333 protein-coding genes, 4 tRNA genes, 1 other RNA gene and 1 pseudogene (1 of these 339 running past the window's edge) are annotated in these 327,373 nt (G+C 56.8%); 197 read left to right on the plus strand and 142 right to left on the minus strand.

Going from position 1 to position 327,373, the window contains the following annotated elements:
• The 4 genes from Q1B46_RS01735 to trxB form a co-directional block, all read right to left on the minus strand.
• Nucleotides 1-1,558 carry the 5' portion of a bifunctional sulfate adenylyltransferase/adenylylsulfate kinase gene (locus tag Q1B46_RS01735; RefSeq protein ID WP_299944089.1) on the minus strand. 161 nt of this gene lie to the left of the window's left edge, so 1,558 of the gene's 1,719 nt are visible here — the first part of the coding sequence; the start codon lies at nucleotides 1,556-1,558; the stop codon falls past the left edge of the window.
• Between the two features lie 202 nt (nucleotides 1,559-1,760).
• Nucleotides 1,761-3,446, minus strand: coding sequence for an adenylate/guanylate cyclase domain-containing protein (locus Q1B46_RS01740; RefSeq protein WP_299944092.1), 1,686 nt, complete (start codon nucleotides 3,444-3,446; stop codon nucleotides 1,761-1,763).
• Between the two features lie 57 nt (nucleotides 3,447-3,503).
• Complete coding sequence (locus tag Q1B46_RS01745) at nucleotides 3,504-3,977, minus strand: RES family NAD+ phosphorylase (RefSeq protein ID WP_299944095.1); 474 nt, start codon at nucleotides 3,975-3,977, stop codon at nucleotides 3,504-3,506.
• Between the two features lies 1 nt (nucleotide 3,978).
• Nucleotides 3,979-4,920, minus strand: a complete 942-nt coding sequence (gene trxB / locus Q1B46_RS01750; protein WP_299944098.1) for a thioredoxin-disulfide reductase — start codon at nucleotides 4,918-4,920, stop codon at nucleotides 3,979-3,981.
• A 227-nt stretch (nucleotides 4,921-5,147) separates the two neighbouring features.
• Between trxB and Q1B46_RS01755 the strand changes: the two genes are divergently transcribed.
• Nucleotides 5,148-5,648 carry an Lrp/AsnC family transcriptional regulator gene (locus Q1B46_RS01755; RefSeq protein WP_299659220.1) on the plus strand — a complete coding sequence of 167 codons (501 nt, stop codon included), beginning with the start codon at nucleotides 5,148-5,150 and terminating at the stop codon, nucleotides 5,646-5,648.
• Nucleotides 5,649-5,769: 121 nt separating this feature from the next.
• On the opposite strand, the gene Q1B46_RS01760 is transcribed toward Q1B46_RS01755, so the two are convergent.
• The 4 genes from Q1B46_RS01760 to lgt form a co-directional block, all read right to left on the minus strand.
• On the minus strand, nucleotides 5,770-6,552 hold the full coding sequence (locus Q1B46_RS01760; protein ID WP_299944103.1) for a Hint domain-containing protein: 783 nt from the start codon (nucleotides 6,550-6,552) through the stop codon (nucleotides 5,770-5,772).
• A gap of 727 nt (nucleotides 6,553-7,279) precedes the next feature.
• Nucleotides 7,280-8,038, minus strand: coding sequence for a peptidoglycan editing factor PgeF (pgeF, locus tag Q1B46_RS01765; RefSeq protein WP_299944105.1), 759 nt, complete (start codon nucleotides 8,036-8,038; stop codon nucleotides 7,280-7,282).
• Nucleotides 8,035-9,102 carry an SAM-dependent methyltransferase gene (locus Q1B46_RS01770; RefSeq protein WP_299944108.1) on the minus strand — a complete coding sequence of 356 codons (1,068 nt, stop codon included), beginning with the start codon at nucleotides 9,100-9,102 and terminating at the stop codon, nucleotides 8,035-8,037. Before Q1B46_RS01770 ends, pgeF begins: the two co-directional genes overlap by 4 nt.
• Nucleotides 9,099-9,986 (minus strand): prolipoprotein diacylglyceryl transferase, encoded by an 888-nt coding sequence (gene lgt, locus Q1B46_RS01775; RefSeq protein WP_299944113.1) that lies wholly within the window; start codon nucleotides 9,984-9,986, stop codon nucleotides 9,099-9,101. Before lgt ends, Q1B46_RS01770 begins: the two co-directional genes overlap by 4 nt.
• Before the next feature lie 97 nt (nucleotides 9,987-10,083).
• Between lgt and Q1B46_RS01780 the strand changes: the two genes are divergently transcribed.
• The 5 genes from Q1B46_RS01780 (at nucleotide 10,084) to Q1B46_RS01800 (ending at nucleotide 13,279) form a co-directional block, all read left to right on the plus strand.
• Nucleotides 10,084-10,332, plus strand: coding sequence for an accessory factor UbiK family protein (locus Q1B46_RS01780; RefSeq protein WP_299944116.1), 249 nt, complete (start codon nucleotides 10,084-10,086; stop codon nucleotides 10,330-10,332).
• A gap of 315 nt (nucleotides 10,333-10,647) precedes the next feature.
• Nucleotides 10,648-11,148: a YbjN domain-containing protein gene (locus Q1B46_RS01785; protein WP_299944119.1), complete on the plus strand. Its 501-nt coding sequence runs from the start codon at nucleotides 10,648-10,650 to the stop codon at nucleotides 11,146-11,148.
• A gap of 34 nt (nucleotides 11,149-11,182) precedes the next feature.
• Nucleotides 11,183-11,998: a pyrroline-5-carboxylate reductase gene (gene proC / locus Q1B46_RS01790; RefSeq protein WP_299944121.1), complete on the plus strand. Its 816-nt coding sequence runs from the start codon at nucleotides 11,183-11,185 to the stop codon at nucleotides 11,996-11,998.
• The gene (locus Q1B46_RS01795) at nucleotides 11,991-12,329 is read left to right on the plus strand and encodes a tRNA-binding protein (RefSeq protein ID WP_299944124.1); all 339 of its coding nucleotides are present in this window, start codon (nucleotides 11,991-11,993) and stop codon (nucleotides 12,327-12,329) included. The genes proC and Q1B46_RS01795 overlap by 8 nt, the downstream gene beginning before the upstream one ends.
• Nucleotides 12,329-13,279 (plus strand): D-glycerate dehydrogenase, encoded by a 951-nt coding sequence (locus tag Q1B46_RS01800; RefSeq protein ID WP_299944127.1) that lies wholly within the window; start codon nucleotides 12,329-12,331, stop codon nucleotides 13,277-13,279. Before Q1B46_RS01795 ends, Q1B46_RS01800 begins: the two co-directional genes overlap by 1 nt.
• Here the strand turns inward: Q1B46_RS01800 and Q1B46_RS01805 are convergent.
• Nucleotides 13,276-13,854: a thymidine kinase gene (locus Q1B46_RS01805; RefSeq protein WP_299944129.1), complete on the minus strand. Its 579-nt coding sequence runs from the start codon at nucleotides 13,852-13,854 to the stop codon at nucleotides 13,276-13,278. The genes Q1B46_RS01800 and Q1B46_RS01805 overlap by 4 nt on opposite strands.
• Before the next feature lie 358 nt (nucleotides 13,855-14,212).
• Between Q1B46_RS01805 and Q1B46_RS01810 the strand changes: the two genes are divergently transcribed.
• On the plus strand, nucleotides 14,213-14,677 hold the full coding sequence (locus tag Q1B46_RS01810; protein ID WP_299659251.1) for a hypothetical protein: 465 nt from the start codon (nucleotides 14,213-14,215) through the stop codon (nucleotides 14,675-14,677).
• 112 nt (nucleotides 14,678-14,789) lie between these two features.
• On the opposite strand, the gene Q1B46_RS01815 is transcribed toward Q1B46_RS01810, so the two are convergent.
• Both Q1B46_RS01815 and Q1B46_RS01820 read right to left on the minus strand, forming a co-directional pair.
• Nucleotides 14,790-15,515, minus strand: coding sequence for a hypothetical protein (locus Q1B46_RS01815; protein WP_299944132.1), 726 nt, complete (start codon nucleotides 15,513-15,515; stop codon nucleotides 14,790-14,792).
• Nucleotides 15,516-15,690: 175 nt separating this feature from the next.
• Nucleotides 15,691-16,815, minus strand: coding sequence for a beta-ketoacyl-ACP synthase III (locus tag Q1B46_RS01820; RefSeq protein WP_299944135.1), 1,125 nt, complete (start codon nucleotides 16,813-16,815; stop codon nucleotides 15,691-15,693).
• A gap of 154 nt (nucleotides 16,816-16,969) precedes the next feature.
• On the opposite strand from Q1B46_RS01820, the gene Q1B46_RS01825 reads away from it, so the two are divergent.
• From Q1B46_RS01825 to Q1B46_RS01835, 3 genes are read left to right on the plus strand one after another with little or no spacing between them, the layout of a single operon-like run.
• Nucleotides 16,970-17,437: a MarR family transcriptional regulator gene (locus tag Q1B46_RS01825; RefSeq protein ID WP_299944138.1), complete on the plus strand. Its 468-nt coding sequence runs from the start codon at nucleotides 16,970-16,972 to the stop codon at nucleotides 17,435-17,437.
• Complete coding sequence (locus Q1B46_RS01830; RefSeq protein ID WP_299944141.1) at nucleotides 17,434-18,471, plus strand: efflux RND transporter periplasmic adaptor subunit; 1,038 nt, start codon at nucleotides 17,434-17,436, stop codon at nucleotides 18,469-18,471. Before Q1B46_RS01825 ends, Q1B46_RS01830 begins: the two co-directional genes overlap by 4 nt.
• A gap of 10 nt (nucleotides 18,472-18,481) precedes the next feature.
• Nucleotides 18,482-21,523 (plus strand): efflux RND transporter permease subunit, encoded by a 3,042-nt coding sequence (locus Q1B46_RS01835; RefSeq protein WP_299944144.1) that lies wholly within the window; start codon nucleotides 18,482-18,484, stop codon nucleotides 21,521-21,523.
• A 20-nt stretch (nucleotides 21,524-21,543) separates the two neighbouring features.
• Here the strand turns inward: Q1B46_RS01835 and Q1B46_RS01840 are convergent, their stop codons facing one another.
• Both Q1B46_RS01840 and carB read right to left on the minus strand, forming a co-directional pair.
• On the minus strand, nucleotides 21,544-21,954 hold the full coding sequence (locus Q1B46_RS01840; RefSeq protein ID WP_299944147.1) for a VOC family protein: 411 nt from the start codon (nucleotides 21,952-21,954) through the stop codon (nucleotides 21,544-21,546).
• A 100-nt stretch (nucleotides 21,955-22,054) separates the two neighbouring features.
• Nucleotides 22,055-25,399 (minus strand): carbamoyl-phosphate synthase large subunit, encoded by a 3,345-nt coding sequence (carB, locus tag Q1B46_RS01845; protein WP_299944150.1) that lies wholly within the window; start codon nucleotides 25,397-25,399, stop codon nucleotides 22,055-22,057.
• A gap of 177 nt (nucleotides 25,400-25,576) precedes the next feature.
• Between carB and Q1B46_RS01850 the strand changes: the two genes are divergently transcribed.
• The 4 genes from Q1B46_RS01850 (at nucleotide 25,577) to aspS (ending at nucleotide 29,827) form a co-directional block, all read left to right on the plus strand.
• Nucleotides 25,577-26,704: an aminodeoxychorismate synthase component I gene (locus Q1B46_RS01850; RefSeq protein WP_299944153.1), complete on the plus strand. Its 1,128-nt coding sequence runs from the start codon at nucleotides 25,577-25,579 to the stop codon at nucleotides 26,702-26,704.
• Complete coding sequence (locus Q1B46_RS01855) at nucleotides 26,659-27,306, plus strand: aminotransferase class IV family protein (protein WP_299944156.1); 648 nt, start codon at nucleotides 26,659-26,661, stop codon at nucleotides 27,304-27,306. The genes Q1B46_RS01850 and Q1B46_RS01855 overlap by 46 nt, the downstream gene beginning before the upstream one ends.
• Complete coding sequence (locus tag Q1B46_RS01860) at nucleotides 27,303-27,974, plus strand: CPBP family intramembrane glutamic endopeptidase (protein ID WP_299944159.1); 672 nt, start codon at nucleotides 27,303-27,305, stop codon at nucleotides 27,972-27,974. The genes Q1B46_RS01855 and Q1B46_RS01860 overlap by 4 nt, the downstream gene beginning before the upstream one ends.
• Before the next feature lie 77 nt (nucleotides 27,975-28,051).
• Entirely contained in the window at nucleotides 28,052-29,827 is a 1,776-nt protein-coding gene (gene aspS / locus Q1B46_RS01865) for an aspartate--tRNA ligase (protein WP_299944161.1), read from the plus strand.
• 231 nt (nucleotides 29,828-30,058) lie between these two features.
• On the opposite strand, the gene Q1B46_RS01870 is transcribed toward aspS, so the two are convergent.
• Entirely contained in the window at nucleotides 30,059-30,775 is a 717-nt protein-coding gene (locus Q1B46_RS01870) for a response regulator (protein ID WP_299944164.1), read from the minus strand.
• A gap of 135 nt (nucleotides 30,776-30,910) precedes the next feature.
• Here Q1B46_RS01870 and mce point away from each other — a divergent pair, with 135 nt between their 5' ends.
• Both mce and Q1B46_RS01880 read left to right on the plus strand, forming a co-directional pair.
• Nucleotides 30,911-31,315 (plus strand): methylmalonyl-CoA epimerase, encoded by a 405-nt coding sequence (mce, locus tag Q1B46_RS01875; RefSeq protein WP_299659284.1) that lies wholly within the window; start codon nucleotides 30,911-30,913, stop codon nucleotides 31,313-31,315.
• A gap of 5 nt (nucleotides 31,316-31,320) precedes the next feature.
• Nucleotides 31,321-31,596 (plus strand): DUF1467 family protein, encoded by a 276-nt coding sequence (locus tag Q1B46_RS01880; RefSeq protein ID WP_299659286.1) that lies wholly within the window; start codon nucleotides 31,321-31,323, stop codon nucleotides 31,594-31,596.
• 1 nt (nucleotide 31,597) lies between these two features.
• Here the strand turns inward: Q1B46_RS01880 and Q1B46_RS01885 are convergent, their stop codons facing one another.
• From Q1B46_RS01885 to Q1B46_RS01895, 3 genes are all read right to left on the minus strand, one after another.
• On the minus strand, nucleotides 31,598-32,296 hold the full coding sequence (locus tag Q1B46_RS01885) for an EI24 domain-containing protein (protein ID WP_299944169.1): 699 nt from the start codon (nucleotides 32,294-32,296) through the stop codon (nucleotides 31,598-31,600).
• Nucleotides 32,293-32,871: a nitroreductase family protein gene (locus Q1B46_RS01890; protein WP_299944172.1), complete on the minus strand. Its 579-nt coding sequence runs from the start codon at nucleotides 32,869-32,871 to the stop codon at nucleotides 32,293-32,295. The genes Q1B46_RS01885 and Q1B46_RS01890 overlap by 4 nt, the downstream gene beginning before the upstream one ends.
• Before the next feature lie 139 nt (nucleotides 32,872-33,010).
• Nucleotides 33,011-33,259, minus strand: coding sequence for a hypothetical protein (locus tag Q1B46_RS01895; RefSeq protein ID WP_299659295.1), 249 nt, complete (start codon nucleotides 33,257-33,259; stop codon nucleotides 33,011-33,013).
• 120 nt (nucleotides 33,260-33,379) lie between these two features.
• Between Q1B46_RS01895 and Q1B46_RS01900 the strand changes: the two genes are divergently transcribed.
• The 3 genes from Q1B46_RS01900 (at nucleotide 33,380) to Q1B46_RS01910 (ending at nucleotide 34,768) form a co-directional block, all read left to right on the plus strand.
• On the plus strand, nucleotides 33,380-34,081 hold the full coding sequence (locus Q1B46_RS01900; RefSeq protein ID WP_299944176.1) for a M48 family metallopeptidase: 702 nt from the start codon (nucleotides 33,380-33,382) through the stop codon (nucleotides 34,079-34,081).
• Nucleotides 34,081-34,449, plus strand: coding sequence for a YigZ family protein (locus tag Q1B46_RS01905; protein WP_299944179.1), 369 nt, complete (start codon nucleotides 34,081-34,083; stop codon nucleotides 34,447-34,449). The genes Q1B46_RS01900 and Q1B46_RS01905 overlap by 1 nt, the downstream gene beginning before the upstream one ends.
• 67 nt (nucleotides 34,450-34,516) lie before the next feature.
• Nucleotides 34,517-34,768 (plus strand): DUF6455 family protein, encoded by a 252-nt coding sequence (locus tag Q1B46_RS01910; RefSeq protein ID WP_299944182.1) that lies wholly within the window; start codon nucleotides 34,517-34,519, stop codon nucleotides 34,766-34,768.
• A gap of 146 nt (nucleotides 34,769-34,914) precedes the next feature.
• Here the strand turns inward: Q1B46_RS01910 and Q1B46_RS01915 are convergent, their stop codons facing one another.
• Nucleotides 34,915-35,157, minus strand: a complete 243-nt coding sequence (locus Q1B46_RS01915; RefSeq protein WP_299944184.1) for a CDGSH iron-sulfur domain-containing protein — start codon at nucleotides 35,155-35,157, stop codon at nucleotides 34,915-34,917.
• A gap of 214 nt (nucleotides 35,158-35,371) precedes the next feature.
• Here Q1B46_RS01915 and Q1B46_RS01920 point away from each other — a divergent pair, with 214 nt between their 5' ends.
• Together Q1B46_RS01920 and Q1B46_RS01925 are read left to right on the plus strand one after the other, a co-directional pair.
• Nucleotides 35,372-35,560 carry a hypothetical protein gene (locus Q1B46_RS01920; RefSeq protein ID WP_010441832.1) on the plus strand — a complete coding sequence of 63 codons (189 nt, stop codon included), beginning with the start codon at nucleotides 35,372-35,374 and terminating at the stop codon, nucleotides 35,558-35,560.
• Between the two features lie 135 nt (nucleotides 35,561-35,695).
• Nucleotides 35,696-36,052, plus strand: a complete 357-nt coding sequence (locus Q1B46_RS01925) for a diacylglycerol kinase (protein ID WP_299944187.1) — start codon at nucleotides 35,696-35,698, stop codon at nucleotides 36,050-36,052.
• An 18-nt stretch (nucleotides 36,053-36,070) separates the two neighbouring features.
• On the opposite strand, the gene rimO is transcribed toward Q1B46_RS01925, so the two are convergent.
• Nucleotides 36,071-37,462 carry a 30S ribosomal protein S12 methylthiotransferase RimO gene (gene rimO, locus Q1B46_RS01930; protein ID WP_299944190.1) on the minus strand — a complete coding sequence of 464 codons (1,392 nt, stop codon included), beginning with the start codon at nucleotides 37,460-37,462 and terminating at the stop codon, nucleotides 36,071-36,073.
• Between the two features lie 93 nt (nucleotides 37,463-37,555).
• Here rimO and Q1B46_RS01935 point away from each other — a divergent pair, with 93 nt between their 5' ends.
• Nucleotides 37,556-39,484, plus strand: a complete 1,929-nt coding sequence (locus Q1B46_RS01935; protein WP_299944192.1) for an AsmA family protein — start codon at nucleotides 37,556-37,558, stop codon at nucleotides 39,482-39,484.
• Nucleotides 39,485-39,533: 49 nt separating this feature from the next.
• Here the strand turns inward: Q1B46_RS01935 and Q1B46_RS01940 are convergent, their stop codons facing one another.
• The 4 genes from Q1B46_RS01940 to Q1B46_RS01955 are packed head-to-tail and all read right to left on the minus strand — an operon-like array spanning nucleotide 39,534 to nucleotide 44,109.
• Nucleotides 39,534-41,030, minus strand: coding sequence for a phosphomannomutase/phosphoglucomutase (locus Q1B46_RS01940; RefSeq protein ID WP_299944194.1), 1,497 nt, complete (start codon nucleotides 41,028-41,030; stop codon nucleotides 39,534-39,536).
• Between the two features lie 15 nt (nucleotides 41,031-41,045).
• The gene (gene kdsA, locus Q1B46_RS01945) at nucleotides 41,046-41,879 is read right to left on the minus strand and encodes a 3-deoxy-8-phosphooctulonate synthase (protein WP_299944197.1); all 834 of its coding nucleotides are present in this window, start codon (nucleotides 41,877-41,879) and stop codon (nucleotides 41,046-41,048) included.
• Nucleotides 41,880-41,885: 6 nt separating this feature from the next.
• Nucleotides 41,886-43,472, minus strand: coding sequence for a capsule biosynthesis protein (locus Q1B46_RS01950; protein ID WP_299944200.1), 1,587 nt, complete (start codon nucleotides 43,470-43,472; stop codon nucleotides 41,886-41,888).
• A complete protein-coding gene (locus Q1B46_RS01955; RefSeq protein ID WP_299659322.1) occupies nucleotides 43,450-44,109 on the minus strand; it encodes an ATP-binding cassette domain-containing protein in 660 nt (219 codons plus the stop codon). The genes Q1B46_RS01950 and Q1B46_RS01955 overlap by 23 nt, the downstream gene beginning before the upstream one ends.
• 207 nt (nucleotides 44,110-44,316) lie before the next feature.
• Between Q1B46_RS01955 and Q1B46_RS01960 the strand changes: the two genes are divergently transcribed.
• On the plus strand, nucleotides 44,317-44,904 hold the full coding sequence (locus tag Q1B46_RS01960; RefSeq protein WP_299944719.1) for a uracil-DNA glycosylase family protein: 588 nt from the start codon (nucleotides 44,317-44,319) through the stop codon (nucleotides 44,902-44,904).
• Nucleotides 44,897-45,685 (plus strand): SseB family protein, encoded by a 789-nt coding sequence (locus tag Q1B46_RS01965; protein WP_299944205.1) that lies wholly within the window; start codon nucleotides 44,897-44,899, stop codon nucleotides 45,683-45,685. Before Q1B46_RS01960 ends, Q1B46_RS01965 begins: the two co-directional genes overlap by 8 nt.
• Before the next feature lie 10 nt (nucleotides 45,686-45,695).
• On the opposite strand, the gene yghU is transcribed toward Q1B46_RS01965, so the two are convergent.
• Complete coding sequence (gene yghU, locus Q1B46_RS01970) at nucleotides 45,696-46,571, minus strand: glutathione-dependent disulfide-bond oxidoreductase (protein ID WP_299944208.1); 876 nt, start codon at nucleotides 46,569-46,571, stop codon at nucleotides 45,696-45,698.
• 243 nt (nucleotides 46,572-46,814) lie between these two features.
• On the opposite strand from yghU, the gene Q1B46_RS01975 reads away from it, so the two are divergent.
• Nucleotides 46,815-47,333, plus strand: coding sequence for a YHS domain-containing (seleno)protein (locus Q1B46_RS01975; protein ID WP_299944211.1), 519 nt, complete (start codon nucleotides 46,815-46,817; stop codon nucleotides 47,331-47,333).
• Nucleotides 47,334-47,393: 60 nt separating this feature from the next.
• Here Q1B46_RS01975 and Q1B46_RS01980 read toward each other — a convergent pair whose 3' ends face one another.
• Nucleotides 47,394-48,056, minus strand: a complete 663-nt coding sequence (locus Q1B46_RS01980) for a J domain-containing protein (RefSeq protein WP_299944214.1) — start codon at nucleotides 48,054-48,056, stop codon at nucleotides 47,394-47,396.
• 204 nt (nucleotides 48,057-48,260) lie between these two features.
• Nucleotides 48,261-49,127: a methylenetetrahydrofolate reductase [NAD(P)H] gene (metF, locus tag Q1B46_RS01985; RefSeq protein ID WP_299944217.1), complete on the minus strand. Its 867-nt coding sequence runs from the start codon at nucleotides 49,125-49,127 to the stop codon at nucleotides 48,261-48,263.
• Nucleotides 49,128-49,221: 94 nt separating this feature from the next.
• Here metF and Q1B46_RS01990 point away from each other — a divergent pair, with 94 nt between their 5' ends.
• On the plus strand, nucleotides 49,222-50,127 hold the full coding sequence (locus Q1B46_RS01990; RefSeq protein WP_299944220.1) for a LysR family transcriptional regulator: 906 nt from the start codon (nucleotides 49,222-49,224) through the stop codon (nucleotides 50,125-50,127).
• A gap of 95 nt (nucleotides 50,128-50,222) precedes the next feature.
• Nucleotides 50,223-51,008 (plus strand): inositol monophosphatase family protein, encoded by a 786-nt coding sequence (locus Q1B46_RS01995; RefSeq protein ID WP_299944223.1) that lies wholly within the window; start codon nucleotides 50,223-50,225, stop codon nucleotides 51,006-51,008.
• Between the two features lie 73 nt (nucleotides 51,009-51,081).
• Here Q1B46_RS01995 and bhcD read toward each other — a convergent pair whose 3' ends face one another.
• From bhcD to bhcA, 4 genes are all read right to left on the minus strand, one after another.
• Complete coding sequence (bhcD, locus tag Q1B46_RS02000) at nucleotides 51,082-52,047, minus strand: iminosuccinate reductase BhcD (protein ID WP_299944225.1); 966 nt, start codon at nucleotides 52,045-52,047, stop codon at nucleotides 51,082-51,084.
• Between the two features lie 75 nt (nucleotides 52,048-52,122).
• Entirely contained in the window at nucleotides 52,123-53,286 is a 1,164-nt protein-coding gene (gene bhcC / locus Q1B46_RS02005; protein WP_299944228.1) for a 3-hydroxy-D-aspartate aldolase BhcC, read from the minus strand.
• An 11-nt stretch (nucleotides 53,287-53,297) separates the two neighbouring features.
• Nucleotides 53,298-54,269 (minus strand): beta-hydroxyaspartate dehydratase BhcB, encoded by a 972-nt coding sequence (gene bhcB, locus Q1B46_RS02010; protein ID WP_299944231.1) that lies wholly within the window; start codon nucleotides 54,267-54,269, stop codon nucleotides 53,298-53,300.
• A gap of 11 nt (nucleotides 54,270-54,280) precedes the next feature.
• Nucleotides 54,281-55,471: an L-aspartate--glyoxylate aminotransferase BhcA gene (gene bhcA / locus Q1B46_RS02015; RefSeq protein ID WP_299944234.1), complete on the minus strand. Its 1,191-nt coding sequence runs from the start codon at nucleotides 55,469-55,471 to the stop codon at nucleotides 54,281-54,283.
• A gap of 204 nt (nucleotides 55,472-55,675) precedes the next feature.
• Between bhcA and Q1B46_RS02020 the strand changes: the two genes are divergently transcribed.
• Entirely contained in the window at nucleotides 55,676-56,497 is an 822-nt protein-coding gene (locus tag Q1B46_RS02020) for an IclR family transcriptional regulator (RefSeq protein WP_299944237.1), read from the plus strand.
• Between the two features lie 7 nt (nucleotides 56,498-56,504).
• Here Q1B46_RS02020 and Q1B46_RS02025 read toward each other — a convergent pair whose 3' ends face one another.
• Nucleotides 56,505-57,248 carry a rhomboid family intramembrane serine protease gene (locus Q1B46_RS02025; RefSeq protein ID WP_299944240.1) on the minus strand — a complete coding sequence of 248 codons (744 nt, stop codon included), beginning with the start codon at nucleotides 57,246-57,248 and terminating at the stop codon, nucleotides 56,505-56,507.
• Between the two features lie 273 nt (nucleotides 57,249-57,521).
• Nucleotides 57,522-57,908, minus strand: a complete 387-nt coding sequence (locus tag Q1B46_RS02030) for a hypothetical protein (protein WP_299944243.1) — start codon at nucleotides 57,906-57,908, stop codon at nucleotides 57,522-57,524.
• Nucleotides 57,909-58,228: 320 nt separating this feature from the next.
• On the opposite strand from Q1B46_RS02030, the gene Q1B46_RS02035 reads away from it, so the two are divergent.
• The gene (locus tag Q1B46_RS02035; RefSeq protein ID WP_299944245.1) at nucleotides 58,229-58,417 is read left to right on the plus strand and encodes a hypothetical protein; all 189 of its coding nucleotides are present in this window, start codon (nucleotides 58,229-58,231) and stop codon (nucleotides 58,415-58,417) included.
• A 270-nt stretch (nucleotides 58,418-58,687) separates the two neighbouring features.
• Here the strand turns inward: Q1B46_RS02035 and Q1B46_RS02040 are convergent, their stop codons facing one another.
• Nucleotides 58,688-59,704, minus strand: coding sequence for a hypothetical protein (locus Q1B46_RS02040; RefSeq protein WP_299944248.1), 1,017 nt, complete (start codon nucleotides 59,702-59,704; stop codon nucleotides 58,688-58,690).
• A 198-nt stretch (nucleotides 59,705-59,902) separates the two neighbouring features.
• Here Q1B46_RS02040 and Q1B46_RS02045 point away from each other — a divergent pair, with 198 nt between their 5' ends.
• Genes Q1B46_RS02045 through Q1B46_RS02055 form a run of 3 tightly spaced genes read left to right on the plus strand, consistent with a single transcriptional unit; the run spans nucleotide 59,903 to nucleotide 62,516 of the window.
• Complete coding sequence (locus Q1B46_RS02045) at nucleotides 59,903-60,490, plus strand: hypothetical protein (RefSeq protein WP_299944251.1); 588 nt, start codon at nucleotides 59,903-59,905, stop codon at nucleotides 60,488-60,490.
• 38 nt (nucleotides 60,491-60,528) lie between these two features.
• Nucleotides 60,529-61,188: a response regulator transcription factor gene (locus Q1B46_RS02050; protein WP_299944254.1), complete on the plus strand. Its 660-nt coding sequence runs from the start codon at nucleotides 60,529-60,531 to the stop codon at nucleotides 61,186-61,188.
• Nucleotides 61,188-62,516 carry a HAMP domain-containing sensor histidine kinase gene (locus Q1B46_RS02055; RefSeq protein WP_299944257.1) on the plus strand — a complete coding sequence of 443 codons (1,329 nt, stop codon included), beginning with the start codon at nucleotides 61,188-61,190 and terminating at the stop codon, nucleotides 62,514-62,516. Before Q1B46_RS02050 ends, Q1B46_RS02055 begins: the two co-directional genes overlap by 1 nt.
• Before the next feature lie 82 nt (nucleotides 62,517-62,598).
• On the opposite strand, the pseudogene Q1B46_RS02060 reads toward Q1B46_RS02055, so the two are convergent.
• A pseudogene (locus Q1B46_RS02060) lies at nucleotides 62,599-63,318 on the minus strand (IS5 family transposase).
• 358 nt (nucleotides 63,319-63,676) lie between these two features.
• Here Q1B46_RS02060 and Q1B46_RS02065 point away from each other — a divergent pair.
• From Q1B46_RS02065 to Q1B46_RS02085, 5 genes are all read left to right on the plus strand, one after another.
• A complete protein-coding gene (locus Q1B46_RS02065) occupies nucleotides 63,677-64,711 on the plus strand; it encodes a hypothetical protein (RefSeq protein WP_299944259.1) in 1,035 nt (344 codons plus the stop codon).
• Between the two features lie 812 nt (nucleotides 64,712-65,523).
• Nucleotides 65,524-65,597: transfer RNA gene (locus Q1B46_RS02070), tRNA-Gly, on the plus strand.
• Nucleotides 65,598-65,741: 144 nt separating this feature from the next.
• Nucleotides 65,742-67,562: an ABC transporter transmembrane domain-containing protein gene (locus Q1B46_RS02075; protein ID WP_299944261.1), complete on the plus strand. Its 1,821-nt coding sequence runs from the start codon at nucleotides 65,742-65,744 to the stop codon at nucleotides 67,560-67,562.
• A gap of 159 nt (nucleotides 67,563-67,721) precedes the next feature.
• Complete coding sequence (locus Q1B46_RS02080) at nucleotides 67,722-69,611, plus strand: acyl-CoA synthetase (RefSeq protein ID WP_299944263.1); 1,890 nt, start codon at nucleotides 67,722-67,724, stop codon at nucleotides 69,609-69,611.
• 12 nt (nucleotides 69,612-69,623) lie between these two features.
• Nucleotides 69,624-70,547, plus strand: a complete 924-nt coding sequence (locus tag Q1B46_RS02085; RefSeq protein ID WP_299944265.1) for an alpha/beta hydrolase — start codon at nucleotides 69,624-69,626, stop codon at nucleotides 70,545-70,547.
• On the opposite strand, the gene Q1B46_RS02090 is transcribed toward Q1B46_RS02085, so the two are convergent.
• The 14 genes from Q1B46_RS02090 to Q1B46_RS02155 all read right to left on the minus strand — a co-directional run bounded on the left by Q1B46_RS02090 (nucleotide 70,538) and on the right by Q1B46_RS02155 (nucleotide 85,509).
• Nucleotides 70,538-71,389, minus strand: a complete 852-nt coding sequence (locus tag Q1B46_RS02090; protein ID WP_299944267.1) for an alkaline phosphatase family protein — start codon at nucleotides 71,387-71,389, stop codon at nucleotides 70,538-70,540. The genes Q1B46_RS02085 and Q1B46_RS02090 overlap by 10 nt on opposite strands.
• 155 nt (nucleotides 71,390-71,544) lie before the next feature.
• Nucleotides 71,545-73,182, minus strand: coding sequence for an ABC transporter ATP-binding protein (locus Q1B46_RS02095; RefSeq protein ID WP_299944269.1), 1,638 nt, complete (start codon nucleotides 73,180-73,182; stop codon nucleotides 71,545-71,547).
• The gene (locus Q1B46_RS02100) at nucleotides 73,179-73,994 is read right to left on the minus strand and encodes an ABC transporter permease (protein ID WP_299944721.1); all 816 of its coding nucleotides are present in this window, start codon (nucleotides 73,992-73,994) and stop codon (nucleotides 73,179-73,181) included. Before Q1B46_RS02100 ends, Q1B46_RS02095 begins: the two co-directional genes overlap by 4 nt.
• Complete coding sequence (locus Q1B46_RS02105; RefSeq protein ID WP_299659393.1) at nucleotides 73,994-74,950, minus strand: ABC transporter permease; 957 nt, start codon at nucleotides 74,948-74,950, stop codon at nucleotides 73,994-73,996. Before Q1B46_RS02105 ends, Q1B46_RS02100 begins: the two co-directional genes overlap by 1 nt.
• Nucleotides 74,951-74,965: 15 nt before the next feature.
• Nucleotides 74,966-76,549 (minus strand): ABC transporter substrate-binding protein, encoded by a 1,584-nt coding sequence (locus Q1B46_RS02110; RefSeq protein ID WP_299944272.1) that lies wholly within the window; start codon nucleotides 76,547-76,549, stop codon nucleotides 74,966-74,968.
• Nucleotides 76,550-76,816: 267 nt separating this feature from the next.
• On the minus strand, nucleotides 76,817-77,920 hold the full coding sequence (locus tag Q1B46_RS02115) for a DUF4147 domain-containing protein (RefSeq protein WP_299944274.1): 1,104 nt from the start codon (nucleotides 77,918-77,920) through the stop codon (nucleotides 76,817-76,819).
• A complete protein-coding gene (dtd, locus tag Q1B46_RS02120; RefSeq protein WP_299944276.1) occupies nucleotides 77,920-78,357 on the minus strand; it encodes a D-aminoacyl-tRNA deacylase in 438 nt (145 codons plus the stop codon). The genes Q1B46_RS02115 and dtd overlap by 1 nt, the downstream gene beginning before the upstream one ends.
• A gap of 22 nt (nucleotides 78,358-78,379) precedes the next feature.
• Entirely contained in the window at nucleotides 78,380-79,054 is a 675-nt protein-coding gene (locus Q1B46_RS02125) for a nitroreductase (RefSeq protein ID WP_299944722.1), read from the minus strand.
• 60 nt (nucleotides 79,055-79,114) lie between these two features.
• Entirely contained in the window at nucleotides 79,115-80,206 is a 1,092-nt protein-coding gene (locus tag Q1B46_RS02130; protein WP_299944278.1) for a TFIIB-type zinc finger domain-containing protein, read from the minus strand.
• Between the two features lie 35 nt (nucleotides 80,207-80,241).
• On the minus strand, nucleotides 80,242-81,390 hold the full coding sequence (locus Q1B46_RS02135) for an SPFH domain-containing protein (RefSeq protein ID WP_299944280.1): 1,149 nt from the start codon (nucleotides 81,388-81,390) through the stop codon (nucleotides 80,242-80,244).
• Between the two features lie 22 nt (nucleotides 81,391-81,412).
• Nucleotides 81,413-82,342, minus strand: a complete 930-nt coding sequence (locus Q1B46_RS02140) for a DUF2927 domain-containing protein (protein ID WP_299944724.1) — start codon at nucleotides 82,340-82,342, stop codon at nucleotides 81,413-81,415.
• Nucleotides 82,343-82,383: 41 nt separating this feature from the next.
• The gene (locus Q1B46_RS02145) at nucleotides 82,384-83,574 is read right to left on the minus strand and encodes a toxic anion resistance protein (protein ID WP_299944282.1); all 1,191 of its coding nucleotides are present in this window, start codon (nucleotides 83,572-83,574) and stop codon (nucleotides 82,384-82,386) included.
• A gap of 29 nt (nucleotides 83,575-83,603) precedes the next feature.
• Nucleotides 83,604-84,518, minus strand: a complete 915-nt coding sequence (locus Q1B46_RS02150) for a 5-bromo-4-chloroindolyl phosphate hydrolysis family protein (RefSeq protein WP_299944283.1) — start codon at nucleotides 84,516-84,518, stop codon at nucleotides 83,604-83,606.
• 175 nt (nucleotides 84,519-84,693) lie between these two features.
• Nucleotides 84,694-85,509 (minus strand): pseudouridine synthase, encoded by an 816-nt coding sequence (locus Q1B46_RS02155; protein ID WP_299944285.1) that lies wholly within the window; start codon nucleotides 85,507-85,509, stop codon nucleotides 84,694-84,696.
• A 61-nt stretch (nucleotides 85,510-85,570) separates the two neighbouring features.
• On the opposite strand from Q1B46_RS02155, the gene Q1B46_RS02160 reads away from it, so the two are divergent.
• Nucleotides 85,571-86,020 (plus strand): nucleoside deaminase, encoded by a 450-nt coding sequence (locus Q1B46_RS02160; protein WP_299944287.1) that lies wholly within the window; start codon nucleotides 85,571-85,573, stop codon nucleotides 86,018-86,020.
• 4 nt (nucleotides 86,021-86,024) lie between these two features.
• Here the strand turns inward: Q1B46_RS02160 and Q1B46_RS02165 are convergent, their stop codons facing one another.
• The 3 genes from Q1B46_RS02165 to Q1B46_RS02175 are packed head-to-tail and all read right to left on the minus strand — an operon-like array spanning nucleotide 86,025 to nucleotide 88,857.
• Nucleotides 86,025-86,993: an adenylate/guanylate cyclase domain-containing protein gene (locus Q1B46_RS02165; RefSeq protein ID WP_299944289.1), complete on the minus strand. Its 969-nt coding sequence runs from the start codon at nucleotides 86,991-86,993 to the stop codon at nucleotides 86,025-86,027.
• Nucleotides 86,990-88,165: a M24 family metallopeptidase gene (locus Q1B46_RS02170; protein WP_299944291.1), complete on the minus strand. Its 1,176-nt coding sequence runs from the start codon at nucleotides 88,163-88,165 to the stop codon at nucleotides 86,990-86,992. Before Q1B46_RS02170 ends, Q1B46_RS02165 begins: the two co-directional genes overlap by 4 nt.
• Nucleotides 88,165-88,857 carry a metal-dependent hydrolase gene (locus tag Q1B46_RS02175; RefSeq protein WP_299944293.1) on the minus strand — a complete coding sequence of 231 codons (693 nt, stop codon included), beginning with the start codon at nucleotides 88,855-88,857 and terminating at the stop codon, nucleotides 88,165-88,167. Before Q1B46_RS02175 ends, Q1B46_RS02170 begins: the two co-directional genes overlap by 1 nt.
• Before the next feature lie 57 nt (nucleotides 88,858-88,914).
• Between Q1B46_RS02175 and Q1B46_RS02180 the strand changes: the two genes are divergently transcribed.
• On the plus strand, nucleotides 88,915-89,577 hold the full coding sequence (locus Q1B46_RS02180) for a ceramidase domain-containing protein (protein ID WP_299944295.1): 663 nt from the start codon (nucleotides 88,915-88,917) through the stop codon (nucleotides 89,575-89,577).
• Between the two features lie 67 nt (nucleotides 89,578-89,644).
• Here Q1B46_RS02180 and Q1B46_RS02185 read toward each other — a convergent pair whose 3' ends face one another.
• Nucleotides 89,645-90,208 carry a DUF4202 domain-containing protein gene (locus Q1B46_RS02185; RefSeq protein WP_299944297.1) on the minus strand — a complete coding sequence of 188 codons (564 nt, stop codon included), beginning with the start codon at nucleotides 90,206-90,208 and terminating at the stop codon, nucleotides 89,645-89,647.
• Nucleotides 90,209-90,359: 151 nt separating this feature from the next.
• Entirely contained in the window at nucleotides 90,360-90,518 is a 159-nt protein-coding gene (locus Q1B46_RS02190; RefSeq protein ID WP_299944299.1) for a hypothetical protein, read from the minus strand.
• A 207-nt stretch (nucleotides 90,519-90,725) separates the two neighbouring features.
• On the opposite strand from Q1B46_RS02190, the gene gatC reads away from it, so the two are divergent.
• From gatC to rnpB, 5 genes are all read left to right on the plus strand, one after another.
• Nucleotides 90,726-91,013, plus strand: a complete 288-nt coding sequence (gene gatC / locus Q1B46_RS02195; RefSeq protein WP_299659442.1) for an Asp-tRNA(Asn)/Glu-tRNA(Gln) amidotransferase subunit GatC — start codon at nucleotides 90,726-90,728, stop codon at nucleotides 91,011-91,013.
• Between the two features lie 3 nt (nucleotides 91,014-91,016).
• Entirely contained in the window at nucleotides 91,017-92,504 is a 1,488-nt protein-coding gene (gatA, locus tag Q1B46_RS02200; protein ID WP_299944301.1) for an Asp-tRNA(Asn)/Glu-tRNA(Gln) amidotransferase subunit GatA, read from the plus strand.
• A gap of 40 nt (nucleotides 92,505-92,544) precedes the next feature.
• On the plus strand, nucleotides 92,545-93,252 hold the full coding sequence (locus Q1B46_RS02205; protein ID WP_299944303.1) for a hypothetical protein: 708 nt from the start codon (nucleotides 92,545-92,547) through the stop codon (nucleotides 93,250-93,252).
• Nucleotides 93,191-93,907 (plus strand): N-acetylmuramoyl-L-alanine amidase, encoded by a 717-nt coding sequence (locus Q1B46_RS02210; RefSeq protein ID WP_299944305.1) that lies wholly within the window; start codon nucleotides 93,191-93,193, stop codon nucleotides 93,905-93,907. Before Q1B46_RS02205 ends, Q1B46_RS02210 begins: the two co-directional genes overlap by 62 nt.
• Nucleotides 93,908-94,033: 126 nt before the next feature.
• An RNA gene (gene rnpB, locus Q1B46_RS02215) (RNase P RNA component class A) lies at nucleotides 94,034-94,449 on the plus strand.
• Nucleotides 94,450-94,455: 6 nt separating this feature from the next.
• On the opposite strand, the gene Q1B46_RS02220 is transcribed toward rnpB, so the two are convergent.
• A complete protein-coding gene (locus tag Q1B46_RS02220) occupies nucleotides 94,456-94,788 on the minus strand; it encodes a GYD domain-containing protein (RefSeq protein ID WP_299944307.1) in 333 nt (110 codons plus the stop codon).
• A 371-nt stretch (nucleotides 94,789-95,159) separates the two neighbouring features.
• Between Q1B46_RS02220 and rpmG the strand changes: the two genes are divergently transcribed.
• Both rpmG and Q1B46_RS02230 read left to right on the plus strand, forming a co-directional pair.
• Nucleotides 95,160-95,327, plus strand: a complete 168-nt coding sequence (gene rpmG / locus Q1B46_RS02225) for a 50S ribosomal protein L33 (RefSeq protein WP_007799108.1) — start codon at nucleotides 95,160-95,162, stop codon at nucleotides 95,325-95,327.
• Between the two features lie 122 nt (nucleotides 95,328-95,449).
• Nucleotides 95,450-96,040 (plus strand): lipoprotein, encoded by a 591-nt coding sequence (locus Q1B46_RS02230; RefSeq protein WP_299659454.1) that lies wholly within the window; start codon nucleotides 95,450-95,452, stop codon nucleotides 96,038-96,040.
• A 64-nt stretch (nucleotides 96,041-96,104) separates the two neighbouring features.
• Here Q1B46_RS02230 and Q1B46_RS02235 read toward each other — a convergent pair whose 3' ends face one another.
• From Q1B46_RS02235 to Q1B46_RS02245, 3 genes are all read right to left on the minus strand, one after another.
• Entirely contained in the window at nucleotides 96,105-96,578 is a 474-nt protein-coding gene (locus Q1B46_RS02235; RefSeq protein WP_299944310.1) for a GNAT family N-acetyltransferase, read from the minus strand.
• A 79-nt stretch (nucleotides 96,579-96,657) separates the two neighbouring features.
• Entirely contained in the window at nucleotides 96,658-97,434 is a 777-nt protein-coding gene (locus Q1B46_RS02240; protein ID WP_299944312.1) for a Bax inhibitor-1/YccA family protein, read from the minus strand.
• Between the two features lie 195 nt (nucleotides 97,435-97,629).
• Nucleotides 97,630-97,848 carry a DUF1127 domain-containing protein gene (locus tag Q1B46_RS02245; RefSeq protein WP_299944314.1) on the minus strand — a complete coding sequence of 73 codons (219 nt, stop codon included), beginning with the start codon at nucleotides 97,846-97,848 and terminating at the stop codon, nucleotides 97,630-97,632.
• 127 nt (nucleotides 97,849-97,975) lie between these two features.
• Between Q1B46_RS02245 and Q1B46_RS02250 the strand changes: the two genes are divergently transcribed.
• The gene (locus tag Q1B46_RS02250; protein ID WP_299944316.1) at nucleotides 97,976-98,854 is read left to right on the plus strand and encodes a LysR family transcriptional regulator; all 879 of its coding nucleotides are present in this window, start codon (nucleotides 97,976-97,978) and stop codon (nucleotides 98,852-98,854) included.
• On the opposite strand, the gene Q1B46_RS02255 is transcribed toward Q1B46_RS02250, so the two are convergent.
• Nucleotides 98,838-99,806 carry an NADPH:quinone oxidoreductase family protein gene (locus Q1B46_RS02255; protein ID WP_299944318.1) on the minus strand — a complete coding sequence of 323 codons (969 nt, stop codon included), beginning with the start codon at nucleotides 99,804-99,806 and terminating at the stop codon, nucleotides 98,838-98,840. The two genes, Q1B46_RS02250 and Q1B46_RS02255, sit on opposite strands and share 17 nt — an antisense overlap.
• A 342-nt stretch (nucleotides 99,807-100,148) precedes the next feature.
• On the opposite strand from Q1B46_RS02255, the gene Q1B46_RS02260 reads away from it, so the two are divergent.
• From Q1B46_RS02260 to Q1B46_RS02270, 3 genes are all read left to right on the plus strand, one after another.
• Complete coding sequence (locus tag Q1B46_RS02260; protein WP_299659472.1) at nucleotides 100,149-100,520, plus strand: helix-turn-helix transcriptional regulator; 372 nt, start codon at nucleotides 100,149-100,151, stop codon at nucleotides 100,518-100,520.
• 44 nt (nucleotides 100,521-100,564) lie between these two features.
• On the plus strand, nucleotides 100,565-101,356 hold the full coding sequence (hisN, locus tag Q1B46_RS02265; RefSeq protein WP_299944320.1) for a histidinol-phosphatase: 792 nt from the start codon (nucleotides 100,565-100,567) through the stop codon (nucleotides 101,354-101,356).
• Nucleotides 101,357-101,470: 114 nt separating this feature from the next.
• Entirely contained in the window at nucleotides 101,471-102,805 is a 1,335-nt protein-coding gene (locus Q1B46_RS02270) for an 8-oxoguanine deaminase (RefSeq protein ID WP_299944322.1), read from the plus strand.
• 65 nt (nucleotides 102,806-102,870) lie between these two features.
• Here the strand turns inward: Q1B46_RS02270 and guaD are convergent, their stop codons facing one another.
• Nucleotides 102,871-104,160: a guanine deaminase gene (gene guaD, locus Q1B46_RS02275; RefSeq protein WP_299944324.1), complete on the minus strand. Its 1,290-nt coding sequence runs from the start codon at nucleotides 104,158-104,160 to the stop codon at nucleotides 102,871-102,873.
• 138 nt (nucleotides 104,161-104,298) lie between these two features.
• Between guaD and mgtE the strand changes: the two genes are divergently transcribed.
• Both mgtE and Q1B46_RS02285 read left to right on the plus strand, forming a co-directional pair.
• Nucleotides 104,299-105,693, plus strand: a complete 1,395-nt coding sequence (gene mgtE / locus Q1B46_RS02280; protein ID WP_299944326.1) for a magnesium transporter — start codon at nucleotides 104,299-104,301, stop codon at nucleotides 105,691-105,693.
• The gene (locus Q1B46_RS02285) at nucleotides 105,690-106,262 is read left to right on the plus strand and encodes a 5-formyltetrahydrofolate cyclo-ligase (protein WP_299944328.1); all 573 of its coding nucleotides are present in this window, start codon (nucleotides 105,690-105,692) and stop codon (nucleotides 106,260-106,262) included. Before mgtE ends, Q1B46_RS02285 begins: the two co-directional genes overlap by 4 nt.
• Here Q1B46_RS02285 and Q1B46_RS02290 read toward each other — a convergent pair.
• The gene (locus tag Q1B46_RS02290; RefSeq protein WP_299944330.1) at nucleotides 106,259-106,486 is read right to left on the minus strand and encodes a DUF333 domain-containing protein; all 228 of its coding nucleotides are present in this window, start codon (nucleotides 106,484-106,486) and stop codon (nucleotides 106,259-106,261) included. The genes Q1B46_RS02285 and Q1B46_RS02290 overlap by 4 nt on opposite strands.
• A gap of 87 nt (nucleotides 106,487-106,573) precedes the next feature.
• Here Q1B46_RS02290 and Q1B46_RS02295 point away from each other — a divergent pair, with 87 nt between their 5' ends.
• The 3 genes from Q1B46_RS02295 to Q1B46_RS02305 all read left to right on the plus strand — a co-directional run bounded on the left by Q1B46_RS02295 (nucleotide 106,574) and on the right by Q1B46_RS02305 (nucleotide 110,099).
• Nucleotides 106,574-107,386 carry a TIGR00282 family metallophosphoesterase gene (locus Q1B46_RS02295; RefSeq protein ID WP_299944332.1) on the plus strand — a complete coding sequence of 271 codons (813 nt, stop codon included), beginning with the start codon at nucleotides 106,574-106,576 and terminating at the stop codon, nucleotides 107,384-107,386.
• 91 nt (nucleotides 107,387-107,477) lie between these two features.
• Nucleotides 107,478-109,256 carry an SLC13 family permease gene (locus Q1B46_RS02300; protein ID WP_299944334.1) on the plus strand — a complete coding sequence of 593 codons (1,779 nt, stop codon included), beginning with the start codon at nucleotides 107,478-107,480 and terminating at the stop codon, nucleotides 109,254-109,256.
• Nucleotides 109,257-109,352: 96 nt separating this feature from the next.
• On the plus strand, nucleotides 109,353-110,099 hold the full coding sequence (locus Q1B46_RS02305) for a YbaY family lipoprotein (RefSeq protein WP_299944336.1): 747 nt from the start codon (nucleotides 109,353-109,355) through the stop codon (nucleotides 110,097-110,099).
• Here Q1B46_RS02305 and Q1B46_RS02310 read toward each other — a convergent pair whose 3' ends face one another.
• From Q1B46_RS02310 to Q1B46_RS02325, 4 genes are all read right to left on the minus strand, one after another.
• Nucleotides 110,100-111,761 carry an FAD-binding dehydrogenase gene (locus Q1B46_RS02310; protein WP_299944338.1) on the minus strand — a complete coding sequence of 554 codons (1,662 nt, stop codon included), beginning with the start codon at nucleotides 111,759-111,761 and terminating at the stop codon, nucleotides 110,100-110,102. It abuts the gene before it with no gap.
• Nucleotides 111,762-111,772: 11 nt separating this feature from the next.
• Nucleotides 111,773-112,630 carry a bile acid:sodium symporter family protein gene (locus tag Q1B46_RS02315; protein ID WP_299944340.1) on the minus strand — a complete coding sequence of 286 codons (858 nt, stop codon included), beginning with the start codon at nucleotides 112,628-112,630 and terminating at the stop codon, nucleotides 111,773-111,775.
• A gap of 72 nt (nucleotides 112,631-112,702) precedes the next feature.
• The gene (locus tag Q1B46_RS02320) at nucleotides 112,703-113,437 is read right to left on the minus strand and encodes a glutamine amidotransferase (RefSeq protein ID WP_299659498.1); all 735 of its coding nucleotides are present in this window, start codon (nucleotides 113,435-113,437) and stop codon (nucleotides 112,703-112,705) included.
• A 16-nt stretch (nucleotides 113,438-113,453) separates the two neighbouring features.
• Nucleotides 113,454-115,226 (minus strand): SLC13 family permease, encoded by a 1,773-nt coding sequence (locus tag Q1B46_RS02325; RefSeq protein WP_299944342.1) that lies wholly within the window; start codon nucleotides 115,224-115,226, stop codon nucleotides 113,454-113,456.
• A gap of 111 nt (nucleotides 115,227-115,337) precedes the next feature.
• Between Q1B46_RS02325 and Q1B46_RS02330 the strand changes: the two genes are divergently transcribed.
• Together Q1B46_RS02330 and Q1B46_RS02335 are read left to right on the plus strand one after the other, a co-directional pair.
• The gene (locus Q1B46_RS02330; RefSeq protein ID WP_299659503.1) at nucleotides 115,338-116,078 is read left to right on the plus strand and encodes a YebC/PmpR family DNA-binding transcriptional regulator; all 741 of its coding nucleotides are present in this window, start codon (nucleotides 115,338-115,340) and stop codon (nucleotides 116,076-116,078) included.
• Between the two features lie 173 nt (nucleotides 116,079-116,251).
• A complete protein-coding gene (locus Q1B46_RS02335) occupies nucleotides 116,252-117,526 on the plus strand; it encodes a permease (protein WP_299944345.1) in 1,275 nt (424 codons plus the stop codon).
• On the opposite strand, the gene Q1B46_RS02340 is transcribed toward Q1B46_RS02335, so the two are convergent.
• Nucleotides 117,523-118,419 carry a LysR family transcriptional regulator ArgP gene (locus Q1B46_RS02340; RefSeq protein WP_299944347.1) on the minus strand — a complete coding sequence of 299 codons (897 nt, stop codon included), beginning with the start codon at nucleotides 118,417-118,419 and terminating at the stop codon, nucleotides 117,523-117,525. The genes Q1B46_RS02335 and Q1B46_RS02340 overlap by 4 nt on opposite strands.
• 84 nt (nucleotides 118,420-118,503) lie before the next feature.
• Here Q1B46_RS02340 and Q1B46_RS02345 point away from each other — a divergent pair, with 84 nt between their 5' ends.
• The 6 genes from Q1B46_RS02345 to Q1B46_RS02370 all read left to right on the plus strand — a co-directional run bounded on the left by Q1B46_RS02345 (nucleotide 118,504) and on the right by Q1B46_RS02370 (nucleotide 124,323).
• Nucleotides 118,504-119,103, plus strand: a complete 600-nt coding sequence (locus Q1B46_RS02345; protein WP_299944349.1) for a LysE/ArgO family amino acid transporter — start codon at nucleotides 118,504-118,506, stop codon at nucleotides 119,101-119,103.
• Between the two features lie 40 nt (nucleotides 119,104-119,143).
• Nucleotides 119,144-120,076: a DMT family transporter gene (locus Q1B46_RS02350; protein WP_299944350.1), complete on the plus strand. Its 933-nt coding sequence runs from the start codon at nucleotides 119,144-119,146 to the stop codon at nucleotides 120,074-120,076.
• 61 nt (nucleotides 120,077-120,137) lie between these two features.
• Nucleotides 120,138-120,710 (plus strand): transcriptional regulator BetI, encoded by a 573-nt coding sequence (betI, locus tag Q1B46_RS02355; protein ID WP_299944352.1) that lies wholly within the window; start codon nucleotides 120,138-120,140, stop codon nucleotides 120,708-120,710.
• Nucleotides 120,707-122,215: a choline-sulfatase gene (betC, locus tag Q1B46_RS02360; RefSeq protein ID WP_299944354.1), complete on the plus strand. Its 1,509-nt coding sequence runs from the start codon at nucleotides 120,707-120,709 to the stop codon at nucleotides 122,213-122,215. The genes betI and betC overlap by 4 nt, the downstream gene beginning before the upstream one ends.
• Nucleotides 122,216-122,303: 88 nt before the next feature.
• Nucleotides 122,304-123,962 (plus strand): choline dehydrogenase, encoded by a 1,659-nt coding sequence (gene betA / locus Q1B46_RS02365; RefSeq protein ID WP_299944356.1) that lies wholly within the window; start codon nucleotides 122,304-122,306, stop codon nucleotides 123,960-123,962.
• A 121-nt stretch (nucleotides 123,963-124,083) separates the two neighbouring features.
• On the plus strand, nucleotides 124,084-124,323 hold the full coding sequence (locus Q1B46_RS02370) for a YdcH family protein (RefSeq protein WP_299944358.1): 240 nt from the start codon (nucleotides 124,084-124,086) through the stop codon (nucleotides 124,321-124,323).
• A 73-nt stretch (nucleotides 124,324-124,396) separates the two neighbouring features.
• Here the strand turns inward: Q1B46_RS02370 and Q1B46_RS02375 are convergent, their stop codons facing one another.
• Together Q1B46_RS02375 and Q1B46_RS02380 are read right to left on the minus strand one after the other, a co-directional pair.
• Nucleotides 124,397-125,797, minus strand: a complete 1,401-nt coding sequence (locus Q1B46_RS02375) for a short-chain fatty acyl-CoA regulator family protein (protein ID WP_299944359.1) — start codon at nucleotides 125,795-125,797, stop codon at nucleotides 124,397-124,399.
• Nucleotides 125,798-125,861: 64 nt separating this feature from the next.
• Complete coding sequence (locus tag Q1B46_RS02380) at nucleotides 125,862-127,067, minus strand: multidrug effflux MFS transporter (RefSeq protein ID WP_299944361.1); 1,206 nt, start codon at nucleotides 127,065-127,067, stop codon at nucleotides 125,862-125,864.
• 182 nt (nucleotides 127,068-127,249) lie between these two features.
• Here Q1B46_RS02380 and Q1B46_RS02385 point away from each other — a divergent pair, with 182 nt between their 5' ends.
• From Q1B46_RS02385 to Q1B46_RS02395, 3 genes are all read left to right on the plus strand, one after another.
• A complete protein-coding gene (locus Q1B46_RS02385) occupies nucleotides 127,250-128,782 on the plus strand; it encodes an acyl-CoA carboxylase subunit beta (protein ID WP_299944363.1) in 1,533 nt (510 codons plus the stop codon).
• Nucleotides 128,783-128,811: 29 nt separating this feature from the next.
• Nucleotides 128,812-129,279, plus strand: coding sequence for a DUF6497 family protein (locus tag Q1B46_RS02390; RefSeq protein ID WP_299944365.1), 468 nt, complete (start codon nucleotides 128,812-128,814; stop codon nucleotides 129,277-129,279).
• A 127-nt stretch (nucleotides 129,280-129,406) separates the two neighbouring features.
• A complete protein-coding gene (locus Q1B46_RS02395) occupies nucleotides 129,407-129,760 on the plus strand; it encodes a hypothetical protein (protein WP_299944368.1) in 354 nt (117 codons plus the stop codon).
• 77 nt (nucleotides 129,761-129,837) lie between these two features.
• Here Q1B46_RS02395 and Q1B46_RS02400 read toward each other — a convergent pair whose 3' ends face one another.
• The gene (locus tag Q1B46_RS02400) at nucleotides 129,838-130,989 is read right to left on the minus strand and encodes a DcaP family trimeric outer membrane transporter (protein ID WP_299944370.1); all 1,152 of its coding nucleotides are present in this window, start codon (nucleotides 130,987-130,989) and stop codon (nucleotides 129,838-129,840) included.
• A gap of 650 nt (nucleotides 130,990-131,639) precedes the next feature.
• Here Q1B46_RS02400 and Q1B46_RS02405 point away from each other — a divergent pair.
• Entirely contained in the window at nucleotides 131,640-131,843 is a 204-nt protein-coding gene (locus Q1B46_RS02405) for a hypothetical protein (RefSeq protein ID WP_299944372.1), read from the plus strand.
• Between the two features lie 117 nt (nucleotides 131,844-131,960).
• A complete protein-coding gene (locus Q1B46_RS02410; RefSeq protein WP_299944374.1) occupies nucleotides 131,961-134,006 on the plus strand; it encodes an acetyl/propionyl/methylcrotonyl-CoA carboxylase subunit alpha in 2,046 nt (681 codons plus the stop codon).
• Between the two features lie 76 nt (nucleotides 134,007-134,082).
• On the opposite strand, the gene Q1B46_RS02415 is transcribed toward Q1B46_RS02410, so the two are convergent.
• Nucleotides 134,083-134,529: a DUF4174 domain-containing protein gene (locus tag Q1B46_RS02415; RefSeq protein ID WP_299944376.1), complete on the minus strand. Its 447-nt coding sequence runs from the start codon at nucleotides 134,527-134,529 to the stop codon at nucleotides 134,083-134,085.
• Nucleotides 134,530-134,699: 170 nt separating this feature from the next.
• Between Q1B46_RS02415 and Q1B46_RS02420 the strand changes: the two genes are divergently transcribed.
• The 7 genes from Q1B46_RS02420 to Q1B46_RS02450 all read left to right on the plus strand — a co-directional run bounded on the left by Q1B46_RS02420 (nucleotide 134,700) and on the right by Q1B46_RS02450 (nucleotide 140,979).
• The gene (locus Q1B46_RS02420) at nucleotides 134,700-135,515 is read left to right on the plus strand and encodes a hypothetical protein (RefSeq protein WP_299944378.1); all 816 of its coding nucleotides are present in this window, start codon (nucleotides 134,700-134,702) and stop codon (nucleotides 135,513-135,515) included.
• Nucleotides 135,512-137,638, plus strand: coding sequence for a methylmalonyl-CoA mutase (gene scpA / locus Q1B46_RS02425; protein ID WP_299944380.1), 2,127 nt, complete (start codon nucleotides 135,512-135,514; stop codon nucleotides 137,636-137,638). Before Q1B46_RS02420 ends, scpA begins: the two co-directional genes overlap by 4 nt.
• 107 nt (nucleotides 137,639-137,745) lie before the next feature.
• Entirely contained in the window at nucleotides 137,746-138,348 is a 603-nt protein-coding gene (locus Q1B46_RS02430; protein ID WP_299944381.1) for a VOC family protein, read from the plus strand.
• Nucleotides 138,345-138,869: a GNAT family N-acetyltransferase gene (locus tag Q1B46_RS02435; protein ID WP_299944382.1), complete on the plus strand. Its 525-nt coding sequence runs from the start codon at nucleotides 138,345-138,347 to the stop codon at nucleotides 138,867-138,869. The genes Q1B46_RS02430 and Q1B46_RS02435 overlap by 4 nt, the downstream gene beginning before the upstream one ends.
• A 9-nt stretch (nucleotides 138,870-138,878) precedes the next feature.
• The gene (locus Q1B46_RS02440) at nucleotides 138,879-139,559 is read left to right on the plus strand and encodes a molecular chaperone DjiA (protein WP_299944383.1); all 681 of its coding nucleotides are present in this window, start codon (nucleotides 138,879-138,881) and stop codon (nucleotides 139,557-139,559) included.
• 3 nt (nucleotides 139,560-139,562) lie between these two features.
• Entirely contained in the window at nucleotides 139,563-140,564 is a 1,002-nt protein-coding gene (locus Q1B46_RS02445; protein WP_299944384.1) for an endonuclease/exonuclease/phosphatase family protein, read from the plus strand.
• A gap of 37 nt (nucleotides 140,565-140,601) precedes the next feature.
• The gene (locus Q1B46_RS02450) at nucleotides 140,602-140,979 is read left to right on the plus strand and encodes a hypothetical protein (protein ID WP_299944385.1); all 378 of its coding nucleotides are present in this window, start codon (nucleotides 140,602-140,604) and stop codon (nucleotides 140,977-140,979) included.
• Here Q1B46_RS02450 and Q1B46_RS02455 read toward each other — a convergent pair whose 3' ends face one another.
• The 5 genes from Q1B46_RS02455 to Q1B46_RS02475 all read right to left on the minus strand — a co-directional run bounded on the left by Q1B46_RS02455 (nucleotide 140,980) and on the right by Q1B46_RS02475 (nucleotide 146,795).
• Nucleotides 140,980-142,524, minus strand: coding sequence for a Ppx/GppA family phosphatase (locus tag Q1B46_RS02455; RefSeq protein WP_299944386.1), 1,545 nt, complete (start codon nucleotides 142,522-142,524; stop codon nucleotides 140,980-140,982).
• A 49-nt stretch (nucleotides 142,525-142,573) separates the two neighbouring features.
• On the minus strand, nucleotides 142,574-143,263 hold the full coding sequence (locus Q1B46_RS02460; RefSeq protein ID WP_299944387.1) for a DnaA/Hda family protein: 690 nt from the start codon (nucleotides 143,261-143,263) through the stop codon (nucleotides 142,574-142,576).
• Complete coding sequence (locus tag Q1B46_RS02465) at nucleotides 143,264-144,337, minus strand: AI-2E family transporter (RefSeq protein ID WP_299944388.1); 1,074 nt, start codon at nucleotides 144,335-144,337, stop codon at nucleotides 143,264-143,266. It lies immediately after the preceding gene.
• An 89-nt stretch (nucleotides 144,338-144,426) separates the two neighbouring features.
• Nucleotides 144,427-145,401 (minus strand): 2OG-Fe(II) oxygenase family protein, encoded by a 975-nt coding sequence (locus Q1B46_RS02470; RefSeq protein ID WP_299944389.1) that lies wholly within the window; start codon nucleotides 145,399-145,401, stop codon nucleotides 144,427-144,429.
• Nucleotides 145,401-146,795: an FAD-dependent oxidoreductase gene (locus Q1B46_RS02475; protein ID WP_366871358.1), complete on the minus strand. Its 1,395-nt coding sequence runs from the start codon at nucleotides 146,793-146,795 to the stop codon at nucleotides 145,401-145,403. The genes Q1B46_RS02470 and Q1B46_RS02475 overlap by 1 nt, the downstream gene beginning before the upstream one ends.
• Before the next feature lie 136 nt (nucleotides 146,796-146,931).
• Here Q1B46_RS02475 and proS point away from each other — a divergent pair, with 136 nt between their 5' ends.
• Nucleotides 146,932-148,272: a proline--tRNA ligase gene (proS, locus tag Q1B46_RS02480; RefSeq protein WP_299659578.1), complete on the plus strand. Its 1,341-nt coding sequence runs from the start codon at nucleotides 146,932-146,934 to the stop codon at nucleotides 148,270-148,272.
• A 31-nt stretch (nucleotides 148,273-148,303) separates the two neighbouring features.
• Here proS and Q1B46_RS02485 read toward each other — a convergent pair whose 3' ends face one another.
• Nucleotides 148,304-148,660 (minus strand): hypothetical protein, encoded by a 357-nt coding sequence (locus Q1B46_RS02485; protein ID WP_299944392.1) that lies wholly within the window; start codon nucleotides 148,658-148,660, stop codon nucleotides 148,304-148,306.
• 390 nt (nucleotides 148,661-149,050) lie between these two features.
• Between Q1B46_RS02485 and Q1B46_RS02490 the strand changes: the two genes are divergently transcribed.
• Complete coding sequence (locus Q1B46_RS02490; protein ID WP_299944393.1) at nucleotides 149,051-150,337, plus strand: lipoprotein-releasing ABC transporter permease subunit; 1,287 nt, start codon at nucleotides 149,051-149,053, stop codon at nucleotides 150,335-150,337.
• The gene (locus Q1B46_RS02495) at nucleotides 150,330-151,016 is read left to right on the plus strand and encodes an ABC transporter ATP-binding protein (protein WP_299944394.1); all 687 of its coding nucleotides are present in this window, start codon (nucleotides 150,330-150,332) and stop codon (nucleotides 151,014-151,016) included. The genes Q1B46_RS02490 and Q1B46_RS02495 overlap by 8 nt, the downstream gene beginning before the upstream one ends.
• Here the strand turns inward: Q1B46_RS02495 and Q1B46_RS02500 are convergent.
• Nucleotides 151,000-151,437 carry a DMT family transporter gene (locus tag Q1B46_RS02500; RefSeq protein WP_299944395.1) on the minus strand — a complete coding sequence of 146 codons (438 nt, stop codon included), beginning with the start codon at nucleotides 151,435-151,437 and terminating at the stop codon, nucleotides 151,000-151,002. The genes Q1B46_RS02495 and Q1B46_RS02500 overlap by 17 nt on opposite strands.
• Nucleotides 151,438-151,534: 97 nt before the next feature.
• Between Q1B46_RS02500 and Q1B46_RS02505 the strand changes: the two genes are divergently transcribed.
• Nucleotides 151,535-151,942, plus strand: coding sequence for a cytochrome c (locus Q1B46_RS02505; RefSeq protein WP_299944396.1), 408 nt, complete (start codon nucleotides 151,535-151,537; stop codon nucleotides 151,940-151,942).
• Nucleotides 151,943-151,944: 2 nt separating this feature from the next.
• Here Q1B46_RS02505 and Q1B46_RS02510 read toward each other — a convergent pair whose 3' ends face one another.
• Both Q1B46_RS02510 and Q1B46_RS02515 read right to left on the minus strand, forming a co-directional pair.
• A complete protein-coding gene (locus tag Q1B46_RS02510; RefSeq protein WP_299944397.1) occupies nucleotides 151,945-152,631 on the minus strand; it encodes a hypothetical protein in 687 nt (228 codons plus the stop codon).
• 42 nt (nucleotides 152,632-152,673) lie between these two features.
• Nucleotides 152,674-153,336 (minus strand): DNA-3-methyladenine glycosylase I, encoded by a 663-nt coding sequence (locus Q1B46_RS02515; protein WP_299944398.1) that lies wholly within the window; start codon nucleotides 153,334-153,336, stop codon nucleotides 152,674-152,676.
• Between the two features lie 338 nt (nucleotides 153,337-153,674).
• Between Q1B46_RS02515 and Q1B46_RS02520 the strand changes: the two genes are divergently transcribed.
• The 6 genes from Q1B46_RS02520 (at nucleotide 153,675) to Q1B46_RS02545 (ending at nucleotide 160,711) form a co-directional block, all read left to right on the plus strand.
• A complete protein-coding gene (locus tag Q1B46_RS02520) occupies nucleotides 153,675-154,625 on the plus strand; it encodes an ABC transporter substrate-binding protein (RefSeq protein WP_299944399.1) in 951 nt (316 codons plus the stop codon).
• 10 nt (nucleotides 154,626-154,635) lie between these two features.
• Nucleotides 154,636-155,685 carry a betaine/proline/choline family ABC transporter ATP-binding protein gene (locus tag Q1B46_RS02525; protein WP_299944400.1) on the plus strand — a complete coding sequence of 350 codons (1,050 nt, stop codon included), beginning with the start codon at nucleotides 154,636-154,638 and terminating at the stop codon, nucleotides 155,683-155,685.
• Nucleotides 155,682-157,745 carry an ABC transporter permease subunit gene (locus tag Q1B46_RS02530; protein ID WP_299944402.1) on the plus strand — a complete coding sequence of 688 codons (2,064 nt, stop codon included), beginning with the start codon at nucleotides 155,682-155,684 and terminating at the stop codon, nucleotides 157,743-157,745. Before Q1B46_RS02525 ends, Q1B46_RS02530 begins: the two co-directional genes overlap by 4 nt.
• A 103-nt stretch (nucleotides 157,746-157,848) precedes the next feature.
• Nucleotides 157,849-158,514: an NnrU family protein gene (locus Q1B46_RS02535; RefSeq protein ID WP_299944404.1), complete on the plus strand. Its 666-nt coding sequence runs from the start codon at nucleotides 157,849-157,851 to the stop codon at nucleotides 158,512-158,514.
• A 71-nt stretch (nucleotides 158,515-158,585) separates the two neighbouring features.
• On the plus strand, nucleotides 158,586-159,110 hold the full coding sequence (locus tag Q1B46_RS02540; protein WP_299944405.1) for a DUF2478 domain-containing protein: 525 nt from the start codon (nucleotides 158,586-158,588) through the stop codon (nucleotides 159,108-159,110).
• A gap of 158 nt (nucleotides 159,111-159,268) precedes the next feature.
• Complete coding sequence (locus Q1B46_RS02545; protein WP_299944406.1) at nucleotides 159,269-160,711, plus strand: glycosyltransferase family 39 protein; 1,443 nt, start codon at nucleotides 159,269-159,271, stop codon at nucleotides 160,709-160,711.
• A 207-nt stretch (nucleotides 160,712-160,918) separates the two neighbouring features.
• Here the strand turns inward: Q1B46_RS02545 and Q1B46_RS02550 are convergent, their stop codons facing one another.
• Nucleotides 160,919-161,947 (minus strand): LacI family DNA-binding transcriptional regulator, encoded by a 1,029-nt coding sequence (locus Q1B46_RS02550; RefSeq protein ID WP_299944407.1) that lies wholly within the window; start codon nucleotides 161,945-161,947, stop codon nucleotides 160,919-160,921.
• Between the two features lie 132 nt (nucleotides 161,948-162,079).
• On the opposite strand from Q1B46_RS02550, the gene Q1B46_RS02555 reads away from it, so the two are divergent.
• The 11 genes from Q1B46_RS02555 to Q1B46_RS02605 all read left to right on the plus strand — a co-directional run bounded on the left by Q1B46_RS02555 (nucleotide 162,080) and on the right by Q1B46_RS02605 (nucleotide 171,113).
• A complete protein-coding gene (locus tag Q1B46_RS02555) occupies nucleotides 162,080-162,265 on the plus strand; it encodes a hypothetical protein (protein ID WP_299944409.1) in 186 nt (61 codons plus the stop codon).
• A 22-nt stretch (nucleotides 162,266-162,287) separates the two neighbouring features.
• Entirely contained in the window at nucleotides 162,288-163,433 is a 1,146-nt protein-coding gene (locus Q1B46_RS02560) for a TRAP transporter substrate-binding protein (RefSeq protein WP_299944411.1), read from the plus strand.
• A gap of 111 nt (nucleotides 163,434-163,544) precedes the next feature.
• Complete coding sequence (locus Q1B46_RS02565; RefSeq protein WP_299944413.1) at nucleotides 163,545-164,057, plus strand: TRAP transporter small permease; 513 nt, start codon at nucleotides 163,545-163,547, stop codon at nucleotides 164,055-164,057.
• A gap of 11 nt (nucleotides 164,058-164,068) precedes the next feature.
• A complete protein-coding gene (locus Q1B46_RS02570; protein ID WP_299944415.1) occupies nucleotides 164,069-165,397 on the plus strand; it encodes a TRAP transporter large permease in 1,329 nt (442 codons plus the stop codon).
• A 12-nt stretch (nucleotides 165,398-165,409) separates the two neighbouring features.
• The gene (gene hisD / locus Q1B46_RS02575; protein WP_299944417.1) at nucleotides 165,410-166,717 is read left to right on the plus strand and encodes a histidinol dehydrogenase; all 1,308 of its coding nucleotides are present in this window, start codon (nucleotides 165,410-165,412) and stop codon (nucleotides 166,715-166,717) included.
• Nucleotides 166,710-167,471, plus strand: coding sequence for an SDR family oxidoreductase (locus Q1B46_RS02580; RefSeq protein ID WP_299944419.1), 762 nt, complete (start codon nucleotides 166,710-166,712; stop codon nucleotides 167,469-167,471). Before hisD ends, Q1B46_RS02580 begins: the two co-directional genes overlap by 8 nt.
• Nucleotides 167,468-168,448: an alcohol dehydrogenase catalytic domain-containing protein gene (locus Q1B46_RS02585; RefSeq protein ID WP_299944421.1), complete on the plus strand. Its 981-nt coding sequence runs from the start codon at nucleotides 167,468-167,470 to the stop codon at nucleotides 168,446-168,448. The genes Q1B46_RS02580 and Q1B46_RS02585 overlap by 4 nt, the downstream gene beginning before the upstream one ends.
• A 30-nt stretch (nucleotides 168,449-168,478) precedes the next feature.
• On the plus strand, nucleotides 168,479-168,889 hold the full coding sequence (locus tag Q1B46_RS02590; protein ID WP_299944423.1) for a universal stress protein: 411 nt from the start codon (nucleotides 168,479-168,481) through the stop codon (nucleotides 168,887-168,889).
• Between the two features lie 60 nt (nucleotides 168,890-168,949).
• Nucleotides 168,950-169,456 (plus strand): sulfopyruvate decarboxylase subunit alpha, encoded by a 507-nt coding sequence (gene comD / locus Q1B46_RS02595; protein WP_299659627.1) that lies wholly within the window; start codon nucleotides 168,950-168,952, stop codon nucleotides 169,454-169,456.
• A complete protein-coding gene (gene comE / locus Q1B46_RS02600) occupies nucleotides 169,453-170,007 on the plus strand; it encodes a sulfopyruvate decarboxylase subunit beta (protein ID WP_299944426.1) in 555 nt (184 codons plus the stop codon). Before comD ends, comE begins: the two co-directional genes overlap by 4 nt.
• On the plus strand, nucleotides 170,007-171,113 hold the full coding sequence (locus Q1B46_RS02605) for an alpha-hydroxy acid oxidase (RefSeq protein ID WP_299944428.1): 1,107 nt from the start codon (nucleotides 170,007-170,009) through the stop codon (nucleotides 171,111-171,113). Before comE ends, Q1B46_RS02605 begins: the two co-directional genes overlap by 1 nt.
• Nucleotides 171,114-171,248: 135 nt before the next feature.
• Here Q1B46_RS02605 and Q1B46_RS02610 read toward each other — a convergent pair.
• From Q1B46_RS02610 to Q1B46_RS02635, 6 genes are all read right to left on the minus strand, one after another.
• Nucleotides 171,249-171,323: transfer RNA gene (locus Q1B46_RS02610), tRNA-Glu, on the minus strand.
• 21 nt (nucleotides 171,324-171,344) lie between these two features.
• Nucleotides 171,345-171,419 (minus strand) — tRNA-Glu (locus Q1B46_RS02615).
• Between the two features lie 109 nt (nucleotides 171,420-171,528).
• Nucleotides 171,529-173,271 (minus strand): single-stranded-DNA-specific exonuclease RecJ, encoded by a 1,743-nt coding sequence (recJ, locus tag Q1B46_RS02620; RefSeq protein ID WP_299944429.1) that lies wholly within the window; start codon nucleotides 173,269-173,271, stop codon nucleotides 171,529-171,531.
• 96 nt (nucleotides 173,272-173,367) lie between these two features.
• Nucleotides 173,368-174,345 (minus strand): class II fructose-bisphosphatase, encoded by a 978-nt coding sequence (gene glpX, locus Q1B46_RS02625; protein WP_299944431.1) that lies wholly within the window; start codon nucleotides 174,343-174,345, stop codon nucleotides 173,368-173,370.
• Nucleotides 174,346-174,414: 69 nt separating this feature from the next.
• Entirely contained in the window at nucleotides 174,415-175,701 is a 1,287-nt protein-coding gene (locus Q1B46_RS02630) for a homoserine dehydrogenase (protein ID WP_299944433.1), read from the minus strand.
• A 128-nt stretch (nucleotides 175,702-175,829) separates the two neighbouring features.
• Nucleotides 175,830-176,078, minus strand: a complete 249-nt coding sequence (locus tag Q1B46_RS02635; protein ID WP_299944435.1) for a hypothetical protein — start codon at nucleotides 176,076-176,078, stop codon at nucleotides 175,830-175,832.
• 100 nt (nucleotides 176,079-176,178) lie between these two features.
• Between Q1B46_RS02635 and Q1B46_RS02640 the strand changes: the two genes are divergently transcribed.
• Nucleotides 176,179-176,766 (plus strand): TetR/AcrR family transcriptional regulator, encoded by a 588-nt coding sequence (locus Q1B46_RS02640; RefSeq protein WP_299944437.1) that lies wholly within the window; start codon nucleotides 176,179-176,181, stop codon nucleotides 176,764-176,766.
• A gap of 7 nt (nucleotides 176,767-176,773) precedes the next feature.
• Here Q1B46_RS02640 and Q1B46_RS02645 read toward each other — a convergent pair whose 3' ends face one another.
• Complete coding sequence (locus Q1B46_RS02645) at nucleotides 176,774-177,685, minus strand: pirin family protein (protein ID WP_299944439.1); 912 nt, start codon at nucleotides 177,683-177,685, stop codon at nucleotides 176,774-176,776.
• Nucleotides 177,686-177,843: 158 nt separating this feature from the next.
• Here Q1B46_RS02645 and Q1B46_RS02650 point away from each other — a divergent pair, with 158 nt between their 5' ends.
• Nucleotides 177,844-178,314: a hypothetical protein gene (locus tag Q1B46_RS02650; protein WP_299944441.1), complete on the plus strand. Its 471-nt coding sequence runs from the start codon at nucleotides 177,844-177,846 to the stop codon at nucleotides 178,312-178,314.
• On the opposite strand, the gene Q1B46_RS02655 is transcribed toward Q1B46_RS02650, so the two are convergent.
• The 3 genes from Q1B46_RS02655 to Q1B46_RS02665 are packed head-to-tail and all read right to left on the minus strand — an operon-like array spanning nucleotide 178,311 to nucleotide 181,244.
• Nucleotides 178,311-178,907, minus strand: a complete 597-nt coding sequence (locus Q1B46_RS02655; protein ID WP_299944443.1) for a hypothetical protein — start codon at nucleotides 178,905-178,907, stop codon at nucleotides 178,311-178,313. The two genes, Q1B46_RS02650 and Q1B46_RS02655, sit on opposite strands and share 4 nt — an antisense overlap.
• Nucleotides 178,894-179,520 (minus strand): hypothetical protein, encoded by a 627-nt coding sequence (locus Q1B46_RS02660; RefSeq protein ID WP_299944445.1) that lies wholly within the window; start codon nucleotides 179,518-179,520, stop codon nucleotides 178,894-178,896. Before Q1B46_RS02660 ends, Q1B46_RS02655 begins: the two co-directional genes overlap by 14 nt.
• Nucleotides 179,517-181,244 carry a pilus assembly protein TadG-related protein gene (locus Q1B46_RS02665; protein ID WP_299944447.1) on the minus strand — a complete coding sequence of 576 codons (1,728 nt, stop codon included), beginning with the start codon at nucleotides 181,242-181,244 and terminating at the stop codon, nucleotides 179,517-179,519. Before Q1B46_RS02665 ends, Q1B46_RS02660 begins: the two co-directional genes overlap by 4 nt.
• A gap of 425 nt (nucleotides 181,245-181,669) precedes the next feature.
• Here Q1B46_RS02665 and Q1B46_RS02670 point away from each other — a divergent pair, with 425 nt between their 5' ends.
• The 4 genes from Q1B46_RS02670 (at nucleotide 181,670) to rpoD (ending at nucleotide 187,653) form a co-directional block, all read left to right on the plus strand.
• A complete protein-coding gene (locus tag Q1B46_RS02670) occupies nucleotides 181,670-183,100 on the plus strand; it encodes a Glu/Leu/Phe/Val dehydrogenase (RefSeq protein ID WP_299944449.1) in 1,431 nt (476 codons plus the stop codon).
• A gap of 163 nt (nucleotides 183,101-183,263) precedes the next feature.
• On the plus strand, nucleotides 183,264-183,599 hold the full coding sequence (locus Q1B46_RS02675; RefSeq protein ID WP_299944451.1) for a hypothetical protein: 336 nt from the start codon (nucleotides 183,264-183,266) through the stop codon (nucleotides 183,597-183,599).
• A 1-nt stretch (nucleotide 183,600) separates the two neighbouring features.
• Entirely contained in the window at nucleotides 183,601-185,550 is a 1,950-nt protein-coding gene (dnaG, locus tag Q1B46_RS02680) for a DNA primase (RefSeq protein WP_299944453.1), read from the plus strand.
• Between the two features lie 114 nt (nucleotides 185,551-185,664).
• On the plus strand, nucleotides 185,665-187,653 hold the full coding sequence (gene rpoD / locus Q1B46_RS02685; protein WP_299659667.1) for an RNA polymerase sigma factor RpoD: 1,989 nt from the start codon (nucleotides 185,665-185,667) through the stop codon (nucleotides 187,651-187,653).
• A 169-nt stretch (nucleotides 187,654-187,822) separates the two neighbouring features.
• Here the strand turns inward: rpoD and Q1B46_RS02690 are convergent, their stop codons facing one another.
• Complete coding sequence (locus tag Q1B46_RS02690; RefSeq protein ID WP_299944455.1) at nucleotides 187,823-188,842, minus strand: AraC family transcriptional regulator; 1,020 nt, start codon at nucleotides 188,840-188,842, stop codon at nucleotides 187,823-187,825.
• Nucleotides 188,843-189,258: 416 nt separating this feature from the next.
• Between Q1B46_RS02690 and Q1B46_RS02695 the strand changes: the two genes are divergently transcribed.
• The 6 genes from Q1B46_RS02695 (at nucleotide 189,259) to ribD (ending at nucleotide 192,726) form a co-directional block, all read left to right on the plus strand.
• On the plus strand, nucleotides 189,259-189,603 hold the full coding sequence (locus Q1B46_RS02695) for a DCC1-like thiol-disulfide oxidoreductase family protein (protein ID WP_299944457.1): 345 nt from the start codon (nucleotides 189,259-189,261) through the stop codon (nucleotides 189,601-189,603).
• Entirely contained in the window at nucleotides 189,593-190,147 is a 555-nt protein-coding gene (locus tag Q1B46_RS02700; RefSeq protein WP_299944459.1) for a DUF4166 domain-containing protein, read from the plus strand. The genes Q1B46_RS02695 and Q1B46_RS02700 overlap by 11 nt, the downstream gene beginning before the upstream one ends.
• Before the next feature lie 78 nt (nucleotides 190,148-190,225).
• Nucleotides 190,226-190,621, plus strand: coding sequence for a hypothetical protein (locus Q1B46_RS02705; protein ID WP_299944461.1), 396 nt, complete (start codon nucleotides 190,226-190,228; stop codon nucleotides 190,619-190,621).
• A 6-nt stretch (nucleotides 190,622-190,627) separates the two neighbouring features.
• On the plus strand, nucleotides 190,628-191,038 hold the full coding sequence (locus Q1B46_RS02710) for a secondary thiamine-phosphate synthase enzyme YjbQ (RefSeq protein WP_299944463.1): 411 nt from the start codon (nucleotides 190,628-190,630) through the stop codon (nucleotides 191,036-191,038).
• A gap of 120 nt (nucleotides 191,039-191,158) precedes the next feature.
• The gene (gene nrdR, locus Q1B46_RS02715) at nucleotides 191,159-191,629 is read left to right on the plus strand and encodes a transcriptional regulator NrdR (protein WP_298381205.1); all 471 of its coding nucleotides are present in this window, start codon (nucleotides 191,159-191,161) and stop codon (nucleotides 191,627-191,629) included.
• Nucleotides 191,626-192,726: a bifunctional diaminohydroxyphosphoribosylaminopyrimidine deaminase/5-amino-6-(5-phosphoribosylamino)uracil reductase RibD gene (gene ribD, locus Q1B46_RS02720; RefSeq protein WP_299944466.1), complete on the plus strand. Its 1,101-nt coding sequence runs from the start codon at nucleotides 191,626-191,628 to the stop codon at nucleotides 192,724-192,726. Before nrdR ends, ribD begins: the two co-directional genes overlap by 4 nt.
• A gap of 3 nt (nucleotides 192,727-192,729) precedes the next feature.
• On the opposite strand, the gene Q1B46_RS02725 is transcribed toward ribD, so the two are convergent.
• The 3 genes from Q1B46_RS02725 to Q1B46_RS02735 form a co-directional block, all read right to left on the minus strand.
• Complete coding sequence (locus tag Q1B46_RS02725) at nucleotides 192,730-194,730, minus strand: capsular polysaccharide biosynthesis protein (protein ID WP_299944468.1); 2,001 nt, start codon at nucleotides 194,728-194,730, stop codon at nucleotides 192,730-192,732.
• Entirely contained in the window at nucleotides 194,730-195,821 is a 1,092-nt protein-coding gene (locus Q1B46_RS02730; RefSeq protein ID WP_299944470.1) for a polysaccharide biosynthesis/export family protein, read from the minus strand. The genes Q1B46_RS02725 and Q1B46_RS02730 overlap by 1 nt, the downstream gene beginning before the upstream one ends.
• Nucleotides 195,822-195,943: 122 nt before the next feature.
• Nucleotides 195,944-197,242, minus strand: a complete 1,299-nt coding sequence (locus Q1B46_RS02735; RefSeq protein WP_299944472.1) for a capsular biosynthesis protein — start codon at nucleotides 197,240-197,242, stop codon at nucleotides 195,944-195,946.
• A gap of 141 nt (nucleotides 197,243-197,383) precedes the next feature.
• On the opposite strand from Q1B46_RS02735, the gene Q1B46_RS02740 reads away from it, so the two are divergent.
• Nucleotides 197,384-197,971 carry a riboflavin synthase gene (locus tag Q1B46_RS02740; RefSeq protein ID WP_299944474.1) on the plus strand — a complete coding sequence of 196 codons (588 nt, stop codon included), beginning with the start codon at nucleotides 197,384-197,386 and terminating at the stop codon, nucleotides 197,969-197,971.
• A gap of 3 nt (nucleotides 197,972-197,974) precedes the next feature.
• On the opposite strand, the gene Q1B46_RS02745 is transcribed toward Q1B46_RS02740, so the two are convergent.
• On the minus strand, nucleotides 197,975-198,718 hold the full coding sequence (locus tag Q1B46_RS02745; protein WP_299944476.1) for a phosphatase PAP2 family protein: 744 nt from the start codon (nucleotides 198,716-198,718) through the stop codon (nucleotides 197,975-197,977).
• Between the two features lie 593 nt (nucleotides 198,719-199,311).
• Nucleotides 199,312-200,403 (minus strand): phosphatase PAP2 family protein, encoded by a 1,092-nt coding sequence (locus Q1B46_RS02750; protein WP_299944478.1) that lies wholly within the window; start codon nucleotides 200,401-200,403, stop codon nucleotides 199,312-199,314.
• 292 nt (nucleotides 200,404-200,695) lie between these two features.
• Between Q1B46_RS02750 and ribB the strand changes: the two genes are divergently transcribed.
• The 4 genes from ribB to Q1B46_RS02770 are packed head-to-tail and all read left to right on the plus strand — an operon-like array spanning nucleotide 200,696 to nucleotide 203,215.
• Nucleotides 200,696-201,817 carry a 3,4-dihydroxy-2-butanone-4-phosphate synthase gene (gene ribB / locus Q1B46_RS02755; protein WP_299944480.1) on the plus strand — a complete coding sequence of 374 codons (1,122 nt, stop codon included), beginning with the start codon at nucleotides 200,696-200,698 and terminating at the stop codon, nucleotides 201,815-201,817.
• Between the two features lie 2 nt (nucleotides 201,818-201,819).
• Nucleotides 201,820-202,371, plus strand: coding sequence for a 6,7-dimethyl-8-ribityllumazine synthase (locus Q1B46_RS02760; RefSeq protein ID WP_299944482.1), 552 nt, complete (start codon nucleotides 201,820-201,822; stop codon nucleotides 202,369-202,371).
• Nucleotides 202,368-202,850, plus strand: coding sequence for a transcription antitermination factor NusB (gene nusB, locus Q1B46_RS02765; RefSeq protein WP_299944484.1), 483 nt, complete (start codon nucleotides 202,368-202,370; stop codon nucleotides 202,848-202,850). Before Q1B46_RS02760 ends, nusB begins: the two co-directional genes overlap by 4 nt.
• A gap of 59 nt (nucleotides 202,851-202,909) precedes the next feature.
• Nucleotides 202,910-203,215, plus strand: coding sequence for a hypothetical protein (locus Q1B46_RS02770; RefSeq protein WP_299944486.1), 306 nt, complete (start codon nucleotides 202,910-202,912; stop codon nucleotides 203,213-203,215).
• A 214-nt stretch (nucleotides 203,216-203,429) separates the two neighbouring features.
• Here the strand turns inward: Q1B46_RS02770 and Q1B46_RS02775 are convergent, their stop codons facing one another.
• Nucleotides 203,430-203,855 carry an SRPBCC domain-containing protein gene (locus tag Q1B46_RS02775; RefSeq protein WP_299944487.1) on the minus strand — a complete coding sequence of 142 codons (426 nt, stop codon included), beginning with the start codon at nucleotides 203,853-203,855 and terminating at the stop codon, nucleotides 203,430-203,432.
• Nucleotides 203,852-204,172, minus strand: coding sequence for a metalloregulator ArsR/SmtB family transcription factor (locus Q1B46_RS02780; RefSeq protein ID WP_299944489.1), 321 nt, complete (start codon nucleotides 204,170-204,172; stop codon nucleotides 203,852-203,854). Before Q1B46_RS02780 ends, Q1B46_RS02775 begins: the two co-directional genes overlap by 4 nt.
• A gap of 113 nt (nucleotides 204,173-204,285) precedes the next feature.
• On the opposite strand from Q1B46_RS02780, the gene Q1B46_RS02785 reads away from it, so the two are divergent.
• Nucleotides 204,286-204,717, plus strand: a complete 432-nt coding sequence (locus Q1B46_RS02785; RefSeq protein WP_299944491.1) for an MmcB family DNA repair protein — start codon at nucleotides 204,286-204,288, stop codon at nucleotides 204,715-204,717.
• Here the strand turns inward: Q1B46_RS02785 and Q1B46_RS02790 are convergent.
• Nucleotides 204,714-204,902, minus strand: a complete 189-nt coding sequence (locus Q1B46_RS02790; RefSeq protein WP_299659720.1) for a DUF6324 family protein — start codon at nucleotides 204,900-204,902, stop codon at nucleotides 204,714-204,716. The genes Q1B46_RS02785 and Q1B46_RS02790 overlap by 4 nt on opposite strands.
• 78 nt (nucleotides 204,903-204,980) lie before the next feature.
• On the opposite strand from Q1B46_RS02790, the gene Q1B46_RS02795 reads away from it, so the two are divergent.
• The 6 genes from Q1B46_RS02795 to Q1B46_RS02820 all read left to right on the plus strand — a co-directional run bounded on the left by Q1B46_RS02795 (nucleotide 204,981) and on the right by Q1B46_RS02820 (nucleotide 209,095).
• Nucleotides 204,981-205,463 carry a GNAT family N-acetyltransferase gene (locus Q1B46_RS02795; protein ID WP_299944493.1) on the plus strand — a complete coding sequence of 161 codons (483 nt, stop codon included), beginning with the start codon at nucleotides 204,981-204,983 and terminating at the stop codon, nucleotides 205,461-205,463.
• 47 nt (nucleotides 205,464-205,510) lie between these two features.
• Nucleotides 205,511-205,587: transfer RNA gene (locus tag Q1B46_RS02800), tRNA-His, on the plus strand.
• Between the two features lie 90 nt (nucleotides 205,588-205,677).
• On the plus strand, nucleotides 205,678-206,697 hold the full coding sequence (gene dusA, locus Q1B46_RS02805) for a tRNA dihydrouridine(20/20a) synthase DusA (protein WP_299944495.1): 1,020 nt from the start codon (nucleotides 205,678-205,680) through the stop codon (nucleotides 206,695-206,697).
• A gap of 29 nt (nucleotides 206,698-206,726) precedes the next feature.
• Entirely contained in the window at nucleotides 206,727-207,551 is an 825-nt protein-coding gene (locus tag Q1B46_RS02810; protein ID WP_299944497.1) for a sulfite exporter TauE/SafE family protein, read from the plus strand.
• A complete protein-coding gene (locus Q1B46_RS02815) occupies nucleotides 207,545-208,330 on the plus strand; it encodes a hypothetical protein (RefSeq protein WP_299944499.1) in 786 nt (261 codons plus the stop codon). The genes Q1B46_RS02810 and Q1B46_RS02815 overlap by 7 nt, the downstream gene beginning before the upstream one ends.
• Nucleotides 208,331-208,366: 36 nt before the next feature.
• Nucleotides 208,367-209,095, plus strand: coding sequence for an STAS/SEC14 domain-containing protein (locus Q1B46_RS02820; protein WP_299944501.1), 729 nt, complete (start codon nucleotides 208,367-208,369; stop codon nucleotides 209,093-209,095).
• Nucleotides 209,096-209,239: 144 nt separating this feature from the next.
• On the opposite strand, the gene Q1B46_RS02825 is transcribed toward Q1B46_RS02820, so the two are convergent.
• Genes Q1B46_RS02825 through ccmI form a run of 3 tightly spaced genes read right to left on the minus strand, consistent with a single transcriptional unit; the run spans nucleotide 209,240 to nucleotide 211,181 of the window.
• On the minus strand, nucleotides 209,240-209,473 hold the full coding sequence (locus Q1B46_RS02825) for a DUF1289 domain-containing protein (RefSeq protein WP_299944503.1): 234 nt from the start codon (nucleotides 209,471-209,473) through the stop codon (nucleotides 209,240-209,242).
• Nucleotides 209,474-209,490: 17 nt separating this feature from the next.
• Nucleotides 209,491-209,955, minus strand: a complete 465-nt coding sequence (gene ruvX / locus Q1B46_RS02830) for a Holliday junction resolvase RuvX (protein WP_299659736.1) — start codon at nucleotides 209,953-209,955, stop codon at nucleotides 209,491-209,493.
• Nucleotides 209,952-211,181 carry a c-type cytochrome biogenesis protein CcmI gene (gene ccmI, locus Q1B46_RS02835; RefSeq protein ID WP_299944505.1) on the minus strand — a complete coding sequence of 410 codons (1,230 nt, stop codon included), beginning with the start codon at nucleotides 211,179-211,181 and terminating at the stop codon, nucleotides 209,952-209,954. Before ccmI ends, ruvX begins: the two co-directional genes overlap by 4 nt.
• Before the next feature lie 178 nt (nucleotides 211,182-211,359).
• Between ccmI and Q1B46_RS02840 the strand changes: the two genes are divergently transcribed.
• The 6 genes from Q1B46_RS02840 to Q1B46_RS02865 all read left to right on the plus strand — a co-directional run bounded on the left by Q1B46_RS02840 (nucleotide 211,360) and on the right by Q1B46_RS02865 (nucleotide 217,818).
• Complete coding sequence (locus Q1B46_RS02840) at nucleotides 211,360-212,604, plus strand: sarcosine oxidase subunit beta family protein (RefSeq protein WP_299659741.1); 1,245 nt, start codon at nucleotides 211,360-211,362, stop codon at nucleotides 212,602-212,604.
• Between the two features lie 87 nt (nucleotides 212,605-212,691).
• Nucleotides 212,692-213,021, plus strand: coding sequence for a sarcosine oxidase subunit delta (locus Q1B46_RS02845; protein WP_299659743.1), 330 nt, complete (start codon nucleotides 212,692-212,694; stop codon nucleotides 213,019-213,021).
• A gap of 43 nt (nucleotides 213,022-213,064) precedes the next feature.
• Nucleotides 213,065-216,079 (plus strand): sarcosine oxidase subunit alpha family protein, encoded by a 3,015-nt coding sequence (locus Q1B46_RS02850; protein ID WP_299944508.1) that lies wholly within the window; start codon nucleotides 213,065-213,067, stop codon nucleotides 216,077-216,079.
• Entirely contained in the window at nucleotides 216,072-216,638 is a 567-nt protein-coding gene (locus tag Q1B46_RS02855) for a sarcosine oxidase subunit gamma family protein (protein ID WP_299944510.1), read from the plus strand. Before Q1B46_RS02850 ends, Q1B46_RS02855 begins: the two co-directional genes overlap by 8 nt.
• 240 nt (nucleotides 216,639-216,878) lie before the next feature.
• A complete protein-coding gene (locus tag Q1B46_RS02860) occupies nucleotides 216,879-217,361 on the plus strand; it encodes a hypothetical protein (protein WP_299944512.1) in 483 nt (160 codons plus the stop codon).
• A gap of 13 nt (nucleotides 217,362-217,374) precedes the next feature.
• Nucleotides 217,375-217,818 (plus strand): hypothetical protein, encoded by a 444-nt coding sequence (locus Q1B46_RS02865; RefSeq protein WP_299944514.1) that lies wholly within the window; start codon nucleotides 217,375-217,377, stop codon nucleotides 217,816-217,818.
• A 61-nt stretch (nucleotides 217,819-217,879) separates the two neighbouring features.
• Here Q1B46_RS02865 and Q1B46_RS02870 read toward each other — a convergent pair whose 3' ends face one another.
• Nucleotides 217,880-218,641, minus strand: coding sequence for an FkbM family methyltransferase (locus Q1B46_RS02870; RefSeq protein ID WP_299944516.1), 762 nt, complete (start codon nucleotides 218,639-218,641; stop codon nucleotides 217,880-217,882).
• A 101-nt stretch (nucleotides 218,642-218,742) separates the two neighbouring features.
• Here Q1B46_RS02870 and Q1B46_RS02875 point away from each other — a divergent pair, with 101 nt between their 5' ends.
• The 3 genes from Q1B46_RS02875 to Q1B46_RS02885 all read left to right on the plus strand — a co-directional run bounded on the left by Q1B46_RS02875 (nucleotide 218,743) and on the right by Q1B46_RS02885 (nucleotide 220,777).
• Nucleotides 218,743-219,342: a superoxide dismutase gene (locus tag Q1B46_RS02875; RefSeq protein ID WP_299944518.1), complete on the plus strand. Its 600-nt coding sequence runs from the start codon at nucleotides 218,743-218,745 to the stop codon at nucleotides 219,340-219,342.
• Between the two features lie 227 nt (nucleotides 219,343-219,569).
• On the plus strand, nucleotides 219,570-219,989 hold the full coding sequence (locus tag Q1B46_RS02880) for a hypothetical protein (RefSeq protein WP_299944520.1): 420 nt from the start codon (nucleotides 219,570-219,572) through the stop codon (nucleotides 219,987-219,989).
• 335 nt (nucleotides 219,990-220,324) lie between these two features.
• Nucleotides 220,325-220,777, plus strand: coding sequence for a host attachment family protein (locus Q1B46_RS02885; protein ID WP_299944522.1), 453 nt, complete (start codon nucleotides 220,325-220,327; stop codon nucleotides 220,775-220,777).
• Between the two features lie 47 nt (nucleotides 220,778-220,824).
• Here the strand turns inward: Q1B46_RS02885 and Q1B46_RS02890 are convergent, their stop codons facing one another.
• Nucleotides 220,825-221,376: a TIGR00730 family Rossman fold protein gene (locus Q1B46_RS02890; protein ID WP_299944525.1), complete on the minus strand. Its 552-nt coding sequence runs from the start codon at nucleotides 221,374-221,376 to the stop codon at nucleotides 220,825-220,827.
• A 126-nt stretch (nucleotides 221,377-221,502) separates the two neighbouring features.
• Between Q1B46_RS02890 and Q1B46_RS02895 the strand changes: the two genes are divergently transcribed.
• The 3 genes from Q1B46_RS02895 to Q1B46_RS02905 all read left to right on the plus strand — a co-directional run bounded on the left by Q1B46_RS02895 (nucleotide 221,503) and on the right by Q1B46_RS02905 (nucleotide 225,242).
• A complete protein-coding gene (locus tag Q1B46_RS02895) occupies nucleotides 221,503-222,855 on the plus strand; it encodes a LysM peptidoglycan-binding domain-containing protein (RefSeq protein WP_299944527.1) in 1,353 nt (450 codons plus the stop codon).
• Nucleotides 222,856-222,914: 59 nt separating this feature from the next.
• The gene (locus Q1B46_RS02900) at nucleotides 222,915-224,726 is read left to right on the plus strand and encodes an ABC transporter ATP-binding protein/permease (RefSeq protein WP_299944529.1); all 1,812 of its coding nucleotides are present in this window, start codon (nucleotides 222,915-222,917) and stop codon (nucleotides 224,724-224,726) included.
• A 102-nt stretch (nucleotides 224,727-224,828) separates the two neighbouring features.
• Nucleotides 224,829-225,242 (plus strand): DUF2147 domain-containing protein, encoded by a 414-nt coding sequence (locus Q1B46_RS02905; RefSeq protein WP_299659773.1) that lies wholly within the window; start codon nucleotides 224,829-224,831, stop codon nucleotides 225,240-225,242.
• A 59-nt stretch (nucleotides 225,243-225,301) separates the two neighbouring features.
• On the opposite strand, the gene Q1B46_RS02910 is transcribed toward Q1B46_RS02905, so the two are convergent.
• Both Q1B46_RS02910 and Q1B46_RS02915 read right to left on the minus strand, forming a co-directional pair.
• Nucleotides 225,302-229,078, minus strand: a complete 3,777-nt coding sequence (locus tag Q1B46_RS02910; protein ID WP_299944532.1) for an efflux RND transporter permease subunit — start codon at nucleotides 229,076-229,078, stop codon at nucleotides 225,302-225,304.
• Entirely contained in the window at nucleotides 229,075-230,298 is a 1,224-nt protein-coding gene (locus tag Q1B46_RS02915) for an efflux RND transporter periplasmic adaptor subunit (protein ID WP_299944534.1), read from the minus strand. The genes Q1B46_RS02910 and Q1B46_RS02915 overlap by 4 nt, the downstream gene beginning before the upstream one ends.
• A 226-nt stretch (nucleotides 230,299-230,524) precedes the next feature.
• Here Q1B46_RS02915 and Q1B46_RS02920 point away from each other — a divergent pair, with 226 nt between their 5' ends.
• From Q1B46_RS02920 to Q1B46_RS02940, 5 genes are all read left to right on the plus strand, one after another.
• Nucleotides 230,525-231,196: a hypothetical protein gene (locus Q1B46_RS02920; RefSeq protein ID WP_299944536.1), complete on the plus strand. Its 672-nt coding sequence runs from the start codon at nucleotides 230,525-230,527 to the stop codon at nucleotides 231,194-231,196.
• 41 nt (nucleotides 231,197-231,237) lie between these two features.
• On the plus strand, nucleotides 231,238-232,560 hold the full coding sequence (locus tag Q1B46_RS02925; protein ID WP_299944537.1) for a PQQ-like beta-propeller repeat protein: 1,323 nt from the start codon (nucleotides 231,238-231,240) through the stop codon (nucleotides 232,558-232,560).
• Between the two features lie 49 nt (nucleotides 232,561-232,609).
• Nucleotides 232,610-234,073: a ribosome biogenesis GTPase Der gene (der, locus tag Q1B46_RS02930; RefSeq protein ID WP_299944539.1), complete on the plus strand. Its 1,464-nt coding sequence runs from the start codon at nucleotides 232,610-232,612 to the stop codon at nucleotides 234,071-234,073.
• Nucleotides 234,074-234,238: 165 nt separating this feature from the next.
• Entirely contained in the window at nucleotides 234,239-235,225 is a 987-nt protein-coding gene (locus tag Q1B46_RS02935) for a fatty acid desaturase (protein WP_299944541.1), read from the plus strand.
• A gap of 75 nt (nucleotides 235,226-235,300) precedes the next feature.
• The gene (locus tag Q1B46_RS02940) at nucleotides 235,301-235,891 is read left to right on the plus strand and encodes a helix-hairpin-helix domain-containing protein (RefSeq protein ID WP_299944543.1); all 591 of its coding nucleotides are present in this window, start codon (nucleotides 235,301-235,303) and stop codon (nucleotides 235,889-235,891) included.
• A gap of 48 nt (nucleotides 235,892-235,939) precedes the next feature.
• Here the strand turns inward: Q1B46_RS02940 and serS are convergent, their stop codons facing one another.
• Both serS and Q1B46_RS02950 read right to left on the minus strand, forming a co-directional pair.
• Nucleotides 235,940-237,235 carry a serine--tRNA ligase gene (gene serS / locus Q1B46_RS02945; protein WP_299944545.1) on the minus strand — a complete coding sequence of 432 codons (1,296 nt, stop codon included), beginning with the start codon at nucleotides 237,233-237,235 and terminating at the stop codon, nucleotides 235,940-235,942.
• 72 nt (nucleotides 237,236-237,307) lie between these two features.
• Nucleotides 237,308-238,972 carry a mechanosensitive ion channel domain-containing protein gene (locus tag Q1B46_RS02950; protein ID WP_299944547.1) on the minus strand — a complete coding sequence of 555 codons (1,665 nt, stop codon included), beginning with the start codon at nucleotides 238,970-238,972 and terminating at the stop codon, nucleotides 237,308-237,310.
• A 190-nt stretch (nucleotides 238,973-239,162) separates the two neighbouring features.
• On the opposite strand from Q1B46_RS02950, the gene yajC reads away from it, so the two are divergent.
• The 10 genes from yajC to Q1B46_RS03000 all read left to right on the plus strand — a co-directional run bounded on the left by yajC (nucleotide 239,163) and on the right by Q1B46_RS03000 (nucleotide 246,187).
• Nucleotides 239,163-239,450, plus strand: coding sequence for a preprotein translocase subunit YajC (gene yajC / locus Q1B46_RS02955; protein ID WP_299659796.1), 288 nt, complete (start codon nucleotides 239,163-239,165; stop codon nucleotides 239,448-239,450).
• Nucleotides 239,451-239,483: 33 nt separating this feature from the next.
• Entirely contained in the window at nucleotides 239,484-241,145 is a 1,662-nt protein-coding gene (secD, locus tag Q1B46_RS02960; protein WP_299944549.1) for a protein translocase subunit SecD, read from the plus strand.
• Between the two features lies 1 nt (nucleotide 241,146).
• On the plus strand, nucleotides 241,147-242,115 hold the full coding sequence (gene secF, locus Q1B46_RS02965) for a protein translocase subunit SecF (protein ID WP_299944551.1): 969 nt from the start codon (nucleotides 241,147-241,149) through the stop codon (nucleotides 242,113-242,115).
• Complete coding sequence (locus Q1B46_RS02970; protein WP_299944552.1) at nucleotides 242,108-242,854, plus strand: TSUP family transporter; 747 nt, start codon at nucleotides 242,108-242,110, stop codon at nucleotides 242,852-242,854. The genes secF and Q1B46_RS02970 overlap by 8 nt, the downstream gene beginning before the upstream one ends.
• A 9-nt stretch (nucleotides 242,855-242,863) precedes the next feature.
• Nucleotides 242,864-243,217 carry an Mth938-like domain-containing protein gene (locus tag Q1B46_RS02975; RefSeq protein ID WP_299944554.1) on the plus strand — a complete coding sequence of 118 codons (354 nt, stop codon included), beginning with the start codon at nucleotides 242,864-242,866 and terminating at the stop codon, nucleotides 243,215-243,217.
• Nucleotides 243,218-243,394: 177 nt separating this feature from the next.
• Nucleotides 243,395-244,009: a heme ABC exporter ATP-binding protein CcmA gene (gene ccmA, locus Q1B46_RS02980; RefSeq protein WP_299944556.1), complete on the plus strand. Its 615-nt coding sequence runs from the start codon at nucleotides 243,395-243,397 to the stop codon at nucleotides 244,007-244,009.
• A complete protein-coding gene (gene ccmB, locus Q1B46_RS02985; RefSeq protein WP_299944558.1) occupies nucleotides 244,006-244,662 on the plus strand; it encodes a heme exporter protein CcmB in 657 nt (218 codons plus the stop codon). Before ccmA ends, ccmB begins: the two co-directional genes overlap by 4 nt.
• Nucleotides 244,663-244,723: 61 nt before the next feature.
• A complete protein-coding gene (locus Q1B46_RS02990) occupies nucleotides 244,724-245,497 on the plus strand; it encodes a heme ABC transporter permease (protein WP_299944560.1) in 774 nt (257 codons plus the stop codon).
• Nucleotides 245,494-245,652, plus strand: a complete 159-nt coding sequence (gene ccmD / locus Q1B46_RS02995; protein WP_299659813.1) for a heme exporter protein CcmD — start codon at nucleotides 245,494-245,496, stop codon at nucleotides 245,650-245,652. The genes Q1B46_RS02990 and ccmD overlap by 4 nt, the downstream gene beginning before the upstream one ends.
• Nucleotides 245,645-246,187, plus strand: a complete 543-nt coding sequence (locus Q1B46_RS03000; RefSeq protein ID WP_299944563.1) for a DsbE family thiol:disulfide interchange protein — start codon at nucleotides 245,645-245,647, stop codon at nucleotides 246,185-246,187. Before ccmD ends, Q1B46_RS03000 begins: the two co-directional genes overlap by 8 nt.
• Here Q1B46_RS03000 and Q1B46_RS03005 read toward each other — a convergent pair.
• Together Q1B46_RS03005 and acnA are read right to left on the minus strand one after the other, a co-directional pair.
• Entirely contained in the window at nucleotides 246,182-246,883 is a 702-nt protein-coding gene (locus tag Q1B46_RS03005) for an SDR family oxidoreductase (RefSeq protein WP_299944565.1), read from the minus strand. The two genes, Q1B46_RS03000 and Q1B46_RS03005, sit on opposite strands and share 6 nt — an antisense overlap.
• 145 nt (nucleotides 246,884-247,028) lie before the next feature.
• A complete protein-coding gene (gene acnA, locus Q1B46_RS03010) occupies nucleotides 247,029-249,719 on the minus strand; it encodes an aconitate hydratase AcnA (protein WP_299944567.1) in 2,691 nt (896 codons plus the stop codon).
• A gap of 226 nt (nucleotides 249,720-249,945) precedes the next feature.
• On the opposite strand from acnA, the gene Q1B46_RS03015 reads away from it, so the two are divergent.
• Nucleotides 249,946-250,647 (plus strand): thioredoxin family protein, encoded by a 702-nt coding sequence (locus Q1B46_RS03015; protein ID WP_299944569.1) that lies wholly within the window; start codon nucleotides 249,946-249,948, stop codon nucleotides 250,645-250,647.
• Between the two features lie 95 nt (nucleotides 250,648-250,742).
• Here Q1B46_RS03015 and Q1B46_RS03020 read toward each other — a convergent pair whose 3' ends face one another.
• The 4 genes from Q1B46_RS03020 to purB form a co-directional block, all read right to left on the minus strand.
• Nucleotides 250,743-251,666 (minus strand): lysophospholipid acyltransferase family protein, encoded by a 924-nt coding sequence (locus Q1B46_RS03020; protein ID WP_299944571.1) that lies wholly within the window; start codon nucleotides 251,664-251,666, stop codon nucleotides 250,743-250,745.
• 90 nt (nucleotides 251,667-251,756) lie between these two features.
• A complete protein-coding gene (locus Q1B46_RS03025) occupies nucleotides 251,757-252,824 on the minus strand; it encodes a FliG C-terminal domain-containing protein (protein WP_299944726.1) in 1,068 nt (355 codons plus the stop codon).
• Between the two features lie 93 nt (nucleotides 252,825-252,917).
• On the minus strand, nucleotides 252,918-253,460 hold the full coding sequence (locus Q1B46_RS03030; protein WP_299944573.1) for a tetratricopeptide repeat protein: 543 nt from the start codon (nucleotides 253,458-253,460) through the stop codon (nucleotides 252,918-252,920).
• Between the two features lie 379 nt (nucleotides 253,461-253,839).
• On the minus strand, nucleotides 253,840-255,144 hold the full coding sequence (gene purB, locus Q1B46_RS03035; protein ID WP_299944575.1) for an adenylosuccinate lyase: 1,305 nt from the start codon (nucleotides 255,142-255,144) through the stop codon (nucleotides 253,840-253,842).
• A gap of 88 nt (nucleotides 255,145-255,232) precedes the next feature.
• On the opposite strand from purB, the gene Q1B46_RS03040 reads away from it, so the two are divergent.
• From Q1B46_RS03040 to Q1B46_RS03065, 6 genes are all read left to right on the plus strand, one after another.
• On the plus strand, nucleotides 255,233-255,565 hold the full coding sequence (locus Q1B46_RS03040) for a hypothetical protein (protein ID WP_299944577.1): 333 nt from the start codon (nucleotides 255,233-255,235) through the stop codon (nucleotides 255,563-255,565).
• The gene (locus Q1B46_RS03045) at nucleotides 255,562-255,984 is read left to right on the plus strand and encodes a DUF6314 family protein (protein WP_299944579.1); all 423 of its coding nucleotides are present in this window, start codon (nucleotides 255,562-255,564) and stop codon (nucleotides 255,982-255,984) included. Before Q1B46_RS03040 ends, Q1B46_RS03045 begins: the two co-directional genes overlap by 4 nt.
• A gap of 75 nt (nucleotides 255,985-256,059) precedes the next feature.
• Nucleotides 256,060-256,647 (plus strand): biotin transporter BioY, encoded by a 588-nt coding sequence (locus tag Q1B46_RS03050; RefSeq protein WP_299944581.1) that lies wholly within the window; start codon nucleotides 256,060-256,062, stop codon nucleotides 256,645-256,647.
• A gap of 139 nt (nucleotides 256,648-256,786) precedes the next feature.
• On the plus strand, nucleotides 256,787-257,344 hold the full coding sequence (locus tag Q1B46_RS03055; protein WP_299944582.1) for a hypothetical protein: 558 nt from the start codon (nucleotides 256,787-256,789) through the stop codon (nucleotides 257,342-257,344).
• A gap of 10 nt (nucleotides 257,345-257,354) precedes the next feature.
• A complete protein-coding gene (locus Q1B46_RS03060; protein WP_299944584.1) occupies nucleotides 257,355-257,705 on the plus strand; it encodes a hypothetical protein in 351 nt (116 codons plus the stop codon).
• Nucleotides 257,706-257,901: 196 nt separating this feature from the next.
• Entirely contained in the window at nucleotides 257,902-258,237 is a 336-nt protein-coding gene (locus tag Q1B46_RS03065; protein WP_299659850.1) for a hypothetical protein, read from the plus strand.
• 12 nt (nucleotides 258,238-258,249) lie between these two features.
• Here the strand turns inward: Q1B46_RS03065 and Q1B46_RS03070 are convergent, their stop codons facing one another.
• Nucleotides 258,250-259,464 carry a bifunctional alpha/beta hydrolase/OsmC family protein gene (locus Q1B46_RS03070; protein WP_299944586.1) on the minus strand — a complete coding sequence of 405 codons (1,215 nt, stop codon included), beginning with the start codon at nucleotides 259,462-259,464 and terminating at the stop codon, nucleotides 258,250-258,252.
• A 256-nt stretch (nucleotides 259,465-259,720) separates the two neighbouring features.
• On the opposite strand from Q1B46_RS03070, the gene Q1B46_RS03075 reads away from it, so the two are divergent.
• Nucleotides 259,721-259,915, plus strand: coding sequence for a hypothetical protein (locus tag Q1B46_RS03075; protein ID WP_299944588.1), 195 nt, complete (start codon nucleotides 259,721-259,723; stop codon nucleotides 259,913-259,915).
• A gap of 10 nt (nucleotides 259,916-259,925) precedes the next feature.
• On the opposite strand, the gene dddP is transcribed toward Q1B46_RS03075, so the two are convergent.
• Entirely contained in the window at nucleotides 259,926-261,269 is a 1,344-nt protein-coding gene (gene dddP, locus Q1B46_RS03080) for a dimethylsulfonioproprionate lyase DddP (protein ID WP_299944590.1), read from the minus strand.
• 85 nt (nucleotides 261,270-261,354) lie between these two features.
• Between dddP and Q1B46_RS03085 the strand changes: the two genes are divergently transcribed.
• Nucleotides 261,355-262,137 carry a DUF3445 domain-containing protein gene (locus tag Q1B46_RS03085; protein WP_366871381.1) on the plus strand — a complete coding sequence of 261 codons (783 nt, stop codon included), beginning with the start codon at nucleotides 261,355-261,357 and terminating at the stop codon, nucleotides 262,135-262,137.
• 36 nt (nucleotides 262,138-262,173) lie between these two features.
• On the opposite strand, the gene Q1B46_RS03090 is transcribed toward Q1B46_RS03085, so the two are convergent.
• The 5 genes from Q1B46_RS03090 to Q1B46_RS03110 form a co-directional block, all read right to left on the minus strand.
• On the minus strand, nucleotides 262,174-263,091 hold the full coding sequence (locus Q1B46_RS03090) for a hypothetical protein (RefSeq protein ID WP_299944592.1): 918 nt from the start codon (nucleotides 263,089-263,091) through the stop codon (nucleotides 262,174-262,176).
• Nucleotides 263,092-263,288: 197 nt separating this feature from the next.
• Nucleotides 263,289-264,083 carry a lytic transglycosylase domain-containing protein gene (locus tag Q1B46_RS03095; RefSeq protein WP_299944594.1) on the minus strand — a complete coding sequence of 265 codons (795 nt, stop codon included), beginning with the start codon at nucleotides 264,081-264,083 and terminating at the stop codon, nucleotides 263,289-263,291.
• 66 nt (nucleotides 264,084-264,149) lie between these two features.
• Nucleotides 264,150-264,797, minus strand: coding sequence for an MSMEG_1061 family FMN-dependent PPOX-type flavoprotein (locus tag Q1B46_RS03100; RefSeq protein ID WP_299944596.1), 648 nt, complete (start codon nucleotides 264,795-264,797; stop codon nucleotides 264,150-264,152).
• A 128-nt stretch (nucleotides 264,798-264,925) separates the two neighbouring features.
• Nucleotides 264,926-266,332 (minus strand): type I glutamate--ammonia ligase, encoded by a 1,407-nt coding sequence (glnA, locus tag Q1B46_RS03105; protein WP_299659864.1) that lies wholly within the window; start codon nucleotides 266,330-266,332, stop codon nucleotides 264,926-264,928.
• 42 nt (nucleotides 266,333-266,374) lie between these two features.
• Entirely contained in the window at nucleotides 266,375-266,713 is a 339-nt protein-coding gene (locus tag Q1B46_RS03110) for a P-II family nitrogen regulator (protein WP_299944598.1), read from the minus strand.
• Between the two features lie 169 nt (nucleotides 266,714-266,882).
• On the opposite strand from Q1B46_RS03110, the gene Q1B46_RS03115 reads away from it, so the two are divergent.
• The 3 genes from Q1B46_RS03115 to tig all read left to right on the plus strand — a co-directional run bounded on the left by Q1B46_RS03115 (nucleotide 266,883) and on the right by tig (nucleotide 271,409).
• The gene (locus Q1B46_RS03115; protein ID WP_299944600.1) at nucleotides 266,883-268,475 is read left to right on the plus strand and encodes an NAD(P)H-hydrate dehydratase; all 1,593 of its coding nucleotides are present in this window, start codon (nucleotides 266,883-266,885) and stop codon (nucleotides 268,473-268,475) included.
• Between the two features lie 292 nt (nucleotides 268,476-268,767).
• A complete protein-coding gene (locus tag Q1B46_RS03120; RefSeq protein WP_299944602.1) occupies nucleotides 268,768-269,892 on the plus strand; it encodes a porin in 1,125 nt (374 codons plus the stop codon).
• A 185-nt stretch (nucleotides 269,893-270,077) separates the two neighbouring features.
• On the plus strand, nucleotides 270,078-271,409 hold the full coding sequence (tig, locus tag Q1B46_RS03125; RefSeq protein ID WP_299944604.1) for a trigger factor: 1,332 nt from the start codon (nucleotides 270,078-270,080) through the stop codon (nucleotides 271,407-271,409).
• Nucleotides 271,410-271,506: 97 nt separating this feature from the next.
• Here tig and Q1B46_RS03130 read toward each other — a convergent pair whose 3' ends face one another.
• The 6 genes from Q1B46_RS03130 to rpsF form a co-directional block, all read right to left on the minus strand.
• Nucleotides 271,507-272,361, minus strand: a complete 855-nt coding sequence (locus Q1B46_RS03130; RefSeq protein WP_299944606.1) for an acyl-homoserine-lactone synthase — start codon at nucleotides 272,359-272,361, stop codon at nucleotides 271,507-271,509.
• 119 nt (nucleotides 272,362-272,480) lie between these two features.
• A complete protein-coding gene (locus Q1B46_RS03135) occupies nucleotides 272,481-273,182 on the minus strand; it encodes a LuxR family transcriptional regulator (protein ID WP_299944608.1) in 702 nt (233 codons plus the stop codon).
• Nucleotides 273,183-273,463: 281 nt separating this feature from the next.
• Complete coding sequence (locus Q1B46_RS03140; RefSeq protein ID WP_299944610.1) at nucleotides 273,464-273,949, minus strand: lytic transglycosylase domain-containing protein; 486 nt, start codon at nucleotides 273,947-273,949, stop codon at nucleotides 273,464-273,466.
• 156 nt (nucleotides 273,950-274,105) lie between these two features.
• The gene (gene rplI, locus Q1B46_RS03145; RefSeq protein WP_299659882.1) at nucleotides 274,106-274,726 is read right to left on the minus strand and encodes a 50S ribosomal protein L9; all 621 of its coding nucleotides are present in this window, start codon (nucleotides 274,724-274,726) and stop codon (nucleotides 274,106-274,108) included.
• A gap of 12 nt (nucleotides 274,727-274,738) precedes the next feature.
• A complete protein-coding gene (rpsR, locus tag Q1B46_RS03150) occupies nucleotides 274,739-274,966 on the minus strand; it encodes a 30S ribosomal protein S18 (RefSeq protein WP_005982441.1) in 228 nt (75 codons plus the stop codon).
• A 27-nt stretch (nucleotides 274,967-274,993) separates the two neighbouring features.
• Nucleotides 274,994-275,347 carry a 30S ribosomal protein S6 gene (gene rpsF, locus Q1B46_RS03155; protein ID WP_120632819.1) on the minus strand — a complete coding sequence of 118 codons (354 nt, stop codon included), beginning with the start codon at nucleotides 275,345-275,347 and terminating at the stop codon, nucleotides 274,994-274,996.
• A gap of 268 nt (nucleotides 275,348-275,615) precedes the next feature.
• Here rpsF and Q1B46_RS03160 point away from each other — a divergent pair, with 268 nt between their 5' ends.
• Nucleotides 275,616-276,134: a hypothetical protein gene (locus tag Q1B46_RS03160; protein ID WP_299944612.1), complete on the plus strand. Its 519-nt coding sequence runs from the start codon at nucleotides 275,616-275,618 to the stop codon at nucleotides 276,132-276,134.
• A gap of 127 nt (nucleotides 276,135-276,261) precedes the next feature.
• Entirely contained in the window at nucleotides 276,262-276,834 is a 573-nt protein-coding gene (locus tag Q1B46_RS03165; protein ID WP_299659892.1) for a YceI family protein, read from the plus strand.
• A gap of 54 nt (nucleotides 276,835-276,888) precedes the next feature.
• On the opposite strand, the gene Q1B46_RS03170 is transcribed toward Q1B46_RS03165, so the two are convergent.
• Nucleotides 276,889-278,118 (minus strand): cytochrome b/b6 domain-containing protein, encoded by a 1,230-nt coding sequence (locus tag Q1B46_RS03170; protein ID WP_299944614.1) that lies wholly within the window; start codon nucleotides 278,116-278,118, stop codon nucleotides 276,889-276,891.
• A 172-nt stretch (nucleotides 278,119-278,290) separates the two neighbouring features.
• Here Q1B46_RS03170 and fabD point away from each other — a divergent pair, with 172 nt between their 5' ends.
• The 7 genes from fabD (at nucleotide 278,291) to mltG (ending at nucleotide 284,635) form a co-directional block, all read left to right on the plus strand.
• Nucleotides 278,291-279,229, plus strand: a complete 939-nt coding sequence (fabD, locus tag Q1B46_RS03175) for an ACP S-malonyltransferase (RefSeq protein ID WP_299944616.1) — start codon at nucleotides 278,291-278,293, stop codon at nucleotides 279,227-279,229.
• 44 nt (nucleotides 279,230-279,273) lie between these two features.
• Nucleotides 279,274-280,011: a 3-oxoacyl-[acyl-carrier-protein] reductase gene (fabG, locus tag Q1B46_RS03180; protein ID WP_299944618.1), complete on the plus strand. Its 738-nt coding sequence runs from the start codon at nucleotides 279,274-279,276 to the stop codon at nucleotides 280,009-280,011.
• A gap of 209 nt (nucleotides 280,012-280,220) precedes the next feature.
• Nucleotides 280,221-280,454 (plus strand): acyl carrier protein, encoded by a 234-nt coding sequence (locus Q1B46_RS03185; protein WP_008756330.1) that lies wholly within the window; start codon nucleotides 280,221-280,223, stop codon nucleotides 280,452-280,454.
• Between the two features lie 142 nt (nucleotides 280,455-280,596).
• Nucleotides 280,597-281,136, plus strand: a complete 540-nt coding sequence (locus Q1B46_RS03190) for a GNAT family N-acetyltransferase (protein ID WP_299944620.1) — start codon at nucleotides 280,597-280,599, stop codon at nucleotides 281,134-281,136.
• A gap of 123 nt (nucleotides 281,137-281,259) precedes the next feature.
• Nucleotides 281,260-282,003 carry a 1-(5-phosphoribosyl)-5-[(5-phosphoribosylamino)methylideneamino] imidazole-4-carboxamide isomerase gene (locus Q1B46_RS03195; protein ID WP_299944622.1) on the plus strand — a complete coding sequence of 248 codons (744 nt, stop codon included), beginning with the start codon at nucleotides 281,260-281,262 and terminating at the stop codon, nucleotides 282,001-282,003.
• Between the two features lie 208 nt (nucleotides 282,004-282,211).
• Complete coding sequence (gene fabF / locus Q1B46_RS03200) at nucleotides 282,212-283,477, plus strand: beta-ketoacyl-ACP synthase II (protein ID WP_299944624.1); 1,266 nt, start codon at nucleotides 282,212-282,214, stop codon at nucleotides 283,475-283,477.
• Complete coding sequence (gene mltG, locus Q1B46_RS03205) at nucleotides 283,478-284,635, plus strand: endolytic transglycosylase MltG (protein WP_299944626.1); 1,158 nt, start codon at nucleotides 283,478-283,480, stop codon at nucleotides 284,633-284,635.
• Between the two features lie 109 nt (nucleotides 284,636-284,744).
• Here the strand turns inward: mltG and Q1B46_RS03210 are convergent, their stop codons facing one another.
• The gene (locus tag Q1B46_RS03210) at nucleotides 284,745-286,004 is read right to left on the minus strand and encodes a DEAD/DEAH box helicase (RefSeq protein WP_299659908.1); all 1,260 of its coding nucleotides are present in this window, start codon (nucleotides 286,002-286,004) and stop codon (nucleotides 284,745-284,747) included.
• 357 nt (nucleotides 286,005-286,361) lie between these two features.
• On the opposite strand from Q1B46_RS03210, the gene Q1B46_RS03215 reads away from it, so the two are divergent.
• The 21 genes from Q1B46_RS03215 (at nucleotide 286,362) to Q1B46_RS03315 (ending at nucleotide 303,040) form a co-directional block, all read left to right on the plus strand.
• Nucleotides 286,362-287,066, plus strand: coding sequence for a metalloregulator ArsR/SmtB family transcription factor (locus Q1B46_RS03215; RefSeq protein ID WP_299944628.1), 705 nt, complete (start codon nucleotides 286,362-286,364; stop codon nucleotides 287,064-287,066).
• A gap of 81 nt (nucleotides 287,067-287,147) precedes the next feature.
• Nucleotides 287,148-287,615 carry a hypothetical protein gene (locus Q1B46_RS03220; protein ID WP_299944630.1) on the plus strand — a complete coding sequence of 156 codons (468 nt, stop codon included), beginning with the start codon at nucleotides 287,148-287,150 and terminating at the stop codon, nucleotides 287,613-287,615.
• Nucleotides 287,616-287,895: 280 nt separating this feature from the next.
• Nucleotides 287,896-288,240, plus strand: coding sequence for a hypothetical protein (locus Q1B46_RS03225; protein ID WP_299944632.1), 345 nt, complete (start codon nucleotides 287,896-287,898; stop codon nucleotides 288,238-288,240).
• The gene (locus tag Q1B46_RS03230; protein ID WP_299944634.1) at nucleotides 288,149-289,519 is read left to right on the plus strand and encodes a terminase family protein; all 1,371 of its coding nucleotides are present in this window, start codon (nucleotides 288,149-288,151) and stop codon (nucleotides 289,517-289,519) included. Before Q1B46_RS03225 ends, Q1B46_RS03230 begins: the two co-directional genes overlap by 92 nt.
• Nucleotides 289,520-289,636: 117 nt before the next feature.
• Complete coding sequence (locus tag Q1B46_RS03235) at nucleotides 289,637-290,386, plus strand: DUF4274 domain-containing protein (RefSeq protein ID WP_299944636.1); 750 nt, start codon at nucleotides 289,637-289,639, stop codon at nucleotides 290,384-290,386.
• A gap of 125 nt (nucleotides 290,387-290,511) precedes the next feature.
• Nucleotides 290,512-291,675, plus strand: a complete 1,164-nt coding sequence (locus Q1B46_RS03240) for a phage portal protein (protein ID WP_299944638.1) — start codon at nucleotides 290,512-290,514, stop codon at nucleotides 291,673-291,675.
• The gene (locus Q1B46_RS03245; RefSeq protein WP_299659918.1) at nucleotides 291,668-291,886 is read left to right on the plus strand and encodes a hypothetical protein; all 219 of its coding nucleotides are present in this window, start codon (nucleotides 291,668-291,670) and stop codon (nucleotides 291,884-291,886) included. The genes Q1B46_RS03240 and Q1B46_RS03245 overlap by 8 nt, the downstream gene beginning before the upstream one ends.
• A gap of 26 nt (nucleotides 291,887-291,912) precedes the next feature.
• A complete protein-coding gene (locus Q1B46_RS03250) occupies nucleotides 291,913-292,458 on the plus strand; it encodes an HK97 family phage prohead protease (RefSeq protein ID WP_299944640.1) in 546 nt (181 codons plus the stop codon).
• 34 nt (nucleotides 292,459-292,492) lie between these two features.
• The gene (locus Q1B46_RS03255; RefSeq protein WP_299944642.1) at nucleotides 292,493-293,671 is read left to right on the plus strand and encodes a phage major capsid protein; all 1,179 of its coding nucleotides are present in this window, start codon (nucleotides 292,493-292,495) and stop codon (nucleotides 293,669-293,671) included.
• Between the two features lie 170 nt (nucleotides 293,672-293,841).
• Nucleotides 293,842-294,441 (plus strand): head-tail connector protein, encoded by a 600-nt coding sequence (locus Q1B46_RS03260; RefSeq protein ID WP_299944644.1) that lies wholly within the window; start codon nucleotides 293,842-293,844, stop codon nucleotides 294,439-294,441.
• The gene (locus tag Q1B46_RS03265) at nucleotides 294,438-294,776 is read left to right on the plus strand and encodes a phage head closure protein (protein WP_299944646.1); all 339 of its coding nucleotides are present in this window, start codon (nucleotides 294,438-294,440) and stop codon (nucleotides 294,774-294,776) included. The genes Q1B46_RS03260 and Q1B46_RS03265 overlap by 4 nt, the downstream gene beginning before the upstream one ends.
• Nucleotides 294,773-295,186 carry a DUF3168 domain-containing protein gene (locus Q1B46_RS03270; protein ID WP_299944648.1) on the plus strand — a complete coding sequence of 138 codons (414 nt, stop codon included), beginning with the start codon at nucleotides 294,773-294,775 and terminating at the stop codon, nucleotides 295,184-295,186. The genes Q1B46_RS03265 and Q1B46_RS03270 overlap by 4 nt, the downstream gene beginning before the upstream one ends.
• 20 nt (nucleotides 295,187-295,206) lie before the next feature.
• Nucleotides 295,207-295,620, plus strand: a complete 414-nt coding sequence (locus tag Q1B46_RS03275; RefSeq protein ID WP_170396490.1) for a phage major tail protein, TP901-1 family — start codon at nucleotides 295,207-295,209, stop codon at nucleotides 295,618-295,620.
• Nucleotides 295,620-295,937, plus strand: coding sequence for a gene transfer agent family protein (locus tag Q1B46_RS03280; RefSeq protein WP_299944652.1), 318 nt, complete (start codon nucleotides 295,620-295,622; stop codon nucleotides 295,935-295,937). The genes Q1B46_RS03275 and Q1B46_RS03280 overlap by 1 nt, the downstream gene beginning before the upstream one ends.
• Complete coding sequence (locus tag Q1B46_RS03285; RefSeq protein ID WP_299944654.1) at nucleotides 295,934-296,143, plus strand: rcc01693 family protein; 210 nt, start codon at nucleotides 295,934-295,936, stop codon at nucleotides 296,141-296,143. The genes Q1B46_RS03280 and Q1B46_RS03285 overlap by 4 nt, the downstream gene beginning before the upstream one ends.
• Entirely contained in the window at nucleotides 296,130-296,792 is a 663-nt protein-coding gene (locus Q1B46_RS03290; RefSeq protein WP_299944656.1) for a phage tail tape measure protein, read from the plus strand. The genes Q1B46_RS03285 and Q1B46_RS03290 overlap by 14 nt, the downstream gene beginning before the upstream one ends.
• 12 nt (nucleotides 296,793-296,804) lie before the next feature.
• Nucleotides 296,805-297,437, plus strand: coding sequence for a DUF2460 domain-containing protein (locus Q1B46_RS03295; RefSeq protein ID WP_299944658.1), 633 nt, complete (start codon nucleotides 296,805-296,807; stop codon nucleotides 297,435-297,437).
• The gene (locus Q1B46_RS03300; RefSeq protein ID WP_299944660.1) at nucleotides 297,437-298,321 is read left to right on the plus strand and encodes a DUF2163 domain-containing protein; all 885 of its coding nucleotides are present in this window, start codon (nucleotides 297,437-297,439) and stop codon (nucleotides 298,319-298,321) included. Before Q1B46_RS03295 ends, Q1B46_RS03300 begins: the two co-directional genes overlap by 1 nt.
• Nucleotides 298,321-298,761: an NlpC/P60 family protein gene (locus Q1B46_RS03305; protein ID WP_299944662.1), complete on the plus strand. Its 441-nt coding sequence runs from the start codon at nucleotides 298,321-298,323 to the stop codon at nucleotides 298,759-298,761. The genes Q1B46_RS03300 and Q1B46_RS03305 overlap by 1 nt, the downstream gene beginning before the upstream one ends.
• Nucleotides 298,761-302,741 (plus strand): glycoside hydrolase/phage tail family protein, encoded by a 3,981-nt coding sequence (locus Q1B46_RS03310; protein WP_299944664.1) that lies wholly within the window; start codon nucleotides 298,761-298,763, stop codon nucleotides 302,739-302,741. Before Q1B46_RS03305 ends, Q1B46_RS03310 begins: the two co-directional genes overlap by 1 nt.
• A gap of 2 nt (nucleotides 302,742-302,743) precedes the next feature.
• A complete protein-coding gene (locus Q1B46_RS03315) occupies nucleotides 302,744-303,040 on the plus strand; it encodes a hypothetical protein (RefSeq protein ID WP_299944666.1) in 297 nt (98 codons plus the stop codon).
• On the opposite strand, the gene Q1B46_RS03320 is transcribed toward Q1B46_RS03315, so the two are convergent.
• Nucleotides 303,021-303,359 carry a TraR/DksA C4-type zinc finger protein gene (locus Q1B46_RS03320; RefSeq protein ID WP_299944668.1) on the minus strand — a complete coding sequence of 113 codons (339 nt, stop codon included), beginning with the start codon at nucleotides 303,357-303,359 and terminating at the stop codon, nucleotides 303,021-303,023. The two genes, Q1B46_RS03315 and Q1B46_RS03320, sit on opposite strands and share 20 nt — an antisense overlap.
• 86 nt (nucleotides 303,360-303,445) lie before the next feature.
• On the opposite strand from Q1B46_RS03320, the gene cysE reads away from it, so the two are divergent.
• A complete protein-coding gene (cysE, locus tag Q1B46_RS03325; RefSeq protein ID WP_299659963.1) occupies nucleotides 303,446-304,255 on the plus strand; it encodes a serine O-acetyltransferase in 810 nt (269 codons plus the stop codon).
• A gap of 72 nt (nucleotides 304,256-304,327) precedes the next feature.
• Here the strand turns inward: cysE and Q1B46_RS03330 are convergent, their stop codons facing one another.
• From Q1B46_RS03330 to Q1B46_RS03350, 5 genes are all read right to left on the minus strand, one after another.
• A complete protein-coding gene (locus Q1B46_RS03330; RefSeq protein ID WP_299944670.1) occupies nucleotides 304,328-305,629 on the minus strand; it encodes a pyruvate dehydrogenase complex dihydrolipoamide acetyltransferase in 1,302 nt (433 codons plus the stop codon).
• Between the two features lie 14 nt (nucleotides 305,630-305,643).
• Nucleotides 305,644-307,014, minus strand: a complete 1,371-nt coding sequence (locus tag Q1B46_RS03335) for a pyruvate dehydrogenase complex E1 component subunit beta (protein ID WP_299944672.1) — start codon at nucleotides 307,012-307,014, stop codon at nucleotides 305,644-305,646.
• 15 nt (nucleotides 307,015-307,029) lie between these two features.
• Nucleotides 307,030-308,019, minus strand: coding sequence for a pyruvate dehydrogenase (acetyl-transferring) E1 component subunit alpha (gene pdhA, locus Q1B46_RS03340; RefSeq protein ID WP_299944674.1), 990 nt, complete (start codon nucleotides 308,017-308,019; stop codon nucleotides 307,030-307,032).
• A 184-nt stretch (nucleotides 308,020-308,203) separates the two neighbouring features.
• A complete protein-coding gene (locus Q1B46_RS03345; RefSeq protein WP_299944676.1) occupies nucleotides 308,204-308,503 on the minus strand; it encodes a septum formation initiator family protein in 300 nt (99 codons plus the stop codon).
• A gap of 132 nt (nucleotides 308,504-308,635) precedes the next feature.
• A complete protein-coding gene (locus Q1B46_RS03350; protein WP_299944678.1) occupies nucleotides 308,636-309,826 on the minus strand; it encodes a phosphoglycerate kinase in 1,191 nt (396 codons plus the stop codon).
• A 136-nt stretch (nucleotides 309,827-309,962) separates the two neighbouring features.
• Between Q1B46_RS03350 and Q1B46_RS03355 the strand changes: the two genes are divergently transcribed.
• Complete coding sequence (locus Q1B46_RS03355; protein WP_299944680.1) at nucleotides 309,963-310,469, plus strand: peptidylprolyl isomerase; 507 nt, start codon at nucleotides 309,963-309,965, stop codon at nucleotides 310,467-310,469.
• On the plus strand, nucleotides 310,462-311,010 hold the full coding sequence (locus Q1B46_RS03360; RefSeq protein WP_299944682.1) for a peptidylprolyl isomerase: 549 nt from the start codon (nucleotides 310,462-310,464) through the stop codon (nucleotides 311,008-311,010). Before Q1B46_RS03355 ends, Q1B46_RS03360 begins: the two co-directional genes overlap by 8 nt.
• 51 nt (nucleotides 311,011-311,061) lie before the next feature.
• Here the strand turns inward: Q1B46_RS03360 and aqpZ are convergent, their stop codons facing one another.
• The 6 genes from aqpZ to Q1B46_RS03390 all read right to left on the minus strand — a co-directional run bounded on the left by aqpZ (nucleotide 311,062) and on the right by Q1B46_RS03390 (nucleotide 316,804).
• A complete protein-coding gene (gene aqpZ / locus Q1B46_RS03365; RefSeq protein ID WP_299659986.1) occupies nucleotides 311,062-311,751 on the minus strand; it encodes an aquaporin Z in 690 nt (229 codons plus the stop codon).
• Nucleotides 311,752-311,945: 194 nt separating this feature from the next.
• Nucleotides 311,946-313,235 carry an MFS transporter gene (locus Q1B46_RS03370; RefSeq protein WP_299944684.1) on the minus strand — a complete coding sequence of 430 codons (1,290 nt, stop codon included), beginning with the start codon at nucleotides 313,233-313,235 and terminating at the stop codon, nucleotides 311,946-311,948.
• Nucleotides 313,236-313,441: 206 nt separating this feature from the next.
• Nucleotides 313,442-313,942 carry a polymer-forming cytoskeletal protein gene (locus Q1B46_RS03375; RefSeq protein WP_299669916.1) on the minus strand — a complete coding sequence of 167 codons (501 nt, stop codon included), beginning with the start codon at nucleotides 313,940-313,942 and terminating at the stop codon, nucleotides 313,442-313,444.
• Nucleotides 313,932-315,257 carry a M23 family metallopeptidase gene (locus Q1B46_RS03380; RefSeq protein WP_299944686.1) on the minus strand — a complete coding sequence of 442 codons (1,326 nt, stop codon included), beginning with the start codon at nucleotides 315,255-315,257 and terminating at the stop codon, nucleotides 313,932-313,934. Before Q1B46_RS03380 ends, Q1B46_RS03375 begins: the two co-directional genes overlap by 11 nt.
• A 178-nt stretch (nucleotides 315,258-315,435) precedes the next feature.
• Nucleotides 315,436-316,254 carry a ferritin-like domain-containing protein gene (locus tag Q1B46_RS03385; RefSeq protein ID WP_299944730.1) on the minus strand — a complete coding sequence of 273 codons (819 nt, stop codon included), beginning with the start codon at nucleotides 316,252-316,254 and terminating at the stop codon, nucleotides 315,436-315,438.
• Nucleotides 316,255-316,342: 88 nt separating this feature from the next.
• Nucleotides 316,343-316,804 carry a peroxiredoxin gene (locus Q1B46_RS03390; protein WP_299944688.1) on the minus strand — a complete coding sequence of 154 codons (462 nt, stop codon included), beginning with the start codon at nucleotides 316,802-316,804 and terminating at the stop codon, nucleotides 316,343-316,345.
• 69 nt (nucleotides 316,805-316,873) lie between these two features.
• On the opposite strand from Q1B46_RS03390, the gene Q1B46_RS03395 reads away from it, so the two are divergent.
• The 4 genes from Q1B46_RS03395 (at nucleotide 316,874) to Q1B46_RS03410 (ending at nucleotide 323,414) form a co-directional block, all read left to right on the plus strand.
• A complete protein-coding gene (locus Q1B46_RS03395) occupies nucleotides 316,874-320,260 on the plus strand; it encodes a DUF3971 domain-containing protein (RefSeq protein WP_299944690.1) in 3,387 nt (1,128 codons plus the stop codon).
• A gap of 44 nt (nucleotides 320,261-320,304) precedes the next feature.
• Entirely contained in the window at nucleotides 320,305-321,351 is a 1,047-nt protein-coding gene (gene queA, locus Q1B46_RS03400; RefSeq protein WP_299944692.1) for a tRNA preQ1(34) S-adenosylmethionine ribosyltransferase-isomerase QueA, read from the plus strand.
• 105 nt (nucleotides 321,352-321,456) lie between these two features.
• Nucleotides 321,457-322,728, plus strand: coding sequence for an MFS transporter (locus tag Q1B46_RS03405; RefSeq protein WP_299944694.1), 1,272 nt, complete (start codon nucleotides 321,457-321,459; stop codon nucleotides 322,726-322,728).
• Between the two features lie 107 nt (nucleotides 322,729-322,835).
• Nucleotides 322,836-323,414: a DUF924 family protein gene (locus Q1B46_RS03410; RefSeq protein WP_299944695.1), complete on the plus strand. Its 579-nt coding sequence runs from the start codon at nucleotides 322,836-322,838 to the stop codon at nucleotides 323,412-323,414.
• Here the strand turns inward: Q1B46_RS03410 and Q1B46_RS03415 are convergent.
• Nucleotides 323,411-323,845: a hypothetical protein gene (locus Q1B46_RS03415; protein ID WP_299944697.1), complete on the minus strand. Its 435-nt coding sequence runs from the start codon at nucleotides 323,843-323,845 to the stop codon at nucleotides 323,411-323,413. The genes Q1B46_RS03410 and Q1B46_RS03415 overlap by 4 nt on opposite strands.
• A 214-nt stretch (nucleotides 323,846-324,059) precedes the next feature.
• Here Q1B46_RS03415 and lpdA point away from each other — a divergent pair, with 214 nt between their 5' ends.
• Nucleotides 324,060-325,454 carry a dihydrolipoyl dehydrogenase gene (lpdA, locus tag Q1B46_RS03420; protein WP_299944699.1) on the plus strand — a complete coding sequence of 465 codons (1,395 nt, stop codon included), beginning with the start codon at nucleotides 324,060-324,062 and terminating at the stop codon, nucleotides 325,452-325,454.
• Nucleotides 325,455-325,591: 137 nt separating this feature from the next.
• Here lpdA and Q1B46_RS03425 read toward each other — a convergent pair whose 3' ends face one another.
• Complete coding sequence (locus Q1B46_RS03425) at nucleotides 325,592-326,980, minus strand: M20/M25/M40 family metallo-hydrolase (protein ID WP_299944701.1); 1,389 nt, start codon at nucleotides 326,978-326,980, stop codon at nucleotides 325,592-325,594.
• Nucleotides 326,981-327,373: the final 393 nt, after the last annotated feature.

The raw sequence follows: 327,373 nt of genomic DNA on the forward strand, positions 1-327,373 counted from the left end.
CCAGCTTGTACAGGCCCTTGCGGTCACGGCGCTCACATTCCTCGATGCTGGTTGCAACATGCACTTCGCAGAAGGCACCAAACTGTTCGATCTCTTCGCGCACTGCCCTCCGGGTGGTGGCATAGGGTGCAATCGGCGCGCAGATCGCAATGCCGCCGTTCTTGGTGATCTCGCTGGCCACATAGCCAATGCGGCGGATGTTCAAGTCGCGATGTTCTTTCGAGAAACCCAGCTCGGATGACAGGTTCTTACGCACGATATCACCATCCAGCAAGGTGACAGGACGATCTCCGGTTTCCATCAGTTTGACCATCAGGGCGTTGGCAATGGTGGACTTGCCGGACCCTGAAAAGCCAGTGAAGAAAACCGTGAACCCTTGTTGCGACCGCGGAGGGAAACGATTGCGAAGCTCCTGCACAACTTCGGGGAATGAGAACCATTCCGGAATCTCCAGCCCTTCGCGCAAACGACGGCGCAATTCGGTACCCGAGATGTTCAGGATCGTTACGTTGTCCTTATCCAGAATCTCGTCATTTGGCTCGTACTGGGCACGCTCCTGCACGTAGACCATATGTTTGAAGTCGACCATCTCGACGCCAATCTCGTCCTGATATTTTCGGAAAAGATCCTGAGCGTCATAAGGTCCATAAAAATCTTCGCCGGCCGAATTTTTGCCCGGCCCCGCGTGATCACGACCTACGATGAAATGGGTGCAGCCATGGTTTGCACGGATAAGCCCGTGCCAGACCGCCTCGCGCGGGCCAGCCATGCGCATCGCGAGGTTCAGGAGCGACATTGAGGTGGTCGATGCCGGGTATTTATCAAGCACGGCCTCATAGCAGCGCACGCGCGTGAAATGATCCACGTCGCCGGGTTTGGTCAGGCCCACGACCGGATGGATCAGCAGGTTGGCCTGCGCCTCCTTGGCAGCACGGAAAGTCAGTTCCTGATGTGCGCGGTGCAGCGGATTGCGGGTCTGGAACGCCACAATCCGTCGCCAACCCAGCTTGCGGAAATACGCACGCAACTCGTTCGGCGTGTCACGGCGCGCTTTGAAATCATAGTGCACAGGCTGCTGGATACCGACCACCGGCCCCCCCAGATAGACTTTGCCTGCCACGTTGTGCAGGTAATTCACGGCCGGATGCGCATCATCGTCAGCGCCGAACACCTTCTCGGCCTCACGCGCCTTGTCAGGCGTCCAGCGGTCGGTCACCGTCATTGTTCCCAGAATGACACCTTCCTGATCGCGCAGAGCAATGTCCTGACCCAGTTCGATCTTCTCGGCGAAGTCTTCATCGACATCCAGAGTGATCGGCATCGGCCACAGCGTTCCGTCGGCCAGGCGCATATTCTCGACCACGTTGTCGTAGTCAGCCTCGCTCAGGAAACCTTTGAGCGGGTTGAAGCCGCCATTCATCAGCAGATCCAGGTCACAGATCTGCCGTGGGCTCAGGTCCCAACTGGTCAGGTCCGCGGCTTCGACCTTCAGCTTCTGTGCGGATTCATAAGAAACAAAGAGTTCGGGGATCGGGGCCAGATTGCTTAGCATCGTCATTTGAATTCTCTTATCGCAGTGTGGTTTGCTTATTTGAGTCAGAGGTGTTTTCCGGGCATGTGCCCCGAGCTGCGGGTGAAGTCCATAGACAGGAAAGAACAAAGGACGATATGCATGGTTTTTTCCTGAGATGGAAAGAAATTCCGAATTTTATTGCTGAGTGCTGAGAAAATCCCACGAAATTCCGGCATAATGGGCTTTGTCAGGCAATCTGTTCCCATGGGCTGGCATGTGCCTCAAGGTCCGAAGCCTGCTCGACCGGCAAGGCAGAGACCGGACCGGATACACCGCGCAAGCTGAACGCGCGCAATTCATCAGGATTACAGTGCAATCCCGCCGCCTCCAGCAGGGTTTCCGAGACCAAAAGTTCGACGCCTAACGCCTTGGTCTCTGCCTCCAGTCGGCTGGCAACATTTACCGCGTCTCCGATGATGGTGCGGGGAGCGTGTTTTGCGGCACCGATCTCACCCAGAACGAGATCGCCGAGATGCAGTCCCATTCCTATGCGCACGGGTGAACTGCCCTCTGCTGCAAGCTGCTGATTGAATCGCTCCAATGCACGGCCAATATCGGCTGCTGCACGAAGCCCTGCGCGGGCCGAACCAGTTGTGTCAGCCGTTTCGAACATCGCCAACAGACCATCGCCCATATATTTGTCGACTGTCCCGCCCTGCGCAGTGATTGCGGGCACAATCGCGTCAAAAAAACGGTTCAAAAGGAACACGATATCATAAGGGAGTTGCCCGGTCGTGCGGGCGGTAAATCCACGCATGTCCAGAAATAGAACCGCCAATTGCCTTTCCTGACCCTGACTGGCATGGGCCCGATCGCGTGCGCCGTCAGGCCTGAACACACGAAACACGGTCACGGGGTCGGTTGGTCGTATCTGGCAGGCCAGACGTGTACCCTCGGGCGCGCCGACGGCATTCAGGCTACGGGCCTCGATCTCGGTGGGTGGATGCAGATGACCGACCCCATGTTCAACGACAACACGACAGGTTGTGCAGCGTCCCTTGCCGCCACATAAGGCCGTGTGTGGAATACCGTTGGCGTGCGACATCTCAAGCAATGTCATGCCTTTTTCGGAGACGATTTCAGGACCGTTCACATAGCGGACCCGGACCGAATGCCTCCGCCGCCATAGTTTACGAGCAACGTAGATCAGCCCGGTTAAAGCAAGCGCGCCCCAAAAGACCATCAAGGTGTTGTCCTTGACGGAAAACAGCGACTGGAACGTCTCGGCAGAAGGCCAGTTGTAATGTTCAATATATTGTTCACGCAGGTCTGGGTCGGCAAAATCCAACCAGATGCGGCGCCCCTCGGTCAAAAGCCCTGCCAGCGCAAAACTGGGTACAAATACGGCGAGCCCGATCAGATACGGCACCATGTTTCGCCACCAGCTCGTCAACCGCAGCCACATATGCAATCCGATGCAGCCGTGCGCCCACACCAGAAGCAACAGCAGGCTTTGCAACCAGATCGCACTGTTGGGCCACATCAGGATGATGATGTAACCCATCTCGTCGTTCACGCCGAATATTTCGTGCGCATATCGGGTCTGGACCAGATGTGAAATCAGTTGCAGTGGAATCAAAAGGCCCAGAACCACTTGCAGTGCAACGCTGAAAGGCATTCTTAATGTGCGCCGTTGCGCGATCGAGACCAGTGCGAGCCCCGCGTGAACCAGCAGCGCTGCGTATAACAGAACGCTGCCAATCCCGTGGCGGCTAACAGTTTTGCGCCCATCCTGCATCCCGTGCAGCATGTCGGTATGAAACAGTCCCAAACCGATATTGATGAAATGAAAGAACGCAAAGACAAACAGCACCAGACCGCTTGCGATTCTCAGGCGGCTTATCCATCCGCCGCGCCAAAGAGCGTTTTCCAAAAGCTCACCTGTTCTTCGCGTTTGTTAGTTCGATCCTGATACGGCGCAGTGCCTCGGTCAAGACGAGCCATAGCACCTTTCTGGGAACCAGTCCTCTGCCGCACTTGCTGGTTTTATCAGCTGGGGACCAACACTGAACAACACAAGATGGCTGAGTTCGGGCCGCGAACGCGAGCTGTATAGCAGCCCATCTGCTCCTGTGGCACGAGCATCATCCGAATATCTCCAAGTCGGAGAAAGGGCGCCGGTTTCCCGTAACTGCTGCCAGACGATAGAGGCGGAAGCCTGTCCGCGGATATCAAGCAACCGGGCCTTTGAGATTTGAAACCGTTGTATCACTCTCGGCAGATCGTTTTTGGATACATAGCGCTTGATGGCGATACCGGCGCCTTCCACACTAAACGAGGCATAAAGCGCAAACTGCCCGGAATGATGAAACCGACCTTCGGGCGCGCGGGCAGGTGCCAGCGGGTTGTCTGACTGAGAGTGGAACAGAATTCTCCAGACAGGGCCGGAGAATTCCGTGATCATCCTAGTCGTTCTCCGCCAGGAATCGTTCTGCATCCAGCGCGGCCATACAGCCCATTCCAGCGCTGGTGACAGCCTGGCGATACACATGATCGGTCAGATCACCTGCCGCAAACACGCCCGGAACCGAGGTCTCGGTGGTTCCGGGTTTGGTGATGACATAGCCCCCCATATGGGTTTCCAGCGTGTCCTTGACCAACTCATTTGCAGGCGCATGACCGATGGCGACAAAAACACCTTTACAAGGAACTTCTGTGACCTCGCCGGTTTTGACATTCTTGACGCGCACGCCCTCGACACCCAGCGGGGCATCGGTGCCGACCACCTCTTCCAACTGATGGAACCAGAGCGGTTCGATCTTGTCATTTTTCATCAGGCGGTCCTGCAGAATCTTCTCAGCCCGCAATTCATCGCGGCGGTGGATCAAAGTGACCTTGCTGGCGAAATTGGTCAGGAACAGCGCCTCTTCCACGGCGGTATTGCCGCCACCAATCACGACGATTTCCTGCCCGCGATAGAAGAAACCATCACAGGTAGCACAGGCCGAGACACCGAAGCCTTTGAACTTCTCTTCAGATGGCAGGCCCAGCCATTTGGCGCGCGCGCCTGTGGCCAGAATCACGGCGTCAGCGGTGTAGATCGTTCCACTATCGCCTTTGGCGGTGAAGGGGCGCTGGCTCAGGTCTAAATTGCTGATGATGTCGCCAATAACTTCGCATCCCATGGCCTTGGCGTGGTCTTGCATGCGCACCATCAGATCGGGGCCTTGTACCTCGGTGTCGCCCGGCCAGTTCTCAACCTCGGTGGTGGTGGTCAGCTGCCCTCCGGGCTCGATCCCCTGAACCAGAATCGGCTCCAACATGGCGCGGCTGGCATATACGCCCGCCGTATATCCGGCGGGTCCCGACCCGATGATCAAAACCTTGGTGTGTCGTGTTTCAGCCATGGTACCCCCACTCGATCGGCCTTGACGGACATGTTGTCCGGTTCGGATCGATATAGCGTCCAAGGGTCAGGGCTTAAAGCCCCTTCATGTTGCAAGTCTGTGATGCACCCAAAGGTTGACTAGACGGGCAATTCTATATCTGAGGTAACGAAAATTGCTCAGCTGTGAAATATTATTGCGCCCTTCGGGGCTGCTGATATAACAACTGAAAAAGTCAGGAGCACTCGATGGTCACGACCCGGTTGGATGAAATCGACCGCAAGATACTTGCGGAGCTACAAGCCGATGGTCGAATGACCAATGTTGAGCTTGCCAAACGCGTCGGAATATCGGCCCCACCTTGTTTGCGACGGGTGCGAACGCTCGAGGAATCGGGCTATATCCATGGCTATCATGCAGAGGTGAACGCCCGCGAACTGGGGTTCGAGGTACAGGTCTTTGCCATGGTCGGATTGGAAAGCCAGGCCGAATCCGAACTCAGCGCATTTGAAGATCGGTGCCGGGAATGGCCATTGGTTCGCGAATGCCACATGTTGAACGGTGAGGTAGATTTCATCCTGAAATGCGTCGCACCGGATCTCAGCGGTTTTCAGCAGTTTCTGACAGGCGAGTTGCTGACCACGCCGAACGTGGCCAGTGTAAAAACTTCGCTTGTTATCCGAGGCGCAAAAGACGAGCCAGGCGTACCATTTGACGTACTGGAAGACCGGATGAACCGGACGGCCTGATCCGGACACCAGACTGGTCCACTGCGCAAGGTGACAGTATGGCTGCCACACCCAGGGATAGAGCCCAAATTAGTAGTATCTGCATGTTGCCCCCGCACTTGCAGTAATCGTTAACAAAAAATCACGCTGTCAAAGCGTCAATTTCACCATCTCCGGCCCGTGGCAAGAGCAACGGTCCAAAATCATTCAGCGATTCGATATGTGAGAATAGATTCAAATAGATCGAACGCAAAGAGTGGCTGATCATACGCACAGCATTAACACCCGGGTGATACGTCTCGAATTGCAGACCATCGACGCGGATCACCGAATGACGCGCGACGCAAATGTGGAACAGTTCGACCGGTGTTGGCGGCAGCGTTTCAATCACGCTCATGCCGTCCTGAAACTCGTGAACAGGGGTCAGCATCGGTTGGCCCGCACGCAGATGACGCATATGCGCCGGCGTAGCGAGCAATCGCGCTGCAGGGCCAGCGATGACCCCTGACATCGGCTTTTGCATTCCGAACGTGTCGGCCATGATCCGGGTCAGCGGGCGGGTACGTCCACGCGAATCCTCACGCCCGGGGATCAGGGTCACAGAGCCCTTCCATAAGACCGTCTCGGATGATCCGTCCTGAGTGAGAACGTCATCTCCCGGCAGCAGGTCTTCGATGGCCATCGGGCCTTGCGATGTCTCGACCAGCGAACCACGCGTGAAGGCGCAGAACGCATCTTCGAACATCGGCAGCGCCGGAGCGATATGACGTGTCTGTGAAACATCCCCATTTTTCAACAGACTAGAGACTTCATATCGTCGAAGCTGCGCTTTTGGTGTTGTTGCCGGGCGAGGCGTTTCACGCAACAGCGCTGACGTCTCGGCCGCATTTCTGGCCGCGCGGGCCAGAGAATTTGGAATAGGCATAATATTCCGTCCCCTCTAAATTCCGTCCGGGCGTCTTGAACCCCCGTGCAATATCGCCAGACGGCTATGTTCTTTGTCTTTAATCAAAGGGATAAACACAGGCTGATCGCCGCAATAGCGTTGCGCCGCACAAAGAAAACACCAGTGTTTTGGTCAAGTTCATGACCCCCCAGACAAACTCGTAAACCGCAGGCTTCAATTGCCTGCACACACACGCTCCGAAACATGGTCGCAATCTTGTTCGCGACCGCACATACCGAACCGGAGCTTCCTCCGGCATGTGCTTTGCCCGTTGAGACCGGCAGCTAGTCTCGTGGGGTTGCTGTGTCAGCGTCTTGCCGCCAATCGGCGTGCAACTCTGACAGAGTGACTTGAAACCCGTTTCCAGGGCATTTCTGGTTCCTGATCTCTGACAGCCGCGAAAACGGCATTGAGAAAGCGCGATTTCATCTTCATGTTCATTATCCTGCTTCGATGGGGCGAATGGCCCGGTTCCCGTCTGTGAACCAAATGTGACGCTGCTTTGCGGCGCCTATATGGCTGATCCGGGATGAATTAAGGACAATATGAAGGTTTCAGTTACCTCTTGGCTGACGACACCGACACTCAGCTGCCCCTCGTTGGGGTAACCGTCTGAGCACTGGTGAAAATTTGAGACGATTCTGATTTAGATAAACACAATAAATGTGGCAGAATCTGGGCAATGCTGCCTTAATTCAGGCCAGATCTACAGTCTGATCGCAGAAATCAATCTGCCGTAATCGACCTCGTTGGCGTGGGTCGAGCGCCGGTAGGAATAAAACCTGCCGGGGTCGGAATACGTGCAGTATTTAATCCATTCAGCCGCGCCAATTCCGGCCTGACGCAAGCGATGCAGGCCAAACGCTGGTAGGTCAAAATGCAGGCGATCCCCTTCGCCATTTGCAAAGAAACGCGTGTTATTGGGCGAGTCAGCAACGAAGCTGTCCAGAAATTCGGGACCCACTTCATATGCGCGTTGCGAGATGGTCGGACCAATTGCCGCAGCGATGTTTTCTCTTGCAGCCCCCAGTGCTTCCATTGCGTCCAAAGTCGCTTCCAATACACCGTCCAGCGCACCGCGCCAACCGGCGTGGGCCGCACCGATCACTTTTGCGTCAGGATCGGCCAGCAGAACAGGCTGACAATCCGCAGTCAGTATCGTCAGGGCGAGGCCGGGCGTTGACGTGACAACTGCGTCAGCCTTGGGTTTATCACCCTTAATAGGTCCATCTACGGTGATAACAGTCGGAGAATGCACCTGATGCACGCCAATCATGGTTTCGGGCGTAACCTCCATCGCGTTGGCGACACGTCGACGGTTAAGGGCCACCACTTCAGCCAAATCTGTTGACCCGGTTCCACAATTGAGCCCCTCGTAGATACCCGAAGATGCGCCGCCGCGACGGCTGAAGAATCCGTGTCGAACCGGGGTCAACAGGTCAGAGGTGAGGATTTCCAAGGTCATGGTTCCAGTCCCGGTGGCGATGCGGCGTTTTGAGGATATAGGCCCAGTACTTTGAACAAGTTTCCCATTTCGTCGGGGTGCGTCAACCGTCGATGTGCCGCAATCAGTTCCTCAAGCTGCGTCCCGCCGAGCGAAGCCGTGAGCGATTGCGCGCGTGCCGTGATCCCGAGCCGTTCAAGGAACACGCCCTGTGGTGTCAACTTGGTGTGCGCGCAGCCCGAGGCGCGGGTAGCGATTGCCAGAGCCTCAAAATCGACATGTGCCGTCAGGTCCGCCTGACCCGGTTGATCAAGCGGATCGGTGGTCTCGTGCGCTTGTAAGGCCTGCAGGGTATCCCCGAGTGATCGCCAGTCACCGTAATCGATGATCAAAGCTGCCCCGCCGTTGCGTGCAATCTGTCCGGCTGCGGCACTGAGAATAGGAACGGCAGTCGCGCAAAGCTCTACAAGATCGCCATCCTGCGTGTCCTCCAGACGCTCGCTCAGGGCAGTTTGTGCCGCTTGTGGACCAAGACCAAACGCAAGTGAAGTGCCATCGGCTCCAACCAATCTTTCTCGCCAGCTTTCACCATCGCGCAGGAATTGCCGAATGGGGAGGGCATCGAAGAACTCGTTGGCCACCAAAAAAAGCGGGAGGTCTGCCAGATCAGCCATGACCTCGATCCACTGAGGTTTATACCCCTGCAGAGTTTTCAACTGTATGTCGCGCAGAACAGGAGAAGCTTCGAGAAGCGCGATCTCTGCCGCTTCGTGAAAGCCAGGGACGCTCTTTGTTGCCCGCAGGATGTCCGCCATCAATGTGCCGCGGCCCGGGCCAAGCTCGGCCAGAATGAACCGCTTGGGCTTTCCTTGTTCGAGCCAGGTTTGTGCCAGACACAGGCCGATGAGCTCTCCGAACATCTGGCTGATCTCTGGGGCGGTGATGAAGTCGCCCTGAACACCCAGCGGATCGCGGGTGGCGTAATACCCATGCACTGGATGCATCAGGCAATCGGTCATGTAATCGGCGATGGTCATGGGACCATCGTTTTGAATCCGGAGCAGCAGATGATCTTTCAGGTTCATGACCTGCGTCGTGCCCGCAACGCGAACCAAAGACCAAGCCCGATCATCGGCAGCGACAAGAGCTGTCCCATGGTCAGCCCATATCCTCCGATCTGCCACGCAAGACCCAGTGGGTTCCCGGGTGAGACAAACTGCGCGTCGGGTTGGCGGAAGAATTCTACAAAGAATCGCGATGCGCCATAACCTGCCAAAAAGACACCCATGATCAGCCCGGGTTTATGAAATGTCCCGCGCCGAAATGCCAGCCAAACCAGTACCGCGCCGAGGGCCAGACCCTCAAGCCCCGCTTCATACAGTTGCGACGGGTGGCGGGCGCACATTCCAGCGACAATGCCAGGGCAATCCTGTGCGGCAGCACCGGGAAATATCACCGCCCAGGGCACTTCGCTGGGCCGCCCCCAAAGCTCGGCATTGGTGAAATTGGCCAACCGACCCAGCAACAACCCCGGCGGCACAGTGCAGGCGACCAAATCAGCCAGCGACAGGATCGGAATACTGTGACGCCTGCCAAACACGTAGGTGGCTATGATTACGCCCAGCAAGCCGCCATGAAACGCCATGCCACCCTGCCAGACCATCAGTATTTCCAGCGGATGTGACAGGTAGTATGCAGGCTGATAGAACAGAACAAACCCCAGGCGCCCGCCCAGAATGACCCCCAGAATGATCCAGGTAACCAAATCCTCAAGCTGGTCGGGACGCATCGGTGGCGTTTCATCCGCCCAAAGCGCAGGGCGTCGAAGTGCCGTCAACGCCATACGCCATGCGATCAGGATACCGACGATATAGGCCAGCGCATACCAGCGCAGCGCAAACTCCATCCCGAACAGTGAGATCGAGAATATTTCGGGCGACAGATCGGGGAAATTTAAAACAGCCTGCATGTGCGTCTCATTGCCCGGGGTTTGCGGGGCAAGTCAACCTTGAGCCCGGGCCATTCTTTACCCATATAGAGAGCAATCGTGTAATCGGAGAAAGCCCATGCAAACCCGCAACAAGATTTTGGACGATATGTCTCAACTCATGACCAACGCCATGGGTGTCGCGCAAGGGGCGCGGGAAGAGGCCGAGAATGCGATGAAATCCATGATGGACCGCTGGTTGGCAGATCGCGACTTTGTCACCCGGGAAGAGTTCGACGCGGTGCGTGCCATGGCGCAGAAGGCGCGTGAAGAAAATGCTGCGCTCGAGCAACGCATTGCCGCACTTGAGGCGAAGCAAGGCAAGTAACGTCCGTGAAATTCCTGAGTATTGGGCAAAATGCATCCGCCGCGCAATCCGAGCTTGGGTTGTGCGGTGTTGGGTATTGTGCCGCTCTGTAGGACATAATCAAGACAAAGCTGCGTGAGAAGCCAATATTTTGATCGCCGTTGCCAACTGTCCACAACTTATTGCTGTTATCCCCAATAAATAGGGTTGCCAGAACCTGCCGCCCGTCGCACCATATTTAGTACAGGCAGACTGGGGAAGCCCGGCTTGTAGAGCAGGCAACTAGCGCTGGGGCGCTGTCAGCCCCAAAATGCTAGAGATTAGTGAGGTGGCATTATGGCCCTTTCCGAACAGTTTCTCGAAGAAGACCTTCATCCGATCGATATAGTTGAACATCTTGCCGAACATCACGATTGGGATTTTGACCGGATCGGGGATGATCAGATTGCGATGGCTGTCGAAGGGCAGTGGCGCACATACTCGATCACATTGGCCTGGTCGAATTACGACGAAACGCTTCGTATGGTGTGTTCGTTCGAAATGGAACCGCCGTCCGAGCGGGAGCCAGAGCTTTATGAGCTGTTGAACAAGATGAATGATCAGTGTTGGGCCGGGGCGTTTACCTACTGGGCCAATCAGAAACTGATGGTTTATCGTTATGGCCTGGTTTTGACCGGGGGGCAGTCGGCCAGCCCGGAACAGATTGACACCATGATCACCGCCGCCGTGCTGAGCGCCGAGCGCTATTACCCCGCGATTCAGCTGGTCACATGGGGAAACCGCGACCCCGAAAATGCAATGCAAGTGGCCATTGCAGAGGCTTACGGCCGCGCGTAAAGCTTTGCCCCAAACCAAATTGGGAGGGGCAAACATGGATATCTCGCGCGTTGCGGAACAGGGGCTGGTGCTTCTGGGGTGCGGCAAGATGGGGTCAGCGATGCTTGCGGGCTGGTTGGAACATGGCCTGCCAGCAGCCTCGGTCTGGGTGATAGACCCTTACCCCTCGGACTGGCTGAAGGCGCAGGGTGTCAACATCAACACACCTCTTCCCGAGGCCCCGGCTGTGGTTCTGGTGGCCGTTAAACCCCAAATGATGGGCAAAGCCCTGCCTGCCATTCAAGCGCTGGGCGGCGGTGAAAGTCTGTTCATTTCGGTCGCGGCAGGCACGTCACTGGCCACTTTTGAAGATGTTCTGGGGGCAGACACGCCAATCATCCGGGCAATGCCAAATACGCCTGCTGCGGTTCGGCAAGGGATCACGGCGTTGATCGGGAATTCCGCGACCTCGGATGCAGATAACGTGCTGGCCGAAGATCTGCTCTCGGCGATTGGTCAGACGGTGCGGCTGGATGATGAGGCGCAGATTGATGCAGTGACCGGCGTCAGCGGTTCGGGTCCAGCTTATGTATTCCATCTGATCGAAACGCTGGCGCAAGCGGGCGAAGCGCACGGCTTGCCACCAGAACTGTCGATGAAGCTGGCCAAATCCACAGTTGCCGGGGCAGGGGCCTTGGCGATGGCCGCGGATGATCATCCTTCGCAATTGCGGGTTAACGTCACCTCTCCCAACGGAACCACTCAGGCTGCACTTGAGGTTTTGATGCACGAAGAAGAGGGTTTCCCGGCCTTGCTGCACAGGGCGGTCAAAGCCGCAACCGACCGATCCAAGGAGCTGTCTCGTGAGTGAGATTTCATTCGACGATTTTCTCAAAGTCGACATCCGTGTGGGCCGGGTGATCCGTGCCGAACCCTTTCCAGAAGCCCGCAAGCCCGCAATCAAGATGTGGATCGATTTTGGCGATGAGATCGGCGAACGTAAAACTTCGGCTCAGGTCACCGCACATTACGAACCCGCGACGCTGGTGGATAAACAGGTGATGGCGGTGGTTAATTTCCCGCCACGCCAGATCGGCAGATTCATGTCCGAGGTTCTGGTGCTCGGCCTGCCCGATGAAAACGGTGAGATCGTGTTGATCGGGCCGGATGGCGAGGTTCCAACCGGCGGGCGGATGCACTGATGAAGCTGCTGATTGCCCGCCCGATGACCGAAGCCGTTGAGACACGCGCCCGTGCAGAATTCGACGCGGTAGTCCGCGAGATAACGACGCCCATGACGCAAGAGGAGATGGTACAGGCGCTGACAGAGTTCGACGTCGTGGTCCCGACGCTCGGTGATCAGTTCTCTGCACAGATTTTGGCCCAAGTGCCTCAGCCGCGTTGCAAATTGCTGGCAAATTTCGGGGTTGGTTACAATCATATCGACGTGGCCGCCGCTCGTGCTGCAAGCATTGCGGTCACCAACACGCCGGGTGCGGTCACCGATGCCACTGCCGATATTGCGATGACGCTATTGTTGACCACCGCGCGTCGCGCGGGCGAGGGGGAGCGTCTGGTCAGGTCAGGTCTGTGGGAAGGATGGCACCCGACGCAGATGCTGGGTCATCATGTGACTGGCAAAAAGGTCGGCATCGTCGGAATGGGCCGCATTGGGCAGGCCATTGCCCGGCGTTGCCACTTCGGGTTTGGCATGAGCGTCGCTTATCAATCACGCAGCCCAAAGCAACTGGATTTTCCTGCTGAATATATTCCCGACCTAAGTGTAATGGCCTCGGCAGCAGACTTTGTTGTCATAGCCGTCCCTGGCGGCGCCGAGACACGGCACTTGATCAACGCTGAGGTAATGGAGGCGATGAAGCCCACGGGTATTCTGGTCAACATCGCGCGCGGAGAAGTGGTGGACGAGGTTGCCTTGATCTCAGCGCTGCAAGCAGGTCAGATCGCTGGCGCAGGACTTGATGTTTACGAATTCGAACCGACGGTCCCGCACGCGTTGCGAGAGATGGAGAATGTGACCCTGCTGCCTCATCTGGGGACAGCCACCGAAGAAGTGCGTACCGACATGGGCCATATGGCACTGGATAACGTCGCGGCATTCGTGGCTGGGCGACCCTTGCCAAACCCAGTCTAAGATCCTACAGCCTCGCGCCAGTGCTTACGGCAGAGCGAGACATAGGTTTCGTTCCCGCCAATCTGCACCTGCGCCCCTTCGGTAATGGCGTTTCCGCCCTCATCCTGACGAATCACCATTGTCGCCTTTCGCCCGCATTCGCAGATAGTGCGCACTTCGCGCATCTCGTCGGCCAATGCCAGTAGCGCCGCTGATCCGGGGAAAAGCTTACCCCGAAAATCGACGCGCAACCCATAGGTCAGTACGGGAACCCCTAAATCATCCACTGCGCGCGCAAGCTGCCAAACCTGATCCTCGGATAGAAACTGTGCCTCGTCTATGAACACACAGGCAATCTGGCCGTTGTTCAGGCGGTTTTCGATCATTGCGTACACATCGTCATCGCGCCTGAACATGTCTGCCGGTTCCGAAATTCCGATTCGCGATGCGATCCGCCCTTCACCGGCGCGCCCATCGATGGCGGCGGTCATCAGATATGTATCCATCCCGCGTTCGCGGTAGTTATGCGATGCCTGAAGCAACACGGTCGACTTGCCCGCGTTCATCGTCGAATAGTTAAAATAGAGCTTTGCCATGCGGTGGGTCTAATTCGCCTGACCGGTCTGGGCAAGCCGTCTGACGGGTGGGGAAAGTGACGCCGCTACAACGGCAGCCGAGGTTGAGCAGAGGCTCATGGGGATGGATAACCTCGTATCCGCTACAGCGGCGTCGTCGGCCTAGGTTTGGCCAATTTACATTGCAAAGCGAATATATTGCTTCGCATTCACTCATTACCGGCACGAACGGCCGCCACTCACTCACAAAATCCCTGCATATCTGAGGGATAGTCAATTAATGGCATTTCAATTAAGACTCGAATATGGGAAATTTCCCTACCCTTTCCCCCGGCACGGACAGGCGGGGGGCGGGAGTGCATATAACAAGGGTAGCAAAATGGCAGATATCGGGGCCTATCTGAAGAAGCATACCGAGGCATTGGTAAAGGATGTCGGGATCGAAGCAGCATGTGAGATCACCGGGAAATCCAAGGCCACGCTGGGCCGATATTACTCTGACAATGCCGAACACGCCGACCGTTTCATGCCAGTGGACGCGGTGGCGCAGCTGGAAAATGCTGCGGCCTATCCACATGTTACTTCAGCACTGGCGGATTTGCAGGGTATTACCTTGTCATATAACAACGGGCGAAATTCTGACAGCCCGCGTACCGGTGGCGTGAATTCGGACGTGATCGCGCTGAGCCAGCGATTTGCAATGCTGATGACAGAATATCAGTCCGCTATCGAAGACGGCATCATCACCGTTAACGAGGCAAAGCGTCTGTTGAAAGAGACCAGCATGCTGCAGCAAGTCCTGATCGAGATGAAACTGCATCTTGAAGAAGAAAGCGTAAGCTAACGTGTCAGCCCCTACGCTGCTAGGCCCCTGCATCGATTTGCGATGAAACCTTGTTGAAAAAAAAGGCGGCCTATGTGCCGCCTTTTGGATTTCGCGAGGGGTGCCCCCTCATTCAGCCTTCGTCATTATTGGCATTCTTCCCGCGCCCGGGGCTAGCCCCTTCGGGTCCATTACCCCCACCGTTGTTGCCTTTGGCACCACCACCCTTGCCGGATTTGTCGCCTCCGTGGCCGCCATTGCCACCACCCTTGCCGGGTTTGTCACCCCCGTGGCCGCCATTGCCCCCGCCTTTGCCGGGTTTGTCGCTTCCGTGGCCACCTTTGCCACCGCCTTTGCCAGGTTTATCGCCCCCATCACCGGGTTTACCGCCGCCATCGCCCGGGTTGTCGCCCCCGTCACCAGGTGCGTCACCACCGTTACCGGGTGTGCCCCCGCCGCCACCGGGGCTGGAACCTCCACCAGAATTCGAGTCAGAGTTTTCTTCATCCCCTGCGGTCGCTGACCGAGCAGCAGGATCGCTGTTGCGCCCCTCTCCGGAACTTGCGTTAGAAATTGACGCGGTCGGCAGGTCGATGAGCAAATCAGTTAATCCAGGACATTGCGCCGCGGTTTTTTGCAGGATCGAAGACAAATCCGAGCGTCTTTGCAGATGGGTGACAAACCCCTGCGTGACGTGTGAGCAGCCGCAAAGCGTTCCATAGTCGCCTTCATTCGCGGCACTCCGCGCTGTGTTGACTGTGCAGGTCTGGGGCTCGGCGACGGCTGCGCTGATTGAAATGACCCCAATGAACGGCGCGGCAACCAGTGCGGCCATTCCAACTCTGATAGTTTTTCCCATACCTGAAGGCTCCCATCGTTACACCACTCGGATGCCCCTGGCACCCGTTCTCGATGTGTTGATCGAAGATGAAGGAATGGTGGGATTTGTCTGAAAAGGCTTTCAGAAAGCAAACCGACCTAAGGCGATACCAGCCGATAGTGGGACGAGGGAGAAGGGAACTGAAGCGTGATGATTATCGGTGCCGTTTCAATATAACCGAACCAACCGAATATCCGGCACCGAATGAGCAGATCAAGCCCACGTCACCCTCTTCCAAATCGCCGGAATGCTTTGAAAAGGCAATGATCGATCCGGCCGAAGATGTGTTGGCGTAATCCTGCAGAATGTTGGGCTGCTCGCTCGCCTCGGGTTCACGACCCAGAACCTTCTTGCCAATGAAGTCGTTCATCGTCTTGTTTGCCTGATGGAGCCATAGGCGTTTCAGATCGCCGCTGTTAAAACCTTCAGCCGTCATGTGGTCGCTGATGTGCTTGCTGACCATCGGCAGCACTTCCTTAAACACCTTGCGGCCGTTCTGCATGAACTGCATGTCGCGACGATCGGCGACCCCATCCGGACGAGAGCGTCGAAGGAAGCCGTTATTGTTGCGGATATTGTTAGAAAACGCCGTGGCGCACCGGGTCGAGATAATTTCGAAATGCGGGCCTTTGGCGTCTTCGATCCGTTCGATCAGCGTCGCGGTGGCCACATCACCAAAGATGAAGTGACAATCCCGATCGCGCCATTCCAGATGGCCCGAGCATATCTCGGGGTTGACCACCAGCGCTGCCCGGACCGAACCGGATCGCACCATGTCTGCTGCGGCCTGAATGCCGAAAGTGGCGGAAGAACAAGCCACGTTCATGTCAAATCCGAACCCGTCGATCCCTAGTGCCTGCTGAATTTCGATGGCAATCGCCGGGTAGGCGCGTTCATGGTTGGAAGCCGCGCAGATCACCAGATCGACATCCTTCGCGCTGCGCCCGGCCTGTTCCAGTGCCTTGCGGCACGCATCCACAGCCATCTCGGTCATGATACCGGGCTCTTCATCAGTGCGCTGCCGCAGCGAGGGATGCATGATTTCGGGGTCCAATACGCCGGTCTTATCCATCACATACCGGTTCTCGATCCCTGACGCCTTGAGGATGAATTCTTCCGAGGAATGCTGCATCGGTTCGACCTGACCCGCCGCAATCGCATCCGCATTCTCGGCATTCATACGGTCCGCATAGGCATTGAATGCAATGACAAGCTCGGCGTTGGTGATGACGTTTTCGGGCGTATAGACACCGGTACCGGTGATGGCAGGAGTGTGCATGGCGGGTCCTGATTTCATGATCTGCCCAAAATGCAGTCCTTGTAGGGTTTGATCAAGACGTCTTGACCCAAGGGAATGTCTGTGAAACCCGTTCAAAACTTGAATGGTTCAAAAATTGAAGTATATTCAACCGCGACTCGGACGAAAGAGACCCATGTCAGACGATATCAGCACCCGATTAGGACGCCTCAGCCCTGAGATTCAGGCGATGATGGGAGTCTATGCGCTCTATTGGAAACTGGAAGAAAGCTTTGATTGCATCGAAACAGACCTGAGCCATCAGGAATGTCATATGCTGATCAAGTTGGACGTGCCCAAACGCATGGGGGTGCTGGCTGCGGATATGTTGACTTTGCCGTCGACGATTACTGCAACCGCTGACGCGCTGGAACAATCGGGCCATCTGACCCGCCAACGCGACCCCGAAGACCGCCGCGCCTGGCTTCTGATTTTGACCGAACAGGGCGAAGAGGCACGCAACATGCTGGTTGCCGTGGCCGGAGAGCTGTTTCGCAGCGCCTCTGGCCTGAACAGTGAAGAAACCGCCGAATTTGCCCGTCTGGCCTGCAAAATACGCGAAAACATTCTGAAAACCGGAATTCCCGAGGGATTGAAGAAATGAAACTCCTGACCTCTCTGAGCCTCGCACTGGCCGTTTTGGTTGCGCCATCGTTTGCGCAAGAAACGGCAAAGCCTGTCAAATTGATGCAGGTCAGCGAAACCGCACCTGGCTTTTCACGCCAGTTTTTTGGCCGTGTCGCGGCACGCCAAACGGTTGATCTGGCGTTTCAAGTTGCGGGGCAAATCGTCGAAATGCCGGTGAGCGAAGGTTTTGTTATCCCCAAAGGCGAACTGATTGCCCGTCTCGATCAGGAACCGTTCGAGCTGCAGCGCGATCGCACCCGGTTACAGAGAGATCAGGCGGATCGAACGCTTGCCCGCCTGTCGCGCCTGCGCGGTACGGCAGCCAGCCAAGTGGCCGTTGACGACGCCGAAACTGCGGCGCAACTGGCCGCAATTGAAGAGCGCGACGCTGAATATGCACTGGAACATGCAACCCTGACCGCGCCTTTCGATGCGCTGGTTTCAAGCCGCGCGGTCGAGGCGTTTACCACGGTCTCGGCTGGCACCCCTATCGTTCGCATTCACGACATGTCCGAGCTACGGATCGAAGTCGATGTGCCCGAAATCCTGTTTCAGCGTTCAGGACAGCAGGATGATATCACGATCACGGCCAAGTTCCCGGTCAGCGATGAAATATTTCCGCTGGAGATACGAGAATTCGATGCCGAATCCTCTAGCGTAGGTCAGACCTTCCGCATCCAGTTCGGTTTGACACCACCGGAAGGGCTGCAGATCCTGCCTGGTTCATCCGCGACTGTCACGGTTCAGGTGCAGGACGAGCGTACTGGGATCATAATTCCACCGACGGCGATTGTCGCCGATGCAAGCGGAGCACTTGGTGTGCTGATCTATTCTCCGGTTGGGGCGGATGAAGGTACCGTCCGTCGCGTACCCGTAACCATTGAACCCACGCAGAGCGGTGATGTTCGGGTGCTTACTGGCCTGTCGGATGGCGATGAAATTGTCGTGGCCGGGGGTGGCGCGCTCGGCGACGGTCAGTCTGTCCGTCGCTTTGTCGGCTTCTCGAATTGAGGGCTGTTTGATGAGCATCGCACGCGCTTCGATCGACCGGCCACTGTATACGTGGCTGTTCATTCTGATCGCCCTGTTCGGAGGCATCTGGGGCTTCCTGTCGCTGGGCCGTCTTGAAGATCCGGCATTCACAATCAAACAAGCGGTTATCGCCACACAGTATCCCGGTGCGACTGCCGAGCAGGTGGCGTTGGAGGTTTCCGAGCCGTTGGAATCTGCCATTCAGCAGATGGGCGAGGTAGATGTCATCACCTCGGTCAACCAACCCGGCCAGTCGCTGATCGAGGTCGAGATCAAATCTACCTATGACGGCAGTGAGTTGCCCGATATATGGACCCGCCTGCGCGCCAAGGTGCGCGATGCGGCGCGCGGTCTACCGTCGGGTGTTGGTGCTCCGTATGTGAATGACGGGTTCGGGGATGTGTTCGGCCTGTTCTATGCGGTAACGGCAGACGGGTTTTCCGACGCAGAGAAGCATGAGTTGGCAACCTTCCTGCGTCGCGAATTGCTAACAGTCAGCGGTGTGGCTGATGTCGAGGTTCAAGGTCTGCCGGACGAGGCGATCTTTATCGAACCTGACCTGTCGATCTCGGTCAATCAGAACGTCCCGCTGCAGGCGATCAACGAAGCTATCGCAAATGCGGATTCGGTCAACGCCTCAGGCTCGCTGAGGTCCGAGAGTGACCGGACGACGATCCTGACGGCGGAGGGGTCGGACAGTGTGTCTGCGATCGCCGGGCTTTCGGTCGGGTCGCAAGGGCAGGTGATAAACCTGTTCGACATGTCTGACGTCTATCGGGGGAGGCAAAACGATCCCGATATCATGATCCGTTTCAATGGCACCGAAGCGTTCACGCTGGGCATTGCCGGACTGGCCACCGAAAACATCGTTGAAGTCGGTCAGCGTGCAGATGCAAAACTGGCCGAGCTGGATTCCGAGATCCCATATGGTGTCGAAATCCTGCCCATTTATCAGCAGCATGTTGTTGTCGATGAGGCCTCGAACGCCTTCCTGCTGAACCTTGCCATGTCAGTCAGCATCGTGGTCGCGGTTTTGGGTATCTTCATGGGATGGCGCGCAGCCATCGTCGTCGGCACAACCCTTTTGCTAACGGTGGTGGGTACGCTGCTTTTCATGTCGGTCTTCTCGATCGAGATGGAGCGGATTTCGCTTGGCGCCTTGATCATCGCCATGGGGATGCTGGTCGATAACGCCATCGTTGTGGCTGAGGGGATGCAGATCTCGATGTTGCGGGGCAAATCCTCGCGTGATGCGGCGGAAGAGGTCGCGTCGAAAACGCAAATCCCGCTGCTGGGCGCGACGGTGATCGGCATCATGGCCTTCGCCGGGATCGGGCTCAGCCCCGATGCGACTGGGGAGTTCTTGTTCTCATTATTCGCAGTGATCGGCATTTCACTGCTGCTGAGCTGGGTTCTGGCGATCACGGTCACTCCGATGCTGGGGCACTATTTCTTCAAGCAGGGCAAAGAAGGTGAGATTGACGCCTATAGCGGCGTTCTATTCCGTGTCTATGGCGCAATCCTGAATTGGGCACTGCGTTTCCGGTGGCTGGTGGTTGCCGGGTTGATTGGGTTCACGGTCGTCTGTTTTGCGGGTTTTGGGCTGATGAAACAGCAGTTTTTCCCTAACTCGAACACACCGTTGTTCTTTGTGCATTACAAACTGCCACAAGGCACACCGATTGCCCGTACCGCCGAAGACATGGCCGTGTTCGAAAACTGGCTGGCCGAGCGTGATGACGTCGTCTCAGTCACCACATTCGTGGGGCAGGGTGCCACGCGCTTTATGCTAACCTATGCCGCCGAGAAACCAAACCCAAGCTACGGTCATATGATCATCCGCACCGAAACGCTGGACGATATCCCCACCCTGCAGGCCGATCTTGAGGCGTTCGGCTCGGTCCAATTCCCCGAGGGTGAGTTCCGCACCAAGCGCCTGATCTTTGGCCCCGGAGGAGGCGACCCGATCCAGGCCAGATTCTCAGGCAGTGATCCGGTTGTTCTGCGGCAACTGGCCGAGGAAGCCGTACAGCGGATGTCAGACGCATCCCAGAACGCGCTGCATGTGCATCACGACTGGCGCGAACAAGAATTGGCTGTGCAGCCGATCTATGCCACAGAACGCGCCCAGACTGCGGGTGTAACGCGCGAAGATATCGCGGCCACGCTGCAGTTTTCGACCGACGGCATCACGGGCGGTGTCTTGCGCGAGCGCGATCGCCAGATTCCGATCATCCTGCGCCGTCCGGCCGATGGGGATTATTCAATCGTCGATCAGGTGGTCTATTCAGATCAATCCGAGCGCTTTGTCCCGGTCGAACAGATGGTGGACGGGTTCGAATACAAGGCGCTCAATACGCTGGTACACCGGCGCGACCGGGTGCTGACCATCACGGTCGGGGCAGATATTCCATCTGACTTGACCGCCGCACAGGTGCATTCCGAGGTGCGCAATGCGATTGAAGAGATGGAATTGCCCATCGGCTACAGCATGGAATGGGGCGGTGAATTCGAGGATTCGGGCGACGCGCAGGCCAGCCTAGGACGGCAATTACCCCTGAGCCTGCTGATTATGGTGTTGATCTCGGTGCTGCTGTTCAACGCAATACGGCAGCCCGTTATCATCTGGCTGTTGGTCCCTATGTCTGTGAATGGCGTCGTTATCGGTCTGCTTGGGACGGGTTTGCCGTTTACCTTCACAGCGCTGCTGGGATTGCTGAGCCTGTCAGGCATGTTGATCAAGAACGGCATTGTACTGGTCGAGGAAATCGATCTTGTCCGCGCCACTGGCAAAGCCTTGCGCCCAGCCATCGTCGAGGCGTCGGTCTCACGTTTGCGCCCGGTGATGCTGGCGGCGATCACGACCATTCTGGGGATGGCTCCGCTGCTGACGGACGCATTCTTTGTGTCGATGGCTGTCACCATCATGGGCGGTCTGGCGTTTGCGAGTATCCTGACGATGGTTGCCGCGCCGGTCTTCTACATGTTGTTTTTCAACCGGGATGAAAAACGAAACCTGGTCGCCAACTAAACCGCGCGCAGGAGGCAGACTTAGCCGCTCGCATCGTTCGCGGGATCATAGTGGTAATAAAAACATGACAGCTTGTTGCCATCTGGATCACGCAGATAGGCCACGTAGAAACCCGGCTCATAGTGGGGTCGAACGCCCGGCTTTCCTTCATCGGTGCCGCCGTTTTCCAGACCCGTGGCGTGAAACTGTCGGACCTGATCGGCGTTTTGTGCGGGAAAGGCGATCATCGTGCCGTTGCCGGTACTGGCGGGTGCCCCATCGAATGGCATGCAGACCCAAAAGCCGGTTCCATTGTCGGGATCGGTGCCCCATCCGGCCCAGCCGTCGATCCATCCGGGTAGGCGTGGCTGCTCTAGCACCGCAAAGATCGCATCGTAGAAGCGAATGGCCCGCGGCAGATCGTTGGTTCCGTAGGTGGTATAGAGATTCATAGAATGCCCTCCTGCCATAACAATGCGAGTGTCTGGCGTGGAGGAAAAGAAAAAACCCCAGCCGAGGCTGGGGTCTATTCATACGTGTCGTTGCCGGATTTTAGCCTTGCAGCGATTTCACCTCAATATCGCCTTCTGCTTGCGCCTTGATTGCAAGTGCGGCGGCGTTTGATCCTGCGGCTGTGGTGAAATACGGGATCTTGTCATAAAGCGCGATGGATCGGATGGCTTTGCTGTCTTCAACCGCCTGCGCGCCTTCGGTGGTGTTCATCACCAACTGCACCTGGCCGTCTTTCAACATGTCCACCACATCGGGGCGACCCTCATAGACTTTATTGACCACCTCACAGACGACACCCTGTTCTTCCAGCCAGCTTTGTGTGCCGCGCGTCGCAACCAGTGTAAAACCTTGTTCGAGCAGCACCTTTGCTGCCTCAAGCATGGCCTGACCTTTGTCGGCATCCTTGATCGAGATGAAGGCACGGCCAGAGGATGGCAGCACCATACCGGCCCCCATTTGCGCCTTAAGGAAGGCGCGCGGGAAATCGCGGTCCCAACCCATGACCTCACCGGTCGAGCGCATCTCGGGGCCAAGAATAGTGTCGACGCCGGGGAAACGGGCGAAAGGCATCACGGCCTCTTTCACCGAGAACCATGGCATGTCCGGGTCGGCCAATGTCATCTGATCGGCGATCTTGGTGTCGTCGACTGTTTTGTAGGCCGGGCGCAGCGGGAAGTTAGAAAGCTTCTCGCCCGCCATCACACGGGCGGCGATGGAGGCAATCGCGCTGTCGGTCGCTTTGGCGACAAACGGTACCGTGCGTGAGGCACGGGGGTTCACTTCGATCAGATAAATCTCATCGTCCTTGATCGCGAATTGCACGTTCATCAGGCCCACAACATTCAACGCCTTGGCCAGCTTGAAGGTCTGTTCCTTGATCTGACCAATGATTTCTTTTGACAGCGAGTAGGGCGGCAAAGAACAAGCCGAGTCGCCCGAGTGGACGCCAGCCTCTTCGATATGCTGCATGATCCCCGCGACGTGCACGTCGGTACCATCGCACAGTGCGTCGACGTCTAGTTCAACGGCGCCTGCCAAATAGCTGTCGAGTAGTACGGGGCTGTCGCCCGACACCACAACGGCCTCGGCGATATAGCGCTTCAGCTGATCCATATCGCGGACGATTTCCATCGCACGACCACCCAGAACATAGGACGGGCGGATCACCAGTGGGAACCCGATGTCTTCGGCAATCTCAAGCGCCTTTTCGTCGGTTGAGGCGATGCCGTTCGTGGGCTGTTTCAGGCCCAGTTCGTTGACCAGCGCCTGGAACCGCTCGCGATCTTCGGCCAGGTCGATGGCGTCCGGAGTAGTGCCGAGGATCGGGATGCCTTCCTCTTCCAGCGCATTTGCCAGTTTCAGCGGGGTCTGGCCGCCGAATTGCACGATTACACCGTGCAACGTGCCGTTTTCCAGTTCCTTCGTCAGAATTTCCATCACGTGTTCAAAGGTCAGCGGCTCGAAATACAACCGGTCCGAGGTGTCGTAGTCGGTCGACACTGTCTCGGGGTTGCAGTTGATCATGATGGTTTCATAGCCCGCTTCAGTCAGCGCGAAACAGGCGTGACAGCAGCAATAGTCAAACTCGATCCCCTGACCGATCCGGTTCGGGCCGCCGCCAAGGATGACGACTTTTTTGCGATCGCTCGGGCGTGCCTCGCATTCAACTTCGCCCATCATTGGGGCCTCATAGGTCGAATACATATAAGGCGTCTGCGCCTCGAATTCGGCGGCGCAGGTATCGATGCGTTTGAAGGCGGCATTCACACCCAGATTGCGGCGGGCGCGGCGGACGTTGTCTTCGTCGCGTCCAGTCAAGTTGCCCAGGCGCGCGTCCGTGAATCCCAGCATCTTCAGCTTGCGGATGCCGTCTTCGGTCACCGGCAGACCGTCTTTGCGAACCGCCCGCTCGGCTTCGATGATTTCTCGGATGCGAGCCAGGAACCATGGGTCGAACTTGGTGACGCCGAAGATTTCATCGTCCGTCAGGCCGTGACGCATGGCTTGCGCGATAGTGCGCAGACGGTCGGGGGTCTGCTGGCTGATTGCCTTGATCACCGCGGCCTTGTCGTCGGCTTCGTCCCAGACGCCGACGTTCAGACCGGGGATTTCAACCTCATCAAACCCGGTCAGACCCGATTCCATCGAGGCCAGCGCCTTTTGCATCGATTCGTGGATCGTGCGGCCGATAGACATTGCCTCACCCACCGATTTCATCGCGGTGGTCAGGTAGGGTTCCGAGCCCGGGAATTTCTCGAATGCGAATTTCGGGATCTTAGTGACAACATAGTCGATGGTCGGTTCAAACGACGCAGGCGTGACCTTGGTGATGTCGTTGTCGAGCTCATCCAGCGTATAACCGACGGCCAGTTTCGCAGCGATCTTGGCAATCGGGAAACCGGTTGCTTTCGACGCCAGCGCGGACGAGCGCGACACGCGCGGGTTCATCTCAATCACAACCATGCGGCCATCATCGGGGTTGATCGCCCATTGCACGTTCGACCCGCCGGTTTCGACACCGATCTCGCGCAGCACGGCAATCGAGCCGTTGCGCATGATCTGGTATTCCTTGTCGGTCAGCGTCAGGGCAGGGGCCACGGTGATCGAGTCACCGGTATGCACGCCCATCGGGTCTATGTTCTCGATTGAACAGACGATGATGGCATTGTCCGCCTTGTCGCGGACGACCTCCATTTCGAATTCTTTCCAGCCCAGCAGCGATTCATCGACCAGAATCTGGTTTACCGGTGAGGCGTCCATGCCGGTGCGGCAGAAGTGGATATAGTCCTCGCGATTGTAAGCCACACCACCGCCGGTGCCGCCCATGGTAAAGGCGGGGCGGATGATGGCGGGCAGGCCGATATTCTCCAGATCGCCCAATGCGATCTGAACGCCTGCATCCAGATCGGTGCTGCCGTCTTCGCGTTTGGGGGCGGTGACGATTGTGGCCTTTGGATTCTCGATGCCCAGCCGATCCATCGCCTCGCGGAACAATTTGCGGTCTTCGGCCATTTCGATGGCGTCGCGGGTCGCGCCAATCATTTCGACACCGAATTCCTCCAACACACCCATCTCTTCCAGCGCAAGTGAGGTGTTCAGGCCAGTTTGACCACCCATAGTGGGCAGTAGGGCGTCGGGGCGTTCTTTCTCGATGATCTTGGCGACAACCTCGGGCGTGATCGGTTCGATGTAGGTGGCGTCGGCCAGTCCGGGATCGGTCATGATCGTGGCGGGGTTGGAATTCACCAGAATGACCCGGTAACCTTCCTCGCGCAGTGCTTTGCAGGCCTGCGCACCGGAATAGTCGAACTCACACGCTTGGCCGATGACAATGGGGCCTGCCCCGATGATCATGATCGACTGGATGTCGGTTCTTCTCGGCATGGCCTTGGTCCTTCAATTGTCCGCGAGTCAGGGCACCGCCCCAGCGCCCAAATTGTCCTGCGTTATAGGGACCGCGCGAAAAGGTGCAAGAGCTATCGGAAACAAGGGCAAATTTGCCACTTTCCCCTCTTTCCCTCGCTGGCGTATCCTCTATATCGCGCAGCACGGTAAATGAGGATGCACTTGCGTATTCGTTTCGATCAAGGCCCAGCCGGGCGTGGAACCCGGTTCGAGCGCCCATCCCGGATTATCCGCGCGGATGAGGCTCAGGAGGTACCCCAGGCTCTGGCGGCGCTTGATCAGGCGCGCGCAGACGGGGCCTGGCTGGCGGGATATGCGAGTTATGAGCTGGGCTATGTGTTGGAACCACGTCTGGCCGATCGCTTGCCCGAGGGGCGTCGCCTGCCATTGCTGTGCTTTGGGGTGTTTGATGCACCCGATCGCACTGGTCTGTCGAAAGAGGTAGGCGGTATCACCACATTTCAGCCGCGCTGGGATGAGCCACGGTACACCCATGCTTTCCACACGGTACATGATGCCATCGGTGCTGGTGACATCTATCAGGCCAATTTGACCTTTCCGATAGACCTCGAAGTGACCGGTGACAGCGCCGCGCTTTATGCCACTCTTGCGGCTGGCCAGCCCGTAGGCCACGGCGCCTTGGTCGAGCAAGAGGGGCTGCCCGATCTGCTCAGCCGATCACCTGAACTGTTCTTCCGCACTGATGCCGAGGGTCGGATCGAAACCCGCCCGATGAAAGGTACCCAGCCCCGCAGCGAGGACCCGGTCGAAGACGAGCATCGGCGGGCTTTCCTGTCGACCGACGAAAAGAACCGGGCCGAGAACCTGATGATCGTTGACTTGCTGCGCAATGATATCAGTCGCGTGGCGCTGGCCGGATCCGTCAAAGTGCCCGAATTGTTCAGGGTGGAAACCTATGCGACCGTTCATCAAATGGTCTCGTTGGTGCAGGCGCAACTGCATGTGGGTGTGGGCTTGTCGGATATCCTGACGGCCCTTTTCCCCTGCGGCTCGATCACTGGGGCGCCGAAGATTCGCGCCATGGAGATTCTGTCTGAATTAGAACCGTGGCCGCGTGATGCCTATTGCGGCACCATCGGATGGGCTGCGCCGGATGGTCGGTCCGAGTTCAACGTGGCCATTCGAACTCTGATGGTCGAAGACGGCGAGGCAACCCTGAACGTCGGCGGAGGGCTTGTCTGGGATAGCACTGCGCCATCAGAATATGAGGAGGCGTTATGGAAAGCCCGCTTCGCCCACCAGCTGAGCCTGATTTCCGCCTGATCGAGACCCTGGGTTATCGGCCCGGGCACGGATTAATCCGACAGGACCGACACCTGAATCGAATGGCACAAACGGCTAAGGCGCTATCGCTGCCCTTCGACAAGAACGCTGCTTTGGCGGTATTGTCCAAGATTGTCAGCCAAGCCCCTTTGCGCTGTCGCTTGAGCATGAATATCAATGGCGGTTTTGATTTGACCACCGCCCCGCTTACCAACAATCCGCCAATCTGGCGGTTGGCAGTTTCGGAAACCCGCTTGACCTCTGACGACATATGGCTGCGCCACAAAACCACCCGACGCGCAACATATGACAAGGCCCGCGCGGAGATGCCTCAAGCGATTGACGAACTGCTGTTCCTGAACGAACGCGGCGAATTGTGTGAGGGTTCGATCACCAATCTGTTTATTGAAACATTGGATGGAAGGCGGTTCACTCCGCCTCTGTCCAGCGGGCTATTGCCTGGTATTCTGCGCGAACACCTGTTGGAACAAGAAGAGTTTACCGAGGCGGTTCTGACATTGCGCGATTTGAAAGATGCACAGACCGTGTATATGGGAAATTCTCTCCGAGGTCTGATCCCTGCGGAGCTGGTGGACCTATGAACAACGATGACGCCATATATGGCACCCCGGCTGCAATTTTGCGGTTGCGGTTCGAGTTTGTCGTGTTCTTCATTGCGGCCCCTTTGGGTATAGCAGTGTTTTTCCCGCCCAATTGGATGTTTCCAGCGCTGTTCGCCTTTGCAGGTCTGGGGATCGTTCTGCTGCACGCAACGCCCGGCTTTCGCTGGGCAGAGCTGCGCCAGGGATGGGCAAATTGGTCATTGAGGGAACTAGTGGTTTTCACGCTTGTGACAGGGGTATTCTGCACTGCGCTGATCTATCTCGCCCGCCCTGGTGCGGCTTTTTTCCTGCTGAAACACAGGCCCGAGATGCTGGCCTTCATCTGGGTTGGCTACCCGCTTTTGTCGGCCCTGCCACAAGAACTGCTGTTTCGTCCGCTCTTTTTTCGCCGGTACCACGCTATACTGCCCCAAGGGCGCAAGGCTGACATGTTGAACGCGGCCATCTTCTCGTTTGCTCATCTGATGTATTGGAGCTGGATTGTCGCCATCATGACCTTTGCCGGCGGACTGCTGTTCAGCTGGGCTTATCGCCAGCGCGGGTCGTTTTTTTATGCCGTTCTGCTGCACGCAATTGCAGGCAATATCATCTTTGCCGTTGGTCTGGGCGTGTATTTCTATTCGGGCAATGTGCAAAGGCCGTTTTGACGGCTTGACCTGCCTTGACTTTCCAAGCCTGACAGGGTGTATCGGCGCGATGAATTCTGCGCCCGAAGGGATATTCCATGCACGCCTATCGCAGCCACACCTGCGCCGCTCTGACCGCCGCCAATGTTGGTGAAACCGTCCGCCTGTCTGGCTGGGTGCACCGGGTTCGAGATCACGGCGGCGTGCTGTTCATCGATCTCCGCGATCACTTTGGCGTAACTCAGGTTTTGTGTGACGGCGACAGTGCGGCCTTTGCCGAGCTTGAGAAGGTTCGGTCTGAGTGGTGTATCCGCATCGACGGCACCGTCAAAGCACGCGACGCGGAACTGGTGAACGCAAAGCTGCCCACCGGCGAAATCGAAGTTTATGTGCGCGAGCTGGAAGTGCTGGGCGCGGCTGACGAGCTGCCGCTGATGGTCTTCGGCGATCAGGAATACCCTGAGGAAACGCGCCTGCGCTATCGCTATCTGGATCTGCGCCGTGAGGTGATGCAACAGAATATGGCTCTACGCTCGGACGTTGTCGCGTCAATGCGCCGCCGCATGTGGGATCAGGGATTCCGCGAATACCAGACGCCGATCATCACCGCATCCTCACCTGAGGGCGCGCGCGACTTCTTGGTGCCGTCGCGTCTGCATCCAGGCAAGTTCTATGCGCTGCCACAGGCCCCGCAGCAATTCAAACAGCTGATCATGGTGTCGGGCTTCGACAAATACTTTCAGATCGCGCCCTGTTTCCGCGACGAAGATCCGCGCGCGGACCGCTCACCCACCGATTTCTATCAGCTCGACCTCGAGATGTCGTTTGTTGAGCAGCAGGACGTGTTCGACACCATCCAGCCCGTGTTGACCGCTGTGTTTGAAGAGTTCGGTGGCGGCCGCAAGGTCGATCAGGACTGGCCGCAGATTTCCTATAAGGACGCTGCTCTGTGGTATGGTTCTGACAAGCCCGACCTGCGTAACCCAATTAAAATGCAAGTGGTCTCTGACCACTTTCGCGGGTCTGGCTTCGCGATCTTCGCGAAGCTGTTGGAGCAAGAGGGCACCGAAATCCGTGCGATCCCGGCACCAACGGGTGGCAGCCGCAAGTTCTGTGACCGCATGAACGCCTTTGCCCAGAAAGAAGGTCTGCCCGGCATGGGTTACATCTTCTGGCGCGATCAGGGCGAGGGGATGGAGGCCGCAGGTCCGCTGGCCAAAAACATCGGCCCCGAACGCACCGAGGCGATCCGTCAGCAATTGGGTCTGGGCGTTGGCGATGCGGCGTTCTTTCTGGGGGGTAAGCCGAAGGCCTTCGAGAAGGTTGCGGGCAAGGCGCGGGATGTGATCGGGGAAGAGCTTGGCCTGACCGAGAAAGACCGCTTTGCCTTTGCCTGGATCGTGGATTTCCCGATCTATGAGCAGGACGAGGAAACCGGCGCGATCGACTTTGAGCACAACCCGTTCTCGATGCCGCAGGGCGGTATGGAAGCACTGCAGGGGAACCCTCTGGACGTGCGTGGATACCAGTATGATCTGGCCTGCAACGGCTATGAGCTGGTTTCAGGTGCAATACGGAACCACAAGCCGGAAATCATGCTGAAGGCCTTTGAACTGGCTGGCTATGGTGAAGACGAGGTCAAATCCCGCTTTGGCGCTTTGTTCAATGCGTTCCACTACGGCGCGCCGCCACACGGTGGCTGTGCTGCAGGCATCGACCGGATTGTGATGCTGTTGGCGGATGAGGCCAACATTCGTGAGGTCATGATGTTCCCGATGAACCAGCGCGCCGAGGACCTTATGATGGACGCACCATCCGATCCGACCTCGGACCAGTTGATGGAGCTGGGCCTCAGGATCATCCCACAGGACTAATTCCAGCCGCCCGCTTCGAGCGGGCGGATTCCTATCCGGCGTGGCGACGCGCAATGGGCGCGCTTGTCAACGCTGGGATCGCCGCGTTGGATTGAAGCGGTTGTTTCAGTTCAATCCAATGGGTTCTTAACGTGTTGGCGGTTTCTGCGGATCGATTTGGCGGTAATGCGCGCCTGACGGTAGAACCAGATGCTCAGCAGTGAGGCCGTTATGAAATAGGCGGTCAGCACGTCAGATCGCCTCTTGCCGTTCCAGACGGTCTTGTACAAGCCCGGCAATCCGTGCCGTCTGTGCTGTCAACGGTGTACCTGTCGACTGCGAGACGGCAAGCTCACGCGCGGCTTCGGCAAGGGTCGTGTCATCCGCATCTCGCGCGACGCTTTGCAGAAACTGTGTCGCATAATTCAATGTGCGCTGGTCGGTTGGCCCGGTCAGCACATCGGCGATGTGAGCCATGTCATCGTGATAGGCCAGCGGGTCCGGGTGAACGATGTCATCCCTCAGGGTTGCGATGCTGCTGGGGCGGCGATCCTCTGGCAAGCGTTCAAGGATGGTTTTCTGGAAATAAGCAACCGAACTCAGGGGTTTGGTCAGAAAACCATCAGCCCCTGCGCGCAGGGCAAGCGATTGAGCGTTGTCATCCCCGGACAGTCCAAGAATGACCTCGATACGGGGAACGGCATGGGTCAGTTCGGAAATCAGATCAGCGCCGGAGCCATCTGGAAGGCCCATATCGACGATCAGGACCGAGGGGCGGTAGATCTGCAGATGCCGCCGTGCCGATTTCAGGCAATCCGCCCGACGGATGCGCGCGCCGCTGACCAGGCACATCAATCGTATTGCATCGCAGGCATAGCGACTGTCTTCGACCACAAGGATCGTCTGGCCCAGCAGCGGCCGTATCTTGGTGGGCAGCGCCGGAGAAGCGAAAGGTCCCGAATCGTCCATGGCAGAACTCCTGTATAGCAGATGCCTCACGCTAGGAACTTCTGGCTAATACAGGGTTAACGTGCGCTTTGGCGCACTTGTCCTTTATGCAAACTGCCCCCATAACCGCTGCAATGCAGAAGGAAGGAGAGTTCCATGATTGGTCGCCTGAACCACGTTGCCATCGCGGTGCCAGACCTTGAGGCCGCCTCGGCCCAGTATCGCAACGCGCTGGGTGCCAAGGTCGGCGAACCGCAAGACGAGCCCGATCATGGGGTCACCGTCGTGTTCATTGAACTGCCCAATACCAAGATCGAATTGCTGTACCCGCTGGGCGAGAACAGCCCGATCAACGGGTTTTTGGAGAAGAACCAGTCGGGTGGCATCCATCATGTCTGTTACGAGGTCGAGGATATCATAGCTGCCCGGGATCACCTGAAAGAGACCGGCGCGCGCGTTTTGGGTTCAGGCGAACCCAAGATCGGAGCACACGGTAAGCCGGTGTTGTTCTTGCATCCGAAAGATTTCAACGGCTGTCTGGTTGAGCTGGAGCAGGTCTGAAAACAATGACTATCACCGCTGCTCTGGTCCTGTTCGCTGTTATCTGGTTTTTGACCCTATTGACGGTCCTGCCTGTGCGCATCAAAACGCAAGGTGATCTGGGGAAAATTGTCCCGGGCACGCATGCGGGTGCCCCTGAAGTTCATCACATGAAGAAGAAGCTTTGGATCACCACCGGGATCTCAGTAATTCTGTGGGCGATCATCGCGGGCATCATAATATCCGGTGCCATCAGCGTTCGGGACTTTGATTGGCTGAACCAACTGGAGCCGCTCGAATAATTCAGGAGCGGTTTTCTGACAGGCCGTGGTAGATATGCGTGAAAGTCGCAGCCCCCAGAATCGGGATCAGCAGGTTAACCAGCGGAACCGAGAGCGGGATCGCCATGAGGATACCGGCAACCCAGATTGTTGTCGCATGTTTCGCCCTTAGTTTTCGCGCGCCCTCGCGTCCCAACCGACGCATGGCGGCAAGGGTGAAATACTCTCTCCCCAGAAGAAACCCGTTCATTCCCCAGAATATGAACAACGCAAATGGCGTGAAGAATGCATAAAGGATCAGCGCCAGCAGGTTGGCAACGATCAACACGCCCAGAAAACTGAGCGTATCCCGCAATGCGTCGCCAAATGGAACGCGTGTTGCTGGTGGAAGGTTCGGATAATGCGAGTCCTCGACAGCCTGAGCGACCTCATCCAGAAACATCGACGTGATGGCCGAGGCAACGGGGATCATCAAAAAGACCGACAATACCATCGTTAACAGGAACGAAGAAACGCTGAGCAGGTCATTCAGCCACGTCACCTCACCCAGTATCGGCAAGGTGGCCTGCTCGCCAACCAACATGTTGATCAGCCATAGAAAACCGGCATAGGTGGCAACCAACAGCGCGAAGGTCAGCCCAACGCCCAACAGCAGCACTTTGCGAAACCGGGGATCACCGATCTGGCCCAGTGCTTTCAGAAATGACTGGATGATGATCATTCCGATACCCATTGGGTCAGCGCCGCCACATCAGGGCGGGGCCGTTCGGGTGGGACCATGCCCTCGGTCGCTATGTGGATGAAGCCTGCGATTTTTTCATTCTCGGCTAACCCGAGGCCTTGCTGGCAAAAACTGCGATCATGGGATTGCCAACCAGACAGCCAGTTCGCACCCCAACCGGCCGCAAGTGCGGCGTTCAACAAGGCTAGGCAAACCGCACCCGCCGAATAGGTCTGTTCAATTGCTGGTATCTTTTCAGATCGTTTCTGCACCTCGATAACGGCAACAGCCAGATGGCCCATTTCGAACTGCGTGCGCGCTTTGGCGATATCTTCCGGGCTTTTGCCCATTGCCAAACCACTGGTTTCGGTGAGCTTTGCGAGGCGTTGCATTGCCCCTTGTTCGATAACAACAAAGCGCCAAGGTTCAAGCTTTCCGTGATCGGGGCTGCGCGCAGCGGCGGTGAGCAGCGGCATCAGCTCTTCCCGCGTCGGGGCTGGTGCCACAAGCGTTTTGGCAGGGCGTGATCGGCGCACGTTCAGAAAATCCAGCGCAGCTTGGTTCTTCAGGGACATATGTTAATTTCCTTCACATGGGCAGTTCGTATGTCGGAGAGATTGCGCCCCGTTTCAAGGGCAAACTGCCTATTGAATCACATCAATTTCGACCGGGCTTTGCGCACCGCTGGTCCAGGTCGAATTCTTCGGGCTTCGTTCAAGGGTCCGAGGGGTCGGTTTCGCGTATCTGATAAACGCCTTCGGGCAAATCCAGTGCTGCGGCCAGATCGCGTACCTGTTCAGGCGACAGAGTGATCTTCTGGATCTGGTCGGTACGTGGGTCGAACTGCTCAAGCGTTACGCATTCAGCAAAGTTGTTGATGACGACATCCTCTTGCAAAGGCTTGGCGCCTTCGTCCACCAGCGTAATGACCGTCGAGTCGAATTCATGTTCAATCGAAAACATATCGGCAGAGTGCCGGGGCAAAGATAGCAATGCAACCCGTTATGGCTGCATTCGGCAGTAGCCCGGCCAGATTTGCCGCGCTATGCTTGCCTGCCGACAGAGTGACCGAAAGGAATGTGAATGCGCCGTCTTGCCCTGTTGCTGGTGATGCTGTTGGCCGCATGCGATACCTCGACCGTAATCGCGATCCCAGCTGACCAATGGCAACCATCATCATCTGCCCAAAGACAGAAGGCGCGCGTGTTCGAACAAGTCAGCCGTAAAGTCGGAGCCGCAGCGGGGCAAGAGTGCCGTCGCCGCTCGCGTTCTGCAAATTGCGATTTTGCAATTTTAGTTGATCTCTCTCGCACTGCGCCAGCGAACGCGTTCCAGACGCTGGATGAGGACGGGCAACCGCTGATCATTTTCACTCAGCCAATGATCGCTTCAACACAGAATGCGGATGAGATGGCCTTTGTCATGGGGCATGAAGCCGCGCATCATATCTTAGGTCATATCGCCCGACAGTCGGAGAACGCGAAGGAAAGCGCGCGGATATTCGGAGAGCTAGCGCGCAAGCAAGGCGCAGATGATGCAGGGGTTGAGCGCGCGCAGGCACTGGGTGCTGAGGTTGGTGTGCAAAATTACACGCGTGAGTTTGAGCTGGAGGCGGATCAATTGGGCACAAAAATCACCCATGCAGCGGGGTATGACCCGCTGGTTGGGATGGTTTTCTTCCAACGTATCCCTGATCCTGGCGACCGTTTTCTGACGTCACATCCGCCCAATGCCAAACGGGTGGAGGCCGTGCTGAAAACGGCACGACAATTGGGTTTGCAGTGATGATCAGACTAACCCGAATGGGCGTCGTCCTAAGCGACCGCGGATCGAAATATGCTGTGACAGGCGCTCGGGTCACCAGTCGCGCTGATGTCGATGCGGTGCTGGCGGAACTGAAGTCCGACAAAGCCTATGCCAAGGCAACCCACAATACATGGGCAGCGATGCTGCCAACCGGCGCGCTTAAGGCTGACGACGGAGAGTCTGGCGCGGCGATGGTCATTTTGCGGATGATGGAGCGGGCCGGATTATCAGACCACGTTATCATCGTAACGCGTTGGTACGGTGGCAAGAAGTTGGGCGGTGATCGGTTCCGCCGGGTACAGGATGCCACGCGGACCTATCTGGATCAGCTGGACGCAGGACATTGACCTGAATCAAAGGCATCTGCAGATGCGTAGGATACCCTTTCCAAAGCGAACAAAGAAAGGGAAGCGCATGTCTGACCGAGCAAAGCTGCGACATCACGCAGGTCTGGTGGACAATATGGCTATGACACTGGGCGTTGATTTGCAGGAAGCTGCGATTGACGGTGCCCTGCGATTTGATGAAATCTCAGATGCTGTATTGCGCTGCACTGAATGCCCAAATCCGGGTCATTGCGAGGCTCTTCTATCCCAAAACGTCGACATAGGCAGGGCGCCAGAGTACTGCCGCAATCAGGAACTGTTGAACAGGCTGGCGCCGTAACGCCAGAGAGTTCATGCAGCGACTGGGGCTGCAATTGCTCGGTGACATGCCGTGTCAGTTTTGGCTGACTGTGCAACAGCAAAAAAAGCACCAACCGCCCCATGGTATTGCGCCAACGTCAGCTTGCTGAACGATCTGGCCTGATTTCAGAGTTTTGCGTGTGATCCATCACATAGTGGAGGATTTCCACTGTGCTTGCAGCCACAAAAGAACACTTTCTTGTCGGCATCAGCAGTGTATTTCACAGGTGTAAATGCGGTGCCTTTGTGCGAACCGTCACAAAATGGCTGTTTCTGTGACTTGCCACAGGCGCACCAGAAATAGGTTTTGCCTTCGGTCACTTCGACCGGAAATGGGGATTTCTGGGCGATGATCGGGGCATCTGACATGTGGCTACTCCGTATTTGGCTGATGTCACGGCAGAGTTTAGGGTGCTGCACCAAAAAGGACAGCGAATTACAGAGCACAGGTGCATCAGCGCGGATTCGCTTTTATTCACATATGCGTGATTGACACGGTTGCCAGATGAAAATCTTGGTCTTATTCTGACACCGGCCCCGAAAAATTGGGCAATATCAGAAAAGTAATAGAGGATTGATGGACATGAAACTGAAGTTTGCTGCTATCTGCGCCACCGCTGTTGTTCTGACTGCGTGCTCGCAGCAGGAGGAACCGACCCCGGTCTATATCCAGCCCGACTATGACAAGTATGGCACGCCCAGCTGTTCGGCAGGCTATGAGTTGGCCACGACCGAAGCCGGTCAGACCGTATGTAATCCGGTCACACAATAAGCATTTTGCAGGTGGTCCATTATTTTGGACCGCCTGCACAACCAGCGCCGAAATTGCCGCCGTTGGGCGGTTTTTTCTTGCCTTTCTGTCGCGGGTCGCGAACGTCATTTCCAACAAATTTGATTGGAAGGGTCCATGCGCAAATTCTTTGACCACCTAAAGGATCGCACCCGTTGGAGCTGGCAAGGCCTGTCCTCAACCTGGCGCGAGGAATACTCATTTCGGGCATGGGTTTGGGCAAATCTGGCCTCGGGCGTTTTGGTCTTTGCACTGCCGCTCGGAACAGCAGAAAGAGCAGTAATCCTTGCACTCGGCATTCTGGTATTGGTGGCCGAGCTGTTCAATACTGCCATCGAACGAGCGGTCGATCATACCTCGACGGATCAGCATGTCCTCGCCGGGCAGGCCAAGGACGCGGCGAGTGCTGCCGTGGCACTTACGGCCGTCGCCGCGGGTGTCGCATGGGTCGTGGTGTTGATCGGGCTATTGTGATCCCGGTCTCTGCCAGACCTACGCGCGCAAGCGCCCCCATAGATCGTACTCTCCGGCCTCATCGACTTCTACGGTGACGATGTCACCCGGTTTCAAACCTTCGAACCCGTCATCAATAAACAAATAGCCATCGATCTCGGGTGCATCGGACTTGGTGCGGCAGGTCGCTGCCTCGTCATCCACGTCATCCACGATGACCTCGACCGTCTGTCCAACCTTTGCCTCTAGCTTGGCTTCCGAAATGGCCTGTGCCTTTTCCATGAACCGCTCCCACCGATCCTGTTTCACTTCGGCGGGGACATGATCTGGCAAATCGTTTGAACGGGCGCCATCGACATTCTCGTATTGAAAACAACCGACGCGATCTAATTGGGCTTCGTCCATCCAGTCCAGCAAGGTCTGGAACTCATCTTCGGTTTCCCCTGGATAACCAACAATGAAAGTCGATCGAAGGGTGATATCGGGGCAGGTCGCGCGCCACGCTGCGATTTCATCCAGAGTTTTCGCGCCTGCAGCCGGACGGGCCATGCGTTTCAGAACATCCGGGTGCGCATGCTGGAATGGTATGTCGAGATATGGCAACACGTTGCACCCGGCATCCGCCATCAGCGGGATCAGATCACGCACATGGGGGTAGGGATAGACGTAGTGTAGCCGAACCCAAGCGTCGAACTGGCCCAGCTCGCGCGCCAGATCGGTAATATGGCTGCGCACCTCGCGGTCTTTCCACGGGTTCATGTCGTATTTGCGATCCAGCCCATAGGCCGAGGTGTCCTGCGAGATCACCAGCAATTCGCGTACGCCATTGTCGACCAACTTCTCGGCCTCGCGCAGCACCGCATGGGCTGGGCGGCTGGCCAGCCTTCCACGCATGTCCGGGATGATGCAGAACTTACACTTGTGGTTGCAACCCTCTGAAATCTTGAGGTAACTGTAATGTCGTGGTGTCAGTTTCACACCCGAAGCAGGCAGCAGGTCCACATATGGATTCGGGTCCGGCGGCACCGCGTTATGGACCGCATCCAGAACCTGTTCATATTGATGCGGCCCGGTGACTGCCAGAATGCGCGGGTGATGTTCACGGATATAATCCGGCTCTGCACCCAGACAGCCCGTTACGATAACCTTACCATTTTCGGCCAATGCCTCACCGATCGCGTCCAGAGATTCGGCCTTTGCGCTGTCCAGAAACCCGCATGTGTTCACAATCACGGCATCGGCCCCGGCATAGTCCGGTGAGATACCGTAGCCCTCAGCGCGCAATCGGGTCAGGATACGCTCGCTATCGACCAATGCTTTGGGACAGCCCAGCGACACCATGCCAAGGGTTGGCTGGCCGCGGCGGGGCGTCTCGGCGATCCGGGCCTCAGGGGCGAGATCAGGGCGGAGGTCTGGTGGGTTCGTGCTCATGGCGGCGCGTATAGAGGGGAAAGCTTCCCCTTGCAAATCCTGCCCGCACAAGGCTGACTCGGGGCAGAGCAGAAAAGCCGGAAAGACGGACCCATGAAGTGGCTCATACGCATTCTTTTTCTCGTAGTCGCGGCTTTCGGGCTGGTGATTGGTGCCTTGCTATTGATGCCGGGTGACAAACTGGCGACCATTTTGGCCGAGCAAGTCAAGGCGCAAACTGGTCGCGATTTGGAACTGACGGGCGAAGTCAGGCTATCTTTCTGGCCCGTTCTGGGTATGGAAACCGGCCCGGTTACATTTGCCAATGCGCCTTGGGCCGGGTCCGAGCCGATGCTCAGCGCCCAAAGTTTGGCCGTGGGCGTCGATGCGTCGGCGTTACTGTCGGGTGATATCCGGATCAAGAAGGTATTAGCCGATAGTCCGGTTCTGCGTCTTGAGCGCGCGAACGGGCGCGGAAACTGGGAATTGCACCAACCTGGCAGCTCTCCTGAATCAGGGGCATCGGCGCAAGCTGTCGAAAGCCGGCCTGTTACGTTGGAGCGATTGGAGCTGTCAAATGCACGGCTGATCTATCTTGAGAATGGCGCGGTCAGCATGGACTTCGCAAATGTTGATCTTTCAGCCCGTTGGCCGGACGTGACCGCCCCGATGGAGATGCAAGCCAGTATGTCGGTGCCCGGTGGTGCCGTTGAGGTGGATTTGACTATTCCCGACCTGCCTGCTTTTTCTACCGGAGTTGTAACGCCGCTGGAGCTCGGCCTTACCGCGCCCGGTGGAGATATTCAGTTTTCCGGTCGGGTAAATCTGGCTGGTGAGATGGATGGCAAGGCCACAGTTACCGCCAAGGACACCCACAAGATGCTGGCCGCCTTTGGGCAGGGTGGCGTTACCGTGCCCAAGGGGTTGGGACAGGTCGCAAACGTGTCTGGGCAGATGACCTATACGCAGGATGGCCGGATTTCCCTGCGGGACATGATCGCGGTGCTGGATCACAACCGGCTTGAAGGGGAGGCGGATATCCAGATTTCCGACCCTCCTCAAATCACCGCGCGTCTGGATGCAGGTGACCTCGACTTGTCCGACGTAGGCGGTAGCGACACTTCAAGCGGCGGCTCGCAGGCTGAAGGGTGGTCCAAGGCCCCCATCGATGCGTCGTTCCTTGCGCTGGCAAATGGTAGAATTCGTCTGCGGGCCAACTCGATTGCTGTACCGGGAATGGTTTTTGGCAAAAGTGACCTGACGCTGAGCCTTGATCGTTCGCGGGCCGTGTTGGAGATGCATCCCGCAACGCTCTTTTCCGGCCAGCTGAATGGTCAGGTGGTTGCAAACAATCGCAATGGGTTATCGGTTGGCGGGAACCTGACGGCCAACAACATTGATATCAATGAAGCTCTTGTAACACTTGGTGATATCAAGCGTCTTTCGGGGAAAGGGTCTGGCCATCTTGAGTTTCTGGGTGTTGGGTTGACCGAAGATCAGATCATGCAATCGCTTAGTGGCAAGGGCCACATAGAAGTCGGAAAGGGTGTTATTTCGGGGCTGGATCTTGATCGCCTCATGGGACAGGGCAAGGGATCAGGTGGCACGACAGTGTTCAACAGCCTTAGCGCCAGTTTCACGATGAAAGATGGTGATCTGACCAACAATGACCTGTTGATGAAGCTCGATAATTTCCGCGCGGATGGGGCAGGTCGGATTGGTCTTGGTGCCCGCGATATCGATTATCTGTTCACGCCGGTCGCCCTGCGCGCCAACTCGGGGCAGGGGATATCGGTGCCTGTCCGCATCAAGGGCCCATGGAGCAACCCGTCGATCAAACCGGATCTCACTAAGGTCATTGAGGCGGCGGCTGAAGGCAAAGTCAAAGAGCTGGAAGGCGACGCGAAGAAGAAGGTTCTAGAGAAGGTAGGGAAGGAACTGGATACCACGGTCACCGATACCGACCAGATCGAAGACGCATTGAAAGACAAACTTGAGGAAGAGGCCAAGAAAGGCTTACTCAAACTTTTGGGGGGGGATTGAGATGACGTAGAACAAAGGGCGCTTAAACCGGCGCCCTTTGTTACGTGACTTAAATCGTCTGATCGTAGTCACCAACGCCCGGTTCGGTACGGATAACGGCATCGATATCCGCGAAGATCGCGCGCATCTCATCTTCGCTTTCGCTGCTTTCACAGACCACAACCAGATTGGGCGTGTTGGATGATGCACGCACGAGGCCCCAACTGCCATTGTCCAATATGACCCGCGCGCCATTGACGGTTACGACCTCTTTGATGGCTCGGCCTGCAAAGCTGTCGCCTGCATCTGCCTTTGCCACCAACTTGTCGACCAACCGCTGCAGAATATCGTATTTTTCTGTATCAGCTGCATAGGGTGACATAGTGGGCGTTGACCACGTCTTTGGCAGCGCCTTGCGCAGATCGGACATGCTCTGATCTGAATTACGGTCCATCAGCTTACAGATTTCCACGGCCACGCGCATTCCGCAGTCATATCCACGCCCGACGGGCTCCGCCAGAAAGTAGTGGCCCGATTTCTCAAACCCGGCAAGCGCGCCGATTTCCTTGACCCGGCGCTTCATATGGCTGTGGCCGGTCTTCCAATAGTCGGCTTTGACACCCAGTGCCTGCAACTCAGGATCGCTGGCGAACAGCCCAGTCGATTTCACATCGGCCACAAAGGTCGAATTCGGATACAGCTTGGCCAGATCGCGCGCCATGATGACGCCAACCTTGTCGGCAAAAATCTCTTCACCTTCATCGTCCACGACACCACAACGATCCCCATCACCATCAAACCCCAGTGCCAGATCGGCACCGCTGGCTTTGACCGAAGCAGCCATATCGTGCAGCATTTCCATCGCTTCGGGGTTCGGATTGTAGTTGGGGAATGTGTAATCCAGACGTGTGTGGCTGGGCACGACCTCAACACCGATCCGTTCGAAAACCTCGGGTGCAAAGGCGGCGGCGGTTCCATTACCGGTAGCGCAGACCACTTTCAACGGACGGGACATTTTGAAGTCACCAACCAGATCGTCGAGATAGGCCTCTTTCACCCCATCAACGAATTCATACGAACCACCCGGGCGCGCGATGCCTTCGCCATTCAAAACAATATCGCGCAGTTCCGACATCTCGTCTGGACCATGGGTCAGGGGGCGGTCGAAGCCCATTTTTACGCCGGTCCAGCCGTTGGGGTTGTGGCTGGCGGTGACCATCGCAACCGCGGGCACATCTAGATGAAACTGCGCAAAATACGCCATCGGGCTAAGCGCCGGGCCGATATCCTTGACCTGAATACCGGCCTGCATAAGACCCACGATCAGGGCGTTTTTGATCGATAGCGAATAGTCTCGATAGTCATTGCCCACTGCAATCACCGGATCTATCCCGCGTTTATGCATTTGGGTACCCAGACCCAAACCTAGTGCCGTCATTCCGGGCAGGTTGATTTCGTCGGGATATTTCCAACGCGCGTCATACTCGCGAAAGCCCGTGGGCTTGATCATCGGGTCGCGCAGAAAACTCCAGGTGTTCGGGGTCACCTCGGCAAGGGGTTTGTTCATTACAAATCTCAATCGTTAAATCTGAATCGGGTTTTCTTTGGCGAGCGCATCGAAGCGCATCAAGGTGTCAATCAGATGGCCCATCTGATCCAGGTAAATCATGTTTGGCCCATCGCAGGGCGCATTATCCGGGTCTTGATGGGTTTCGGTGAAGACCGCGCCAATTCCGGTGGCAACCGCCGCACGGGCGAGGACCGGGGCAAATTCACGCTGGCCACCGGAGGAACCGCCCAGACCACCGGGTTGCGCCACTGCGTGGGTCGCGTCCATCACCACTGGATAGCCGGTGCGGGCCATTTCTGGCAGCGACTGCATATCAACTACCAGGCGATTGTACCCAAATGAAGCGCCACGTTCGGTCAGCAGGATACGCTTATTTCCGGTGCTTTCGATCTTGGATACGACGTTGGGCATGTCCCATGGGGCCAGAAACTGACCCTTTTTGACGTTAATCGCTGCTCCGGTTTGACCAGCGGCCAACAGCAGCGCTGTCTGACGGCACAAAAATGCGGGGATCTGCATGATGTCGCATACTTCTGCGACGGATTCACATTGTTCCGGCTCGTGAATATCGGTCAGCACTGGGACGCCAATACTGTCTTTAACCGACTGCAGAACCTGAAGCCCCTTCTCAAGACCCAAGGCAGGTTTGGCGTTCAGCGAAGTCCTGTTGGCTTTGTCGAAAGATCCCTTGAACACGTACTGGGCGCCTGCCTTGTCGCAGGCTTCCTTAAGCACCCCTGCGATCATTTGCGCGTGATCTGCGCTTTCCAGCTGGCAGGGACCAGCGATTAGAGTGAGGGGAAGATCGTTGCCAACTGTCAGGTCAGCGATTTTTATATGTTTCATGTGTCTTTACGAGGATACCTGTTCACGAAGGACCGACGCGGTAAGCGAGATCATCAGGTAGATACCAGCAAACAACAGGAAAGCCAAAATCGTATTTTCAAACTTGCGCGGATAGCTGGGTTCCTGACTGGGGACCGGGTTCACCGAGACGGTCAGATAACGCACCTTTCGGTTGGCCTCGGTCCGCGTGGCTTCCATTTGCTGCATTGCCGTTTGTAGCATCATGTCGCGGGCGGCCAGATCGGCTTGGGCCATCTGGATACGCACGCTCAAACGTGCAAGCGAGTTTTCGCCTGCCGAGGCGTCCAGCATTTCAGCATTCAACTCTGCCAGAACCGCCTCAAGCCGTTCGATATCTGCGCGTGTGCCATCTACCTTGGCTTTGTTGGGGCGGGTGTTGTCGAGAAGGGCGGCCAGTTGCAGTTCTTTGTCCTGTAGCTCAAATTCAAACTGATCGATCCGGGCGCGCAGGCTGGCAATCACGCTTTGTGGATCCAGAACAGCCCCCTGCAGTTGCAGTTCAATCAGATCTTCCTGTGCCTGTCTGCGCGCTTCTTGCGCGGTCTCAAAGCTTGTTAAGGCGTCGCGCATCTGATCTTCTCGTTTTAACTCGGTCAGCCCATTTATCGTCTCTTCGGCGTATGAAATAAGCCGCCTGGATAGGTCGACAGAGATATCGGCGCTTGGCGCCGCGACCTCCATGCGGATAACACCGTCGCTTGGGTCATACCCAATGGTGATCATACGCTTGTAAAGCTTATAAGTTTCTTCGAGCGTTGCATCAGCCGACAAGCGTTGGATAGGGTCGATCTCATCTTGTTGAAAAAACTCGGAAAACCCGACATCCCGCTCTAGTCTTTCCAGCGCATCCTTGGATTCCAGAAACTCCTGCGTGGCCACGGAATCCTGCGCCGTAGCGAACTGGGTTCCCGCCAGAAAACCGCCAAATGACGCCCCGCCGCCATCGGCCTGCAAAATTGAGAATACGGAGTCGCTGGCATACATCGGCGTTGCGACGCGATAGAAATAGAAACCCACAACGAAGGTGGGCAGGAAGACGAAAGCGGCCAACCGTGCGAACAACGCCGCAAGCTTGCGGCGACGGCGGCGGGCGATGTCTTTCTGGATTTGCCCGATCTCGTATTCGCGGCGCTGGGCCGGGCTAAGTTCCGGGCCGGGTAGATTCTGCTGCGAGGCTTTGGCCGTCTGAGGCAGATGTATCTTTATATTGTCTTGCGTCGGGTCATCGCCGGTTGATTTGCTTTGATCGAAAGTTGCCAGATCCAGCAGGTTCGCGCGCTGAAACGGATCGATCCCTTTCTTGCGCAACAGTCGGACCGCATCGTAATCCGAAGTCGCCGCCAGCCCGTTTTTATGCGCAAGCCGCCTTGCGACGCGCAATTGCCGCCCGGTCAGCCCTTCGCGTTTGATGGCGTCCAGTTCGGTGCCCGGTTGCTGGGATTCGCCACCAGCGTCAGAGGCTTGTGTTGCTTTGCGAATTCGGTCGATCGCATCCGAGCGTGCCTCGGCCGTACCGGCGCCTCGTGCGGTGCGATCGGGGTTGTACTTTCTAGCCTTGGGTTTGGTAGTCATAGAGTTGCTTTGCCTCTTCCAAGGTTTCAAACATGTAAAGCTGCCCATCCACCAGAACAGCAGCTTGCCGAGCAAATTTCTCTAGAATTGATGGGTTGTGCGATACGATCACCAGTGTCGTTGTCCGCAGCTTATCTTTCAGGATATCGCCCGCTTTCTTATTGAACTCAACATCCGTGGTCGAGGGCATCCCCTCGTCAATGAGGTACATGTCGAAATCCAGAGCCAGCATCAACGCAAAGGTAAACCGGCTCCGCATCCCCGAGGAATAGGTGCCCAGCGGTTGGTTAAAATACTCACCCAGATTGCAGAGCCAGCTGCAGTAGGCTTCTACATAGTCAGGGTCCATGCCATAAAGCTTGGCGATGTATCGCGCATTCTCCAGTGCTGACAACCGATTGGCGACCCCGCCCGTGAACCCCATGGGGAAAGAGACGCGGCAATCGCGCCGGATCACGCCTTCATCGGGTTTTTCCAATCCGGCCATCATGTTGATCAACGTGGTTTTCCCGGTTCCGTTCGGTGCCAGAACCCCAAGGGAAGTGCCCAGTTCAACGCGGAACGACACCTGATCCAGAATCACCTTGCGGCGGGTTCCGGTCCAGAATGACTTGCTGACATTGTCGAATTCCAGCATGCGGGGCCTGTAATCGTACGTTTATTATGGCTCGAAGGGGTGTTTGCTACCGATCCATACTGGCTACATTATGTCGAATTATGAAACAAATGATCAATGCGCATCCCGCGTCATGACATTGAAGTGTTGCCGCGATGGGTTCTGTTGGCTCAGCCGGCGTTCAGCCCTATCTTGATTGTCGATGAAGCGCAGGAGCATTACGACCTGATGGGTTCACTGCTAGAGGAAATTGAAGCGTGCCGATTATGCGCAGACAGGTTTGCGCAGACTGCCACAGCTCACCAGCCGCGCCCGGTTGTCTGGTTCCGGCCTGGCGCGCGTATTTTGATCGCGGGGCAGGCACCCGGTGCGCGTGTACATGAGACGGGAAAGCCCTTCACCGATCCCTCGGGTGATCGCCTGAGGGATTGGATGGGATTGGATGAAGCAGGCTTTTATGATCGTTCTCGGGTATCGATTGTTCCGATGGCGTTTTGTTTTCCCGGATATAACGAACGCAAGGCCGACCTGCCGCCGCCTCCGATATGTGGCCGCACCTGGCATGACCGGGTGATGACGGCGCTGGGCGATGTCCCACTAACGATCCTTGTCGGTGGTCATGCGCACAAATACCATCTGGGTGTAAAAACACCGGTCACCGAGACTGTCAGTAATTGGCGAGACCATGCGCCGCGGGTCTTTGCCTTGCCTCACCCGTCCTGGCGCAATACGGCTTGGCTGAGGAAAAATCCCTGGTTCGAGGCCGAGCTTTTGCCGGTGCTGCGGGAACGGGTGCAAGAGGTTCTGAATGACTGAAGCCACAGCTTTGGATGCTGCACACTCCGCTATGCAAGCGGCACCAGAAGATGATTCAGTACGGCTGAGGTTCTTCGAGCGGCTGGCTGATAGCGAGCTGTTTCTGATGCTCACCGAAGAAGCGAAGGACGAAAACATCTCGCCCGAGCTGTTCGATGTGGCCGATGGGCGTTTCGTTTTGGCCTTTGATCTTGAGGAACGTCTTGCAACATTCGCGGGGCGGCCAGTCCCCTATGTCGCCCTGTCGGGTCGCCTTCTGTCGGGGATGTTGGCAGGACAGGAGATCGGGTTGGGCCTGAACCTTGAAACCGCGCCGTCGTCCATGCTGATCCCAGCCGAAGCGCTGAGTTGGCTGTCCAGTACCTTGCAACATGCCCCTCAGGAGGTAGAGCAGCGACTGGCTGAATTTCATCCACCCGCAGGCTTGCCGGATGTTCTGTTGACCGCGCTCGATACGAAATTGGCGACTGCAGCAGGTTTGGCTGCAACCGCCTTTCTTGTTGGTACAAAAACCGAAGACGGCGGTCAGGGTCATCTTTTGGGATTTGTTTCAGCAATCGAAGGTGCGCAGCCTGCGTTAGCGCGCGCGGTTTCAGAAGCGTTGACCTTTTCTGGGATCGAGGCAGGCGCGTTGGATGTCGCATTCTTTGAAGCAGAGGCACCGGCAGCAGCTGCTTTGGCGAAGGTCGGCCTTCGGTTTGATCTGCCTCAGCCACAGGCCACCCAAATTGAAAGGGCCGCGCCGGGCAGTGATCCCGGGCGGCCCCCGATCCTAAGATAGCGCCGGTGGCTTAGTCCGCTGTTTCCAACTTATCCTGCGTGCGCGTTTCAAAATCGCTGGCATCGTGGCGTTCGTGCAATTGCGTATGCGGTTCGCCAAAGGCGCGGTTGACCATCCGGCCACGCTGAACCGCCGGGCGCGCGTCAATGGCTTTGGCCCATCGCATGACATTCTTGTAGCTCTCGACATCAAGGAATTCTGCCGCATCGTAAAGCCGGCCAAGAACCAGTTGCCCATACCACGGCCAGATCGCCATATCGGCAATCGAATAGTCTTCGCCAGCGATATGGGTCTTTTCGGCCAATTCCCGATCCAGCACGTCCAGTTGACGCTTTGCTTCCATCGCGAAACGGTCAATCGGATATTGCCACTTTTCAGGCGCATAGGCGTAGAAGTGACCGAACCCTCCACCCAGGTAAGGCGCACTGCCCATCTGCCAGAAAAGCCAGTTCATCACTTCGGTCCGTTCCGGACCGCTTTCAGGAAGGAACTCACCGAATTTCTCGGCCAGGTGCAGCAGGATTGAGGCACTTTCGAAAACGCGAACGGGGGTTTCATCCGAATGATCCCAGAGCGCGGGAATTTTTGAATTAGGGTTGGCACCGACAAAACCGGAACTGAATTGGTCGCCGTCGCCAATGTTGACCAGCCAGGCATTATATTCGGCACCGGTATGGCCAAGCGCCAGCAGCTCTTCGAGCATTACAGTGACTTTAACGCCGTTGGGTGTTGCCAATGAATAAAGTTGAAACGGATGCTTTCCAACTGGCAGGTCTTTGTCATGGGTGGCCCCGGCGATGGGCCGGTTGATATTGGCAAATTGCCCACCGCTTTCGCTGTCCCATGTCCAGACCTGAGGGGGGGTATAGGTTGGTTGATCGCTCATCTCGCGCCTTTCTTGCATTGTCGACCTGCGGGCCGTTGCTTCCACAGCTAATATTGCAGAACTTAAAGTCCAACCCCGAACGTCGCGAGAATTTTGTAACATTACGCCCGGATCGCCTCACAATTCATCTTTCGCTTTCACAGCGTCGCGAGTGGGTCTTCGCGCGGAGCAAAAAACAACTATTGTCTGATCAGACCCGCAGCCCGGGTGCTCTGAAACCGTTAGGACATGAGGACAATACACATGAAACGCTTTGCGCTTACCCTTGCCGCGACGATGGCCTTTGCCGTTCCCGCCTTTGCCGGAGACCAATATGTAGATGGCACCGGATTTGCCGCGTCAGGCTATGACGTTGTTGCCTACCGTGACCTCGATCAAGTCGCCGTGGGCCAATCACAGCCCGAGGCTGTTCGCGGCCAATCCGACATCACGGCAGAGTATAACGGTGCGACCTGGGCATTTTCGACCGAAGAAAACCGCGATAAGTTTTTGGAAAACCCGGCTTATTTCGCCCCGCAATATGACGGTCACTGTGCGTATGGCGTCTCGCGCGGTGGCAAAGTCCCGGCCAACCCAAACCTGTGGCGGATTGTGGATGACAAGCTGTATCTGAATATCACCGATGTTGTTGTCGGATTTTTTGAAGAGGACATCCCAGGCAACATCAATCTGGCGGAAGGCAACTGGCCTGGTATCGAACCTGACGCGGCATCCACCAGCGTGATCCCGAAGTTTACTTCGGAAGGTCCTGTTTCCAACTAAACGCTGGGAATGTAGGTCAGCCCGGCCATTACGGCCGGGCTTCTTTGTTGGCAGGTTCTCTCACCCCGCCAGCTCAAACATATCCCGCATCTGCTGGTCTGCTTCAAACCGAATTCTTACGCTTTTGGCGCCGGGAAACTTCCGCTCGCGTATCGGGTCGGGAATGACAATTTCACCTGATCCTGCACCTTTGGATTTAAAGGTCAGGATTTCAGTTTCTGCCTTTTTGCAGCTGTCCAGAACCGAGGTTGGCAATGCTACGCGGTTTTCACCTTTGCAAACCGATGATGCCACAAAATAAGTTAGATCACGTCCAAAACAGCCGATCGCATCTGGCACATGGTCTGATGACGTGTCAGTACCGTCGCAAGTTGCCGCCCGGTCGGATGCAGACATATCTGAGAGCATGCCTTCCGGACTTAGCAATTCACGACAAGCTTTGATCTCATCCGTGGCCAGTTCAATCACACGCTTTTTCAGACGCGGACGACGTGGCATCGAAGAGTTTGACACACCTTTGCGGGTCATGCCTTCACGACGCAGAAAATCGTAAGCTGTTTTAGCTTGCGAAAAGCCTGAATAGTCACCGTCGGTATGATCGGGGTGATCGTGAAAGGCGACGTTGCGCCAAGCTTCTCTAATCTCGTTGGCGTTTGCGTTTAAGGGCAGGCCAAGAACCTGCAGCGCTTCGGCCCGAGCCTTTACTTTGCTCACTGGCTCCATACTGAAATCACTCGTTAAAACTACACTGGGCTCAGATTGCCACTGGTCACAATTTTGTCAAATTTTTTCAAGTATTAGAGTTAAACACAGCAACAGTTTCTAAGTTCATGTTGAGATTGTCGCGGCAGCAGCAGTTGGCGCGTTAATACATGGTTAACAAGTGCCTTGCCCAGCGATTGAGGTTCCGCTGGGCAAGTTGTGAGTTCAGGCGACGTTCTGCAATTCAGCCTGAGGTGTGATGCCCAACGCGAAACAGACATCGCGGGTAAGCTCAGGCCGGTTGAGCGTATAGAAGTGCAGCTTGTCCACACCACCTTCGATCAGATCTGAGCAGAGTTCGGTGCAGAGCGCAGTGGCCAACAGGTCTTCGCGGTCGTCACGGATCGCCTTTTCGAATGCATTTTCGATCCAATCGGGAATGTGCGTGCCGCAGCGTTTTGCAAAGTTACGCGCGCCCTTCCAGTTTTCGATGGGCAGAATACCGGGCACGATAGGCTTATCGATCCCCGCTTTTTCGCAGGCGTCACGGAAGCGGAAGAAGGTTTCAGCCTCGAAGAAGAACTGGGTCAAAGCTTCATCTGCACCGGCATCGAGCTTGGCCTTTAGCCAATCTACATCAGCGCGGGCATTTTGCGCCTCGGGATGTTTGTCGGGATAAGCGCCGACGCGGATGCTGAACATCTCGGTTTCCGCCAGCGCAGATATCAACTCGACTGAATTGGAAAAGCCGTCCGGGTGGGGTTCGAACTGGTCCTGACCTTTTGGCGGATCACCCCGCAGGGCCACGATGTCCTGCACACCTGCGCGCGCGAACGTGTCGGCAATTTCAAGCGTTTCCTGGCGCGAAGCGTCGACACAGGTCAGATGCGCGGCGACCGGCAGCCCTGAGGATTTGTGCAGGGTTGAAACCGCATCGCGCGTCAACTCACGAGTTGTACCACCCGCGCCATAAGTGACGGACACAAAGCGTGGGTTCAGAGGTGCCAGCGTTTGCACCGTATCCCAAAGGCGAAACGAGGCCTCCAGTGTCTGGGGAGGAAAGAACTCGAAGGATATCTCAGGCTTGGTCATCAGGGCCTCGTAACTGTCATTTACGCTCTTGTGCCACTTGCAGCGTTGTGAGACAAACTCATATTGTTCAACAACAACATGAGCTGCGCAACATATGCATATCGAGTTCCGGCATCTACGGACAATTAAAGCCATCCACGAATGTGGCGGGCTTGCACGCGCCGCCGATCAGTTGAACATCACGCAATCTGCGTTAAGCCATCAAATCAAGGGTTTGGAGGATCAAGCCGGGGTCGAGCTGTTCTTGCGTCGGTCGAAACCGATGAAGTTGTCGGCGGCGGGGTTACGGCTATTGCGGCTGGCAGAACAGATTTTGCCGCAGATCGAAGCGATGCAGGAGGAATTTTCTTCCCTGCGCGACGGGCGTACGGGTCGCATGCATATTGCGATTGAATGCCATGCCTGCTTTGAGTGGCTGTTTCCCGTGCTCGAAGCGTTCCGTAAATCCTGGTCCGACGTCGACGTAGATATCCGACCCGGCCTTGCCTTCGACGCGCTACCAGCACTGCAGAAGGAAGAGGTTGATCTGGTGGTCTCTTCGGACCCCGAGGATTTGCCAGGTGTCGAGTTCATCGAACTCTTCGACTATCAGGCCGTGTTCGTTGCGGCGTCCTCGCACCCTTTGGCTGATAAGGCTTTTGTCGATGCCGAAGACTTCCGGGGCCAGACGCTGATTACCTACCCGGTCGAACGGACCCGGCTGGATGTTTTCAGCCAATTGCTGATCCCAGCTCGTGTGGAGCCTGCCACCATCCGTCAGGTCGAATTGACTGCCGTTATCCTTTTACTGGTCGCATCAAATCGCGGAATTTCGGTGCTGCCGGACTGGGTGGTGCGAGAGGTGAAATACAACTCGGATTATGTCACACGCCCACTTACGAAGGACGGGATCACACGCCGACTTTATGCAGCGGTGCGGTCTGAAGACCTTGAAAAACCCTTTGTGCAAGAGCTGGTGAACCTGGCCCGGACCGAGGCGCGCAAGCTTCAGACGCAATAGCGCTAAACGCAGATCAGCCATGCGCATCATTCCTCTTGGCAAGGGCGCATTGCACCAGTATACGCGCGGCTTGACCGGACAGGAGCCTTTGAAAAATGGTTGGCAGTGCAAATCTCAACATCATGATAAAAGCCGCGCGTAAAGCGGGCCGGTCTTTGGTCAAGGATTTTCGTGAAGTCGAGAACCTGCAGGTATCGATGAAGGGCGCAGGTGATTTCGTGTCCAAGGCCGATATCGCTGCCGAAGCTATCCTGAAAGAGGAACTGCTGGGCGCGCGCCCCACCTACGGCTGGCTGGCGGAAGAGGGCGGCGCAATCGACGGCGAAGACCCGACCCGCCGCTGGATCGTTGACCCGCTGGATGGCACTACCAACTTCCTGCATGGCCTGCCGCACTGGGCAGTTTCGATTGCGCTGGAACATAAGGGCAAGATTGTTGCGGGCGTGATTTATGACGCTGCCAAAGACGAAATGTTCCTTGCCGAGAAAGGCGAGGGCGCATGGATGAACGATATGCGCATCCGCGTTTCTGGCCGTCACCGCATGATCGAGTCGATATTTTCGACCGGCCTGCCGTTCGGAGGCCGCTCGGACCTGCCTGCTACCCTGCAGGATCTGGCCCGGCTGATGCCAGCCTGTGCAGGTGTGCGCCGCTGGGGTGCTGCTGCGCTGGACATGGCCTATGTGGCCGCTGGGCGGTACGAAGGATTTTGGGAGCGTCGCCTGAATGCATGGGACCTAGCCGCTGGCATCATCATCGTGAAAGAAGCGGGCGGCCTTATTCAACCCCTGAACCCAGAAGGCAGCGTGCTTGAGGACGGTGAAGTGATCTGTGCCAACGAGCCGATCTTTGACACCTTCGCCAAGGTGATCAGGGGCTAAAACGCGATCAGCCCCCCCGTTCAGGCCGAGTGATTACAGTATTCGCGCGCCCGATCCGGGCGCGCGTTTTCGTTCAGAAATCGACCTTGATCGCGATCCCTTGTTCGACCGCAAGATCGACCACAGCGCTTGCAACCGCCAAATCCTGCAGTCCGACGCCAGTTCCATCGAACAGGGTGACCTCTTGGTCCGATTGCCGTCCGGGATGCGTGCCGTTGATCACCTCTCCGATCTGTCGGATACCGGCTTCCGATATCGAACCTTCAGCGATGGCATGCTGACATTCGCCCAATGAGACGGACTGAGCGATTTCGTCGGTAAAGACAGTGGCGCGTGTAATAAGATCCACACCAACTTCTTGTTTGCCGATTGTGTCAGTCCCCATGCAGGCGACGTGCGTTCCGTCTGATACGTGATCCGACATCAGGGTTGGCGCAAATGAGGAGGTGATCGTGATGATCACATCGGCCTCAACCATGCCCGACAGTTCAACAGCTTCAAAAGGCAGGCCAGCCTCAGCCGCGACTTCCTCGAGGTTGGGCAGCATCTCGGGGTGCAGGTTCCAGCCGATGATCTTTTCAAAGTTGCGCTGCTCCAGCGCGGCGCGCAGTTGGAACTTGGCTTGATGACCTGCGCCAACCATGCCGATCACTTTCGCATCTTTGCGTGCCAGATAGTTGATGGAAACTGATGAGGCGGCCGCTGTGCGCAGCGCTGTCAGCAGGTTACCACCGACCACGGCTTTCACCCGACCTGTATCCGGATCAAACAGGAAGACCGTCGATTGATGATTGATCAACCCATGTGTTTCCAGATTGTTGGGCCAGTACCCACCGGCTTTGAGACCAAGCGTCATGCCTGCCTGATCGAACCCGCCCTTGAAACCATAGAGCGCATCCGCATGGCCAATGGCTTCGCGCACGACCGGAAAGTTATAGGCATTGCCAGAGGCCATCGCGGCAAACACCTGTTCGATCGCCTCATAGCTTTCCTTGCGGCCCAGCAGCGCGCCGATTTCCTTTTCAGGAACGATGATCATCGATTATGCCTTTCGTAAGTTCTGATGATCGAAAGTCAGAGAGACGGCCCGCCAGGGGCCGCCGTTCTGTGACGTTCAATAGGCTTTGCCGCGTGCAGAGACCGGCCATAACGCTTCGACCTTTCCGTTGCGGACGCCGACGTACCAGTCATGAACATTGCAGGTCGGGTCACAATGACCTGGCACCAGTCGCAATTTGTCGTTCACTTTCAATGCGCCTTCGGGATCGCCGATAACCCCGTGTTCATCTGAACACTTGAGGTACTCTACATCGTCGCGCCCGTATATGAAGGGCAGGCCGCTATCTACCGACTGCGCTTTGAGGCCTGCATCGCAGATGGCTTTGTCTGCCTTGGCGTGGCTCATAACGCTGGTCAGAATGAACAGTGCATTTTCCCATTCGCCCTGATCGATCCGGTTGCCATCTTTATCCAGAATGCGGCCATAGTCTGCGTCCATGAATGCGTAGGATCCGCATTGCAGCTCGTTATACACACCTGACTTGGCCTCAAAATAGTATGAGCCCGTTCCGCCCCCCGAGACCAGCGCGCAGTCGACGCCTGCGGTCTTAAGGCCGTCATACGCGTCTTCGACCATCGCGATGGCGACATCCAGCTTCTCTTTGCGGGCCTCATAGGTGTCCAGATGCTGCATTGCGCCCTGATAGGCCTGTATGCCGGTGAACTTCAAGTTCGGCGAAGCCTCGGCTGCTTTCGCAATCGCGACGACATCTTCTGTTGTCGTCACTCCGCAACGACCGGCGCCGCAGTCGATTTCAACGAATACTTCCAGCTCGGTGCCGTGGCGTTGGGCAGCGGCTGACAGATCGGCGATATTTGCGATATCATCAACACAGACGATCGTGCGGGCGCCCAACTGAGGCAGGCGCGCGAGTCGGTCGATCTTGGCCGGGTCGCGTACCTGATTGGACACCAGAATGTCTTTGATACCACCGCGGGCGAACACTTCGGCCTCGGACACTTTCTGACAGCAAACACCTACGGCGCCGCCCAGCTTTTCCTGCAACTTGGCCACGTCTACCGATTTGTGCATCTTGCCATGCACCCGGTGACGCATTCCGTGCGCCTTGGCATAATCACCCATTTTCTTGATATTGCGTTCCAGCGCGTCCAGATCGAGGATCAGGCAGGGCGTTTGAATTTCACTTTCATCCATACCGATGGCGGCAGGGATGTCATAGCCAACTTCGAATTGATCAATGTTCATCAGTTTGTTCATCCTGTTTTTCCTTACGCTTTCAGCCAGGGCAGCTTGTCCAGATCGACATTGCCACCAGTCACGATGACGCCGACGCGTTTTCCCCGGAATGTGTCGGGGTTCTTGAGAATGGTTGCGAGCGGTACAGCCGAAGACGGCTCCATCACCACCCGCAGATATTTCCAAGTAAGCTTCATCGCGTCGATGATCTCTTGCTCGGACGCGGTGAAGATGTCGGTCACATGGTTTGACACAAAGTGCCAAGTGTTTTCCTTTAGCGGCACCAACAGCCCATCTGCCACCGTTTTCGGGGCATCATCCGCGATGATGTGACCTGCCTTGAATGAACGATAGGCATCGTCCGCCTGTTCAGGTTCGGCAGCATAGATCGCGGTTTCTGGCGCTAGGTTCGAGACGGTCAGGCATGTGCCTGAGACCATCCCACCGCCGCCGATCGGCGCGATCAATGCATCCAGACCATCCGTCTGCTCTAGCAGTTCAGCGGAACAGGTTGCCTGTCCTGTGATGACGCGCGGGTCGTTGTAAGGGTGCACGAACTCGCCCCCTGTTCGGGCCTGAACCTCGGCAAAGGTCGCTTCGCGGGAAGTGGTTGAGGGATCGCACTCTGTGATCGTGCCACCATAGCGGCGCACCGCGTCTTTCTTGGCCTGCGGGGCCGTGCGCGGCATGACCACATTGCAGGGGATACCGCGTCGACCCGCCGCATAGGACAGCGACAGCGCGTGGTTTCCGCTGGAATGGGTGCAGACACCCTTGGTAGCCATTTCGTCGCTCAGACCGAAGACAGCATTGCTGGCTCCGCGCACTTTGAACGCGCCGGCTTCTTGAAAGTTCTCGCATTTGAAGTACAGCTGCGCACCGGTCAGGTCGTTCAGGTAGTCCGACGTCATGATCGGTGTGCGCCGGATATGCGGCCTAATCCTTTCATGCGCAGTCCGCACATCCTCGATGGTCAGGTCAGCGGCTGGGATATGATCCAACATTAGGGTCCTCCTCAGGCTGCGGCCATGGCGTGGCCGGATGAGCCAGTACGATAAAATTCCTGGGCGGCTGCTACTCCGCTGCCCAGTTCCACGGGATAGTTCAGGTCAGCCATTGCCATTTCGATCGTGGCCAAGCCCGACAGAACCATTACATCCGTCAGACTGCCCAGATGACCGATGCGGAAAGCTTTGCCATTCAGCTCTCCCAAACCGATGCCGAACGATACGCCATAAGCGTTGAAAGCGTGGTCGGTAAGTTCATTGCTGTCAAATCCTTCGGGCACAATGATCGCGCTGACAGTGTCAGAGTAGAGGTCTGGTGATTGCGCGACCAGTTTCAGGCCCCATGCCTCAACTGCGCGGCGTACGCCTTCAGCCAGTCGCGTATGCCGAGCATAAACCTTTTCCAGACCTTCCTCGAACAGCACCTTCAGGCTTTCGCGCATACCATAGATCAGCTGAAGCGGTGGTGTGTAGGGAAAGCCACCTGACGCGTTGGCCGCCATCATGTCGCGGAAATCAAAGAAGGTGCGGGGCAGTTTCGCGGTTTCCATTGCCGCCAACGCTTTGGGGCTGACGCACAGGATCGCCATGCCAGTTGCTAACATAAACCCTTTTTGAGAACCTGATACCGCGATATCGACACCCCAACGATCAAACTCGAACGGCATTGACGCCAGCGAGCTGACACAATCCACAAACATCATTGCGGGATGTCCTGCGGCATTCATGGCGTGACGTACCGCACTGATGTCTGAACGCACTCCGGTGGCGGTTTCGTTATGCGTAACCAGAACGGCTTTGATCTCGTGTGCATTGTCCGCTGAGAGGATCGCCTCGAACCTGTCTGCAGGCGCTCCGGTGCCCCAAGGGCATTCAACGACCTGCACATCCAGCCCATGCCGTTCGCACAGATCAATCCAGCGGTGACTGAATACGCCATAACGTGCGATCAGAACCTTATCACCGGGGCTAAGCGTGTTGGTAACCGCCGCCTCCCAGCCACCTGTTCCGCTGGCAGGAAAGGTGACGATCTGGCCTTCGGCTGTGCCAAAGACCTTCTTTGTGTCCTCCAGCACCGGTGCGAAGGTTTCAACGAAATCTGGCGCACGGTGATCTTGCGTCTGAACCTGCATGGCTAGGCGCAAGCGATCAGGAATGTTGGTTGGGCCTGGGATAAAGACCGGGTTTTGGTTCGACATAACTCAATCCTCTGCTTTCAGCCCAAGTGTCACCGGATTGGATGCGCAATGCAATTTTCTTGAAAAATATTTCCATTTCATCCATTAAATTGATAAGGTGCTGAAACAGAAAGAGATTCAGTTTCTCAAATTTGTTCACTGAAAACTGCGCGTCAAAAAACTTTGCCCGAAACCGCAGTCACAACCAAAAAGGCTAGGTACGATATGGATTCTCAGAAACGGCCGCGCGGCAGGCCGAAATCGGCATTCAAAGAAAGCTCAGCCGGAACCATGCAGTCACTGGACCGCGCGCTGGGCGTGCTGACGACTGTTGCGCGGCTGGAACGCGTCGCGCTGAGTGATCTGGCACGCGAGGTCGACATACCGACGGCCACCACACATCGCATCCTGATGACATTGCAGAAGCACGGTTTTGTAACCATTGATGAAGAACGGCAAGAGTGGATGGTTGGTATCGAAGCCTACCGGACCGGTGCGTCCTTCCTGCGTCGCAATAACATTCTTGAGATCGGCAGACCGATCCTGCGTCGTCTCATGCAGGATAGCGGTGAGACCGCAAATCTAGCGGTGCCAGATGGGTCAGAAGTTGTTTTTGTCGGACAGGTCGAAACCCAGAATCCCATTCGGGCCTTCTTTCCACCCGGCGCGCGGACGCCGATGTATGCCTCGGGGACAGGAAAAGCCATACTGGCGGCCCTGAGCACAGAGAGCCTAAGCAGGGCGCTTGGGGCAACCGACTTGATTGCGTTTACCGAAAACACACATTTGCCCGGCTCGGGTCTGCATGAGGATCTGGCTGAAACCCGTGCCCGTGGTTGGTCCTATGATCATCAGGAAAGATACGAAGGTATGTCTTGCATTGGAGCGGCCATCTTCAATGACCGTGCTGAGCCGTGTGCCGGTATCTCTGTATCAGGCCCGACCGTCAGGTTCAGCCGTGGCCGAGCACCTGAACTGGGCGCGTTGGTGTCGTGCGCGGCACAGGAAATTACGCAACTGAGTGGTGGAAGGCTGCCTATAGGTTGATCTCAATTCACTCGCGCGGAACTTTGGGAATACGCGATTGCGCAAGCTTATATTTGCGTTCCGGATGCGGCGGATGGCCTTGGGTGCGATTCCAGAACCCGGTGCCTCCGCGTTTGAGCCACAGGGGAATGCAAAGGATAAGGCCGACGAAGAAGCCCCCAGTATGGGCCCAGTACGCGACACCCCCCTCATCAGGATTGCTGGACAGGCTTCCAAAGAACTGAAGACCCAACCAGACCCCAAGCATGACAAAGGCAGGGATAGTAAATATCCGAATATAGATGATCAGGATCAAAAGGATATCGACGCGCGCTTTTGGAAAAAGCAGCAGGTAGCCGCCCATAACCCCGGCGATTGCCCCGGACGCACCGATTGTTGGCACTACTGAGCCCGGAGCCGATGCGACGTGAATCAGACCAGCGCCAACGCCCGACAGCAGATAGAACGCAAGAAACAGAACATGCCCCATCTCATCTTCGAGGTTATCGCCGAAAATCCAGAGAAACAGCATGTTCCCCGCCAGATGCATCCAGCCCCCATGCAGGAACATTGAGGTCACGAGTGTCTCAATCCCATACCCGTCGGTGATCCGGGCCGGAATGACGGCGTAATCGAAAAAGAACCGATTGATCAGCCGCGTATCCTCCATGATCCCGACATAACTCAGGAAGATCAGGATGTTCGCGGCCATCAGGGTATAAACGACAAACGGTGTGCGCCCCGAGGGGTTATGGTCACGGATCGGAAACATGGCGCGACGCTGGGCTTTTCGTTATCCCGCGTCAAGACCCGGTTATGCCGCATCTTGGACCGAAAATTTCCGATCCCTGCTGCCTTTGGCCGTCATTTCCACCTTAGTGGTTTTGGATGCGGTGAAAGAGGTCGGCGTCATAGTCCGAACGCCACAGCGAACCGGTCATCACGCAGAAACCTGAGATCGCAGAAGAGACCCCTTACTTTCGAATGCCGCAAGACGATCAAATGGCCACAATCTGAGTATTGAGACAATAATTGGCCAAAGCGCTTAATTTAGAATATCGGCGATTGCCCCTATCAGGTTCAGCACTTCATGCGTTTCACGGTTTACTTCGTAAACGTAATCTCCGGCGCGCACATAATATCCATTGCGTCGCAGCCCCCATCGGCTGGGATCGTCGATACGGGCATAGCCATCATAGATGTAGTCCCCTCTACGATATTTCTTGACCTGGCCAGGAGGTACACACGGTATCGCTTTTTTCGCCAAACCCGGCGGGCAATGCCCGGCTTTGGATTTCACACGTATTAGGCCAGTTGCAGAGGCTCCGCCATCTTGACCAATGTCATTGCTCCACAAACTGTTATTTGCCTTTGCATTTGGCGCGCCCTGCACGGCCAAGGTCACTGCCAAAATTCCAACAGTTATTTTCATTCCCGGCGCCTTCTTCAGCTTCATGATCTAGATATGCCCTTGAACGGGTATTGACGAGTTCATAGGCGAGGAGTCGCTCGCGGATGCGGTAAACTATCCGTGCAATTAAGGTCGTTCTTGTCGCAGAGCCCATATAAGTCATTATGACAGGAGGTTCCCGGTCCACCAAACCGTCCACTTGTTCATTGTCTTTATTTCGTGAACAACATTAACCGAACGTGAACAATGTATTCTCAGAGCGTTCAACCATGCTGAGGCATAGTGATCTGGTTGGATCGCAGCTGCTTTTTTTTCGCGCGATCGCAATCAAGGGGAAAAGCATGATCAAGCCTGCCTTTGTGACTGAAGAGTCCAGCACAACAGCTGTAATGCAAACCTCAGGCAAAATCGCCGTAGAGTGTTTGTCAGCCACGACCAAGTCGAGCAGTGGTCGCTTCCCTCCTATAGAAAATGCACTAACAGAGATCATAAAAAACAGGCGGCTTTCTGAGGCACAAAACAACGTCTGAAGGCAGTTCAGCGGACTCCCAAACAATTCCTGATATTCGTCCTGAAAATTGGAATTGAAGACTGAATCCCGCTCCATATTGGGGCGGGGTTTCTTTTTTGACCTTCAGGGAAGTGGATTGTACTTAAGCAAGCGCAATTCAACCACGATATGCTAAGGGTCGGCCATTTCGTGCTTTGTAAAGCATGTGGCCGACCCGGCTTTTGGTACTTCAGATCCGTGATAAGTCAGTACCGTATGAAAGTTGCTCTAGGGATTAAGTATCTTCAGGTTACAGACCCAGAAGTGACTTCACCTCTTCTTCTACAGCGTCGGTAACAGGTTTGTTGGCTGCAGCTTCCAAGGCTTCGCGTTCAGCCAAGTCCTGTTCTTCCACTAGTTCGGCCAGATCCCGGGCTTCTTCAGTCGCTTCTTCGTAGTCCAAAGCTGCCTGTCGTTCTTCATTCAGCTCCTGTGCTTCATCGACGGAATTATCCAAATCGGTGCGCGCTTCATCTAGCTGTTCTTCGATCACTGGATCCGTTCCACCGGCGTCTTCCAAAGCCTGTTCAAGTTCTTCAACACGCTCTTGATTGTCCTGAACATCACCCAGGGCGGCTTCCAGATCTTCCTCGATCTCAGAAATCAAACGTTCTGGCTGTTCGAGTCCGGAAAGTTCTTCCAGCTGTTCTGCAAGCTCCTCACGCAAGGGCTCTCCGGCCAGCACGGTGTCGCGATAGGTGGCTATTCGTCCGACGCGGGAATAGGGTGATGCATTGGCCAACGCCGTTTCACTTGCGTTAGCTGCGTTCAAAGCCCCTAATTCTGATGGGTGGGCGCCAAGAAGTGACGCAATTTTGTTGCCTTTGGTGCGTACCGCTGGGCGGATGGATTCTTCTACGATCACGGTTTTGGAAGGCTGCTTGTACGTCTTGGTCTTTTTCTTTTTGCCATTGAAGAGGTCCTTCAAGGAGAAGCGGCCACCGTTTCCAGAAGTGGAACGTGCAGAGTTACTCTTTGACTTGTTGACCTTGGACTTTCCCGCTTTCCAACCTCCGCGGCTTTTTTCGGAGCTCTTGTTGCTGCCTTTCTTATTGGCAGAGCTATGATCGCCGCTGTTTCCTTTCCCGCCACCGTTTCCTTTCCCGCCACTGTTGCCTTTGTCGCCACCTTTTCCACCACCGTTGCCTTTTCCTTCTTTCGCGATGGCGACATCCGGCGCAACAACAGTGGTGACGAGGGCTGCTGATCCCAGCAATGCAATCGCGACCGTAGATGCTTTTAACGATCCATAGATAGTGGCTCTCATGTCTGTCCCCTTACTGGAACGGTGGCCGCGATTATTTCTTCAACAAGCCTACCGTGCCTAAATGCCTCGATTCACATTCGAATCGTTTGTTGTCTTGGTCATTTAACCCGGGGGTGCTTGAACGCAGGGCTAACTGCTTGTTCATCATCAGTTCACGTCGAAAGGCGTAATCTTGCATCAGGAAGTACGAGGAATTTTATGCGCGTGAAGACGTTCTTGGTGGTTGCGAGTATGCTCGTTGCTTTGCCCAGCGGGGAAGCATCTGCCGACACACGCGAGCTCAAACAAGGTGAATTGCGCAAGGCAACCCTGTCGGGCGATACAATTCGACTTACCAGGGTCATCAAAGGCGTCGAGAAGATTTACGGCGGTACGCCGGTCGATGCGCGTGCCTTCCAAGCAGACGAGATATATTATCGTATTCTGGTCAAAAAGCCGGATGGGAAAATTGTTAGCGTGATAGTGAATGCGCAGACTGGCACGGTCATTTCCAATCGATCCAATGTGGGCCGCGAGATATCGAAAGCCGCGCGTTCCGACCCAACCAAAGCCAATAGCAATCGCAACAACTCTAACAACCGTGGTGGCAGTGCCAACCGTGGCAAAAGCGGCAACAACGGCAATGCTGGTAGCAATGGGAATGCTGGCGGAAACGGAGGCGGGAATGGTGGTGGAAACAGCGGTGGTAATAGCGGCGGTAACGGCGGCGGGAATGGTGGTGGAAATAGTGGCGGTAACGGTGGCGGCAATTCTGGCGGGAACGGGAACGGCAAAGGAAAAAAATAAGGCTTAAACCGATGCGGTTGTGCCTGTAGTTTCTGATTATGAGAGTACTTTTAGCCGAAGACGAACCACAGCTGTGCGAGCAGATTAAAAAGCTTCTAACCGCAGAAGGTCGCGTCGTGGATGTGGCTAGCAATGGAACCGACGCTCTGCATTTGGGCGCGACCGAGCCTTACGACATGATCATCCTCGACATTGGGTTGCCGGAACGCGATGGCATATCGGTCCTGCGCGAATGGCGCGGGGCGGGGGTCAAGACACCAGTGTTGATCCTTACGGCCCGCGATGGGTGGAGTGAACGCGTGGATGGTCTTGATGCAGGCGCGGATGATTACATGACCAAACCGTTTCACATGCCGGAATTGGCCGCGCGCGTTCGAGCTATTCTTCGTCGGCAAAGCGGTCAACTGAACCCGATCATTGAAATGGGAGAGGTTTCTTTGGACACGCGAAATGGGCGGGTCAGTGTCGATGGGATCCCTGTTGATCTTACCGCGCAGGAAATCGCTGTCCTGACGTATCTTGCGCATAATATTGGACGCATGGTATCGCGAACCGAGTTGTCAGAGCACATCTACGAATACGACGGGGATCGAGACTCCAACACCATTGCCGTTTTTGTTACTCGGCTGCGAAAAAAACTGGGCTCTGACCTTATTACTACGGTCAGGGGACGTGGCTACATGATCGATAACGCCTGATGTTATCGCTACGCCAACGCGCCTTGCTTGGCGGTCTCGCCACTGGTGCACTTTCTGTCGGCGTCGGCACGTTGGTTGTATTTTCCTACATCAACACCCGTGTCTTAGAGCAGTTCGACGAGACGCTGCGCGACAGGCACACCCAACTTGTTGTTGGGTTAAGCGCGACCACGAATAATCCTGAAACTTTGCGCGATTTAGTGTTCGACCCGGCCTATGGAACGCCGTACTCAGGCAGATACTGGCAGGTGACGGGCGGCAACGGAGCCACGTTTACATCTGCCTCTCTCTTTGACGAAACAATTTCCGAACCTGCACGTGTAAGGGAAGAGGCAGTTGTTTGGAACACTTCCGGCCCGGATAATGAGGCCCTACGTGGCGTCTATCAGAAAATCACGTTCGAAGACGGCACCGAATGGGGCGTGACCGTTGCAGAAAGCAGGCAGGAGCTGACCAGCGAACGGCGGGCCGCTCAGAACAACTTGCTTCCGGTTTTTGGCCTGGTCGGTTTGATTGGCGTTGCAGGCTCTTTGTTGTTGATGTCTGCAATTGTTGGCCCCCTCAGAAAGCTACGCGCTGACGTGGCGCATCGCTGGGACAAGGGAGACGACCTGAACCCGGAACACTATCCAGAAGAGGTTTCGCCGCTCGTAGAAGACCTTAATCAATTGTTGCATCGTAATCGTGAGATCGTTTCTGGCTCCCGACGGCAGGCGGCGGATCTGGCGCATGCCCTCAAAACTCCGACGGCAATACTCAGAAACGAATTGACAAGCTTGTCGGACGCGGGTGCAGATACCGCATCTGCAGATGACGCGTTAAACCGGATTGATGCTCAGCTAAAGCGTTCTCTTGCTCGCATGCGGGCGTCCAACACTGCAGAGCTTACCCACGCAAAAACCGACCTTACAAATTCAGTCGATAGGCTGTCTCGTTTGTTTTCGATTATGGCCGAGCGTGAAGGGAAGACACTCACAACCACCTGCGCGGCGGAGTTGTGGGTCAGAATGGATACCCAGGATATCGAGGAAATATTGGGGAACCTGCTGGACAATGCCCTCAAATGGAGCCGAACAACAATTCACGTCACGGCAAAACGCACTGAACGCGGCATTGAGATTTGTATCGAGGATGACGGGCAGGGAATTCCAAAAGACGCACGCGAAGGGGTGCTTCGTTCCGGAGGTCGATTGGATACCTCTGTCAGCGGCACGGGATTGGGCCTGGCCATTTCTGTTGATCTGTTGAACGCATACGGCGGCAAGCTAAAACTGGGGACATCCGCAAACCTTGGCGGTTTGGCCTGCCATATTCTGATACCAGGATAAATTTGATTGCAGTAGGTCGAAGCTGGTCCTTGACCTGGGGTGGGGACTTATTCCTATTTGATAGCACGAATATGACGATTGCTTAGTGAGCGATGGCGGAAAAGAAGGCTATTGGCGACCTTATCGAATCTGGGTGCAAAGCGTCTGCTGTCCTTGCACTTGGCGAACATGATCTCGATGCGGTTGCGGTGTTTGTCCTAGCTGAGGGTGACCTTGCATTTCTTCCGGGCAGGGGTGCATGCGCGTCTCTCCTTGTCTTTCGGGGCTTCTCTGAACCAATCTGCATATAACCTCGGTCTCCGAGTAGCCTCCCGATATTAGATAGACTGCTCAAAAGGGCCTTTGCCCCGTTGTAGTCATCAATTTGCTCAGCCGTTACACTGAGGTTCAAAGATTACCTCTTGCTGTCTCAGATTGTCTGCAACTTTGTATATACTCCGCTTCTGGCCCTGCCGATCAAGCGACTGCGCAATTTTTTTTGAACCCAAACTGGATGCTGTACGGTGGGCTTTCAGATTGATGCCGTTGATTTTGGCGGTCTTCTCTTGGCCGTGTTAAGCAGCCAGACCAGCCATCATCTGGCAAAGACGCCTTAGTCACTCCATCGCCGCCTGGGGTTTTACAGGGTCCATTGCGGCCCGTACTTCTTGGGTATACCCCGCCACCATGAGCCAATGCGGTTGATACAGATAGTCCCACTCAGGACACGCCGGTCATCGACACATAGCTTGCCGTGGAACTTGGGAAAATAGGGCTTCAGACGCACCATCTGCGCATCGCTCAGCCAGAAAAGATCAGAGATGACACCGCACGTTTTTCGAACGATTACGCATGCAGTCAGATGGAAATCAATACGGTTTGGGCTTAGTGGTTACGATCAGCCGGAATGGGCTTGTCGGTTGTTGGAGAACCACTCAAACCGTCAATTGACATTGTCCTAGCATACGTGGTTTTAACGAATTTGAGCTTGTCGTTTCGTCTAAAATTGAATTCAACGGATCTAGCATGAACCTGTTTTCTGGCGCGAGAGCGCTATTTCTTGCTCCGCGTACTGACGATGTAGAACTGGGTTATGGGGTGACTCTCGCGCGCTACAACGAAGAGTGCGAGACCGTTGATGTCGCAGTATTTTCAAGCGCAGTTCAAAACAGGCTGACAGCGTGAATTCCAAGCGTCCCAAAATCTATTGCCAGTTTCTTGATCGCCCTGTCATGGAGCCTTTGTCCGGGGATCGGATAAACGAAATTCGGTTCTACCGAAGTCTTTCTAGCTTTGCAGACGTTTACTACAATGACGTGCTTATTGACTGGGAATGCGGAACCATAGGTGATCCGAGTGGGTTGAAAACACCGACGCGCGACTATGATCTGTACTATGTTCGAGCGAATCCGGAGCTGTTCAAAAGTCTTCCCCACCCAAAGATAACGCTAGCTTATCCTTACGACCCGGAAGTCTTTGGCGTAGCTGATGCTTTGGTGGTTACGACAGAGGCGTGGCAGAACCTTTTGTACGAACACTCTGCCAGTACTTCAGTCCGAAGAAAGCTTGCCAAGTGGTATCCTGACAACATCGTGCTACCTGACACGATCGTAAACATCCAGCAAACCATCGATCCCCTTTTTCTTCAGCCGATCTCTTCGAAGACGGAGTTCTTTTGGCGCGCAAAGATGACCGGAGCACAGTCTTTTGGCTTCTTTGGACGTGTCACCGAAGAGACAATCCCAAGCGAGTTGATCGATAACCTCAGCGTGATCCGGGAGCGACTTGGTTCCTCGACCAATCCGTTGGCTGCATTTGCCGGAAGTATCCGCACCGCACTACCCGAGCCGGCATTATCTCTGGGTCAGATACCCTACGAAGAAGTACCCGGTGCGCTCGCTGCCTGTCGAGGAACTCTTGGTCAAATGTGTGCAGACAGCGACTACTTAGGCTCCGGGAAATTGCTGGACGCGATGGCAACCAAAACTCCCATTATCACCCGTCGAAATGCGGTTCGTGACGAACAATTAGGTTCTGCATATCCTGGAACGTACGATCACAGTGAAGAGGCATTGGACATTCTCTGGCGGCTTTGTACCGAGGATGCGTTTCATTGTGATTTACAGAAATATCTGGCAGATCGCGCGGAGCTTTTTTTGCCAATATCAACCGGACAGCGAATACGCCGGAAGCTTGTGAGCACAGGCTTTCTTTAGAGATATGCGTTAGAGCTGACATTAGTCTACATACTGTCTGGATCTGTCACGTTTTGATGTCGCTCCTTTGATAGCATTTATAGCAACAAAGGAGATGTGCTATGGGACAACGCGATGCTTGGCTTCCCTAATTTTAACACACTGGAGTTATCCTCATTCCATCAAGCGATCTGGATAACCAGTAGCTTCGATTTCGACCGTTCCACATGCAACCCGAGTTGTCCAACTTCACCTATCAGCGGACCGTCGCACTTGCAGTTCCAACCTTCACACTAATCTTCACCACAAATAGAAGTAGAGGCAGTCAACTCAAACTCGCCGCAAGTACAAACAGCTTATGATTGTTTGTGAATCACATTTTTAGTTTAATATAGCGAACTGTGAGCGCATCGCGATCCATCCTCAATCCTCCGGTCGCCTCGGAGTAATCCCTGCCGACGATCAAAGGCCTCAGCCAGTTCCTCATCAAAGGGAGATTTCGCTGGGCGACCGGCACAGGCCTAAGCCCACAAACATCGCCGAAGCGCCGGTAGTCATGATCCCCATACTTCCGAGCGATCTGAACTCCCACTACCACTCCACTTAAGCACATCCAGAAACTCCATTTGTTAAGCAGGAAAGGCCTCTTTAGGCGCGTGCAGAAATCAAGCTCACAGGTTCAGATAAAAACACTCGCAGAAGAACACTCAGTTGCTCCGGTTGCTTGGAAGAATCGATTGCACAAAAACGCACCAAATCGCAGTGCGAAGTGCATTCGGTAAAACACCCTCTTGACGCCAAATTTCGTATGAAATAGGTGGTGGCCTTGCTGAGCGGGCGTTGTGTAGTGGTAAGACCTTAGCCTTCCAAGCTAATGACGCGGGTTCGATTCCCGCCGCCCGCTCCAGCTGAATTTCCCCAATCAGTTGCGTCATATGGCCCTTATTTGGCCGCAAAGATGCGCCTTCAACTTGACCCCAACCAGCTCTGGGGCCAAGAAGCTAAGACTGACGCGTGATCGCGACGATGGATCAAGAAACAAGGGCCAGACATGGCAAGAACACGCTCCGCCAGTCCAGCGAATAAACCAGCACCGGGCACTCAGGAAGAACGCGCAGGTTCCAAGAAAATAGGTGTGTTGGCCTCGCTATGGCCATTCATGAAACCCTATCGGTTGCTGATGATCGGCGCGACACTAGCGTTGATTTTGACAGCGAGCATGACGCTGACCTTGCCGCTGGCGGTACGTCGCGTGGTCGACAATTTTCGCATCGAAGATGGCGAGTTGCTGGATTGGTATTTTCTGGCGGCTCTTGGAATTGCGGGCATTCTCGCGGTTGGTACCGGTATCCGCTATGCGCTTGTCACCCGATTGGGCGAACGTGTTGTTGCTGATATCCGCAAGGCCGTATTTGACCGGGTCATTGGCATGAGCCCCGAGTTTTACGAGCGGGTCATGACGGGTGAGGTACTCAGCCGAATCACGACCGATACAACGCTCATCCAATCGGTTCTTGGGTCATCAGTCTCGATCGCGCTGCGCAACTTGTTGATGTTCGTCGGTGGGCTGGTTCTGATGCTTCTGACATCGGCCAAACTGACTGGGTTGGTCTTGCTGCTTATCCCAGCAGTGATTGTTCCCATTCTGGTTCTTGGACGCAGGCTGCGGACCATCAGCCGTGAAAATCAAGATTGGATCGCGGCGTCTTCGGGAAACGCGGGTGAGGCATTGGGTGCGGTACAGACCGTGCAGGCCTTTACCCATGAGCAGGCCAGCAGGGCACAATTTGGTGAGATGACAGAAACCTCGTACGAAGTTTCTCTGCGCCGTATCCAGACCCGAGCGGTGTTGACGGTCATCGTTATTTTTCTGGTCTTCTCGGGCATCGTCGGCGTGTTGTGGATGGGTGCGAATGACGTACGTAACGGGGTGATGACAGAAGGAGTTCTGATTCAGTTCGTGATCTATTCGATCATCATGGCAGGTTCAGTCGCTGCGCTGTCGGAAATCTGGAGTGAGCTGCAGCGCGCGGCAGGCGCAACTGAGCGGTTGGTCGAGTTGCTGAACGCACAGGACACCGTCAATGATCCGTCGCAGGCCAAGGCATTGCCGGCGCCGGTGCGTGGCGAGATTCGCTTTGACGAAGTGACTTTCCACTATCCTGCGCGCCCGGATATCGTTGCGCTGGATCATTTTACGTTGCGGATCAACCCGGGAGAAACCGTAGCCTTTGTCGGTCCGTCTGGCGCAGGCAAGACCACGGTGATCCAGATGATCCAGCGATTTTACGATCCTGATGCGGGGCAGGTCAGCCTCGACGGGATTGATCTGCGTGACCTGAACAGGCACGACTTTCGCCAACACATCGCTCTGGTCCCGCAGGATCCGGTGATCTTTGCGGCCTCGGCGCGGGAAAACATCCGCTTTGGCCGTCTGGATGCATCGGATGCCGAGGTTGAGGCCGCCGCCCGTGCGGCTGCCTCGCACGAATTCATCACAGCACTGCCCGAAGGTTATGGCAGCTTCGTGGGTGAACGCGGCGTGATGCTGTCGGGCGGTCAGAAACAGCGTATCGCAATCGCGCGCGCCATCCTGCGCGACGCGCCGGTCCTGCTGCTGGACGAGGCGACCTCGGCGCTGGACGCCGAAAGCGAACGGGCTGTGCAGGGGGCCGTTGACACCATGCGGGCCGGGCGCACGACACTGATTGTTGCCCACCGGCTGGCGACCGTGAAAAAGGCAGACCGGATTGTCGTGCTGGAGGCCGGGCGCATTGTGGCGCAGGGCACGCATGATGATCTGGTGGCTCAGGATGGTTTGTATGCCCGTCTGGCACGTCTGCAGTTCACCGACGGGGTGGCCGCCGAATAAAGTGACGTTCCGGCACATCCAGAACCGTCGTAGCGTCATTCTACATTTTCCGAACCTGACAGCTAAGCCCTTGCTTGCGTGTGGTGTGTTTTGCTTCCATCTTGGAGGTCACAGACAAGCCCGCGCATGACACGGGAGAGAAATCAGGGGAGGAGCCACATGGCCTTTGTGGGATTGGAAGACAAGGCACGCATCGAACAGGAGATGGCGTGGGACGATCGGGATGTACCGACCACCTTCCATCAGCTGTTGTCGCGGACGGCGGGCAAGTTCCCGAACCACAAGGCGATCAGCTTTCAATTGTTGTCTGGCCCGACCGACAAGGCCGAGACGCTGACATGGTCGGACCTGCTGGGCAAGGTCAATCAGGCGGCTAACCTGTTCCGCTCATTGGGGATCGGCGAAACCGATGTGGTGGCCTATGTGCTGCCGAATTGTAACGAGACGCTGGTCACCATGATGGGGGGCGCGGTTGCAGGGATTGTGAACCCGATCAACCCTTTATTGGAACCGGAACAGATCGCTGCGATCCTGCGTGAGACCGAAGCGAAGGTTGTTGTCACACTAAAATCCTTCCCGAAAACGGATGTAGCCCAGAAGGTGGAAGAGGCGGTGCGCCACGCGCCCGGCGTTCACACGATCCTAGAGATTGACCTGAACCGTTACCTGACGCCGCCCAAATCCTGGCTGGTGCCGTTTTTGCGTCCCAAGATGGGCGACAAGGAAAAACTGGCCCATGCAGACTATAAGAATTTTAATGTCGAGCTGAACAAGCAACCGAAGACGCTGACGTTCGAGGACAGCAAAGAAGATCGGGTCGCGTGCTATTTCCACACCGGCGGCACAACTGGAATGCCGAAGGTGGCGCAGCACAAGTATTCCGGCCTGATCTACAACGGCTGGCTAGGCAATACGCTGCTGTTTGACGAAAACGACGTCATCATGTGCCCGCTGCCGATGTTCCATGTCTTCGCGGTGCATGTGATCGTAATGGCGGCCGTGTCGTCGGGTGCGCATGTGATTTTCCCCACACCTGCGGGCTATCGCGGCGATGGCGTGTTCGACAATTTCTGGAAGCTGATCGAACGCTGGAAGGTTTCGTTCATCATCACAGTGCCGACTGCGATTTCTGCCAAGATGCAGCGGCCAGTGGATGCGGATATTTCAAGCGTCAAGACGGCCTTCTCGGGTTCAGCCCCATTGCCGGTCGAATTGTTCCGCCGCTTCGAAGAAGCCACAGGTGTCACAATCGTTGAAGGCTACGGTCTGACCGAGGCTACCTGTCTGGTTTCGTGTAACCCGGTGGATGGCGAAAAGAAAATCGGTTCGATCGGAATTCCGTTTCCCTATACGGATGTCAAAATCCTGCAGGATGGGCCGGATGGCCCGACCGAATGCAGCAACGATCAGATCGGTGAGATTTGTATTTCAAACCCCGGTGTTTACGCGGGCAACACCTACACCGAGGCTGAAAAAAATGTCGATCTCTACCACTTTGACAAATATCTGCGCACGGGTGATTTGGGTCGTTTTGACGAGGATGGTTACCTCTGGATTACCGGTCGCGCCAAAGACCTGATCATTCGTGGTGGTCACAATATCGATCCGGCTGAAATCGAAGAGGCTCTGTTGGGCCACGAAGCCGTAGCCTTTTCCGGAGCGATTGGTCAGCCAGACGCGCATTCGGGTGAGGTTCCCTGCGCCTTTGTCGAACTGGTCGAGGGCGCTTCGGTCACCGAACAAGAGCTGCTGGATTATTGCAAGGTGCACGTCCATGAACGCGCGGCACAGCCCAAGCATATGACGATTTTGGACGAATTGCCGAAGACTGCCGTCGGCAAGGTGTTCAAACCCGATCTGCGCAAGCATGCGATCACGCGGATTTATAATGGCGCATTGGAAGCAGCTGGTGTGGCAGCCCGTGTCGTGTCGGTGATCGACGACAAGAAACGCGGGCTTGTCGCGCAGCTTGACGCGAACGGCTCCTCCGAAGACGATGTGGCCAAAGTGCTGGGTTCATTTACCCGGCCATGGGAGTGGTCTGAGTAATCCGGTGGAACAATGGACTATGAACGTCTAATCGACGAAGAGACATGGGGTTTTATCCGGCGCACGGCTGAGAGCTATCCTGATGATACGGTCGAAATGTCTGTAGCCGACCAACGCCGTGTCTATGACGCGATGTGTCAGGAATTTCGCCAGCCGCGCCCGCCCGGAACCGACGTGCAGGACAGGTCCGCCGATGGCGTTCCCGTCCGTGTCTATTCTGCCGGAGACCCGACCCGAAGTGTCATCTATTTTCACGGTGGCGGGTTTGTTGTCGGTGGATTGGACAGCCATGATGATGTCTGCGCAGAACTCTGTATCCAAACGGGTTATCGGATCGTTTCGGTCGACTATCGATTGTGCCCCGAACATGTGCATCCGGCACAGTTTCAAGACAGCTGGGCGGCGACGCGCTGGGTGGTTCAGGAATACGGAGATCCGATTGTGCTGGCAGGTGACAGTGCGGGCGGCAATCTGGCGGCAGCTGTCGCGCATCATGGGAGAGGGCGACTAGAGAACGTACTTGGGCAGGTTCTCATCTATCCCGGGTTGGGTGGGGACATGTCAAAGGGTTCGTATATCGAACATGCCAATGCCCCACTTCTGACATTGGACGATATCCGGTTCTATCAAACGGTGCGAAGTGAAGAGACCGCACCGGACAACGATCCCACATTCGCTCCATTGCAGGATGCTGATTTCTCTGGGCTTCCGCCGACGGTTGTTGTGACAGCTGATTGTGACCCGCTGCGCGATGACGGGCCCGCCTATTGCGACCGGATCACAGCCGCAGGTGGGTTGGCACATTGCATCAATGAGCCTGGGCTGGTCCATGGATATCTGCGCGCCCGAACTTCGGTCAGGCGTGCCGCAGACAGCTTTGAACGCATCTCGGTGGCGATCGAAGCGTTAGGTCAGGGGATCTGGTGCTACGACTGACCCTGTTGCGTCAGGAATGGCTTGCCCTTCATGGTTTCCGCCAGGGGCGCCCCCATGCGCTGCAATATGGTCGGTGCAAGCTGAAGCTGGTCGATAACGGTATCCGGCTCGGGTCCTTGGGCGTCACCAAAATAGTAAAGCGCGGTTTCCTGCTGCAATGGGCTGCGACCACCGTGGTGGCCGCGTTCGTCCTGGCCATGATCGGCAGTTACGATGACCTCATAGCCTAGTTGCCGCCATCGGGGGATGAATGGAGCCAGCATTTCATCCATGACGAAACAGGCGTGGTCCATCTCTTCGCAATCGTGGTGGAAACGATGCCCCATACTGTCCAGCGTACAGGTGTGCAGAATCCCGTAGTCCAACCCGAACCGCAGGCACAGATTGGTCAGCGAGGCAAACAAATCGACATCACTGGGTGTCATCTGGTTGGCCGAGCCATATCCCGTCATCGAGTGAAACCGGCCATGGTTGATGGTCTTGCTGTCGGGCTCATCATATTCCACGTCGCGGACGTAGTCGAAGGGATGACGGTTAAAGAACTGCGACCAATAGCTGTGGGTGACCGCGCCGGTCACACCACCTATCTCTCGCACCTGACTGAAGACGTCTTTGTGGGAAAGCCGGAACACGTTGCCATTGCCGGTACAGCCGTGTTCCTGCGGTGTGACACCAGTGTGAATGGACGCATAGCAGCTGGCAGAGGTCGAGGGCAGGACAGCGCGCAATTTCCACACGCGCGCTTCGCCACTGTCGACCCACCCTTCAAGATTGCCGAAGAGGCGGCGAAAGTTGCGCCAGGGGACACCGTCGAGGATAATTAAAAGCAGTTTGCGGTCCATGTTCCGACCCTAGTTATTGAGTGTTTGTTCGAGCGACCCTAAGAGATTCGTCCCGACAAGGCCGCCCAATTGCGCCCCAAATAGCAAAATCCCGACACCTATCATCAGACAATGTGCCGGGACTTCAAAACTTCACCGAAGTGTCACGTACCGGTTCAGTTCCCGGCGCTTTCCATCTTGCGATGCGCGACCACTTCTTCCAGCCAGCCTAGATGCATCTCAGGCACTGAGCTAAGCAGCAGGTCGGTGTAGTCGTCGAACGGCGGGCTCAGCACCTGCGATTTCGGACCATAGCGAACCACGCGGCCCTGATACATCACGGCGATACTATCGCTGATGGCGCGCACAGTCGCCAGATCGTGCGTGATGAACAGATAGGCCACATCCTCGATCTTCTGCAGGTCCAACAACAGTTTAAGGATGCCATCCGCCACAAGCGGGTCGAGCGCCGATGTCACCTCATCACAGATGATCATTTTGGGCTTAGCCGCCAGCGACCGCGCAATACAGACACGCTGTTTCTGACCTCCGGACAGCTCTGCCGGATAACGGTCGATGAACTTTTCGCCCAGTTCGATCTCATCCAGCAGTTCGACCACCCGTTTGTGTTTCTCTGCACCGCGCATGTTGAAGTAGAATTCCAACGGTCGGCCGATAATCGTTCCGACGGTCTGGCGCGGATTCATAGCGACATCGGCCATCTGGTAGATCATCTGCAGTTCACGCAAATCCTCTCGCGAGCGGCCAGCCAGATCAGACGAAAGCTTGCGTCCGGCAAAGGTGATCTCACCATCACGCGGAGGCAAGAGCCCTGTGATGACCCGCGCCAAGGTCGACTTGCCCGAGCCGGATTCGCCCACAACTGCCAGTGTCTGCCCGGGATGAAGCTCGACATTTACGTTGTGCAGCACATCGAAATTCAGCCCCTTGTAGCGCGCGGTGATGCCGTCGACGCTCAGCACTGGTTCAGATGTAGGCTGTTTCTCTTCGTGCTCGATTGAGCGCACCGAGACCAGGGCCTGCGTATACTCTTCCTGTGGGTTGTTGATGATCTGGTCGGTATTTCCGTACTCGACCGTATCCCCCATCCGCAGCACCATGATGTCATCGCTGACCTGCGCTACAACGGCCAGATCGTGCGTGATGTAAAGTGCGGCAACGCCGGTGTCGGCTATGGCCTCTTTGATCGCCATCAGAACGTCGATCTGAGTGGTCACATCCAGAGCCGTCGTAGGCTCGTCAAACACAACCAGATCAGGTTCAGGGCACAGCGCCAGCGCCGTCATGCAGCGTTGCAACTGGCCACCCGAAACCTGGTGCGGATAGCGGTTACCGATATTGTCCGGATCGGGCAGACCCAGCTTGGCGAACAATTCCCGCGCGCGGGCCTCGGCCTCTTTACGCGAGAATTTCTTGTGTTCGACTGCGGCTTCAACCACCTGATCCATGATTTTCTTGGCAGGATTGAAAGACGCCGCGGCGGATTGTGAGACATAAGTCACCTCACCACCGCGCAAATTCCGAACGTCACCCAACGAAGACTTCATGATATCGCGCCCGTTGACCCAAACCTCGCCGCCGGTGATCTCAACGCCACCCCGGCCATAGGCCATGGACGCCAAACCAATGGTTGACTTACCGGCACCGGATTCACCGATCAGGCCTAGCACCTTGCCGGGCGCGAGGTCAAAGCTGACCCCGTGCACGATTTCGATGTCATGGGGCTTTTCACCCGGCGGATATACGGTCGCGCCGATTTTGAGGTCGCGGACCTTGAGAAGGGTATCACTCATCCCCGGCCTCCTTTCAGCGATGTTGTACGGTTCAGAACCCAATCAGCCACCAGGTTGACCGAGATCGCCAGCGTCGCGATAGCTACTGCAGGATAAAGCGCGGCACCGATGCCATAGACGATACCGTCCTTGTTCTCTTTCACGATACCACCCCAGTCCGCCAATGGCGGTTGAACGCCAAGGCCCAGGAATGACAGGGTCGAGATGAACAGAACCATGAAGATGAAACGCAATCCGAATTCCGCAACCAGCGGAGACAGTGCGTTTGGCAGAATTTCGCGGAAAATGATCCAGGCGCGCCCTTCACCACGCAGTTTGGCGGCTTCGACGTAGTCCATCACATTGATATCGACTGCGACGGACCGTGACAGACGATATGGTCGCGTTGCGTCCAGCAAGCCCATCACAAGGATCAGTATCGGAACAGTCACCGGAACAATTGCCAAAATGACCAGAGCCAGGATCAGGCTCGGAATTGACATGATCAGGTCAACCGTTCTGCTGAGCGCCTGATCAGCCCATCCGCCCAGAACAGCCGCCAGCAGGCCCAGAGAGGTGCCGGTCAGGAAGCTGAGCAATGTTGCAGCAGCAGCGATGAAGATCGTTGTACGGCCACCGTAGATCATGCGGGTCAGCAGGTCTCGACCGATATTGTCGGTCCCTAGCAGATGCTTGGAACTGGCAGGCTCCCAGACATCGCCAACAACTTCTGCCATTCCATAAGGCGCGATCAATGGGGCAGCGATAGCCACAAAGAAATATGCGCCGGTGAAGATAAGGCCAATCAGTGCCGAAAGAGGAATATTCTTTATCATTTCGGATGCCTCAATCTTGGATTGGCAAGGATCGACACGATATCCGCGACCATGTTCAGCCCGATATAGACGGCTGCAAACACCACACCACAGGCTAGAACAACGGGTACGTCACGCTTTGTCACGGCATCCACAAGATACTGCCCCATCCCGGGATAGACGAACACCACCTCGACTACGACGACACCCACCACCAGATAGGCGAGGTTCAGCATGACGACGTTCACGATTGGTGAAATCGCGTTGGGGAAGGCATGCCGTGCAATAACCTGAAATGTGCTCAGGCCTTTTAGCTCGGCCGTTTCAATATAGGCTGATTGCATGAGGTTCAGAATGGCTGCGCGCGTCATGCGCATCATCTGTGCCAGCACGACCAGTGTCAGAACGAAGGCCGGCAGCGCGATTGCATTCAGTTTTTGCCCAAAGGACATGGAATCATTGATCATCGCCAGCGAGGAAAACCACCCCAGTTTGACTGATACGTAGTAGATCACCACATAGCCGATCAGGAATTCAGGGATCGAAACCGTGGTCAACGTGATGGCAGAAATCAGTTTGTCGGGCCAGCGATTGCGGTACCGGACGGCAAGCAGCCCCAGAAAAATCGCAAGCGGAACGGATACGATAGCAGCCACACAAGCCAGAAATAGCGTGTTTCCGAGACGCTTTCCAATGCTCTCGGCTATATCAAGCTTGTTGGTCAGGGATTGTCCAAGATCGCCCTGAACAATGCCACCCAGCCATTCGAAATAGCGGGTCAGGGCAGGGCGGTTCAGACCCATTTCTTCGCGAAGGTTAGCCAAGGCCTCTGGGGTTGCGGACTGCCCCAGGACGGCTTGCGCGGCGTCTCCGGGAAGGGCTTCGGTCAGGCCAAAAATCAAAGCCGAAGCGCCAAACAGCAAAAGGAGTCCCAGCGCAAGGCGCTGGGAAACCAGTTTGATGATGGGATGCATTATCCGGTGTCCGTTTTACACGAACCACAGCTTTCGCGAAACCTGACCATTCATCAGTTCGCCATTCGGGTCGGTTTCCCAACCGTCCAGCGCGTTGCTGGATGCATCGACGAAGTTGTTGAACATCGGGCAGATCAGGCCGCCTTCATCACGGACCATCCGGCCCATCTGGCTGTAAATACCCTTGCGCTTTTCTGCATCCAATTCCGCACGGGCTGAAAACAACAGGTCGTCGAAGGACTGAACCTTGAACCGTGTGTCGTTCCAGTCTGCACTCGACAGATAGGCTGTTGCATACATCTGATCTTGTACTGGTCGGCCACCCCAGTAAGACGCGCAGAAGGGTTGTACGTTCCAAACCTCGGACCAATAGCCATCATTGGGCTCACGTTTGATTTCCAGCGGGATACCGGCCTGTGCCGCAGTTTGCTGAAAAAGTGACGCTGCATCGACTGCGCCCGGGAATGCCCCGTCGGCGACACGCAGAATAATCGGCGAGCCATCATGACCGGATTTCTTGTAGTGTTCGGCCGCCTTCTCGACGCTGAATTCGCGCTGTTCGATGGTTTCGTCAAACAACGGATAGGCCGAGTTGATCGGCATGTCGTTACCGATCGAGCCATAGCCGCGTAGAACCTTGTCAACCAGATCTGCCCGGTTGATGGCGTATTTCAGTGCCGTGCGCAGTTCGTTGTTGTCGAAAGGCGCCGTGTCGCAATGCATGATAAACACATAGTGACCACGTCCGGGGGTCGATTGCACTGTGATGTTAGGCGCGCGCCCCAACAGGTCAGCCACTTTGGGCTCAATACGGTTTGCCAGCTGAACCTGGCCGGACTGCAACGCCGCCGTTCGGGCGGTTGCATCATTGATCACGACGTTTTCGACGGTGTCGAAATGGGCGTCATCATTCCAGTAATTGGCGAATTTGGTGAACACGTGCCGCACGCCGGGCTCGTCAACTTCAACCTGATAGGGGCCGGTGCTGATGCCCGCTGCGGGGTTTTCCATTCCACCATCTGGCTGAATCACAAGGTGATAGTCAGACATCAGATAAGGCAGGTCGGCGTTCGCTTCGGTCAAAGTGACTTGGAAGTTTTCACCGTCGGCCTTCATCGACTCGATGCCTCTCATGATGCCAAGTGCGCCAGACTGCGAGTCTTCGTTCGAGTGGCGTTCCATGGTCTTCAGCACATCTTCACTGGTCATGGTCTTGCCGTTGTGGAACTCGACCCCTTGACGCAGCTTGAAGGTCCAAACCTTTGCGTCTGCGCTGCCTTCGACGCTTTCTGCCAGACGAGACTCGATGGTGCCGTCCGGAGCTACTTCGACAAGCGTATCGCCGAAATGACGTCCGTTCATGTAAGGAACCGAACTTGCGTAGGTCGCCGGGTCGAGTGAGTTGGTAGATTCACCACCCTGAAGACCCAGTTTCAGATCACCGCCCTTTTTTGGTCCCGCAGCACGGGCCGCATCTGCGAACATGGTGCTCGCGACGACTGCTGAAACACCCAGCGCTGCTGCTTTTCCCATAAACTCGCGGCGAGTTAACTTCCCGGCTGTAACCTCTTTGGTCATGTGAGTGATTTGTTCGTTCATCCAGAGATCTCCCAATTGATTGGATGTTCAGCCCCTTGAGGGGCTTTTTTATTGACGCATTAGTCAAAGTAGGGGCAATTCAGGGTGGCGGGCAAGTCAAAATCGCCAGAAAAATTGGGGTATCCGACATTTGTTCATACGAAACAGCATCCACAACTGTCTTGACGAAACCCGTTTTCTGTTTTCCACCGCGACTTCCTCTGGACCGACCGAAAATTGTGACTGGAGTCAGGTTGCTGGCAAAACTGATCGAACCAAAGCGTCTGATCAGTCCCGTAGCGCGATCAACAGATCCATCACGTTGGTACCCGTGGGACCCGTAATCAGCAGCGCACGCGCCTTGTCGAGGAAACTGCCGCTATCTGCATTATCCAAATAAGCCAGCGCGTCTTCTGACCAAGTTTCGCCGGTAACGATTGCTCCAGCTGCATCCGTCGGGCCGTCGGTGCCATCTGTTCCGCCAACGATCACGGTCAATCCAGGTTGCCCAGCAATCTCACGCGCCAATGCCAGGGCAAGCGCCTGATTGCGCCCGCCGCGCCCCGGTCTCTCAGGAAGCACAACCGTTGGTTCTCCACCGAAAACCATGGCACCGCTTGGCATGTCGCGCAGACGCCTTCCAATTTCCGAAGCGACGGTGAGATAATCATCATGCAACGCCTCTTCATTCGCGAGGACTTGGTACCCAGCCTGAATTGCCGCCGAAGCTGCAGCGCTGCGGGCGTGCGCGTTCGATGCGATTATTGAGGTACTGGCCGCGAACTTTGACGTTTCGGGCAGCGAACCGATACCGGATCCGATCACGCCCAGATCATCCCCGGGGACGTCCGAGATCGCCAATACACTTACGGCCCGTCCGGGAAACCGTGACAATAAACCCCCGCCCTTGATCCGGGACAACTTGCGGCGCTCTGCATTCATTGCGCCGATATCAAGCCCGCTGCCGAGCAGCCTTTGATTGAGTATTGCAAGATCATCCAATGTTTTGCCGAGCACCAGATCCTCAGCCAACGCGGAAGCCCCCCCCGAAACCATCAGCAAAAGCCTCCCATCGGGCTCCATATTCTCAACCGCTTCGCGCAACGCTTGCCCGCCCGCAAGACTGCGGGTGTCCGGGACGGGATGAGAGGCTTCGATGACCGCAACATGCGAAGGCAGCCCATCGCCATGGCCATCTTTGGTAACAACCAAGGTGGGCACGGTTTCGAAATGTTCGGCCGCCGCGCGGGCCATGGCACCCGCCGCCTTGCCGACGGCGAGTATCTGATCTGGCTGTTCAATCGTTTGGACGGCCTCCATCGTCGCGCTATAGCCATCGACCGCCGTGACGCCCTTGCGCCAAATCTCCTGAACGCGTTGAGACGCCCTCATCAGCTTTCCATCCAAATTGTCACCGGCCCGTCATTAACCAGTTCAACCGCCATATCAGCGCCAAATGCACCAGTTTCGACAGGGATGCCCCGAGCCGCCAGTTTACGCACGAACGCAGTATAAAGCTGTTCGCCCTCTGCGGCAGGGGCCGCCCCAGAGAACCCAGGCCGATTGCCTCTCGATGTGTCGGCTGCCAAGGTGAATTGACTGACCACGAGTGCAGACCCCTGTATATCAAGGATCGAACGGTTCATCTTACCTGCGTCGTCCTTGAAGATGCGAAGCTTCGCGATTTTTGCCGCCAACTGGTCAACCTGCGCCTCATCATCGCCCTGCATTGCGCAGACCAGGATCATCAAACCCGGACCTGATTCGCCGATCACTGACCCATCAACAGTGACCGAGGCACTTGAAATTCTCTGAAGCAATGCGCGCATCTACAAGTCCTGTTTTTGGTGTCTATTCACGCCAGTCGACGATTTCAGCTAACGCGGCGCGTTCCGTTCTGAAAGAATTGGCCGGGTGATCTTTATCTGCGTACCCAAATGAGATCGCGCATAAAATCAATCGATCTTCTGGAATCTCGAAATACCGGTGCAGAAATGGGCCAAAGGCCGCCACCGCTGCCTGCGGGATACTAGCCACGCCCAAAGCTTGCGCCGCCAATGAAAATGCGGTCACGAACCCACCGCAATCCATGGCACCATAGGGGCCTAATTCAGCCGGGCTCGACAAAATGGCGCAGTGCGGCGCTCCGAACAGGGCGTAATTCTCTGTCATTTGCTGCGCCGAGGCGACGCGGTCACCTTTTTTGATGCCGATCGCGTTGTATAACGCCCAGCCACAGGCGCGACGACGATCCTGATAGACGCCGGAGTAACCAGTTGGAAAGGGCAGGTCAGGGGCCAGAGCTGCATGTGATGCTTCGCGCTGCAGTGCTTCTCGAAAGCGATCTGTTTCAGCGCCGCTGGTGATCGCAAGTTGCCAGGGTTGCGCGTTGCACCAGCTTGGAACGCGCGTTGCGCTCTCGACGATCCGCTCGATCTGCGCGCGGGGAACTGGGTCGGAACTAAAGGCCCGGCAGGAATGGCGCCCAGTCAACAGTTCGGTCAGAGCGTTTAAGTGCAACTCAATAACTCCCTTTGCACACAGCAGGTCCCCAGCCGCACACCGTCCATCCAAGGATATCCAGTGCTATTGCTGTCCGGTTGCAAGCAGGTATCCGACGCCGGCTGCAACAAGAAGACCTATTACCACAGCGATTGTGACTTTGATCGCTGACCAGGGTCGCTCACCCTGAACACGACCGGTTCGGCCATTGATCACAAAGCGGTAAGTTTTGCCGCGATATTTGTAGGCAGCCATCCAAACCGGCAGCAGGATATGCTTGAATGTAATGTCGCGCACTTCTGTGTCGACGGCGTGAATGCGTTGCCGATCACCGCCGATGTCAAATCGTACATCCCGCTCGATCACGCGCGCCATATGCGCGCGTGCCTCCTGATATCCCTCCTGCAGTTCGACCGTGTAGGCTTCGGCGCGGAAACCAGCCAGATACTCTGGCTGATACGGCTCAAGCGCAGGCAGGTCCCAGGGTTCCAACGCGTCCGTATAGGATTTGGGCAGCGATTGAGATGCCAACACCAGCACGTCATCAAAGAACCGGGCAACGCGACCGGATTTTGGTGTCCAGCGTACTTTGGGAACTTGCTGCTGTACCCGCTTTCCGTCGCGCATGACGGTGCGGGTTTCGTGATAGACCACTCCCCGCTCCCCCCGATAACTCGATTTGGTATCGGCGTCGAAGGTCCAGTACGGCACATAGATGCCCTGCATTTTGCGTCCTTTGCGGGCATATTCCTTTAGCCCGTTGGGTGCAAACCAAAGCCGACCCAACCAATCAGCCATCGCTTTGTGCGCGTTCCGCTCATCCAGCGCGAAAGGTAGAACGCCGCGCGGTTTGATATGGCGGTTTACGCCAGTATCAGTCACCACCGGAGTAGCGCAGAACGGGCACTCGGCGGCGTGGGTGTTTGGATCGAACTCGACCTGTGCCGCACAGTTGGGACAGGTGAGGACACGAGTCTCTTCGATTTCGCTGTCGGGGAGGCGATCCGCCATGGCTGCGTCGAAATCCAGTTCACGCAAACTGGCACCACCCCACGGGCCCGCGCCGATGGCTTCTGAATGACCGCAATGATCGCAGGTCAACGTGCTATCGCCCGGATTGAACCGATAATCGGCCCCGCATTGCTCGCAGGGAAAGCGGTGTTCGTCTTTCGCCATTACACGATCCTGATCATTGGTTGCTGCCGGCCAGTTCACGCACCGGGCGGCGGCGGTGGCAGGATCGTGAACAGCTGCGCCAGTTCCTGAACGTCGCCTGCTTTTTTCCAGCCGTCCTGACCGGCAGTCCAGACATGCGTATCGCGCGTAATCTCACCTTCAACCGCCATTCGACCCATCTTGGCTTTGGAAAACGGCCCACTGGTCTGGCCATCCACTGCAATGTGCCACACGTGCTCAACAGGTGGGGGAGGCGGAGGTGCAGTATGCGCTGATGGTTGCGGGGCAGCGGGCGCGGAACCGCCCCAGGGGCCGCTTGGCTGACCCGCTGCCATGTTTGACATCTGCTGCGCCATCGCCATTCCCATTCCCATACCAAGACCGGCACCCATGCCGCCGCCCTGACCGGGATTGTTGGCCGCCGCCGTCATCGCCTCGGCGGCTGAATACTGCGTGAACTTGCCCAGATCACCCGCCAACCCCATCGACGTGCGCTTGTCCAGAGCTGCTTCGACTGCAGGCGGCAGCGAGATGTTTTCGATATAGAATTCGGGCATAGTCAAGCCATACCCATCCAGCACAGGTGAAACCTCGGCTGCGATCAGCTTGCCCAGATCAGCGGTGTTAGCCGCCATATCCAGGACCGGAATGCCAGACCCTGCGATGACGCGGCTGAATTCCTGCACGATGATGTTGCGGATCTGAAAGCTGATCTCGTCCATGGTGAATTCACCGTCGGTGCCGACGATCTCGACCAAGAACTTGGCAGCATCTTTGACCCGAACAGTATAGGTGCCGAAAGCTCGGATGCGTGTCGGTCCAAACTCGGGGTCGCGCAGCATGATCGGGTTCTTGGTGCCCCATTTCAGGTTGTTGAACCGGGTCGTGTTGACGAAATAGATCTCGGACTTGAACGGCGACTGAAAGCCATGGTCCCAATGCTGCAAGGTCGTCATGATCGGCATGTTGTTGGTCTCAAGCATGTAGAGACCAGGCGTGAACACATCTGCCAGCTGACCCTCATGCACGAACACTGCAGCCTGACCTTCACGGACGGTCAGCTTGGCGCCGTACTTGATCTCATGCCCTTCGCGTTCAAATCGCCAGACCATGGTATCGCGGGTGTCATCGACCCAGTGGATGACGTCGATGAACTCGCCCGTCAGAAAATCAAAAATTCCCATTGGATTTCTCCTGTCTTGGGGGTCAGAGCGACTGCCCCATCAATTCGCGTGCAATGATACGGACCACCGGGCGCGCCTCGTCAGCGGTCATCCCCGCTTTCAGGCGCGGGTCGTACAAAATGGTCAGCAGTTTCTCGTCATGGCTTGTCAGCAAGGCAAACTCGTCGTCGTCATTAAAGATTGATGGCCGGGCCGAGGGGCTATCGTTCGGCAATCCCAGCCCTTGCGCAATCTCTTCATGAACGCAACTGAGCCGCGCCAGATCGGGATGCTCGGACCGGATCAGGGCGACTGCGCTGGTATAGGTTTGCGGCGATCCGCCTGAGGCAGAGGCGAAGACGAAGCAATAAAATGATTTCGGCAGCTTATCGAAAAGATCAAGCTGGGCCTGCCCGATGCCGGGGAGCAGTTGCCTGAGCCGTGTCTGAACATATTCGGTATCGTCTTCGCCTGCGACAAAGACGTGAAAATTGGCGTTGCGGCCCACGGTCGATACAGGGTGACCGGTCAAACGGGTCAAGCGCTTGGCATAGGCATCGATCTGGGCGGCATCCAGTTTCCGAACTTCAGGTGCGACCGAGGGGCCAAATTCCGGCTTTATACGAACCGCACCTGACCAACGGCTAAGCTGCGAGTTCGCGCGGCGCGCACCGGTCGAGATACCTTGCCCGGGGTATTCAGAAAAAAACGCGATCGTTTCGAAATTGCGCGCAAGGTCATCCGCGTCATATGGCGTGTCCGGGCCGCCCCCATCCGTGCGAAGCAAGCCGCGGGTCAGCAGATTGTTCTGCACCCTCTCGTAATACCGCGCCAAATCCAGGCTTGCAGCAGAGGGTGCGACGTAGGCGTTGCTTGGCCCTTGCGGCTGCGCTGGGCGGGGCTCGGGCACGGCGGAGGTGGTTAGAACCTCTTCACAGCTGGCCAGAACCAGAAGCGACAGGCCAAGCACCATAGTATTGATTTTGAAGAACGGCGGCACGCGCGTTGTTCCCTTTACCCGGGAACGGCCGTTCCGGCATTTTCACCGATCCCGTCCTGTCGCGCCTTGGCCGAGGCGAGTGTGTCGCGCAGTTCAGTTTCCATTTTCTTCAGCTCTTCCTCGGCAGCGGCGCGTTTGGCTTTACCCTCATCAGCAATCGCAAGGCTTTCGTTGATCGTGCCGATCAGGTCAGCATTGGCCTGCTTGACGGCCTCGATGTCGAAGACACCACGTTCCATTTCTTCGCGGATCATCTTGTTGGATTCGCGCAGGTTCGCGGCGTTCGAGGTCAGCAATTCATTGGTCAGATCATTGGCGTCACGCACGGCGGCTGCAGCCTCGGCGCTACGCTGGATGGTGACGGCCTGTGCCAGCTGCGTTTCCCAAAGCGGCACGGTGTTGACCAGTGTCGAGTTGATTTTGGTCACCAGCGACTTGTCGTTTTCTTGCACCAACCTGATTGAGGGCAGCGATTGCATCGTCACCTGACGCGTCAGTTTCAGGTCGTGTATACGGCGCTCCAGATCGTCCCTTGCAGCACGGAGATCGCGTAGTTCCTGCGCTTTCATCACTTGCTGGTCTTCTGGTGCGGCCTGAACTGCGGCCTCTTTTTCAGGAATATCGTGGCTGTCCAGTTCGGTCAGCTTTTCCTCACCTGCTGCGATGTAAAGTGCCAGTTCGTCGTAGAACTCCAGCGTCTTTTCGTACAGAAGATCGAGCGATTTGATGTCTTTCAGCAGCGTATGCTCGTGCCCCAGCAAGTCGTCAGTAATACGGTCGATCTGGCTTTGTACGTTCTCAAACTGGGCCGTGAACTTGGCAAATGGGGCGGCGCGGCCCAGCAGTTTTTCCCACCAGCTACGTTCGCGCCGGACGTCCAGTTCGCTGACCGAGAAGCCCCGGATCGTTGTCACGATATTGCGCAGGCTGTCACCCGCAGGACCCACGTCTTTATTGCGGACATCGGCCAGCATGGCCTGGCTGATTTCCTGCAGCTCCGCCTGTGCGGACGATCCGAAGGATACGATCGAATTGGTATCGTCCATATCGATTTCGCCCATCCGCTTGCGGATTTCGGCACCAACCGGTTCGTCAGCGTCTTCCAAGGGCACAATATCGGCCTGCGGTTCCGGCAAGGCCACGGCGGTGACTTCCTGTATCAGCGTTTCGGCCTCGACCGCTTTGTTCTTGATCTCTTCGGACATGGGGTAATCCTCGCTTACGTAAAAACCGGTCAGTCCAACCGGACGCCTTCGCGCTGCAACCGGTCGCGCAGCACATCAATTTCGACCGTCAAATCACTGCGGTCATCCAATAGCATTTTTCGCGTGCGTGCCGCGAAATTCTGTTCCAGATCGTCCAAAAGCGCCGAATAGTCCGTTAGCGCCTGAGCATCACGGGTGCGGGCATAAACGTCCGAGAATTTCACCGTCGCATCACGGGCGCCCTGCAAATAAACCGTCAGATACTTCCGGGCACCGGCCAGATCGCGGGGGTCTTCTTCGACCGTGCGAAACAGATCGCGGGCTGTGTCCTGAAAACGTTCGACCCGTGCTTCGATCTGACGGTCGCCCGCACGTTTGATGGCGTCAGTCATCTGGGCCAAATGGGTTTCGGCATCCTCAACCACGCGCGCGACGCGGTCCTGTTGAAAAGTATCGACCCCCTCCATGCCCTTATCCTTCATCGGGTCGAGGCCGAACGAGACCGAGTGCAAAACCATCGCAGCAACGCCAAATAGTATCGGAGCCAGCAGGCTGACGTGTAATGCCGTATCTGCACCCAGAAATTCGGTCCGGTAAGAGGCAAGGGCGACGCCCAACCCCGTAAGAGCACTGGAAAATATCTTGCGCGGAAAGGCGGGTCTGCGCGCAGTTCGGCGCGAATTATAGGCGGCTTCAGCCCGCAATCCTTCGCGCAACAGAAAGGCGGCGGCGGTCAGCAACCCTGCTGCGACCAACCCAATCGTCATGCCGATTGCACCATCGTTCAGGGACAAAAACACCAACGGAATCGCAGGAACAAACAACAGATTTGCGCGCGCGCCTGCCGGTTCGACGCGGGCTCCGTCGAACTGGCCGCGCGATGGCTGAGCCTGTTCGGAATCGTTGCCATCGGGGCTGAATTTGCCGCCATAGCGTTTGGCCATTTCCTTAAAGCCCCCCCAAAAGGCCGGTACAGACGCCGAACAACAGCACTAGCAGCGCCGCATAGGCGAATTTTTGTACTCCGGACCCGGACATAGTGCCCCCTATCTGTGGCTATCACAGAAAATTTAGGCGATGCGAGGGCTTGGCGCTAGGGGGAAGGTTTATTAACCCGCGTCACTTGCGAGGTTTCTTGCCGATTGCCGGTCTTTTACGCTGTGGTCGGGCAGGGCGCTTGGCCGGTACTTTTTCACCATCATCAGCGTCAAGCCCCAGCTGGTCACGCATCACCCGGCGGCGGATTTCCTCAACCGCGCCCGGTTTCAGATCGCCCAGCTGGAACGGGCCGTATGAGACCCGTAATAGCCGGTTCACCGCATAGCCAATATCTTCGATTGCGCGGCGAATCTCGCGATTCTTGCCTTCGCGCAATCCGATGGTCAGCCAGGCATTGGCACCTTGCTGACGATCCAGTGAGACGGTCATCGGTAGAAACCGCTCTCCGTCAATCACCAATCCTTTGCGGAGTGGCTCAAAATCCGTGTCTTTGGGCCGCCCATTTACCCGCACCCTGTATTTGCGCAACCACCCGGTCGAAGGCAGTTCAAGTTTGCGCTTGATGCCGCCATCATTGGTCAGCAGCAGCAACCCTTCAGAATTCAGGTCAAGCCGTCCGACACTCATGACCCGAGGCATGTCTTCGGGCAGTTCGTCAAAGATTGTCTTGCGGCCTTTTTCGTCGCGGGTCGTGGTCACCAGACCCGATGGCTTATGATACAGCCACAGGCGGGAAGGTTCCGGCTCGGACACCGGTTTGCCGTCGACGGTGATCTTGTCCTTTGCGGTCACGTTCAATGCCGGGCTGCTGATCGCCTTGCCATTCACACTTACACGACCGGCTTCGATCATACGTTCAGCTTCACGGCGCGAGGCGACACCGGCGCGGGCCAGCACTTTGGCGATCCGGTCGCCGGGAGGAGGGGTATTGGTCATCCCCCGGCCATAGCCTATCCCGGCGACTTGCGAAAGGCAGGTTTCTAGGGCAGTCTGAGGGATGGAGTTCAGATCGCACATGAAGCTGGCGCTGGAACAGGCGCGATTGGCTGCGGACCGGGGCGAAGTGCCGGTCGGCGCGGTCATTGTCGGGCCGGACGGACAAGTTGTTGCGGCTGATGGCAACCGGACGCGCGAACTGAACGATCCCACTGCCCATGCTGAAATTCTGACACTGCGGGAAGCCTGCAAAGCGGCCCGTTCCGAGCGTCTGCCGGATCACGATCTTTACGTGACGCTTGAACCCTGCGCCATGTGCGCTGCAGCGCTTGCTGCCGCTCGCATTCGGCGTGTGTACTACGGTGCCTCAGATCCCAAATCGGGTGGCGTGGCGCATGGTGCGCGCGTTTTCACGCACCCGCAGGCGCATCACATGCCGGAAGTCTATGACGGGATTGGGGCCAGCGAGTCTGAGCAACTGCTCAAGCAGTTTTTTGCGAAAAGGCGTTAAAGCGCTACCATTTCAAACTATAGACAGTGTGATCGCCGGGCAGCCCCTTCAGTTCCATCGAAACGGGCGGGCCAAAGTTCAGCGTATCCTGACCGCCGACCAGAAGCTGCGTTGCATCGGAAACGTAGACCTCGTCGGGTGCGGCAGCGGCGGCAACGCGGGCTGCCTTGTTTACAACTGTGCCAAAGAAATCGTCATCGGTTTGGATTACGTCCCCGGTGTGTATTCCGATGCGGATCTGCACAGATGGCTCATCGGGGTTGGCGGCATTGCGTCGTTGTAGTTCAGCAGCGGCCATCAACGCTGCCCGGGCTGAAGAAAAACTGGACATGGTTCCATCCCCCAGCGATTTCACCAGCGTTCCGCCTTGAGCTTCGATAGTCTCGCGTGCCAATTCAAAGTGCTTTTGGATCGCTTCGGTCCAAACCCGGTCCCCCAGCTTTTCTGCGATGGCCGACGAGTTGACGATGTCGGTGAACATGACTGATGCCATGCCTTCGCGTTGATCTTGACGAAACCCGTCGCGCGCGGCTGCAATCAGCGCGTCCAACGCTTTGTGCTCGATCCCAATTTTTTCCATGTTTGCGATCGGGTTGGACACATGGCAGTGCACCATCTTCCACACACCGTCTTCCAGGTGCAGGATAAAGGAAAACCTGTGCGCCATGGCTTTCTGGTTGCTGGAAAAACGCAGCGTGGCGACGCAATGGGCCCAGCCGACTGGGCCGCATTCAAACGCCTCCAAACTGTGCTCTTGCCAATCGTAGTTCGGGATTTCGGCCACATGATCGGGAAAACCCTTGCGAAACAGAGAACCAGACCAGAATTCTCCGTCAGCCGAGCCCTGATACCGAACATGTTCCGACGTCGACAACATGTTGGAAAGCGCAGCGCCATCTCGCTTGCGAACCGCATCGTTCCAGCGTCGCACCACGGCGATCAACTCTGGTGATGGGTGAATCGGTTGATTCATGCAGGCTTCACCACAAGTTCGCGGGGGATGTCCGCCAACGGCACGCCGCCATTGGGCGTAACCACGAAGCTTTCGGTGATCGCCAGCCCCCAATCGGATGTCCAGAGGCCCGGCATCAAATGGAAGGTCATGTTTCCCTGCAGTTCCGTGGTGTCTCCGGGCCGCAGGCTCATGGTGCGTTCGCCCCAATCAGGGGGGTAGCTTATGCCGATCGGATATCCGGTGCGGTTGCCTTTGACATATCCGGCACGGGCAAAGCTTTCGTAGACACAGGTTGCAACCTCTTCGCAGGTCGCGCCCGGACGGGCAGCATTCAGGGCATCATCTATAGCCCTGAGCACCGCTTCCTCTGCGCGGCGAATGTCGTCCGGAGGATCGCCCAGAAACAGGCTACGGCTGGCCGGGCAATGATAGCGGCGATAGCAGCCCGATATTTCGAAATAGGTTGCCTCATCAGGGGTGAGCGGCCGGTCGTTCCACGTGATGTGCGAGGCCGAGGCCTCGGTTCCCGAGGGTGCGATTGGAACGATGGCGGGATAATCCCCAGCCAGTCCCGGCAATCCAGCGATGCCCGCGGCCTGAACCTCAGCCACCAGCTGGTTCTTGGGCATTCCTGCGCGATACGCCCCTCGCAGCACTTCGTGCATGTGTGCTGTCAGCCGCCCCGCTTTGCGCATCATCTCGACCTCGGCGTCGCTTTTAACTGCGCGTTGCCAGTTTACCAGGCCCGTGGCGTCTGACAGCGCGGCCTCTCCGAAGGCACTTTGCAAAATGTGGTGACTGGCGGCCGAGTAATAATAGTTGTCCATCTCGACACCCAGACCCGATGTCCATCCGCGTTCCCGCAACAACGTAACCAGCGAGTCGACGGGATGGTGGTCGGGGTGCTGAACATGTTCTTCAGGCCAATCCAGCAGATTGGTTGGGTCCAGCCAAGTGGTTTGCGCCGCTCCGGCCTTATCCTGTGTCCGCCCCCACCAGAGAGGCGAGCCAGTGGCAGGAAGGATGACCATCTGCGGCACGTAAAAGCTCCATCCGTCGTAGCCGGTGAGCCATGCCATGTTCGAGGGGTCAGTAATCAGCAGGGTTTCAATTTCCCGCTTTTCCATCGCCGCGCGGGTTTTTGCGATACGGTCGGCATATTCCTGCGCGCTGAAATCCGAGGCGGGCATCAGAAAGAAATCGCTTTCATTACTTCCGGCTCGATCACATCGACGCCGGGCAGGCCTTCGATCAGGGTTTGGGCTGATTGTTCGAGGATCGGAAAGGTCTGATAATGGCAGGGAATCACGGCCTTGAAATCAAAGTACCGTTTGGCGGCGTACGCAGCGCCATTCATATCCATGGTGAAGTGACCACCGGCGGACAGAATGCCGATATCGGGTTTGTAATAATCTCCCATCCATTCCATATCCGCCATGATGTCAGTGTCGCCCGAGACGTAAACCATGCGCCCTTCTGCGGCGATCATGAACCCAACCTCGGTGCCGCCGGTGCGCAGACCATCGGGCGTAGTAAAGGTGGAGCTATGCGAAGCGGGCACCATCGAAACCTTAATGCCATTCAAGTCCACTGTACCGCCCTTGTTAAACCCGACCGTTTCGATCCCCTCGGACTCGGCCCAGTATCCCATCAGGTCGTTTTGCCCCACCACGGGCGCGTTCAGGTGTTTGGCCAACGGCAGTATGTCGACAACATGGTCGAAATGGGTGTGAGTCAGTAGGATATGCGTCGCACCCGCAACAGCCGCGTCATGCTGATCTTCGGTCAAAGAGGGGTTTCCCGTCAGCCAGGGATCGATCAGCAGAACCTGCCCTTCGGTTTCGATGCGAAAGCTGCCGTGGCCCAGCCAGATGATATCCATAAAGAATCCTCCCAATTTCTGCTTGGAGTCAGCCTAGCATCAGCTATGTAAAAATCCATGGATTGGACGCAGCATATTGATGGCTATTGTGAACGGCTCTCGCCCGCATATTGGGCCGAGCCGATTAACGCGGTGACCAATGCTGCATTCCTGATCGCGGCATTCGTCATGTGGCACAGGGCTCGTGGGCAGGGTGCGCCGCTCGCGATGGTTCTGATCGCGATACTGGCAATGATTGGTATTGGCAGCTATCTGTTTCACACTCATGCGCAAGTCTGGGCGGCGATTGCGGACACGACGCCGATCCTGCTGTATATTCTCGTTTACATATTTGCCGTGAATCGGGATGTCTGGAAGCTTAGGCCACTATATGCGTTTGGCCTGACCGTGCTGTTCGTACCTTACGCCGCGCTTACCATTCCGATATTCCAATGGGTACCGGGGCTGGGTGGATCAGCGGCCTATGCGCCAGTTCCGCTGTTGATCCTGATTTATGCGTTCTTGTTGCGCAACAAAATCCCAGACACCGCGCGCGGGCTGGCGGTTGGCGCGGTAATCTTGATCTTCTCGATCACGTTTCGCGCGTTGGATGTACCCTTATGCGGTCAATTGCCCATGGGAACGCATTTCATGTGGCACATTCTGAATGCCATCATGCTGGGCTGGATGATCGAGGTTTACCTGAGGGCCGTCAGGCAGAGACCGGCTCGCGCAGGATAAACAAGCACGTCGTTGCAATATAGGAATTCCAATAGCTTGGAATTCCACGGATCTCATGAATTGTGCGTCAGTCTCGAAAGGCTGTGGCCAGATTCTCGGGCAAGTCGAACTCATCCAGAACCCGTTCGCGACCTTCGGTGGACATTTTGAATGCTGTCTTTTCAACGATGCGCTGAATCTTCTCGGCTGAGTGTTTGGCAGCGAAAGGTGCGAAGTACCATTTTAGAAAAACGAAACAGATGACATCTTCAAGCGCCTGCACCTCGGAGTTGCGCTTGATCCCCTGCTTGCGCAGCATCTGCTCGGCGGCTTCCAACTGATCTGCACCATACTCAGCCTGTTCCATGAACCCACGAACCACGTCCGCGTGAAACACGCCTTGTGCCTTGCGCCAAGCCAGATAACCGGCGCGACCTTCGGGGTATTCAGTGCGCTTCAGCTTCCACCTCTCTACATGCTGCCCGCGTGCGGCAATCTGCAAGGCGTCTGAGGCGTCCGGGAAAAGCCGGTCAAGCTCGGCACTCATGCGTTGTCCGTAAAGCAGCGCGGCTGGCTGGCCGTCCTCAAGGTTGGGATCTTGCGCATTTGCCGCATCTATCGCGTCCAGAACTGCTTGCTTGCGAGTGCTCATATTCCGCTCCGTTTGCTTGCCTGAACAACACCGGGCGGGCCGTTCAGCTTGTGAGTCTTAGCTATGCTAACGACTTGTCAGGCTGGGCGCAGCAGTCAAATGCACAAGCGCCGGATCAGGAGGGGGAACTGATCCGGCGCGTCGGGCAGGGTTATTTACCTGCCTGCGTCTTGCCTTTGGTCACCGGCTCCGAAACCGGCTCGGGGAAGCTGAGGTTTCGGGTCAGGTTGTTCATGTCTATCCCCAAAGCCAGGGCAGGAGATGTCAGAACCACAACGGATAGGGTGACGGCGGGCAAGAGGGTTTTCATGAGTTATCTCCGGATTCGTGTTGACTTACAATACTGATATGAACAGTTCAGTTCAGATTTCAATAACTGAAGTGAACTAATCGGTTTACTTTCTGCATATGAGGGATTCAAAATGTATGGGATGATTTACCGCCATCGAACATGCACTGGTCTTGCGAGTGCTGCGGCAGACGGGTAAACGCCCCCTAACGAATATGAGGGTTTCCGATGTCGATTGACCAAAGCACCGCCGCCAAGGTGGCCAAACTGGCCCGGATCAAGGTCGAGGATGACGCGCTGCCTGCGCTGGCCTCCGAGTTCAACACCATTCTTGGGTTCATCGAACAACTGAACGAAGTGGATGTCGAAGGCGTCGAGCCGATGGTGTCGGTAGAACCGATGCGCCTGAAGCGCCGTGTGGATGAAGTTACCGACGGAAACCAACAGGACAAGGTTCTGTCCAACGCCCCCGATGCGCGCGAAGGGTTCTTCGCTGTTCCCAAAGTTGTGGAGTAAGTCATGAGCGATCTGAACAAATTGGGCTTGGCCGAAGCTCGTGACGCGCTGCGTGCTGGTGATGTGACCTCGGTTGAACTGACAGAATCCTGCCTGAAAGCGATCGACGAAGCGGATGCGCTGAACGCGTTTGTCCACAAAACGCCCGAGATTGCGCTTGAGCGCGCCAAGGCAGCTGATGAACGGATCAAAGCAGGTAATGCGCCGTCGATGTGCGGCTTGCCAATCGGCATTAAGGACCTGTTTTGCACCAAGGGCGTGCCCTCACAGGCGGCGTCGAAGATTCTCGATGGTTTCAAGCCTGAATACGAATCCACTGTGTCGCAGCAGCTGGCCGACGCTGGTGCCGTGATGCTGGGCAAGCTGAACATGGACGAATTCGCCATGGGCTCGTCCAACGAAACTTCTACCTACGGAAATGCGGTCAGCCCTTGGCGTCGTGGCAATGACGACGCGCAACTGACGCCGGGTGGCTCATCCGGTGGCTCGGCCTCGGCTGTTTCTGCTGACCTGTGCCTGGCGGCAACTGGTACCGATACGGGTGGTTCGATCCGCCAACCGGCCGCTTTTGTTGGCATCACCGGGATCAAACCGACCTATGGACGTTGCTCGCGCTGGGGCATCGTCGCCTTCGCGTCGTCACTGGATCAGGCTGGTCCCATGACTAAAAACGTGCGCGACGCCGCGATCATGCTGGAAACCATGTGTGGTCACGACCCCAAGGATTCGACCAGCGCCGAACTGGCCGTCCCGAATTTCGAGGCGATGCTGACTGGCGATATCAAGGGCAAAAAAATTGGTATCCCCAAGGAATACCGCATGGACGGTATGCCGGCCGAGATCGAAAAACTGTGGTCCGAAGGCGCCGAGATGCTGAAAGCTGCAGGGGCTGAGATCGTCGATATCTCGCTGCCGCACACGAAATACGCGCTGCCTGCCTATTACGTGATTGCCCCGGCCGAGGCATCTTCGAACCTCGCCCGTTATGATGGCGTCCGTTACGGTCGCCGCGCGCAGTTGGCGCAAGGCGATGGCATCACCGAGATGTATGAAAAGACCCGTGCCGAAGGCTTTGGCCACGAAGTCCAGCGCCGTGTCATGATCGGCACCTATGTCCTGTCGGCTGGTTTCTACGACGCTTATTACAACCGCGCCCGCAAAGTCCGGACCCTGATCAAGAAAGACTTCGAAGACGTCTTTGCCGCCGGTGTTGATGCAATCCTGACCCCTGCAACACCCTCCGCCTCTTTCGGGCTGGGTGAAATGACAGAGGCAGATCCGGTTCAGATGTACCTGAACGATGTCTTCACGGTGACTGTGAATCTGGCTGGCCTGCCGGGTATTTCAGTACCAGCCGGGCTGGATTCGCAGGGGCTTCCTCTGGGTCTGCAGCTGATCGGTCGTCCGTGGGACGAGGGCGACCTGCTTAACACCGCCTATGCGCTTGAGAACGCGGTTGGGTTTGTAGCCAAACCTAGCAAATGGTGGTAGGCCTCAGGCTGGCAGAACAACAAGTAAACGGAGCAGCCGAATGCGCAAAATGCTTCTGATCCCTACTCTTGGGTTAATTGCGGCTTGTGATACGGTCGCTCCGGTTTCGGGCACCGGTTTCAACACGCCTGAATACCAAGCCCAGCGTGAGGCTGAGTTGGCGGGGCAGGGGTTGACCGGCAATCCTTTGCTGCCGCCCGAGGTGATCTCGGAACAGCCGCTTTCGGCACAAGGGGTCGCGGATACGCAGACGCCTTTAAACGATGGCGGCGCGAACGATATTGCAAACCAGACCGCCGCTGTGCTGGCCAATACGTCAGGGCAGTCTGCGTCCACACCGCCCGTAAACAACGGTACCGGTATTTCGGACGAGCAGGATTTCGAAGCTGTTTCGAACCGTCGCAGTATCGACGACGATGCCGCCCGGATCGAGCAAAACCGAGAGACTTACCAGGTCGTTGCCCCTTCCGCTGTGCCGGAACGCGGGGCAGATGGTCAGCCGAACATCGTGCAATACGCGCTCAGCACGTCAAACCCCGTCGGCACTCAACTTTACAGCCGCGCAGGGTTCAATCTGGCGGCCAAGGCAGAACGCAATTGTGCGCAATTTGCGTCTCCGGATCAGGCTCAGATTTCGTTTCTTTCCAATGGCGGCCCGCAACGTGACCGCAAGGGATTGGACCCTGATGGCGATGGTTACGCTTGTGGCTGGGACCCCAGCCCGTTCCGCAGTGCCATCAACAACTGATCAACCAAAGCCGATCTGGCATCCGTCCCCCAATTTCGGCCCACGCCGAGATGGGCTAAGGCCCACTCTGATCGTTCTGCACTACACTGCGATGGAAAATGCCTCCGCAGCGCTTGACCGCCTTTGCGATCCCGCTCCCGAGGTTTCGGCCCACTACCTGATCGGTCGTGATGGAACGCTCTGGCAGCTTGTCCGTGAAGAAGACCGCGCATGGCACGCTGGGGCAGGGGAGTGGCACGGGCAGATGGATGTGAACTCTCGCTCTGTTGGCATCGAACTCGACAATCGCGGTGACCACCCGTTCTCGGAACCCCAAATGCGGGCGCTGGAACAGCTCTTGCCCAACATCATGCGGCGATGGGCAATCTCCCCCGAAGGCGTGATCGGGCATTCTGACATGGCACCCGGGCGTAAAATCGACCCTGGCCCACGCTTTGACTGGCAAAGGCTGGAACACCAAGATCTCGCCGCCCCGCGTGGCACGACCGCCCAAACGGACCTCAACTTTCGTGCGCTGGCGAAAAGCCGAGGCTATACCGCCGCTGTTGACGACGACACGCTGCTCCACACCACGCGCCTCCGTTATCGCCCCTGGGCCATCGGCCCCATTCACCCCGACGATCTCATGGTGCTTTGTCAGTCGCCAAAAACCTGATCCACTCTTCAACTGGCCAAAAATACCTCGGGGTTGAATTGGCCGCAGGCCAAGAAGGGGCTGGCCCCTTCACCCCCCCGAACCACACTTGACGCCACCGGACACACAGCATACCCACCCAACTGCGCGGAGGGCCGGATGGCCGCTGGGGTGCAAACCCGAGAGGAAAGTCCGGACTCCACAAGGCAACGGTGCCGGGTAACGCCCGGGCGGGGAAACCCGACGGAAAGCGCCACAGAAATCAGACCGCCGCATCTTGTCAAAGGTTCGCCTCTGGCAAAACGCGGTAAGGGTGAAACGGTGGGGTAAGAGCCCACCGCGCCGCTGGCAACAGTGGCGGCACGGCAAGCCCCACCGGGAGCAATGCCAAATAGGGTCCCCGCGCGGGCCGGTCGGCGTCAGCCGATACCGCCGCTAAGCCTGTCTTGGCCCAGAGGGACCGGGTTGGCAGCTTGAGCCATGCAGCAATGTATGGCCTAGAGGAATGGTCATCGAAGGGGGAAACCCCGGAACAAGATCCGGCTTACAGGCCCTCCGCGCATATCCAGTTAGCCGCCCGGTGGTGTATAGGCACCGCCTATCGCGGCAGCCTTCTCGGCGACGGCGACAAAATCCTGTGCCGACCATGCGCGTACGGTTTCAATTTTCGATACTGCGCCGGTGCCCGCAACAGCCATGCCGATCGCCACGGCGTCGGTTCCATCTGGCACCTCGCTGATAACGACCACATCGTTACCTCCGGTGGTGATGTAAAAGGAAATCAGCTTGCCACCGACCTTCTCCAGCAAGGCGCTGACGGGCCCGGATCGGTCTTTTGGTTTTGCCAGCATTCCTTTGACGCCTTCATGAGAATAGGATGCATAGGTAATGAAAACAGGCATGAATACCCCCCACTATGTTGGTTTTACCGGAACCTTCAGGCTGGCCGGTTCCATGGCCAGGTTGCTTGCTGTGACGCGCGCAATACGGGAACCCCGGGGATGTCCGGGCATTACTAACTATGTGAGTGGTGTAGGTGGCCGGATAATTGCACCGGTCCGGTATTGCCCATGACTGCAAAGCAGGCTTGTGGGTCGCGGTGACCCTATCACAGACTCGTGAACACGCCAAATGGCGCGGTGTTGAAGCGGATTCAGGAATTGTTCTTTGAACGCGGCGAATCCGGTTGACTTGGGCGTGCGAGCAGGTAAAAGCGCACGCTCATAAGGATTCAACCGAAAGGCCCCTGCCTTTTCGGACGCAGGAGATAACCATGGCGAAGCCGACGACAATCAAGATCCGTCTGAACTCGACCGCGGGCACGGGCCACTTCTACGTGACCAAAAAGAATGCACGCACCATGACCGAGAAAATGACCGTTCGTAAATACGACCCGGTCGTTCGGAAGCATGTCGAGTACAAAGAAGGCAAGATCAAGTAATCTGCCCTCTGACTTGAAATTCTGAAAAAGGACTCTGCGCGGCGGGGTCCTTTTTTGTTGTCATTGGACACCGCAAAGCGCGCAGGTGCAAAACGGGGGCGTTGCAGGGGCGCATCAGCCCTTTGGGTGTTCTGGATGACAGCGGCTTGCTTTTAAGCACTCCATGCCGCTACGCTTCAGCAACTCTTTCCAAAATGTTGACCGCCATGAAAAAAATCTTGTTACCCGCCCTAGCAGTACTGACCTTGTCAGCCTGTGAAGACCCGTTTAACCGCGAAGGCGTCGGTTTCACCGGGATTGATGGTGAACCGCGCACGGTATCCGACGTAAAAGGTGCCGTCGCGTTTGTACCCTCCGCAACCAACATTCCTGCAGAACTGGCCAAACTGCCTACTGTTCAGGTCTCATCGGATAAGACTGAACTTGAAAAAATCGCTGGCGTTGCAATCGACAATGGGGGTCGCACGGATGCGAATGCGGTCCAGCTTGAAGGCAGCGACACCAACATGTACCTGAGCACCGTCAGCGTAAACGGCAAGTTGTTCGGGGTTCTGCGTACGGAAAATAATAGCACGAAGGTCGACAACTCAATCGGTTCGACCTTTGGTAACCAAACAGAGCGCTTTACCGGATGTTTGGCGGCTGGCGATGTATATCGTAAAGGTTCGTCGGCCCGCAGCGCTGGTTTTGCGGTTCCACTGAACTGCCGCTGATCACAGCTCTGTTTATCTTGGCATAGACCCCCGCCAATATGGTGGGGGTTTCCTGTTTCTGCCTCTAACCAGCACGCCATTCGGCAAAACTGATCACCGGCTGCAGCCCGGCACGCGCCATCAGTTTGGCCGACGCGGTATTGAAGGTTGCATATGTGGTGGCCAGGACGTCGCCGCCATCACGAAGCAAACGCGTGCGAAGCTCGGTTATCAATGCCATCCCGATACCTTGCCTACGGTGCCCGGCATCCACGCTGATGTGGTGTAGCATCGCGCGTGTTTCTGCACGGCGAAAGGGTGTCGCTGCACGCCTTTCGTTCTCGTAAATCGCATACCCTAGCAGGGTATGATTGCCCTCATAGCCCAATGCCACAACTTCAGGCTGACAAAGCCATTCTGACAGATAGGTAACCAGCTCAGCACTCTCAGGTAATGGTGCGTATCGCTGCGGTTGATGCTGAACATGTAGATCATGCACCTGATGAAGGAGCGGCAGCAAACGGTGCACCTGTGTCGGGCTGATGGTGATGATGGACATAGCTGGTCCCTTCGGTGGAACAAACAAAAAGGGCGGGTCGTTTCGGACCCGCCCTTTGGCTGTGATTATGAGAAACGCGTTACTCGCGGTTTCCAAACAGTTGCAGCAGGAACATGAACATGTTGATGAAGTCCAGATAGAGGTTCAGCGCACCCATGATGGCTGCTTTGCCAAGCCATTCCTGATCACCTGCATGTGCCATCTGCAGATAGGTGGTCTTGATCTTCTGCGTGTCATAGGCGGTAAGGCCCGCAAAGATCAGAACACCGATTACCGAGATTGCATACATCATCGCAGGTGATTGCAAAAACATGTTTACGATCATTGCGACGATCAGACCGATCAGGCCCATAAGCATGAACGTACCCATTGCCGACAGGTCTTTCTTGGTTGTGTAGCCGTACAACGAAAGCCCTGCGAAAGCGATGGCGGTGATCAGAAACACCTGGATGATCGATTGTCCGGTAAAGACCAGGAAAATCCAGCTGATCGAAACGCCCATGACTGCGGCGAATACGTAGAACACCAACTGAGCCGCTGCCGCCGACATGCGATTGATCCCGGCGCTGAAGCCAAAGACGAACAGCAGCGGGGCAAACATGATGACCCATCTCAGTGGTGACGAAAACAGTGATGCACCCAGACCGGTAAGCATCGTGCCATTACTCATTTGAGCAGCGGCAGCCGACGGATCGCTCGTAGTCGCGAGACCTGCAATCGCCCATGCAGCTGCAAAGGTGATTAGCATACCTACCGACATCGTGCCGTAGACTTTGTTCATATGGGCGCGCAGGCCCGCGTCAATCTCGGCAGCGCGCGCGCCGGACGCCGTCCGGATCGTGTCGAATTGTGCCATTTAAGGGTCTCCCTTCAATATTCCGTGCGCAGCCTGCGATTGCCGGCTGGTTTCCCGTTAAATATCGGAGAGTATGCCCCTCGTTTCAAGGGTTTTAAGCCTAAAACTCAGCAAAACTGTCAGCAAATTCTGATGCGTATCCAAAAAACCTGGCGACCGATCCGTTAAAGTCGCCAAGTTTTCGGTGTTTTTGAATTAATACAGGTGTTTGCACCAGTTGTCCGGCGCGTCCCAGATCGGGCGGGCAGCCTCGGCACACGCCTCGGAACGGGTGATTCCTATGTCTTCTAGTGCGCGATCATCAAGCTGCGCCAGTGCGCGCCGCTGTCGGCCAAGGCTCAGCAGGTCAAGCAGACGGGTTCCAATCGCCTTGCCTTTGACGCGACGAGGGGTCGAGATGGTTAGGTAGGTCATGACTATTGCCCTTTCATGGTTATCTGATGAAACACTGTGCTTCAATCAATTTCCTTGATCTATATGGAGCAAGCTGACATATTTTGGAAATGAATGTTTATGACGAGACTCATAAGGAATCGTGAAGATGCGAAATCTGGATATCACTACGCTTCGTTCTTTCGTGGCCGTCGCTGATCATGGCGGCGTCACTCGTGCAGCAGGATTTCTTCATCTGACACAATCTGCAGTTTCCATGCAGCTCAAGCGGCTGGAAGAACTTTTGGGGCTGGAACTGCTGGATCGGTCAGGCCGGACCATTGCGCTGACCGCGTCTGGTGAACAGCTGCTGGCTTATGCGCGACGGATGATTGCATTGAATGATGAGGTGATCGGGCGACTAACGGATCAGGCCTTTGAAGGCGAGGTCATATTGGGTGTACCGCATGACGTCGTTCATCCGTTCATCCCGCGCGTTCTGAAGCGTTTCAATGCCAGCTTTCCCCGAGTGAACGTGAATCTGGTTACGTCCAACACGCGTCACCTTAAGGAGGAGTTCGCCCGTGGAGGCTTCGACCTGGTCGTGACCACGGAATCAGGCGCAGGTGAGGGGGCGGAAACTCTGCACCATATGCCTTTGCGGTGGGTTGGTGCGCTGAACGGCTCAGCCTGGCGGCAAAGGCCATTGCGGGTGGGGTTCTGCCGCAATTGCATCTTCCGCCCGGTTGCGACCGCAGCGCTGGATGACGCAGGGATCGAGTGGGACATGAGCATCGACAGTGACTCTGACCGCACAGTTGAAGCCACTGTCAGCGCTGATTTGGCGGTTGGCGTGCTGCTTGAGGGTACCCAGCCCAACCATCAGGAGCTTATCGACCACGGCGGGGTGCTGCCAGAATTGCCTGTGCAGTTCATCAATCTTTATGGCGCCGAACGGGTGCGCGAAGAATATGTGACAGAGCTGGCCAATCTCCTGCGGCAAAACTTTTCAAGCCCAAGCGCGCACCCTCTCAAAGTGGCGAGTTGATCCTGATCACCACCTTGCCGGTGGATTTGCGATCACGCAGCAATTCCAATCCCTTTGCCACGTCCTGCAGGGGCAGGACGTGGCTGATATGGGGTTTGATCCGCCCCTCTGAATGCCAGCGGAATAGAGTACTGAAACTGTCACGCACGATCTCGGGGCGGAACTTCAGATAACCACCGATATAAACACCGATAACACTAAGATTTTTTACCAGTAGGTGATTGGCGGGAATCTGGGGCACGTCTCCCCCAGCAAAGCCGATTGGCAAAAGACGCCCCTCGGGGTTGGTTGCGCGAAACGCGGCCTTGAAGACGTCACCACCAATCGCGTCATACACAACGTCAGCGCCACCGAGTGCGCGCACCCGGTCGCGCAGATCTTCGGTTGCATCAATCAGATGATCCGCGCCTGCCTTTTGTGCAACGGCAAGTTTATCCTTGCCCCGTGCCTGCGCGATGACCGTCGCTCCCATCAGTTTCCCGATCTCAACGGCCGTCAGGCCGACACCACCGGCGGCTCCGGTCACCAACAGTGTTTCTCCGGCTTGCAATCGCGCCCGGTGCTCCAGCGCGATATGGCTGGTGCCGTATGCGATCTGAACAGCTGCGGCGTCTTCGAAGCTCATCGAGTCTGGAATGGGAATCGCCCGGTCTGCATCGAAGACACCTGATTCGGCCAACCCTCCCTGACCTGAGAAGATGGCCACGCGGTCTCCTGGTGCCAGATTCGTCACATTGTTTCCGATTTCAACAACAATCCCCGAGATTTCCATGCCCAGGGTAAACGGAACCTCAGGGGTATCCTGATAGGTACCTTTCTGCATCAGAAGATCGGCAAAGTTCAGACCGCAAGCGCAAATGGAAACGCGTACTTGGTGTTCCGCAAGGGCAGGCTCAGGTGTTTCGCAAAGTTGTGCAGAAGCCCCTTTGGTTTCGATACGAAATGCCTGCATTGCTGCTCTCCGGTCTTTTGAGCACATAGGAAGCGAGTGTTCGAATTTGTCAATTCCAAACAAACGCGTCTGGAATTCAAGGGGGTGGCTGAGACAGCTTCATTGTTTCAAATTTCGACGAAGCGATGCACCCAATTCGGCCACTCAACCAGAAACAACTTTCCGTTTTCTTTGATTCAACCCGCTTGAAAAATAAATCTATTACAGCAATATTGTTGTTCTATGGTGCTGTTCGGGGGGCACATCCGAATTAGGAAGTTCTTAAGCAGCGACCCGCTAACTTGGCGGTGACGGCTGCTGTTGCGGTTTTCCGGACAGGTGTTTGTGTAAAGGAGACTACCAATGACCCATCACGTCGATGTCCATGTGGGCAAACGCGTCCGGCATCGCCGCTGGCTGATTGGCATGACCCAGCAGCAGTTGGCGCAACAAGTTGGTATTAAGTTTCAGCAGATCCAGAAATATGAAACGGGTGCCAACCGGATAAGCGCGTCGCGTTTGTGGGACATTGCCGAGGCATTGGATGTTCCCGTCAGCTTTTTCTTCGAAGGCCTTGAAGAGGCTCAGAAGCCAGACGCTGACAAGAAGTCGGTTCCTGCAGACTTGATGGGTGACAAGGAAGCGCTCGATCTTGTTCGCTCGTACTACGCGATACCGGAAAATCAGCGTCGCCGCCTGTTCGAATTGGCGCGTGTGCTGAGCGACGTCGCCTGATACAATCACTTGACTTCGCTGGGAGATGTGCGCACGGGTAAGCCATGCAAAACACCCTACGAAGTGATCTTGAGATTGCCGAAGAAATGGCCGACGCAGCGCGGGCGGCCATTCTTCCGTATTTCCGACAACCAAATCTGAAGGCGGATAACAAGCTCGAATCTGGGTTTGATCCGGTCACCGTCGCTGATCGCGAGGCGGAAAAAGCGATGCGCGCTGTGCTGGCAACTCATCGACCCGATGACGGTATTCTGGGCGAGGAATTTGGCCAAACTTCGGGGACCAGTGGGCGGGTCTGGGTGCTTGATCCAATCGATGGCACACGCGGTTTTATCAGCGGCACGCCCACCTGGGGTGTTCTGATTGCGCTGAGCGATGAAACCGGCCCAAAGCTGGGCGTTATTGATCAGCCATATATCGGCGAGCGTTTTGTCGGTGCTAAGGATCAAGCCTTTGCCAAAGGTCCAGCAGGTCGGGTCAATCTTGAAACCCGAGACACGCGATCTCTGAACCAATCAATCATCTTCACCACTTTTCCTGAGGTCGGCAGCGAGACTGAGGCGGCAGCGTTCAAAGCTGTCTCGCGCGAGGCAAAGCTGACGCGCTATGGAATGGATTGTTATGCTTATGCGTTGCTGGCTGCTGGTCAGATCGATCTGGTGGTTGAGGCCGGGCTGAACGCTTATGATATCCAAGCCCCCATTGCGGTGATTGAGGCCGCGGGAGGTATTGTCACGGATTGGCAAGGTAACCCAGCACATATGGGGGGGCGCGTGCTCGCCGCTGCCAACGTGGGCCTTCACGCGGCTGCACTGCAGATTCTGAAGAATTTCTAAACCTGTTGCCGCCGGGTTCCTGGGGCTTTACACTGATCGCGGCTGGTTCTTGCGCCCGTTTTCCACCAGCCAACACTCCACGCATGAGACGGGCTGAATGCGGGAGTGTGCAAAATGACTGAAATACTGATTCGTAATGCCGATCTGATCGTGACGATGGATGATGCGCGGCAAGAGCTTGCAGGTGCGGACCTGCTGGTTCGGGATGGAGCGATTGCCCAGATCGGGCAGGGTCTTACCTGTAGCGGAGAAATACATGATGCCGCCGGATGTGTTGTGACACCCGGTCTGGTGAATACCCATCATCATCTCTATCAAACCCTTACGCGCGCGGTTCCTGGTGGGCAGGACGCGTTGCTATTTGGATGGTTGCGGACACTCTATCCAATCTGGTCGCGATTTGGGCCTGACGAAATGTTTATATCAGCCCAGATCGGCTTGGCAGAGCTGGCGCTGTCCGGCTGCACGCTAAGTTCCGATCACCTCTACCTTTATCCCAATGGTGCGCGGCTTGAAGACACGATCCATGCGGCGTCGGAATTGGGATTGCGGTTTCATCCGACACGCGGGGCGATGAGCATTGGCGAAAGCGATGGCGGCCTGCCTCCTGACGCACTGGTTGAGGGAGAACAGGCGATCATAGAAGATATGATCCGAGTGGTTGACGCCTATCACGACCCATCCGAAGGCTCGATGTGCCGTGTCGGTTTGGCGCCGTGTTCTCCGTTCTCGGTCAGCCGAGACCTGATGCGTGAAGCCGCCCTTCTGGCGCGCGACAAAGGCGTGATGTTGCATACCCATCTGGCAGAAAACGACGAGGATATCGCTTATTCTGAACAGCAATTCGGGTGTCGCCCGGGCCAATACGCAGAGGAGCTCGGTTGGACCGGATCGGATGTCTGGCATGCCCATTGCGTCAAGCTGGATGGTGCCGAGATTGACCTTTTTGCGCGCAGCAGAACAGGTGTCGCCCATTGCCCGTGCTCGAATTGCCGCCTTGGTTCGGGCATCGCGCCGATTCGTACGATGCGAGATCATGGCGTTCCGGTGGGGCTGGGCGTCGATGGCTCGGCCAGCAATGATAGCGGAAATCTGGTGGCCGAAGCACGCCAGGCCATGCTGCTGCAACGCGTTGCAAACGGCGCCGACTCCATGTCTGCCCGCGAGGCGCTAGAGATTGCCACCCGTGGTGGAGCAGATGTGTTGAACCGGCCCGATTGCGGGCGCTTAATGCCCGGCAAACGTGCTGACATCGCCATTTGGGATGTAAGTGGTATCGAAAGTGCAGGCAGCTGGGACCCTGCCGCGTTACTTCTGGCAGGTCCAACGCGCGTCAAACACCTGTTTGTCGAGGGGCGCCAAATCGTTCAGGATGGCCAGATCACCACGATCGACCTGCCGAAGGCTATCGAAACCCAGAACCGCCTTGCGCGCGCGCTGGCGGAATAGCTGACCTTCTATTCATCTTGCCCCAAATATCCCCATCAGAGGCATGGGCCAACGGCCCATGCGTATCAGCCAGATACAGCTTGGCCACCGATCCACACATCGGCCACAGCGCGGTCGTCGCCCATCATGATGGTCGGGAACACAGATTCCCAAAGATCATCCGCATGGGCTTCGCGCTGGGCGATGGCAGGGGTGGATGCCAGATCCAATACCACCAGATCTGCCTCCATTCCCACCGCAATATTGCCGATGCGATCGTCCATTCTTAGCGTACGTGCCGATCCGACCGTTCCAAGCCAAAGCAATTGCGATGGATGCAAAGCATGGCCCCGTAACTGACCAATCTCATAGGCGGCAGCCATCGTGCGCAACATCGAGAAGCTGGAACCACCACCGGTGTCTGTGGCAAGGCCAACCCGGTGCCCTTCGCGGATCAGGCCATTCATGTCGAACAGACCGGAACCGATAAACGTGTTAGACGTAGGGCAGTGGATCAGCCCGGCGTCGACATCGCGCAGTCGGTCACGCTCGCGGTCTTCCAGATGGATCGCGTGCCCATAGAGGCCATTTCCACCCAGCAGGCCGAACTGCTCATAAGTATCCAGATAATCACGTGCCTCGGGAAATAGTGATCGGACCCATTCAATCTCGTCGGTCTGCTCGCTCAGGTGGGTTTGCATCAGGCATTCGGGATGCTCGGACCAGAGCGCGCCCATCGCCTCCAGCTGCTCGGGTGTTGATGTTGGCGAAAAGCGCGGCGTAATTGCGTAGGAGATGCGATCAATCCCATGCCACTTCTCAAGCAATGCCTTGGACTGGTCATACCCGGTTTGCGCAGTATCTTGCAGCCCCTCGGGCGCGTTGCGGTCCATGCAGGTTTTGCCTGCGACGACCCGTTGCCCTCGCGCCTGAGCAGCAGCAAAGAACGCATCGACACTCTCGGAGTGAATGGTGCAAAAGCTGCACATGGTTGTTGTGCCGTGGGCCGCAGTAATGTCCAGATATCTGTTCGCTATTTCAGCGGCATAGTCGGGGTCGCTGAATTTCATCTCTTCCGGGAACGTGTAGCTGTTCAACCAATCAATCAGGCGCTTGCCCCAGCTCGCGATCATTGCAGTCTGCGGATAGTGTACATGCGGATCGATAAAACCGGCCGTGACCAAATGATCGCCGTAGTCCTTAACGCCGGCGTCGGGATGTGCGTCAGATAGATCGGATGCCGCGCCCAACGCCGCGACGCGCCCATCATCTATCAGCACCGCTTCGTGTATTTCGGTCGCATCAGTGGGCTCACCTTCGAACGGTGATCCGTTGAAGCTCAGTATGCGTCCTTTCAAAAGCGTCTTTTGCGCCATCTGCTGTGTTCTCCGCCTGTTTGGGGCCATCATCAAGCATAGGCGCGTGAAAGATGTGGGTAAATTGGACCATTGTCATTGTTTTCCGGTAGCTGCTTCTTCTATCTAGGGGCAATCGGCAAGAAGAAGGGGCAGCGCATGACGACCGGTACTGACGAAGCCAGATCCGATCAGCCCCAAGACGAAGACGTCTATGCGCTGGACCCGCGAACCGTTGCGGCCATCCTATATACGGTGGATGTGGAAGATCGCTCCAAACTGATCGAATTGATGGAGCCGTTGCACGCGGCCGATATCGCCGACCTTCTGGAACAGATCAACCCGTTCGAACGTGCCCGCCTGATCCGGTTGTACGATAAGGAATTTGACGGGGACATCCTTTCCGAACTGGACGAATCTGTCCGGGAAGAGGTTGTCAGCCTCCTGAAACCGGATGTTCTGGCCGAGGCTGTCCGGGATATGGAAAGCGACGATGTCGTTGACCTTTTGGAAGACCTTGAAGAGCCGCAGCAAGAGGCCATCCTTGATGCGCTTGAAGATTCCGAACGGATTGCCGCTGAGCAGGCACTGTCCTATCCGGAAAACTCAGCTGGCCGCCTTATGCAGCGCGAAGTCGTCATGGCGCCCGAACATTGGACGGTGGGGCAGGCCATCGATTTCATGCGCGCCAATGATGACCTGCCGGAACAGTTCTATCACGTCATGCTGGTTGATCCGCGGTTGAAACCTGTTGCGCAGGTCACGCTGGGTAAGTTGATGGCGACCCGGCGCGAGGTGCTGCTGCACGATATCGCCGAAGAAGAATTCCACACCATCCCAGTCGATCAAGACGAAGAGGATGTGGCCTATGCGTTCAACCAATACCACCTGATTTCAGCCCCGGTAGTGGATGTCGACGGGCGGTTGGTTGGCGTTATTACCATCGACGACGCGATGGTGGTTCTGGATGAAGAATATGAAGAAGACATGCTGCGCCTCGCGGGTGTCTCGGACGAAAGCTCTTTGTCTGACAGTGTGGCGGCGACCAGCAAACGGCGTTTGCCATGGCTTGGTGTCAATCTGATTACCGCAATCTGCGGCTCGCTGGTGATTTCGCAGTTCGAGGCGGCGATCAATCAGTTGGTGGCATTGGCGATCCTGATGCCGATTGTCGCCTCAATGGGTGGCAACGCGGGAACACAATCGCTGACCGTCGCTGTGCGGGCTTTGGCGACACGCGACTTGACCAGTTCGAACGTGTGGCGCGTGATCCGGCGGGAATTACTGGTCGGGGTGCTCAACGGGCTATGTTTTGCCACTGTGCTGGGGACCGTTGGGATGATGTGGTTCGATTCTCCGCTGTTGGGTGTCGTGATCGGATCGGCGCTGGTCGTGAATATGATCATCGCGGGCTTTGCAGGTACGGTAGTACCGGTGGTGCTGGATCGTCTGGGCGTTGACCCGGCGCTGGCATCGGGAACCTTTGTGACCACGACGACCGACGTCATGGGGTTCTTCGTCTTTCTGGGGCTGGCCAGCGTGGTGCTATTGTGACCGAGACAACCGATCTGACTGAAATCAAGGCCGCTGCGCGCAAGGCGGCGTTTGTGCGCCGCAAGGCGGCGTTTGATGTACGTGTTCCGGGTGCGGCTGGCCGTTTGTCCGAGGTTCTGGCTGGGTACCGGGGTGTACCCATGTCGGGCTATATGCCGATCCGGACCGAAATTGACCCGCTGCCAACGATGGCCGAAGCCGCGGCTTATGGACCGGTCGGCGTACCGGTCATACAGGCCGCCGGGCAACCATTGCGCTTTTCGCGTTGGACGCCAGAAGGTCAACTGAAAGATGGGCCGTTCGGTGCGAAGGTGCCCGAGGTTGACGATTACTTTGATCCGGAAATCCTGATTGTCCCGCTGGTTGCGTTTGATGTTCAGGGTGGCCGTCTGGGATATGGCGGCGGCTTCTATGACCGCACGCTAGAAGGGCTGCGCAGCAGGCGCCCGACATTGGCCATCGGGTTTGCCTTCGATGCGCAAGAGGCAGAAGGTTTGCCGCTTGAGGCCACCGACCAACCTCTGGACGTGGTTGTTACGGAAAGCCGGGTGCTGTCATTCTCAGCTTAGCCCGTGTGTTCTGCGCGAAAATAGTCCCAAGCATCCTGTTCGGTCCCGTCCGGCAAGGTGCAGATACCAGTCTGCCCGTTGTCGCCATCCTGTATCTTGTACGCACCACCGCGTTCTATGCAAAAGGTCGCCGCAGGGTTTGCCAACTCGCTTGATTGGTTTGCTGGCTGATCGCACGCAGCGAGCGGAGCCAGAATGGCGGCGATGACGAAATAGCGGATCATAAGCTTCTCCTGCCGGTACAATTTTGCGGTTTGTGGGAACAGTTTAATCACTTGTGCTTGTGTTGCGCCACACTTAGGACGGGTTTCATGAGGATATTATTTCTTGGCGACGTCATGGGGCGCTCGGGTCGCGCCGCTGTTCAACAGCATCTGCCACGCTTGCGCGACGAGTGGCGTTTGGACTTTGTCGTGGTCAATGGTGAGAATGCCTCGAACGGGATGGGGCTGAGCGAGGATCATGCCAAACTGCTTCTAGAGGCGGGGGCGGATTGTATCACTCTGGGTGACCATGCCTTCGATCAGAAAGACATGCTGCAATTCATCGAAAAGGAATCCCGGATCGTGCGCCCGGTGAACTTTGCCAAAGGTGCGCCAGGGCGCGGGCATCGGCTGTTCACGGCACCTGGTGGGCGCAAGGTGCTGGTTGTGCAGGTGCTGGGGCAGGTGTTCATGAAGCGACCCTTTGACGACCCGTTCTCGGCCATTGAACCGATCCTGAAATCGCATCCGCGCGGCGGGCAGGCGCAGGCAATCATTGTCGACATGCATTGCGAAGCGACATCCGAGAAAATGGCGATGGGCCACTATTGCGATAAACGTGCCAGCCTGGTGGTTGGGACACATACCCACGTGCCGACAGCGGACGCTCAGGTTTTGCCCGGAGGCACAGGATATATGACTGATGCCGGGATGTGCGGTGACTACGACTCGGTCATTGGAATGGACAAGCAGGAACCGATGCGCCGTTTCATCACCGGGATGCCCAAGGCGCGGTTCACGCCCGCCAATGGTGAGGCGACACTGAGCGGCGTATTTGTCGAAACCGACGATCGCGATGGCAGCGCAAAATCTGTGCAAATGGTTCGTGTTGGCGGGCGGTTGCAGCAGGCAGGCCCCTAAGCAACACGTCAGGCTTGCCCTGTCGCAAGCAATGCGTGAAACTGCCTGTTAGGCGCATGTGCCAGGCCAGGGTTCGGACAGAATACCAAGAATGCAACTCCTTCAACTGACAGAAACGGGCAGCGCAATACTGGCGCTGATGATTGTTGCAAGCATGTTCATCATGTTCTTGCGTGAGATTTACCCGACCGAGGTTGTCGCAATCGGCGGGGCTGCCCTGATGCTGGCAACGGGCATTCTGCCCTATCAAAGCGCGCTGGCGGTACTGTCAAACCCCGCACCTTGGACCATTGGTGCGATGTTTATCATTATGGGTGCTCTGGTTCGAACCGGGGCGCTTGATGCATTCACATCGATTGCGCAGAAGCAGGCGCAGGTTAATCCGCGCATAGCCATCGGGATGCTGATGGGTTTTGTCGTCGTCGCGTCGGCAGTGGTTTCGAATACGCCGGTCGTCGTTGTGATGATCCCGGTATTTATCCAAATCGCCCGTACTTTGAACGTATCTGCGTCCAAGCTGTTGATCCCACTCAGCTATGCAGCGATCCTTGGGGGGACACTGACCCTGATCGGTACCTCGACCAACTTGCTGGTCGACGGCGTGGCCCGAGCGCAGGGCATGACGGCCTTCACTATATTCGAGGTAACGCCGCTGGGCATCGCGCTGGTGATCTACGGCATGATCTATCTGCGCTTCATAGCGCCGCGCCTGTTGCCCGAGCGTGACAGCATGGCTGATCTGTTGAGCGATCGATCCAAGATGAAATTCTTTACCGAGGCCGTCATCCCCCCCGACAGCAATCTGATCGACCGTGAGGTGACAGGCGTGCAGCTGTTCAAGCGCCCCGGCGTGCGCCTGATCGACGTGGTTCGGGGTGATGAATCGCTGCGTCGCAACCTCAAGGCGGTCACGCTGAAACTGGGCGACCGGGTGGTTTTGCGTACTGAGATGACCGAGTTGCTGAGCCTGCAAAGCAACAAGGAACTGAAACGTGTGGATCAGGTCTCGGCGGTTGAGACCAAGACGGTTGAGGTCCTGATCACGCCCGGTTGCCGGATGGTTGGGCGAACGCTGGGCGCGATGCGCTTGCGCCGTCGATACGGTGTATATGTGCTCGCCGTGCATCGTCGAAATCAGAATATCGGTCGTCAGTTGGATGATCTGACTGTTCGGGTAGGGGATACGCTGCTGCTCGAAGGGTCTCCGGCGGATATTCAGAAACTGGCCGCCGATATGGACATGGTTGATGTGACACAACCCTCGGCGCGCGCCTTCCGTCGCAGCCATGCGCCCATTGCCATCGGCTCTTTGATCGGGATCGTCGTGCTGGCTGCGCTGGGTGTTGCGCCTATCTTGCTTTTGTCGGTGTTGGCTGTCGCGGTGGTGCTGCTGACCCGATGTATCGACGCGGATGAGGCGTTTTCGTTTGTTGAAGGCCGTTTGTTGGCCTTGATTTTTTCCATGCTCGCGATCGGTGCTGCACTCGATAAATCAGGTGCAGTCACTCTGATTGTCGAAGCGGTTGCTCCGGCGCTGGGTATGTTGCCACCCTTCCTGATCATTTGGGCAGTGTATCTGCTGACTTCGGTCCTGACCGAGTTGGTTTCGAACAATGCCGTGGCCGTTGTGGTCACACCGATCGCGATCTCGCTTGCGCAGGCTGTGGGCATCGATCCGCGTCCGCTGGTGGTTGCGGTGATGGTGGCGGCGTCAGCGTCCTTTGCGACGCCCATCGGCTATCAGACCAATATGATGGTGTATGGTCCGGGCGGGTATAAGTTCACCGACTTTCTGAAAGTCGGTGTGCCGCTAAATCTGACAGTAGGCCTGCTGGCATCGCTGTTGATTCCGTTAATCTGGCCGCTCTGAGACCGGCGCGGATTCGCCGACCTGGAATCGCTGGGTCTTGTAAATGGCGATCCAGTCACAATCTTTTCGCTAAGATCAATGCGAAAGGATGGGATAATGCCTTTTCCAAAACTCGGGCAGGCCATTGTGGCCGGAGCAATTGTGTTGGCCTTGCTGGGTAGCCAAAGCTCGGCAGGCACAGTCACCGGCACCGCGACCTATCGCGAACGGATTGCCTTGCCGCCGGATGCGACGCTGTATGTTGAATTGCAGGATATCTCGCGTGCCGATGCAGCCGCAGTGACTTTGGCTGCGCAACGCTTTGCATTGAACGGGGTTCCCTCGGGGTTTGAGCTATCATTTGATGATGCACTGATCCACGAAGGGATGACCTACGCGGTACGCGGTTCGATCCTGCAGGGCGAGCAGCTGCTGTTTACAACCGACATGGTTCACCCCGTTCTGACGAACGGAGAAGGCAACTCGGCTGACCTTGTGCTGGTACAGGCGGGTGGTCAGGGTGTCGCCACATTGGAAGGGTCGGAATGGACCGCCATCGGCATCGATGGAGCGGTATTGGACACCAATCGCCCACCGCAACTTTCATTTGCCCAGGACGGGGCGTTTGGCGGATCAGGGGGCTGCAATCGGTTTTCTGGTCAGGCCAAAATCAATGGCAACAGCATTGAATTCCCGGATAACATGGCAGCCACACTGATGGCGTGCCCGCCTGAAATGGAAGAGGTAGAAGATCAGTTTCTCGCGGCTTTGCAAGGTGTTACCACCTTTGCCGTGGCCGGGGACAGTCTTGTTTTGCTCGACGCCGCAGGCGAGCCGGTTCTGAAGTTGGTGCGCGCACAGTAATCAGGCCACGGCGCGGGATCGCCCTGCATTACGGCCTGAGAAGATGCAACCACCCAGAAACGTGCCCTCCAGCGCGTTGTACCCGTGATAGCCACCGCCGCCAAAGCCAGCTATCTCTCCGGCTGCAAACAAGCCGGGGACGACCTGACCGTCTGCACCTACCATCTGACTGTCGAGATTGGTCTGCAACCCGCCAAGCGTTTTGCGGGTTAGTACATGCAACTTGACGGCAATCAGCGGCCCATTGGTTGGTTCAAGGAATTTGTGCGGCTTCGCAGTCCGAATCAGCTTATCGCCGCGGTAGTTGCGCGCTGCCAGAATTGCCATCATTTGCGCGTCTTTCGAGAACGGATTGTCGACCTGCGAATCCCGCGCTTCGATTTGCGCGCGCAGGTGTGTTTCGTCAATCAACCCTTCGCCCAACTGGTTCATACCAGTAACCAGTTCGGTCAGGGTGCGGGCAACGACAAAATCCTCTCCATTTTTCTTGAATGCCTCGACCGGGCCCGTTGCTTTGGCACCCGACAATATGCGTTGCCGAATGACCTCTTTCCAGCTGCCCGAGGTGAAATCAGGGTTTTGCTCGGAACCGGACAGGGCAAATTCCTTCTTGATCACCTTCTGCGTCAGCACAAACCAACTGTATTCATACCCGGTTTTTAGAATTTCACGTAGCGTGCCCAAGGTATCGAAGCCGGGTAGGCAAGGCGGCTGCAGTCGATTGCCGCGCGCATCGAACCACATGGAGCTGGGACCGGGCAGGATGCGAATACCGTGTTTGGGCCAGATCGGATCCCAATTGCGCACACCTTCGGTATAATGCCACATACGGTCGCCGTTGATGACGTGCCCGCCTGCTTTCTCGCTGATCGGGATCATGCGACCATCGACATGAAAGGGCGCACCGGCGATCATATCCTTGGGCGGCTCACCCAAGCGGTCGCGTGGCCAGTTCTGCCGGACCATCTCAAAATTCCCACCGATCCCGCCCGAGGTGACGATGACCGAGGGGGCGTAGACCTCGAATTCACCCAGTTCGTCCCGGTTGGTCTTGCTACCCCTTGGTATGTCATCATCCGCCAGAATCTCTCCGGATACGCCCTTAGCAGTACCATTTTGCATAATGATATGGCTAACTTGGTGGCGGAACTTCAACTGAATCAATCCGGTGTCGACATGCGCACGAACACGGCGAATAAAATGCTCTAGCACGCCCGGGCCTGTGCCCCAGGTAAGATGAAATCGCGGGACCGAGTTGCCGTGACCATCCGCATAGGACCCACCCCGTTCAGCCCAACCCACGACCGGGAACCAGCGCAACCCCATTTCGTGCAACCACGGTCGCATTTCACCAGCGGCGAATTCCACATAGGCTTCGGCCCATTTGCGGGGCCAGTTGTCTTCCTTGCGGTCAAATTGCGCGCTTCCCATCCAGTCACGCAGGGCCAGATCATGGCTGTCGCAGATGCCCATACGGCGCTGTTCGGGGGTGTCGACCATGAACAGCCCGCCCAAGCTCCAGAACGCTTGCCCGCCAAGGAAATGCTTGGGTTCCTGATCCAGCACGATCACGCGTTTGCCCCGGTCCCCCAACTCGGCTGCCGCCGTTAGGCCTGCAAGGCCGCCTCCGACTACTATGGCATCTGCCGTGTTGTTGGTCATCCGGTGTCCTTTCAGCGGCTGCGGAACCAAAAGATGAAGGGGGTCACGACCACATACATCGTGATACCATACACAGCAGCCGGTACGGCAAGCGGACTGAACCCCGTTGTGGTGCCGGTGATCAACGCTGCCAGCGTAATCCCCATCGCCGAGTTCTGAATGCCCGTTTCCACTGAGACGGTTTTTGCCTCTTCCCATGTCAGATTGGCGATCCGCGCCAGCCCCAGTCCGATCAGCAATAAAGCAATGTTCAATGCGATCAATGCCGCCCCGATCGCGCTGAGGTTCTCAATGAAGAATTGCCAGTTTCCAGCTAGCGCCGCTGCAACGATCAGCACGAATAATATCGAAGCAAGCGTTGAGAGAGGGCGGTCGATCCGAACTGCGAACCCTTTGGCAAAGTGGCGTATGCTGACGCCAATAGCGACGGGCAAAGTGGTGATCAGGAACAATGCCATGGCAAGCGCGCCGATGGAAACCCTGGACGCGGCCTCGGCCATGAAATAATCGATGGACCAAGCCGCCAGAATGGGAACGGTCACAATCGACAACAGGCTGATCACCGCTGTCAGACTGACCGACAGGGCCACATCGCCTTTGGCAAATTTTGCAAGAATATTGCTGGTGACACCGCCGGGGCAGAAGCTCAACAGCATCAGGCCCACGGCTATTTCAGGTGGCGGGCCGAACAGCGTGACCGTCACAAAGGCAGCCGATGGGATCAGCACAACCTGACTAACCGCGCCAATAGCAAAAGGGTATCTCCGCGTCAGAACCCTGCGGAAATCTGCAGCCTCAAGCCCGATACCCAAAGATAACATGATTATGGCCAGTGAAACGGGCAGGCCGACATTGATAAGCAGGTCCAAGAACAACTCCTCCCAAAGTCATTCGGGTCAGCCTATGCGAGGGGGCGTTGTTCAGGCAACACCGCCGTTGGGTCACCCGTATCGTCGCGCGAATCTGCGCAGGATTTCTCCGGGTTGGGTGACATCTGCAGCATGACACATATCGATCAGTTTCTGCGCGTCATCTGGCGGGAAATACCCGTGATCCTTGTAGATATGAATGCGTTGTTCAAAGTCTTTGGCATCCGCTTCTGGATGGAACTGGGTCGCATAGACATTCTGCCCCCAGCGGATCATCTGAAAAGGGCAGGGGTCCGAGGCGACCAGATGCACGCAACCATCTGGCAGGGATTGCACCGCCTCTTTATGGCCAACAAACGCCTCGAATTTCGGATGAAGCCCAGCAGTCAGAGGATCGTCTGCACCATCTTCGGTCAAACGGCATTCGGACGGTCCAACCGGTTCGCCGTATTGTCGTTTGCTGACATCGCCGCTTAGGTGCGCGGTAAGGATACCCAAACCATAGCAGCAGCCCATAAACGGGTGATCCTGTGCTGTGATCTGCGGCATCAGACCCATGATCGCCCCTTCGATCTTTGCATCTAGCGTGGACTTTCTGGTTGGATCGTCACTGACGCAGCCCGGGCCTCCGCCCACGATGACACCGGCATAATCGGTCACATCCAGCCCGTCAGGCAGGTCTTCGCAATCAAGTCGAATGCGATGGGTTTGCGCAGGTGATAGCCCGGTTTTGTCCAGAATCGAGGCATATTCAGCGTCCGAGGCATCGGTTTCAGGGCGCAGTTGCAAGATCAGAAATCGTTTCATGCGCAGCCTTTACCCGTCAAAGCGGCCAGAACACAAGGATCGCGGGGATCGAAACCACGATGATCAATATCTCCAGCGGCAGACCCATGCGCCAATAATCCCCAAAGCGGTATCCGCCAGGGCCCAGGACCAGCGTATTGTTCTTGTGCCCAATCGGCGTGAGAAACGCAGCAGAGGCTGCAACCGCAACGGTCATCAGGAACGGATCGGGCGAGACCTCAAGCGTGCGCGCCATTTGAATACCGACCGGGGCCGCGACGATGGCAGTGGCCGTGTTATTCAGAACGTCCGACAGGGTCATGGTGACAACCATCAGTACCGTCAGGATCGCCCAAGCGGGCAGGCCGTTTGTCAATTGGATCAGCGCGTTGGCGATCAGTTCAGTACCGCCTGAGGTTTCCAAGGCGCTGCCCAGTGGGATCATCGAACCCAGCAGAACCACCACGGGCCATTCAATGTGATTATAGATATCCGCTATCGGCATGATCTTGGTTAAAACATAGGCCACAACGACGAGGCCCAAGGCGATGGGTAGATAAATCAACCCGATACTGGCGGCCAGCACAGCCGTTGCGAATAGGCCAATGGCCATCCACGCCTTTTCGTTGGCAGTCACGTTTAGGCCGCGTTCTGCCAACGGCAAGCACCCCAGCCATTCGGTCACATCCGCGCCCCGGTCGCGCGGGCAGAGCAGCAGCAGGATGTCGCCTGCCTCGACCTCGGTCTTGCGGACCTGTTCGGTTATGCGGCGCCCTTGACGCGAGATTCCCATCAGAACCGTACTTTGCCGCCACGCCAAGCCCAGAGCCTGCGCGGTACGCCCGGTGATACGGGCGCTTTCAGGGACCACAACTTCGATCACTTCCAGCCCGTCACCTTCGGCGGTTAAAACCTCCTGCCGCCGTGTGTCCGAGAAATCGAGATTGAGCGCGGCCCGAAACTCATCCAGCGCCTCGGGCCGGGCCTCAAGCACAAGCGCATCCCCCTCCCGTAACGTGGCGTGGGTGGACCTGCCATAGCGCCGCTTGCCGTCCCGGATCAGGCCGATGATGGCAACGTCCGATTTCTCGGCTGCCTCATAAAGCTCACTAACCCGTTTGCCGATATGCGGTGACTCAGGCGGGACGGTCAGCTCGGCGATGTATTCCGCCAAGACGTCCGATGTTTCTTCCTGCGCGCCGCGATTGGGGATGAGCCGCCAACCAATCAGCGCGACAAAGGCCAGACCGGCAATGGCGGCGATCCCGCCCACCGGGGCAAAGTCGAACATCCCAAACGGTTCGCCCAACGTTTCGGCGCGGATTGAGGCGATTATGATATTCGGTGGCGTACCAATCAACGTGGCCATACCCCCGAGGATGGTCGCAAAGCTGAGCGGCATCAGTGTCAGCCCGACCGAACGCCCGGCCTTGCGGGCGGTCTGGATGTCGACCGGCATCAGCAGCGCCAGCGCTGCCACGTTGTTCATGAAGGCCGACAGAACCGCGCCGATCCCGCCCATCAGCGCGATATGTGCGCCCAACCCGCGCGAGGCATCAACCAGCGTCCGCGTGATCATGAACACCGCGCCCGACCGTACCAGACCGGCAGAGACCACCAGCACCAACGCGACAATGATGGTGGCGGGATGACCGAACCCGGCAAAAGCGCGATCGACCGGAACAACACCCAACGTGACCGCGATCATCAGCGCGGTGAATGCAACAAGGTCATAGCGGAACCGCCCCCACAGCAGCATTCCGAATACGGCGATGAAAAGGGAAAAAAGTATGATTTGATCTGTCGTCATACCGCCACCATAGCCGCAGGCGAAGGCGGGGCAAGCCGATCCCTTGATCCCGCCCCCCGCAAACGTCTATATGAGCGCCGAACACGCAATCACGAATGACGAGGACGCACCATGGCAGGCCACTCCAAATGGGCCAATATCCAGCACCGCAAGGGACGTCAGGACGCCGCGCGGTCCAAACTGTTTTCCAAATTGTCGAAAGAGATCACGGTCGCCGCCAAGATGGGCGACCCCGATCCCGACAAAAACCCGCGCCTGCGTCTGGCGGTGAAAGAGGCCAAGTCGAACTCGGTTCCCAAGGACGTAATCGACCGCGCCATCAAGAAATCGCAGGCAGGCGACGGTGACGATTACGAGGAAATCCGGTACGAGGGCTACGGCCCGAACGGCGTGGCTGTGATTGTCGAGACGATGACCGATAACCGCAACCGCACGGCCTCGACCGTGCGTTCCACCTTTTCAAAGAACGGCGGTAATCTGGGTGAAACGGGATCAGTCGGCTTTATGTTCGACCGCAAGGGTGAGGTGATTTATCCGTCTGATGCCGGTGATGCGGATACTATTTTCGAAGCGGCGATTGAGGCCGGGGCCGAAGACGTCGAAAGCTCGGAAGACGGGCACATTATCTGGTGCGCGGATAGCGATCTAAACGAGGTTTCGAACGCGCTTGAAGGCGCATTGGGTGAATCGGAATCGACCAAACTGATTTGGAAGCCTACGACAACGACTGAACTGGGCCTTGAGGACATGCAAAAGCTGATGAAGCTGGTGGATGCGCTGGAAGATGACGATGACGTGCAGCGCGTCACCACAAATTTCGAAGCGACGGATGAGGTCATGGCGCAACTCTGATGCGTCAGAAGATCGCCTGTTGAACAAAACCCGGCCACGTGGCCGGGTTTTTTTGTTGCATGCCTGCGCCTGACAGAAATCTTGGCGCTCAAGACCCTTGCATTTAAAGTTGGTTCATTGAGGCTGAACACACTGAGATGCAATCGCAGGTTAATCACGCAGGACGCAGAAAAATGGCGGAGAAACCAACTGGTTCGGCACGACGAAATGTTCCGGTCTTAGCAAGCCAGGGAATTCTGTCTCAGGTGGCGTGGACATTGGGGAGCCCGTCGATCGTATTGCCGTTTCTTGCGGTTTCGCTAGAGCTGCCGATGTTCCTTGCAGGGGCTCTGGTGTCGATCCGGATGATGGGCAGCATGATTTCGGACATATTTCTAGCCCATCCCATCGCGGCGCAAACGCGTAAGAAACGCGGCATCGCGCTGACCGAATTGGGCTTGGGCGGATGCCTGCTGATGGCGCTGGCTATTGCGTCGACCGGTAGCGTTACGTTGACCGCAATTGCTTTTGTTGTCGCCTTTTTCTTGATCGGACTGATCGAAGAAAGCCAATCCCTAATGCTGTCCGATCTGTTCGGAGATCAACTGAAGTCGAAATCCCGGATGATCATCCGCTATCTCCAATTGGGCGCTGGTGGCCTTGGCGCGATTGGGTTGGTCTTGCTGATCCACGAGGTTACTAAAGATGATCCGCCGTTTTCCAGACATTCTGCGGTTATTGCGGCATCGGTTGTGTTCTTTCTGTTTTCGGCCCTGTGCATTCTCGGAATGGCCGAGACGGCATCCGATCCGGGCAGTGAGGATAAATCCCAAGATGCGGGTCGTCGATCGCTGCGCAGCATCGTTTCCGGCATCACCGACATGTTCGCGGAGCACTGGTTCCGGCGCTATTTGGTAATGCGGCTTCCATTGGTTGTCGTGTCGCTGTCTGTTCCATTCTTCGCGCTTATCGCCGCCGAGGCGCATCACGCCTCAGCCAAGGGTCTGACCGCTATGATTGTATCATCCGCTTCCGGCTATCTGGTGTCGGCGCCGTTGTGGCAGGCGGTGAACCTGAAGTCTCATCGCGCTGTGATGGTCGCGGGGAACCTGATGGTCGCCACGACCGGGATCGTGCTGTTGGCTTTCCACTACGCGCATATTCATCACGAGGTGCATCTGCATGCGATTGCCCTGTTTGTCGTCTCGGTGGCGACAACGGGGATATCAAGCGCGCGAAAGCTGTATTTTCTGGACGTGGCCCCAAAGGAACAACGTATTCAGGGCGCTGCGGCTATCAAATCGATCTGCAGGCTTACTGCCGTTGCTCTTTCCGCAATGCTGGCCGCAGTCGCCCATATGCACGAGGTCGCCTTGGCCATTGTGTTCATCGTGCTGGTCAGTATCTGGGCGACCTTTGCCTGCTATCGCATCGTGCAACCGCCAAATGTGGGTAAATCACAAGCTTAGTCAGAACGAATTGGTGCGATCAGCGTCCGGGTCGCCGCGCGACGAACCGCTTTGGTCAAAGGTGCGAGGGCAGGGGCAAGCACCCGACCGACCTGCCAGGTCAGCTCAATATCCAGTGGCGTATCGGGGATTACCTCGCACAGCCGCCCGTCTGCGATGGCAGGGCGCACAAGGCATTCGGGATTCATCCCCCAACCCAATCCCGCAATCGCTGCTTCAACAAACCCGTTCGCGGACGGCATGAATTGCGTCGGCGGCGAAAGGCGGCTTCCTGTCCGCGCGGTGATCCATGTTTTCTGCAGATTGTCTTTGCGATTGAAGGTTAGGCAGGGTGCGTGCGACAGCGATCTGGCCGTTACGCCATCAGAAAACCACCGCTGCATGAAGGCGGGGCTGGTGGTTGGCAGATAGCGTAATGTACCTAATGCGATTGCATCGCATCCCGTGACAGCCTGACCGCCGACGGTGATCGCCGCGCTCACCTCGCCGCGTCGCAGCCACTCGGCCGAATGATCCTGATCATCAATCACAAGATCGAACAAGATGTCCCCAGCCTGCGCCATCGCGTCGATGAACCAAATTTCCAGAATGTCAGCGGGAAGCGCGACCCGCACGCGTGTCGGCCCTTCGCGCTGATCTAAAGTCAGCTCTCGCGCCAGTTTCGCCTCGAGTATGCCGATGTCTTCGGCATGCCGGGCAATCCTCAAGCCTGCGGGTGTGCCTGTGCAGGGTGTCCCGCGATGGATCAGTGCAGCGCCGACGCGATCTTCCAGGGCCTTGATCCGTTGTGAGATTGCCGAAGGCGTCACGGATAGTTCTGCGGCGGCGGCCTCAAAGCTGCCATGGCGCAATATTGCGGCCAACGCCGAAAGGTGATGAGGGTCCAGGATCATTAGATTTGCTTAATATAGATTACCAACATTAATTTGATAGAACCACGTCGACCCTGTAGTCAACGATCAACAACAGGAGATCACATGTTCCCTTCGATGATTGCAGGATTTGCACTCAGCTTCAGCCTGATACTGGCGATTGGTGCTCAGAACGCATTTGTTTTGCGTCAGGGCTTGCGGCGCGAACATGTATTCGCCTTGTGCCTGACCTGTGCGGTGTCAGATGCCATATTGATTGGGGTGGGGGTTGCTGGGTTCGGAACGCTGGCGCAGGCCGCACCTTGGTTTGAATCGGTGATGCGCTATGGTGGGGCTGCGTTTCTGACATGGTACGGCCTGCGCAATTTCTGGTCCGCCTGGCAAGGCGGCGCGGTGATGGAGGTCGAAGGGGGGCAGCGAAGCAGCTTGCGCGCGGCGATGCTGACCGTGTTGGCCTTCACATGGCTCAACCCGCATGTGTATCTGGATACGGTTGTGTTGATCGGGTCAATCTCGGCCCAGTATCCAGATCGTCTTGGGTTTGCCATCGGGGCCATCACCTCAAGCTTCGTTTTCTTCTTTTTGTTGGGTTACGGAGCCAGAATTCTTTCGCCTATTTTTGCGCGCCCGCGGGCTTGGCAGTTGCTCGATGTGGGGATTGGGATTGTGATGCTGGCGATTGCCTTGAAACTTGTTATCATGTGAAGGGTTGTTCCCGGCCAGAATTCGGTGTTCAACCGTTTGCATGAACCCACCCAAAGATCAGAACCGTCCGATTGTCGGCATGCTATGGATGCTTGCCGCCGGGTTGTCCTTTGTGGGCATGAATGCGCTGGTGAAAGTGCTAGGGACCAGCATGAACCCGATTCAGGCGGCGTTTTTGCGGTATGTGTTAGGGCTTGTGTTTCTGCTTCCGGCTCTGCGTGCTCTGTTGGGGACGCCCCTTACTAGGCGCAATCTGACCCTGTTCGGAGTGCGTGGAGTGGTTCATGCCATCGCGGTCATGCTGTGGTTTTTCGCCATGACACGCATACCGCTCGCCGAAGTTACCGCGATGAACTACATGACGCCGATCTACGTTACTCTGGGTGCGGCACTTTTTCTTGGGGAAAGGCTGGCTTTTCGCCGGATAGCGGCAATCGGTGTGGCGGTTGTCGGTGTTCTCATCATCCTGCGCCCCGGATTCCGAGAAATCCTGCCGGGGCACGTGGCGATGCTGGGGACCGCATTGGCACTTGGAGCATCATACCTGCTGGCAAAGGTGATGGTGCGCGATATTCGCCCCTCGGTCGTGGTCGCGCATCTTTCGATCTGGGTCACGATCGCGCTGATCCCCTTTGCCGTCGCTGTATGGCAACCACCAACCATACGTGATCTGGGCATACTGTTCGTGATTGCCAGTTTCGCCACGGCAGGGCACTATTTCATGACGCTCGCGTTGCAAGCTGCGCCTGTGGCCGTCACTCAGCCAGTGACGTTCTTGCAATTGATTTGGGCGACGTTACTTGGCACTTTGGCCTTCCATGAACGTGTTGATGTCTGGGTTATCGCCGGAGGGACCCTGATCCTTGCCGCCGTCAGTTTCATTACATGGCGCGAGGCGATGCTCAACAAAGGCGGAACGACGCGGCCAACACCGCTGCAGGGGGCGGAGTCTCCTGCGTCAAGACGTTATTGATTGACGAGTCAATAAAAACCACTTAGCCTCGCTTCTACTCATACAGAGCAGAGGGGCGGAGATGCCAAAACTCGGAATGGAGCCGATCCGGCGGGATGCGATTGTCAAGGCGACGATTGCTGAGCTTGGCGTACAAAAATCCCTCGATGTGACTGTCAGCCAGATTGCCAAACGTGCCGGAATGTCCAGCGCTTTGGCCCACCACTATTTTGGCGGAAAAGACCAGATATTCCTCGCTGCCATGCGCCGTATCTTGTCCGATTTCGGGGCCGAGGCGCGATTGCAGCTCAGCACGGCGAAGCCAGAGGAACGGGCACAAGCCATCATCCGTGCCTGTTTCGCGCCCTCATGTTTCACACCAGACGTGATCGCGGCCTGGATGACATTTTATGTATTGGCGCAAACCAATGATGACGCACTGAGACTCTGGCAGATTTATCAGGCGCGTATTCGCGCAAATCTCATCCACGCGCTGCGTCCGCTCATGAGCGATCCGACCAAAGCGGCGGAAGACATGATCGCCTTGATCGACGGGCTATACATCCACGCCGCCCTGAATGCCCCGCAAGAGCCGCAATTGGCAGTCAATCATGCACTACGGGTATTGAGCGTTTTCCTAGAGGCCGAAAAATGACAAAGCCGAATATTCTGATCCTGATGGTGGATCAGCTCAACGGAACCCTCTTTCCCGACGGTCCCGCTGATTGGTTACATGCGCCGAATTTAAAAAAATTGGCGGCAAAATCCACGCGGTTTGCCAACACCTATACGGCCTCGCCACTGTGCGCGCCGGGGCGGGCAAGCTTTATGTCGGGCCAACTGCCATCCCGCACCGGCGTTTATGACAACGCGGCCGAGTTCCGCAGCGATATCCCTACCTATGCGCACCACCTGCGCCGTGCGGGCTATTACACCTGCCTGTCCGGAAAGATGCACTTTGTCGGCCCCGACCAGTTGCATGGATTCGAGGATCGCCTGACCACGGACATTTATCCGGCGGATTTCGGTTGGACTCCGGATTATCGCAAACCCGGTGAGCGCATCGACTGGTGGTATCACAACATGGGGTCGGTGACCGGAGCAGGCGTCGCCGAGATCTCGAACCAAATGGAATATGATGACGAGGTCGCCTACAATGCCAAAGCCAAGTTATATGACCTGGCCCGTGGTAAAGATGATCGCCCTTGGTGCGTAACTGTCAGTTTTACCCATCCGCACGATCCCTATGTGGCGCGTCGCAAATATTGGGATTTGTATGAAGATTGCGAGCATCTGGAACCAGAGATCGCGGATCTGGGTTATGACAATCAGGATTCGCATTCCAAGCGTATTTTTGATGCGAACGACTGGCGAAGCTTCGACATAACGACCGAGGATATCCGCAAATCACGGCGTGCCTATTTCGCCAATATCTCTTATCTGGACGATAAGATCGGCGAGATAATGGAGGTGCTGGATTCCACGCGGCAAGAGGCGATCATCCTCTTTGTATCCGATCATGGTGACATGTTGGGCGAGCGTGGGTTGTGGTTCAAGATGACCTTTTTCGAAGGCTCTTCCCGCGTACCTCTAATGATTTCAGCGCCTGATCTTCCTGCTGGACGGATCGACACTCCAGTATCGACAATCGATGTGACGCCGACGCTTGGCGCGCTGGCGGGGGTTGATATGGGTGAAATCGCGCCGTGGACGGATGGCGAAAACCTGGTGCCGTTGGCGAAAGGTGTAGAACGCACTGCGCCTGTTGCCATGGAATACGCGGCCGAGGCCTCGTACGCGCCGCTGGTTTCGCTTCGCTACGGAAAGTGGAAATACAACCGCTGCGCACTGGATCCGGATCAATTGTTTGATCTTGAGGCTGATCCTCATGAGTTGGAAAACCTTGCGGACCTGCCCGAACACGCCGGGACAATTCAAACCTTGCGCGCCAAATCCGATATGCGTTGGGATCTTGCGCGATTTGATGCTGAGGTCAGGGCCAGCCAGGCATGTCGCTGGGTGGTTTATGAATCGCTGCGGCAGGGCGGGTATTATCCGTGGGATTACCAGCCGCTGCAAAAAGCATCCGAACGCTACATGCGCAATCACATGGACTTAAATGACGTCGAGGAAAGCCAACGCTTCCCGCGTGGCGAATAACTCTTCACCTGTTTGAAAATACTCCCGCCGAAGGCAATGAGATTTTTTGACGAAAAATCTTTTCCGGCGTGGATTTGGAGGCACCACTATGGAAGCAGATTTTGTCATCGTTGGCGCTGGGTCCGCCGGTTGTGCGATGGCGTATCGCCTGAGCGAGGCAGGAGCCTCGGTTCTGGTGATCGAACACGGCGGTACCGATGCAGGACCGTTCATTCAGATGCCCGCTGCGCTCAGCTATCCGATGAATATGTCGCGCTATGACTGGGGTTATAAATCCGAACCCGAGCCGCACCTGAATAATCGCCGTCTGGCGTGTCCGCGCGGCAAGGTTATTGGCGGGTCATCTTCGATCAATGGCATGGTCTATGTACGGGGCCACGCGCGGGATTTCGACACGTGGGCAGATATGGGGGCGGATGGTTGGTCTTTCGCAGATGTTTTGCCCTATTACAAACGGATGGAGACCTGGCATGACGGTGGTCATGGTGGCGATCACACCTGGCGCGGTACGGACGGGCCGTTGCATGTGTCGCGCGGCCCCCGGGAGAACCCGCTATTCAAGGCCTTTGTCGATGCGGGTCAGCAGGCTGGATATGAAGTCACCGACGATTACAACGGCGAAAAGCAAGAAGGCTTTGGGCCGATGGAGCAGACCGTCTGGAAAGGGCGGCGCTGGTCAGCAGCGAATGCTTATCTGAAGCCTGCATTGAAACGCGACAACTGTGACATTGTCCGGGGTCTCGCGGCGCGCGTGATCATCGAAAACGGACGCGCAACTGGGGTTGAGCTAGTCCGGGGTGGTAAGCGTGAAGTCATTCGGGCAAGGCGTGAAGTTGTGTTGGCTGCCTCGTCCATCAATTCACCGAAGCTGTTGATGCTGTCGGGTATAGGCCCTGCGGCGCAGCTGGCCGAACACGGGATCGAAGTTGTCGCGAACCGACCCGGCGTTGGCGCTAATCTGCAGGACCACCTTGAACTTTATATCCAACAGGCCTCTCTGCAGCCGATCACGCTCTATAAACACTGGAACCTGATCAGCAAGGGCTTGATCGGGGCTCAATGGCTGTTCACAAAAACCGGTCTGGGCGCGTCGAACCAGTTCGAGAGCGCGGCGTTCATTCGCTCGAACCCGGGCGTTGAGTATCCCGATATTCAGTACCACTTCCTTCCGATTGCTGTGCGCTATGACGGGCAGGCAGCGGCCGAGGGGCACGGGTTCCAGGCGCATGTGGGGCCGATGCGTTCGCCGTCTCGCGGTGCGGTCACCTTGCGTTCGGCACGGGCCGAGGATGCGCCGGTGATCCGTTTTAACTATATGAGCCATGACAGCGATTGGGCGGATTTTCGAACCTGCATACGTTTGACACGCGAAATCTTTGGGCAAGATGCTTTCAAGCCCTTTGCCGGCAAGGAAATCCAGCCGGGTAACGCGGTGCAGACGGATGAGGAACTTGATGCGTTCATCGCAGAACATGCAGAAAGCGCTTATCACCCTTGTGGGACTTGCCGCATGGGACGTGCAGATGACAAAAATGCAGTTGTCGATCCGCAGGGTCGTGTGATCGGGGTGGATGGGTTGCGCGTGGCCGACAGTTCGATTTTCCCGCAGATCACAAATGGCAATTTGAATGCGCCGTCGATCATGGTTGGGGAAAAAATATCTGATCATCTACTGGACAAAGAGCCATTGGCCAAAGCAAATGACCAGCCTTGGATCAGCCCGAGATGGGCGACTGCGCAGCGTTGATCCGTTTAGGTTCATAGACCTGAAGCCCCGCAAATTCTAAGAGAATTTGATCGGCGTCAAAGCGATGTGAGACAGTTATGTTTAGCTGTTGAATGTAACGCACCAACAAGGAGTCAACAGGATGTCCCACACCCCGCATGAACTGGCCGAAGAGTTCCCGGACAAGATCGACGCAATGAGCCAGCTCAAGCAAACTGATGCTCATTTCGCGCGACTTGCGGATGAGTATCATGAAGTCAATCGCGTCGTGCATCGGGCTGAAACCAATGTAGAGCCGATTGAGGAGTTGGCCGAAGTCGATTTGCGCAAGAAGCGAGCGGCGCTCAAAGACGAGATCTGGGCGATCCTGTCGAAAAGCTGACAGACAGGCGTGGGCTCTGCCCCCGGTCGCGACAGGCTGCCACCGGCCCAGAGTATTTTCCGCCAAGTGAAGATCAGGTGACTTCGTAAGGTAGAATGCTGCGGGTATCGGCGTTTATGGTCAGTCGGCGTTCCAGGGGTGGAACCGAGCGTTGATGGCAGGTCTGACGCTCGCAAATGCGGCAAGATATGCCAATCGGTTCGTAAGCGCTGGCGTTGTTGATGTCGAGGTTGTCGGCATAAACCAATGCTTCGGCATGGCGCACTTCACATCCCAATGCGATGGCATAGCGACGAACCGGAGCACCGAAAGATCCCCCTGACTTTGATACATCGCGCGCCAGAGAAATATAGCGCACGCCGTCTGGTGTTTCTGCAAGTTGCTGCAAAAAGTGGCCTGGTGTTTCAAAGGCGCGGTGGACGTTCCACAATGGACAGGCACCGCCGAACCGGGCGAACTGAAGTCGCGTGGCCGAATGGCGTTTGGTGATTGTTCCGGCCTGATCGACCCGGACGAAGAAGAATGGGATGCCTTTGGCGCCAGGGCGCTGCAAGGTGGAAAGCCTGTGGGCGATCTGTTCGATGGATGCCCCGAACCTATTGCTGAGAAGCTCCAGATCGTGGCGATAATCCTGCGCGGCGGTCAGGAATGCGCCATACGGCATCAAGGATGCCCCGGCGAAATAATTGGCAAGGCCAATCTTGGCAATCGCGCGGGCTTCGTCGCTTTGGAACCGGGCGAAATCAAGCGTTGCTTCCAGCAGTTTGTCCTGACTGATTAGCGCGACCTGCAATAACAATTGGAAAACCTGTGTCGGCGGTGCGGCACGCGAAGAAATACGCAGGGTTTTGTCGGCTGCGTTATAGCTGCGCAAGATTTCCGTATCGGTAAAGGTGACGTGGATGCCTCGTTCAGTCAGGCTGTTCAAAGCCGCCTGACGGATTCCGCCGGGTTCGTCAGCGCGACTAGCGAACCGTTCGGCGGCGCGGTCGACGGCATCGATGTAATTGTCGCAATAGTGAAAGAAATCACGCACCTCTTCCCAAGGGCTGGCCTGAATGCGTGCGTCTTCCCGGCCCAGCGCTTCGTCCAGTGAAGCCAGACGTTCATGGGTTTGGCGATAACTGCGGTGCAGTTCAATAAACGCGCGCGCAAGTGCTGGGGCGTTCGATGCCGTCAACCTGAGGTCGGCCAAAGGCGGCATGGTGTCCGCAAATACCGGGTCGGCAAGCGCTTCGCGCATATCCGAGACCAAACGCTCGCTGTCGCCGGTGCTGAGTTCGGTTACGTCCATGCCGAATTCCTGCGCCAATGCAAGAACAACGGTCGTCGAGATCGGGCGGTTGTTGTTCTCCATCTGGTTCAGATACGGCAGGGAAACGCCTAATTTCGCAGCAAATTCCTTTTGTGTCAGGGTCAGGCGGGTGCGCATTTCACGCAGCTTTGCGCCAGCATAGAGTTTTTGGGTCGCCATGGTGTTTCTTTGCAACTTTCCTGAGTGTACAGGTTAACTTTGCAAACCCTTCCGCGCAAGCGGTCTACAACCCCAATTGCTTTTCACGCCAGATTACGCTGCTGATGGCGCAAATCGCCAGAACCGAGGTTGCCAACATCAGCCACAACAGCGGCATCGCGCCCGTTTCACGGGTTAGCAACGCGCCTGCCCAAGCACTGAGCGCTGCACCACCGCCAAGCATGATCGCGCCGCTGAGGCCCGAGGCTGTGGCAGCCAGATGTGGTCTTACCGACAATGACCCGGCCGTCGCGTTGGGGATGGACATGCCGTTGCCAAGCCCGACAAAGGTCATCAGGCCAAAAAAGCTGATTGCTGTGCCGATGCCCGCCCAGAACAGAGATGCCGAAATGGCCACGCCGATGGCATTCAACCAACACCCCCAGAGGACCATCCTGTTAACGCCAAAACGCACCGAATATCGACCACTGACAAAGTTCCCAAAAAAGTACCCAAGTGCAGGCGCGCCAAAATATATACCAACCTCGGAAGCGGTCATGCCGAATACCTCGGTCCCGATGAAGGGCGCGCCACCGAGATAAGCGAAAAAGGCACCAGATGAACAGGCAGAGGACAGCGAGTAGCCCCAGAAACGGGGTGACGTCAAAAGCTCGGGGTATTCGCGAAACTGCTGCAGCAGGGTTTTTCCGCTGGCCGCTGCTGTTTCGCCAAAATCACGATATGTGAGCAGCAGGGCGAGCGCGCCCACTGCAAATGGTAGCCAGAAATTGGCTTTCCAGCCAAACGCCTCTTCGAGCAATCCACCGACTGCGGGTCCGATCATCGGGACGACCGCCATGCCCATAGTAACATAGCCAAGCATCGAGGCCGCTTTGTCTTGTGAGTACATATCTCGTACGGCTGCACGACTAAGAACAATGCCCACGACGATCACGGCCTGACTCATCCGAAAGGCAAGAAATATCTCGATACTTGGGGCGTAGATGCAACCCAATGTTGCGACCAGAAACAAGGCAAGCCCCCAAAGCAGAACAGGCCTGCGCCCGGCTTTGTCAGCGATGGGGCCAATGATGATCTGAAGCACCGCGTTAACCAGAAGATACAGCGCGATTGAAAGTTGCATCAGCTTGTAATCGGTCTGAAAATACGTCGCCATGAAGGGGAGGCTTGGCAGGTACAGGTTCATGCTCAGCGCTGACAGACCCGCCAGCAAAATGAGTGTCGTGAGCGTCGGAGGTGTACGACTGACGGATGTTGAACTGAACTGCATGGTTCACACTTAGAGCTTACTTGCGGGAAATGCCAACAGCTGGTTTGCGTGGATTGAGAAATTTACAAATTTGCAATTTCCTTACAGTTGATTTCCAGAATTATGCAAATTTGCCGAAAACTTCTTTGGCCTCGGTGTTCACATCGTTATTGTCCGGCAAAATCCCATGGGAGAATACCGTCATGAAAGATATCCTTTCCGAGCTCGAAGACCGCCGCAACGACGCGCGATTGGGAGGTGGGCAAAGACGTATTGACGCTCAGCACGCGCGTGGCAAGTTGACCGCGCGCGAGCGGATTGAGCTGCTGGTCGATGAAGGCAGCTTTGAAGAGTTCGATATGTTTGTCAGCCATCGTTGTACCGATTTCGGGATGGAGAATCAAAGGCCTGCGGGTGATGGCGTTGTCACCGGGTGGGGCACGATCAATGGCCGGATGGTCTATGTGTTCAGTCAGGATTTCACCGTGTTTGGCGGCTCGCTGTCCGAGACCCACGCCCAGAAGATTTGCAAGATTATGGATATGGCGGTTCAAAACGGTGCGCCGGTGATCGGGATTAACGATTCAGGCGGCGCGCGAATTCAGGAAGGCGTTGCCTCGTTGGCGGGTTATGCCGAAGTGTTCCAACGCAACATCATGGCCTCGGGCGTGGTGCCGCAGATCAGTGTGATCATGGGCCCGTGCGCTGGTGGTGCGGTCTATAGCCCTGCGATGACCGACTTTATCTTCATGGTCAAAGACAGCTCGTACATGTTCGTGACCGGCCCTGACGTTGTTAAGACCGTCACCAATGAGGTCGTGACCGCCGAGGAACTGGGCGGGGCTTCGACCCACACAAAGAAATCCTCGGTCGCCGATGGCGCGTTCGAGAATGATGTTGAGGCGCTGGCCGAAGTTCGCCGTCTGGTCGATTTCCTGCCGCTTAATAATCGTGAGAAACCACCCGTTCGCCCGTTCTTCGATGAACCCAAGCGGGTGGAAAAGTCATTGGATACGCTGATCCCTGACAATCCCAACACGCCTTATGACATGAAAGAACTCATCACGAAGGTAGCGGATGAGGGTGACTTTTATGAGATTCAGGAAGACTACGCCAAAAACATCATCACCGGTTTCATCAGGCTCGAAGGCCAGACCGTTGGTGTTGTGGCAAATCAACCAATGGTTCTGGCGGGCTGTTTGGATATCGACAGCTCCCGCAAGGCCGCGCGATTTGTGCGTTTCTGTGACTGCTTTGAAATCCCGATCCTGACCTTTGTGGATGTACCGGGCTTTTTGCCGGGCACGTCGCAAGAATATGGCGGCGTGATCAAGCACGGCGCGAAACTGCTGTTTGCCTATGGGGAGGCAACGGTTCCAAAAGTTACTGTCATCACTCGCAAAGCTTATGGCGGTGCGTATGATGTGATGGCGTCAAAACACCTGCGCGGGGATTTCAATTATGCATGGCCAACCGCCGAGATTGCGGTGATGGGTGCCAAGGGCGCGACCGAGATCATTCATCGCGCCGATCTTGGTGATGCCGAGAAAATCGAGCAGCACACCAAGGATTACGAAGACCGCTTTGCCAACCCTTTTGTGGCAGCAGAGCGCGGGTTCATTGATGAGGTAATCATGCCGCAATCGACGCGGTTGCGCGTATCGCGGGCGTTCGCAAGCCTTCGCGGCAAGCAACTGAAAAACCCGTGGAAAAAACACGACAATATCCCGCTATAGGAACCCGAGATCATAGCTAGAACTGCTTCATGATTGATCAGAATGGACATAGGAACGCGTTGGCCGCGCATGAAACTCCGGAAGGAGGAAACCGCCCTGGGTTGTTCAAGGGTTGTGCCTTAGCCTTGCTAACGGCTGTGTCCACCCCGGTCCAGGCTGGTACTCTTTTGCCTGTGCCTTCGGGTCAGCCGGTGGAGCTGAGTAATGTTTTGCTTGATACCAATCCCGGTGAACTTTGGGTCAGGTTCAGGTTCGTCGCTCCCAGAATTGGGTCGACGGTTGGTCGTATCACCTATGATGTGGCCGTGATCGATATGGAGCATCTGTGCCAGATGCTGGCCGTTCCTTATGTGGCGCAGCACAAGCTGGAACCTGCGCGTGTCGTGATCTCGTTCTCGGACAGACCGATGGAATTCGGCACGTCAGAACCTGATGCGACCCAGTTTTTCGAGGCCTACCGGCTGGAACAATCCCAGTGTATCTGGGAGGGGCTCTGACCATGAGAAAGCACTGTCTCTGTTTCAGGACGCCCAGTTACAGCTCGGAGGATCGTATGATGTTATCAACCCGGCGGGGTCTCTTTTACCCCTGCTATTTCAACAAGTTGACCGGCGAGGTTTCGTTATGTTGAAACATCGTGGTTTCCCCGGCCGATTGGCCGGAACCGACTTTCAGTTCACCATCCGACGCGCCAATCCCAAAGGTGTAACGCCTTTAACCCGGCGCGAGCGTTTCCGTGACCGAAAGCCTGCAGACAAGCGCGCAGATGCCGCATTCATGGATGCGCTATGGGCAAATTTCGGCGATCAGCCTTTCGAACGGGGCAATCTGGATGCAGGCCGCCTGAGCTGGTTGTTCGAGCGTGAAGTTATCGCAGCCGAAGACCCATTTGACCCTGCAAGTTATGATGCGCTGCTGGTGATTGATCTGGACGTTGCGCGGCACTCATTCCCCGACATTTTTGACGGGGTTCGCTGACCTTGCACGTTGCCGCCACACATAAGTTGAAACAGGTTCAATCCCTGCCCGCAAGCGGGCAGGGTCCGTTGCTCAGGTCAGAAGTTCAACTGTGCGGCCAGTTGGACGCGGCTGCCATCAAACGTGTCGCCGGAAATCGTATCGTTCCGCTCACCATAGATGTATTCGGCGCTCAACGTCAGGTTATCGGTTGCCTGATAGAAGGCGTTGACGTGGATCGTCTCAAGCTCGGTGAAGGACAAGGTGCCCGTCGATGTCGGCAGGTCGTAATCTTCCTTGCCATAGGAGATGCCCACATTCCATTTGGGGGTCAGATCCTGACGGAACTCGATGGTATATCCGTCGACATCGTTCGCCCGGCCGCCGACAATGGCGTCACCCAAACCGATCAGATAGGGGCCGATCGCCTCACCGTTGACGTAGTTGACCTGAAACAGGCCGCCCTGCCACGGGCGGATCGAACCGGACAGCGTGAAACCCGTCTGATCCACTTCGACATCACCGGATTGGGCTTTGCCGTAAAGGACCGAGGCGCGTGCGATGTATTTGCCGTCGTTGTATTCGACCGAACCTGTCAGAACTGGGTCGTCCGAGTTGGAGTCGCCGACGTTTTCTTCAACAGAAACAGCAAAGGTCGTGTTCGATCCGAAGGTATTGGTGTAGCGCAGCTGCGGCACACGGGCGAAAGGAATGCCAACCGGGCCGTTAAACTCAACCGAGGTTGGATAGGTGTCCAGCGGCTGGAAGTTGGTCCAGTACTGACCGATGAGCCATTGTTCTCCGATCCGGATGTTCGCGTGGCGAATTCTGAACTCGGCTGTATTGTCCGAACCAAAAGCATCCACTTCAAGCTGACCCTGAATGTCGCCGATGCCGCTTGGCGTACTGGTACGCAATCCGATTCGCGACTGGCGGACAGTGGCGCCAAACGTGCCGTCTGTTTCTGCCGAGGGTTCACCAATGACATTCACAAAAGCGGTGTCGCCCTGATCATAGTCAAAGTCGTAGAAGAAGTCGGCTTTGACATAGCCATAGATATCCAGCGTCGTGTTTCCGATTTGCAGATCACCGGTTCCGGACCCGGGCTTGGACGTTTCCAAAGCCTCGATCCTTGCGCGCAGCGCGTCCAGTTCGGACTGGGTTTGTGCATCTTGCGCCAAGGCCTGCATTCCGGTCACGGAAAGCGCGCTGGCAGCAAGCAGGCTAGCAGTTTTGCCCTTTGTTATCATGGGGATATTTCCTTGTATGCGAGTGTGCACCGGCACCGTTTCACGCATGCACGCCCGAGGAAAATCACCAAGCTGCGAGGGAATCTGCGCAATTTCTCAAGCAATCGTGTTGAGAATCATCTGCGTGTTCACGGTCGGTTGAATCGCAGGGATAACCCCATGCCAGCCGAGGTTTTTTTGGGGTTGCTTCCGAGGACATCGCGTGATGAGCGTCGCCCCGCATGCAACCAAATGGCTGCATCCCGTCACATGAACGTGACGGGTTTCTACCAGGGAGTCTCAGGTCAAGACCAAAGTCATGTCGGCACAAAGTTGCGTGGCCTGATGTCCGATGGGCAGGTTTCAGCCGGAATCTCAAATAGAAACAATGATGGGTTTGCGCCTCAAATTGTGCTGTGCACAGTGAAGAGGCCGTGCGGCTCTACTTTGCCTGCGTCGCACAAGCACCTACTATTCCGTACCCCTTCCTTCCGCGGGCAGGCTTGTGTTCCCCACAGAGTTCTGTCCGCGGTTTTCTTTTCGCCATGTATGGGCAAAAAGCGGCAAAAAACTGCGCAATTCCATCGATCGCAACCTCTGTTATTGCATAACAACGCGCAAAATCGGCATCTGCTCTCAAAGACTTCGAATAACCAAAAAGGGCAGAAGATATGCGAATCTCACGAGCTTTCCTTGCAATGGCGACATGCGCCGGCCTTGCGGCCTGTGGTGACACAACAGGCGAACAGGCGATCCTTGGCGGCGGTGCAGGGGCGGTGGGGGCTGCGGTCCTCAGTGCGGATCCGTTGTTCGGGGCTGCAGTCGGCGCCGCAGGCAACGTGCTTTACTGCAAGACGCAGAACACCTGTAACTAACACTGATTTAATCGGGGCGGCTGACGCCTCGTCCGTCATCACGCATCACGCCGCCGCAGGGTCAATGCCCTGCGGCGGCGTTTTGCGTTCTCAGAACATCAAGCCAAAGGACGTTCCATGTTCAACAAGATCCTGATCGCAAACCGGGGCGAAATTGCCTGTCGGGTCATCAAGACTGCTCGTAAAATGGGTATTGGTACGGTGGCCATCTATTCAGACGCCGACAAGAACGCCTTGCATGTTTCAATGGCGGACGAGGCTGTACATATCGGCCCGCCGCCAGCCAACCAGTCGTATATCGTCATCGACAGGGTGATGGACGCCGTCCGCCAAAGCGGCGCACAGGCGGTTCACCCCGGTTATGGTTTCCTGTCCGAGAATTCCAAATTTGCCGAAGCACTGGATGCCGAAGGTGTGGCCTTTATCGGCCCTCCGGTTGGTGCAATTGAAAGCATGGGTGACAAGATCACCTCGAAGAAGATCGCGCAGGAGGCCGGAGTGTCAACGGTTCCCGGTTACATGGGGCTGATCGAAGACGCTGAAGAAGCGGTGAAAATCTCCAACGAAGTCGGCTATCCGGTGATGATCAAGGCCAGCGCTGGTGGTGGTGGCAAGGGGATGCGGATTGCTTGGAATGACGAAGAAGCGCGCGAAGGTTTCCAGTCATCCAAGAACGAGGCCGCGAATTCCTTCGGCGATGACCGGATTTTCATCGAGAAGTTCGTAACACAACCCCGTCATATCGAAATTCAGGTGCTCTGCGACAGCCATGGAAATGGTGTCTATCTGGGTGAGCGGGAATGCTCGATCCAGCGCCGCAACCAAAAGGTCGTGGAAGAGGCACCGTCGCCGTTCCTTGATCCCGAGACCCGCAAGGCGATGGGGGAACAGGCGGTCGCGCTTGCTAAGGCCGTGAATTATGCCAGTGCCGGAACGGTCGAATTCATCGTGGATGGGGACAAAAATTTCTACTTCCTGGAAATGAACACTCGCCTGCAGGTGGAACACCCTGTCACCGAATTGATCACCGGTGTTGACCTGGTTGAACAGATGATCCGCGTCGCGGCGGGTGAAAAGCTGACCATCACGCAGGATGACGTCACCCTGACTGGCTGGGCTATCGAAAACCGCCTTTATGCCGAGGACCCGTATCGCGGCTTCCTACCCTCGATTGGCCGATTAACCCGCTATCGTCCGCCGCAGGAAATCGCGGCAGGTCCGTTGCTGGTAAATGATAAATGGCAAGGTGACGCGCCTGAAGGTGAAGCCGCCGTGCGTAACGATACCGGCGTTTTTGAGGGCGGCGAGATCAGCATGTACTATGATCCGATGATCGCCAAGCTATGCACATGGGCGCCAAACCGTTCGCAGGCGATTGAGGCGATGCGCGTGGCTTTGGACAGCTTTGAGGTCGAAGGTATTGGTCACAATCTGCCGTTCCTGTCGGCAGTTATGGACCATCCGAAGTTTGTTAGTGGAGACATGACGACGGCTTTCATCGCCGAGGAATATCCAGATGGGTTCGAGGGCGTCGAATTGCCCAAAGACGATCTGCGCCGTATCGCGGCCTCGTGTGCTGCGATGCACCGGGTGGCCGAAATTCGTCGTACACGCGTTTCAGGGAGGATGGATAACCACGAACGCAAGGTCGGAACCGATTGGGTCGTCTCGTTGCAGGGGCAAGAGTTCGAGGTCACCATCGAGGCGGATCAGGGCGGTTCAACTGTGGCATTTGCCGATGGCGGCGTGCTGCGGGTTGCGTCGGACTGGACGCCAGGTGACCAATTGGCGGTGCTGGATGTCGATGGAGGCCCATTGGTATTGAAAGCCGGAAAGATATCGGGGGGGTTCCGCATCCGAAATCGGGGCGCCGACCTCAAGGTTCATGTCCGTACCCCGCGTCAAGCTGAATTGGCCCGACTGATGCCCGAGAAGCTGCCGCCCGACACGTCGAAAATGCTGCTATGCCCGATGCCCGGCCTTGTCGTGAAGATCGATGTCGAGCTGGGGCAGGAGGTGCAGGAGGGGCAGGCCCTCTGTACGATTGAGGCGATGAAGATGGAGAACATCTTGCGCGCCGAAAAGAAGGGCGTTGTGTCCAAGATCAACGCAGGCGCAGGCGATAGCCTTGCCGTTGACGACGTAATTATCGAATTCGAATGATCATGACAGTGCTTTCGTCATATCGCACGAAGCCTCTGGCGGTATCCGCTGGTGGATTTAGGTGTGGTGAAAGCGCTCAGCCACCCTCGCGCCGGTCGCGAATCTCACGCTCTCGCAGGGGGGTTTTGTCGATGGATCTGCCAATCTCGCGCACGCTCCAGGGGCTGGGTTTCCGCAACTTGACCACACCATCTTTGTCGACAAACACCATCTGGAATCCGCGTGGCCGCAGTTTTGATCGGATCGGCGAACGCGCGGACGGGTCAGTATCGGTCAGAACGATCACGTCGCGATCTCGCATTGCCTCTTCGCCCTCCAGCAGCATGTTGATCTGTTGCTGGAATCTCGGGTCTGCGGGTGTATCGGCAAAGACAATGATTGGGCGGTGGGTCCATAGAAAATCGTTCAGATCGCTGTCATCGACAGGACGAACAAAGCTATCATCCGCTGGTGTAGTTGCGTCAGCGGCTAACGCGACCAACGGGAATAGTGCCGAGAAAACAAAGGCAAGCGTGCGTTTCATTTGGCCTCCTGTTCTGATGAATATAGCCTCTGCTTGGACGAATGCGACCGGCGAAATGCCTGGGGGCATCAAAAATTTGTTCTTCAGGCGCAGAGTTGGTCAAAAGTTACCCATCCGGCGGCACAGGAAATACGCTGTTTCCTTGGGCCTTCAGTCGGGAGTGTAGGCATATGGAAGTGATCCTGCATTGTGGTGCCCATCGGTGCGCAAGTACCAGTTTCCAGAATTACCTGGGCAGGAATGAACAGGTACTTGCCGATCAGGCGATCTTGTATTGGGGGCCCGAACTTACCCGAGCCAAGGGACTTAACAGCCTGAACAAGCTGACGCCGGAGGTCTGTGAAGCCCTGCGCCGCGATCTGGACGCCTGTCAGCATGACGGTGCGACGCAGTTGCTGGTCAGCCAAGAGAACTTTGTTGGCTCGATGGAGCGCAATACTGCATTCGCCTCGCTGTATCCAAGCATGCTGGAACGGGGTCAGCTTTTGGCTGAGGCCTTTGGTGGGAAGGTAACCAAGCTCGCCCTGAATATCAGGGCTTTGGATACGTATTGGTCTTCCTTGGCAGCCTACAAATTCAAACGCGGAAGCGATCCTATCCAGCCGGTGGCGTGGAGGCGTATCGCACAGAGCGATCGAAGCTGGCGCAATGTCATCACAGATATGAGCTGCGCGTTTCCAGGTGTCCCCTTGCTGGTTCTGCCCTTTGAAGATTTTGCAGGCCATCAGCGGGCACAGCTTGAGGCTTTAACTGGCCGCGAGGCACCTGAGTTCAGCGATGGGCTTGCTTTGAATGATGCACCCAACCCCGCGCCTTTTGGCCTGACCACAAAGCAGCGAATGAAGCTTTGGGCAGATTATTCTGAAGATTTGGAATGGCTTGCCTCTGGCGCAGATGGATTGTCCGAACTGATCTGCCGGACAGAAACAGATGCGCACGGGGCTATCCCCGGCGAAATCAGAATTGAACAAAGGAAATCGACATGACCGACACCAACGACTGGCGGGTGCTGGCTGAGAAAGAGCTGCGCGGGCGTCCTTTGGACGATCTGACCAAAGACACGCTCGAAGGGATCGACGTCAAACCGCTTTACACAGCAGAAGATACTGCTGATCTGCCGCATATGGGATCGCTTCCCGGTTTCGGCCCTTTCACGCGCGGCGTGAAGGCGACGATGTATGCGGGCCGTCCGTGGACCATCCGTCAATATGCGGGTTTTTCGACGGCCGAGGAATCGAACGCGTTTTATCGCCGCAATCTGGCCGCCGGTCAGCAGGGTGTATCCGTGGCTTTCGATCTGGCAACGCACCGCGGCTATGACAGTGACCACCCGCGCGTGGTTGGTGATGTGGGCAAGGCTGGTGTGGCCATCGACAGCGTTGAGGACATGAAGATCCTGTTCGACGGTATCCCGTTGGACAAGGTCTCGGTCTCGATGACGATGAACGGGGCAGTGATTCCGATTTTAGCGAGCTTCATCGTGGCGGGGGAAGAGCAGGGGCACAACAAATCCGTCCTGTCCGGCACCATTCAGAATGACATTCTGAAAGAGTTCATGGTGCGCAACACCTATATCTACCCGCCTGAGCCTTCAATGCGGATCATCTCGGATATCATCGACTATACCTCGAACGAGATGCCCAAGTTCAATTCGATCTCGATCTCGGGCTACCACATGCAAGAAGCCGGGGCGAACCTGGTGCAAGAGCTTGCCTATACGCTGGCCGATGGGCGCGAATATGTGCGTGCGGCGACGCAAGCAGGCATGGACGTAGACAAGTTTGCTGGCCGTCTGTCGTTCTTCTTTGCCATCGGTATGAACTTCTTCATGGAGATCGCCAAACTACGCGCCGCGCGCACCTTGTGGCATCGCGTGATGACAGAGTTCGGGGCAAAGTCCGAGCGTTCAAAAATGCTGCGCACCCACTGCCAAACCTCAGGCGTGTCGCTGCAAGAACAGGACCCCTATAACAACGTGATCCGCACCGCCTATGAAGCGATGAGCGCTGTTCTGGGCGGTACCCAGTCGCTGCACACCAACGCTCTGGACGAGGCGATTGCGCTGCCCACTGACTTCTCGGCACGAATCGCGCGGAATACGCAGCTGGTGCTGCAGGAGGAAACCGGGGTGACCGACGTGGTCGATCCATTGGCCGGGTCCTACTATGTCGAAAGCCTGACCAACGAGTTGGTTGAAAAAGCCTGGGCGTTGATGGAAGAGGTCGAAGAAATGGGCGGCATGACCAAAGCCGTCGCCTCGGGCATGCCCAAGCTGCGCATTGAAGAAAGTGCAGCGCGGCGCCAGGCGATGATCGACCGGGGTGACGAAGTGATCGTGGGCGTCAACAAGTACCGCAAGGAACAAGAAGACCCGATCGACATTCTGGACGTCGATAACGTCGCTGTGCGCGAAGCTCAGGTTGCGCGGCTTGAGCGTATACGTGTCACCCGTGATGAGGCCGCGTGCCAGCAGGCGCTGGACGCTTTGACCACCACTGCCCGCGAGGGTGGAAACCTGCTGGCCGCCGCCGTTGAGGCTGCCCGCGCCCGTGCATCCGTAGGAGAGATCAGCATGGCAATGGAGAAGGAGTTCGGTCGCCACCGCGCCGAGGTCAAAACCTTGGCTGGCGTCTATGGCGCGGCTTATGAGGGCGACGAAGGCTTTGCTGCGATCCAGAAATCCATCGAAGACTTCGCCGAGGCCGAGGGGCGCCGCCCCCGTCTTCTGGTCGTGAAGATGGGGCAGGATGGTCACGACCGGGGGGCCAAGGTGATCGCAACGGCATTTGCTGACATCGGGTTTGACGTAGATGTTGGCCCTCTGTTTCAGACACCTGCGGAAGCCGCACAAGACGCGGTGGACAACGATGTGCATGTCGTCGGAATCTCTTCGCAGGCAGCAGGGCATAAGACATTGGCACCGCAATTGGTTGAGGAGCTGAAAAAGGCCGGGGCCGAGGATATTATCGTCATTTGCGGCGGCGTTATCCCGCAGCAGGATTATCAGTTTCTCTACGACCACGGCGTCAAGGCTATCTTCGGTCCCGGAACCAATATTCCCGACGCGGCGCAAGATATCCTGCGTTTGATCGGTGGGTCCAAGGTCTGACACAGGCCAAGATTTTTCGTACGAAAAATCTTGTGGATCAGCGCCATAACGGAAAACATGCGATCAGACCGTGAGGGTCTGGTCGTTAGTCTTTGGAGGGCGTCTTCATGTTACTGGATCATCTGGCCGTTGCTGGCGAAACGCTGGAAGAGGCCTCGGCCCATATTGAAGATGCGCTGGGCGTGCGACTGCAGGCAGGTGGCAAGCACGAAAAATTCGGAACATATAACCGGCTTTTGGGCCTGCGCGACGGGCTATATCTTGAAGCCATCGCCATCGACCCCGAAGCATCCAGCCCACAAAGGACCCGCTGGTTCGATTTGGATCGGTTCACCGGTTCACCTCGGCTGACCAACTGGATCTGCCGCGTCTCCGATATCGAAGCATCGCTGAGTGTCTTTCCTGATGGCGTCGGCCAGCCGATTGATCTGAACCGAGGCGCGTTGCGTTGGCGTATGGCTGTGCCGCCGAACGGGCGTTTGCCATTCGACAACCTTTTTCCGGCGCTCATCCAGTGGCAGGGTGATCTGCACCCGGCGCAAATGCTGCAAGATAGTGGCTGCCAATTGCGTCGCCTGATCGTGTGCCATCCGGATGCCTTGGATCTGGCCAAGAACTTGGGAGCGTTGGAATCTGTCGTGTTTGACAGCGGCCCGGCTGCATTGCGTGCTGAATTCGAAACACCGCACGGTTTACGTGTGCTGGAATGATCATCCGGCAGGCTTTGACCAAAGACGCGCCAGCGATTGCCACTATTGCGAATGCGCTCATCCGTGATTCGCTTGTCACATTCACCACCGACGAGCGCAGCGTCAAAAGTGTGGCTGCTGATATCGAATCCAAAGGCCCGGCATTCCTGGTCGCCGAAATCGATGGCATGGTCGCGGGTTTTGCATCCTTCGGTACTTTCCGGTCTGGTCCCGGATACGCGCAATGCCAGGAGCATTCGATACAACTGACGCCCCAGGCCCGAGGGCAGGGGGTGGGCCGTGCGCTGATGGATGCGTTGGAGGGTCGGGCTATCGCAGAAAAGGTGCATGTTTTGGTTGCGGGCATTTCATCGGCCAATCCCGCAGCCATCGCATTTCATTCAGCAATCGGTTTTGAACAGGTAGGCCGGATGCCCGAGGTCGGTTTGAAATGGGGTCAGCGGTTGGATCTTATTCTGATGCAGAAAATACTCGGCCCGCAGTCATCTGTCGCACCTGACACTCGTGAAAAGGCAGGTTAGGGTGCCCTCATGTCGATTTGGACCAGAATAGCCGATGCGCTGAACGCGCTTGCTCAGGGTGAAAGCCTGACCGCAGTTTTCGAGAAGTTGCGCACGCCGCCCGAACGCTCGGTCGCCTTCGCGATTGCTGTTGTGGCGCTTGGGGCCAAGATGGCAAAAGCCGATGGTCAGGTCACACGGGATGAGGTCACGGCCTTCCGCGAAGTGTTCCAGATCGCGCCCGAGGATGAAGGCGGGGCAGCCAAGGTCTTTGACATGGCTCGTACCGATGTCGCTGGTTATGAAGAGTATGCACGCAAGATCGCCGGGATGTTCGACGACGACAGCACGACACTGTGCGATTTGATGGAAGGTCTATTTCACATCGCCATGGCGGATGGGTTCTATCACCCAAACGAAAACGCATTTCTGGAAGATGTAAGTCATATTTTTGGTCAGACCGATGCGCAGTTCATGGCGCTACGCGCGCGATTTGTCCCGGACGCGCCGAAAGACCCTTACACGGTTTTAGGGGTTGCTCGGGATATGCCAATAACCGAGATCCGCACGGTTTGGCGGCAATTGGTGCGCGAAACCCACCCTGACGCGATGATGGCGCGGGGCGTGCCGGAAGAAGCGGTGCGTCTGGCCGAGAAAAAGATGATCGACATCAACCGCGCCTGGGATGAGATCAACGGCGCCCGCGTGTAAGCCATGCGTCTGGCGACCTATAATATAGAATGGTTCGCCAATCTGTTTGATCGCGATGATAGACTGATTGCTGATGACAGTTGGTCAGGACGTCGAGACGTCACCAAAGCTCAGCAGATTGAGGCGGTCGCGAAGGTTTTGACTGCGTTAGATGCTGACGCGGTACTGGTTGTAGAAGCCCCAAATACGGGAAAAGCACAGAACACTGTTCGGGCGCTTCAGAACTATGCTGAAACATTCGACCTGCGCACGTCACATGCGGTGATGGGCTTTGCCAACGACACCCATCAGGAACTGGCCTTGCTGTTCGATCCGGATGTTTTGAAAGCCAGGCACGAGCCAGTTGGGCAACTCGACGACAAAATAGCTCCCCGGTTTGATGGTGTGTTCCATATTGATTTGGATGTTGATGCGACCGAGGATCGGGTCCGGTTCTCGAAGCCGCCAATGGAATTGATAGTCGAGACGGCACACAACACAATCTTCCGCCTGATCGGAGCGCATCTGAAATCCAAGGCCCCCCATGGCGCAGGGTCGCGGGACGAGATGATCCGCCTTTCCATCGCCAATCGCCGCAAGCAACTGGCGCAGGCGGTTTGGCTCGCGCGACGGGTCGAAACCCACATCGAGGCGCAAGAGCCGGTTATCTTGCTGGGTGATCTGAACGACGGTCCCGGACTGGATGAGTTCGAACATCTGTTCGGGCGTTCCTCGGTCGAGATTTTGTTGCAGGCCGGGCTTTACGATCCTCATGCGGCGCAAGCGCATCGCCGACGCCCCGGATCAGTTTCGGCAACCGCGCGATTTGAGCGCCGGGAAGAAGGGCGTTATCTTGAGGCGCTGCTGGACTATATCATGATTAGCGATGACCTGCGTGATCGACACCCTATTTGGCGTATCTGGCATCCATTCCGGGATGCCACGTGTTGGAGCAATTCCGAGTTACGCGATGCCTTGCTGACAGCATCCGACCACTTTCCGGTGACGCTGGATATCGACCTGTGACCTTTCAACTGAAACGGCCGTCGCCTATATTCATACCATGCTACGTATCTTGATCATCTCTGTGGCCTGCGCTACGGCGGTCAATGCTGCCCATGCGGAAGAGGATAGCAGCAAATCTCTGATGGAGCAGGGCGCCGAGTTGTTCCTGGAAGGGCTCCGGCAGGAGATGGAGCCCGCGATCAAGGATCTGCGCGGATTTGCAGAACAGTTTGGCCCGGCATTGCAATCCTTCATGCAGGAAATGGGTCCTGCGTTGGCCGAGTTGGCTGCTCAGGTACAGGACTGGAGCGCTTATGAAGTGCCTGAGATGTTACCCAATGGCGATATCATCATTCGCAAGAAGCCGTTTCACGAGCGACCTGACAAATCGTCCCCTCAAGGTGACGCCCCATCGGATGGTCAGACCGATATCTGATTAGCCCCGAAGGATAACCTTGGGTTCAGATTTCAGCGCCGCTGCCAGCGAATTGAAACGCGCATCGGCCACTTCGTTGAACAGAGGACCTGCAGACTTGGGCAGGCGCAGTTCAAGCTGTTGCTTTTTGGGGTAATAGCGCAGTTTTCCCATGGCCGCGTCATGCTGCATCCAAAGCATCGCCCCGAACCGAAGCGCTTTGCCCAGGATTTCGGCCTGTTCCTGACCGCGCTCATCCAGCAATTCATAAAGCTGGGTAAACCGGTTCACTTCGCGTTTGTTGCGATATCGGTGCTGAAGCGCGAGGCCGATAAAAACCCGTTCTGAATGCTTGATCCCGCTCATGTTCGCGCGGGTGACATATTCGAAACAGGCTTGAGCCCGGTAATCGGGGTGCGCGCGCCAGCTGACGTCATGAAGCAGGCAGGCGGCTTTGATCAGGCGCAGCCGTTGTTTCGGGGCAGAACGGAACAACGGCTGAACAAAATCGAACAGATGCTTGCCAAAGCCGGGTAAACGCGCATCCTTGGCTTCGGCAAAACGGCTGGCTTCGATCAACGGGTCGCGGTCGCGCAGGCGTTGCGGCATTTGTTCGTACAGCAACCCTTCACGGATGCCGTAGCTGGAAATTGCAATATCCTTGGGTTTGAAGGTCCGGATCAGACGGGACAACACATCCATCGCGTAGGGTATCAGCGCCATGCGCGAACCTGACACTCCGGCCCGTGCGCGCAATTCGTTCGGGTCATTCAGCTCGATGAATTTGATGGTCTCACGTACCTGGCTTTGCGTCATGCGGTATTCGTGCAGCACGTTCAGCGGATAGCCTCGGCGCAGCATGTCCAGCCGGGCGAATGCGCGCCAGCTGCCGCCGACAAGAAACAGCCGGTCCCGCTGAGGGCCCATCTTGTCACGCATCTCTTCCAGCGTTTTCTTGATATGCGCCTTGCGCGCCCGCCGCCCGCCTTTGATGTCACGCAACTTAAGCGGACCCAAGGCCGAGGTCATGCGCCGGCCAACCTTGCCGCCCCCGATCTCGGCCAGTTCGACCGAAGAACCGCCGATGTCACAGATCAAACCATAGGCACCGGGCCATCCCAGCAGCACACCCTGGGCCGACAGGCGGGCCTCTTCCTCGCCATCAACGACATTAATGGTCAGGCCGGTTTCTTCTTTCACTTGTGCGCAGAATTCGGGGCCATCTTTGGCCTCGCGCACCGCAGCGGTAGCGACAGCATGCAGAGTAGGTAGTCCAAGGTCTTTGGCCAGATACTCAAAACGATGTAACGCAGCCAGCGCCCGTACGCGTCCCAAAGGGTTCAGACGACCGGTTTCGGACAGCCCCGCGCCCAATTCACACATGACCTTTTCATTGTAGAAATAAGCAGGTGATCGCGCCGCGCCATCAAAGATCACCATCCGGACCGAGTTGGACCCGATATCGACAACACCAACCCGTGACAATGCCCGGGCACCCGGATCTTCGAATATGGGCTTTCCGAAAAGCCCGTGATCAGGGAAATCGATCTCGGCAGTCTTGGTCATGGTGTCCCCAGGAATTTTGAGCGCAGGATGCGAGATCACGTTTGCCCGGTCAATCACGGGTGTCAGATTGTTCGGCTTCTGTGTTCAATAGACGCACCGCCAGCGAACGGGTGATGTCACGCTTTTCGTCAAGAGCGACGCGATCCAGTTCAGTAACCATATTCGCTGCAGTTTCAAAACTTCGGTTCATGTGTTTGACCAGATACGCGATGACGTCTGGACCTGGGTTGAGCTGCCTGTCGGTGAATAGCTTAGCTAATACGGCGCCCAACAAGGCGTCATCCGGTGCCTCAAGCGCCACGTGATGCGCCCCTTCAACACGACTTTGCAGATCGGCCAATGGCAGGTGCCACAGATTTGGTGCTGCGCGTCCGGTCATCAGTAGGGCGCGGCCGTCAGCCAAGATCAGATTATGCAGGTGGAACAGTGTTTTCTGTTGTTCTGGGTCATCGGCAATCAACGGAATATCTTCGACCGCGACCGGAAGCTGCGCAAGCTCGGGGACGTCTTCGTACCGCAAATCCACGGCTTGGACGATACGCCCACCCGTTTCCGCAGCCCAGACATGGGCAAGATGGGATTTCCCAGATCCTGCCGGGCCGCTGAGTACCAGCTTGTTTCCCGGCCACGATGTGGCCGAGATCATCGCGACTGCCAGCGCGTTGGCTGGCGAGACAAAGAAATCTTCGCGGCCCAAGGCGGTCTTGGACGGCAGATCAAAGCTAAGCTGCGTGGCCATTCACTCGTCGTCCTGATTGAGCCCTTCAAGCCCGGTGTAAAGACGGCTGTTCAGGTACTGTTCAGTTGCAAACCGCGCCAGAACACCCAACGCAGCCGCAACGGGAACCGCGATCAGCATCCCGACAAAGCCAAACAGCGCACCGAATACCGACAAGGCCAACAGCAACCAGACCGGATGCAAGCCGACGGAGCTGCCGACCAGTTTGGGGGTCAGAAAATTACCCTCGGTCACTTGTCCGATGGCGAAAACGCCGGCGACCAGACCGATATGCGCCCAATCCCCCCAGAATTGAAACAGCGCCAGGCCAATGGCCAGAGTGCCACCGATTAGGGCACCCAGATAGGGGATGAAGGTCACTAGCCCGGCGATGAAGCCGACGATCAGACCAAACTGCAGGCCAACCAACATCAAGGCAACTGCGTAGTAGGTGCCAAGGATCAGGCATACAGTTCCCATCCCGCGTACGAACGAGGCCAGAACCGCATCAATATCGACCGCCAAGCGCTTGATTGTAGGGGCATGATCGCGTGGCAGCAGCTCTCCGATCCGGGCAATCATGCGATCCCAGTCCATTAGCAGGTAAACAGCGACGACCGGCACAATCACCAGTAATACGACAACATTAATCGCCGACCCCAAAGAGGCCAGAACAGTTTGCAACACGTCGCCAGTTTTGGATTTCAGCGTATCGCCAAAAGAAACCAGCATTTGATGCGTGTTCGATTCAGAATCCAGAAGTGCGGGGAATCTCTGTTCAATGAAGGCGCGCAGCTCTTTGAAAAGGCTGGGTAATATGTCGATCAAGTCCAGTAGCTGAGTGATCAGCGCGGGCACGACCATCAGGATCATCAAGATAAAGCCCAAGACACCAACAACTGTAATGATTCCGGTGGCGGCGATGCGTGACAAACCCAGCTTTTCCAGGCGATCTGCAACGGGATCAAGGAAATAAGCAATCGCCCCGCCGATCACGAAGGGCAACAAGACATCACCTAACAGGTACAAAAGCACCACAAAAACCGCAGCAGCAATGCCCCAGTATCTAAGCTGATCCTTCACCGGCAAGGCCATGGCGCATTCCCCTGTTGCACAGCGTTACCGTGTTCTTGGCCCAGGATGCTCTGCGATGCAAGCGGTTCATAGGGCGGGTTTTTTACAGCTTAGTCGTGTAGCGTACCGAGTTCTGGTGTGTCTTTAACGACGGTTTCGTCTGGCCAGTTTGTCCTCCAGATCTCGGCTGACCAATGGCCGCAATGCACCGCTGGCCGATCAAACCCGGGCAGGGCAGGAAGCAACGGCGCGACCAACACGTCGTGGCGGGGTACCGCGAAATAGGGGAAGGAATAGCGCTCGTTACCCGAGCGATTGACTACGCGATGCGGCGTCGATTTCAGCCGCCCGCCGGACCATAGCTCAAGCATGTCGCCGATATTGACCACGAAGCCGCCGAGTGGGCAATCGGGTGTGATCCAGCCTTCGGTACGGGTCTGCACTTCGAGCCCGCCCACCGGATCGGGGGCGATAATCGTCAGGGCGTCGGTATCTTTGTGCGGATGGATGCCATAGCCATCCTCATCCGGTGCCTGCGGAGGATAATGCAACAAGGTCATATTGGTCATCGGATCGCGGAATGCGTCGCGTAGGGTGTTCGGCTGCACTGCAAGCCCTACCTCCAACGCACCAAGTAGCAGATCGGTTACTTGATCAAGCTGTCGCCAGTAGTCCAGAATCACGTCACGGGCCTGCGGCAATTCGCGGGGCCAGATATTTGGCCCATAAAGTGCGCATTCAACCCGGATCGGAGCATCCTCGGCCGCTTCGAAATGCAGCTTATAGCCTTCGTACTTGTCCGCTGTGCCCGAGCCATCATTGGGTGTGAAGAACCCCAACGGGATAAACCCGCGATAGTTTTCGCGGGTGATGGCTTGATCCCATTTGCTGGCTTCCTTGATATCAAAGATCGCCCGCACACAGCCGCGCACCTGATCGATTTGATCTGGTGCAACGCCCGTTCCAGTGATCGACAAAAACCCGATGCTGGTGCAGGCGTCCATGATCTCAGCGACTGTGGCCTGAAACTGCGGATCAGACGGATCGGCCAGCGGAGAGATATCGATTGTTGGGATATGCTCCATCAGGTGATCCTTACGCCTTGCCGCCCCAGTTCCTGATGCACCGGGGTCAGGTTCATCTTGTCGAGTTCCTGATTGCTTTTCAACGCCATGGTCGCGGCAATACCCGCTCCCTGACCCATTACGGCGCAGCAGGCCATGTTGCGCGTAGCGGCATGTGCGACTCGATCGGCCCCATGCGACCGGCCTGCCACCAGCAGGCCCTTGATCCCTTTGGGCAGCATCGAGCGATAGGGGATCTGCATATACCGCCCTGTGGTTGGCAGGATCAGGATACCGTAACCGTCGATGAACTCGGGGTAGATGCCAATTGTATCTTCGAACCGACCCTGATGGCGGGCATCGTCCTCGGTCATGTTATAAATCGCGTCGATCTTGCGGGTATCGCGGATGCCGATGGTCATCCCAAAATTCCGCAGCCGAGCGTTTTCGCAACCGGGCATGAAACGGCGCAAGGCGTCAATTGCGAGCATCGACTGGCGCCGACCCTCGATCTCTCCTCGCGTCATGCTATCGGGGTCGGTGCCGTCGATCTCAGCCAGATGAATCAGGTTCATATAGGTCAGCTCGCCCGTGTCATGCATCGCGCCCCAGGTGCCCGCGATGGTGTTCAGATGCGGTGGGATCAGCCCCTGATCTATGGCCTGCTGAAACGGCTTGTGCACGAAGGGCGAAAACATATCGTCCTCTTTGCCCGAGGTTTCGATGTTCCATTCGCCACCTCCACCCCAGTCCTTGTAGGTCTGCGGATTGGCTTTGACCCCGTCCATGAACGCGCGCTTGTTCACACCAGCCAGGTGGAACATGACTGAGGCAGCCATCATGTCCTCGCGCGCTGTCTTGTGGGTCGGAGCACCGGCACGATGGGCCACGTCTGCATCGCCGGTGGCATCGATGACGACTTTCGCCAATATCGCCTCACGACCGGCTTTGGATTCGGTGATAACGCCGGTGATGCGATCGCCTTCCATTATCGGGGCAACGAATTGCCGATGCAGCATCGGGTGAACGCCCGCTTCTTCGACCAATTTGTCGGCCACAAGCTTGAAGCCTTCACTGTCCAATTCATAGCTGAGTGACTGGCTTTCGGGCACCGCTGCACCCATTTCCTTGGCGCGGGTTTCGAATTCCATGCCGATACCCCCGGCTTCGACCGTCTGCTCATGGCGGTACCAGGCAAAGCCCTCGACACCGACGGCGGTGATATTGCCGCCCATGCATCCAAAACGGTCCATCAACGAAACTTCGGCTCCGGCGCGCGCGGCGGCGAGCGCTGCCGCCAGCCCGGCAGGACCTGAGCCAACAACCAGTATGTCGGTCTGGTGGACAACAGGAATCTGACGGGCGGGTTCTGTGATCGTCTGCATCGCGGCCTCGCGGTTGTAAGTTTGCGCCAAGATTGAAAACCCCGGCCCAGCGGTCAATCGAAAAACCGACTATCCTCGGGTCGCAAAAACGCCAATGTGTGATTGCCCCCGGCTGGGCTTTGGCATAATCACCTGTTTGTTGAAGTTTCACCCAAAAGGTTACGAAATGCGCCTCAGCCGTTACTTTCTGCCCGTTCTCAAGGAAAACCCGTCTGAGGCTCAGATCGTCAGTCACCGGCTGATGCTGCGCGCAGGCATGATCAAGCAGGCCGCTGCCGGGATTTATTCCTGGCTTCCGCTGGGTTTCAAAGTGCTGCGCAAGCTGGAAAACATCGTGCACGAGGAACAGGCGCGGGCGGGGCATATTGCGATCCAGATGCCGATCCTGCAATCGGCTGACCTGTGGCGCGAATCCGGGCGCTATGATGACTATGGTCAGGAAATGCTGCGCATGCAGGACCGCCATGGGCGCGACATGCTCTATACACCCACGGCTGAGGAACTTGTGACGGATATCTTCCGTGGTCACGTGAGCAGTTACAAAGACCTGCCGCTGACCCTCTATCAAATTCAGTGGAAATTCCGCGACGAAATCCGCCCGCGCTTTGGTGTGATGCGGGGGCGCGAATTCTACATGAAGGACGGTTACAACTTCGACCTGACCAAAGAAGACGCACTGCATGCCTATAACCGCCATTTGGTCAGCTATCTACGCACCTATGAGCGGATGGGGCTGCAAGCCATCCCGATGCGCGCCGATTCCGGACCTATCGGTGGCGATGATACGCATGAATTCCTGGTGCTTGCCGATACCGGTGAATCTGAGGTCTTCTATGACAGCGCCGTTACAGACCTGACCTTTGGCGACCGCGAGATCGACTATGACAATCGCGAACAATGTCAGGCGATCCTTGAAGAATTCACCTCGAAATACGCCCGCACGGACGAAACCCATGATGAGGCGCTGTTCAATCAGCTTCCCGAGGAGCGACGTCGTGTTGCGCGCGGAATCGAGGTGGGGCAAATCTTCTACTTTGGCACCAAGTATTCGGAAGCAATGGGCGCGACGGTGCAAGGCCCTGATGGCAAGCCGGTTCCAGTTCACATGGGCAGCCACGGGATCGGCGTCAGCCGCCTGATCGGTGCAATCATCGAAGCCAGTCACGACGACAAGGGCATCATCTGGCCCGAAGGTGTGACGCCGTTCCATTGCGGCATCGTCAACCTGAAACAGGGGGATGATGAGGCGGATGCGGCTTGTGACAACATTTACAAAGCGCTCACCGCGCTGGGGCTTGAACCGCTTTATGATGATCGCAAAGAGAGGGCAGGGGGCAAGTTCGCGACGATGGACCTGATCGGTCTGCCATGGCGCATCACTGTGGGTCCGCGTGGTCTGAAGAATGGCGTGGTCGAACTTACGTGCCGCCGTACAGGTGAAAGCGAAGAGCTAAGTCCCGAAGCCGCTGTGACCAAGATCGCCGAAATCTATGAGGGCATCGCCTGATCGGGGGCGGTGCAGTTATGTAAAATTCGGATCAGGATGCCGAAGATGGGCGTGTTGACAGCACATCGCCATCTGCTTGGCTGCCACGCGCCACCACAATCGGGCGTCCAAAGCGACGCACAAGTTCGGACAGATCAAAGCCCAAAAACCGTAAACCACAGATGCGCTGATCCGTTGTTCGATCTGTCAGGCACAAGCTTCCCTGCCGAAAGGCAAGGCGATACCCCTTGTCTTTCAGAATATCGGCCAATCCGGCCCAACTGACTGCGCTGGTGAAAATCGGTCGAATTGTTGCGCGCAGCAAAGCGGCGCTCTCACAATCCAGTTCTGTTGATGCTGGGCGGGTTAATATCGGACCCGCGCCTTCCATATGTTCTTGAATACCCATGAGCGAACCTCCGCCCTTAAACTCTTAAAATGTGTCCCCCACATAAAAAGGGTGACAAAATTTCTCACACTAATCAATTTATGAAATAATCTTACGCACTCAATGTTGCGATAGTGACTCAGTTGAGCACGGATATCTCATATTGACTTCATAACTGAAACAATAAGTCCTTGTCTGTGAAGAGGGTCACAACCAATAGTATATTTGATGCTTCTTTCCACCCGTATTGCTGGTGGCACATCAGGCAAGCCGAATTTTGATTCGTTTCAGACTGAGGTTTAAGCTCTCAGCTCGCACGTGATGTAGTCGGTCGGGTACCCGCGCGATAACCGGCTTGACCATCCGGCCAAATGTCGAAAGGGTCGCCAAAAATCAAAGCCCGAGGCAGGAATGGCCAAATCTCCCCCGCCCTTTGCCCCATTCGAGTGGAAAATCGCCTGGCGATATCTACGCGCGCGCCGCGCCGAAGGCGGTGTCAGTGTGATGACGTGGATTTCCCTGATTGGGATTACGCTGGCTGTCTTTGCGCTTATTGCCACTTTGGCCGTCAGATCGGGATTCCGTTCGGAATTCGTGGGCACCATTCTTGGTGCAAACGCACATATCACCGTCTATTCAATTGGCGAAGTTGATGCGCAGGGGCGGCTGGATCGAACGATTTCGGATTTTGACGGCATGGCGGATCGCATCGCGCAGGTGCCGGGGGTCGAACGCGCAGCTCCGCTTGTCAAAGGGCAGGTGCTGATTACTAATGCCGACCGCAGCTCTGGTGTGCAGGTATTCGGTATCCGTCAGGATGATTTGGCCGACCTGCCGGGGATTGCCGAAAGCGAAGAGGCTTATGGTGATCTTTCCCGGTTTCCTCAGGGCATTGCCATCGGCTCGGGCGTGGCGCGGTCCATTGGGGCCACGGTCGGAGACAAGGTAAAACTGACTTCACCCAATGGGGTAAAAACCGCCTTTGGTACCTCACCACGCGTGAACGCCTATGAGGTGGTCTATGTATTTTCTGCCGGGCGTTATGACATCGATCGCACCCGAGTTTACATGCCCTTCACCGAGGCGCAGGGCTTCTTCAATCGTGACGGTGTAGCAGACGAAATAGAAGTGATGGTCGAGCGTCCGGAAGAGCTGTCGCCGATCCTGATCCCCATCCTTGAAGCCGCTGGAGAGCGCAGCCAGATCTGGACCTGGCAGGACGCATCAGGCGGGTTCCTGAGAGCGCTTGAGGTTGAGGACAACGTGATGTTCATCATCCTGTCGATCCTCGTGCTGATTGCGGCGATGAACATTGTCTCAGGCCTGATCATGCTGGTGAAGAACAAGGGCCGCGACATTGGCATCCTGCGCACCATCGGCCTGAGTGAGAGGTCGGTCTTGCGGGTGTTCTTCATCTGCGGCGCATTCACAGGCATTATCGGAACCGCGTTGGGTGTCATTCTCGGCTGTTTGTTCGCCATTTATATTGATCCGATTTTCTCGTTCGTGAATTTTGTCATGGGTGGCGGCGTTTGGGACCCGTCCATACGTGGAATCTATGCCTTACCCGCCGAGCTGCACCTGTCGGACGTGCTGAAGGCCATCGCTTTATCACTGGGTCTGTCCTTCATTGTCACCTATTTCCCGGCCCGCCGCGCGGCGCGGCTGAACCCGGTTGAGGCGCTGCGCTATGAGTGATGTGACGTTAACGCTTAGCGGTCTCACCAAAACCTACCTGTCGGGTACCCCGGGTGAGGTTCAGGTGCTGCGCGGTGCCGATCTGGAACTGCGTGCTGGTGAGGCCGTGGCTCTGGTCGCGCCTTCGGGGGCTGGCAAATCAACCCTACTGCATATCGCGGGGCTGCTTGATACACCCGATATGGGCGAGGTCGAAATCGCAGGGCAGGCCGCGACTGGCAAAGGGGACCGGACGCGAACCGCGATCCGGCGGCGCGATGTGGGTTTTGTCTATCAATTCCATCATTTGCTGCCCGAGTTTACAGCGTTGGAAAACATCGTTCTTCCGCAACTGGCAAACGGTATCTCCGATAAAGCAGCGCAGGAGCGGGCGATGCAATTGCTCGACCGCGTCGGTGTCGCCGGGCGGGCAGGGCACCGGCCTGCCGCCCTGTCGGGTGGTGAGCAACAGCGCGTGGCCTTCTGCCGGGCATTGGCCAATCAACCCCGCGTGTTGCTGGCGGATGAACCGACCGGCAATTTGGACCCCGAAACCGCGGATCAGGTTTTCACGGCCCTCATGGCGCTGGTACGGGACGAAGGCCTTTCGGCGCTTATCGCTACGCATAACCTCGAACTGGCGGCGCGGATGGATCGGGTGCTGCGGTTGGAGGGTGGTCTGCTTAAGCCAGTTGAGTGATCGCCACCCCGATTGCCATCACCGCAATGCCGCCGGCCCGCATCAATGTCAGCGGTGTGACCTGAGCGCCGAACAAGCCGAAATGATCAATCGCAGCTGTGCTGATCAACTGGCCCAGCAGCACGAAGAACACCGCGTTGCCCACCCCGAAATGCGGGGCCACGTGGGTGATTGTCAGCACATAGAACGCGACCAGAACGCCGCCCAACAACAGATGTCGAGGGGCTTGCGCCGCCTTGGCGACGGCCTCGGACCCCCCGAGCACTAAAAGCACCAGAGCAGATGCGAAAAAGGCGATGGCGAACAGGATCACTGCCGCTGCATTGGGTGAGCCGATCAACCTGCCCAAAGCAGCGTTCAGGGCGGCGAGGATGGGAACGCCGATTCCGGCGGCCAGCATTATGGCTGCGTATTGTGTCATTGCCTTTGATCCCTGCTCTGGTTTCGTTGATCTGGATCATTGCGCCAGCAAGCCCGTCGGGCAAGTCTTGATGTGCAAGGCTGAAGGGAGAAAAGCGATGGTCCGATCGATACTTGGCGCAGTCTCGCTGGTGGTACTTACAGCGATGTCGCACCCCGCTTTGGCGCAGGACGTCGAGATTGGGACTGAGCTCTATCAACACTATTGCGCCACATGTCGTGGGCTGGACGCAACCGGGCATGGCCCGATGGCTGGAGTGCTGGTAATCCAACCAACGAACCTGAGGACTTTGGCCGATGCGGAGGGCGTATTTCCAACCGCTCGTGTGGTGGCACGGATCGACGGGCGTGACCCATTGGTCAGCCACGGCAGCCCCATGCCTGTCTACGGACCCTATTTTGAGGGCAATGACACTGCGATCAAAACCCCTGCCGGACAGCCGATTCTGACTAGTAAGCCCATTGCCGACCTGGTCGCCTATCTGAAAACTCTGCAAGAAGGGTGAGCTCAGCGGCAGATGCCCTCAATCTGGGCCCCGGCCCATGGCAATTGCACAGCACTTTCGCGCTTGTTGCCGGGGAGTGCCGCGACATCGAAATGAGTGCTCAGCATATCATGCAGTCGTTTGGTGCGCGGTGCATCGGGGTCCAGCGCGCGGCAGCAGACGTATTCCTCGACGATCGCGCCTTGTTGTTCAAATCCGTACGACAGGAAGTCGGGCGAATTACCCAGATCGAACAGGTAGGGGTCATCGTTTCGCCCATGCTCTGCTGCGGCGCGAAGGGGGTGATAGCCTGTGACGGCGCGGTTCTGCCACTGCCAGACATGGGTCAATTCATGGGCCAGCAGCATCGCGGCGATCAGATTCACCCGCTCGGGATATTGCGTCATGTAATCGTCCAGATACCAGTCACGGGTGAAATACACTCGATTGAACAGCGCCACGGCGGCGGGCCTGCCGGTGACAGTTTCCTCCGTCACTGGCGGCAGAATCCGCTCACGGCAGGCAAGCCGGGGCCGGACCTTGCGTTCATAGGTGATCGCTGCGACCGGCGCACCCTCGACTAGGCGCACGCGATCAAGGTTCAGCGTATCGCCCTGAATGTTCGCGGCAAACGCACGTTCGTGATCGGTCAGAGGGCGACCGCAGGATGTAAAAAACAAAAGGATTAAAATTAGGAACGGGCGGGCCATGGGTTAAAGCCTAATACGCCCGTCTTTCTCTGCAAGCCGTTTTCACAGGCTCATCGCAAGAACCCGGCTGATTTCTGTCAGTGAACGCCCGGATTGATCCATCCATGTGTTGAACGCCCCCTGAACTGCAGTCAGCGCTTTCTTCGACGTGGCTGGTTTGTCGATGACCCCTTCGGCTATCAGCCGCGCAGTCACATCGTGGGACAGCATAAAACCGTCTCGTCCGGCAAAGCGCATCGCAAACTGAGCGGTCGTGCCGCCCAGCCGCGAACCACGTTTGCCCAGCATCGCCAGCAAGCCGATGAAATCGGTCGATGGCCAACCGCCCAGTACCGATCCTGCACCGCCTTCCTCTCGCAATTCCAGCAGGAAGGCTGCGTTGTCGCGTACCGCAGCGATCTTGGTTCCGTTGCGCACGATTCTTGTATCTTGCAGCAGAGAATCGAATTTTTCATCATCCATGAAAGCGCAGCGCCCGACATCAAAGCCGTTAAAGGCGGTCTCGAACCCGTCCCATTTTGCTTCGATGACCTTCCAGCTGAACCCCGCCTGAAAAACCGTTTTGGTGATGATTGACAGCCACCGATCCTCAGGCAAGCCAGCAAGCTCGGCCGCAGATTTCGGTTTTCCCAGTTTGGCCTCAAGCGCCTGGGCCCCGCCATGACGGTCGGCGGCCATTCTAAAAATGTCGTCAAAGTGATGCATCGCCCGATCCCTCCCCTCTGTAAGGTTGGTCTTATTCAGGCCGGTCTGGCAAGGGGATCATGGTAGTATTACGCTGGTGCAGTTTTATAATTGACTGATCAATCAATATCCTTAACCTGTCCGAATGTACGGTACCGGGCGCAAGCGTCACACTGCGGATGGGGCTGAGAGATAGGGTTGGTTCGAAATCGGCGTAGAAAGTTGCGGCGGACGACACTGATCCCTTTCCTTTTCCAGCCGAATTTGTGCATGTTGCGACTGGTGCTGTCACCACGGAATTCCCCGGACGCGGAAGGGCGCGACCGAAGGGCACACAGAACAAAACAGGGAGCAAACTCATGAAAAAGCTAAGCGTAAGCCTTTTGGCCATCGCCGTTGCCGGGTCGGCCCATGCCGCCGATATGGGCGCAGTGGACGAGCCGATCAAGCTGGCGATCAACGAATGGACCGGTCAGCATGTCACCACCCACGTGGCGGGCGAGATGCTGAAAGCCGCAGGTTACAACGTCGAATATGTGACCGCTGGCATGATGAACCAGTTCCAGGCACTGGCGGATGGCGATATCGACGCCACACTGGAAATCTGGTCGTCCAACGTATCCGATGAATATGCCAAGAAAGTCGACGAAGGCACCGTGGTTGAAATCGGTGATCTGGGCCTGAATGCGAAAGAGGGCATTGCCTATCCCGCCCACGTGGCCGATCTGTGCCCGGGTCTGCCCGCTTGGGAAGCGCTGAAAGAATGTGCTCAGGTCTTTGCCACGGCTGAAACGCTGCCCGGTGGCCGACTGGTCGACTATCCGGCGGATTGGGGTACACCCGGTGCTGACCGCATGACCGGTCTTGAGCTGCCTTTCAAAGCCGTTCCTGCCGGTTCCGAAGGCGCTTTGATTGCCGAACTGCGCGCTTCGACCGAACGCAAGTCGCCGTTGCTGATCACCTTCTGGCAGCCGCACTGGGCGATGTCGGCTTATGACGTACAGTTTGTCGAACTGCCTGCAGGTGAAGAAGCGTGCTTTAACGATCCGTCCTGGGGTCCGAACCCCAATGCGATAAATGATTGCGACTTCTCACCCTCGCGCATATTCAAGGCCGGTTGGAGCGGTATGGCTGACAAGTGGCCCGCCGCTTATGAAATCCTGACCAACTATCAGTTGGCGGTTGAAGACCAACAGCCGATGATGGGTGCGATCGACGTGGATGGCGGCGCAGTCGAAGAAGTGGTCGCGACATGGATGGCCGAGAACGAAGGCAAATGGCGTCCGGTAGTTGACGCGGCAACGCAGTGAGCCAGCCTAAGTGATCGACGTGAATACGCCAGCCATCGCCTGCCAGAATCTCTGGCAGGTGTTTGGCCCCGGTGCCGACAAAGCCCTGACCGACGCGCTGTCTCGGTCAGGGAATGACGCCGACAAAGCTGCCACCGATCTGCGTGAACAAGGGTTTATCCCCGCCGTTCAGGACGCCAATTTCGAGGTCAAAGAAGGCGAGCTCTTCGTCATCATGGGCCTTTCGGGCTCGGGTAAATCGACGCTGATCCGCTGCATTTCGCAACTGCTGCCCGGAACGGGCGGTGAAATCCGTGTGGATGGCGAGAACGTCATAGGTGCCTCCAAGAAGGTGCTGACCGATCTGCGCCGCAAAAAGCTGGGCATGGTGTTCCAGCATTTCGGTCTTTTCCCGCATATGACCGTGGCCGAAAATGTGGCTTATCCGCTGCGTGTACAGGGCGTGAGTAAGAAGGAACGAATGGCGCGCGCACAGGAAGTGATCACATTGGTCGGTCTTGAGGGACGCGAAGACAGCTTCCCCCGGCAACTTTCTGGCGGCCAGCGCCAGCGTGTGGGGATCGCACGCAGCCTTGCGGTGAATCCTGACATCTGGTTTCTGGACGAGCCATTTTCGGCCCTCGACCCGTTGATCCGCCGCCAGTTGCAGGATGAGTTCCTGCGCATTCAGGCGACGTTGAAGAAATCCATCGTCTTCATCACTCACGACATCCAAGAGGCGCTGAAACTGGCCGACCGGATCGCCATCATGCGCGATGGCAAGATCGTTCAGATCGGCACTCCCACGGATATCGTACTGCGCCCGGTGGACGACTACGTGCGCGAATTCTCGAAGGATGTGGCCAAAGGCCAGCACGCGAAAGTCGCCTCTGTCATGCGCGAAGATGAGGAGCGTGGTCCGGATGATCCGGGCCTGACCACATCAATGACACTGGATGCAGCGCTTGCACATTGCATGAAGCTTTATGAGCCCGTGCCCGTCCGCGATGTAGACGGCAATATTGTCGGCACGGTGCATCCGTCCGATCTGGCTGCAGCTTTGCAGGTGGATGAAGCATGACTGCGGTGACGGACCTGCCTGTACCACAGGCGCGCTTGACCGCAGGGGCGCAGGCTGCGCTGATCACCGTGATTGTTGGCGCGGTTTGCCTCGCGCTTGAGGGCGTGGCCCCCTGGCTGGTCAAATGGCCCACCGCGTGGGAATTGCCTGCAACCCAATGGGTCGGGGCGTTTCTGGACTGGTTTTTGAATGGCATCAAACCGGCCATGCGGCTGTTCTCGGATCTGATGACCTATCCGATGGATGCAGCCAACTACGCGCTGGGCAACACGCCTTGGCCAATCCTCATCGGTATCGTTACCGCCTTGGGCTGGTATCTGGGCGGTTTGCCGATGGCGGCGTTGGGCTTTATTGGCCTCAGCTTCGTGCTGGCCTCGGGCTATTGGGCTGAAAGCATGAATACGCTGGCCCTTGTTGCCGTATCTGTCCCTGTGGCGCTGATCATGGGCGGCGCGATCGGCATCCTCGCCAATGAGGTGCCCCGGGTGAAGGTGTTCGTGCAGGCAGTGCTGGACATCATGCAAACAGTGCCGACATTCGCCTATCTGACGCCGCTGCTGCTGCTCTTTGGCTTTGGCCCGGTGGTTGGCCTGATCGCCTCGGCCATCTACGCAGCCCCGCCCATGGCACGCAACGTGATGCTGGGGCTGGAACGGGTGGAGTCCGAGATCAAAGAGGCCGCCATAATGTCCGGCGGGACCCGTTTCCAACAGCTGTTTCAAGTCGAAATCCCGGCGGCCACGACGCAAATCATGGTCGGCGTGAACCAATGCCTGATGGCCGCCTTGTCGATGGTCATCATCGCTGCCGTCATCGGTGGCTTCAACGATATCGGCTGGGAGGTCCTGCTGACCATGCGCAAGGCGCAATTCGGTGAGTCCCTGATGGCCGGTCTGGTCATCGTTGTCTTTGCCGTTGTGATCGACCGGATGAGCGGCACTTTGGCGACTGAACGCAAACGCTATGACAAGCGCGTCGTTTGGGCGGTGCTGGGCTTTGCGGTTCTGTTCACTGCGGCCTTCTGGGCCTGGCTGCCGAACCCGTCTGACCTGACCGTTCTGGACCCGATGGCTGGCGCGATTGACAGCAGCCTGACTGCGTTCACGCAGGCCAACGGGCCGTGGTTGGATGCGCTCAAGAACAACTCACTCTTCTATGTATTGTTACCTCTGCGGATCGGTTTGGATCAGGCGGTTCTGCCGTTCACATGGGGGTTCCAGTGGACCCCGAGCATGAGCTGGGGCTTGTTCGCCGCCGGTACGGTTGTTGCTCTGCTGATGGCGTGGCGTGGACATCTGACCGGCGGGTTGGTGGCTTTGATCCTGATCGGAATGCTAGAAACTGGCATTGCCAACCTGCCTTGGCCCTTTGTTCTGACTGGCGCTGCGGCGTTGGGTTGGGTTGCGGGTGGCTGGCGTCTTGCCGCGCTTTCTGTGGGGCTGCTTTGTACCATTCTCGTCTCGGGCTTGTGGGAGAGGGCGCTGCTGTCTCTCTACCTCAGCGGTGCTGCGGTATTCTCTTGCGCTGTACTGGGCGGGTTGATCGGTTTGGCCAGTGCTGTCTGGAAACCAGTCTGGACTATTGTCCGCCCGATTTGCGACATGCTGCAGACGATCCCGCTGTTCGTGTTCCTGATCCCGGTGTTGATGGTCTTCCAGATCGGCGAGTTCTCGGCCTTCCTTGCGATTTGTGCCTATGCGATCGTCCCGATGATCCGCTACACGCGGCACGGGCTGGTCAACACACCCGAGGAAATGATGGAGGCCGCCATTTCCAGCGGCGCGACCGAGTGGCAGATCATGCGTGACGTGCGTGCGCCCTATGCTGCTCCGACCATCCTGCTGGGGTTGAACCAGACCATCCTCTATGCCTTCGCGATGCTGGTGATCGCAGCGCTGATCGGCACCACCGGTCTGGGCCAGTCAATTTATCTGGCGCTGGGTCAGGCGGATGTCGGGCTTGGTATCTCGGCAGGGGCCGCCATGGCCATACTGGCTCTGATCGCCGATCGCATGGTGCAGGGCTTTGCCGAGGAACGTCGCAAAGCGCTGGGCCTTTAAGGCAGGGCAGGGGCGGGCAACCGCCCCAAACCCTACTTGATTTCGGACAAAGACCTGTGCCTCTGGCTGACCTAAGCCCGTGGCAACATGTTCGGAGGTTAACATGACCGGTTGGGGCCTATTCCTCGCGGCACTTGCCGCTTTCCTGCTGACCCATATGATCCCGGCGCGCCCCGCAGTGCGTGGCTGGTTGATCGGCACGCTTGGCCGTACGGGATATTTCGCCGCTTATTCACTGGTATCTCTGGCGGTTTTGGGCTGGCTGATCATCGCCGCTGCTAATGCGCCCTATGTTGAGGTGATCCCGCCGCTTATCCTTTTTCGCTGGCTACCTGTGCTGATCATGCCCGTCGTTTGCTGGTTGGCCATAGCAGGCCTGTCGATCCAAAACCCGTTTTCATTTGGCGGGCTGGGGCACCAACCTTTCGACCCAGCAAACCCCGGTATTCTGCGCACCACACGCCATCCGATCCTTTTGGCACTGCTGCTGTGGGCTGTCGCCCACCTGCTGGCAAATGGCAGCCTGTCGCATGTTATCTTGTTTGGCTTGTTCGCGGGTTTCGCTGGGATGGGCATGGTGCTGATCGACCGTCGTAATGTGCGGGTTATGGGCCCGGAATGGCACCGCCTGTCCCGCAACACAGCGCGCCTGTCCCTGCGTGCGCCGCTCCCTTGGCCACGCCCTTGGGTTTGGCTGACGGCCATCGCCACATATGCGGTGGTTTTTCATCTGCACGAAGCTGTGATCGGACTTTCTCCGCTGCCCTAACGCACAAGAGTGGCCGAACTGCCCGGCCCGTGCTATCTGATCCATCACCATTCGAAATCTTGAGGTCTAAAATGCATCTGGCCTATGTCACAACCACCGATCGCGGCGCGACAGACCGCCTGCTCAGCGCCTTTGCCGAGGCTTTGACAGACGCGGGGACGCCGTTGGCCGGTGTGGTGCAAACCAACACCGAATGTGCCGACGGGTATAAGTGCGATATGGACCTGAAGGTGCTGCCCACCGGTGAAACCATTCGCATCTCACAATCACTTGGCAAGAACGCACGCGGCTGCCGTCTGGACCCGGCCGAACTTGAGCGGGCGGTGGGGTTGGTGACCCAGTCGCTGAACAATGCTCCGCGATTGCTGATCATCAACAAGTTCGGCAAGCACGAAGCCGATGGGCGTGGATTTCGCCCAATTATCGCGGACGCGTTAGAGCGCGGGATTCCAGTGTTGGTGGGTCTCAACCAGTTGAATATCGAACGGTTTCAGGAATTCGCCGACGGCATGGCCGACGCACTTGAACCGGACATCGATCGCTTGACGGATTGGCTTGGTAGCCTCAGCCAAATTGAAACGCAGCAGACCGCCTGATTACCCGAAACTGGTCGCTGTACCGAATGCCCTTCGAGGCCTACACGAGAACGTGAAAAAAACTGGACATGACCCGTTGCATCGGGTCTAGCTTCGGCCAGGGAAGCAATCCGGCCGTCTGAAAGCGTAAAGACACGCCGGTTTATTCGGGGCGTATCATGAGCCATCCCCTGACAGGTTCGTACCCTTCGCCATCCAATGATTCCGGTCGGATCGGGTCGTTGGTGGAAACCGACACATTTTGGCTTTGGCTGTTCGGCGGCTATTTCATACTGCACGTCGGCGTGCGGCTTGCAACCGGCGGAGCGCTGGGTCTGGATGAAGCCGAGATCCTGCTGGATGCCCGCGAATTGAGCTGGGGATACGGACCGCAACTGCCGCTTTACGTCTGGCTGCAATGGCTGGTTTTTCAGATCACGGGCCCTGGGTTGCTTGGGCTGTCATTGCTGAAGAACGGAATATTGCTGGCGACGGTAACTGCGCTTTATCTGACAATTCGAACCAGACAAAATCCGGTAGTTGCGGGGATTTCGATCCTGTCCTTGTTGATGCTTTATCAGTTCAGCTGGGAATCACAGCGCGCCTTGACGCATACGGTGCTCGCCAATCTATGCTCGGTCCTGAGTTTCGCGGTGATCTGGGGCCTGATCCGAAACCCCACGACAAGGGGGTATGTTCTGCTCGGGGTGGTTATGGCGGCAGGCGGGCTATCCAAATACAACTATTCCATCGCGCTAATCGCCATACTTCTCGCAGCCCTTAGCTACCCTGAGACGCGTAAACCCTTTTTGTCAGCCCGAATTTTGCTGTCAGCCGGACTCGCAGCCCTGCTGATGTCGACCCCCATGATGTGGATCCTGAACAATCAGGCCATAGCGTTTGAGAGCGTGCGCAAACTCGACATGGCTGATGACGGGCTCACACTGATGACCACCGCGCAGGGCTTGGCCGAGCTTGTCTTGGCTGCCTTGGGGTTCGTGGCGCTGTTGCTGTTGGTCATGGGGTTTCTCTGGCTGGTCCACCGGCGGCAGGCGACGTCAATCGCGGCCGATGATCTTCTACGTTTCATGTTGCGAACCGTGTTTTGGGCATTGGTTCTGATGGGGCTGCTTGTGATCATCAGCGGCACAACCAATGTAAAAGACCGCTGGCTGCAACCATCTTTGCTGTTTGCTGGTCCAGCGATTGTGCTTTGGCTTTCCCCAAAGATTAGACAGTCCGGTATACGCCGATTCAGCCAGATCAGCGCCGGGCTGGCCGTTTTGATCGTCATGGGTATGCTGCATCATAACCTTGCCGGGAACGCCAAGCGGGCCGCCCCATTCGCCGTGCTTACACCACAAATATTAGAACAGACCCCACCCGAAAGCATGATCGTCGCCCATAACTGGCTCGCGGGTAATATGGCCTATCTGGCCCCTGATCGGCCAATTCATAGCGACCGGGATATGAGCCTGACTGGCCCGATTTTGCGGGTTTGGGAGGTGGGCCGGAAGGCCCCCAAAGACATCGACCCGGCCAGTGTTGTGACGTTGACAGCCCCTTATCGATTTGACGACGGCGAAGTGATGTCGCTGTCCTTCGCCCCGGCCATAAAGTAGATTTTCTTATTCTTAAGCTGTGCAGGAAAGCCGCCTAGAGCGTCAGATGCTTAACTACCCGACCAGAAAGTTGCAAAACCGGGTGCTTCGTTACTGCGTTTTGCCCACCTCTGAGCGGGCATTCCTTGGGCGAAACCGCGTGAGATGCTCTCCGTTCAAAGGGTATCCAGTATCACTGATTGGGGCGGAAGTCTTCTGATCCCATCGTCAGGAAAGATCCGGGGCGGCGGCTAAAGAATGACGAATGACAAGCCTGGTATTTATGCAAATCGAACGCCCTTCGGATTTACCTTCAACCATTGCGATCAATTCAAGCGCTGCCTTGCGTCCCATTTCGCGATGTGGAACATGAACGGTGGTCAGGGCCGGGCTTACAATTTCTGCTAATTCGATGTCATCGAAACCGGTTATCGAAACCTGATCGGGGATTTGAATGCTAAGCCTGTGTGCCTCGCGCAGGGCTCCGGCGGCAAGTACATCATTGCCGCAAATCACCGCCGTCGGCCTTGGCCTGACGTCCATGAGCTGCCTAAAGGCGTCGGCACCCTTCTCAATGTCGTATGTCGTTTCAATCAGTGTCAACGCGTCCGCGTCGAGATCGTTATCAGCCATGGCCTGTTTGACGCCCTCGACCCTACTTTGTGCACGGTCATTGCCTTGTGTTTTTCCTGAGATCATTGCGATCCGTCGGTGGCCAACTGAAATCACCCTCTGGGCCAGTTCCCCCATGGCATCCGTGTTGCTGAAACCGACCGAAGGTCGCGGCATCGTTGGATCGTAGGACCACGCAACCAGCGAGGGAATCTGGTGCTGTTCGAGATACTTGTAGATACCTGCGTCCCGCGCAAACCCAATCAGCAGCAACCCGTCCGCGCCACGGGCGACGAGGGCGCGTATCTGTTCTTGCTCGATATCAGGGTCGTAGGCAGAGCTGGACACCAGGAGCGTATATCCACTCTCGCGAAGCTGATCCTGAAACTCCTGCAGCCCGCGCGCAAAGATCGCGTTGTCCATCGTTGGTATTATTGCACCGATCGTAAAGCTTCGATTCGCCGCCATAACGCGGGCTGCGAAATTCGGCGTGTAACCCAACGATTCGACCGCGTGCATAACGCGCTTGCGGGTGGATTCGATCACCTGTTTGGGTGAGTTCAAGCAGCGCGAGACCGTCGCGGTCGAAACACCCGCCGCCTTTGCGACGTCGTTAAGTGTCGGAGCTGAGCGGGTTTTTCCCATGCGGTGCCTGCGGTTTATCTGAAATCCGTCTTATCACAAAAAAGCATATTTGCCATCCATTCATGTAAGCGCTTGCATTATGAATGTAAGCGCTTACAAATATGTTTGAGATAACAAACTGGGATTTTTGTGATGTTTCTCTGGGCCTCCGCCGCCGTATTTGCCGTGTTCTTTGCCAATGTGGCCTTGGGCGCCTTCGGCGGTGGTGGGTTTTTGGGAGATGTCGGCGAGATGCTGGTTCTGTTCGCTGCCTCGATTTTGTTCGTGATGGCCATTCTCAAGCAAGAGGCTGACCACAAAAACAAAAACGGCAGCTGACTGATTTCATGGGAGGAAGACAATGACTAATGGCAAGGATGGCCTCAAATCTGCTGAGCGCCGGAATTTTCTGAAACTGGCCACAACGGGCTCGTTCACTGCGGCACTCGTGGCTGGCGCCGGAGGGATACTGTGGTCATCAGAGGCGGCAGCACAGACCGCCAAGGAAGAAAGCGAGCGCGAAAAAGCCGCCGAGCACGTAATGACTGTTGCCACGGCATACGTCATGGGCGCGTCGCGCAGCTATCCGATCATGCAATTGGATCTGAAAGAAAACATCCAGAACGCGACTAATGGCAAGGTTTACGTCAAATTGGCCCCCGGTGGGCAGTTGGGCGCGGGTGGAGCACTGGTTCAGAAGGTCCAGGGTGGCACCATTCAGGCGGCGCAGCATTCGCTGTCGAATTTCGCCCCCTTTGCGTCAACCGTCGATCTGATCAACATGCCGTATCTTTGCGGCTCGAACCAGCGGTTCACAAACCTTGTGCATTCGGACACATGGAAAAACGAAGTTCATCCCAAGGTCGAGGCCGCCGGGTTCAAGGCCTTGTTCTACGTTGTAATTGACCCGCGTGTTGTCGCCGTGCGGCAGGGTGGAAATGCCATTATGACCCCGTCTGACATGAGCGGTGTGAAATTCCGCGTGCCGGGATCAAAAATGCTACAGCAGTATTATCGGATGGCTGGCGCGAACCCCACTCCGGTTGCCTGGGGTGAGACACCATCGGCGATCAAGCAAGGTGTGGCGGATGCGCTCGACCCGTCGGTTGGCGCGCTTTATGTCTTTGGGTTCAAAGACATTCTTAGCAATGTTACCTTCACGCAGGCGGTTCCTGACAGTCAGGTCTATTCCTGTAACCTTGAATGGTTCAATTCAATGCCAGCCGACGTACAGGACGGAATCATGTGGGGCTCGGAAATGACCAGCCATCAGAATCTGGCCAAAGTTCCTTCGGCTCGGGCCTTTGCAATGGCAGAGCTGAACAAAGCAGGCGTTCAATTCCATTCGCTGTCTGACGATCAACTGGCCGAGTGGCAAGATGCCGGAGGCTACCAGCGCTCGGAATGGGACCCCTTCAAGACCGAACTGGCAGGCTCGATGGAGAATTTCGACAAGCTGGTCGAAGCGGCCGGTACGCAGGGCAAGTACTACGTCAACGACGCGTAACTCAGTTGGGAGAGGGGCAGGACGCCCTTCGCCCTCTTCTCCACATTCAACCAGATGGCGGCGGTCCAGGTGGACCGGCATAGCTTTCGCTGTCAGGGACCGGGGCTGGATATGACCTTATTGCAAAAGATCGACCGCGATGCCGAACGCTGGTTGTTATTGGTGTTCTACGTAATGCTCGTCATTACCATGGCGATCGAGGTGCTGCGGCGCGAGATTTTTGCGTTTTCCTCGATCTGGGGCGAAGAAATTGTTCGCTATTCTTTCATCTACCTCGCATGGATCGGAGCGGCGGCCGCGGTCAAGGAACGCGCCCATATCCGTATCGACGTGCTGATGCACTATATGGGGCAGCGCCCAAAGGCGGTTCTGTATATATTCGGCGATCTGGTGATGCTGGGTGTGGCGGTCATCGCGCTCTACTGGTCCTATGAGGCCGTTCACGTTTCAGCCAAATTCGGTTCGGTCACCGACGGGCTGCGGGTGTCCAAAGCCTGGTTTCTGATGGCAGTTCCAACCGGGTTCGGGCTGATGATCTGGCGCCTGATCCAATCCCTGATGCGCGATTTTAAATCCCTTCGTGACGGTACACCCGTTTTCGAAGGCGACAAGCTGTTTGACTGAGGAGAACGCGAATGCTCTGGAATTCCCTCAATCAAACGGTCGAGCTGGGTTGGGATTTTTATCTGCCCGTCATTCTATTCGTTGGCCTGATCGCATTGGCCGTTCCGGTTTGGGCCGCGATTGGCACCGCTGCAATTGTCATGCTGGTCATGTCTGGCGACCTTCCGTTGAGCGCGATTGGTGAAAGCCTGTTCACCGGCATCGACGCCTTTGCATTGACAGCGGTGCCGCTTTTCATCCTGACCGGAGATGTCCTTGTAAGGACCGGGCTAAGCAAGAAGTTCCTTGATGTCGCAGAGGCGCTAACCTGTTGGACACGCGGCGGTTTCGGATCGGCCACGGTACTTGTCTGCGGAATGTTTGCTGCGATCTCCGGCTCTGACGCGGCGGGCGCGGCAGCGGTGGGGCGGATGACGATCGCGCGGCTCGTGGAAAGTGGATACCCACGACCCTATGCCTGTGCGTTGGTGGCTGCAGGGGCCTGTACCGGTATCCTGATCCCGCCCTCGATCGCATACATCATCATCGGTCTGGTGCTGGGTATCTCAGCCTCGACCCTGTTCCTGGCGGCGCTGATCCCCGGCATTGCGATTTTGGTTTCGATCCTGTTCACAAACATCATCATGAACCGGCTTTATGTCTATGAAACCGGGGGCAACATGGGCCTGGGCGAATGGTTTGGTAACCTTGGTCAGTCCCTGAAATCCGGCTGGTATGCGTTTATTGTACCCGGGATCATTTTCTACGGTATTTTCTCGGGCCGCCTGACCCCGACCGAAGCGGGCGCGACGGCGGTGGTTGTTACCATCGTGATGGGTTTCATTCTGGGCACTTTGAAGTTGTCTGATTTTCCGGCGATGCTGGTCAGTTCGGCCAAGGTGAATGGTGTGATCCTTCCAATCATCGCATTCTCTGCCCCGTTGGCAGAAGCACTGGCAATTATGGGCGTGCCGCAAGGTTTCGTGACGGCGGTCACAGGTCTGACCGATGATCCAATGCTGCTGATATTGCTGATGATCTGTATCCTGATCGCGGCAGGGTGCGTCATGGAAACAACGCCTAACATCGTCATCCTGGCCCCAATCCTGAAGCCATTGGCCGACAATATCGGAATGAATGAGATTCAGTTCTGTATCATGATGATCACCGCGCTGGGCGTCGGATTCATCACACCTCCCTTGGGGTTGAACCTATTTGTTGTCTCCGGCATCACGGGTGAGTCCATCCTCAAGATCGCGGCACGCGCTATTCCATTCGTGCTGACAATGTTGATTGTGGTGCTGTTGATTGCATACTTCCCGCCGATCTCGACCACGCTGCTTCCCGATATCTACAAATAGGATTTTCTGGCAATGACCCGCGAATATCTGAAAAAGGCCGATCTGACCCCCAAGTCAGACGCGTCCGAGACCCACAAAATCGTACAGGACATCCTGAACGACATTGAGGCTGGGGGTGACGCCAAAGCATTGGAATATGCCACAAAGTTCGACAAGTACGAGGGCAGCGTATTGTTGACGCCCGATGAGATCGAGGCTGCTTGCGCCCTCGTGCCTGAAAAGCTAAAGGCCGATATCCGCTTTTCACATAATAACGTGCGTCGATTTGCTGAGCTGCAGAAAAGCACGGTGCACGATGTCGAGATTGAAATATCGCCGGGTTTTACAACGGGTCAGAAAGCGATCCCTGTGGATGCAGCTGGTTGCTACGTGCCGGGCGGGCGATACAGCCATATCGCCAGCGCAATAATGACGGTGACAACTGCCAAGGTCGCGGGTTGCAAACATATTACCGCCTGTTCGCCACCGCATGCCGGTGTAGGGGTTGCACCTGCCATCATCTATGCGGCGCATATTTGCGGTGCGGACAAGATTATGGCGATGGGTGGCGTTCAAGGGGTTGCGGCAATGACCTTTGGTCTGTTCGGGCTGCCCAAGGCGAACATTCTTGTCGGCCCCGGCAATCAGTTTGTCGCCGAAGCGAAACGGATACTGTTTGGCCGCGTTGGTATCGACATGATCGCAGGACCGACAGATAGCCTGATCCTTGCCGACTCAACCGCTGATCCACATATCGTGGCCACCGATTTGGTGAGCCAGGCAGAACACGGCTACAACTCACCGGTTTGGCTGGTGACTGATAACCGTGATCTGGCGGAAGATGTCATGCGGCTGGTGCCTGCCTACATAAACGAATTGCCCGAGGTGAACCGCGAGAATGCTGCTGCAGCTTGGCGTGACTATGCCGAAGTTATCCTGTGCGCGGATCGCGAGGACATGGCAGCCTGTTCTGACGAATACGCGCCCGAGCATCTGACGGTGCAAGCTGAAGATCTGGATTGGTGGCTTGATCAACTAACCTGCTACGGTTCTCTGTTTCTGGGTGAAGAGACCACGGTTTCCTACGGCGACAAAGCGGCGGGTACGAACCACGTGCTGCCAACGTCTCGCGCCGCGAACTATACGGGCGGGTTGTCGGTCCACAAATACATGAAGATCGTGACCTGGCAGCGGGCCACCCGTGAGGGCTCCAAACCGGTGGCAGAGGCCACTGCTCGGATTGCGCGGCTTGAAGGGATGGAGGGCCATGCGCGTGCTGCAGACGTCCGGTTGGCCAAGTATTTCCCGGACGAAATCTTTGATCTGACTGCGAATGGCTGATCCGCGCGAACTGTTTGATCTGAAGGGCCGGACCGCCTGCGTGACCGGCGCCAGTTCAGGGCTGGGAAGACAGGCGGCGATGGCCCTAGCGGCGGCAGGGGCACAGGTGGTGGCCGTTGCACGCCGGGCCGAGGCATTGGAAAGCCTCTGTTCTGAGATTGGTTCAGACGCCGCATATGTGCAGGCGGATGTAGCGGACCCTAGTAGGGCGCAGACGTTGGCAGCTGGGATTTCCCAACCCTTTGGCGCCCCGGATATCGTTGTACATGCTGCTGGATTAAACACCCGGCAGCCAGCGGATGAAGTCACGACTGCGGAATGGGACAAGACGCTGGCGATAAACCTGTCAGCCCCCTTCTTTCTAAGTCAGGCCTTGGTGCCCGCCATGAAGGAACGAGGCTGGGGGCGGATCGTCAACTTTGCTTCGCTTCAGACTTCCCGTGCCTTTCCCGGCGGCATCGCCTATGGGGCGAGCAAGGGAGGGGTCGGCCAACTGACCCGTGCGATGGCAGAGGCCTGGTCTTCGTTCGGTATCACCGCCAATGCGATCGGGCCGGGCTTTTTTCCAACCGAACTGACACAGCCCGTGTTCAGTGACGAGGCGCGCGCAGCTGGCAATGCGGCACAAACCTGTATCGGCCGCAATGGTCGGCTTGAGGATATCGATGGCCCGCTGCTTTTCCTGTGCTCTGAGGCGTCGGTCTATGTAACCGGTCAAATCCTGATGGTGGACGGGGGGTTTACGGCGAAATGAAAGCTTTGGTTTACGAAGGGGTAGAGACGCTTGGCTTCCAAGAGGTGCCCATGGCGGCAGCTCAGGAAGGGGAGCATCTGATCCGCATTCATGCCTCTGGCATCTGCGGATCTGACATGCATGCCTATCTTGGGCACGACGCCCGCCGACCCGCGCCCCTCATCCTTGGGCACGAGGCAGCTGGTGTTATCACTGGTGGTCAGCGTGATGGTCAACGTGTGACCATAAATCCGTTGGTCACTTGCGGCACATGCAATGCCTGTGTTTCGAGGCACGAGAACCTTTGTCCCAACCGCCAGATCATCTCGATGCCCCCGCGCGAGGGGGCTTTTACGCAGTTTGTGGCCATCCCGGATCGCAATATGGTTCTGGTGCCAGATGACGTACCTTTGGAAAAGGCTGCATTGACGGAACCGCTGGCGGTAAGTTGGCATGCCGTGCGGCTTGCGTTGGAAGCGCTATCTCCAGCGATGGACCGTCGCGCTCTGGTCATCGGTGGTGGTGCCATCGGTCTGGCGGCGGCGCTTGCGCTGCGGGCGATGGGGGTGGATGACGTCATCGTTCAGGAACCCAATCCGGCGCGTCGGGCCTTTCTGACAGAGCGCTGCGGCCAGCAGACAATCGACCAGTTTCAGGGCGCGGTGCCTCTGGTCGTGGACGCGGTTGGCAATGCAGCCACTCGCGCGACCGCCTCAGCGGTCACAGCTCCCGGCGGGGTCATTGCGCATGTAGGCCTTGGCGAGGATGCCGGTGGCCTGGATATCCGTCGCATGACGTTGCAGGAGATCACGTTCATCGGCACCTATACCTATACTGCGCAGGATTTTCAGGACACAGCGCGCGCAATCTTCGATGGCCGCCTCGGGCCACTGGATTGGCCCGAGTTGCGCCCTTTGTCTGACGGTGCTACCGCTTTTCAAGACCTGAGATCTGGTTCAGTGGCCGCGCCCAAGATTATCCTTGATCCCTGGGCGTAAGCAGCCTGCCCAAGAAAACGGAGAGCACACATGTACGACAAAGTTCTGGTTCCCATGGCGCTGGACCACGGCGTTTCTGGCACAACCCTTGCTGCCGCAAAGACCTTGTGCAATCCGGGCGGGAAGATCACCGCCCTGCACGTCTATGAGGCGCCACACAGCTCTGTCAGCGCGTATCTGGATAAAGACGCTGTGCATGATGGTTGGGAAAATGCCCGTAAGCGGCTGACCGAGAAAACGGCTGGCCATGACAACGTGGCAGCCGAGATGGTCAAAGGCCGTTCTTACCGTGCCATCCTTGAATATGCAGAAGAACATGGTGTGGATTGCATCGTTGTCGGCTCTCACAAGCCGGGTCTCAGCGACTTTTTTCTTGGGACCACGGCTGCTCGGGTAATCCGTCATGCGCCTTGCGCTGTGCATGTCTGCCGCACCGCCTGAAGATGAACACCGACACTCTAAATCGCGCGCTGCGCTTCAAACAGGACTGATATTCCGGAAATGGATATAGACAAAAAGATAACAGACGATCTGGTTGCGAATGATGTCTCGTTTGTGACTACCGTACCTTGTAAACAACTTGCGGGCGTAATCGAAATGATCGATGCGCGAGACGAGATTTTTCACATCCCTTCGAACAAAGAAGATGAAGGTATGGGCCTGTGTGCTGGGGCGTGGATGGGCGGCAAACGCCCGGCGATCATCATGCAGAACACGGCCATCGGTGTGACGATCAACACTCTGGCGACATTAATTCAGTATTACCGGATGCCGTTGCCCATGTTGATTTCGTATCGGGGTGAGCTGCGTGAACCCATCGCCTGCCAGGTCGAAATGGCAGTCCACACCAAGGCGCTGTTGGCTCAGCTCAATATCCCGACCTATCACTTCCACCATCAATCTGATGTCGAAGAACTGGACGCGATCCTGAAATACACCTTCATGTGCAATAAGCCGGTCGCCATCCTGACCGACGCCAATTTCTGGGGAGGCTACGGCGACCAATGATCCGTTCTGAAATTCTTAAGGAAATCGCTCCGATCCTGCGTGATCAATTGGTTGTCTGCAATATTGGTATTCCCAGCCAGGAACTACACGCCATCGACGACCAGCCCTCCAACTTTTACATGCTGGGAACCATGGGTCTGGCCTCGTCCATTGGGCTGGGGCTGGCATTGTCACAGCCCAAACCTGTGATCGTGATTGATGGTGACGGCTCGATCCTGACCAATCTGGGCACCTTGCCAACCATCGCCAATAATGTGGCCGATAACTACATCCTCTTGATTGTGGACAATGGCTCTTACGGATCGACCGGGGATCAGCCGACTTATGCGGGACAAAAAACCTCGCTATCCAAGATGGCCGAGGCTGCGGGATGTGAGCGGGTTATTGAATGCGCCGCCGAGGATACCGGCCGTGTCCTGCAAGAGGCACTGGATGCAAATCAGATGACCATTATCGTCAGCAAGTGTGAAAGCGGCAATGCCAAGATGCCACCAATCACCATGGACCCCGTAGTCATTCGCGACCGCTTCATGAAGGCCGTTCAGGCCTGATGGCCGCAAGCGCCATTCATTCGGCGGAGGATGCGCGACGCCTTGCCCGCCGCAGGCTGCCGTGGATGGTGTTTGACTATATTGACGGCGCTGCAGGACAAGAAACGGGGGTGGCACGAAATCGTGCCGCCCTGGATGCAATCACGCTGCGCCCGCGCATTCTGCGCGATGTAAGTCAGCGATCGCTGACGTCGCAGATTTTTGGCCTTGATGCAGATCGGCCTTTTGGAATTGCGCCCATGGGGATGTGCAACCTTGCTGCCCCGGGTGCCGATATGATGATGGCGCGGTTGGCGGCGCGCTACCGAGTACCCCATGTCGTATCGACAGTGGCATCAACCTCAATGGAGGAAATCATAGCCGAGGCCGAAGGTAATGCGTGGTTTCAGCTTTATTTCAGCGGAGACGGCACAGGTACATTCAAGCTGGTCGAGCGGGCGAAATTCGCGGGCTATGATGTGTTGGTCCTGACCGTCGATGTGCCCGAAGTTGGCCGCCGCCCGCGCGAGTTGCGCCATGGGTTTAAGATGCCGTTTCGGATCGGCCCGCGCCAGTTCATCGACTTTGCTCTGCACCCTCGATGGTCCTTGAACACCTTGTTCAAGGGCAAGCCGACGATGGCGAATTTCGAGATGGAGGGCTATGAATTCGATCGGACCGAAAGTCGTGCGCGCGCCACTTGGGATACGCTGGCACAGCTGCGCGATGCGTGGCCCGGCAAGCTGGTAGTAAAAGGCGTACTGGATGTTGAAGACGCTCGCGCGTTGATGTCAGCAGGTGTCGACGCAATAGAAGTCTCCAGCCACGGCGCGCGGCAGCTGGAATCCGCTCCGGCACCGATTGAAATACTTGCAAAAATCCGCGCTGAGCTCGGGCCAGATTTCCCCATTTTTTACGATAGCGGCATTCGATCGGGCGAAGATGTTCTCAAAGCTCTTTTGGTAGGGGCAGATTTCGTCTTTGTCGGAAGAATCCTGCAATACGCCATAGCGGCGGCTGGCGAGGCGGGTCTAAATCAACTCTGGGACGTTCTAAGCCAGGAGTTGAGTGCCGCCATGGCACAGACCGGGCAAACAACACTGAGCGGCGAAAGTTGGCGCAGGTAGTGTAAGTCTCGTCTGGCAGGCGAGCGCGATTTTATGTGTATCTAACAACGTTCTGATTGTTGCTGCCAAAGATGAATGCCACCATTTGGGGCGATGCAGTTAAGGCTTTGCAATCGTATGAGAATTTGCTGTCAATGGTAGCCCGTAGGGGAATCGAACCCCTCTTTCCAGGTTGAAAACCTGGCGTCCTAACCGATAGACGAACGGGCCACTTGGTCCAGACAAGCAAAGTGGTAGCCCGTAGGGGAATCGAACCCCTCTTTCCAGGTTGAAAACCTGGCGTCCTAACCGATAGACGAACGGGCCACGCTGGCTTGTGGAGGGCCTTTTACGGTTTACCTTCCCCCCCCGCAAGACGAAAAGCGCAGGGATGCGAAACTTTTTTGGCCATTTCAGAGGCATGTCGAAACAAGCGTCAGACGGCCTCTGCCGCGTCCTCCAGCCGCAGTTGCACGCTCTGCCGCCCGCCCCATGAATTGACCTCAAGCCGGCCAGCAAAATGGAACCGAGCACCTCCGTGATTGGACAGACGATCACCCAAGGGTCCATCGAATGCGCCAAAGGCGATGGCGTCCAACCCACCGGACATTCCGTCGGACAGGGACAGTTTCAGATGCGTCTCGCCCACGCGCTTGGCAAAGCGCACCTGCAGATCAGGCAGGGCATAGCGTGGGGCAGGGGCTCCGGCCCCAAAAGGGCCCGCCTTTTCAATCTGCTCGATCAGGTCGACGGTGGCTGCACCCGGCATCAGCGTCCCGTCCAACCTTAGATCGGCAGGGCCACCTTGTCCTGCGCCCTGCTTGGCCAGCAGCTCCGACAGGCGGGCCATTGCTGGCTCCAATTGATCGCGCATCACCGTCAGACCAGCTGCCATCTTGTGGCCGCCGCCCTTGACCAGCAGCCCCTCGGTCGCAAGGCGCTGGATCGACGCGCCCAGATCGACGCCAGAGATCGACCGGCCCGAACCTTTGCCCTCATCCCCGTCAAAGCCGATCACGATAGCAGGGCGGTTTGCGGTCTCTTTCAGTCGTGATGCGACGATGCCAACGACACCGGGGTGCCAACCGTCATCTGCGGCCCAGACCAGCGGTGCGTCCAACCCGCGTTCCTCGGCTTGCGCCATGGCAGCTGCGCGTACCGCACTCTCGATCTCGCGTCGTTCCGAGTTCAGGGTATCCAGCCGTTCAGACAAAGCTTGGGCTTCGGTGACGGAATCCGTGCTCAACAACCGCGCGCCCAGATCGGCCTGCCCAATACGCCCGCCGGCATTCACGCGTGGTCCCAGCAGAAACCCCAGATGATAGCTGCTGGGCGCGGTATCCATACGTGCGACGTCCGACAACGCGACCAATCCCGGCCTCTGCCTCCGGGTCATCACTTTCAGCCCCTGCCGAACCAGCGCCCGGTTGGCGTCAATCAGCGGCGCGACATCCGCCACCGTGGCCAACGCCACCAGATCCAGCATCGCCATCAGATCTGGCCCCTTGGCTCCGGCGTCGCGCAGTTGACGGCCCGCTTCGACCAGCATCAGGAACACGACCGCAGCGGCGCAGAGATACCCCAGATCACCGCTTTCATCCTGTCGGTTCGGATTCACCACAGCCACACAATCGGGCAGGGTTTCCCCGCCAAGGTGATGATCCAGAACGATCACATCGGCACCTTTCGCCGCCGCGATCGGATCGTGGCTGAGCGTCCCGCAATCCACGCAAATGATCAGATCATGATTGGCTGCCAATTCCTGCATGGCAGGCACATTCGGCCCATATCCCTCATCGATCCGGTCGGGCACATACAGCGTTGCGGCAAGCCCCATCTGGCGCAGCCAGACCAGCAACAACGCAGCCGAGCTGCCCCCGTCCACATCATAATCGGCAAACACCGCGATCTTTTGCCGCTTCCGCACGGCCTCCAGAAATCGGGCTGCGGCGCGCTCGGTATCTTTCATGAGGCGTGGGTCGGGCAACAATTCCTTCAGCTTGGGTTCCAAAAACCCAGGTGCCTCCATAACCGGAACACCGCGCCGTGCCAGCACCTGACAGACGGCGCGCGGCAGGTCGGTCTGTTGCGCCATCATCTCAGCCGCCCGCTCGATCTCGACCCCCGGCCCGACCCAGCGCCGTCCTGTCAACGATTGCTCAACACCCAGAAACGCCACATCTCACCTCATGCACCAAGGCCGAACCCTGGCGGATCCGGCCCTTCTTCTTGTTGAAAATACGGTCGCCGAAGGCAGCGGCGCAAGCCGCTATCTTTACGTATGCGACCACATTGGCGTGCGATAAGACATGCGACGGACCGAACCGGTCTTGGACCGCATCAGCAGCGTCGTTGTCTCTACCCAACCCGGCTCACGCTTGATGCGCGGCAGCAGAGAGCCTCCGGTCACGCCCGTCGCGGCAAAGATCACATCCGCCGTTACCATCTCATCACGCGTGTAAACCCGGTCAAGATCGGTGATGCCTGCCTTGGCCGCGCGACCACGCTCGTCATCATTACGGAACAACAGACGACCAAAGATCTGCCCCCCCATGCATTTCAGAGCGGCAGCAGCCAGCACACCCTCGGGCGCGCCGCCTTGACCCATATACATGTCGATGCCGGTCACTTCGCTTTCAGCGCAATGCATTACACCGGCCACGTCACCATCCGTGATCAGGCGGATCGATGCACCTGTGTCCCGCACCTCGGCGATCATTGCCTCATGACGCGGACGTTCAAGGATACACACGGTGATATCGGCAGGCGCGCAGCCTTTGGCCTTGGCCAGTGCCTCGACACGTTCGCGCGGGCTCATGTCCAGATTGACGACGTTGTCGGGATAGCCCGGCCCGACAGCCAGTTTGTCCATATACACATCTGGCGCGTGAAGCATCGAACCACGAGGCCCCATTGCAATCACGGTCAGTGCGTTTGGCATATCCTTGGCGGTCAGCGTTGTGCCTTCCAGCGGGTCCAGAGCGATGTCCACGCCCGGGCCGTCACCCGTGCCGACCTCTTCCCCGATGTAAAGCATTGGCGCTTCGTCGCGTTCACCTTCACCGATGACGACGACGCCCGCGATATCCAGCAGGTTCAATTGCTCGCGCATGGCGTTCACGGCAGCCTGATCGGCAGCTTTTTCGTCGCCTCGCCCAACCAATGAGGCAGACGCCAGCGCGGCCTGTTCCGCCACTCGCGCAAGGCCCAGAGACAGCAGGCGGTCGTTAAAGTCGATCTTGGCAGCACTCATGTGTTCGTATCCTCAGGTCAATAAAGCCGTGACTTCCGGCATAGCTTGCGTTTCATGCAGGCCGCAAGCTCAAACCTCTTCAATGCGTAGGGCGACCGGGGTGCCCGCGATGACGTCAGTGTCGCGCAGACCATCCAAAGCGACATCCAGCGTTGCGCGTGTGGTCTTGTGGGTGACGATCAAAACCGGGGCCGTACTTTCGGCATGGCCATATTGGCGCATCCGGTCGATTGAGACGCCAGCATCGCCCAGAATGGCTGCGACTTTGGCCAATGCGCCGGGTTTGTCCAGCAGTCCCAGTCGAAGATAATAGGCCGCAGGCAGGCCCGTCACCGCAGGCTGCGCCTCATCCAGAGAAGTCGCAGGGCGTCCGAAGGTCGGAATGTGAAGGCCCCGTGCCAGATCGCAGACATCGCCCAGCACCGCGCTTGCAGTCGGACCTTCGCCTGCACCCGGGCCACGCAGAACGATCTGTTCGACCGCGTCGCCATCCAGCACGACCATATTGGTTCCGCCTTCTAATTGACCCAAGGGTGAGTCATTGGGTACCAGACACGGCTGCATCCGCTGCTCAAGCCCACGCGCCGTGCGTTGCGCCACGCCTAGCAGCTTGATCCGATAGCCCATGTCATGGGCCTGATGGATATCATCAAGGCTGATGTGTTGAATGCCTTCGATTTCGATCCCGTCAAAGTTCGGCTTGGTGCCAAACGCGATCGAAGACAGCAAGGCCAGTTTGTGTGCCGCGTCAATGCCGCCCACGTCCAGATTTGGATCGGCTTCAAGATATCCAAGCTGCGCGCATTCATCGAACAGGGCGTTGTAGCCCAGCTCCTGCGACTGCATCCGGGTCAGGATATAATTGCAGGTGCCGTTCATCACGCCCATGACGCGCGTGATTTCATTGCCAGCCAGGCCCTCGGTCAATGATTTGATCACTGGAATGCCACCAGCAACGGCGGCCTCGAACCGGATCACGCGACCTGTGGCCTCGGCCTTTTCCGCCAGTTCCTGACCATGGATCGCCAGCAGTGCCTTGTTTGCAGTGACGACATCCTTGCCACTGGCCAACGCGGCCTCGACCGAGGCTTTGGCCGGGCCGTTTTCGCCCCCCATCAACTCGACAAATACATCGATGTCATCGCGTTTCGCCAAGGCGACCGGGTCGGTCTCCCACGCATAATCTGACAGGTTCACACCGCGATCTTTGCTCGCGTCTCGGGCCGAGACGGCAGTGATTTCAATGCGGCGCCCAGTGCGGGCCTGCAACATCTCGGCATGGCGGCGCACGATCTTGACCACGCCCACGCCAACGGTTCCCAACCCGGCAATTCCAAGCCTCAGCGCCTGTGTCATTCCCTTGGGTCCTTTCTGCTCGCAATACCGCCCGCGATGGCGAAGTGTCCTTTGCGGGCTGCCTTAGCGGGTTCAGGGCAGGGGTGCAATCCGTCTAAGCTGACAGAGTCGGTGGCATGACTGAAATCCTAGTTGATCTCGGCATTTTGCAGCGCCTCAGCTTTTTTTGCCAATGCCTCGCTGCGTGCTGTCAGATCCTCTTCAACCTCTGCCGCCTCACTGATCGGATCGGTCGGGGGGCCAAGGGCGGGGCCCAGAGCGACGAGCTTGGGATAGGGGGCTTTACGCAACGCGGCAGTTTCGCTGCCTTCCAGCTCGGGGATATTGGCGCAGCCAGCTGTGGCCAGCACAAAGAGTATCGGCGGCAAAAGCTTCATCGCGGTCCTTCGGATTGCAGCGTGTGTCCCGTGATGCACGTTTTGCCGGATTGGTTCAAGCGGGCTTCTATCTGAACGCCTGTTCATATACCATCGGCGCATGGCGCGTACTCAAGGCTCTCATTCCGACATCACCGGCCCCCGCATTCGTGAGGCCGCACTGGGGTTGTTTGCACGTCACGGCTTTGCGGCTGTCTCGATGCGTCAGATCGCAGGTGAGGTGGGGGTACAGGCCGGGGCACTCTATAATTACACCCCCGACAAACAGAGCCTACTGTTTCGTTTGATGCAGGATCACATGCAGGACCTGCTGACCGCGTACGACGATCTTGACCGGTTCGACGATCCGAAAAAGGCGCTTTGCCAATTTGTCGGGTTCCACATCCGCTTTCACTTGCAACGCCCGGACGAGGTGTTCATCGCCTATATGGAACTGCGCAACCTGACGCCTGAGAATTTCGCAGACATCGAGGCCCTTCGCCGCCGCTATGAGGATTCACTGGAAAGTATTCTGCGTAAAGGTCAAGAATCGGGCCAGTTTTCGGTCGCTGATACCAAAATCGCCACCTTGGCGGTGATTGCCATGCTGAACGGCGTGATCACCTGGTACCGTAGTGGTGGACGGTTGTCGCTGGATGAAGTTGAGCAAGTGTATTGGGATATGGTGCGCAAGGCAGTCACTGCGTGAGCGGCCCCTAGTGGGCCGGGCGAATGAAGGTACCGTTTCGCAATTCCCGTAACGCTTGCTGCAATTCGGTCTGTGTGTTCATAACGATCGGCCCGTGCCATGCGACAGGTTCGTTGATTGGCGCGCCCGATATCAAAAGTAACCGCACACCTTCGGGTCCGGCCTGAACCGTGATTTCGTCTCCTGTTCCGAACCGAACCAGCGTCCTGTCGCCTGACATGTCGCGAATGTTGACCTCTTGTCCGGCGACTTCCTTCTCCAGAAGAACGCCGGTTGGGCGCGACGCATCTGCAAAGGCAGCATTACCCTCAAAGATATAGGCGAACGCACGGCGGTAAGTATCTATCGCAAAAGTCTTTTTCACGCCCGCGGGTATGCTGATATCCAGATATTGCGGATCCGCGGCGATACCGTCGACGGGACCTGTCCGGCCCCAGAACTTGCCAACGATCACGCGAACAGATGTGCCATCATCATCGATGATCTCTGGAATATCGGTGCTTTGTACATCCTGATAGCGCGGTGTTGTCATCTTCTGATCCGACGGAAGATTGCCCCACAGTTGGAAGCCATGCATCTGACCGTTGGCCGATCCTTTGGGCATTTCCTGATGCAAAATACCTGACCCGGCCGTCATCCACTGTACGTCACCGGCACCCAAAGTGCCGCTATTGCCCAGCGAGTCACTGTGTTCTACCGCGCCGGACAGGACATATGTAATCGTTTCGATGCCACGATGGGGATGCCACGGGAACCCGGCCAGAAAATCCTGCGGATTGTCGTTGCGAAAATCGTCAAACAGCAGATACGGATCCAGTTCTGATGGGTCCTGGAATCCGAAGGCACGATGTAGCCGGACGCCCGCACCTTCCATTGTTGGAACGGCTTTACGCTTTTCAAGGATTGGTCTCAGGGACATGGTGGCCTCCGGATTACTTGATCGCAACTTAAGTGCTGACCACATGAAATCAATTTGCACAGGCACACGGTTCCTGTGCGAAAGCGCTCAGATGTGTGACAGGTGTTGTTCTTTGTGGATCAAACCAGCTAGAGCAGTCAGGCAATCAGGAGAGTGACATGGAAGAAGAAGTACTGGCCTCGATCGAAGCCTCATCCGCGCGCCGCTGGACCGGGATCGGGATGCTCGCCACTGTCGGAGCGCTGGTGATCTATGTCGCGATGGCCTCGCCCCCGCAATTTGGCTGGCAGATATTTCTGATTGTAGTTGGGGGTGGTGCATTTTGGCAGGCACATCGCATGTGGCATTCGACGCAGGACAGGATTGAGCTTACTCAATCTGAATTGCGCACCGGCTCGGGGCAGGTGATCTGCAAGGTAGAAGATGTCGAGACCGTTGATCGGGGCGTATTCGCCTTCAAACCATCAAATGGCTTTATTATCAAAACCCGCACACCTGGAGCGTTTGACTGGTTTCCTGGCCTTTGGTGGCGTATCGGACGCCGTATTGGCATCGGCGGTGTGACTGCCGCCGCCGAGACCAAATTCATGTCCGAGATGATGTCCGCGATGCTTGCCCAGAAAGGTTAGGCTACGATGCAGGATGGGTCGGAATTGGCGATGTTGTCGAATACACGAGGGTGTGTGAACACAAGGTTGTTCATTTCAAATTCGCTGAATTCAAACGCGATAAAGAATGGCGGCCTATAGGTATTTCGTGTTTCAACAACGATCATCGACCCATTGTCAGGCATCGCGGGTAAGCTCGGCTTGATTTCGTCGATGTCTGCGTTTGACCATTTCGGTAAGGCCGTGCCGCGAACGCAAGACCAAAGCACATTGTGGATATCGTTCTCGCCATCAAACGTCAGGTAGGTCATTCGCATTGTTACCGGTGCACGCGTTTCAACCATTGCCTGCAACAGATCATACATGGTGTTAACATAAGCGGCATTCACATCGCCATCTTCGCGCGAAATTACGTCGGCGACTGCATAGGCACCTTTGATATTCCGCGCGCTTTGCCGATAGGCGTCATAGTAGGTGTATGATGCGAACATTGACCAGAAGAGCAACGGCAATATCAGCATCGCTTCAACCGATATGATCCCGTCTTCCCGACGCCGGAAACGACGAATAAATCTAGTGACTAAGCCCTTGCTGTAATTGCTAGTTGGTAGCATCGGCGACGTCCTCCGGTGGTTCAGTAGATCCACCTCCTGCAGGGGCGGTGGACGATCCACCAAATGGTTCATGGACAAATACGGAAATGGCGTGAAGTTCCCATTGCCCGTCGTTGTCTTGCTTCACCAGCTCGTTCATCATCGAAAGCCCGAAAGCAGGCGAAACTTCGAGACAGGCACGAATGATCATCAGTTCATTCGAGGTTCCCAACTCAAAAACAACATCTTCGGGTTTCCGGATCGTTGCCGGGGTATCGACGCAATAAGGTGTGGGGTCTAGCTGGTTGCCGACACGTGGGTTGATGGATTTCATCTCAAGCGCAAGATGTTCAGAGCAATTGGATATTAATGCGCGCTCACACACCATCTCCTTCAGCAGGGCGTGATCCCACTCAGTCTCACCGTCAGGCAAGCGATTAAGCCGAACCTCTCTTACCGTCATATCCAAGGACCGTTCGAGATCGGCGTGGTGAAAGGACAGCAATCCCAAATCCATGCCGGAGTAGGCGACATATAGGAAAAATGGGAACCAAAAGAGAGACTCTATGGTTGAGGAGGCGCCATCCTCATTGCGCCAGAACCTCAACGCCCGCTTGCGGAGAGACATGCTCATTGGGTCAACCTCAGGTTCTGGATCGAGGTGCTGATTGAATCGAATACGCGCTCGATTTGGGTGCCGCTTGCTTCATAATAACGTGCGGGCTTGATTGCGCAGTCTTTCAGCATCTGCTTGACGCCATAAGGGGCTTCGAAAGCTACCGAGAAGATAATAACCTTTTCTTTCTCGGCTTCTACGCAGAGATCTGCAACGCGGGGGTTTTTGGTCGAAGGACCGATTTCGGTTGTCGAGGCTGCTGCAAACTCATCACTGCGGGTCCAGCCATATGCGTGACGCAACATATTCCGGATTGCGTACTTTTCTGAATGCGCCCAAACATCAGGCCATTCCAGATTAACCGGATCGGAATCCGCGGCATCCCCTTCAGAATCCTCACGTGTTTGAGATCTATCCATGTCATAGCAGGTGCCATTGTAATAATCCGTACAGCGGTAGCGTATATACGTACCATTGCCATGGGCATGATCCTGAAATTTGTCCCGCGTCCAGCGTCTGTAGGAGCTATCCCGGACCGTCGTTGCGACATTTGGCCAGGCCCACTGGTCATAATCTTCATCATAGATGGAATACGTTTGTGCATCTTCATTCCAATAGATGTCAGAGGGACCATCGTTATATGGTGCGTTTACTTTGTGCTGATAAGTGTTTTCACCATCAGTCATCAACACAAGAACCTTGAGAGTATCTGAAGTGCTATTCGGGGCCGGACGTATTGCAAAAGAGTCCGGGATTTCAGAGCTATCTGCAATCTGAGCAATCAGAGGCTGAATGCTGTCGTCAAGCAGGGTCAGGCCCCATTTCAATCCGACGTCGATCGAAGTCCAGCCTTCCGCAACAAGGTTATCGATCTGGTTCTTCAAAGCATCTGGGTCATTCTGAATGACGGTCATCTCGCGTTGGTCGGTCGCCTCTTCACGACGGCAGGTAGTGCTTCCAACCACCGCATCGGTGTAGCGGTAATCGCTCGAGCCATAGTCCACAAAATGCAACGTTTGGGGAACATAGTCCCCATATCTGACGATGTTTCCGCCGTCATCTACGATGTCGTAGTAGTTGAAGTTGGTCGTTGTGAAGTCCGAGGGCTGAAAGTCGATGCAATTGGCAACTTCGTTCGCACCGATCGTGTTCATCGCATTCATCAGATAATCGGGCACCGAAACCTGTTCGGAATACGGAACGATCGAAATCGATAGTCTGCCGTCCTCTGACTTCAGGATCATTTCATCAATAAAGTCGTTTGCAGCCTTCTTTAGGTTGGTAAGCTTTGTTCCGCGCATTGAGCCCGACACGTCCAGAACCAACGAAATTTCGACGTTGCCAATGGATTCTTCGGCAACGCTGGTGGCGGTTGTGTCGATGTAATCAACGCCGCTCCATTTCATGAAGTGGGTCTCGATACTTAAATCAGCGCTGGCTGAAACCTTGCGCTTGCCCTCAAGATCAGCGATCTGCTCCACACTTCCGTCTTCATTTGTTCTGCATGTCTCGGGTTCGACCACGATATTGCTGATAATTTCCGTATTGAATCCTTCTTTGCTGATGTAGTCGTTCACGACCTCACGAGGGCAAAGTTCCTGATCCAGGTCCGCTGCAGCAAGAACCGCACGGTCAAGGGCATATTGCAGCCTTACCCTTTCCCGATCGTAGCGCATGACATCCACCGCGAATCCGGCGACGGTGAAGACCATCATAACGAGGAAAAGCGCCAGGATTGTCATCGAGCCGTCAGTCGACGATGTAAATTTTCGCAAGTGCCGGACGCACTTGTTTTCACGGCTCATATGGTCAATCAAAATCTTTAAATCATACTTGCGCATAGCGAATTCCTCTGTCGACAGGGCGCACCAATGCCAGTGGTTTGCAGCGTTAATAAATTATACAGGGATCATGGCGAGATTTAGGCGCAGCGGTCACTATGCTGCTCGTTTTTAACGAATTTCAGCTTTATTCATGCTGTTTTGGTCGCTTTTGTTTCCCGCCACGGGACAATGACGGGTCTGTGACCGGCAGACGACTCACATAGACGAGCATTTGTAGACGGTTCGCAATTTGATGAAAATAAGTGCAGTTACTGATTGCGGTAATTCTCCTGCGGTGCGACAAAACGTCATGACATATGTCATCTGCCAGCACGGAGGATTCTATGACCGGCATTAAAGAACCCAGCTTTCGCGAGAGTGTTGATCTGATGTTCAACAGAGCTGCGTCTCTGATGGATCTACCGCCCGGACTGGAAGAAAAGATACGGGTTTGTAACGCCACCTATACCGTAAGGTTCGGAGTCCGACTGCGGGGGGATATCCATACATTTACCGGATACCGCTCGGTTCATTCGGAACATATGGAGCCGGTTAAAGGTGGTATCCGCTATGCCCTTGCCGTGAATCAGGACGAGGTCGAGGCACTTGCGGCGCTGATGACATATAAATGCGCACTGGTCGAAGCGCCTTTTGGCGGCTCGAAAGGTGGGTTGTGTATCGACCCGCGCAAATACGAAGAACACGAGATGGAGCAGATTACCCGCCGTTTCGCTTATGAGTTGGCCAAGCGCGATCTGATTAACCCCTCTCAGAACGTACCTGCACCCGACATGGGAACGGGTGAGCGCGAAATGGCGTGGATGGCCGACCAATATGCGCGGATGAACACCACAGACATCAACGCCCGGGCCTGTGTGACGGGCAAGCCGCTGAATGCCGGTGGGATCGCAGGCAGGGTCGAAGCGACCGGGCGTGGAATTCAATACGCTCTGCGCGAATACTTCCGGAACCCCGAAGACGTCAAAAAGGCGGGCCTGTCAGGTAAGCTGGATGGCAAGCGCGTTATTGTGCAGGGTTTGGGTAACGTGGGGTATCACGCTGCCAAGTTCCTCAGCGAAGAAGACGGGTCGCGCGTCGTCGGCATCATCGAGTGGGACGGTGCATTATACAATCCCGACGGCATCGATGTCGAAGCGGTGCGGCAGTGGATCGTGAAGCATGGCGGTGTGAAAGATTATCCTGATGCGATCCATTCTGCCGAAGGTGGGGCAGTGCTTGAAGCCGAATGTGACATCCTGATCCCGGCTGCGCTGGAAGGGGTGATCAACTTGTCCAATGCTGATCGGATCAAAGCTCCGCTGATTATCGAGGCTGCCAATGGTCCGGTAACCGCGGGCGCGGATGAGGTTCTGCGCAAGAAGGGCACGGTAATCATTCCTGATATGTATGCAAATGCGGGCGGTGTAACGGTCTCGTATTTTGAATGGGTCAAGAACCTCAGCCATATCCGCTTTGGGCGGATGCAGCGCCGTCAGGAAGAGGCGCGGCACGAGTTGATCGTCAGCGAATTGCAACGGCTAGATAGGTATCTGGGCGATGCTTGGTCAATGTCACCGGATTTCAAAGCCAAGTATCTTAAGGGTGCAGATGAGCTGGAGCTTGTTCGCTCGGGCCTCGATGACACGATGCGCATTGCCTATCAGGCCATGAGCGAGGTTTGGCATGATCGCGCTGATGTCGATGATTTGCGCACGGCCGCCTATATCGTGGCGATCGACCGTGTCTCAAAAAGCTATCGCGCCAAAGGGCTCTGAGCAGGCGAGCAACTGAGAATTGGTAAGCGGCTGACCCTTTGGTTGGCCGCTTTTCATTTCGGTCGATGGCTGGAACATTGGTTCATGATTTTAAATGGGCGATGGAAGGTGTCGCGTCGCGCGGTTAAGCTTGTTGAAACTCAACTGATTCCGGAGCCGTGTTATGTTTCGCCCCTTGTTTGCCGTTTTTCTTCTGTCGACACCCGTGCTGGCCCAGGAGACCAAAGAAGAAAGCTGCGGATATCAGGCAGATGTGGTGCGCGCGATTCAGCAAGCGAGGCTGGATCGGGTTAAGGAAGCGGATATTGCAGAGACAATCGCGTCCACCAACCCCTCCTGGCCCGCCAATTACAATGCTGCAATCCCTCAATTGACTTCGTGGGTCTATGAGCAAAAGAAGCGCGATTTGCGCAAAAAGGATATGGGAGACATCCTTTACCAACAATGCGTCGACAACTGGGAACAGATTCAGGCCCTAAAAAACAAACTCAATAACTGACATGTCCTTGCCCCCCGGATTTCTGGATGAACTGCGTACGCGCCTCAGCCTGTCTCAGGTTGTCGGGCGAAAGGTCATGTGGGATCAGCGTAAATCCAATCAGGGCAAAGGTGATATGTGGGCTCCGTGCCCATTTCATCACGAGAAAACCGCGTCGTTCCATGTCGATGATCAAAAGGGATTCTATTACTGTTTCGGCTGCCACGCCAAAGGCGACGCGATTAGCTTTGTGAAAGAGACCGAGAATGTCTCGTTCATCGAAGCGGTTGAGATCTTGGCGCGCGAGGCTGGGATGCCGATGCCCGCACGTGATCCCAAAGCGCAGGAGAAGCAGGATAGGCGCTCGCAACTGGCCGAGGTGATGGAGCAGGCGGCGCAATTCTTCCGACTGCAACTCAAGACAGGAGCAGGGGCTGAAGCGCGTGATTACTTGAGCCGTCGAGGATTGGACGCGCAGGCGCTGGACCGGTGGGAGATCGGTTTTGCCCCCGATGGCTGGCAGGCGTTGTGGGATCATCTGCGTGGCAAGAACGTGGCTGAGGATCTCATCCTTGGTGCTGGTTTGGCCAAGCCGTCGAACAAGGGCAAGAAACCCTATGACACCTTCCGCAACCGGATCATGTATCCGATCCGCGACCCGCGCGGGCGCTGCATTGCGTTTGGCGGTCGGGCGATGGACCCGAATGACAACGCCAAGTATTTGAACTCACCCGAGACCGAACTATTCGACAAGGGCCGCAGCCTTTATAACCACGGACCCGCGCGGCAGGCCGCAGGCAAGGGGCAGCCTCTGATCGTGGCCGAAGGGTATATGGACGTGATCGCGTTGGCCGAGGCGGGTTTTGGCGCGTCGGTTGCACCGTTGGGGACGGCGATTACCGAAAACCAACTGCAATTGCTCTGGCGCATTTCCCATGAACCGATCATCGCTTTGGACGGTGATACTGCAGGCGTGCGGGCGGCGATGCGGGCTGTCGATCTGGCCTTGCCGCTGCTTGAGGCGGGCAAGTCATTGCGTTTCGCGCTGATGCCCGAAGGTAAAGATCCTGACGACTTGCTGCGTGCCGAAGGGGCAGGGGCGGTGCAGGCCGTGCTGGACGCTGCGATCCCAATGGTCAAGCTGCTATGGCAGCGCGAGACCGAAGGGAAGGTGTTCGACAGCCCTGAGCGCAAGGCGGCGTTGGATAAATCCCTGCGTGAAAAGATCAAGTTGATTCGTGACTCGTCGATACGTTCGCACTATGGACAGGAAATAAAAGACCTTCGATGGCAATTGTTTCGTCCGCAAAGGCAATCGCCAAACCGTCCGTGGCAACCGCGTGGGAAATGGCAGCCGCAACCTCAGCCTGCTTCCCCCGGCGCCCGCGCGTCCTTCTTGGCCTCGTCCGAGACCGCGGATATTCAACTGCGTGAAGCCGCCATCTTAGCAATTGCTGCACTGAATCCTCAGGTTGTAGTGCAGTTTGAGCACCAGTTGGAGGAAATGGATTGTCACGATCCTGACCACGCGGCCCTGCGCGCGGCGATCTTGCGCCATGCAATTGACGATCCCGACAACTTGCAAGATCACATCAAGCGAACTTTGGGGCCTGAACCCCTTGAAAACCTTCTGGCCCTTCGCCATGTCGCTGTAATCCCCTGTGTGAACAAACCGGGCGACGTTGAAAAGGCACAGATGACGCTGGCCGAAGAACTCGCAAAGATCAAAGCGCTCCGGGGGTTGGATGCTGAGATTGCCGAAGCGGCGGAGGAATTGTCTGATCTGGCCGATGAGGCGCTGACATATCGGCTGGCGCAGGCCGCCGAAGAGCGCAACCGCACAAGCCGCAGCCAGAACGAAGACAAGGCCGTTTTCGACATCGCCGACAATGGCGCGCGGATCAACCGTGACGAGAAAGACGCGTTTGCGGCCATCATGTCTGGCATCAATTTTGCACGGAAACGCCGATAAACTGATGTTTTCGTAAGGCACTGGAAAAGAAAAACAGGTAAACGGGTGGCCGAATCACTTCTACGCGCTAATGATTCGGCCTAAACGAATCACCCATCCCTGCAGGAGCATTGAATGGCCGCCAAGGATACGAACGAAGACCGCAAATCCGACGAGCAGGAACAGGAAATCTCGCTGGACATGAGCCAGACTCAGGTCAAGAAGATGATCGCCGAGGCCCGCGAGAAAGGTTACATCACCTACGACCAGCTCAATCAGGTGCTACCGCCTGATCAGGTCAGCTCGGAACAAATTGAAGATGTCATGTCGATGCTGTCCGAGATGGGCATCAACATCATCGAAGACGAAGAGGCCGAAGAGGAAGAGAACAAAGGTTCAACCGACTTGGTCACAACCGAAGGCCCGCGCGAGATTGCGCTGGCCGGCTCGCAGAACGAAAAGCTGGATCGTACCGACGACCCCGTGCGCATGTATCTGCGCGAGATGGGCAGCGTCGAACTGCTGAGCCGCGAGGGCGAGATTGCTATCGCCAAGCGGATCGAGGCCGGTCGCAATACGATGATCCTGGGGCTTTGTGAAAGCCCGCTGACCTTCCAGGCGATTACAATCTGGCATGATGAATTGCTGTCCGAAGACATTCTGCTGCGTGATGTCATTGATCTGGAAACCACATTCGGCAACCAGCTGGACGAAGACAGCGACGTTGAAGAGCCGGTGGTCGACACGTCAGCCGTACAGGCGGCCAAGCCCGAGAAGGACACGGGCCCCGAACTGGATGCGGATGGAAATCCGATCGCACAAGACGATGATGACGACGAAGATGAACAGGCCAATATGTCCCTCGCCGCCATGGAAGCGGCGCTGAAGGATCAGGTTCTGACCACGCTGGAACGCATCTCAACCGACTTTGCGATGTTGTCAGAGATGCAGGACAGCCGGATTTCAGCCACCTTGAACGAAGATGGCACGTTCAGTGCAAAGGACGAAGAAACCTATCAGAAGCTGCGTGCTGAAATTGTCGAGCTGGTGAATGGCCTTCACCTGCACAACAACCGGATTGAGGCGCTAATCGACCAGCTTTACGGTATCAACCGCCGTATCATGTCGCTGGACAGCGCGATGGTCAAACTCGCCGATCAGGCCCGGATCAACCGCCGTGAGTTTGTTGATGCCTATCGCGGGCGTGAGCTTGATCCGAACTGGCTGACCGAGATGGCCGAAAAGCCGGGCCGGGGCTGGCAGATGTTCATCGAACGCTCGACCGAGAAAGTCGAAGAGCTGCGCAATGATATGGCTCAGGTCGGTCAGTATATCGGTCTGGATATCTCTGAATTCCGCCGCATCGTGCAGCAGGTTCAGAAGGGTGAAAAAGAGGCGCGGCAGGCCAAGAAGGAAATGGTCGAAGCCAACCTGCGTCTGGTGATCTCGATCGCCAAAAAGTACACGAACCGTGGCCTGCAATTCCTTGATCTTATTCAGGAAGGTAACATTGGCCTGATGAAAGCCGTGGACAAGTTTGAATACCGCCGCGGTTACAAGTTCTCGACCTATGCGACTTGGTGGATTCGGCAGGCAATCACGCGATCAATCGCGGATCAGGCCCGTACAATTCGTATCCCGGTCCATATGATCGAGACGATCAATAAGCTGGTTCGGACAGGTCGCCAGATGTTGCACGAAATCGGCCGCGAACCCACGCCGGAAGAACTGGCCGAAAAGCTGCAGATGCCGCTTGAGAAAGTTCGCAAGGTGATGAAGATCGCCAAAGAACCGATTTCGCTGGAAACGCCGATTGGCGACGAAGAAGACAGCCAACTGGGCGATTTCATCGAGGACAAGAATGCCGTGCTGCCACTGGACAGTGCCATTCAGGAGAACCTCAAGGAAACGACCACGCGAGTTCTGGCCTCGCTCACTCCGCGTGAGGAACGGGTTCTGCGGATGCGTTTCGGTATCGGCATGAACACCGACCACACGCTGGAAGAGGTCGGCCAGCAATTCAGCGTGACCCGTGAACGTATTCGTCAGATCGAAGCGAAGGCACTGCGAAAACTGAAGCATCCCAGCCGCTCACGGAAACTGCGGTCTTTCTTGGATCAATAAGTCAAAGGCGCCACAGGGCGCCTTTTTTTTGCCCAGATCACGATGTCTGAACTTCAATTCAATCTGGCGAGAACTCACAAGGCTTGTTTCGCCGCAGCCTCTATATCGCCGGTGTCCACTCATGGACAGGCCGGGGCGAGGTGGCAACGCTAATGACCCCCGGCTACTTTCAGCTGCGAGAGATCGGATGAGAAACACGCTTGCGAAACGCGGTGGGTGCCTGACCCGTCCAGCGTTTGAAGGCTGTAGAAAACGCAGCCTGATCTGAATAGCCCAAAGCGTACGAGATTTCAGACAGATGCATGCCATTCTTGATAAAGGTCTGCGCCAGATCACACCGCAAATCTTCCACGATCTCGCGGTATGATGTGCCTTCGTCAGCCAAACGGCGGGCAAGGGTGCGGGAACTTAAACCAAGCTGCAGGGCCGCTTCTTCCGCCAGTACGATCCCGCCGGGCATTGACCGGGTGATCAATCCTTCGACCTGTGCGCGGGTTTGTTGTTTTGGCGAACGTCTTTCGGAAAGCAGGCGTTCACCATATTCCAACAGATGCGCGCGCAAACTGGGATCATAAGTCGGGATCGGTGTTTCGAGCGTGGGCAATGACAGAATAACCTCTAGCCGTTCTGCGCCGAACGTGACTGGAAAGCCTCCGATCTTTTCGAAAGCATCTGCGCGTTGCCCCACATCGTGCTGAAACCGTATTTCGATCGGGTAAAGCTGTACCTGCGTCAAAGCCCGCATCCGCGCGATGCTTGCGAACAAAAGAAACTCGGTTCGGCGGTGATATCGCGAAAAACTTGGGTCTTTCCAATCGGCTTCCAGTGAGGCGGAATTCCCTGATACGCGCAAGCTGAACGCCAAGGCAGGATCGATGATGCCATGAAACCGCGTGGAGTTTTCCAACACCTGTTTCAGATCCCGGGAATACTTGCTGATATAAGCCGTCACGCTCGAGGATGAGCTGAACTCTAACCCCGCACGGGCACCAAATGTGATGTCGTCAAGCGCATCGCATGCATGGCGGACGAACAACGCTTCTTTGTGGGCGCTGTACAATGTGGCGGGCGGTGCAACATCGAGGTGGGTCAACGCGCTGTTTTCCAGAACCTGATCGACCACAGATAAGCTAGCGCGCTGCTCAAGGGTGCGTATCAGCAGTTGAATGCGTGAAATATCAACGTCCATAACTTTGTCCGGAACTCGCCCTTATAATCTGACTAAGATAGCGGAAATGCACGGCATCGCGCCAGTCTCTGTCCCAATCTCGTGCGGCTTGTCGGCAATTCGAAAGGTTTTGACCGAAATCGCCAAGACTATGCCGAGGTCAGCGCATAAGTGACCATCGTTGTCGGGTCAGTGCCTATTGGGGATAAGGCCGAGCCCAAGCGGGCGGTCCACCAAGCCGTTTCAATGGGTTCCCCGACACACCTTCCTTCTGTCTGCCGGTCGGTCATGTCGCATTGCTGCACGCAGCGCGCCATGACAGCATCTTTTTGAAATAACTGGTGCTTGGAAAATCTGTGCCTGACATACCGGACATTGAAACAGATCTGATCGTCTTTGATGGCGAATGCGTTTTGTGTTCGGGGTTTTTCCAGTTCATGTTGCGACATGATCGGGGCCAGAGGTTCAGTTTTGCGACCGCTCAATCGCCGCCGGGACAATTACTTTATTCTCGGCTGAATCTCCCGACCGATGAATTTGAAACCAACCTAGTCATCATCGATGGCAAAGTTCATCAAAGACTGGATGCCTATGCGGCCGCAATGCGCGTGTTGCCGGGCGCGTGGCCGGTGCTGTCACTATGTCGATTCTTGCCAGAGTTTGTGAAAAATCCGCTATATCACGCCATTGCCCGCAATCGGTATGCATTGTTTGGACGTTACGAAACCTGTTTGGTTCCCGATCCGGCCCTCCGATCGCGGTTTGTGTCCGATGGATTCTGAGCATGATCCGTTCCTGCAAGCCCTCGACATGGGCGAGACGCTGCCAAGCGCGATCCGCGCGCTGCATATTGGTGAGGGGCGTTATTCGGGTCGATGCAGCATAACCCGGGGCAAAGGACTGTTGGTCGCCCTGGCTTTGCGCATTGGACAGTTCCCGCCAGAAGGCGATGACCTGAAGGTGACCCTGAACATCCGGCGGGTCGACGGGGAATGGTGTTGGGATCGAAGCTTTGCGGGGCATCAGACACGCTCTCGCATCAGCTTTGACCAGAAGTCCGGTTGCGTGCGCGAAAGGATAGGGGGGCTCACGATCTGGTTGCGCCCGATGCGCACCGAAATCGGGCTGCAGATCGCAATACATCGCCTCAGCCTTTACGGAATACCTTGCCCCGACTTCCTGCTCCCACGTTCGGCGTCGACCGAAGCCGAAGATGCGCATGGGCGCTTCAGCTTCGACATCTCGGCCCGTGCGCTGGGTCTGGGCTTGCTGATCCGTTATCGGGGGTGGCTTACGCCAGATCACGAAGGGCAAGGGTTGGCCTGAAATGATCGTGAGGCTCACTGTTTGGATTGATGAGGTGCACTAAACTATGTTTCAGGTAGAAACAGGAAGGCGATTGAGATGAAACAGCCATTATCAGCCGTGTTGAGCGTGCTGCTTATGCTTGGATCTGCGTCCGCGACCAGCGCTGCGCCGAACGGATATCAAACCGAAGCGATTAGCAGCACAGAGTTCGAAGTCATTCCAAGGGCGCGAAAGGACGTTGATGGCTATTGGTGTGCTGCCGCTGATTTCGCCCGCCGGTCCTTGGGGGCGGGATGGCAGCAGCGTATCTATGTCTTGCGCGGCTACGGACCAAGCGTGACGACCGGGCGGAGGACAGCGGTCCAATTTACGCTCAAAGCACCTGCAAATACCGACCAGCAAAGCAGCATTTCGGTTGGGTTCAAAGCGGGGGAAAGCATGTCGGTGCAAGGTGCGAATGGTCGGTGCAGCCGTCGCATCAGATTCAACTGACCTCTTGTGCAGATCGAATTTACCATCCAGACACAGGGGGCGGGGCTCTACGAGTTCACCGCCCCTGTGCGTGCGTGGCTTAGGCCTGTCTCGGACGGCTTGTTGACTCTGTTTGTGCGGCACACCTCGTGCTCTTTGCTTATTCAGGAAAATGCCGACCCCGAAGTTCAGACAGATCTACGCGCTTTTTTTGACCGTCTTGTGCCGCCGTCAGATCATCCTTCAATGGCTTACCTGCGCCATACATATGAGGGGCCAGACGACATGCCGGCCCACATCAAGGCTGCAATAATGCCTGTTTCGTTGACGATACCAGTGACCGGCGGGAAGCCTGTGCTGGGCACGTGGCAAGGGATTTACCTGTTTGAACACCGCGATGCACCGCATACAAGAAAGGTCGCGGCGCACTTTTCGTGACGCTTTATATTGGGGTGCAAATTTCCGGCTACCCAAATCCTAGCGGCTACCCTATAGTTGTGGATAAGTAAGCCGCAGCGCTTACAAAAAGAGGCCGAACTAGGGACGAGGAGACGGTGGATGCGCTGCCCGTTTTGCGGAAATATCGATACTCAGGTCAAGGATTCACGTCCGGCGGAGGATCACGTCGCGATCCGCAGGCGCCGGTTTTGTCCAGCCTGTGGGGGACGGTTCACAACGTATGAACGTGTACAACTGCGCGATCTGGTGGTGATCAAGACCAACGGCAAACGAGAAGACTTTGATCGCGACAAGCTTGAGCGTTCGATCCGTATTTCGATGCAAAAGCGCCCTATCGATCCAGAGCGGATTGACCAAATGATCTCGGGCATCGTGCGTCGTCTGGAAAGCATGGGGGAGACCGATATCCCTTCGAACAAAATCGGTGAAATCGTCATGGAAGCGCTGGCCCGGATTGATACGGTCGCATATGTTCGCTTTGCGAGTGTGTACAAGAATTTCCAGGCGGCCGATGATTTCGAGGAATTCGTCCACGAGTTGCGACCGCCGCAGCCTACAACGGACGAGTGAGCGAAACAGATAAGCGATTTATGGCGCTGGCCCTGTCACTGGGGCGGCGCGGCCAAGGGATGTGCTGGCCGAACCCGTCAGTCGGGTGCGTGGTTGTGCGTGATGGCCGCATCGTCGGGCGCGGCTGGACTCAACCAGGCGGACGCCCCCACGCCGAAACCGAAGCGCTGGCGCAAGCGGGTGCCGCTGCCAGGGGCGCTACTGCCTATGTGTCGTTAGAACCCTGTTCGCACCATGGCAAGACGCCACCCTGCGCTGAAGCGTTGATCGCAACCGGAGTTGCCCGTGTGGTGTCGGCCATCGAAGACAGCGACCCGCGCGTTTCCGGGCAAGGGTTCGGCATGCTGCGCGAGGCCGGGATTGAGGTCACCACCGGCGTATTGGCAGCGCACGCGGCACGCGATCACGCGGGATTTTTTCTGAAAACCGAACAGGGCCGCCCGTTTGTGACCCTGAAACTCGCCAGCAGCTTCGATGGTCGTATTGCTACCGAAACCGGACACAGTCAGTGGATCACAGGGCCTATGGCTCGCCGGGCAGTACACGCGATGCGCGCACGCCATGATGCGGTCATGGTCGGGGCCGGGACGGCGCGGGCCGATGATCCCTCGCTGACGGTTCGTGATCTGGGTGTGCAGCATCAGCCAGTACGCGTTGTGGTGTCTCGACACCTGGACCTGCCGTTGCTGGGGCATCTTGCACGTACAGCGTCTGAAATACCGGTCTGGCTCTGCCACGGTCCGCACCCTGACCCTGAGCGCGCCCGTGCTTGGGAAGGTCTGGGCGCCGTTTTGATCCCTTGCGCGCTAGACGGTCACCACATCGACGCGACCGATCTGTTGCAACAGCTCGGGCAGGCAGGTTTGACGCGCGTTTTTTGTGAAGGCGGATCAGCTTTGGCGGCGTCTTTGTTAAAGGGTGATCTGGTGGATGAACTGGTTGGTTTCACAGCCGGGCTGACGATCGGTGCCGAAGGCCTTCCGGCGATTGGCGCGCTGGGGCTTGATACGCTGGGCACAGCCCCACGTTTTGATCTGATCGAAACGCAGGCCATTGGCGGTGATATCCTTCACCGCTGGGGTCGGGTTACGCACTAGCGCTCAGCGCCACCAACGCACATGCGTTGCAAGGGTGCCCTGCAGTTTGGATAGAATGCGGATTCCCAGCCCTGTAGGGGCTGGTGCGCCCTGCGCAAGCCGTTCGACGGCGATCTCGACAGGGCAGGCCTGCCCTGTCACGGGGTCGAAGTATCGCGGATAGTCAATCAGGCTTGCGTGCACCAAGCCCATCAGCGAGGGCCGCGCGCCACGTCGTGCCGGGACTGCCCCCAGATCGGTGGTCAAGCCCCATCCCGCATAAAACGGCGCGCCAAGAGTAGTGACGCGAACACCACGCAGCAAAGCCTCGAACCCAAGCAGCGAGGTCATCGTCCACACCTCTTCGACATGTGTCAGAAGGGCGGCAGGATCGGTGCCTTCGACAACTATGTCGGCCAAATCGGTTTCGATGCGGCCATCGCGCAATCCGGCTTCGACATCTGGATGTGGTTTGTAAATCAGAATCGCGCCGGGGTTGGCCGTACGTGCTGCGCTTAGCAGGTCGAGATTGGTGCGGACGCTGCTCGTCCCCAGTCGGATCGAGGCGTCATCTTCGACCTGACCCGGCACCAGAATACGATGGCCAGATGGCAGGCCCGGGGCCGAGCGGCCGATATTGTACTTGCTCAGCCCATCGGCACACAATCTGGCTGTCAGCCGTTCCGCGCGGAGGATTTGGTCTGGGCGCAAGGTCTCGCGCTTGGTTATCCATTCTTCCAATCGGCTGGGATGTGTCGGGTCGTAATAGATGCCAATATCATCGGTCACTAAAGAAAGCGGTGGAACCAGTTCCGCGCCCAACCCGCGTGAACGCAGAAAGCCATCCTCAACCCGGGTTGCATTCAAGGTATCGCCAGCATGGCTGGCCCAGACCATATGAGGTTGCGATGGATCTTTTGGCTGCTCGGCCACAAAGCGCAGTTTACCGTGTTGCCCGAACATGCGCTGCAGGTGGCGGCGCTTCCACACCCGCATCCCTGATGCGGTCCAGCCGTTGTGATCCTGCCGCCATGCGCGGGTTTGCGCCCCAAACGCATCAAGCACCGTTTCCAGTTCGCATAACCGGTCATGATAGGGATCGTACCAGTGTGGGTATAAAATCATCGCCGCCGCAAAAAGCTGAGTCCGCGTAAGGTTGCGTTGGCGACGGGGAAGGGGGTCATCGTCCTGTGTCAGTCCCCAACCGGCATAGAATGGTTGCCCGAACACGCGGGGTCTGTGCCCGGCTAGAATAGCCTCGAACCCCAGTTGCGAGGACAGGGTGTAGACACCGATGGCACCTTCAAGCAGCAACCACGGACTGATGGGGCTATCCAGAAGGGATACGCGATCATTCACATCTTGGTCAGAGAAGTATCCCTTTCGATGGCCAGCCGCAGTTTCGGGATGGCTTTTGATGATGATGCGTGCACCGGGGTTTTCCTCTTGGGCGATGACCAGCATCTCGCGAAATCGTGCATAATCACCCTTGCTTGCAGTGACAGCCGCATCCCCTTGTGTCTGATCAATGACCAGAACGTAACCGGGATCAGGAGGTGGCAAATCAAGGTCAAAGGCCGAGTATTTGCTCAGGTGCATTTCGCGCATGCGCTCTATCGCGCCACGTGCCCGGTTCAGCAAGGCCGTATCATCCAACGGGTGTGTGGCCAGCAGGGTTTCCAGATCCGACGCAGGGCTTGGATCGAAATGCAAGCCAGATCGATCCAGCAGCAAACCCAGTGGGGCCTCACCGATACGTCCGGGGTGCAACGACCTTAGGAAAGCATCCTCGACCCTCAATACAGGGACATTGCGTTTCTGCGCGATGTCCAAGCCGCGATGCGCCGTCGGGCTGTTGCCCCAGACCCCAACCAGATTATCGGATTGGGGCAGACCAAGCCGAATGTCATACCCGGCCAGAGACAATATGCGGCGCACCCGTCGCTGCGTCAGGAAGCCACCGTTGTAAACAAAAAGCCGGGAGCGGTCGCCCCCGGCCGTGTTCTCAGATTCAGGGAAAACCATCAGTTACCCGTAAGCGTCGCCACATTCGCAAATGGCGTCAGACCTCCTGCAATCAGCGAGACGGATTTGCTCCACTGTGCGTATGGGGCCTCGGTCACATAAATCGTGTCATCGTCGCGGATCACGAAATCGCGCGCGACAAACAGGCCGTTGGGTGCAGTCAGGTTCAGCAGATAGATCATCCGCTGTTCACCTTTCAACTCTGGGCGCCCCATCACGTTGCGCGCGATGCTTTCCCGCTCATCACGCAGAATGAAAATTCCGGTCGGGTCCGAGGACAGAGATTGCAGGCCGCCGACCTGAGCCAGAGCCTCAAGCGCCGACAAGTCCTGACTTTCGAATGCGACACGGGATTGCCCGCCGGTCGAACCAAGCGCGATGTATGAGCGGCTATCCTGTTCAACCAGAATGCGGTCGCCGCCACGCAGCGCGATATCGGTTTCCGGCTTACGGAATAGATCGTTGTACCAGATCGTTCCCTTTTGTTTGCCGCGGATCACCGTGACCAGCGCGATATCCGACGCAACTGCCACGCCACCCGCTTGCGCAAGCATGGTCGACAATGTGCCTGTCGGGCGTTCAATCGGGTAAATCCCCGGCGCGCCGATGGTTCCCGTCAAAGAAACCGTCGATCCATCGCCCGGTGTGCGGGTGACCTGAACCTGAGGGTCAGGGGTCTGTTCTTCCAGTTTGGCGGAAATCAGTGTGCGCAGTTGTTCCGGTGTGTTGCCTGCTGCGCGCAGCCGTCCTGCGTAGGGCACGAATATATATCCGTCGCTGTCGACCTGCATCTGTTCCAGAACGGTCGCCCCGCCAACTTCGGAGGTCAGTAAGCCATCTTCGACGTTTTCCCAGACGCTTAAAGTTAGAACATCGCCGGGTCGCACGGTATCAGACGCGACGCTTTGCGCACTTCGGAAAGATTGTGAAAAACCGTATTGCGGAGTTGCCGATGTGGCCCGGGCGACGCGATCGTCGACCTCGACAACAAAGGCATTACCCCCGTTCTCGACTGAACCGGCCAGAATTTCGGATTTGTTCGGTCCGGACTTGGGAAGCTGACATGCTGCCAGCAGGCCAAGGGCCGCCACAAGGGAAACCCCCCGTATCCATCGGGTAGGAAAGCACTGCACTGCCGATTTACCTCAGTCGTCTTTGTTTTGGGAAGGTTACCCGGTTCGTTTCCAAACATCCAGCAACAGGTTGATTTAGGTCATTTAACAAGCTGCAACTGTGGCGTTGCGGCCTCGTTGCCATCGAGAACCGACTGATACGGGTCCTGGGACCGCAGCATCATGTCCACGGCGCGTCGCAATAATTGGCGGCGTCCTCTCCGAGAATAAAAGCCACCCGGGACCTGGCTGGTTTCCAAAAGAAACTGCCGGTAAGCTCTGTAGGCTTTGCTGTCCGGCGCATGGGGTTGTGCAAAAAAGTCTTCGATCGATTGCCGGGACACGAATTGCGGCTTGTCATATACGGATCGCCCGAAGATGCGCAGTGGAATACCACGCCACAGGACCTGTTGACCCGCTGTAGAATTTACCGTTGTCGCTGATCTTGCTTCGTCCAGCAACTTGGCCAGCTTGCCTCCGGGAACATAATGGATGCGGTCTGCGATATTGTGCTCAGTCGCCATTCGCCTGACCATTTGCCGAAGCGGTTCGCGATGGTTTTCCAGCGGATGCTCTTTGATGACAAGGTGATGATGCGCAGGGGCACCATTGGCGAATCCAGCAATGATCTGCGCAAGAAATTCGCTCATACAAGCATAGTCCGAATGCGACTGCACCGAACTGTCATGGCCTAGTTGCAACAATACCAGATGATAAGGGAAACCGCCCAATCTTACTCGGGTGGTCGCCCATCTTCGCTGCAGCCTATGGATAGGCATCAAAGCCAAGCGCTTGAAATACAAACGAAACTCTTTTGAAACCGGTAATTCACGGTGAGGTTGGAAATTCCGATAGCGCCAGTTCATGAACAGTACGAACCAATGATAAAGCGCACCATAGAAGATATGTTGCCGCATATCCCCCCAATGTGACGGCGGTGGAGGTGTCTGAGCTTCGGATTGTGCCAATGCCGCCTGCATTTGTGCGACATCAAGGTCCATCAGGCGCGAGTTCCCGTTCGACCCGGTACGTTCATACGTCACCCACCAAGGGCGCAGATACCCTTCTTCGAAGACGTGAACAGTTATGCCGCGTGTTCGGGCAATTCGGATAGCATGGGCATGGATCGGTCGTGTGTCGCCATAAAGTACGATGTCGGTTACACCATGATGGGTGAGTATGTTGGTGAATGCGGACGACCAATTGTCAGGTTCGCCCAGATAAGGGATATAGCTGGGTCTGTCGCTCCAGAATGCCTGATCCCCGGCGTTGAAGCCGACCCGCAAGACCTTGGCTCCCGCAGCCCGCAACATTCGACCAAGCGCATTGAAGAATGGGCCATGCGGCCCCTGCAGAAACAGGAACACAGGCCGGTCAGGGCAAGCGGTTGAAGATTCCATGCAGTCTGCTCGTATAGTGGTTTTGCGGTGTGTTTGGATAAAATTATGCCTCTTTGTTTGTTTCACGGCAAGGCAGGGCTTGCCGGTTGGACCGTTGGTCTTTACCTCGGCTGTTGAAAATAGGTTCAGAGGGTTGATGAAATGTTCACAGGGATCGTCACCGATATTGGCACCGTTACCGAACTGGACCAGCAGGGTGACCTGCGGGCACGGATCAAGACCAGCTATGATACGGCGGGCATCGACATGGGGGCCTCAATTGCAAGCGATGGCGTCTGTTTGACCGTCATTGCGCTGGGGCAGGGCTGGTATGATGTGCAGATCAGCGCCGAGACAGTGTCAAAAACCAATCTGGACCATTGGCAGGTCGGTAAGCGCGTCAACCTCGAGCGGGCCTTGAAAGTTGGGGATGAACTCGGGGGACACATCGTATCGGGCCATGTTGACGGCGTGGCAGAGGTGATTGCCATGGTTGACGAAGGCGACAGCACTCGGGTGACCTTGCGCGCGCCTGCGGACCTAGCTCGGTTCATCGCGCCGAAAGGGTCGGTGGCGTTGAACGGCACCTCGCTGACGGTCAATGATGTGGAGGGATGTGACTTTGGTATTAACTTCATTCCGCACACCAAAGAGGTCACCACATGGGGCGATGTCGCGGTCGGTGATCGCGTGAATCTTGAGATCGATACATTGGCCCGCTATGTGGCCCGATTGGCCGAAATGACCTGAGCGTCAGGTTTCCGGCCCGAACCGAGCGGTCAGTTTTTTGGCCAACCACCACAGGAAGAACACGAGTGCTGTCGAGACGTAGCCGTCAATGGCATAGTGCCAGGCTAAATGAACCGACCCCAGCATGATCACTACCGCAAAGGCGGTTAGCGACCAGCCCAACCATCTGGAGTAAGAAAACCCGTAGATTGCTAGGAGTACGCTGGTGGCAACATGCATGCTGGGCATTGCGGAAATTCCGCTGATGGGTCCGTCATTGAAGTACCCATCCAGCAGCAACTGGTGCCACTCTAACGCCCAAACCGGGCTGATCTCGTGGGATTCATGGAGAAATTCCACGAGAGGGACGAATGTATCTCCGAACCCGAAGGGCTGATAGTAGACGGGCCCAACTGATGAGAAGATGATAGCCATCAGGTTGCCTCCGATCGACCAGCAAAGAGCAAAGGCAACCAGAAATGTCATGCTACGGTTCGGATCTCTGCGGTCGATACAGGCTAAGCATACAGCCATGTAAATCAGAACGAACCAGCCGTGATAGGCCATGTTGACCAGGGTCGTTAGGTAGGGCGAGCCTAATATGGCTTGAAGCAGAGTCCACGGGTCATGCCCGCCATGTAGAAATCGATCCAGTTGAGCAAAGAGCGGATCCCATGAGTATGGGTTAACTGACGGGATTTCATCCTTTAGATAGGAAAATGTCACGATCAGTAGAATGACGCTAATATACCCGGCGATTGCGTCCATGACATGTGTTCGATTTGATAGGAGTCCACGCGCATCCGCTATCATCCAGTGAATGGGTTTCCGGGGTTTTGCGATAAAGATTGCCACCGCAAAACGCCACAGTAGGAAATTAGCAATCATGAAGGTGAACAGAACCTGTGCGGCTCGCATAACTATTGGTAGAACCTCGGTCCAAAAAGAAGCGCCAAGATACAGGCTCACAGCAATCCCAGACAATACATGTAGGCCAACCACCGCCAACAGCAGCCTGTTCCGCCGGAGGACACTGGGGGTTCGAAAGCCAGAGGTGGGAAGTTCCACTGAATTGAACATTGTTGACGCCATGGAAATTTTAGCTGTAGCACAATCGGAATGTTTCGAAGTTCAGGCACCGTAAAGGCAGAAACTAGGCATTTTGGGGGCAGCCGCCGCTGTAAGTCGATGTGTTTCGATGCCGTGCGAAGTCGCAACTAGATGAAATAGGCTTTGGATAGCGACCAAGCTGGTGTACCTTCAAGAATGATATCAAGACCTTACTTACTATCGTGCTGATCAACGAAATCGTATTTCAGATAACGAACTGTAAAGCTTGAGGACCGCAATGTTCTCGCATGTCAAATCTGCTGACTGGTGGTTTCCGGTGCGGTGTAGAAACGTTTGGTCAAGGCGTTGGCAAGCCACCAGCAAAACAGCGCGACGAGAATGGCGAGATATCCATCTACCGCATAATGCCAAGCTAAGTGTACAGATCCAACCAGAATCAAGAACGCAAATATAGTGAAAGCCCAGCCTAACCAGCGTGAATAGCGGAACGCAAACAAGGCCATAATGACACTCGATGCAACGTGCATGCTGGGCATTGCTGAAATTCCTTTGACTATGCCGCCATCTTGAAATGCCATCAAAAGGTTTTCGTGAACGGCTAGTGCCCAGACAGGGCTAATCTGGTTGAGTTCCCGCAAGTTCTGCATCTGTTGAACATATGTGTCCCCGAAGCCGAAATGTTCAAAATATACCGGGCCTACTGAGGAGAATATTGTGGCAAGAATGTTTCCACCAAGTATGAAAACCAATGCAAAGGCTACCAGATAAACCATTCCTCTTTGAGGGTTACGCTTGTCAAAACTGGCCACAAACATCGTTATGTAGATTAGGACGAACCATAGATGATAGGCTACGTTGATTATGGTTGTAATGTATGGATTACCCAAAACCGGCCATAGCAGTCGCCAGACATCGTATCCGCCATGCAGGGTCTGATCTAATTGGGAAAAGAAAATGTCCCACGAAAATGGGTTGATCTGAGGGATCATATTCTTGAGGCAAGTGAAACTTGTCATCAGAAAGCCAATGGACAAAAAGCAGACGATGCCATCTGTGACTTTCACATATTCTGAGATGAATTCCTTCGTATCGTTGATAATCCAGTGAATCGGTTTTGCTGGTTTGACCCAAATCGCGGCATAGATGAATCGCAATACTAGAAACCCTGACCCGATCACAAAGGTGTACTTGATCAACTTGCTAAGAATTGTGGCAAGGCTATATCCCAGCTCTGTCCAGAACGGTATTCCTAAATGATAACTTACAATTGATCCTCCGACGACGTGGAGGGCAAGAATGCACAAGAACAACCTGTTGCGCATTGCAGATTGTAAGATACCGTCTAACTGCGGCGCGCGATTGCTTATTTCAACGCTACTCATATTGTGATTGCACCCAAAGACATTGTGTTTGCGCTCTAAGATTGAATCTATGTTTGACGTTCACCAACATTTTGTGACCACGAACAGGCCATATTCGGGCCATTTTTGGGCAAATGGAAACACAGTGTTTCTGGTTTTGTAGAAGAATGCTCTCCACCGAGATATGTGGCTAGATTTATCCGGTGTATGTGCGGTTCAGGATTGGGACTTATTCGCCATTTTCTGGGCACTGGCAATTGCGCCCGTAGTAAGCTATCCCGCCCAGCAAACCTGCCATGCGAAAGGCTGCCCCATGAGCTTTGAAACCCCCGGACCGGTCGAGGCCCAGTTGCGCGAGGCGATCAGCCCGATTGAAGAGATCATCGAAGAGGCCCGAAAGGGCCGGATGTACATCCTTGTTGACCACGAGGATCGTGAGAATGAGGGTGATCTGGTGATCGCGGCAGAGTTTGCCGATGCGGATGCGATCAATTTCATGGCCACCCACGGTCGCGGTTTGATCTGCCTGCCGATGACAGCGGAACGGATCGACATGCTGGGGTTGCCGATGATGGCGGTGAACAATTCGTCGCGCCATGAAACCGCCTTTACCGTATCTATCGAAGCGCGCGAGGGGGTCTCAACCGGGATTTCTGCAGCAGACCGGGCGCTGACCGTTGCAACGGCAATCAACGAACAAAACACGATGGCGCATATTGCCACTCCGGGTCATGTCTTTCCTCTGCGTGCCAAGCGGGGCGGGGTGCTTGTGCGTGCGGGCCACACCGAGGCCGCCGTGGATATCTCGCGTCTGGCCGGGTTGAACCCAGCGGGTGTGATTTGTGAGATCATGAAGCCGGATGGAACCATGGCGCGTCTGCCCGATTTGGTGGAATTCGCCAAAGAGCATGACATGAAGATCGGTACGATCAGTGATCTGATCACCTACCGCTCGCGCAATGATAATCTGGTCGTGGAAACCTCGCGTGAGATGGTGATGTCGGAATATGGCGGTGAGTGGGAGATGCGGATTTTCACCGATCAGACCCACGGGATCGAGCATGTTGTCATGATCAAGGGCGATATCACCACGCCTGAGCCGGTGTTGACCCGCACCCATGCCCTGCACGAAGCGCCCGATATTCTGGGCCTTGGCCCGAAATCATCGCGCGAATTGCCTCGGTCGATGGAGAAAATTGCCGAAGAGGGGCGCGGCGTGGTCTGTCTGTTCCGTCAACCGCGTAACTCGCTTTATGCAGCAGAAGACGAAGGCCCGCGCACCATTAAGCAAACCGGTCTGGGTTCGCAGATCCTGTCCAAGATGGGTATTCAGGAACTGGTGTTGCTGACTGACACGCCCGAAACCGTGTATTTGGGGCTTGACGCATTTGGGCTGTCCATCGTCGGGACTCGCTCGATCCTGAAGGAAGACTGATCATGGCCGAACAAGATAAACATGGCATTCTGCCAACACCCAGCTTCGACAATCCGGTGAAAATGTTGATCGTGGCTGCCCCGTTTTATCGCGCAATTGCCGACAACCTGATCGCTGGTGCCAAGGCCGAGATTGAGGGCGCTGGTGGAACCTGCGAGGTGGTCGAAGTGCCTGGCGCGCTGGAAATCCCCACCGCGATTGCCATGGCCGATCGCCAGTGCAACTACGATGGCTATGTTGCGCTGGGCTGTGTCATTCGCGGCGAGACTACGCATTATGAAACCGTGTGCAATGACTCCAGCCGCGCCATACAATTGATGGGACTGCAGGGGCTGTGCATCGGCAATGGTATTCTGACAGTTGAAAATGATGAGCAGGCCGAAGTCCGTGCAAATCCCGAAAAGATGAATAAAGGTGGCGGAGCTGCCGCTGCGGCCTTGCATCTGATCGCGCTCAGCCGTAAGTGGGGCTCTTCCAAAAAGGGCGTAGGTTTCAAGCCGCCGTCCGAGTCCATCCTAGTGGCGGGCGACAGCAACGGACCCACAACAGCATGACCCAGACCGACGCGCCGAAACCGCCCAAACAGAAACGCCTGATGAAATCTGCAGCCCGGCTTTATGCCGTTCAGGCGCTGTTTCAGATGGAGCAATCGGACCAGACGACCGAACAGGTCGTGACCGAGTTTCTGGATCATCGGTTTGGCGCCGTCTATGAGGGGGACGAAATGCTGGATGGTGATATCGCAGTTTTTCGGTCGCTGGTGGACAATGCTGTGAACTATCAGGCGCCGATCGATCAGATGACCGACAGGGCGCTTGTTGCCAAATGGCCAATTGCCCGTATCGACCCGACCCTACGCGCCGTGTTCCGCGCGGCCGGGGCCGAACTGACCCAAAGCGGTACGCCCCCAAAGGTCGTGATCACCGAATTCGTTGACGTGGCACGTGCCTTTTTTCCCGAAGGTAAAGAACCCAAATTCGTAAACGCCGTTCTTGATCACATGGCGCGTGAGGCGCAGCCCGAGGCATTCTGACGCCTTTACCTGAACCTAATATGCGCTATCCTGAATGTCATAGTGCAATGAGGTTCATCATGCCTAAACTTATCCGTCTTTACATCACACAAGTCGCGTGGGGATTCGTCATTTCCGCGGTGTTCGTTGGGGTACTTTTGGCTTTCAATGTGGCCAATCTACGCCATCTGATCACCAGTTCGGAAATCGGCTTGATTGCACTTTTGATGATTTGGTTCATGAACGGGATCGTCTTTGCCGGGGTTCAGTTCGCCTACAAGATCATGAGCATGGCAGAAAAACCCCAGGGCCCGCGCAGGGGGTCCCCTGTGGTTCACAGTTTTGAGCCCGCAGTGGCCAAGCAGGAATCCCACTCAGGTCGTTGATTTTGCAGGGAAAGTGTGGCGGGACCACCAGTCAACCGTGCGGTTTGATTCCCGAGGACCTGTATGTACAGGTGGGCGCCAGGTAATCAGGCCAGGACCTGAACAGAGCCAGCCCCCTCGGAATTGCTTAAGGCCACCAGAATGCTACCTATCACAAGAAGGGCAGAACCCGCCACGCGCCTAAGTAGGGCGTGAAACGGGTTCGCACAAGGGGTCAGGCGTCAACAGTTTCGTGCAATGCAGTGCGCATCTTGCCGAAATGCTCGTCCCAGCCGTTGTCCAGCGCTAGGATCAGGCCAAAGGCCTCGACCCCCTGTGGCAGCCCTTCGTGCAACAGACCAAGGCGTGTGCCGCCCGGGACAGGTTCCAATGTCCATTTGACCACGCTCACGACGTCACCCATCGGTTTAACGGTGAATGTGTATTCCAAGTACTCCGGGCGCCGGGCTTCTCGCACCTCGCCCCAAATCAGAAGATCTCCGCTGGTTGTCCCGAACATTTCAAGCTTTTGCCCTGCTGCTAAGGGCTGCTCGGGCTTGTGAAACCATTCAGCCAGCCTGTCTGGTTCGGTCAGATAGTCCCAAACCACGTCCGGCGTGGCGCGTAGAAAGATGGTTTTTTGCAAAACGGCGTCTGTCATTTCTTGTTCCCTTCAATTGCTTTTTTCAGATTGGCAAGGCGATCGTCCCAGAACCGGTCAAAGTAGCTGAGCCAATCCAGAACCGGGGCCATCCCTTGTGGTTCAAGTCGATTGATGCGTTCCCGGCCTTTGGCTTCAACTGTGATCAGGCCGCCATCCGATAGCACGGTCAGGTGTTTCTTGACCGCTGCCCGTGTCATGTCGAAGCGCGTTGTGAGTTGCGCGATGGTCATGTCTTGGACGGCCAGCATCTGCACGATGTCCCGTCGGGTAGGGTCAGCAAGCGCCCGGAACGCGTTTTGGGTCTGCGAATCCATGGTACACTCCATAAGATACCATTAGGTATCATATTAATGCGATACCATAAGGTATCATGTCAAGTGCCGGGTGGGTGCTTGATTTTTGTTCACTAATTGTTCACATTCCAAATATGACATTAGATCTGCAACCTGGACAAAAACTGGCCCGCGGTGTTTCAAGGCACTTGGCGACCCATTGCTATGTTTCGATTGAGGAATTTGTACCAGCGCGGGGCTTGCGGGTCGATGTAATGGGGTTGGGCCCAAAAGGTGAGCTGTGGGTGATCGAGTGTAAATCCAGCCGCGCGGATTATCAGTCGGATTCCAAATGGCAGGGCTACTTGGAGTGGTGTGACAGATTCTTCTGGGCCGTTGATACCGATTTCCCCACTGATCTATTGCCTGAGGAAACAGGGCTGATCATAGCCGATGCCTATGACGCGGAAATCATCCGCATGAGTCCCGAAAACAGGCTCGCACCGGCGCGACGAAAGAAGATGATCCAGAAATTCGCTGTGGATGCCGCTCGTAGACTGCAGGTTTTGCGTGATCCGCGACTTTAGCCGCTGACCGCCCGTGCTGCCTGCGCGGCGGCTCGGATTTCTTCGGCGATTTCTTCGGCCTCTTCCGGTTCGAAATCCATTGGAATCTCAATACCGGTACCTTCAATGAACAGACGCACCATACCATGATCGGTGGGGCCGATCTGCAGGTTCGCTTCGATATCGCGTTCGGTGTTGATGCCCATTTTCGCCTCCGGGAAATGCGCCTTGGTGCTAACGTGCCAAGGCTTGAGAATCAAGCGGCCTATGGGGTCAGATGGGGTATGGATGACATCACACTCAGACCTTTCCGCGCAGACGATGCCCCTTGGTTGGTTGAACGGCACGGTACGTTGTACGCCAGGGATGAGGGCTTCGATGATACATTTGCCCCATTGGTGGCGCGTATCCTTGAGGATTTCGTCGCCACACATAACTCGGAACGCGAACGTGGTTGGGTCGCGGAACGCACTGGCGAGCGTTTGGGAAGTATTTTCTGCGTCACTCAGGATGATCAGACCGCCAAGCTGCGCCTGTTTCTTCTGGTGCCCGAAGCGCGTGGGTTAGGGCTGGGCAAGCGTTTACTAACCACATGTATGAGTTTTGCGCGCGAAGCCGGATATCGTGAAATGGCGCTTTGGACCCACGAAAGCCACGCGGCTGCCTGCGGGCTGTACCGCGCATTTGGATGGCAGCTTATTGTCAGTAAGCCGGTCCATTCTTTCGGGGTCGATCTGATGGAACAAAGCTGGCGGATTCGGCTTTAATCCCCTTGCAATCCCTGCACGGCTTCGCTAAATCGCCCCTCACGAGTGCCGCCTTAGCTCAGTTGGTTAGAGCGCTGGATTGTGGATCCAGAGGTCCCCTGTTCAAGCCAGGGAGGCGGTACCATTCCCCCAAACTTGAACGGTTTGCCGAGGGCAGGTCTTTCGGTGTATCCGAAGCTTGGCGGAAGCCGCATCCTGATGACATGAGTAAGATATGCCCGAAAAGAGCAGCGTAGACATCCGAAGAAGCGCGCGCCTGAGCGTGGCACCCATGATGGATTGGACCGATAGGAATTGCCGGTTTTTGCATCGGTTGCTCAGTTCCGAAAGCCTGCTTTATACCGAGATGGTTACAGCTCCGGCTCTGGTCCGGGGTGGGGCGCTGCATTTGTTGGACTACAGTCCTGATGAACACCCCGTCGCGCTACAGCTTGGCGGCTCTGACCCGCGCGAATTGGCGCAGGCGGCAAGGATGGGTGCTGAGGCTGGTTATGATGAGATCAATCTGAATTGCGGATGCCCATCTGATCGCGTGCAATCGGGAACTTTTGGCGCGGTATTGATGCGTGAACCTGCGCGTGTCGCTGAATGTGTTGCTGCAATGCGCGAGGTGGTGAATGTCGAGGTCACGGTTAAATGCCGGATCGGTGTTGATGAGCAAGAACCCCAAGACGTGCTGCCCGCATTTTTGGAACAGATCAAAGCAGCGGGATGTGACCGCGTGACGATTCACGCGAGGAAGGCATGGTTGCAGGGGCTAAGTCCCAAGGAAAACAGAGACATCCCTCCGCTTGACTATGAACTGGTGCATCAGATGAAGACTGAGTTTCCGGATCTTCACATCTCGATCAATGGCGGGATCACAACTCTGGCACAGGCGCAGGAGCATCTGGAGGCAGGGCTTGATGGTGTCATGATCGGACGTGCGGCGTATCATCAGCCGGCGGACATTCTGGCCGAAGCAGACCCGTTGATTTTTGGGACGGGTCAGATCGCGGATCCAATTGATGTGGTGCAAAAAATGTTGCCTTATGTTGAGGCGCACCTTGCCGATGGTGGGCGATTGCATCAGATCACCCGCCATATGCTGGGCCTGTTTGCGGGACGTCCGGGCGCGCGGGGATGGCGACGGATGTTGTCTGAGGGGGCCGTGCGTGAAAATGCCGGGCCCGAGGTGATACTGCAGGCATTGGATTCGATCGCATCGAATGCACCGGTAGAGCAGGTGGTTTGACACGGCCCACGGCCGATTTTGGGGGGATGATGCCCGATACGATGTTGCTGGCCCAGATGTTGGGCCTTTTGCTTGTGATCGGCGCTTTCGCCGGGGTTTTAGCCGGGTTGCTGGGTGTTGGGGGCGGCATCGTACTGGTGCCTGCGTTTTTCTATGCCTTTCAGACGCTTGGTTACGGGGGTCCACAGTTGATGCAGCTATGTCTGGCGACCTCGCTTGCGACAATCATCGTGACCTCGATCCGTTCGGTTCTGAGCCACAACAAGAAAGGCGCGGTCGACTGGGCGATATTGCGTAGTTGGGGGCCGGGTATTGCTGTTGGGGCCGTGATCGGCGTTCTGGTGGCTTCGGCATTGAAGACAGAGTTTTTGCAGGCGTTGTTTGGCGTGCTGGGCATGGTCATTGGGGTCTATCTTGGACTGGGAAAATCCGAATGGCGGCTGGGGGATGCGATGCCAAAAGGTTTGCGTCGCGCCGCCCTCTCGCCCTCGGTCGGATTTCTTTCGGTTTTGATGGGAATTGGCGGCGGCAGTTTCGGCGTGCCACTCATGAGCCTTTATAATACGCCTATCCATCGGGCGGTTGCGACCGCAGCTGGGTTTGGCGTGATCATAGCCGTTCCGTCCGTGCTGGGGTTCCTGTTCCTCAACATCGCACCTGAACACCGCCCGCCATTGACCATAGGTGCTGTTAATCTGGTGGCTTTCGGGATCGTGGTGACGATGACCATGATCACTGCGCCATGGGGTGTGAAACTGGCCCATGCAATGGATCCGAAACCGTTAAGGCGCGTATTTGCTGTGTTCCTCACGCTCGTGGCCCTGAACATGTTGCGCAAGGCGTTGGGGTGGTAGACACCTTTCACAACCTGGGTTGGGTCAAATTCCCTTACGACGGTGCACTCGCTCATTGGGTGGCGCAGGTCTTGCCTGCTGCCCGAATGGCGGTCGACGATCCAGCCCATGCTCAATGGCACGATTGCGATGGGACGTGGTTCATTGGTGTCGATGCATTGGACAATGATCCACAGGGCAGGGTGGGCGGATCGCCTGCTTTGTCCGGTGCAGCGATTGAGTTTGCGCATCAACAATATGGACCGCTTGACCTGCACAAAGCGCAGTTGTCGGTGATTTACCCAGGTTACCCGCAGCCCCGACGCGGCGAAAACAAAGCCGCTGCACGCTACCGTGCCAATCGGGATGCGGCACATGTGGATGGCCTGAAACCAATGGGTCCCGACCGGAGACGTCACGTGGATGAGCCGCATGCGTGGATTTTGGGCCTACCGTTGACCGCCGCCTCGGCGGATGCATCGCCGATGGTGGTTTGGGAGGGCAGCCACAAAATTCTGGGTGAAGCGTTTCGTGATGCGCTGAAAGATGTCCCGCTGAGCGAACTGGCCACTTCCGATGTCACCGATATCTATCAGTCTGCCAGTCGAGAAGTGTTCGAATCTTGCCCACGTTTTGAGCTGCCTGCGCGCCCGGGTGAGGCGTATCTGTTGCATCGCCATAGCCTGCATGGTGTTGCTCCATGGGGTCCTGATGCCAGCGCAGGGCCGGATGGACGAATGATCGCCTATTTCCGCCCCGAGTTGCCGGGCGGAGTAGCACAATGGCTCGAAACCCCGTAACCTCCTGCCATTACTTGGCTTTGGAGGATAGGTTAGATGATTACAGTCCATACAAATTCTGACGGTGCGCTGATCGAAGTGGAGCTTTCGGGCGAGGTAACAAGCGCGGATTACGCCGCCACTTTAGTGCCCGCGATCGAGGCTGCGCTAAAAGACCACGACTCGGTTCGCCTGCTGGCGATCGTGACACCAGAATTCAAAGGGTACGATCTGGGCGCCGCATGGTCTGATACCAAGTTGGGCCTCAGCCACTGGCGTGGGTTTGAGCGAATAGGAGTTGTCGCCGATCAGGGATGGGTTCAGACCAGTATCCGGCTGGCCGCACCAATCCTGCCATGCCCTGTGCATGTGTTCGGAATGGACGAGTTGGAAGAGGCCCGACGCTGGATGCGTGAATCCCTTGGCGCAATCCACGTCACCGATCTGGGTGGGCCATGTGTACAAATCCGCCTGATGGGTAAACTGGACTCGGAAGAATACAACCAGGCGCAATCCGATCTTGATGCGCTACTACATGATCGCGAAGGTTTTCGCCTACTGATTGATCTTCGGGAATTTGACGGCTGGCAAGGCCTCACGGCGATGGCCGCACATTTCCGGCTGGCGGCGGGTCACATTGGTATGCTGGACCGTGCGGCGATTGTTGGGGACAAGACTTGGCAGAAGATGGCGCAGCGCATGGCCAGTCATGTATTGGGCACACGGACGCAGTATTTCCCGTCTGAAGAGATCGAGAACGCCAAGGCCTGGCTGGCGGCGGGTTAGATTGATCATTCATGACGAACTAAGCTTGCTGTTCCAAGCAAGCTATTCCGAAGGCGAAGCCACAAGGGAAGTTGTGTCCCTCAACGTACTGAAGCAGCAGCCGGATGGGCGTTGGCTGATCTGCATTTGCGGTCTGAATGATCGTTAGTCGCGATTGATCCGGGCAGCACGTCCGCCACGTCGCTTAGCCAGACGGGGTTTGCGATCGGGCAAATCCTGCATGATCTCGGCACGCTCTGTATGGTCCATTTTGGACCAGCGACTGATTTCGTCAATGGTACGATAACAGCCGGTGCAGATGCGTTCGGTCGGATGAACGACGCAGATTTGGATACAAGGGCTTTCAACCTCGTCCCGCTTCCATACCATATTCGTCATGGGCGTTTTCCGATCCGTCAAAGAAAGCGCAGTCTATCCAGCGCGCCTTGCAAGATATAACCGGCTGCAACGTGATCAATAACCTGTCCACGACGTTTTCGTGACGTATCCGCCTCAAGCAGTGCTTTTTCTGCCGCAACAGTGCTGAGCCGCTCATCCCAGAAACCGATAGGTATTTCGGTCAGACGTGTCAGATTGCGCGCAAAAGCGCGCGTTGACTGACATCGGGGGCCTTCGCTGCCATCCATGTTCCGGGGCAGACCAAGAACGATGCCACCAATCTCACGATCAGTCACAATTTCGATCAACCGGGCAGAATCCAGCGTGAATTTCTTGCGCCTTACGGTCTCTAACGGGGTGGCGACGCCACGCATCCGGTCTGACACGGAAACGCCGATGGTTTTTTCCCCAAGGTCCAACCCCATTAGGGCGGACATCGGTGACAGGGCGGCCGCGAAATCTTCGAATGCGTCGTGGATCATTGTGCGATCCCTGCCTGAAGTGCGGCGGCGTCGATCATCTGCAGCGCCTCATTGTTGCCTGCAAAAACTGTAACAGCCTCGTCTCGAATACTTATCGCCTTTTCGGCCTCGCCCAGAACACCCAATGCCGCAATCAGGCGCGCCCATTCATCGGGTGATCCGCCTTCGGTCGCCAACCGGTCTGAGAGCCGATCTACCATACCCCGGATCATTTCCTGACGTTCTTCGGCAGATAGCTCAGCCGCGGCGTTCATGTCGTCCTGGCTGGGGCCCGGCGCCGCGGGAGCGGCACCGATGTCGGGTGCGTTGAACACCCCTGCACGAAAGGCTAGATCATCGATTTGGGTGCGAATGGCATCGCCCCATGGGGCGCCTGCGGGCGCGTCGCGCAAAGTATCCACCCAGACCCGATATGCCAGATCAGGTCGTCCAGTTTGCGACAGCATTTGACCCCAGTAATATCGTGCCGGGCCCAGCTTTGGATCCCGCTCCAGCGCGTTGCGCAATGCCTCTTCCGCTTTGGGCGAGACATAACCGCCAGCGGCCAAGATCATCATCTCGGCCTGGTTCGAATAAGCATGAGCCGGGGCATTGTCACCCGATAGTGCAATCACCTGAGTCTGCGCCTCATACCCTGCTTTGAAATTCCCGGCGTTGGTCTCGTGTTGTGCCAGCAAGGTTTGCCCCTGCAGATCATTCGGGCGCTCGGCCACGGTTTCCCGCAGACGGTCCAGCAGCGTTTTGTAGCTTTCTTCAAGTGGTGGGGTCTGGATCGGCGTCGCAATGTCCTCGGCTTCAGTTTGACTGGGGCGGTTGATGCGGAGCTCTTCCGCCATTTCCAGTCGCGCCGAAAGTGGCATATCGGGAAATCCGGCTGCGCCCAGCTGGCGATACATTGCCAACGCTCCACCAATCAGCACGGCGCCCATGAGGGCGAAGGCCACGATGGTTACCGTACGTGACGGCCCAACGCTTTCAACTTCACCACGCATCTGCGCGTCAGCGGCAAGGATGCGGCGCGAGATTTCAGTGCGCACACGCTCGGCATCGGCCTTCCCGATCACACCCCGCGCCAGATCGCGATCAACCCCAGCCAGCTGTTCGCGATATACGCGCAGGTCATATTCGGCGGTCGGGCCTTCAGCGCGGCGGCCCCGCAGCATGGTGTAACCCAAAAAAACAGCGATAAGCAGTGCGATCAGGAAAATGAGAACCCAGAACGACATGGTCCCTCCAAAATGGTTATCCTGACTTAGACCTGTCAGCCCATGGAAAAAAGGGGCAAATGGCCGCGAGGCGCGTTCATGTCGCAATAGTGCAGTATTGTGACGCTGTACGGCAGGGTTAATATGTCAGGGCACGGCATATCTGCGCCCAATCATCGAAGACCGGACGGATTCGCACATGAAACATTACTCAGCCTTTGCTGTGGCGCGTGAAGCGCTGCGCTATCATACCGGGTGGGAACGTGCCTGGCGTTCGCCCGAGCCCAAAAAGCGTTATGACGTCATTATTGTTGGCGCAGGAGGTCACGGTCTGGCGACCGCCTATTACCTGGGCAAGAATTACGGAATCCAGAATGTTGCCGTCATCGAAAAAGGCTGGTTGGGCGGTGGCAACACCGGTCGGAACACGACCATCATCCGGTCGAACTATCTGCAGGACCCGTCGGCGGCGATCTACGAGAAGGCGCGCAGCCTATATGAAGACCTGAGCCAAGACCTGAATTATAACATTATGTTCAGCCCACGCGGCGTAATCATGTTGGCGCAAACCCAGCACGAGATTCGCGGCTACCAGCGCACGGCGCACGCGAACGCTCTGCAAGGTGTGAAAACCGAGTGGATTGGCCCCGAACGAGTGAAGGAACTGGTGCCGATCATCAATTTGGAAGGCCCGCGCTATCCGGTTCTGGGCGGGCTTTGGCAAGAACGCGGCGGAACCGCGCGGCACGATGCGGTGGCATGGGGCTATGCCCGCGCATGTTCGGCGATGGGCATGGATATCATCCAGCAATGCGAAGTCACTGGCGTGAGGTCCGACAACGGCCGCGTGATTGGTGTTGATACGACCAAAGGCGCAATCGATTGCGACAAGCTGGGGATCGTCGTTGCGGGCCACTCTGGTCAGTTGGCCGAGATGGCAGGCTTCCGTCTGCCGCTGGAGGCCGTTGCGCTGCAGGCTCTGGTGTCCGAGCCGATCAAACCCTGCATGGACGTGGTCGTTATGGCCAATACCGTGCATGGGTATATGTCGCAGTCCGACAAGGGCGAGATGGTGATCGGTGGTGGCACCGATGGGTTCAACAACTACACTCAGCGTGGCAGCTTCCATCATATCGAAGAAACGGTGCGCGCGCTGGTCGAAACCTTCCCGATGATTTCGCGCCTGAAAATGTTGCGCCAATGGGGTGGTATCGTGGACATGACCGGCGACCGGTCTCCGATCCTGTCAAAGACACCGCTGCAAGGCTGCTTCATCAACGGTGGTTGGGGTACAGGCGGCTTCAAGGCGATCCCGGGTTCCGGCTGGGGTATGGCGCAGTTGATGGCCACTGGCCATTCCCCGCTGACCGAAGCCTTCTCGCTGGACCGTTTCAAAGAGGGCCGTTTCATCGACGAAAGCGTCGCCGCCGGGGTGGCGCACTGATGAAGATTTTTCGACGAAAAATCTTGTGCCCGGTCACAGAGTTTTCGCAGGCAGCCGCGTCTCGCCTGCTGCCAAGAGGATGACGACATGCTGATCCTGAATTGCCCCTATTGCGGCGTGGACGCCGAAGAAACTGAACTGGCCGCTGGCGGCGAGGCACATCTGAAGCGCTTTGGTCCGGGCTCGTCGGATAGTGACTTCCACGATTATCTGTTCATGCGTGAAAACCCCAAGGGTGTTCACTTTGAGCGCTGGCGTCATGCCAATGGCTGCGGCAAGTGGTTTCACGCTGCGCGCTGTACCCAGACGCTTGAAGTTTTCGGTACATATTCGGCTCAGGTCTATGAGCCGCCGCAAGAGATCAGGGATGCCATCACCGCCAAACGTCCCGGCTGGACGTGGAGAGGGTTCGAATGATCCGCACTGCCATCCGTAATACCGCCTGCGAAAGGTCCGCATCATGAGCACCCGTCTCGCAAAACACGGTCGTCTTATCGACCGGTCCAAACAGGTCTCCTTCACCTTTAACGGCACCTCAATGCAGGGCTACGAAGGCGACACACTTGCCTCGGCGCTTTTGGCGAATGACCAGATGATGATGGGCCGGTCGTTCAAGTACCACCGCCCGCGCGGCGTCGTCGCCAGCGGCGCGGAAGAGCCGAACGCGCTAGTCGGTTTGGGCGAGGGCAACCGGTTGGAACCAAACCAGCGGGCCACCACGACCGAGCTGTTCAACGGCCTGACATCCGTGTCACAGAACCACTGGCCGAACCTCGAATTCGACATCGGCGCAATCAACAAGCATCTGTCGCGCTTTCTGCCTGCAGGCTTCTACTACAAGATGTTCATCCATCCGAAACCGTTCTGGAAGCACGTTTACGAGCCGTTCATTCGCCAGTCAGCTGGTTTGGGCAAAGCGCCCGACAAGGACAGCCGCGATGCAGATACCTATGAGCATTTCTATGCCTTCACCGATGTTCTGGTGATTGGCGGTGGTGTTGCGGGTCTGCAGGCCGCCAAAGCGGCGGCCCAGTCCGGCGCCAAAGTGATGTTGATTGAACAAACCGCGCATTGGGGCGGTCGTGCCCCGGTGGATGGCGGAACCGTGGGTGGCGAGCCTGTGGATAAGTTCGTGGAACAATTAGTTTCCGAAATCGAAACAATGGGCAATGTGACCATGCGCAATCGCTGCATGGGGGCGGGCGTCTATGACCACGGTTATGTGCTGGGCTATGAGCGCCTGACAGACCACAAACCGGGTACGCAAGGCCCACGTCATCGCCTGTGGCGCATCCGTGCCAAGCAGGTCGTGACGGCAACCGGTGCGATCGAGCGTCCTCTGTCCTTTGCAGGCAACGATGTTCCCGGCGTGATGCTGGCCTCGGCCATGCGTGATTATGTGGTCAATTGGGGCGTAACCCCGGGGGAACGTGTCATCGTCGCGACCAACAACGATGACGCTTATCGCACTGCAATCACTCTGAAGCAGGCCGGCGTGGATGTTCTGCGCGTGGTGGATGCACGCGCCAGCGCTGGACCTCTGGCTGAAGAGGCGCGCCAACTTGGTATCCGTGTTGATCCCGGAAAGGCCATTGCGAAGGTCAAAGGGGGCAAGCGCGTCAAGAAGGTTGCAATCTGCAATCAAGAGGGGATCGGCGGCGCTCGGGAAGAGATCGAGTGCGACGCAGTCGCCATGTCGGGTGGCTGGTCTCCGGTGGTTCATATGTGGTCCCATTGCGGTGGCAAGTTGATCTGGGACGATGCGAACGCACACTTCCGTCCCGACCCGTCGCGCCCTCCACTGGGGGCCGATGGCGAAGGCTTCGTTCTGGCGGCAGGATCTTCGAATGGCCCGCTGGCGCTGGGCGATGTCCTCAAAGACGCTGATGCCGCAGGCAAGGCGGCGGCCAAGGCGGCTGGCTTTACCGCAAAACGCACAAAGGCTCCGGTGGGTGAGACCACGGCCGAGGCCCCGATGGCTGCTGTTTGGCTGATGCCCTCGAATGCCGAGATTGACCTGCGCATGAAGTCCTGGCTGGACTTCCAGAACGATGTCAAAGTCTCAGACGTCCAACTGGCCGCGCGCGAGGGGTACGAGAGTGTCGAGCACACCAAGCGGTATACCACGCTCGGTATGGCGACTGATCAAGGTAAATTGAGCAATATCAACGGCTTGGCGATCCTTGCTGACGCACTGGATTCGGAGATTCCGAAGGTTGGCACTACCACTTTCCGCCCGCCCTATACGCCGATCTCGATGGCGTCGATTGGGGGTGAGGCACGTGGTGAGGTGTTTCAACCGATCCGCCAAACGCCGATGCACAACTGGCACGACAAGAACGGCGCCGATTGGGAGCCGGTTGGCCAGTGGCGCAGGACCTATGCCTATGTTCGCCCCGGTGAATCCGTGCATGACGCGGTGAATCGCGAGGTGAAGAACACTCGGGAAAACCTCGGCGTACTGGATGCCTCGACGCTTGGCAAACTGATCGTCAAGGGCCCGGATGCGGGCAAGTTCCTGGACATGATGTACACCAACATGATGTCCACTCTGAAGATCGGCAAATGCCGCTATGGCCTGATGTGTTCAGAGAACGGCTTCTTGATCGATGATGGTGTCGTTGCCCGCATCGATGACGATACATGGCTGTGCCACACCACCACCGGCGGGGCGGAGCGCATCCATGGTCACATGGAGGAATGGCTACAGACCGAATGGTGGGACTGGAAAGTCTACGTCGCCAACGTGACTGAGCAATACGCTCAGGTCGCCGTGGTTGGCCCCAATGCCCGCAAGGTGCTTGAAAAGCTGGGCGGTATGGATCTGTCGAAAGAGACGCTGCCCTTCATGGAATGGCGTGACGGCAAGATCGGTGCGTTCGATGCACGGGCCTACCGCATCTCGTTCTCTGGTGAGCTATCCTATGAGATCGCGGTTCCCGCATCTCAGGGCCAGGCATTCTGGGACGCACTGATGGAGGCAGGCAAAGAGTTCGGCGTGATGCCATACGGCACCGAATGTCTGCACATCCTGCGCGCCGAGAAGGGCTTTATCATGATCGGCGACGAGACGGATGGCACCGTGATCCCGCAGGATCTGGGGCTGCACTGGGCCCTGTCGAAAAAGAAAGAGGATTACCTCGGTAAACGCGCCCATTCGCGCAGCCATATGGCGGATCCGGAGCGCTGGAAACTGGTCGGTCTTGAGACTGTGGATGGATCGGTTCTGCCGGATGGTGCCTACGCGGTGGGCGAGGGCGTGAATGCCAATGGTCAGCGCAACATGATCGGGCGTGTGACCTCGACCTATTACTCGGCCAATCTGGGTAAGGGCATCGCTATGGGACTGATCAAGCACGGCCCCGACCGGATGGGTGAGATTGTCGAGTTCCCAGGGACCGACGGCAAAATCTACAAAGCCAAGATCGTGGACCCGATCTTCTATGACAAAGACGGGGAGAAGCAGAATGTCTGAACCCATCAGCGCACTGAACCACGCCTCCTATGATGGTATCGCCAAGGTCGAAGAATGTGGCCTGCAAGGCATGATTACTCTGCGCGGAGATCTGTCCGACAAGGTGTTGGCCAAGGTCGTCAAGGACGCCACCGGACAAAAAGTACCGGGCCAGCGCGAGGCATTGGTCAACGGCGACACCGGAGTCTGCTGGATGTCTACCGACGAACTTCTGGTGTTGGTGCCATATGCCGAGGTCGAGGCCAAGCTGGCTGCAATGACCAATGCGCTGAGCGGTACACATGCGCTAGCCGTAAACGTGTCGGATGCACGCGCTGTGATCCGGGTTTCGGGTAGTAGCGCGCGTGAGGTTCTGGGCAAGGTTGCTCCGGTAGATTTCGCGGTGGACGCGTTTCAATCTGGTCAAATCCGTCGTTCGCGACTGGCGCAGGTGGCGGGGGCGTTCTGGATGGATGATGCAGAAACCTTCCGTGTTGTCTGCTTCCGGTCTACTGCGGATTATGTGTTCAAACTGCTCAAGATTGCGGCACAACCGGGCGGTGAAGTAGGGGTTTACTGATATCGACCCAATTTCCAAAGAAAAGCCGCTCAATTTTGAGCGGTTTTTTTGCCGCGTAATCTGAATAAGCGCAATTATATTATCTCTTTAGCTCAAATATACTGCCCATCAACCAGCAGGGCGACCATCTGCCGCTGAGGTGAAGGGTACATCCGGATGTTCGCGTATTGCGGGTGTTCCATGCACTTCATATGGTCCCACGAGCGAAAACCATGAGTATACAGGAGAATTGATTAAGTCATGAAATTTCATAAGTGTTTGGCGTTTTGCCTTGCAGCATTGGCAATTGTTCCAGTAGCCGCTTCATCGGAAACTTATAAAGAAAGCTTCGAGTGTAATTTTGAGCGTGGACTTGTCAATCGGCCAACACCTGCTCGCGTCGTGTTTTCCATAGATGAGTTCGGTCGATCGGCATTGTTACATGATGTAAATGTACCAAAAATCGATACGGTGTCAGGGTCAGGTCAGATAAGGCGGGACACCCCAAGAGTATTATCGATCAGTTGGAGTGGGGACAAATATGTGTTCTCCGACAGTGGACGCTCCTATGCAACAAATGAAGCTCGGTATGATGCAGTTGACATGCTTGATGTCGTATTCTCGATCACGATGGATCGCAAAACGATGAAGGCAATCGTTAAATCCAAAACATCAGTTGCTTATGCTTCTCGAGATGGTTTCGCAAGTGGTCGCTGCGTAGCGATTTCTGCACCGAAAAGCTGAAGAGGCTACTTTGATGAAACTCAGAACAATTACCCTGATTCTGGCAATTTCGCCCGCTGCAGCACAAGCCGAAGTTCGAAGCTACGACTGTGAACTGCACAGCATTCAGGCACAAGGGTGGATACCGTCTCGTGTTATTTTCAGTGTGGATGCTGAAAACAATCAGGCGCGTGTGCTTGACGGTGCAGTCATGGCCGCCAACGAGTTGGCGGATCGGGATGAAGAAATGCCGATGAATGCAAAATTCAAGGCGACTCGGAAAGGTGAATATCAACTTTCCTGGAGACTTACGTTACCGGCAAATAACACAAGACAACTTCGGGTCGCCTATACTGCGAAACTAAATCCCGCCGACAACAGTTTAAGTCTGCGTGCGAAGTTCCCTATGGACAATGTCGTGAACCGCCCAAGCGGTGTGGGGGATTGTAAGCCGATAACGTCGCAATCATTATTCTAATCTGTGAATGGGTACTCGGGCAGCGCGGGATTCTGCGCTGCCTTCATTAGTTGTATGCCTACTACGCTTTCAGAAGAATTGTTCGGTAGGTCGCCAATGCATTATCAGTCATAAGCGCCTGCGGGTCTAAGCCTTTACCGGCTTCGTCGCAAATCTCAGAGTAGAATGATAGGCTGCTCAGCAGTTCGGTCAGTGACGAGTGCCGATCCTGCGCTGCCAATAGCGGAGCATGCAGCGATAGATAGAGCGTTGGGCGGCATTTTTTTAACCACGGCAACAATGTCGGCAAAACAAAGAACTCCGCGCCTTCGATATCCATTTTGACCAGCGATACCCGTGACAGATCGTTCACCGCCTCAAACTGATCCCAGGCAATGGTTAGCGCATCGCAGCCATGCGCGCCGTCGCGCAGCAGAGAGCTGGTGGAATCTCCTGGCTCACCGCGCACCGACGCCATTCGGGCGACGCCGAACTGATCCGCCAGCGCCACTCCAAAGGCCGAGACGTTGTTGATTTCGTTCAGGTCCAGATTCCACGCCAGATGCCGGAATGCGGTGGGGTCGGGTTCGAAACACCAGACATGCCGGGCTTTGCGGGCGCCGTACAGAACTGTTGGTCCGATCCACGCGCCGATGTCCAAATAGTCGCTGTCGGGCGTTAGGTATTTATCCAACAGCGCGAAGGTCTCTGGCTCCCACTTCCCCTCAGACACTTTGCGCCAGAATTTCGAATGGTAGGGATCCAGTCGAAATGGTTCGCCGTTGAGGTTACCCTCATAGTACCCGCGGGCGCGGTAGAACATTTTGCGCGCCTGTGTCAGCATCGCGGACCTCCGGGTTTTTATGTCGCGGGCCTTGACCTGCGGCGGCTGTCAAAGCATTTAACCTGTGGAACCGCAACATTCATTTTCAACAGGGGGCCGACATGGCTTTTGAACTTCCTGATCTTCCTTATGCACATGACGCGCTGGCAGCCAAGGGTATGTCGGCTGAAACGCTGGAATATCACCATGACCTGCACCACAAGGCCTATGTCGACAACGGCAACAAGCTGATCGCCGGCACCGAGTGGGACGGCAAATCGCTGGAAGAGATCATCGTTGGCACTTATGACGCAAACGCGGTGGCGCAAAACGGCATCTTCAACAACATCAGTCAGCTGTGGAATCACAACCAGTTCTGGGAGATGATGGGGCCCGGTGGCAATGCCATGCCCGGCGAGCTGGAGAAGGCTCTGACCGAAAGCTTCGGTTCGGTTGACGAGTTCAAGTCTCAGTTTAGCGCTGCCGGTGCCGGTCAGTTCGGCTCGGGCTGGGCGTGGTTGGTCAAAAACGCAGATGGCTCGCTGGCAGTCACCAAAACCGAGAACGGCGTGAATCCGCTGTGCTTTGGCCAAACCGCGTTGCTGGGTTGCGACGTGTGGGAGCACTCCTACTACATCGATTTCCGCAACAAGCGCCCGGTTTATCTGTCGAACTTCCTCGACAATCTGGTGAACTGGGAAAACGTCGCATCGCGGATGTAGTCCTCTGATCGCTAAGATACTTCTGAAAGGCCTGCTGGTGTATAAGCGAGCAGGTCTTTTTTTGTATTTAGATGTATACCAAATTGGACAATGCCGCGATTAGCTATTTGGTTCCGATGACCGTTTAGAGCCCAAGGCGGCGGTTTGACTAAACGATTGCGATATCCCAAGTTCTAGTCAGTTCAATACAAGAGGAAGTGGCATTGTCGGACAGGAAATCAGATCAATTGAATAAGAAGATTGATGGTTTCGCCGAGAAGTACAAGCTATGGCTCGTTTTCCCACTAGTGGTTTGCGGCCTGTTAGCATTGAAGAACTTGTATGTTGGGTTTGGTTTCCTTTTGTTCTTCATATCTGTTTGGCTTTTTATTTGGGTAATTGAAAAAGTACTGAGTGCCTTTAGTAGGTTGCTACCAAAATCGCTAACTCAAGACCAACACAAAGCAATTGGTGAAGCAGGTGCCGCAACACTATTTTTGGGCGGGTTTACTGCCATCGGGATCATTCTGCGCAATGACAACTTTGTATCAGATTGGTTGAAGGAAAAGATGCCGGGCGAGATGGGTCTGGGATTCATTGATCCAACATTCGCAGCAGTCGTTCTTCTTTGTATTTGGGCTTACACAGGTTACCGCTTCATCCGCTGAATTCAAATTTTCTAGGTCTGCTTTGTCCAGCACAGCAGATATTTGTCGACCTCCAACATGGCGTAAGACATGCTGATTGACCTGATCAATGTCACACCAATTTGCGCCGCCGATTTGTTGCTCGATGCCGCAGGTAGAAACCCGCCCATTAATCCGAATTAATCTGATCCGCTGTTGTATCACCCCCTTCAATACCTAGCTGTATTATGCGGAAGGAGAGAGCCGCCAACCAATCAAAAAAAACGCTCAGTGTGCGAATTCATCGATTGCGCGCGCGTTCGAAGCTGTGGCCGAGGGACTGTGGAAGCCAAATCAAATTTTGCAGGAGAGCATCAATGGCTACGCTTGAACAGGGAACATGGGTCATCATTGCCGACGGGGAAAAAGCACTGGTGATGGAGAACATTACTGACGCGCAAGATCCCAATTTGGTCATCGTGTCGGTCGAAGAACAGAACACCATACCGGCAAAGCCGACCGACCGGGCAGGGCGACGGCCCGATACGGGGCCGAACCAGAAATCAGCAGTTGAAGAAGAGAGTTGGAGAACCCACGCCAAATCTCTGTTCGTTCAGGATGTGGCTAACTTGTTGAACCGCAAGGGGTTGAAAGGCGCCTATAAACGCTTGGTGTTGGTGGCCAGTCCTCAAGTTCTGGGCCTTTTGCGTCGCAGATTGCACAGCGAAGTGCTGGCAAAGGTGGTGGCCGAGGTTGATAAAACTCTTACCAACCATCCATTGCACAAAGTTGAACGAATACTCTGTGCCCGGTTCGCAAAACCCGCCTGAATGAGTGACGAGACTCGGGCGGTTTACACCGCCCGGTTGTCTGCTTTTCAGTTCAGCAACCGGCGCAGCGCAGATATCGCTGCGTCCGGTTTATCGACCCAGGTGATGAATTCAGCCAGTGAACTATCGGCAAAGCCTTGGCCTATAAGTTGATCCAGCAACGCATGCAGTGTGTCCCAATAGCCATCTACGTTCATGACCAAAATGGGCTTGTCATGCAGTCCCAACTGCCGCCAGGTCAGGGCCTCGAACAACTCGTCCAATGATCCGGGACCACCGGGCAGCACAACAACCGCATCGGCGTTCATGATCATGACTTTCTTGCGCTCGTGCATCGTCTCGGTCACGACAAAACGGGTCAGATCGGTCTTGCCGACCTCACGTTGCAGCAGGTGGACGGGGATCACCCCGAACGTGTCACCACCAGATGCTTGCGCCGCGCGCGCAACCTCGCCCATTAACCCCACATCTCCGGCTCCATAAACCAGCCGCCAGCCTTCTTGGGCCAGCAGGGTTCCGAACTGGCTGGCTGCCTGAGAATAGGCCGGATTAACACCATTGCGTGACCCGCAATACACACAGACGGATTTCTGGGACATAGGTTGGGCTCTCTGCTCTTGTGTTAGGGGTTTTGACCCCTGATAGCGGGATTGATAGGTTGGCTCAACCGTCCGCAGGAATGCGTGCCCGACAGGGCATTTACCGGGCGGAGTGAAAGGAACAGAATGAACGCCAAATCGGGAAGCGGAGGCTCTGGTACCTTCATATGGGGTCTGGTCGCCGGGATCGTTGTCGTGATCGGAGCAGCGGGATTGTATCTGTTGGGCGTTTTCGGCGGGCCAGAGGAACAGACCGCGCCGGATGTCGCGGAAGCAACCGAGCCCGCTGCAGAGACTGTAGCACAAGATGCGGTTGTTGAAGATCAACCTGAACCGCAGACCTCGGAAGCCCCGGAAGTAGCAGCTGAGGACGCCCCAGCCGAGATCACCGAAGAGGCACCTGCCAGCGACGAAACAAAAACCGCGACAGTGGTGGCCCCAGTGCTGGACCAGATATTTGTTGAACCCGATGGAAATGCGGTTCTGTCCGGCAGTGGTGAGCCGGGCTCTGAAATCAGTGTTCTGCTCGATGGAGAGGCTGTCCACCGCTTCACCGTCGACGATAGCGGCCAGTTTGCCGAATTCGTCTCGATCCCGTTTGCTGATGATTCCCGCGGGCTGGTGCTGGAAGCCGCAACAGGTGAAAAGGCTGCCAGATCGGATGACTACCTGATTGCAGCACTGCCTGCGCCTGTTGCAGCCGAGGATGTAACCGAGGAACCTTCTGTGCCAGTTGACGAGGCCGAGACCGAAGTTGCAGACGCAGAAACAGCACCTGTAGTTGCAGCCGAAACACCAGCGCCAGCAGGCACTGAAACCCAGAGCGCCGAAACAATTACGACTGACGTACAGGTGGCCGAACAGGCGGATCCAACATCCGAACCGGAGGCGCCGCAAACTGAAGGCAGTGATGCCACGGATCAGCAAATCGCTATCCTGCGGTCGGGCGAAGAAGGCGTCGAACTTGTTCAGACACCGACTGCGCGGGAAACACCGCCCGATCAGATTGCTCTGGATACAATCGGGTATTCTGACTCAGGTGATGTGGAACTGACCGGGCGGGTGCAAGACGGATCAGCTGTTCGTCTGTATCTGGACAATCAGCTTGTAGCTGACCTTGAGCCAGACGAGGATGGGCAGTGGCGCGGTGAGGTCGAGGGCATTGATCCGGGCGTATATACGTTGCGTGTGGATGAGGTTTCGTCCGATGGAACCGTTGTCAGCCGGCTTGAGACGCCGTTCAAACGCGAACCGGTCGAAACACTACTTGCAGCCGAAGGTGCCGAAACAGAAGACGCCTCAGCCGAAACCCCGGCCATCCGGTCAGTCACGGTGCAAAAGGGTGATACGCTTTGGGCGATTTCACGAGATCGGTTCGGGGACGGTGTGCTGTATGTCAAACTGTTCGAAGCCAATAAGGATTCCATTCGTGACCCTGACCTGATCTATCCGGGTCAGATTTTCACTATTCCTGAATGAACACGAGCACTGGCCCGACCGGGGCCGGGGCCATTCTCTGACCGCAGTTAAGGTACGTGATGAGACGACCATCCACGATTCAATCCGACCCGGGCGAGCACCGTTCAGGCTGGCGCACCATCCGCAAAGTGGCGCCCTATCTTTGGCCCGAAGACGAACCATGGGTTAAACGCCGGGTCCTTTGGGCGATGGCGATGCTGATTTTGGCCAAGCTGATCGCGGTGTACACGCCGATCCTGTATAAGGGCGCAGTAGATGGTTTGGCGGGCGAGGGCGTGCCCCCGCTCGCGCTGGGCGCGATTGGTTTGACGGTTGCCTACGGCGTGGCCCGTATGATGACAGTTGGGTTTCAGCAATTGCGCGATGCGTTATTTGCGCCTGTGGGTCAGCGCGCATTACGCGCGCTCGCGCTTGAGACGTTCCAGCACATTCACCAACTTTCGATGCGCTATCACGTGACGCGGCGCACGGGCGGCCTGAGCCGGATTATCGAACGGGGTGTGAAGGGCGTTGAGTTCCTGTTGCGCTTTCTGCTGTTTTCGATCGGACCTCTGATCTTAGAGCTTTTGCTGGTTTCCATCATCCTGCTATGGCTGTTCGACGTCTGGTATCTGGTCGTCGTTGCGGTGACGATCGCGCTTTATATCTGGTTCACATTCGCGGTGACCGAATGGCGCGTAAAGCTACGGCGCGAGATGAATGATCAGGATACGGAAGCCAATCAGCGCGCCATCGACAGCCTGCTGAACTTTGAAACGGTCAAGTATTTTAACGCCGAGATGCGCGAAGCTGAACGCTATGATGTTTCGATGAAAGGATACGCCACTGCGGCTCTCAAGACGGCCTATTCGCTGGCGTTCCTGAATTTTGGTCAGTCTATGCTGATCACGTGCGGCCTGATCGGTGTGATGGTTCTGGCCGCAATGGGGGTGCAAAATGGTTCTTTGACGGTTGGCGACTTTGTGATGGTCAACGCCTATATGATCCAGATTACGGTTCCATTAAACTTCCTTGGTACGGTGTACCGCGAGATCCGGCAGTCGTTGGTGGACATGGGCCAGATGTTTGATTTGCTGGAACAACCTGGGGAAGTGACTGATATGCCTTGTGCGCCGAACCTCAAAGTAAATGGCGGCGAGGTCACACTTGAGAATGTTCATTTCGGATATGATGCAGATCGTGAAATCCTCAAAGGTGTATCTCTGACCGTGCCAGCGGGCAAGACTGTGGCAATTGTCGGGGCGACGGGTTCAGGTAAATCGACCATCGGGCGGCTGCTGTTCAGGTTTTATGACGTCACAGGTGGGGCGCTGAAGATAGATGGGCAAGATGTGCGCGATGTCAGCCAATCCAGCCTGCACGCCTCAATCGGCGTTGTCCCGCAGGATACGGTCCTGTTCAATGATACGATCCGATACAACATCGCCTATGGGCGAGAAGGTGCAACTCAGGAAGATGTCGAATCCGCCGCCAAAGCCGCCCAGATTCACGATTTCATCGTCAGCCTGCCCGAAGGGTATGACACCAAGGTTGGTGAGCGTGGCCTGAAATTGTCGGGTGGCGAGAAACAGCGCGTTGGTATTGCCCGCACGCTGCTCAAGAACCCGCCAATCCTGTTGTTGGATGAGGCAACTTCGGCGCTGGATACGGATACCGAGAAAGACATCAAGGATGCTCTGGCACGCGCAGGAGAGGGCCGGACTGTTCTGACGATCGCGCATCGTCTTAGCACAATTGCCGAATCCGACCGAATAGTGGTGCTGGAAAAAGGCGAGATATTGGAACAAGGTACTCATGACGATCTGCTGCAGCGTGAAGGGCGCTATGCCCGGTTGTGGAGCCGCCAGCAGTCGGAAGAGAACGTCGCTTGATCTTCTTGCTGTGAGGCCACGCCATTTTGCAAGTTATCGGGTCAGGATCAGGCAAGACCAAATCAAGCCAGGGCTGACGTCCTGAAGAGGGAGACGTAGAGAATGAAACTAGCCATTTCGCACATTACCATGGTGCCGGCCTTCATCGCTGGACTGGCGTTCGCCTCAACGGCTTTCGCAGACCCGATCGAGGGTGTGTGGAAAACGCAGCCGGACCGCAAGAATTTGATCTCGCATATCCAAATATCCGAGTGCAAAGGCAAGTTCTGCGGTAAAATCCTGTCGGCCTATGATAGTTCCGGTAAAGAGGTGAAAACCCCCAATATCGGAAAGCAGCTTTTCTGGGATGTGGCAAGCAAAGGCGAAGGGAAATATGGTGGCGGGGATTTTTGGGTCCCATTGATCGATGTGGATGTCGATCCGCAGATCACGCTTTCAGGCAATACCCTAACGGTAAAAGGATGCGAACACCTTGTGTGTGGGCACCAGACTTGGACGCGCCTGTCCGGCAACTAAGTTCGAATTCGCAGAAACCAATAAGTAAAATGGCGAGCTCTTGGAGCTCGCCATTTTGTTTATTCCGCGGCTTTCAGTGGAGATGTAGGCGGGTGACCCGGTTCGGCGTCCGGCTTGGCGTCTGATGCGCTGCCCTCGTTCCAAACAATCTCGGTCGCCTGCATTTTCTTCGCACTTTGGCCGATGGCCATATCCTGAGCGATCTGGCTGGATCGGCCTGCCGTCGCGCGCGCCAGTGCCTTACCCAGCCAAACGGCGTAAGTTGTGACCCACACCCGCAGCGCCAGGAACGATGGGGTTACGATCAGCGTCAGTACTGTGGCGGTACCAAGGCCAAAGACTACGGCGGTTGCCAGCTGCTTCCACCAAAGCGCGGTTGGGCTGTCGATTGAATAGCCACCGCCGATGAAATCCAGCGACAGGCCGAACATCATCGGGGTCAAGCCGGCCATAGTCGTGAGCGTGGTCAATAGAACCGGACGGATACGCGCCTCGGCCGTGCGAACGATGGCATCAATACGCGACATGTAACCACTGTATTCCTGATAGGTGTCGATCAACACGATATTGTTGTTCACCACGATCCCCGCCAGCGCAACGATCCCGGTCCCGGTCATGATGATCGAGAACGGTTGTTGCATTACCATCATTCCCAGCAACACACCCGTTGTGGACAGGACGACGGCCAGCAAAACCAGCACAGAGTTGTAGAACGAGTTGAACTGCGCCAGCAGGATCACGAACATCAGGCCCAAGGCAGCCAGAAATGCGCTGGACAGGAACGCCTGACTTTCTGCCTGATCTTCCTGATCACCGGTCCATTCCCATGCAATGGTGCGCGCGAATGGGTCGGTTTCCAGCCATTCGGTCAACACTGCGATCCGTTCGTTAGGATTGATCAGCGCAAAACGGGCGTCGCCGCTATCGATTGCTGAACGCAGTTCGCCCACGTTCTCGGCGCCCGTCAGTTGCACAAGCTCGAATTCGGTCCCATCCGCATTGGAGATCGTGGTCCCGGCTGCAGTTTCACCTTCAGCGATCGCACGAACGGTCGCCAGTCGCTGTTCGGCACCGTCCGGGCTGGTGGAGACAATCTTGCTGAGGCCCGGTTCGACATCCGCCTTTACATCGTAATACCGCTGTTGATCCACGCGGTTGATCTCGGCCAGTTTGGCCACGGGTTGGCGGGTGACGAAGTTCGACAGAGGGATCAACCCATCTGGTGTGCGGACTTTGAGCGTATCCAATGTCGACAAAACGCGATCCTGATCAGGAAGGCGTACACGGATTTCAACTTCTTCGTCGGTAGACTCCGGGCGCATCTCACCCAACAGGATGCCACGCGTCACAAGCTGCACCATTGCACCAACGGTGGCGACATCCGCGCCGAACCGGCCCGCCTTGGCCACGTCGACATCGATCTGCCAGTCGATGCCGGGCAGGGGCAGGGTGTCTTCGATCTTGATCAGACCGGGGGTATTATCAAAGGCCTCGCGTGCCGTAAGCGTTGCGGCTGTCAAATCCTCCCAGCCTTCGCCCTTGATCCGTAGGTGAACGGGTTTGGCAGAGGCAGGACCTTGCTCGAGCGCCAAAATTTCAACCACAAATCCGGGGATCTTCGCCAATTCGGCGTTCAGTTCATCCAGTACGAAATCACCATCATATTCCGGGGCAACCACGTGCCGGTCGAACAGACCCCAGGCAATGGGTTCCGACACGTTTGGCCGGTCTTCCCATGGAATGATCTCAAACTGAACGCGACCCACGGTATCCGCCGGGGCAGAGGCACCACCATTGTTTTGATCCAAGCCACCTTGACCCGCAAAAGCGAATACGTTGATCACCGCCGGATGGGCACTGATCACCCGCTCGGCCTCAAGAACCATTTCGTCCTTTTCTATCAGAGACAAGTTTCCTCGCGCCCGGACATAGGCAGTGGCCTGTTCCGGTTCGCTCTCGACAAAGAACTCCACCCCGCGAGCGTTCTGAGGGAAAAGGATGAACGCGATCCAGAAGACAAGCGCAAAGACGACCGCAATGGACACCACTGGCATGACCGGATTGCCGACCAGAAACTTGATGACATAACCAAAGGGCGTGTGCTCTTTCGTGGTATGCACATGTTCATCCGGGGCGCGTTCGATCTTGGCAGCACTCAGCGTGACCGAGCCTGCGAAGGCGCCGAACATAAACATGAGCGCCCCGACGAGCGAGCCGCCGGGCAGAAGGTAATCGGGGTTCAGGATCTGCATCGCACCAAGGAAAATCAGGTACAGCGACGGCGGCACCAGAAGCACCCGTAGCCACCATGGGGTCCGCACCCGCAGCCAGTTCGAGCTGCGTTCGAAGTTTCGACTCATCCGACCGGATACACCGCCCATGACAGGCAGATAGATCAGTGCAACGATCAGCGAGGCCGACAAAACAAAGATCAGCGTGACCGGCAGCATCCCCATGAACTCGCCCGGAATGCCAGGCCAGAACAGCATTGGCAGGAACGCACAGAGTGTCGTTGCGGTCGATGAGACGATGGGCCAGAACATACGCTGCGCAGCTTCCACATAGGCGTGCATCGGGCCGACGCCCTCTTTGATGCGCTTATCGGCGAATTCGACCACAACGATTGCACCATCGACGAGCATACCCACCGCCAGGATTAATCCGAACATCACAATGTTCGAAATGCTGATCCCCATCACGGCAAGGAAGGCAAAGCACAGAAGGAACGAGGTTGGGATCGCAAAGCCCACCAACAATGCCGCCCGTGTCCCCAACGAAGCCAGGACCACGATCATCACCAGTGCAATCGCGGTCAGCACCGACCCTTCAAGCTGGCTGACCATGGAGCCCACAATACGGCTTTGATCGTTCGAAGTGCCAACATCGACCGCAGCCTGAAGCTCGGGCGGCCATTTGGTCTGCGCATCTGCCACGGTAGTTTTAACCAGCGCAACAGTATCGATCAGATTAAAGCCCTTACGCTTTACGACTTGTAGCGCCACGGTGGCTTCGCCGTTGAAGCGGGCGGTCCCTTCGCGATCCTCAAAGGTATAGTTGATCTCGGCCAACTCACCCAGCGTCACGACCCGATCACCGTTCACCTTGACGGGCAGGCCATAGACGTCCTGCGCGGTCTTGAAGGACGATGGGATCTTGACCGAGAATGTGCCCTGAGCGGTTTCAACCTCACCAGCGGCGATCAGCTGGTTGTTGTTTCTGACCACATTGATCAGTTCATCGGCTGTCACATTATAGGCTTCCAACCGCAGCGGATCGATCACGACCTCAAGCATTTCATCGCGGTTACCGGCGATACCGGCCTCAAGTACCGAATCCAGCGACTCCAGATCGTCCTGCAGGTCTTTGGCTATGCGCGCCATCGTGCGCTCTGGTACCGGGCCAGTCAGGTTGACGATGACGATAGGGAATTCCGAGAAGTTAATCTCGGTCAACGTATATTGCTCGGCCCCATCGGGGAAATCTGCCTGGGCGCTATTCATGGCATCGCGCACATCGGCGGTGATTGCTGTCTTGTCCCAACCGAAATCAAATTCAAGCGCTATACCGGCATAGCCTTCGGCGGCGGTGGCCGTCATTTCCTTGAGACCATCAAGGTCCGCCAGTTCGGTTTCCATCGGCTTGATCAGAAGATTCTCGGAATCTTCTGCCGAAATACCGGGAAAGGAAACCGAGACAAAAAGCATCGGAATTTCGATATCCGGCTCACCCTCCTTTGGCAGCCCGACATAGGCGAACCCGCCAATAACCAGCGAGATCGCGATGAAGGCCAGAACCATTCTGGCGCGGCCAGCGGCCCAACTGACGATACCCGTCATTGCGATGCTTCCCTATACGTCGGCGCGACCGTGACGCCCCGGGTCACGAATTCTTGCCCGATCACGATAACATCCGCTGTCTCCGGCAGGCCACCGACCCAAACGCCGTCGGCCGTATCGCGCAGCAGGCGGATCGGAACAAAATCAACCACATTGTCAGTAATGACAGTGCGAACGCCCAGCTCACCTTCATTGTTCAGGGTCAGCGCAGATTGCGGCAGCAAATGTGCTTTAACTCCTTCGGCGGCGATCTGAATGTTGGCGGTCTGGCCATCGCGGATCAGCAGCTCAGGGTTGGGAACGGTGATTTCGACCTCGAAGGTTCGGGTGGTTTCGTCAGCAGAACGGCTGAGGAAAGTCACGCGCCCTTCGACCTGTAAACCCGTCACCAGCTGCGCCGACGCCATAGAGCCGACGATGATGCGGTTCACCTCGGTTTCGGGTACGAAACCAACCAGCTTGATTGGGTCAAGCTGAATGACGGTTGCGCATAGTGATCCCGGCTGCATCAGGCTGCCCAATTCGGCGGTATCACTTTCCAACAATCCTTTGAACGGAGCTTCAATTGTAAGGCGATCCAACTCGCGTTGTGCTGCTTCGACCGCTGCTGTGGCGGCCTGAATGCCTGCTTGCGTTGCTTCCAAACCCGCCTCGCCGGATTTAATTCCAGCCTTGGCAGTGCTCATCTCAGCTTCGCTTGAAATACGGCGTGTTTCCGATCCGAAGCCGGTTTCAGACAGCTTGCGGGCTGCCTTCAAATTGATTTCTGCCTCAGCGAGACGGGCATGCGCTTCTTCGATGCGAGCCTCGGCTTCGGGAACGCGGCTTTCTGCTTCAAGCTTTGCAGCCATCGCTTCGGCCAGGCTTGCGGGGCGGGTTCCAGGGTCAAGTTCGCACAGCAGATCGCCCGCCTCGACAAATGCCCCCTTGCGCTTTGGCTCGGATACAACGGTTGAAATTGTCTCGGCCAGAACTTCGACTTGACGGTTTGCCTTGGTCTGACCCCGCAATTGAACCGCGCTGCCGATCTCGCGCGAGGTCGAACGGAGCACGACAACACCAATCGAATCTGGCGCTGGTTCTGATTCTGATACTTCGGTCACGGTATCAGTCGGCTCATCTCCGCGACCGGCAAACGCAAATAGCGCATCGCGTTCAAACACAAGGAAATACAATGCAATAATCACCAAAACGGCGTTAACGAGTGAAATCAATCGCATGCGGGACATTCTCCAGATCTGTTCACGCGTCGGGCTGTGGCCTTTGTGCCTTGAAATAGGGGCAGAGCCATAGCTTTTCCATACTGAACTGAATAGTTCGGTTTGGTTTTTTACGCAAGTGTCACGCCTGTCTTGGCAAATGTGTGAATTCGGGCACTTGGCTTGGCCCGTACGCCGGGGTATGACATGGCGCTAGAAAACCGGACTCTTAAGCCTGGGGGCAGGAATGAGCGACGTCGAAAGTTTTATTGATGAGGTCACCGAAGAGGTGCGCCGCGATCGCATGTACCTGCTGCTGCGCCGCTGGGGCTGGGTTGGTGTTGTCGCTGTCGTAGCGATTGTCGGGGGGGCGGCGTTCAACGAATACCGCAAAGCCCGCGATACCAATCAGGCCCAGGCGCTGGGCGATGCGATTCTGTCAGCATTGGCCGAAAATGAATCAGCCCAACGGGCCAGCAGCCTGCAAGCTGTTGATGCCTCATCCGTCGGAGGCGATGCGGTTTTGAACATGTTGCTGTCTGCCTCGCAGACCGATGCAGGGTCCCGGCAGGATGCCGTGAACAGCCTAAACGCGATCGCCACGCAGGGGGATTTGCCTGAAATCTACCGCGCGATTGCAAGTTTCAAGGCCTTGTTGCTACAAACCGATACGATGCCGGTCGCAGATCGCCGCCAGCAGTTTGAAGCGCTCGCGATACCTGGCGCGCCTTTGCGACTGCTCGCCGAGGAACAGCTGGCCCTAATTGATGTAGCCGAAGGAAATACGCAGGCCGCTCTGGATCGGCTGCAGGCTTTGCGCCAGGACGCTGAGGCCAGCGTCGATCTGCAGCAGCGCGCGGCACAGCTTATCATAGCGCTTGGGGGTGAGCCCGAGCCTGTCGCAACTCAGCAGGGTTAACGCGGCAGCGAAACGGAACATCACAGGCGAGTTTGTAGAATATGGTAGCACGTTATTTCTCACGCTTTGGATTGCCCGCTGCGGCGGTTGCCCTGACCGCATTAGGCGCTTGTCAGGAGCCTGAAATCATCCTCCCCGGTGAGCGTGAGGATATTCGCGCCGTTGAAGACAACGAAATTGTGGAAACGCGTGGTGCCAAGCCGATCAGCCTTCCGGCGCAAAGCCGTAATGCAAGCTGGTCACAAAGTCCGGGTACGCCAAACTTCCGTACCACCAACGCGGCATTGAATGCTACTCCGCAGCGTGTCTGGTCCGCGAATATCGGGTCTGGTGATAGCCGGAAACAGCGGATCACAGCAGACCCGGTTGTTGCTGGCGGATTGATCTTCACGCTGGATTCCGGCGCGACTGTATCTGCGGTGACGCCGCAGGGGCAGGTCGCCTGGAGCACCAATTTGATTCCGCCGAATGAAAAGGACGCCGACGCCACGGGCGGCGGCCTCGCTTATGCGGATGGGGTGCTGTACGTTTCCTCCGGTTTTGGTCGCCTGACGGCTTTGGACGCAAAGACAGGCGCGCAGAAATGGCAGAAACGTCTGAACGCAACCGGCAGCGGTGCACCATTGGTCAGTGGCGGAATACTCTATCTGGTGGCAGGGGATGAAACCGGCTGGGCCGTAAATACCAAGGATGGTCGTATTATCTGGCAGATCGACGGTACGCCGAGCGTGGGTAACGTGCTGGGCGCGCCTGCTCCGGTCATTGCCTCTGATCTGTCGGTCTTTGCCTTTGGATCGGGTGATGTTGCAGCCACCTTCCGCCAGGGTGGTATCCTGCGCTGGAACGCATCGGTGGCCGGTGGACGCCGAGGCCGCGCGGCAGCTCAGATCGTGGACGTGACTGCAGGGCCGATGGTATCCGGCAATTCGGTACTTATCGGCAATCATTCGGGTCGCACGGTTTCCTTCGATTCTGGTTCGGGTGAGCGGAACTGGACCGCGCTGGAAGGTGCCGTCGACACGGTTTGGCCAGCAGGAAACAGTGTCTTCCTGATCAGCGACCGTAGTCAGTTGGTGCGCTTGGATGCTGCAGATGGCTCGATCATCTGGGCGATTGACTTGCCGGGCTTCGTTAAGAACAAGCCGGGCCGTCGTGGTCCTATCTTTGCCCACTATGGCCCGATCTTGGCCGGTGGAAGGTTGGTTGTTGCCTCGAACGACGGCTATCTGCGCTTCTTCAACCCCGTTGATGGGGCTTTGGTGCATCAGATCGACGTGCCGGGTGGTGCAACCACCGCACCTGTTGTGGCGGGTCAGACACTGTATGTCGTGTCGACGAAGGGCGAATTGCACGCTTTCCGTTGACGGCAAGATGCGCTAAAGGGCGCATCTTGAGTCTTGAAAGTTGAATATCATGTCGCTGACCCTCGCCATCGTGGGGCGCCCGAATGTGGGCAAATCCACCCTGTTCAATCGCCTCGTGGGCAAACGTCTGGCCTTGGTCGACGACCAGCCCGGCGTGACACGCGACCTGCGCGAAGGCGAAGGACGTCTGGGCGACTTGCGCTTTACCGTTATTGATACGGCGGGTCTTGAGGACGCAACCGATGACAGCCTGCAGGGTCGGATGCGTCGTTTGACCGAGCGCGCAGTGGACATGGCGGATGTCTGTCTGTTCATGATTGACGCGCGCGTCGGGCTGACCCCCACGGATGAGATGTTCGCTGAGATCCTGCGCAAACGCTCGAAACACGTGATCCTTGCTGCAAACAAAGCCGAGGGCAACGCAGCTGATGCAGGCGTGCTTGAAGCTTACAACCTCGGACTGGGTGAACCGGTCCGTTTGTCAGGTGAGCATGGCGAAGGGATGACCGACCTTTATGCACATCTGATGCCGTTGGCCGATGCCGCTGACGAGCAAGCGGTCGACCATACTCCTGAAACCAACATTGAATTGGATGAGGATGGCGAGGGCGAAACACCCCTGATCACTGCTGCCAAACCACTGCAGGTCGCCGTTGTCGGGCGGCCGAATGCGGGTAAGTCGACCTTGATCAATAAGATCGTAGGCGAAGAACGCCTGCTGACCGGCCCCGAGGCCGGAATTACACGCGATGCAATCAGCCTGCGGCTCGATTGGGCCGACCCCGAGGGTGGAAGCACACCGATGCGGATATTCGATACTGCCGGGATGCGAAAAAAGGCCAAAGTGCAGGAGAAGCTTGAGAAACTGTCGGTCTCTGACGGCCTGCGTGCGGTGAAGTTTGCCGAGGTCGTCGTGGTCCTGTTGGATGCAGCCATCCCGTTCGAGCAACAGGATTTGCGCATTGCTGATCTGGCCGAACGTGAGGGCCGCGCTGTGGTTGTCGCGGTGAACAAATGGGACATAGAAGACGACAAACAGGAAAAACTGCGCGACCTGAAAGAATCGTTTGAGCGTCTGCTACCTCAGTTGCGCGGTGCGCCACTGATAACGGTGTCGGCCAAAACGGGTCGCGGGCTAGAGCGTCTGCGCGCCGCCATCCTGCGTGCCCATGATGTCTGGAACCGCCGCGTCCCGACAGCGGCGCTGAACCGCTGGCTGATCTCGATGCTAGAGCAGCACCCACCGCCCGCGCCGCAGGGCCGCCGGATCAAGCTGCGCTATATGACCCAGGCCAAGACCCGCCCGCCGGGCTTTGTGGTCATGTGCTCGCATCCCGACAAAATGCCCGAAAGCTACAGCCGCTATCTGGTCAACGGTCTGCGCGAAGATTTCGATATGCCCGGCACTCCGATCCGGCTGACGCTGCGCGGGCAGGGGGACAAGAACCCCTACAAAGGGCGGCGCAAGAAAAACGCGGGCGCGTTAGCCAAGCATCTCAAGGGCCGCGCGTAACTGCGCCAATTTTAAGCGTTTTCACTCAGGGGGCGTGACAGTCCCCGCGCATCACGTTAGCATTCAATCGCGTGCATTTGTTTTCGCACGCGCTGCTTGTTTGCGGGGATTCCGCACTTAATTTTGGTACTGCAATTAACCGGACCACCCTGGGGAGCGGGCGTGATGGACCTGAGAGAATATACAAGACAATACGCTGTGCAGGACAACCGTCTTGCCGCACTCAGCTATTTCGGAACATTTGCGGCCTACTTCGCATCGCTGGCATTGGCGATCACCTTTGTCGACCGCTGGTATATCATGATCCCTGCGGGGATCGTTTTTGCTTTCTCCGCCGTACGTCTTTACGTGCTGCAGCATGATTGCGGGCATCATTCGCTGTTTGAGACGCGCACCCAGAATGAATGGGCCGGTCATGGGCTGTCGCCGTTTACCTTCGCGCCGTTTGAGGTGATGAAACAGAATCACAATCTGCATCATTCTGGCATCGGCAATCTTGAGCATCGTGAGACCGGCGAAATCCACACGATGACGGTGCGCGAATGGAACGAGGCTGACTGGAAAACGCGATTGTTTTACAGGCTTTACCGAAACCCCTTCATTCTGGTGCCGGTCGGTGCGCTGTTCACCTATTTCATCCGTTATCGCTGGCCCAAAAACACGGTTCGGTTTGGTGTTATGGGCGTGTTGCTGCACAACCTCTCAATCATTGTGTTCCTCGGGCTGCTCTATCTGATTGCAGGTAGTACGGGCATTCTGGTCTGGTTGGTGTTCTCGTTGCTGGGTGGGATGCTGGGTGTGTTTCTAGTGTATTTGCAGCATAATTTCGAAGATACCTATTGGGATCGTCGGCCCGATCTGGACCCGAAGCTGGCAGCGTTGGACGGATCGTCGGCCTTGGATTTTGGCTGGTGGTTTGACAATGCGGTGGCGTGCATCACATTGCACGATATTCACCATTTCAACGCGCGTATCCCGTCTTACCGGCTGCGGGCATGCCACTATAACCTTCCACCCGAATACACGCCGCGTCGGATCAAGTTTCCCGAAGCCGTGGCGGCGCTGAACCTGAAACTCTGGGATGAAGAAGCCAAAAGGCTTGTCCCATTTCCCAACCGAACCGCCGACCATCGCCTGGCCGAAAGCGGGTAGACCTAAATCTCGATAAAATGCTCTTGCTGACGTGTGTGTGTACATGATTGGCAGGAGACAACGAAAGGAACCAAAATGACCGCAGTTACCGATGTGCGTGGTGTAGGAAAAGTGCTGGCACAGGCGCTAAGCGCCAAGGGCTACAAAACGGCCGAGGCCATGGCCATGGCCAGCCCCGAAGACCTGTCCGCGATCCCTCGCATCGGTACAGCACGCGCTGCGCGGCTGATTGCAGCTGCAGCGAAAGAGGTGGCCAACGCCAAATCGAAACCGGCTGCAGCTAAGCCCGCGGGACCGGCGAAAACCAGAATACCAGCAACGCGGCAATCTGCGATACGCCGAGCAACAGCAAAGAGCAATGCGGCCGCAACAAAGGCCAAGGCTGATCGAAAGGCGGCAGAGGAACGCGCTGCGGCGGAACAGGCTGCGGCTGAAGCGAAGGCTAAGAAGAAGGCGAAAGCCAAAGCCAAGGCCGAGAAAGCCGCCAAGAAGAAATCCGAAATGGAGGCGGCATTTTCCAAGGCCAAAGAGAAGGTCAAGGAAAAGTCCAAAAAGGGCAAGAAAGACAAGAAGTCCAAAAAAGACGCCAAGAAGTCGGATGACAAGAAGAAGTCCGGCAAGACGTCTGGAAAGAAGAAGGATAAGAAAAAGGCGAAGAAAAAGTAATTTTCTCCGCCTTGCGTGATCAGATACCGGCGCCCGTTTGCGCTGGTTTTATAATGCCAGTGTGCCGTCGGTCTGAAGGGTCAGCTTGCCCCCCAGATAAGGTGCCAGCACTTCGGGCAGGGTGACCGTCCCGTCCGCGTTCTGACCGTTTTCAAGCACCGCGATCAGGCAGCGGCCAACGGCTAGACCCGAGCCATTCAATGTATGGACATATTCCGGTTTGCCACCGGCCTCAGGGCGGAAGCGTGCATTCATGCGGCGGGCCTGGAAATCACCGGTTGTCGAGACCGAGCTGATCTCGCGATAGGTGTCCTGACCGGGTAGCCATGCCTCGATGTCATAGGTGCGGCGCGCCCCGAATCCCATGTCGCCGGTGCACAGGATGACGGTGCGATAGGGGATACCAAGCTGTTCCAGCAAGTCTTCCGCACAACGCAACATGCGTTTCTGCTCTTCATCCGATTTGTCAGGATGCGTGACCGAAACCATCTCGACCTTTTCAAACTGGTGCTGTCGCAGCATTCCGGCGGTGTCCTTACCTGCGCTACCGGCCTCGGACCGGAAGCAGACGGTGTGGGCCGTCATGCGAATGGGCAGGGCGCTTTCGTTCAGAATATCGCTAGAAACCGAATAGGTCAGCGTGACCTCGGATGTCGGAATCAACCACCAGCCGTTGGTGGTCTGATAGCTATCTTCGCCGAACTTCGGAAGCTTGTCCGTGCCGTACATCGCCTCGTCGCGTACCAGCACCGGTGTCTGCATTTCGGTCAGGTTGTTTTTGTCGACATGCGTGTCGAGCATGAATTGCGCCAAGGCTCGATGAACGCGAGCTATGCCTTTGCTGAGGTTCACAAAACGGCTGCCGCTGGTCTTCGCGGCGGTTTCGAAATCCATCGCGGCTGCAACGGCGGGGATGTCAAAGTGCTCTTTCGGGGCAAAATCGAAATTACGCGGAGAGCCCCAGCGATTTACCTCGACATTGTCATCTTCGCCTGCCCCCTGGGGGACATCGTCGGCGGGCAAGTTAGCGATGCGGGCCAGCTGATCAGCCAGCAAAGCGTCCAGATCTTTGGCCTCGGTCTGCATCCGGGCGACTTCAGCCTTTTTCTCGGCCACAAGCGCACGGAGGCGTTCGAACTCAGCCTCATCCCCGCGCGCCTTGGCGGCACCCACTTCCTTGGAGAGCTTGTTCTGTTCGGCCTGCGCCGTCTCGGCCGCCAATATCTTGGCCCGGCGGCTTTCGTCGAGCCTCAGCAGGTCTGACGACACCGGCGCGTCCCCGCGGCGCGCAAGAGCGGCGTCGAAGGCGGCAGGGTTTTCGCGAATGGCGCGGATGTCGTGCATGGTTCAGATCCTTAAATGCGTGAATCACTGAAACCGCTTATGCACCATCTGATTGGCAGGGTGTAGCGCCGGTTACGACTTATCGGCATCCTCGTGTATTTCATGTGCCAGATGGCCATCCCAGGCCTCTGCCGGGATTTTTGGTTCGGGTGGATCAGCCATGTAAGACGGTGTCATGATCTGCACATTGTTTTCGTTGAAGACGTCTACGATGTTTCGATGCAGATCGGATCTGATCTTGGGGATGCTGCTGCCCCGCGTGGTGTACCCATTGATCTGATAGTTGATCGCATAATCCGCCAAGGCGGTCCAAAGCACGAATGGCTCTGGCTTGGCCTTGATGCCCTTTGTGCGATGGGCCGCCTCGATCAGCATCGCCTCAACTTTTTCCGAGGGCTCCTCATAGCCAATTCCAACTGTTGTGTGCAGCAAAAGCCCGCTGCCATCAGTTTTCTTCGAGAAATTCACCACATCCGAGTTCATCAACTGGGCGTTGGGAATCGAGATCAATTCGTTCTTGATCGATTTCAGATGGGTTTCCATCAGTTTGATCCGCACCACATCGCCAATGTGGTCGCCGATCTGGATGCGGTCTCCAATCGAAGTCGACCGGCGGTAAATGACAAATAATCCGGCCAACATGTTTGATACGACCGAATTCGCACCCAGCGAAAGCATTGCACCAACCAGAATGGTCAATCCCTGGAATGCCGCTGAATCCGATCCCGGAATATAGGGAACCGCAAAGACAAGTGCGATCAGAACCACAACCACGCGGGCGATATTGAAGGTCGGGTTGACCCAGTGTTTTTCAAAATCGCCCAGATCGAACGTTCCCGCTTCGACTGCGTCAAAAAACACCCGCATTCCTTTGATAACATACAGGGTAATCCACGCGATAAGCCCCAGCATGATCAAGTTCGGAATATAGCTGATAACCCCTTTGGCAATCTGCAACACCGGTTGCGTCAGATAAGTCAGCAACAGCTGGGCGAAATACCGGGTTTCGGCAAAGGCCAGCAATACAAAGGACAGGAAGTAGTAGAAACCCAGGAAAAAGACCGCCAGCAACACGAAATTCAGACCGTATCGGATTAGTGCGGCGATGGCTTCGGCTTGCACGCTTTTGGCCGTGGCGGTCTCAACATCTTTTAGATAGCGCTGAACAAAAACGAGTGTGCGGCGTCTGATCCGTCGGTGCAGCCATAAAATGACGACGACGAACAATGCAAAACCCAGCGTCCACCCAAGCGCCTCGATCGCACCTGAAACGCGGGCTTGTTCGGTGCGGTTCGCGCGATATCCCTCGATGGATTGTTTAATAGCGTCGCCGTGCAAGACGCTGATCACATTCAGATCCATTTGCTCAAGCTCGGCATCGGCATCGGTCACGATCGATACTTGAACGCCGTCAGCGTAAATCCTGATGCCAAACTCAGAGTCTTCGAAGGTTATGGAAACCTCGGTGGCATCAGAGGCTTCGGCCACTTCGACGATCTTATCTTGTACGTTTTCAGCCCGTTCAGGCGCGGGCAGGGCGCTGGACCCTCGCAGATGAAACAGCGTGTCGCCGTCCACGATGACCGGAGCCTTGAAAGCCTCTGACTCAGTTTCGTCCACAATAGGCGCGTCGTCCGGGGTATTTTGGCCTGTCACTGGCAGCGCCAGCGCGCACAGCCAAACAGCAGCAAGGATCACGCGGACAAACGTGCCAAGGGTCTGGATTGATTGAATCATTGGGCCTCCTACGGGACGACTATATCCGACTGGCCCGGGCTGCCTAGAACATATCTGCAACGTCCCGCTACAAACCTTTTGGTCTGATGGGCGAATTGGGAATGCGGTTGCTTGCAAACGCTGGAACCAAAGCATAGGTTCCCGCCAACTTTGCAGAGCTCTCTGCATTATCAGAACAAAGGAATGTATCATGGACGGTGGCGCAATTGCCCAGTTTCTCCCGCTAATCCTGATTTTCGGGATTATGTATTTTCTGCTGATCCGCCCACAACAGAAAAAAATGAAGCAACATCAGGCGATGGTCGATGCCGTGCGCCGGGGTGATCAGGTTGTCACGCAGGGTGGACTGATCGGCAAAGTGTCCAAAGTCAAGGAAGGCGACAACGAGATCGAGGTCGAGATCGCCGAGGGCGTCAAGGTTCGCGTGGTCAAATCCACCATTGCTCAGGTTCTGAACAAGACCGAACCAGCAAAGTAACTTCGCGCGACAATTCCTTGAAAAGGCAGAGTAATGCTGCAAATTGATTCCTGGAAACGGGTCCTGGTCTGGTCGGTCTGCGTGATCGGCCTGCTGTTGGCCCTGCCGAATGCGTTTTACACTCGTGTCGAGCAATCCAACGATGCCAAGGCCGCCATTGAGCTTGGCATTGATACGCCTGAGATGCAGGCCGAGGCTGCGCAATGGCCGAACTGGCTGCCTTCGTCCCTAGTGAATCTGGGCCTTGATTTGCGCGGTGGGGCGCATTTGCTGGCCGAGGTTGAAGTCGGCGATGTTTACGAATCCCGGATGGAGGCGATGTGGCCCGAAATCCGCGATGCCTTGCGGGATGAGCGTGCCACGGTGGGCACGATCCGCCGACAGGACTCTGCCCCTGATGAGATTCGCCTTCGGATCAGCCAGCCCGAGGGAATGGCGCGCGCGCTGGAAGTGGTGCGTGGTTTGGCGCGGCAGGTTCAGACGCTGACCGGGGTCGGGGCCACCGATATCGAAGCGCGTGCCGAAGGCGACACGATCGTCGTGCAGCTGTCCGAGGCTGAAAAACTGGCTTCGGATGACCGTACTGTTCGACAGTCGCTGGAAATCATTCGCCGCCGCATCGATGAAGTAGGCACCCGGGAGCCGACGATCCAGCGCCAAGGCGCGGACCGCATTCTGATTCAGGTGCCCGGTATCGGCAGTGCCGGGGAACTGAAAGAGATCATCGGGACGACCGCCCAGTTGACGTTCAACCCGGTGGTGGGACGCGGCACTGATCCGGACGCCGTTCCTGGTGTGGGTGAAGAAATTGTTCCATCGATTGATGAGGGCGGGGTACACTACACTCTGGAATCAGCACCTGTCGTAACCGGAGAAGAACTGGTCGATGCGCAACCCGCGTTCGATCAGAACGGACGCCCTGCGGTTAGCTTCAGGTTCAACACATCAGGCGCACGTAAATTCGGGGATTACACTCTTGAAAACATCGGCGCGCCGTTCGCCATCGTTCTGGATGACGAGGTAATCTCGGCCCCTGTGATTCAAAGCCATATTCCTGGCGGATCAGGTATCATCACCGGTAACTTTACGGTTGAGGAAAGCACCAATCTGGCTGTTCTTCTGCGCGCGGGTGCATTGCCTGCAGGGCTCGAATTCCTGGAAGAACGCACCATCGGCCCGGAACTGGGGCAGGACAGTATCGACGCGGGCAAGGTTGCCACCATTGTAGCCTTCGTTGCTGTTTTGGTCTTTATGGCACTCAGCTATGGCTTGTTCGGTATCTTTGCCAATATCGCGCTGATCATAAACGTGGGACTGCTGTTTGGTCTGCTCTCATTGATCGGTGCCACGCTGACCTTGCCGGGTATTGCAGGCATCGTGTTGACCGTGGGCATGGCGGTCGACGCCAATGTGCTGATTTTCGAACGAATCCGCGAAGAGCTAAAATCTGCAAAAGGCCCGGCGCGCGCAATCGAGCTGGGCTATGAAAAGGCGCTGTCGGCCATTCTGGACGCGAACGTGACCACCTTCATTACGGCTGTGATCCTGTTCGCCATGGGCAGTGGCCCTGTGCGCGGCTTCTCCATTACACTTGGTCTGGGCATTCTGACCTCGGTCTTCACCGCGATCTTCGTGACGCGTCTGATGATCGTGATGTGGTTCGAACGTCGCCGCCCGAAAACGATCGAGGTTTGACATGAGACTGAAACTCGTACCGCAGAACACCTCTTTCGATTTCTTCAGCCGCTGGAAGGTCTGGCTGGGTATTTCGGGTCTGATGATGGTGATCGCCTTTACCTCTTTCATGCTGCAGGGGCTAAACTTTGGCATCGACTTCCGCGGTGGCACCACGATCCGGACGCAAAGCGCGCAAGAGATCGATGTGGGTGCATATCGCGACGCCATCGCTCCGCTGGAACTTGGGGATGTGACCATCACCGAGATTTTCGATCCGACATTCGGCGATGACGAAAACGTCGCGATGATCCGAATCCAGGCACAAGACGATGCCGAGGCTGTTTCGGCCGCGATTGTCACATCTGTCGAAGAGGCGTTGACAGTGACCGCACCGGATATCCAGTTTGTTTCGGTCGAATCCGTGGGCCCCAAAGTCTCGGGTGAGTTGATCCAGACTGCTGTAATCGCCGTTGCCTTGGCTATCGGCGCTGTGCTTGTCTACATCTGGCTCAGGTTTGAATGGCAGTTTGCGCTCGGGGCCGTGGCCGCGCTGGTACATGACGTCATCCTGACCATTGGCATCTTCTCAGAGCTGCAAATCCGCTTCGACTTGGCCATTATTGCGGCGCTGCTGACCATCGTCGGGTACTCGTTGAACGACACCGTGGTCGTGTTCGACCGGGTTCGCGAGAACTTGCGGAAATACAAAAAGAAAGACCTCAAAGAGGTTTTGAACATCTCGATCAACGAAACGCTCAGTCGGACGGTAATGACCTCGGTCACCACGTTACTGGCGCTGATCTCGCTCTATGTTCTGGGCGGGGACGTGATCCGCGGGTTCGTCTTCGCGATGATCTGGGGCGTGATCGTGGGAACTTATTCTTCTGTCTTCGTGGCTTCGACAATCCTGCTGTGGTTGGGGGTCAAGCGCGACTGGTCCAAGCCGTCGAATACGGCGGGCAACCAGTTTGCCAACATCGATGCCTGAGTATTTCGGCCAGACCTCAACCGGTCTGGCCGTACTCATATTTGCCGCTTTAATCGGTGGTATCGTGCGCGGTTTTTCCGGCTTTGGCACGGCCCTGATCTTCTTACCCATTGCCAGTCCGTATCTTGGACCTTTTGGTGCCATCATCGCCCTGACGGTCATGGATATCTTTGGCCCGATTCCCAATTTGCGTCGCGCCTGGGCAGTCGTCGACAAAGCGGATTTGACGCGCCTCTTGTTCGGTTGCGCACTGATCCTACCAGTCGGATTATGGCTCTTGACCCGTACGCAACCCGACGTGTTTCGTTATCTGGTCAGTTTGATCTCATTGTCGATGCTGGTCGTTTTGATCCTCGGCCTGCGTTATCGAGGTCGGGTCTCACGCAGCATGGTCACTACGATCGGTGGGGCAGCGGGGCTGCTGGGCGGCGTGGCTGGCATACCGGGGCCAGCCGTGATCCTGTTTTACATGTCACGCCCATTGCCGGTCGAGATTGTCCGCGCAACGATCCTGCTGTTCCTGTTTGCATTCGATTTGCTGATCCTGGGGTATCTCGGCGGTATGGGTCGTCTTTCGATGGCAAGTATCGGATTGGGGCTGGCGCTTGTGCTCCCCAACATGGCAGGCAACTGGCTGGGGGGCTGGATGTTCCGGCCTGAACAAGAAAAGCTCTATCGTTTCGCGGCTTACTTGGTGATCGCAACAGCGGCCTTGTCGGGCCTGCCGCTTTGGGGCTAGAACCCAGCCATGCGCCTGAACGAGATTACATATACCAACGCCCAACCCGTTGATGGCTATGGTCCCGGTTTCTTTCGGATCGGGGGGCAGGTTTACGATGGTACGATCGTGACTGGTCCCACCGGGACATCTGCATGGGGCGGATATTCCGACGTCGATGCGCTGCTGGTCCTGTCCAAACACATTGATGTTTTGTTCATTGGCACGGGTAAAGACCTGATCCATATCCCGGCCGATCTGCGAGATGCGCTGGAAGGGGCGGGACTGGGCGTCGAAATCATGAACTCTCCAGCGGCGTGCCGTACTTACAATGTGCTTCTCTCAGAGGGTCGCCGCGTCGCACTGGCGCTGATCCCGGTCTGAGGATCCACTTTTCATCTTGCTAAGAATATCCCGGAGTGCTGACGTTAGTGCACTGTTTGTTTGAATGCCAACGACGGCGAGACTGGCCCTTCACTCAAATATCGACACACGCCGATGCACCGGCTCTGCGGCAATTCCGACCTTTTGCCCACACGCACAATCCGCTAAGCGGGCTTTATGACTTTGATTGTGACCGATCTGTCAATCGCCCGCGGTGGCGTTCCCGTGCTCGAAGGGCTGAGCTTCTCGCTTGGGGCTGGGCAGGCCTTGATCCTGCGGGGGCCGAATGGGATCGGGAAAACTACATTGCTGCGTACGCTGGCGGGCTTGCAGCCCCCGCTGATGGGGCAGATTGAAGGGGCCGAAGACCAGATTGCGTATGCATCCCACTCCGATGGGCTGAAACCGACCTTGACCGTGGCTGAAAACCTCAATTTCTGGGCGTCTGTTTTTGGAACCCATGATATCCAGCGCGCCCTTGATGCTTTTGAACTGAACGAGCTGGCGGATCGTCACGCTGGCAATCTCTCGGCGGGTCAGAAACGCAGGCTCGGGCTGGCTCGGATGCTGGTCACAGGGCGCCCGATTTGGATGCTGGACGAGCCGACGGTCTCGCTGGATCGTCACGCGGTGCAGATGTTTGCGGATGCGGTGCGCGCGCATTTGGGGCAGGGTGGGTCAGCCTTGATTGCAACCCATATCGACCTTGGACTGGACGGAGAGGTTCTGGATGTTGGCCCCAACAAGGCCAAACCCAAACCCATCGACGACTTCGACGGAGGATTCCTGTGATCGCCCTGTTGCTGCGTGATCTGAAACTCGCCTTTCGCGCAGGGGGCGGATTCGGACTAGGATTGGCATTCTTCCTGATCGTAACCGTACTTGTGCCTTTCTCTGTGGGGCCGCAATCCTCGTTGCTTACGACCATCGCACCCGGCGTTCTGTGGCTTGGCGCGCTTTTGGCGTGCCTCCTTTCGCTCGACCGTTTGTTGGCACTGGATTGGGAGGACGGTTCGCTCGATCTACTCGCGACCGCCCCTCTACCGCTGGAAGCGGTCGTCACGATCAAGGCGTTGGCCCATTGGTTGACCACGGGCTTGCCTTTGGTATTGGCCGCCCCGTTTCTGGGCGTGTTGCTGAACCTGCCTGTGCCCGGCTTCTCGTGGCTCGTGATATCATTACTGCTCGGCACCCCGGCGATGAGTGTTATTGGCACCTTCGGCGCAGCCCTGACTGTTGGCCTGAAACGCGGCGGCTTGCTGCTGTCGTTGCTGGTCCTGCCGCTTTATGTCCCAACCCTGATCTTCGGAGCCGAGGTCGCCCGGCGCGGGGCCACGGGAATGGAAACCCAAACCCCGTTGCTGATGCTGGCTGGTATCACTGCCGCCACGGTTGCGCTTTTGCCTTTTGCCAGCGCCGCTGTCCTGCGCATCAATCTTAGGTGACCAGAACAAAGATTGACCGAGGTCAATTGAGAACCGTGCCGACTCGGACTAGATAGGGCTCATGACAATCGCCGCTAAAGCCAACTCCTTATGGGAATATGCCAATCCGCGTAAGTTTCTCGCGACCAGCGAACGCGTTCTCCCGTTCTTCTGGATCAGCGCAGGCCTTTGCCTTGTCATAGGTTTGACTTGGGGATTCTTCTTTACACCTGATGACTACAAGCAAGGTTCGACCGTCAAGATCATCTACCTGCATGTGCCTGCCGCGCTCATGGCGGTCAATTGCTGGCTTATGATGTTGGCGACCTCGCTTGTCTGGCTGGTTCGCCGCCACCACGTCAGTGCGCTGGCAGCCCGCGCTGCAGCGCCTATTGGCATCGTGATGACGCTGATCGCGCTGGCCACCGGAGCGATATGGGGTCAACCCATGTGGGGTACATGGTGGGCCTGGGATCCGCGTTTGACCTCGTTTTTAATTCTGTTCCTGTTCTATCTGGGCTATGTCGCCCTGTGGGAAGCGATAGAAGATCCGGACACAGCGGCTGATTTGACCTCGGTTCTGTGCCTTGTGGGTTCGGTCTTTGCAATCCTTAGCCGATACGCCGTGAATTTCTGGAATCAAGGTCTTCATCAGGGGGCTTCTGTTATGCGCGCAGGGGCGGTTACCGGTACGGATACCGAAGAAAAGGTCAGCAATATCTATTTCTATCCGCTGCTCCTTTGCATCATCGGTTTCGTATTGCTGTTCATCGCGTTGGTTTTCTACCGTACCGGCACGGAAATTCGCGCCCGCCGGATCAAGGCGCTGTTGGCGCGGGAAAGGGTGAACGGATGATCCCTGATCTTGGTAAATATGCCGACACAGTGCTGTGGTCATACGTTGTTTCCATTGGTCTGTTGATTGCTCTGGTCGCCTTCAGCGTGATCCGGGGCCGCAAGATGCGGGCGGAGATGGAGAAGGTCGAACAGAGGATGTCGCGCAATGGCTAAAATCTCGCCCTTGATGATTGCGCCTCCGCTGATCTTCGGTGCATTCGCCGTATTGGCGGGCATTGGCATGTTCCGTGATGATCCCAACGCTTTACCCTCGGCGCGCGAAGGTCAGCCTGCGCCGCCGGTTGTACTGACCGAGTTCGCAGGCAAACCGGGTTTCAATGACACCACTCTGCGCGATGGGGAGGTCAAGCTGGTCAATTATTGGGCTAGTTGGTGTGCGCCGTGCCGCGTCGAACATCCCAACCTGCAGGCGCTGTCGGATGAGGGTATCCCGGTTTATGGGATCAACTACAAAGATAAACTGGACAACGCCGAAGCGTTCTTGACTGAACTGGGCGATCCGTACGCCGGTATCGGTCGGGATGAACAGGGTCGTATGGGATTGGACTGGGGCGTTTACGGCGTACCTGAAACCTATGTGATCGACGGCGAGGGCACGATTATCTTGCGGTGGGCTGGGCCGATTACACAGCGGGTGATCGACAGCACGATCCGTCCCGCGCTTGAGAAAGCCGCAGGCGGTTCATAAGCGATAGCCACCGGTGACGGCCAGAACCTCACCAGTAATGAACGACGCGGCATCAGATGCAAGAAACCTGACCGCCTTGGCGATATCCTCGGGCTGTCCTGGCCGACCCAGCGCCGTGTCGTTGACAAACAGCGCCGTCAGCTCCTCTGACCGGGGCGCTTCGGGAATATTGATTGCCCCCGGTGCTACCGCATTAACGCGTATTCCGTCTGGCCCAAGCTCTTTAGCCATGGCTCGGGTCCAGAGGTTCAAGGCCGCCTTGCTTGCGCCATAGGTCACCGCATCCCGGGGCGGCAGGACCGCGTTCATAGATGAGATGCTGATGATCGAGGCATCGCGTTTCAGATATGGCAGTGCGGCTGTCAGCAAGGCCGCAGGTGCCAACAGGTTCAGGTCCAGAATGGCCTGGTGATCTTTCGCCTGAAATTCTTCTTTGGGCGTAGACCGCACTAACCCAGCGTTGTTCACGATCACGTCGAGGCGTCCAAATCGTTCCATCACCTTCGCAATCACCGCCGCAGGCTGGTTCGGCACGGCCAGGTCAGAGCGTATCGCCAGAACATCCTCGCCCAAAATATCCGGCGCAGGCTCGGTGGAAAGCCATGTAAAGGCCACCCGATGATCCCGGCTGAGGTCTTCGACAATGGCCCGACCAATCCCGCGCGCCCCCCCGGTTACCAATATCACTTTGTCCATCATCGCCTCCTTTGCACACCAGACCCGGTATGCAAGGCGAATTCAATGACTTCCGTTCAAATAGTACCCTCAAGCTCGCGATGGTGCTGCGCCAAAAGAAAAGGCGCCTATAGGCGCCCTTTCCAACCTGCCAACCGACGAAACCTTAGCTTGCGTGCGCCAGATTCCGCAGCACGTATTGCAGAACACCGCCGTTTTCGATGTACTCGATCTCGGGCGCGGTATCGATGCGGCACTTCAAGGTGATCGTTTTCTTGGTACCGTCGCCGTAAGCGATCGTGCACGGTACTTCCTGCAGCGGTTCAATCGTGTCCAACCCGTCGATCGAGACGGTTTCGTCACCGTTCAGGCCCAACGTCTTGCGCGTATCGCCACCAGTGAACTCAAACGGGATGACACCCATGCCAACCAGATTCGAGCGGTGGATACGCTCAAAGCTTTCGGCGATCACGGCCTTGACGCCCAGCAGCGCTGTGCCCTTAGCCGCCCAGTCACGAGACGAACCCGCACCGTATTGTTTGCCACCAAAGACAACGAGCGGTGTGCCATCGGCCTGATAGGCCATCGAGGCGTCGTAGATCGAGGTCTGCGCGCCATCGGGGCCTTTCGTGTAACCGCCTTCGACGCTGTCCAGCATCTCGTTCTTGATGCGGATATTGGCGAATGTGCCGCGCATCATAACCTCGTGGTTGCCACGGCGTGATCCGTACGAGTTGAACTCACGCGGCTGTACCTGCCGCTCGATCAGATATTTCCCGGCGGGCGTGGTTGTTGCGAAGGACCCGGCAGGTGAAATGTGGTCGGTTGTGACCATATCACCGAGAATGGCCAGAACCTTGGCGCCGTTGATATTTGAGATCGTACCAGGTTCGTGCCCCATACCCTGAAAATAGGGTGGGTTCTGAATATAGGTCGATGCTGGCGGCCAGTCATAGGTTTCGGCATCCGTGGTTTCGACCGCTTGCCACTTTTCGTCGCCTTTGAAGACGTCGGCATATTTCGATTGAAACGCCTCGCGGGTCACGGTTTCCTGAACCAGATCGGCGATTTCCTTTTGGGTCGGCCAGAGGTCTTTCATGAAGACATCGTTTCCGTCCTTGTCCTTGCCAATCGGCTCGGACGTCAGGTCGATATCCATGGTGCCCGCCAGCGCGTAAACGACAACCAGCGGCGGTGAGGCCAGATAGTTGGCGCGGACATCGGGTGAGATCCGGCCCTCGAAGTTGCGGTTACCCGACAGCACCGATGTCGCGACCAGATCGCCCTCGGATATTGCTTCGCTGATTTCTCTTTGGATCGGACCAGAGTTACCGATACAGGTGGTGCAGCCATAGCCGACAAGGTTAAAGCCGATGGCGTCCAAATGCTCTTGCAGGCCAGCGGCCTCAAGATACTCGGACACCACCTGCGAGCCAGGAGCCAGAGACGTTTTGACCCAAGGCTGACGGTTTAGGCCCAACTCATGCGCTTTTTTCGCCACCAAACCCGCGCCGATCATCACATAGGGGTTCGACGTGTTCGTGCAGGACGTGATCGAGGCGATCACGACCTTGCCGGACTCCATCCCGTAGTTTTCGCCTTTGACTTCTATCTGTTTGCCCATCGGGCGCTTGAAAGTTTCGGCCATCTCCTTGGTGAAAGCGGTTTTGGCGTCGGTCAGCGCAACATAGTCTTGCGGACGTTTAGGCCCCGAGATCGCGGGAACGATGGTCCCCATGTCAAGGCTAAGGGTATCTGTGTAGATCGGTGCGTAATTTTCATCCCGCCAGAACCCGTTTTCTTTGGCATAGGCTTCGACCAGCGCGATACGGTCTTCATCACGGCCGGTATTGCGCATGTAACGCAGGGTTTCGCCATCGATGGGGAAGAAACCACAGGTCGCACCGTATTCGGGTGCCATGTTGGCGATGGTTGCGCGGTCGGCCAGCGGCAAACGATCCAGTCCTTTGCCGTAGAATTCGACAAATTTGCCGACGACGCCTTTTGCGCGCAGCAACTCGACGACCTTTAGAACAAGGTCGGTACCCGTCGTGCCTTCGACCATTTCCCCGGTCAGTTCAAAGCCGACCACCTCGGGGATCAACATCGAGATTGGCTGGCCCAACATCGCGGCCTCGGCCTCGATCCCGCCGACACCCCAGCCCAGAACGGCCATACCGTTGACCATGGTGGTATGGCTGTCGGTGCCGACAAGCGTATCGGGGTAGGCGACTTCTTCTCCGCTCTGGTCTGTATCAGTCCAGACGGTTTGGGCCAGGTACTCTAGGTTCACCTGATGGCAGATACCGGTGCCGGGGGGCACAACGCGGAAATTGTTGAACGCGCCCTGACCCCATTTTAGGAATTGGTAACGCTCCATATTGCGTTCATATTCGCGGTCGACGTTCATCTGGAACGCGCGCGGGTTGCCGAACTCGTCGATCATGACCGAATGGTCGATGACCAGATCGACGGGGTTCAGCGGATTGATCTTCTGGGCATCCCCGCCAAGTGCCTTGATGCCATCCCGCATTGCTGCAAGATCAACAACGGCCGGAACGCCGGTGAAATCCTGCATCAAAACGCGGGCAGGGCGGTATGCGATCTCACGCGGGTTCTTACCGCCTTTCACGCCCCATTCGGCAAATGCCTTGATGTCGTCCACCGAGACGGAAAACCCGTCATCCTCGAACCTCAGCATGTTTTCCAACACCACTTTCAGTGCGGCAGGAAGATTCGAGAAATCACCCAAACCCGCCTCTTGCGCTGCTGGAATCGAATAGTAGGAAATGGATTTGCCATTCACGTTCAGGCTGCGGCGTGTCTTGGCGGTGTCCTGTCCGACCTTGATGGGCATCTATGGCCTCCCTCTCAAAAGACTTGGATTACGGGATTCGCTTATGGATATCTGTACTACCGGAACCGCCTGTTCAAGGTCCAAGGCGTTACATATTGCAAGTTTTGTATACCATCGCACACATTATTGAAGCGCTCAGGATAAGCTGTTTCAAGAAACCTTGATTGGAGATTTAGCCAATTCCGGTCTAACTCTGCTGTGTATCCGCAAATACCCGAGAGACAAAATGCTCAGATCAGCCGCCGCAATCGCGTTCCTTTCACTTTTCCTAACAGCCTCGGCTAAGGCTCAGGAAAACCCTGTTGTGGTAGAGTTGTTTACCTCGCAAGGGTGTTCGTCCTGCCCGCCAGCGGATCGGATCATGCATGAACTGGCCAAACGCGATGACGTGATCGGACTGGCGTTGCATGTGGACTACTGGGACTACATCGGATGGAAAGACGAGTATGCCGATCCCGACCACACGGCCCGTCAGAGGGCATATGCGCGCGAAGGTGGCCGGACGATGATCTACACACCGCAGATGGTCGTGAACGGGCAGCAGGATGTGGTGGGGGCCAAGTCGCTTGAACTGAACCAGCTGATCGACGCGCACCTGACTGCGCCCCCCGAAGCCGAGGTAAGCGCCACACGCGTGGCCAACGAAGTAGCTGTGAATGTCGTCCCTGTCGCCTTGCCCAAGGATGAAACATACGAACTGCGGATAGTGCAGTATTCGCCGATGCGCCATGCCTCAATCCGGCGCGGGGAGCTGGCAGGGCATGAACTGGATTATGCGAACGTGGTCGAGAACTGGCAAGTCGCCGGTCACTGGGATGGCCAGACGCCGCAGAATTTTACCGCGACACTGTCATCGGATCTGCCGGCCGTTGTGCTGATCCAACGCGCCGGGCATGGTCCGATTGTGGCTGCGGCGCGGGTTGAGTGACTACAACGCTTTCGCTTAAAACATACATATCGCTTTTCGCGCTCGATTGAATCGAGAGAGCGCGAACAATCGATCCAACCTAATCCGAGGACGCCTTAAGGCATATCCTTGGGCTGAACCCCCAATCCTCGCCAGGCTTTCCAACGGCGATGTATCCAGAACCATTGACCCATATGCTGACGGACCATCGCTTCGAGGTCATCATTGGTGAACTGTGTCATCGTCTTGGCATCAGAATGTGGGACAGGGTCGTGCAGTACGATCTCAAAATCGATGCCGTTAGGTTGACGAACCGCGTAGCAAGGGATCAGTACGGCCTTGTATTTGATTGCAAGTTCCGCATTCAGCACTGAGGTCACGGCGGGCTTGCCGAAAAAGGTCAGCTCCTCCCCGCCATGGGCATGCAGATCGGATACAATGGCGATGATGCCTCCGTTCTTGAGGGAGCGGACCATCTCGACCATCCCCCGGCGGCCCTGTTCGAACATCGGCGATCCGGTCTGGTGGAACGCTTTGACATACATGTCGTTGAAGTACGGATTTGCCATGCGGCGGTAGAGACAGCCAATGGGCTGACCACAACGGGCCTGCAGCGCGACCCGGGCAGCCAGGTAATGCCCGAAATGCGCCGTGATCATCATCACCGGACGCCCTTCGGCCACCGCGGTGTCAAATGCTTTGACACCCGGGCCCGACACTTTGGCCTGGCTTTGCCGATCAATGAATCCGTCCGCCGAGAAGTGTTCCATGATCGCCCGCCCGGCATTGTCAGGCACAGCGCGGCAAATGCTTTTGATCTCATCCTCGGGCAGGTCAGGGCAGGTGAGTTTCAGATTGCGGCGTACTCGGGTCTGGAATCCTACAACGGGTGCCAGCCAGCGCACAATCGTACCCATCGCCGCGATCCGACGTTCATATGGCAAAAGACGCATGCCGCCGATCACGCCGGTCAGAAACAGGTTGGCGACATAGTATTTTCCAAGCTCAAATCGGCTCAGTTCCGACTTTTCGATGGGCATGGGGAAGGACACCTGAGTGTTGTGAACTGCGCGGCAAGACATACAGGCCTGATCATGCGATCACAAGTGGCCGTGCCGCGTAGGCCCGTGTCATTCTTCGCTTTCCGCCGCCTCAACCAAGGTTATTGCGCCATCGTCCAGCAGGGCACGGATCGCTGCCACGATCTGAGACATCGCCTCTTCGGCATCTGATTGTTTGACCCTCCCACGCTCTGCCATTTCTTCCCTTAGATTGTCCGCCATACGAGAGGACATGTTGGCCAAAATGAACTCGGCCGTTGCGAGGTCTTCATCGGTGCTGGCACCAGCCAGCGCGGTGACAAGGATTGGTTGGTCCACGCCGCGCAAAATCGCGGGGATATCGCGGGGATGAATGCGCTGGGGCACATGAGAAAAGACAAAGATCGATTGGCGTACGCTATTGGCAAACTCGGCGTCTTCCTCATCCAGAGCGTTAAGAAGACCGTCCCGCGTGGCTGCGGCGGACTGATTGAGGATCGCACCCACCCGCGCACCCGGTCCGTCCCGGAAGGCAGGCTCAGGGCGTTGATCCAATTGGGCCGCCAGTGACCAGCCGATCCGCTCCACCGCCTCGGGTGTGACATCGGTTGTTTTCGAAACCGCGTAGGTGATCCGCCGTGCGGTGGGGCCGGGCAGGTGGCCCAGCAACTGCGCGGCTTTGGCAGTTTCAAGTTTTGACAGCATGACGGCAGCGACTTCGGTGCTTTCCGCCTTGGCCATTTCGGCCAGATCTTCTGCGGGCACCTCGCGCAGACGTTGCCATGGGTCACCGATCTGGCGCACACCAGCCACCTTGCGCAGCCGGGCAGCCGTCGCCGGGGCGATCTGACCGTTCACCGCATCCAACGCACCTGCCAACCCGTGCGGGAAAGAAAGCCCGACCCCATCCAGCGCGTCGGCAAATTCCTGTGCAACAGAGGCGAGCGTCACACGATCAACCAGCCCCATTCGTCCGAGTTGATGGGTCAGTTGTTCCTGTAACAGGTCAGGCAGTTCCTCAAGCGGGATATCCGCGCCTTCGTTCAGAAGAAGCCGGACCACAACTGCAGCCTTTTCCCGATTGCTGAGATTGCGCGGGACTAGGCGCGGGGCGTCGGTTCCCGTGTTTGCCACCGGGGCCTGCGCGCCCGGTGACATCTGCACCACTAGGTTTGTATCCTGCATCTGCCTGCATTGCCAAAATTGCGTTGCAGGCAGATTAGCGAGAGTCGGGTAAAGAAACCCTGAAACTCAGTAGCTGTAGGTCAGCCCGGTGCGAATTGCCTCGCGCAGCGATGCCTCGGCCCAAGTGCCTTCACCGCCCCGCGCCTTAATCTCACGCCATTGGGCGATGGCCAGTTCGGTCTTACCCTCGGCGACGAACCCCTGACCCATATAGCTGCGGGCGAGGATGTTGTCCGGATTGATCTCGATGGCTTGCTGATAAAAGGCGTTGGCCAGCTCCAGCTCACCCATTTTGCGATAGGTGAAGCCCCAATAGGTCTGTACCCGATCGTCATCCTGATCCATGACACGCAAAATACCCTGCGCATTCTCGTACTGCCCGTCATACGCCAGTTCGCGCACGGCGTCGTACAGCTGATCTGAGGTAAAATTGGATTTGTTGGGCTTAACACAGCGTCCGGCAGCTTCGTCATAGACGCGGCCAAACAGGCATTTCTTGGTAGTGTTGGTTGGCTTGGGCGGGCTGCTGTCTCCGCCACCCGCAGCAAGGGCCATGGGTGCAAAGGTAAAGGCCTGAAGAACGATGGCCGAGGCTAGTACGAGACGCATTTTCCTACTCCATTGTCAAAGTGACTTGTCAAAATCATAGCGTGATTTTCAGAAAAGCTAACAATTGACAGTTCGCTTTTATTCAGAAGCAGGAAATAAAAGTTTCAGCTGTTGACGATTTTCATGCAGCTTTGGCTCTCTCCGTCCCATACTGTGCCTTCTGCACAAGATTGGGTTTGCTTAGTATGCCCGTTACAGGCAAGTCCAGCCGTGCCCACACATATAAGAGCAATCGTGCATAAAGCAGTTCTTAGCATTTTGTTTCCCTTTCGCGGAAAATGTGCCAGTAGATTACCCCATTTTCGCCGATCTGGCAAAAAACAAAGCCCAGCCTGAACAAGCAGGCCGGACCGTCGTTTAAGTTCTGTGTGGATCAGGATTATTCGCCGAACACGCGCGCGAAAATCGTATCGACGTGCTTGGTGTGATAGCCGAGATCAAATTTTTCCTCGATCTCTTCCGGGCTCAGCGCAGCGGTGACATCGGAGTCTGCCAGCAGTTCCTCTTTGAAATCAGTACGGTGTTCCCAGACCTTCAGCGCGTTTCGCTGAACCATGGCATAGGCATCCTCGCGGCTGACCCCTGCTTGGGTCAGCGCAAGCAGGACCCGCTGACTCATCACTAGGCCGGGGAACTTGTTCATGTTCTCGATCATGTTCTCGGGGAAGATCAGCATCTTGTCGATCACGCCGGTCAAGCGCGCCAACGCAAAATCCAGCGTGATTGTGGCGTCTGGACCGATCATACGCTCGACCGAGGAATGCGAGATATCGCGCTCGTGCCAGAGGGCCACATTCTCCATCGCCGGAATCACTGCCGCGCGCACCATACGCGCCAGACCAGTCAGGTTTTCGGTCAGTACCGGGTTTTTCTTGTGCGGCATTGCTGATGAGCCTTTTTGACCCATCGAGAAGAATTCTGCCCCTTCCAGCACCTCGGTCCGCTGCATGTGGCGAATTTCAATGGAAATATTCTCGATGCTACTGGCAATCACACCCAGCGTGGCAAAGAACGCCGCATGGCGGTCGCGCGGGATGACCTGCGTGCTGATCGGTTCGGGCACCAGACCCAGCTTGTCACAAACGTGTTCTTCAACCTGAGGGTCGATATTGGCGAAGGTCCCAACCGCGCCGCTGATCGCGCCGGTCGCAATTTCCGCGCGGGCGTCGCGCATGCGGGACAGGTTGCGATCCATTTCGGCATAGAAACGGGCAAAGGTCAGGCCCATGGTCGTAGGCTCGGCGTGGATGCCGTGGCTGCGGCCGATGCGGATCGTGTTCTTATGTTCGATCGCGCGTCGCTTCAGGGCGGCCAGCAGACCTTCGATATCGGTAATCAGGATGTCAGCGGCACGGGTCAGTTGCACGTTGAAGCAGGTATCCAGCACGTCGGAAGAGGTCATGCCCTGATGGACAAAGCGCGCCTCATCGCTGCCCACATGCTCAGCCAAGTGGGTCAGAAAGGCGATGACGTCATGCTTGGTGACGGCCTCGATCTCGTCGATGCGGGCAACGTCGAATTCCACGTCCTTGGCTTTCCAAACGGCATCGGCGTTTTCGCGCGGGATCACGCCCAGATCGGCCATCGCATCGCAGGCGTGGGCCTCGATCTCGTACCAGATGCGGAATTTGGTCTCGGGCGACCAGATGGCGACCATGTCAGGGCGGGAATAGCGGGGAATCATTGGCGGCAGCACCTTTTTGTGATTGGGATGAGGCGTTGGCGCGGGGTTTAGCCGCGCATTCACAAGGGAACAAGGCGCGAGTGCTTGGATGAGACGGTTTGCCCTGATTTTGTTGCTCTGGCCCGGAGTTTTGGCTGCTGAAGAGTTCCAGCAGTTGACAGGGAATGAGATTCTCTTGGCACTTTCGGGCAAAAAACTCGATTACGGTGAAGGTGTCAGCCAGACCTTCGACGACCGCATGCATACACTGTACTTTTCGGGCCACCCCAGCGCGGGGCGTTGGGCCGTGCGCGAGGATCGATATTGTTCGGTCTGGCCGCCGTCGGATATCTGGGCCTGTTATGATGTAAAGCAACTCGGCGATATTATCCGGTTTGTCGACGATGCAGGCGGAACCACTGACGGAACTTACACCGAGTGACACTGCCCAAGAATATCGATGATTTCCAAGGGGTTTGGAGCCTGACGCGCGTGATCCGGGATGCGCGTGCGAGCCAGGTCATCCATGCTGATGGCAAGGCGGAGTTGCAGCACGATGCACGAGGGTTGATTTATGATGAGACGGTCACACTGCGCATCCCGGGCCAACCCGCGATGACAGGGATGCGCCGTTATTATTGGCGCGATGCAGGGGATCAGATCGCCATTCACTTCGACGATGATCGTTATTTTCACGGGCTTAGGCTGGGTCAAACCCGCTCCGAAGACCACCATGATTGCCCGCCTGACAGCTATGATGCACACTACGATTTCTCAGGATGGCCGTGCTGGACGGTCCGCTGGACCGTGTCCGGTCCGCGAAAATCCTATGAAATGGAGACCAAATACGCTCGGCGATAGCGTAATCATCTTGCAGCAACGGCCCGGAACGGGCATTGCTGCAGGTGCAAATAAGTCCGAACGTGGAGAAATGAGATGAACGCAAACGTACTGGCCAACGCATTTGGCCCGCGTGAGGGGACCGCGCTGCGCATCAAGCAGGTGGCTCTGGTTGTCCTGGGTATCGTTGCTCTGGCTGTTGCTGCCAAAATCAAAGTGCCGATGTGGCCGGTTCCGATCACCATGGGTACATTCGCCGTACTGACCATCGGCACCGCTTATGGCACGCGCCTTGGCCTGATCACCATGCTGGGTTACCTGCTGGTTGGTGTGCTGGGCTTCGACGTGTTTGCCGGGTCCTCGGCCGAGAAATTCGGCCTGACCTACATGATGGGTGGCACCGGTGGTTATCTGGTCGGATACCTGATGGCGACCATTCTGCTGGGTGCATTGGCTGCGCGTGGCTGGGATCGTTCGGTTGGCAAGCTGGCGCTGGCGCTGGTTCTGGCCAATGTCCTGATCTATGTGCCGGGCCTGCTGTGGCTGGGTCAGCTTTACGGCTGGGACAAGCCGATCCTGGAATGGGGCCTGACGCCGTTCCTGGTGGGTGATGCGATCAAACTGGCGCTGGCAGCGCTGCTGATCCCCGGCTTGTGGAAACTGCTGGGCGACGCGCGCACCTGATTCTGCAGCGTCAATCAAGATTACAGCCGCGTTCGGAGCGATCCGAGCGCGGCTTTTTGTTGCTGGCAGAACAGGATACTGGACAAATCTGTTCCAACTGGGCCAACCTGATGCGAGAAACTAATCAGGTTATTAAGATATGCGTAAATTATTAAGTATGACGCTGACTGCCTGTGTCGCGGCTTGGTCGCTTGGCGCGTCGGTGCAGGCGGACACGCCTGTGACGTATACGGACGAGGGGCGGGCTTTGTTCCGCTTTGAAGTTCCCGATTTTTGGACCCTACGCACCGGCGGCCCACGTGAGATCGAGGATACGGAACTGGGCGATGCCCGCGCCGTTTCACGCGTCATGGGGATGAGGCCGGTCACCGATGACAATGTCTGGATGGGCTTTGTCTCACCCTCGCGTGTTTCCAGCATTCAAGATGGCCTGCGCTATCTTGAAGATATCGACAAGTTTCTTGTCAAAGACCCGACCGTGACCAGCACCAGCGATACCCGGATTGGCGGGCTGCCCGCGCATGTCGTTCGGGGTACCGGTAATCGGGACGGGCGCGGTGTGAACTTTACCGCAACGGTGATCGACTTGCCGCGCGGTCGCGTGGCCATTGGGGTTGCGATCCTGCAAGACGGGTCTGACCCGTCTTATGTTGATGCCCTGAACGCCGTTTTCGCGTCGTTCCGGTCTTTGCAGTAAGGAGGCTCGGATGACCCGCAAACTGATAAAACGGTCCGTTCTGGCGCTGGGACTTGGAACCGCGGTTTTCACATTGTCAGCCTGCGATGGCGTCACGGTCGGGGTAGGGTATGGCGTGGGCTATGACCCGTACTACGATTCGATGCTGTGGAACGATTATTACCACGATCACGACGTAGATGTGGACGTGGATATCAATCGGCCCGATAGACCTGATAGGCCTGACCGCCCGGTGCGCCCGAACCCGCCAGCAAGGCCGAAACCGCCGATCGCAAAACCACCGTCGCGACCGCATCCCCCAGTGGCGCGTCCTCCGGCGGCGCGACCACCGATCCATCGACCGTCACCGCGGCGTCGCTGATGGCATCGGGGCAGCTTGGTCTGCCCCGAAATCAACTCATCCGGTTTGGGGGAATGGCCCCTTAGGCTCGTCCGATTATGTGAACTCCAAGTCTGTGCTAGACTAAAATCTGAGCGGGCTTGGTTCATGAATTCCTTTGTAACCATCACCTATCGAATGTCATTGCCCGCCCGATCTTTGCCAAAAGGAGACGACGATGCTGACAGAAGAACAGCTAAGAGCCATTGCAGCCGCGTTCTGCGGTATCCTGATTGTGCCCAACATCAATCTGCCGAACCCCTATCGCATCAATCTAAATGCCAAAGCCATTCCTGAAGAAATAATCGATGAAATAGAAGATGATATGGGCGAATTTGGCTTTGCTGGCCACCCACGCGGACCGTTTGGAAAAGATATCCGCGATGCCTTTATGGAGATTTCATTTGATCAGAGGGGATGCGTCTATTCGATTTCGGTTGTTGGTGGGGTCAAGCGCGGTCTTGGCGCAACAAGACGCCGAGAGACGCACTCAACCGACTGGAAGAATCCCTGATCCGAACGAGTGTCACGATAGAAGTTCGGTTGTGATATGGGCCGAACCCTCAAGTGTTCGATGCACCGGGCATTTATCGGCGATTTCCAGCAGTTTGGCCTTTTGGTCCGCGTCCAGCGGACCTTCCAGCCGGATTTTCCGGCGGAACTGATCGACCTTGCCTTCGCTCGCCAGCCCGGCATCCTGCGCGTGAACTTTGTCGTGGCATACATCGACGGTGATACCTGTTAAGGGCCACCGCTTGCGGCGGGCGTACATGCGAATGGTCATCGACGTACATGCTCCCAGCCCGGACGATACGAACCCATAGGGTGACATACCCCGATCCGTACCGCCGTATGACGCAGGTTCGTCAGCGATTGCATGGTGGCGCGGGCCTGACTGGATGTCTTGCAGGAAACCCGACGGGTCTGCCTCGGTCACGCGGACGATACCTTCAGGAGCGCCCGGTGGCGGTGCGGGAGGGCACAGCTTGACGTAACGGGAAACCCATGCCGTGGTGACATCGGCTGCATAATCCGCATCCGCCGCCCGCGTGATCAGGTGGTCGGCATCATCTAGGGTGACAAAGCTTTTGGGATGTTTCGCTGCCATAAAGATGGTGCTGGCATTGTCGACACTGACTGTGCTGTCACGCGGCGCGTGCAGGATCAGCAGGGCGGCCTTCAGATCAGCGATGGCCGGTGTAAGCGCGGTTTCCGAAATATCCTCGACAAAGGCGTTACCGATACGGAATGGGCGGCCCCCCAGCGAAACCTCTGCGCTGCCTTGCGATTTTATCTCGGGCAGGGCGGCTTCGAAATGATGGGATACATGACCCGGATCCGCAGGTGCCCCAAGCGTTACCACAGCCTTTACCGACGGAATGCCCGCACGTGCGCGCAGGACAGCGGCACCACCAAGTGAATGGCCAATCAGAAGGGATGGCGCCATATCGCGGCCCGCAAGGTATTGCGCGGCTTTGACAAGGTCCTCGACATTCGAAGTAAAGGTCGTATTCGCGAACTCACCGTCAGAGTGGCCAAGGCCGGTAAAATCAAACCGCAGAACCGCAATACCCATTGCGGCAAGTCGCGCCGAAATACGCCGCGCTGCGGGAATGTCTTTTGAGCAGGTAAAGCAATGCGCAAACAACGCCGTCGCCAGAACCGGCCCGTCCGGCAAATCCAGGCGCGCGGCCAATTGGCTGCCGTCGAATCCGGCAAAGGTGATGCGTTCGGTGGGCATGATAAGTCCTTGGTCGTCAGGTTTCGACAATACTGTGCATTGGGGGCAGGCGGCTCAACCCCTATGTCAATCGCGTAACAGGAAGGTGAGAAACCGAGAAGCGCTTAGGCACCCGCTTGATAGATTTAGGTGCGCTACCAGAGTGAAAAATAAAAGATCATTATCTGTGATGTGTGATCGTTTAAGTATTCATTTTACTTATTGTCTTGAGATTCCCAAATTGAACTCATCGCAATGACCCAAAGCGGAGGCCAAAATGGCATATACCACACCTGTACCACCAAGCCCGGCAATTCGCCCCGGAGTTCTGTTTGCCATCCTATTGACTGGCGCAATTGGTTTTGCGTTGGGGCAAAGCTTGCCGCTGGTCAGCACTAACGGGAATGCGCCCAGCCTTACCGCGCCCGAAGATTGGCATGGCAATGTTAGACGGTCACACTGGTCTAACTAGGCTAAGGCGCTTAGATAATCCCCATCAATTGTGCGTCGAACGGATATTTTGTCAGGTTTTCGTACCCGTCTTCTGTGATCAGCACTTGATCTTCTAGCTTAATCGAGAAGTCGCCGCCAACCTCGCCAACCGCTGCTTCGACGCACAACACCATGCCCGGTTCCAACTCATAGTCGTATGCCCCCGCAACCGCTTGATCGGGATAAGCGACCAAGGGCCATTCATCGCACAATCCCACGCCATGCATCAGGCAACCGTATTTCTGTGCCTGAAACTTGTCGTCCAGCCGGTGGGCATTTGCGGTCAGGTCCGGAATCGCGACCCCAGGTTTCAGCATTTCCATGTTGGTCATGATATGCTCATGCGCGTGTTGCATGGTGTAGATCATATCAGGGCGTGGCTTTTGATCTCCGATCCACCAGGTGCGCGAGATGTCGATGCAAATGCCGTATGATCCAATCAGGTCAGTATCGAACGCGATGATTTCATTCTGCTGGGTGACGCGGGGCCCGCATTCCTGAAACCAAGGGTTTGTGCGCTGACCCGAGGTCAGAAGCCGGGTCTCGATCCACTCACCGCCGCGCCGGATGTTTTCGGCATGCAGTATGGCCCAGATATCATCCTCGGAAGTCTGTCCATCCCCGACATTTGCACGTGCGAACCGCTCCATTTCGGCCACTGCGGTCTCACAGGCATGGTTGGCGCAGCGCATGGCGAGGATTTCGTCAGGGCCTTTGATAGCACGGGTTTTCTCGGTGAGCTCTTCGCCCTCCTTCACTTCAAACCCTTGCGCCTCTAGCGCGCGCAAACCGTGCAGCATGATCTTGTCGACGCCAAGCCGCATTTTACCGCCGCCATGTTCGCCAATCAGAGCGCGCACTTCGTTCGAGAACACATCAGCCGCGACATCGATTTTATCACCCCGATCGAAATAGAACAGATCCGCGCCCGAGCGCTGTTCGCGCACCAGTGGATTGAATTCCGACAGGAACGGCGAATTCTTATAGTCCCAGATCACCATGTACCCGTCCGCACAAACCAGCACGGCCCGGAACGGGTTATGGGTGTTCCAAAGCTGCATATTGGTGCTGTCTGTCGCATAGCGGATGTTCAGAGGGTCAAACAGCAAGACGCCGCCCCAACCCCGAGTGACAATCCCCTGCACCAGCCGCTTCCAGCGATATTCGCGCATCCGCTCCAGATTGGGCAGGATGAGCCCGGCGGCCGCCCATTCATCAAATGCTCGCTGCGTTGGCCCGATCTCGATTCGATCACTGTCGTTCGGCGTTCCGTCGCCGAGCGTGGCACCCCTGGAAGGATCAATCTTGCGAATGTCGCGATATGGTATGTCCACGGGCGGGCCCTTTTGCTTGCGTGTACAACCTGCAAAGCCAAAAATGTTGTGTCTCAAAGGTTTGCGACTGTGTTTGGGTCGTTTTTTGACCGACAGTGTCAAAGAGGGGTGCTATGCCTCGGTCATGACAGTGATATTGCAGCAAACCATCCCATACAATCCGCTTGCGGCGAACCCGTTGCCGGGTATCAAACCGGCTGATCCCCAAAACTGGCTGCACCGGGACGATGCGTTCGACACCCAACTGCAACGCCGCGCCGAGCTTTTGGCGCAACGAGAATCAGATGTTCTGGCCCTGAGTTCAGAGGCGCTGAAACCTGCGCAAGAGTTGCTGGAGCTGGTTCTTAAGCAAGCCTATCCCGATGCCTCGGATCAGGTTTTGCGACCCGACGGGACAGTGGTCGAGATTGATTGGTCACACCCGCTGGAGACACTGTGCCTTCTGGTGCAAGAGGATTTCTGCATTCTGCAAAAAATAGGGGACGAGCATGTTCTGACAGGTGCGATCCTGTGCTTTCCGGCTAGCTGGATGCTGTCCGAGAAGTTCATGCGCCCACTGATTGCAATCCATGAGCCCGTCGTCGCCTATGACCCCAACATTGCGCGCAGAGTTCAGCGCCTGTTCGATGGCATACAACCAGACCGCCCACTGTGGCGGTTCAATGCCCTTTGGTACCCGGATGCCGAACTGTTCCAGCCGCGCAGCATCACCCAGCGGCGCCCGCCGCAGAACCAGGACACGGCTCGCTACCTTCGCAGTGAGCGCCAGACCCTATTGCGCTTGCCGCAGACGGGTGCGGTGGTGTTTGCCATCCACACCTATGTGATGGCTGCCGAGCGGGTCGCCAAATTAGAAAACCCCGCCTGATGGCGGGGCTTCCAAGGAGGGTCTTCGGTAATTTGGTTACATGCCTAGGACGGTTGCGACCTCGCCAAATGCATTTGTGATGTTCAGGCCAAAAATCGCGGTCGTAAAGGCCAGCACCTGAGTGTTGAGGCGAAAATCCTCGCCCCGGATTAGATTGACTGCAGCCAGAGAAACGGCAACCGGTGCCGATATGCTGGCAACCGCACCAGTCATTCCCCAACTGGTCAGTCGAAGGATGTCACTGGGGCGGTCTGTTTCGTCCGTAACAATAGTCTGCTCAGAGTTGTTTTCAGACGCGGGGGAATCGGTCTCGGTGCGGAACGCGATGCTGAGAAGTTGGTCATCGCTCAGTTTGATTGGGCGCGGCTTTGTTTGGCTCTTTGTTTCAAATTGCATCGGGTCGGGGTCAGGTAGATCAAGCCCTGCGAAGGGACCGCTGATTGTTTCGAAAATCTGTTTGCGATTTCGAGAACTGCGCGGGGCAAATGAATCAAACGCACTCATGAATTGTTCGATGGTCAGTACGGTATTGGGCGACAACCATTCGACGCGCCGTGTCGTGCAGATGTCCACCATGCGGTAGAGGATCACAACCAGCATCAATTCAGAAATCTCGCTGTCATCCAGAAGTTTGGAAACCGGACAAATCGTGATCGTCAACCGATTGCAGGGTGGTGCCACGACTGGGCGCGCCTTGGTTCTTAGGCCTGCGGTTCTGTCCATCCGCTCATGATGGCTGTGTTCGAATTTTTTGGGTTCGGAATCCAACGTCAGGCGCACAAGGTATTGGCTGCTGACGATACTGGCCTCAGAGGTGCTGATGAGCGTCTTGCGCTCGACCAGATGACCATAGTCCCCGAGTGTGGTCGAAACGACGTCGCAAAGACGCTCGAGCGCGCCGTCTGCCGAGCCGTCGAATTGGAGACCGCCATGGTACATATGTTTCGAGGTCACAGCATGTTCCTTTGCCGTAATAATCTTCACAACAGACTAACCGGCGAAATGGTGCAAATTTTGACGGAAATGCAAAAAAGTCAGAAATTTCAGCGATTGATTACGCTTTGGAAACCAAGAAAAACACGGTTTCCCTAAATTTATGTGGCAACAATGTGGCTAAATTCGGGTGCGCCGATGTCGATCCTTTGATCACCTCAATTGTCGATTCGCGCGGCCATAATGGCGATAGATTGCTGATAGACCGTGGCTGCGTTCCATTGCTGGATAACTGCGTAATTGGGTTCGCCCTTTTGATAGCCACGACCTGGCTTCCACCCTTTCTTACGTAAGAAATTCGCAGTCGAGGCCAACGCGTCAGTCATGTTATAAAAGTCGACTTGGCCGTCCCCGGTGGCGTCCACACCAAAGGCCAACGCGTTGCCGGGCAGGAACTGGGTATGACCCAGCTCGCCATGTTTTGCCCCTTTTGTCGCCATCGTGAGGCTGCCCTGATCGACCAATTTCAACGCTCCAATGGCGTGCGGAACAAAGAACTCGGATCGGCGACAATCATAGGCCAATGTTGTGATTGCGGAAACAACCTGGCTGTCTCCCATGAAATTTCCAAAGCCTGTTTCCATGCCATGAATAGCAATCAGCACACCCGCCGGGACGCCGTATTGGCGTTCCAGCGCGGCGTAAAATTGCGGATTGCGAGCTTTACGTTTGCGCCCTTGTGCAACGATGACGTCCGCCCCACGCACCTGCATGAACTTGTCTAATGAGTATTTGAAACTCTTCTGATTGCGATCTGCAGCTATGGTACGCGTGGCGTATTGAGTTTGCGCCAATGCTTTCAGACCCTTCTTTTTGACACCCGCGCGTTTGGCTGTTTTGGCGAAATCGGTTTTCCAGGCCTCAAATCCATTGCTGGTGTTGCCGCAGGGGGCAGACAATGCCATCGATGGCAAGAATATTGCGATAGCCGCATAGAAACTAATTCGAAGCATGGGTGAAATCCGGTGGTTGAATAATCACCGTCAGCCTACGCCCTGACTGACATCCCGCAAAGCAGTTTAATACAGGTCCAGTTCACCCGTACCTTTAAGGCTTTCAAACCACTCATCCGGAGTTTTGTCGATTTTGGCATGTTTAACCATCATCGCGTTCATATTGGGCAGATGAGAAGAATCCGGCCAGTCGTCCGGTTGCCAAAGGTTTGAACGGATGATGCATTTTGGGCAATGTGCAAAGACGGTTTCGACGTGGATCAGTAGTGCCAGTTTAGGTGCGCGACCTCCGACAGCCATTTTTGAAAGCAGTTCAGGATCGGCGCATATCATTGCTGATCCACGCAGGCGCAGCGTCTCCATTTTACCGGGGACAAAGAAAATAACACTGACGCGCTGGTCTTTCAGGACGTTATGAAATGTGTCCAAGCGCTTGTTTCCCGGTCGATCCGGGATCGCAATCATATTGTCCGACAGAACCTGCACGAACCCTTCGGGATCGCCCCGCGGAGAGATATCAAGGTGGCCGTCCGGGTTGGCCGAAGCGATCAGGCAGAATGAGGAGGTGCCGATGAATTCGCGGCACATCTCATCAAGTGCGGGTAATTCCTTGGCAACGATTTGGGGCAGTGGCTGGCCGCAAATTCGAACCAGCTCCTCTTCCGAGGTCACAAGATCTGAATATTCAGAAAACGGTGTTTCAATTGCGGGCATGTGCTTTCTCCGCTGGGTACTGTGTCCCGAGTTTGGAAGATCATCCCTTATCCGTCAAATCTTGTGTGGCTGACAAAAAAGGGCGCCCATTGGGCACCCTTGCGAGAATTTTCGTCGAAAATTCTTGATCAGCAGCTGTAGTACATGCCGTATTCAACCGGGTGCGGCGTATGCTCGTAGGTTTCGACTTCTTCCATCTTCAGTGCGATGTAACCGTCGATCTGGTCTTTGGTGAACACGTCGCCCTGCAGTAGGAAGTCGTGATCGGATGCCAGCGCTTCCAGAGCTTCACGCAGGCTGCCGCAGACGGTTGGGATATCGGCCAGTTCTTCGGCGGGCAAATCGTACAGGTTCTTGTCCATGGCTTCACCAGGATCGATCTTGTTCTTGATCCCGTCCAGTCCAGCCATCAGCAAAGCAGCAAAGCACAGATAGGGGTTGGCCGCTGGATCGGGGAAACGGGCCTCGACGCGCTTGGCCTTGGGGCTTTCGGTCCATGGAATACGAACGCAACCCGAACGGTTGCGGGCTGAATAGGCGCGCAGAACAGGGGCTTCAAAACCGGGGATCAGGCGCTTGTAGCTGTTGGTGGCCGGATTGGTGAAGGCGTTCAGGGTCTTGGCGTGTTTCAGGATGCCGCCGATGAAGTACAGTGCCTCATCCGACAGGTCCGCATATTTGTCGCCAGAAAACAGCGGTTTGCCATCTTTCCAGATCGACATGTTCACATGCATGCCGGTGCCGTTGTCGCCATAGATTGGCTTGGGCATGAAAGTAGCCGATTTTCCATAAGCGTGCGCCACGTTGTGGATCACATACTTGTACTTCTGCAGCTCATCCGCCTGTTTGGTCAGGCTGTCAAAGATCAGGCCCAGCTCGTGCTGGCACGACGCCACTTCGTGGTGGTGCTTGTCGACCTTCATGCCAAGGCGCTTCATGGTCGACAACATCTCGGAACGCAGATCCTGGGCTTCGTCGATTGGGTTGACCGGGAAGTAGCCACCCTTGACACCAGGGCGATGGCCCATGTTGCCCATCTCATACTCGGTATCGGTGTTCCACGACGCATCGGTCGCATCAACTTCGAAAGATACCTTGTTGATAGTGTTCGAGAAACGGACGTCATCAAACAGGAAGAACTCGGCCTCTGGGCCCATATAGGCAACATCACCGATGCCCGAGGATTTCAGGTAAGCTTCGGCTTTCTGCGCAGTACCACGCGGGTCGCGGCTGTAGGCTTCACCGGTGTCGGGTTCAACGATCGAGCAGTGCAGGCACAGCGTTTTTTCGGCATAGAACGGATCGATATAGGCCGAGGTGGTATCGGCGATCAGTTTCATGTCCGAGTTTTCGATCGACTTCCATCCCGCGATGGACGAACCGTCGAACATGAAGCCTTCTTCCAGGAAGTCTTCGTCAACCAGATCGACGTCCACAGTTACATGCTGCAGCTTGCCACGCACGTCAGTGAAACGAATATCGACATATGCAACGTCTTCTTCGCGGAGTGTCTTGAGCACTGCGTCTACGCTCATTCCCTTGGTCCTTCTGATGGATGTGTTTGTATTCAATTAGAATTAGAGTGCGTCGGAACCGGTTTCGCCGGTACGGATGCGGATTGCTTGTTCGACCGGAGAAACGAAGATCTTCCCGTCACCGATCTTGTCGGTTTTTGCTGCCGATACGATCGCTTCGATGGCGGCATCGACCTGATCGTCGTCCAGAACCACTTCGATCTTCACTTTGGGCAGGAAATCGACCACGTATTCAGCGCCGCGGTAAAGTTCGGTATGGCCTTTCTGACGACCAAAACCCTTGACCTCGATCACGCTCAGGCCTTGTACGCCCACGTCCTGCAGCGCTTCTTTCACTTCGTCCAGCTTGAACGGCTTGATGATCGCTTCGATCTTTTTCATTCCAGCTCACCTTGCATGGTTGTCTTGATGGCACTGATCACGTCTAAGATTGTGCGGCAATCCGATAGCTGTGTTGGTGGGCGCCAGATGCGGGGAAAGCGAGCTATGGATCAATTTTTGATCGCATTGCACAAAAAGTAATCAAAATGGAATCGTCCGAGGGGTTGAGATGACGAAACTGCTGACTGCTGGGCAAATGCGTACCATCGAACAGGCTGCAATCAAGTCTGGGCAAGCAACGGGCCTTGAGCTGATGGAGCGCGCCGGAGAAGGTGTCGTTGCTGCGGTTTTGGAAGAATGGCCGGAACTGGCAGAAAGCTCTGGCCGTGCGGTGGTTCTATGCGGTCCTGGTAACAACGGCGGCGACGGTTTCGTGGTCGCGCGGTTGTTGCGAGGGCAGGGGTGGCAGGTCGAGGTGTTTCTGTATGGCGATCCCACCAATCTGCCACCGGATGCGCGGGTGAACTATGACCGATGGGAGGGGCCAACACACAGTGTGGCCGATTTTGGCCGGACGGAATTTCAGCATCCGAACCTTTCCATTGATGCGCTGTTTGGCACCGGGTTGGCGCGACCGATCGAAGATCCTGCAGTGTGGGAATACCTTTGGGCGCATGATGATGCAGCAGACGCGTGGGAAATGCGCAGACATGGCTGCGGTACAGATATCGCTCCGCCACGCACTGTCGCAATTGATCTGCCGTCGGGTCTTTGTTCAGACTCGGGCAAAGTTCTTGGCGGCGCGTTTCCGCAGCATGGTCGCCGGTGCGCGCGTTCCGCCCTGACGGTCTCGTTTCACGCACGCAAGCTTGGGCATATTCTGAGCGACGGTCCATCCTATTGCGGTCGGCTGATCGTGAAAGATATCGGACTGGACCCCAAGGCTGACGGTACAGAAGTGGCAAGTTTGGTAGCACGGCCAGCTAGCCTCAGCCTCAGCAAGAGTGACCCTGACCACAAGTATTCGTATGGACACGCCTTTGTCCTGACAGGTGGCGTTGGAAAAACCGGGGCCGCACGGTTGGCAGCCCGCGCAGCATTGCGAATAGGTGCAGGGCTGGTGACGCTGGGCGCACCACCCGCAGCACAGATGGAGGTCGCGGGCCAGATCACCGCGCTAATGCTGCAGCGGGTCGATGCGGGTGATGAATTATCCGATTTACTGCAGGATGAGCGGTTGAATTCGCTTTGTCTTGGACCCGGCTTGGGGTTGGTGCGTTCGCGGGAACTGGTGCCCGTCGCGTTGGCGTCAAAGCGCCGAACTGTTCTGGATGCAGATGCGATTTCGGCGTTTGCCGATCAACCCGCCGAACTGCTGGATGTGTTGCATGACAAATGTGTTCTGACACCGCACGGAGGCGAGTTCGCCCGTTTGTTCCCTGATATTGCTGAAAAGCTAAATGAGAACCCGGCAAAGGGCCCAGCCTTTTCCAAGGTGGATGCAACCCGTAAAGCGGCGGAACGGGCAGGGTGTTGCGTGCTGTTCAAAGGTCCTGACACGGTTATCGCAGCGCCGGGCGGGCAATGCTCGGTCAGTTCTGCCCGATATGAACGCGCAGCGCCGTGGCTGGCGACAGCCGGATCAGGCGATGTTTTGGCCGGGTTTATCACCGGATTGCTTGCCCGCGGTTTCGAACCGTTTCAGGCGGCGGAAACGGCAGCCTGGTTGCATGTGGAATGCGCGCGGAACTTTGGGCCCGGGTTGATTGCCGAAGATTTGGCAGATCAATTGCCAGCAGTATTTCGGCAGATTGGCAGTTAATGACCGATTGCTACCAAGACTGGCGAATTTGCGCTGCTGAGTGCAGCGCAAAACGCATAGCGGAAGTTTGCAGAATGCAACGGTCAGAGCGGTAGTTTTCTTGTATAATCAATAGAGTCGCTTTTTGAGACTCAGTTAATGGATCGAAATTCATATTGAATTCTTGATCTCGACTTAATGCTCTGTGGCGAAAAGCAATGAATATGGAACTTGGTCCGGTATCTCGGGAAACGCAGGATCCGGTGAATAGTTGAGCAGTATCAAACTCGTAAAACCATCCACGGTGAATAATATGACAGTGAATTTCAAACTGACTTCAATGGCAACGGTACTGGCTGCGTCAACCGCACTGCCTGCCGCCGCTGAACTGAAATACGAAAACAATACGGGCGGTTATGTGCTGCTTTATGGACAGCTGAACCCGGCCTTGATCTCGGTCGACGACGGAGAAGACACTGAGACCCGTGTGCTGGACAACGACCTTTCGAACAGTCGGGTCGGACTGGAATTGTTCCAGCCATTTGGCAACAATGATTTCACGTTCCGTCTGGAGACCGGACTGGGCCTGCCGAATTCAAGCGAGTGGAACCAGTTGGGAACTGATTTCAGCGGCTGGACCCGTGAAGATATCCGTCACGCCGATTTTGCATTGGCAGGTGACTGGGGTAAATTCTCGGCTGGTCAGGGTAGCATGGTATCGGATGGCGCTGCCGAAGCGGACCTGTCCTATGTTGGGACCGCACTCTATTCCTTCACCAATGACGAGAATGGCGGTTTTTTCTACCGTGGCACCGACGGTCTTCTGAGTGATATCACCGTTGGAGATTCCAGCAGCAACTTTGACGGGGGGCGCCGAGGTCGCGTTCGCTATGACACGCCTGAGTTCAGCGGATTCAAGGCCGGGATCGCATATGGTCAGAATATCCTGTCCAGCGACGATGACGACGACTACTACGACATCGGTTTGAGGTATAACAACACCTTCGGTGGCGGGGTCGAGTTTGCTGCGGCATTGGCATATGCCGTTCGCTCGGCTGACGATGGATCGGGAGATCGCAAAGACACAATCGGGTCGGCCTCGGTTCTGCTGCAAAGTGGTCTGAGCTTTACCGTTGCAGCAGGCACGCGCGATAACGATGCGGATGGCGCATCTGATCCGAACTACTTCTACGGCAAGATCGCTTATGAGGACCAGTGGTTATCCTGGGGTAAAACCGGCATCGGGATCGACTACTACTCGGGCTCGGATTTTGAGAACGATGGCTCAAGCACAGATGCGTGGGGTATCGCCGTTGTTCAGCGTATCGACAGCATCAATACCGATGCCTACCTGAAATACCGTAATCACGACTTCGAAGACGGTGCCTCGTTCGACAACAACGAAGCCTGGGTGCTGGGTGCCCGCTGGAGGTTCTGATTTCGTCTTACTTTGCTAATCAAACGCCCCGGCTTGCACCGGGGCGTTTTTTCGTCCGGAAGATGGGCAAAACCGGGCTGAAAGGGCCATTGCCTCTTGCACGCGGGCGGCAGGGCAAATAGAAGGCGTCAAATTTGCCCGGCGCGCCCGTTTTGCGCGCCCCGAATCCTATGGGGACTACCAAAATGCAGGTTACCGAGACGCTGAACGAAGGTCTGAAACGCGGCTACAACATCGTAGTGACCGCGGCCGAGCTGGACGACAAGGTTAACGAAAAGCTTACCGAAGCACAGCCCGAAGTTGAGATGAAGGGTTTCCGCAAGGGCAAGGTGCCGATGGCACTGCTGAAAAAGCAGTTTGGCCAGCGCCTGCTTGGTGAAGCGATGCAGGAAACCATCGACGGTGCGATGAACAAGCACTTTGAAGACAGCGGTGATCGTCCGGCCCTGCAGCCTGAGGTCAAGATGACCAACGAGGACTGGAAAGAAGGCGACGACGTTGAAGTCGAGATGTCTTATGAGGCATTGCCTGCGATCCCCGAGGTTGACCTGAAATCGGTCGAGCTGGAGAAGCTGGTAGTCAAAGCCGATGACGCAGCCGTAGAAGAAGCGCTGAACAATCTGGCCGAGACCGCGCAGAACTTCAAAGCGCGCCGCAAGGGTTCGAAAGCCAAAGACGGCGACCAGATCGTGTTCGATTTTGTTGGTAAAGTTGACGGCGAAGAATTCGAAGGTGGTTCGGCGGAAGATTACCCGCTGGTTCTGGGCTCCAACAGCTTTATCCCCGGCTTTGAAGAGCAACTGGTTGGCGCGAAAGCCGAGGAAGAAAAAGACGTAAACGTCACCTTCCCGGAAGAGTATGGTGCCGAGCATCTAGCCGGTAAAGACGCCGTGTTCACCTGCACCATCAAAGAGGTGAAAGAACCGGTTGCAGCCGAGGTTGACGATGAGCTGGCAACGAAATTCGGTGCTGAAGATCTGACCGCGTTGAAAACTCAGATCGCTGAGCGTCTGGAAGCCGAATATGCCGGCGCATCGCGCGCGGTCATGAAGCGTGCTTTGCTGGACGCACTGGACGAGAAGGTTTCGTTCGACCTGCCGCCGTCACTGGTTGAGGCCGAAGCCAAGCAGATTGCACATCAGCTGTGGCACGAAGAAAACCCGGAGGTCGAAGGCCACGATCACGATCCGATCGAGCCCACCGATGAACACAATAAACTGGCCGAGCGCCGCGTACGTTTGGGCCTGCTGCTGGCAGAGCTGGGCCAGAAGGCCGAGGTTGAAGTATCTGACGCCGAGATGACGCAGGCGATCATGAACCAGGCGCGTCAGTATCCGGGACAGGAACGCCAGTTCTTCGAGTTCGTGCAGCAGAACGCTCAGATGCAGCAGCAGCTGCGTGCGCCGATTTTTGAAGACAAGGTTGTTGACTACATCGTCGAGCTGGCCCAGGTCGCAGACAAAGAAGTCAACAAAGACGATCTGCAAAAAGCCGTTGAGGCACTGGAAGAGGAATAATCCTCTTCCTTCCCCCCTGCTTGGGGTCATAAAAAAGCGGAGCCGCCTAGAATTAGACGGCTCCGCATGGGTGGCTTTGTGCTATGAGGTGAGGGGGTCAGGCCTCATGAGCAAAAGCACGGGGGGTCTGTAACAGAGCGGTCTTTTGCTCTGGTGTAAATGTGTCTGACAGGGCCTCGATCAGTTTCAGAACTGCCTGTCTTTCCTCTTCCGTCTTGGCCGAACTCATCTGTTCGACAAAGTATTTCTCAAGATCGGTAAGCGGTTTGTGGTCGCGGTTTGCAGGGCTGAGTGTTGCGGCCTTTTTGGCCTCGAACATCTCCAGTGCTTCTTCTTCCTCGATAAAGACATCGTGCCGGATGTCCGCGAATTCGCGAAGGCCCGAAATTCGTTCTTCAGAGCAATCCAGCAAGGCCGCCATGGCCGGGACTTTACCCATTGGAACGGTTTGGCCCACATAGTCGTAAGGAGCACAGTTCGAGCGTTTGAGGACGCGGTTCATAACCGGGTCAATCACGGTGATGATATCCTGAATACCGGCGTTGCGGCAGTACTCCAGGGAACCGATCATGAGCTCACAGGTCGCATAAGAGACGGAATTCTTTTCTTTACCGCGCGTCAGGCGCTGCGTGTCGACGCAAAAGCGGGTGGATTCCCACATGGTCGCGCTGCGCATCGGTGCCTCACCGCACAGAATATCCGAGAACACATCCGAAAGCATGTGCGGTCCGGTGGTCTGGAGTGCGCGTACTGCGGCCACGACGTTCCCCTCGTCGTCGAGACCGATTACATACGCTGGATCCAAGTGATCGAACTGGTCGATTTCCTTGCCGTCTTCTATGTTGACGTCCCATCCAAGTCGCCCGCCAAAAACCCGAGCGCGCAGTTCGAACATATCGTCAAGTACTTCCCCGAACAGATGTCTGTTCAGTCCATCAACTACCAAAATCATGTTAACCCCCTTCGAGTAATCTGTCTGTGGATAAGACGTTACTCGGATTCGAGGGCGAATCTATTGGGGGTTTCCCGTAATATTGGCTTTTTTAGGACGAAAATTGAGGGGATTTTGCTTTACCCGGGGTAAATTAGGCCGATTCCGATCGCGCGACCGACAGCCTGCGGAGTGGTCAGTGCATTAAGCTTTTCACGCGATGAACGCAAGTGGACCTCAACCGTGCGGTGCGAAATCGACAGGATATCGCCGATATCCTGTTGGGATTTACCCGCTGCAGCCCATTGCAAAATCTCCAACTCGCGGCTGGACAGGGTGGGGTGATATAGCATCCGGCTGATCGTGTCCGATGTCATCACATTGTCATGGATGTGTACGGCCAGAGATTGCAGATCGCTTATCACATTCGGAACCAGCTTTTTCCACTCATCCCGGCTGCATTCACGTACGGCACTTAGCAGGCCGATATCCCCGTACGGCCCACGAACCGGAATGGTAATGCCCTGATCTGGAATGCCAAAATCATGCGCATCGCGAAAAACACGTTGGAAATCTTTGCCACGTTCAAGGCGGCTCCAATCTACCGGAGCGATGCTGCGCTGGCTCATATGCAGCGTCGGATCAATCAGGTGCAGGCCTTGCTCTTGATAGTGGGCTTTCCAGTCATCGCCATAGGTCACGTGACCATGAATGGTACCCGCAGCCGGGTTCATACCCGCATAGGCCGCGTGGTCCATTTCGTATTTATCACAGACCTGACGCAGGAACTCGTCATACCGAGTATCCTGTTCTGGTAGGGTGCTGAGATCAACAATATCCATGTGGCAACGACCAGCTAGACCCGAGTGAGAGGGCGGATCCCTTTAACCAGGAAAAAAGATACTGCCTTCCCTGACGTCAAGAAAGACACCACATTTCCCATATCATGACAAGAAGCTAGGGGAAATGTCTGCCTTTTAAAGGGAAATGTGCCTTTGATGCACATCTATTTCGTGTCCTCTACGAAGGGTAACATCAGAACAACAGTATCCATCCCGGGGTTCACCGGTTTTTGTGAGTGGTTATGTGCATACTTTACAGGAAAAATGCGCAGTAAAAACGTCTAATTTGTGGCGGAAACCAGACCGGTTTCAACCAGCATACCCCTCGCTTTGGCCTCAGGGTAGTAACCTTTGGCATACAGGAATATTGCGCGCTGTTGATCTCCGTCCGACAAAAGCCATGCACCACGCAGGTATTTGCCAGCAAATTCAAGATTGGTATCAGCGTCCAGCAAACCTTGGGCATTTCCAGTATAGCCCATAGAGCGCGCTGTCGCGGGCAGGATTTGCAGCAAGCCATAGTAAGGACGGTTCACCGCCCAGGGCCGATGTGTGCTTTCGCGTATGGCCAGCTTGTGCACCAATTCGCGCGGCAATTCGTAGTGGTCAGCCCACTTATTGATCGAGGCGCGCAGCTCTGGTGTTTCGTTGGGATAAAGTGGCGGATCAAACGCCTCGCCACGACTTGGCGTATCGGGGCCACCACATGCAGAAAGCGGCGCCACGATCAAAAGGGCCAAAACGGTGCGGCGAAGAAGAGAAGGCATGGGTATACTCCGGGTTTGCAGAGGCCGATGATATGCAATGTCGACCTGACTGCAAGCTCAGGTGCGGCGGCGGGCCAATATCCGCTGTTTTCCGATTGGAAAACGAAAAGGGCCACGCAGATGCGTGGCCCTTCGATTTCAATAGCTGCCACCAGATCAGGCTTTGGCTTCGTCTTCTTCAGCTGGCGCTTCTTCAGAAACCAGTTCTTCGTCTTCAGACGCGGCCGAGCCGATGTCGTCGAACAGTTCGGCAATCTCGAATTCGGCAGCTGCTTCTTCTTCAGCGGCCAGTTCCTGAATCGATTTGCCCGACGCCTGCAATTCGGCTTCTTCTGCCGAACGGGCGACGTTCATCTTGATCTCGGCTTCAACCTCGGGGTGCAGTTTGACCGCGACCGAATGCAGGCCCAGTTCCTTGATCGGAGCGATCAGGATGACCTGTTTCTTGTCGACGGTGAAACCAGCCTCGGTTGCGGCGTCGGCAGCGTCACGCGGGGTGACCGAGCCGTACAGCGCACCAGCATCCGATGCCGAGCGAATCACGATGAACTGTTGTCCGTCCAGCTTTTCGGCCAGTGCAGCGGCCTCGGCTTTGGTTTCCAGGTTGCGCGCTTCAAGCTGCGCTTTCTGAGCCTCAAAAGACGCGATGTTGGCATCCGATGCGCTCAAGGCTTTGCCTTGGGGCAGCAGGAAGTTGCGGGCAAAGCCGGGTTTGACGTCAACGACGTCGCCCATTTGGCCCAGTTTCGCAACGCGTTCCAGAAGGATAACTTGCATATCAGTCTCTCCTTACTTCACAGCGTAGGGCAGCAGGGCGAGGAAGCGGGCGCGCTTGATAGCACGGGCCAGTTCACGCTGCTTTTTCGCCGAAACGGCGGTGATGCGCGAAGGAACGATCTTGCCACGCTCCGAGATGTAGCGCTGCAGCAGACGGGTGTCTTTGTAATCGATCTTCGGCGCGTTGTCGCCCGAGAACGGGCAGACCTTGCGGCGGCGGAAAAATGGTTTTGCGGCCATGGTTTAAGTCCTTTCGTCAGGCGTTGATCAACGGCGCTCGCGGCGGCCTTCGCGCTCATCGCGCTTTTGCATCTGGACCGAGGGGCCCTCGTTGTGCTCGTCGACCTTGATGGTCAGAACGCGCATAACGTCGTCATGCAGGCGCATCAGGCGTTCCATTTCCTGAACGGCGCCAGCGGGGGCGTCGGTCTTCAGGAAGGAATAGTGACCCTTGCGGTTTTTGTTGATTTTGTAAGCCATCGTCTTGACGCCCCAGTACTCGCTGTCGACGACATTGCCGCCGTTGTCAGCCAGAACGGTGCCGAAATGTTCGACAAGGCTTTCCGCCTGCGTGTTGGACAAGTCCTGACGCGCAATCATTACATGCTCATACAGTGGCATGTTCACTCCTGTTTCTATCAAGGCGCATTTCAAAGGCGGGGCCGGTTCGTCCTTCGCGACCCTGCCACGAGAGGCTGCGCGATTCACTATATTGCGAAGGATGGCCCCATATACACGTTTGAGCAGGCTGGGCAAGCCCCGCCACATGTGCCCCGGTGAAGTCGTCCAATTTCCACTGGTGTGCCCAATTCCTGACGCTTTTCGCCCCGAGGTTGTTCATGAAGACCGGAGTACCCGGCAGTTTGGAAAACTTAGACAGGGCAAGACAATGGCCGTCATGAACACAAACACTTTTGAACAATCCGCGCCTCGCGCAGCATTTGACAAATCCGTACCCGTTTTGATCACTTTCGCACCGAACTGGCGCGCACGGATGGTCCTTATGCGTGCAATCGGGGCGTTTCTGATCATATCAGCCTTTTCCATGTGGCTGATGCCGGGTTCTGTCATGGGCGCCGAGGTTTGGCCGATCAAGCTGGTCGCTTCCCTTATGTTCCTGATCGCTGGTGTCAGCCTACTGACTCTTGAGGTCATGGACTCTCGCCCCGATGCTTATTTCGACCCGATCCGTCGCGAGGTTCGCATTCTTCAAAAGAATGAAAATGGCCGCCCGCAAACGGTTCTGCGCCGCAGCTACGACTCGCTGGGTGGCGCGCGATTTGCAGATGATCAGGTTGAGCTGTTCGATGTGGACGGCAGCCTGCTGATGAAGCTGCCGTTGCAATCGGCGGATGTTAGCTCAGCTTTGAAAGGCCAACTCTGCCAAAACGTAACAATTTTCGCCTGATTTCTCTTCTGTTCAAAAAGGAACAGAACTTGTGAATCAAAAAGACTTGTGTGCTGCCCTTGGGCAGCACATTTTTGTTGGTGAGCAACCTGAACGGTTTGCGATTATCAATCATGCGGAGATTGTCATGAAAACCACCCTTCTTGCCGCCGCTCTGGCCGTTTCGGCGACCACAGCTTTTGCAAGCGCTGAAAAATACGTTTTGGATCCCAGCCATAGCCAGGTCATCTTCAGCTATAACCACCTTGGCTTTTCAACCACTACGGGCATGTTCTCGGGTTTTGAGGGCGAGATCATGTTCGATCAGGAAGACCCGGCAGCATCGAGCGTGACTGTTTCGATGCCGGTTATTGAGATGATGACCGGTTGGAAGCCGCGTGAAGATCACTTCATGACCGAGGATTTCTTTGGTGCCGCCGAAGGGGATCTGGTCACTTTCACCTCAACCGCGATCGAAGTGACCGGCGAGAATACAGCCAACATCACCGGTGACTTGACCATGAATGGCGTCACCAAATCAGTGGTTCTGGATGCCAAGCTGAATCAGGTTGGCGAACACCCCATGGCCGGCAAGCCGTGGGCTGGTTTCGACGCGACCACCACCTTGGTGCGCAGCGAATTCGATCTGGGCCAATTTGCCCCGTTCGTTGGCGATGAAGTAGAGATTCAGATTTCGGTTGAGGCACAGAAAGCCGACTAAGCCGACATTGATCGACAATTCAGACCGCCGGAGGAATTTCCCCCGGCGGTTTTTTTATTCTTCGTCACGTTCGGCGGTCAGCTCGATCGAAACAATGACAGAGAAGCCCAGAGAGTCTTCTGTTGGCTGCGATGTCCCGACGTTGAAGTCCAAGCGATTGAGCTCTAGCTGCCCTGACATGGTTGCCGTGTCGTCCTGGAGGTCCAAAGTGAAGGGCAGGACGACATCCATGGCTTGATCTCGTATCGTCAAGGGACCACGCGCTTCATAGCCACTTTCGGTCTTGAACAGATCAGCTTTGAATTGGGCCGTGGGAAACTGCGCACTGTCAAAAAAATCCGCCCCCATCGCCTGATCAGTCACCGTACCAAGACTGAGTGAACCGATGGCAATCGTAACATCTACTGACCCTGCCAGCCCCGCCTCGGTTGGGTCTTCAAACGTAATCGCCGCAGTCCAGTCCTCAAAACTGCCGGTAACAGGGCTGTTCAACTGGGAAATAGTGATCGACAGGGTGCCGCTTTCGACCTCCCATTCTGATTGGACGTCGCTAAGTTCCGCGGTGTCCACGGATGCTTGGGAGTGGTCGTCAAACACGCCGATGGTCCAGCCACCGACAAGCACCGCGCCCCAAATGACCAAAGCGGCCACAGCGGGTACGGCAGAGTGGTGTTGCGCCGGTGGCTCTGGCGCATCAGACTGGCCGGGCAGCATGCGGCGCAATGTGCTATCCTTGTCCACGACATGGTGTTTCATTGCTCCCAGAATGTGCAGCGCCAACGACCCACCCAAAACCAAGATAAACAACCAATGCAGGCTTGCAGTGAGTTCGGCCAGGAATGCCGATTTCGGAACAAAAGGTAAGTTCTGTCCAAACGGCCACAGGATTGGGGCAAAACCTTCGGCCGCGGCGTGGTGGATCCAGCCGCTCAGCGGGACAAGCATGAGCGAACCGTAAAGAAGCCAATGCACGGTTTCGGCGGCAAAGGCCTCGGGCTTGTTGTCAGCATTAAGCAGGCCCGGTTTTTTTTGGGTCAAAGCCCACAAGATACGAGCCAGTGCGACAAAGAAAACAGTGACCCCCACGGTTTTGTGCAAAGAAAACAGCCGGGCCGCGCGGGCGATGTCTTCCTCGGTGGTGGCGATGTTTGGGTCATAGATCGCGTGGGCCAACTCGTTCGCGAACCAACCCAAGGGTAGAGCCGTCAGGATCAGCAGGGCAGTCAACCAGTGAAACGCTTTAGTGACACCGCCATAACTGGAATGGGTGTTCGTCATGGGCATTGGTGGGCTCTCCGCTTGCATAAGTTGGGGCTAGGTTAAATGGATGCCGTGCGGACACAAGGCAGAGAAATGCACAACAATCGTGTCCCAATGCAGAACGCAGGCAATGCTTGTGCCGCGCCGTCAGTCAGTTTACACCCCGCCGAAACCTGACGTCACGCAAGAGGCACTAATGACACGCGCGTTTGTTTTCCCGGGGCAGGGTGCCCAGACCATCGGAATGGGCAAGGCCCTGGCCGAAGCTTACCCAGCAGCCCGCGCCGTTTTCGATGAAGTTGACGAAGCCTTGGGCGAGAAACTGAGCGATCTGATCTGGGAAGGCGATATTGCAGAACTGACCCTGACGCAGAATGCGCAACCAGCGCTGATGGCCACCTCCATGGCCGCAATGCGCGCACTTGACGCTGAAGGGGCTTCGATCTCAATGGCCTCTTATGTCGCCGGGCATTCGTTGGGTGAATACTCGGCTCTGGCCGCCGCCGGAGCTTTGTCGGTTGCAGATACTGCGCGCCTGCTGCGCACGCGGGGGCAGGCCATGCAAAGCGCCGTGCCGGTGGGTGAAGGCGCAATGGCCGCCATTCTGGGGCTTGACCTTGAGGCGGTGCGCGCCGTGGCTGAAGAAGCAGCACAGGGTGAGGTTTGTCAGGCCGCAAACGACAACGATCCGACGCAGGTTGTTGTGTCGGGCGCGAAGGCGGCTGTTGAACGCGCCGCTGAGATAGCCAAGGAAAAAGGTGCGAAACGCGCAATTATGTTGCCTGTAAGTGCTCCATTTCACTGTGCGTTGATGAAACCTGCGGCAGATGTAATGGCAGAGGCTTTGGCCGCTGTTGAAATCAAAGCGCCTGCCGTGCCGCTGGTCGCGAATGTTCGTGCCGAGGCTGTAAACAATCCGGATGTGATCCGTCAGTTGCTGGTTGAGCAGGTGACTGGGGCGGTCCGGTGGCGCGAAAGCGTGCAGTACATGGTTGCGCAGGGCGTGACCGAGGCATGGGAGATCGGCGCGGGCAAAGCTTTGTCGGGTATGATCCGCAAGATTGATCGTGCATTGGCCTGCGCGGCGGTCGGGACACCCGAGGATGTACAAAAAGCCGTTAATCCCGGCGCTTGAATAAAGAAAAGTCGCCGGCCACGGCGGCCAGAGAGGGAACATAGATGTTTGATTTGACAGGTAAGAATGCGCTGATCACTGGTGCTTCGGGTGGCATTGGCGGCGATATCGCCCGTGCACTCTATGATGCTGGTGCTTCGGTTGGCTTATCAGGTACGCGAGTTGAACCGCTGCAGGCGCTGGCTGAAAACCTTGGTGAGCGTGCGCATGTTCTGCCCTGCAATCTAAGCGATTTCGAAGCTGTCGAAGCGCTGCCCAAACAAGCGGCCGAGGTGATGGGTTCGGTTGATATTCTGGTCAACAACGCAGGCATCACGCGCGACAATCTGTTCATGCGCATGTCGGATGAAGAGTGGCAGAGTGTGATCGACGTGAACATGACCGCCACCATGAAACTGTGCAAAGGCGTGATCCGGGGCATGATGAAGGCGCGCTGGGGCCGGATCGTGAATATCTCGTCCGTTGTGGCCGCAATCGGAAACCCGGGTCAGGCGAACTATGCCGCGTCCAAGGCCGGTATGATCGGATTCTCGAAGGCGCTGGCGCATGAAGTTGCAACCCGTGGCATCACCGTGAACGCGGTGGCACCCGGCTTCATTACTACAGCGATGACCGAGAAGCTGACTGATGAGCAAAAGAAAGGTCTGCTGCTCAAGGTTCCTGCAGGCCGCATGGGGGATCCGCACGAGATCGCTGCTGCCGTACTGTATCTTGCAAGCCCCGAAGCAGGTTATGTGACCGGAAGCACCTTGCATGTGAATGGCGGTATGGCCATGTTGTAATCGCAATTCGGGGCGGATGCGAAAGCGTTTGCCTTGCGCGTCGTCTGTGCTATAGGCGGCGCGTATGCGCAGGGGCCGGTCTGAGGATCGGTTCTCTGATTTCCCGGGGACCCGGGACCCAAACCGCCCGGAACGGGCAAAACCAGTCCATCCCGAACGGGCAAGGGCAGAACCGGGCGGACAGCCCTGAAATGAAATGAGGAATAGACATGAGCGACGTCGCAGATCGCGTTAAGAAGATCGTTGTTGAGCACCTGGGTGTTGAAGAGGACAAGGTTGCTGAAAACGCCTCGTTCATCGACGATCTGGGCGCAGACAGCCTGGACACCGTTGAACTGGTAATGGCGTTCGAAGAAGAGTTCGGCATCGAGATTCCGGACGATGCAGCCGAGACCATCCAGACCTTTGGCGACGCGGTCAAGTTCATCAGCGAAGCTTCCTGAGCTTTTCATTCTGAGATATGAGCGGCGCTTCCGGGCAACGGAGGCGCCGTTTTTTTGTGCCTGCCGCAATTCGCGCTTGCCTAAAGGGGGGAAGGGTTCGCACTCTGACGCCTGAGGCAAAAAAAATTGAGCGGGCAAGGGCATGATAAGATCCATCCCGATGATCAATACGGCGCGTCTGACCTTGTGTGCGATGCGACCTGAAGATTTCAATCGGTTCGCCGAGATCTGGCGCGACCCAAATGTCGTCCGCCATATTGGCGGCACTCCTAAAACGCGTGGTGAGGCTTGGGATTCGTTCGTGCGCAATGCCGGGCACTGGCAAATGACTGGGTTCGGCCAGTGGGGCGTAATGCTGCAATCGAATCGTACTTTGATCGGGCAGGCCGGATTCTTCTATGGTAATCGGGCGCTTGGCGAAGACTTTGACAATTTTCCCGAGGCCGGATGGGTTCTGGCTCCCGAAATGCAAGGGCAGGGATATGGGTTGGAGGCCGCGCAGGCTGCACATGATTGGTTCGATCGTGTCATACCCGGTCCGCTGGTTGCCCTGATCGACGCAGATCATACTGTTTCACAGAGCCTTGCCGAGAAGTTGGGGTACAAGTTGCTGCGCGAGGCTGATTACCTCGACACATCGGTACATCTGTTTCGCCGAAACGGACCTCCGGCGCGGGTTTGACGTGCGTCCCCGACAGCGATGCCGCAAACAGGGTTTACTTTGCCGATCCCGGGAAACGATGGGCCGTTCGATGGCGATATGATATCGTGGTATTGCCATTTGAGTGAGCGGAGGAAAAGGCTCATGAGAATTTATCCCACAATGGAACTACAGAAAGGCCGCTGCGTGACGCTGGATAAGGGGCGTCTGGACGAGGCGATGGTCTGGCACGTGAACCCCATTGAGACAGCGCGTAGCTGGTCTGCGGCTGGTGCTGAATGGATGCAGTTGACGGATTTCGATGCCATCGAAGGACGCGACACCAACTCAGATTTGGTCGAAGAGATCATTCGGACAGCTGAGATGCCGGTGCAATTGGCGGGTGGTATGCGAACCCGTGAGAAGGTTGAACACTGGATCAACAAAGGTGCTGGTCGAATCGTAATCGGCACGCTTGCGGCGTGGGATCCGAGCTTGGTCAAGGAACTGGCCAAGCTTTATCCCGACCAGATCGTTTTGGCGGTTGATGTCTGGCAGGGACAGGTGATGACCGAAGGCTGGCGCAGCCAAAGTGCCTTTACCCCGGAGGCATTCATTGAAGCATTCGCTGATACTCCGTTCGCGGCCATTTTGGTCACGGATATCGACAGCGATATGGAAGATGTCGAGGCGCAGCTGGGCCTGATATCTGGTTTGGCCGAAAAATCGCGCACACCGATTATCGCAAGTGGTGTCGTGCGCAGCACGGATGACATCTCGCGTTTGGCCTATATCTCGAACATCTCGGGTGCCATCGTCGGGCGGGCTTTGTTCCGCAAGACAGTCGATCTGTCGGAAGCTTTGGATGTTGCGAAGTCAGCGCACGAACCGGTTGCAGAATTCCAGTAACATCCTGCGCAGCTTATATCCGCCCCTTTCGTATCGACGGATGGGGCGGTTTTTTTGTTTTTCGGCGTATTTTCAACCCAGTCAAAAAGACACGAGAAGCACATACGGCAACATGATGCCTGACCGGTATTTGCCGTTGCTCTTGCCCCCGGACCCCGGGCCGGGGTATGAGCGGTTCTCATAACAGGAAGCAGGCAAGAGGCACTTCATGCGCAGAGTCGTTGTAACCGGTCTTGGATTGGTCACTCCTTTGGCCAGTGGGGTCGAGGAAACATGGTCACGGCTGCTGGACGGAGAATCCGGCGCAGGTCCAATCACGCAATTTGATGCCGAGGCGAGTGGTGTCACCACGACCTATGCCTGCGAAGTACCACGCGGTGACGGGACCGGCGGGACATTCAACCCCGACGATTGGATGCCGCCGAAAGAGCAGCGCAAGATCGAGGATTTCATTCTTTATTCCATCGCCGCTGCCGAGATGGCGTGTAAAGACGCAAACTGGTTGCCCGAGGATGAAGAGGACCGCCTGCGTACAGGTGTTCTAATTGGTTCAGGTATTGGCGGGCTTGGGTCGATTGCCAACACGGCAAACCTGATCCGCGATAAAGGCCCACGCCGTGTCTCGCCCTTCTTTATTCCGGGTGCGTTGATCAATCTGGCGTCTGGTCAGGTGTCGATCCGGCATGGCTTCAAAGGCCCGAACCATTCGGTCGTGACCGCCTGTTCAACTGGTGCGCATGCGATTGGCGATGCAAGCCGTATCATCCGTGCCGGTGACGCTGATGTCATGATCGCTGGGGGCGGCGAAGGCTGCATCTGCGAGATCGGGATTGCTGGGTTTAACGCCTGTAAGGCGTTGTCGACCAAATATGCCGATGATCCGAAGAAGGCGAGCCGCCCCTATGACAGCGACCGTGATGGATTTGTCATGGGTGAAGGCGCTGGCATTGTAGTTCTTGAGGAATACGAACATGCAAAGGCCCGTGGCGCGAAGATCTACGCCGAGGTTCTGGGTTATGGTATGTCAGGCGACGCATATCACATCACCGCGCCGTCCGAGGATGGCGACGGAGCCGAGCGCTCGATGAAAGCCGCGCTGCGAAGCGCTGGGCTGGAGCCAACCGATCTGGATTATATCAACGCGCATGGCACTTCGACCATGGCGGATACGATTGAATTGGGGGCTGTTGAGCGCCTGCTGGGGGATCACGCCAGCAATGCGACCATGTCCTCGACCAAATCAGCGACGGGCCACCTTTTGGGCGCAGCTGGGGCGATTGAGGCGATCTTTTCGATCCTGGCAATCCGCGATCAGGTTGCGCCACCGACAATCAACCTGGACAACCCGGCGGTCGAGACACCCATTGACCTTGCACCGAATGCCAAGTGCGTGCGCGAGATCAACGTGGCCTTGTCGAACTCGTTCGGTTTTGGCGGCACCAATGCCAGTGTGATCTTCGGAAAGGTCAGCTAAATGTGGCGGGCCCTTGCGTCGAATGCACTGACCATTCTGGTGGTTGGTTTGTTCCTGTTGGGCGGCGTCGTCCTTTGGGGGCAGTCGCAATACAAATCTGACGGCCCGCTGGAAACCGCGATTTGCCTGCAGGTGAAACCCGGTTCGAACATGACCCGTGTTAGTCGCGATCTGGAAGATCAGGGTGCGATTAGCAGTGGATTGATCTTCCGGTTGGCAGCCGATTATGCGGACAAGTCTCAGCAGCTGAAAGCGGGTAGTTTCCTCGTGCGTGAAGGTGCGACGATGGAGCAGATCGTTGATGAGATCACCAGCAGCGGTGCAAGCACCTGCGGGACTGAGATCGAGTACCGCATCGGCGTGACCCGGATGCAAACCCGCGTGCGGGAGCTGAACCCGACAACGCTGGACTTTGATGAGGTCGCATCGTTTGTGATCGGCGCGGAAGAAGCGCCTGAAGTCTATGCAGAAAAACGGGGTGAGGCTGATACACGCTATCGGGTTTCTTTGGCTGAGGGGGTTACCAGTTGGCAGGTTGTTGAGTCTCTGAAGGCGATGGATTTGCTGACCGGTGATGTGACCGAGTTGCCCGCCGAAGGGATGCTGGCCCCCGATAGCTATGAGGTCACACCCGGCGAGGATCGGAATTCCATTCTAGCGGATATGCACGAAAAACAGCAGCTTAGGATCAATGCCGCTTGGGAGGGTCGTCAGGAAGGATTGCCCTTGGGCAGCCCTGAAGAGATGTTGATTCTGGCTTCGATCATCGAGAAAGAAACAGGTTTGCCTGAAGAGCGTAGGCAGGTGGCCAGCGTCTTCGTTAACCGTTTGAACCAGGGTATGTTGCTGCAAACAGACCCGACCGTCATCTATGGTATCACCAAGGGCCAAGGGCCTTTGGGGCGTGGATTGCGGCGGAGTGAATTGCGCCGTGCAACGCCTTGGAATACCTATGTGATTGACGGTTTGCCGCCGACGCCGATTGCCAATCCTGGTCTGGCCAGCCTTGAGGCGGCCGTAGCCCCGGAAAACACCGACTTTGTGTTCTTTGTTGCGGACGGAACCGGCGGTCACGCCTTTGCCGAAACGCTGCAAGAGCACAATCGCAACGTCGCAAAGTGGCGCGAGATCGAGGCCGAGCGAAACTCAGGAAACTGATCAGATCTTTCGTGTTGTACAGCGCAAAAACAGCGTTTTGTCTGACTTGTACAACTTCGATTTAGGTGAATCGAAAAAAGGCCCGGTCATTTGACCGGGCCTTTTTAACTCACGCAGCTTTGGCGCGGCGCGGGCGACGACGCTTCTGGCCACTCGGTTTGGGCCCGCCCCAGCTCTGAGGCTTTGGACCGCGACGGTTGTTGTTCTGACGACGTGCGGGTTTCTTGGGTGCCACTGCCTCGGGCATCGTGCCGCTGGCGACTGGAATCTCGATCTTCATCAGCTTCTGGATTTGGCGCAGCAGATCGACCTCTTCCGCTGAACAGAAGGCGATCGCTTCACCCTCGCGACCCGCGCGCGCTGTGCGTCCGATGCGGTGGACATAGTTGTCAGGTACTTCGGGCAGGTCGTAGTTGATCACGTAGGCGACACCGGGGATATCGATGCCGCGCGCCGCTACATCTGTGGCGACCAGAACATTGATCTCACCTGCTCGGAACGCCTTGATCGCGCGATCACGCTGGCCCTGGCTTTTGTTGCCATGGATGGAGGCGGCGTTGAACCCGTCTGCGACGAGGCCCTTCATCAGTTTCTCGGCCCCGTGCTTGGTGCGGGAAAAGACCAACGTGAGGGCATCCATATCTGCCGAGAGGATCTCACGCAACTTGGCGGGTTTGGCAGGCTTTTCAACGAAATGGATCGATTGGGTGATCTTGTCCGCTGCTTTGCCGGGAGGCGAGACTTGTACGCGTTGCGGGTTGGTCAGGTAGGCGCGGCTAAGCTCTTCCATCTGTTTTGGCATAGTGGCCGAGAACAGCATGGTCTGGCGCGGTGTGCCCAGTTCGGGTGCTATGCGGCGCAAGGCGTGGATAAAGCCCATGTCGAGCATCTGGTCGGCTTCGTCCAACACCAGATGCTTGACTGAACTCAGGTCAACTGCACGGCGATCCATAAGGTCGATCAGGCGACCGGGAGTGGCGACGAGAATGTCGGTGCCACGTGACAGGAACATGATCTGCTTGTTGATCGATTGGCCGCCAACCACGGTGGCGACGCGCAGCTTGGTGCCCTTGGTCAGGTTGCGCAGGCTGTCGGCGATCTGGTTGACCAGTTCGCGGGTGGGCGCAAGAATCAACGACTTGGCCATCTTTGGCGCAGGCTTGCCGGGCTGTGCCAGCAGATGGTCAATCAGCGGCAGGCCAAAGGCCAGCGTCTTGCCGGTTCCGGTCTGCGCCAGGCCGAGGATATCGTGCCCGTTCAGGGCCAGCGGGATCGCCTGGTTCTGGATTGGTGTAGGTTGGGTGAATTTTGCGCGTTTCAGCGCATCGTTCAGCTCGGGCGCGAGGCCCAGCATGTCGAAGTCGAACAAATAATATTCCTTTACAGCCAATGGCATAAGGCCAAAGGCAAGTCGTGACAGGCCGCATCTGCGACCGGCAGGGGTTGTGCGACACCTCGGGAAGCGCAGGCGGTTCCTGCATCATCTGGTCGTCGCGTCAAGAACCCTGCGTGAATGGGGAACTATGGGAAGGTTGGGCGCCGTCGGGCCGATTGAGGCCCGCCAATGCTCACGCTTTGGCGCTTTGTGTTCCGGGAAATGGGGGTAACCGCAAGCTTTGTCAAGTTTTTACTTGGCAGATACTATTAAACAAAAACCAATCGGCACTTCGGTCACTGTCGAATTGTCGTGTCTGGCGAGATTTAATGATTGGCGATAGGTTGCGGTATGGCGATTGAACCAAGACTGGATATCGTTGGGGCGGCGCTTGCCGATCCCAGCCGATCACGCATCTTGTGCGAATTGATGGATGGGCGTGCGTTCACCAACAAGGAACTGGCCTGTGCCGCAGGTATTACGCCGCAAACCGCAACTGCACATTTGAAGCAACTGGAACAGGCGGGACTGACGTCTTCGGTGCGGAGTGGGCGGCATGTTTATCACCGTATTCGAAACGAAGATGTGGCCAGCACACTTGAATGTCTGTCTCTCCTGTCGCCAACTGATCATCTTAACCGGGCTGGTAATTCCCAAAAGGATACGCGATTGGTGCGGAGTTGTTACAATCACATTGCAGGACAGTTGGGTGTGATGATGACGAAAGCTCTGGCCGAGCGACATGTTCTGAACATCCAGAATGATACAGTTACTCGGGGCTCGGAATACGAGGCTTTTCTGACCGATTTCGGCCTGAGAGGGATGATTTCGGAGTCAGATAGACCTGTTGCAAAGCTCTGCCTGGATTGGACAGAGCGGCGGCATCATATCTCGGGTCCTTTTGCGATCGCGCTTATGCAGAAGTGTTTGGACACTGGATGGTTGGTTCGAAGAACTGGAAGCCGTGCGCTTACCATCACGCCATCAGGTTATAACGCTTTCGAGCGCTGGTTCGACCTGTTCCCAGAGGATGTTTACCCTGTCAAAACAGGTTAATGGTTCGGTCGAGAACGAAGCGTCCTTTTCCCGTAGTGCCGTGTTTTCAGTCTAGAAAAGACCTGAAAGGCGGACCAAACCATGGCACCAACAGAATATGAGAATGACCGGTTCAAAACCGAAACCGGGGTACGTGTGATCGTGCAGGTACCTGAGACCCATGTCCAAAAGATCATGGACGCGATACTGGCAGAGGACGCCTTAACATACGGCGATTACGATAGCGTCACCTACCAGACGGCATTGGGACAACAGCAATTCCGTTCAACAGGGCGAGGGCGCAACGCCTCGACTCCCAGTGCGGTCAAAGTACCCTGTGTAGAGGTGTCATTCTTTTTATCGGGTGATGCGTCAAACACGACAAAAGTGCTTAAGACCATTTATGAAACTCATCCCTACGAGGAACCGGTAATCCTTGTAGGTCAGTGTTTGCGAACGCTCCATATTCGTGGGCTGGATGAGGATAATCCCAACAGGTTCTGGAATGGTGACGCAGAAGAATGGGTTCCCGAGGCGCACCAACCGAAGTCAGGAAGGATGACTCGGTAATAGTTGAAGTTGGTTCCTGAAGCGCGCAATCCGGCGTTGTTGGAGGCTTGGTGCATTATACAGATTCGGTGAATAGTGGTGGTTTGCGAGTTATCGAATTATGAATTGATAGGACGGTCGCCGTTGCGTTCGTGTTGCGCAACTCATTGACTTTGCGAACTTAATCTCGTATGAATTATGTCATGCTAGAAGAAGTGGGCAACGGCCCCGGGGCGACCCGGCGGCCGTTTTTTCGTTTCTCTCGTGCGGAGAAAACTCACGCATGAGGTCACAGGCAAACATGACTTTGATTACCCCGGAAGAGCGGATTTCCCAGACGGCTGACTTGTTGATGTCGCTTGAGAGGTCCATTCGCGATCTGCGCCAAGCAGCGGAAGAACTGCGCAAACAGATCGGTGCCGGGGAGGATGCAGACCTTGCCGGAACAGGCAAGCAACTGGGTCAGCTAGAGGGGCTGATCCGAAGTTGCCAGAAAGTGGAGACAAGCTTTGTCGAACAACATCACAGACAAGCCGGAATTGCCCAAGGGGGCTATGCGCTCGACCTTGATCGGGCACGATCTGAGATCGGGTGCAGGCTGGCTCGCCTCCGCGCCTGCTGCGGTGCAGGACAGATTTCTGAGTGAGATCGGGGAGGGGGGGCTGTGTGCCCTCCCTTTCCTGTTTAAGTTTTGGGCGCTGCCGCATCAGTTGCCGCCGGAAGGGGACTGGCGGTCATGGGTGATCATGGGCGGGCGCGGGGCTGGTAAGACGCGCGCCGGGGCCGAATGGGTGCGGTCTGTGGTCGAAGGGTCGTTGCCGCTGGATCGGGGTGAGGCGTGTCGCGTGGCTTTGGTTGGTGAGACCTTTGATCAGGTGCGCGATGTGATGATTTTTGGTGACAGCGGGATATTGCAGTGCTCTCCGCCGGATCGGCGACCCACGTGGAAGGCATCCGAGCGGAAACTGGTCTGGCCCAATGGGGCCGAGGCGCAAGCGTTTTCGGCGCATGATCCCGAGGGGTTGCGTGGCCCTCAGTTTGATGCGGCCTGGGTGGATGAACTGGCCAAATGGAAGAAGGCGGGCGAGACCTGGGATATGTTGCAATTTGCCCTGCGGTTGGGGGATCGGCCCCGGGTCTGCGTGACTACGACACCGCGCAATGTGAAGGTTTTGAAGGATCTGCTGGCGTCGCCCTCCACCGTGCAAACCCATGCGCCGACCGAGGCGAACCGGGCCAATCTGGCGGGATCGTTTCTAGAGGAAGTGCGCGCGCGTTATGCCGGTACACGGCTGGGGCGGCAGGAGCTGGATGGGGTGCTTTTGTCGGATGCCGAGGGGGCGTTATGGACAGGCTTGATGCTGGAGGCGGCACGGTGCGCGCAGGTGCCCGCGTTGGATCGCATCGTGGTGGCGCTGGACCCGGCGGTGACGGCAGGGGCGGATGCGGATGCCTGTGGGATTGTGGTCGTGGGCGCTCAGGTGCAGGGGCCGCCCGAGGCGTGGCGCGCCTATGTGCTGGCCGACCGGACGGTGCAGGGCGTTGGCCCGGCGGGCTGGGCGCAGGCGGCGATTAACGCGATGGATGAATTCGGGGCCGAGCGGCTGGTGGCCGAGGTCAATCAGGGCGGACAACTGGTGGAAGAGGTCGTGCGGCAGGTGGACCCTCTGGTGCCTTATCGGGCGGTGCGGGCCTCACGCGGCAAGGTCGCGCGAGCCGAGCCTGTGGCGGCACTGTACGAGCAGGGGCGGGTGAGCCATGTGGCCGGGCTGGACGCGCTGGAGGAGCAGATGTGCCAGATGACCGCGCGCGGGTTCGAGGGGCAGGGTTCGCCCGACCGGGTAGACGCTCTGGTCTGGGCGCTGCATGAGTTGGTTGTGGCACCTGCGGGGGCGTATCGGAGGCCGAGGGTGCGGAGTTTGTAGCAAAAAGACTCAGCTTTGAGTTGACTTCGGGCAGCATTTCAACGCTCCTTCTGATGCCAGAGAACGCCTTTGGCTTCTTGTTGGTCAGCTGTAAAGAAATTACGGGGTAGACAGTCTTTGCTGAAAATACTCAAGTCGATTTTCGGAAAACCAAGCCATAACCAAGTTGTACCTCAAACGCCAAGAAAGCCATCTGAAGAAGAGCTAAATTATTACCAGGCTCAGCTCGACATAGTGAAGGCTGGAATTCAAGAGAATCCGGCAGACCCAAAAGATATGGTCCCTGTCCCTGAACGAGCCAATTATCGGGATGGAACGTATTTTGGTCATCCCCTGAATTCGTTCGGGGTTTCTCTTGATGAAACAATACCTTTTCTTGAAACCCACCGTGATCAATCGTTGTGGTTTTCGGTCGTGTCCGGGTTGAACTATGACCTTCCCAGTACATACGAAACTATCGGATGGATAATATCTCAACCGGACTGTGATGCCCTAGTAGCTGTTAAGGCTTACAACTATCTAGAAGGTCCATATTTTTGCGGAAAGCCAAAAGGCGATCCATACGCCGAAAAGTCGGATGCATTGGGCGTATTGCGTCTAATAGCAGAACGAGAACGTTGCGGAGAAAGCTACATTGTCGAATTGTCTTACGATTCCCGATTGATGAACGGAGTCACAGGTGAAGACCAGATTAAGCAGTCTCTGGATGCGCAAACTCAGTTGGAGGAAGACCAGATTTCCATCCTTGATATACCTGAATTTACTCTTCGTGCAGGCGGAACTGGAGACACATTGATAGTGGAATACTCTGTAGATGAAGATGGTATTCTTGTAATGCCGAAAAGCCAAGCAGCGATACTTGGCTAGCATGCCGGCATAGTGGGGCAAACCCGTTGCCCAACCCCCGTACGCCCCATTCCCAAGCCCTAAACTTCTTTCCGTCATAACTCCTTTCAACAAGCCGGGCAGAGCGGCGGCAGAAAGGAGCACAGATGGTATTCGATTTCTTGCGTCGTGGATCGGCTGAGGCAGCGCCCGAGGCGAAGGCGAGCGCGGCGGGGCCTGTGGTGGCGTGGCAGACGGGCGGGCGCGTGGCGTGGAGCCCTCGGGATGCGGTGTCGCTGACGCGGACTGGGTTTTCGGGGAACCCGGTGGGGTTTCGTTCGGTCAAGCTGATTGCCGAGGCGGCGGCGGCTCTGCCCTTGGTGTTGCAGGATCAGGCGCAGCGGTTTGATGTGCATCCGATCCTGTCGCTGATGCGCCGTCCGAATGCGGCGCAGGGGCGGGCGGAGTTGATGGAGGCTTTGTTCGGGCAGTTGCTGTTGTCGGGCAATGCTTATGTCGAGGCGGTGCAAGCCGATGAGAGCCTGCCGGTCGAGCTGCATGTGTTGCGCTCGGACCGGATGAGCGTGGTACCGGGCGCAGATGGGTGGCCTAAGGCGTATGACTACGCGGTTGGCGGCAAGAAGCACCGGTTTGCGGCGGAAAATATCTGTCATATCAAGTCGTTCCACCCGCAGGATGATCATTACGGGTTCTCACCGATGCAGGCGGCGGCGATGGCGATTGATGTGCATAACAGCGCGTCTCGGTGGTCGAAATCGCTGCTGGATAATGCGGCGCGGCCTTCGGGAGCATTGGTTTGGAAGGGTGGTGATGGCCATGGGGTGATGGCCGAGGATCAGTTTCGGCGCCTTTCGGATGAGATTGAGCAGAACTATCGCGGTGCGCGCAATGCAGGTCGTCCGATGGTTCTGGAGGGGGGGCTGGATTGGAAACCGATGGGTTTCTCGCCCTCTGACATGGAGTTTCAAAAGACCAAAGAAGCCGCCGCCCGCGAGATCGCGCTGGCCTTTGGGGTCCCGCCGATGCTGCTGGGGATCCAGGGCGACGCGACCTATTCGAACTATCAGGAGGCCAACCGGGCGTTTTATCGCCTGACCGTGCTGCCTCTGGTGACGCGGGTGGCGGCGGCGGTGTCGGATTGGCTGGCGGGCTTTAGAGGCGAGGAGTTGGTGCTGAAGCCGGATCTGGATCAGGTGCCTGCGCTCTCGGCAGAACGCGACGCGCAATGGGCGCGGGTCAATGGGGCCGACTTCCTGAGCGATGCCGAGAAGCGTGCCTTGCTGGGCCTGCCGGAGCGTGTGGATGGGTGACGGCTATCCCCCGTTCGAGTGCGCCCCTGGCCTGCGTCTGGATGCGCATGAGCGGGTGGCCGAGATTCAGCACGCGCATTTGTGTCGCAGGCTAGATCAGATCGAAGAGATGATGGAGCGGTTGGAGAAACGGTTGTGGTTGACGGTCTATGGCGTGGCGGCGGTGATCCTGGCGCAGGCGTTTCAGTCTCTGTTGGTGGTAACGCCATGAGTTCAGTTGGTTACATGGAGAAGTTCATGGATTTAGAGCATAAGTTTGCGCGGTTTGGCGATGGGTTATCCGTATCTGAGGATGCGGTGATCGAGGGCTATGCCAGCCTGTTTGGTCAGGTCGATCAAGGCAGCGATGTGGTACAGCGCGGGGCGTATCGGGGCTCACTTGAGGGGCTTAAGGCCGCTGGTCAGCGGGTCAAGATGCTGTGGCAGCACGACCCGGCGCAGCCCATTGGTGTCTGGGATGAGGTGCGGGAAGACGACAAGGGCCTGTGGGTCAAGGGGCGTCTGCTGGAAAGCACGCAGAAGGGCCGCGAGGCGGCGGAGCTGATCCGGGCGGGCGCGATGGATGGCCTGTCAATTGGCTATCGTACCAAGCGGGCCGTGAAGAATGATAAGGGCCAGCGGGTCCTGACGGAACTGGAGCTGTGGGAGGTGTCGCTGGTGACGTTCCCGATGCTGCCCAGTGCGCGGGTGGCGGCGAAGGGGAGCGACCCTGACGCCGAGAACACCTGGCGCAGTATTGCCGAGGTGTTTGACCACGCCCGGCAGGAGCTGGCGCGGACCTAGCGCGCCTCAAACACACTCAGAACAGGACATGCTGATGAGCGAGACCGAGAGCCCGGCCTTGACCGGAGAGGGTGCGCCCCTGGTTCAGGAGGTGAAGCAGGCGATGGCTGGCTTCGTGAATGAATTCAAGGGCCTCAAGGCCGAAGTTAAAACCAAACTGCAACAGACAGAAGAGCGACTGACCATGCTGGATCGTAAATCAACCATCGCGGCACGCCCGCATCTTGCGGCCTCGACCCTTGACGGTGCCCCGCACCAGAAAGCTTTTGATGCCTATGTGCGTTCAGGCGAGGATGACGCGCTGCGCGGGCTGGAGATGGAGTCGAAATCGCTATCGAGTGCGGTCAACAGCGATGGCGGTTATCTGATCGATCCGCAGACGGCTGAGATGATCAAATCGGTGCTGAACTCGACCGCTTCGATCCGGTCGATCGCGTCGGTGGTGAATGTCGAGGCGAACTCGTTCGATGTGTTGATTGACCACACCGATGTGGGTGCGGGCTGGGCAGATGAGAACTCGGCCACGACCGAGACATCGACCCCGTCGATTGATCGTATCTCGATCCCGCTGCATGAGTTGAGCGCGCTTCCCAAGGCGTCGCAGCGTCTGCTGGATGACAGTGCGTTCGATGTCGAAGGCTGGCTGGCCGGTCGTATCGCCGACAAATTCGCACGAGCCGAGGCGGCGGCGTTTATCAATGGAGACGGCGTCGATAAGCCCAAGGGTATCCTGACCCATCGCACGATGGAAAACGGCAGTTGGGGTTGGGACAGCCTGGGCTATATTGCAAGCGGCGTTGACGGTGGTGTCGAAGCGGATGCGATTGTGGATGTGGTCTATGCTCTGGGTGCACAGTACCGGGTCAATGGCACGTTCGTGATGAACTCGAAAACCGCGGGTCTGATCCGCAAGCTGAAGGACAGCGATGGCCGCTTCCTGTGGTCCGATGGTCTGGCCGCCGGTGAGCCTGCGCGCCTCATGGGTTATCCGGTGCTGATTGCCGAGGATATGCCGGACGCTGCAACCGACAGTTATTCGATTGCCTTCGGCGATTTCCAGTCGGGTTACACCGTCGCCGAGCGTCCCGATCTGCGCGTGCTGCGCGATCCGTTCAGCGCCAAGCCGCATGTCCTGTTCTACGCGACCAAGCGCGTGGGCGGCGATGTGAGCGATTTTGCAGCAATCAAGCTTTTGAAATTCGGCACTGCCTAAACGGTGGCGGATCCGGGGGGCCATTGGCCCTTCGGGCGGCGGGCGCGGGCCGGGGTGAGATCCCCCGCGTTGTCTAGCTGCTCCCCTCCGTCCGAGCAACGTGGGGCGGCGCGTGCCCGTCATTTTCATGAGAGAGGCCCCGGTGGGGTCCGAGATTGCGGAGTGAATGGATGATGTTGATCGAAGAAACCGCCATCGCGGATGCGGCGCTGCCGGTGGATCAGTTCAAGGCGCATCTGCGGCTGGGTTCGGGCTTTGCCGAAGATGATGTGCAAGACGAGGTGCTGAAAAGCTTTCTGCGTGCGGCCATTGCGGCGATTGAGGCGCGCACCGGTAAGGTGCTGATCGAACGGGATTTCTCGTGGAGCCTGAACGGCTGGCGTGACACTGCGGGTGAGGTTTTGCCGGTGGCTCCGATTGGGTCTGTAGATACGGTCACAATGGCCGATGCGTCAGGGACTGAGACCGTAGTGGACGCGGCGGCTTACCGATTGGAGCGCGACACGCAATGCCCTCGGTTGCGTCCGATGGGGTCTTGTTTGCCAAAGGTTCAGACCGGAGGATCGGTGAAGATCGTCTTCACCGCCGGGATGGCGGCGGATTGGGGCGGGTTGCCCGCTGACCTAGGGCAGGCAGTACTGCTGTTGGCGGCGCATTACTACGAATATCGCGATGAAACGGCGCTGGGCGCGGGTTGCATGCCCTTTGGTGTGACCAGCTTGATCCAACGCTATCGCACGGTGCGCTTCGGTGCCGGGGTGGTGCAATGAGCACGCCGCGACTGAACCGTAAGCTGGTGCTGGAGGCTCCGATCCGCAGCGCCGATGGCGCAGGGGGCTATACCGAGACATGGGCCGCGCTGGGTACGCTTTGGGCCGAGGTGACGGCGCGCAGCGGATCGGAACGTGCGGTGGGTGGCGCGTCAGTGTCGCGTGTCGGATTTCGGATCGTGGTGCGAGGGGCGCCCGAGGGGGCCCAAATGCGGCCCACACCGGATCAGCGGTTTCGCGAAGGTGCGCGCCGGTTCGTGATCCGCGCAGTAGCCGAGCGTGATGGGCGTGGCCAGTACCTGACCTGTTTTGCAGATGAAGAGGTGGCGGCATGAGCTATGGCGTATCGGCCGCTTTGCAGGCGGCGGTGTTTCAACAGCTCTCGGGCGACGCACAGGTCAGCACGCTTTCGGGCGGAGCGATCTATGACGCGGTGCCGGCGGGGACGGTGCCTCAGACCTATGTGACGCTGGGGCCTGAAGAGGTGCGCGAAGCGTCGGACCGGTCGGGCGTTGGCGCAGTACACCGGTTCACGGTGTCGGTGGTGTCCGAGGCGGCAGGCTTTGGTGCGGCCAAGACGCTGGCGGGTGCCGTGTGTGATGCGCTGGAAGACACGGCACTGGTTTTGGACCGGGGCCGCTTGGTTGGCCTGTGGTTTGAACGCGCCCGCGCGAGACGCACCGGTACAGGCGGTGCGATCCGCCAGATCGACCTGAGATTCCGCGCCCGCGTGGAAGACGATTAAGCAATCAACGGAGAGAGCATATGGCTGCCCAGAACGGAAAAGACCTGTTGGTCAAAGTGGATATGAACGGCACCGGTCTGTTCGAAACCATCGCGGGCCTGCGCGCCACGCGGATCAGTTTCAATGCGGAAAGTGTGGATGTGACCAGCCTGGAAAGTCAGGGCGGCTGGCGTGAGCTGCTGTCGGGGGCCGGGGTGAAATCGGCCGCGATCTCGGGCTCGGGTGTGTTCAAGGACGCAGGGACTGACGAGCGAGCCCGGCAATTGTTCTTCGACGGTGAAACGCCCGGTTTTCAGGTGATCATCCCGGATTTCGGCATCGTTGAAGGCCCGTTTCAGGTGAGCAGCATTGAATATGCGGGCTCGCATAACGGTGAGGCGACCTATGAGATGAGCATGGCAAGCGCCGGTGCGCTGAGCTTTACGGCGCTCTGATGGCCAATCCGTGGACGGGCGAGGTGGCATTGACCATCGATGGGGAGCGGCGGGTGCTCAAGCTGACTTTGGGTGCTTTGGCGGAACTGGAGCAGGAGCTGGGGGCCGGATCCTTGGTGGAACTCGTGCAGCGGTTTGAAGGCGGGGCCTATTCCAGCGGTGATGTGCTGGCGCTGATTGTGGCTGGTTTGCGCGGTGGGGGTGCTGAGGTCGTCCGCGATGACCTGCTGCATGCCGAGATCGCGGGCGGGCCGATGGCAGGGGCCAAGGTCGCCGCCGAGTTGCTGGCGCGGGCCTTTATGGTGCCGGGGCAGTGAGCGGGTTCGACTGGCCCGCCCTGATGAGAGCCGGGTTTCTCGGCCTGCGGCTGGCGCCGGAGCAGTTCTGGCGTCTGACCCCAGCCGAGTTGCGGCTGATGCTGGGGCAAGGGTCGGGGCTGCCTGCGATGAACCGGTCGGGGCTGGATGCATTGCTGGCGGCCTATCCGGACAAGACACAAGGAGAGTGTGATGACGGATCGTGAAGGTTTTGACGACCTGCAGGAGCGAGGAGAGGCGTTGGGCGATGCGCTGGGCGATGCTGCCACTATGGCCTCGGCGTTTGACAACCAAATGAAGCGGATCAGCTCCGCGTTTGAAGAGACCGGCAAGGATGTTGCCACATTGGAACGCGGTATGTCCGGTGGTTTGCGCAAGGCGTTTGATGGCGTGGTGCTGGACGGGATGAACCTGTCGGGCGCGCTGGATGTCCTGAAGAACTCGATGATCCGAACGGCCTATTCGGCGGCGATCAAGCCAGTGACGGATCACTTTGGCGGCATGCTGGCCAATGGGGTTGGCAGTCTGGTGCAAGGGATTTTGCCATTTGCCGATGGCGGCAGTTTTTCCCAGGGCCGCGTGATGCCGTTTGCGAATGGCGGCATCGTCAGCAGCCCGACCATGTTCCCGATGCGGGGCGGCACCGGGCTGATGGGTGAAGCTGGTCCCGAAGCGATCATGCCGCTGGCGCGTGGGGCGGACGGCAAGCTTGGCGTACGGACGCAGGGTGGGGGCCGGTCGGTGAACGTGGTGATGAACATCTCGACGCCTGATGTACAGGGATTCCACCGCTCTCAAGGGCAGATCGCGGCACAGATGAGCCGTGCGTTGGGCCGCGGCAATCGCAACAGATAAGGGGAGCAGGTCATGAATTTCCACGAGGTGAGATTTCCCGCCAGCCTGAGCTTTGGCTCGGTCGGTGGGCCTGAGCGGCGCACAGATATCGTGACGCTGGCCAACGGGTTTGAAGAGCGCAACACCCCCTGGGCGCATTCACGCAGGCGGTACGATGCCGGGCTGGGGATGCGGTCGCTGGATGATGTCGAGACGTTGATCTCGTTCTTCGAGGCGCGACAGGGCCAGATGTTCGGGTTCCGCTGGAAGGACTGGTCGGATTTCAAATCGGGCGCCGCCTCGGCTGGAGTGGACAAAGGCGATCAGGTGATTGCACGTGGGGATGGTGAGACGACCACGTTTCAGTTGGTCAAGACCTACAGCTCGGGCGGGTTCAGCTATGTCCGGCCTATTCTGAAACCGGTGCTGGGGACTGTAACTCTGGGGCTGGATCAGGACGCGCAACGCGAGGGTGTTGATTTTGAGGTCGATCTCGCGATCGGACGCGTGACATTTACCACGCCACCGCCTGAGCAGGTCGAGATCACTGCCGGGTTCGAGTTCGACGTGCCCGTGCGGTTCGACACTGACAAGATCCAGACCAGCGTCGCCAGCTTTCAGGCAGGTGACGTGCCGAACGTGCCGGTGGTCGAGGTGCGGGTTTGATGAGCGGGGACAAACAGGCGCTGCAGGCGCATCTGCAAAGCGGGCTGACCACGACCTGCCGCTGTTGGGCGATCACGCGCCGCGACGGGCGGACATTCGGGTTCACCGATCACGATATGGTGCTGAGCTTTGACGGGCTCACCTTTAAGGCCAGCACTGGGCTGACCGCCGCAGCCATCGAACAGGCCACGGGCTTGTCGATCGATAACACCGAGGCAATGGGAGCATTGTCTGATGCCTCGGTCCGGGACGAAGATATCGAGGCGGGTCGCTTTGACGGAGCCGAGGTTCGCGCCTGGCTGGTCAACTGGGCTGACCCAACGCAGCGGATGCTGCAGTTTCGCGGCTCGATCGGCGAATTGCGCCGCGCGGGTGGGGCATTTCACGCGGAATTGCGCGGGTTGACCGATTTGCTGAACCGGCCATTGGGGCGGATTTATCAAAAGCCCTGTACCGCGGTGTTGGGCGATAAAGCATGCCGTTTTGCTTTGGATTCGACTGGTTATCGCGCTGAGGCAGAAATTGTTGCTGTGGATGGTGCGGGTTTGCGTTTGCAGGGTGCAGATGGTGCCGATGCAGGATGGTTTGAGCGCGGCAGGCTGGATGTGCTGGACGGTGCGGCGCAGGGCTTGTGGGCCTCGGTCAAACTGGATGAGCAGACTAAAGGCGGGCGCGCCATCACTTTGTGGTCCGCAATTGGTGGCGGGCTGGCGGTGGGAGACCGGGTTCAACTAACCGCTGGGTGTGACAAACGCATGACCACATGTCGGTTGAAGTTCAACAACATGCTGAACTTTCAGGGCTTTCCAGACCTGCCGCACGAAGACTGGGTTATGGCGGTGCCTAAGAGAAGCAACCAACACAAAGGCAGGAGCAGGCGGTGATGCAAGCCAAGCAGAAAGTTGTTGATGAAGCGCGGCGCTGGTTAGGCACGCCATACGTGCATCAGGCGTCAGTGCTTGGGGCAGGCGCGGATTGCCTGGGCTTGCTGCGCGGGGTTTGGCGTGGTGTGATGGGGCATGAACCCGAGGCGGTGCCGGTCTACAGCATGGACTGGTCCGAGCCACAGGGCGAAGAGCGTATGTGGGCTGCGGCCCGCCGTCATCTGATCGAGAAATCGCCCGAGGACATGACCCCGGGTGACGTGTTGTTGTTTCGGATGCGGGATGCGGCGGTCGCCAAACATCTTGGCATCGTCAGCACCACCGATCCGCAGCGATTTATCCACGCCTATACCGGACACGGTGTTGTTGAAAATACGCTGAGCGAGCCGTGGCGTCGCCGCGTCGTCGCCTGTTTCGAATTCCCGCTGGAGGACCTCTGATGGCTACAATACTTCTGTCTGCCGCTGGTGCGGCAATTGGCGGTTCTATCGGAGGCTCAGTTGCGGGCCTGTCGACGGCAGTGATCGGTCGGGCGGTTGGGGCAACGCTGGGGCGGGTTATCGACAATCGGCTGATGGCGAGCCAGTCCGTTATGGGCGGCGGCAGCGAGGTTGTCGAAACCGGACGTCTGGATCGCTTTCGTCTGACCGAAACCGGTGAGGGCGCGCCGGTGGCGACGGTGTTTGGTCGAATGCGGGTCGGTGGTCAGGTCATCTGGGCATCGGATTTTCTGGAAACCCGATCTACATCGACTTCGACGCAAACCTCCGGCGGGGGTGGTGGGGGCAAGGGTAAACCAAAGCCTGTTGAGGTCACGACGACAACAACGACGCACAGCTACAGCTATTCGGTGTCTCTGGCGATAGCTGTTGGTGCGGGTGAGGTCGCGAATATCACGCGCATCTGGGCCGATGGCGAAGAGGTTGAGCGCCGGACGCTGAACATGCGGATCTACCGTGGCGATCACGAACAATTGCCCGATCCCCTGATCGAGGCGGTCGAGGGGGCAGGCACGGTGCCTGCATATCGTGGCACGGCATATGTGGTGATCGAGGATCTGGCGCTGGGTCCTTATGGCAACCGCGTGCCGCAGTTTTCTTTCGAGGTGGTGCGGCAGGAACAGGACGGCATGCCGGACGCCGAAGACGCGCTGTCGCGGATCGTCAAGGGCGTGGCGCTGATGCCCGGGACCGGGGAATACGCGCTGGCCTCATCTCAGGTGAATTACACCAAAGGGCGGGGGCGCAGCTGGGCGGCGAATGTTAATTCGCCTTCGGGAAGGTCCGATCTTGTGACGTCGACCCGGGCGCTTGAGAAAGAATTGCCGGGTTGCGAAGCGGCCTCGTTGATCGTTTCGTGGTTTGGTGATGATCTGCGGTGCGCAGAGTGCCAGATCCGCCCCAAGGTCGAGCGCAAGAATATCGAAGGCAAGAATATGCCTTGGAGTGTTTCGGGCTTGTCGCGCGCGGCGGCGGGGCAGGTGAAATGGGAGGAGGGGCGCCCGGTCTATGGCGGCACCCCGGCTGATGCAGCTGTGGTGCAGGCGATCCGGCATCTGAAGAGTTCTGGCAAACGCGTCATGTTCTATCCGTTCATCCTGATGGAGCAATCAGAAGGCAACGGCCTGCCTGATCCGTGGTCAGATGCGAGCAATCAGCCGCATCTGCCGTGGCGGGGGCGAATTACGCTGAGCGTGGCCCCTGGGCGGTCGGGGTCGCCGGATCAGAGCGCGGATGCGGATGCGCAAGTAGCGGCGTTCTTTGGAACCGCGCGCGCATCGCATTTTTCTGTAGGCAGCGGAACGGTATCTTATAGCGGCCCCAGTGAATGGGGGATGCGGCGGTTCATTCTGCATTACGCGGCCATGTGCAAAGCGGCAGGCGGTGTGGATTCATTCTGCATCGGATCAGAAATGCGTGGGCTAACGCAAATCCGTGGGGCATCGGGTTTTGCGGCGGTTGAGGAATTGCAGTCTCTGGCTGCCGAAGTGCGTGCGATTTTAGGATCAGAGACCAAGATCGGATATGCCGCTGATTGGACCGAATATTTTGGGTATCAGCCTCAGGACGGAAGCGGCGATCGGTATTTCCATCTTGACCCGCTATGGGCAGATGAGAACATCGATTTTGTCGGTATCGACAACTATATGCCACTGTCCGATTGGCGTGATGGTGCCTCGCACCTGGATGCTGGGGCATCGAACGGTTCGATCTACGATCTGGATTATCTGCGTGGCAATATCGAAGGGGGTGAAGGGTACGATTGGTACTATGCCTCGCCCGAAGAAGCCGAAGCGCAGATCAGAAGCACGATCACCGATGACGCACATGGTGAGCCATGGGTTTGGCGGTATAAGGACCTACGCAACTGGTGGGCAAACCGGCACCACGAGAGGATCGGGGGCGTGCGGCAGGAAACCCCAACAGATTGGGTGCCGGGTGCCAAGCCAATCTGGTTCACCGAGCTGGGTTGTGCCGCCATCGACAAGGGTACGAACCAGCCGAACAAGTTTCTTGATCCGAAATCTTCGGAATCGGATTTGCCGATCTATTCCAACGGAGTACGGGACGACTTTATCATGGTTCAATACCTCAGGGCCGTCCTTGGCTATTGGGGTGATCCGCAGATTAACCCTGCATCGGACATCTACAATGGCCAGATGGTCGACCTGTCGAACGCCTTTGTCTGGGCTTGGGATGCGCGTCCATTTCCGACCTTTCCCAATCTGCGCTCGCAATGGTCTGATGGGGACAATTATGCGCGCGGCCATTGGCTGAATGGTCGATCCGGGTCGCGGACTTTGGCCTCGGTCGTGACCGAGCTTTGCTATGGTGCCGGGGTCACGGCAATCGATGTCTCTGAACTGTACGGCGTGGTGCGCGGCTATGCGGTCGAGGATACGATGAACGCACGGCAGGCGTTGCAGCCGTTGATGCTGCGCTATGGGTTTGATGCGATCGAACGGGATGGTGTTCTGGTGTTTCGAACACGCGATGGACGCCAAGCGCATGATCTGAATCCTGAACAGATCGCGTTCAGTTCGGATATCGACGGACCCATCGAACATCGCCGCGAGGCCGAGGCCGAAATGACCGGGCGCGTGCGCCTGCGGTTCGTTCAGTCGGATGCGGATCACGACGTGGTCGCGGAAGAGGCCGTCTTGCCTGACGACAGAACCCACGCGGTTGCGGTTAACGAAATGCCCTTGTCGATGACCCGTGCCGAGGGGCGCCAGACAGTCGAGCGATGGCTAAGTGAATCCCGAATCTCGCGTGAAACCGCGCGGTTCGCTCTGCCCCCGTCGCTATTGCATGTGGGGGCCGGAGACGTGGTGCGCCTGCCCGGAGCAGGCGAGAGTGCGCTCTACCGGATCGACAGGCTGGAGCAGGCCGAAATGCAGCTGGTGGATGCAGTGCGCATTGAACCCGGTGTTTATACACCGTCCGAGGTGCAGGATGATGTGGCGTCGGCCAAACCTTTCACAGCGCCGGTGCCAGTTCTTCCAGTATTCATGGACCTGCCGCTGATCACCGGGTCCGAAGCGCCGCATGCGCCCTATCTGGCGATTTCGGCAGAACCCTGGCCCGGTAGCGTTGCGGTGTATTCAGCCGCACAGGATGAAGATTACACGCTTCATCAGGTGATTGCGGGGCAGGCGGTGATCGGGTTCACCGAAACACCGTTGCGGCGTGCTGGCGCGGGTCTCTGGGACGAAGGCGCGGCGTTACGCGTCAATCTGATCGATGGAGTGTTGGAATCACGCCCACGATCGGCATTGCTGAGTGGTGCCAATCTGGCCGCCATCGGTGACGGGACGCCCGGCAATTGGGAAGTGTTCCAATTCTCCGAAGCGGCTTTGCAGGAAGCGGGGGTTTACACTCTCTCGGGTCGGCTACGTGGACAGTTGGGGACAGATGCCCTGATGCCCGACATTTGGCCGGAAGGGTCAACCTTTGTTTTGCTGGACGAGCGCGTCTATCAGACCGGATTACTGCGTACGGAACGCCGCGTGGCCAAGCACTATCGCATCGGCCCTGCAACGCGCGGTTATGAGGACCCGACCTATGTGCATCTGGTCGAAGCCTTCGATGGCAACGGGCTGAGGCCCTATGCGCCGGTGCATTTGCGCGTGTCTGCATCGGGTTTAGGCGACGACATCTCGTGGGTGCGCCGGGCGCGGATCGATGGCGATGACTGGAGCGGGCTTGAGGTGCCTCTGGGGGAAGAGACCGAATCCTATCTGATCCGTGTGTTTGCAAACGGTGCTTTGCTGCGCGAAACAGTCACCAGTGATCCTGTCTGGCAGTATTCCACTTCGATGAAGGCCGACGATGGGCTGGCCGGGGCCTACGATGTTGCGGTCGCACAGGTCTCGGCCACCTATGGTCCCGGGGCGTTTGCCCGTCTTTCGGTAAGGTAGCGGTGAGGCCGGTCCTGCATGGAGATATCAGCGCGGCGGCGCGGGCGTTGTTGGCCGTGCCGCTGCCTGATCGCGACCGGTTGAGCTGTGATATGATTGCCGAGGCTGAACTGGCGGATCAGCATGTTGCAAAAACCGGCCGTTTGCATCCCTTGTTTGGGAATGGCTCCCTTATGGCGGTCGCAAATAATCGCCCTCTGGCCGAAGAACCAAATTTCGGTGATCTGCAATATTGCCAGTGTTTCGAAATGGTTCTGCGCAAACTGATCCGATTTCACATCACCCAGAGGCGCAGCTGACACATTTCGATGCGGCAAGGTCTAATTCCAACCGTCCGTGCGCAATCTCTTCTCCGCAATCTTCGCAATAGCCGAATTCGTCCTCGTCCATCCGGGCCAGCGCGGTCTGAAGGCGATGTATCTCGGTATCACGCCGAACCTGTTGGGCTTTGGCCATTGCCTGATTTTGCAAGGCATCCATCCGGCTGAGCCGACCAACCGCCTGCTGGTCCAGCTCGACAACCGATTGCGCATCCTGACCGGCGGCTGATTGCGCGGCCAGATCGCCAAGGCGCTGAAGAATAAGCTGGCGGAAATGTTCCATTTCGGCTGAGTTCATTTTTTGTTGCAGTGCCTATCAAGGGTTTGCGTTTGGCGTTTTTGCCACTAGATGGCTATTCTAAGCGTAGCAAAGGATGAAACGCCATGTTTGAAACGCGCAGCCATGTGACCAAAGTCGATCCGGTCTGGGATCGTATCACCTCTGAAGCCCACGCGGCCGTTGAGCAAGAGCCGCTGATGGGTGGTCTGGTGCATGCTTGTATCCTGCATCACCGCAGCCTGGAGAGAGCGCTTTCCTATCGTATTTCAGCCAAGCTGTGCTCGAACGAGATGTCGATGATGGTGCTTCGCGAAATTGTGGACGAGGCATATGCTGCCGACAAGGCGCTGCTCGAAGCCGCGCGGGCCGATCTGATGGCCGTCTATGAGCGCGACCCGGCGTGTCACCGCCTGCTGCAGCCGATCCTGTATTTCAAAGGCTATCAGGCAATGCAGTCTTATCGTGTGGCCCATTGGTTGTGGAAAAAAGGGCGGCACGATCTGGCCTATTTCTTCCAGATGCGGTCGTCCGAGATATTCGGGATCGATATCCATCCTGCCGCGCGGATCGGCAAGGGGATCATGATCGACCATGCGCATTCCATCGTAATCGGCGAAACCGCTGTTGTGGGCGACAATGTCTCAATGCTGCACTCGGTAACGCTGGGCGGGACCGGTAAGGAAGAAGAACAGCGCCATCCCACCATTGGTGATGGCGTTCTGATCGGTGCCGGCGCCAAGGTTCTTGGCAATATCGAAGTAGGTCATTGTAGCCGCATTGCTGCGGGTTCGGTGGTACTGCAGGAGGTTCCGCCGTGCACGACCGTTGCCGGAATTCCCGCCAAGATCGTTGGCGAAGCCGGGTGTGATCAGCCGTCGATTTCGATGGATCATATGCTGGGCAAGGACCAGTAGTTTGAATTGAATAAGAAAAAAAAGGCCGCCTCGAGTTCCGAGGCGGCCTTTTTTGTTTTGGGTCGTAATGGCTTAGGCTAACATGACCACCGGGTTTTCCAGGTTATCCACGATGGCTTGCAGCAACTGGGCCCCCAGCGCGCCGTCGATGACACGGTGATCAACCGACATTGTGACAGACATAACGGTGGCGACCGTCAGCTCTCCGTCCTCGCCGACGACAGGTTTCTTGAGGCCGGTGCCAACCGCCAAAATGCCTGCATGCGGCGGGTTCACGATGGCGTCGAAGTTGTCGATGCCGAACATTCCCAGGTTTGAGACCGCGAAAGTGCCGCCCTGGTATTCATGCGGGGCTAGCTTGCGTTCGCGGGCGCGGCCCGCAAGGTCCTTCATCTCAGCCGACAGAGCAGAGAGCGACTTGGTGTCGGCGTCCTGCAGGACCGGCGTGAACAGACCGCCTTCGATCGCAACCGCAACGGCCACGTCCGAGGGTTTCAGTTGCAGAACACGGTCACCCGCCCACACGGCGTTGCATTCGGGAACCTGTTGCAGGGCGTTGGCGACGGCTTTGATGATGAAGTCATTGACGCTGAGCTTTACACCACGACCTTCAAGCTGCTTGTTCAACTGGCTGCGGAACTTCAGCAACGCGTCCAACTTGATATCACGACGCAGGTAGAAATGCGGGATGGTCTGTTTCGCCTCGCTCAGACGCGCGGCAATGGTCTTGCGCATGCCGTCCAGCTTGATTTCCTCGTATTCGCGACCCTCATACGTGCGGGCAACCATATCTGCTGACGGACCAGCCGGTGCGGCAGCAGGGGCAGCTGCGGCGGCGGGTGCTGGCGCGGCGGCTGCCGGAGCCGCCGTGGCGCTTTCCACATCCGCTTTGACAATCCTGCCATGGGGGCCGGAACCAGAGATCTGCGCCAGATCAAGACCCTTTTGCGCGGCAATCCGACGGGCGAGAGGGGATGCAAAGATCCGACCGCCATCGGCTTTGACCGCAGCCGCCGGAGCGGGGGCGGGCGCCTCGGGTGCCGCTGGCGCGGCAGCCTCGTTGCCCGCAGCAGCTGCGGGCGCAGCCGCTGGAGCAGCGGCAGGCGTGGCCGCGATGTCATCGGCGCTTTCGCCATCTTCCAGCAGAACGGCGATTGCGGTGTTGACCTTGACCCCCTCCGTGCCTTCGGGGATCAGGATTTTGCCGATGGTTCCTTCGTCAACGGCCTCGAACTCCATCGTGGCCTTGTCGGTTTCGATCTCGGCCAGCAGGTCGCCGGAAGAGACGGTGTCACCTTCCTTGACGAGCCATTTGGCAAGGGTGCCTTCCTCCATGGTCGGTGAAAGGGCGGGCATCAGAATTTCGGTGGGCATCTGTCTGTCGCTCCTTACCGGTAGGTCACTTGTTTGACGGCTGCGATCACTTCATCTGTGGTGATCAGCGCCAGCTTTTCGAGGTTCGCGGCGTAGGGCATAGGAACGTCCTTGCCGGTACAGTTGATGACCGGCGCGTCGAGGTAGTCGAACGCTTCCTGCATCACGACCGAACTGATGTAGCTGCCGACCGAGCCTTGCGGCCAACCTTCTTCCACAGTCACAAGACGATTGGTTTTCATCACCGAGTTAATGATCGCGCCAGTGTCCATCGGACGGATGGTGCGCAGGTCGATCACTTCTGCGCTGATGCCGTCATCGGCCAGCTTATCGGCAGCTTCGAGCGCGTATTGCATCCCGATGCCGAAGCTGACGATGGTCACGTCCGACCCTTCGCGCCAGATGCGCGCCTTGCCCAACGGGATGGTTAGGTCATCCACCTGCGGCATGTCGAATGATCGGCCATAGAGGATTTCATTTTCCAGAAAGATCACCGGATTGGGATCGCGGATCGCCGATTTCAGCAGACCCTTGGCATCGGCGGCGGAATAGGGTGCAACCACTTTGAGCCCTGGTACCTGCATGAACCAGGCCGTGTAATCCTGGCTGTGCTGTGCTGCGACGCGTGCAGCGGCACCGTTGGGGCCGCGGAACACGATGGGGCAGCCCATCTGGCCGCCGGACATGTAAAGTGTTTTGGCCGCCGAGTTGATGATCTGGTCCATCGCCTGCATGGCGAAGTTGAATGTCATGAACTCGACAATCGGTTTCAATCCAGCCATCGCAGACCCGACGGCAATGCCGGTGAAACCATGTTCTGTGATTGGAGTGTCAATCACACGCTTGGGACCAAACTCATCCAGCAGGCCTTGCGAGATTTTGTAGGCGCCTTGATATTCAGCGACCTCTTCGCCCATCAGGAAGACATCTTCGTCGCCGTGCATTTCTTCGGCCATCGCATCGCGCAGGGCTTCGCGGACAGTTTCCGATTTCAATTCGGCATCGGCAGGCCAGTCGGGCGAAAGGTCCACCACCGGGGCTGCAGGGGCTGCAGCAGCAGGAGCGGGGGCCTCAACCGCCGGGGCGGCCTCGGCCACCGCTGCGGCCGCTGGTGCAGCCGCGGGCAGGGCGGAGGCGTCTTCGCCTTCTTCGAGCAGGACCGCAATAGGGGTGTTGACCTTGACCCCCTCGGTGCCTTCTTCAATCAGGATTTTGCCAACGACGCCTTCATCGACGGCTTCGAACTCCATCGTGGCTTTGTCGGTTTCGATCTCGGCCATGATATCGCCGGATGATACAGTGTCGCCTTCCTTAACCAGCCATTTGGCCAGCGTGCCCTCTTCCATCGTGGGCGAAAGGGCGGGCATGAGAATTTCGGTTGCCATGTCTTATTCGTCCTCTCAGGCGTAAATATCGGTCCAGAGCTCATCCAGCGACGGCTCGGGGCTTTCTTTTGAGAATTCGGCGGCCTGATTGACGACCTCTTTGATCTCTTTGTCGATCGCTTTCAGGTCATCTTCGGTCGCGTGTTTGCCGGTCAGCAGCAGCTCGCGCACATGTTCGATCGGGTCGCTTTGTTCGCGAACCTTCTGAACCTCTTCACGGGTGCGGTACTTGGCCGGGTCGGACATCGAGTGTCCGCGATAGCGGTAGGTCTTGACCTCAAGGATGTAGGGACCTTTGCCCGCGCGGCAATGGGCGACCGCTTTTTCACCAGCGGCTTTCACCGCCAAGACGTCCATCCCGTTGACGATCTCGCCGGGGATGCCGAATGCCTCGCCGCGGTGATAGATGTCTTTGGTGGAGGTCGAACGCGCCTGGGAGGTGCCCATGGCGTATTGATTGTTCTCGATCACGAAGACAACGGGCAATTCCCAGATCGCCGCCATGTTGAACGTCTCGTAGACCTGACCCTGGTTTGCGGCGCCGTCACCGAAATAGGTGAACGTCACGCCTCCGTTCTCTTTGTACTTGTCGGCAAATGCCAAACCGGCCCCCAGAGGAACCTGAGCGCCAACGATGCCATGGCCGCCGTAGAAATGCTTCTCTTTCGAGAACATGTGCATTGAGCCGCCCTTGCCTTTGGACAGACCGCCCTCGCGTCCGGTCAGTTCGGCCATCACGCCGCCGGGCTCCATCCCGCAGGCCAACATGTGGCCGTGGTCGCGGTAAGAGGTAATCCGCTTGTCGCCTTCCTTGGCTGCGGCTTCAAGGCCCACAACGACGGCTTCCTGCCCGATGTAAAGGTGGCAGAACCCACCGATCAGACCCATGCCATAGAGTTGACCGGCCTTTTCTTCGAATCGGCGGATCAGTAGCATTTCGCGGTAATAGGCTTTAAGCTCTTCCGCAGAAACATTTGGTTTCTTTGTGGTTTTTCGCGCAGCCATTGTGGCGATCTCCCCCTCTCGGACAGATAGTTTAGCGTTAAACTATCTCATAAAGCATTTCACGCGCTCTGGCGAGTGCAAATGTGACGCGGGGGCAGGGTGCAATCGGTTCGGGTGTGGGAAGTCTTCGAAGATGATATTAAGCGGGAGATTTTTCGGCGAAAAATCTTGTCCCTAGCGGCAATCAGCGAATGACAATCTCATCCGCGCGGATCATGCCGAGGACCGAGCGCGCTTGCTGGTCCAGCAGATCTAGATCCAGATAGGTATCCGACAGACGACGGGTCAGGTTCTCCATCTGTGCGATCCGATCACTGAGCTGAGTCATATCCCGTGCCAGGGCGTCACGTTCGGCCGTGATTTCCACTCGGCGGAATAGGCCGTAATCCCCCTGCACTGCAGCAAAGGTGAAATAGACCCCCAGCATGAAGGCAACCGAGAAGAACATGAAGGCCCCAAGACCGGGCCGATGGGAACGGGTCACTGTGTCAACCGCCGTATAACAAACTGCCTCAGAAACGCACCCTTTGCGGATGTCTGAACGCACTATGTCACAGGTGATTCGGCTTGTGAATCCCCTCATGTGTAAAAAAGCTGGCGACTGAAATTCAGGCGCTTACTGGTCCAGTGCAGCCACGCCCGGCAAGGTCTTTCCCTCCATCCATTCCAGGAAGGCTCCGCCTGCGGTAGAGATGTAGGAGAAATCCGTTGCTGCACCGGATGCGTTCAGTGCGGCCACGGTGTCGCCCCCTCCCGCGACTGAGGTCAGCTTGCCCTCGCGGGTCAAGGTCGCGGCTTTTAGGGCAGCAGCGTTGGTGGCAGTATCGAACGGGGTCAACTCGAACGCGCCCAGAGGGCCGTTCCAGATCAGGGTCTGGCTTTTCTCCAGCACTTCGGACACGGCTACGACGCTGTCAGGACCGGCGTCCAGGATCATGGCGTCCGCTGGGCATTGATCTGCAGGCAGGACCTGATTTGGCGCGTTGGCCTCAAATGCTTCGGCCACCACGATGTCACGTGGCAAAACAATTGTGCAGCCTGTGGTTTTGGCCTTGCTCATTATCTCGATGGCGGTGTCGGTCATGGCGTGTTCCGCCAGCGATTTACCGACATCCAGCCCCTGCGCCACAAGGAAGGTATTTGCCATGCCGCCACCGATCACCAGATAATCAACCTTTTCGATCAGGTTGCTCAGCAGGTCCAGCTTGGTCGACACTTTGGCACCCCCAACGACCGCAGTAACAGGCCGCTTGGGCGCACCCAATGCAGCCTCAAGCGCGCTGAGTTCCTGTTGCATCAGACGACCGGCACAGGCGGGCAGCAAACGGGCAAGCGCCTCGGTCGAGCTGTGGGCGCGGTGCGCGGCTGAGAACGCATCATTGCAATAGACATCACCCAGTTTTGCCATGCCTTCGGCAAGGGCCAGGTCGTTCTTGGTTTCTTCGGCATGGAACCGGGTGTTTTCCAACAGCAATACTTCGCCGTCACCTAGCGAGGCGGCAGCAGCTTCGGCCTCTGGTCCAACGCAATCATCGGCGAAACGGACCGGCGTGTCGAATGCAGCCTCAAGCGCGGGCACGAGTTGTTTCAGCGACATCTCGGCAACACGCTCACCCTTGGGGCGGCCGAAATGGGCCAGCAGGATCGGTTTGCCACCTGCGTCCAGAATGTATCGTACGGTGGGCACGATGCGCTGAATGCGGGTGTCGTCTGTCACGACACCATCCGCAACGGGTACGTTGATATCCACACGCACCAGAACCCGTTTGCCGTTCAGATCCATATCGTCCAGAGATTTCCAGCCCATCGTGTCTATCCTTGCCCATTGCATCCAGTTTCAGGCGGTTCTTTTCCTGCATTTTGCCTTCAGGTCAATGCGTCACTTGGCATTCGCGCGCCCGCGTCATAGGTATTTGCGCAAGTTTCAAAGACAGGAGGGCCAGATGGCCGAGATCAAAGACCCCGAAAACACGATCATCATCGAGCTGAAAGACGGCAATGTCGTCATCGAACTTCTGCCCGATGTGGCCCCTCAGCACTCGGCCCGCATGAAAGAGCTGGCGCGCGGTGGTGAGTATGACAACGTCGCCTTCCACCGTGTGATCGACGGGTTCATGGCGCAGACCGGCGATGTGCAGCATGGCGACATGGAAGACGGGTTCAACATTCGTATGGCGGGCACGGGGGGGTCGTCACTGCCGAACGTTCCGGCAGAATTTTCAAAACTGCCTCATGATCGTGGCACATTGGGTGCTGCGCGCTCGGCCAGTCCGGATTCGGCCAACTCGCAGTTTTTCATCAACTTCGGTGACAACCATTTCCTGAACGGCCAGTACACCGTGTATGGGCGCGTTATCGACGGGATGGAGCATGTGGATGCCATTGTTCGCGGTGAGCCGCCAGCAAGCCCGGACCGCATGATCAGCGTTAAGGTGGCTGCCGATGCATAAGCTGGCTGCTGTTTTTGCCCTGCTGGCCAGCCCGGCGCTGGCCACTGGTCTGGAAATTGAGATTGAAGGCGAGGGGGCCAATGGCACCGTCACCGTTGATCTATTTGAAGACATCGCACCCAAGCATGTTGAGCAGATCACCGCGCTGGCGGCTGCCGGGCAGTATGATGGTGTGGTGTTCCATCGCGTGATCGATGGGTTCATGGCACAGACCGGCGATGTTGAGTTCGGCCGCCTGGGCTCGGACATGCGTCGCGTGGGCACCGGTGGATCGGATCGCCCCGATCTGCCTGCCGAATTCTCGGACTACAACTATGACCGGGGCGTTGTTGGCATGGCGCGGGCACAGGACCCCGACAGCGCGAACTCGCAGTTTTTCATCATGTTCGAGCCCGGTCCGTTCTTGAACGGCCAGTACACAGTCGTTGGTCAGGTGACCGACGGGATGGATGTGGTTGATGCGATCAAGCGCGGTGATGGCCCCAATGGCGCAGTGGTCGGACAGCCTGATGCGATGAAAAAGGTCACTGTGACCGAATAAACGAAAGCCCCGGCGCGCAGTTGCGAGCCGGGGCTTTCTAAGGCGGTTGGATCAGTCGTCTGACGACATGGCCCGCCAGATCAGCGCACCAATCGCGCCGCCGATCAGGGGTGCCACCCAGAACAACCAAAGCTGCGCCAGCGCCGGACCATCAGCAAACAGAGCTACACCGGTCGAGCGGGCAGGGTTCACGGATGTGTTCGTCACCGGGATCGAGATCAGGTGGATCAACGTAAGCCCCAGCCCGATGGCAATCGGGGCAAACCCGGCAGGCGCTCCGTTAGATGTGGCTCCAAGAATGATCACGATGAAGAACGCCGTCATGACGATTTCGATCACAAGGGCCGACATCATCGAATACCCTTCGGGAGAGGCCTCACCATATCCGTTCGAGGCAAATCCTCCGACACCTTCGAAGCCGGGCGCCCCGCTGACAATCAGATACAGAACGGCTGCGGCTGCGATGGCGCCTGTTACCTGAGCGATCCAATAGGGGATCAGATCTTTGGCGTCGAACCGCCCGCCGATCATCAGTCCAAGGCTGACCGCCGGGTTGAAATGCCCGCCCGAGATATGCCCGACCGCGTAGGCCATGGTCAGAACAGTCAGGCCGAAAGCGAAAGATACGCCCAACCATCCGATGCCCACATCGGCAACACCTGCGGCTAGAACCGCACTGCCACAGCCGCCGAGTACAAGCCAGAAGGTGCCAAAGAATTCGGCCATGAGTTTTGATGACATGAAAAGTCCTCCGAAAAACAATGGCTTTCAGTGTAATTCAAAAATCGCTTTTTGTGAAACTGGTGGCTCAGGGGAATTTTACCGAGAGCGCATCAATAAGCTGTATATGTGTAGCGGGTTTTGACGAGTGGTTGGCAGATCGGGATGGTTGGCTCCGGGCCCAGGCTGACGAATGCTGCAGGTCGGAATGGTCGCTATTCAATCTCTGGGGCAAGCCGTTTGGCCAGGATGCCGATCAGAATCACGGCAATAACAAGAAACACGGCGCCGAACATCCAAGCCGTCGGTGTGGAGTAGACCTCAGCGATAGCGCCCGCCAAAATCAGGCCCAAAGCTGCCCCTAGTTGCTGTATCAGCGACTTCAGAGACAGCATTGTGGATCGCTGGCGGTCTTCTACGCATCTGTGCAGAATACTGCTGGCTGGCGTCTCAGAGACACCAAGGACAATAGAATACAGGATGAAAACCGTCACGAAGCCGATGATACTGCCTTGTAAAGCCAATGCGATCTGAACGCCCGCCATGCAGACAAAAGCCGCCGCAAGTGTAAACGCGTGCCGCCGTTTGAAAATCCGACTGATACGCGGAGACAGCGACGCGCCGAATGCGATTGAGAAGAAATAGGCAGCGGTTAGAACGCCAATGACCGTGTTTGCATAGTCTTCATCCAACATTGGCTTCGCACGGGTCGGCCAGAGCACCTCGACTGGATTGGTCGCCATCAGGAAAAACGCCAGAGCCGCCAAAAGCGCCGATAATGCGGGATGTCTCAGTGCTAGAAGACCTGCGTCTTTGATCACAAGTGGTACAGATGCAAAGCCCTGTTTCAGAGCTTGGGGGTTCAGTGGGCGCGGTTTTTCCACAATGAAAAATTGGGTGTAGAACAACACTCCAAACATTACTGCCAAGCTTGCCACGTAAGAAACATCATAGACACTGAAACCCAGCCTCTCTGCCGCTGAACCTAAGAGATCGGGCAGAAGCCCTCCCAAAACAGCCCCCACAGCCAAGCCCATGGCGTTGGCCCATTGTGCTTTTGCAAGAGCAGGTTGAACGTCCACATTCGGCGCGGCGGCTTTGAAGGTTTCAATGAACCATGCGTCGAGCGTGCCCGACCGGAGTGCACGTCCAAAACCGATGAAGACAAAGGAGAGCGCAAGAACATAGAAATCGCTTGTCGATAGAAAGAGCGCGAGAGAGATCACGCTGGCGACGACCGCTGCCAGAAAGACCGGCTTGCGTCCAATGTTGTCGGCCAATCCGCCAAACGGGAGTTCCATCGCCATGGTCGTAATCGAGTAGATCCCGAAAAGTAGCGAAATCTGGAAGAGGTCCATACCTCGATCGGTCAACGCCAGTGCAACAACGGCAACCGTCAAACCCATCGCAAAACGATCGAGAAACTGATGGACCTGAAATACCCGGATATGCCGTCTCGCCGGAACGGGCAGCGCATCGATGGAGAACTCTAATTCCGTTGCCATGGTCGCACCTTCGGCTCTGCAGACAACTTGCGCAATACCTCGGCGACGCTGAGAACTCTCCTGAACGCACTAAAGCGGTCGCTCGAACAAGCGCGGCGAAAGCTCGGTTTGTCCGCAAATCAGACAATCCAACATTCTGACATGCCAACGAAAAACGCCGCAAGTGAACCTGCGGCGCTCATATACTCTGATACCAGATCAGGAAGTTACTGTTTTACTTCCGCCGCCGGGTTGGCACCGGATTTGCCGCTGCGACCGGGGTTCAGCGGGTCGTCCTGACGCTGCACGGAACCCTCAAAATGTGCGCCGCTTTCGATGGCGATGGTCTTGTGGATGATGTCGCCTTCGACACGCGCGGTCGAGGTCAGGCGTACCTTCAGGCCACGGACGCGACCAACGATACGGCCGTTGACGACGACGTCATCGGCGGTGACCTCACCTTTGATGGTGGCCGTCTCGCCGATGGTCAGCAGATGGGCGCGGATGTCGCCCTCAATCGTGCCCTCGACTTGAATGTCGCCCGAGGTCTTGATGTTGCCGGTGATGTGCAGATCAGAGGACAGAACCGATGCGGGCGGCTTGGGTTTAGGCGGGGTGCTTGCCTTGGTTTCAGCCGGTGCAGGCGATACCGGAGTTGCCGGCGCGGCGGGTTTTGCTGCCTCGGTTTCTTTCGATCCGGGCTCGTTGATTTTGCTCTTAGAAAACATTTCTCGCAGCCTTGATGTAAGTCATTGGGTTTACAGGTTTTCCGTTCACGCGAACCTCATAGTGCAGATGCGTGCCGGTCGACCGTCCGGTGCTACCCATATCAGCAATATGATCTCCGCGCGAGACCCTTTGGCCAACCTTTACGCGTATCTTGGTGTTATGAGCGTAAAGTGTCTCAATACCGAAGGCGTGCTTGATCTTGACCAGCCGTCCAAAGCCCGATTGCCAGCCTGCGTGCGTGACCACACCGTCGGCGGTGGCAAAGATATCCGTACCGGTTGCACCGGCGAAATCCGCACCATTATGCATCCGGCGTCCACCGGTTTTAGGGTCACGTCGTGTACCATAGCCGCTGGTAAAACGGACTGCGGCACGCACAGGGCTGGCGAAGGGGGCCTTTTCGGCAGCAATGCGATAGAGGTTCAGCTGGTCCATCTGTTCCAGCAAGGTGTTTGCGCGGATCTGGTCGGGGGTCAGTTCCTCACCGCGTGTGCTGAAGGATAAAGGGGTCAGCGGACCGCCCATACCGCTATATCCGCGCCGGACCTCGTCGAGGATACGATCTGTGGGCATGCCCGCATTGCGGAACATCTTATCCAGTGGTTCGACCGAGATCACCATCGCCTCTTCCAGCTGTCGGAAAATCTCGTCGCTGCGTTCCTGCATCAGCCGAATCTCAAGTTCCAGCTCGTCACGCTGGTCCAGCGCGCCACGCGCATCGGCAGCGATCTGGTCACGTTGCGCTGCGGTGCGGGTCAGCGCGTCAGCCATAAATGCCATCTGCGCGGGATTGGCCGATGCCATCACATAGGCCGCATCGCCATCCGTGCTTTGCAGCAATTCTGCCAGTTCGGTCCGGGCGTCTTCGCGCTGTTTCATCGTCGCACGCAAGGTGGTCTGGATGACCTCGATGCCTGTTTCCAGTTCGCGACGGCTGTTTTCCGATTCCAGCAACTCGGACTGCATGACCGAGATCTGTTCCAACGCGGCGTTAAAGCGGTCATGCGCTGCCAAAGCTTCGGCTGCGCGCGCATCGCGTTCTTGCGACAGGATGTTCAGGCGTTCCTGATAGGTGGCCTGATCGCGTTTGGCCTGTTCCCGGAAATTGCCCGAACCGATGCTATCCATCAACAGGATCGACGTAGCGATGGCGGTCCAGGCAACCATCACGGCAACACCGGTGACAGCGATGATCTGCGTTTCCGAACTCAGCCGGATGAACCGCGTATCTTTGTCAGATTTCAGAAATACACGGCGCTCTGGAAAGTGCCGCTCAAGCAGTGAGTGTAGTTTGATTGCCAGACGTGTCCGCACGCGTCCTACCTCAGTTGTCCCCATATACCGGAGCCGGTCGTGAGTGAGTAGCCGCTCCTTGAGGCGATTGCATAATGCGGTCGGGGCAATCGAGCAAGTTTGTTAACCAATCAACGGCTATGAACGGAGTTTTACCGCGTGTGATCGGCGAGAACTTGCCGATAGCGGGCATTTGCCGTCAGTCTGACACAACCCCGGGTGGTGGCAGGTCTTCGGTCAGGGGCCAGTAGAAATCGGGTGGCAGCCCGGCTTCGGCCCGTTTCTCTTCATTGAAGGGTGGTTTGAGTACGCCGTGGAAATAGCGGCGCACCAAATCATGAAACACATCCTTGGGATCTGCATTCTCACGCCCGCACAGGAAGTGAAACCATTTTGATCCATAGGCAACATGGCCAACCTCTTCGGCATAGATCACTTCCAGCGCGGCAATGGCATCATCGGCTTTGGCCTTGCGGAAGATATCGATCATGCCGGGCGTCACGTCCAGCCCGCGGGCCTCAAGGACCATCGGAACCACAGCGAGGCGACCCATCAGGTCCTGGGCGGTGTCTTCTGCCGCGCGCCACATCCCCGCATGGGCGGGCAGCGCGCCATAATGGCTACCCATCTGATCCAGACAATCGCAGATCATCTCGAAATGGCGCGATTCTTCCTCGGCACATTTCACCCAGTCGTCGTAGAAACCGATCGGCATGGGGACATGGCCAAACCGGGCGATGATGTCCCAATGCAGGTCCACCGCGTTCAACTCTATATGCGCCACCGCGTGCAACAGGGCGATACGGCCCGCCTCGGACCCTGGCCTGCGGCGAGGCACATCGCGCGGTGACAGCAGTTCGGGCTTTTTGGGACGCGCAGGATATAGCGGTGGTTCAGCGGTGCCGATCTCGATCGTTGGCGCTTCTCCCTTTCGGGCGGCAAACCAATCGGCGGCATAGCGTTTGGACAGGGCAGTTTTCTCGCGCCCTTCCGCAGTGGTCAAAACTTCGGTCGCCATTTCGGTTAGTGTCTTGGCCACGTCTAACCCCACTTTCGCTGCATTTACGCGCGGGTCATACCCTTGATGCCCGCGCGGGTCGAGAGGGTCAGAGCGCGCGCACTGCCTCTAGCACTTCATCGACATGACCGGGGACTTTCACCTTGCGCCAGACACGGGCGATTTTGCCATCTGTGTCGATCAGAAAGGTCGAACGCTCAATACCCATTGATTTACGCCCGTACATGTTCTTTTCGACCCAAACGCCAAATTCCTCGCACACGGTCTGGCCATCATCTGACAGTAGCGGTGTGGTCAGTCCGTGCTTGGCAACGAACTTGTCGTGCTTGGCGACGGTATCGCGTGAGATGCCGAAGACGTGAGCGCCAGCATCCGCAAATGCCTGCAGTTGCTCTGAGAATCCGATGGATTCCTTGGTGCAGCCCGGCGTATCATCGCGGGGATAGAAAAACAGGACGACAGCGTGGCCGCGTTGTTCCGAAAGGGACACCTCGCCGCCGCCGTCGCGGGGCAGAGTAAAGTCGGGTGCGATGTCTGAGATTTCGGGCATATTCCTACTCCGATTGAGAAGATTGAAGGTTGCCGCTTATCATAGGGCGCCAATAGCAGGTTGAAAGGCGTGGGACGCAAATTGGTCCAGCAACAACAGCAGGATGACGAAGAGACGGGTAAGAAGCCCCGCCGACGATCGCGCCGCCGGACAGCTGGGTTGTGGGCCATGCGCGGTGTCTTTGTGCTGGTCTTTCTGGCGCTGCTAACCGGATTCATGGTGATTGGTCAGCGGATGCACGCGCCAGCATGGTTGCGTGACCGCGTTGAGACGCGCCTTGACGAAGCTTTAGGCGGCGTGAAAGTGCGGTTCGGCGACGTCAGTTTTATCGTGCACGAAGGCTGGCGCCCACGAATGCGCCTGACGGATGTCCGCATCAGTGACGCCGCGGGTCAGCAGATTGCCGAAGTGTCGGACCTGCGCGCCAGCCTGTCGATGCGGCCACTGCTGCGTGGTCATGTGCGGCCAAAACGCATTATCCTGCAAGGGGCGCAAATAGCGCTGACCAGGGGCCTGGACGGGGTTTTGACACTGACCGTTGGTGCCGACAGTGCGCCGGTTGGCCAAGCTCCGAACTTTGCGCAGCTTATCGAAAGATCGGATGAGGTATTTCAATCACCGGCTTTGTCGGCGCTGAGTTCTGTCGAACTGGATGCAATCACTCTGGACTATCAGGACTTGCGCTTGGGCCGTTCGTGGGTTTTGGACGGCGGTCGCATTCAGGCCACTCGCAGCGCGGGTGAGGTTCGCCTGGCCACTAATTTCTCGGTTCTGGCCGGGCGGGATTTCGTCAGCACAATCGAGGCCAACTATACCAGTTCGCTGGGCAGCCTTGCCGCTCGGTTTGGTGTGTCGATCACTGATCTACCGGCGGAAGATATTGCCGGTCACAGCCCGGTACTGGCATGGATGCAGGTGCTGCGAACGCCCATCTCTGGTGCGTTGCGCGGAAGCATTGACGCCGACGGAGCGCTGGGGCCGGTCTTCGCCACGCTAAACCTTGGCGCAGGTGCGGTACAGCCGACGCCCGAGACAACGCCCATCAAGTTTGATTCAGCGCGCACCTATTTCACCTACGACCCAATACAGCAGGCGCTGGATTTCAACGAGGTCTCAATCAGTTCCGCCTGGGGCAGGGTGCAGGCCGATGGCAAGGCTTTCCTTCAGGGGATCAAAGCTGGCGCGTTGGACAGCATGTCTGGACAGTTTCGCCTGAGCGGGATCGAGGTCAATCCGGCCAATCTGTTCCCAGAAGCGCTGAACCTGACGCGGGCTGATGTGGACTTCCAGATGAAACTGGCACCGTTTCGGATGCAATTGGGGCAGATGACGGTCGAAGATGGCGCGTATCGCGCACGTCTGAGCGGGTCTCTGGCCGGGTTGTCCGAAGGCTGGGTCGCCGAAATTGATGCGCAGATTGATCAGATGAAATCTGATCAACTGTTGAACTACTGGCCCGAACGGCTAGCCCCGAAACCGCGCCTTTGGGTGACCGAGAACCTTTACCATGGTGAAATGTCAGATCTGGATTTCGCCCTGCGCCTGCGACCCGGCGAAAAGCCCGACATCTATGTGGATTTCGAGTTTGAAGACACCAAGGTCCGGTTTGCAAAGACCCTGCCGCCCATTGAAAATGCGCAGGGGCAGGCCAGCCTGCTGAACGGGCGATTTACGGTCTCGGCGCAAAAGGGGATCGTGATCGCGGATGAAGGCGGGGCAGTCGATGCTTCGGGTACCTCGTTTATCATTCCGGACACCCGCATCAAGAAATCCACGCCGGGTATTGCCCGGGTGCAGGCGAAGGGCAGCGTGACCGCTGCATTGTCTCTTCTGGACCGACCACCCCTGCAATTGCTGACCAAGGCCAATCTTCCGGTCGAACTCGCAGACGGTCAGGTTAGCCTGGGCGGTACTTTGTCATTGCCCTTGATCAAGGGGCTAAAACTTGAAGACACGCAGTTTCACTTTTCAGGCAAGCTGTCCAATTTGGACAGCGACAAACTGGTGCCGGGGTTCGAAGTCAGTGCAGACCAGTTGGACCTGAGCGGAGATCAGACGCAGGTCGCCATTGAAGGTGAAGGGCTGTTTGGGGTCGTCCCGGTTCAGGCCTCGTGGCGCCAGCCGATCGGGGGCGACACGCCGCAACGTAGTGAGCTAACTGGCCAGATCGAACTTTCTCCACGACTGATGGAACAGATAAATGCCGGACTGCCCAACGGCATGTTGACCGGGCAGGGGCTGGCAGATTTTACGCTAGGCATCGGTGCGGGTGAGCCGCCGCGCCTGAACGCGCAATCAGACCTGGTAGGGGTTGCGCTGGCTATCCCGGAACTCGGGTGGCGCAAAGGTGGTAATGGCAGCGGTACCCTGACGGCTGAGGCGACGCTGGGTGCGCAGCTTAGCGTCGATGCGCTGCGGATTGATACGGCTGGTTTGCGTACCACGGCCTCCATTTCCTTCCGCGATGGTGCGTTTGATCGTGTGCGGTTCAGTTCATTCGAACTGGGAAATTGGCTGGCTGTTCCTGCCGAACTGATCGGGCGCGGTTCGGCTTTACCGGATATTCGGGTGCTGGGCGGCGTCCTTGATCTTGGCAAATCTACGCTGGGCGAGGGCGGTGGCGACAGTGGTGGGGGGGGTGGACCAGGGCCGAAACTCGACGTTGCGTTGGACCGGTTACAGGTTACCGAGACTGTGGCGCTGACAGGGCTGACCGGGTCATTCCAAACCACAGGCGGATTGACGGGCCCCTTCGCCGCACAGGTGAATGGTGGCGCGCGCATAAACGGTCAGGTGACGCCGCGCGATGGTCGCACCGCAGTTGGACTGACTTCGGACGATGCGGGGGCTGTTCTGCGTTCAGCCGGAGTGTTGACACAAGCGCGAGGCGGTTCCATGCAGTTGCAACTCGATCCCATTGCCGAGCCCGGAAATTACGATGTCGACCTGAAGATCAAGAATACGCGGATTACGGACGCACCAGCCATGGCGGCGTTGCTGAACGCGATCAGTCTGGTTGGGTTGCTGGATGAAATGGCGGGGCAGGGTATTTTCTTTTCAGCCATCGACAGCAAAATGCGCATTACTCCGACCGAGGTGAAGGTGCTGAGCGGCAGCGCGGTTGGCCCCTCGATGGGCCTGTCGTTTGATGGCACCGTTGATACAGTCGCCGGGATGTTAAATCTGCGCGGCGCGATCTCACCGATCTATCTTTTGAATGCGATTGGCAGTGTGATAACCAAGAAAGGCGAAGGGATTTTTTCCTTCAACTACACACTGACCGGGCCGTTGGTGGACCCGCGGGTATCGGTCAATCCGCTGTCGGGCCTCGCCCCCCTGTTTCTGCGCAACCTGCTGCGTGAACCGGCGCCAACCGTTTCAGATGGCCCCAATGCCACGCCTGACCGCTCGGGCCAACCGCATCCGGCCGTGCAATCGCGGGGTGAAGATCGCTGATCTGGGCTGTAGCCGAATCTGTCGGGCCGATGTATGGCGCGGCCATGAAACTTAGCGATTTTGATTTCCACCTGCCCGAACACTTGATTGCCACGCGGCCTGCCAATCCACGCTCGTCGGCGCGGCTGTTGGTTGCGCAAGGAAATACCATTCGGGATCAGCATGTGTTCGATCTGCCGGGCATACTGCAGCCAGGTGATCGTCTGGTGTTGAACGACACCCGCGTAATCCCTGCGCGCCTGAGTGGCCGCCGCCATCGCGACAGTGCGCAGGGCCCTGTTTCCGCTGCGATAGAAGCAACGCTGCTTGACCCGCAATCCGATGGTTGCTGGGCTGCGCTGATCAAGCCCCTGAAAAAGGTCAAACCCGGAGAGGAGATCGTGTTTTCGGATGATCTGAGCGCGACCTTGGATCGTGTCGCCGACGGTCAGGCCTATTTGCGTTTCAATCTGACTGGGGAAGATTTCGACCGCGCACTGGAACAGGCAGGCGCAATGCCATTGCCACCCTATATTGCGGCAAAACGCGCTGCGGATGAGCAGGATAAGACCGATTACCAAACCGTTTGGGCGCGGAATTCCGGTGCTGTTGCGGCGCCTACGGCGTCGCTGCATTTCGACGATGCATTGTTGAACGCGCTGGCGGAACGCGGCGTCGAATTCACTCATGTAACCCTGCATGTAGGTGCTGGCACGTTTCTTCCGGTCAAAGTCGAAGACGTAACCACACATAAGATGCACGCCGAATGGGGGCGCGTCAGCGCGCAGGCCGCAGCTGAGATCGCGGCGACCCGGGCAAGGGGTGGGCGGATCATCCCGGTAGGAACGACAGCGCTGCGCCTGATCGAAAGCGCGGCGCGTGGGGGACGGATCGAACCGTGGGAAGGTGAGACCGACATATTCATCTATCCCGGTTTCGAATTTCACGTCACCGATGCGCTGATGACCAACTTTCATTTGCCGAAGTCCACTTTGCTGATGCTGGTTTCGGCACTGATGGGGCAGGATCAGGTCAATACAATTTATGATCATGCCATCGCGGGTGAATATCGCTTTTTCTCATATGGCGATGCGTCTTTGTTGATCCCTTAGTCGCATCTGTTTCATCCGCGCCCCGACAATGTCGTAGACAGGCGCGACGCGGGAAGGAATTGATCGCAAAGCGAACAAAACACGTCGGCAACTTGGATAGGCATTATGCTTCAGGTTCTTTCCAGCGCTTGGGCGCTTCTTCTGGGAATGGGATTGCTGATGGTCGGCAACGGCCTTCAAGGCACGTTGCTGGGCGTGCGCGGCGAGATCGAGGGCTTCTCGACCCTCGAGATGTCCTTTGTCATGTCGGCTTATTTTTTGGGTTTTCTCGGCGGCTCGCGTTTGGCACCCGAGATGATCCGGCGCGTGGGCCACGTGCGCGTGTTCGCGGCTTTGGCTTCGTTTATCTCGGCCGTTATGATCATGTATCCGATGCTGACCGACCCAATCGCGTGGTCGCTGGGCCGCGTGATTATCGGTTTCTGCTTCTCGGGCGTGTATGTGACAGCCGAAAGCTGGCTGAACAACGCGGCCAACAACGAGAACCGAGGGCAGGCGCTGTCGCTCTACATGATAGTGCAGATGGCGGGTGTCGTGAGCGCGCAGGCCCTTTTGCTGGTCGGTGACCCTGCCGGGTATGAGACGTTTGTTATCGCATCGATCCTGGTCTCGATTTCGTTCGGACCCATTTTGCTGTCGATCTCTCCCACACCCGCATTCGACACCACCAAGCCGATGACCCTGCGCAAATTGTTGGAGACATCACCGTTGGGCTGTGTTGGCATGTTTTTGTTAGGCGGAATATTCTCGGCGCAATTCGGTATGAGCGCCGTCTATGGCGCCCAGGTTGGGCTGAGCCTGGTTGAAATTTCTACCTTTGTTGCCGCGTTTTATATCGGCGCAGTCGTGCTGCAATATCCGCTCGGCTGGATGTCCGATAGAATGGATCGCCGCCTGCTGATTATGTCGGTTGCCGCTGTTGGCGGCGTTGGGGCCGTGATTGGCATTGTGCTGGGTGTCACGTTTCCCATGCTGTTGGTGTCGGCTTTTATTATTGGCGGTATGACGAGCCCGCTTTATTCGCTGCTGATCGCATATACAAATGACTATCTGGAGTATGACGATATGTCGGCGGCGTCAGGGGGGCTGGTTTTCATCAATGGTCTTGGCGCGATCGCAGGACCGATTATCACTGGATGGCTGATGGGGTCCGGGGTTATCGGTCCATGGGGCTTTTTCCTGTTCATTGCCGTACTGATGTTCATCATGGCCCTGTATGCCGCGTATCGGATGACCCAGCGCGTTTACGCACCTGTGGATGAGACCGGGACAATTGCGCCGCTCTATCCGACATCTTCGCTGGTCGCGCTTGAAGTCGCGCAAGAAGTCGCGATTGAGGCCGCGCAGGATGAGCAGGATGCGCAAGAACTCACCTAAGCGACGCAATTGTGACTTTTGTGTTGCAATATGTTACTGTCACAAATCTGTAAAAGAGATTTTAATGACGTTACGTCCTGGGGAGGGCAATTACGGAGTCTAGGGCAATGGCAGGTCCTGAAGAAGTATTGAGTTTTTGGTTAGATGAGGTTGGCCCCGAGGGGTGGTACCTACAGGATGAAGCGCTGGATGCGCGAATCCGGGATAAATTCCTTACAATGTGGAAGGATGCAGGCGAGGGGAAGTTCTCGCTTTGGCTGACCTATCCCAGCGGATCGCTGGCCTATATTATCCTTATGGATCAGTTACCTCGTAACATGTTCCGGGGCAGCAAACAGGCATTCGCATCGGACAGGGCAGCGCTGGCAGCAGCCAAATGTGCAGTCGACAAGGGCTGGGATTTAAAGATCGATGAACCAGCGCGGCAGTTCTTTTATCTGCCGATGATGCATTCGGAAAATTTGTGCGATCAGGAACGCTGTGTGCGCCTGATGCTTGAAAGGATGCCCGAAAGCGGTGACAGCAATCTGCTGCATGCGCGCGCCCATCGTGAGGTGATCCGAAAGTTCGGTCGTTTCCCATATCGCAACGATGCGCTGGATCGACCGACTACTGAACACGAAGCTGCATATGTCAGCGGTGGCGGTTACGGCTCGACAGTTCGCGAAATGCAAGCTTCGGTCTAGGCGGGCGGCTCGCATCCTCTTATAAGCAGAAGCCGGTTAGTTATGCTGTCTACGGATGTCGTGATGGCATAATCTATCAGTTCTTCCGGATTTTTGGCCAGGCCCGCCAGTCGATCTTGGGTGTCTTTCAGGCTGTTCTCCAGATTGCTCAGCCGTTGCAGTGTGGCGTTCAACTGTTGGCGGGTGTTTGTGTCAGGCAGAGTGTTCTGACTTGCAAGAGTAGCCAGCTCGCTGCGCAACGCGGTCAGTTCACCACGAATGCCTTGCGCCTGCTCGCGCAGCGGCGCCACAACTTGCAGATTCTCAGCAAATCCGGATCGTATTTGATCCACGGATTGCGCAAGCTTCCATCCCAGAAAGAGGCACAACGCCAGCAATATCAACGTCGCGTTCAACAGGGCGAGTAGTAGGTCTTTAAGGGTTTTGGCCATGAATACGCCTTTCGAAAGTCGGGAATGTCAAATTCGGATAGTCCTTAAGCCTCTGTTCTAGCCTTTGCATTGGCATGGGTATAGGCTGAAATCAGCTTGAAAGACTTGACCTGACCCCGCGTCACATATGTCGCGGGTTGTGATGTTGATGCGTTGTAGAAAATAGTTTAACGGTAAACTAGTTTTTTGAACCGATCTGTGCCGAGAGGGAAACATGGCTGCACAATCTTATGATCTGATCGTAATCGGGGCTGGCCCCGGTGGCTATGTGGCCGCTATTCGCGCGGCACAGTTGGGCCTGAAGACCGCTGTTGTAGAGCGCGAACATTTAGGCGGCATCTGCCTGAACTGGGGGTGTATCCCGACAAAGGCGCTTTTGCGATCGTCGGAAGTGTTCCATCTGATGGAACGCGCCAAGGACTTTGGCCTGAAGGCCGACAAGGTCGGCTACGATCTGGACGCAGTGGTAAAACGCTCGCGCGGGGTTGCGGCGCAGCTTTCCGGCGGCATCGGTCATCTGCTCAAAAAGAACAAAGTGGCCGTTGTGATGGGAGATGCGACAATCCCCGCCAAGGGCAAGGTCAGCGTCAAAACGGGCAAAGGTACCGAAGAGTTGACCGCGAAGAACATTGTTCTGGCCACTGGTGCCCGTGCGCGTGAATTGCCCGGGCTTGAGGCCGACGGTGATCTGGTCTGGACCTATAAGCACGCGCTGCAACCACCTCGGATGCCTAAGAAATTACTTGTCATCGGCTCTGGTGCGATCGGAATTGAATTCGCCAGTTTCTACAACACGCTGGGCGCGGATACGACGGTTGTCGAAGTGATGGACCGTGTGCTGCCGGTCGAAGACGCCGAGATCAGCGCCTTTGCCAAGAAGGCCTTCACCAAGCAGGGCATGAAGATCATGGAAAAGGCGATGGTCAAACAGCTGGACCGCGCCAAGGGTAAGGTCACTGCGCATATCGAAGTGAAGGGCAAGGTTGAGAAACACGATTTCGACACGGTGATTTCCGCCGTTGGGATCGTGGGCAATGTCGAAAACCTCGGGCTCGAAGCGTTGGGTGCCAAGATTGACCGCACCCATGTTGTGACGGATGAGTTCTGCCGCACTGGTGTCGAAGGTCTCTATGCCATCGGTGATATCGCTGGCGCGCCATGGTTGGCCCACAAGGCCAGCCACGAAGGTGTAATGGTTGCCGAACTTATCGCGGGCAAACACGCGCACCCGGTCAAACCCGAAAGCATCGCGGGCTGTACTTATTGTCAGCCTCAGGTTGCCTCGGTTGGGTACAGCGAAGCCAAGGCCAAAGAGCTGGGCTATGAAATCAAAGTCGGTCGCTTCCCGTTTATCGGCAACGGCAAAGCCATCGCTTTGGGTGAACCAGAGGGCCTGATCAAAACGGTGTTTGATGCAAAAACCGGTGAACTGCTTGGGGCACATATGATTGGTGCCGAAGTGACCGAGTTGATTCAGGGTTATGTGGTTGGCCGCCAGCTGGAGACCACGGAAGAAGACTTGATGAACACTGTCTTCCCGCACCCAACGCTGTCAGAAATGATGCATGAAAGTGTGCTGGATGCCTATGGGCGCGTGATTCACATGTAAGGGAAGGGGGCTCTGCCCCCGCCGCGGCAAGCCGCGACTCCCCCGAGGTGTTTAGCGCCAGATGAAGCAGGGGATCCGTTCTTCATCTGGCTGAAAATACCTCGGAGCGCGAGGCAGAGCCTCGCATGAAACGCTGTCTATTTCTTGGTGAGTGCCTCCAGAATGCGCGCCCAGGATCGGATGCCTTTGTGGAAGCTTTTGACGTCGTATTTCTCATTCGGCGAATGGATGGCATCGTCGTCGTTGGCGTAACCAACCAGCATCGAATCCAGCCCCAGCACAGTATTGAAATACCCTACGACGGGGATTGAGCCGCCCATACCGGTGAAAACGGCCTCACGATCCCATTCGTCTGACAGCGCGCCACGGGCAGCCTCGAATTCGGGGCGGTCGAGGTTCATAACTGACGCGGGCGAACCTTCGAGGTCGTTGTCCCACACGATTTTGGCATCGGGCGACAAGCGGTCTTCGACATGCTTGCGGATTCGATCACGCAGTACATCTGGATCCATGTCGCCGACAAGACGGCAGGTGATCTTGCAATGCGCCTCGGACGGGATCACGGTTTTGGAGCCAGCACCGTTATATCCGCCCCAGAGGCCATTCACCTCAAGCGTTGGACGCGCCCATTGTTGTTCCAGTGTGGAGTACTTCTTTTCGCCATGAGCCTTGGAATAGCCGACCGAATTCAGATATTCAGCTTCGTCGAAGCCGCAGTTCTGCCATTGGCGCAACTGCTCTGCAGGGACCTCATGTACGCCATCGTAAAAGCCTTCGACTGCAACACGTCCAGTTTCTTCGTCATAGAAAGAGGCAACGATACGTGACAATTCCCGCAGCGGGTTCAGGCCCGGTCCGCCATAGTGGCCCGAATGCAGGTCGATGCGCGGGCCGACAATGGTGAATTCATCTTTGAGCATTCCGCGCAGTTGTGACGCGATCGACGGGACCCCACGCGAAACCATCGAGGTGTCACAGACCAGGGCCAGATCAGCCTGAAGCTCGGCTGTGTTCGCTTCCAGGAACGGCACCAGCGATGGCGATCCGGATTCTTCCTCACCTTCGAAGAAAAATGTGATGCGGCAGGGCAGGGTGCCGTGCACCGCTTTCCATGCGCGGCAGGCTTCGACGAAGGTCATCAACTGACCCTTATCATCGGATGATCCGCGCCCACGGATCACCTGACCATGCGCCGTGTCTTCCAGCGCTGGATCGAAGGGGTCACGGTTCCACAGGTTCAGCGGATCGACCGGTTGCACATCATAGTGGCCATAGAACAGCACATGTGGACCATCGCCGCCTTCACCGACATGGCCAACAACCATGGGATGGCCAGGGGTTTCGCGCTTTTCTGCCTTGATACCGATGCTTTGCAGATCGGCGACCAGCCAGTCGGCGGCCTTGTCCACATGTTCTTTGAACGCCGGATCTGTCGATATCGATGGGATTCGCAGAAACTCCATCAGGCGATCAATAGAAGTGTTCAGATCTGAATCGATTTGGCTGAGTACAGCGTCTAGCGACATGGGTCTCTCCTGCAAGGTCTGGAATTTGCGCAGAGCCTAGCAGCGCAGGCGGGGCCGTCCAGCCCGTATTGCGAACGGAGCATGTGAAATTGCCTGCGTCGTTTCCTCGCGTCCCGTTGCCGTAACTTTACTTGTCGTGTCGCGTCTTACCCGGTATTTGATGCAAATCAAAGTTGGGTTCACCGGTTGGGCTGTAGGCAGTCTCAACAGAGGAACGCGTCGCCAACATCGCACTTGTTTGTGATGTGGCGGAAAAAGTCGCCCGGGGCTATTATGGCTGGGCATCCAAGGAGGGTCCGTTGGACTATACTGCTCAGCTCGAAACAGCGATTGCCAGGCTGCATGACGAAGGTCGTTACCGGACGTTTATAGATATTGAACGTCGCAACGGGC

Origin of the sequence: uncultured Ruegeria sp. (assembly GCF_947500045.1) — a bacterium.
GTDB lineage: Bacteria > Pseudomonadota > Alphaproteobacteria > Rhodobacterales > Rhodobacteraceae > Ruegeria.

Bases quoted from the DNA above. Each gene is read 5' to 3' on its own strand.
- Q1B46_RS02925 (WP_299944537.1), top strand. From the start codon at position 231,238: ATGGTAGCACGTTATTTCTCACGCTTTGGATTGCCCGCTGCGGCGGTT.
- Q1B46_RS02270 (WP_299944322.1), top strand. From the start codon at position 101,471: ATGACTGAAATACTGATTCGTAATGCCGATCTGATCGTGACGATGGAT.
- Q1B46_RS01955 (WP_299659322.1), bottom strand. From the start codon at position 44,109: ATGCTGGAATTCGACAATGTCAGCAAGTCATTCTGGACCGGAACCCGC.
- Q1B46_RS01895 (WP_299659295.1), bottom strand. From the start codon at position 33,259: ATGTTTTCGATTGAACATGAATTCGACTCGACGGTCATTACGCTGGTG.
- glnA (WP_299659864.1), bottom strand. From the start codon at position 266,332: ATGAGCGTAGACGCAGTGCTCAAGACACTCCGCGAAGAAGACGTTGCA.
- Q1B46_RS02660 (WP_299944445.1), bottom strand. From the start codon at position 179,520: ATGAGCATGTCTCTCCGCAAGCGGGCGTTGAGGTTCTGGCGCAATGAG.
- Q1B46_RS02780 (WP_299944489.1), bottom strand. From the start codon at position 204,172: ATGGATTCGCAGACCCAAAACGCGTTCCGGGCGCTTGCTGACCCTACC.
- ruvX (WP_299659736.1), bottom strand. From the start codon at position 209,955: ATGATCCACGACGCATTCGAAGATTTCGCGGCCGCCCTGTCACCGATG.
- Q1B46_RS02895 (WP_299944527.1), top strand. From the start codon at position 221,503: ATGAACGCCAAATCGGGAAGCGGAGGCTCTGGTACCTTCATATGGGGT.
- Q1B46_RS03070 (WP_299944586.1), bottom strand. From the start codon at position 259,464: ATGCCCACCGAACGCATCACCTTTGCCGGATTCGACGGCAGCCAATTG.
- secF (WP_299944551.1), top strand. From the start codon at position 241,147: ATGAGACTGAAACTCGTACCGCAGAACACCTCTTTCGATTTCTTCAGC.
- Q1B46_RS02515 (WP_299944398.1), bottom strand. From the start codon at position 153,336: ATGCATCACTTTGACGACATTTTTAGAATGGCCGCCGACCGTCATGGC.
- Q1B46_RS02535 (WP_299944404.1), top strand. From the start codon at position 157,849: ATGACCGGTTGGGGCCTATTCCTCGCGGCACTTGCCGCTTTCCTGCTG.
- Q1B46_RS02050 (WP_299944254.1), top strand. From the start codon at position 60,529: ATGAGAGTACTTTTAGCCGAAGACGAACCACAGCTGTGCGAGCAGATT.
- Q1B46_RS02290 (WP_299944330.1), bottom strand. From the start codon at position 106,486: ATGATCCGCTATTTCGTCATCGCCGCCATTCTGGCTCCGCTCGCTGCG.
- Q1B46_RS03280 (WP_299944652.1), top strand. From the start codon at position 295,620: ATGGCCAATCCGTGGACGGGCGAGGTGGCATTGACCATCGATGGGGAG.
- Q1B46_RS02055 (WP_299944257.1), top strand. From the start codon at position 61,188: ATGTTATCGCTACGCCAACGCGCCTTGCTTGGCGGTCTCGCCACTGGT.
- Q1B46_RS02370 (WP_299944358.1), top strand. From the start codon at position 124,084: ATGTCCCACACCCCGCATGAACTGGCCGAAGAGTTCCCGGACAAGATC.
- Q1B46_RS02845 (WP_299659743.1), top strand. From the start codon at position 212,692: ATGCTGATCCTGAATTGCCCCTATTGCGGCGTGGACGCCGAAGAAACT.
- Q1B46_RS02760 (WP_299944482.1), top strand. From the start codon at position 201,820: ATGGCCGAACAAGATAAACATGGCATTCTGCCAACACCCAGCTTCGAC.
- Q1B46_RS02390 (WP_299944365.1), top strand. From the start codon at position 128,812: ATGATTGATCAGAATGGACATAGGAACGCGTTGGCCGCGCATGAAACT.
- Q1B46_RS03300 (WP_299944660.1), top strand. From the start codon at position 297,437: ATGAGCGGGGACAAACAGGCGCTGCAGGCGCATCTGCAAAGCGGGCTG.
- Q1B46_RS02405 (WP_299944372.1), top strand. From the start codon at position 131,640: ATGCGAATCTCACGAGCTTTCCTTGCAATGGCGACATGCGCCGGCCTT.
- Q1B46_RS02080 (WP_299944263.1), top strand. From the start codon at position 67,722: ATGGCCTTTGTGGGATTGGAAGACAAGGCACGCATCGAACAGGAGATG.
- Q1B46_RS03330 (WP_299944670.1), bottom strand. From the start codon at position 305,629: ATGCCCACCGAAATTCTGATGCCCGCCCTTTCACCGACCATGGAGGAA.
- rplI (WP_299659882.1), bottom strand. From the start codon at position 274,726: ATGCAAGTTATCCTTCTGGAACGCGTTGCGAAACTGGGCCAAATGGGC.
- Q1B46_RS02310 (WP_299944338.1), bottom strand. From the start codon at position 111,761: ATGACCAACAACACGGCAGATGCCATAGTAGTCGGAGGCGGCCTTGCA.
- Q1B46_RS02190 (WP_299944299.1), bottom strand. From the start codon at position 90,518: ATGAAAACCCTCTTGCCCGCCGTCACCCTATCCGTTGTGGTTCTGACA.
- Q1B46_RS02920 (WP_299944536.1), top strand. From the start codon at position 230,525: ATGAGCGACGTCGAAAGTTTTATTGATGAGGTCACCGAAGAGGTGCGC.
- Q1B46_RS02035 (WP_299944245.1), top strand. From the start codon at position 58,229: ATGATCAAGCCTGCCTTTGTGACTGAAGAGTCCAGCACAACAGCTGTA.
- gatC (WP_299659442.1), top strand. From the start codon at position 90,726: ATGTCGATTGACCAAAGCACCGCCGCCAAGGTGGCCAAACTGGCCCGG.
- cysE (WP_299659963.1), top strand. From the start codon at position 303,446: ATGTTTGAAACGCGCAGCCATGTGACCAAAGTCGATCCGGTCTGGGAT.
- Q1B46_RS02445 (WP_299944384.1), top strand. From the start codon at position 139,563: ATGCGTCTGGCGACCTATAATATAGAATGGTTCGCCAATCTGTTTGAT.
- Q1B46_RS02490 (WP_299944393.1), top strand. From the start codon at position 149,051: ATGGCCAAATCTCCCCCGCCCTTTGCCCCATTCGAGTGGAAAATCGCC.
- Q1B46_RS02085 (WP_299944265.1), top strand. From the start codon at position 69,624: ATGGACTATGAACGTCTAATCGACGAAGAGACATGGGGTTTTATCCGG.
- Q1B46_RS02975 (WP_299944554.1), top strand. From the start codon at position 242,864: ATGCGCCTGAACGAGATTACATATACCAACGCCCAACCCGTTGATGGC.
- rpsF (WP_120632819.1), bottom strand. From the start codon at position 275,347: ATGCCACTGTATGAGCATGTAATGATTGCGCGTCAGGACTTGTCCAAC.
- Q1B46_RS02385 (WP_299944363.1), top strand. From the start codon at position 127,250: ATGAAAGATATCCTTTCCGAGCTCGAAGACCGCCGCAACGACGCGCGA.
- Q1B46_RS02150 (WP_299944283.1), bottom strand. From the start codon at position 84,518: ATGGCCAAACGCTATGGCGGCAAATTCAGCCCCGATGGCAACGATTCC.
- Q1B46_RS02585 (WP_299944421.1), top strand. From the start codon at position 167,468: ATGAAAGCTTTGGTTTACGAAGGGGTAGAGACGCTTGGCTTCCAAGAG.
- Q1B46_RS03410 (WP_299944695.1), top strand. From the start codon at position 322,836: ATGGCAGGTCCTGAAGAAGTATTGAGTTTTTGGTTAGATGAGGTTGGC.
- Q1B46_RS03255 (WP_299944642.1), top strand. From the start codon at position 292,493: ATGAGCGAGACCGAGAGCCCGGCCTTGACCGGAGAGGGTGCGCCCCTG.
- Q1B46_RS02695 (WP_299944457.1), top strand. From the start codon at position 189,259: ATGTTGCGACATGATCGGGGCCAGAGGTTCAGTTTTGCGACCGCTCAA.
- Q1B46_RS03050 (WP_299944581.1), top strand. From the start codon at position 256,060: ATGAACGCAAACGTACTGGCCAACGCATTTGGCCCGCGTGAGGGGACC.
- nusB (WP_299944484.1), top strand. From the start codon at position 202,368: ATGACCCAGACCGACGCGCCGAAACCGCCCAAACAGAAACGCCTGATG.
- Q1B46_RS02795 (WP_299944493.1), top strand. From the start codon at position 204,981: ATGGATGACATCACACTCAGACCTTTCCGCGCAGACGATGCCCCTTGG.
- Q1B46_RS03415 (WP_299944697.1), bottom strand. From the start codon at position 323,845: ATGGCCAAAACCCTTAAAGACCTACTACTCGCCCTGTTGAACGCGACG.
- Q1B46_RS02555 (WP_299944409.1), top strand. From the start codon at position 162,080: ATGTTTCTCTGGGCCTCCGCCGCCGTATTTGCCGTGTTCTTTGCCAAT.
- Q1B46_RS01755 (WP_299659220.1), top strand. From the start codon at position 5,148: ATGGTCACGACCCGGTTGGATGAAATCGACCGCAAGATACTTGCGGAG.
- Q1B46_RS02495 (WP_299944394.1), top strand. From the start codon at position 150,330: ATGAGTGATGTGACGTTAACGCTTAGCGGTCTCACCAAAACCTACCTG.
- betC (WP_299944354.1), top strand. From the start codon at position 120,707: ATGACAAAGCCGAATATTCTGATCCTGATGGTGGATCAGCTCAACGGA.
- Q1B46_RS02350 (WP_299944350.1), top strand. From the start codon at position 119,144: ATGAACCCACCCAAAGATCAGAACCGTCCGATTGTCGGCATGCTATGG.
- acnA (WP_299944567.1), bottom strand. From the start codon at position 249,719: ATGCCCATCAAGGTCGGACAGGACACCGCCAAGACACGCCGCAGCCTG.
- Q1B46_RS02580 (WP_299944419.1), top strand. From the start codon at position 166,710: ATGGCTGATCCGCGCGAACTGTTTGATCTGAAGGGCCGGACCGCCTGC.
- kdsA (WP_299944197.1), bottom strand. From the start codon at position 41,879: ATGAAACATATAAAAATCGCTGACCTGACAGTTGGCAACGATCTTCCC.
- Q1B46_RS02885 (WP_299944522.1), top strand. From the start codon at position 220,325: ATGGCTACGCTTGAACAGGGAACATGGGTCATCATTGCCGACGGGGAA.
- dtd (WP_299944276.1), bottom strand. From the start codon at position 78,357: ATGCGCGCATTGCTTCAGAGAATTTCAAGTGCCTCGGTCACTGTTGAT.
- Q1B46_RS02030 (WP_299944243.1), bottom strand. From the start codon at position 57,908: ATGAAAATAACTGTTGGAATTTTGGCAGTGACCTTGGCCGTGCAGGGC.
- Q1B46_RS02840 (WP_299659741.1), top strand. From the start codon at position 211,360: ATGAAACATTACTCAGCCTTTGCTGTGGCGCGTGAAGCGCTGCGCTAT.
- Q1B46_RS02345 (WP_299944349.1), top strand. From the start codon at position 118,504: ATGTTCCCTTCGATGATTGCAGGATTTGCACTCAGCTTCAGCCTGATA.
- Q1B46_RS02915 (WP_299944534.1), bottom strand. From the start codon at position 230,298: ATGCGATTGATTTCACTCGTTAACGCCGTTTTGGTGATTATTGCATTG.
- Q1B46_RS01780 (WP_299944116.1), top strand. From the start codon at position 10,084: ATGCAAACCCGCAACAAGATTTTGGACGATATGTCTCAACTCATGACC.
- Q1B46_RS02940 (WP_299944543.1), top strand. From the start codon at position 235,301: ATGACCGCAGTTACCGATGTGCGTGGTGTAGGAAAAGTGCTGGCACAG.
- proS (WP_299659578.1), top strand. From the start codon at position 146,932: ATGCGCCTCAGCCGTTACTTTCTGCCCGTTCTCAAGGAAAACCCGTCT.
- Q1B46_RS02605 (WP_299944428.1), top strand. From the start codon at position 170,007: ATGGCCGCAAGCGCCATTCATTCGGCGGAGGATGCGCGACGCCTTGCC.
- Q1B46_RS02330 (WP_299659503.1), top strand. From the start codon at position 115,338: ATGGCAGGCCACTCCAAATGGGCCAATATCCAGCACCGCAAGGGACGT.
- Q1B46_RS02590 (WP_299944423.1), top strand. From the start codon at position 168,479: ATGTACGACAAAGTTCTGGTTCCCATGGCGCTGGACCACGGCGTTTCT.
- Q1B46_RS02045 (WP_299944251.1), top strand. From the start codon at position 59,903: ATGCGCGTGAAGACGTTCTTGGTGGTTGCGAGTATGCTCGTTGCTTTG.
- Q1B46_RS02970 (WP_299944552.1), top strand. From the start codon at position 242,108: ATGCCTGAGTATTTCGGCCAGACCTCAACCGGTCTGGCCGTACTCATA.
- Q1B46_RS03165 (WP_299659892.1), top strand. From the start codon at position 276,262: ATGAAAACCACCCTTCTTGCCGCCGCTCTGGCCGTTTCGGCGACCACA.
- Q1B46_RS02240 (WP_299944312.1), bottom strand. From the start codon at position 97,434: ATGGCACAATTCGACACGATCCGGACGGCGTCCGGCGCGCGCGCTGCC.
- rpmG (WP_007799108.1), top strand. From the start codon at position 95,160: ATGGCGAAGCCGACGACAATCAAGATCCGTCTGAACTCGACCGCGGGC.
- yajC (WP_299659796.1), top strand. From the start codon at position 239,163: ATGGACGGTGGCGCAATTGCCCAGTTTCTCCCGCTAATCCTGATTTTC.
- Q1B46_RS02295 (WP_299944332.1), top strand. From the start codon at position 106,574: ATGAGGATATTATTTCTTGGCGACGTCATGGGGCGCTCGGGTCGCGCC.
- Q1B46_RS02950 (WP_299944547.1), bottom strand. From the start codon at position 238,972: ATGATTCAATCAATCCAGACCCTTGGCACGTTTGTCCGCGTGATCCTT.
- Q1B46_RS01925 (WP_299944187.1), top strand. From the start codon at position 35,696: ATGCGCAAATTCTTTGACCACCTAAAGGATCGCACCCGTTGGAGCTGG.
- Q1B46_RS03260 (WP_299944644.1), top strand. From the start codon at position 293,842: ATGATGTTGATCGAAGAAACCGCCATCGCGGATGCGGCGCTGCCGGTG.
- Q1B46_RS02640 (WP_299944437.1), top strand. From the start codon at position 176,179: ATGGCGCGTACTCAAGGCTCTCATTCCGACATCACCGGCCCCCGCATT.
- Q1B46_RS01965 (WP_299944205.1), top strand. From the start codon at position 44,897: ATGACTGAAGCCACAGCTTTGGATGCTGCACACTCCGCTATGCAAGCG.
- fabF (WP_299944624.1), top strand. From the start codon at position 282,212: ATGCGCAGAGTCGTTGTAACCGGTCTTGGATTGGTCACTCCTTTGGCC.
- Q1B46_RS03310 (WP_299944664.1), top strand. From the start codon at position 298,761: ATGGCTACAATACTTCTGTCTGCCGCTGGTGCGGCAATTGGCGGTTCT.
- Q1B46_RS01905 (WP_299944179.1), top strand. From the start codon at position 34,081: ATGATCAGACTAACCCGAATGGGCGTCGTCCTAAGCGACCGCGGATCG.
- Q1B46_RS01820 (WP_299944135.1), bottom strand. From the start codon at position 16,815: ATGCACACTCCTGCCATCACCGGTACCGGTGTCTATACGCCCGAAAAC.
- betI (WP_299944352.1), top strand. From the start codon at position 120,138: ATGCCAAAACTCGGAATGGAGCCGATCCGGCGGGATGCGATTGTCAAG.
- rpoD (WP_299659667.1), top strand. From the start codon at position 185,665: ATGGCCGCCAAGGATACGAACGAAGACCGCAAATCCGACGAGCAGGAA.
- scpA (WP_299944380.1), top strand. From the start codon at position 135,512: ATGACCGACACCAACGACTGGCGGGTGCTGGCTGAGAAAGAGCTGCGC.
- Q1B46_RS01840 (WP_299944147.1), bottom strand. From the start codon at position 21,954: ATGAATCTCTATACCACCTACGGAACCAACGATCTGCCGCGGGCCATT.
- Q1B46_RS02170 (WP_299944291.1), bottom strand. From the start codon at position 88,165: ATGCCCGCCTCGGATTTCAGCGCGCAGGAATATGCCGACCGTATCGCA.
- Q1B46_RS02340 (WP_299944347.1), bottom strand. From the start codon at position 118,419: ATGATCCTGGACCCTCATCACCTTTCGGCGTTGGCCGCAATATTGCGC.
- Q1B46_RS03385 (WP_299944730.1), bottom strand. From the start codon at position 316,254: ATGGCGACCGAAGTTTTGACCACTGCGGAAGGGCGCGAGAAAACTGCC.
- tig (WP_299944604.1), top strand. From the start codon at position 270,078: ATGCAGGTTACCGAGACGCTGAACGAAGGTCTGAAACGCGGCTACAAC.
- Q1B46_RS03305 (WP_299944662.1), top strand. From the start codon at position 298,321: ATGCAAGCCAAGCAGAAAGTTGTTGATGAAGCGCGGCGCTGGTTAGGC.
- glpX (WP_299944431.1), bottom strand. From the start codon at position 174,345: ATGAGTGCTGCCAAGATCGACTTTAACGACCGCCTGCTGTCTCTGGGC.
- ribB (WP_299944480.1), top strand. From the start codon at position 200,696: ATGAGCTTTGAAACCCCCGGACCGGTCGAGGCCCAGTTGCGCGAGGCG.
- Q1B46_RS02465 (WP_299944388.1), bottom strand. From the start codon at position 144,337: ATGGCCTTGCCGGTGAAGGATCAGCTTAGATACTGGGGCATTGCTGCT.
- Q1B46_RS02910 (WP_299944532.1), bottom strand. From the start codon at position 229,078: ATGACGGGTATCGTCAGTTGGGCCGCTGGCCGCGCCAGAATGGTTCTG.
- Q1B46_RS02505 (WP_299944396.1), top strand. From the start codon at position 151,535: ATGGTCCGATCGATACTTGGCGCAGTCTCGCTGGTGGTACTTACAGCG.
- Q1B46_RS01910 (WP_299944182.1), top strand. From the start codon at position 34,517: ATGTCTGACCGAGCAAAGCTGCGACATCACGCAGGTCTGGTGGACAAT.
- Q1B46_RS02140 (WP_299944724.1), bottom strand. From the start codon at position 82,342: ATGGTGCTTGGCCTGTCGCTTCTGGTTCTGGCCAGCTGTGAAGAGGTT.
- Q1B46_RS02175 (WP_299944293.1), bottom strand. From the start codon at position 88,857: ATGGATATCATCTGGCTGGGCCACGGCAGCTTTCGCATCGAAACCGAA.
- Q1B46_RS02565 (WP_299944413.1), top strand. From the start codon at position 163,545: ATGACCTTATTGCAAAAGATCGACCGCGATGCCGAACGCTGGTTGTTA.
- Q1B46_RS01805 (WP_299944129.1), bottom strand. From the start codon at position 13,854: ATGGCAAAGCTCTATTTTAACTATTCGACGATGAACGCGGGCAAGTCG.
- Q1B46_RS02300 (WP_299944334.1), top strand. From the start codon at position 107,478: ATGCAACTCCTTCAACTGACAGAAACGGGCAGCGCAATACTGGCGCTG.
- Q1B46_RS02420 (WP_299944378.1), top strand. From the start codon at position 134,700: ATGGAAGTGATCCTGCATTGTGGTGCCCATCGGTGCGCAAGTACCAGT.
- Q1B46_RS03375 (WP_299669916.1), bottom strand. From the start codon at position 313,942: ATGTTTTCTAAGAGCAAAATCAACGAGCCCGGATCGAAAGAAACCGAG.
- Q1B46_RS01920 (WP_010441832.1), top strand. From the start codon at position 35,372: ATGAAACTGAAGTTTGCTGCTATCTGCGCCACCGCTGTTGTTCTGACT.
- aspS (WP_299944161.1), top strand. From the start codon at position 28,052: ATGCACGCCTATCGCAGCCACACCTGCGCCGCTCTGACCGCCGCCAAT.
- Q1B46_RS02735 (WP_299944472.1), bottom strand. From the start codon at position 197,242: ATGGAATCTTCAACCGCTTGCCCTGACCGGCCTGTGTTCCTGTTTCTG.
- Q1B46_RS02075 (WP_299944261.1), top strand. From the start codon at position 65,742: ATGGCAAGAACACGCTCCGCCAGTCCAGCGAATAAACCAGCACCGGGC.
- Q1B46_RS03140 (WP_299944610.1), bottom strand. From the start codon at position 273,949: ATGCCTTCTCTTCTTCGCCGCACCGTTTTGGCCCTTTTGATCGTGGCG.
- bhcB (WP_299944231.1), bottom strand. From the start codon at position 54,269: ATGTTGGATCATATCCCAGCCGCTGACCTGACCATCGAGGATGTGCGG.
- fabG (WP_299944618.1), top strand. From the start codon at position 279,274: ATGTTTGATTTGACAGGTAAGAATGCGCTGATCACTGGTGCTTCGGGT.
- Q1B46_RS01810 (WP_299659251.1), top strand. From the start codon at position 14,213: ATGGCAGATATCGGGGCCTATCTGAAGAAGCATACCGAGGCATTGGTA.
- Q1B46_RS01760 (WP_299944103.1), bottom strand. From the start codon at position 6,552: ATGCCTATTCCAAATTCTCTGGCCCGCGCGGCCAGAAATGCGGCCGAG.
- Q1B46_RS03240 (WP_299944638.1), top strand. From the start codon at position 290,512: ATGGTATTCGATTTCTTGCGTCGTGGATCGGCTGAGGCAGCGCCCGAG.
- Q1B46_RS01855 (WP_299944156.1), top strand. From the start codon at position 26,659: ATGGAAAGCCCGCTTCGCCCACCAGCTGAGCCTGATTTCCGCCTGATC.
- Q1B46_RS03275 (WP_170396490.1), top strand. From the start codon at position 295,207: ATGGCTGCCCAGAACGGAAAAGACCTGTTGGTCAAAGTGGATATGAAC.
- proC (WP_299944121.1), top strand. From the start codon at position 11,183: ATGGATATCTCGCGCGTTGCGGAACAGGGGCTGGTGCTTCTGGGGTGC.
- hisD (WP_299944417.1), top strand. From the start codon at position 165,410: ATGACCCGCGAATATCTGAAAAAGGCCGATCTGACCCCCAAGTCAGAC.
- Q1B46_RS02430 (WP_299944381.1), top strand. From the start codon at position 137,746: ATGTTACTGGATCATCTGGCCGTTGCTGGCGAAACGCTGGAAGAGGCC.
- Q1B46_RS02165 (WP_299944289.1), bottom strand. From the start codon at position 86,993: ATGAATCAACCGATTCACCCATCACCAGAGTTGATCGCCGTGGTGCGA.
- comD (WP_299659627.1), top strand. From the start codon at position 168,950: ATGGATATAGACAAAAAGATAACAGACGATCTGGTTGCGAATGATGTC.
- Q1B46_RS02570 (WP_299944415.1), top strand. From the start codon at position 164,069: ATGCTCTGGAATTCCCTCAATCAAACGGTCGAGCTGGGTTGGGATTTT.
- Q1B46_RS01745 (WP_299944095.1), bottom strand. From the start codon at position 3,977: ATGATCACGGAATTCTCCGGCCCTGTCTGGAGAATTCTGTTCCACTCT.
- nrdR (WP_298381205.1), top strand. From the start codon at position 191,159: ATGCGCTGCCCGTTTTGCGGAAATATCGATACTCAGGTCAAGGATTCA.
- Q1B46_RS02870 (WP_299944516.1), bottom strand. From the start codon at position 218,641: ATGCTGACACAGGCGCGCAAAATGTTCTACCGCGCCCGCGGGTACTAT.
- Q1B46_RS03290 (WP_299944656.1), top strand. From the start codon at position 296,130: ATGACGGATCGTGAAGGTTTTGACGACCTGCAGGAGCGAGGAGAGGCG.
- aqpZ (WP_299659986.1), bottom strand. From the start codon at position 311,751: ATGTCATCAAAACTCATGGCCGAATTCTTTGGCACCTTCTGGCTTGTA.
- Q1B46_RS02675 (WP_299944451.1), top strand. From the start codon at position 183,264: ATGTTTCGCCCCTTGTTTGCCGTTTTTCTTCTGTCGACACCCGTGCTG.
- mce (WP_299659284.1), top strand. From the start codon at position 30,911: ATGATTGGTCGCCTGAACCACGTTGCCATCGCGGTGCCAGACCTTGAG.
- Q1B46_RS02375 (WP_299944359.1), bottom strand. From the start codon at position 125,797: ATGGCGACCCAAAAACTCTATGCTGGCGCAAAGCTGCGTGAAATGCGC.
- Q1B46_RS02115 (WP_299944274.1), bottom strand. From the start codon at position 77,920: ATGAGGGCGTCTCAACGCGTTCAGGAGATTTGGCGCAAGGGCGTCACG.
- Q1B46_RS03185 (WP_008756330.1), top strand. From the start codon at position 280,221: ATGAGCGACGTCGCAGATCGCGTTAAGAAGATCGTTGTTGAGCACCTG.
- secD (WP_299944549.1), top strand. From the start codon at position 239,484: ATGCTGCAAATTGATTCCTGGAAACGGGTCCTGGTCTGGTCGGTCTGC.
- Q1B46_RS02395 (WP_299944368.1), top strand. From the start codon at position 129,407: ATGTTGAAACATCGTGGTTTCCCCGGCCGATTGGCCGGAACCGACTTT.
- Q1B46_RS02320 (WP_299659498.1), bottom strand. From the start codon at position 113,437: ATGAAACGATTTCTGATCTTGCAACTGCGCCCTGAAACCGATGCCTCG.
- Q1B46_RS03040 (WP_299944577.1), top strand. From the start codon at position 255,233: ATGAGACGGTTTGCCCTGATTTTGTTGCTCTGGCCCGGAGTTTTGGCT.
- Q1B46_RS02635 (WP_299944435.1), bottom strand. From the start codon at position 176,078: ATGAAGCTTTTGCCGCCGATACTCTTTGTGCTGGCCACAGCTGGCTGC.
- Q1B46_RS02740 (WP_299944474.1), top strand. From the start codon at position 197,384: ATGTTCACAGGGATCGTCACCGATATTGGCACCGTTACCGAACTGGAC.
- fabD (WP_299944616.1), top strand. From the start codon at position 278,291: ATGACACGCGCGTTTGTTTTCCCGGGGCAGGGTGCCCAGACCATCGGA.
- Q1B46_RS01880 (WP_299659286.1), top strand. From the start codon at position 31,321: ATGACTATCACCGCTGCTCTGGTCCTGTTCGCTGTTATCTGGTTTTTG.
- Q1B46_RS03370 (WP_299944684.1), bottom strand. From the start codon at position 313,235: ATGGCAACGGAATTAGAGTTCTCCATCGATGCGCTGCCCGTTCCGGCG.
- Q1B46_RS03390 (WP_299944688.1), bottom strand. From the start codon at position 316,804: ATGCCCGAAATCTCAGACATCGCACCCGACTTTACTCTGCCCCGCGAC.
- Q1B46_RS03320 (WP_299944668.1), bottom strand. From the start codon at position 303,359: ATGAACTCAGCCGAAATGGAACATTTCCGCCAGCTTATTCTTCAGCGC.
- Q1B46_RS02470 (WP_299944389.1), bottom strand. From the start codon at position 145,401: ATGGAGCATATCCCAACAATCGATATCTCTCCGCTGGCCGATCCGTCT.
- gatA (WP_299944301.1), top strand. From the start codon at position 91,017: ATGAGCGATCTGAACAAATTGGGCTTGGCCGAAGCTCGTGACGCGCTG.
- Q1B46_RS02325 (WP_299944342.1), bottom strand. From the start codon at position 115,226: ATGACGACAGATCAAATCATACTTTTTTCCCTTTTCATCGCCGTATTC.
- Q1B46_RS02185 (WP_299944297.1), bottom strand. From the start codon at position 90,208: ATGAGCACTCGCAAGCAAGCAGTTCTGGACGCGATAGATGCGGCAAAT.
- Q1B46_RS02550 (WP_299944407.1), bottom strand. From the start codon at position 161,947: ATGGGAAAAACCCGCTCAGCTCCGACACTTAACGACGTCGCAAAGGCG.
- Q1B46_RS01935 (WP_299944192.1), top strand. From the start codon at position 37,556: ATGAAGTGGCTCATACGCATTCTTTTTCTCGTAGTCGCGGCTTTCGGG.
- Q1B46_RS03110 (WP_299944598.1), bottom strand. From the start codon at position 266,713: ATGAAAAAGATCGAAGCGATCATCAAGCCGTTCAAGCTGGACGAAGTG.
- mgtE (WP_299944326.1), top strand. From the start codon at position 104,299: ATGACGACCGGTACTGACGAAGCCAGATCCGATCAGCCCCAAGACGAA.
- Q1B46_RS02260 (WP_299659472.1), top strand. From the start codon at position 100,149: ATGACCCATCACGTCGATGTCCATGTGGGCAAACGCGTCCGGCATCGC.
- Q1B46_RS03055 (WP_299944582.1), top strand. From the start codon at position 256,787: ATGCGTAAATTATTAAGTATGACGCTGACTGCCTGTGTCGCGGCTTGG.
- Q1B46_RS01980 (WP_299944214.1), bottom strand. From the start codon at position 48,056: ATGGAGCCAGTGAGCAAAGTAAAGGCTCGGGCCGAAGCGCTGCAGGTT.
- trxB (WP_299944098.1), bottom strand. From the start codon at position 4,920: ATGGCTGAAACACGACACACCAAGGTTTTGATCATCGGGTCGGGACCC.
- Q1B46_RS02855 (WP_299944510.1), top strand. From the start codon at position 216,072: ATGTCTGAACCCATCAGCGCACTGAACCACGCCTCCTATGATGGTATC.
- guaD (WP_299944324.1), bottom strand. From the start codon at position 104,160: ATGGCGCAAAAGACGCTTTTGAAAGGACGCATACTGAGCTTCAACGGA.
- Q1B46_RS03015 (WP_299944569.1), top strand. From the start codon at position 249,946: ATGCTCAGATCAGCCGCCGCAATCGCGTTCCTTTCACTTTTCCTAACA.
- Q1B46_RS02825 (WP_299944503.1), bottom strand. From the start codon at position 209,473: ATGACGAATATGGTATGGAAGCGGGACGAGGTTGAAAGCCCTTGTATC.
- Q1B46_RS01915 (WP_299944184.1), bottom strand. From the start codon at position 35,157: ATGTCAGATGCCCCGATCATCGCCCAGAAATCCCCATTTCCGGTCGAA.
- Q1B46_RS02245 (WP_299944314.1), bottom strand. From the start codon at position 97,848: ATGACCTACCTAACCATCTCGACCCCTCGTCGCGTCAAAGGCAAGGCG.
- Q1B46_RS02890 (WP_299944525.1), bottom strand. From the start codon at position 221,376: ATGTCCCAGAAATCCGTCTGTGTGTATTGCGGGTCACGCAATGGTGTT.
- Q1B46_RS02770 (WP_299944486.1), top strand. From the start codon at position 202,910: ATGCCTAAACTTATCCGTCTTTACATCACACAAGTCGCGTGGGGATTC.
- Q1B46_RS03425 (WP_299944701.1), bottom strand. From the start codon at position 326,980: ATGTCGCTAGACGCTGTACTCAGCCAAATCGATTCAGATCTGAACACT.
- Q1B46_RS02665 (WP_299944447.1), bottom strand. From the start codon at position 181,244: ATGACAATCCTGGCGCTTTTCCTCGTTATGATGGTCTTCACCGTCGCC.
- Q1B46_RS03250 (WP_299944640.1), top strand. From the start codon at position 291,913: ATGGATTTAGAGCATAAGTTTGCGCGGTTTGGCGATGGGTTATCCGTA.
- Q1B46_RS03135 (WP_299944608.1), bottom strand. From the start codon at position 273,182: ATGGATATTGTTGATCTCAGCACCCTACCAGAACAGGATACTCGGTAT.
- Q1B46_RS02255 (WP_299944318.1), bottom strand. From the start codon at position 99,806: ATGCAGGCATTTCGTATCGAAACCAAAGGGGCTTCTGCACAACTTTGC.
- ccmD (WP_299659813.1), top strand. From the start codon at position 245,494: ATGATCCCTGATCTTGGTAAATATGCCGACACAGTGCTGTGGTCATAC.
- rimO (WP_299944190.1), bottom strand. From the start codon at position 37,462: ATGAGCACGAACCCACCAGACCTCCGCCCTGATCTCGCCCCTGAGGCC.
- Q1B46_RS01800 (WP_299944127.1), top strand. From the start codon at position 12,329: ATGAAGCTGCTGATTGCCCGCCCGATGACCGAAGCCGTTGAGACACGC.
- Q1B46_RS03215 (WP_299944628.1), top strand. From the start codon at position 286,362: ATGGCGATTGAACCAAGACTGGATATCGTTGGGGCGGCGCTTGCCGAT.
- Q1B46_RS03195 (WP_299944622.1), top strand. From the start codon at position 281,260: ATGAGAATTTATCCCACAATGGAACTACAGAAAGGCCGCTGCGTGACG.
- Q1B46_RS02900 (WP_299944529.1), top strand. From the start codon at position 222,915: ATGAGACGACCATCCACGATTCAATCCGACCCGGGCGAGCACCGTTCA.
- Q1B46_RS01850 (WP_299944153.1), top strand. From the start codon at position 25,577: ATGCACTTGCGTATTCGTTTCGATCAAGGCCCAGCCGGGCGTGGAACC.
- Q1B46_RS01785 (WP_299944119.1), top strand. From the start codon at position 10,648: ATGGCCCTTTCCGAACAGTTTCTCGAAGAAGACCTTCATCCGATCGAT.
- Q1B46_RS02250 (WP_299944316.1), top strand. From the start codon at position 97,976: ATGCGAAATCTGGATATCACTACGCTTCGTTCTTTCGTGGCCGTCGCT.
- carB (WP_299944150.1), bottom strand. From the start codon at position 25,399: ATGCCGAGAAGAACCGACATCCAGTCGATCATGATCATCGGGGCAGGC.
- ccmA (WP_299944556.1), top strand. From the start codon at position 243,395: ATGACTTTGATTGTGACCGATCTGTCAATCGCCCGCGGTGGCGTTCCC.
- Q1B46_RS02400 (WP_299944370.1), bottom strand. From the start codon at position 130,989: ATGATAACAAAGGGCAAAACTGCTAGCCTGCTTGCTGCCAGCGCGCTT.
- Q1B46_RS03270 (WP_299944648.1), top strand. From the start codon at position 294,773: ATGAGCTATGGCGTATCGGCCGCTTTGCAGGCGGCGGTGTTTCAACAG.
- Q1B46_RS01835 (WP_299944144.1), top strand. From the start codon at position 18,482: ATGAGCATCGCACGCGCTTCGATCGACCGGCCACTGTATACGTGGCTG.
- Q1B46_RS03030 (WP_299944573.1), bottom strand. From the start codon at position 253,460: ATGCGTCTCGTACTAGCCTCGGCCATCGTTCTTCAGGCCTTTACCTTT.
- Q1B46_RS02905 (WP_299659773.1), top strand. From the start codon at position 224,829: ATGAAACTAGCCATTTCGCACATTACCATGGTGCCGGCCTTCATCGCT.
- pgeF (WP_299944105.1), bottom strand. From the start codon at position 8,038: ATGACCTTGGAAATCCTCACCTCTGACCTGTTGACCCCGGTTCGACAC.
- Q1B46_RS03160 (WP_299944612.1), top strand. From the start codon at position 275,616: ATGGCCGTCATGAACACAAACACTTTTGAACAATCCGCGCCTCGCGCA.
- metF (WP_299944217.1), bottom strand. From the start codon at position 49,127: ATGACCAAGCCTGAGATATCCTTCGAGTTCTTTCCTCCCCAGACACTG.
- bhcD (WP_299944225.1), bottom strand. From the start codon at position 52,047: ATGATCATCGTTCCTGAAAAGGAAATCGGCGCGCTGCTGGGCCGCAAG.
- Q1B46_RS03075 (WP_299944588.1), top strand. From the start codon at position 259,721: ATGGCATATACCACACCTGTACCACCAAGCCCGGCAATTCGCCCCGGA.
- Q1B46_RS02510 (WP_299944397.1), bottom strand. From the start codon at position 152,631: ATGGCCCGCCCGTTCCTAATTTTAATCCTTTTGTTTTTTACATCCTGC.
- Q1B46_RS02530 (WP_299944402.1), top strand. From the start codon at position 155,682: ATGACTGCGGTGACGGACCTGCCTGTACCACAGGCGCGCTTGACCGCA.
- Q1B46_RS03100 (WP_299944596.1), bottom strand. From the start codon at position 264,797: ATGCCCGCAATTGAAACACCGTTTTCTGAATATTCAGATCTTGTGACC.
- Q1B46_RS01815 (WP_299944132.1), bottom strand. From the start codon at position 15,515: ATGGGAAAAACTATCAGAGTTGGAATGGCCGCACTGGTTGCCGCGCCG.
- dusA (WP_299944495.1), top strand. From the start codon at position 205,678: ATGCCCGAAAAGAGCAGCGTAGACATCCGAAGAAGCGCGCGCCTGAGC.
- Q1B46_RS02775 (WP_299944487.1), bottom strand. From the start codon at position 203,855: ATGACAGACGCCGTTTTGCAAAAAACCATCTTTCTACGCGCCACGCCG.
- Q1B46_RS03000 (WP_299944563.1), top strand. From the start codon at position 245,645: ATGGCTAAAATCTCGCCCTTGATGATTGCGCCTCCGCTGATCTTCGGT.
- Q1B46_RS02145 (WP_299944282.1), bottom strand. From the start codon at position 83,574: ATGTCCGAAGAGATCAAGAACAAAGCGGTCGAGGCCGAAACGCTGATA.
- ccmI (WP_299944505.1), bottom strand. From the start codon at position 211,181: ATGTCGTTCTGGGTTCTCATTTTCCTGATCGCACTGCTTATCGCTGTT.
- Q1B46_RS02690 (WP_299944455.1), bottom strand. From the start codon at position 188,842: ATGGACGTTGATATTTCACGCATTCAACTGCTGATACGCACCCTTGAG.
- Q1B46_RS02700 (WP_299944459.1), top strand. From the start codon at position 189,593: ATGGATTCTGAGCATGATCCGTTCCTGCAAGCCCTCGACATGGGCGAG.
- Q1B46_RS02415 (WP_299944376.1), bottom strand. From the start codon at position 134,529: ATGAAACGCACGCTTGCCTTTGTTTTCTCGGCACTATTCCCGTTGGTC.
- Q1B46_RS01975 (WP_299944211.1), top strand. From the start codon at position 46,815: ATGAAACGCTTTGCGCTTACCCTTGCCGCGACGATGGCCTTTGCCGTT.
- Q1B46_RS03225 (WP_299944632.1), top strand. From the start codon at position 287,896: ATGACTTTGATTACCCCGGAAGAGCGGATTTCCCAGACGGCTGACTTG.
- lpdA (WP_299944699.1), top strand. From the start codon at position 324,060: ATGGCTGCACAATCTTATGATCTGATCGTAATCGGGGCTGGCCCCGGT.
- Q1B46_RS01990 (WP_299944220.1), top strand. From the start codon at position 49,222: ATGCATATCGAGTTCCGGCATCTACGGACAATTAAAGCCATCCACGAA.
- purB (WP_299944575.1), bottom strand. From the start codon at position 255,144: ATGATTCCCCGCTATTCCCGCCCTGACATGGTCGCCATCTGGTCGCCC.
- Q1B46_RS02850 (WP_299944508.1), top strand. From the start codon at position 213,065: ATGAGCACCCGTCTCGCAAAACACGGTCGTCTTATCGACCGGTCCAAA.
- Q1B46_RS02305 (WP_299944336.1), top strand. From the start codon at position 109,353: ATGCCTTTTCCAAAACTCGGGCAGGCCATTGTGGCCGGAGCAATTGTG.
- Q1B46_RS02725 (WP_299944468.1), bottom strand. From the start codon at position 194,730: ATGGTTTTCCCTGAATCTGAGAACACGGCCGGGGGCGACCGCTCCCGG.
- Q1B46_RS02210 (WP_299944305.1), top strand. From the start codon at position 93,191: ATGGCGATGGTTACGCTTGTGGCTGGGACCCCAGCCCGTTCCGCAGTG.
- Q1B46_RS03120 (WP_299944602.1), top strand. From the start codon at position 268,768: ATGACAGTGAATTTCAAACTGACTTCAATGGCAACGGTACTGGCTGCG.
- Q1B46_RS01830 (WP_299944141.1), top strand. From the start codon at position 17,434: ATGAAACTCCTGACCTCTCTGAGCCTCGCACTGGCCGTTTTGGTTGCG.
- Q1B46_RS02820 (WP_299944501.1), top strand. From the start codon at position 208,367: ATGATTACAGTCCATACAAATTCTGACGGTGCGCTGATCGAAGTGGAG.
- Q1B46_RS01890 (WP_299944172.1), bottom strand. From the start codon at position 32,871: ATGTCCCTGAAGAACCAAGCTGCGCTGGATTTTCTGAACGTGCGCCGA.
- Q1B46_RS03095 (WP_299944594.1), bottom strand. From the start codon at position 264,083: ATGCTTCGAATTAGTTTCTATGCGGCTATCGCAATATTCTTGCCATCG.
- bhcA (WP_299944234.1), bottom strand. From the start codon at position 55,471: ATGTCGAACCAAAACCCGGTCTTTATCCCAGGCCCAACCAACATTCCT.
- Q1B46_RS02750 (WP_299944478.1), bottom strand. From the start codon at position 200,403: ATGAGTAGCGTTGAAATAAGCAATCGCGCGCCGCAGTTAGACGGTATC.
- Q1B46_RS03350 (WP_299944678.1), bottom strand. From the start codon at position 309,826: ATGGGCTGGAAATCTCTGGACGATATGGATCTGAACGGCAAACGGGTT.
- Q1B46_RS02785 (WP_299944491.1), top strand. From the start codon at position 204,286: ATGACATTAGATCTGCAACCTGGACAAAAACTGGCCCGCGGTGTTTCA.
- Q1B46_RS02875 (WP_299944518.1), top strand. From the start codon at position 218,743: ATGGCTTTTGAACTTCCTGATCTTCCTTATGCACATGACGCGCTGGCA.
- Q1B46_RS02540 (WP_299944405.1), top strand. From the start codon at position 158,586: ATGCATCTGGCCTATGTCACAACCACCGATCGCGGCGCGACAGACCGC.
- Q1B46_RS02860 (WP_299944512.1), top strand. From the start codon at position 216,879: ATGAAATTTCATAAGTGTTTGGCGTTTTGCCTTGCAGCATTGGCAATT.
- Q1B46_RS02810 (WP_299944497.1), top strand. From the start codon at position 206,727: ATGCCCGATACGATGTTGCTGGCCCAGATGTTGGGCCTTTTGCTTGTG.
- Q1B46_RS02205 (WP_299944303.1), top strand. From the start codon at position 92,545: ATGCGCAAAATGCTTCTGATCCCTACTCTTGGGTTAATTGCGGCTTGT.
- Q1B46_RS01940 (WP_299944194.1), bottom strand. From the start codon at position 41,030: ATGAACAAACCCCTTGCCGAGGTGACCCCGAACACCTGGAGTTTTCTG.
- Q1B46_RS02630 (WP_299944433.1), bottom strand. From the start codon at position 175,701: ATGACACAGGCGCTGAGGCTTGGAATTGCCGGGTTGGGAACCGTTGGC.
- Q1B46_RS03025 (WP_299944726.1), bottom strand. From the start codon at position 252,824: ATGTCACCGGGCGCGCAGGCCCCGGTGGCAAACACGGGAACCGACGCC.
- Q1B46_RS03005 (WP_299944565.1), bottom strand. From the start codon at position 246,883: ATGGACAAAGTGATATTGGTAACCGGGGGGGCGCGCGGGATTGGTCGG.
- Q1B46_RS02235 (WP_299944310.1), bottom strand. From the start codon at position 96,578: ATGTCCATCATCACCATCAGCCCGACACAGGTGCACCGTTTGCTGCCG.
- Q1B46_RS02450 (WP_299944385.1), top strand. From the start codon at position 140,602: ATGCTACGTATCTTGATCATCTCTGTGGCCTGCGCTACGGCGGTCAAT.
- Q1B46_RS02435 (WP_299944382.1), top strand. From the start codon at position 138,345: ATGATCATCCGGCAGGCTTTGACCAAAGACGCGCCAGCGATTGCCACT.
- Q1B46_RS01770 (WP_299944108.1), bottom strand. From the start codon at position 9,102: ATGAACCTGAAAGATCATCTGCTGCTCCGGATTCAAAACGATGGTCCC.
- lgt (WP_299944113.1), bottom strand. From the start codon at position 9,986: ATGCAGGCTGTTTTAAATTTCCCCGATCTGTCGCCCGAAATATTCTCG.
- Q1B46_RS02135 (WP_299944280.1), bottom strand. From the start codon at position 81,390: ATGGGAATTTTTGATTTTCTGACGGGCGAGTTCATCGACGTCATCCAC.
- Q1B46_RS02380 (WP_299944361.1), bottom strand. From the start codon at position 127,067: ATGCAGTTCAGTTCAACATCCGTCAGTCGTACACCTCCGACGCTCACG.
- mltG (WP_299944626.1), top strand. From the start codon at position 283,478: ATGTGGCGGGCCCTTGCGTCGAATGCACTGACCATTCTGGTGGTTGGT.
- Q1B46_RS03065 (WP_299659850.1), top strand. From the start codon at position 257,902: ATGCTGACAGAAGAACAGCTAAGAGCCATTGCAGCCGCGTTCTGCGGT.
- Q1B46_RS02095 (WP_299944269.1), bottom strand. From the start codon at position 73,182: ATGAGTGATACCCTTCTCAAGGTCCGCGACCTCAAAATCGGCGCGACC.
- Q1B46_RS02220 (WP_299944307.1), bottom strand. From the start codon at position 94,788: ATGCCTGTTTTCATTACCTATGCATCCTATTCTCATGAAGGCGTCAAA.
- Q1B46_RS02020 (WP_299944237.1), top strand. From the start codon at position 55,676: ATGGATTCTCAGAAACGGCCGCGCGGCAGGCCGAAATCGGCATTCAAA.
- Q1B46_RS01885 (WP_299944169.1), bottom strand. From the start codon at position 32,296: ATGATCATCATCCAGTCATTTCTGAAAGCACTGGGCCAGATCGGTGAT.
- Q1B46_RS02990 (WP_299944560.1), top strand. From the start codon at position 244,724: ATGACAATCGCCGCTAAAGCCAACTCCTTATGGGAATATGCCAATCCG.
- betA (WP_299944356.1), top strand. From the start codon at position 122,304: ATGGAAGCAGATTTTGTCATCGTTGGCGCTGGGTCCGCCGGTTGTGCG.
- queA (WP_299944692.1), top strand. From the start codon at position 320,305: ATGAAACTTAGCGATTTTGATTTCCACCTGCCCGAACACTTGATTGCC.
- hisN (WP_299944320.1), top strand. From the start codon at position 100,565: ATGCAAAACACCCTACGAAGTGATCTTGAGATTGCCGAAGAAATGGCC.
- Q1B46_RS02500 (WP_299944395.1), bottom strand. From the start codon at position 151,437: ATGACACAATACGCAGCCATAATGCTGGCCGCCGGAATCGGCGTTCCC.
- dnaG (WP_299944453.1), top strand. From the start codon at position 183,601: ATGTCCTTGCCCCCCGGATTTCTGGATGAACTGCGTACGCGCCTCAGC.
- Q1B46_RS02705 (WP_299944461.1), top strand. From the start codon at position 190,226: ATGAAACAGCCATTATCAGCCGTGTTGAGCGTGCTGCTTATGCTTGGA.
- Q1B46_RS02650 (WP_299944441.1), top strand. From the start codon at position 177,844: ATGGAAGAAGAAGTACTGGCCTCGATCGAAGCCTCATCCGCGCGCCGC.
- yghU (WP_299944208.1), bottom strand. From the start codon at position 46,571: ATGAGCGATCAACCAACCTATACCCCCCCTCAGGTCTGGACATGGGAC.
- Q1B46_RS01960 (WP_299944719.1), top strand. From the start codon at position 44,317: ATGGGTTCACTGCTAGAGGAAATTGAAGCGTGCCGATTATGCGCAGAC.
- Q1B46_RS01995 (WP_299944223.1), top strand. From the start codon at position 50,223: ATGGTTGGCAGTGCAAATCTCAACATCATGATAAAAGCCGCGCGTAAA.
- Q1B46_RS02110 (WP_299944272.1), bottom strand. From the start codon at position 76,549: ATGAACGAACAAATCACTCACATGACCAAAGAGGTTACAGCCGGGAAG.
- Q1B46_RS03405 (WP_299944694.1), top strand. From the start codon at position 321,457: ATGCTTCAGGTTCTTTCCAGCGCTTGGGCGCTTCTTCTGGGAATGGGA.
- Q1B46_RS02745 (WP_299944476.1), bottom strand. From the start codon at position 198,718: ATGGACGCAATCGCCGGGTATATTAGCGTCATTCTACTGATCGTGACA.
- bhcC (WP_299944228.1), bottom strand. From the start codon at position 53,286: ATGAACAAACTGATGAACATTGATCAATTCGAAGTTGGCTATGACATC.
- rpsR (WP_005982441.1), bottom strand. From the start codon at position 274,966: ATGGCCGCAAAACCATTTTTCCGCCGCCGCAAGGTCTGCCCGTTCTCG.
- Q1B46_RS02645 (WP_299944439.1), bottom strand. From the start codon at position 177,685: ATGTCCCTGAGACCAATCCTTGAAAAGCGTAAAGCCGTTCCAACAATG.
- Q1B46_RS01870 (WP_299944164.1), bottom strand. From the start codon at position 30,775: ATGGACGATTCGGGACCTTTCGCTTCTCCGGCGCTGCCCACCAAGATA.
- Q1B46_RS02410 (WP_299944374.1), top strand. From the start codon at position 131,961: ATGTTCAACAAGATCCTGATCGCAAACCGGGGCGAAATTGCCTGTCGG.
- Q1B46_RS02655 (WP_299944443.1), bottom strand. From the start codon at position 178,907: ATGCTACCAACTAGCAATTACAGCAAGGGCTTAGTCACTAGATTTATT.
- Q1B46_RS02935 (WP_299944541.1), top strand. From the start codon at position 234,239: ATGGACCTGAGAGAATATACAAGACAATACGCTGTGCAGGACAACCGT.
- Q1B46_RS02560 (WP_299944411.1), top strand. From the start codon at position 162,288: ATGACTAATGGCAAGGATGGCCTCAAATCTGCTGAGCGCCGGAATTTT.
- Q1B46_RS02520 (WP_299944399.1), top strand. From the start codon at position 153,675: ATGAAAAAGCTAAGCGTAAGCCTTTTGGCCATCGCCGTTGCCGGGTCG.
- comE (WP_299944426.1), top strand. From the start codon at position 169,453: ATGATCCGTTCTGAAATTCTTAAGGAAATCGCTCCGATCCTGCGTGAT.
- Q1B46_RS02105 (WP_299659393.1), bottom strand. From the start codon at position 74,950: ATGCATCCCATCATCAAACTGGTTTCCCAGCGCCTTGCGCTGGGACTC.
- Q1B46_RS03020 (WP_299944571.1), bottom strand. From the start codon at position 251,666: ATGCCCATCGAAAAGTCGGAACTGAGCCGATTTGAGCTTGGAAAATAC.
- Q1B46_RS03355 (WP_299944680.1), top strand. From the start codon at position 309,963: ATGGCCGAGATCAAAGACCCCGAAAACACGATCATCATCGAGCTGAAA.
- Q1B46_RS02670 (WP_299944449.1), top strand. From the start codon at position 181,670: ATGACCGGCATTAAAGAACCCAGCTTTCGCGAGAGTGTTGATCTGATG.
- Q1B46_RS02440 (WP_299944383.1), top strand. From the start codon at position 138,879: ATGTCGATTTGGACCAGAATAGCCGATGCGCTGAACGCGCTTGCTCAG.
- Q1B46_RS03265 (WP_299944646.1), top strand. From the start codon at position 294,438: ATGAGCACGCCGCGACTGAACCGTAAGCTGGTGCTGGAGGCTCCGATC.
- Q1B46_RS03245 (WP_299659918.1), top strand. From the start codon at position 291,668: ATGGGTGACGGCTATCCCCCGTTCGAGTGCGCCCCTGGCCTGCGTCTG.
- Q1B46_RS02790 (WP_299659720.1), bottom strand. From the start codon at position 204,902: ATGGGCATCAACACCGAACGCGATATCGAAGCGAACCTGCAGATCGGC.
- Q1B46_RS02160 (WP_299944287.1), top strand. From the start codon at position 85,571: ATGGAGTTCAGATCGCACATGAAGCTGGCGCTGGAACAGGCGCGATTG.
- Q1B46_RS02865 (WP_299944514.1), top strand. From the start codon at position 217,375: ATGAAACTCAGAACAATTACCCTGATTCTGGCAATTTCGCCCGCTGCA.
- Q1B46_RS01950 (WP_299944200.1), bottom strand. From the start codon at position 43,472: ATGACTACCAAACCCAAGGCTAGAAAGTACAACCCCGATCGCACCGCA.
- Q1B46_RS03060 (WP_299944584.1), top strand. From the start codon at position 257,355: ATGACCCGCAAACTGATAAAACGGTCCGTTCTGGCGCTGGGACTTGGA.
- Q1B46_RS03295 (WP_299944658.1), top strand. From the start codon at position 296,805: ATGAATTTCCACGAGGTGAGATTTCCCGCCAGCCTGAGCTTTGGCTCG.
- Q1B46_RS03115 (WP_299944600.1), top strand. From the start codon at position 266,883: ATGACGAAACTGCTGACTGCTGGGCAAATGCGTACCATCGAACAGGCT.
- Q1B46_RS03335 (WP_299944672.1), bottom strand. From the start codon at position 307,014: ATGGCAACCGAAATTCTCATGCCCGCCCTTTCGCCCACGATGGAAGAG.
- Q1B46_RS02335 (WP_299944345.1), top strand. From the start codon at position 116,252: ATGGCGGAGAAACCAACTGGTTCGGCACGACGAAATGTTCCGGTCTTA.
- Q1B46_RS02485 (WP_299944392.1), bottom strand. From the start codon at position 148,660: ATGGGTATTCAAGAACATATGGAAGGCGCGGGTCCGATATTAACCCGC.
- der (WP_299944539.1), top strand. From the start codon at position 232,610: ATGTCGCTGACCCTCGCCATCGTGGGGCGCCCGAATGTGGGCAAATCC.
- Q1B46_RS03220 (WP_299944630.1), top strand. From the start codon at position 287,148: ATGGCACCAACAGAATATGAGAATGACCGGTTCAAAACCGAAACCGGG.
- Q1B46_RS02025 (WP_299944240.1), bottom strand. From the start codon at position 57,248: ATGTTTCCGATCCGTGACCATAACCCCTCGGGGCGCACACCGTTTGTC.
- Q1B46_RS02455 (WP_299944386.1), bottom strand. From the start codon at position 142,524: ATGACCAAGACTGCCGAGATCGATTTCCCTGATCACGGGCTTTTCGGA.
- Q1B46_RS02040 (WP_299944248.1), bottom strand. From the start codon at position 59,704: ATGAGAGCCACTATCTATGGATCGTTAAAAGCATCTACGGTCGCGATT.
- Q1B46_RS01860 (WP_299944159.1), top strand. From the start codon at position 27,303: ATGAACAACGATGACGCCATATATGGCACCCCGGCTGCAATTTTGCGG.
- Q1B46_RS03130 (WP_299944606.1), bottom strand. From the start codon at position 272,361: ATGATTTTGGTAGTTGATGGACTGAACAGACATCTGTTCGGGGAAGTA.
- Q1B46_RS02155 (WP_299944285.1), bottom strand. From the start codon at position 85,509: ATGACCAATACCCCTCCTCCCGGCGACCGGATCGCCAAAGTGCTGGCC.
- pdhA (WP_299944674.1), bottom strand. From the start codon at position 308,019: ATGGCTGCGCGAAAAACCACAAAGAAACCAAATGTTTCTGCGGAAGAG.
- Q1B46_RS01900 (WP_299944176.1), top strand. From the start codon at position 33,380: ATGCGCCGTCTTGCCCTGTTGCTGGTGATGCTGTTGGCCGCATGCGAT.
- Q1B46_RS03360 (WP_299944682.1), top strand. From the start codon at position 310,462: ATGCATAAGCTGGCTGCTGTTTTTGCCCTGCTGGCCAGCCCGGCGCTG.
- Q1B46_RS01825 (WP_299944138.1), top strand. From the start codon at position 16,970: ATGTCAGACGATATCAGCACCCGATTAGGACGCCTCAGCCCTGAGATT.
- Q1B46_RS02460 (WP_299944387.1), bottom strand. From the start codon at position 143,263: ATGGCCACGCAGCTTAGCTTTGATCTGCCGTCCAAGACCGCCTTGGGC.
- Q1B46_RS03230 (WP_299944634.1), top strand. From the start codon at position 288,149: ATGCGCTCGACCTTGATCGGGCACGATCTGAGATCGGGTGCAGGCTGG.
- Q1B46_RS02130 (WP_299944278.1), bottom strand. From the start codon at position 80,206: ATGGCGAAAGACGAACACCGCTTTCCCTGCGAGCAATGCGGGGCCGAT.
- serS (WP_299944545.1), bottom strand. From the start codon at position 237,235: ATGCACGACATCCGCGCCATTCGCGAAAACCCTGCCGCCTTCGACGCC.
- Q1B46_RS03190 (WP_299944620.1), top strand. From the start codon at position 280,597: ATGATAAGATCCATCCCGATGATCAATACGGCGCGTCTGACCTTGTGT.
- Q1B46_RS03170 (WP_299944614.1), bottom strand. From the start codon at position 278,118: ATGCCCATGACGAACACCCATTCCAGTTATGGCGGTGTCACTAAAGCG.
- Q1B46_RS02090 (WP_299944267.1), bottom strand. From the start codon at position 71,389: ATGGACCGCAAACTGCTTTTAATTATCCTCGACGGTGTCCCCTGGCGC.
- Q1B46_RS02545 (WP_299944406.1), top strand. From the start codon at position 159,269: ATGAGCCATCCCCTGACAGGTTCGTACCCTTCGCCATCCAATGATTCC.
- Q1B46_RS02180 (WP_299944295.1), top strand. From the start codon at position 88,915: ATGGATTGGACGCAGCATATTGATGGCTATTGTGAACGGCTCTCGCCC.